We start from the raw sequence: 461,373 nt of genomic DNA, 5'->3' as shown, positions 1-461,373 counted from the left end.
CCCAGCAATATCATCACTGGCAGAACCTCAGCCGGACGATGGGCGAGCGCGCGCAATACAGCCTGGTTGCCAGCGCTGAGATGGTGACTGACTGCGATACCCTGATCTACTACTGGTCAAAAAACAAGCCGGAAGCACTGTTCCAGCTGCAAAACCTGCTGTCACTGCTGCCAGCAGGCTGCGATATTTTTGTGATTGGCGAAAACCGCAGCGGCGTGCGTAGCGCTGAGCAGATGCTTGAGCCGTGGGCCACCATGAGCAAAATTGACAGCGCCCGCCGCTGTGGTCTGTATCACGGTCGCCTCGACCGCCAGCCAGACTTTGATGCAGAAAGCTTCTGGGGAGAATACGCCCTCGACGATTTCACCATCAAAACCCTGCCGGGCGTGTTTAGCCGTGACGGACTGGATATTGGCAGCGATCTGCTGCTGTCGACCTTTAGCCCTCATACCCGCGGTAAAGTGCTGGATATTGGTTGCGGTACCGGCGTGTTATCCACCGTGCTGGCCAGTCACTCGCCACGCGTACGCCTGTGGCTGACGGATGTCAGTGCATCCGCGATTGCCGCCAGTAAAGCAACGCTGGCGGCAAACCAGCTGGAAGGTGAAGTGTTTGCCAGTAACGTCTACTCCGATGTTACCGGGCGTTTTGATATGATTATCTCCAACCCGCCATTCCATGAAGGCATGCAAACCAGCCTTGATGCCGCGCAGACGCTGATTCGTGGTGCGGTCAAGCACCTGAACAGCGGCGGCGAGCTGCGAATTGTGGCTAACGCCTTCCTGCCTTATCCAAAACTGCTGGATGAAATCTTCGGCAGCCATGAAGTGCTGGCGCAAACCGGCCGCTTTAAGGTTTACCGTGCAGTGATGGGCGCAGGCGCCCGGGCAAAACGTTAATTTGCCGGCTGCGGGTATCCCGCAGCTTTGCAACTTACTGATTCAGCTAATCGTCATGGAGATGTTGCTTTTTACGGCAATCATTCCATGACGGTGAAATATCTGTTGACGTACCCGGTAAAATCTCTAGAATGCGCCTCCGTGGTTGCAATACAATAAACGGTATTGTGGGAATGCGAAGGTGGCGGAATTGGTAGACGCGCTAGCTTCAGGTGTTAGTGTCTTAACGGACGTGAGGGTTCAAGTCCCTCTCTTCGCACCAACAACCATGTATTGCTTTGCATTTGCGCGAAGGTGGCGGAATTGGTAGACGCGCTAGCTTCAGGTGTTAGTGTCTTAACGGACGTGAGGGTTCAAGTCCCTCTCTTCGCACCAAATGCAGCGATAAGAGATTTACGACGAAGATGCGAAGGTGGCGGAATTGGTAGACGCGCTAGCTTCAGGTGTTAGTGTCTTAACGGACGTGAGGGTTCAAGTCCCTCTCTTCGCACCAGTTGTAAACACTCACCGCCTGTAAACAGGCTTCCTGCTTTAATCCCTTCCCGGTTACTGTTTTATCTTTCGGTTTTAATTCACTCTTACCAGACAGCAAACTTCAGCGAAATCGCCATTACGCAGCCTGCTAACGCAATACAGGATGGCAGCAGCAGATAATGACGCAGACGTTTATGATAGAGCATGCTTACCGTTGCCAGCAGTGCAATCACCATCAGCACGCGCCACTGTGAGAATGAGAGTTCCATCAATGCCATCACCGGGATCATCGCGCAAGGTAACAGCACGCCCCAGGCGCTATCCAGTCGTTTTCCCAACATCCAGCTCACTCCCCATAATCCACACGCGGTTGCTATCGCCACTAACATCGTCACAACCCTCAGATGATAATGATAACCAACAGCATATGATAATTTTTATCATTCTGCAGCAAGATTGTTGAAACTTTGTGCCTGAGGATGACAGCACCGGTCTAAAGTGCTAAATTGCGCTGTTCATCATGCAAAAAAATAACATAATAACTGTCACAAACTATTCCTGACCGAATAATAAACTCGAATGTCAGATTTAGCGCTTTGATATTTCAGGGCTGCAGCGAGTATATAATATGAAATTACAAACTTATGACGAATTGCTACACAGCAAATATCGCCTGACGATGATGTTTTTTCTTTTTTTAAACATAGTCACATCGCTCTTCATTTTGTTTAACGCCAGTTATGTCTTTACATCACAGATACTTCTGCCGACGGTGCTTATCCCGTGCCTGAGCGTGGGGTTATTTGTCTGGATTTTCTTCAGGCCAAAAGTCAAATTATCCCAACTTAATAGTGCGGCATTAATAACAGGAATACTCTGGGCATGGCATATTGCGGTTAAACATCAGCTGGTATTCTATTTTAATGCCAGTTACTTACCGATCAGCCTGATCAGCGTGTTCTTTATTTGTTCAATTGCCCTCAGCGATCACCTGTCTGCATTCTGCCTGCATACCGCGCCGCCAGCACTGACGGTGCTGATTCTCGACAGCGGCCACAATCTGACGCTGATTTTGTCGACCATTGCGTTGCCGCTGGCGGGCTTTACCCTGCTGCACTTTTTGCGCCGTCGCAGCGATGAGTTTACCCGTCGCCTGATGTATCAGTTGTATGAAGAGAAACAGACCTACAGCGACCTGAGTATGCTCGATCCGCTCACCGGGCTGTATAACCGGCGTGGGCTGAAAAACCGCCTTGAAAGCGTGCTGGAGAACCATTCTGGTAGCCATTTTGTGCTGCTGCTGGATATCGACCATTTCAAGGCTTATAACGACAATTATGGTCATGCGATGGGCGACCAGGCGCTGGCGCGCGTGTCGGTGGCCATCCGTGATGCAGTGCGATCGCGCGATATCGTCACCCGCTATGGCGGCGAAGAGTTTCTGGTGCTGCTGACCAATGTGAATGCGTCGATTGCGTTAAAGCTGGCTGAGCGTATCCGCCAGTACGTGCTGAATTTAGAGATTCCGCATCGTTTTAATGAACGGGTTGCCACTCACGTTACCATCAGCGCCGGTATTGCGCCGCTATTTGCTGATGATTTTGAGCAGGCGCTGGCGCATGCCGATCGCGCGCTGTATGTGGCTAAAAATCGTGGCCGTAATACTATTCTCTGCTGGGACGACTTGCCAAAAACATCCAGCGCCCAGCCCGCAGATGCTATTTAACTCAAATTAGCCCCCCGCGCGGGGCTAATATTTCCACACGACTTAACCCGCGCGCTTATTTAATTCCCCACTAGCTTCCCCCAATTATTTCTCTGCTACTCACGGTCAAGTGTTTAATAATGGTAATCCTTTAACTCTGGACAGCATCAGTACATAGATCCTTTTGCCAAATTAGTCGATTGATTGTATTTAATTTGCCTGAATGGTTATGCAGGCCACCGCTTTTAGCCAGAGTATTTGTTAATTAAAATTAATTAATAACCAGCATTAATCACGCGCATTAACCTGATAAAAAGCAGGGATAAATAAGTGTAAACAGAACAATAATTCCCCTTAACCGCCTTGCCTGGTTCTGACAACCTGGATAGAATTACGAACGATTATCATTTGTTTTCGTAACTTTATTTCCTAACCCGGGATGCCCATGGCAATCACCACGCGTCAGGCCGATGATTACGCTGCACTGCCAGTGATCTTTTTGCAAAGTGACAACCCGCTGGGCAACAGGCTGCATGCGCTGTTTAGCGCCGAGCGGGATTACTTTCTCGACAGCCTGAAGCTGGACCAGACTGCGCCCGCTGCGGCGATGACGCTGGATCAGTGGTCGCAAAGTGAAACCTTTCACTCACTCTGTCAGCACTATGGCGATCATCTCTACTGCAATCACCCGCAGATGGCGCGTGAAGCTAAGCCATTGCAGTCATTGTGGGCGCAGTGGTATTTCGGTCTGATTGTTCCGCCGATGATGATGTCATTGCTGCTGGAACCACGTGCGCTGGACTGCTCTCCGCGCCATTTCCACATTGAATTTCATGAAACTGGCCGTCCCGCCTGCTACTGGTTAAACGTACGTGAAGACAAAGACGCGCGTTATCTCAACGCCCACCAGCGTATTGACCGTCTGATTCAGCGCCATCTGCAACCGGTGGTGGCCGCTATCGAACAGCATGGCGCGATCAATGCAAAGCTTATCTGGAATAATACCGGCTATCTGATGCACTGGTTTCTTGGCAACCTGCAACCATTAATCGATGAGCAGACCCGGCTCACACTGGAACATGCGCTGTTTTTCAGCCGCGAACTGCTTGATGGTTCTGATAACCCGCTCTACCGCACCATCATCCCGCGCGAGGGCGCAATGCAGCGGCGTAGCTGCTGCCAGCGCTATCGGGTGCCCGACGTACAGCGTTGTGGTGATTGCACCCTGAAGTGCGCCTGATTTTCTGACTGTTATTTGCTGACAATTTTTCCTTTCTCCAGCCGTTTACAGATCCCGGGCATTGTGGCAGCTTTATCAGCTGCTAAATTGTGGAGATAAGCATGAGCCTTGAGTCTGTGCGGCAGTTCTTTGCCGATCGCGCCCCCGAAATTGATATCATTGAACTGGCAGAAAGCACGGCAACCGTCGCCCTGGCGGCAAGAGCCCACCACGTCACGCCTGGCCAGATTGCCAAGACGCTGTCGCTGAAAGTGAAAGATCGGGTGATTTTGATTGTCACGCGTGGTGATGCACGTCTCGATAACCGCAAGTTAAAACAGGCGCTGGGCGCTAAAGCCCGCATGCTAAGTACCGACGAAGTGGTGAACTGGACCGGTCATCCGGTCGGTGGCGTCTGCCCGTTTGGGCTGGAAAATCCGCTGCAGGTCTATTGTGATGTATCACTAAAGAGTTTTACGGAAGTGTTGCCTGCCGCCGGCGCGATTTTCAGCGCTGTGCGCATCTCGCCACAACAGATGGCGGAGCTGACCGAAGCTAAATGGATCGATGTCTGCCAGCCACCACAGTAACGACGCTGAGATCGGTTAACCGGGCGAACCGCCATTCGCCCGGCCAGAAGCTGAGAAAAACGTAATAAAGGCAATCTTTTGTAACATCCCGCGCTGATTCAGCTACAATCCCCGCGTTGAAATTAGCTACAGGTTCCCGGTGTCACTGATTCGGATTTATGCCTCGCGCAGCCGCCTGCCCGCATGGCTTGGCCTGTTCGCGATCCTGCTACTGTTTATTGCACCGGTGATCTCGAAATCACTGGCGCAGACGCGTGGCAGCGACATGCCGATGATGATGATGTCGCACCATGGCGACATGCCGATGGCCGATATGCCGCATATGATGGCCTCTGCAGATCCTGCAATGCCAGCATCAACCCATCCAGTGTCGATGATGGACGATAACGCCTGCGGCTATTGCGTACTGCTGATCCATCTGCCGCTTAATCTGAGTCATCTGCCCGAACTCTGGACTCTGCTACAAGCCGCCGCATTGCCGGCGACCGGGCCTGACCCGCTGTTTATCGCTATTTTTGTTCCCATTCATTTTCGCTCGCGCGCCCCCCCTTTTCCGACACTGAACAGCTGAAATCACTGGAATTGTTCACCTGTCGCCAATGGCGTCAGGCATCTGCACCTGCCTGCTATGGGCAAAGGAACCTTTATGTCGGAAAAAATTATCACGGCCGCGCCAGCGGCGCGCGCCGAAACAGTACAAAATCGCCAGGCGTTGCTACACCTGTTGCGTCGCCTGCATTTTTATATTGGCTTATTTATTGGCCCTTTTATCCTGGTTGCCGCCCTGACCGGCACTCTGTATGTGCTGACGCCGCAGCTGGAAAACCATCTCTATGCGCAGCAGCTGTTTACCTCATCAACGGGGGAAGATCGTCCGCTGTCGCAGCAGGTCACTCGTGCGATTGACTACCTGGGCAGCGATGCGCAAATCGTCGCGGTCAGACCTGCGCCGACATCAGGCGAGACCACTCGCGTGATGTTCCGTGATGAGCAGGCCGCTGCATCGGAAACCCATGCGGTATTTGTCGATCCGAAAACGCTGGCGATCCGTGGCGAACTGCGGGTATACGGCACCAGCGGCGTGCTGCCGTTTCGCACCTGGCTCGATTATCTGCATCGTAATCTGTTGCTGGGCGAGTTTGGTCGCAACTACAGCGAGCTGGCCGCCAGCTGGTTATGGATCGCCGCGCTGGGCGGCGCTGCGCTATGGGCGTTCAGCCGCACGCCACGCCGGGCGGCGCGTATGCGCCAGTCAAAAAGCGCACGCTTTCTGCGCCAGCGCCACTGGCACACCACGCTGGGACTGCTGTTGCTGCTCGGGCTACTGTTTTTCTCCGCCACCGGTTTAACCTGGTCGAACTGGGCGGGTAATAATATTGCGCAGATGCGCGCCCACTTTGGCTGGCTGACGCCAGCGGTCAATACCAGTCTCGGCGACGACCAGCCGATGATGCCGATGGACGAACATGCGGAACATCATGCCGGTCATATGGCGATGATGGTCCATCAACCGGCCGCTGCTACGGTGACTGCGGCGCAATTTGATGCGGTTCTGGCCAGTGCACGTCTGGCGGATATTGATGCTGCTAAAATCGAGATTCGTCCGGCGTACAAAGCCGACAAAGCCTGGGTAGTGTCCGAAATCGACCGCAGCTGGCCAACGCAGGTCGACGCGGTGGCCATCAACCCACACAACTTTCAGCTGGTGGATAAAGTCGAGTTCGCCCGCTTTGGCTTACTGGCGAAACTGACGCGCTGGGGCGTAGATGCTCATATGGGCGTATTGTTTGGTGTGGCGAATCAGCTGGTGCTGGCGCTGGCTGGCATCGGACTGTGTGTAATGACGGTGCTGGGTTATCGCATGTGGTGGCTGCGCCGTCCGGCGATAAAACAGCAGGCTAATCCGGCGGATACGCTGATTTACGGCTGGCGTCAGTTAAGCCTGAGCCTGCGTTTTTTGCTGGCGGTCACTGGCGTAGTACTGGCTGTCAGTCTGCCGCTGATGGGCGTCAGCCTGCTGCTGTTTATGCTGATTGACGGGGTGCGCTGGTATAAAAGCGCGAGAAGTTAACTTATACGGGCGGCGTTCTCGCCGCCCGTATCAAGGGTTTGCACCTGCCGGACTAGCGGTTTCACGCTGCCCCTGTCCGTTTATTTTAAAACGCCGATCCCGCCAGCGCCTGTTCCAGCATGGTCAACAGCAGCTGGTTATCAACCGTTTGCAGCACATGCACCAGGCCGCCTGCCGATTGCTCGATACCGACCGTCACCCGCAGAGGATGACGATAACGCCAGGATTTGCCGCGCGTCGGTCCGGCGTGCAGCTCAACATCCACCAGATAATCACTGGCAGTGGCGACCCGCTGATTCAGCAACCAGGCGACCACCAGCGCATCGTGGATCCAGCAACCAGGCAGATTGCGCGTTTTAATCGAGTAATCAATCCATGGGCGGAAAGTTTCGCTCACAAAGCGCGCCAGCGGTTTATCAATCTGCGCAATGCGGTCAAGATCCTGATGGGTCATCAATGTCTGGGTGGTGGCATCCATCGGCACCAGCGTAATCGCCGCGCCGCTGTTCAGCACCTGATGCGCCGCCTCCGGATCGAGACCAAAGTTGGTATCTTTCAGATAGTCATCAAGGGCAAATACACCGCCCATAATCGCGATTTCGGCCACCGACTCCGCCAGTTGCGGATAGCGCTGCATCGCCCGCGCCACGTTAGTCAGCGGACCAATCGCCACCAGGGTGATTTCGCCCGGATTGTCGCAAATCAGCTGACCGATGGCATCGACCGCGTCCTGCTCAGGCGTAACCATTGGCATTGGCTCACGTACGCCATGCCACAAATGGGTCAGTTGCAGCTGATGCACCCGCTGATCCAGCGCCTGTCGCCAGGGTTCAGCCGGTTCGCGCAGCGCCTGGCTTTCACCTTTATGCACCGGAATCGTCAGCCCTAAACGCGCCACCAGATCCTGCGCCACGCGATAGCCCACCTCCACTGGCGTGTTACCGGCGACGATAGTTATCAGCTCCAGCGAAATATCCGGCGAAGCCATCGCCAGCGCGAGAGCCAGACCATCATCAACATTTGCACCTGCGATGCCATTCCCCGGATCGCAATCAATAATTAAACGTTTCATCAGTTATTATCTTTATTTTCTGGCGCTTAGTGCTGGAGCCAGCGTGCAGCCACAGGATTCGCCTATTTCCAGCTGATGAGAAACCTCATGCAGCATTGCCTCGCCATTCCATGCTTTCAGCATTTCAATGGCCGTTTTCGCCATCACCCCCAATCGGCTGACGCACGGTAGTCAGCGCCGGCACCATAAACGCTGACTGATCGGTGCCGTTAAAGCACACCAGCGCTATCTGCTCAGGGACACGAATATTGTGTTCCTGCAACGCGCGAATACAGCCAATCGCCTGCCCTTCATTACTGACAAACAGTGCGCGCGGCAGCGTGTCGCCCTGCAACATCTGCAAGGTGGCTTCATAACCACCTTCACGGGTATAGCGCGTCGGGAATATCCACTTCTGCTGCATCTCCAGCCCGTGGCTTTCCATCGCATCGCGCCAGCCGTTAATCCGGTCCTGTGCATTAAGCATCTCAAGCGGACCGCGGATCACCCCGACATCACGATAGCCATGGCTCAGTAAATGCTCCGTCACCACGCGCGCGGCGGCGCGTTCATCAACCCGTAACATGCTGACCTGCAATGCCGGATCAACCCGGTCCAGCATCACCAACGGCGTGCCACTGGCTTTAATCAGGTCGATATAAGGATGACGATCAACACTGTAATAAAACAGGCCATCAACCTGACGATTTAACAGGTTTTGAATCAGTTCCAGCTCACGACGGCGATCGTCACCGGCATCCGCCAGCAGAATCACCATATCCTCATTCAGCGCTTCCTGAATCAGCGCGTGCGCCATCGCCGCGACAAAAGGATTGGAGATATTGGGCACCACTAAGCCATAGCTTTTAGTGCTGCCCGAAGCCAGCGCGCGGGCAATGCTATTTGGCCGATAACCGATCTGTTTAATCGCTTCCAGCACCCGCAGACGCGTGGCCTCAGCCACCGGACGTGGGCCGTTATTAATGACATAACTCACCACCGCAACCGAAGTTCCGGCAATTCTGGCGACATCTGCACGCGTCACGCGATTTGGGTGCTGTTTAGCCAATACTTTACCTTGCTGATTAAGAGATAAAAGACAACATGCCAGCCGGGCAATGCCCGGCCAGCCTGATTACCACTGACACCTGCAGTCACGACCAGGAGCAGGTTTTTAGATTGCATCCTCAGGCAGATTGAGGTCGCGCCCCCGGGTTTCCGGCGCCACAAAAGTGGTCAGAAAACCGATAGTCGCCATCGCCGAGAAGTAGACCGCAATCGGCCACCAGTGTCCGGTAAAGGAGAGCATCGCCGCGGCAATCAGCGGTGCGGTGCCACCGGATAAAATTGAACCCAGCTCTTTGGCCACCGCCATTTTGGTATAGCGATGATGGACGCCAAACATCTCCACACCCCATGCCGCCTGCACGCCAAATATCCCCAATGAGGCTAATGCCATACCGGTAACAATAGTCGGGATCACAATCATTGGCTCACGGCTGTCGAGCAGCGTAAAGGCAGGCCAGGCGTAGATAATCAGCAACAGGCAGAAGCAACGATAAGTAATACGGCGACCAAAACGATCCGATAACCAGCCCGCAAGGGGAATAATCAGGAAACCAAGCAGCGAGGCGATAAACACTGCGGTGGTCGGCACCGATTTATCGACCATCAGCACTTTCGCCACATAGCCGACGATAAAGCCCTGCGCCAGATACGAGGGGCCGTTCTCGCCGATACGCAGACCAACCATAATCCAGAACGCTTTGCTGCGCTGCCAGAAGCTACGGCTATCGGCGACCGGCGGATGGGCGTCGAGCGCCTGAGCACGTTGCGCTTCAAGTTGTGCTTTTTTGCGTTCAAACACCGGTGTTTCACGCAGGTTGCGGCGGATCCACAAGGCAGTCAGCGCGATCAGCGAACTACAGAGGAACGGAATACGCCATCCCCAGTCCTGCAGCTGTTGCTGATCCATCTGCACCACCAGCAACCACACCAGCGAGGCCAGTAAGGTGCCGCTATTGGAACCGAGGGCAATCACCGAGGAGACCAGCCCGCGTCGTTCCACGGGCGCATACTCGCCCAGCATCACCGTACCGCCAGAAAGTTCGGCGCCGGCGCCAAAGCCCTGCGAAAAGCGCAGAATCACCAGGCAGGTGGGCGCCCATACGCCGATAGAAGCGTAGCTGGGGATCAGGCCAATCAGGGTAGTTGAAGCGCCCATCAGAATGATGGTGCTGATCATCACGACTTTGCGACCTTTGCGATCGCCCAGCCAGCCAAAAAACAGTGCGCCAATCGGACGGGCAATAAAGCCAACCGACCAGGTAGCAAAGCTGGAGAGTAATGCCATCGCAGGGGTGGCTTCGGGGAAGAAGATGTCGCCAAAGATAATACCGGCGGCAAGTCCGTAGAGGGCAAAATCGGCATATTCCATTGCGGTACCCAGCCAGCAGGAGAAGGTTGCACGCCAGAAATCCTTGCGCCCTTCTTCGGTGGTGAGTCTTTCATCCGCAGCAGATGGCGTTGCTGCAATCGATTGCTCCACAGCTTGTTGTGAGGTCATTCAAAAAATTCCCTGATGTTAGGAGATCTTAAGAGCGCCCTTCCGTGGGTCATCGTTCCTCTTAACGAAGAGATAACTCCCCGGTAAAGACGCTCAGTTTCTGAGCCATGATGAAAGGTCAGTAAAGGGTTCCCTGGTGTCAGGATCTTGTTATTTGCTGCGCGTCTGTCGGTTTTTAATTAACCGATCGCTTAAGTAACGCGAAACAAACCGGACCATCACTTAGCAGACTGGACATCAAGCACCGTGAGTTATCACTACCCTTTCATTGTATCTACGCGCGTAGATAAAGCAAGTAAATATCCCGCAAATAATTAGATTTACTTCACAATCAGGGAGCCATTAAAACATGAGATCGCGTAAAATCAGAGAGTTAAACAATATTTAACTCAAATGCAGGTAGTGAATTTTTTTTCCATGGTGCTGATGCTAATCTTTGGCGCTAACGATGACGCTTTACCGGCGCTTCAACTGGCGGACTATTTCTCGCACCATCAGATGTCATTCAGATGACAGTTGCGGTAAAAAAGGGGCGCAATCTGAAACTGCGTGGCGGATATATTCGCGTCAGGCGCAATCGGCTACCCTGAAAGGACTTCAAAACGGGCTGATAATTATGGCAATTATTTTAATGCGGCATGGTAAACCCGATCATCAGTCGCCTGCGCGCGTCTCGGCGCTGGCGATGGAGCAGTGGTGCGAACAGTACAACCTGTCGCTGGTAAGCGATTTGCCGCCGGATCGCAGCCGGATGATCGCACGCCAGGCCAACGTGATTGTCACCAGCACGCTGCCACGTGCGCTCTCCTCGCTGGAGAAGCTCGGTATGCAGGCTGACACCAGTGATGCGCTGTATAGCGAAGTCGAGTTGCCTATTCTGCCGTTTTCCGCTTTTCATCTGCCACCCGCGTTCTGGTTATCATTCTGGCGACTGCTGTGGTTTTGCGGCTATTCCGGTTCGGTGGAGTCGTTTAAAACGGCCAGCGCACGGGCGAAACAGGCGGCGCAGCAGCTGATCGCCTTGTCTGAGCAGGGCACGGTGCTGCTGGTCGGGCATGGCATTATGAATAAGATGATTGCCCGTGAGCTGCGCAAACGCGGCTGGCAGGCGGAGAAACACGCCAGTAGCCGTCACTGGAGCACGGCAATCTACAACCGGCCCTTTATTTAAACTGGCGCAGCGTATCGATAAAGGCGCGCAGGGCCGCGGGGATATGGCGATGACCAGGGTAGTAGAGACACATCCCCGGAATTTCCGGACACCACTCTTCCAGCACCAGATTCAGTTCGCCGCGTGCCAGATAAGGCTGCGCAACCGCATAAGGGACGTACGCCACGCCCAGTTCCTGCGCTGCCGCCTGCGCCATTAACTCAAGATGATCCAGCATTAACGCCCCCTGCGGCAAGATGGTCAGCTCCTGACCATGCCGTGCAAACTCCCAGCGGTACAACTTGCCACTCGGCAGGCGAAAACGTACGCACTGATGATGGCGTAAATCGTCCGGCACGTTTATCGGCGTTTTATTCTGCAGATAGTGCGGAGCGGCAACCGCCACAAAGCGCGCATTACCGCCGAACGGCACCGCAATCATATCCTGCGGCACATCTTCCGCCAGCCGCACCCCGGCATCAAAATGCTCGCTGACAATATCGATCAGCCGCCCTTCCGTAACCAGATCGAGCGAAATATCCGGATAGAACGCTAAAAAGCGCGGAATAATATGATTAAGCAGATAACGTGCGGCGATCTCACTGGAGTTAATGCGTAAATTACCGCGCGGCCGTTGACGAAAATCCTCCACCACCGCCAGGGCGCTATTCAGTTCGCGTAACGCCGGTTGCAGGCTGGCAAACAGCGCGTCACCGGCTTCGGTTGGCGATACGCTGCGCGTGGTGCGATGCAGTAATCTCACCCCCATCTTCTCCTCCAGCGTGCGCATCATATGGCTGAGGGTCGATGGTGACATCCCCAGTTCATCTGCCGCCTTACGAAAACTGGCATGGCTGACAATGGTGGCGAATGCCGTTAGCGAGGTCAGATCAGGCTTCTGATTCATGGTTAATTTTCACTTCCGCATGCGAAATAAGACGGATAGTAGCATCAATGTGACCGGGTTAAAGTGATTAAACCTTCAACATCTTCTGAGGAAATGATTATGTCCAGAACATGGTTTATCACCGGCACCTCTTCCGGCTTTGGCCGCGAAATGACAGAAACCCTGCTGGCGCGCGGCGATCGCGTGGCCGCTACTTTACGTAATCCGGCACAGCTCGACGATCTGCAACAGCGCTACGGTACAGCGTTGTGGGTAGCGCCGCTGGATGTGACGGATACCCCGGCGGTACATGCAGTGATTAATCGCGCTTTTGACCAACTGGGGCGAATTGATGTGATCGTCAGCAACGCCGGTTACGGACTTGGCGGCGCTGCCGAAGAGCTGAGCGACGAGCAGATCGTGCAACAAATTAACACCAATGTGATTGGCTCCATTCAGGTGACGCGGGCGGTGCTGCCGCATCTGCGTCGGCAGGGCGGTGGCCGCATTCTGCAAATCTCTTCGATGGGCGGACAAATTGTGTTTCCCGGCCTGAGCCTGTATCACACCACCAAATGGGCGATTGAAGGCTTTATTGAAGCGGTGCGCGAGGAAGTGCGCGGCTTTAATATCGAGTTCACCCTGATTGAACCGGGCACCGCCAACACCGGTTTCCGTGACCGGGGGCTGGTGATGGCAGCAGCGATGGCGGAATATGACGGCACCCCGGGTCATCTGCTGAGTCAGCCTTTCCCATGGATTGGCGATGCGAAAAAGATGGTGCGTGAAATGATTGCCAGTGTCGATCGCTCCCCTGCCCCGCATCGTCTGGCGCTGGGCAGCGACGCTTACAATCTGATTAAAGCGGCGCTGGAACAGCGCCTGGCCGATCTGGAAGCCGATAAAGCGATTACCCTGTCAACGGATCTGGATGAGGTGTAGACCACGGGCGGCGAAAACGCCGCCCCTACGCAGCTCCCCTGTAGGGGCGGCGTTTTTGCCGCCCTGTCCCCCCGGCAACCAGCGCTGCACTGCGGTTATTTATTCAGCAACAACCCAAATAGCAAGGAATCAGAGGTAACCCCCTCCACGCACCAGCGCTCCCTCATCACCCCTTCCTGCTGAAAGCCCATGCGTTGCAGCATGCGGATCGAAGCCAGATTGTGCGGATTCACATCCGCCTCCAGCCGCCGCAGCGACATTTGCTGCCGTAAGAAGGCGAAAAAGTACTGCAGCGCTTCCGTCATGTACCCCCGACCCTGCGCCTCGCTGGCCAGGCAGTAGCCGATAGCGCCGCGCTGCGATCCCTGATGATGGTGAAAGAAAATGCACATTCCAATGCACTGATTATCGGGTTTGGCGGTGAGCGCCAGCTTCAGATACTCGCCGCTGGCCATGGCCTCCATATCAGCGGCAATCCCCTCTTCGGCCTGTGAGATCTGCTGCCAGGGCCGGTGCCCCCAATATTTCATCACTTGCGGATCGCGCATAATGGCGAACCAGCTGGCGGCATCGCCACGAGTAATCGGGCGCAAAATCAGGCGTGGGGTTTCAATCACTACGGTGGTGTAATTCATCATATGCTCCTTGCGATGGTTAGCCGTAATTTAACCATAGTTGCCGCCAGCGTGCGATTAAGATTAAGAGGATCAGGCAATCATCAGAGAGCCTGAGATATTCGCGCAGACCATGGCTGCCAGTATCATTTTCTCCTGCTGGGACAGTTAGCCAGCTTGCCGATTTTATCGCCAAAGGAGAGTCCTGTGTCTGATATTAAAAACAAAATTATCGCCATTACCGGCGCCAGTAGTGGCATCGGTGAAGCCGCCGCCCGCCTGCTCGCGCTGAAAGGCGCGCGAGTGATCGTTGGCGCGCGCCGCACCGATCGGCTGGAGAAGCTGGTCAACGAGCTACGCGCACAAGGGGCGGAAATTATCGCTCAGCCGCTGGATGTCACCAGCCTCGCCAGTATGGAAGCCTTTATTGAATGCGCCAGAGAGCGTTTTGGCAGGCTGGATGCGCTGGTGAATAACGCCGGTGTGATGCCGCTTTCACCACTGGCGGCGCGCAAGATCGATGAGTGGAACCAGATGATTGACGTCAATATTCGCGGCGTACTGCATGGCATCGCCGCGGCGCAACCGCTGATGGAGCAACAGCGGCACGGTCATATCATCAATATCTCGTCGATTGGCGGCCTGAGCGTCTCGCCAACCGCAGCAGTGTACTGCGCGACAAAATATGCGGTGCGCGCCATTTCTGATGGACTGCGCCAGGAAACCGATATCCTGCGCGTTACGGTGATTTGCCCTGGCGTGGTGGAGTCTGAACTGGCCGACACGATCTCGGATGAAAGCGCCCGTGCCGCAATGAAGTCATGGCGCAGCATCGCTATTACACCTGATGCGATTGCCCGCGCCATTGTCTACGCGCTGGAGCAGCCGCAGGATGTGGATGTCAGTGAACTGGTGATCCGCCCGACCGCCAGTCCGCACTAACCGTTAACCGGCCATTTCGATGGCCGGTTCCAGCCGTAAAATACGCTTCATATACTGCGCTTCCTGCTGCGGAGTGCGGCCAAAAAAGCGTTTAAACTCTCGACTAAACTGCGACGGACTTTCATAGCCCACCTGCGCGGAAGCCGCCGCCGCCGAAGCGCCGCCACGAATCATCAGCAGGCGCGCCTGATGCAGCCGTGTCGATTTCAGATACTGCATCGGCGAGCTTTGTGTCACCGCTTTAAAATGGGCATGGAAGGCGGGCACACTCATCCCCACCTGACGCGCCAGATCCGCCACCGCAAAATGTTGCGCAAAACCGGTTTGCAGCAGGTTTAACGCCTGAGCGATCTGCGCAAAATGCCCCTGATGTGACAGCGCCGCACGCATCGCCGCCCCCTGCTCGCCCATCAGTACCCGGTAGTAGATCTCCCGCAGTAAGCCCGGCCCCAGCGCTTTAGCCTCTGAGGATACTGTCAGGGATTCCAGTAGTCGCAATACTGCGCCGCCCAGGCGATCGTCCAGCGGCGTTGACGCCATCGACAAGGGTGACACCGCCCGGTTATCGCCCGGCTTATCCAGGGTCAGCAGTAAGTCAGCCAGCACCGCCAGATCAAGGCGCAATGAAATCGCCAGCATCGGCTCTTCGGCACTGGCTTCAGTGGCGCTGGCAAACGGCAACGGCACCGACAGCACCAGGTACTGCTGAGCATCGTAAATATATTCGCCGTCGCCGAGAAAGCCGCGTTTACGTCCCTGGCAAACCACCACAATGCAGGGCTCATACAACACCGGGGTTCGCGCCAGCGGCACATCCGATCGCAACAGCCGCACATCCGGCAGTAGCGTCCGGGTATAGCCGGTGGCGGGCGCCAGCTGAGCGATCAGCGCGGCCATCTGTTTTCTGCGTTGCTCAGCCACCCACTGTCCATCCGCCATGATTAAATTAAGCGCAATACCGCATCGGTAATCGCTGCGGTACTCTGGGTCTGGTTTAACGGAATTTCTGCCGTCACCCGCTCCAGCGCCTGCATAATGCCCTGCGCCGCCGCTTGTTCGCCGAGATGCTCCAGCATCAACGCGCCAGACCAGATAGCGGCAAGCGGATTAGCGATATTTTGTCCGGCAATATCCGGCGCCGAGCCGTGTACCGGTTCAAACATCGATGGCATAGCCGGATCGGGATTAAGGTTGGCTGAGGCAGCATAGCCCAGCCCGCCCTGAATCGCGGCGCCGAGATCGGTCAGAATATCGCCAAACAGGTTAGAAGCCACCACCACATCCAGCGATTCAGGCTGCATCACAAAACGCGCGGCAATCGCGTCGATATGGTAGCGCGTCACTTTGACATCGGGATACTCTTTGGCAATTTCGTCGGTGATTTCATCCCACATCACCATGGTGTATTTCTGCGCATTAGATTTAGTCACCGATGCCAGGCGTCCGCTGCGCTGCCGCGCGGCTTCAAAGCCATAACGCAGAATCCGCTCCACGCCCTGACGGGTGAAAATCGAAGTTTCTACCGCCACTTCCTGCGGCGTGCCCTGATGGATACGACCACCGGCACCGCTGTATTCACCTTCGGTGTTTTCACGAATGCAGAGGATATCGAAATTCTCCTCGCGCAGCGGACCGCGCACGCCCGGCAACAGACGATGCGGGCGCACATTGGCAAACAGGTCGAACTGCTTACGAATCGGCAGCAGCAGACCATGCAGCGACACATTATCCGGTACTCGCTGCGGCCAGCCCACCGCGCCAAGCAGAATGGCATTAAACTGGCGCAACGTGGCGATGCCATCTTCCGGCATCATCTCGCCATGTTCGAGATAGTAATCACAGGACCAGGGAAACCATTCGCCCTGCAGGCTGAAGTGATGCTTTGCCGCACTCAGCTCCAGCACCTGCCAGGCCGCTTTAATCACATCGACGCCAATGCCGTCGCCCGGGATTACCGCCACTTTATAGTTGTTCATTGACTCCCTCTCAAACAGTTATCAGCTCAGGGTAAAATAACTTAACACTTCGCAACCGCGTCCGACCGATGGCGTGGCAATCACTTTGCCTGCGGCAATATCAATCACGCTTAGCGTGCCATCATCTTCATTGGCAATCAGCAGGGTGCGATTATCCGGGCTAAAGCAGCCGTCCATCGGCTTATTGCCGACATGAATCTGTTTCAGCGGCGTCAGCATGCCATCAAACAGGGTGATCATCGGTTCACCGTCGCCAATCACCACCAGCAGTCCACCATCTTCGCTAAAGCGCGCAATTTGCGCTGCTTTTTTATGTCCTGGCAGCGGCAGATGATGCCGAATACGGTGACTTTCCGCATCGAGAATATAGAGCAGTGGTCTTTCGGCATCAGTCGCCACCAGATACGGATAGCGCGACGACGCGGCAATACCGTTAATCGCCCGCGGCATCAAAATATTTTCCACCACTTCGCCATGGGCGGTACAGAGATCGATCACCGTGATAGTGGCATCTTCTTCGTTCTCGGTGAATAACTTACGTCCCGACGGCAAAATAGTCAGGCGATGACTGTTATGCGAAGGCAGCGCAATCTGATCAACCGGCAGATCAGTATTCGGATCAATCACCAGGATGGTGGCGCTGTTTTCGCAACAGATATAGACGCGCCCGTCCCTGCCAAGACGCGCGGTATGCGGCGAAACCAGCGGACGAATATCAATAAAGTGGCTGAGCTGGCGTTTAACCAGGTCGATCACCGCGATTTTATGGCCGGGATGGGGATTATCGCCATGGATGCCATCGCCGAAGATCGGCACATAAGCTTTGTTGTGCTGCGGCAGGATCAACAATTCATGGGGACGGAGCGGAAAGGCGTTAAGTTGCTGCTCGACGGCAAAGGTTTGTGGGTTAAGAAACAGGACGTTACTGCCCTGTTTGTCAACAGCGATCAGGCCGGATTGCGCTTTTGTCATGTTGTTCTCCTTGCTGACAAGTGAGAAGTCACTGCTTTAAGCGTAGTTCATCCGTCATCACGGAAAGCGGCGCGCAGCCAGTGGGTAAACCCGGTGACCGCACGCGGCGCCTGCGCAGTGTAAGGCCGCACAATCCACAGCTTATCGGCAAAAGCGCCCACCGCGCGCCATTGCGGCAGAATCACCTGCAGGCTGCCATTATCCAGCGCGGCCTGCGCACTAAAATCCGGCAGCATCGCGATACCCAGCCCATCAAGCGCCGCATCACGGATCGATTCGCTATTGTTGGTGGCAAAAGGGCCGCTGACGCTGACCGTTACCTGCTCGCTGGCCGACTCGCGATGGGCAAAGGTCCAGCGTGGCGGCTCAACGCCGCGCGGATAGTAGAGACACTGATGCTGATGCAGCTGTGGTGGCGACTGGGGTTTGCCGTGCGCAGCTATATAGCCGGGTGAGGCCACCAGCAGTGCGCGCGTATCACACAGCGGCAGCGCCACATGGGTTTCCGGCAGCGCATTACTGTGGCGGATCGCCAGATCAAAGCCTTCGCTGGCCAGCGAAACCAGGCGGTCGGAGACTTCCAGCTGCACCCTCACCTGCGGATGCTGGCGCAGAAAAGAGCTGATATGCGGCACCAGCTGCTGACGGGCAAACGCCACCGGCGCAGTTACCCGCACCAGACCGCGCAGCGGGCCGCTGGAGTCGCGCACGCTATAAAAACTTTGCGCAATCTGGGAAAAGGGCGCGCGCAGATCTTCTACCAGCTTCTCGCCGGCGCTGGTCAGCCGTACGCTGCGTGTGGTGCGTTGCACCAGCGCCACCCCGGCCATCTGTTCCAGCTGCTTTATTTTCTGGCTCATCGCCGCTTTACTGACTTCCAGCCGCTCTGCCGCACGCGTGAAACTGCCCTGCTCAGCCAGCACTGTCAGCCAGTGAAGATGCATCCATAACGCTTCAGTTTTCAGTTCTTTCATCAGGATTGTTCACAATAGTAAATAATCAATTTAAGTATAGCGCTTTTTCTTTGTCGTCAGCAGGTTCAGGATAACCCTGTCAGCTTATCCTTTTCGCAATGTCATCAGGAGTGTCTATGCCATTATTACAGTTCGATGTTATCCAGGGCCGCTCAGAATCTGAAATGCAAACGTTGCTCGATGCCGCGCACCGTGCCGTACTGACCGCCTTCGAAGTACCGCAACGTGATCGTTATCAGATTGTTCACGAAAATAAAAGATATCAGATGGTATTTGAAGATACCGGCCTTGGTCTGCAACGCAGCGACAATCTGGTGATGGTGCGGGTATTTACCAGCCCACGCAGCGACGAACAGAAACAATTTTTTATGGCGGAGCTGGCGCGCGAGTTTAAACAGAGCTGCGGTATTGAAGGCAGCGATCTGATGATCTCTTTTATTACCAATGGCAAAGGTGACTGGAGCTTTGGCAACGGCGTTGCCCAGTATATGACTGGCGAGTTATAACCTCTTCCCCCCACGGACCAGTCTCCCTCTCGCTGCTGGTCCGCTGCTTTTTTAGCCCAATTCTGATTCAGCCCGCATTTCTGTCAGTGTCAGTTGCCTGCCCGCAGCTGCCGCGCTAAATTGGACTGTGGTATCGCTGCCATCTCAGGAGGCTGAGCGCCAGGGAAAGTGCTTAATGATAAAGAGAGGAATTGATGTCGTCTGAACTACTTTCAGTTGTTTTATTTTTGGTTGCGATTTTCGTTTATGCAATAAAAGCCGGGCGAAATAAATTTTGGTTCAGTGTTATTTTAATTATCTCAGGCGCATTTGTGATACTGAATGCCACTTTATTTGCCAGTAACTATTTTACCGGCGACGGCATTAACGATGCCGTTATCTATACCTTAACCAACAGCATGGAAGGCGCAGGGATCAGTAAATATGTGCTGCCCGCCATTGGACTGATTCTGGCGCTGTTTCTGATTTTTTGTCTGCTGTCGTGGATATTGCTGCGCCGCAAAGAGCATCCGCACCATATTGGCTACAGCCTGCTGGCAGTCTTGCTGGCGCTGGCCTCAATCAAAACCACGCCCGCTTTTCAGCAGGTGTTTGAACTGGTGCGTTCCCAGACGCGACAGGGTGATTCTGATTTCGCCGCTCACTATAAAGTGCCACATAAAACCATGACCGGCAGTAAGCGCAATCTGGTCTATATCTATGCGGAAAGTCTTGAACGTACCTGGTTTGATGAGCAGGCTTTTCCCGGGCTGACAGCGGCGTTAAGTGCAGTCAAAGATAATGCGATTGATTTTAGTCAGACGGAACAACTGCCCGGCACCGAATATACCATTGCCGGAATGGTCGCTTCCCAGTGCGGTATTCCGTTATTTGCTCCGTTTAGTGGTAATGCCTCCGCAGCGCTGTCGAGCTTCTATCCGGAAAATATCTGTCTCGGCGATATTCTGAAGGCCTCCGGTTACGACAACTATTTTATGCAGGGCGCCGATCTGCGCTTTGCCGGTAAAGATCTGTTCCTGAAATCCCACGGTTTCGACAGCAAAAATATGTATGGTTTGCAGGAGCTGGAACCGCTGGTGGAGGATACTAAATATCGCAATAACTGGGGTTATTACGACGATACAGTGCTGGATGAGGTATGGCAGAAATTTACCCAACTGTCGCAACAGAAAAAACCCTTTGCGCTATTTACCCTGACGGTGGATACCCATCACCCTGACGGCTTTATCTCGCGCAGCTGCCAGCGTAAAAGTTACAGCATGGACGGCAAAGCCAACCAGTCATTTAGCGCGGTAACCTGTAGTCAGGAGCATATCGCCCGACTGATTGAGCGCATTAAAGCCTCGCCTTACTTTAAAAATACCGTGATTGTGGTCTCCAGCGACCATCTGGCAATGAACAATACCGCTTATAAATATCTCATCAAACAGGATCGCAAAAACCTGTTCTTTATTGTACGCGGCGATCAGCCGGACAGCGCACTGATCCCGGTGAAACGCAGCTCACTGGATAATGGCGCCACAGTGCTGGATATTTTAGGCGGCGATAACTATATCGGTCTGGGACGTAGCAGTCTGTCCGGCATATCGCTCTCCTCCTCGTTTCTCAATATGAAAGATAAAATTAACGAGTGGAAGCCGGATATCGTGCGGTTATGGAATTTCCCGAAAACCATTACCAGTTATGTTATCGATCAAAAAAACGGCGACTTTAGTTTTTCCGGCGCGAGTTTTAAATTGCCACTGCTGCTGCGCGTCACCAACGGCAAAGTTGAACCGTTGCCGGAAGGGGAATACTCCGCGCCGCTGCGCTATCAGCTGGCCGATTTTACCGCTGATGATAAATTTATCTGGGTGGATAAATGCTACAAAATGGCGCGTATGTGGGCACCTGATTTAGCGCTCTCTAATCAGCTGTGTGTCTCCAGCGGACAGCTCAATAGCCAGCCCGAAGTGATGCTGATTAAAGAGGATATCTATAAAGGCAAGGTTAACTTTAAAGCGCTCAAAGGTGACGAAAAGCAGTTCACACAGAATATCGCCAGGCTGAAAATTCTCGATAACGATATTCGCTACCAGGCTGACAGCTTTATTTTTAATCTGCCTGGCGCACCACAAACGGTGAAACAGTTTAGCGGTATTTCACGCCCGGAAGAGTGGGGACGCTGGTCGAATGCTAATCTGGCCGCGGAAGTGAAAATAGAGTACAGCGAACCGTTGCCGGAAAGTTTTGATCTGGTGATCACCGCGCGGGCGATCGGCCCGAATATTCACCGGCCAATACCAATTAGCGTCGGCGAGGATAAGCAGCAACTTAATCTGGGCGAGCAGGACACCACCACCACCCTGCACTTCCGCAATCCGGCTAAAGTGGACACGCTGGTGATTGTGCCGCCGGAGCCGCTGTTATCCAATGAAGGCAATATCACCGGTCACGAGCCGCGCCGGCTGGGGATTGGGATGGTGGATATTAAGATTGTGCCAACGGTGCAGTAGTGGGTTAAGGGCTGGCGGCGCAGGGGCTGCGCCGCTGACAAATTCAACCCTGGCGCAAGCTCTGCAATGACTGAATCTGCTGCCCTTCGCTGTCAAAATTACGACTATCCAGCCATAACGTCAGCGCCTGCTTCACCACCGGCCATTCGGCATCGATAATTGAAAACCAGGTTGTGTCGCGCGTGCGTCCCTTATACACCACAGCCTGGCGAAACAGTCCTTCAAACTGAAACCCTAAGCGCAGAGCCGCTTTGCGCGATGGCAGATTGCAGCTATCACATTTCCACTCATAGCGGCGATAGCCCAGTTGCTCAAACGCCAGCGTCATCAGCAGATAGTGGGCTTCGGTGGCCATTGCCGTCTGCTTTAACAGCGGTGAAAACGCCACATGTCCAACCTCCATCGCGCCATGCTGCGGATCGATACGCATCAGTGATAGCGAGCCAACCGCGCGATCGGTGGTTTTATCGATAACCGCAAAATGCAACGGATCCTCACTGGCTGCCATTGACTGCGCATGGCGCAGGTAACTGGCGAAATCGCTAAACGGCTCGGCAAACATATAGGTCCAGTCGCGACCATCGGGCGCCAGCGCAAAGGCGGCATAGAGATCGGCGGCGTGTTTCTCCACATCAATCGGTTCAAGACGGCAATATTGCCCGTCGAGGGTGATACGCGATGGCAATGCGCGCGGCGTCCAGTCTGGCAGGTCCGCACCCACAGGCTGGCCATATTGGTTGGTAACTGATGTCATTGATGATCTCCTGGCTGACAATGATGATCACTAATCTGGCCCATAAGTGGACCATTAGAAAGATCCACTTATGCAGGATTTTAGCGATCCACATTGATTCTCAGTCTGGTATGGGCCTCAATCGATTTAGCTGATATCTCTCTCGCAAATTCTGCCCCTGATAGTTGAATAGAAAGCCACAATTATGCTGTAATTTTCCTCATAGCTGAAAATAAAAGGAATTATTTGATGGCTATTTATTTACGGCTTATTGGCAGGCAAATAAATAACTCTTAGCCATAATGGCCAGGTGATAAGGATATCCGATGCCGAATAAACACTATCACGATCCCATGGTATTAAATCCACATCGGCTTTTTACCGCAGTCGGAACCTGTGGGACTAATCAGCCGGAAGAGGTCAAAAAACTACAGCGTATGATAATGAATGCCGGTTATCAGCAAGCAACCGTGAGCGTGGAGAAGTATTTGCTACTCTGCGACGTGCTGGCATTGAAGAATATAAGGCGGTAATCTGCTCGAAAGCGGCGGGATTAAAAGGCAATCAGGCAGGGGTATTTGTAAAGGTGTATGGTCAGATGGTTGGAGAGATTAGCCATCAGCATCAGATTAGGTTGTTTGAGGTTGTGTATCCCCAAAAAGCACAAGAGACTGAAATATCATATCACAAAAATAATAAAGGCCGGGATGGAGCAATACCCTGGGATTCACTGGATAGTAAAATACGTGATGTGATGGTGGACATTTATTACCAGGAATTTAACGATGCTACTAACCTTTGCAAAGCGGCGATGCAAAACAGTCGAATTGAGTTAATTGAATATATTAAAAATAATGCCAGATTGATGAAATTTGAATCAACAAGAAAAAGGATACCTTACTTAAATGGTTAAGAAAGAAATATTTTTTCACTCCTGTTGGTTTTGCCTTCTGCTATGGCAGAAAAAAACATTCTGGCGGAAGGTAAAGAATCATCGATATGCTATACAGGTATAGATAACCGCCATCAAGGTGAAAACTGCCTTGAAGAAAAATGGAGAGAAAGCAACAAAGAGGTCAATCAGGTTCTGAAAAAAACGTTAGCCTCAATAGAGCACAATCCTGACTATACGGATCCATTTAATAGCAAAAGTGATGAGAGCCGCGGCAACGTTTACCAGCAGAGATTATTAAAATCGCAGGAGATATGGGAAAAGTATAAAGCAGAATTTTGTCTTGCAATCGCCTCTACCACTGGCGAAGAGGGTTTTGATTATCAACCTATTATTAAGCAGTGCGAAATCAATATGAATAAACGTCGTGTTGAGGAAATCAAACTGATGGGTGAACCACAACCAGCATTGCCAGGTAGCTGATGCTTTATAAAACAGCTCAGAATCCGGCACTACTGATAACGAATAGCGGCGATTACCTTAACGTCGCTTAACCCCATACCTCTTCTGCGATCTCTTTAATCAGCGCGATCCTGGCCCATTGCTGCTCTTCAGTAAGCGCATTGCCCTCCTCCGTGGAGGTAAGCAACACTGAGTACTCAGACACAGACGCTCCAGCGGGATCTAAGTCATCCAGTTGAAGATTGCGGCAACCGTCAACATAGAGTTCAGCGATAACGGTCTGATAGCTGCGGGTAATATCTTCGATTAATTCCTGCTTACACTAATAAGTGAAGCCGTAGTCAGAAATAAATTCACCGGTCCTGAGAAAACCTTACGTTATTATTAACGGTGGTTTAACGTTAGTAATCTTATCACTATAACGGTAATCCTCCCATTTTTAACGGAGGTGATAAGTAGAATCAGGTCATGCGTTGAATATGCTGCATCGGCGTGTAGCCATTCAATGCCATATTCGGACGCTCGTGATTATAAAACCATTGCCAGCGTGTGGCATAGTCCTGCAATTCATCCAGCGAGGAAAACAGGTACTGCCCTAGCCAGTCATAGCGTACTGTACGATTATATCGCTCAATATAAGCGTTCTGCTGAGGTTTACCGGGCTGAATAAAACGCAGGGTTATATTCTGTCGGGCCGCCCATGACATCAGTATCCTGCCTGTATATTCTGGCCCGTTATCGCACCGGATAGCTGCTGGTTTTCCCTTCCATTCAATGAGCTGCTCCAGCGTTCTGACCACCCGACTCGCTGGCAGGGAAAAATCCACCTCAATCGCCAGCGCTTCCCGATTAAAGTCATCGATAACATTCAGTAAACGAACAGAACGTCCATCCGATAGCTGATCATGCATGAAATCCATCGACCAGCATTCGTTGCCACTTTCAGGCACCATCAGTGGCTCAGGTTTATCCCGTTTCAGTCGTTTTTTCGGCTTGATCCGCATGTTAAGCGACAACCCGCAATAAATCCGGTACACCCTTTTATGGTTAAACTGGAAACCTTTTACGTTACGCAGATACAGAAAACACAGGCCAAATCCCCAGTTACGCTGACTGTCAGTGATACGGAGCAGCCAGTCGGCGATGACGTCATTTTCTTCATTTCGTTGCGGCTGGTAGCGATAGCAACTTTCGCTGACAACAAACAGCCGGCAGGCAAAACGCACGCTGACGTTTCGGCTCCTGACGGCTTCTTGCGCCATCTGCTTTCGACGCGATGGCTTCACCACTTTTTTGCCATGGCTTCCTGAATAATTTCGGCCTTGAGACGCTCTTCAGCATACATTTTTTTGAGGCGACGGTTTTCCTCTTCCAGTTCTTTGAGGCGGGTCATCATGGAAGCATCCATCCCGCCAAAGCGTGAACGCCACTTATAGAAACTGGCGTTGCTCATGCCATGCTCGCGGCACAGTTCGGCCACCGGCGTTCCTGCCTCGGCTTGCTTCAGGATGGACATGATCTGGCTGTCAGTGAAACGTGATTTTTTCATAGAGATCTCCCCGGTTCAGGTTACGAGAAAATTCTACTTATGAACACACCGGTTTTTCGGGGGGATTACCTAACCATTTACTTATAGTTATTATTTTATTAGTAAAATTTATTAAACGCGCGACTTAGACCTTATACTACGAGCAAGGCTGGAAATTCGCTGTGAGCGGCACCAGAGTACAAACAGAATAAATGACTGACTGTTTATTAGCCGACGACAAAACAGAGTCGCCGCCAGCGCAACCAGCATCATAACAGCATGACGACTATTGTCGGCCAACAACGCCAGCATTAACTGCACAATCGTCGCAGTAAACAACAGGCTATGCAGCGCGAAAAACAGCTTCAGACCGTGAAGGTAGCCACGGGAAGTCAGGTAGCTTGCCGACAGGATGCTGATAAGAAACAGTATTGATGGCAGGAAAAAACAGAGCGCTCTGACCTGTGGTTGTTGATCGGGCAAGATATGCAGCAGCATCAGCAGATTCAGCACAAATACCACCAAAAAACATAACAAGGCGAGTGCCAGTGAAAAGGCGTTCTGTCGCGGCAACTGTGCAGGAGGGTTAGCAAAATAGCGCTCCAGCTCAATTGTCGAGTGCTGCAACAAACTGCCGTCTTTACGCGCAATAATTTGCTCGGTCTCTCTGCCATGCTGTAGCAGTTTAAAGAAACGTGAACCGGCTATCAAAGTTAAGAGTTGCATTAAATTACCGCAAGAGATTGGATGGTGCCAAAAATATAGCGTCCTGATTTTGAGATATTGCCAGGGGCGGCAATAACGCCACTGACCGCACTACCCGCCAGCGCTGCAGCGCTGGTGACCACCGCTGCAAGTTGTTTTCTCAGTTCATTCTGAATTGGCTCAATGGGAAAACGTTTCGGGTAGAGGCCAGCGCGCAGCGCTATCTTAATTTCTTTAGCCGTAATGCCCGGGTTTTGTACCCGAATAATTAATTCAGTAAGTCGTGCGCGGTCCTGGCGTGAATAATTTTTCAGCCACTCAGTCACTTTTAACGACGATACGGATTTCATCGCGCGATAGGTAGCAACAGCTTCTTTCAAAGCACCACCGGCGCTGGCAAGAGAAATCAGGTCAAGTGCGGTCGAGGTGGTCATATACCAGTTTTGCGAGTCCAGCCATGCAACATTCTCACCACTGGTTTCCCCAATATCATAAAGGCGGTACATCCCATTGATACATTGCAGACCGGTGGCGGCAGCGCCCGCATATCCCAGCGCGACCAGTGCGCCACTGGCACCGGCGGTTATCGGTGTCGCCGCACCGCCCGCAATCGCCACACCAGCAGTAATGATCATGGCGCCACAAGAGAGTACCGTTGAGGCAATCTCGGTGCCTAACGAGGTAGCAGAAACGGCTTCGGAGAGTGTTTTTCCTACGCTGTTTTGTGAACCTTGCGGCGGGGTTTTGGTGACAATCACATGCGTGACAACGCCGCTCTGTCCGTTCGGATGCCTGTTGCCGGGTCTCACCAGATATTTATGGGGGCCATCTGCATAGATAATTCCTGCCTGACAAAACTCGCGAGTGCAATCCATTGATGAACCAAGCGCTTTAAAATCAAGATCAGGCGCTCCCTGACCAAAGAGATGCGCGAAATCGTAATCCATCATGCTTTTTTCGGGATTTAAGCCAGGCAGAGCCATTGTTTTTCCTTTTCCTTGTGATCAGGTTATCAGAGTACATAGACCAGCAGTTTACTGGCTAAGCATCACCTGTAATTTATCCGCAACCCGCTATTCATCGGGTAAAATGCACTCCGGGAAAACTAACTCATTTCAATTTGTGTCACAAGGATAAAAGTTAAGAACTGCTAATAGACGTGATGAAGTTACAGCTATATGTCTGGCCCTGCGCTGGTCACTGACACAGCTATATCAGAGGTCCTTGCCCCGTACAATCTCGCCATCTGGCCGTTCAATAAAGACTTTTCTGCCAAAGTAGATAAGCACTACCCCATCGCGAGTGATGCTGATGTGCATCTGGCGATCTTTTACAATACACCTTTCTGCCACCTTTATATCATCGAAGCAGAGCAGATAAGATGTATCTTTACTGGGAAAGGAAGTATCTCCGGGTTTTTCAATCTGATAACCCTCACCAAAATTCCAGAAAGATATCCATCGTAGTCCATTCGTCTCCAGCGCTGGCAGACCATACTTTTCCTTCAGCATGGTTCTGTTTTCCTGCCACCACGCTATCTTTCGATTAATAGTCAGTGGGAAGTTTTTCACCAGAATATCACTGGAAGCTTTCTCATAATGTATCGCAACAATCTCTACCGGACGAGATATCTTCCACAACAAAAGCGAAATTACGATCAACCACAACCCAATTAATATTTTAAATATTAAATATTTCATCTATTTCGCTCTCCGGTGATATCCAGAGTGGCTGACATATTGGTCATAAACGGTTTAAAACCGAACTTTTCCCAACGTTGCAAAACAAACCAGATACGAAAAATAGGGATGTGATGGAAACGAAGGTTCATTATATCTTGAACATCCAGACCAAAATGGTCCTGTCCTTTATAATGTATTTTTGCCCGAAAGCGAGTTTCATCAATATATAATGATTCAATAGTTATCTGAGTAGCGTAAACATCATGAATCGAAACACTTAATCCATTGTACTTATCCAGCCAGGAGTGGCGTCTGAAGTGGTCAAATAATAGCTTTGCGATTTCACGATGATTGGTTGATTGATTAATAATTACCGGGCGGGAAAAAGCGTAATTGCCTGACGGGTATGTCTCAACCTCACTGTTCCAGGGATCAATACCTTCAACGATGGCTTTTAAATTATAATGGCCTTTCAGACAGTGCTCGCTTAAATCACCATACCGCATATCATTAGCATCATAATCATCGAACGTGTTTTTAGTCTGATAAAGTGTAAAGGGAAACTGTAATGCAACCGAGGGGAGTGACATTGAAGATTCCTTCTTATGATTATTGAGCTTCATGCTCTATATCTGCTTTATAACGTAAATGCACGTTTATATAAAATGTGCCTGATCACATATTTCTGATCATTAGTCGTTGGGACGATAATATTTTAATCTTTCGACTGGCACATCGAAAAACCATGACTGTATGTAACGTCTTTAATTTTTCAGACTGCATACAAGTGTCTTATTATGGACGTCAGTAATAAGCAATCGGTTAAAGGGTTTTAGCGCTGACTGATGATAGCGCCGAATGATCACTCCGGCGCCAGCTGGCGGCAGACGCTCAGCACCAGCTGTCGCAGCCAGCGGTGGGCCGGGTCGAGTTCTAAACGCGGATGCCACATCTGCGAAATGGTGATGCCACTGGTTTTTACTGGTAGTTCAAACGCGCTGAGTGTGACGACCGCGCCCTCTACAAGCCGTTGATGGCTAAGGAATGATGCCGGCACCAGCGCCACCAGATCGGATGCCTGCGCCACCGCCAGCGCCGCCGGAAAGCTCGGCACCGTAGCGGCGATATTGCGTTCTAAGCCTATTTCAGCCAGTGCTTTGTCGACAGGCCCGCTCAGCGCGCCACGGCGAGAGGCGACAACATGACCGTAAGCGATATACTGGCTGGCGGACACCTGCGCTTCCAGCGCCAGCGGATGGCCTTTTCTTACCACGCCGACAAAACGATCGCGGAACAGCGCCTGTAAACGTATTTCCGGTCCCATATCGCTTAATACACCCACTTCAAGATCAGCCAGCCCTTCGCGTAAAGGCCTGGCGCTTTTTTCTGCCTTAGGCGCAAAGCGCAGACGCACCAAAGGGGCCACCGTTACTGCAGCGGCAATCAGCGCCGCGCCAAACGCCTCAACAAAACCATCGTTAGCGCGAATGGTAAATGTGCGCTGTAGCGTGGATAAATGCAGTTCTGACGCTGCAGGACGCAGGATGGCGCGCGCGGCAAAAACGGTATTTTGCGTGCGCTCACGTATCTCCTCAGCATAGGGCGTCAGCACCATATTACGCCCTGCCCGCACCAGCAATGGATCGCCAGTCACCGCGCGCAGACGGCTCAGCGTGCGGCTCATCGCCGAAGCACTTAAGTTCAGACGCCGCGCAGCACCCGCCACACTTCCTTCGGCAAGCAGCACATCAAGCGCGATCAGTAAATTGAGGTCAGGTTCAGTCATAACGCATAGTATCCGCTGGTGAAGAGTATGGGAAGGCGTCTGGCTCTCGGCAGCAAAGAGCTAATAATTGTTATTCATAATTATTAATAATCAGGATAAGTCATCGCTGAACGTTCATATATAAAATTATTATTGTGATAGTAACTTTAAAAAATATAAATAACCAAGCATAAAAATTCTCATTATAAAATATCGTCTTATATAAAAAAACGCATCTTATAAAAAAACATCATTACAAAACCCTGAAAAGTGCTGTATGTTTTTTAAGCAGGCGCAAATCCGTGCGTCAGCACTTACAAACTCATTTAAAAGGATCTAAGATGAGCAAATTACAGCATGAAATCGCGTCAAACAAAGCCCGCCTGAATAATGCTGACGATAAAAAAGCACAGCGTAAAATCCTTGTTGATAGCCTGCTGGATACTGTCTCTGGCGGCTGGATAAATGCCTTTGCTAACTGGACTAAGCGTATCTAATTGAGACTGCACGGGGGAGATTTCCACCCCCGTGTTTTCCCATGGAGGAGGATACACATGACACAGTTAAAAGGCGAAAAAATAAAGCATCTTGAAATAATTTTAAAAATTAGTGAACGCTGCAATATTAATTGTACTTACTGCTATGTATTCAATATGGGTAATACACTGGCAACCGATAGCACGCCGGTAATTTCTCTGGATAACGTATACGCGCTGAGGGGATTTTTTGAACGATCGGCTGCCGAAAATGACATTGAGGTTATTCAGGTAGACTTTCACGGTGGCGAACCGCTGATGATGAAAAAAGACCGTTTCGATCGCATGTGCCAGATTCTCTTGCAGGGTAACTACCGCAGTTCAAAATTTGAACTGGCATTACAAACCAATGGCATTTTGATTGATGACGAGTGGATTGCGCTTTTTGAAAAACATCAGGTGCATGCCAGTATATCGGTCGACGGACCAAAACATATCAATGACCGTCATCGGTTAGACCGTAAGGGGAAGAGCACTTACGAGGGCACAATTACCGGTTTACGCCTGCTGCAAAATGCGTGGCAGCAAGGGCGTCTGCCAGGTGAACCAGGCATACTTTCAGTGGCCAACGCCAATGCAAATGGTGCGGAGATTTATCGCCACTTTGCCGATACTCTCCAGTGCCAGCGTTTCGATTTTCTTATACCAGACGATCATCACGACGATAGCCCTGATGGCGAAGGTGTAGGCCGATTTCTGAACGAGGCACTGGATGCATGGTTTGCTGATGGGCGGCCAGAAATCTTTATTCGAATCTTTAATACTTATCTCGGCACCATGCTAAACAGCCAGTTTAATCGGGTGCTTGGTATGAGTGCTAATGTTGAGTCCGCCTATGCCTTTACAGTAACAGCCGACGGCATGCTGCGTATTGATGACACATTGCGTTCGACATCTGATGAGATATTCAATGCCGTTGGGCATGTCAGTGAATTATCGCTGGCGAGGGTACTTGAAACATCTTGTGTTAAAGAATATCTCGCGTTAAGCAGCAATCTGCCGACAGTGTGCGCAGAATGCGTATGGAATAATATCTGCCACGGCGGCCGTCTGGTAAATCGTTTTTCACGCACTAATCGTTTCAACAATAAAACCGTTTTCTGCAAATCGATGAGATTATTTCTTAGTCGCGCTGCATCGCATCTTATGGCATCGGGCGTGGATGAAAAAGAAATCATGAAAAACATTCAAAAATAGCTGGAAAGCATGATGAAGATGATAATAACCTGGTTATTAAACCGCTTATATTTTGTATTCGCCTTTAGCACGACACTATCCTTTGCTGATATGGAAAAATCCGTAACCTTAACGCTGAGCTTTGATCAGCTTGCCACCCCGCATGCAAATTTCGTCATCAATGGCACCCCGGTCTATGCCATGGTTGATACGGGTTCTTCATTTGGTTTCCATCTTTATCAAAATCAACTTAATAAAATCAAAGGATTAAAAAAAGAACGTACATATCGTAGTACTGATGGAAAAGGTAAAGTTCAGGAAAATATAGCGTATCTGGCTAAATCTCTCGATATGAATGGGTTGAAATTAAGAGATGTCCCCGTCACTCCATTTAAGCAGTGGGGGCTGATGATCTCTGGCGAAGGTGAATTGCCGCAGAGCCAGGTCGTGGGGTTAGGTGCATTTAAAGATAAACAAATATTACTGGATTATAAGGGGAAATCACTCACCATTGGCGACAACATCGCTTCTGAATCGCAAATCAAAGAAAATTTTCAGGAATATTCTTTTCAAATGTCTTCCGATGGCATGATCTTTCAAGCCGAGCAATCCGGGCATAAGTATCATCTGATTATGGATACAGGTTCCACCGTTTCCATAATCTGGCGTGAGAGACTTAAATCCAGACAACCTGAGAGCTGTCTTATTGTCGATCCTGAGATGGATAATGAAGGATGCGAGGCACTGATGCTGGAAACGAAATCGAAGAATGGCAAAATCGAGCATTTTGGCGCGGTCATTGTAGCCGGTGACTTTGAACATATGGGCAATATTGATGGACTTATAGGTAACAACTTCCTCAAAAGCAGAAAGCTATTGATAGATTTTAAAAATAATAAGGTTTTTATTTCCGATGACAACAGAAAAGGATGATGAGTCAGTCTTTCGTGCCGAGGCATTGCAACATAAGCGTGAGGGATGGTTTGGCCCTTCCCGTCTGCATGTCCCGTCAGGTCTCACTATTTTTCTGATAACCGGCCTGATAACCGGCATTTTCACTGTATCCATTATTACGTTTGGTTCGTACAGCGAACGGATAAACGTCACCGGAATGGTGGCTTATGATCCTCCAGCGGTGGCGTTAATGGCACTACGTGATGGGATAATAACCCGTTCCTCTGCATTTGAGGGAACAATCATAAAACGCGGCCAGCTGGTTTTCACGGTAAGCAGTGATATTCATACCAACCTTGGCCCTGCCAACGTTGAAATGATGGCGCTGTTAAAAAAGCAACGTGATGCACTGTCTAAAAAGCTTGAGATCACCATTAGCAATGCTCAAAAAAATAGTCTCTATCTGGCCAGTAAAACTAAAATAAAACAGCAGGAAATTAACAGCCTGGAAGCGTTGATACAAGAAAGCGAAATTCAGAAGGAATGGTTCGCAGAAAAATCCAGGCTGTATACCCACTTAAGAAAAAAAGGCATCGCGCTTGATTCGGATCTGATAGACAGGCGAAAAGATTATTATTTATCAGCAGAAAGTTTATCTTCATCGAAGGTAAGGCGGATCACTCTGCAAGGTGAGTTGCTGGAGTTACAGAAACAAGCGTCATCTGTAGACAGGGATTTAAATGAAAAAAAAGAATCCTTTATTATAGAACTGGCAACCATTGATCAAAGGATTCTTGATGCTGAGAAAAACAAAGAATATTTAATTGTCGCCCCCTTTGATGGCGTCATAACCAGCGTAAGCGCACATATTGGTGAAAGGGTAACAGCTGGACAGAGAATAGCTGTGCTTGTGCCGCAAGGCGCAACGGCAAAAGTTGAGCTACTTTCGCCTTCTGATTCAATTGGTGAAGTCGTCAGAGGGTTGCAAGTAAAAATGAGAGTGGCCGCATACCCTTATCAGTGGTATGGGAAAATCCGTGGCGCGATAGAAGCGATATCGGTAGCACCAGTCAATATGACATCCCCGGCACAGGCAAAGAGTGATTATAGCGGCAAAGGACTTTTTCGCATCATTGTCACACCAGAGCTGACAGAGCAGCAATTGAATATTTCGCTTTTACCTGGCATGGAGGTCGAAGCGGAAATATATGTTAAAACCAGAAAAGTTTACCAATGGTTATTTATACCTGTCAGGCGGGCATATGAACGTGCAACGGACAGCATGGAATAGAGATGCAATATAATATCAGCGCATTTTTTCAGTCTTTTAGCAAAAGGCTACCGGTAATAATGCAAACAGAGGTTACTGAGTGCGGATTAGCTTGCCTGGCAATGATAGCCGCATGGTATGGTCGCAAGACAGATATTTACGGGATGCGAAAACTTTTTGACGTCTCAAGTAACGGCATGACATTAAGGCAAATAATGACAGCCGCAGGACGAATAAACCTGAATGCCCGTGCAGTGCGGCTTGAGCTGGAGGAGCTGAGCAGCACTAAACTTCCGTGTATTTTGCACTGGTCATTCAACCATTTCGTGGTGTTGAAAAAGATAAGCAAAAAAGGCGCTATCATCCATGACCCCGCATCCGGAAAGAGAATTATCAGCATCAATGAACTGTCCAATAAATTTACCGGCATCGCTCTGGAAGTGTGGCCTCAGGCCGAATTTAAAAAAGAAAAAATCAGCGAGAGTATTACTGTCAGCGATATGTTTCGCGGCGTAGACGGACTTGGGCGTGTGCTGTGTAAAATTCTTCTGTTATCACTGTTTATCGAGATTCTGGCCCTTTCTGTTCCTCTTGCCTCTCAATTTATTATTGATATTGCGTTAAAGGCAAGCGACCTCAACATGTTGAATTTTATTATAACTGGCGTCGTTTTTCTGCTTATCCTGCGTGCGATTCTTAGTATGGTTCGCGCCTGGACGCTTATGGCGATACGTTATTCACTTGGCATCCAGTGGAGCGCCGGATTTTTTAACCGCCTGCTAAAGCTGCCGGTGGCCTTTTTTGAAAAGCGCCATGTCGGAGATATTGCCTCGAGGCTGACTTCGCTAAATGAGGTGCAGGAAGCATTTACGGCAGAAATGCTTACTTCTCTGCTCGACGTACTTATTCTGCTGGCGCTGATCGCGCTGATGTTCGCTTACAGCCCATTTTTGGCCATCATATCCCTGCTGATGGCCGCTGTTTATCTGGGGGTGAAATTAATGTTCTATGACACCTGCATGGGGGCGAAAGTTGAGGCGATAGCGCATGAAGCCCAGCAATCATCCCACTTTCTGGAGACTGTGCGCGGCGTGGCAGCGGTAAAAGTGTTTGATTTAGCTGAATACCGGCGTAACGCATGGCTTAACCGGGTTATTGATACCGCGAATGCACGCGCTCATCTGTTAAAGATAGATCTTATTAACCAGACGCTTTCGGCTCTGCTGACGGGTCTCTCATCGGCAGCGATCCTGTTTATCGGCGGCAGCCTGATGGAAGCGGGCATAATGACCGCGGGTATTCTGTTGGCTTTTCTGCTCTATGCAGATATGTTCCTTACCCGTTCAGTGAAGGTGATAAATTCGCTGTTTGATTTTCGTCTGATCTCGATCCACACGCAGCGCCTGACAGATATTGCTGCAACCGAAACAGAAAGTGCATGGAATCCGCTAAATCCTGTACGGCTTGAGAACGTATCCGGCCAGCTAACCCTGAGTGCGCTTTCATTTCGCTACAGTGAGGCGGAACCCTTTATTTTCGAAGGGATAGATATGGAGATCAAACCGGGCGAGAGCGTAGCGATTATCGGCCCATCAGGCTGTGGTAAATCGACGCTTCTCAATGTTATGGCGGGTCTGACTCTTCCGCATTCAGGAGAGATATTTATTGATGGCGTTAGTGTCCGCCAGACTGGTATTGACGAATACCGTCGGCACACGGCGTTTGTCATGCAGGATGATAAATTATTTGCAGCCTCACTCATGGATAACATCACTTCTTTTACCCCACAGCCTGATATTGACTGGATGCATGAATGCGCCACGGCAGCGGCAATCCATGATGAGATTATGGCGATGCCGATGCAATACGAAACGATGGTGGGTGACATGGGAAGTATTCTTTCTAGCGGACAAAAACAGCGCGTGTCGCTCGCCAGGGCGCTGTACAAGCGTCCCCGCATTCTGTTTCTTGATGAGGCCACCAGTGACCTGGACGTTATTAACGAGCGGAAGATCAATGAAGCGGTAAAACAGATGCCTGTTACACGGGTATTCGTGGCTCACCGGCCAGAGATGATTGCTGTCGCCGATCGGGTTTATAACCTGAGAGATAAAACTTTTGTGCCATCAGGCTATGAGGTTACAGATTAAGCGGTAACGTCACACATTAAGCTATACATCCGCAGTTGAAGAAAGTGGGAAGGCGTCTGATGCAGGTTATAATTGCAAATGCTGCGCCTTCCGCCTTATCTGCTGCATGGTTATATTTTCTGCATCAATCTTCCACAGAAGAAAGGGTGCTTCCATGATGCAGAAGACAGAATTATTCTCCGACCAGCCGGGCGATGAAGGGCTGCCAGGCCGCGAACGTGGTTTAGCCATGGCAGCGGTAATGACCACCACCACGATGGCGGTATTTGACGGTTCAATGGTCAATATCGCGTTACCGCAGATCGCCCGTTCGCTGGAAGTTTCCGCCGCATCAGCAGTCTGGGTCGCCAACGGCTATCTTTTATCGGCGGCAATGACGCTGGCGATATTTGCCGCGCTGGCAGCCCGGATAGGGTTTCGCACACTGTTTACCACCGGGCTTCTGCTGTTTACGCTGGCATCCCTCGGCTGCGCATTATCGTCGTCGCTTGATATGCTGGTTGTGATGCGCTTATTGCAGGGCATTGGCGGCGCCGCAACCCTGAGTATTGCACCCGCGATACTGCGCTCGATTTTCCCTAACCGTCTGCTCGGCCGCATTCTTGGGCTCAATGCGCTGCTGATCGCCGCCAGCACCGCTATCGCGCCGGTGCTGGGCGGAACCCTGCTGTCGACGACAGGCTGGCAATGGTTGTTCGCCATCAATATTCCGCTGGGCCTTATCGCGATGATACTCAGCTTACGGGTTATCCCTGGCAAACAGACGTCAACGCGAGAACCATTTGATATCGCGGGCGCTATTCTCTCGGCGGTGATGCTGGGCGCACTGATTATGGCGGCGAACAGCTTTTCCCGGCCTGGTGAAGGAGCACTTGCACCAGAGACGCTGAACACAGCCATCACTTACGGACTGACTGCGATTATTGCTGGCCTGGCATTTATCTGGCGTCAGCGCCGCGCGGCAAAACCGCTGCTGCCGCTGGATATGTTCGCTTCTGCGCGCTTTTCACTGGCGGCGTTAACCTCGCTGGCATCCTTTATCAGCCAGGGGATCACCTTTGTGGCTTTACCGTTTCTGTTCCAGAGTGTTTATGGTTACAGCGCCTTTGTTTCCGCCCTGCTGTTTATCCCGTGGCCGCTAGGTATTGTGCTGGCCGCGCCGCATGCGGGACGACTCGCCGACCGCTACCCGGCGGCGATTATCTCGACTGTCGGATTATGTGTTTTTGCTGCCGGGCTGGTGCTGCTGGCGCAACTGCCTGAACATGCGCAGGCGTGGGATATTGGCGCACGCAGCCTGTTATGCGGCATCGGCTTTGGCTGCTTTCAGAGCCCGAATAACCGCGAGATACTGTCAAATGCGTCGCGCGTCAATAGCGGCTATGCCTCTGGTGTACTGGCGATAATGCGCACTTTTGGCCAGTGTCTGGGCGCGGCGTTGGTTGGCGTTATTTTGTCGCTGTATGTCCTGCCGCTGAACAATCCGCTGCAGGAAGCGCTGGCGGTAAGATTAAGCCTCTGGGTGGCGGTGGCTGCGACGGTTCTGGCGATGGTGATGAGTTTTAGTCGGGTGTGGAGGGGACGGGGGTGATTTTTATGTTATCAATTTCTACAAACTTATTGTATATATAATATAAATACACGCAAAATTCATATCATATATACTATGAAATAGATGTAAAATCATTGCATATACGATATAGAAGATAATGAAATGTGGAATAAAGATCTTAAAATCAATCAAGTAGACAGATTGCTCAGCAATATGACGAGCAGTCGGGAAGCTAAGCGTCCAAAAAAAGGGTGGGTAAACCTGATCAGGACGGCACTTGGTATGAGTGCTCGCGCGCTCGGCGACCGCACAGGACTGAGCCAGTCACGAATCGCCCTTATCGAAAAAGGTGAAAGCGAAAATTTGCCACAGTATTTTCCGATACGTGAAGGCTGTTGATAGTATCTCCACTCGTTTATTCCATAAACTAATAACAGCCAGTAATCAGCGATGATTGACGCCTGTTGTTCTAAAGAATATTTACCGTCACCTAAAGCATATTTGAGAAATTCGGAATACATTTCGCCCATAATATCAAGGTGGCCGGCCATCGCATCAATGGACAGAAAAATATTGTGGTAGATAAAGGTGAATATCTGCTTGTTGCTACTGGCTTGGCCCTTGATTTGTTTTGCAACTTCTTTATCTAAAGGGGAAAGTTCATCCCGCTGTACACCCTTGGATATTTCTGAAAAACTTGAGCGCATTAAAGCCTGCTTTTCTGCGGGAATGTTCTTAGCAAACAAGAACTCATTAATTTGATTGACGATTTGAATTGCATAAAAAACACATTAATCATTCCGTTTTTAAATTTATAATCAATGAGTTACGCTGAGTCAATTAATAAATTGCCCTTATCGATGCGATAAAGGCACTCGCCTTAATTGGCATCAATTATTACTATAGCAAACGATTTATAGCCATCGTCACATGAACTAGCCTCCATGTTATCGCACCTCCCCATCCCTCCCCTCAACATAAACCCCACCTTTCAAAACATACTCCGTCCCCCCATCGCGCGTCGTACGCACAGTAAGCAACCGCTCTTTATCAATGCAGTTCTTTGGCGGCGGAATATCATCAAAGCAAAGCCTGTCCTCTTTTCCCAATTCTTTATAGCCATCGCCAAAGGCCATAACATAATACGATAAATCCCCATAAGTGTTCTCTAAAGGAATTTTATACTTACTTAAAATCTCTGCCTTGTTCTCTTTCCACCACTCAATCCTCTGTATATCCGTTACAGGTAAATGGTCAACAAGTATAGTCGCGCTATAATTTGTCATATGTACATCAACGACCTTAACCGGGCGTGATAAGTAATTATCAAATATAACAAATACCGCGACTGCGATAACAACACCAAAAGCTACAATTTTTTTCATCTCGATCCGCCTTCTATCACTAATGTAGTCTCCATATCTGTCATAAAAGGTCTGAATCCAAACTTCTCGTAACGTTGAAGTACAAACCAGATCCTGAAGAATCTAAACTGATTAAACTTGGTTTTCATTATATCATTGTTATCAAGGCCAAAGTGATCTTGTGCCTGATACTGCACATTTGCCTTCCAGCGGTTATGGTTCACTTCTAAATTTATCAGCTTGATACGCATCGCATGGATATCATGCACAGTTATGCCAAGGCCGTTGATGTTATCAGAAAATCTGGTGAATTTAGGCAACACAGTGACTTTTAATGCATCCGAGAACGCTCCCAACTTTGATTCTGGGTAACCTTTTCTTTCATAGTCTACATTTTTATTTATTATTGATTTAATAGTCTCAAGAGAACTCTCTTTAGATTTATTCAGAGTAATCTGGTTTGCCAGCGCCAAATTAAAAATAGAATCCCGAAATGATATGCCATTTTTATTCTGCATATGCGTTAACATTCGGTTAATCAGCTGCTTATATGGGCTGTAAAAGGAGAAAGGCCAGGACAATACGCGCATTTCATCAAAAAGAAGATTAGCGCACTCTCTGATGGTTAATTTCTCACCTCTTCCGCTTCCATAAACGTTGGCGAATCTTGATCTCGGCGAATCAAAAGGAGTGAGTCTGGTAAGCGTATAAGGATCTGCTACTTCAGAAATAGCGTTAAGTTTAAATTTTTCTTTTAATTGAGATGATGATAAATCGCCATATCGCATATCTTCCGCAGTATAGTCTTCAAATTTCCTTTGTGTGGTAAATATTGTGGCAGGTAACTTTAGCATTTCCATGATAATTACTCCCTGTAATAATCTGTTCGCTATTAACCCGGCTAAAAACTTATCCCGGCAGCGTCCAGCATACCGAATTATTAAGTAAGATTAAATAGTTGCCCAGAACGGGCGCAGCACATTCTACGGCCTGACTGATGGCCACTTATCAGGTTCAGAGGAACTTTTCATATAATGAATAAATTACTATTAAACAATCAGTTAAATGGAAATCTTGCAAACAGCAGGCAAAAAAAAAGCCACCTCACGGTGACTTAATTTTTCATACTCATATGGTGCCGAAGGCCGGACTCGAACCGGCACATCTCTCGATGGTTGATTTTGAATCAACTGCGTCTACCGATTTCGCCACTTCGGCACGAAGAGTACGCGGAAAACGTTGGGGATTATACCGTTACACAAGGTCTGCGCAACCTTAATCCTCGGGGTTGCGATCTGAGTGCTGAAAAAAACAGCGCAGTCGCCAGCAAAGCCGCACTTTCCCTGCGTTCAGCCACTGGTCTCACCCATACAGATAAATCCCAATTCCCCCTTATTTCCCCTACCCCCCATCCCGCCACAGGAACTTCTACACTTAGCCAAAGTCGGAAAGTCTCTAATAGCAGGCGCAATGCCTTTTTCTGTCGGCATTGTGCGTAATACAGTAAACAGGGGTTACCAATGAACAAGTCCATTCAGCGGGTGTTACTGGCTCTGAGCATCTCATCAGCGCTGCTGGCGGGCAATGCCGCTGCGGCCAGCTGGCAGGATCAGCTGAACAGCGCGGCATCGCAGCTCGGTCAGCAGAATAACAGCAATACCGCTAGCAACACTGCACAAAGCGGCACTTCGCTCTCTTCCCTCTCCGGCCTGTTAACCGGCGGCGATAAAGCGGTAAGCGCTAACAGCATGACTAACGCCGCTGGCGTGCTGGAATACTGTGTGAAAAACAATGTGGTGGATAATAATGTCTCGTCGGTGAAAAACCAGGTGCTGGGCAAACTGGGTCTGAACACTCAGCAGGAGAAAACGCAGCAGACCGATTATCAGCAGGGCCTGATGGGGCTGCTGAATACCGGCAACGGTCAGCAGCTGAATCTGAAGAGCCTTGGCGACACCGAAATGGGCAAAAAGGTGAAAACCAAAGCCTGTGATGTGGTGCTGAAGCAGGGTAAGAACTTTATTTCTTAAGTTGCGGTACGGGCGGCGAGAACGCTGCCCCTACGGTTTTTGATTCCCTGGATTCAGGCAAAAAAAAGTCCCTGAGCAGTAGCAGGGACAAAGGGAAATACAAGGCGTTGCAGCGCCACTCAGGAGAACGGCGGCGGGTCTTTCTTATCTTTATTGGCATTTTCCATCGCAATTTGCACGGTATCAGTGGCGGCAGTTATCCCCCAGCCGACCGGGCCGCGCGCCGCGCTTAATGCCCCCTCTCCCAGCCCTTTCAGGCCACCAGTAAACACTTCGCCCAGATCGCGCGCTTCGCCAATATTGTTAAAGGTTGGCGCCAGCACCGATTTCAGGATAGGGATATTGGATAGCACCTTACCAATCTCGCCCATTCCCCACTGGAAGTTATCTTTATTGGTGCCATCTTTGCGCACATGAGTATCACTGGTTTCCGGCAGATTTTTGTTGTCCGGCAGCATCTTCAGACCCTGCTCAGCCACATCCTTCAGCACACCGGCTTCAGTGCCGTGACGCGCATCGCCGTCTTTAGTGATCCCTTCGATCTTGTCATTAGCTGAGATTTCCGTCCGCTCGCTGCCGTCGCTGCCGTTCAGCCCTTTAATGCTGTTCAGCACACAGGACATATTGTAAGCAGCATCGGCGCGACTTTTCGGATCCTTATTGTCTTCAGTCCAGTCACCAAAGCGCTGTTTCAGCTCATCGCGCTTGATGTCTTTCTGATCGCCAAGGTTCTTCAGCACCGGGTTGTCATCGATAATCTGATCGGCAGTACGGTTATCACCGACCGGACGCCCCTGCAGATTCTCTTCGCTCGGTTTGACGGTAAGATCCTTCTCGCTGGAGCGAATATTAGGATCGGCAGTACCGCTGCCCGCTGCCGACTCTTCCGGCAATGCGGTGGCCTCCGCTTGCGCGCCCTCAGTATTACCTGCGCCCATCGACTGCATCAGCGCCTGCATACCCAGCAGCATCAGCATGCCCTGCAACATTCCGGCGCCGTTCTGCTGAGACAGCTGCCCGGCGCTGCTCTGCTTACCAGACAGCAAGCTACTGTCAGCGATGCCGCCGCCACTGCCACCGTAGCTGATGGTGCTGGCATCTTTCTTCAGCGATAACTGGCCCGATGCTGCCGGGCTTTGCGCGCCGGGCGGCATCTTTATATCGCTCAGTATGCCGGGAGAGAGACCTCCCCCGTTACCTAATTGAATTGCCATCGAATAGTTCCTCCGGGCTTAGACCTGAGACTGATTCTGTGACTGGCTCTCGGCCTGATTCTGGTTACCGCCACCGATCATCTGCATCAGCGAATTCATACCCAGCATCATCAGGGCATTTTTCAGCATATCGCCCAGCCCGCCAGACTGCTGACCGCCGCCTGCGGCTTCACCACTGTTTTCAGAAGCCGCAGCATTCGCCGGAGCAGCAGCATTGCCAGCGCCCTCGCCGCCCGCAGCGCCTTCAGGTGAAGCAGCATTACCCGCGCCACCCGCACCCGCAGCGCCAGAAGTTCCCGCCTCACCGCCCTGCTTCGCATCGCCGCCCATCTGCTGCATCATCGCCTGCAACAGCTGCTGCAACATCTGCATCATCTGCTGCATCATGCCCATCATGCCGCCCTGCGAGTCACTCTCACCGCTGGCGCTGCTCTTCTGCGCCAGCGATTGTGGCTGCACCGCGCTGGCGGCATTGGTGCCAAAGGTCACCGGCGAGGTGCCGCTGCTCTGGCTCTGATTAGAGACATTCTGCTGGCTCTGCGATGATTGAGTCAGCTGACTCAGCAGCGCCAGCGCATTACCGCCCGCACCCAGTCCGTTAATTGCCATTGTTGCCACCTCCGCTCTGGTTGCTGTTGCTGCTGCTGTTGCCGCTGCTCTGCATGCCCATCAGCTGCATCATCATCTGCATCATCTGCTGCATCATCTGCATCATTTGCTGAGCCATACCGCCGCCTTCGCTTTTAGCTGGCTGCGCGGCAGACTGCTGCTTAGGCTGTTGCTGAACCTGGTTCTGCTGGGATTGTTCACCACCACCCAGTAACTGTTGCAGACCCAGCATCATCAACAACTTAGATGCCATTGACGCCAGACCGCCACCACTGCTGGCAGACTGCGACTGGCCAGAACCCGTTGCAGTAGCAGAGTTGCTGGCGCTGGCAGAATTGCCACCGCCGCCAATACCGGTCATCGAAGCCAGCGTACTGGCGCCTCCCGCTACGTTCATCGCCTTACCGGCGTAAGAGAGTGGACCGCCACCGGCCTTGCCGGACGCAGCGCTATCGGCTTTCGCCGCCGTGTTTGGGGTATCAATTTTGCCCGCAGCTGTTGCGGGCGGAGTATCAATTTTACCGGCGCTGGATGCACCGCCACCTATTCCGGGAAATTTCATTGGATAACTCCTCGAGTAAACGTAATCGTTTTGAATGTTTTTGAGCCGCAACCGGTTACCACCTTTACAGTTTATGGTCGCCTGCATGCCAATTTACTTACATTTAACTGACATTTCGGGCGGTTTTTCAGGTTTCGACTCGATTAATAGGTGGGCGATGCTATCGATGAGTTCCAAATTAATCTCAGCAGCGTTCCGTTGTCTGATGGTCATAAAAGTTTCACCGCATCAACCGCACTATCGGCCACTTAGCATAATTGATTGTATTTACGCTTATTCTGTCGGTCGCTGTAAGGATATCCCTACAGGGTCATGGATAATCCCTACACAACTATCATCCAGGACTGATAGCGCAATCAGGCAACCATGGGCGAGAGTAAAGCTGACTTAAGATTTGTAATTTTTTACAACAAGACTTACATCAGCTCAGCTTCACTATTGCTTCAAACAGGATTGCTTTAACGCCAGCATGTTGGGATCCGGCGTTTACGTTAAGCCACTGGAGAATTTATGGTTGGTCTTACTAAGACTCAGATGCGCAGCAGCGCAGATGAGGTGAGCATTGATAACAGTTCCGTCATCAGCACAGCGGCGAACAGCTGCTCGCCGCAGGCCGATATTCACAATCATCTGCATAAAATTGTGCAGACCATCGCGCCGCTGAAAATCGATGTGCTGCTGCAGGGTGAAACCGGTACCGGCAAAGACACACTGGCAATGCGCATCTACCGCCTGTCCGGCTGCCGCGGGCCGATGGTGCCGGTTAACTGCGCGGCGATTCCGGAGACGCTGGCGGAGAGTGAACTGTTCGGTGTAATGTCCGGTGCATATACCGGGGCGAATAACTCGCGTGCCGGCTACATCGAAAGCGCCAATAAAGGCCTGCTGTTTCTCGATGAGATCGACAGCATGCCGCTGACGGTGCAGGCCAAGCTGCTGCGCGTGCTGGAAACGCGCGCCATCGAGCGACTCGGCAGCACCAAAAGCGTCGGTCTTGATCTGCGCATTGTCGCCGCCTCGCAGACGCCGCTGGAGCAGCTGGTGGAGCAGGGACGTTTTCGCCGCGACCTGTTCTTCCGCCTCGATACCATCAAAATCGACACGCCAACGGTGCGCTCACGTCCAGAGCTGATTATTCCGATGTTCCGCCGCTTTACCCATGAAGCGGCGCTGCGGCTGGATCAGCCGCTGCCCGGACGCTCGCCAGCGCTGGATGAAGCCCTGCTGTTGCACAGCTGGCCGGGCAATATCCGCGAGATGAAAGCCGCCGCCGAGCGTTTTGTGCTGGGGCTGCCGCCGCTCTGCAGTAGCGAACTTAAAAAAGAGGAGGGGCGCTCGCTGCTGAAAGACCGTATGCGCCGCATTGAGCGCAGCCTGATCCATGACTGCCTGCGCCGTCACGATAATCGCATTGATGATGTGGTGCATGAGCTGGGTATTCCGCGCCGTACGCTGTATCACCGTCTTAAGCTGTTAAATCTTGATAGCTGAATAGCTGCCCACCTGAATCAGACCGGTGGGCGATGCCCTTTTCTTCCTGCCCGAAAAAAAAATCCTCTTTTGCTGGAACTGCCGCCCGCGCTTCGCCACTTAATCAATGCAACATTCATGATGAAAACTGATCCTAATTAGCGAGGAACACACTATGTCTGCCATTACTTCATTGTCGAGTTTGATTACCAACGCAGGTTCTGCCTCAAGCAAACTTTCTGGTGCATCCAATGGCGCGGACTTTATGTCTGGCGCGCAGGAGATTCAGGGCACCATGCAGAAGAACCAGCTGGACAAAATGGCGCTGGATGCAGAAAACCAGCGCATTAACGGCATCGCCGACAGCGCCGCGCAGGCCGGTTCCGCCGCTGCGCAGGTTAAAATTCAGTACTAATTATCGCGTTCCGGGAGGGGACCTCTCCGCTCCTCCCACTTTTCCCTGCATGGAGTCGTGCCAATGAAAGTCACTGAAGCAAAACCTGCACTTACTTCTGAACCGGTCGCCTCAGTCGAGATGTATCCGGAACCGGCCAGCCAGGACGATATTCACTGGTTTTCCTCGCAGCTGAATAAAAACGCCGCCGCCCCGGATAACAGCGTGGCCGCCACCTCTCCCGGTATGATGAACGGGATTACCGAATCGATTAGCGGCAGCCAGCGCGCGCAGAAAGAGGCATTTCACGATCTGTCGATCGCCTCGAAATCCTCCAACCCCGAGGACTTCGCCAAAGCGAATGCCCAGCTGTCCAACTACTATATCGAGAGCCTGATGAACGCCAAAGTGATCTCCAAAGGCGTGCAGTCACTCGATAAACTCACCAACCTGCAGTAGCCCTCTTATGCCTGCTTATCTGCTGAAAGCGCTGTTTGCCGTGACCTTAGCCATGCTGCTGTCAGCCTGTGGCGATCAAACCCTGCTGAACAGCGGCCTGTCGGAAAATGATGCTAACGATATTGTCGCCGAACTGGATCGCTACCATATCGAGGCGCAAAAAGAGGTGGCGAAAGAAGGGGTCAGCGTACTGGTTAACCGGCCCGATATTGAACGCGCGGTAAATATCCTGAGCGCTGCCGGTTTACCGCGTAAAGCGCGCACCAATTTAGGCGAGGTGTTCCAGAAAAGCGGCGTGATCTCCAGCCCGCTGGAGGAGCGCGCACGCTATATCTATGCGCTGTCGCAGGAGGTAGAAGCAACCCTGGCGCAAATCGATGGTGTGGTAGTAGCGCGCGTGCATGTGGTGCTGCCGGAGCGCATCGCGCCCGGTGAGCCGGTGCAACCGGCCTCAGCCTCGGTATTTATTAAATACCACGACACCCTTGATCCCGACGGTATCGAGCCGCGTATCCGCCGGCTGGTCGCCACCAGTATCCCGGGGCTTGTCGGGCGTGATGACCGCGATCTGGCGATTGTGTTTGTACCGGCCAAAGCCTATCAGGATCATGTCGAGGTGGTGCATCTTGGCCCGTTCCAGCTGACGCCAGGCACCTATTCACTGATTAAAATCATCACCCTGGTGATCGGCATACTGCTGCTGCTGGGCGTGGCGATTATGGTGCTGAAACCGGGCAGTCGTCTGAAGAAACCGGCGCTGAATAATGCCGGACAGGGCAAGTAATTTGCCATGAACGATGACGAACTCAATCTGAGCTGGCTTAGCTGGTGGCAGCGCGGCTTCTGGTTGCAGGCGGATCGCAGCTGGCATAACAGCCGCTTCGCCACCCTCTCTGATGAGCAGCAGCAGCGCTTTCTGCAACAGCATGCGGTGGTATTGCAGCAGTCACTGGCGATCCCGCCGACGCCCGTTACGCCGCCGCAGCCGCTGGTGCTGGCGATTAGCGCGCTAACGCCGCAGGGCCGTCAGCTGCTGCTCGATCTGGTTGCCGAGATCTGCGGCTGCGCCACGCCGCTGCCTTCAGAGATGAAAATCTGGTGCCGGCGGCTGGCGAAAGGTTTGCGCCCTGCCAGCTGGCTGCCGCCAGCGCTGTTTGCCAGCGGGCAGGCTGCCGACAGTCTGCAGCTGCTCCATGCCCTGTGGCCCGCTGGCTGGCCACGTCTGCAACTGCTGTTTCCACAGCCAGCGGTGAGCCGTTCCACCCCTCCTCCTGCGATTGCCGCCGGACGCCTGCAACCGTTATGGCAGGCCGCGCTGTGGCAGTGCCAGCGTCATGATCTTATCGACCATCAGCCGGGCGACTCTTATGTGGAAAGTTAGAAAAATCAGCCTGCTGAACGGCGAGCCAGCGACGGGGAATCTGCTGCGGGCGCAGGAGATCGCCACGCATCAACAGGCGGAAGCGATCCTCGCACAGGCGCAGCAACAGGCGCAGGAGATAGTGGCGGCGGCGCAACAGCAGGCGGCGCAGCACATTGCCGAACAGCGCGAACAGTGTGAAGCCCGCTTCTGGCAGCAGGCCGACCAAATGTTTAGCGACTGGCAGCAACAGCGCCAGCAGGATCAGCAGCAGCTGGTTCCGCTTGCTGAACAGCTGTTAAGCCAGGCGATAAGCCAGGTGCTGGATGATTTTACCCCGCAGCAACGTTTTCGCGCGCTGTTACAACAGCTGTTGCGTCAGCACTCACGCCAGCAGCAGGCGACGCTGTGGTGCGCCAGTGCGCAGCAGGATGAAATCTCCAGCTGGCTGGCGCAGCAACCACAGCTGGCGTGGCAGCTGAGTTTTGACGAGCAGCTACCGGTCGATCAGCTGCGGCTGGTTACCGAACAGGGTGAACTGCAAATCGGCTGGGCGGCGTTGTGCCAGCAGCTGGCGGCCCAGCCCGGTTAAAAAATTTGCCATTAGCGGGAACTGCCTTGCTTCAGGTGCCACTTAAATCTGGACCTTAAAGTGAGGAGTTTTTGCCATGAGTTCAAACGATCTGCTCCAACGTCAGTTAAGCACGCAACAATCCCGTACCCATCACGACGCGTATCAGTTCGCCAAAGAGATGTCCGGTGAATCGTCGTTTAACGTCGCCGATATGTACGCCTTCCAGAACCAGCTGCAGGATATGTCCAACGCCGGTTGGGCAAGCTCGCAGTACACCCAGTTTAAGTTCGGTATCCGTAAGTCAATTATCGATGCGATTAACTGAGTTACCCACGGCAGCACAGCGCTGCCGTTTTCGATCGTCCGGCAACAAGGAGTTCGGCGTGTTTAAGTTTCAACTGGTTCCTGCGGTATGCCGCATCGTCGCGGCCATCACCTTGCTGGCATTCAGCATCAGCTCCGCCAGCGCCCGCGCGCCGGAAGAGTGGAAAAACGGTGCTTATGCCTATTCAGCCGATAACACTCCGCTGAGTATTATCCTTGAAGATTTTGCCAACAGTTTTGGCGTCGAGATCAATCTCGGCACCCTCGGCGACAGCAATATTACCGGCAAGCTGCGCGCCGACAGCCCGGAGGCGTTTCTCAATCGCCTGTCGCTTGAGTACCGCTTCCAGTGGTTTGTCTATAACAACACGCTGTATATCAGCCCGCAGTCGGCGCAAAGCTCGCAGCGACTGGAAATCTCCCCGGACGCCGCACCGGATATCAAAGAGGCGCTGCGCGGCGTCGGCCTGCTGGAGCCACGTTTTGGCTGGGGCGAGCTGCCGGATGAAGGCGTCGTGCTGGTTACCGGGCCACCGGAATATGTGCGTCTGATTGCTGATTTCGCGCGTAAATCCGAAGAGAAACCGGACGCCAGCAACAAAGATATGATGTCGTTCCCGCTGAAATACGCCTCGGTGGCCGATCGTAATATCAAATACCGCGACCAGCAGCTGCTGGTGCCGGGTGTCGCCACCATGCTGAATGAGCTGCTGGGACAGAGTAACAGTGCTACCGCCAGTGGCCAGTCCGGCAGTCAGGACGGCGGCGACAGCGGAATGGATCAGATGCAGCAGCAGTCGCAGAATATCCTTAATCAGATGGTGCAGCGCGGCACCTCGCGCCTTGGCCGCGAAAAAACCAAATCACTGAGCAGCTTACAGGGCACCGTCTCGGCCGACGTGCGTAATAACGCCCTGCTGGTGCGCGACGATCCGAAAAACCGCGCCGCCTATCAGGCGCTGATCGATATTATCGACGTGCCGCAAAAGCTGATTGAAATTGATGCGGTGATTATTGATGTCGATCGCAGCGAACTGCAACGCATCTCCAGCAGCCTGGGCGGTCAGTTCGGTAACGTCAGCGGCGCAACCAATCTGCTGGCCGGTTCCAGTACGCTGTTTATCTCCGATTTCTCGCGCTTTTTCGCCAGTATTGAAGCGATGGAAGGCGAAGGCACCGCGTCGATTATTGCTAATCCTTCGATCCTGACGCTGGAGAACCAGCCCGCGGTGATCGATTTCAGCGATACCGCCTATATCCGCGCAATTGGCGAGCGCGTCGCCGATATTCAGGCGGTGACCGCGGGCACCAGTCTGCGCGTCACACCGCGCGCCATCAGCGGCCACCAGAAGTCGTCGATTCAGCTGATTGTCGATGTCGAAGATGGCAAGCTGGATAAAAACGATGATGGTGAGGCCGAAGGCACCAATAACGGCGTGATCAGCACCCAGGCGCTGGTCGAAGCGAAACGCTCGCTGGTGATGGGCGGTTTCCACACCAAACAGAGCGGCGATCGTGAACGCCGTATTCCGATCCTCGGCAGCATCCCGATTATCGGTAAGCTCTTTTCCTCAACGCGTCATGAAACCTCGCAGCGCGAGCGGCTGTTTATTATCACACCGCACCTGATTGGCGATCAGGTTGATCCGTCACGCTATATCGCCGCCGAATCACGCGAGCAGCTGAATAATGCGATGGACGAAGTCAGCCGTCGGCATAAATACACCGATATGAAAGAGATGGTGGAAAATGCGATGCGCGACCTGGCGCAGAACCGTATTCCCACCGGGATGACCAGCGGCGGCAGCGGTCTGACGCTCAGCTCGCTGTGCAATATCCCGTCGGCGTTCCACAGCGATTTCAGACGCCATCAGTGGTACGGCAATAAATCGGTGCAGATCTCGGTTGGCGTGATCACCAATACCAGCAACCAGACGCAGCGTTTTGATGAAGCCGCCTGTCGCAGCGACCGCACGCTGGCGGTGGCCAGCTGGCCGCGATCGGCGCTGAAACCCGGTGATTCCGCCGAAGTGTATGTGGCGTTTGAACCCAACGGCACGGTGCGTCCATCACGGATGTCATTGCTGTCCGCTGCTGGCGGCGCGCCCGCAGCGGTAAGCACGCCAGCTACCCGCGACAGCAGCCGCATGCTGACACGCTAAGGAGAGAGAGAATGTTGCCTAAATTGATCATGCTGGGCCTGCTGGCGACGCTGCTGAGCGCCTGCGCCAAACCACCTGCAGGCTGTAATTCGGTCTCCTGCCGTCCGCAGTCGGATCTGCACCAGCTCACTATCTGGTGGCAGCCGGAGCTGCGTAACGGGCCTTATGATTTCACCCAGGTGCCGGTGGAAAACTAACCGCTGTTAAGCCCCCTATACCGGGGGCTTATGGAGAAGAGTATGCCATTCAAACTTCCCCTGTTAGCCGGCAACCGCGCGATGCGCGGGGTGCAGGCGCGTAATACGCAAACGCCATCAATCCCGTTACGCCAGATAAACACGCGTCCACGGCAGAACGCCGGGGGATCGCTGCTGCAGGATGGCGCCTCCAGCCAGCCCGCGCCGCCACTCAGACAACAGGGGACGCAGCCGCGCCAGAGCAGCGGCTGTGGATTGCGCAGCAGCCTGACGCGGCTGCGTGAACGGTTGCAGTCCAATGGCAATAAACTGCAGAAGCGACCGGGGCCACAGAGCCGCAATAATGCGCCACTGCCGCCGCGGCCTGAAGAGAATCTGAATACCGCGCAATTTACCCGTAGCAGCGCCCGCCCCCAGCCCGGGGCGGCAACGCGCGAGCCAGAAAGCTACACCCGCGCCAGCGCGCTGCAACGTACTCCCGGCGCGCAGACCCGACCACCAGCCACTACGCCGCCTGCCGTGCAGCCCCGTCCCTCCGCCAGCACCACGCCAGCGCCAGCCACCACCTCAAGACCTTCGCGCCGGGAAACACTCGCCAGTACGGTAATGGACACCATTGCGGAACTGCCGGAACTGGAGGCATTAATCAATAATCCGCCCGCTCCGGTCAGTAAGCCGCCCTCGCCGCTGCTGGAACAGGCGCAAGGCCAGCGCCCCGAGCACCCCACGCCGTCGCTCAGCGAAAAGGCACGCGGCAAACAGCCGGAAAACGCCCGCATTGCGCCGCAGCAAACGCGTCAGGCCGCTACGCCGCCGAAACTGGCCACCATTGCAGAAGAGAAATTCAACGAGCTGGAGAGAAGCAAGCTTAACCCCATGCAGCAGGTGGCGCTGGACGCCGCCGAAAGTGATCGCGCTGAACAAAAAAACCGGCTGCGCCCGCAGATCGCCGGGCTGGCGCTGGATGGCAACGGCAAGCTGACGGTAACCGATGCGGTATCAGATAACCTGCGCAATATCCTGAATGAGACGGTGGCGCGGCCACGTCACACGTATAAGGCGCACCAGGCCAGTGACGATAACAGCCAGCATCTGCTGCTGGATGATCGCAATCGCCTGTTAAGTTTACAGGGATCGAAAACGGCGTTTATCGGCCTGACGCAAAGCCTGCCCGCGCCCGCCGGGCAGCAGAACCATGCCGCGCTGCTGCGCAATACCGCAACACCAGGGGAAGCGCTGCATAGCCAGCTGACCGGGATATTCAGCCATGAGCGCGAAGAGGGTGATGGCCGGGTAAAAGATCTGGTCAGCGAACAGCTGCGTGAGCACGGCGGTCGTCTTTATCGTCTTGATGAACAGAAGATGCACTGGGATCAGCTGGATAAAGATGAAGAGAAAAGCTTCAGCAAATTAACCAAACAGCCGAACGGCATGCTGTATGCCATTCACGACAGTAAAACCCTGTATAACCTCTCTACCGGCGGCGAATCGGAAAAATTTAAACAGAAGATCACCAGCTACTGCACCAACGAACAGGGTAATGCGCTGTTGCTGCTGAAAGACGAGAAAACCGCCAAACAGTCAGTGCAATTTCTCAGCGCACTGGATGCGGAAAGCGAGCCGGACAGCGACAGAACCAAACCACAGAGCATTGCGCTGAAAACGCAGCAGGGAGAAACCACCAGCGATTTTCATGCCACCGGCATCACCCTGCACAATAACCAGCTGTTTGCCATTGGCAGTAACGGCAAGCTGTACAGCAGCGCAGCGCCAAAGAAAGGCGATAAAGAGCTGCTGCTGCAACAGGACAGCGAAAAATCCGCCCAGCTGGCGGCCCATCTCGGTGAAAAATACAGTGTGGAAAGCTTTGTTAACCATGGCGACGGCAAGCTGCTTGCGCTGGTGAAAGATGCCACTAATGAGCGCCACGCCTGCTCGCTGGACGCCAGCGGCGCATTCCGCCCCGACTGGAATCTCAGCGCCAGTCTGGTCATGGATCATCATGAAGGTCTGCTACGCCCGCGTCCGTTGCCGCAGGATAATGTCGATCTGGGCCGTCTCGGCCAGGTGATGATCCATGATGGCAAAATCCACGCCTTTAATAAAAACTCCCAGCGCTGGGAAGCCAGCTTTGAGAGTGCTGATAATATCAAGCGCGGCCAGGACGGCCAGGCATATGTGCTGAAAGACGGCATCGCCTCACGGGTAAAAGTCAGCCTGAAAAGCGACAGCATTGGCGGCAGCAACCATCAGTTCACCATGCGCCAGATGAAAAGCAACCTGTCGCTGGATGAGCCACTGGTGGGCATTAACAGTCAGAATAAAGCCAGCGCCATCGCTCCGCTGGATGCCGAGCGGTTTGTCGCCCTGAGCGAAGACGGCGAATTGCAGTTTCACCGTAATCTCTCCGGCAGCCGCCAGCCGGAAAAGCTGATGCACACCCTGACCAAAGATGGCATCGATAACTGGCTGCCCGCCAGCAAAGCGGGTACCGCTGAAAGTATGCCAGCCAGCGGTGTCGGCAATACCCTGACCGATGTCGCCATGGATCAAAAACAGTCGCTGTATACCCTCGATGAGCAGGGCAAGCTGTATACCATGCCGAAAGATCACTGGCAGACCCGGCATACAGAACAACCCGCGCCGGGCTGGCAGCCGGTAGCGCTGCCCGACGGGCTGGTGGAACTGGCAAGCCTGCATAATGTTGCCGACGGTTCGCTGATGGTGGCGGATAAAGACGGGCGCAGCGCGATTCTGCAACTGGCCGGGCGTCGGCTGAACGCCACGGTTAAACAGGGAGAAAACGCCGCAGGCGCGGCGTCCAATCCCGCTGCTGAAGGCCAGGTCACCAGCCAGAATGCAAAACAGGTAGCCGATGCCGACCGCTGGCTGGTACAGCCGGACTACGATCCGGATAAAAAGCTGGAAGCTAAATCCCATCGCCGCCGCAAAGAGAAGGCCTGGGAGCGTCTGGATGACGCCACCAAAAGTACCCGCGTGATGGGCATGACCATGAAGCGCGAAGCTAATCTGTTTGGTATGACCGGCCGCGACGGTAACCATATCAACAGCCGCCTGCGCGACCGTCTGCGCGCCCACGTTTTTAACCCCACCCTCGCCACGCCGCGCCCGATTAAAAATGCCGGTTACCATATGCAGCATGACTGGCAGGGTCGTGAAGGGCTGCGCCCGCTATATCAGCATCAGGGCGCGCTGCACAGCGAGATGAAGGCGCTGATTGCCGCGCCAGCGCCTGCGGCACCACGTGCTAATTTGCAGGATCGCCTGACCGCGCTGGAAAACAGTTCGTTTAATCAGGCGCTGATTGAAAATCTGAAAACCTTCAGCGATGGCGTCACCGACAGCGCGCGCCATCAGACCAGCCTGCTGGGCCAGCATAGCGGCGCGCTGCAACCCGATCGCACCGCCACCAAAGATTTCTCGCCATCCCGGCTCAACGCCTTTACTCAGGCGCTGAATATCAATAGCGACGACAGCAATCTGGTTAACGATCTCGCCACCCTGTATCAGCGCTATCCGATGCGTGCGGAAAATGACAGCCATACGCTAATGGATACTCTGCAGAATCAGGGAGTGGTGGTGCGGCATCAGAAGCAGAATCCGCCGATGAATCGTCAGCGTGATCCTTTTGATGATACGGGATTGTCGAAATCCCGCCTGATCCTCGACGGCATCACCATGAGCAAACTGCACGAGATGGTGGATGAGATGGAAGGACTGGCGGGAGATAACCAGGCTATCGCGGCGCATTCGAAGGATCTGCAGGAGCGCTTCCGCGTGCTGCGCGATGAAACCTACGGCGAGGATCCGATACGGAAAGCCACCAGCCAGGGTTTTGTCAGCAATAAGCATCTGGAAGCCTGCTACGACTCAGTGAAATCGATGACCAATGCCTTCAGTAAGCCGCATCACGGTATCAATATGACGACCCGTACGGTGCTGAAAGCAAAGGATCAGGATCAGATGACCGAGCGTCTGCATCGCACTATTACCTCGCTGGAGCCGGGGGAAAATATGGGCTTTGACCGATCCTATGGCGGGCTGTTAACCCTGTCGGTGATCCCCGGCGGTGAAGTGATCGGCATCCCCGGCCTGCGCGGCAATCTTGATCGCACGTATAACGCCAGTTTCTCGCGCGGCGACAGCGGCATTACCGTCTCCTTTAGCCGTAATGGCGGCGGCACCGGCACCGCTTTTGGCGCCGTGGGCTGGAACCCGATTAGCGAAGCGGACGATTACCAGAATATTAAGGCCGATCTTGGTGATGGCAACGCGATCATTCCGTCGGCACGCCTTGGCGGCATGATCTCGATGGCGCTACAGCGGCAGATGCAAAACAGCATTAGCTTTACCATCAGCGAAGCGGAGCTGGAGCCATTTATCAGGCAGATGACCAGCGGCGAGCTGAACCCGCAGCAGCTGATCGATCGCGGCGTCGGCCACCGTATGAAACATGGCACCACCCTGACCTTCAATGTCGATGCGGCATTGATTGCCGCCGCCGGTGGCGGCGCATCCCTGCCGGTGGGCGGCGGCGACTCCGCCACGGTTCGCGGTACGGTGGTCGCGCAGACCGGGGTGAATCTGGCCTCCGCCCAGCGCGACCGGAATGTTACCCGCACGGATGGCGGCCAGACTGATGGCCGCAGTGATAACCGTATGCGCTTTCTTAACAATGCCAGCGCCAGCGCCGGTATTGCCGGCGGCGCCGGGATGACCACTAACGCCGCATCTAATCTGCGCGTGCCGCTGTTTGGCGTTAGCAGCACCAATATCCAGGTCAGTATCGATAATCGTACCAAACAGAGTATGAGCATCGATATGGCCAAAGTCGAAGCGCCTGAACAGCGGCAGCTGGATAAGCTGCTTGAGCAGATCGGGTTAAATTTCGATGATGCCGAACTGAACAAGCTGGTGCAGGAGATTAAAGACGCCGATAAGCCGCCGAAGAAGCCAGAGGTGGAGCTATCAGCGCAGATGAAAACGCTGAATGAGCAGCGCTTCCTCGATTATCTGAATAACCCTGACGGCAAACCCGCGCTGAGTAAGGATGAGCGGAAAAAGCTCGATGCGCTGGAGAAAAAAGCACTGGATGCTTTTGAGACCGCAGCCGAGACCACAGCTGAAGCCGCAGCCAAACCAGCCGCCGCCAAAAAGGAAGAATTTAACACCTCAATGCTGCCTGAAAAACAGGCGGTAAAGCAGAAGCTGGAGAAACTCACCACCCATTTGCTCACCATGACGCCGGACAACAACGGCCAGTACGGCGTGATCAATAGCGCTAAACAGCTGCGGTTGCAGCAGCAGGCGGCGGATCTGCGTTGTCAGGCGATGAACAGCGCCGAGTATCAAACCACCTATAACAACTTGCATAAGATCGACAGCAACAATCTGATGCATGTCCTGCACAGCCTGATCGCCAGCGAGCTGCCAGCGAGTAATGCGGAGCGCATCAGCCAGTTTATGGCTGAGAAGCCGATGCTGAAAGAGGTGATCCGCGATTTGCAAAAGCATAGCGATACGCAGGCGGTGGTGACGCTGGAGATGAAAGACAACAAGAAATTTGAAACACAGGAACTGTGGCTGGATCACCGCACCCAGCCGCAGCAGATAGAGAAGCTGTTAAAGGATCGCAATAATCTGCGGATCAAATCCATCGGCTTTACGGAGACCAACAATAAGCCGGAAGGGATCAATATTCCGTTGCTGGTCACCGGCGGATCGAGCAAAGGCAATGTCAGTATGAGCCGTAATCTTGGCAAGATTAACTTTAGTTATGGTGAAGATCAGGCAACCCCGCACTCGTTTTCGCTGGAGGGTGAAATTGCCTACGCCAGCCAGGATGTGGTGAATGCTCTGACCAATGCGGAAGTGCAGGATAAACGCGGTGTGGTTTAGAATAGTTAACAGGAGAGCGCGATGAAACCCCAACAACAGTTGCAGATGCTGCTGGACGAGTTCGCCAGCAGCCAGGGCGTGGTACTGAAGCTGGAGAATGGCGTCTGCGCCTTGCAGGACGAAAGTGGTCAGGAGGCGCTGGTGCTGGAACTGCCGGATGGCAGTGATGCGTTGCTGTTGCACTGTCAGCTGTTCGCCATGCAGGATTATGGCGAGAAGCTGGCGGCCTGGCGTCTGCTGATGACGCTGAATTTTGAGATGAACGCGATGCGTGGTTGCTGGCTGGCGCTGGATGAGGAGGATTCAATTCGTTTGTGCAGTCAGCAACCGCTGGCCGCGCTGAATGCCAGCGGTTTTAGTCAGCTGCTGCTGGCGTTTATGCAGCAGGCGCGGGAAGCGCGCGAGTTAATCACCGAAGTGTTTGCCGGCCTGTAATCTGCAGACGGCGGGAACGCCGCCGCTTACATCAGCAAACGTTGTGGCAGGGCTAATCTGCCCGGCTACAACGAACTCAGCACATCATTTTTCAGATTAGTAATATGCTTGCGAATCGACTCAAGGCTTTTATCTTTATCTCCGGCCAGCATTGCATTCAGCAAATCCAGATGCTCGATATGATTCTCCTGCTGGCGATGCAACGGACTGTGCAGGCGGAACAGACGCACGTTGACCCGCAATCTTCGCAGCACCTGGGCCAGCACTATATTGCCGGACGCTTCTGCGAGGGTGTCATGCAGTTTTTCATCAAAGCGCCAGTACAGATGCTCTTCCTGATCGCTTTCAATCAGCAGCTGCAATTCCGCGATCAGCGCCGTCAGCGTTTCGTTGCTGATACGACCAAAGGCCTTGCTGACAGCTTCCGCTTCCAGGATCTCGCGCAACCCCATGGTATCAAGGTACTCCTTGATATCGACTGAGCGCACGGCATAAGAGCGTGCGCCGCGACGCTCCAGCAGGTTTTCGCCCGCCAGCCGCACCAGCGCTTCACGCATCGGCGTACGCGACACCTGTAACTCTTCGGACAGGCGGGACTCGGACATTTCACTACTTCCCGGAATTTTTCGCTCCAGAATCAACTCTTTAAGCAGCGCATAGACCTGTTCAGAAAGACTGGCTGATTTCATATACAGTGGTTTGGCTGCCATAATGGCAGACAGGGCGTGATCCTGGTAGTCAGTCATCTTAACGGGTTATCCAGTAGCAAAAGGTCAGGGATAGTTTACCGAATTATCCTTTTGAGGGGAAAGGGAGCGCGCAGTGAAGAAACTGCCCGTTACCCCGCTGACCGGTGAACTGGTTGTCGCGCCATACGATGTCACCGCGCGATAAGGTGATTGCTGGCCAGGCATGCACCTCTTTGCCCTCATAAGGGGTGTAATCAGCGGCGCTATGCAGTTGATCATTATGGATGGTTTTATGGCAATCCGTATCCCAGATAACCAGATCCGCATCGCTGCCGGGCATCAGGGTGCCTTTTTGCGGATAGAGTCCATACAGTTTTGCCGGTGCGGTGGCGGTTAAATCGACAAACCGTTGTGCTGAGATGCGGTTTTTCAGCACCCCTTCGCTCATTAGCAGCGGCAGCCGCGTTTCCAGGCCAGCAATGCCATTCGGCACCAGATCAAAAGACGCGTCTTCGCCGTGCAGTTTTTTCCCCTGTGGATCGTCATAATTAAACGGGCAGTGATCGGACGAGAAAATAGAAAAGGTGCCGTTGGCCAGTGCGTTCCATACGGCTTGCTGGCTGTCGGTGTCGCGCGGCGGTGGGCTACAGATGCACTTTGCGCCGTGGAAACTGTCGTCAATGCCGAGATCTTCCGCCGTCAGGAACAGGTACTGCGGACAGGTTTCGGAGAAGATATTTATCCCCTGCCCGCGCGACCAGTAAATCTGTTCGACTGCCGCACGGCTGGAGACATGCACCAGTAAAATTGGCACATCAACCAGTTCTGCCAGTGAGATGGCGCGATGGGTCGCTTCGCGCTCGCCAATCTGCGAGTGCGCGACCGCATGATAACGCGGCGAGATTTTGCCTTCGCTTTTCAGCCGTTCGGTCAGCCAGCTGATGCAGTCATCATTTTCCGCATGAATCATTGAGATGGCGCCCAGCTGGCGCGCGGCATCCAGTACATTGAGGATATGATGATCGGAAAGCTTCAGCGCCTCATAAGTCATATAGATTTTAAACGAGGTATAGCCCTGCTTCACCATCTGCGGCAGCTCAGCAATCACCGCCGCACTGGCATCGGTAATAATCAGATGAAAGGCGTAATCGATACACGCCTTACCCTCAGCGCGCTGGTGATAATCGGCCACCGCATCATGCAGGCTCTGGCCTTTAAACTGCATGGCAAAAGGGATTACCGTGGTGGTGCCGCCGCAGGCCGCCGACCGGGTTCCGCTAATAAAATCATCGGCGCCAGCCGAGCCATCGGTTGAGGGTTGATCGAGATGACAGTGGGCATCGACGCCGCCGGGCGTCACCATCCGTCCGTGCGCATCAATAACCTGCTTTGCCTGTGACGCATCAAGCGTCGCGGCAATCACCGCCACCTTACCGTTACTGATGCCGATATCACCCAGATAGCGCTCTGAGGCGGTGACGATATCGGCGTTCTTCACAATCACATCATAACTCTTCATCGCGGCGTTCCCCTCGCAAAGGTGGTGGTGATTCTCTGCAACACGCTTTTACGCACTGTCGGCGCGCTGGTGGTGCTCTGATAGGCTCTGGCGTAATGACGCTCGATTTTGCGCTGAATAAAGTCCCACAGGGTGGTCAGAATCAGATAATAGGTGGCCGCCACCATAAACAGTTCCAGCACCATAAACTGCTCCTGCATCAGGATTTGCGTGCGGCGCAGTAACTCTTCCATCGAAATAACTGAGGCGATGGAGGTGGTTTTTAACAGCCCGTTAAAGCTGTTGCCCAGCGAAGGCAGAATCAAACGCATGGTCTGCGGGAATATCACATAACGCACCACGCCCAGATGGTGAAAACCCAGCGCTTTGGCGGCATTAATCTGCCCCCGGGATAACGCCTGCACGCCACCGCGAATAATTTCCGCCAGATACGCTGCTTCGTTAAGCACCAGGCCAATGACTACCGCTTCAATCACCGTAAAACGGATGCCGATTTGCGGTAAACCGGTATAGATAATAATCAGCTGAACCAGCAGCGGCGTACCGCGAAACAGCCAGATATAAATGCGCGCTAACTGATTAACCCAGCCCCATGGCGACAGTCTGGCAAAGGCCAGTAATACGCCAAATAACAGACCACCAGCCATACCAGCCAGCGTTAACAGGACGGTGTTAACCGCCCCCATAAAAATAAAGTGGTTGGTGAGGTAATGAAAATACCCTTCCCAGCTCCAGCCCTGAACCATAATGATCATTCCTTACGTCTAAGATGAAGGCCCCTGCACACTAAAGGTTCCGGGGATCATTGCCGCGCCATATTTTTTAAATAGCGCTGGCAGGCTGCCATCCGCATTCATGTTGTTCAGCACCTGCGCCGTGGCAGCCGCCAGTTTTGCATCTTTAAAGGCGATGGCGACCGGGGTCGGCTCAAGGCCGGATATCACCTGTTTAAACATCCCTTTTTGCTGATATTCCGCCGCGACGGCATCAATACTGATCACCGCGCTGACCTGCTGCGCGCGCAGTGCCTGGAAGGCGACGGTAAAGTTATCAAAGGTCTGGATTTCAATCGGTTTCAGGTTTTTTGCCACCAGGTCTTTACTGATCTTTCTGATGGTATTTTCTTCAAAACCACCAATTTCCACACCGACGCTTTTGCCGGAGAGATCTTCGATTTTGCTGATATTGCTGGCGAGGGCTGGCTGCGTGGAAATACTGATCGCCTGGCTTTCATACGGGATTAAATACATCATTTTGGCGCGCGCCGGGGTGAAGAAAATACCGGTATTAATCATATCCCAGCGGCCACCCTGTAAGCCGGGCACCATGGCGGAAAACTCAATGCGGGTATAGTCGGGTTTCAGGCACAGGCGTCTGGCAATTTCTTCGCCTAACTCAATACGCATCCCTTTTAACTGGCCCTGATTATCGACATATTGCAGCGGCGGCAGCGTCGGGTTGGTCGACATTTTTAATGCGCCAGGGGTGACTAAATTCGCCCCCTGCAACGGGATGCAGTCGGCATAACTGGCGGCGGCAAACAGCAGGGAAAGAGTGGCGAATAATGAAACTTTTGCGTTCATAGACTTTCTCCGAAATTAAATGGGGTGGCGGATGACATTAATGAGCGACAGAGTTCAGAACGCCGAGTTTTTCTAATTCATGTCGCAGGATATGGTGCAAATCATTCGCCATCGGCAGACGCGGCGCGCGCGGGATACCGACATTCAGCCCCATCATTTCCAGCCCGGCCTTGCTGGCGGCGACGTAGTGCGGTCCACCGACTGCGCGCACTACGGGCAGGATCTGGTGATAGATGGCTAAGGCTTCATCGCGATTGCCACGATCAACCGCCGCTTCAAACATCTGCGCGCAGGCGTTGGGCAGTAAATTGGAGGCCACCGCGACCCAGCCGCAGGCGCCGAGCCAGAAAGATTCGTAGCCGAGGATGCCGGCAAACACATTCATCTTGTCGCCGCAAAGCTCGATAATGTCGCGAACGCGCGTGACCTCAAGGGTCGATTCTTTGATATAGCTGACGGTATCGATCTCCGCTAAACGCGCGACCGTTTTCGGCACCAGATCGACATTGGCGGTGGCCGGGTTGTTGTAAATCATAATCGGGATCGACAGCGCCTCGCCGACCGCGCGGTAGTGGGCAAAAAGCTCGTCTTCATTCGGGCAGCTGTAAAACGGCGGGATGATCATCACGCCATCTGCGCCCATCGACTCCGCTTCTTTGCTCAGTTCGACACACTCAGGCGTGTATTCCGCGCCAGTGCCCATCAGTACCGGTACGCGCCCTCTGGCGGTGCGAATCACCGTCTCAGTGACCAGTTGTCGCTCCTCGCGGCTCATCGATAAAAACTCACCGGTACTGCCGAGCGGGATAAGCCCATGAATTCCCTGCTCAATTTGCCAGTTAACCAGTTTTTCTAAAGCTGGCACGTCAATTGCTGAACCCTCTGTAGTAAAGGGAGTAATCAAAACCGTATAAGTACCGCGAAAGGTCGACATATTGAGTTCCTTGCGAAAATGCTTGCTGAATACCGTTTGTATACCGTATACGTAATGTATACACAAAAGAATACGGATCACAAGCACTATGGAAATCAAATCCGCTAACATTTCCGCTGCGGCTGAAACTTTCACCATCTGGTTTGATGGTCAGCCCGTGCAGGCACTGCCTTCTGAAACCATTGCCGCCGCCTTATCCCGCCAGAATATTGTCGCGCTACGCCACAATGAGCAGGGAGAAGCGCGTGGCTTATGGTGTGGGATGGGCGCCTGTTACGAATGTGTGGTGGAGGTGGACGGCAAACATTCGCAGCGCAGTTGCATGACGCTGGTCAGTGAAGGGATGCAGATCGCCAGCCGCCGTCGCGCGGACAGCCAGCCGCAACCGCTGGCGACCGCGCCATCGCTGCCCGCCCCGCCGCAACGCACCTGCGATCTGTTAATTGTCGGCGCCGGGCCAGCCGGATTATCCGCCGCCCGCATTGCCGCCCGCGCGGGGGCAACAGTGATTGTGCTGGACGAGCGGCCACAGAGTGGCGGCCAGTTTTTTAAACCGCTGGCGGCTTCGCATCTTATCGCCGGTAAACTGCCAAAGCAGTGGCGCGACGGGCAGCAGCTGCTGGCGGATGCGCAGGCCGCCGGAGCGGAAATTATCCAGCAGGCCACGGTGTGGGCGGCCTTCTCGCCGCAGGAAATTGCGGTGATTATCGATCAGCAAACCACACTGATTCACGCCCGGCAGCTGATTATTGCCACCGGCGCTTATGAGCGGCCAGTGCCTTTTCCCGGCTGGACGTTGCCCGGCGTGATGACCACCGGCGCCGGACAGACGCTGGCGAAAGCCTATCGGGTGGTGGCGGGCGAACGGGTGGTGGTCAGCGGCAATGGCCCGCTGAATTTACAGTACTCAGCCGAGCTGCTGGAAAGCGGAGGCGGTATTGTTGAGCTGCTGGAAAGAGCAGCGAAGCCGGGAATTAAGCATCTGCGTCAGATGCTGACGCTACTGAAAGTTTCCCCGCAACTGCTGCTAACAGGCCGCCACTACCTCAGCGTATTGAAAAAACACCGGGTGCCGGTTCACTGGGGGCAGGAGGTCGTCGCGGCCCATGGCAGTGAGCGGCTGGAAAGCGTTACCGTGATGCGCGTTGATGCCGACGGACAGCGTATCGCCGGATCATCACGAACCATCGCCTGTGATGTCCTGTGCCTTGGGCACGGTTTTATCCCCTCCACCGATCTGGCGCGCATGCTGGGCTGCGAACAACAACTCTCCACCACGCCTTTCAGCACACCGCTGATTAAAACCGATGAAAACGGCGCCACCTCTGTTCCCGGCGTCTATGTGGTGGGCGATGGCGCCAGGCTGGGCGGCGCGCAGGTGGCGCTGGCGCGCGGCACTCTCGCCGCCGTCAGTGCGCTGTCGGCACTGGGATTTACCACTGATGACAACGACAGCAGCAGCGCCAGAGGCGCTGTGCGCGGAGCTGAAGATTTTCAGCGTGCGCTATGGCAACTCTACCAGGCGCCGCCAGTCAGGCTGAGTTCGCTGGCCGATGACACGGTGATTTGTCGCTGTGAGAATATTTCGCTGGGCAGCCTGCGAACGGCCATCAGACAGGGAATTGATACCCCTGCCGCGCTAAAGCGTAATTTGCGCGTGGGGATGGGGCTGTGCCAGGGGCGCACCTGCTCCGGCATGGTGGTGCAGTTAGTCGAAGAAATGACGCAGCGCCAGAGCGATACCGAAGGCTTTTTTGCTCCGCGCCTGCCTGCCCGTCCGGTACCGATCTCGTTGCTGGCATTTGAAAAAAAGGAGTGGGGTGGCCATAAACCGGCCATCACGCCCAACCTCGCCCGTCCGGTGGAAACCTCGCCGCTGGCACTGCAAAAAACCGACGTGCTGGTGATCGGCGGTGGCGTGATGGGCAACTGCCTCGGCTACTACCTGGCGGATGCCGGTGCTGAAGTGCTGGTGGTTGAGCGCGACGATATCAACTTGCAGGCGTCCGGCGCCAACGCGGGCAGCTTACATGTGCAGTTGCTGTCATTTGATTTTGGCGCCAAAGCGGAGCAAGGCGGCGGCCCGGCGGCGCAGACCTTACCACTTGGCCCGCTCTCGGTGCAGTTGTGGCAGCAACTGGAAGCGGCAAGTGGTGAATCGCTGGAAATCAAAATCACCGGTGGTCTGATGGTGGCGGAAACCCCTCAGGAGATGCGCTTCCTTGAACAGAAAATCAAACTGGAACAGAGCTACGGTATCGATGCCTGCCTGCTGGATGCAACCCAGCTTGCCCGCTTATCGCCGCATTTATCCCCCAATCTGACTGGCGCTGAATTTTGCCCGATGGAAGGCAAAATCAATCCGCTGCGCGCCACCTATGTGGTCAATCAAATGGCACGCAATAAAGGCGCGCGTTTTCAGCGCGGCACCGATGTCATGGCGATTGAACCGCTGAAAAGCGGTGGTTACCGCGTACAGACCAGCCGTGGCGTAATTGAAGCACGGCGGGTGGTGAATGCGGCGGGCGCCTGGGCGGCCAGGATCGGCGAAATGGTCGGCGCTGCCATTCCGGTCAAAGGCGCACCGCTGCAAATGGTGGTAACAGAACGCGCCGAACCCCTGATCGATCATCTGATCGCGCACGCCGGGCGTCATTTGAGTCTGAAGCAAACCGCCCACGGCAGCCTGTTAATCGGCGGCGGCTGGAGTGCGGGCTTTAATCCGGCGATGCGCATGAATCAGTCACAGCGCGAAAGTATCGAAGGCAATTTATGGGTAGCGACCAGGGTGCTGCCGGCACTGGAACGCCTGCACATGGTACGCAGCTGGGCAGGTATGAATATCAATATCGATGGTGCGCCGATTATTGGTGAACTGCCAACTCAGCGCGGTTTTTACAATGCGGTGACCTCCAACGGTTACACCCTTGCGCCCGTCGTGGCGCACAGTCTCACTCAACTTATTCTTAGCGGCAGCAGCGATATCAATCTTGCGCCCTACCATATTTCACGCTTTAACTAATACAAGGAATGCCCGCCATGAGCAATGCGAAGCAAAATATTGCCCGCTGGATTGACAGCCATTTTCCCGCCCAGGTCGGAATGCTGAAAAAACTGGTGCAGATGCCCTCGGATAACCCGCCCGGCGACTGCACTCCCCATGCGCTGATGACCGCGCAGCTGTTGCAGGATCTTGATCTGCAGGTAGAAATTTTGCCGGTGCCGGATGAAATCGTGCAGGCGGCCGGTATGCGTAGCGCGACCAACTTAATCGTGCGCCACTGCTTTGGTCCCGGCCCGGTAGTAGCGCTGAATGCCCACGGCGACGTGGTGCCGCCCGGTGGCGGCTGGAGTAAAGATCCCTATGGCGCAGAGATTGAGGATGGCTGGTTGTATGGCCGAGGGGCGGCGGTGTCGAAATCAGATATCACCACTTACACGTCGGCATTACTGGCTTTAAAACACAGCGGTGCGACGTTAAACGGCACGATTGAGCTGCATATTACTTATGACGAGGAGACCGGCGGTCATACCGGGCCTGGCTGGCTGCTGGATAACGGCATAACCAAACCGGATTATGTGGTTTGCGCCGCATTAAGCTATTTCGTCGTCACCGCGCATAACGGTTGCCTGCATCTGGAAATTGCCATTGAGGGCAAATCGGCGCACGCCGCGTTTCCCGGCAGCGGCTGTGATGCGATTGAGGCGGGCAACCGTTTAATGACCGCGCTGTATCAGTATCGCGACTCTCTGGCGGCGCAGCACTCCGCCGTCGACGGCATTGATTCACCGACGCTGGTGATTGGCCTGGTGCAGGGCGGCATTAATACCAATGTGGTCTCCGATAATATGGTGATCCGCCTCGACCGCCGTATTATCCCGGAAGAGAACCCGGAAGCGGTGGAGCGGGAATTAATGGCGATTATTGCTGGCGTGCAACAGCAACTGACCGGTATCAGCTTTAATCTGCGCCAGATTCTGCTGGCCCGTCCCTTTACCCCTTCCGCACAAAGTCTGGCGCTGGCGAAAATCTTTAGCGATGAAGCGGAGCAGGTGCTGCAACAGCCGATTCCGCTGGTGGGACTGCCGCTGTATACCGATGCGCGACTGTACAGCGCTGCCGGTATTCCGACCATTATGTATGGCGCGGGGCCGCGCAGTTTTCTTGAGGCCAATGGCCACCGCGCGGATGAACGGGTGCATCTTGACGATCTGCGCCACGCGACACAGATTGTCGCCAACAGTCTGCTCACCCTGTTACAGGAGAAAAGCGCATGATTACCGTAACCCATTTATCGAAATATTATGGCCAGCATGCGGTACTGAAAAGCTGCTCATTAACCATCAACAAAGGTGAAGTGGTGGTGATCTGTGGCCCGTCAGGTTCCGGCAAATCGACGCTGATTAAATGTATTAATGCGCTGGAGCCTTTTCAGGGCGGCGAAATTGATGTCGATGGTGTGTTGCTGAGTGATAAAAACACCGATCTGCCCGCGTTGCGCCAGCAGGTGGGGATGGTGTTTCAGTCGTTTGAACTGTTCCCACATCTGACGGTGCTGGATAATCTGATGGTTCCGCAGATGCGTATCCTGAAGCGCAATCGCGCTGCGGCGCAGGCCAAAGCCGGAGAATTACTGCAGCGCGTCGGTCTGGCGCTGCATGGTGAAAAGTATCCGGCGCAGTTATCGGGCGGTCAGCAACAACGGGTGGCGATTGCCCGCGCGCTGGCGATGAATCCCAAAGTGATGTTATTTGACGAACCAACCTCGGCCCTCGATCCGGAGATGGTGGCTGAAGTGCTGGCGGTAATGGCTGAGTTAGCGGCAGAGGGCATGACCATGTGCTGCGTGACCCATGAGCTGGGGTTCGCGCGCAAAATTGCCGATCGCATCGTGTTTATGGATAGCGGCGAAATTATCGAAGATGCGCCGGCCGGGCGCTTCTTTACCGCCCCTGGTTCGCAGCGCGCGAAAGATTTTTTACAGCAGATTATCCATCACTGACAGCCTTATGGCGTTTTGATTGCGGGCGGCGAGAACGCCGCCTCTGCGCCCCCCTCTAAATCCAACCCCTTATCTGCGTTATTGCGACTCAACCAGAAAGGGGGGAAATGAAGGCGAAAAAAAACCCAGCCTGGTGAGCTGAGTTATTTTTCTGTTCCGGTGGCGGTTGGTGACCGCTGCAGGGAACGGCGCTGCTTGTACCTGCTAACTGTGAATAACTTTAACGCTGATTTGCGAGCCAGTCAACATTGCATCCATTGCAGCGGGATTGCAGCGGGTGTGGCGCGGTTTTATACTCTGCGCAGTTGGCAACCATACGCAGTTGCAGCCTCTGAGCAGTGGATTATAGCGCTGGCGCGCAAGTTTCAAATCCCGACCAGATACAGGTGGTGCTGTCCGGTTTGCTTCCACCTAAAAGAGTGCTGCTTGTACCTGCTAACTACTGGTACACGCGATAAGGGGTAACCCAAAAGCACTTGTGGCGTGTGGCGCTCTCCTGAATAAGGAGACAGCCGAGTGATAAATCTGACAATTATCCTTGTGGCGCTGGAGATAATCCACGTTACGTTGCAGATTATCGTTGTCATCAAGCAACTGACCAGACGCCCATAAGGGAAGATGGAACTTGAATAAGGCAGGGAGTTCACCACCCCTGCCTTTTTTCGTTTCTGGTCGGCTCTGGACAGCCCCCCAAATCACCTACTCATCCCGAATTTCAATCACCTCATCCAGATACTGATCCTCCAGCTCACGCAGCAGACGATAGACCTGCGCCACCGCAGTTAAGGTTTCGCGCGGAATATAGTCGCCCTCGCGGGTGGTACGGTACAGGGTGCGCGTCAGCCAGATAAAGCGAATCACCGGTATTTTATTGCGCTGCGCCTGGTCGATAAGCGCATGCGCTTCTTCGTCGCTGGCTTTAAACAGCAGCCGCGGCAACGGTGTCTCACCCGGACGATAATAGAGGCCGACAGCAAAGTGGGTCGGATTTACCAGCAGCATATCCGCCTCTTCCACCGCCACCTGACGCGGCGCTTTCGGCTCCTCATTCATCATTTCATTAGCCACCTGACGGCGGTGGCCTTTCATATGCGGATCGCCTTCGCTCTGCTTGTACTCGTTTTTAATATCGTCGTGGCTCATCCGCTGCTGCTTAAGGAAGAAGTATTTCTGGATACCAAAGTCGAGCACGCTTAATGCCAGCATCACCAGCAGCACCCGGCGCGCCACTTTAACAAACAGCGCCATCACCCCCTGCCAGAAGCCGTCGAGATTACCCAGCGCCAGCTGCGACAGGCCGCCCAGCTCCGGCTCAATCGCCTGCCAGACAATCAGGCCGATAATCACCGCCTTCACAATGCTGGTCAGTAACTGGGTAAACTGGCGCGCGGAAAACATATTCTTAAAATGGTTTACCGGATTCAGCGACTCAAATTTTGGCGCCAGCGCTTCCACCGAAAACAGCGGGCCAAACTGCACCCAGCCGCCAAGAACACGCAGCAGCACCGCAATACCGCACACCGCGCCGACAAAACCCAGCAGTACGGTCAGCGAATCGGTCAGCACCTCCTCCATCGCATGGTCAAACGGATCGCGCAGGCGCGCCAGCGGCAACAGCATCATCGCTTCCATGCGCTGCATACCGGTATCCACCAGCGCAAAAATTGCCTCCAGCACACCAATGCAGATCATCAGTTTCGGGATATCCTGGCTCTGGCTGACCTGCCCCTTTTTCCGCGACTCCTGCAGTTTTTGCGGGGTTGCGTCTTCGGTTTTTTCACTCATGGCGGGCTCCCTTTGCTGTCCAGCAGGGTCGGCAGAATATGGATCAGATCGCGCAGATCGTAGAGTCGCTGATCGGCCAGGTGATTAAGCAGCGGCAGATAGAGCACAAAGAACAGCATGCCGAGCAGGCACTTAACCGGCACCGCCAGCGCAGTCGCCTGCAATTGCGGACTGTAGATGCTCATAATGCCGATGGCGAAATCCATCAGCAGCATCAGCGCCACCAGCGGACCGGCGTACAGCACCATATCGGTAAAGGTGTCGCCGAGGATCTTCAGATAAACCTGGAAACCGGCCTCGCTGGGGAATGGCATCCAGGCGGTCGCCGACCAGAGATGATAGCTGTCCCAGATAATCTGGGTGATGGTGGAGAGGCCAAGACCGACAATCAGCAACAGGATAATCGACTGCTGCATCAGTTTGCCCAGCGGCGTGACGTCCGGCCCGAGCTGCGGGTTAATCTGCCCGCCCATCAGCGCGCCGCGCTGGTTATCAAACAGACCGCCGATGGATTCATACATCCAGAATGGCATCGCCATCAGCACGCCAATCAGCACGCCGATAATCAGCTCTTTCAGAATTAAACCAGTCAGCGTCAGCATATCGGGCTGCAACAGATCGATTTGCGGCTTGATCACCGGCGCCATAAACAGTGACAGCGCCACCACAATTGCGGTACGCGTCACGCCTTTTACCACGCTAAACGAGAAGATCGGCGTCAGCAGCATACAGGGGAAGATACGCGCCATAGCCAGCGCCAGCGCCAGAATAAAGTGGAAGGTATCGGTAAGCGGTGCGCCGAGCAGCATCAGGCAGTCGACATCATAGCGAAAGCAGCCTGCGCCAGCTGCATCAGTTCAACGCCGACCCAGCGGCCGGTCAGCGCCAGCGTCACCCCCACCGCCACCAGCTTGATGCTAAATGGCAGGGTCTGATCCTGTAGCTGCATCGCCGCCTGGATTAATGAAACCACCACGCCAACCAGCACCGCCACAATCAGCGGCGGCGCGGAGAGCATCACCACTAACAGCATTGCCTGGCGGAAAAGCGTCAGAATTTCCATATCGCCTCTATAAGTAGCTGTAGAACAGGCCGTCCAGCAGGCGCGTCCAGCCACTGATCAACACAAACAGCAGGATCTTCAGCGGCAGCGACACCGTCATTGGCGACACCATCTGCATGCCAAGCGCCAGCAGTACGTTGGAGACGATCAGATCGACCACAATAAACGGTATAAAGATCAGAAAGCCGATCTTAAAGCCGTTTTGCAGCTCCGACAGCACAAACGCCGGGATCGCCAGCAGCATATTATCCGGCTTCACCGTACTGGCCATTTCCGGCGGCCACATGCGCTGACTGTTCTCCTGCAGGTGGACCACAATGTCGGGATCGGTGTTATGAGTCATAAATTTTTTCAACGGCTCAATGCCGTTGCCCAGCGTATATTCCAGCCGTTCCATCGAACTGAGATCGAGAGGAAGCGCTTTGACCCGCTGCGACATATCGCTAAATACCGGCGCCATAATAAACAGCGTCGCCGCCAGCGCGATGCCATTCAGCGCCATGGTCGGCGGCACCTGCTGCACCCCCATCGCATTGCGCGTCAGCTGCAATACCATCGATATTTTCAGAAAGCTGGTGCAGATAATCATCATCATCGGCAGCAGCGACAGGGCGCCAAGAAACAGCGCCAGCATGATCGGGTTAAGCGGTCCCATCTCCATGCGCGTTACCTGCCCCCGCCCAGCGGATTGACTGCGCCGGGCAGCATATGGGTGATTTGCAGACCGAGCCGCCCTTCGACATCCACCAGCTCCCCTTTCGCCAGCGGAAAGTCGCCGTGACAGAGGATCGCTTCGCCAGGCTGAACATGCTCGACCATCACGGTGGATCCGGCGCTCAGCCGGTTCAGTTCGCCAAGCGTGAGTTTCAGATTGCCGCAGCGCAGGGTTAACGCCAGCGGCAGCGGATCAAACACCGACGCCTCGCTCTGTGGCTCAGACGACCACTCCTCTTCCGGCTGCGGCATTCCATCCATCGCATAATCATCGGGGGTCAAATTCACGTCAGTTGTCTCCAAATCGGTAATATAAAAGTGGGCGGAACGCCCCGCTTCGCTGATCAACTCCCCCTGCAAACTGAGGTGAGCAAAACGCAGCACACCGTTTCCGGCGGGGGAAAAATCGGTGGTGGTGGGCAGAACCACATCGTTGCATTGCAGCGTACGCAGCTGCTGTAGCGAGAACGACAGTGCGCCGAGGGTGAGTGGCAACGTCAGCGCCAGCTTATGCGCTGACGGGGTGTTCAGCGCTTGCCAGCCGGTTTTATTGAGTAGTAATGACAGGGTATTAAGAGAAATTTTCAGCTGACTACTGGCGCGCTGCTCGCCAAGCAGCACATTCAGCGTCAGCCATAAGCAGTCACCGTCATCGGCGACCGTATCCGTTACCGCAACGTGCCCCAGCAGGCAGCGCAGCTCATCGCTAAGGTATTGATTAAACAGCGGCCAGTACCACTGCTCGGCGATATCTGACTGCGGCAGCAGCGGACAGGCGGAAAACAGGCTGCATACCGCTTCGGCATCGGCAAGATGCAGCGTTCCCAGCCCACACTGTAAGGGTTGCGTCGGCACCGCAGGCGCGGAGGTCAGCGTCAGCTGGAGCCAGCCATGTTCACCGTTTAAGGCGTAGTGAAAGCGATAGCCCGCGCCGATCTGCTGGCGCAGACGCGCTTCAAGCTGGCTCTGCTGACGCAGCTGCAATGGCTTCATTATCCCTCCCCCCGCTGTTCAAAACGCAGGCGCACGCGGCAGGCCATACGACGCCGCAGCGATTCGCGGCAGCGCTCGTGGTGCGGCGCCAGCATCGCCAGCGCCTGCGGGGCAAAACGCAGACTGATATCCCAGCCCGCGCCGGTCGGCAGGCTGGACATCCGCGCATCCACTTCACCCAGCTTTGGCAGCAGCAAGGTCATCGATACCGGCCCGCCCGGCTGTCTGGACAACGCTTCGCTGAGTGGCGGCTCCAGCTGATGCCACAGCGCCATTGACGGCGCCGCGCTGGCGGCCTGCGCGGGTGCGGCGGGCATCCCTGCCGCCCAGTCAAAATGCGCGCCGCCCGTTGCCAGCGGAGTCTGGCTGTCACTGCCCAGCAGTTCGCTAAACAGCGACGCCTCCTGCGGCGCAGGCTCACTCTGCAGCGCACGTTTCAGCAGTGGCGTGTCAGCAGTGGATGCACTGCGTTCACGCGCGGCTGAACGCCGCGGTTTATCACTATGCTCGCTGGCGTGGCGTCCGCTTTTATCCAGCGGTTTTGCCATGGATTGATGAGCGGTATCCGCCTTTGGCTGACGCGCAGGGGTCTGCGGACGCGCTTGCTCCGCCTGGCGGCTGTCACGCTGTTTACTGGCCTGGGTTTTATCGGCCACGCGCTGGGCCTGCTGCTGTAATGGTGTCATTGCAGCCCCTCGCTTTCCTGCATCAGATACTCCAGCTTTTCCAGTTCGCGCTGGCGGCTGCGTGTTTCCTGCTGCGCCTCGCTCAGTCGCTGCTGCTGGTCGCTCTGCTGCTGCTGGCAATTGATCAGTTCGCGCTGCTGGCCGAGCACCGCATCGCCCGCCTGTTGCTGCACGTTCAGCGCCTGACGCAGATTTTCCTGTTGCTGTAATCCAATGGCAAAACTGTCGCGCAGCTGCTGGTAGTGCTGCTGATGGCTGACAAGCTGCTGTTGCGCCGCTTCGCTCTGGCTGTCCGCCAGCTGTAACGCCCGCTCCTGCTCGCGCTGCACCCGCTCACTGCGACTCAGACGCTGGCGGCGGATCGGCAGCAGCAGCGCAAAGGTTTTCTGCAACGCCTCAGTTTCGGAAACTTCAGGGATATCAGATTCAACGTTAATGTGACGGCGCATATTGGCTTACCTCCGAGAGTTGCAATAGCGTGTCTTCAAAGTGGGAAGGATCGTGCATTTCCTGACGCAAATAACCGTTGATCGCCTGCTGCGCATCCACCGCCGCATCGGTCATGGCGTCGTGACCGGGCTGATACTCGCCGAGGCGGATCAGCATCTCCACCTGTTGCCAGGCCGCCATCATGCGGCGCATCGAGGTGGCTTCGCCGATATGTTCGCGCGAAGTGACGCTGCTCATGGTGCGGCTCAGGCTGGCCAGTACGTCGATGGCCGGATAGTGGCCGCGCTCCGCCAGTTTGCGCGTCAGCACAATATGGCCATCAATCAGCGAGCGCACTTCGTCAGCCACCGGATCGTTCATCGAGTCCGCCTCAATCAGCACCGAATAGAGCGCGGTAATCGAGCCACGGTTAGTTTGTCCGGCGCGTTCCAGCAGGGTCGGCAGCAGGGTATAGACTGAAGGCGGCAGGCCGCCGCGTCCCGGCGGTTCGCCCAGCGCCAGACCGATTTCACGCTGGGCGCGGGCAAATCGGGTCAGCGAATCGAGGATCAGCAGCACACTTTTGCCCTGATCGCGCCAGGCTTCGGCGATGGCGGTGGCGGTAAACGCCGCACGGGCACGCTCCATACTGCTGCGATCCGAGGTGGCGCAGATCAGCACCGTGCGGCTGCGCAGCTCTTCATCCAGTTCATGATCGAGAAACTCACGCAGTTCGCGGCCACGTTCGCCAATCAGGCCAAACACGATTACGTCGCAGGGGGTGTTACGCGCCAGCTCCGCCAGCAAGGTGGTTTTGCCGCAGCCCGCACCGGCAAAGACGCCGACGCGCTGGCCGACGCCAAGGGTTAACAGGCCGTCAATCGCGCGAATGCCGGTTGGCAGCGGCGTATCAATACGTGGACGTTCGGTAGGTGGCGGCGCATCGCCCAGCACGCTGAAGCTGGCGTCACCGCTGCCAGGCATCACAAAAGCGCCGATACTCCCTTCGCTAATCGGACGACCAAAACCATCCAGCACGCTGCCCAGCAGGCGGTCGGAAACGGTGATGCTGTGCGGCAGAAACAGCGGCGTGACGCGCGCGCCCTGCGCGATGCCATCCAGCTGGCCCAGCGCCGACAACAGGGTGTGCTGCGGATTAAAGCCCACCACTTCCGCCAGCACGCTGCTGCTGTCGTTACGCTCCACGCGACACAGATCGCCGATGCGCGCACGCGGCAGGCTGCTCTCCAGCAGAATGCCGTTAATACCGGTGATACGACCAAACGCGCTGACCGGGGCAAAGGCGCTGAGCCGTTGCTGCTGCTGGCTGAACCAGTGATCGAGAGCCGCGGTCATTACCAGCTCACCTTAATATTGTCGCGTCCGTTAAATTCGATGCGGTTGCTGGTGATCGACACCAGACGCAGGTTGTCGACTTCATCGCCAATAAACAGCCGCTGCCCCTCATCGGTAACAATATTGGCGCGGGCGCCGGTGGTGATCTGCACGATGCGGAACGGCAGTTCGATCTTCAGCGGCGTCACCTGGTTAATCAGCGGCTCGGCGGTCATATAGTCGGCATTAAAGCGCGCCAGCATGCGGTTAAATACCAGCATCTGCTCTTTATTCAGTTTGCCCTTTAGCGTCAGCGTCTTTTTGCTGTTTACCACGCTGACCGCCGCAGCCAGATCGCGTTCGCGCAACATATTCAGCAGCGGCGCGCGCATCTCAGCGGGCGTATCCAGATGCTGGCGTCCGGACTGATTAATCTGGCTTTGCGCCACCGTCGGTTGCAGGATCCAGCTGACCACGGTAAAGGTCAGCAGCAGCGTCAGGCTTAACATCAGCGCGCTGATCCAGCGCGGAAAACCGCCTTTCGCTGGCGCAGCGGCCACCGGCGCCTCGTTCGCCGCGACCGCTTCAGCCACTGGCGGTGGCGTAAAGGCGCTCCACGGGGTGTCTGCCGCCGCCACGCACAGCCAGACGCCGCCAAGGGAAAATGATTCGCTGACCACCAGATCCTGCAGACTGCTGTCGTTTGCGGCCTGCTGTAGCTGCCAGTTCTCTTCATCCGGATGTAGCAGACGGTAAGTGCTGTCGATCGCCGCATCGGTTAGTTGCAGATCCGCCTCTTCCGTCGGGCCAATCAACCAGCTGTCGCCAAACAGGGGCAACGCCGCGCCTAAATGCAGGCCGGACAGTACGCGCAGTTCGAACATCATTAACTCTCCCAGCTGGTAAGTGAGTAGACGGCGGGATCGAGGTCAATGCGCCCGAGCACATTCACCGCCAGATTGGGTTGCAGCTCGGCAAACGACAGCACCGGCACCTGGTGATACTCTTCGTGGATCAGGGTGCGCATCGGGCTGCGCAGATCCTGCGCCACCAGCAGTACCGCGCTCTGATTGCTGTCGGACGGGAATGCCTGTCCGACTTCAGCAAGGATCGCCGTAACCTGCTCCTGCATCAGGGCAAAGAAAATCTCATTCTGCGTCTGGCGCAGCGCATCACGCAGCTGCTCTTCCAGCTCCGGCGTCAGCAGCCAGACATGCAGGCCATCCGCCTGCGCATACTGATAACAGAGATGATTTTTCAGCGTGATGCGCACCTGGTCGGTCAGCAGGTTGATATCGCGCTCATGCTGGCCGTGCTCGATTAGCGCTTCGGCAATCGCGCGTACCGAACGCAGCGGAATACGTTCGGCCACCAGCTTCTGCAACACGCTGGAGAAACGGGCAATCGGCATCACACGCTGCAACTCCTGCGACAGCTCCGGCTGCTCGGTCTCCAGCCAACCCATCAGCGCCCGCGTCTCCTGCAGACCAATAAAGTGCGGGCTGCTGGCATGAATGGCGTTTTCCATCCGCTTCACCAGCAGTTCACGCGGACTCCAGCGATCCACCTCATCGTTTTGCAGTAACGGATGTTCTGCCGGTAGCCAGATCAGATCGCCTTCACGCCTTAGCTCGTCACCAGCGATAACCTGCTCGCGATCGGCCTCTGCAATCGCCTCCAGCCAGCGCTGATGCACCGCCAGCATCGGCAGATTAAAGGTGCCGATCACCTGCGGAATCTCATATACCGAGAAGCGAAACTCATGCTCATCCTGATGCTCAAGAAACTCGATATCGAAGGCCGGTAAGGTAAAACCAAAGTGATAAACGATGCGGTTACGCAGACGACGAATATCCTGCACCAGCTCCAGCATCTCCGGCTGGCCACGGCTGGCGGCCGGGAAGTTAATCAGGTAAGGACGGGTCGGATTAAACTGGCGCAGATCCTCTTTGCCATTCAGCTCCGGCGGGATCACTTCATTTTCCATCTGCGGCTGCGCCATCCGTCCTTCCTGACGCACGCGCCACAGCTGAAAGGTGCCGCTAATCATCGTCAGCGCCGCCAGCACCAGGAACACCGCAGTCGGCATCCCCGGTAGCAGCGCAAACCCCACCATACCGATCGACGATAGGATCCAGGCTTTTGGCTGGCTGGTCAGCTGCTCGGCGATTTCGCGGCCAATATTGTTATCGACGGATTTTTCGTTATCGGAGGAGACGCGGGTAATGATCATCCCGGCGGTCAGTGAGATCAGCAGCGCCGGGATCTGTGCGATCAGGCCGTCGCCAATCGTCAGAATGGAGTAGACGTGCATCGCCTCACCGGCAGGCATCCCGAGCTGTAATACGCCGATGCTGAAGCCACCAATCAGGTTAATAAACAGGATCACCAGACAGGCGATGGCGTCGCCCTTAACAAATTTCATCGCGCCATCCATTGCGCCGAACAGCTGGCTCTCTTTCGCCAGATCGCTGCGTCGCGCCTTCGCCTGCCAGACATCGATCATCCCGGCGCGCAGATCGCTGTCGATTGACATCTGCTTGCCCGGCATCGCATCGAGGGTAAAGCGCGCCGCTACTTCCGCTACCCTTTCCGATCCTTTGGTGATCACTAAAAAGTTCACCACCGTCAGGATCAGAAACATCACCATGCCGACCGCCAGGTTACCGCCGACCACAAAGTTACCGAAGGCCGCCACCACATGACCGGCATCCTGCTGAATCAGAATCTGGCGCGTGGTGGAGATCGACAGCGCCAGACGGAACATGGTGGTGAGCAGCAGCACCGCCGGGAAGGTGGAGAACGCCAGCGGCTTCGGCAGGTACATCGCCAGTACCACCAGCAGCGAGGAGAGGCAGATATTCAGCGCAATCAGCATATCGATTAAGCCGAGCGGCAGCGGAATGATCAGCATAAACACCAGCGCCATGGCAAAGGCCGCGCCGACCACTTCCGAGCGCTGCATGGCGCTGATGGCGATTTTGTTGAGGATCAGAAAGAGAGTATTCATTACGAAGCTCTGCGCGCCAGCTGCTGCTGCTCAGCCTTCGCCAGTTCGGTAATAATGCCGCGCAGCAGTTGCAGCGCGGTTTTACGCTGATCGGGTTCTTTCCACAGCGAGTGCGGCAGCTGATGCACCAGCGGAAACAGGCAGCTAAAGAACAGTGACAGATGCTGGGGTTGTGCGCCGACCACCTCCTGACCGAGATGCTGAAAATCGCTGTTATAAGCGCCGTTATGGCTGAGTTGCAGCAGACGGCGGGTTAAGTCGACCGCGCTTAACGCCACTTCCGGCAGTTTATGGCTCATGCGTTTCAGCAACGTGCTGCTGGCCGCCAGCGTGTGATTAAGCTGACCGGCCTCATGCAGGCCGTGACGAATATGGCGTAACGCGCCAGCGGTAATCGACGGCGCCAGCGCGGCGATATCATCGGCCAGCGCGCGTTGCAGAGTGCGCAGCGTCGGCACAAAGTGGCGTGGCTCCACCTGATCGAGCAGCAGATCGAGCATCGCCATCGCCGACTGCTGATGCACGATACTGTTGTAGTAGAGATTGCGCAGCGACTGCTTTTCCGCCGGATCGCTGGTAAATTCGGCAATCGCCGACGCGGTATTGCTGCCGGCGCGAATGCTGTCGCCATGCTGTTGCAGCAAGTTGCTCAGATGCTGGCTGGCGGCATCGGCCAGTTTAGTGTCGCCGTCGCTGCTGGCCTGCTGCTGTACCATACGCAACATCACATCACAACGCGCCGGGTCGCCGCCCATCTCCTGCAACAGCTCTTCGCTGCTGGGCGCTGGCGAGCGCGCCAGCGCTTCACGCATTAATCCGAGCTGCTGCTCCAGCACCTGCTGTTCATTGCTGTCCATTAACTGGAACAGCTGATTAAGATGTTCCACTTTGGCCACCGAATGCTTATTACGCATCAGGTTGCTCTGCATCTGACGGCGGTTCTGCGCCTTGTTTTTACTCTCCATCTTCTCACTGAACATGGAACCGATCTCTTCCAGCGAATCAGCCTGCGTCTCCGCCCGCGTGCGCACATTATCCGGACCCCGGTTGGCATTTTTTGCCGCCGCGGCTTCAGTCCCTTTCAGTAGCGCTTTTAAGGTGTGCTGCATTGCGGGTATAGCGGGTTGCATTTTAATCATCGCCAGCGTTCCTCAGTTTTAATTACCTCCTTTCTGTGTCACTTAGCGGCCTGCGGTTCCCGGTTTTTGCAGAAAAATATTCCGCCGTCCGCAGCGAAATAATCGCCGTCAGTCACTAATGCAAGAAGTTGCATTGCACAGGTCAAACCGCTGACAAAATTCGTCTCAGATAACTCCTGGCGTAAAAAGTGAAAGCAGTAAAAACAACCGGTTAACAGCACAAATCGCGCTGGCATATCCCTTGCTATATCCAGCGGGAACGCATGTGTTCATTAATCGGAGAGAATCATGATCACGACAATCACTGGCGCCACCGCAGAACAGCGTAATCCCACTGAATATTCACTGAGTGTTGACTGGGATGAGGTTTTTACTCTGCATAATAAAAAGCTGATGAATTTTATTCGTAAGCGCATCGCGAATCCGGAGGATGTGGAGGATGTGCTGCAAATGACCTGTCTGGAAGTGTTGCGTAATCGCCATAAATTTATGGGCGCTTCACGCCCGGAAACCTGGGTTTTCGGTATTGCGGTGAATCTGATCCGTAATTACTACAAAAGTCAGCAGAGCCGCTATCTGCTTGACACTCTCGATGATGAGATTACCGCCGATCTGCTGTTTGATAATGATCCCAGCGATATCACCGAACAGCGCCAGCTGCTTGGCGCGACGTTAAATTCAATTGAAAAACTGCCGGGCGATATTCGCACCATGCTCTCGATTCTGGTGGAGAACGAAGGCAGTTATCAGGATGTGGCGCAACATCTGAATATTCCGATCGGTACGGTGCGATCCCGTCTGTCACGCGCCCGTGAAGCTTTACGCGTCGGGGTTTATGCCTGAAAAGCAGTCTGAAAAATATCCAACCCTGCTCAGGATGATATAAATGCTACTATGATCATGCTTATATTAAGCGACCTTTTAAAAATAATCCCGGGGAGCGGCGCAACTCCCCGCGGGCAGACAGATTAATTGACTGCTTACAGCAATGAGCATCATCAATATAGAGGGAATTATGCTGCTGCAGGGCTTTTCTAACCGGCAACAACGTGCAGATTTAAACTCACCCAATTTATCTGACATTGCTTTAAATCGTATTCACGATGCTATTTACCTGATCGACCGTGAATTAGGCATTCAATATGTCAACGATAAAGCCTGTAAGTTAATGGGGTATTCGCGCAAGGAATTTTCTCAACTGACCTTTTCGACCATCGATCGCGAATTGCTGGACAGTGACGTCTTTGCTTTATGGTGGAAGCTGAGCATACGTCCTGAGGGGATAACCTTTACTTCGCAGCATGCCTGCCGCAATGGTGAGCTGGTCCCGGTAGAGGTCAGCTCCAGCAGCTATGACAATCAGGGTCTGCAACAGATCCTCTGCGTAGTGCACGATGTGCGTGAGCTGCGCCGCAAGGAAGAGCAGCAGCGTTTGCGTGAAAAGCAGATGAATACGGTGGTGGAGAACTCGCCGGACCTGATCGCGCGCTTTGACCTCAATATGTGCTGCGTGTACGCCAATCCGGCGGTACGTCGCTGGTTTAATCGCAGTGAACGCGAAATCCATAACTGGCAGTTAACCGAAAGCGTGCCGCTGGGCGATGTCGGCCTGAGCTTTTTTAAACTGATCTCGCAAACCCTGGTCGATGAACAGGGGGCGGAAAATGAGCTGACCTTCGAGCGCGACGGCCATAAGCAGGTGCTGCATGTGCGCTGCGTGCCGGAATATAACCTGCACAGCAAGATGGTCAGCGTACTGGCGGTCGGCAGAGATATTACGCTGGTGCGTCAGACCGAAGATGAGTTGCGCGCCGCCCATCAGCAGCTGCGTATGCTGACGCGCAATCAGGAGCTGACCCGTGAAGTGGAGCGCAAACAGCTGGCGCGCGATATTCATGATGAGCTGGGCCAGCATCTGACGTCGCTGCGCACCGGCCTGTCACTGCTGTCGATGCGTGAGCACGAGGGCAGCGCGGTGATTCAGGCCCAGCTGGAGAATCTGATGGGGCTGGTGGACAGCACCATCCAGGTGGTCCGCGATGTCTCCACCCGGCTGCGGCCCAATGTGCTGAATCTCGGCCTGATCCCGGCGCTGGAGTGGCTGCGCGATCAGTTTATGAAAAACGGCGGCTGCCGCTGCATTCTGATTGCGCCTGACGAACAGAGCGTGCAGCTGGATGAGGCGGCGATGACCGCCACGTTCCGCGTGGTGCAGGAGTCGCTGACCAATGCCGCGCGCCACGCCAGCGCCAGCAATATCTATATTATCGTCAAACCGCAGCCCGACACGCTGGTGGTCGAAGTGGTGGATAATGGCAAAGGTTTTCATGTTAATCGTGTGCAGAAGAATGCTTTTGGCCTGCTGGGTATCCAGGAGCGCGGCCGCATGCTGAATGGCGATGCTACCGTCACCAGTTCACCCGGAAAAGGCACCCGCATCAAACTGACGGTCCCGCTATCCGCAGCCAGTAAAAACCATAAAAAGGATGATTAAGCGATGGAACAACCTATCCGGCTGATGATCGCCGACGATCACGCGATTATGCGTGAGGGACTGAAGCAAATTTTTGCCCTGGATAACAATATTGAAGTGGTGTGCGAAGCGCCGGATGGCAGCCAGGTGCTGGAGCGTCTGCGTCACTGTGATATCACTCTGCTGCTGCTGGATATCTCAATGCCCGGCATCAGCGGCGAGGACCTGATTAACCGCATTATTCCGCAATATCCGGCGCTGCGCATTCTGGTGCTGAGCATGTATAACGAGCCGCAAATCGCCCGCAGGGTGCTGAATAGCGGCGCGCTGGGCTATATCACCAAAGATAAACCGCCGGAAGTGCTGCTGCATGCGATTCGCACCGTGGCGCGTGGCGCGCGCTATATCGATCACGATCTGGCGCAGGAGATTGTGTTCTCCGAATATCAGGGCGGCAACCGCGCGCCCCATGAGAGCCTGACGATGCGTGAGCGGCAGATTATGATTATGCTGGCTCATGGCGAAAGCATTAATGCGATTGCCGATACCCTGTCGATTAGCAATAAAACCGTCAGCACCTATAAATCGCGCATGATGAAGCGGATGAACTTTAGCAACAATGCCGATATCGTGAAGTATTCGCTGAACTATAATCTGGTGCAGTGACGCAACCCGCCAGCAATCGAATCACGCAAATGGAGCTACCATGACCGCACCCCTGTTGATTGCCCAGACCAGCGAGACCCAACTGCATCTGTTGCCAGCGATGGCCAACCGCCACGGCTTGATTACCGGCGCGACCGGCACCGGCAAAACCGTTACTCTGCAAAAACTGGCCGAATCGTTTTCTGATATTGGCGTGCCGGTTTTTATGGCCGATGTAAAAGGAGATCTGACCGGTATCGCCCGCGAGGGAGTCAGCTCGGAGAAGCTGCTGGCGCGGCTGGCGAAGATTGGCGTCAGCGACTGGCAGCCGCAAAGCAGTCCGGCGGTGCTGTGGGATATCTTTGCGGCAAAAGGGCATCCGCTGCGCGCCACGGTGACTGACCTCGGCCCGCTGTTGCTGGCGCGCCTGCTGAATCTGAATGAGGTGCAGTCGGGGGTGTTGCAGATTATCTTCCGCATCGCCGACGATCAGGGCTTACTGCTGCTCGATTTTAAAGATCTGCGCGCCATGACGCAGTATATCGGCGATAACGCTAAATCCTTCCAGACGCAGTACGGCAATATTAGCAGTGCCTCGGTCGGCGCGATTCAGCGCGGGTTACTGACGCTGGAGGAGCAAGGAGCCGAGTACTTCTTTGGTGAGCCGATGCTGGATATCAAAGACTGGATGCGCACCGATGCGAATGGCAAAGGGGTGATCAATATTCTGTCGGCGGAGAAGCTGTACCAGATGCCGAAGTTGTACGCCACCAGCCTGCTGTGGATGCTGTCGGAGCTGTATGAGCAACTGCCGGAAGCTGGCGACCTCGATAAGCCAAAACTGGTGTTCTTCTTTGATGAGGCGCACCTGCTGTTTAACGATGCGCCGCAGGTGTTGCTGGATAAGATCGAGCAGGTGATCCGCCTGATCCGCTCCAAGGCGGTGGGGGTTTATTTTGTCAGTCAGAATCCGGCGGATATTCCGGATACCGTGCTCGGTCAGCTGGGTAACCGCGTTCAGCATGCGCTGCGCGCCTTTACGCCGAAAGATCAGAAAGCGGTAAAAACCGCCGCGCAAACCATGCGCGCCAATCCGGCATTTGATACCGTGACTGCGATTCAGGCGCTGGGCACCGGCGAAGCGCTGATCTCTTTCCTTGATGAGAAAGGCAGTCCGACAATGGTCGAACGCGCGATGGTCATTGCCCCTGGCTCGCGGATGGGGCCGGTGACCGACGACGAACGTAACGGTCTGATTAACCACTCGCCACTGTCGGGCAAATATGATGAAGCGGTCGATCGCGAGTCGGCATATGAGATGCTGCAAAAAGGAGTGCAGGCCGCCAGCGAGCAGGCGCCAGCCAGCAAAGGCAACGAGCTGGCGGTGGATAACGGCATTCTCGGCGGGCTAAAAGATATTCTGTTCGGCAGCACCGGGCCACGCGGCGGTAAGCGTGATGGCGTGGTGCAGACCATGGCGAAAAGCGCGACCCGACAGATCACCAACCAGATTATCCGTGGGGTACTGGGCAGTATTATGGGAGGCCGCAAACGTTAAGCGGCAAGTATGGATAAAGAGACTGAATTAAAGAAAGTTAAACGTATTGCCCTGCTGTTGCTGTGTATCGCGGCGGGCGTATTTGTCACCACCCTGTTCTTCCCGCCCGGCTTTTGGGTCAGTGGGGTTAAAGCGATTGCCGAGGCGGCGATGGTCGGCGCACTGGCTGACTGGTTTGCGGTTGTGGCGCTGTTTCGCCGCGTGCCGGTGCCGTTTATCTCACGCCATACGGCGATTATTCCGCGCAATAAAGATCGTATCGGTGAGAATCTTGGTCGCTTTGTGCAGGAGAAATTCCTCAATACTGAATCGCTGCTGGCGCTGATCCGCCGTCACGATCCGGCGCAGATTATCGCCAGCTGGTTGCGCGCGCCGGGCAATGCCGAACGGCTCGGACGCCATCTGATGCAGGTGATGCGCGGCTTTCTCGATCTGACCGATGATGCGCGCATCCAGCGCTTTATCCGCCGCGCGGTGCATAAGGCGATTGATAAGGTCGATCTGACTCAGTCCGGCGCCATGCTGCTGGAGAGCCTGACCAAAAACAACCGTCATCAGGAGCTGCTGGATGCGGCAATTGAGCAGTTACTGAAGCTGCTGCATAAACCCGGTACTCGCGAGTTTATCGCCCTGCAGCTGGTGCGCTGGCTGAAGCGTGAACATCCCATCAAAGCCAAAATGCTGCCGACCGAGTGGCTGGGCGAACACAGCGCCGATCTGGTGTCGAATGCAGTCAATTCGATTCTTGATGATATTGGTCAGGATCATGGTCATGAACTGCGCCTTGGTTTTAACCGCGCGGTTGAGCGCTTTATCGAGAAGCTTAAGCAGGATCCGGAGATGGCGCGCCGTGCCGACAGTATTAAGTCATATCTGAAAGAGGATGAGGCGCTGAACAGCTATATCGGCGAGCTGTGGGGCGATCTGCGCGGCTGGCTGAAAGAGGATTTAAACCGCGATAACTCAGCGGTACAGGCAAAAATCACTGCCGCAGGCCACTGGTTTAGCGAAACACTGATCAATGACGCCAGTCTGCGTGCCTCACTGAATCAGCATATGGAGGAAGCGGCCAGCACCGTCGCGCCGGACTTCGCCGCCTTCCTGACCCGCCATATCAGCGATACGGTAAAAAGCTGGGATGCGCGCGATATGTCCCATCAGATCGAAGTGAATATCGGCAAGGATCTGCAGTTTATCCGCATCAACGGTACGCTGGTTGGCGGCACCATTGGGCTGATTCTGTATCTGCTGTCGCAGCTGCCGCCAGTGATTGAGCGCCTGATGATGTAATCAGAGCTGAGGTATTTTTTGCCTCGGCCCTTGCGCGATTACGTTGATAAGCCATCAATATTTATCTTTTCTAATATTAGAATAATTCAATATTAAACACATCAATATCCAATCAACCTTGCCGTGAAAGAAAAATAAAAACAGCCAGCAACCAGACAAACACGGCTAATAACGCTGTGAATAAAAATAGCCCCCAATGAGATATTTTATGATGAGATGCCATTAAAACATTACAGCCATAAATAACTCACCATCAGGATAACATCACAATATTTTCTATAAAAGACGCTTTTATACAACCAGACAGAAGAATGCATAAATTTTGTTTTACACCGGCGTTTTTTTACGTAAAGTTTGCACGAAGAAATCTTAAAAACCGCACTATTCAAATGGCCAGGACTGGCTTTAGCAGAGTGGCTTCCCGGCCACGCTGATTGATTTTAATTGAAATGGAAGCATACCGCACATGGACGTTAAATCTGAACACAAGGATGTTTGCCGGGGGCGCATCGCCCTGCCGTTAATGAGTTATTTGTTAATCTCATTAATTATCATCGCATTTCTCTTTAATAAAAGCATTGCGAATAATAGCCTGAATAATATTATTCAAGATAAGAATTATGTTTTGCTACCGAAACCACAGGAGGAAAGCTGGCGACAGTTGCAGCAGCAAATGAAGCCGGAGGTCGGTGACCTTGAACAGCTACAGCGAAATATCAGCCAGCAATATAACCTGCAACTAAAAGAGTGGTTGTTATTGCCGGATATCAATGCCAGTACGCATTTATATCCGGCCGTGGAGTTAGTGCAAATTAAAGCAGATGAAGATGTACAGACATTTGCCTGGCGTTATTCCATGTCACTTTCTCAGCTAAAAAATTTAAACCAGCCGCTTAAAACCCCTGAACAGCTTCAGGATTTACGCGGACAGTGGGTGGTCGCGCCGCGGGTAACCGCGGAGGGAAAATTAACGCAAGCCTCATCGCCGCAGGCGGAAAAAATCCAGCAGTGGATGGATGGCTTCTGGCGCGGGGCCAGCCAGCAGGGAGCCAGCCATTCTGCTGCTAATCAGGCCAGCAGCATGATGAGTCAGGCCGCCACGGCGGAGGTGGAATCCTGGCTTAATCACACCGGTGGACATGCGCGCGTTAAAATTGATACGCGTTTTAACGGTGAGGACGATTTCGGCCTCGACTATCTGCTGCCACTGCATAGCGATCAGAGTGATACGCTGTTTAGCCAGTTCAGCGCCCATCGCTGGAATGATCGCAATATCGCCAATCTCGGCTTCGGCTGGCGCCATATGATCAATCCTGATCTGATGTTGGGCGGCAATCTGTTCTACGACCAGGATCTCACCCGCCACCATAATCGCCTTGGCACCGGGTTAGAGCTGTGGGGCCAGCGCCTGCGCGCCTCAGCTAACTACTATTACCCGCTCAGCGACTGGCGGCACTCTGCTGATAACCGTTTCTTGTCCGATGACGCTTACTTTACCCTCTATGAACGGGCGGCGCGCGGCTGGGATGTGAAGCTGGACGCCGCACTGGGTGACCATTTTGCCGCCAATGCTGGCTGGTTCCAGTGGTATGGCGATAAAGTTGATGTCAGAGGCAGCCGCAGCGAGGCAAGCGAAGATCCGCATGGTCTGACTCTTGGCCTGAAATGGCAACCGCTTCCGCTGCTGTCGCTCCATGCCCAGCATGATTTTATCAGCAACCAGAGCAACGACTTTAAAGCGGGACTGAACCTGAGCTGGCAGTTTGGTCGTACGCTGGATGAAATGCTCGATCCGCAGCGGGCGCAGGCGCTGCCATCCCTGATGCAAGCCAGTACGGCTTTCGTTGAACGCAATAACAATATTGTACTGGCATATAAAGAGCAGGAAAAAAGCTGGCAGATCTACTTTGATCCGAAGGAACTGACCATTAAGGCCGGAAGCGCGCCTTTTATTCATGCGATTAAAGGCATCACTGCCGCGCATACCCGTTATCACAGCAGTGATGCCTCGGTTGCGCAAGTGGACAATCTCAGCGGGCAAGTGACGCCACTGCGTGAGGGACAAACCACGGTGACCGCTGAAACCTATGTAAAATTATCCGATCCGCCGGTCAGTCGCGCCAGTTATCAGCTGACGGTATTACCGAATGACGCCATGAGTTCGCTAACGCTGCAAGTGCCGGAGAATGGCGTCATCAACGCTAATGGCGATATCAAATTTCAACCCGGGAAAACAGGGCGCATCTTATTTACCGCCACAGCAGTGGATGCACAGGGGAACCCGATTTCAGGTCGCAAGGTGTGGTGGAGCCATAGCAATCCCCGGCTGGGCACACTGCAAACTAATCAGGGACAAACCGACTCTGCTGGCAAGGCGATGGTTTACTTAGAAAACATCAGCACTACTGGCAGTGATAAGGTGATTGCTTCGCTGCTGGATCCGGCCGCAGGCAAACGGGCTACAGGAACCACCGGCAAGGAGAAATCGATTGATTTCAACGTGGTGCCACCTCGTTTGTCTCTGGCCCTGCATACCGCCGTCCCCACACCGCAGGTGGTGGTGGGGAGTGGAAAAGTGGCGTTTATCGCAACACTGAGCGAGCAGGATAAGGTCGGTATCAGTGAACAAACCCTGAACTGGACCAGTGACAATCAGCCAGCGGGCGCCACAGTGACTGACCAGGATGGCTTTAGCCAGACAGAACTGACTGCGCCAGCCAGCTATGGCAATGGCCACTGGCAGGTCACGGTGGGGCAGCCGGGTGAGTCAGCGCAGCAGCTGACCCTTCCGCTGGCAAGACAGGAGAGCGAAGAACTGCGCGCTGATGCGGTGACCGTGGAGTACGGCGCGACCGCCACCACGCTACAGGTGAGCGGCGGCAATGGCGGTACGAAACACTTCAGCTCTGCGGACGACGATATAGTCAGTATCGACGCCAGCAATGGGCTGATGAGATTCCACAATGTGGGCCAGACCCGGATTACCGTTCGTCAGGAGACCACCGAGACTCAGCAGGAACCCGCACCGATTAGCGTGGCGGTTACGGTAAAGCGCGCGCAGGGAACGCCACTGACGGCGCAGGACGTGTCAATAAAGGTCGGCGAAACCGGCGCGATTACCGTCAGCGGCGGCAACAGCAACGGAACGGCCCTCACTTACGGCTCTTCAGCGCCCGGTACCGTGCGTGTGGACGCCAGCGGTAAGTTAACCGCCGTGGCAGCAGGTACGGCGACAGTGACCATCAGTGAAGCTGAGAGCACCAATTACCTGGCGCAGCAGACCACAATCACCGTCACAGTGGCGCTGAATGTTGCCACTCCGCTGACGGGACCGTCAGCAATTGCCGCCGACTTTGGCGACGCTCCGCTGGCACTAACCATCGCCGGGGGCAACGGCAGCGCGCTGAGCACTGTTTCGGATGATGAAACAGTGGCGCGGATAGACAATGCGACGGTAACCTTCCTGAAAGCGGGTACGGCAAAGATTACCGTCAGCCAGGCGGCAACCAGCAGTCATACGGCTCCCGCCAGTCTGACCATTCCGGTGACGGTTAAGCGGATTAGCGGAAGACCGCTGGCAGCACAGGATGTGTCGATTAAGGTTGGCGAAACCGGCGCGATCACCGTCAGTGGCGGCAACAGCAACGGAACGGCCCTCACTTACAGCTCTGCAGCGCCCGGTACCGTGCGTGTGGACGCCAGCGGTAAGTTAACCGCCGTGGCAGCAGGTACGGCGACAGTGACCATCAGTGAAGCTGAGAGCACCAATTACCTGGCGCAGCAGACCACAATCACCGTCACAGTGGCGCTGAATGTTGCCACTCCGCTGACGGGACCGTCAGCAATTGCCGCCGACTTTGGCGACGCTCCGCTGGCGCTAACCATCGCCGGCGGTAACGGCAGCGCGCTGAGCACTGTTTCGGATGATGAAACAGTGGCGCGGATAGACAATGCGACGGTAACCTTCCTGAAAGCGGGTACGGCAAAGATTACCGTCAGCCAGGCGGCAACCAGCAGTCATACGGCTCCCGCCAGTCTGACCATTCCGGTGACGGTTAAGCGGATTAGCGGAAGACCGCTGGCAGCACAGGATGTATCGATTAAGGTCGGCGAAACCGGCGCGATCACCGTCAGTGGCGGCAACAGCAACGGAACGGCTCTCACTTACGGCTCTTCAGCGCCCGCGACGGTACGTGTGGACGCCAGCGGTAAGTTAACCGCCGTGGCAGCAGGTATGGCGACAGTGACCATCAGTGAAGCTGAGAGCACCAATTACCTGGCGCAGCAGACCACCCTCACCGTCACGGTGACGCTGAATGCTGCCCCGCCGCTAAGTGCTGGCGAGGTTACCGCGACGCAGGGGGACGTGCCGCAACTGCTGAACGTCAGTGGTGGTAATAACGGCGGGACTAAGCACTTCAGCTCTTCAGACCAAAATGTTGTGACGGCAGACGCCAGCAGCGGGCTGATGACATTTATCAGTGCGGGCACAGCCACCATTACCGTCAGGCAGGATGCGACACAGACGGAAGAAGCGCCGGATCCGATTCAGGTGCCAGTAACGGTTAATGCCGCGGCTCCGCAACCGTTGGTGTTAAGCGCCAGCTTTGTCAGTAGCACCACCGTCCCTGTCACGGCGACATGGAGGTTTATCGTCACTCGGGACGGGCAAGCTGTATCAGGTGTCTGTGTGAAGGCGGTGCAGAAGTTTGGTGGTTCCGAGATGGCCAATACAACAAGTTCAAACACCTGGAAAAACTTTACGTTTAATTCCACTGGTGTGGACCCCCAGTTTGGCGTACAGATTCAACTTTGTTAGAACGACTAAACCGCTAAAAAAACCGGGAGCTGATCGCTCCCGGTTTTTTTCAGTCATTTATTAACTTAGCGCCGCTTCAGCAGCATATAGACACTGACCGCAAAGAACGCCGCGCTGGGCAGAACCGCGCCGAGGAACGGGGGCATATTGTAGACCTGACTCAGCGGGCCAAAGATGCGGTCGAGCACATAGAACAGAAAGCCAAAGCTGATGCCGGTAACCACACGCGTCCCCATTGAGACACTGCGCAACGGACCAAAAATAAACGACAGCGCCATCAGCATCATCACCGCCACCGACAGCGGCTGGAAGATTTTGCTCCACATATTCAGCTGGTAGCGCGCAGCTTCCTGACCACTCTGCTTAAGATATTTCGAGTAGTCATACAGCCCGCTGATCGACAGTGAATCCGGGTCCAGCGCCACCACCCCCAGCTTGTCCGGGGTCAGGTTGGTTTTCCACTCGCCGCTCACTGTCTGGCTGCCGGTAACCTGTTTCGGGTCAGTCAGGTTAGATTGATCCACCTGCGACAGCTTCCACACTTTGCGATCCTTGTCGTAAGTGGCGGAAGCCGCATAGCGTACGTTCTGCAAGCGGCGCTGATCGTTAAAGCTGTAGATGCTAATGCCGCCCAGCTCACTGTTATTGGTGATACGCTGGATATAGATAAAGTCGCTGCCATCTTTCGCCCACAGACCATTTTGCGTCGACATCAGTGAGCCGCCAACCAGCTGCTGCGCACGATAGTTACGCGCCATCTGTTCACCTTTCGGCGCGGCATACTCGCCGATAGCCATGGTAAGCAGCACCAGCGGGATCGCAGTTTTCATTACCGACAGCGCAATCTGCAGGCGGGTAAAGCCCGACGCCTGCATCACCACCAGTTCACTACGTTGCGCCAGCGTACCGAGGCCGAGCAGCGCACCAAGCAGCGCCGCCATCGGGAAGAACGTCTCGATATCCTTAGGCACGCTAAGCATGGTGTAGATGCCAGCGCCCAGCGCGGTATAAGCGCCTTCACCGGTTTTACGCAGCTGATCGACAAATTTAATAATGCCGGAGAGCGACACCAGCATAAACAGCGTCATCATGATGGTGTTGAAGATAGTTTTACCGATGTATCTGTCGAGTACGCCAAACATTACACGCTACCTCCCTTGTTGAAGCGTGCACGGATGCGTCGCACCGGCACCGTATCCCACAGGTTAAGCACAATCGCTAACGCCAGATACAGCAGGTTAACCCCCCACATCCAGATGGCCGGATCGAGACGGCCTTTGGCGCCATTGGACTTCAGCGAGCTTTGCAACAGGAAGAAGATCAGATACAGCAGCATCGCCGGCAGCATTGACAGCACACGTCCCTGACGTGGATTCACCACGCTAAGCGGCACCACCATCAGCGCCATGATCAGCACCGAGAAGATCAGCGTCAGACGCCAGTTCAGTTCGCTACGGAACTCGGCGCTGTCCGACTTCATCAAGTTCGAGAAGCTGGACTGTTCCGCATCATTCGGGTCAATAACCGCCGCTTTGTAGCCAACAATCGCCTGATAGTTCTCAAAATCGGTAATGCGGAAATCACGCAGTAAGGCGGTGCCTTCAAAGCGCGTGCCTTTATCCAGCGTAACCACCTGAGAACCGTCGCGACGCTGCTCCATATGGCCGCTGTCCGCCAGCACCACCGAAGGGCGCGCATTGCCGCTGGGGCGCAGCTGTGCGAGGAACACATGACCAAACTGGTCGCCCTTGACGTTCTCAATAAACAGCACTGAGTTGCCGTCGCTGGACTGCTGGAATTGCCCCGCCGCCAGCGCCGCCGCGCCGGGGTTAGCTTTCGCATTTTGTGTCACTTCGCTTTGATAGCGTGATGACCAGGGGCCAAGCCAGATGACGTTCACCGCCGCAACAACGGCGGTAAACAGCATCAAAATCATCGCGGCTTTCACCAGCACGGCTTTGCTCAGCCCGCAGGCGTGCATTACCGTAATTTCGCTTTCGGTGTATAACCGGCCAAGCGTCATTAAGATGGCAAGAAACAGGCTCAACGGCAGGATAAGTTGTGCCATTTCCGGCACGCCGAGGCCTAACAATGTCAGAACTAAATTTGTCGGGATCTCACCATCCACTGCGGCACCCAGAATCCTGACTAACTTCTGACAAAAGAAGATTAACAGCAGGATAAAGAGAATTGCCAGCTGGCTTTTGAGCGTTTCCCGAACCAGATATCTAATGATGATCACGCTTAGTACGCCTGTGAAAACTTGTCTTTTTGCAGGAAAATCGATAGTTTCAACGCTTGTTCGCCATTTTTTCTCATCAATGGCCGTCGTCATAGCTAATATTGTATGACACAAGCGTTTAGATGACACAAAAAACAACGATGGTCATCGAAACTCAATCTGACGTCCGTTTACTAAACGTCGTTACGCAACGGTCTTAAAAGTTACGAAAGCGCTACATTCTAGCGGTAGCCGACGCCGTTGTCTTTAAGATTCAGGAGAGTACATGGAGTTCAGTGTAAAAAGCGGTAGCCCGGAAAAACAGCGCAGTGCCTGTATTGTCGTTGGCGTCTTTGAACCGCGTCGGCTGTCACCGATTGCTGAACAGCTCGACAAAATCAGTGATGGCTATATCAGCGCCCTGCTCCGCCGTGGTGAACTGGAAGGCAAAGTTGGCCAGACACTACTTCTGCATCATGTGCCGAATATCCTGTCTGAGCGTATTTTATTGATTGGCTGCGGTAAAGAGCGCGAACTTGATGAGCGCCAGTACAAGCAGGTAATCCAGAAGACTATCAACACCCTGAACGATACCGGGTCGATGGAAGCGGTCTGTTTTCTGACCGAACTGCACGTTAAAGGACGCAATACCTACTGGAAAGTGCGTCAGGCAGTTGAGACCTCGAAAGAGTCGCTGTACAGCTTCGACCAGCTGAAAAGCAATAAAGTCGAGCCGCGTCGTCCGCTGCGTAAAATGGTATTTAACGTGCCAACCCGTCGTGAACTGACCAGCGGTGAACGCGCAATTCAGCACGGTCTGGCGGTGGCTTCCGGCGTAAAAGCGGCAAAAGATCTCAGCAATATGCCGCCAAATATTTGTAACGCCGCGTATCTGGCGTCGCAGGCGCGTCAGTTAGCCGACAATTACAGCAAAAATATTACCACTCGCGTGATCGGCGAGCAGCAGATGAAAGAGCTGGGCATGAATGCCTATCTGGCGGTAGGCCAGGGCTCACAGAATGAGTCGCTGATGTCGGTGATTGAGTACAAAGGCAATCCGGATCCGGACAGCAAACCGATTGTGCTGGTGGGTAAAGGCCTGACCTTTGACTCCGGCGGTATCTCGATCAAACCCGCTGAGGCGATGGACGAGATGAAGTACGATATGTGTGGCGCTGCTTCGGTGTATGGCGTGATGCGTATGGTTGCCGAACTGAATCTGCCGCTGAATGTGGTCGGTGTACTGGCGGGCTGTGAAAATATGCCAGGCGGTCGTGCGTTCCGTCCGGGTGACGTGCTGACCACCATGTCCGGTCAGACGGTGGAAGTCCTGAACACCGATGCGGAAGGTCGTCTGGTACTTTGTGATACCCTGACCTACGTTGAACGTTTCGATCCGGAAGTGGTTATTGATATCGCCACCCTGACCGGCGCCTGTGTGATTGCCCTCGGCCACCATATCAGCGGCCTGATGTCGAACCACAACCCGCTGGCCCATGAACTGATTGGCGCGTCCGAACAGGCTGGTGACCGCGCATGGCGTCTGCCAATGGCCGATGAGTATCAGGAACAGCTGGAGTCCAACTTCGCCGATATGGCGAATATTGGCGGCCGTCCGGGTGGCGCAATTACCGCCGCCAGCTTCCTTGCCCGCTTTGCGCGCAAGTATAACTGGGCGCACCTGGATATTGCCGGCACCGCATGGCGCTCCGGTAAAGCCAAAGGGGCAACCGGTCGTCCGGTGGCGCTGCTGTCACAGTTCCTGTTAAATCGCGCGGGCTTAAACGGCGACGATTAATTTGGGGCGCATCCGCAATGCGGGCGGCGAGAACGCCGCCCCTACGGTTACGGGTAGATAAATTGTTTGTAGGGGTGGCGTTCTCGCCGCCCGTTCTATTACAGATATCACAGGCATCACCCATGAAAAACGCGACTTTCTATCTGCTGGAAACCGATACGCCGGTTGACGGCCTCAACGCCGTTGAAGCGTTGGTATGTGAACTGGCGGAAGCACGCTGGCGCGCAGGGAAGCGTGTGCTGATCGCCTGCGAAACGGAACAACAAGCGATTAAGCTGGATGAAGCCCTATGGCAGCGTCCCGCCAGCGCCTTTGTACCGCACAATCTGGCTGGAGAAGGCCCGAAATATGGCGCGCCGGTAGAGCTGGCCTGGCCACAGCGACGGGGAAACTCACCGCGTGACCTGCTGATCAGCCTGCTGCCGCAGTTTGCAGACTTTGCCACTGCTTTCCATGAAGTGATAGACTTCGTGCCACACGAAGATTCTCTTAAACAGCTGGCGCGCGACCGCTATAAAGCTTATCGCAGCGTCGGATTCCACTTGAATACGGCAGCTCCGCCTTTGCCCGGAACGACAACGACATAGCAGAAATGGAAAAAACATATAACCCGCAAGATATCGAACAGCCGCTTTACGAGCACTGGGAAAAGCAGGGCTACTTTAAACCGAATGGCGATACCAGCCAGGAAAGCTTCTGCATCATGATCCCGCCGCCGAATGTCACCGGTAGCTTGCATATGGGTCACGCCTTCCAGCAAACCATCATGGATACCATGATCCGCTACCAGCGCATGCAGGGTAAAAACACCCTGTGGCAGGCGGGTACCGATCACGCCGGTATCGCGACGCAGATGGTCGTCGAGCGCAAGATCGCCGCTGAAGAGGGCAAAACGCGTCAGGATTACGGTCGCGACGCGTTTATCGAAAAGATCTGGCAGTGGAAAGCCGAATCCGGCGGCACCATCACGCGTCAGATGCGTCGTCTGGGCAACTCCGTGGACTGGGAGCGTGAACGCTTCACCATGGATGAAGGCCTGTCAAATGCGGTGAAAGAGGTGTTCGTTCGCCTGCATAAAGAGAACCTGATTTATCGCGGCAAACGCCTGGTGAACTGGGATCCGAAACTGCGCACCGCGATTTCCGATCTGGAAGTGGAAAACCGCGAGTCCAAAGGGTCGATGTGGCATCTGCGTTATCCGCTGGCTGACGGCGTCAAAACCGCCGATGGCAAAGATTACCTGGTGGTCGCCACCACCCGTCCGGAAACCGTGCTCGGTGATACCGGCGTGGCGGTTAACCCGGAAGATCCGCGTTATAAAGATCTGATTGGCAAATTTGTGCTGCTGCCGCTGGTGAATCGCCGTATTCCGATTGTTGGCGATGAACACGCCGATATGGAGAAAGGCACCGGCTGCGTGAAAATCACCCCGGCGCACGACTTTAACGACTATGAAGTCGGACGTCGTCACAAGCTGCCAATGATCAATATCCTGACCTTTGACGGCGATATCCGTGACAGCGCACAGGTTTACGATACCAACGGTGAAGAATCGACGGTATATGACGGCGCAATCCCGGCAGAATTCCAGAATCTGGAACGTTTCGCTGCGCGTAAAGCGATTGTCGCTGCGGTTGACGCCCTTGGCCTGCTGGAAGAGGTCAAGCCACACGATTTGACCGTGCCTTACGGCGACCGTGGCGGCGTGGTTATCGAACCGATGCTGACCGATCAGTGGTACGTCCGTACCGCGCCGCTGGCAAAAGTAGCAGTAGAAGCGGTAGAGCAAGGCGATATCCAGTTTGTGCCTAAGCAGTACGAAAATATGTACTTCTCGTGGATGCGCGATATTCAGGACTGGTGTATTTCACGTCAGCTGTGGTGGGGACACCGTATCCCGGCCTGGTACGACGAAGCGGGTAATGTTTACGTTGGTCGCAACGAAGCAGAAGTGCGCGCGGAAAATAATCTCGGTGCAGAGATTGCCCTGCGTCAGGACGAAGACGTACTGGATACCTGGTTCTCATCCGGTCTGTGGACCTTCTCCACCCTCGGCTGGCCAGAAAACACCGAAGCGTTGCGTACCTTCCACCCGTCCAGCGTGCTGGTCAGCGGCTTCGATATTATCTTCTTCTGGATTGCGCGCATGATCATGCTGACCATGCACTTTATCAAAGATGAAAATGGCAAGCCGCAGGTACCGTTTAACACCGTCTATATGACCGGTCTGATCCGCGATGACGAAGGACAGAAGATGTCCAAGTCCAAAGGTAACGTTATCGATCCACTGGATATGGTTGACGGTATTTCGCTGGAAGATCTGCTGGAAAAACGTACCGGTAATATGATGCAGCCGCAGCTGGCGGAGAAAATCCGTAAGCGTACCGAGAAGCAGTTCCCGAACGGTATCGAACCACACGGTACCGATGCGCTGCGCTTTACGCTGGCGGCGCTGGCGTCGACCGGTCGCGATATCAACTGGGATATGAAGCGCCTCGAAGGTTATCGCAACTTCTGTAATAAGCTGTGGAACGCCAGCCGCTTTGTACTGATGAACACCGAAGATCAGGATTGTGGTCAGAACGGCGGCGAAATGGTGCTGTCACTGGCCGATCGCTGGATTCTGGCGGAATTCAATCAGACGGTGAAAGCATATCGTGAAGCGCTGGATAGCTATCGCTTTGATATCGCTGCTAACATTCTGTATGAATTCACCTGGAACCAGTTCTGTGACTGGTATCTGGAGCTGACTAAACCCGTGATGAACGGCGGCAGCGAAGCGGAACTGCGCGGTACGCGCCATACGCTGATTGAAGTGCTGGAATCGCTGCTGCGTCTGGCGCATCCGATTATTCCATTTATCACCGAAACCATCTGGCAGCGGGTGAAAGTGCTGAAGAACATCAGCGACGACACCATTATGCTGCAACCGATGCCGGCATTTGATACGGCGAAGGTGGATAGCGCAGCGCTGGCGGATACCGAATGGCTGAAGCAGGCGATCATCGCGGTCCGTAATATTCGTGCCGAAATGAACATTGCACCAGGTAAACCGCTGGAAGTGCTGTTGCGTGGCGCCAGTGCGGAAGTCCAGCGCCGTGTTAATGATAACCGCAGCTTCCTGCAAACGCTGGCGCGTCTGCAGAGCATCACCCTGCTGCCAGCCGAAGATAAAGGGCCAGTCTCCGTTACCAAACTGATTGATGGCGCAGAGCTGCTGATCCCGATGGCGGGCCTGGTGGATAAAGCCGCCGAGCTGGATCGTCTGGCGAAAGAAGTGACCAAACTGGAAGTCGAGATTGACCGTATTGCCGGTAAACTGTCGAACGAAGGTTTTGTGTCACGCGCGCCGGAAGCGGTGGTGGCGAAAGAGCGTGAGCGCATGGAAGAGTGCGAACAGGCTAAAGTGAAACTGATTGAACAGCAGGCAGTTATCGCCGCGCTGTAATCTGTAAGCAGCGTGGCCGGATTCGTCTGGCCGCGCTGTGATTACACGCCTTCCGCTGCTTTTTTGATTGCCTCAATTCGTAACGGCATATCCGGATGCGTACTCAGCCATTCAGGTAGTTTGCCGCCGTGACTTTCCCGCTCTCCCTCCTGCTGGATTACCGCATACATTTTCGCCATTTCAGTCAGCGAGCGCCCCTGTGCGGCCATCTGCGCAATCGCCCAGTTATCAGCTTCACGCTCCATACCGCGCGAAAAGTGCATCTGATTGAGAAACGCCGCCGACTGTAACAGCGTATCGCCAATGCCACTGACATCACCGGTCATCCACATATAGCTGAGTGACACCAGCGATGAGCGCACCAGCATCCGCATCGGATGGCGCCAGCGGTGGTGTCCCATCTCATGCAGCATCACTGACGCCAGCGCATCATCACCCGGCGCCAGCCTGACCAGTTGATCGCTGATAATCAGAGTGCCATCCGCCAGCATAAAGGCGCCAGGCCCGCCGGGGGTTTGCATCAGCTTAAGCTGCGGCAGCAGGGTGTCGTCCAGCTCTGGTGATGCCGCCAGCACGCGGTAAAACAGCTGAGTCACCTGTTGCTGTTGCGCGTCAGAAAGCTGGCTGTCGTGAAAACCTGCCTGCTTTAGCAGCTGTAACGTCTGGTAGCCAACCTGCTGTTCCACATAGCCAGGAATATGCAGCGCCAGATGACGACTGGCAAACGGCAGCAGAACCCAGATATACACCACTATCAGCAGCAGCGTGGCCAGCAGTGTGGCAAACACCCCGCGCTTATTGCGCTCCAGACGATGGATCCAGCTTTCGCGGCGGTGTTGCGTCACCCACTGCTGCAGCTGGGCATCATCATCAGGCACAAAACGTCCGCCGTCAGCAAAAGTGATGGTCAGCGGAATCGCGCCTAAGGCTTCCGACAGCGTGATATCTTTGAGCAGAAACTGTGTTTCTGTTTGCGCCAGATGCAGCGAGAAATGGCGAGGGTGTAAGCTAAGACGGGCAGCCTCGCGAGCTGCCCGTCCTGGGTGCTGATAATAACCGCTAAGATGCACGGATTTAGATCCCGACGTTAAGGTCAAATGCCTGGGCGACTTCTTCCGCTACGGCAGTGTGCGCCGACTGCTGGTGAGCATGGACATTTAGCAACGCCATATCGCCCTCCAGCGCGGTGCATTTTGCCAGGTAACGCGCCATACGGATTTCCGCAACCGGCGTACCGAAGCCAAGGGTGAAAATAACGATCAGCGTATTAGTTAACATCAACAGCAAAAACGGCATCGTCTGCAAATCTGACTTAAGTTGAATATTATCGCCAAGCGTAGTCTGTTTAAACAGGTAATTACGCTGGGCGACCATTAACCAGCCAGCAGATATCAGGCCACCGAAGATTAAAACCACAAAGGTCAATAACAGGCTGGCGATATTGCCCAGCAGCAGGTTATTCATCATCTCGGGATCGCCACCGTAAGCTACCGCAAAAAACAGTGACGTGAATAGCGAACTAATCAGCAAACCAGCGACAATCAGGAATGGCGCCATAATTAAGAAACTGACCAGCACCATCTTAATATAGGTTTTCTTGCTTAAATTTGCCTTAAAAGGCAGATCGCCAAACGCCATATTGTTGACATACAGATCGTGATTCAGCGCCGCAACAATTCCCTGGATAACTGACAGACCAACAATCAGCATCACGAAGGTCAGTAAGCCGATCACCAGCATGGTGGTTATATTACCCGCACCGGCGGCGGTAAGGCCAACCAGCGTCAGCAGCAGATAGAGCGCCAGCACCAGCAATACCGGGCAGAGATACATCGTCCAGTACGCGCGACCAATCCGGCAGTGATAGTTAAAACGCACGCCGCGATAGCTGCTCATCAGCGCGTTATAGCGCCAGCTGCGGATCACAATCCACGGGATCAGCGCCAGAAATGCCAGCATAAACAGTAATGAAATAGTGGGCATCACAGCGGCGAGAATAAAGAAAGCCATCATGCCGACAATAACGATAATCCGCCCCTTTAAAATATCGACTGGGCGGGCATGATAATCAAAACGGTCGCCGGCAATTTCGGTATTACCATAAAAATAACGGCGACGGCGCACGGTAGCCCAGGCGGAATAAATTCCCAGCGTGACAATAGTCAGTAATGCATTGACCAGCCAGATTGAAAAGTATTCGCCAGACTTGCCGTGAAATAGCACGGCATGGCGTTGTGCAGGTGAGGTATTAATTGCCATAAATTTTCTTCCTGAAAAAATAAAAAACCGCGCCAGGAAACTGGACGGCGTGTTAGCGATTATTATTTGCGCGCATATTTAAACATGGACGTCAGCAACCGACAATAAGTAATTCTCATTTCGATCGCCATGCAGGCGTTAAGCGTTTACCGCAGATATCCCCGGCAACAGCATTGCATCCACTGTCTGGCGATGTTATTACACTCCATCATCAACATTTCTATTGAGTGAGCAGCATGATAACCGCAACTCAGGCTGGCGTGCGGGTACGCCCGATTACGCCGACAGACAATCCGCTTATCGCCCGGGTGATCCGCGAGGTTTCCGCCGAGTTTGGCCTGACGGCGGATAAAGGCTATACGGTATCCGATCCTAACCTGGACCGTTTGTTCGAGCTGTACAGTGAAGCCGATAGCGCTTACTGGGTGGTGGAGCTGGATGGCGTGGTGGTCGGTGGCGGTGGCGTCGCGCCACTGCTGTGCAGTGAACCCGATATCTGTGAACTGCAGAAGATGTACTTTTTACCTGCGGTGCGCGGTTTAGGTCTGGCGCGTACGCTGGCATTGCAGGCGATGGACTTTGCCCGCGAGCGCGGTTTTAAACGCTGCTATCTGGAAACCACCGCCTCGCTGACGCGGGCGATTAAGCTGTATGAGCAGCTGGGTTTCCGCCATATTGACGGCCCAATGGGCTGTACCGGGCATGTGGATTGTGAAGTGACGATGATTCGCGATTTGTAAGGGCTGTCTGGGCGCAGGCATGCGCCCTTTTAAGGTCAACTACTGAAGGTCAAAATCAAGGGCATTTCGTTCGTCCTGAAGGCCGACCGACCAAGGGCCGGCAATTGCCCCGGCCCTTGGAACCCGCGCTTATGTCGGCATCATCGCCGCTGCGCGGTTCCCTCCAAAATTTGAGCCAACCTCAGGACCAGTCGCGACGCGTTCCCTACGCGGCGCTCCTTCTCGCGGCGTCCATGCCGCTCGTTCCTGGCTGGCTTAAATTTTCTCGGCGATTCTGACGACATCTCCTCCCACACCTCACCATTCTGCAAATCATCACACGTTAAAAACCTCCAATGTCACATTGATGGTTTTGACCTGGAGGCGGCATAAAAGAACGCTGAGTAAAAACCTCACTCCAGGATGAGCCGCATGGACGCGGCGAAAGAGTTGGCCGCGTATGGAACGCGTCCAACTCGGTCCGTCAGGAGGGAGGTTTTTACGAAGGGACCCGCACAGCGGGCGTTCGCCCTGCCGCAAGCGCGGATTGTTAAGGCCCGCGCTTACGGGCCTTAACTCGCTCGCCACGTGGGCGAGCGAAACGCCTTTGACTTCGACTTTGCTCTGGTCTTCAAGCGCAGCGCTATTTACTTCTGCAAACGATCCAGCAACTTCTGATGAATGCCGCCAAAACCACCGTTACTCATCACCAGCACCGTATCGCCCGGCTGCGCGACTTTCGCCACCATCTCCACCAGCGTATCCACGTCCGAGCTCCAGTGGGCAGGCTGCATGCAGGCGTCGGCCACTTCCGATACCTGCCACGGGATATGATGCGGCTGCAACAGGAACACTTCATCGGCACGGGCTAAGGCAGGCGCCAGGTCATCCTTGCTGATGCCCATCTTCATGGTATTGGAACGCGGTTCCAGCACCGCCAGAATGCGCGCCGTGCCGCCCACTTTGCCACGCATGGCCGAAAGCGTCGCCAGAATGGCGGTCGGATGATGGGCAAAATCGTCGTAGACTTTAATGCCGTTGCTTTCACCACGCAGCTCCAGACGGCGGCGCGCATTGATAAAATCATTCAGCGCGCGCCCGGCATCTTCCGGTTTCACACCGACATGACGCGCGGCAGCAATCGCCATCAGGCCGTTATGCATATTATGTTCGCCGACCAGCGCCCAGTTGACCTCCGCCACCGCCTCACCATCAAGCCACACCTGCCAGTGCGAGGCGTCCGCTGACAGCTTCTTCGCCTGCCACTTACCGCCGTCGCCGATATGCTCCTGCTCGCTCCAGCAGCCCATCGCCATCACCTGCTTAAGCTGCGGATCGTGCTCCGGCAGCAGAATTTTGCCCTGCCCCGGGACAATGCGGATCAGATGGTGGAACTGCTTCTGAATCGCACGCAGATCGTCAAAAATATCCGCATGATCAAATTCCAGATTATTCAGGATCAGCGTACGCGGACAGTAATGCACAAACTTCGAGCGTTTGTCGAAAAATGCGCAGTCATACTCATCCGCCTCAATCACGAAGAATGGGCTTTTTCCTAAAGTTGCCGAAACGGCAAAATTTCCCGGTACTCCGCCGATCACAAAGCCCGGTTCCAGCCCGCAGGCCTGTAAAATCCACGCTGTCATGCCTGCGGTAGTGGTTTTACCGTGGGTTCCGGCCACTGCAATCACCCAACGGTCACGCAGCACAAAATCATGCAGCCATTGTGGGCCGGAGAGGTAAGGAATGTTACGTTCCAGCACCGCTTCAACACAGGCATTGCCGCGTGTCATCGCATTGCCGATAATCACCAGGTCCGGTGCCGGATCAAGCTGACTGGCATCATAACCCTGAATTAAATCAATACCTTGCTCTTCCAGCAAAGTACTCATCGGCGGATAGACGTTCGCATCAGATCCGGTCACTTCATGCCCGAGCGAGCGCGCCAGCATCGCCAGACCGCCCATGAAAGTACCGCAGATACCGAGAATATGAATACGCATAAAAGGTCCATTACTTTAGAGTTCGGCGCACAGTTTAGCGCCGAGTTACTCGGGAAGAAACGGATTTGGACTATGGTCTTTGCCGTTCCATCGGCTAAACTGCGTACGAATACGTTAGCGGCTCGTCAAACATGCTGCTACTCAACCGCAGATTCAGGGATTGTGTTATGAAAACGTTAGGCGAATTTATCGTCGAGAAGCAACATGACTTTCCTCACGCCACAGGTGAACTGACGGCACTTCTTTCCGCTATCAAACTGGGTGCGAAAATCATCCACCGTGATATCAACAAGGCCGGACTGGTTGATATTCTCGGCGCCAGCGGCGTGGAAAACATTCAGGGCGAGCAACAGATGAAACTCGACCTGTTTGCCAATGAAAAGCTGAAAGCAGCACTGAAAGCGCGTGGCATTGTTGCCGGTATCGCATCCGAAGAAGAAGACGAGATCGTTATCTTCGAGGGCGTGGAAAACGGTAAGTACGTGGTATTAATGGATCCACTGGACGGCTCATCCAATATCGATGTTAACGTCTCGGTTGGCACCATCTTCTCTATCTATCGTCGCATTACACCGCCAGGCACGCCGGTCACTGAAGAAGATTTCCTTCAGCCAGGCAGCCAGCAGGTTGCGGCAGGCTACGTGGTGTACGGCTCCTCCACCATGCTGGTGTATACCACCGGTTGTGGCGTCCATGCCTTCACTTACGATCCTTCGCTCGGCGTATTCTGCCTGAGCCAGGAACGTATGATGTTCCCGGAGAAAGGTTATACCTACTCGATTAACGAAGGGAACTATATCCGCTTCCCGCAGGGCGTGAAAAAATATCTGAAGTTCTGCCAGGAAGAGGATAAACCGACTAACCGTCCGTATACCTCACGTTATATCGGTTCACTGGTGGCGGACTTCCACCGTAACCTGCTGAAGGGCGGCATCTACCTCTATCCAAGCACCGCCAGCCACCCACAGGGTAAGCTGCGCCTGCTGTATGAGTGCAACCCGATGGCGTTCCTTGCCGAACAGGCGGGTGGTAAAGCCAGTGACGGTAAAAATCGTATTCTCGACCTGCAACCGGAAACGCTGCATCAGCGTAGTCCGTTCTTTGTCGGTAACGAAGCGATGGTTGACGATACTGAACGCTTTATGCGCGAGTTCCCGGACCAGTAAATTGTAATATGCAGGGGAGCCGTTCCCGGCTCCCGTCTGCCTCGCCGCCGGGCGGCGAAAACGCCGCCCCTACAGTTTATGCGCTATGTAGCTTAAACACCGCCATACTCTCCACCAGCTGCTGCGACTGCTCTTCCAGCGACTGCGTTGCCGCTGACGCCTGTTCGACCAGCGCCGCATTCTGCTGCGCTACTTCATCCATCTGCGTGACCGCCTGATTTACCTGCTCAATGCCATGACTCTGCTCCTGCGAAGCGCTGGAGATCTCTTTCATCAGGGTAGTGACGCGCATCACTTCGCTGGAGATCTCATCCATGGTTTCCCCGGCCTGGGTCGCCATCTGATTACCTTCACCGACGCGGGTTTGTGATTCAGCAATCAGCACGCGAATCTCTTTCGCCGCAGTCGCGCTGCGCTGCGCCAGTTCACGCACTTCGGTCGCCACCACCGCAAAGCCACGCCCCTGTTCACCGGCACGCGCCGCTTCCACCGAGGCATTCAGCGCCAGAATATTGGTCTGGAAGGCAATGCCGTCGATCACGCTGAGAATATCGGCGATCCGTGCGGAACTGTGGGAGATTTGCTGCATTTTCTCGATAACATAACAGACCACTTCGGCGCCCCGGTCGGCGGTATCGGATACGCTGCGCGCCAGCTGATGAGCATTCTGCGCGTTTTCCGCATTGAGCTTCACCGTCGCGGTAAGCTGTTCCATACTGGCGGCGGTCTGCTCCAGCGAGGCCGCCGACTCTTCGGTGCGCGCGGAGAGGTTAAGGTTACCGGCGCTCAGCTCGCGGCTGCCAACATCAATTTGCAGGCTGGCGTCACGCACCCGGCTGACCGACTCCTGCAAGGCAACCTGCATACTGCCTAAGGCGGAATTAAGCCGTCCCAGCTCGGAACAACCCCCTTGCGGCACCTGCTGAGTAAGATCGCCTGCCGCCACATACTCCAGATGCACCACGGCGTTATCCAGCGGCTTCAGCAGCAGGTTGCGTAAAATAAACCATGCCAGCACCACCAGCAGCAGCGTTAGCAGGCCGCAGAAGGCGATCAGTATCTTCATCTGCAGTTCATTTTTCGCCGCCTGCGCCAGCTGATCGGCGCTGACCTGATTGGCATACTCACCAAAGGCCGTCACCGCATCGCTAAACTGCATCGTCAGCGCGGTAATATTACCTTCCAGCTGCTCATAGTAAGCATCGACATCCTGCTTATTTAACGCAGCCACCAGCGGCGTCATGCCGTTATCCATATAGTTCTGATAACTGCTGACCACCGCATCCGCCAGCTGTTTACCATGGGCGGTAACGGTACCGGCATCGACAAAACGTTTCAGATCGATCTTTGACTGCTCAAGATAACCCAGTGCTCGCTTAACCTGGGCCGCGCCTTCATCGGTTAATCCCACTTCCATTTTACGAATCGCCAGCGCCGCCACGACACGCACACGCAGCAGATTGCTGTTACTCAGATACAAGCTATTCTGTTCGATACCCTGAATGCGGTTAATCGCATCCAGTGATTGGGTTCCTTTGTTAATTGCGGTAATGCCCATAATGCTGACTACCAGCAGCAGCAGCGTCATTAATGCCAGTAAAGCCAACAGCCCGGTACGGATTGAGATTTTGTTTAGCATGAGGTATTCCCTATTGCGGAAAAAGGCAAAAAATCCTGAAGCCTAAAAGCGCAGAAGTTATCGGCAATTCCCCGACTAAACTTTAACCCTGCTGACGATGTTTTTATTGAACACCGGCAACAGATAATTCACGCTTAATTAATCGCGCTATATGAAATTATGGAATCAACCGATGAAAAAAATCCTGCTCATCCTCTGTCTGGCGCTGCCCACAGCGGCTTTTTCCGCCGATAATCCGCTTGATAGCGCGCTGGAGAGCTGTCTGAACAGCCACTCATCGACCGTCGGCATATCGCAATGCTATGACGCCGCTAATAAGTCATGGGATAAGGAGATGAACCGGCAGTACCAGACAGTAATGAAAAAACTTAACAGTGAGCAAAAAGCCAAATTACGCGATGCGCAGCGCAACTGGCTGAAGTATCGCGACAGCTGGCTGGCCGCGGCTAAAAGCTGGTATCTGGCTGAACAAGGCACCATGGCCGGAGTGTCGCTGGGGGCGCAGGGCGTACAGCTGATTAAAAATCAGGCGCTGCTGCTGAAATCCCTTAATCAGGGCAGCTGTGCGAATCCTGATGATTGTCAGTGAGATAGAGTGATAAGGTAAAGAGCACGCTTTTTTCTCTTTCCGGAGCCACAGATGGCCGCCTACTCGTCGTTAATTATCCTGATCCTGCTCGGTGGACTGAGTTTTTTTGTCCATAACACCGCTGTCACCGTATCGATTCTGGTTCTGCTGGTGATCAAAATCACCCCGCTGTCGCAGTTCTTCCCTTATGTGGAAAAACAGGGCATTACGCTGGGGATTATTATTCTGACCATTGCGGTGATGGCGCCGCTGGCCAGCGGTTCGCTGCCTTCCAGCACCTTGCTGAAATCGTTTCTGGACTGGAAATCGCTGCTGGCGATTGCGGTGGGAATTTTTGTTTCCTGGCTCGGGGGGCGTGGCGTCTCGCTGATGAGCAGCCAGCCAACCATTGTTGGCGGCTTACTGATTGGCACCATTATCGGCGTCTCGCTGTTTCGTGGCGTACCCGTTGGCCCACTGATTGCCGCCGGTATTGTGTCGCTGTTTGTGATTAATAAATAGTCAGCCACCCGGCGCAGTTAACAGGGTTTTCGCCAGCGTCAGATAGCCCTGCCGATTTGCCAGCAGATCGATACTGAAGTGCTCGACGGTTTTTTGCTGCTGCATCGCCATGCGCCGCAGCAGGCCGTAAGCGCTGTCTTCATCCAGTTCAAGCTGTTGCATCAGCCATAACTGGGCGGAGAACAGAAAACGCCGCGCCTTCAGCCGTTCATCCTGGCGTTGCAGCTGCGCAGTCAGCGCCTGCTGCCGGGCATCAGCCGCCAGCGCCAGCGTTAATGCCGTCATCACGCCATCAAAACGCACCGGTTTACGCATATAACCGGAAATCTGCTGCTCAATAATCCATTGCAGGCGCGAGGGCGTCTCCATGGTGGTCAGCACAATTTTCGGTAACTCAGGCCACGGCAGACGGTGTGTCGGATGGAACAGCTGCGGGTTGTCGCCATCAAACATCACCAGTTGCTGACCGTCAAAGGCTTCCGGCGGCGGAAACTGTTCGTGGAAGCAGGCTTCGACGCCAAGCCGCGCGAACTGCTGTTGCAGATGCTGTGCATCACGCCCGTTGCAGCCAATGGCGCACACTTTCAGGCCACGCATGCGCACTCTGGCGCCCGCCATCAGGCGCTGCCCTCTTGCGCCAGGAGCGCCAGATCGACCCAGGTTAACCAGGGATCGGGTTTTACCGCTTCAGGCGCCTGCCAGAAGGTTTGCAGCACCCCCTGCTCACAGCGCGCCATATGTGGCGTCAGCCAGGCATGATTATTATCGGCATCAATGCGTACTTTGCCTGCCGGAGCGTCAATCTCATCCTGCCAGACCGCTTCACGCACCCCAACCACTTCGTCGCTGCCGCTGCGATTGATCGCCCGCGCCAGAAACTGCCCGGCCAGCCATGCAGCCTGCGAATCCACCGAGGGCGAACTGTGGTCGCCAAAACGCTGACGATAGCGGCGCAGAAAGCGCTGGTTCTGTGGCGTATCAATTGACTGAAACCATACCGAAGAGACCAGATAGCCCTCCAGCGCTTCCGCGCCAATCAGTCTGACCTCGGGTTCACACAGCGTCAGGCTCAGTTTAATCAGGGTGTCGGAGGCAAGAAAAGGATGCTGCTGAGCAGCGGCGTGCCAGGCGTGGTAGAAACGATAGGCGGAAACCCCCACCAGCGTCGCCAGTACCACCTTTGGTTTTTTGGCAATAATGTCGTCAATAATCGCCTGAACTTCGGTTTCGCCCAGCGGCAGCAGCTGGCTGGCCACCAGTTCACCGCCGACCGGCTCAATCACTTCGCGGGTAATGCGATCAATTTCCCATGACCAGACATAGTTGGAACCGACATGGTAGATCTGCGGCTGATGATGCTCCAGCAACCAGCTGAGCATCGGAATCACATGCTGATTCGGTGCTGCGCCGAGGTAAATCACATTATTGCTGCTTTCAAACCCCTCATAGCGCGCCGAGTGCCACAGCAGGGCATTGGCCCCTTCGATTAATGGCAGCATCACCTTACGCGAAGCCGAAGTGTAGCAACCAACAATATGGCGCACGCCATGGCGATACAGCAGGTCGTAGCAATATTCGTAGTACTTATCCAGCGAACCGCCGGGGTCGTAGACAATCGGCGCCAGCGTAAAGTTAAACGCCGGGTCGGCATTAATCTCTTCAATCGCCAGCATAATGCCATTGACCATTTCACGGCCAATCACGCCATAATCGCCGGAGACGGAGTAGAGAATGCCCACCGGGATAACCGTTTTTTTATCACCGGCATCGCCGTTTAACTGCATAGATCTCTCCTGGAGTGCGGCCCGCAGGCCGCCGCTAAATGGATTCATGTCGCACGTCTGGTCACCAGTGCGCGGTAATAGTGTGGCTGACGCATCAGTACCAGATCTTTACGCCGCACCACATGGGTCGGATATGGCGTACTGCTGTCGCCGGTATCAATCGTCAGGGTCACCATGCCTTCCGTCTGCATCACTTTGGCTTCACTGCGCGGGAAAGCAAAGGTATCCGGGCCATAAATACCGCTAATGCCGAAACTGCCCGTTTGCTCATCGCAGCTGTTGGCAAAAGCCAGCCACAGGTTGTTCTCGCCCGCGCGCACCCGTGGCAGCAGGCAGTGCAGCGGATCGACGCCGGTGGGAATCGGATAGTTATGGCGAATTACCGTGCCGCTATGCGCCAGCGGCAGCGGTTCAGCCAGCGCCGCCGGACAGGCCAGCAGATCGCAGCCTTCAAGAGCAAGAATACGACCCGCCTCCGGGATCAGCAAATCTTCCCCCAGCAGCAAGCCCACGCGACCACAAGGCAGATCGGCGGTGACCCAGCTGTCTCCTGCCGTCGCCCAGCGCTGATCGGCGGCATTAAGATGGATCTGGCGATAGTTAGCAATCACCCCTTGCGCACCAACCAGCAGCGCGCTGTTATAGAATGTATCCCCTTCCTGCTCAATCCAGCCGGTCAGCAACGCCATATCCAGTTCCACTGCCAGTTGCAGGAACTGTGCTACTACCGGATGGCTGGCAGTCATCGCCTGTTCACGTCCGCTGCCACCAGTTAGCGCCTTTTCCGGGAAAACCATCAATTCAACGCCCGCGCGTTTCGCCGCCTGCGCCATCTCACGCATCTTACGCAGATTCAGATCCGGCCCTATCTGCGGCGTAAACTGCGCCACCGCCACTGGCGACTGCTTGCCCCGCGGCAGTGGCTCCATGCCGTATAAGCCAAAGAAATCGCCGGGATTCCAGATAAAGGTATTGGTCATCAGACGCTGGTACAACTCCGGGCGGCGTTTCGCCAGCGCCGGATTGTGCTGTGGCAGCTGAATCTGCGCCGCCACAATGCCGTCGCCGCTGTCACGGGCGGCCAGCAGCTGACCGTCGCCGTCCACCACGCAGCTGCCGCCGCTAAACTGCACGCCGCGCTCCCAGCCCCAGCGGTTACTCTCAATCAGCGCGCAGCCATTTTCCCATGCCCGGGTCAGCCAGTAAGGCGCCGGGGTGCGTTCCGCCAGCCAGTTGCTGATATGGCAGATAATCTGCGCGCCACCGACCGCCGCCAGACGTGCGGTTTCGATAAAGTGAATATCCATGCAGATCAGCAAGGCGATATTGCCAATCGGCGTAGCGAATACCTGATGGCCGAGATCGCCATTGGCCGCCCATTTCGGTTCGGAAATATAGGGGTGAGTCTTGCGATGCACGCCAATCACCCCTTGCGGACCAATCAGCACCGCGCTGTTGTAGTAAAGTCCGCTCTCAGCATCCACTTCCGGCATCCCCAGTACCAGATAGCAGTTATGCTCGCGCGCCAGGGCGCTGAAGCGCTGACAGGTTGCGCCGTCGACGGTTTCCACAAAGGGGGCGACCTCATTGCGATTACGCCAGCAGTAACCAGTGGTGCCCATTTCCGGCATCACAATCAGCCGGGCGCCATCCTGCGCTGCAGCATCCGCCAGCGCCAGCAGCTGGCTGATGTTCTCTTCTTTACGAAACTGCGTCGGTTCAAACTGAATCGCCGCGACCTGCAAATGTGTATCGGTCATTATTCAGCTTCCTTGTTCAGTTGCGGAGCAAGCTGTGGTTTCGGGCCACTGTAAGCATCAGATGGCCGCCAGCGGGTCGGCATATCCGTCGGGAAGGTTTTGAAGTAGTACTGACCACGGGTTGCGACGCTGATAATCACATGGATCACCGGCCCCACCAGCATGGCGATAAACGACGCATAAACCATCGGGTAGAGCCCCAACACGCCCGCCGCGCCGACGGCCACCGCCACTAACAACGCAATGGTGCCTGACGGGTTCCACATCCGCAGATACTCTTTGCGGTACTCAACAAAGTCGGTCGGCGCCAGCCTGAACACTTTGCGGCAGATAAAGTAGTCGGCCAGAATGATAAATACCCAGGTGTTGGTCAGAATGCCGGTAATCGACAGGAAGGTGCCGGTATATTGCAGGATATTAAAGACATAGAAGATTACTCCCAGCGCCCACACCAGCACCATCCACCACTGACGGCCTGGACGGTAATTAAAGGCCATATCCATGGTGTTCGACAGCGCAATCGAGCCGGAGTAGAGGTTCAGCACGTTGATGCGGATCTGGGTAATAATCGCGAACAGTACACCGGTCAGCGCAATAATCAGCGGAAAGACAAAGCCCGGATCCAGCGCCAGTGCCCAGGCATCGCCCTGCGCAATATGTGGCATCAGGGTATAAGCCATAAAAGCGCCGAACAGCATCACCACCACGATTGGGATCAGCATCCCCAGCATAATGGTGGCGGTGCCTTTGTGTGTCACACCTGGTTTAGCAAAGCGCCCATAGTCGGTGGCCATCAGCCCCTGGAACACAATCTGCCCGTTGGCCATATTCATCACCAGCCACAGCGCATTGCTGTCCACTGCGCCCTGCGCATGCCAGCCCGAGAATCCCACCGGCTGATAGTGATGGGTCAGCTGCCAGATGCAGAAACCAAACAGCAGGATAAAGATCGGTACACCCCAGGTTTGCAGGAACTGCATTGAGGACATACCTTTCCAGACAAACCAGATCGCCACCAGCCCGGTAACGGCAAATATCGCCACGCCCGCCAGGGAATTCACCTCCACGCCGGCATAGTTGGCAATCGCATGTGAGACGATGGTGCCTTCAAACAGGAAGTAGAAGATAAAGTTAATCGCGTAAATCAGCGAGGTAAACGCCGAGCCCATATAACCGAAGCCAAGGCCGCGCGTCATCAGGTTCAGCGACAGTCCCTCCTTGCTCGCCAGCTTCATAATGCAGGAGCCTATAATCGTCGCGAACACCACCATATAAGCAATCGGCAGCAGCAGCGTAGGCCAGCCAACCTTGTAACTCATATCCGCGCCGAGACTAAACCAGAACATCGCCGTGGAGTTGCCCAGCAACACCAGAATAATCGCCGGGATTGGCCAGCGATAATGGGTTGGCACCCGCCCTACCGCATAATCCTCGACCGCTTCAGCCTCAGTAATATCCTGTGGTCCCTGGAACCACTGTTTAAGTTTTCCCATGATGACTCTCCAAAAATGAAAAAAGCCCCGCCGACTCTGAGAGTCGACGGGGCTTCTTTGCCTGATGATAAATTGTATGCGCCCTGCATAGCACAGCGCTGATTATGTGACCGCAGCAGGCGACGTTGCCTGTATCAGCCTGGGCTGACCATGGCGGTAATTAATCACAGCAAACTCTATGCCAGGTTTTGGCTGACTGATATTGCGCGCTTTTCTGCGCGCCACGGCGCTATCCGGAGTGGTGTTGCACAGTGGCGGTGCAGCACTGCACCAGAATATCCGCTGACCATGGAGCATTCTGAAAGCGGAAAAAGAGGCAATACTTTCATAACCAGTTGGCTATAATAGCCGTCACTCGACTGAAGACTATTGAAGGAATACGAGATGAGTTTGAACCATGTTCCAGCGGGTAAAGACCTGCCAGAAGATATCTATGTGGTCATTGAGATCCCGGCCAACGCCGATCCAATCAAATATGAAGTAGATAAAGAGTCTGGCGCGCTGTTCGTTGACCGTTTTATGTCTACCGCCATGTTTTACCCGTGCAACTATGGTTACATCAACCACACTCTGTCTCTGGATGGTGATCCGGTTGACGTGCTGGTGCCGACCCCCTATCCACTGCAGCCTGGCTCAGTAATTCGTTGCCGTCCGGTTGGCGTGCTGAAAATGACCGACGAATCTGGCGAAGATGCGAAACTGGTTGCTGTTCCGCACACCAAGCTGTCTAAAGAGTACGATCACATCAAAGATGTGAACGACCTGCCAGAACTGCTGCGTGCGCAGATCACTCACTTCTTCGAGCAATATAAAGCGCTGGAAAAAGGCAAATGGGTGAAAGTTGAAGGCTGGGACAATGCTGCAGCGGCTAAAGCTGAGATTGTGACCTCTTTCGAACGCGCAAAAAACAAATAAGCCTTTATCCTGGCTTATAAAAAACCGGGAACTTTGCGTTTCCGGTTTTTTTACCTGATTTTCAGCAAATAACAACCTGCCGTATATTGCACTTTTTTTATAACTCATATTTCCTCTCTGATTAAGATCTCTCCTTGTCGTCCTGGTTACTATTTTCGCGGCGAGAAGACGTCTTATTAATTATTTTCCAAAAAAGAGAGCATTAAATGGCTATTCCATCAATTTCTGGCTGCGGTTTTCCCCCTCCAGTTTCTCAACAGCAGGATTACAGTAATGCCTGTGTTACTGAACTTAACGCCAATCACAAACCCTCTGAAGCTGAGAGCATGCAAGGTAAGACATTGATAAACAACCTTTGTAAACCGGGCGGCGAGGACCACACGCATGCGATTCAGCAGCTAAAAGATATGAAAATCGCGCTTTGTGCATTGCGGGAGCAAACATTTGAAGTCGTCAACCCATCAACCAGAGATGTTTATGGCAAACTTAAAGAGGGCTGCAACGGGAATGATCGGGATCAGTACATTCGCGCATTATGTCTTTTTAATGATATAAAAAAGGGGGTTGAAACAGAGCTGAAACAAAAAGGCATTACGATTAATGCTGTCAGTGACGAGCTTAACCCACATCATTGTGGCGCACTGTGGGGTGATATATTGGAATTAAATTATTTAGAGCAGGGGCTTGATATTCGTATTCCGAACCTGACATATAATCATGGCATCGACGAAGTTGGTTAAATAACACAAAGCAATCACATTCTGCCGATAATAAATGCTGAGACCATAAAACGATATTATGGTCTCAGCATCATCTGCCCATACAGGGTTCTAATCAACCAGCGTTGCCGGATTACGGTTCGCTGGCAATATCGGCATCCCGCTGCAGCCAGTCGCCACTTTCGATCCGTTGCCGGCCGGCAACGGATCGCTGATAGACATACAGCCAGGCACTGCCGTACGGCGTCTGCACTAACTGACGCTTATACTCTCCGCCTTTGCTACGCAGAGCATCCAGCTCTCCCAGCGTGCTGGCATCAATCCGGTAAACTTCGCAATAAACATGGCCTGCTCCTGCCACCACACCCGGGTAATGTCCCAGACTATAAAGTTCATAGCCTTCGATCAGATGATCGCCGAGCCACTGGCCGTTGGTCATCCAGTGGCTGTTACCCTGCTTGCGTCGTAAACTGCCATAGACAATTATTCGCATTGCTAAAACTCAAACTGATAGAGCACATCTAATGCCTGATCAATACCAGACACCGCTTCCAAATAGAGTTTGGGCATAAGGCGATAACGCAAGGTTAAGGTCGCCAGTGAATCAAATATGCCAACACCATATTTTACTTGTAGACCTGGCAGCACATAGCCGCTGACCTGCACCTGCTGGCTGTCGCCAACACCTGCGGTATCAAGCGCCAGATTGCTCACGCCGAATGTCTCGCCGATTTTACCCACAACCTGACCACTTTGTGCAACCCCTAAACCAACCAATGCTGAAGTTAATGCATTGCCGTCACCGTCGTTGCCCAATCCCTGACCGCGTAACAGATAGGATAATGCCTCCTGCTGCGACATGGCTGGATCGGAGAATACCTCTGCTTTCGGCTCATCGGCAAGGCCGGTGACGCGCAGACCCGCGGTCACATCATCTTCGGTGGCTTCCGGGTTACGGATCGCTTCAAGGTTGAGGTATGGCTGGTCCGGCGGGCCGGCAAATTGCAGCTCACCCTTGCGCACAATCAGATCCTGGCCATAAGCCTTAAAACTGCCATCCGGAATATTAATCTGCCCGTTCAGTCCCAGTCCGCGCTTATCCTGCACCAGTTTCAGATCGCCATTCAGCCGTGCTTTCAGGCCAAAGGCGCTGAGGCGCACATTGTTGCCGATATGGATCACCAGATTGCTGTTAATCGGAATCGCGGTCGATTTTGGCGCAATCGGCTGCAATTTTTCATCCAGCATCACTTCATCGGATGAGACACCCACCGCACTCTCCGGCACTTCCTGCACCGTGATGCGCGCCCATGGGATATCAACGCGACCATCCAGATTAAACATCGACGGCGTCGCCTGGAACACCAGGTCCGGTGAGACATCCATCCGCACCATCGGCGGCACGGTGACGCGCACTTTGTCACCTTTGGCCGCCACTCTGGCGCGCCAGTTATCCAGCTGGCTCCAGTCGGCGTCACCGTTGAGGTTAATCTGTCCCTGGGATGTCTGGATCAGTCCTTCCAGCGTCGAACTCATGCCGTTAAACAGCATCGTCAGATTGGCGCTGGTCAGATCCACCGGCATAAAGTTACCGTCGACATCGACATTGCGCAGCGCCAGCTGACCAAACACCTGTGGTCGTTGCAGATTGCCGCCAAGACGCAGGCTGGAATTCAGCACGCCAGCAATCTTCTCACCCTGCATCAGCGCCGGATTAAGCATCGCCAGCGACAGATCGGTAATATTGACGTTACCGGACAGCGTGCGCCGCCCCTGCGGATCAGCGATCTGTACATTGCCATCCAGCTGACCGTTATTGGCGATACGGATCAGCCAGTCAAGCTGCGCCCGGCCATTCTGCAGCCCGGCATTAAGATTCAGCGTATTAAAGGCAATCGGCAGCGTATTACCCTCGATATCCTGCTCAACCTTGACGCCATTGCCTTTCAGCGCCACTTTGCCCTGCGGCAGTTTACCGTCGGCGGTCCAGCTGACGCTGGCGTCACCGTTAAATACGCCGCTCAGTTTCGTTTCATCGGTCAGGAAAGGTTTGATCATCGCCAGGTCAAAGCGGTTTAACACCACGCGCGCATGGCCACTGGGACCGGCTTCTATCGCTTGCGGCACACACAGCTCCGCATTGGGGTTCTGCCAGCAGTGCGGGCCAATGGTGGCGGTCTGACGGCGGTTAAGATAGTCGATGGTCATCGCGCGCGACAGGCGCCACTCACCGACCGGGGTGGCAAAACGGGTGTTATTCAGCGATCCCTTCCAGCGTTGCTCTTTACGGTCAAAACTGCCGTCCACCGCCAGCTGGCCGGAAACCGGATCGCCCTGCACATTCAGCTTCAGCTGATGCTGTTTTTCATTCCCTTGCGCATTCAGCGTCAGCAGATTAATCGCCAGCGCATCCTGTTTCAGCTGTTCAACCCGCACCGCCAGCTTGCCGGCAATCTGATCGCTGGAGCGCACATCGCCATCCACCTTCACCCGGCCAATGCGCATCGCCTGCCAGCGCAGACCGGTGGCGGTAAGATCCGCCAGCAACTGCGGCGCCTGCAAATTACCGCGCGCCTTGATGCTGCCTTTCGCCACGCCACCCAGGCCTGGCAACGCATTATCCAGATGCTGCGCGTCGATATCAGCATCAAGATTCAGCGTTTCACCCAGCGAACCTTTAACATTGACGTTATTGCGTCCCAGCGCCAGCCTGATGCCGGGGATATTCCACTGGTTATAGCTGTTGCCATACAGCGAGCCATCGGCGCTGACCGCGTTCTGTTTGACGTTGCCACGCAATGCCAGTTCCGGCACGCGCATCTGCCAGCTGCCGCCATACAGGCTGCCGCGGGTAGTGATTTTGCCATCCAGCTTCGCTGGCCACTCCGGATACTCTCTGGCGGTATTGATGCCGGATAACAGCAGCTCACTGCGCCAGCTAATCGCTTTACTCCAGTCAACCACCGCACTGAGATCGGCGTGGCCCTGCAACGCCGCCAGCCGCAGTTTATCGAGGGTAAACTGCTCGATATTGCCCTTACCGTCGAGGCTGACCACAGCAGGAGGCACCGCCTCACCCTTCACGGCGGTACGCAGCGACATCACGTAATCAGTGGCTTTACCGCTAAATTTAAAGTTGAAATCATCCGCCTGATACTGCACCGGGCCGGTCAGTGGCCAGCGGAGTTGCGGACTGCTCAGCGTCATCTCCAGCGGCAAGCCGGCAGTGGCCAGCTCCGTTTGCGCATCAAACTGCGCCTGCACCGGACCGGAGAGATTCAGCGCCAGCTTCAGCTGGTCACGCATGCCGCCGCCAAGGTTGAGCTTAATTTTCTCGCCCTTAAGCGGATCGATATTCAGCGTGCTGTTAACATTAAAATCCACCGGCCAGTTATCGGCCAGACGCGCCTGACCGCTGGCATTCAGCAGTCCCTGCGGCGAGTCGACATCCAGCGTTTCAAGGCGCAGCAGGCGATCTTCGGTTTTCGCTTTTACCAGCAGGCGGTTGACCACAATCTCCGTATCACCGGTGATACGCAGCTGCTCACCGACAACTTCCTGCACATCCACATCCAGTGGCATGCGGAAATCAGGCAGATCCGGCAACAGCGGTTTAGCAAACATCTCATGCAGGGTTTCACCCAGCGGCTTCTCCTCTGCTGGCGCTTGCGGCGTGGCGACCTGCTCAGCCGCCACCTGTTGCGCCTTCGGCAGCGCCACCAGCAGGCTCTGAATGCGCGTCGGGGTTAAGGTCATCGCCCGCCCCTGCCAGTGCATTCCGGTAGAGAAGTCCAGCAGCGAGATCGTCGTGTCGTCGACCTTGATATTGATATTTTGCAGCGCCAGACGACGCAAAGTAATGGGGTATGGGGTGGAGAGATCGCCGGTTGCGCTCTGCTCTTCCGGCGCCGGTTCGGCCGCTGGCGGCATTTTCTTGCTGTCGACCACCAGATTTACATCTTTCAGCGACAGATCGTTGACACAAAACGCCGAGTCCTTCAGGCAACCCAGCTGAACCGCCAGATGCAGTTCACCGGCGTTCAGCGTCACGCCCGGCATCTCATACTGAATGCCTTTCAGCGTCAGATTACGCCAGCCGCCGTCGACCTGCTTGATCGCCAGTCCCGGCACCCAGCGCGCCGCGCCGTTAAGCACCAGATGCAGACCCGTGGTGGTGCCAATCAGAAACGCCACGCCACCCAACAACAGCAACATAAAAATCAGGATGCCAATAAGGACCTTTTTCCAGCGACTCATAATTCAGGCCCCAATCCAACGTAAAACTGCACACCATGCTCCTCTTGATCGCCTATCGGCCGGGCAATATCGAATTTAATCGGCCCCACCGGCGACTGCCAGCGCACGCCAAAACCTGCGCCGGTTTTAAAGTTACTCTGCTTGATATCATTTACCGCTTCGCCGGAGTCAACAAACACCGCGCCCCACCATTTACCGGTCACGTTGTACTGATACTCCAGCGAGCCGGTCGCCAGCTTCGAGGCGCCGGTCAGCTTACCGTCATCATCGCGCGGCGAAATACCTTTGTATTTATAACCACGAATACTGCGGTCGCCACCGGCGAAGAAGCGCAGATCCGGCGGTACGCGCTCAAAGTCGTTGGTTTCGATCCAGCCAAGATTGCCGCGCGCGACAAAACGGTGCTTATCGGCAAGGGTGCGGATCCAGACGTTCTGCGCCTGCACCACGGCGAAATCGACATCGGAAGCCCAGGTAGTATCAGAAACATCCAGCGAGTAGCGCTGCGAATCGCCCCATACCGGCATCAGCCCGCCGCGCGAACGGGTACGGTTAACGCTGACGCCAGGATAGATCAGCATGGTGGTATTGGTGACACTGGCCTGCGTAAAGTGGTCGAGACTCCAGCGCAGGTTGATGGCTTTCTGCCAGCCACTGCTGCTATCCCAGTAACGCGAGACCGCGAGGGTCGAGGAGTCGGCTTTGGTGTCATTCAGGTCGGTGCGCTTCAGTCCGCCCTGCAACAGGTAATACTGCTCCAGCGGACTTTTCAGCAGCGGCATTTTATAGCTGAAATCCAGCTGCTGTTCTGGCGCGGAGATATTGGCGCTGGTAGTCAGGCTGTGACCGCGTGAGTTTACCCACGGTTTTTTCCACGTGGCTTTGACGCGCGGGCCGACATCGGTCGAGTAACCCACGCCGGTTTCGATAGTGTTTTCAGTACGCGGAGAGACCACGCCGTTTAGCGGCAACACTTTGGTTTTGCGTGACTTATCAAACTCAGGCGCAACCACCACCGAATTAAACCAGCCGGTGGCCGACAGGCGGCGATTCAGCTCGGCAAGGTCGCGCGAACTGTAGTAGTCACCCTTTTTAAACGGCACCAGGTTTTGCAAATACTCTTCGCGGATCTGCGAGCCTTCAAAACTAACGTCGCCAAAGCGGTAACGCTGACCGCTGTCGTAGTCGATATCCCAGAACGCTTCACGGCGTTCTACAGAGACACCCAGCTGGCTCTTACGGAAGTCACCGTCAAAGTAGCCGTTGCGCAAGGCAAGATTGGTGAAGTTACTTTTGAAGCTATCGTATTTACCGTGATTCAGGACAGTGCCGATCGCCGGTTTCCCGTCGCGCACCATTTTCTGGTAATCCTCGTCATTGCGCGCATCGCCACGCACAATCACCGTGGTTCCGGCGATCTTTACCGGTTCACCGGCTTTTACCCGGGCAATCAGCACCGGACGGCCACCTTCTGGCGGCGCGGGGCGCGACTCAAAATCGATATCGGGTTCATAATAACCCAGTGCGCTCAGCCCCTCTTTGATCGCATTTGATACCCTGGCGCGGAAGCGACCATCGGCGGAAACCTCATCGCTACTGATGGTCGACAAGCGCGCCCTGACGTTTTTCTGTAAATCCCCGGATAAACCCTCAACCTGCAAGCGGACAGTCGCGGCCTGTATTGCAGGCGCGGCAACCAGCAGACAGTAAATGCAGTACACATGAATTCGTGGCACGCTTTCTCCTGATTCTCTTGCCAGCCCTGATTCCAGATGGGCAAATCGTTTTCTCAACCCAAACAGGAGCAATTATTCGCTCCCCTAAATTAAACTTTACGGTGTATTGTCGGCAAAGCCAGTAGCGTACACAACAGTAAATCACCATCTACACTTAACAGGAGTGTAACCAGGTGCAGTCATTAGACAAGGCGACTCCCCCGCTTTAGGTTATGTCACGGGCAAAAAATAATATTATCGTCTAATTTTCCCGCAAACCGGGAAGCACTAGCCGCCTGACAGGGGCTGCTGCTATAATGCGCAGCAAAGGCCAGAGTATTGGACCTTTTATATGGATTCTGCTCCGACGCTTTATGTTATGTTGTCGTCGTATTGCGCAGACATTTTTGGCATGGACGGCCCCCGACCTGATGTCATGTACATGATGTACACCAACGCCCGCGCTGCACCCAAGCCAAAAATGACAAGAGAAACAAACCTACGGATACCCTATGTTAGATAGCATGCTTGTCATACTAGCGCTTATTGCGATCAGTTCCTTTTTCTCCCTTTCGGAGATTTCACTGGCCGCCGCCCGAAAAATCAAACTCAAACTGTTAGCCGATGATGGCAATATCAACGCGCAACATGTGCTGAAAATGCAGGAAACACCCGGAATGTTCTTTACCGTGGTGCAAATCGGCCTCAACGCCGTGGCTATTCTCGGCGGTATTGTGGGTGATTCTGCATTTTCCCCGGCATTTCGCAGCCTGTTAGTCCGCTTTGTCTCCCCGGAAATGGCCGATCAGCTGAGCTTTATCTGCTCGTTTACCCTTGTCACCAGCTTCTTTATTCTGTTTGCGGACCTGACGCCAAAACGTATCGGCATGATTGCGCCTGAAGCCATTGCGCTGCGCATTATCAACCCGATGCGCTTCTGCCTGTTTATCTTCCGTCCGTTAGTCTGGTTCTTTAACGGCATGGCGAATATGATTTTCCGTCTGTTTAAAATCCCGATGGTGCGTAAAGACGACATCACCTCCGACGATATTTATGCGGTGGTGGAAGCCGGTGCGCTGGCCGGGGTGCTGCGCAAGCAGGAGCACGAACTGATTGAGAATGTGTTTGAACTTGAATCGCGCACCGTGCCGTCATCGATGACTTCACGCGAAAATATCGTCTGGTTTGATCTGCACGAAGATGAAACCAGCCTGAAAGAGAAAATCGCCCGCCATCCGCATTCGAAGTTCCTGGTGTGTAACAGCGATATTGACCATATTGTCGGTTACGTCGATTCCAAAGAGCTGCTGCTGCGCGTGCTGGGCAATCAGAGTATGGCGTTACACAGTGGCGTGCAGATCCGCTCAGCGCTGATTGTGCCGGATACCCTGACGCTGTCTGAAGCGCTGGAAAGTTTTAAAACTGCCGGTGAAGATTTCGCGGTAATTATGAATGAGTACGCGCTGGTGGTGGGTATTATCACCCTCAATGACGTGATGACCACGCTAATGGGCGATCTGGTTGGTCAGGGAATGGAAGAGCAGATTGTCGCGCGCGACGAGAACTCATGGCTGGTCGAGGGCGGCACGCCGATTGATGACGTGATGCGCGTACTGGATATCGATGACTTCCCGCAATCCGGCAACTATGAAACCATTGGCGGTTTTATGATGTATATGCTGCGCAAAATCCCGAAACGCACCGACTTTGTGAAGTTTGCTGGCTATAAATTTGAAGTGGTGGATATTGACAGTTACCGCATCGATCAGCTGCTGGTGACGCGGATTGTTGAACGTCCGGTCTCGGCGATCAATCTGCCGAAAGCTGCAGAGGTTGAAGAAGGCAGTTGAGATGTAGGGGCGGCGTTCTCGCCGCCCCTCACAAATTAGTTGAATTCTGTCTGTAAACGCAGCACCTGGCGGTTTACTTCGGACATCACGCTAAAATGCTGCCTGTCGCGGATGCGTGGCAATAAAATTTTGCCTTTATCAAATTCAAATGCACCCACATCCTTAATATACAACCTGCCGCGAAACAGCGTTTTTACGTACTTCGCCACTTGTAGTGGGTTGTAACGCTGGAATATTTTCATTCTTTGTTAACTCCTGAGGTTAAATCCTTCACTACGCCCCGCCGTTGCCAAATTCGGTACGAACTACTGAGACGCAAATTGCTGATAAACTATAGAACACCTTTTCCTTCCATGGTTCCGAAAAGCGATGTTTTTTACTGAACTGACATAACATTACAGAATAGTCTGTTATTCAGTGCATAAAACTCAGTATAAACCTTCAATTCGCAGGGATTTGTGCTGTCTGCCGCAAAGCTGACAGTTCGAGGCGACAGACGCATCATCCACGCTTATTATTGCAGAAACATGACCAGCTGGTCCGATCACCTGCTTAAATGGAGCCGTTATGACAACTGCCCGCTTGCTTGCTATCGCGCTGTCACTGCTTATGCCGCTGACGGCGGCGGCGCATAATTTTGTTGAAGGAGCGCGCGTCCCTGCCGTCGGCATCGCCGACCGCGGAGAACTGGTCTATCAGCAAGACGAGTTCAGTTATAAAAACTGGAACAGCGCGCAACTGCCTGGCAAGGTGCGGGTCATCCAGCATATTGCCGGGCGCTCTTCCGCAAAGGAGAAAAATGCCGCCCTGATTGAGGCGATTAAAGCGGCGAAGTTCCCGCATGATCGCTATCAAACCACCACACTGGTCAACACTGATGATGCTATTCCGGGCACCGGGATGTTTGTGCGCAGCAGCATTGAAAGCAATAAGCAGCAATACCCGTGGTCGCAGTTTATTGTCGACAGCCATGGCGCGGCCAAAAAAGCCTGGGGATTAGCCGATGGCGGGTCAGCAATCGCGGTGCTGGATAAGCAGGGGGAAGTACGCTTTGCTAAAGATGGCGCGCTAACTCAGGATGAGGTGCAGCAGGTGATGGTGCTGGTGCGTAAGTTATTACAGTAAAGGCGGCGATAACGCCGCCCCAGAATGCGCTATCAGAAAATCGACACCCGAAAACCCGGATTTAAAAACGATTCGCGCGGTGCGTAGTCCAGCGTCTGGCCTTTCCAGTCATGTACATGGGCGCCAGCAGCAATTGCCACCGCATGACCCGCACCGGTATCCCAGATATTGGTCGGTCCGAAACGCGGATAGAGCTGCGCTTTACCTTCCGCCACCAGGCAGAACTTCAGCGAAGAGCCGATGGCGGTGGTCTGATGCTCGCCCATCTGTTTCAGATACTCTTTCAGCTCCTCATCAGAACTGGCGTGCGAGCGGCTGATCACCACCAGCGGCGGGCGCGCATCACGCACCTGGATCTGCACCCGGTTACCGCCCTCTTCTTTCCACGCTTTGCCTTCCGCTGCCGAATACATCACACCAATCGCTGGCGCATACACGACGCCCAGTACCGGCTTACCCTTTTCAATTAGCGCGATATTGACGGTAAATTCGCCGTTACGCTTAATAAACTCTTTGGTGCCGTCCAGCGGATCCACCAGCCAGTAACTCTGCCACTTCTGGCGCACATCCCAGGCCGGAGGATCTTCTTCAGACAGGATCGGCAAATCTGGCGTCATGGCGCTGAGCCCCTGCACAATCACTTTATGCGCTGCGATATCCGCCGCAGTAACCGGCGAGTCATCAGATTTATGAGAAACGTCAAGCGGTGCCTGGTCATTATAAACCGTCATAATCGCCGCGCCTGCTTCACGTGCCAGCTGGCAAATTTGCTCTAACATTCTTCACCTCATGGTTTGATTCGTCATGGCGATACCACCTGCATGGGCCTGCGCCAGATAAGTCCGTGTTGATTAAATCATAGCAGTTTGTGATTACTCCCCGACAAAAGTCAGGCAAATCTGGCCTTCCTGCCATAACAGAGTAATTTAGGATCTGTAGCATAACTGATTGAGTTATCGAGTATATCACTTACAGGAGAATGTGATGTTCAAGCCTTGTCTGACGCTGCTGGCCATAATGGTCACCACCAGCCTGCATGCCGCCACGGTCGATATGCGGATTATGGAAACCACTGACCTGCACAGCAATATGATGGATTTCGACTACTACAAAGATACGCCCAGCGAAAAGTTTGGTCTGGTGCGTACCGCCACCCTGATAGAGGCCGCACGTAAAGAGAGTAAAAACAGCGTGCTGGTCGATAACGGCGATATTATTCAGGGCAGCCCGCTCGGCGACTATATGGCGGCGAAGGGGCTGAAAGCAGGTGAGATCCACCCGGTCTATAAAGCGATGAACACCCTCGACTACAGCGTCGGCAACCTTGGCAATCATGAGTTCAATTACGGTCTCGACTACCTGCATAAAGCGATCAGCGGCGCCCGCTTCCCCTATATTAATGCCAACGTGATTGATACGAAAACCGCTAAACCACTGTTTACGCCTTTTCTGATAGCACCGGTTACGGTTACCGACCGCGACGGCCAGCAGCATCAGCTAAAGATTGGCTATATCGGCTTTGTGCCGCCGCAGATTATGGTGTGGGATAAAACCAATCTGCAGGGTAAAGTGACGGTTGACGATATTACCGCCACCGCACGGAAATGGGTGCCGGAGATGCGTAAGCAGGGGGCGGATATTGTGGTAGCCATCCCTCACTCCGGTCTCTCCAGCGAACCGTATCATGCGTTAGCGGAAAACTCGGTTTACTATCTCAGCCAGGTGCCGGGGATTGACGCGATAATGTTTGGTCACGCCCATGCGGTATTCCCCAGTGCTGAATTCGCCGCCATTAAAGGTGCGGATATCAGGCAAGGCACGCTGAATGGTATTCCGGCGGTAATGCCCGGAATGTGGGGCGACCATCTCGGCGTGGTCGATCTGGTGCTGGATAATCAGGCCGGCAAATGGCAGGTCAGCAGCGCCCGGGCGGAAGCGCGGCCAATCTATGATAAGAGCGCGAAAAAATCGCTGGCGGCTGAGGATCCGGCGCTGGTGAAAGTGCTGGCCGACGATCATCGCGCCACCCGTGAGTTCGTCAGTAAGCCCATCGGTAAATCCGCCGCGGTGATGTACAGCTATCTGTCACTGGTGCAGGACGATCCGACGGTGCAGATCGTCAATAACGCCCAGCGCGATTACGTAAAGCACGCTATTCAGGGCGACCCGGATCTGGCGAATCTGCCGGTGCTGTCAGCGGCCGCACCTTTTAAAGCCGGTGGCCGCAAGAACGATCCCGCCAGTTATGTCGAAGTGGAAAAAGGCCCGCTCACCTTCCGAAATGCCGCCGATCTCTATCTCTACCCGAATACGCTGGTGGTGATGAAAGTCAGTGGTGAGCAGCTGAAACAGTGGCTGGAGTGTTCTGCCGGTCAGTTTAATCAGATCGATGTGAACAGCCGTCAGCCGCAAGCGCTGCTTAACTGGGATTTCCGCACCTACAATTTCGATGTGATTGATGGCGTTAATTATCAGATTGATGTCACCCAACCGGCACGCTACGACGCCGAGTGTCAGCTGATAAACGGCCAGGCATCACGCATTAAGCAGCTGACTTATCAGGGCAAGCCAGTTGATCCTGACGCGACTTTCCTCGTGGCGACCAATAACTATCGTGCGTACGGCGGTAAGTTTGCCGGCACCGGCGACAAGTATGTGGCGTTTGCCTCACCGGATGAGAACCGTTCAGTGGTGGCGGCTTATATCAGCGCACAGAGCAAGGCGCAGGGAGAGGTGAAACCGCAGGCGGATAATAACTGGCGGCTGGCGCCGATTGCCAGCAAGACACCGCTGGACATCCGTTTTGAAACCTCACCGGCGGAGAAAGCGACGGCGTTTATTCAGCAGCACGCGCAGTATCCAATGACGCCGAAAGGCAGTGATGAGACAGGTTTTGCGATTTGGGGGGTCGACCTCAGCAGCCATTAACGAAAAGGGCGGCGAGAACGCCGCCCCTACCACTTGCTTTTGTAGGAATGGCGTTATCGCCACCCGCACAAGAGAAATTACAGAATCTCTAACAGCTCAACTTCAAACACCAGGGTGCTCAGTGGCGGGATAGAGGCGCCCGCGCCACGCTCGCCGTACGCCAGGTTGTGAGGGATCACCAGTTCCCATTTGGAACCAACTGGCATCAGGGTCAGTGCTTCGATCCAGCCAGCGATCACGCCGCTTACCGGGAATTCAGCTGGCTCGCCACGCTGTACGGAGCTGTCAAACACGGTGCCATCGATCAGCTTACCGGTGTAATGCACGCGTACGCGATCCTGACGCGATGGAATCGCACCTTCACCCTGCTGAATCACGCTGAACTGTAAGCCTGACTCGGTGCTGCTGACGCCTTCACGCTTCAGGTTCTCTTCAAGGAACTTCTGACCTTCTACCGCCTGTTCCTGCTGACGTTCGCGACGCACAGCATCTGCACGCTCGTGAACTTCGCGCAGCGCACGATGCACTACATCAACCGGTACAGCGGGAGCATTCCCTTCCAGCGCATCGCGCAGACCCGCCAGCAATGCTTCTGGCTGCAGACCCTGCAGTCCAGATTCCAGCAACTGCTGGCCAACCTGTAAACCGATACCGTAACTTGCTTGCGCTTCGACGCTGTCAAAAGAAGGGGTTGTCATGGATTTTCCTTTCATCATTGATAAAAACTAAACGCAGAGCATAACAGCGCAAGCCCTGAGGGTAAAATCCCGTGTTTCGGTGGATGACTTTTGCGCCAGAAACAGAAACAATAGCTCTTCATATCATTAATAACGCCCACAGCGTCACGTATCTGGCTTGTTCTTTTCACATCAAACAGTTAGCGGACTATAATTAAATGTCTGCAGTTTATGATGTCTGAATCGGGATATCGTCTGGGGTTAACGAGGTTATTTACATGGGGAGAATTGCCCCCCGGCAAAGGAAGCGCCTGCCGTTTTACCATCCGGTACTCAAGATGTGGATGGCAACGCGCAAACCATCAGCACCTGATGCGTCACAGGAGGATGCCATGATGCCTGAAGGATCTTCATCACGCAGCAAGCTGAACATTGGCAATATCTGGCGTTTTGTCGATAACGCCCGCTGGATGGATCCGCTGCCGGTAAAACACCGTCGCGGCATTATTGTCGCGTTGCTGGTGATGCTGCTGGCGTTCCTGTGGCCCAATCCGCAACCTGACTTACCTAAAGCGCCTCCGGCTCAGCAGAGTGGCGCTGGCGAAGCCCCACTGCAGGCTGACATTTATAATAATGAAAGCAGCCCGCCGGCCGCTGAAACGACAACGCCGCCAAAAGCCGATTCACAGGGTGAGTGGCGCAACTATCAGGTCGCTGCTGGCCAGACGATGGCGCAGCTGTTTCGTGATAATAATTTGCAGGTGAATGATGTGTTCGCGATGGCGCGGGTGGAAGGTGACGATAAGCCGCTGAGCAATCTGCATACCGGCCAGAATGTGAAAATCCGCCAGGATGCTAATGGCGTGGTAACCGGATTAACGGTGGAAACCGATAATGGCGCGATTCTGTTTACCCGCCAGCCGGATGGTACTTTTATTCGCGCGCAGTAAAACTGCACAAACAAAAACGCCGGCACAAGGCCGGCGTTCACGCATTACTGAATCAATTAAGCTTCAGCAACGATTTTCACGATCAGTTTCGCGAATACTTCGCTGTGAACCTGGAAGTCCACTTCGTGCTCACCGGTAGTACGCAGAACGCCGTTCGGCAGACGAACTTCGCTCTTCGCCACTTCAACGCCAGCTGCAGTGACTGCATCAGCGATGTCGCGGGTACCGATGGAACCGAACAGTTTACCTTCGTCGCCTGCTTTAGACGCGATGGTAACGGTGCCCAGTGCGTTGATTTTCTCAGCGCGTGCATTAGCTGCAGACAGAACGTCAGCCAGTTTGGCTTCCAGTTCTGCACGGCGCGCTTCAAAGAACTCAACGTTTTTCTTGGTAGCAGGAACAGCTTTACCCTGTGGAACCAGGAAGTTACGAGCGTAGCCCGCTTTAACGTTAACCTGATCACCCAGGCTGCCCAGGTTTGCTACTTTATCAAGCAGAATAACTTGCATTACCATATCCTCTTAAAGTCGTTAATGGACAGTTGCCGATTACTGATGACGATCAGTGTACGGCAGCAGAGACAGGTAACGCGCGCGCTTGATAGCACGAGCCAGCTGACGCTGGTATTTAGCGCGAGTACCGGTAATACGGCTCGGTACAATCTTACCGCTTTCAGTGATGTAGTTTTTCAGCGTTGCGATATCTTTATAATCGATCTCTTGAACGCCTTCCGCGGTGAAACGGCAGAACTTGCGACGACGGAAATAACGTGCCATTTGGCTAGTCTCCAGAATCTATCAATTCAATCTGCTCAGCATGTAACACAATCTTACTCAGGCCATTGCGCCCTTGATGGCAACTAATGAAACCTTCGACGATGAGTTGCGTGCCGACCGTTATACTTTGAGTAATGACCTGATGTGTCTTGCCGCTTAATATGATGGGCATACGACACCAGGCTTGCCGGCTAAATCCGGCTTCTTCCTGCTGCGAGCGGTGCTCAAGCACAAACTGGCAGTGAGGAATACCTGACGGGCTAATTTTCCGAACCGGTGTCTTGCACACAGTGCCAGACAGACGCAGCCGATTAACCGTCACGGTTGATTACTCTTCAGAATCCCCAGCATCTGCATCATCAGAGGTTTCGTTAGCAAAATCTTCACGACGCTCACGGCGCTCGTCTTTCGCTTTAACCATCGGAGATGCTTCAGTAACCGCGTTTTTAACGCGCATAACCATGCTGCGGATAACGGCGTCGTTGAAGCGGAAGTTAGTTTCCAGCTCATCGATCACTTCCTGCGGAGCTTCAACGTTCAGCAGAACGTAGTGTGCTTTGTGCAGTTTGTTGATCGGGTAAGCCAGCTGACGACGGCCCCAGTCTTCCAGACGGTGAATCGTGCCTTCTGCACCAGTGATAGCACCAGTGTAACGCTCGATCATGCCCGGAACCTGTTCGCTTTGGTCAGGGTGAACCATAAATACGATTTCGTAATGACGCATCGAATTTGCTCCTTACGGATTATTCAGCCTCCTGTCAGGGCAGCCGCGGCCCATGGAAGCAAGGAACGTTGTTTTAAGTTGCGGCTGAAAAATTGACGCGTAATCATACTGGCGCACCCGGCTAAACTCAAGGCAGATCGTAAATTAAATATCGCCGTCCATGCCAGCTGGCTGAACACTCTGTGCTTAAGCAGTAAATTCATCGGGTTAGTGGTGGGAAGGTGCAAAAATTTTGACTGTCATCATCAGAGACGTTCGCTGTTTAATTTTTCTACAGCGACTAAACTATAAACAGTGAAATTAAACGGCCCTGACCGGCTGGTCAGGATGTGTCACTCAGCACTAAAAGTGGAGTCGATAATGAGAAATATCGCACTCGCCACTTTACTCGGCCTCTTCCTGTCTACATCCGCCCTTGCCAGCACCACTGACTGTGCGCAGCAGATTAGAAGTAACAGTAGCAAAGCGGCATCAGGTTATGTCTATATCAACCGCATCGCCACGCCAACCGGTAACCCTGCCAGCGGTCATCTCTCCGCAGCTCAGCAGTTATCGCAACAGCTGTGATTTGATGTGCAGGGCCGGAGCCGTTCCGGCCCTTTTTATTTTTTACAGATGATGTTTAAAGAAAGCGACAATCGCGCTCAACGCGGGCGGCGTAATACGATGGCCGACGCCGCTTTCGGTTAAAAACGTCAGATGCGTGTCGAGCGACGCCTCACGCAGCGCCCGCGCCAGCCGCACGGTTTCCGCCGCTGGCACCACCTCATCCGCTTCGCCATGCCACAGCAGCAGCGGTCGATTCGCCAGCTGCTCCAGCTGATGAGTCACATCATAAGCCTGTAATGGTGCCAGTCGCTGCGCTAAGCGCTGCTGTTGCTCAGGGGTGTCAGCCACCAGCGGCGGAAACAGCGTCTGACTCAGCGACATAAAATAGCCAGAACCCATCATACAGGCCACGCTGTGAATCTCCGGATAACGCGCCATCGCGCCGAGTGCCGTCATACCGCCCATTGAGGCGCCGGCAACGGCAAAACGCCCGTCGGCCACCAGCCCGCGCTCACGCAGCGCGCTTGCCAGCGGCGGCAGCTCATCAATATTGCTGCGCAGGATCTCCCAAAAGTGGTTAAGGCGCTGTTCGCTGTCGCCGTTATAACGCGCACCATGTTGATCCGCATCGGGCAACACCACGCGAAAACCGGCCTGCGCCAGCGCCACGGCAAAGTAAGAGTAAACCTCTTTCGATGAAGTGAAGCCGTGATAAAACACAATAGTCGGCAACGGCTGCTGCCGCTGGCCTGTCGGCGCCGCATGCAGGCATTCAATGCCCGCAAACGTTTCCGTCACAATCTCAATCATCCTGCCTCCCTCCGGCACCAATCTTTATTCAATAAAATCGCATAACTGTCTGCAAAGGCAAAATATTGTTAATTAATAAGTTATTTCTCTACGTGACTATTACAAACATCACCAAAGTGATTAACCCTATATATTGCAGGGTAAAATTTAACCTGCTGCTGCCGTTGATCGTATCTCTACAACACCCTCTAATAAGGTATAACTTATGCAACGTCTTTCACTCAGCAGATGGAGCCTGGGAGTAAAGCTGTCTGTTTTGACGTCTTTAAGCGTGGCAGTGCTGTTTTTTATTCTCACGCTTTCATTAACTCACAACGCCGCGAAACAATTACAGAGCTTAACCCTGGATAATATGCAAAACCAGGTGGCAGGTATTGGCGATATGGCCGGTATGTTTAACGCCACCTTAAGCGAAGAAGTCGGTAATTACACCAAACTGTTCCAGAGCTTTCTGCCAAAAAACTTCAGTCGTGATAACAGCCAGAGAGTTGTGGTGGGCAGCGAGTCGACCCCCACTTTTCGCGCCGGACTGAAAACGCTGAACCTCGATGAGGGAACCGTGGATGATTTTCTTGATCGCACCGGCGCTATCTCAACGATTTTTGTGCGAAGTGGTGATGACTTTATCCGTATCGCCACCTCGCTGCGTAAAGAGGATGGCAGTCGCGCGATGGGCACCAAACTGGACCGCGCAAGCCCGGCCTGGGCACTGGCAAACCAGTCGCAAACCTACAGCGGTCTGGCGACGCTGTTCGGCAAACGCTATATCACCCAATACCAGCCAGTGAAAGATGCTGCAGGTGAAGTGATAGGCATCCTGTTTGTCGGCGTCGATATCACGCCACAATTCAATCTGATGCGCGAGAAGGTGCTGAATAAAACCCTTGGCGACAGCGGCTTTTTCAGTGTAATTAACGGTGCAGCCGGGAAAACTCAGGGCCAGTATCTGTTCCACAGCACGCTTGAAGGCAAGACCCCGGCGTGGTCGGCAGCCGATCAGCAGCGCCTGTTACAGGAAAAACAGGGCACCATGGAGATCCGCAATCAGCATGGCGAAACGGAAATTGTCGCCTGGCAACAGCTACCCGGCTGGAACTGGATTATCACCGGCGATATCAGTAAAGCCAGCCTGCTGGCGCCGATTAACGCCACGCGTAACACTTTCCTGCTGGTTGGTCTGGCGCTGGTGTTGCTGTTTGCGCTGAGTTTCGTCTGGGTTACTCGCCGCTGGTTAAGTAAACCGCTGCAGCAGGTGATTACCCTCGCCGAACACTATGCCGCGGGCAACCTGCAGGCCACTCTGCAGACCCGCCGTCAGGACGAAGTCGGTCAGCTGATAACCGCAATCAATGGTATCGGCGATGGTCTGGAACGTATTGTTTCGCAGGTGCGCCACGCTGCCGAAGAGATCAGCCACGGCACCGATGCGATTGCCGCCAGCAGCAGCAATATCAGCGAGCAGATTTCACGTCAGGCCAGCAGCATGGAAGAGACCTCCGCCAGTATGGAACAGCTGGGCGCAACGGTAGAACAGAATGCCGATAACGTCTCGCAGGCGCTGACGCTGGTCGCTGAAGCCGCCAGTGCGGTGCATCATGGCGGCAGTACCGTTACCCGCTCGGTTAATACCATGTCGGCGATTAAGGTCTCCTCACAAAGTATTGCTGATATTACCCATGTGATTGAATCAATTGCCTTCCAGACCAATATCCTCGCGCTTAATGCGGCGGTGGAGGCCGCGCGTGCGGGTGAACACGGGAAAGGATTTGCCGTGGTTGCCGCCGAAGTGCGTGGTCTGGCGCAGCGCAGCGCGCAGGCGGCGAAGGAGATCGACAGCCTGATCGAAGACTCAATCAGTAAAGTGACCGAAGGCCATAAACTGTCAGAACAGACGCGTGAAGCGATGGAAAACATTGTCACGCGTATTGATCAGGTCAAAGCGTTGATGGGCGAAATCGATGTGGCGTCACACGAACAGTCCGCCGGGATTGGTCAGGTAAATATCGCGATGTCGCAGATTGGTCAGGCAACGCACCATAATACTGAAATGGTAGCGCGTTCCGAGCAGACGGCGGCTGAGCTGAGCCAGAAAGGGCACCATCTCACCCATTTAGTCAGCGTATTTAGCTTAAAAGGCTAACCACGGCGCGGGGATGACGTAAACTAAGGGTTGTCCCCGCCTGGAGCTGTCTGGTATGCGAATTGCGATAACTTTTCTGCTGGCGCTGTTGCTGAGTAGTTGCAGCGCATTAAACACCACCCCACAAGCGCCGCCGCCGCCCGCCTCACAGGCGCAGGAAATTACCCGCGCGCAAAGTATTGGCCTGACGAAGGTCGGCAGCATCAGCGCCACATCGCGTGGTTCGCCAGATGATGTGCAGCGCGCCATTGCCGCCAAAGCCAACGCCAGCGGCGCCGCTTACTATCAAATTCTGATGGTCAGTGAAACCGTGATGCCTGGCCTGTGGTACGCCACAGCGGTGCTGTTTAATCCGTCAGCTGCCGGTAGCTCGCAACAGTAAACGCGTACAAACATCTTCACTTAGCGTGGCGCTGCCACGCGTATCCAGCACCTGACGACACCAGGCGTCCGCCAGTGGCGGTTCGAGCCACGTCAGCACCTGCACGCCCACCGCCAGATGAAACAACAGCGTGGTGATTTCACGCGCCTGCGATTCATGCAGCTTCGCCAGCCGTAATTTTAGCTGACGCCAGCGGCAATCAAAGTGGCGGTTGATGCCTTTTACCGCCTCAAATTGCCGGTTCAGCATCTCCAGCACGCCTGGCTGTTTCGCCAGCACCCGCAGCACGTCGAGGCACATCACATTGCCCGAACCTTCCCAGATACTGTTAACCGGCATTTCCCGGTACAGGCGCGGCAGCTCGCTCTCTTCGCAATAGCCGATGCCGCCAAGGGTTTCCATCGCTTCCGCCACAAACGGCATACCGCTTTTGCAGATCACATACTTCGCCGCCGGAGTGAACAGCCGACAAAAAGCGCGTTCGCTCTCATCCGCAGGCGTTGACCAGGCGCGCGCCAGCCGCATTAACAGCGCCGTCTGTCCTTCCAGTTGCAGGGCCTGTGCGCTCAGCACCTGCCGCATCAGCGGTTGATCGACCAGACTTTTGCCCATCACCTGGCGCTGATGCGCATGGTACAACGCCACCGCCAGGGCGCGGCGCATCAGGCCGTGGCTGCCCAGCGCGCAGTCGAATCGGGTGTAGCCGCCCATTTTCAGAATCTGGCGAATGCCCTCTCCCTCATCGCCCAGCAGCCAGCCGCTGGCATTGGCGAACTCCACCTCGCTACTGGCGTTAGAACGGTTGCCCATTTTATCTTTCAGACGCTCGATACGGATCGCATTGCGACTGCCGTCCGGCAGCAGGCGCGGCATAAAGAAGCAGCTGAGACCCCCTTTGCTCTGCGCCAGCACCAGATGCGCATCGCTTTGCGGCACTGAGAAAAACCATTTATGGCCGGTCAGCAGATAAGCCTCGCCGTTGCCGCGTGCAGCGACCGGTTCAGCGCGGGTGGTATTGCTCAGCACATCAGTGCCGCCCTGTTTCTCGGTCATTCCCATGCCAATCAGCAGACCGCGTTTCTGCTCGCCCGCTTGCTGATGAGGATCGTAGCGATCCGACAACAGCCCCGGCAGCCACGCCTGAAACAGCGGCGGCAGGCTCTGCTGTAATAACGGAATAGCGCCAAAGGTCATGGTAACGGGACACAGGGTGCCCGCTTCAACCTGCGCATGCTGAATAAAGCGCGCCGCGCGGGCGACAAACGCGCCGGAACGGGCATCGCTCTGCCAGCTAAGATTATGTACCCGATTGGCGCAGAGTCCCTGCATCAGCAGATGCCAGGCCGGATGAAAACGTAGCTCATCAATACGTTCGCCACAGGCATCGTAGCGCAGCAGTTCGGGTGGCGAAGCATTGGCCAGCCGTCCCAGTTCCAGCGATTCGGCACTGCCGAGCTGTTGTCCCACCGATGCCTGTAACTCCAGATCCCACTCGGCGCCTTCGCGGATCAGTGCTTCGCGCAGCGGCGTATCGGAGAGAAACAGATTGCTGTTATTGAGCGGACGTGGCTGATTAAAAACGGTATGGGTGTGCCACAACATATTGTTCTCCCTACGGCCTGTTGTAGGGGCGGCGTTCTCGCCGCCCGCCAATAAAGTATGCAGCCGGAAAGAAAATATGCCTGAAACGGCAGAGAGTTTCGGGGCGCAGGTCACGCCCCGGAGGGATTACTTCACGCTGCGTTGACGCACCGCTTCAAACAGACAGATGCCGGTGGCAACCGAAACGTTCAGCGATGAGACGCTGCCCGCCATGGGAATACTAATCAGCTCATCACAATGCTCACGCGTCAGACGACGCATACCTTCACCTTCCGCGCCCATCACCAGCGCCATCGGGCCAGTCATTTTGCTCTGGAATACGGTATGGTCAGCTTCGCCAGCGGTGCCAACAATCCAGACATTGGACTCCTGCAGCAGACGCATGGTGCGCGCGAGGTTAGTCACGCGGATTAATGGCACATTTTCCGCCGCGCCGCTGGCCACTTTTTTCGCGGTGGCATTCAGCTGGGCAGAACGATCTTTCGGTACGATAACGGCATGGACACCGGCCGCATCTGCACTACGCAGGCAGGCGCCGAGATTATGCGGATCGGTAACCCCATCGAGGATCAGTAAAAACGGCTGCTCCAGGCTGGCAATCAGATCCGGCAGATCGTTTTCCTGATACTGACGGCCTGGTTTAATCAGCGCAACAATCCCCTGATGCACCGCGCCTTCGACTTTGCTATCCAGCCACTGGCGGTTTGCCACCTGAATGACAATCCCCTGCGCTTCCAGACCTTTGATCAGCGGTTGCAGACGACGGTCATCGCGACCTTTCAGAATAAAGACTTCCTGAAAACGTTGCGGGTCAGTGTCCAGCAAAGCCTGCACGGCATGGATACCAAAAACAATTTCACTCATGTAGTTAACTCAATAATTAAAATGCTGCATTGCGGGCGGCGAGAACGCCGCCCCTACGTAGAATCGAGGTTTCTGTAAGGGCGGCGTTTCCTCCGCCCCTGCGTGGAATCACGGTTTCTGTAAGGGCGGCGTTTCCCGGCCCCTGCGTGAAATCACGGTTTCTGTAAGGGCGGCGTTTCCCGGCCCCTGCGTGAAATCACGGTTTCTGTAGGGGCGGCGTTTTCGCCGCCCGTGCCACGGATTTATTCGCCAGCCGGAGCTTTCTTTCTGGCACGCTTCGATCGGGTGGCAGCGGCGATTTTACGGGTTTTATCCGAAGCCGGTTTGGCTTTTTTCTCTTTTTTCACTTCAGTATCCGCTTTCGCTCTGGCTGCATCAGGTGCGGAACTCGCCCCTTTACGTCCGTCGCGACGACGGTTGCCACCATTTTTCGGACCGTTTTGCTTGCTGCGGTCGCGTTCAGTTTTACCGGCGCCACGCACTTTACGCTGGCTGGAGATCAGGGCGAAATCAATCTTACGCTCATCCATATGCACCGCTTCAACCCGCACTTCCACGGTGTCACCCAGACGATAAGTCTGGCCGCCGGATTCGCCAATCAGACGCTGACCGACCGCATCATAGCGATAGTAGTCATTGTCGAGGGTGGACACATGCACCAGGCCGTCGATAAACAGATCAAGCAGACGCACAAAGAAGCCAAAACCCGTTACGCTGGCGATCACGCCGGTAAAGGTCTCGCCCACCTGATCCTGCATAAAGTCGCACTTCAGCCAGTCAGCAACATCACGCGTTGCTTCATCCGCACGACGTTCCGCCATCGAACAGTGCTGACCGAGTTGCAGCATCTCTGGCAGTTCATAGTGATAACCACCGGTTGGCGTGGTGTTGCCTTGCAAAGTGCCCTGCTCCCGCGCCAGCAGATACTTAATCGCACGGTGCAGCAGCAGATCGGGATAGCGGCGAATCGGTGAAGTAAAGTGGGCGTAAGAAGAGAGCGCCAGACCAAAGTGGCCACGGTTTTCCGGGTCATACACCGCCTGCTTCATCGAACGCAGCAGCATGGTTTGCAGCATTTCATGATCGGGTCGATCGGCGATCTGATCCAGCAAGGCGGCATAATCAACCGGCTCTGGCTTAGTGCCACCCGGTAATGACAGGCCCAGCTCATTCAGTACCGTACGGAAACTGGTGATGCTGTCGTCACTTGGACGGTCGTGATCGCGGAACAACGCCGGTTCGTTATGCTTCTCCACAAAACGCGCCGAGGCGATATTCGCCAGAATCATGCACTCTTCGATAATCTTATGCGCATCGTTGCGCACCGTATGCTCAACACGTTCAATGCGGCGTTCAGCGTTAAAGATAAACTTCGCTTCATCGCTTTCGAAAGAGATGCCGCCGCGTTGCGCGCGCGCCTGCTCCAGCGCATGATACATGCTGTACAGCTCTTCCAGATGCGGCACCTGCTGCTGATACTGCTCGCGCAGCGACTGCTCGCCATCGAGAATATGCCACACCTTGGTGTAGGTGAGACGCGCATGCGAACGCATTACCGCTTCGTAGTGCTTATAGCTGGTCAGCTTGCCCTGGGTGGAAACGGTCATTTCACACACCATACACAGGCGATCGACCTGCGGATTCAGCGAGCAAAGACCATTCGACAGCACTTCCGGCAGCATCGGCACTACCTGAGACGGGAAATACACCGAGGTGCCACGGTTAACCGCTTCGGTATCCAGCGCCGTGCCTGGACGGACATAGTAGCTGACATCAGCAATCGCCACCCACAAGCGCCAGCCACCGCCGCGCTTTTTCTCACAGTAGACGGCGTCATCAAAGTCACGCGCATCTTCACCGTCGATAGTCACCAGCGGCAGTTCGCGCAGATCAACACGGCCGATTTTCGCCTCTTCCGGCACTTCTTCGCTCAGTCTGGCGATTTCAGCTTCAACCTGTTCTGGCCAGCTGTTCGGAATTTCATGGGTGCGCAGCGCCATATCGACGGCAAGGCTGGTGCCCATATTCTCGCCGAGCACTTCAACCACTTTACCAATCGCTTTGCTGCGGCGCGTCGGACGCTGTTCCAGCTCCACTACCACTACCGATCCCATACGGGCGCCGAGAATCGACTCCTGCGGGATCAAAATATCAAAGCTCAGACGGCTGTCGTCCGGCACCACAAATCCGGCGCCAGCGTCGGTAAAGTAGCGACCCACAATCTGGCTGTTACGCGGTTCCAGCACGCGCACGACGCGCGCTTCACGACGGCCTTTACGATCCGCACCCATCGCCTGCGCGAGGATCACATCACCGTGCATGCACATCTTCATCTGCTCAGCAGAGAGATAGAGATCGTCTTTCTGACCTTCAATGCGCAGGAAGCCATAACCTTCACGATGGCCAATCACTTTGCCGCGCAGTAAGTCGAGACGTTCCGGCAGGGCGTAACACTGGCGACGGGTAAAGACCAGCTGACCGTCGCGTTCCATGGCGCGCAGACGGCGGCGCAGGGCTTCAAGTTGTTCTTCTCCTTCCATCCCCAGTTCATCCGCCAGCTCTTCACGGCTGGCCGGTTTTTCGCGCTTGTCTAAATGCGACAGAATAAATTCGCGGCTGGGAATGGGATTTTCGTATTTTTCAGCTTCTCGTTCCTGAAAAGGATCTTGTGACATATCGGTTCCTCCGGTTGTCATCGACTGTGGATTGACGGTTGGTCAACCAGCAGTAATTTGTAGAGCGGATGGTTATCTTCCACGAGGTCGGCGAGGGTATATTTATCCAGTTCTTGCAGGAAGCACTGTACCGCATCATACAGCGCCTTCTTCAGCCGACAGGCTGAAGTGATATGGCAAAATTCACTGGAGCAGTTCACCAGTTGCAGCGGCTCCATCTCGCGCACCACCTGACCAATCACAATCTCGTCGGCAGGCCGGCCAAGACGGATGCCACCGTTTTTACCGCGCACGGCAGCAACATAGCCGGTACGGCTTAGCTGATTGATGATTTTGACCATATGATTACGTGAAACGTCGTAAGTCTCGCTCACCTCAGTAATGCTGGTCATCTGGTCAGCGGGTAGTGACGCCAGATAGATCAGCGCCCGCAGGCCGTAATCTGTAAAACTGGTTAGCTGCACATATACCTCAGTGAATCACCGACGTGGCATCGTCCGCTCAAATGCATTTTCTTTAAATGATGATAAACCAGCCCATCAGTTTCAGGGCAATTTTTTAAGCAACTATTGATATTATATAGAAAAAGGCGGGAACCGGGATCAGCAGGAAGCAAGAGGCCAGACAGACAAAGGCCGGACATTGTCCGGCCAGCGCTAAGATTATGCGTCAAACGGGTCGCGCAGAATCATGGTTTCGCTACGGTCCGGGCCGGTAGAAATAATATCAATCGGCACACCGGTCACCTCTTCAACACGCTTAATGTAGTCGCGTGCGGCCTGCGGCAGACCTTCTACCGTCTTAACGCCAAAGGTGCTTTCGCTCCAGCCAGGCATGCTTTCATAGATTGGCTCGATACCTTCCCAGCCTTCAGCAGCCAGCGGCGTGGTGGTGACTTCACGACCATCAGGCATACGGTAACCGATACAGATTTTCACTTCTTTCAGGCCATCCAGCACGTCCAGTTTGGTCATGCAGAAACCTGACAGTGAGTTAATCTGTACTGCGCGGCGCACCGCGACTGCGTCCAGCCAGCCGGTACGACGGCGACGGCCAGTAGTGGCGCCAAACTCGTTGCCCTGCTTACACAGGAACTCACCGATATCGTCAAACAGCTCGGTTGGGAACGGACCCGCGCCGACACGGGTAGAGTAGGCTTTTACGATGCCCAGTACGTAATCCACATAACGCGGGCCAATACCAGAACCGGTCGCCACGCCACCTGCGGTGGTGTTAGAGGAAGTCACGTACGGATAGGTACCGTGGTCGATATCCAGCAGGGTGCCCTGCGCGCCTTCAAACATCACCAGGTCGCCACGCTTACGCGCGCCATCCAGCAGTTCAGAAACGTCAACCACCATACCGGTTAAGATGTCAGCAATTTCCATCACATCTTTCAGCACGGTATCGTAATCAACCGCTTCTTCTTTGTAGTAGTTCACCAGCGTAAAGTTGTGATATTCCATCACTTCTTTCAACTTAGCGGCGAAGGTTTCTTTATTAAACAGGTCGCTGACGCGCAGTGCGCGACGAGCCACTTTATCTTCATAAGCCGGGCCAATGCCGCGACCGGTGGTGCCGATAGCTTTGGCGCCACGCGCTTTTTCACGCGCCATATCAAGGGCAACATGATATTGCAGAATCAGTGGACAAGCTTCGGAGAGCAGCAGGCGTTCACGTACCGGGATACCACGATCTTCCAGACCTTTCATCTCTTTCATCAGCGCAGCCGGAGACAGCACGACACCGTTGCCGATGATGCTGGTTACGTTTTCACGCAGGATGCCAGAGGGAATTAAGTGGAGGACGGTTTTTTCACCGTTGATGACTAGCGTATGGCCAGCATTATGACCACCTTGATAACGTACAACGTATTTTGCACGTTCAGTTAGAAGGTCAACAATCTTACCTTTACCTTCGTCACCCCATTGGGTGCCCAGTACGACGACGTTCTTACCCATTTCTCAAAATCACCGATTGCTTAAAAAAGGATTCTACCATCGTAATTTTCGTCTTTCAGCACTTTTAGCATACGATTGCGGAGTTTTTTTGCTCAGAGCGCATGTAGTAGGTGCAGAAACGATTTCACCCCTGGATATGGGTGCTGACCATATAGTAAATCACCATTCCGGCCACTACCAGGCCGCCGCCAAAGCGACGTAATAAGTGATCGGGCAGCTGGGTCATCGCGTGGATCATACTGCGCCATGCGCGTGGCAACAGCATCGGCCCGAGTCCTTCAATCACCAGCACTAAGGCCAGCGCCAGTAAGATGGTTGCGTTCATTTTTAATTATTTCCATAAAAAAGGGCGACATCAATATGCCGCCCTGGGTATGAACTGTGTGAATTAACGCGTCGCGTTAGATGGCGATTTCATAAAGCGGAAGAAATCACTATCCGGGCTAAGCACCATCACATCCTGATTGCTATTGAAGCTGCTGTCATAGGCACGCAGGCTACGAATAAAGGCGTAGAAATCAGGATCCTGGCTAAAGGCATCCGCAAACAGCTTCGCTGCTTCGGCATCGCCTTCACCGCGGGTAATCAGCGCGGTACGCTGGGCTTCTGCCAGGGTACGCGTCACTTCATAATCTGAGGTGGCGCGCAATTTTTCCGCTTCTTCCTGACCTTGTGAACGCTGACTACGCGCTACCGCTTCACGTTCCGCACGCATACGGTTGTAGATTGCGTCAGAAACTTCAGCTGGCAGGTTAATCTGCTTAATACGCACATCAACGACCTGGATACCTAACGCCGCCATACTGTTCGGGTTAATCGCCGGTTCTTTGCTGTTGGTTTCGCTCTCGACGCGCTTGGCGACAGAAGCAATCGCATCATCCGCCGCTGGCGTTGCAATCTCAGCATCGCCGGTGCTGCCGGTGTTCAGAGCATCACGCACGTCGGTGGTCAGACGGCCACGCGAATCGGTGACGATATCTTTCACATCCAGACGGCCCATCTCAGAACGCAGACGGTCACTGAATTTACGTTTTAACAGTACTTCCGCCTGAGAAACGTCGCCACCACCGGTCGCCAGGTAGTAACGGCTGAAGTCACTGATGCGCCATTTGATATAGGAATCAACGATCAGGTCTTTCTTCTCTTTGGTAACAAAGCGGTCAGCCTGGTTATCCATGGTCTGGGTACGCGCATCCAGCGTCTTCACCGAAGACAGGAATGGGATCTTAAAGTGCAGACCCGGCGCAAACACCAGCGGTTTGTTCTCATCGTCACGCAGAACTTTACCAAAACGCAGCACAATGCCACGCTGGCCTTCCTGCACAACAAACAGTGACGCGTATAGCACCACCAGCACAACAATCAATACTACGATTAATGGCTTACGCATCGCTTACTCTCTCCCTTCGCGCTGGGTATCGTTGCGCTGAGCATTCGCCCGGCGCTGATCCATGATGTTGTCTGGATTGTACGACGAACTGCTGCTGGCGCGGTCATTACTGCCGGACGCTGGCGGCAGGCGCAACAAGCTATTACTGCTGCTGTCCTGAGAATTGTTTGGCGAAGTACCAGACTGGCCGCCACGCATTAACTGATCCAGTGGCAGAACCATCAGATTGCCGCCCTTGTCATTGACCAGCACTTTGCGGGTATGGCTCAGAACGCGTTCCATAGTTTCGATATACAGACGTTCACGCGTAATCTCAGGCGCTGCTTTATACTCTGGCAGCAACTTGGCAAAACGCGCGACTTCACCCTGCGCTTCCAGAACGGTACGCGCTTTATAAGCACGCGCTTCTTCCAGAATACGCTGCGCCTGGCCGTTGGCGCGAGGCTGGACTTCGTTCGAATAGGCTTCCGCTTCACGCACATACTGCTCACGGTTTTCACGTGCGGCAATGGCGTCATCAAATGCCGCTTTCACCTCTTCCGGTGGACGCGCCGCCTGGAAGTTGACGTCAAGCAGCGTGATGCCCATATCGTATGGACGAATCGTCTCTTCCAGCTCACGCTGGGTTTCGCTACGCACCACGGTACGGCCTTCCGTCAGAATACGGTCCATGGTCGAACGACCGATCACCCCACGCAGGGCGCTATCCGTTGCCTGACGCAGGCTGTCGTCTGCGCTGGTGACCGCGAACAGATAACGTTCCGGATTGGTCACGCGATACTGCACGTTCATCTCAACGCGCACGACGTTTTCATCCGAGGTCAGCATTACACCCGATGCCGCCAGCTCACGCACCGATTCAACGTTAACCGCACGTACCTGATCGATAAAGGTCGGTTTCCAGTTCAGGCCCGGTTCAACCAGATGGTCGAATTTCCCGAAGCGGGTAACCACACCGCGCTCGGCTTCTTTAATCGTGTAGAAACCGCTCGCGGCCCAAACCACGACGGCAGCCACGCCGACGATAATCACCAGACGGCTTGCACCGCGCCCAGGCCGGTGTTGACCGCCACTGTTATCGTTGCCGCTCTTACCACCGCCCAGTCCACCGAGCTTCTTGCTCAGTTTACGGAAGATATCATCAAGATCAGGAGGCCCTTTATCACGCCCTCCTTTATTTCCCCCAGAGTTGCCGCCTTGATTATTGCTGCTTCCCCACGGGTCGCGGTCCTGTCCGTTATTCCCGGGCTGATTCCACGCCATGTTTATACTCCATTAATTGTGTGTGCGGTGGTATCCCAGGCCGGGATACGCGTTTCAGGCAAAATCAGTCAAACATCCGTTAAACAATGTAATCCACCAGCGCCGGTTCCTGTTTGCATAACCGCCGCCAGTCAATAATCGGCATGCGTATCTGTAAACCTACGCTACCATCATCTTCATTCCACTCTTTTTCGATCGCCTGTAGCTGATAAAAACGGCTGCGCAGGCGTCCGGCCTCAGGCGGCAGACGGAGATCATACTGTGCGATCTCGCCCGCAAGGCGTTCGCTCAGCGCCTGGAACAGCAGCGGCACGCCGACGCCCGTTTGCGCCGACAACCAGACTCGAATCGGCAGATTTTCATCATTACGATCGATACGCGGCTCAAAATCTTCCAGCATGTCGATTTTATTCATCACCAACAGCTGCGGGATTTCGTCCGCTTCGATTTCGTCGAGGACAATATCAACCGCTTCGATATTTTCATCAACGCGCTGATCGGCGGCATCGATGATATGCAGCAGCAGCGTCGCCTGACGCGTCTCCTGCAATGTCGCTTTAAACGCCGCCACCAAATCATGGGGCAGATGACGAATAAAACCTACGGTATCCGCCAGCACGACTTCGCCAACATCCGCCACGTCGAGACGGCGCAGGGTCGGGTCCAGCGTGGCAAATAACTGGTCGGCCGCATACACATCGGCCGCCGTAATACAGTTAAACAGTGTGGATTTACCGGCGTTGGTATAGCCCACCAGCGACACCGTCGGCACATCGGCCTTGGCGCGCGCTTGTCTGCCCTGGTCGCGCTGCTTTTCCACGCGTTGCAGACGAGAAAGAATCAATGTGATGCGGTTGCGCAGTAAGCGACGGTCGGTTTCCAGCTGGGTTTCACCCGGGCCGCGCAGACCGATACCGCCTTTCTGGCGCTCAAGGTGCGTCCAGCCGCGTACCAGACGCGTGGCAAGATGGCGTAGCTGCGCCAGCTCGACCTGCAATTTACCCTCATGGGTGCGGGCGCGCTGGGCAAAAATATCAAGGATTAAGCCGGTGCGATCGATGACGCGACACTCACACAGACGCTCAAGATTACGCTCCTGAGCCGGGGTTAAGGCGTGATCAAATAACACCACCGATGCGCCACTGGATTTTACCGCATCGGCAATTTCGACTGCCTTTCCTTCACCGACAAAATATTTGGGATGTGGCGCTTTGCGGCTGCCTGTCACTACACGCAGCGCTTCGACACCAGCGGAAGAGACGAGAGTTTCAAACTCCATCAAATCTTCCATATCTTTGTCTTGCGAGAAATAGATGTGAACCAGGACGGCCTGCTCACCGGCATCGTAACGGTCAAACAAGCGTTGAACCTCTCATTATAAATAGGACCGAGACGGGGAACTCAGCCAATGTTGAACTCCCCGTCAAGGCAGAACGGCAAACGCGCTTACTCAGCGTTCTCACCGTCTTGTTGTGGCTGCGAAGGCGCTGCCGTTGTACTGCCACTGTGATGATAGTTGCTGCTGGTACCGCCACCCGCACTATTACTGTGATGGGAAACCGGACGGGACGGAACCACGGTAGAGATTGCGTGCTTATACACCATCTGGCTAACCGTGTTTTTCAATAAAATAACAAACTGATCAAAAGACTCAATCTGACCCTGCAGTTTGATACCATTCACCAAATAAATCGAAACCGGAACACGTTCACGACGCAGCGCGTTCAAGAACGGATCTTGCAATGATTGCCCCTTAGCCATTCTATCTTTTCCTTATATGCTTGTTGTTTGTTACTTAAGAGCCCTGCGACTCTGAAATACTACGTAAAAAATTCGCGCACGATTACGCACCAATTGTACACAATCACCCATGCTTCGCACTAAGAACCTGTAATACCGCATCACGGGCTAATTCAGGCTGTTCGCTGTCAAGCCAGTGAACATTCTGCCAGCCACGTAACCAGGTGATCTGACGCTTAGCCAGCTGCCGGGTCGCGCAAATTCCCCGATAAACCATTTCGTCATAATCGATCTCGCCAGCAAGGTATGACCACATCTGGCGATATCCCACACAACGAATGGAAGGCAAGTCCGTATGCAAATCTTCTCGTGCAAACAGTGCCCGAGCCTCCGCTTCAAAACCTGACGCTAACATCTGTTGAAAACGCAGTTCAATACGCTGGTGTATCAGTTCGCGATTTTGTGGCGCGATCGCGAACTGACTGACATTGTAAGGCAACGCTTCGCCCGAAGTTTTTGTCAGCTCCGTTAAAGTTTTACCCGAAATGAAAAAAACTTCCAGTGCTCGCGAGAGTCTCTGGGGATCATTCGGATGAATACGACTACCAGCAACGGGATCTATCTCACATAATTGACGGTGTAAGGCTTCCCAACCTTTTTCACTCGCCATCTGCTCAATACGCTGACGCACTTCCGGGTCGGCCGAGGGCAACGGCGACAACCCATCTAATAACGCCTTGTAGTAGAGCATGGTACCACCAACAAGCAACGGAATTCGGCCTTCACGACTAATCTCCGCCATTTCTGCTAATGCATCACGTCGAAACTCCGCCGCCGAGTAAGCTTGCGCAGGATCGCGAATATCCAGCAGTCGATGCGGCGCCTGCGCTAACTCAGCAGCGGAAGGCTTGGCGGTGCCAATATCCATCCCGCGGTAAATCAATGCGGAGTCAACGCTGATCAGCTCAACCGGCAGATGTTTGCGCAGCTCAATGGCTAACGCGGTCTTACCGGAGGCCGTGGGCCCCATCAAAAAAATTGCCTCAGGCAGGCTCGCCATTGTTCTGTCACTCATGCTTCAGGGCGTTCTGCGCCGTATCAATATCGATCGGTTGCACTAATCCAGAAGGTGGCGATTTAATCAGCGCCGGACAGAGTCGTTCGACTTCCGCCAGCAGCGTAATCGCCTGCGAGTGATTCCAGTGCGGATGTTCTGCCATCGTGTGGCGCGCCAACCATTGTGCAACCGAGGCTGGCGCAACATCCTGCTGCCGGGCGAGATAGCCTAACAGTTCTGGAATCAAGTTTTGTAAATTTTGTTGGCGTAATGGTAAAGGCACCGCGCGTAATGTCACATGCTGCGCGTCAACCTGCAAATCCATGCCCATCATGGTTAATAATCCGGCAAAGCGGCCAATCGCCTCACGTTCGGGCCTGGCCATTTTCAGTCTCACCGGGATTAACAACGGTTGCGGCTTCAGCCCCTCTTCACCGGGATCGAGCTGCGCCTGTTTCAGCCAGCGGTCTGCAACCACCAGCGCCAGCAATGCCAGGCCGTTGCCACGTTCAATTACCGCGTACTGCTCACGCACCACCGTCAGCACCCGGCCAAAGCTGTTGCTGTGGCTCTGTAATGGCTCTTCCGGCTTAACAGGCGTGGTCGCTTCACGGACGCGCGGCGGCTCCGGTGTTTTCAGCAATTGCTGATACACCGCGCCTTCGCGCTGCTGATAAACCGGCTCCTGACGCGACCAGTTAGCGCCGCCGCCGGTTCCGCCGCTGCTTTTTGCGGGCGGAACGGAAGCCGGTGATGGCGTGGCAAAGTGATTGCCACCGGCCGCCTGACGATTTTCCGGCTGCCGACGTTCGACCGGCGCCCGATCGTCAGCCAGCGCCTCTAATTGTGGCGCACCCGTCTCCTGTAACACACTCAGCACGCCCTGATAGATAAAATCATGCACCAGTCGCGACTGATGGAAGCGCACCTCATGCTTGGCCGGGTGGACGTTAACGTCCACCTGATGCGGATCGATCTGCAGATAGAGTACATAGGCTGGTTGATGGTCATCACCCAGCTTGTCCTGATACGCCTGGCGAATGGCGTGGTTGATTAAGCGGTCGCGCATCATGCGGCCGTTAACATAGCAATACTGCAACTCCGTCACCTGGCGTGAACCGGCAGGATCCGCCACCCAACCGCGCAGGTTGAGATCGCCATGCTGCCACTCAATCGCCAGCGCATGCGTCATAAAAGCACTGCCGCAAATGGCGCCCAGACGCCGCTCCTGCTGGCTGACTTCGCTGACACCACGATACTGGCGTACCAGCTTGCCGTTATGGGTCAGCGCAATGGCAACGTCAAAACGCGCCAGCGCAATGCGGCGCACGACTTCATCAATGTGGGTAAATTCGGTTTTTTCGGTGCGCATAAATTTGCGCCGCGCCGGCGTGTTATAAAACAGATCCAGCACTTCCAGCGTGGTGCCCACCGGATGCGCCGCAGGCCTGATTGTCACCGCCATGTCGCGCCCTTCGGCATAAGCCTGCCAGGCTTCGCTCTGTTGTTCGGTACGGGAAGTTAACGTCAGGCGGGAAACCGAACTGATACTGGCCAGCGCTTCGCCGCGAAAACCGAGGCTGACAATCGCTTCCAGATCGTCGAGGCTGGTGATTTTACTGGTGGCATGACGCGCCAGCGCCATTGCCAGTTCATCTTTATTGATGCCGCAGCCGTTATCGCGGATGCGAATCAGTCTGGCGCCACCTTTCTCGATATCAATCTCAATCCGCGTAGCGCCGGCATCCAGGCTGTTTTCTACCAACTCCTTGACCACCGACGCCGGACGCTCAACCACCTCACCAGCCGCAATTTGGTTAGCCAGCTGAGGAGGTAACACCTGAATGGGCATGGTTAATCCTTTTGATCTGTAAAACCGTAGGGGAGGCGTTATCGCCTCCCGTCCGATATCGAGGCATTGCCACGGGCGGCGAGAACGCTACAGTGAATTAGTGGTTTATGAAGCCGGTATCGTCAGCGTCTGCCCCAGCATCACATTAGCGCTCTTCATATTATTCGCCTGCATAATGGCTTTCGAGCTGACGCCATAATGGGCGGCAATCGCCGTCAGTGAGTCACCGCGCACCACTTTATGCTTTTTCGGTTTGCTGCTGACAGCAGCGGTGCGGGTGGCGTCAGCCGGGACTTTTAAACGCTGGCCGACCCAGACGCCATCTTTTTTCAGATTATTCAGCGAACGCATGGTCGACATACTGACGCCATAGCGCGCAGCAATCCCGGACAGCGTTTCGCCACGCTGCACTACATGGCGCGTTGTCGCGCCAGTATAAGTGGTGCCCGCAGGCGCACTGTTTGCCTCGACATTAACCGCCGCTGCTGACTGCAACGGTCGGTTTTCCTCCTTTGGGAAGGACTGTAGCGGGTGTGACAGGAAGTAGTTACGCAGTCCTTTATAAATCGACTGGGCAATCTTCTCCTGATACGCGCTACTGCCAAGCAGTCGCTCCTCCGAAGGGTTACTGATAAAGCCGGTTTCCACCAGCAGAGACGGAATATCTGGCGAACGCAGCACGCCAAGGCTGGCATGCTCAGGACGGCGTTTATGCAGTGAACCCACACTTTGTAACTGAGCAATCACTTTTACCGCAACGTCATAACCGACGCGCTGCGAATGACCAAACTGCAGATCCAGCACCGCCTGACTCAGGTAGGGGTCAGCCTGGCTGTTGGCCAGTAGATCACCGGCGCCACCCAGCAGTTCTGACTGCTTCTCATGCTGCTCCAGCCAGTTGGCCATCTCACTGTTAGCGCGGCGGTTAGACAGCACCCAGACCGATGCGCCGGAGGCGCTGCGGTTTGGCGCGGCGTCAGCGTGAATCGATACCAGCACATTGGCGTTCTGCTTACGCGCCACGTCCGAGCGGCCCATTACTGAAATAAAGTAGTCGCCATCGCGGGTTAATACCCCTTTAAACATCGGGTCATCATTCAGCAGCGCTTTCAGCTTACGCGCAATGGCGATAGTGACATTCTTCTCTTTCAGGCCGTTAGCGCCAATCGCCCCCGGATCCTGGCCACCGTGTCCGGCATCGATCGCCACCACCACGGTATCGTTAGCACTGGCGCGACGGCCTGGCTCCACGCGCGTATTGCCGCTGGTCACCGCCGTAACTTTGTTGCCATTAAACGGATTACTGACGGGTTCCGCCGGTGCGCTCGACGTCACCGGATTGCGCGTTGCGCTGCTCACCTCAGCCGGGCGCGAACTGCTGCGTTGCGCGGTTTGCGTGCCATTGATGGTGAACACCACATTGTAATTATTGCCATTACGCTGCGTTACCGCGCGGGTGCGCGCTGGCTGGGTCAGTTCAAATACCAGACGAATGCTGTTGCTGTCTTTTGGCGTACTGGAACGAATGCGCTTGACGATATTGTCGCCGCTAAAGTTCAGCGGGATCCCCTTAATTACGCCGCTTTGACGAATATCCAGCACCACCCGGTCGGGCTTGCTGAGCGGGAAGAAACCATAAACGGGTTGCCCGTTAAAACTCAATGTCACCGTCGCCTGACTGCCGCCATTGGAGACCTGAATATCAGACAGATTTGCTGCAACTGAAGAGAATGAAACCAGACAACATGCCAGAATAAACGCTAATTTAACGCGAAACATCATGAGCTTTCCTTGTTCGCGGTGAACTGCTGCAACATACGCATGCCGGCAGGAGAAACGGCGGTGATTTCCGCCAGGCGCGCCTGCGCCTGATAGTGCAGATGCAGGGCTAAATCAGGCGGCGGCAATACGCCTTCCCCCTGCTGCGGCCACTCCACCAGGCAGATGGTATCCTCAGCGAAATAGTCACGAATTCCCATAAACTCCAGCTCTTCAGGATCGGCCAGCCGATAGAGATCAAAATGGTAAACCGTACGCGCGGGAAGCGTATAGGGTTCAACCAGGGTGTAGGTCGGGCTTTTCACATTGCCCTGATGACCCAGCGCCTGTAAAAATCCGCGACTAAAGGTGGTTTTACCGGCACCTAAATCGCCATAAAGATGGATCACCGCCGCGCTGTCGCAGACGCGGGCCAGTTGGGCCCCCAGTTCAAGGGTGGCTGCCTCATCGGGCAATGCGATAACACTGGTATTCATGCTTTAGTATTCGAGATCTCAGGATTGACAAACAGGTACAGCTCGGAAAGCAGATCGGTCGCTAACATCCCGCGCGTGCCATAGCGTGCGGCTCTGGCGTCAGCGGCGGCGCCATGCACCACACAACCGGCGCAGGCAGCATCATACAATGAGAGTTTCTGTCCCAACAGTGCGCCGATGATACCGGAAAGCACATCGCCCATACCACCACTGCCCATGCCGGCATTGCCGACATCAGCAAAGGCGATTTCGCCCTGCTGGCTGGCGATAAGGGTGCCGGAACCTTTCAGCACCACCACCCCGCCATAGCGTTTTACCAGGCGTTGCGCCGCATGTAAGCGGTCACTCTCAATTTCAGCTGTTTTGACATTAAGCAACCGTGCAGCTTCGCCCGGGTGCGGCGTAATCACCCGATTCTGACGCTTCTCCGGGCTGATTGCCAGCAGGTTAAGCGCATCTGCGTCCCAAAGCATCGGTTTACGGCTATTTTCGACCTTTTTCAGTGCCTTCTTAGCCCATTCTCCCTGACCGAGACCAGGGCCGATAACGATCACATCGGCCCATTCCAGCCCGTCATCAAGACTTTGCGCCGTTAAATCCTGCACCATCAATTCCGGCACTGCGGTCAGCAGCGGAGCGATATTCTCTTTGTGAGTGAGTACTCGCACTAATCCTGCACCGCTACGCAGCGCCGCTTCCCCGGTCATGCGGATGGCGCCAGCAGTGCCGTGGTCGCCACCAATAATCAATAAACGGCCATTATCGCCTTTGTGCGACGTGGCGCGCCGCGGTTTCAGCCAGTCAGATAACCGTTGTGCATCATAACGCGCCATCGGTGCCTGCTGCGCGCTCAGCCAGGCTTCCAGCCCCAGTGCGTGATGGTGTAATTCCCCGACATAGTCGCGCGCTTTACCAGTCAGCAGGCCAGGTTTCAGCGCAATAAACGTCAGCGTCTCTGCCGCCACCATCGCCTCGCCAGCCGCAACGCCATTGCTGGCCTGCAAGCCGGAAGGAATATCAACGGCAAACACCGGCGCCGGATGCTGATTGGCTCTGGCAATCAGCGCGTCGTAAGGCGCTTGCGGCGGACGGTTTAAGCCGGTGCCCAACAGGGCATCAACAATCACCTCAACCCGTTCTGGCCACAGGGCATCGGCGGCATGAATCACTCCGCCCGCCGCCAGCCAGCCGTCACGCGCAGCCTGCGCCTCTTCCGGCAGCGCTTTGCTGCCTTCACAGGCCAGCAGCGTCACGTGCAACCCGGCCGCCTGCGCCAGTCGCGCAATAATATAGCCATCGCCGCCGTTATTGCCGTGGCCACATAAAATCAGCCAGTGCTGCGCCGCGGGCCAGCGACGGCGAAGATGTTCAAAGGCTGCGCCACCGGCGCGTTGCATCAGTTCGAACAGCGTAATGCCAAGGGTATCGGCGGCGCTGATTTCCAGCTGGCCCAGCGCCTGCGCAGGCCAGACAGAGTGTGGTAAACTGCGCTGGTTTTCTTTTTGGTTATGGTCAGTCATGTCGCACCCTCTCGATCTTCATCAGCTTGCCCTGGATATAAAACAGTGGGGCCTCTCTCTCGGTTTTCAGCAAGTCGGTATTTGTGATACCGATTTAACCGCGGAAGAACCGCGCCTGCAGGCATGGCTGGACAAACAGTACCATGGCGAAATGGACTGGATGGCGCGTCATGGCATGATGCGCGCCCGTCCGCATGAACTGTTGCCCGGGACACTGCGCGTGATTAGCGTGCGGATGAACTATCTGCCCGCCAAAGCAGCGTTTGCCAGCACGTTAAAAAATCCGCGTCTGGGATATGTTAGTCGTTATGCGCTGGGTCGTGATTATCACAAAGTATTGCGCAATCGCCTGAAAAAGCTTGGCGATATGATCCGCGAACGCTGTGGCGACGCGCAATATCGCCCGTTTGTCGACTCCGCGCCGCTGCTGGAGCGCCCGCTGGCCGCCAAAGCCGGTTTAGGCTGGACCGGTAAACACTCTTTGATACTTAATCGTGAGGCAGGTTCCTGGTTTTTTCTGGGCGAGCTGTTAATTGATATCCCGCTACCGGTCGATCAGCCGCAGGAAGAGAACTGTGGCCGCTGCGTTGCCTGTATCACCACCTGCCCGACCGGCGCGATTGTCGAACCCTATGTGGTCGATGCGCGACGCTGTATCTCGTATCTGACGATTGAGCTGGAAGGCGCGATCCCGGAAGAATTTCGCCCGCTGATTGGCAACCGCATCTATGGCTGTGATGATTGCCAGCTGATTTGTCCATGGAATCGCTATGGCCAGCTCACTGATGAGGATGACTTCAGCCCACGCGCAGTATTGCATGCCCCGCCTTTAACCGAGCTTTTCGCCTGGGATGAAACAAAATTTTTGCGTATTACCGAAGGATCGGCGATACGCCGCATTGGTCATCTGCGCTGGCTGCGCAATGTGGCGGTGGCGATGGGCAACGCGCCCTGGGATGAGGAAATCATCGCTTCGCTGAGCTCAAGGCTGGGCGAAAACGCCATGCTGGATGAACATATCCACTGGTCGATTAGCCAGCAGCAGAACAAACGCGCTGAACACACGATTGAAGTACAACGCCCACAGCAAAAACGACTGGTTCGCGCCATTGAGAAGGGATTACCGCGCGATGCATAAATGTACAATTAGTTGCGCTGCGGGCAGAAAAACGTTTTCCACATGCTGTGAATAAAAATAAAAAAGCGTTGTCATTCAACTGTCACAGGCACAACAAGTGATCCAGCTAACAAATTGAAATAATAATTTTTCGTTTAAATTCAGTAAAGTAATAAGTATATGTAAGAAAATGCTGATAAGTTTGATCGCGATTAAAAACAGTACGCCTGTGGATAACTCTGTTTAAAACATTTTGACAAACTGGAAACATACGGATGCGCAGGTGGGTTATCGCTGTGGATAATTCATCTGGAAAAGGTAAGAAGAAAACCTGGAGCGGGAAACGAGACTCGAACTCGCGACCCCGACCTTGGCAAGGTCGTGCTCTACCAACTGAGCTATTCCCGCTTAGGAACTACTGGTGTGCTGTAAGACAGCAAAATCATATTTTGGAGCGGGAAACGAGACTCGAACTCGCGACCCCGACCTTGGCAAGGTCGTGCTCTACCAACTGAGCTATTCCCGCTTTGGAACTGGTTGCTGTAAACAGCGAAAATCATTTTTTTACATTCCGAGACCCAATTTCGATCTCTAACCTTTTGATTAGAAAAGGTTTTTAACCATTCCCCTATCAGGAATGGACGCTATTATGGCCTTGTTCGAAAATGATGGCAAGTCCTTTGTTCACAAAGGAAGTGCGAACGCCTAAAAGTTCGACACAGCATGCTAACGCCCCTCTTCAGCCGAAGTGGCTGAAGAGGGGCAGAATCATAGAGTTAGACCTTTTCTGGCGCTGGCAAGCCAAGATTTTGCCGCAGCGTGCTGTACTGGTATTCCTCACGGAACAGGCCACGACGTCTTAACTCCGGGATCACCAGCTCGACAAACAGCGACAGCTGCTCCGGCATAATCGCTGGCATGATATTAAAGCCATCGGCGCCCCCCTGCTCCAGCCAGCGCTGGAAATCATCGGCGATCTCTTCAGCGGTGCCGACCAGCACCCGATGCCCACGGGACCCGGCGGCGATCGCCGCCAGCTCACGCAGCGTCAGATTTTCGCGCTCGGCTAAATCGGTCAGCAATTTTACCCGGCTCTGTCCACCTTCAATATTCGGTGCTTCCGGCACCGGGCCATCCAGCGGAAACTGGCTTAAGTCCATGCCAAAACGGGTGGAGAGCTGTTTAATCCCGTTATCGATATCCACCAGCTGATTGAGTTCGCGCCAGGTCGCCCAGGCTTCTTCACGGGTGTGGCCGACAATCGGCATCACGCCCGGCAGGATCAGCAGATGATCGGGATGACGTCCGGCATCCACCACCAGCTGTTTCTGCGAACGGTAGAAGGCCTGCGCATCTTCCAGCGTGGCCGCAGCGGTAAACACCACTTCGGCGGTAGCCGCCGCCAGTTTCTGTCCATCGGCTGACGAACCCGCCTCAATAATCACCGGACGCCCCTGCGGCGAGCGGGTAATATTCAGCGGTCCCTGCACCTGGAAATGTTTGCCCTGATGATTGATCGGCTGGATCTTCTCATCGACAAAATATTGCCCGCTCTGTTTATCCGGCTGCACCGCGCCTTCCTGCCAGCCCTGCCATAGCTTGAATGCCACCTCAAGAAACTCATGGGCAGTGGCATAACGCTCTGCATGGCCCGGCATATCGTCACGGCTGAAATTGCGCGCCACATCAGTAGAGAACGAAGTCACCACATTCCATGCCGCACGCCCGTGGCTGATATGATCCAGCGAGGAGAAAATACGCGCCAGATTAAACGGATCGCTAAAGGTGGTGGAGGCGGTAGCCGCCAGTCCGATATGTTTAGTCTGCACCGCCAGCGCCGATAACAGCGTCAGCGGCTCAAGGCGCGCCATGGTTGACGGCAAACGATAGACGCTGGTCGCCAGCGCATCGCCGACGAAAAACATATCAAAGGTACCCTCTTCGGCTTTGCGCGCAATCCACGTCAGCCATTCAATATCAGTCGGCGAGCCGAGCTGCTGCGTCATACGCCAGCCACTGACATGATGCCCCAGCGGCTGCACAAAAAGTCCAAGACGCAGCTGACGGCGGCTGGTTGAGGTATCAGACATATTCGATCCTTAGGAAATCAAAAAGCGCGATCGGTTGCCAGCAGCGCCTGTTCAATGGCGCTGGCGGCAAGTGAGAAAGGTAAGCGCGCAGCATTGGCCGCAGAGAATTTTACTTCCTGCGCAATGGTCGCCAGAACGGCGGCGCGATCGCCATGCAGCGGTGACAGCGTCAGCGGCGCATCATACTGGCGCAGCAGTGACAGCAGTTTTTCATCGGGCTGACCGTTCTGGCTCTCCAGCAGCGACTGTACCAGCAGACAGAAACCGACTTTTTCGCCATGCAACCAGTGATGCAATTCCGGCTGGTGCGTAAGACGGTTATGAATCGCATGGGCCACGCCAGGCGTCGGGGTTTCATCGCGCATACTGTTGGCCAGCCCGGCCAGCGCAATATTCGCGTCAATCACTTTAATCAGCGCCGGTGTCACTTTATGCTGCTGATTGTCACGTACCGCTTCAGCGCCATATTGCTCAAACACCTCTACCGCCATCCGCGCCGCCTGAACTTTCAGCTTCAGCGACAGGCTGTCGGGATCTTGCTGCTGATAAGGGACAAATTCATACCACTTGGCCAGCGCATCAATAATGCCAGCCTTCAGAAAACGCACATCACTCTGCGCAATCACTTCCGGATCGACCAGCACTCGCGCCGGCATCCGCGCCATCGGTACGCTGCGCTCCTGTCCACCCTGTGCGTTATAGATAATACTGACCGGCGACCAGGCGGCGCAGGTCGCGGCCACCGTTGGCAGGGTAACCAGTTCCATCTGCGCAAAACGGTTCGCCACCGCTTTGGCGCAATCCACCACCCGGCCGCCGCCAACCCCCAGCACTAAGCTCGCGCCATACTGTCCGGTGCGAGCCTGATGGTGGTCAACCGCCACATCGCTGCATGCGCCAGCAAGGAAATCGACCTGATAATCAATGTTGTGTTGCCGCAGGCTGGTTTCCAGCTGCGGATTAACCGCCTGCCAGGCTTGCGGGCTGGTAATAATAGCGATGCGGGTCGCCAGCGGCGCGATATATTCACCCGCCCGGGCAATCAGACCGGACTGATGGTAATAGCTGTGCGGTGATTTTATGGCAAGCACGATAATAACCTGTTTATTTATGCATTAAATAACGGGCATAAAAATCCCGTTCCCGGCAGAGAGAAAAAATATGACCCAATTAAAGAGGAATAATCAGGGTAAATATGATCTGAGAAAGAGTTCTTTTTCATTATGCTACGAGAAAATTAAAAATAAGCAATCACATACTGGCCATTTGCTTTTCATAAATTCGCAAAAGTATAGATGAAATTCAGCTATAGCCAGTAAAACACTTGCGCGCTGTGCTGGATCAAAGAAATGATAGAGGAAACTAAGGCTAATTTCAGGTAGCGGAAGCGTAATTAATTTATCGATTCCGACACCGTAAAATTAACCCTTAAAATAATGAGATATTAATGGCCTCACATCCAATCGATTATCTTTTAATTGGCAATAATTTTGGCACCGCAGAAATGCGCAATATCTGGTCAGAGCATAACCGACTGACGCAACAGGTCAGCGTCGAAGTGGCGCTGGCGGTAGCCGAAGGTAAGCTGGGCATTATTCCACAACAGGCGGCTGACGCGATTGCCAGCCGGGCGGACGCCAGCCTGCTGGATATTGACGCCATCGCCAGCGCCGCGGCGCAGATGAAACATTCGCTGATGCCGACGCTGAAGGCGCTACAACAGCAGTGCGGCGAGGCTGGTGAATATATTCATTACGGCGTCACCACCCAGGATATTGTCGATACCGCCACGGTTTTACAGCTTAAGCAGGCGCTGGCAATCATTGTGCGTGACTGTGTGGCGCTCAGTGAAACACTGATAAAGCTGGCGAAACAGCATCAGTATACCCTGATGGCGGGTCGCACCCACGGCATGCAGGCGCAACCCACCACCTTTGGCTTTAAGGTCGCGGTCTGGCTGGATGAATTTATCCGTCATCTTGATCGCCTGCAGCAGATTGCCCCACGCCTGTTGACCGGCAATCTCAGTGGTGCAATATGCACCCACGCCGCGCTTGGTGAGGCAGGTCCACGGGTTGAGCGTCTGGCGCTGCAACAGCTGGGATTAAACACCCCCAATATAGGCTGGCAGGCGGCACGCGATCGCTTCTCCGAGTTTGCTTCAGTGGCGGTGCTGATCAGCGGCACGCTGGGCAAGATCGGTAACGAACTTTATAACCTGATGCGCACGGAGATCAGCGAGATCGAAGAGCCGTTCAGCATCGGTAAAATTGGCTCCACCACCATGCCGCATAAACGCAATCCGGCGGCGCTGGAAGGATTAGCCAGCTTAACCGCGCCGCTGCTGAGCAGCGCCAGTCTGATTTATCACTCGATGCATGTTGAACACGAACGCGATGCGATGAGCTGGCGCGCAGAGTGGCTGGCGCTGCCGGAGATCTGCATCTATTTATCGGCCCAGTTACAGAGCGCGCGCGCCATTCTGCCGGATATCACCGTCAATAAGCCGCGCATGCTGGCCAACCTGCAAATGCAGGATGGTCTGATGCTGTCGGAAAAAGTGATGTTTGAAACCGGCAAAAAGCTCGGCAAGCAGAGCGCCCATCATCTGATTTATCAGTGCGCCATGCAGGCCTGGGAGCAACAGCGATCTTTCCAGGCGCTACTGCTGGAACAGCCGGTGATTGCCGCCAGCATGACCCCGGCCGAGCTGGAGCGCTGGCTCGATCCGGCCAGTTACATCGGTAGCGCGCCGCAAAAAGTGGATGAGGTGATTAACTTTGCCCGTCAGTCCGGTCATTTATCACCGCAAGAGGAACTTACCCCATGACAGCCCACTACCGTGCGCTTACCACTGCTGACCGTGATGACTATCTGGCGCTGATGCTCGCGGCTTACGCCCCGGTCAAAGCACTGGGGATTCATTTTGATGCGGCGACGGCGGACCTGGCGAAAGTCACAGGCCATTTGCAACAGCATGGGGTGTATGCCCTGTTTATTGATCAGCAGATGGTCGCCTCGGTAACCATTCGTTATCCCTGGGGGCCGCTGCCGGGGCCTTTTGGCCTGCCGCATATCGGCTGGTTTGGCGCCCATCCGGCGTTTAACGGCCAGGGTTACGGCAACCAGCTGCTGAGCTGGCTGGAACAGGAGGTGCTGCGTGACGAGCTGAAAGCGCCTGCGGTGTCGCTGGGCACCGCCACCAGCCATCCGTGGCTGCGCGCGATGTACCTGAAGCGCGGTTTTCAGCCAATGCATGAAACCGATCTCGGCAAAGGCCATATCACACTGTATATGAAGAAAGTGCTGGATGACGCCAGCCATGCCGGGTGGCTGGCGCGTCAGCCAGTGCGTGAAACGCGCACCTTAACAGGAGTTTAAAATGTTAGCTATCCCCTCACAACATCAGGATCTGGCGCGCTTTATTCAGGATTTCCGCCATGAAATGCATCGTTATCCTGAGCTCTCCAACGAGGAGTTTGCTACCACTGCACGGATTAAAGCGGCGCTGGAAAGTCATCATATCCGCGTGCTCGATCTGCCGCTCGCCACCGGTCTGGTAGCGGAAATCGGCGGTCAGCAGACAGGGCCGCTGGTGGTGCTGCGCGCTGATATCGATGCGTTGCCGATCGAGGAAAAATCGGGCGTGGCGTACGTTTCACAACACTCTGGCGTGATGCATGCCTGCGGACATGATTTTCATACCTCAGCAGCGCTCGGCGCGGCGATAATGCTGAAAGCGCAGGAAGAGAACCTGCCCGGCACCGTGCGTATTCTGTTCCAGGCGGCGGAAGAGACCGGACATGGCGCGCCCACGCTGCTGGCGACCGGCGCGCTGGATAATGCGCGGGTGATCTTTGGCATCCATAACGATCCGACCCTGCCGGTCGGCGTCCTCGGCAGCAAAGCCGGGGCACTGACCGCCGGTGTCGATCGCTTCGATATCACCATTGCAGGCACCGGCAGCCACGCCGCGCGTCCCCATGAGGGCAACGATCCGATTGTCATTGCCGGACAACTGATTGCCGCGCTGCAAACCCTGATCGCGCGGAATGTGCAGTCCAGCGAAAATGCGGTGGTATCAATTACCCAGATCCACAGCGGCAGCACCTGGAACGTGATCCCGGATCGCGCCTGGCTGGAAGGCACGGTGCGCAGTTTTGATCAACAGACCCGTGAGCTGATCGAACGCCGTTTCCGCGAAGTGACGCAAGGTATCGGCGCGGCTTTCGCCAGCGATATCACGCTTAACTGGCAGCCGGGTCCGCCATCGGTGGTCAATGATGCAGACTGGGTGGATTTCGCCTTACAGCAGGCGTCAGAGGTCGGTTTTGAGACGCGGCGCGTCGAGGCCAGTCCGATTGGCGAAGACTTTGCGTTCTATCAGCAGCAGATCCCCGGCGCTTTTGTGATGGTTGGCTCCGGTGGCCCTTTTGCCCTGCACCATCCGGAATTCCGCGTCGACGATCGCGCCCTGTTTCCCACTGCCCGCTATCTGCTGCAACTGGCGGTTAAGGCGCTGGTGAAAGCATGAGCTTAGCGCAACAGCTCGCCACGCTGATTGTCAGCACCCGCCCATCAGAGGAGGCGCGCGCTAAAGCCCGTGCCGGTCTGCTGGATTTTATTGCCGTCACCCTGCCGGTTGTGAACGGTGAGATTGCCGATTCCGGGCTGCGCAGTTTGCGCCAGGTTTATCGCGGTGAAGAGAGTCTGAGCCAGGCGCTATTGCTGGGCTACGCCGGGCACGCGCTGGACTTTGATGATTTTCATGCCGATTTTCGCGGTCATCCGGGCACGGTGATTCTGCCGGCCCTGCTGGCGTTAGCGGCGCAGCGGCCGGAAATCAGTGGCGACGATTTTCTCGATGCATATGTCATCGGCGTCGAAGTGGCCGGTCGTCTGGGGCTGGCGGCCGGGCCACAGCACTACACGCTTGGCTTCCATAATACCGCCACCCTTGGTGTTATCGCGGCAGCGGCGGCAACCGCGTGTCTGCTGGACGCCAGCGCGGAGCAAACCGCGGTGATCCTCGGTCTGGCGGCGACGCAGGCCAGCGGTCTGCGCGCGCAATTTGGCAGCGCGGTGAAACCGCTGCACGCCGGGCTTGCCGCGCAGGCAGCGGTCAGCGCGATCCTGCTGACGCTGGCCGGCTTTGATGGGCAGCCGCAACAGGTACTGGAGAGTTTCCTGCACGCGTATTGCGCCGGGCAACAACAACCGGAAAAACTGACCGCCAGCTGGGGCGCGCCATGGCGCATCGTCGCGCCGGGGCTGGAGTTTAAACCTTATCCCACCTGCTCCGGCACCCACAGCGCCGCCGATGCGGCGCGTCAGCTGCGCAGTGCCTGGCTGCAACAAGGCCACAGTGTCGCGGCGCTGGCGGCGGCGATTCAGCGCATTGACATCGCCTTTCCACCGGGCGGGGATATTGCCGCGTTTATCCGCCATCCGCAGAATGGTATCGAAGCGCGTTTCAGTCTGGAGTATGTGGTGGCTATCGCCCTGCTGCGCGACAACCTGCGGGTTGAGGATTTTGCCGAAGGACCGCTAAACCCGGAGATTGCGGCGCTGGCAGAGAAAGCGGTGCGTTGCCCGGATGAGAGTGCGCCGCCGGATGCGCTTAATCCCGGCCAGCGCTTCCATCAGGTGACGCTATGGTTAAGCAGTGGCGAACGTCTGCAGCAGCGCGTCACCCGTCAGCAGAGCCTCGCTATTCCGCTGGATCTGACCAGCAAGCTGCGCAGCTGCCTGCCGAACCACAGCGAAAGCCAGCGACAGCAGATAGTGACGCGCAGCCAGCTGCGCGCGGCAGACGACCTGCCTGCGCTCTGTGCACTGCTGAGCGTAAAGTAATCAGCGTTTTCCTGCCAGCGGTGGCAGGAAAGCCTGTACCGCCGGTGGTTCGCCGTTAAACGGCAGCACATCAACCACCGTAATCTGCCCACTACAGCCCTGGCTTAACGCCGAAGTACCAATATCCAGCGTCAGCACATTCGGATTACCATGACGGCACATCGGCCGCGCCGCCAGCGGGTCAACCGGATCATACCAGGCGCCAGTCGGCAGCTGCACCACACCGGGCATGATCGCCTCGCTGATATCGACACATGCCAGCGCAATGCCGCGCGTATTCACGATCTGCACCACATCGTTATCACTGATGCCGCGACTGCGCGCATCATGCGGATGCATACGACACACTTCGCGACCACGCCGCTTCATATCAACACTGTGCTGACCATAATCGAGCTGACTGTGCAGACGCGACGCGGGCTGATTAGCAATCAGATACAGCGGATGCTGTGCATCTGGCTGTTCCAGCGGCGTCAGCCACTGGCCGTGACCGGGACAATCCGCATCGGCAAAAGCGGCGATGGTGGCCGAGAAAATCTCAATTTTCCCGCTTGGGGTCGGCAACGGATATTGCTGCGGATCGGCGCGAAACGCTTTCAGCATGCGGCCGCCATCCTTGATTTGCGGCAACGCCAGCACGCCCTGCTGCCAGAACTGCGCAAAGTCCGGAATCACCACCGCCTGCGCCGCCAGCCGTTGCTGCAACTGCTGATAGTGATAAATCAGCCACTGGCGCGCGGTGCGTCCTTCGGTAAACTCCGCTTCACGCCCTAAACGCCGCGCCAGTTCGGCAAAAATGGTGTAGTCATCTTTCGCCTGCGCGTGCGGCTGCGCTACCTGTTGCATCGCCACCAGATGGCGATCGGTCGGAGCGCCGCCAATATCCTCGCGCTCCAGCGTCATGGTGCAGGGCAGTACCAGATCGGCATGGCGGGCGGTGGCGGTCCAGGCAACTTCGTGGACAATTAAGGTATCCAGCTTACTGAACGCCTGGCGTAAACGCGCCAGATCCTGATGGTGATGGAAAGGGTTGCCACCAGCCCACCAGGCCAGCTTTATCGTCGGATAAGTCAGATCGCGGCCGTTATAGCGGAACGACTTACCGGGATGCAGCAGCATATCGGCGATACGTGCCACCGGGATTAAACGGTCAATACCATTCTTGCCCTGCGGCAGCGCGGGAAACGACGCCAGATTATGGTGCTTACCATAATGACCGAGCGCGCCCAGCGCATAGGCAAAACCCCCGCCCGGCAAACCAGGCTGGCCTAACGCCGCCGCCAGCACCAGTGCCAGCCACACCGGCTGTTCGCCATGCTGCGCACGCTGTAAGGCGTGAGCGACGCTGACCAGTACCCGGCGGCCCTGCAACTGCGCCGCCAGTGCGACAATACGCTGCGCATCAATACCACAGATCGCCGCCGCCCATCCGGCATCACGCACCTGCCCATCGGCTTCACCACCGATATAGGCCGCCAGCGTGTCCCAGCCGACGCAGTAACGATCCAGAAACGCCTGATCATGCCAGTCGTTTGCCACCAGCGTATGCAGCAACGCCAGCATCAGCGCCGCATCGGTGCCGGGACGAATCGGGATCCACTCGCCCTGCGCCTCCTGTGGCAGATCGCTGCGCAGCGGGCTGACCGAAAGAAACTGCGTGCCGCGCGTCGCTGCGGCATGGATAAAGCCACGCTCGGTATGCTCACTCAGGCCACCGCTGGCAACCTGGGCGTTTTTCAGCGCCAGACCACCAAACGACAACAGCACCTCAGTATGTTGTGAAATCTCTTCCCAGCTCACGCCACGGCGCGCCACTTCATTCATGTCGCCGACAATATGCGGCAGGATCACCGAGGCGGCGCCGGAACTGTAGCTGTTGACCGAACGGACATAGCCGCCAATCACCGTATTCAGAAAGCGATGCACCTGGCTCTGGGCATGATGAAAACGTCCGGCGCTCGACCAGCCGTAAGAGCCGCCAAACACCGCCTGCGGGCCAGATTCCGCACTGACGCGCTGCAGCTCGTCGGCTGCCAGCTGGTAAGCCTGCTCCCAGCTAATGGCGATATAGTCATCGGATCCACGTCGCTCATCAGCACCCGGGCCATCTTCCAGCCAGCCGCGCCGCACCATGGGCTGCGTAACGCGCACCGGATGATTCAGTACATTTTCAAAGTTTTTTAACAGCGGACTGGGATCGGGATCGCCGGCGAAAGGAGTAATCGTCAGACGATTATCATGCAAGCGGGCGCTAAACGCGCCCCAGTGTGAACTGTGGGATCTGTCAGTCATCAAGGCGGTCCGGCAGAGGGGTACAGACGGCGTTATAACACCGTCGACAGAAAGTGGCGGAAACGGACATTTTGCGTGTCATCCAGCACCGTTTTACCCGGCCCGGACGCCACAATTTTGCCCTCTTCCATAAAAATAATGTTGTCGGCCACTTCGCGGGCAAAGCCCACTTCATGGGTCACCACCACCATGGTAATGCCGGAGTGCGCCAGTCTTTTGATTACCTGTAACACTTCACCCACCAGTTCGGGATCGAGGGCGGAGGTCGGTTCATCAAACAGCATCACTTCAGGATCCATCGCCAGCGCGCGCGCAATCGCCACGCGCTGCTGCTGGCCACCGGAGAGTTGTTGCGGCCAGTCATCTTCACGCGTCGCCAGACCAACCTGTTGCAGCAGCGAACGGGCTTTGGCGGTCGCCTGCTGACGGCTCTGCTTTTTCACCCGCTGCGGCGCATCAGTAATGTTTTGCAGCACGGTGCGATGCGGAAACAGATTAAACTGCTGAAACACCATGCCGGTTCGGCTGCGCTGCTCAGCAATCTGGCGGCTGCTCAGTTCATACAGCGACTGACCAACCTGTTTATACCCCACCAGCTCGCCACCAATACGGATGGTGCCGCCATCCAGCTTTTCCAGATGATTAATACAACGCAGCAGCGTCGATTTACCGGAACCGGAAGGCCCGAGGATCACCGTTACCGAACCGGCGGGAATATCGAGATCGATGCCATCCAGCACCGTATTACCGGAAAAACGCTTGGTGACGTTACGTAATTGAATCGTCTCACCCATTGCTGGCTCTCCCTGATTCGATGCTATACGCCGGCGTCGTGACGTTTACGCTTTCACGCTTTACTTTGCGTTGCGTACTGCTGCGGCTGAAATGACGCTCAACATAATATTGTCCAATCGACAGTAGCGAAGTCATCAGCAAATACCACAACGTGGCGACCAGTAATAACGGGATAACTTCATAGGTGCGCTGATAAATAATCTGTGCTGAGAACAATACATCCTGCAGTGAAATCACCGATACCACCGCAGTGGTTTTCAGCTGACCGATAACTTCATTACCGGCGGGCGGTAATATCGCGCGCATCGCCTGGGGCAATACGGTATGGCGGAAAATCTGCGCCGGGCGATAACCTAAGGCGCGCGCGGCTTCAAGTTGTCCGGCGCCAACACTCTGAATACCGGCGCGTACAATCTCAGCGGCATAAGCGGACTGGTGCATCACCAGCGCAATCACCGCCGCGCTAAACGGACTGATTAAGGCGTTAGCCGATGCACTCCAGACCTCGCCGACAAACGGCAGGGTGAGGGAAATAGTGGGATAGAGCGCCGCAATATTGTACCAGAGGAACAGCTGTACCAGCATTGGCACGCCACGAAAGAACCAGGTATAAGCCCAGCTGACGGCCACCAGCACCGGGTTGGCGGAGAGACGCATCAGCGCCAGCACCGTACCGCCGGCAAAACCGAGCACCACTGAAATCGCTGTCAGCTTCAGGGTCATCAGCACCCCCTGCAGAATCGACTCTTCGGTAAAGCTGGCGGCAATCACCGACCATTCGAAACGGGGGTTGTTTATCATTGAGTGGGCGATGGCTAACAGCACCAGCGCGACTAACAGGGCGCTGATCCAGCGCCCGATATACTTCTTACCGACTATCCGTAGCTCTTCAGTTTGCTGCTCTGGTTGCCCGGCATTCATCATAGAATCTCTTCGTTACGCTTCGCTTCTTTCACCGCGCCAAAGCCAATTGACCACTTATCGAGGATCTTCTGATAAGTGCCATCTTTGATCAGCGAGTTCAGTGAAGCCTGCACCGCCTCTTCCAGCGGAGACGCTTTCGGGAAAGCAATGGAGACCGGCGCGTCATTGACATGGATCTCGCCGCTCATGGTCAGCGGTTTAACCTGCTGCACCTGCCAGGTCAGGCCCTCATACGGACCAAAGAACAGCGGCACACGTCCGCTGACTACCGCCTGCACACCTGATGGACGATCCGGGAATACCGCAACTTTAATCGCTTCTTTACCCGCCGCCTGACACGCCTTGCTGGCGTCATCCAGCCGTGTCAGCTGAGTGGTGCCAGCCCCCGCGCCAATCTCTTTGCCACAGACGTCAAGGAAGGAGGTAAAAGGCGCGATATTCGCGTCTTTACGCGAAATCACCCCAAGCCGTGAGGCGTCGTAATAGCTGACGAAATCTACCTGGTCCATGCGTTTTTTGGTGGCATTAATATTAGATAACGCCACATCGTAGCGGCCAGATTTCAGACCTGGAATAATATTGTCGAAACCACCGGTATCCTGCCAGTGTACCTCAACCCCTAAGCGGGCGGCGACAGCGTTCATAATATCGATTTCGCGCCCGGCAAGCGTTTTATTATCTGCCTGATAAAAGGTAGTGGGTGGTGTATTTGGATTGGTTCCGGCCAGGATATATCCACGCTTCAGAATATCTTCGGGCAGTTTACTCTTTAGCTGATTATCTGCGGAAACGTTAAAGGTGGTGTGCGCCGGAACATTCTGTTCTGCCGCCCATGCCGAAGATAAACTTCCCGCCATCAATAGCGGCAGCATTAATGTGGATAACTTCATAAGAAGAACCTTTTCCTGATATAGCCAAAAAGAAATCACGTTCGCCGTGATAAACACAACGAAAAAAACACCGAATTGCGTGAGCTGTTTTAATCGAATTAATCGCGGTAGATCAGTCAGGAACTACCTGGAAATTCATTCTGAAGGCATATCCCATTTTCTGGCAAATGATTAAATCAGATAACTAAACCTGAATAATGGATATAAGAAAGGGAGAAATAAGCTGATAAGCGGAGATAATTTAATTTATCGGCGGCATGAAGCTAAACGCAGAACGCAAAAAAGGACCCGAAGGTCCTTTTTCACTTTGCTTGCAGCGGCAGACACCACTGTAAGACTTAATCTGGAGCGGGAAACGAGACTCGAACTCGCGACCCCCGACCTTGGCAAGGTCGTGCTCTACCAACTGAGCTATTCCCGCTAAGCGTAGCCGATAAAATTCTTCATCGGTACGGGGTGCGCATTATACGAGTATTCTGTAAGTGCGCAATAGCTAAATAGAAAAAATTTAGTATACGTGGATTTTTTGTACGGGCGGCGAGAACGCCGCCCGTACATAACATCATGATCCGAAGGGGCAGCGTTCTCGCCGCCCGCATACTCAGAGCTGAATAAAATGCTCGCGGTAGTAAGCCAGTTCGGCCACCGACTCACGAATATCATCCATCGCCTGGTGCGTACCCTGCTTTTTAAAGCCCGGCAGGATCTCCGGCTTCCAGCGGCGCGCCAGCTCTTTCAGGGTGCTGACATCCAGGTAACGGTAGTGAAAGTAAGCTTCCAGCTGCGGCATATATTTAAACAGGAAACGACGATCCTGGCCGACACTGTTGCCGCAAATTGGTGAAGTATTCGCCGGGCACCACTGCTGCAGAAAAGCAATCGTCGCCAGCTCCGCGGCATGATCGTCAAACTGGCTCTCTTTTACCCGCGTCACCAGACCGCTGCCAGTATGGGTGCGCACATTCCAGTCATCCATCAATGCCAGCTGCTCATCACTCTGATGCACGGCAATGATCGGGCCTTCCGCCAGGATATTCAGATTGGCGTCGGTGACCAGGGTGGCGATTTCAATAATGCGATCGCGCTCCGGATCGAGGCCGGTCATTTCAAGGTCGATCCAAATCAGGTTATTTTCGTTTCCGCTCATGGTTGATCCCGCAGTTGCCAAAGTCGTCATAATAACGAATAAGGGTGTATCATAGACGTTTTGCCCGCTATGGGCGAACAAGCCGTCAGTCCTGAGAGGAAGAGTGAGCAAAAATAAACTGTCCAAAGGTCAGCAACGTCGCGTCAGCGCCAACCACGATCGCCGCCTGAAACAACGTGAAGGCAAGCCAGAACCAGACGACAGTATGTTTGGTGAAGCGCGTGACGGGGTGGTGATCAGCCGTTTTGGCATGCACGCCGATGTCGAGGATGCTGACGGGTCGGTGCATCGCTGCAACATTCGTCGCACCCTCCGTTCACTGGTCACCGGCGACCGTGTCGTCTGGCGTCCCGGCCAGGGCACCATGGTCAAAGGTATTGTCGAAGCGGTGCATGAACGCACCTCGGTACTGACACGCCCGGACTTTTATGACGGCGTGAAGCCGATTGCCGCCAATATCGATCAGATTGTGATTGTTTCCGCTATTCTGCCTGAGCTGTCGCTGAATATTATCGACCGCTATCTGGTGGCCAGCGAAACGCTGGAGGTGCAACCGCTGCTGGTGCTGAATAAAACCGATCTGCTGGACGCGAAAGGCCGCGCCTTTGTCGATGAGCAGATGGAGATTTATCGCCATATTGGCTACAAGGTGCTGATGGTCTCCAGCCATGAAAAACAGGGGCTGGAAGAGCTGGAAGCGGCGCTGACGGATCGCATCAGTATCTTTGCCGGTCAGTCCGGCGTCGGCAAATCGAGCCTGCTGAACGCCCTGCTTGGCCTCGACCTCGGTCGCGATGAGATCCTGACAAATGAAATTTCTGATGCCTCCGGCCTTGGTCAGCACACCACTACCGCAGCGCGTCTCTATCACTTCCCGACCGGCGGCGATGTTATCGACTCCCCCGGCGTGCGTGAATTTGGCCTCTGGCACCTGGAACCGGAACAAATCACCCGTGGATTTGTCGAATTCCGTGAGTTTCTGGGCGATTGCAAATTCCGCGACTGCAAGCATGATACCGATCCAGGCTGCGCCATTCGTGAGGCAGTGGAGAACGGCACAATCAATGCGTCCCGCTTCTATAATTATCATCGTATTCTGGAAAGCATGGCGGAAATGAAGACGCGGAAGAACTTCGCCAGTGATGACTGAGCATTAATTTCTGCTACATAGCCACAAGGATGGGGCACTGCTACAATTCGCCCCCTTTTTCTCTCAACGTCGTGAATTAAGCCAGGAGGCTAACGTGTTGGATCGTATTAAACTCGGCCTGAACTATATGCTGCCAAAAAAATGGCTGACTGAACTCGCCGGATGGGGCGCCAGCAAGCGCGCCGGCTGGCTGACCAAAGCGGTGATTGATAGCTTTGTCTGGTATTACAAAGTCGATATGTCTGAAGCGCAGAAGCCAGATACCGCCGCCTACCGTACTTTTAATGACTTCTTCGTGCGCCCGCTGCGTGATAACGCCCGCCCGCTCGATACCGATCCGAATCTGCTGTTGCAGCCAGCCGATGGCGCTATCAGCCAGCTTGGTCATATCGACGGCGACAATATTTTCCAGGCGAAAGGACATCTGTATTCACTGGAAGCCCTGCTGGCCGGTAACTACCAGATGGCCGATCAGTTCCGTGACGGCGAGTTTGTCACCACTTACCTTGCGCCGCGTGACTATCATCGCGTACATATGCCATGTAACGGCATCCTGCGTGAAATGATCTATGTGCCGGGCGATCTGTTCTCGGTTAACCCGCTGACCGCGCAAAACGTGCCGAACCTGTTTGCGCGTAATGAACGCGTCATCTGCTACTTCGATACTGAATTTGGCCCAATGGTACAGATTCTGGTTGGCGCCACCATCGTCGGCAGCATCGAAACCGTCTGGTCCGGCACCGTCACGCCGCCGCGAACTGGCGTGATTAAACGCTGGACCTGGCCAGGCGCCGAGGAAGAAGGCGCGGTAGTACTGTTAAAAGGACAGGAGATGGGCCGCTTTAAGTTAGGCTCAACGGTTATCAACCTGTTTGCTCCGGGTCGGGTAAAACTGGCGGAAAGCCTGACGCCAGAAGCGAAAACCCGTCTGGGTCAACCGCTGGCGATCTCATTGCAGAAGACCGATGCGGAAACCGTGTTACATCACTCATAGCAGATCAATATTGTGCGCCTGATTTTCTCATTTTTGCTGGGCTGCTGTTTAAGTTTGCCCGTTTATGCCGCCAGCCTGCCGGATGACGCCCAGGTTAAGCAAGAGCTTGACCAGGCCAAATCCGGCAAGAATACGCCGAATCAGGCGGAGCTGGTGCAAACGCTGGAAACCGCCCTTAACTGGCTCAACGAACGTAAAGCTTCGCTTGAGCTGACTGAACAGTATCAGCAGGTAATCGACGACTTCCCAAAGTTGTCGCGTGAACTGCGCCAGCAAATCACTACGCTGACCGACAGCACCAGACAGGTACGCGCCAGCATGACCGGCGCGGAACTGGATCAGGAGATCCTGCAGGTCAGCAGCCAGCTGCTGGAAGAGGGACGTCAGGCGCAACAAGAGCAGGATCGCGCACGCGAAATCAGTGACTCACTGTCACAACTTCCGCAGCAGCAGACCGAAGCACGCCGCGCGCTCAGTGAAATAGAGCGTCGCCTGCAGGGACAACCCAGCCCGGCAACGCCGATGGCGCAGGCGCAGATTTACGCCCGTCAGGCGGAATCCGCCGCGCAAAAAGCGCGCGTGGATGAGCTGGAGCTGGCGCAACTGTCGGCCAATAATCGGCAGGAACTGGCGCGGATGCGCGCTGAAGTCCATCAGAAACGCGCCGCCCAGCTGGATAACTATCTGCAGGCGTTGCGTAATCAGCTTAACAGTCAGCGCCAGCGCGAAGCTGAGCTGGCGCTGGAACGCACCGAGCAGCTGGCCGAAAACAGCGGCGACCTGCCGCCAGGCATCACCGAACAGTTCCGCGTTAACCGCGAGCTTTCCGGCGCGCTGAATCAGCAGGCGCAACGGATGGATTTGATGGCCTCGCAACAGCGCCAGGCCACCAATCAGACCATTCAGGTTCGTCAGGCGCTGAGCACGATCCGCGAACAGTCACAGTGGCTCGGCGCGTCCAATCTGCTGGGTGAAGCGCTGCGCGCGCAGGTTGCACGACTGCCGGAGATGCCAAAATCTCAGCAGCTGGACAGCGATATGGGTCAGCTGCGGGTACAGCGTCTGCACTACGAAGATCTGCTCAACCGTCAGTCGCAGCTCAGACAGCAGAAGCAGGAAAATGGCGCCGATCTGACCAGCGAGCAAAAACGTATTCTGGAAGCCCAGCTGCGCACCCAGCGTGAGCTGTTAGGCTCGCTGATCTCGGGTTCCGACACTCTGATTCTGGAAGTGACCAAACTGAAAGTGGCCAACAGCCAGCTGGAAGACGCGCTGACGGAAATTAAAGAGGCCACCCACCGCTATCTGTTCTGGACCGCCGATGTCAGCCCGATCAATCTGAGTTTCCCGATCGATCTGGCGCATGATCTTAATCGCCTGCTGTCACTGGATACCCTTGGCCAGCTTGGCGGAGCGTTTGTGATGATGTTTACCAGTCGCGAAACGGTGGTGCCGGTGTTTGCCGCCCTGCTGCTGGTCGGTATCAGTATCAGTTCACGTCGTCACTACCATGCGTTTCTTGAGCGGGCCACCAGCCGCGTCGGTAAAGTGACGCAGGATCAGTTCAGCCTGACCGTGCGCACCGTCTTCTGGTCGATTATCGCCGCCCTGCCGCTGCCGGTACTGTGGGCGGCGCTGGGTTACGGTCTGCAGCACGCCTGGCCCTATCCGATTGCGGTGGCGATTGGTGATGGCGTTACCGCCACCCTGCCCGTGCTGTGGGCATTTATGATCAGCGCCGCCTTTGCCCGGCCGCAGGGTCTGTTTGTGGTGCATTTCCGCTGGCCGCAACAGCGGGTGGCGCGCGCAATGCGCTACTACTCACTGTCGATTGGCTTTATTGTGCCGCTGATTATGCTGCTGATTGCCTTTGATAACCTGGACGATCGCCAGTTCTCCGCCACTCTTGGCCGTCTGTGCTTTGTGCTGATTTGCGGCGCCTTAAGCCTGGTGACCATCAGCCTGAAGCGCGCCGGACTGCCGCTGTATCTCGATAAAGAGGGCAACAGCGAAAATATCATCAACAAGATTCTGTGGAATCTGATGATCTGCATTCCGCTGTTCGCCGCCCTCGCCTCCTGTGTCGGCTATCTGGCCACCGCGCAGGCGCTGCTGGCAAGGCTGGAAACCTCAGTGGCGATCTGGTTCCTGCTGCTGATTATCTATCATATTATCCGCCGCTGGATGCTGATCCAGCGCCGTCGCATCGCCTTTGACCGCGCCCGTCAGCGTCGCGCCGATATGCTGGCCCATCGCGCCCGTGGCGAAGAAGAGGCGCCGCCGCATAATGCCGATGGTGTCGAGATTGATGAGCCGGTGATTGATCTCGATGCGATTAGCGCCCAGTCGCTGCGTCTGGTGCGTTCGATTCTGACGCTTATCGCGCTGATTTCGGTGATTGTGTTGTGGTCGGAGATCCACTCCGCGTTTGGCTTCCTTGAGAATATTAAACTGTGGGATGCCAGCACCACGGTGCAGGGAGTGGAAAGCATTGAGCCAATCACCCTTGGCGCAGTGTTAATCGCCATTCTGGTGATTATTATCACCGCCCAGCTGGTACGTAATATGCCCGCCCTGCTGGAGCTGGCGCTGTTGCAGCATCTGAATTTAACGCCCGGCACCGGCTATGCGATTACCACTCTGACCAAGTATCTGTTGCTGTTAATTGGCGGCATGTCGGTGTTCTCAATGATCGGCCTGGAGTGGTCGAAATTGCAGTGGCTGGTGGCCGCACTCGGTTTTGGATTAGGTTTTGGTTTGCAGGAGATCTTCGCCAACTTTATCTCTGGCCTGATTATTCTGTTTGAGAAACCGATACGTATCGGCGATACCGTCACCATTCGCGACTTAACCGGCAGCATTACCCGCATCAATACGCGCGCCACTACCATTACCGACTGGGACCGCAAAGAGATTATCGTGCCGAATAAGGCCTTTATCACCGAACAGTTTGTTAACTGGTCGCTGTCTGACTCGGTAACGCGCGTGGTGCTGACCATTCCGGCGCCAGCTTCAGCAAACAGTGAAGAGGTAAGCAATATCCTGCTACAGGCCTCGGAGCGCTGTACTTACGTGCTGGATATGCCGCAGCCGGAAGTGTTCCTGGTCGATCTGCAACAGGGGATCCAGCTGTTTGAACTGCGTATTCACGCGGCGGAGATGGGTCACCGGATGCCATTGCGTCATGAGCTGCATCAGCTGATTCTGCACGGTTTCCGTGAGCATGGTATTGAGATGCCGTTCCCGCCTTTCCAGGTGCGTATGGAAACGCTGGGACGCAAAACACCGGCCAGTAATGGTTCACCAGCGGCAAGAAACTTTAAGTCGGGTGGGTTGTAGGACGAGGAGCGTGTTCCCGCGCCGCTGTTGCGGCGCGGGAACATAACTTACAGCGCCATATCGTGCTGTGGGCTGCTGGCTGCTTTTTCCTGAGTCGGCGCTGCGGCTGCTTTCTCAGTCATCTGGATAACCGGTGGTTTGGTCAGTTCCAGTGTGGCGGCGGTATCATCCCAGACCTGCTGCGTCAGGCCAACATTGTCATTCAGCTTCTGACCGTAGCTCGGGATAATTTTACGGATTTTGCTCTGCCACTCTGGCGATTTGAACTCTTCCGGGAACAGCTTCTGCATTACGTTAAGCGCAATCGGTGCGGCAGTTGAAGCACCCGGAGATGCGCCCAGCAATGCCGCCACGGTTTTCTGCTGGTCGGTAACAATTTCGGTACCCAGCTTCAGTACGCCGCCTTTATCTGCATCTTTCTTGATAATCTGCACACGCTGACCAGCCTGAATCAGTTTCCAGTCTTCTTTCTTCGCGTCCGGATAGTACTCTTTCAGCGCAGCAAAGCGGTCATCATCACTTAACATGACCTGACCAACCAGATACTTAACCAGATCAAAGTTATCCAGACCAACATGGGTCATTGGCATAAAGTTGCTGGTGGTGGTGGTGCTCAGCAGATCAAACAGCGAACCGTTTTTCAGGAATTTGGTGGAGAAAGTAGCGAATGGTCCAAACAGCACCACGCGTTTGCCATCCAGATTGCGGGCATCGATATGCGGTACTGACATCGGCGGTGCGCCGACTGAAGCCTGACCATATACTTTCTGCAAATGACGGCTGGTGATGGCCGGATTTTCGGTCATCAGGAAGGAACCGCCCACCGGGAAGCCAGCGTAATTATCCGCTTCAGGAATACCGGTTTTCTGCAGCAGCTTCAGCGCGCCGCCGCCTGCGCCAATAAAGACATATTTCGCATCTACAGCACGTTCTTCGCCGCTTTTGCCATCTTTAATGGTGACATGCCAGGAGTTGTCGCTGTTGCGTTTAAAGTCGGTGACTTCTGACGAGGTTTGCAGGGTAAAGTTGCTGTTCTTCTTCAGGCTGCCAATCAGCTGACGGGTAATTTCACCGTAGTTGACGTCAGTGCCGACCGGCGTCCAGGTCGCTGCAACTTTCTGCTGCGGATCACGACCTTCCATTACCAGTGGCGCCCACTGCTGGATCTGGTTGTGATCGGTAGAGAATTTCATTCCCTGGAACAGTGCGGTTTTCTGCAGCGCTTCATAACGCTTAGTCAGAAACTCAACGTTTTTATCACCCCAGACAAAACTCATATGCGGCGTTGAGTTAATAAAGGAGTGCGGGTTGTTCATCACGCCGTTTTTAACCTGCGCCGTCCAGAACTGACGGGAAATCATAAAGGCTTCGTTGATCTCCAGCGCTTTGCTGACATCAATGCTGCCGTCCGGACGCTCAGGAGTGTAGTTGAGTTCCATATTGGCGGAGTGACCGGTACCGGCATTGTTCCAGCCATTGGAGGACTCAAGCGCGACGCCGTCAAGCTTCTCGACCATCACTTGTTTCCAGCCTGGCTGCAGTTCTTCTAACCAGGTTCCCAGTGAGGCGCTCATGATGCCGCCGCCAACTAACAGTACGTCGGTTTTCTGCGGTGTGGTTTCAGCGTGTAGCGCTGAACACACCAGCAGTGCTGATAAGGTAAGCCCAGGGAGGATTTTTGTTGCTTTATTCATTTTAAATCTGCACTTTGTTGCTTGATGATAATTAAAAAGTGCGCAAAGTTTAAAATATTGTTACCAGCAGGTTGGAAGATTTTTAGTTTTTTAATTAATGATAATGTTTTTTGTTTTTGTTAATTACAAAAGGCGGTATCAATACCGCCGATTTAATCAACAACGATCGACCGAAAACGCCAGCACATCACTTAAGCGCTCGGCTTTTAACGCCAGCATCACCAGACGATCGACACCTAATGCCACCCCGGAACAGTCCGGCATGCCATGCGCCAGCGCATCCAGCAGATTGGTATCGATGGGTTGCTGTGGTAAACCACGCGCCGCGCGACGGCGATTATCCTGCTCAAAACGCTGACGCTGTTCGCGGCTGTCGGTCAGTTCACGGAAACCATTCGCCAGTTCGATGCCTTTATAGTAGACCTCGAAGCGCTCAGCGACGCGATGATCTTCGGTGCTGATCTCTGCCAGCGCCGCCTGACTGGCCGGAAAATGATAAACAAACGCTGGTTTATCCTGACCAATCTTCGGTTCCACACCCAGCATAAACAGCAGCTGTAGCAGGGTATCGCGATCCTCTTCGGCATTCGCCAGATCGCCGACGCCCAGTTTAGCCGCCACTTCGCGCAGCTGAGTTTTATCCGCCGATAACGGATCCACTTCCAGATGACGAATAAACGCCTGCTGATAAGAGAGGGTTTCCGCGCTGTCGCACTCCAGTACCTGCTGCATCAGATCGTCCACTTCATTCATCAGACGATACATATCGTAATGCGGACGATACCACTCCAGCATGGTGAATTCCGGATTATGGTGACGTCCGGCCTCTTCATTGCGGAAGCTGCGGCACAGCTGATAAATCGGGCCACTGCCCGCCGCCAGCAGGCGTTTCATATGGTATTCCGGGCTGGTCATCAGATAGAGATCCAGTCCGGCAGCAGCGCCCGGTCCGACAAAACGCGTCTGAAACGGGAACAGGTGAATATCAGTCACCGTTGCCTGACTCATCGCCGGGGTTTCCACCTCCAGCACGCCACGATCGGCAAAGAAACGTCGTATTTCAGCCATAATTGCTGCACGTTTCAACAAATTGGCAATAGATGCGCTCGGCTGCCAGCTTGCCGTATCGCTCATGGGGTTTACTCCTCAGTCAAACAGGGGGATGAAGTCTACCCGTATCGGGGTAAACAGACAAACTTCTGTGCATTTTCCCACCTAAATAGCCGAACACATCAAATCTCGCGCTTTTTTACCGGCTTATACTGCCCGCGTCGCAAGAAGAGTTTCCACGCTTTAACCAGCTAATTCACCGGGAAAAGAGCCTTTCACGGTGAATATTTACGATGACATCGACCTTAACAGGGAGGGAACCGTGCAAACCTTTAATGCTGATTTGGTAATCGTCGGCGCCGGTGGCGCCGGGCTACGAGCAGCGATTGCCGCCGCCGAAGCCAGTCCACAATTGACCATTGCACTGGTATCAAAAGTGTATCCCATGCGCAGCCATACCGTGGCTGCTGAAGGTGGCTCCGCCGCCGTCACGCAACAACAAGACAGCTTCGACTCCCATTTCCACGACACCGTTGCCGGTGGCGACTGGCTGTGTGAGCAGGATGTGGTTGACTACTTCGTCAGCCACTGCCCGCGCGAAATGATCCAGATGGAGCTGTGGGGTTGTCCGTGGAGCCGTAAAGCCGATGGCTCCGTTAATGTGCGCCGCTTTGGGGGTATGAAGATCGAGCGCACATGGTTCGCCGCCGATAAAACCGGCTTCCATATGCTGCATACACTGTTTCAGACCTCGCTGAAATATCCGCAAATTAAGCGCTTCGATGAGCATTTTGTTCTCGATCTGCTGGTCGATGATGGCCAGGCGCGCGGAGTGGTAGCGATGAATATGATGGAGGGCAGCCTGGTGCAGATTCGCGCCAATGCCGTGGTGCTGGCCACCGGCGGCGCGGGGCGCGTCTACCGCTATAACACCAATGGCAGCATTGTTACCGGCGATGGCATGGGCATGGCATTTCGTCATGGCGTGCCGCTGCGCGATATGGAGTTTGTGCAGTATCACCCTACCGGCCTGCCGGGCTCCGGCATCCTGATGACCGAAGGTTGTCGTGGCGAAGGTGGCATTCTGGTCAATAAAGATGGCTACCGCTATCTGCAGGATTACGGCATGGGACCGGAAACGCCGCTGGGTGAACCGCGCAATAAATATATGGAGCTGGGACCGCGCGATAAAGTGTCGCAGGCGTTCTGGCATGAATGGCGCGCCGGACGCACCGTCGCCACGCCGCGGGGCGATGTGGTGTACCTCGACTTACGCCATCTCGGCGCGAAAAAGCTGCATGAGCGCTTACCGTTTATCTGCGAGCTAAGCAAAGCCTATGTCGGCGTCGATCCGGTGAGCGCGCCCATCCCGGTACGCCCGACCGCGCACTACACCATGGGCGGCATCGAAACCAATCAGCAGTGTGAAACCCGCATTCAGGGGCTGTTTGCCGTTGGCGAGTGTTCATCGGTGGGTCTGCATGGCGCCAATCGTCTGGGTTCCAATTCGCTGGCGGAACTGGTGGTGTTTGGCCGCCTTGCCGGTGAGCAGGCGGCACAGCGTGCGCAAAGCAGCGCTGCGGCTAATGGCGCGCTGCTGGATGCGCAGGCCAGCGATATTCAGCAACGCTTACAGGGGCTGGTCAATCAGCAAGGCACCGAGCACTGGTCAACGCTGCGTGATGAGATGGGCATGGCGATGGAAGAGGGTTGCGGCATCTATCGCACACCGGAACTGATGCAAAAAACCGTCGATAAACTGGCCGAACTCAAACAACGCTTTCAGCGGGTGCGCATCAGCGACAGTTCCAGCGTGTTTAATACCGAGCTGTTGTACAGCATCGAACTGGCGCACGGGCTGGAAGTGGCGGAGTGTATGGCGCATTCGGCCATCAACCGCACCGAGTCGCGCGGCGCGCATCAGCGTCTTGATGAAGGCTGCACCGAACGCGATGACCATAACTTCCTCAAGCATAGCCTGACTTTTTACACCCCTGACGGCGCGCCGCGCATGGCGTATGACGCGGTAAATATCACCCGTTTACCGCCAGCGAAGCGGATGTACGGCGGGGAAGCCGACGCGGCAGATAAAAAGGAGCAGAATCATGTCTGAGATGAAAACCCTGCCAGTGACCATCCAGCGTTATAACCCGGAACAGGATCGGGCGCCGCATAACGAGATCTATCAGGTGCCTTACGATGAGCAGACCTCGCTGCTGGACGCGCTGGGCTATATCAAAGATAACCTCGCGCAAGATCTCTCCTGGCGCTGGTCGTGCCGGATGGCGATTTGCGGCTCCTGCGGCATGATGGTCGATCGCGTGCCGAAGCTGGCCTGCAAAACCTTTTTGCGTGATTACCCGCATGGCATCAGGGTGGAGCCGCTGGCTAACTTCCCGGTCGAGCGCGATCTGGTGGTCGATATGACCCACTTTATCGAGAGCCTCGAAGCGATTAAGCCGTGGATTATTGGCAATGACCGCACGCCCGAGCAGGGAGCGCATCAGCAGACACCGGCGCAGATGGCGAAATACCATCAGTTCTCCGGCTGTATCAACTGCGGTCTCTGCTATGCCGCCTGCCCGCAGTTCGGCCTGAATCCGGAATTTATCGGCCCGGCGGCGATTACGCTGGCGCACCGCTACAACCTCGACAGCCGCGATAAAGGTAAGGCGCAGCGCATGCCGCAACTGAATGGTGAAAATGGCGTCTGGCGCTGCACCTTTGTCGGCTTCTGCTCGGAAGTCTGTCCGAAGCATGTCGATCCCGCCGCCGCCATTCAGCAGGGCAAAGTCGAGAGCAGTAAAGACTTTATGATCGCCATGCTGAGGCCACAATAAGGAGCACCCGATGCTGACTAAACGTAAACCCTGGATCCACAGCATGCCGCGTAACTGGTGGCAGCAGCTGGGATTCTATCGTTTCTATATGCTGCGTGAAGGCACCGCCATTCCGGCGCTGTGGTTCAGTATTGAACTGATTTTTGGTCTGTACGCGCTGAAAAACGGCGCCGAAAGCTGGACCGCTTTTGTTGGTTTCCTGCAACATCCGGTGGTGCTGGTGCTGAATATTGTCGCGCTGCTGGCCGCGTTGCTGCACAGCAAAACCTGGTTCGATCTGGCGCCGAAAGCGGCAATTATCGTGATTAAAGGTGAAAAAATGGGACCTGCGCCGGTGGTGATCGCGCTCTGGCTGGTGATGTTGCTGTTTACGCTGGCGATTGTGGCTATCGCGCTGTTTGCTTAAGGAGACAACCATGAAACCGCAACCTCATCGTTCTGATGAACCGATTTTCTGGGGGCTGTTTGGCGCTGGCGGTATGTGGGCGGCCATTGCCACGCCGGCGTTGCTGCTGATCGTTGGCGTGCTGCTGCCGCTCGGCGCTTATCCCGATGGCGCGCTCGACTACCCGCGTCTGCTGGCGTTTGCTCAGACGTGGTCTGGCCGCCTGTTTATTCTGCTGATGATTGTCCTGCCAGTATGGTGCGCCCTGCACCGTCTGCATCATTGCATGCATGATTTGCAGATCCACCTGCCCGCCGGGAAATGGCTGTTTTATGGTCTGGCGACCATTCTCAGTGTGGTGACAGTGATTGGCGTGCTGACGTTGTAACCGACGATAAGCGGCCCTGCGGGCCGCTTATCTTCATCTATACTCAAGCTATTCATCTGTAAAGGAATAGCATATGCAACTGTGGAAAACGCTGGTCGCCGTTGCCAGTACCCTGCTCTCTGTCGCCTGTAGCACCACCCCGCCGAAAAATGTCACCGTGATTGAAGGCTTTGATGCCGACCGTTATCTTGGCCGCTGGTACGAGATCGCCCGTCTTGACCATCCCTTTGAACGCGGACTGGAACAGGTCACCGCAACCTACAGCAAGCGCGAGGATGGTGGCCTGAAAGTGGTGAATCGTGGCTTTAATCTGCAGAAACAGCAGTGGAAAGAGAGCGTTGGCAAAGCGTATTTCACCGGTGAACCACAGCGGGCGGCGCTGAAAGTGTCATTCTTTGGCCCGTTCTATGGTGGCTACAATGTGATTGCGCTGGATGATAACTATCAGCATGCGCTGGTCTGTGGCCCGAATCGTGATTATCTGTGGATTTTGTCGCGCACACCGCAGCTGGATAGCACGGTTAAACAGCAGCTGACAGAGAAAGCGCGCCAGGCTAACTTTCCGGTCGATAAGTTAATCTGGGTTGAGCAACGCTAAGGCGGGAAGTGACCGGTACGGAAAGACACCGTACCGGTAAAACAGATTAATCTGCGCTTTTTTGAATCGCCTGACCACCGGCTTCAACATCCTCGCCAACGCCACGCGTGGTGTTACAGGCAGAAAGCAGGCTGGAAAGGATTAGCACGGAAAAAATTGCAGCAATACTCTTCTTTAACATAACAATTTCCTTTTAAGTAGAAGTCTAAGTACAGCATGCTAAGCATAGGCGCTGAATGGCGACTTTGCCTGCTACTCGCTGTTAAAAGGAAATTTTTCAGAACTGAGGAAATTATTTTCCTGCGCGGGAGATGGCGCCGCCAAGGTGTTCCACATCGCGGCCAAAGCCATGGAAAGTATTGCAGGCGCTAAGCGCGGTAGTCATCAACAACGCGATGGCGATCAATTTAGCGAACTTAATCATCGTCCGGTTCTCACATTGAAAAAGAGAGGCGTACCCTGAGTACGCCCTTCAGCAATCTTATTTTACGCGTGACACGTATTCGCCAGAGCGGGTGTCAACTTTGATCACTTCGCCAATCTGCACGAACAGTGGCACTTTTACCGTTGCGCCGGTAGACAGCTTAGCTGGCTTGCCGCCGGTACCTGCGGTATCACCCTTCAGGCCTGGATCGGTATCAACGATTTCCAGTTCAACGAAGTTTGGTGGCAGAACCTGAATCGGCTTACCATTCCACAGCGTGACGATACATTCTGCATTATCCAGCAGCCACTTCGCCGCATCACCTACAGCTTTCTCTTCAACCTGATGCTGTTCGAAGGTTTCAGGGTGCATGAAGTGGTAGAATTCGCCGTCGTTGTACAGGTAGTTCAGGTTGGTATCTACTACGTCAGCGCCTTCAGCGGAGTCGGTAGATTTAAAGGTCTTCTCAACGCGGCTACCGGTCAGCAGACGACGCATTTTTACACGAGCGAATGCCTGACCTTTACCAGGTTTAACAAATTCGCTGGATTCGATAGCGTAAGGCTCGCCTTCGAACATGATTTTAAGACCGGGACGGAAATCGTTGCTAGAATAAGTCGCCATAAAGGCCCTCTAATATTAATACTGGTACTTAGCCAAAAAAATGGCACACATTGTAACCCTAAATACCCCTGACAGAGAAGGTTGGTTACAGCAACTTGCTGATGTAATCACTGAACCGAATGAATTATTGCAACTTTTAGCGCTGGATTCGCATCCGGAGCTGGTTGCAGGACGTGACGCGCGCCGGCTTTTCGCCCTGCGCGTACCACGAGCCTTCGTCTGGCGGATGAAAAAAGGCGATCCGCAGGATCCGCTACTACTGCAAGTTCTCACTGCACAGCAGGAGTTTATCGACGCACCGGGTTACAGTACTGATCCGCTCGATGAGCAGAGCAGCGTCGTGCCGGGACTGTTGCATAAGTATAACAACCGCGCCTTGCTGCTGGTAAAAGGTGGCTGTGCGGTTAACTGTCGCTACTGCTTCCGCCGCCATTTCCCTTATCAGGATAACCAGGGCAATAAGCGTAACTGGCAAAACGCCATCGACTATATACGCCAGCATGCGGAACTTGACGAGATAATTTTTTCCGGCGGCGATCCGCTGATGGCGAAAGATTACGAACTGGACTGGCTGATTAGTCAGCTGGAGGCGATTCCGCACCTGAAGCGCCTGCGTATTCACAGCCGTCTGCCGGTGGTGATCCCGGCGCGTATTACTGAAGGTCTGTGCCAGCGTCTGGCGCAGTCACGCTTGCAGGTGCTGCTGGTGACCCATATCAACCATGCGCAGGAAATTGACGATGAACTGCGCCAGGGCATGCAGATGCTGAAACGCGCGGGCGTCACGCTGCTTAATCAAAGTGTATTGCTGCGCGGGATCAATGACCGTGCCAGCACGCTGGCGGATCTGAGCAATGCGCTGTTTGATGCCGGCGTGCTGCCCTACTATCTGCATGTGCTGGATAAAGTTCAGGGCGCGGCGCACTTTTACGTGCCGGATAGCGAGGCGCGGGCAATTGTGCGTGAGTTACTGGCGATGGTGTCGGGTTATATGGTGCCGAAGCTGGCGCGCGAAATTGGTGGTGAACCAAGTAAAACGCCGCTGGATTTGCAGTTACGTCAGGAATAGCAATTGCACAGGGCGGCGAAAAGCCGCCCCTACAGAGTTCTTACGGGCACTTATAAACCTGGCCGCTCATTTTACTATCCAGCGGTGCAAAGCTGGACCACATATTCTGTGTTGGGCTGGTTGCGCCATAAATCACATTGCCGCCCATTTCCGCCGCACGGTTACGCAGATCGTTAGCCGCGCCGCGCAGTGAACTGCCTTCGCCACCGGAACCACTCAGCCAGTTACTTTGTGAGCCGGTTACATTACCCAGCAGCTGACAGCTGCTGGCTGGTTGCTGATCGGTAAAAGTCACGCGTTGGCCAGCTGAGTCCAGCTCTTTAGTGCTACTACAACCTGCCAGCAGCATCGCCGCGACAGAGAGTCCCAGCAAGACGTTAATCCGCATTTTATTCCCCATTTATTATCATCAGAGTCAGGCAGAAGCGTACCAGAAAACCGAGGGTTTTCTTAAACATCCCTTGCCAATTCATCCGTCCAGTTTCATCACTGCGCCACTACTTATACTATTTTCCCCCGAAAAAGAAAAACCCCCTGCCATTACTGACAGAGGGTTTCGCTTCACAGCAAGGGGGGATTACATCATGCCGCCCATACCGCCCATGCCGCCCATGCCGCCAGCAGCACCTAAATCAGGTGCGTCGCCTTTAGGCAGGTCGGTCACCATCGCTTCGGTCGTGATCATCAGACCAGCAACAGAAGCCGCGTACTGCAGAGCAGAACGGGTCACTTTAGTTGGGTCGAGGATACCGAAGGCGATCATATCGCCGTACTCTTCAGTCTGCGCGTTGTAACCGTAGTTACCGTCACCCGCTTTCACGTTGTTGGTGACAACAGATGGCTCTTCACCGGCGTTAGATACGATCTGACGCAGTGGAGATTCCATTGCGCGCAGCGCAACTTTGATACCAACAGTCTGGTCTTCGTTCGCGCCAACCAGGCCAGTCAGTTTAGAGGCAACACGCACCAGCGCCACGCCACCACCAGCAACTACGCCTTCTTCAACCGCAGCACGGGTAGCGTGCAGGGCATCTTCAACGCGCGCTTTCTTCTCTTTCATCTCAACTTCAGTTGCTGCGCCAACTTTCAGAACGGCTACGCCGCCTGCCAGTTTCGCTACGCGCTCCTGCAGTTTTTCTTTATCGTAGTCAGAAGTGGCTTCTTCAATCTGTGCACGAATCTGTGCTACACGACCAGAGATAGTAGCTTCTTCGCCCACGCCATCGATGATGATGGTGGTGTCTTTGTTGATAACTACGCGTTTCGCCTGGCCCATATCTTCCAGCGACGCTTTTTCCAGCTCCATACCGATCTCTTCAGAGATAACGGTACCGCCAGTCAGGATAGCAATATCCTGCAGCATGGCTTTACGACGGTCGCCGAAGCCAGGTGCTTTAACCGCAGCCACTTTCACGATGCCGCGCATGGTGTTAACCACCAGGGTAGCCAGCGCTTCGCCTTCAACATCTTCCGCGATAATCAGCAGTGGTTTGCCGGCTTTCGCCACGGCTTCCAGCACTGGCAGCATTTCACGAATGTTAGAGATTTTTTTGTCAGCCAGCAGGATATACGGGCTTTCCAGTTCGATTGAACCGGTTTCTGGCTTGTTGATGAAGTAAGGGGACAGGTAGCCACGGTCAAACTGCATACCTTCAACCACGTCCAGCTCATCCTGCAGGCCGGTGCCTTCTTCAACGGTGATCACGCCTTCTTTACCCACTTTCTCCATCGCCTGAGCGATCAGAGTACCGACGGTTTCATCGGAGTTAGCGGAGATAGTACCAACCTGCGCGATAGCTTTAGAGTCGGAGCAAGGAACTGACAGCTTTTTCAGCTCTTCAACAGCAGCGATAACCGCTTTGTCGATGCCGCGCTTCAGATCCATTGGATTCATGCCAGCAGCGACGGCTTTCAGGCCTTCGTTGATGATGGACTGCGCCAGAACGGTTGCGGTAGTGGTGCCGTCGCCCGCAGCGTCATTCGCTTTAGAGGCAACTTCTTTCACCATCTGCGCGCCCATGTTTTCGAACTTGTCTTCCAGCTCGATTTCACGTGCGACAGAAACGCCATCTTTAGTGATGCTTGGTGAACCAAAAGATTTGTCCAGAACCACGTTGCGGCCTTTCGGGCCGAGGGTCACTTTGACTGCATCTGCCAGAATGTTCACGCCGCGCAGCATTTTTACGCGCGCGTCATTACCGAATTTTACGTCTTTAGCTGCCATTTTTAAAATTCCCTTAAAATTGGTTTCGTTAAGTGAGTTACGCGTAGATTACGCTTCAACAACCGCCAGGATGTCGCTTTCAGAGATGATCAACACTTCTTCATTGTCGATCTTTTCAGTTTTTGCGCCGTAGCCTTCGTTGAAAATGACCACATCGCCCACTTTCACGTCCAGTGGCTTCACGTCACCGCTTTCCAGGATGCGGCCATTGCCCACCGCCAGAACTTCACCACGGGTCGATTTCGCGGCCGCAGAGCCGGTCAGAACGATGCCGCCAGCAGATTTGGATTCAACTTCTTTACGCTTAACAATTACACGATCGTGCAATGGACGAATTTTCATGTGATAGCTCTCCTTTGAGAAGTCCAATCTATTTTGGGATGAAAGCCGCGCACATTTGCTCTCGGCCTCGTGACGGAAGAGATAGGGCCAGCGGCGTCCGCTTTCAAGGGCAAAAAAATATTTTTTTTCTTTTCACGCGAATAATCGGCTATTTACGCGACAAGCAGCCAAAAAAAATGGGTGAAGCATGCTCCACCCATCATTGATATCGTTGATGTTAACGATCCTTATGATCGTCATGTTCGATGCGGTTAACATCTTTACGCTCAAACTCACCATCAAACGTCTGTCCGCTATCGGGACCGGCGCCCGGACCGCGCCAGACGCGCAAATGCGGCATCAGTTTAATCGTCAGGTGCTTCTGCACCGGCGGCAGCAACAGCAACAGACCGATAAAATCGGTAAAGAAGCCGGGCAGCAGCAGCAGGAAACCGGCGATAATCAGCGAAACGCTTTTGATCATCTCGGCAGCCGGACTCTCACCCGCCGCCATCTTCTGCTGCATCAGCATAAAGTTCTTCACGCCCTGATTTTTCACCAGCGAGACGCCGATGCAGGAGGTGAAGACCACCAGAAGCATGGTGAGCAGTACGCCCATCACGTGTGCCACCTGGATAAACAGCGAAATCTCAATCCAGGCCAGCAGAAAAAACACTAATAATGGTAACCAGCGCACAGTAATCTCCTGGTGGTAAGGCCATCCCGCATCATGCGCGACGGCAGAAAATGGCGATCATTGCGATCGTATCCAAATAGATGGTAGCGCGAAGCGCCTTTTTCAACCTGATATGTTGAATTTCCTGTACCGGCTTATTTTTGAGGCTAAGATCACATATTGTTAACACCGTCTCGTTAATAAATTGCCGGAAAGTGATCTGGATTGCGGCATTTCTGACGTAACAGCATATGATCGTGCTCGCCTGACCGATAATGGATAAAATATCGGCACAGACCATCCACGACAAAATAATCACATCGTTTGTGATGTTTTAACCGGTAGCTATAACAAGAAGGTTCTCATGACTCAAAACATTCGTATCGAAGAAGACCTGCTAGGCATGCGGGAAGTTCCGGCTGATGCCTATTATGGTGTTCATACTCTGCGTGCGATTGAAAATTTTTATATCAGTAACAGCAAAATCAGCGATATCCCTGAATTTGTGCGCGGCATGGTAATGGTGAAAAAAGCAGCGGCAATGGCGAATAAGGAACTTCAGACTATTCCGCGCAATATCGCCAACACCATTATTCAGGCCTGTGATGAAGTGCTGAATAACGGCAAATGTATGGATCAGTTCCCGGTGGATGTTTACCAGGGCGGCGCCGGAACCTCGGTAAATATGAACACCAATGAGGTGCTGGCCAACATTGGCCTTGAGCTGATGGGCCATCAGAAAGGCGACTATCAGTTCCTCAACCCGAACGACCATGTTAACAAATGCCAGTCAACCAATGATGCCTACCCTACCGGTTTTCGTATTGCGGTCTACAGCTCGATCCTGAAATTACTGGATGCCATCGGCCAGTTAGGCGAAGGCTTCCAGCGTAAAGCCGTGGAGTTTGAATCGGTGCTGAAAATGGGCCGCACCCAGTTGCAGGATGCGGTGCCAATGACGCTTGGTCAGGAGTTCCATGCTTTTAACGTGCTGCTGAATGAAGAGATCCGCAGCATCCTGCGCACTGCGGAACTGCTGCTGGAAGTGAACCTTGGCGCTACCGCCATCGGCACCCGTCTGAACACCCCGGAAGGCTATCAGCAGCTGGCGGTGCAGAAACTGGCGGAAGTGAGCAACCTGCCCTGCATTCCGGCGGAAGATCTGATTGAAGCCACCTCCGACTGCGGTGCTTACGTGATGGTGCACTCCTCGCTGAAGCGCCTGGCGGTAAAACTGTCGAAAATCTGTAACGACCTGCGCCTGCTCTCTTCCGGCCCGCGTTCCGGTCTGAATGAGATCAACCTGCCGGAATTGCAGGCCGGTTCGTCGATTATGCCCGCCAAGGTCAACCCGGTGGTGCCGGAAGTGGTAAACCAGGTGTGCTTTAAGGTAATTGGCAACGATATCACCGTCACCATGGCGTCAGAAGCCGGTCAGCTGCAGCTGAACGTGATGGAACCGGTGATTGGCCAGGCGCTGTTTGAGTCAATCCATATTCTGACCAACGCCTGTTACAACCTGCTGGAAAAATGCATCAACGGCATTACCGCGAATAAAGCGGTGTGTGAAGCCTATGTGTTTAACTCCATCGGCATCGTGACGTATCTGAATCCGTATATTGGCCACCATAACGGCGATATCGTCGGTAAGATCTGTGCGGAGACCGGTAAGAGCGTACGCGAAGTGGTGCTGGAACGCGGCCTGCTGACCGAAGCGGAACTCGACGATATTTTCTCGATCCAGAACCTGATGCACCCGGCCTATAAAGCCAAACGCTATACCGATGAAAACGAACAATAAAACATCGACTACTTAGCCATTTTTACAGGCACGTCAGTTCTCAGAACGACGTGCCTTTTTTATTGTGGTCGCTGCTATTTACATCCTGAAAAAGCCTGCGCAAACCGCCCATGATATAGTCTGCTGATATCCCTGAAGGAGTGCATTATGAACCCGTCCACTGCTGTGGTGGTGCTCTGCACCGCACCGGATGAAGATAGCGCCCAGGAGTTAGCCGAGCAGGCGCTGGCGGCTAAGCTTGCCGCCTGTATCACCCTGCTGCCTGGCGCCACTTCACTCTATTACTGGGAAGGGAAACTTGAACAGACTGCCGAAGTTCAGATGCTGCTGAAAAGTGATGTCACTCATCAGCAGGCGCTGATTGATTTACTGAAAGCCGCACATCCTTACCAGACGCCGGAACTGCTGGTTTTGCCCGTACAACATGGAGAGAGTGATTACCTGTCATGGCTCAGCGCATCGTTAAGTTAGCTTTTATTCTGATCATTGGCCTGTTCAGCCTTCAGGCCAGCGCCTCGCTGTTCGGACAACCAGGCAACAGCCAGTTTGTACCGGTCAATCAGGCATTTGTTTTTGATTTCAGTCAGAAAGCCAGTCAGCTAACCCTTAGCTGGCAGGTGAAACCTGGTTACTACCTGTATCGCCAGCAGATTAGCATTGAGCCACATGCCGCGCGGCTGGCGGCCTACACGCTGCCGACCGGCAAAGCCCATGAGGATGAGTTCTACGGCAAAACCGAGATCTACCCTGATGATATAACCCTGCCGCTGACCCTGTTACAGGCTGATGGCGACGCAACGTTGCGCGTGACTTATCAGGGCTGCGCCGCCGCCGGTTTCTGCTATCCACCGGAAAGCCGCGATATTCCGCTAAGCAAGGTCGCGGCAAATACCGCACCGCCTGCCGCTGATAACCGCCAGCCTGCACCGGCCAGCATTGCGCCGGTAAGCAAACTGCCCTTCTCGCCGCTGTGGGCGCTGCTGATTGGGATTGGCGTGGCGTTTACCCCTTGCGTGCTGCCGATGTATCCGCTGATCTCCGGTATTATTCTCGGCGGTAGCCAGCGCCTCTCCTTCGCGCGTCTGCTGGCTCTGGCGCTGGTGTATGTGCAGGGGATGGCGCTGACCTACACCCTGATGGGCGTGGTGGTGGCGGCTGCCGGGCTGCGCTTCCAGGCGGCGCTGCAACACCCTTATGTGCTGATCGGCCTGTCGACGCTGTTTGTGTTGCTGGCACTGTCGATGTTTGGCCTGTTCAGCCTGCAACTGCCTTCTGCGCTGCAAACCCGCCTGACGTTGTGGAGTAATCGCCAGCAAGGCGGCTCGCTGCCGGGCGTATTGCTGATGGGGGCGCTGGCGGGCTTAATCTGCTCGCCATGCACCACCGCGCCGCTGAGCGCTATCCTGCTGTATATCGCCCAGAGCGGCAATATGCTGGCGGGGGCGGGAACCCTCTATCTGTATGCCCTCGGGATGGGACTGCCGCTGATTGTGGTCACGCTGTTTGGCAATAAACTGCTGCCTAAAAGCGGCCCGTGGATGCAGACGGTGAAAGAGGGTTTTGGCTTTGTCATTCTGGCGCTGCCGGTATTTTTACTGGAGCGGGTGATCGGTGAACAGTGGGGGTTGCGCCTGTGGAGCCTGCTGGGCGTCGCGTTCTTTGGCTGGGCGTTTATTATCAGCCTGCGTTCAGCTAAAGGCTGGCTGCGTGGATTACAACTGCTGCTGCTGCTGGCGGCGCTAATCAGCGTGCGTCCATTACAGGACTGGGCTTTTGGCGCGCCGCAGAGTGTCAGTAACGCAGCTCATCTCAATTTTACCCGCATCACCACCAACGAAGATTTGCGTCATGCGCTGCAAAATAATCAGGCTAAAATCAGTATGCTCGATCTGTATGCTGACTGGTGCGTCGCCTGTAAAGAGTTTGAGAAGTACACCTTTAGCGATCCACAGGTGCAGCGCTCACTGGCTTCGTTACAACTGCTGCAAGCGGATGTAACGCGCAACAACAGCAGTGACAGCGCATTACTGGCGCATTTACAGGTACTGGGATTACCGACTATCCTTTTTTTTGACGCCAACGGAAATGAGATCCCTGATTCACGTATAACGGGTTATATGAATGCCGCAACTTTTGCTGCGCATTTGCAGAAAGTCGCGCGCTAAATGAGAAACACGCATTCAAGAGGAGCTTCACTTGCAACGTGAACAAGTACTCGAGCATGCGCTAAACGTGCTTGAGCAAAACGGACTGGCAGCCACCACATCGTTAACGATGCTGGCTGGCGACGTGAACCTGAGTGAAGAACAGCTTCAGCGCTTCTGGCCCGATCGCCATGCCCTGCTGTACGACGCCCTGCGTTTTCATGGTCAGCAGATTGATGGCTGGCGCCGCCAGCTGCTGCTGGATGAGACGCTAAACGCCGAAGACAAGCTGCTGGCACGTTATAAGGTACTGGAAGAGTCAGTAAATAATGGCCGCTTTCCGGGTTGCCTGTTTATCGCCGCCTGCAGTTTCTATCCGCAAACCGACCATCCGATTCACCAGCTGGCCGAACAGCAAAAACGCGCGTCCTGGGAGTACACCCATCAGCTGTTGAGTGAACTGGAGACGGATAATCCCGCGCTGGTGGCGGAGCAGATGGAGTTAATTCTGGAAGGTTGCCTGAGCCGGCTGCTGGTAAAACGTAAAGTGCAGGATGTCGCGACCGCACGCCAGCTGGCGGAAGATGTACTGCGTTTTGCCCTTTGCCGCAAAAATGGCGCCCTGACCTGATGAAGATTTACTCTGGCTGAATGAAAATCAGGCAGTTGGCGTATTTTTCACAGAAAGCCGTTGACGCCAGACGGCCTTTACGGTTTAATGCGCCCCGTTGCCCGAATAGCTCAGTCGGTAGAGCAGGGGATTGAAAATCCCCGTGTCCCTGGTTCGATTCCGGGTTCGGGCACCATCTTTAAAGAAACCAGCCTGTGGCTGGTTTTTTGCTTTCCGGGGTCTGACAATGTTACCCCCTCTGATCGCCTTCCCCTTTATCGCCGGCAAACTGCCTGACTAACAACCAAAAACAATTTCTGCTCCAGCACGCAAAACCACACCCCGACACTCCCCACAACCAGATGCAGCTGATATTCACAGGCTGTTATACTGCTGCTTCCTTATTTTCAGGGGAACGTATTGTGGGATTAATATTGCAGGGACAGCATGTTATCGTTGATCACTCTTGCCGGGATTGGCTACTGACCAGCCCCGAAGGAAATCCCACGATTGAGAAATCAGGCGACTTAAAAGTCTACTCTGTTTTCAGGCGACAACTTTTATCAGGTAAGCACAGACGTGACCGCCAACAGCGTAAACCTGGTGATAACTGCCCACTGATATATGCCCTGAAACGCAAAGAGGGATTGTTCACCGATATTGCAAGTATCAGAAGGCTTTACGATAGCTTTGGGTTTATTTTACACAATATCGCGACACAAGAGCCTGCCGGATATCAGCACATCATTTCTATGCCATCTGCGCACAATATCAGCCATATAACAGGCAGACGGTTTGCGCGTAAATTTCAGGCCAGACATATAACGGATTTTTTGCGAAAGGTTACGGTGGAAGAAGCCTTCATGCTTCTTGATAAGGCAGATATTGATATCGAAAATAATCGGAGAATAGAATTCCGTATAAAGTTACAAGCCAAAGAGGTTGGTTTAAATGGCAAATTTTCACTGAAAAGTATCCCGACGAAATTCCGTGGAATTCTTCCTCCTTTAAGGCTAAATATTGTTCCAACGCTAACATTTCTACCAACAAGAATTCTTATTGTTGATGATTTGATGGCTACTGGAACCACCTTAAGCACTGCCGCACATATCATATCGCAGCAATATCCTGGCGCCACAGTTGATGCCGCTTGTTTGTTTAGTTCCTCAGGCAGGTAATCTGCTCCACTTGAGCATAAATGAGGACAGGTGTATAAAGAACAGCACAGAGTGTGCTTGAGTCTCCCCGCTCTATAAATCCAGATGAGACCCGCGTAGGCACCCTGGCTGGGGTCGGTCTGTAAAAGACGAATATCCAGTTGGTTAGGCAGCGGCTAACCCTTCAGCATAATATGTTGTCGTAGAGAAATGATGTTGAAAGGAGAGCGTAAGCTCTCCTTTTTGCTTTTCAGCTTTTTGTTAAATGGCAACCTGTCAGATTAATAAACCTCCCGTTTATATTTTGCCGTAACAGGCGGCCAGCACACTGATCAGATGATTCTACAACGCCTCCCCGGGCCGCCCGCCCTGCTTTGCTCAAATGGCCAAAAATATCCCCACCGCTATGCCGCCAAATAAAATCCACTTGATAAGATAATAGATAGGTTTATTCCATGCTTTCAGTCGCTTACCAACCAGGCGCACTGCATAAATATATTTAAATAGCCGGTTCACGCCGCCAGTGCGGTCACTGTCTGCATTCGGCGCCGTCGCCGCACTCATCAGGTGGCGTCCCAGCCAGTGGTTCACCGCCTGCGCCCAGCGGTAGCGCATCGGTCTTTCGATATCACAAAACAGAATCAGCCGGTTCTGCCCGCTCATATTTTCGGCAAAGTGCAGATAGGTTTCGTCAAACAGTACCCCTTCGCCATCACGCCAGCTGTAGCGCTCACCATCCACTTCAATAAAGCAGCGATCATCGTTAGGGGTGATCAGACCGAGGTGGTAGCGCAGCGAACCGGCATAGGGATCGCGGTGACGCGGCAAACGGCTGCCATGCGGTAATTCGGCAAACATCGCGGCTTTTACTGACGGCAATCCGCGCAGTAACGTGGTGGTTTGCGGGCATAACGCCAGCGCCGAAGGATGGCTTTCCTCATACCATTTCAGATAGAAGCGCTTCCAGCCGGTTTTAAAGAAAGAGTTAAAACCTGCATCATTGTATTTATCTGAGGCTTTAATCTGCTGAATTTCCATCAGCTTTTGCCCTTCATCGCGAATGATTCGCCAGTTCTGTTGCAGCAAGGCCAGTTCAGGAAACTGCGCCGGTTGCAGGTAAGGCGTGACAGGTGCGCGCGAGAACAGATACATAAAGACGTTCATCGGCGCAGTAAAAGTTGAGTGATCGGCAAGCTGACGCCAGAAGTTATAACGTACGCGGCCCCGGTAGTGGACATACACAACGCAGCAAATAAAAAGGACTAAAATAATGTATTTCATAATTGCCTTAGCACCTATGAACAACATATTAAGCACGCCGTGCGCGTGCTCCCCTTGATATCCCGCTGATTGTAATACCCGCTGTTTTAACCGCGCAGCGCTATTGATCAAAATTCCAACCCAGCGCGCATTTAGCCGGGTTTTAAAGTTTCACGGTTAGCGCTTAACGCCGCGTTGCATCAGAAAAATCGCCGTCAGCATCAGCGTCAGCCCCACCACCAGCGTCAGGGTTGCCATCGCCATGCCCTGCCCGACCGACCCCTGTTCAAACTGGCGCCAGATAAATACCGCAACGGTCTGCGTTCCGGCCGGCGCCAGCAGCAATGAGGTCACCAGCTCGCGCGAAGCGATGGCAAACACCATTAACATTGCCGCCAGCAGTGCAGGAAACACCAGCGGCAGAACAATAAAACGCAGCGCCTGCATCGCCGTGGCGCCATGCACCCGCGCCGCTGGTTCCAGATTCCCTCCCAGCTGCTGCAGGGCGCTACTCACATAGCGAACCGGCCAGGGTAACAGCAGGCAGCAATAGGAGAGCAACAGAATAAACCAGCTGTTATAGGGCGAAACCGGCCAGAAGGATCGATTCCACAGCAAAATTAATCCTACTCCCACCACTACGCCAGGCAGCGCGGCGGGCATCAGTGACAGCGCATCCAGCAGCTGCCTGCCGCGGATTTTCTGCATCACCACCAGCCATGAAACCAGCAGGCCAATCGCCCCGGTGATCAGCGCGGAGGCCAGTGCCAGACTGAGGCTGGTAAGCAGCGCCTGCGACGCATCCCCCTGCTGGCTGACAATCGCGCGATAGTGATCAAAGGTCAGATTGGCGATGCTGACACCACCGGACAGGGTCGCGGATAAACCGGTTAATAACATTGAGGCAATCGGCAATACCACCGCCAGCAGGACGACCGCGCTCATTACCAGCAGCAATGGCACGCGCCAGACGCCGGGATCAATCGCGCTCTCCTGCACCGGTTTGCCGGTAATGCTGGTGACATCCTTCTCACCGACCAGCCTGCGCTGCGCCCACCAGGCCGTCAGGGCAATCGCCACCAGCAGCAGCGACAACATCGCAGCGCCCGGCAGATCGATTGGCCAGTCGGCCAGTTTCCTCTCAATGCTGACAGTCAGCATCACCACCCCGGCGCGTGAACCAAGCGCCGCAGGCACGCCGTACTCCTCAATCGCCAGGGTAAACGCCAGTAATCCCCCGGCCGCCAGCGCCGGAGTCAGCATCGGGAAGGTGATATGGCGAAACGCCTGCCAGCCGCTGGCGCCGTGCACCCGCGCCACCGTCGCCAGACGCTGACCACTGGCCAGCAGGCTGCGTGAGACGGCGAAATAGACCACCGGAAAGATATTTAGCGTCATCACCAGCACAATCCCGCTGCTGCTAAACAGCAGGTTATTAAGATCAAAACCGAGCAGCTGGCTGAGATAGCCACGGGTTTGTAACACCAGCGTCCAGGAGAGTGCGGCGATATAGGGCGGCGTCAGAAAGGGGATCAGAAACAGCAGATCCCATACGCGCGCGCAGGGCAGCCTGAACAGGCCGCGCGCGACGCCAAGCGGCAAGCCAATCATTACACTACAGAGCGCCACACCGGTGGCAATATGCAGCGTACCGCCCAGCAGCGCCGGAAACTGCGCATCGTCGAACAGCGCCCACAGCGCTGCCAGCGGATGATGCAGGGATCCTTCACTTAAACCGGGAAACACTGCCTGCAACACGATAAACAGCAGCGGCAATGCTACCAGCACCACCAGCAGCATCACGGTAAAAGCGGGCATCAGATATTGCTTCACGCCTGTCGTCCTGTAATCAGTTCGCAAACAACGTATTGAATCGTTTAAGGATTTCGCTACGTTCACTGGTGCCATCGCTGACGGTCGGCAACAGTTTCAGATCGTTAAGCAACGGACGTCTGGCAGAAACATCAGTACGCGCGGGCATCAGCCAGGCATCGGCCACTTTTGCCTGCCCTGCAGGCGAAAGCACATAGTCGATAAACGCTTTTGCTTCCTGCGGATGCTGGGTGGTTTTTAAAATCATCATCGGACGCGGCGCCACCACCGTGCCGCTGGCCGGGAAGATCACCTTCAGTGATTCGCCCTGCTCAATATTGCCGTAAGAGACGTAATCCACGGCGCCGAACACCGCCGCTTTAGCCCCCTGCATCACCGGCGTCACCGCCTGGGCATTCGGACCGCTGACCACCATGCCGTTGGCTTTCAGTTGCGAAAACAGCTGCCAGGCCTTGTCACCCATACCGTTCTGTAAGCCAATCAGCAGATCCAACGACGCGCCGGAAAGCGCCGGATCCGGCGTGGTCACCTGATCTTTAAACGCCGCTGAGGTCAGGTCCTGCCACTCTTGCGGTTCCGGCGTACCGCTTTTACTGTTCCAGACAATCCCCAGCGCCGATACCCCCTGCGCAATATAGTCGGCGGATTTGAGCATCGCCGGCACCTGCTGCGCATTGGCGCTCTGATAAGGCAGCAGCCAGCCGCGATTATGCAGATCTTCGGCGGTATCCCATGAGGCGGAAATCAGAATATCAGCCTGCGGATTGGCCTGCTCGGCCTCCAGACGCGCCATTACCTTACCGGTGGTCGCCTGGAAAATATTCACCTTTACGCCGGACTGCTGCTCAAAACCACTGGCAAGGCTTTTCGCCAGTGAGCCTGGACCGGCGGTATAGACGGTCAGCGCCTGCGCATCCATCGCCGCCACCGCGGAGGTTAATATCATGGTTAGCATTACCCCTGTTTTAAACGACATCACTGTTTTCATACGGATTCCCCTGGAGATATTGAAGTGGTTTGAACGGTATCGATGGTGGCGACGGATCCCAGCGACAGATGCACAATCCGGTCGGCCAGCAATTCTGCTTCGCGCCGATCGTGAGTGACATATATCGCGGTGGTACCCAGCTGGCGCAGCAGTTGCGCCATCTCGCGGCATAATGCTTCGCGCAGCGTGCTGTCGAGATTGGAGAGTGGCTCATCAAACAGCAGAATACGGGGTTCGGCGATAATCGCTCTGGCCAGCGCCACGCGTTGCTGTTGACCGCCAGACAGGTCAGCGGGTTTGCGATGGGCAAAATCAGCAAGGCCGACGCGGGATAAGGTTTCAGCGACCCGCTCGCGTCGTTCGACGGCGGACACTTTGCGCATAATGAGGGGGAACGCGACATTCTGCCCCACCGTCATATGCGGCCACAGGGCATAATCCTGGAACACCATACCGAGATCGCGCTGCTCAGGAGGCAGACTAAAGCGGCTACTGGCCACCAGCTGCTCGCCAAACAGGATGGCGCCGTGCTGCGGTTGCAGCAAACCGGCAATCAGTTTCAGCAGCGTACTTTTGCCACAGCCGGACGGGCCGAGTAAGGCGACGATACCGCCCGCCTCAATATCAAGGGTGATATGGTTGAGGATCATCTGCTCGCCAAAGGCGTAGCCGATATCCTGCATATGGATAGAGGTAAGCGCGCGCATCACACCACTCCTTTAACATATAAAGGAGCAGGCAAAACCCCCGTGGCCGACATCCGACGGGTTGCGCTCACCGCTGAAAAACTCAGGGGAGCCATCAAATTGTTATCCTCTTTGGGATTTGATGGCCCGACTGTATAGCGGCTTTATTGCAAACAGATGAAGCAGGTTATGAACAAATAATGTTGGGGTATGGTGTGCAGGGATGGCGTTCTCGCCGCTCGTGCCGATGGCTGGCACTGTGTCTGCGGCAATACGGGAGCCGAACACGGCTCCCCTGCAATGCAGCAATCTCAATGCTGACGCAAATCGCTGAGAAAACGCTTCGCGCGCTCATGCTGTGGATTGCTAAAAAAGCGCTCAGGCGCCGCTTTCTCCAGAATCTGGCCCTGATCCATAAACCAGATGGTGTCCGCCACTTCGCGGGCAAAATTCATCTCGTGGGTCACGCACATCATGGTCATCCCTTCCTGCGCCAGACCGCGCATCACATTCAGCACTTCACCGACCATTTCCGGATCGAGCGCCGAGGTGGGTTCATCAAACAGCATCACCGGCGGCTTCATCGCTAATGCCCGCGCAATCGCCACGCGCTGCTGCTGACCACCGGATAACTGCGCCGGATAAGCATCGGCCTTATGCGATAAGCCCACGCGTTCCAGCAATTCACCGGCATGGCTGCGCGCGGCGGCACGCTTCTCGCCCAGCACTTTAATCGGTGACATCATAATATTTTCAATCACCGAGACATGCGGGAACAGGTTAAAACTCTGGAACACAAAACCTATGCGGGTGCGCAACTGATTCAGGCGCGTGCTGGTGCCGTGAATATCAATGCCATCAAACAGGATCTGCCCTTGCTCAATCGGCTCAAGGCGATTAACGGTGCGAATCAGGGTCGATTTGCCGGAACCGGAAGGGCCGCAAACCACCACCACTTCACCACTTTTAATTTCAGCACTCAGATCGGTCAGTGCCTGGTATTCGCCATACCACTTGTTGACCTGATTGAACAATATCATGGGTCTCATTATCGATCCTTATTGCGATTGAGTTTTGGTCAGTAGCATGGCTTTCGCCGCCGTGTTGCCTTCCGGGCGATCATTGCGGCGCTTACGCGCAATACGTTCTTCAAGTTTATTCGCCAGCCAGGTAAGGCTGAAACAGATGATGTAATAACCAATCGCCACAATGGCAAACACCTGGAAAGGTTTGGTCAGCAACTGGTTATTCACCTGGTTAGCGGCGTAGGTCAGCTCCGGCACGTTAATCACGTAACCGAGGGTGCTGTCTTTAATAATCGACACCAGCTGGCTGACCAGGCTTGGCAGCGTGTTGTACAGCGCCTGCGGTAAAATCACCAGCCGCAGCGTTTTCATATAACTCATGCCCAGCGCGCGCGAGGCTTCATATTGCCCGCCTGGCAGCGCCTGAATGCCTCCGCGGACAATCTCCGCAATATAAGCGCTCTCGTAAATCACCAGCGTACAGAGCATGGTGGTAAAGCCGCTGATATTGTGGCCAATCAGTAATGGCACACAGAAATAGGTCCAGAACACCACCATTAACAACGGGATGCCGCGCAGCAGATACACCCAGCATGCTGCCGGCCAGCTCAGCCAGCGATACGGCGACAGACGCGCCAGCCCCAGCAATACGCCAACCGGAAAAGCAAACAGCACCGCCAGCAGCGAGATCAACAGGGTACAGAGAATGCCGCCCAGCGCGCCGTTCGGATACTGTCCCATCAGAAACAGCATGCCGTTATCATGCAGAATCGTGAAGATATCAGACATCGGATTACCTCGCGTAAGCGCGCTGGAAGTGACGCGCCAGCAGCGCACCGACAGCCATCAACAGCAGTGAAAAGAACAGATAGCCGACGGATGCCACCAGGTAAGACTCAAAAGTGCGGAAGGTTTTGTTTTCGATATCGCGGGTAACATAGGTTAACTCGGCGACACCAATCACCATCGCCAGGCTGGTATTTTTAAACAGTAGCACCGTATGGTTCAGCAGTGATGGCAGCGCATTACGGATGCCCTGCGGTAAAATCACCGAACGCATCGCGCGCACATAACCCATGCCCAGCGCCCGCGCCGCTTCGTTTTGCCCCTCAGGAATGGCGCGTAAACCGCTGCGAATATCTTCAGAGAAATAGGCCGCCTGGCACAGACCCAGCGCAAACATGGCGAACAGGAATTCGGCATCGAAGTCATTGATCCACATCTGCATATCTTCCGGCAACAAGGTCGGGATGGCGAAATACCACACCATTAACTGCACCAGAGTTGGCACATTACGATGCCAGGAGACATACGCCTTTACCAGCCATACCGCGCTGCGTTTCTCAGTTAAGCGGATCACCACCAGCAGCAGGGCGATAAACATCGCCAGCAGCCAGGAGCCGAATGCAAGCTTCAGGGTGACTACCGTACCATCGACGATCATCTGCCCAAACTGGCCGGTCATGACGGCACTAAAATCGAGTGTCATCGTTTCACCCCTCTGTGGTTAACCATGGTTATTCAGCGCGATCGCCGGGACGCATGGTGGAAAGCCCACCAGGTACCTGCAGGGTTGGCGTAATCTCGATATTGCCAATATTGACCGCCACCGGCGCCGACAGGGCAAAGGCGACGCAGTCAGCGATATCTTTCGCCTGCGGCAGTTCAAAACCATCGATAAAGCGGCGGCGCGCCTCTTCCTGGTCGCCCAGCACGTTACCGAAAATCTCAGTGGCGACGCGGCCCGGACAGATTTCGGTGATACGCACGCGTTTGCCATAGCAATCCACGCGCAGCTGGCGTGAAAGCGCATGAACGCCTGCTTTGGTGGCGTGATAAATGGAATTGCCATTAAAGTTATAGATGGCGGCAATTGAGGTAATATTGATGACATGACCGCAATCGCGTTCCATCATGCCGGGCACCAGCAGGCGGCAAAGATGCAGCACTGCGCGCAGATTGACATCCACCTGGGTATCAATCGCCTCTTCATCGGCATCTAAAATCGACCCCGGACGCGAAACACCGGCGTTATTCACCAGAATATCGACCTTGATTTCTTTGCACAGACGCGTCAGGGCATCGAGATCGCTGACATCAATGGCGTGCGGAATACAACCGGTACGGGCCGCCAGCGCGGTTAACTGCTCTTCACGGCGCGCCACGGCGTGCACCGTAATGCCTTCCTGACAAAGGCGCTCAACAATGGCTTCGCCCATGCCTGCTGATGCTCCGGTAACCAATGCGGTTTTATAATCTGCGAATGGCATTTAGCCTCTCCTGTAGATGGATCATCGGCTCAGTTATTGTTGCCGATTTGGATATGTCATCTGACTTTATCCAGTTATCCCCAACCGGTATAAGACATAAACGGTGTGAGGCAATAAGGGGGACTTATAACACTGAGCAGGCGACATTGGCGGAGGTGATACACGGCATCAGGGCGGCGTTATTGGCGATCGGGTCATCGCCAGCGCCTGCGCCAATATCAGCATTCAGACCGATAACCTCTATGCCGCCATCTCCACGGTGCGTAACAACATAATCTCACTGCCATACTCCACGCAGTCGCCCTGCGCCACCTGCAATGATTCCACCACACCGCTCACCGGACTGCGCAGCGGCAAATAGATTAACCCCACTTTCAGCAGCGCCAGCATCGCGTCTTTCTGCACTTCAGCACCCGGAGAAGTAAACGGCAGGCCATTGGCGGGATGTTGCAGCAGCACGGTGCCCGGCATCGGCGCGCACAGCGCCGCGTGGTTAACCTGCACCGGACTTTCTGGCGCGCTGGCCCCGGCAGTAAGCGGCATCACTGGCACGGCGGACGGTGCATATTCGAGGCGTACACGATAGTTGTCGCCGCCGAATTCAATGCTGCCGAGACCCGAAGCACGCATTTTTTGGGCGATCTTCCGCAAATCGCGTAACGCTAATGATTTGTTTTGCATATTTATCCCGCCGAAGAGACTGACAAACGTCAGGTTTGTCGAAGTGGTAATGACACTCTATCGTGTCATTCTCCGCGCCAGGTAAGAGGGTTTCGCTTTGCAGTAATAAGGGAGACTTATTACCCCACTAAAGTCAGTGGCCGGTTATCCACCGTACGCTTTGACATCAGCGCCAGCAGAATCGCTTTTACCGCTTCCGCCGGTTGCGACAATGGCAGATGGTCTGACATACAGAATGAAAGTGACGCCTGCACTTCCGGCTCAACGATTTTTGCCATCCACGCGTTGGAAGCTTTCAGCATCGCCAGCGCGGCGGACTCCGGCATAATGGTGCAGCCTAATCCGGCAGCCAGCGCCGCATTCAGCGTGGTCTGCGATTCAATTTCACATTTCACCCGATAGGCCAGGCCTTCATGGATAAAGGCGTCGTCCACCACTTTACGCATAATGTTATAGATACGCGGCAGGAACAGGTCATAGCGCGCCACTTCCGCCAGCGTAATCGTCTTCGCCGGGCTGGCAAGCTTATTGGGGCAGACGAAGCAGAGGTTCTCTTTCATTAGCGGCATAAAGCGCAGGCCGTGGATCTCGCGATTACCATAGATCACCGCCATATCCATGCGACCATTCATAATCAGTTCGCTCAGGGTGGTGCCAAAGTTCTCATTAAAGTAGAGCACGATGCCCGGGTGCTGGCGATGGACCTCTTCCATCAGCGGCAGCGCCAGCTGCTGAGCGGCGGTGCCCGGCGCCAGACCGACGGAAACGCTGCCGGACAGCGCCAGCATCGAGCCGTCAATCGCGCTCTGCGCCTGATCGCACTGGCGTAAAATCGCCTGCGCATGGGTATAGAGTATTTTCCCGGCTTCGGTCGGTGTCACACCACGCTTGGTGCGGATCAACAGCTGTTGATTCACCTCCCCTTCCAGCGTCGCCAGTTGCTGGCTCAGGGCGGGTTGGGCGATATGTAAGATATCAGCGGCTTGTGTCAGGCTACCGACATCAACAATTTTAATAAAATACTTCAGCCGACGTAGATTCATAACCACTTCCTGAGAACCAGAGATAATCAGGTTATTGCAATATCAGTGCCAGGGGAGACAACTCAGCCATAACGCTTTCATATCAGGGCGTACCGCGAATCAGCGCCGCCTGAACCTGCGGCTGCCGCACCACTGCGGTGCAACAACCCCGCTTTACGGCCTGTCAGGCCGCAATCACATGGTTACTGGCCATCTCCCACTGCAACAGTACCGGCTCGCCAACACTAAAGGTTGGCAGTGTGCCGTTGCCGTTGGTCTGCTGCCAGACCATCATCTCCTCGCCGCCTGCCAGCTTCAGGCTGTAATGCAGCATAAATCCGCGATACAACACCTGCGAGATACGCGCCGTCACCGCGTTATAACCGGGTAATGCCGCGCCATGTTGATAAGGTGAAAGGCGAATCGCCTCCGGACGCAGGGTCACCGTCACGGCTTCAGCATCAGACGGGCAGTGCGCCACCGATAAATTCACCCCGGAAGCTGAGATTAACTGCACGCTGTCCGCCTGGCGCTGCACCACCCGCGCCGGTAAAAAGTTGGAAGCGCCAATAAAACCCGCGACAAACGCGGTGGCTGGCTTCTGGTAAATCTCAGCTGCCGAAGCGACCTGCTCAAGGCGTCCGCCCTGCATTACCGCGATCTGATCGGCCATGGTCAGCGCTTCATCCTGATCGTGGGTCACCATAATGGTGGTCAGTTCCAGCCGCTGCTGTAACTGGCGGATCTCCAGCTGCATACTTTCGCGCAGGCTTTTATCCAGCGCGCCAAGAGGCTCATCCAGCAGCAACATATCGGGTTCGATCACCAGCGCGCGCGCCAGTGAAACGCGCTGCTGCTGTCCGCCGGAGAGCTGGGCGGGCAGACGATCGTGATATTGTCCGAGCTGTACCATATCCAGCGTTTTCTTCACTTTCTGCGCGATATCACTGCGCGACAGGCCGCGCATCTTCAGGCCGAAGGCGATGTTCTCTGCAACATTCATATGCGGAAAGAGTGCATAGTTCTGAAACAGCATCCCGACGTTACGGCGATGCACCGCCGTTTCCATAATCGAACGTCCGCCCACCATAATATCGCCGGCGGTCGGCGCCACCAGCCCGGCCACCATACGCAGACAAGTGGTTTTACCGCAGCCGCTGGGTCCCAGCAGCGCCAGAATTTCGCCGGCATTCACTTTCAGGGACACATTATCCACCGCGACACTCCTGCCGTAGTGCTTGCTCAGATTGTCGAGACGAACTTCAAAAGAACGCTGCATAATCGCTTACCCGGTAAATGTCTGATTATATTTTTCCAGCAGCTCGGCGCGGCGTGGAATGATGTAAGTCCAGTCTGGCGTGAACAGGTTAAGGGCTTTCATTTTGTCTTCCGGATACGCCAGATACTTCAGGGTCTGCTCATCAAACTCAATACCACGTACCGTTGGCGCACTGAGCGTCACTTCAGCCAGCATTTTCTGCACTGAAGGCTCCAGCAGACGGTTAATCCATGCCAGTCCCAGCTCACGCTGCGGCGCATCTTTCACCAGCGCCAGACCATTAATGCCGGTAAACGCGCCCTCTTTCGGATAGGTCATATCCAGCGGAATGCCTTTTTTGGTATGCGGATAAATCGCTTTGGAATACTCAATACCACCGACCATTGCCTGGCTCTGTGCCACCATCATCACCTGCGCTTCGCCGTCATATACCGTCATCACATTGGCTTTTAGCTGCGCGAGTTTTTCCCAGCCTTTATCAATTTCATACTGCGCTTCCTGCAACGGCTTGCCGGTGGCCAGCGCAGCGGCAACAATCAGCATCAGAATACTTTGGGTATTTTTCGGGGTATTCAGGATCATCTGGTGTGCGTATTTCGACGCAAAAATCTCGCTGTAGCTGTTAATGGGTTGCGTTACCTGCGGGTTAATAAACAGACCTGCCATCGAAACCGAGAAGCCAACGCCGTAGCGATCGCTCAGCAGATAACGATCAAAGACGTTTTTCAGGTTCGGGATCTCATCCACTGGCAACTGCTCGATTAACCCCTCTTCTTTCGCCTGCGGCACGCCGATATCGTCCATCGACATCACGCTAAATACCGGTTTCTTTTTGGTGGCGCGCAGCGCGGCGATATTCGCCAGCGTGGCGCCTTCGGTAGTTAATACGCGGCAGTTGTACTCTTTCTCAAACGCGGGCAGCACCTCTTTCTTAATTAATGCGCCCTGCGCCGAGTTATAAACCCCTACCTGTAATACACGGTCGGCGGCGGCATTGGCTTTGATATTGAGATAAGGCAGCATCGCGGTGCCCGCCACCGCTTTTAAAAAGGTACGTCGCTTCATGGATGTCATACTGCTTCCTCTGGTATTTGGGGTGAAAAGTTATGCAGCCATAGCGCGACGCAGACCAACCAGCTTTTCCAGAGCCAGCACGACTACCGTTGCCAGGACAATGATTAAAGTGGACATGGTTGCCACCGATGGGTCGAAAACGGTGCCAATCTGACGGTAGAGCACCACCGGCACCGGCGTGTTCTGTGAGTCAGCCAGCCACATTGAGACCGGATAATTATCGAAAGAAACCATAAAGCAGAAGATCGCGCCCGAGGTCACACCTGGCACTATCTGCGGGAAGATCACCTGGCGGAAGGTTGCCCAGCGGCTGGCGCCAAGCGTGCGCGCCGCCTCTTCCAGACTCGGGTTAACCAGTTCCAGACTGGTTAACACCGTGCGCACCACATACGGGGTGGTCACCACGGTATGCGCCAGCAGCAGATTAAGTTTTACATTGCTCCAGCCATAACCGGAAAACAGCTGTAGCAGCGCCAGCCCGGTAATCAGCACCGGAAAAATCAGCGGTGACAGCAGCAATCCTTTGCATACTGAAGCAAACGGCAGATTGCCGCGCACCAGCGCAAAGGCGGCGGGCACGCCGAGCAGCAGGGATAACAGCGTGGTGCCGATGGAGAGAACAGTACTGAACAGCAGCGCCTCAATAAACTCGTCGTTCGCCAGCACTTTGCTGTACCACTCAAGAGTGAAGCCGGTTGGCGGGAAGCTGACGAAATAACCATCCGAAAACGAGATCACCACAATCAGCACAATCGGCGTGATAATAAAAATCATCATCGCCGCGGCAATGCCATACAACACCCAGCCGCCAAAGCCGCTTAAGCTGTTATTCATTTGCGATCTCCCGGCACACGACGTCCGCCCAGTAATTTCATCGACAAGGAATTCACCACGATAACGATAAATACCAGGATGGTGGCGATGGTGGCGCCAAACGGCCAGTCATACACCGCGACAATCTGCTGCTCGGCGAGGTTGCCAAGCATCTGCGATCGCGGCCCGCCAATCAGCGCCGGAATCACATACGATCCCGCCGCCAGCGAGAACACCAGCGTCATCCCGGCTACCAGTCCTGGCAGGCTAAGCGGCAGCGTTACGCGCAGAAAAACATGCCAGGGTGGTGCGCCAAGAGTGCGCGCCGCCGATTGCAGATTTGGATCAATCTTGCCGAGCGCCGACGCCAGCGGCAGCACCATCATCGGAAAGAAAATATGCAGCGAGCCGATAATCACCGCCCATTGGGTAAACATCAGCGAATTAGGGCGATCGATAATCCCCAGATGCAGCAGCACGTAATTGACTAAACCGCCAGGGCCATTATTTAAAATTAACTGCCAGCCATAAGCGCGCACCACCACGCTGACCGCCAGCGGGGCGATAATCATCAGCGTCATAATGCGTGACACTGTGGTGTTGCCCCGCACCAGTACCGAGGCCACCGGGTAAGCCAGCAGCGCGGCAATCAGTGCGGTAATCACGCTGATACGCAGCGTATTGATCAGCACATCGCTGTATAACGCGACCTGAAAGAAATGCAGATAATGTTCGAAGGTATAAGGCGTACCGATATTTCCGTCTGGCGTTTGCGTCATCACGCTAAAAAACATCAGTCGTACCGCCGGAGCAAAAAAGAAAAACAGCTGAAAGGCAAGCAAAGGTAAAATTAACAAGGCTGGAGAGTGCCAGAGGGTTAATCTTTTTATTCGATACAGTGGCGCAGAAATATCAGTCATCGGATTTCCTGTGGGCAAGCTAATATCTTTATGCGATTGGGCATCAATCGCCAGCGTAAGCATGGGTGTAGGAACAGAAAAGCCGCGACTGTTTTATAACTCATTGAATAAGATGAATTACTCTATAATTTTCGTCGTCACGAAACGGTAATATGATTCACTGCGTAATGACCAATACATTTTCACTATGTGGCAACCTTATCCCGTTATGGCGATAAGGCGCGCTGCATCAGCAGAAAAATGGCGGTCGGCTGGCAGATATTGTTTTGTGTTATGTCATCAAAACAAAGCGCTATTGGATTGTTTACCCCTTTCATCACTATTCTTCTCCCTGACCGCGTCTGCACGCTAATTCTCACTGACTGATGACCTCTGGAATCCAGCACCATGCCTGATATCGCCGATCGCTTAAAGAATGTTACCGTTTCCGCCTCCGTTGCCATGACCCAGAAAGCGCGTGACCTTGCCGCGCAGGGTATTCATGTTGTCGGTCTTTCCACCGGCGAGCCTGACTTCCCGACGCCGGAACATGCAACAGAAGCCGCCTATGCTGCGGCACGTGGTGGCGATACGCGTTACCCTCCGACCGATGGCACTCCGGCGCTGCGCGCAGCGATTCAGCGTAAATTCAGACGTGACAACAATCTGGACTATGACATCAGCCAGATTCTGACGGCGGGCGGCGCTAAACAGATTATTTTTAACGCGATTCTGGCCACCATTAACCCGGGTGATGAAGTGGTGATCCCGACTCCGTCGTGGATTAGCTATGCTGATATCGTTAAATTTGCCGGTGGCATCCCGGTGCCGGTGGCTTGCCCGCAGGAGAATGGCTTTAAGCCTTACCCGGCGGATTTAGAGGCGGCGATTACGCCAAAAACCAAATGGCTGCTGCTTAATTATCCCAGCAACCCGACCGGTTCAGTCGCCACCCGCGCTGAGATGCAGGCAATTGCCGGGGTGATGCTGCGCTATCCGCAGGTGTGGATTATGACCGACGATATCTACGAACATCTGATTTACGATGACGTCACTTTCTATACGCTGGCGGAAGTGGAACCGCGCCTGTTCGATCGCGTACTGACGGTTAACGGCGTGTCAAAAGCTTATTCGATGACCGGCTGGCGTCTGGGTTTCTGTGGCGGCCCGAAAGATCTGATTAAAGCGATGAGCAACGTCAACACGCAGAACAGCGGTGGCGTCACCACGCTGACTCAGGCGGCAGCGGTGGCGGTGCTGGATGGCCCACAGGATCTGCTGAAAGAGCGGGCGGCAATTTACCGCCAGCGTCGTGATTATGTGCTGGAGCGTCTGACATCGGTCGATGGTCTGAGTTGCCATAAACCGCAGGGCGCGTTCTATCTGTTTGTGAATATCGCCGCTTTTATTGGCAAAACCACTGCCGGTGGCCGCCCGATCAGCAATGATGCCGACTTTGTGCTGGCGCTGATTGAAGAGCAGCATGTGGTGACCGTACAGGGCGCGGCGTACGGCATGAGCCCCTACTTCCGCCTCTCTTACGCCACCAGCATGGAGATGTTGCAGGAAGGATGTGACCGCATCGCCGCTTTCTGCGCTGGCATTCACTGAGGAGAAAACCATGCTCGACACGGCTCAACGTGTGGTAATGGTGTCCGGGGCCGCAAGGGGCCTCGGTTTATATATTACCGAGCGTCTGCTTAAGTCAGGATTTACCGTGTGCGCCGGGGTGCGTAAGCCGGATGCTCTGACGTCACGCGAGCGCTTAACCGTATGTCAGTATGACGCCGCCGTCGCGGGATCCGGTGAAGGCTGGGTAGCGGCGACCCTGCAACAGTATGGTCGTATCGATGCGCTGGTGAACTGCGCCGGGATTAACCCACGGGTGCGGGTGATGGACGAGGATGAAGACGCGCTGGACGATATGTGGCAGATTAATGTCAAAGGGCCGCTGCGCTTAAGCCGTGCGGCCCTGCCGTCGCTGTTCACCTGTGGCAACGGGCGCATTATCAATGTTGCTTCACTGGCCGGACGCCGGGTCGGCAGCAATGTGGGCTATGCGATGACCAAGTTTGCCGTGGTGGCGCTGACTCACGGTATTCGTCAGGAGTGCTGGGACCAGGGGGTGCGCGCCACCGCGCTGTGTCCGGGTTATATCGCCACGGATATGACCGCCGGTGAAACCGAGGTTACCCGTGAAGAGATGACCCAGCCGGAAGATTTAGCGGAAATGGTGGATCTGCTGTTACGTCTGCCGAACAATCTGTCGGTGGCGGAACTGCTGATTAACTGCCGTAAAGAAGCGATGCTGTAATTGACACGGGCGGCGGCGCCCGTATGCTACAACCCCGAAGTCAGCTCCAGCAGTAACTCTCTTACCGCCGCGGCAGGTTCCGACATCGGCGTGCGATCGGAGACGCATAGCGACAGCGTCTCAGCGATCTGCGGCCCGGCGATAGAGCGAATAATCACATCACGCGATTCCGACTGAATACGTTCGGCAATCGCTTTCGGCATAATCGTCACGCCAAGACCGGCATCGACGGCGCGCGCAATACTCTTCACCGCTTCCAGCTCACCGACAATATTTATCGACGCGCCATTCTGGTTAAAGGCATTATCAATTGCGCGACGCACAAAGTTATAAGCCGGTGGCAGCAGCATCGGCAAACTACTGAGCTGGCTGACATTAACCGGCCCGCCTTCGTCGTCAAAATCAAAATCCGCATGGGCGACAAAGAAAAACTCCTCCACCAGCAGCGTCTCATAATGCAATCCCTTGATACCGCCGCTGCCATGCAGCAGGGCGATCTCCAGATGGCCGTTTGATATCAGCTGGCTGTAAGCCTGGCCGACGCTCTCCACCAGATGCAACAGAATACCGGGATGGCGCTTACGCATTTCGGTTAATAACGACATCGATAAGGTGGCGGCGACGCTGAACGGCGCCAGACCAACAGAAACGCGACCAGAGAGCGCCTGTCCGGCATCCAGCACATCGGTTTCCGCCTGGCCCAGCTGGCGCAGAATCGCGTTGGCATGGCTGTACAGCACCTTGCCCGCTTCGGTCGGCACCACGCCCTGCTGACTGCGGATCAGCAGTTTGCGTTTAAAATGCTCTTCCAGCGCAACCAGCTGCTGGCTGAGTGCCGGCTGCGCAATATGCAGCGCATCCGCCGCCCGGGTAATACTGCCCATATCCACAATGGTGATAAATGATTTCAGTCGCCGGGTGTTCATCTGCCTCTCCGCTGGGCTATTGCGCGATAACCTCTGCCGCCGGGGCGACGACGCCGCCATTGGCTTCAATTTCACTGCGTACGATGCTGGCCAGTTCAACCGATCCCGGCGTATCGCTGTGGATCAAAATCGATCGCGCGCGCACCGGATAGCGCTGGCCATCAAACGTGGTCACTGTGCCTTCCAGTAAAAACTGACGTACACGGGCGCGTACTGTTGACTCGTCTTTAATTACCGATCCGGCAATGCCTCTGGGCACCAGCTGTCCCTGCGCATCATAGGCGCGATCGGCGAGAAAAATCGTCAGGGTGTTTAATCCGCAGGCTTTGGCAGCCTGTTCAACAAAGGTGTCGGGCTGGGAAAAGATAATCAGTTCTGGATCGATACGCGCAATCGCCTGCATCACCTGCTGCGCCAGCGCCTGATCGCGGTTGATCATATTGCCCATCGCCGCATGAAAACTGACATGCGCCACCCGCACCCCTTCGGCACGCGCAATGGCGCTTAACGCGCCGAGCTGATAGACCACTTGCTGGCAGAGCTGATCGGCGCTAAACGGCAGCTCTTTGCGCCCGAAACCCTGGCGATCCGGCAAGCCCGGATGCGCGCCAATACCGACGCCCTGCTGCTTCGCCAGCCGCACCATACGCGTCATAATATCCGGGTCGCCGGCATGGAAACCGCAGGCGATATTGGCGGAAGAGACCACTTTCATCAGGGAGGCGTCATCGCACAGCTGATACACGCCAAAACCTTCTCCCATATCGGAGTTCACATCGATCTTCATCTGGCTTCACTCTCAGTTGGCAACGGTCAGAGACCGACGACTTTTTTCATTGGCAGGCAGCTGTCACGCAAGCGCGTCAGCCAGCGATTAATCTCGGCGGCCACGCTAATCGCCTCGCGCGCATCGCATTTAATCAGCTGAATGTACTGGCCAGGCTGAACCTGACCCAGACGCCATAAATCCTCTTCAATAATGCCCGCCACCTTCGGATATCCCCCGGCGGTATTGGCATCGCTAAGCTGAATAATCGGCTCACCGGCTGGCGGAACCTGCACAATGCCAGGCACCAGGCCATAGGAGCGCATTTCAACCGCTTTGGAGGGCAAAATCGGCTTACCGGACAGGCGATAGCCGGTGCGGTTACTTTGATTAGAAACCTGCCACCGCTGCTGCCAGAAGCGCTGATGATCGGCGGCGAACAGCTCATACTCACCGGACGGGATCGCCCGCAGCTGGATGACGCCATCAGCATTGCAGGGAAAAGCGGCGGCCATTGCTACCGTCGGTGGCTCGATGCCCATCCCGCTGAACGGTAACGGCAGCGCCTGCGTCTCACCCAGCGGCAAACGATCGCCCTTCTGCAACCAGCGCCCTTCGTGGCCGCCAAAGCTGCCGCGCAACGCGGTGCTGCGCGATCCCATCACCAGCGGCACATCAATGCCGCCCGCTACACACAGATAGCTGCGCGCGCCGTGACGCGGAAAATTCAGCTCCAGCTCCTGCCCCTGTTTTACCGCACATCCCCACCACGGCGGCAGCGCTTCGCCATCCAGCGTCGCCCGACAGTCAGCGCCGGTCAGCGCAATACTGGTATCCGCCAGAAAACGCAGGCGAAACGGGAACAGCTGAACCTCCACACAGGCGGCATTCTCATCATTACCGAGCAAAATATTGCCCGCACGCAGCGCCAGCGGATCCATCACGCCACTGACCGATACCCCGATATGGCGATAGCCGCTGCGCCCCAAATCCTGCACCGTGTTTAGCGCACCGGTTTTGATAATCTCAATCACAGCTCAATCCTTTCGGCTAAAAACCGCACACTATCTCCCGGAGCCATCAGTGCCGGGTTCTCCGCCCATGGGTCAAACACATTTAACTCAGCAAAACCAATCGCGTTCCAGCCATTCGGCCCGGTTAACGCCGACACCCCCGCCTGCGCGCCACCAATGGTGACGGTGCCTTTCAGCATATTCAGCGAAGGTACTTTCTTGCGCGGCGTGGCGATGGTCGGATCGAGACCGTGCAGATAGCCAAAGCCCGGCGCACTACCCAGCGCAAACACCGTGTAGCTGCCCTGCGCATGGCGACGAATCACCTCTGCGGCGGAGAGTCCGGTGTGCTGACAGACAACATCCAGATCGGTGGCATGTTCACCACCATAGATCACCGGAATTTCAATCAGCTTGCCGCGCGGACTGACCGCCTGCGCCTGCTGCCACAACTCATTCAGCAGCGTCAGTGTGGCGTCATAATCAACCGGGGTCTGGTGGAATAATATAAGGAGGTTGGTCACGCCGGGGATCAGGGACTCGACCTCGGCACGCGACTCAAGCAAGGTGGCCAGCGACCAGATGCGGCGCTGAGCCGGCAGATCGAAATCTCCCGGCGCTTCAACCAGCCATGCCCGACTGCCGATGGTAGAAATTTTTACCTTATCGCCGTGGCCAGCCAGAATAAAAGCGGCGCGGGAAGGCGCCTCACCAGACAGCATCGTCATCGATTATTCCAGAGGTTCGAATTTAAGGCTGGATAATGGCTGAACCTTCTCTTCACGAATCATTTTGTATTCGGTTTTTGGCCCAATCCACTTATCCCAGATCTTGTCGATGGTGCCGTCATCATCCATCGCTTTCAGGCTGCTATTGACCTTCGCCAGCAACGCAGGTTCGTCCTTCGACATGCCAACACCAATCGGCTCCAGCGCCATTGGCTCTTTAATCATGCCCAGTTCAATACCGTCTTTGTGCGCCTGCGAAATCATTTTAATGCCGGTCATAGTGTTAGTGACAAAGCCCACCACTTTATTCTGCTCTAACGCGAGGAACGCCGAGGCCGAATCCTGGAACGTCACCGCTTTGGCGCCCGCCAGATAGATCGACTGCTCTGAAGTGGTGCCTTTGGTGGCGCTGATACGTTTGCCTTTAAAGTCAGCGCGCGTTTTATCCACGTTTGGCTTTTTCACCACCAGCATCTCTTTCGCCACATAGTACGGGTCGCTGAACTGAATCTGGTTACCGCGCGTTTTGGTATACGCCAGGTTGGCGACCAGCACATCAGCGCGTTTGGTGGCAATCACCGCAATACGCGCTTCAACCGAGGTTGGCATCAGATTAAGCTTCAGGCCCATTTTGCTGGCCAGCGCGGTACAGAGATCCACGTCCATGCCAACTAACTGGCGGGTTTGCGGATCAGGAGATGAAAATGGGGGAACATCGGAATAGACCGCGCAATTTAACTGACCACGTGCCTGAATATCAGACAGCGCATCTGCCTGCGCTGCCGTGAAGGTCATCAGCAACGGCATCGCCAGCATGGCGCAAGAGAGTGACTTCAGTTTCATTTATTTTTCCCCGAATGGTATTTAGCCCTGGCGGAAACATCCCCTGGCACGATGGTCCGACTATATAAGCTGCAATCTGGCTTGTATAAGAGGTAAACCCTGTATGGTGATATGCATTTTGTATGACTGAAAAATTGCCACAGCCACACGCAAACTGGCTATAAGCAAAAACTATCCGGGCAGAACAAAATTATCTTAACCGCCGATCCGGGCTGCACTTTAAGGTAGGGAGGATTTCCACCACGGTAATAAAGCGAGAGACAGGTTGAAGATAAATTCCAGAATGGGTGTGCTGCTGAAGATTATGGCCGCCCTGTGCGCAACATTGATGCTGGCATGTGTAAAAGGTCTGGACGGCGCGATCCCGACCGGGGAAGTGATCTTTTTCCGCTCATTTGTCGCCTTATTGCCGTTACTGATTTGGTTAAAATTTCAGGGTAATATTCTGCAACTGATTAAAACCAAAAATATCTTCGGCCATTTAATTCGTGGATTTTCCGGTACCGGCGGCATGTATTTTAATTATCTGGCGCTGGTGTATATCTCTCTGGCCGATGCCACCGCTATCAGTTATGCCGCGCCGTTATTTACCGTAATCATGGCGGCAATTTTATTGAAAGAAAGTGTGCGCTTTTCCCGCTGGCTGGCAGTTATCGTTGGTTTCTCCGGGATCATTGTTATGCTCTCGACGCATTTGAATGCCAGCGGGTCTTTTTTTTCCGGCGCAACCACTGATAGCGGCGCCACTATCGGGGTTATTTTCGCCCTGCTGGCGGCGTTTTGCTCGGCCACTTCTTCGGTACAAATTCGCTTTCTTAATGGTGTCGAGAAACCTGGCGCCATTGTGTTTTATTTCTCATTAATGACCATGCTGATCGGCATGGCGACGATATTCTTTGGCTGGGAAGTGCCCGACGCCACCCAGCTGATGCTGCTGACTGGCTGCGGCTTTTTTGGCGGTATGGCGCAAATTCTGATCACCCTCAGCCTGCGCTATGCTGACGCTTCGCTGCTGGCGCCCTTTGATTACACCACGCTGGTATGGTCGATGCTGATTGGTTATTTCTTCCTCGGCAGTCTTCCCACCTCAACCACCGTGATTGGCGCGGCAATTGTGGCGACAGCCGGTATTTTCACCGTCTGGAGTGAACACCGCACACGTAAGCCGCGGGTTATTCGCAGCGTTAATTAAAGCTGCGGTTCCCCTGCCATTTTCAATGGCAGGGGAACATAGAAGACTGCGCTTTGCCTTAAACAATAATTTATTATTCTGGATAAAAAACTTCAGAAAGTATCATTTCAGCAGACCAGACACAGCTTTCAGGAAAACTATCCAGGCCGGTTTCTTCAGCGGCACTTGCAACCGCATCGGACCATACGCCTTCCAGCCATTCGGGGTCGGTAAGGCAACCTTTAAGACTGGGTGTTTTACGTAAGCGCGATTGCACTGATTTACGCTGCTCTTTGATGGTCCTTTGCCAGCTTGAACCCCGACGCTCCGGCTGAAATTGCCATTTGAGAAGATGAGCCAGTAAAACCGCCATCCGGCTTTCGAGTTCGCGTTTTTCACTCTTGCCCACGTCCTCTATCTCCTCAGCGATGTTTTCAATATCAATCTGACTGAGTTTACCGGCACGTAACAATGCAGCCTGTTCATTGGCCCAGGCCACCACGTCTGTTTCATAACGAGTTCCCATGAGAGCCTCCGGAAATTTGATAAAAGACACCAGAACAATAAAGGTAGTTTGTCAAAGTATATCATAGCCGTCAAAGCCCCCAGCTTAATGCGCAGATAGCTGGTTTAGGTACACTACTGCGTCACTGACGGGCATGTGTTGCAACTTCGGGAACGATGCAGGAAACCCCGGTGAAATACCTTTATCGAAATTAGATGAAAACATAAACATTCTCCTGTTCCTTTTAGAGAACCCGCGAACCTGGGGTTATGTATCAAAGCCAAAAAATACTAACAGACGCTTCCTGCGGTTTCTATTTAGTTTATTTTGTTGATTTGTCAGCAAATTATTCTTACTAATCAATTAATCCCCTGCAAACCATGATAAGCCATATACAGGCCGACAATGGCGATTAGCAGGCTGGAGAAATAAGGCGCGCGTCGCGCCAGAGTAGCAAAACCGGACCAGCGCTGAGTGACATGACGCACGCTAAGCGCCGCAGCGCTACCGACAATCAGCAGCGTCAGCGCCAGACCGATACTGAAGCAGACCACCAGCGCCGCGCCGAGCGAAAACTTTTTCACCTGAATACAGAGCAGCAGTACCGTAATGGCCGCCGGACAAGGGATCAGGCCGCCGGTAAGACCAAACAGCACTATCTGACCATTGGTTACGCGACGATCGGCAAATCGCTGGCGGATATCAGCAGCATGGGCACGCTGATGCGCATCCTGATACTCCTGTGACCCCTCTTCCAGACCGATAAGTTCCGCATGGTGATGTTGATGACCAGCCTTATGGCCTGCTTCAAGTTGATGTTCAATCTTATAAAACACCAGCGGCTGCCGTGGCGCAGGATGGCCCTGCACGCTATTGCTGACCCTTGCCGCAATCTGACGCTGTCCGCTTTGCCACTGATGCTCCTCAGACCAGGTGCGCCAGAACATCCATCCGGCGGTCAGCATAATAACCACGCCGGAAAGCAGCTGAAACCAGGGTTCCGCCGTGTCGGCGCTGACTTTATGACTGATAAACAGTCCGCCCATGGCGATCAACCAGACTACCGCCGTATGTGAAAGCGTGGCGGCGAGGCCAAGTATCACCGCCTGCCTGACCGTGCCGCGAATGGCGATAATAAACGCCGCCATCATGGTTTTTGAATGGCCAGGCTCCAGTCCGTGCAGCGCCCCGAGCAGGATCGCGCTGGGAATAAACAGCCACGCGCTGGCGGTGCCCTGATTGAGTAAGGTTGCGAAATCGGTCATTTTCACTTTCCGGGATGTTAGAATGCGGGTGAGTTTATTTTCAGAATCTTAATTTATACTATACCCCAGTATAGTTAATTACAATATGGAGAGCAGCATGTCGCACACGATAGCCAATCAGAAAAAGTTACTGACACGTGTTCGCCGCATCAAAGGTCAGGCCGAAGCCTTAGAAAAATCACTGGAAACGGGCGGTGAATGCATCCAGGTTTTACAGCAGATTGCCGCCGTCAGAGGCGCAATCAATGGCCTGATGAGTGAAGTGCTGGAGGGGCATATCCGAGAACATCTGATGAGTGAAACCGAATCCCACAGTCAGCGTGAAGCGGATATGGAAGAGATTGTGGCGGTGATTCGATCTTATCTGAAGTGAACACTTCACACCTGTTAGCAATATCTGCCCGTATTGAAAATTTTACTTCCGGTGCTATATTTACTGCAAATTGCAGCAAAAAACGCACCGGAGGAGATATGCCACGTTTCACTGTTGATCTGTCAGAAGAGCTGGACAAGCGCCTTAGGGAGATCGCGCAAGCGAACGGCATCACTAAAGCTGAAGCGATAAGAAGAGCATTCACACTACTCTCTGTTGCTGATACGGAAAAAAAACGTAATCGCCATATGGGATTTTTCACTGTCAATGACAATGGTGATAAGGAAATCACATCTGAAATAGTGGGATTATAATTTTATGGATAAAATGGACATTGCCATGTCAGGAACAGCTGGCGTGACAAAGATCGATATCAAGGAAGAAGAAAAGCAATACTCCCTTACTCTTAAAGAAACAGACAGACTACTTTTTGCAAAACAAGTTCTGCTTTTCATTTTCATATTCAGCTTATGCATTGTGCTGCTGGCGGCCTTTTTCCCGGATAATGAATTGATTAAGCAAATGGTTGACTTGATTAAAATAGGTGTACTGCCTCTGATTACGCTGATTGTTTCTTTTTATTTTCCACAGAGCATAAAAGACAGCCAGAGGGCTGAAAACTAATTACTCAGATATCAGATAAAAAGACTGAAAGAGCGGGTCAGCTCAGTTGCAGGTCGTTGCTGACCCCGGCCATCACCAGGCTGTTCATCCTCTGCGCCACAAAATCCCAACCCAGATCTCATTTCTGACACTTAGTTTGACAATCAACCTTCAGAACAATTGTAATCGATTACTTTAGATGGCAAGTTAAAAGTAATCGATTACTTTAACCATAAATAAGTCAAAATAAAGTTGGAGATCAATATGCTATCAAGATTTGTGTCTGGCAAACGGCTGTTAAGTTCACTGCTGCTGTTATCCGCATCTACTCTATGCGCCATGGCGGCGCCAGCGCCGCAGGATCAGATCGCCTTACAGGGCTATACGCTACGCAATGTTGGCTCTCTGGAGCAGCAATATGCCATGGCGCATGATGCCGGATTTAAGGCGATTGAGATTGTCAGCGATCAGGGCGTCAGCCCGCAGCAGTTAAACGATCTGCTAAATAAATACCAGTTAAAGGTCACTTCTGATCATGTTCATCTTGCCGACCTCGAAGCCGAAACCCAGAAGATTATCGATTTTAATCAGGCGATTAATAACCACACCATTATCGTTTCCTGGCTGACGCTGGATGAGAGACCGGATAGCGCCGAAGGCTGGAAACAGATGGGGCAGCGGCTGGATAAACTCGGCGCCACGCTGAAAAAACAGGGTATGCAGCTGGGTTACCATAACCATAACTTTGAAATGAAGAAGTATGCGGGCAAAACCGCGCTGGAAATCATGCTGGATAACGCCAGCGCGCAGAACCTGCAAGTTGAACTGGATGTCGCCTGGGTGTCACGCGGTGGTCAGGATCCGGTACGTTTCCTGCAGAAATATCCGGGCCGTATCTTTGCCATTCATGCCAAAGATAACGCCTCCATCGGGGTACGTGACGATGAGATGAACTTTGCGCCACCAGGCAGCGGTATTCTGGCATGGAATGAGATTTTACCGGCCGCAGAGAAAGCCGGTACGCGCTGGTATATTGTCGAACACGATCTGCCAAAAGATCCGCGTGCAATTATTACGGCTGGCAAAAGTTACTTAGAGCAGACGCTAAAGTAAGGTTTTACGGCGCTGGCTGGCGATAACACGCCAGCCAGCGGCTTCAGGCAGAAGCGCGCTGAATAAAGCGCCAGCTGAGAATCGATTGCTCCGGCTTACTCTGTGGATCATTGATTTTACGCAGCAGCAGCGTCACCGCCTGTTTACCGATCTCGGTGGTTGGCTGTTCAATGGTGGTTAATTGCGGCGTGGTAATAAAGCCCAGCTCGGTACCATCAAAACCCACCACCGCAATATCCTGCGGCACATTTAATCCGGCATCGGCAATCGCGGATAATGCCCCTGCCGCCAGCGTATCGGATACGGCAAAAATAGCGTCAGGACGTTCTGCGCCACTTAACAGATATTCCGTTTCGCCCTTTCCGCTTTCATAATTCAGCTTAGCGGCATAACGGATCTGGCAATAATCAATGCCACGCTCGGCCAGCAGATCGCGATAACCCTTTTCGCGCAGATTGGCGTATTTATAGCTTAAATCGTGGTTTATCATCGCAATACGCTGACGGCCCTGTTGCAGCAGATAATCAGTAACAAAGCGTGAGGCTTCAATATCATTTATACCCACCGTCGATACTGCCGAGGCGTCATCATATTCGGCGCACTGCACCCAAGGCGCATCACCAATCAGATTTTGCAGCTCAGGTAAGGTCGACAACGCATCCATCGAAATCACCCCGTCGACCATCTTGCCGGACAGCAGCTGCAGGCTGGATTGCGAACGCACAATATCGGAACCGGAATTGCACAGCAGAATGCGGTAACCGTTTTTCTCGGCTTCCGCTTCAATACCCTGCACCACATCGGCGCAAAACGGGTTGGAGATATTCGACACCATCACCAGCAACATACCACTACGCGCGGTACGCAACTGACGGGCCAGCAGATTAGGCTGGTAGTTACTGGCTTTGATAGCATCAAGCACGCGCTGCCGATTACCGGGTTTGACGGTATCAATATTATTCAGTACCCGGGATACCGTCGCCACCGAAACACCGGCGAGGCGGGCAATTTTTTGAATCGACATACTCAAGACTATCTCACGCTAATCCACTGATTGCGACAGAGTAACACAGTTCATCCGGCGCTAAACCCGCCGCTTATTCCATTAAACGGCAGGTGATATTCAGCGTGCTTAAATTACTGGCCGACGTCAATCCAGCGCTGCTGGCGATGGCTTTGCACAATGGCATCGATAATAAACATAATCTGCGCGCCATCTTCGAAAGTGGCAAATTCGGCCGCATCGACGCCCGGCTGTTTTTCTGCCGCAATAAACTGATAAAACTTCAGCAGCATGTTTTTAAATGCATCGGGCCAGCCTTCGATATGACCGCCGGGAAAATGCACCGATCCCTGCACATCGGCATTCAGCTGCGCAGGATCGTCAGTTAATAACTGATTAGCCTGGCTACGCGCGCCAACCCACAGATTTTGCGGCAGTTCCTGATCCCAGCACAGTGACTTTTCACTGCCGTTAATTTCAAACAGCAGACGATTTTTACGCCCGGCGCTGACCTGCGAGACATTAAAGGCGCCGCGGCTGCCATCATCAAACTTCAGCAACACCGAGGCAAAGTCTTCGGTCACTACCGGCTTCTCCTCATACGCCTGCTGCGCATTGTCAGCGCTAAAGGCAGACGCGCCATTTTTTGCCGCTTTGCGCAGCGGATGCACAATCGAAAAATCAGCCATCACTGCGACGATCTTACGCCCGGTCACAAACTGCAGGGTATCGCACCAGTGCGAGCCAATATCGGCCACCGCGCGCGATTCACCACCCACTTCAGGTTCAATTCGCCAGTTGTAGTCGGTATCCAGCAGCATCCAGTCCTGAAAGTAACCACCATGCACGGCAAATATGCGGCCAATGTCATGCTGTCGTACCATGCTGGCCGCCTGTTGCACCATGGCAAACTGACGATAGACAAAGCTGACGCCATGCACCACGCCATGTTGTCGCGCCAGCGCCAGCAAATGGCGCGCCTCATCGCTGGTCATACATAACGGCTTCTCCGAGAACACATGTTTCCCGGCGCGAATAATTTTCTCGTTAATGACGGCATGCAGTGCATTTGGCGTGCAGTTATGCACCACCTGCAACTCCGGATGCGCCAGCAGCTGTTCAATACTGCCGTAAGCATAGGGAATATGCAGCTGCTGCGCTTTTAGCTGCGCGGCCTCAACGGAGTGATCCGCCAGCGCCACCACATTGACAAACCCCAGCCGACGAATAGCTTCAATATGCGCCGGGCCAATAAATCCCGAACCGATAATGCCCACATTAATCACGGCGTTGATCCTCTGGCGTTAAGCCCAGCATAGCGCGCATCTGCGCACGGTCATCTGAGGTAACGGCAAAATCGTCAAACGCGCGATCGGCAACCGGGATAATCTGTTGCCGGATAAATTCCGCGCCTTCACGCGCGCCGCATTCGCCATCTTTCAGGCAGCACTCCCACTCCAGCACCGCCCAGCCGGCGAAATCATACTGCGCCAGCTTGCTGAAAATGGCTTTAAAATCGATTTGTCCGTCACCTGGCGAGCGGAAACGGCCCGCGCGTTCAATCCACGGCTGATAGCCGCCATATACGCCGCTTCTGGCGGTTGGATTAAACTCCGCGTCTTTGACGTGGAAGGCTTTGATACGCTGATGGTAGATATCGATAAAACCGAGGTAGTCCATCTGTTGCAGATGCATATGGCTGGGATCGTAGAGAATATTGCAGCGCGGGTGGTTATCGACCAGTGCCAGAAAGCGCTCAAAAGTGACGCCATCATGCAGATCTTCGCCGGGATGCAGCTCGTAACAGAGATCAACGCCATGCTGCTCAAAACTGTCGAGAACCGGACGCCATAAGCGCGCCAGCTCAGCAAAAGCTTGGTTAAGCAGATTCTCTTTGCGCGGCGGCCACGGATAGAAATAAGGCCATGCCAGTGCGCCGGAAAAAGTCGCATGCGCGCTTAATCCCAGGCGCGCAGAAGCAGCGGCCGCCAGCCTGAGCGCATTAATCGCCCACTGCTGGCGCGCCAGAGGATCGGCGCGATATTGCGGCGGCGCAAAATCGTTAAATGCCGCATCATAGGCGGGATGTACCGCCACTAACTGGCCTTCCAGATGCGTCGACAGCTCGCTAATCGCCAGGCCATAGGTGGCCAGCACACCGCTGACTTCATCACAGTAGGTCTGACTGCTCGCTGCGCGTTGCAGATCAAAAATATGGGGATGATTACACGGCATCTGCACAGCTTTAAAGCCCAATCCGGCCGCCCATGCGGCCAGACTCTCCAGCGTATTAAACGGCGCCCGATCGCTGATAAATTGCGACAGGAAAATGCCCGGACCTTTTAAGGTTTTCATTACTATCTCCAGCAATTACGTTCTGTTCCCGGTCGGATCGCGGTATTTAAATGACAGCATAAAGATCACCGCGATAATGGCGGCGGCGATCGCCGGGATCCACCAGAACGTGGCCCAGCTGTGCAGCGAAGATGCAGCGCCAGGAGCGAACAGTGAGTTGTACAGCGCGCCCGAAATTTGCGAGCCAAGAAACATACCGATACCGTAGGTAAACATCAGGATCAGGCTCTGCGCCTGGCCCTTGATTTTTTCGCCCGCCACGCGGTCGGTATAGATAAAACCAATCACAAAGAAGAAGTCATAACAGATGCCGTGAATAATAATTCCGGCATACAACAGCCAGCGGTACTCTTCATTAATGCCGATGGCGAACATGGCATAACGTACAAACCACGCCACCATCCCGGCCAGCAGCATATATTTCACCCCCAGCCTTCTGAACAGCAGCGGGATAATCAGCATAAACAGGATCTCCGACATCTGGCCGAAGGACATCACGGTACTGACATTCTGCACGCCGGCATCAGCCAGGAAGGAGGCGGTGTAAGCGTAATAAGTGCCGAGCGGTATTGAGATCAGCATCGCGCAGATCATAAAGATCAGGAAATGGCGCTGCTTCAGCAGGGCAAAGGCATCGGCGCAGAACAGATCGCGCAGCGCCAGTTTTTGCCCTTGCGCTGGCGCTGGCGTATGCGGCAACGTCAGGCTGTAAATCGCCAGCAATACCGAGCAGCCCGCCGCGACATGGAAAATTGAGACACTGGCGGAAAGTCCCAGCATGCCGATACACACCCCGGCGACAATCCAGCCGATGGTGCCAAAGACGCGTACTACCGGGAAACTGCGCTCGCTGTTGGCCAGGCTGTGGAAGGCGATATTATTGGTCAGCGCCAGCGTGGGCATAAAGCACAGGGTATAAGCAAACAGCAACGCGATAAGCTGAGTGCCGTTTTCATCGATTAACGCCTGCGGCACAAACCACAGAATAATGCCGCCGAGCAGATGCAGCGCCGCCACCACTTTTTGCGAAGCGAAGAAGCGGTCGACCACCATACCGAGGACAAAAGGCGACAAAATGGTGGCTATCGGTCCGGCAGAAAACGCGTCGCCGATCAGATGGGAAAGATTATGCTGCGTCATCACCAGACCCAGCGTGACCGACCAGGAACCCCAGATAAAGAACTCTAAAAACATCATCAGCGCCAGTCTTGGCACTACCATCACACCGCGTTGGGTGTTCACCGCACTGCTACTATCCACTGAAGAAACCATGATGGCCTCGCTAAAAGTAATCGATTACAATTATGTCTGAGACAGAATGTAATCGATTACTTTTAATCTTGTCCGTGACTTATTAATAAAATGAGAGAGTAGTCACATTAATCGTTGCGCCCGACTTTCGCCCTGTTCAGCCTGCAGAAGCCGCTGAAGGGGATTTCATTAATCATTAGCCTAATCACAAATTGCAATTTACTATCGTCGGTTAACCGGTTAGCGGCGAATTAGGGAGCGAGTAAACTGCATGACATCGTTAAACGATCTGGATTTGCGCCAGCTGGAGGCCTTCTCTACGGTCATCTCAGCCGGGAGCGTCACTGCCGCAGCCAGAGTGCTCAACCGTTCGCAGCCTGCGGTAACGCGTCTGATTCAGGATCTCGAAGCATCGCTGGGTTATCCCCTGTTTGTGCGTAACGGTCCGCGTATTCACCCCACTGAGCAGGCGCTTAAACTGCATCAGTATGTGGAGAAAGCCCTGCTGTCGTTGCAGCAGATTCGTCTGCGCGCCCAGGAGATTGGTCAGGCAGGGGAAAAACCGCTGATTATCGCCGCTACCCCGGCGATGTCATCTGGACTGCTGCCTGCGGCGCTGGCGAAGCTGTCACTCAGTTCGATGGTGCAGATTATCAGTGACTCCGCCGAGCAGACGGCGCATGCGGTGATTACCGGCGAAGCCGATATTGCCATCAGCAGCCTGCCGCTGGAGCATCATGCGGTCAATCTGCACTGGATCGGCCAGTCGCGCTGCGTACTGGCGCTGCATGAATCCGATACCCTCGCCGCAAAAACCACCATCAGTTTTAACGATCTGGCCAGCTGCTCGCTGGTGGCGCCGCATAATCCGTGGCGTCTGCGCCGTCGCTTCGATCAAGCGCTGGCGAAGCAGAAAGTAACGCCCAAAACCGTGGTGGAAACCAACTCTTCAGCCAATATTCTCGCCTGCGTGCGCGCCGGTCTGGGCGTGGCGATCCTTGAACCGGTCACGGCTTATGGTTTGCCGGTCAAAGACGTGGTGATCCGCGAGCTGGATGTGGATATTCCCTATTACTTTGGCGTGGTGACGCCGCTGGGCAGCGCGCCAAATCCGCGGGTACTGGCGTTAATCGAGGCGTTAAGCGAAGTGGCGTCATCAATGCTGCCCGCCTTTCAGCGCCTCGCGCCAGGTGAGCATCAGCGGGTGATGCAACAGTTAGCCAAAGAGAAGTAAACCGGGGCGGCATGCCCCATTGCTGAGGCATGCCGGACAGCAGGTCAGAAGCTGTAGTGCAGCTTTCTTTCGCCGCACATTACGTGAAGTCATACACCACCTGGACAATAACCGTTTTTTCGCCCTTAAGCCTGCCAACGTAAACCGTTTCTTGTGGATCAGCGCCTCTCCAGCACACCGATTCCTCATCGCATTCACTCTGCTTTTGGTACCCAGCTAAAGTTAACCAGGCATCAATTTTGCCAGTGTCTTCGCTGTCATAAAATTTGACGGCATAGACATGCGTAGCGGGGCCTGTCACATTGGCGAAATCAAAGTCATACCGCTCAGAGATGCGAGGCATTTTCTTCAATATATCGGGAGTGTAGAAGTTATACTCTCGACTATCTTGCTCGGTATAGTGTGCGCTGCCGGCAAACTCCATCTCAATGTATGGCCAGGCATATGCAAATGCAGCTACCACCACAACGACTGCGGCAATAACCACTTTAATTGATTTACGCATAGGGGAGCGATCCTCCTTTTGCTTTGTCCATATATGAACCATCAGCTGAGACAACGCCAACTTTATCTGAATGAAAATCAGTCCATGGTCTGACTGTTTGCATAAAATTCGGGAGTACTCCCCTACGTGGCATCGAACGAGGAAATTTTTCAGGGTCCGGGAATAGCAACGGCGAGAAAGTCTCATTCTTCCAGGAGCCAATCTTGCCATAATAATCCCATCGTTTTAGTGCTTCTCCCTTGCCGACCGGCCGCAGTATTTCGAATGGGTTTTGTATTGACACTACGCGGTAAAAGCCGAGGAGATCGGAAACCAGATCCTCTCCACTAAATCCACTATCGGTGGTGAAATTAATTGGGAATGATGCCTGCAAGCCTTCAAATTTTCGTGCCAATGGCATCATCATACCCAGCGCAATGCTCTGGCGTTCGCAGTGAGTCCGCCCGCGCTTAATTCGCCAGGTAATGAATTTGCCCATTTTGACGAATCGTGATGGGTCGACCATGGATTGAGAGTAGGTAATGTCGTAGCGGTCCTGACCTGAAGACTCGCCCATTTCGATCATGCGCAGCAATTTTCGAATGTCAGTACCTTGCGCGTGCCCAAGGTCAATCCAGCCCAGAACTTCTGTATAGATCAGGCCGTACTTCAGGTGACTTTGCCGACCATCTAACATCTAAAATGTCGCTTCGCTTGCTCATCCTAAGCTTCCTTTCCTGTTCACCTTAGTATGAAATAATCATCTATCGATGCTTACATTTTACACAGCCGGACCTGAAACATTCATTTTTTATGTGGTATTAGTTAAAATTTATGACCCGGCAGATGAAATCGCTTTGCCCAATGATCACTATCACAAGATTCAGGGAATGGGGACTGGCCATGCAGACCAGCATCAGCGGGTGATGCAGCAGTTAACCAAAGAGAAGTAAACAGAGAGGGCATGCCCCATTGCTGAGGCATGCCGGACAGCAGGTCAGAAGCTGTAGTTGGCGGAGACCGAGACGTTACGCGGTGCGCCGTAAACCGTGGTGCCACTGACATCCATATTGTAAGTTTTGTCGAACAGGTTATTCAGATTAGCCTGTACTGACAGCTGTTTAGTCACCTGATAGCGGCTAAACAGGTCAACCAGTGCATAGCTACCCTGCTCAGCATAGAAAGTCCCTTCGCCATTCGGGCCGGCAACATTGTCCCAGACATGGGTCTGCCAGTTAACGCCACCACCGACAGTCAGATCCTGTAGCATCGGCAGACGATAGCTGGTAAACAGCTTCAGAGAGGTACGCGGCAGATTTGAATTCACCGCTTCACCCTCTGCATCTTTCGCAACATAGCGGGTTGCGCCGAAGGTCATTTGCAGGTTGTCAGTTACCGCACCATTGATTTCAAACTCAACACCCTTGCTGACAGTCCCCTTCGCGCCATAATAAGCGGTTTCAGTGGAGCCAGGGATAATGCTGCCAGCGCTTTGCGCCACATTATCCTGCTCAATGCGGAACACCGCGAAGGAAGTGGTGATACGGCTGTTCAGCCAGTCTGCTTTTACACCAGTTTCATAGTTGTTGCCGGTGACCGGCGAAAGATAGCTGCCGCTGGTGTCACGATATGACTGTGGCTTAAAGATCGATGTGTAACTGGCATAAGTGGACCAGGTATCATTGATGTCATACACCAGCCCGGCGTATGGCGTAATATGATTCTGCGCCATCTCCTGCGTCATGGTGCTGGTGCTCCACCTGGTGTAGCGGGCGCCGATTAACAGGTGCAGCGGATCGGCCAGAGAAATACGCGTAGCGGTATAGGCTGACTTCTGATGTACCGTGTCATCCTGCGCTAAGGTCTGCTCATTCCAGTCGCTCTCAGGGAAATTACCGTTGTAGTTATTGAAATTACCCAACTCTTCCGGCGAGATATTCGCCCACGAACTCATGTAACGGTTATGCTGGCGGCTATAGGTGATACCCGCCATTAACTCATGCTGGCGTCCTAACAGTTCATAGGGACCGCTGGCAAAGGCATCAACCGCATCAACCTTGCGGGTGCCGCTGTTCCAGCCGGTTCCGCCGACCACAGGATAGTTGGCATAAGGGCTGACGCCAATTCCGGTAGTTTTATCGAAGTAACCATCGATATATAACATTCTGCCGTCGAAATCGACCTCGGTATGCGCGCCGTTAACGGTCAGATTCCAGCCGTTAGCAAAGTCCTGCTTCAGACTGGCAAATACTTTTTTCGAGGTTTTATCGTTATAAGCCCAGTCAGGCGCCGTGCTGGTGCTGCGATCATAATGGGTTTTGCTGCCATCGCTGTAGAAGCCTGGCAGGCCGTTCCAGGTCGCGCCTTTGGTATTGGTTTGCTGATAATCATAGCCAACCGATACGGTAGTCGAATCGGTCAGATCGGCATCCACTACGCCATAAAGGAATTTCTTGGTGGTGCTGTTACGGTCCAGCCAGCTGTCCTGATCCTGATAGCCCGCAACCACGCGGCCACGCACATTACCGGATTCGCTTAGCGGCGCAGAGAGATCGGCAACATAACGCTGCTTATCCCAGCTGCCATAGCTGGCGGAAACATTGCCGACAAACTCTTTACTGTCCGCATGCTTGCGCACCATATTCACTGACGCTGCCGGGTTACCTGCACCGGTCATTAAACCGGTCGCACCACGCACCACTTCAATGCGCTCATAGATAGCGGTATCAGAGAGAGCATCACCCAGGTTCCAGCGATCTTCGAAGGTGGTTGAAATCCCATCAACCATATAGTTATCAATGGTAAAACCGCGGGAGTAGAAGTTGCTGCGGCTGGTGCCCGAGTTAAACTCTGAGATACCTGTGGTATTTCTCAGCACTTCATCCAGTGACTGTAGCTGTTGATCCTGCATACGCTGCTTGCTGATCACACTGACTGACTGCGGCGTATCACGCGCGGTCAGCGCCATTTTGGTGGCGGCACGGGTCACCGGCACATTGTAATCGGTGGCTTGCGGGGTACTGGCGCTTTCAGTGGTCGCATCAACCACCAGCGTTTCTTCTTTTTTCGTGGTTTCAGCAGCTGATGCAGAAGGAACCTGCAGGGCGGTGGCGATCACCACGGCAAGCAGGGAGAGAGAAGGCACATCGCTAAGGCGATTTTCCCGGTTCTGGCGTGAAGCAAAAAACATTATTCACCCTCAAGAAATTTTATTATTTTTCAGACAGCACAAATGGTGATCATTCGGGCATATTTTCCCTGTGCCAGCGCTTGCTGTCGTGGCAGCCTTTCTGGCGTTGAACTCTTTCCCTGTGAGCATACGCCTGCACGGAACGGGGCCACTGCAACCCACATCGCAATAATAAGGCGAATGAGAAGTATAATCATTTTGATTGCTAGTGTAAAAGAATGTTAATGAACTTTGCAGGATTTTTGTTGTCAGTTATCTGAAATACCCTCTCCAGCCATTTGGCTTTGCGCAGAGCAAATTGCAGCCATTGCCGCTTAATACCACCGATTAAATTAAAATAGTTAATTAATAGAAAAATATAATCATCACCTGATGGTATTAATATATTTTAGAAAACACACGGCCAGCTCCTGGCAATAATCAATATTCACCGCACAGTGCGCAAGGCTATGTCAGCACAATCACCCGAGCAGCAGATTCAGACTCTGAAAAAACACAACGCCCGCTTAAAGCGCATCGCCCATGACGCGCGCAATAAGCTTAGTGCTGCGCTGGACGGCACCGGCCTGTGCCTGTGGCAGCTTGATGTACCCAGCGGCAAACTGGTGATCTTTAACCGTCGCTGGGGCTCAATGCTTGGCTATCAGCCAAAAGAGCTCAGTGCGCATTTTGATGTCTGGCGCGAGCATCTGCATCCGGATGATAAAGCGTTTGTGCTGGCGGCGTTTTATGGTCATCTGCAAGGGAAAACCCCCTTCTATGAAGCCCTGCACCGCATGCAGGCAAAGAATGGCACTGTCAGCTGGGTGCTGGATCGTGGACGCGTCAGCGAATGGGATGACACCGGCAACCCATTGAAAGTCACCGGCACCCATATCGATATGACCAAAGAAAAAAACTACGAGCAGCAGCTGGCGAACCTGGCGCACCACGATCCGCTTACCGGACTGGCCAATCGCCATGCATTACAGCATCAGTTTCAGTTACTGAAAGCCAGCGGCGACCTCTGTGTGGCCTTTATCGATCTGGATAACTTTAAGCACGTTAACGATACCCTTGGTCACCGCAGCGGCGACGAAGTGCTTATTCAGCTCAGCCAGCGCCTGCAACAGCACTGCCCGGCCGAGGTGGTGATTGGCCGACTGGGTGGCGATGAGTTTATTCTGCTGTTGCCGTTTGCCCTTCACCACCCGCAGATCCGCGCGATTGCGCAAAACTGCCTGCATGCGGCGATTACCCCCTTTGAACTGGCTAACGGGCTGGGGCAAATTGGCGCATCAATTGGTATCGATCAGGTGCTGGTCAGCGATAATTTTGACAGTGCCGCCCTGCGCGCCGATCAGGCAATGTATTCGATTAAGCACAGCGGTAAAAATGGTATGGCGCTGGGAACCTGATGCGCAGCACCCCTCATCCGGCTAAGTCTTCCCCTGCCAGAGTGCTACACTCAGAGACGAAAATTGACCCTCCGCTATCTCTTATTCTTAGCAAAGGCAGGCCATAACTATGTCGGAAGAACACTATCAGCCCCCCAAAGTCTGGACATGGAACCAGCAGGACGGCGGCAACTGGTCCAAAATTAACCGCCCGATTGCCGGCCCGACCCATGAAGCCACGCTGCCGGAAGGTGAGCACCCGCTGCAGCTCTATTCGCTCGGCACGCCCAATGGTCAGAAAGTGACAATTCTGCTGGAAGAGCTGCTGGCGCTGAATGTCAGCGGCGCCGAGTATGATGCGCACCTGATCCGCATCGGTGAAGGTGACCAGTTCTCCAGTGGTTTTGTTGCGGTAAACCCTAATTCAAAAATTCCGGCGCTGCTCGATAAATCCGCTGCCACGCCAGTACGCGTATTTGAATCCGGCGCAATCCTGCTTTATCTGGCAGAGAAGTTCGGCCATTTTCTGCCAAAAGATGCAGCGGCGCGCACTGAAGCGCTGAACTGGCTCTTCTGGCTGCAGGGTTCCGCGCCTTATCTTGGCGGCGGTTTTGGCCACTTCTATAGCTATGCGCCAGAGAAGATCGAATATGCGATTAACCGCTTTACCATGGAAGCCAAACGCCAGCTCGACGTGCTGGATCGTCAGCTGGCGGAACATCGCTATATCGCCGGTAATGACTACTCAATAGCCGATATGGCGATCTGGCCGTGGTACGGCAATCTGATGCTGGGCGGACTGTATGGCGACGCGGCCACTTTCCTTGATGCCGGCTCTTACACTCATCTGCAGCGCTGGGCGCAGGAAATCGCCAAACGTCCGGCGGTACAGCGCGGGCGGATCGTGAATCGCACCTGGGGAGAACCCGCCGAACAGCTGCATGAGCGTCATAATGCCTCTGATTTCGAGCTGCGTACTGAAGACAAACGCCAGCAGTGAGTACAACACGGGAGTCAGCAGCGCGTCTGACTCCCGTAGCCGGAAATTCGCTTGCAATTATGTAGCGCCCTACCTATATTTTGACGAATGACAACCTCGCAAAATAACTCAAAAGTGGCTGATTCGCCGCTGTTGCTTGATGAACAGCTCTGTTTCGCCCTCTACTCCGCCAATCTGGCGCTGCATAAACTCTACAGGCAACTGCTGGCCGAGCTGGATCTGACTTATCCGCAATATCTGGTGATGATGGTGTTATGGGAAAAGGATGACGTTACCGTTTCCGAAATTGGCGAGCGCCTGTTTCTCGATTCCGCCACCCTGACCCCATTGCTGAAACGGCTGGAAGCCGCCGGTCTGCTGCATCGCCAGCGATCGCGTCAGGATGAACGTCAGGTCATCGTGACACTCAGTGAACAGGGCCGTCAGTTGCGTCAGAAAGCGGTCTCGATTCCTGAATCCGTCAGTTGCGCCGCAGCCTGTGATGCCGGAGCGTTGCAGGGACTGAAGCAGCAGCTGGAAATATTACGCGATAACCTCAACGGTTAAACCCCGCCATCAGCATGACAAAGGGCCGGTCAACCTTGACCGGCCCTTTGCGTTTTCCTGGTGTTGGTACTGCCGAAATTAAGACTCAGGCATGGCGGAAGAGTGATGGGTTGAAATCAACCACTTCTCGCCATTCCATGCATAAGTAAAGGTATAACGTGCTGATACCGTTGTATTATCTTTAAACGTAAAGGTATATGTCCCGGCATCGATCGCTTTGTTGCAACCAATACGGATAGTACGACTGTCAATCTTGCCTGTGGGTTTCTTTTCTAAAAAGTGTTCAAAGTACTCTTTACGTTCCGCATCGGTCAGACGCACGGTATTCGAGACGGTTGGCAATAACACCGCGTCAGACAGATAGTTTTCCGACACTTTCTGCGGGTCACCGGATTTCAGCGACTCATTCCAGCGGTCAAACAGCGCTACAATTTGCTGCTTATCGGCTTTCTCACATTTAACCTCATTCGCTAACGCAGATGCGGACAGTGATGCGGTCAGAACAAAAAGGGCAATACGTTTTTTCATCAAACAGTTCCTTGTTAATTAAAGCAAAGACATTTAATGTTCACCCTTTCCTTTTCGCAATGAAATTTACGCATACTTATAATTTCAAAATAAAAGAATACAAAAAAAATCGGCTAATCAGATTTAATAAATCATATCCTTTTGATTATTAAAGCCTGATCTATTTTTTACCCTATTAATTATCTGGCTAACTAAATATACTTATTACATTAACCATTACCTTGATCATCTTCATTCAGCGCTGATTTACTTTCGGTTGAGAAATTTCGTTGACGGTTGAGAAATAGCACACTTTTTTTCTTTACCACTCTCTATAATTCAGATTATCGCCATCAGAAAAATAACTCATAGCCATACCCGTTATTCAGCACAATACAAGGCTGTCACCCCGGGTCAGGATTAACTTTTATGCAATGGATAACAGCAAACCCAATTGAATGTGCGTCATTTTATGGCTGTGACGATATAAACAGTATTCATTTAAGGCATTAATCCATCTGCCAGAAGGGAATATCTGCAATGACTGCAAAAGGGAGCCTGTTGCGCAAATAGTTATTACGTCGTAACACCGCGCGTGAACGGCAAAGCATATATATCAATATATTCATCTGGTTTGATGGAGGTTATATGGAATGCGATTACACTATCCTGCTGGTCGATAAGTGCTTCCTGTCACGATTGGGGATCAGCGGTTTATTAGAGGAGATGAGCTATCATCACTGTCGTTTCACTTATGCCGCCTCATTGCATCAGGCCAGAGTATTTATTAACCAGCAAAAATTTTCTGCGGTTATTTTGGACAGTGAAAATAATATTACGCTTGCCAGCACTAAAAGCTTCCTGCGGGAGGCTCGCCTGAAAAGCCCTGAAACCCGTCTGATTGTGCTTACCAGCAATTTTTCACTATCGCTGCTGAGAATGTCTCAGACGCTTATTATCAATGGTTTTCTCTATCGCCGAGAGTCACTATTGTGCTTAGCAGAAAATCTGCAACTTATCCTGTTTGCCAATGAAAATCGGGTAAGCCCCTGGTTTATCCAGCAGGCGGAACACGCCGTTCCTGTCGCCGCCGGATTAACGCCGGCGGAGAGCCGCACTTTGCGTTTGCTGTTAGAAGGCAAAACCCTGTCGCAGATTGGCCGCCTTACCCAACGTAGCGTCAAAACCATTAGCAGCCAGAAGCGCAGCATGATGCGTAAGCTGGGCATTACCCGCAACAGTCAGTTAATTTTGCTGAGTAAAAATTTGTACCAAAGCTTTTATTAACACTGGCGAATAAGAGCCGATACAGATCACATTTCACAACATTATGGTGATTATGCTCACGTTACCCTGTGCATTTGCCTGAAAAATGACCCGTATTTATTCCGCTTTCACCAGGGCGATAACAGAAGGTTAACGATACAGTGTATAAATGAAACGGCGTTTTATAATTCGCAGCGCCGGTTTGTTTAGCCAATTCCGCGGGCAACTCACCTGCAACTTTGCCATTGCCCCGGCAGCACTATCTCTAACCCACCCTCTGACGGCAGGAATAATTGTGAAAATACGCTCCGTTGATGTCACCGTTTTTAACTACCCTACACGCCGCGCCGCCGACAGCGCCGGCCATTCCCATCCCGGCGAAGAGAGCCTTGCGGCGATGGCGATGCTGACCATCACCACTGATGAAGGTGATTGTGGTTACTCTTTTGCCCCCCCGGAAGTGGTGCGCCCGCATGTGGTTAACGCCTTCTTCAGAAAAGTGCTGATTGGTCAGAACCCCTTTGACCGTGAACGTTTATGGCAGGATCTGGTGCACTGGCAACGCGGCAGCGCCCATCAACTGACTGAACGCGCGCTCTCTTTTGTCGAACAGGCGCTGTGGGATCTGACTGGCCGCATGCTGAAGATGCCGGTACATAAGCTGCTCGGCGGTTTTCGTGAGAAGGTTCCGGCCTATGGCAGCACCATGTGTGGTGACGAGCTGCCTGGCGGGCTGTCGACGCCGGACGAATTCGGCCAGTTTGCGGAAAAACTGATGGCGCGCGGTTATCAGGCGATCAAATTGCACACCTGGATGCCGCCGGTAGCTTTCGCGCCGGACCCTAAAATGGATATCAAAGCCTGCGCCGCAGTGCGCGAAGCAGTAGGGCCGGATATTGAACTGATGCTGGATGGCTATCACTGGTACAGCCGCAGCCAGGCGCTGACCATTGGTAAAGCGCTGGAAAAACTTAACTTCGCCTGGTTTGAGGAGCCGATGGAAGAGGAGAGCATGGCCTCCTATGCCTGGCTGGCGGAAAACCTGGCGATTGACGTAATTGGCCCGGAAAGTCTCGGCGGCAAACATCACAGCCGCGCCGACTGGGTAAAAGCTGGCGCCTGCGACATTCTGCGTGCTGGCGCGAATGGCGTCGGCGGCATCTCGCCCTGTATGAAAGTCGCCAGCCTCGCGGAAGCGTTTGGCATGGACTGTGAAGTTCATGGCAATGGCGCGGCCAGCCTGGCGGTGGTCGGCGCTATCCGTAACTGTCGCTGGTACGAACGCGGTCTGCTACACCCGTTCCTCGATTACGACCAGCCACCGGCTTATCTGCACAGCCTTGTTGATCCAATGGATGAACAGGGATTCGTCCATCTGTCGAACCGCCCCGGACTGGGGGAGGACATTAATTTTGACTATATAGAGACCCATACCGTCAGCCGCGACTGACCTGCGGGCAGAAAAATAATAATTCCCCAAATTGCCTGAGGTAGCAGGGCTTGCAGGGGTGGCGTTATCGCCGCCCGCCCACAGCTGCAACTTCAAGTACGAAGGGGAAATAAACCTCTGACTCTACCCGGAAGGTAATATATGAACACTGGCACCCTACGAGGGGCTTGCCTGTGCCTGCTGATGCTTATCGGCGGCACGGCGCAGGCTAAAACCCCACCTGACCAGCTGATCGTCGGCATGAATATGAATAACCTGCTGACGCTCGACCCGGCAGCGATGACCGGTAATGAAGTTGTCGGCATTGTCGTCAATCTGTATGACTCACTGGTCGAACTGGATCCTGACCAGCTGACCCATGTACGTCCGGCGCTGGCCACCCACTGGCAGGTCAATCGCGACGATAATCTGCTGACCTTTCAGTTACGTAAAGGGGTGACTTTTCACTCCGGCAATCCACTGACTGCGGATGATGTGGTCTGGTCGATGCGCCGCATTCTGCATCTCAATCTGGCGCAGGCTTCGGTGTGGAAATCCTACGGTTTTACTAAACAGAATGTCGACCAGATGGTGCGCGCTCCCGATCGCTGGACGGTAGAAATTGCGTTGCCGAAAGCCAACGACCCAAAGCTGGTGATCTATTCACTGGCGGCGCTTGGCAGCGGTTCGGTGCTCGACAGTAAAACCGTGCAGGCCCATGCGCGCAATGGCGACTGGGGCAATCACTGGCTGACCACCAATGAAGCAGGCTCTGGCGCATTTAGGCTGGATACCTGGCAGGCGAAAGATGTACTGCGTATCAGTCGTAACCCCGACTACTGGCGCGGTCCGGCAAAACTCAGTCGCGTGGTATTCCGCCATTTTCAGGAGTCGCAAACCCTGCGCCTGATGATTGAAAAAGGCGATCTGGATATCGCCAGCAGCATGGCGGTTTCCGATATTAATGCGCTACGCCATGACCCCAATCTGACTATCGATGCGGTAAAAAAAGGCACCATCTACTATGTGGCGATGAGCATGAAGGAGCCGCATTTCGCCAGTGAAAAAGTACGCGAAGCGGTACGTTACCTGATTGATTATCAGGGAATTAATAAGGCGTTAATGCCAGGATATGGCATTCTGCATCAGCGGCCGATTCAGTCCGGTATGCCCGCCACCCTGCCGGATCCAGGCTATACCCTGGATATTCCGCGCGCGAAGGCGCTGCTGGCGGAAGCCGGTTATCCCGATGGCTTTGATACCACCCTGCGCGTGCTGGCCGATCAGCCGTTCCTTAATATCGCGATTGCCGTGCAGTCAACACTGCTACAGGGTGGGATCCGCGCCAAAATCATTACCGGCACCGGCAACCAGATCTACGGCGCGATGCGCGAGCGGCGCTTCGATATGCTGGTAGGGCGCGGCGGCAGTGGCGTCGAGCCGCATCCGCACTCCAGCCTGCGTTCGCTGGTTTACAACCCGAATAACAGCGACGCCGCGCGTCTGACCAACTTCCAGGGCTGGCGCACCAGCTTCTTTGACCCGCAGCTCAACAGCGAGATCGATCAGGCGCTGCTGGAGCGCGACCCGGGCAAACAGCAGCAGGACTACTACGCCATCCAGCAGCGCTACGACCAGCTAATCCCGGCGCTGATCCCGCTGTCACAAATGGTGGATTCGGTGGTGGTGCGTAATAACGTTCAGCACTATCAGCCGCATCCTTCCGCCACCACCTTCTTGCGAGATGTGTCCAAATCCGCATCCACTACCGGAGGGAATACACCATGACCACAGCATGGTTGTTAGCGGACAGTCCTGTCCGTCGGGCAGGCCGCCGTGCGATGCAGGTCGCCATCACCCTGTCTGGTCTGCTGCTGTTAACTTTTTTTATTGGCCGCGTCATGCCAATCGACCCGGTGCTGGCGATCGTTGGCCCGGATGCCGACCACAGCACTTATCAGCAGGTTTACCAGCAGCTGGGCTTTGATAAGCCGCTGTGGGCGCAGTTTGGCATCTATCTCAACACCCTGCTGCACGGTGATTTAGGTAATGCGCTGCTGACCGGCAAACCGGTGGTGGACGATATTCTGCGCGTCTTTCCGGCCACCCTCGAACTGGCGACACTGGCGATTATTATCGGCACCGGGCTGGGGATTCCGTTAGGCGTACTGGCCGCCGCACGCCGCAACAGCGTGGCTGACTACGTGGTGCGTATTATCAGTCTCGCCGGTTACTCCACCCCGATTTTCTGGGTGGGGATGATGGGCCTGCTGCTGTTTTACGCTCTGCTTGGCTGGGTAGGCGGCGCGGGTCGCGTCGAGCTTAGTCTCGACGGTCAGGTGGCGCGTCATACCGGTCTGCTGCTGGTGGATTCGCTGCTGGCGGGCAACGGAGCGGTATTCCGCAGTGCATTAAACCATCTGATTCTGCCCGCTTCGCTGCTGGGTTTTCACTCAATGGCTTATATCAGCCGTATGACACGCAGTTTTATGCTGGCGCAGCTGTCGCAGGAATTTATTATTACCGCGCGGGTGAAAGGACTGACCGAGTGGCAGGTGATCTGGCAGCACGCGTTCCGCAATATCCTTGTGCAACTGCTGACGGTAGTGGCGCTGGCCTATGGCTCGCTGCTGGAAGGGGCGGTGTTAATCGAAACCGTCTTCTCGTGGCCGGGCTTCGGCTCCTATCTGACCGGCAGCCTGCTGCTGGGCGATATGAATGCGGTAATGGGCTGCGTACTGGTCGTGGGCGTCATCTTTGTGATGCTGAATCTGCTTTCTGACCTGCTGTATCAGGTCTTCGACCCGAGGACTAAAGCATGACGATTTCCCTTGATTCTCCCGCCAGCAGCAGCGGCCGTGAGCGGCTGGCCAGCCTGCGCCGCAGTGCTGGCCGCGTCGGTCATTTTCTGCTGCGCATGGCGCGCAATCCGCTGACCGCGATTGGCGGCGGCATTGTATTGATACTGATGATTGTTGCGCTGTTTGCGCCATGGATCGCCCCTTTCCACCCGCTGGTACAAGACCTGAATAACGCCCTGACGCCACCCAATGCGGTGTACTGGTTTGGCACCGATGAGTTTGGCCGCGATATCTTCAGTCGGCTGGTGTATGGCGCGCGTATCACGCTGTATATCGTGCTGCTGGTTTCGCTTACCGTTGGTCCGCTCGGGCTGCTGCTGGGCGTTACGGCCGGTTACTTTGGCGGCAAGGTGGATATGCTGCTGATGCGAATTACCGACATCTTTATCTCCTTCCCCAGCCTGGTGCTGGCGCTGGCGTTTGTCGCCGCTCTCGGCCCCGGTCTGGAGCATGTGGTGATTGCCATCACCCTTACCGCCTGGCCGCCGATTGCCCGTCTGGCGCGGGCGGAAACTCTGTCGCTGCGTCAGGCGGACTTTATCTCAGCAGTGCGGTTGCAGGGCGCGTCGTCGCTACGGGTGTTATGGCGTCATATTGTGCCGCTGTGCATGCCGTCGGTAATTATCCGCATCACCATGAATATGGCGGGCATTATTCTGACCGCCGCCGGCCTGGGTTTTCTCGGACTCGGCGCGCAGCCACCGGATCCGGAATGGGGGGCGATGATCTCCAGCGGTCGCACCTACATGATGGAGTGCTGGTGGGTAGTGACTATTCCGGGGCTGGCGATACTGATCAACAGTCTGGCGTTTAACTTCTTAGGAGATGGCCTGCGTGACATCCTCGATCCCCGTAGCGAATAACGCCCCGGCGTTACTGGACGTGCGCGACCTGCACGTCAGTTTTATCAACGGAAAAGTGGCAACCCCGGCGGTGCGCGGCGTCTCCTTCCAGCTCGGTAAAGAGAAACTGGCGATTGTCGGCGAATCTGGTTCCGGCAAATCCACCGTCGGACGTGCGCTGTTGCAGCTGCATCCGGCAAAAGCCAGCATCCGCGCCGAACGGATGCAGTTCGGTGATATCGATCTGCTGCATGCTTCCGCCGCACAGATGCGCCAGATCCGCGGCAAGCGTATTTCGATGATCATGCAGGATCCAAAATATTCGCTGAATCCGGTGATCTGCGTCGGCGATCAGATTGCCGAAGCCTGGCGATCGCATCATCCCTGCTCGCACGCCGCCGCCAAAAGCAAAGTGATTGAGATGCTGGATGTGGTGCGTATTCGTCAGCCGGAACGGGTCTACCACCTCTATCCCCATGAGATCTCCGGCGGTCAGGGGCAGCGCATTATGATCGCCATGATGCTGATCACCGATCCTGAACTGGTGATCGCCGACGAACCCACTTCCGCACTGGATGTTTCGGTGCGCCTGCAGGTGCTGGCGCTGCTGGATGATCTGGTGCAGTCACGCGGTCTGGGGCTGATTTTTATCAGCCACGACATCAATCTGGTGCGCAGTTTTTGCGACCGGGTGCTGGTGATGTATGCCGGGCGGGTGGTGGAGTCGATTGCCGCCGCCGATCTCGATAATGCCCGGCATCCCTACACCCAGGGGCTACTGAGCGCGCTGCCGGATATGCAGCATCGCCGCCCGCGCCTTCCCGTCCTCCAGCGTCAGTCCAGCTGGCTAACCGATTAAGGATCTCCTGTGCAAACCTCAACGATGATCGACGTCCGGCAGCTAAATCTGACGTTTAATAGCGGCAAAAATGCCAACCAGGTACTGTTCGACGTTAACTTTGCCGTGCAGCGGGGCGAAATTTTTGGTCTGGTCGGCGAATCCGGATCGGGTAAAACCACGGTGCTGAAGTGCCTCGCCGGACTGTTTACCCACTGGCAGGGAGAGCTGGCAATTAATGGCCTGCCGCTGGAACACAGTATCGGCCATGACCGCTGTCGTCTGGTGCAGATGGTGTTTCAGGATCCTTACGGCTCGCTGCATCCACGGCATACCATCGCCGATATTCTGGAAGAGCCGCTGCAAATCCATGGCATCGGCCAGCGCGACCAGCGGGTTAACAGCATGCTGGAAAAGGTCGGACTTAATCGCGCGTTTCGCAGCCGTTATCCGCATCAGCTCTCCGGCGGCCAGCGCCAGCGCGTGGCGATTGCGCGCGCATTGATTCTGCAACCGCAGGTGCTGCTGCTGGATGAGCCGACCTCGGCGCTGGATGTTTCAGTACAGGCGGAAATCCTCAACCTGCTGAGCGATCTGCAAAAAGAGGAGGGATTAACTTATCTGATGGTGACCCATGACCTCGGGGTGATCGCCCATCTTTGTCATCGCGTGGCGGTCATGCAGTTCGGGCAGGTTCTGGAAACACTGGACACCGACACATTGCTTAGCGGCGGCGCTAAGGTTGAATATACCCGGATGCTGCTGGAAGCCAGCCGCCACTATAGCCGCGAAATGGCGGCACGGGCGACGGGTTAGTTATTACTGCGCCAGCGGTGAATATCGCTGGTGCTAATAAATAAAAACCATGATTAATTAACACCACTCCAAAACACTCACATATAAATAACAAAAAACTTTCTAAAAAAACAAATACAGTTCAGATAAACATTGAAGATCCAAGGCTAAGCTTCAAATATAAATGATTAGCAATTTATATTTTAGCCAACAATAATCACATAAAAAATCAATATTACATTATAACGCCATTTATTGACGACTATTGTTATCGGTGATATTCATTTTAACGTGCAAACGGGTTGCACGTTTAACCAACAGGGATATTATATGTTGCAAAACACCTTTTTAAACGCAGGGAATGAAACCCGCGATCCTTTACTTCAGGTTCTACAACAAAGCCAGCAATACAATGTTCGTATTTCTTCTATTGATGGTCGGGTATTAAAAGATGTTCGCGGCAATACGCTCTATGACTTTGCATCCTGCAATTATCTGGGGCTTGATCTGGACCAGGATAAGTTAATTCCTGCCGGCGTACAGGCAGCAAAATCCTTCGGTATGCACACCAGCCGGGCACGGCTAATGGGCTATCATGAGTTATTTACTCAGCTGGAGAACCGCCTGGCAAAATTTATTGGCTGTGAGGATACGCTACTTTTCCCAAATACCACCCTCGCCAGCATCGGCATAATTCCGGCGCTGATTCGCAAAGACGATTTAATTATTCTCGATAAATCTGCACACGCAACAATGTACCAGGCTGCCCAGATGGCACGCGATAAAGGCGCGATTTTGCGTAGTTTCCCGCAGGGCGATATGGTTACCCTGCAGAAAATTTTGCAAGAGCAGGAAAATTGCCCAAGAAAAATAATCTGCGTCGATGGCGTTTATAGTATGACCGGCGATTATGCCGATCTTACGCAGCTGATCCCAATCGCAGAAAAGCATCGGGCATTACTCTACATTGACGATGGTCACGGCTTTGCGTTGATCGGCGAAAAAGAAAATAGCCAGTGCAGTTATGGCAGCAAAGGCAATGGCGTGATCAATCACTACGGAGTAAAAAGCGACTGCACCATGTATGTTGCCGGAACCGCCAAGGGCCTCGCTGCCGGTGCGGCATTTGTCGAAGTGACCCCGGAAATGAAAGAGTTTTTAATGGCGTATGCCAAACCGCTGGATTATACCCACCCGTCAACGCCGTTTTGTCTTGGCGTGCTTGACGCAGCGCTGGATCTGCTGACGATAGTCGGCGATAGCCGCCGTATTACTGTGCATGATCTTAGTACTAAATTAATTTCCGGGCTGCGGGATATGGGGTTTTATGTAATGAATAGCAGCAATTTTCCGATTATTTCCGTCTGGGCTGGCGATACCGGCACCCTGATTGAGGCTTCCCGATATCTTTATCAGCATGGCATTTTCCTGACGTCCTGCCCTTATCCAACCATGCCAAAAGGTAAAGAAGCACTGCGTATTACGGTAACTGCCTTAAATACTGATGAACAGATTGACCATCTGCTGACGTTATTTAGCGAAATAAAGCGTCAATGGCAGAACAAAGGTATAGCGATCTCTCCCGATATGCAGCGCTGAGGTATGAAATGGTCAACAATAAAAACGCCGTGACTGTGGAAACATTTTATTGTTATGAAAGCGGCTGGCGTATGTTTGATGTGAGCAGACTTACCAGCGCGGTTAATGCCTATCTCTGCGCTGAGAAAGCAATAATAGCTAATTTACTGCAACAACCGGAGGCTCAGATTGATGAATTTATTGAAGTGGGCTGCGGCTATGGTCGTTATCTGCCATTAATTTCTGCACAAAATATCAATTATTGCGGTATTGATCTGGTTAGCTGGCTGGTCGCATTAGGTAAAATCCGCTTGCCCCTGTACCAGGCACACTCGGCAGGACAAGCACGGATCGAAGTATGCTCCGTGGACAAAGTCCGGGATCTGCTGATTGCCAGCGATCAGGATAAAACGAAAAAATTCTGCATATTTTTCCCTTTCAACTGTTTTGGCAACCTACCCTATCCACGCCAGGTTCTGGCGCACCTCAGTGGTTTAAATGTCACAATGATTATTTCGGGATTCTTACCCGATGCCCGGACCAGCGATCTGCGGCAAGATTATTACGCTAAATGCGGCTGTCAGCATCTGCAAGTTAGCCCTGGTGAACAGGGAACCCTTATCACTTCTGCTGATGGACTTAATTCTCTGGCTTATCACCCCGAGTCACTGCAACAGTTGCTGGCTGAATTCGGTTTCAGTTTAAGTGAGCGTTACAGCAGCACTGAAAACAGCGAAATTGCGGTTTTTTCTTCCGTTTCTGCAAATAATTTCCCCCTCAGGGAGAAATGGTTACTGCGTGGTTTTAGCGATGCAGACCGGGAAAGCGGTTTAATGAAATACCACCAATCCGAAGCAACAATTTTGCACCATGACGAAAGCGCCATGGCAATGGTTGTTCGCACTAAAAATAGTCAATGGCAGGAGCAGTCACTGGTCTGGCTGGTTTCGCCGACCACTCAGGTTATTACCGATAATTATATCTGCGGCAGGGTGCAGAAAACAGAGCCATTGCTGGATCAGGCGGGCTGGCAAAAGCTGACTATCAGCACATCCCGAAATACCCATTCATGATAAAGGATTTAATATGAATCTTGTGACAAGCAGCACTTTGCCAAGTCTGCTGGCAGGGAGTTTTCAGCTTCACAGCGGGCGCATCGCAGTTGAATATGGTGAAGAGAAATACAGTTATGCCGAACTGGAACAATTAAGCTGGCGCTATTATCATTTCTACCGCGATTGCGGACTGCAACGTGGCGATCATATTGGTATTTTGTCCGATGTTACCCCCTCTGCTATTGGCGCTATGCTGGGTGCCTTGTATGCAGGCATTATCTATATTCCGGTCAATATTTATGCGCCCGCAGCGTGGGTTTCCAATTTATTCCATACCGCAGAATTAAAAAGTATTGTGGTACAACGTCGTTATCAGGCGTCAGTTACGGATATTATTCACTCCGGGACGCAACCTGTCTGTTTTTTTGATGAGATTGAAAAAACGACCATGCCTGCTCCCCCCGCCGGTCAGTATCATAAAATCCTCAGTGATGATATTGCCTGGATCCTTTATACCTCTGGTTCCACCGGCACACCGAAAGGCATAATGCTGACACATCGTAATGCCTGTAGCTTTGTTGTCTGGATGAGCAAGGAATTTAATATCGGCCAGCATGATCGCATCTTCAGCCGCGCGCCACTGCAGTTTGATCTGTCGGTATTTGATATTTTCACGACTTTGCTCAGTGGCGCCAGCCTGGTTATTGTCCCGGAAAATTTTGCCAGCACGCCGGATAATATTGTCAGTTATATGCGAGATAAAGGCATCACCGTGGTCTATACCGTGCCTTCTGCTTATATTCGCTGGCTGAACAAAGGCAGACTGGAGAGAAATATCCCCAGCCTCCGAGTTTTGCTGTATGCCGGTGAGCCGTTTGCCGCTTCGTGGCTGCGTAAAGTGATGCACTGCCTGCCACAGACCAGGGTCGCCAATATTTACGGTCCCACCGAAACCAATATCGTCACCTGCCATCATCTCAGCGCAGCACCCGCCGATGGCGCTACCATTCCGATCGGTTACCCGGTGGATGAAACTGAGATTTATATTGTTGATGAAAATTTAAATAGCTTACCACCGGGTCAGATGGGAGAAATTGTGGTGCGCGGCAGCACGGTTTTTGCCGGTTATTTCAACGCCCCTCAGCTTACTGCCGAGAGACTGATTCAGAGTCCATTTCATCACTATCCCACGCTGGTTTGCCGCACCGGTGATTATGGCAGCTGGGGGGATAACGGCGAGCTGCTCTATTACGGCCGCATGGACAATATGGTGAAAACACGCGGCTATCGCGTTGAACCAGGCGAAGTGGAAAATGCGCTGGCAACAATTGAGGGCATAGAAGAAGCGGCGATTATTCCGATAGCCGATGACAAATATGGCGCAAGCCTGCATGCCTGTCTGACACTCTCGATCCCTGAGTCAGAATTATTGCAGGTGCAGCAGAGGCTAAAGCAAATCCTGCCAGATTATATGTATCCATGGAGTTTTACACTGATGGCCGGACTGCCCAGAACGGCAACCGGTAAAATCGATCGGGTAAAATTAAAAAACCAGCTGATAAATCAGCTTTCTAAGCAAAAGGACCTGAGCTTATGACAAATAATATACCGGTTATCGAAACGGAAAGGATGCACCTGACCGCCCATAGCGTAGAAGATTTCCCGTCGATGTTGCGCATGTGGCAGGATCCGATCGCCACAAAACATATACCGCCAGGCCCACTTAGCCGTGAAGCATGCTGGGCAATCTGGCTGCAATATCGCGGGCTTTGGGCAGGTCTGGGTTTTGGTTATTGGGCAATCAAAGAGAAAGCCACTGGCGCTTTTATGGGTGAGATCGGTTTTGCCGATTTTAAACGTGACACTACGCCGCCGATGGCACCAATGATGGAACTGGGTACTATTCTGCATTCCGATTACCACGGCCAGGGCTACGGCCATGAAGCCAAGTGTGCGGTTTTGAACTGGCAGGCGCAAAACTTTACTCTGCCGGTATGCTGCCTGATTTTACCGGATAACCAGGTGGCAATAAAACAAGCAAAAAAATGCGGTTTTAGCTTTAATAACCTGATCACTTATGGTGGCGCGCAGATTTGTCTTGGGCTGCAAAACACGCCGGAGTGACAGGTTGCTACTGCATTAATACGCTCTGTAGTGCGGATGAGGATTTTATTGTTATCGCTGATGACGCCAGTTCTTATACAGTGGAATAATTATCCGCCCTTTACGGAGCCTTCATGAGCAGTCTGGCCACCACCCTGAATCTGTTATCCCACCCGATTAGCGACAAGCAGTACATTGCCGGCTGTAAGCGACAGCTCGACCAGAGCGGCGCACTGGTGCTGCGGGATTTTCTTACTGCCGAAGCCCTGCAGTCGATTAAGCAGGAAGGTGACGCCAACAGCCATCGGGCGTTTTATGCCAGCAACAGTCACAATGTTTATCTGAGTCAGCCCGATAGCAGTCTGCCCGCTGACCATGCGCGTAACCGTCAGGTGGTGTCGTCAAAAGGCTGTATTACTGATGAAGAGATCCCCGCCGATTCGCCACTGCGCGCGCTGTATAACGCCGGGCTGTTTAAACAGTTTCTGTGCGGCGTGCTGGGCGAACAACAACTCTATCCCTATGCCGATTCACTCTCATCGATCAATCTGCACTATGCGCATAACGGCCAGGAGCTGGGCTGGCACTTTGATAACTCCTCATTTGCCATCACTCTGCTGATCCAGAAGCCACAGGACGGAGGAGTGTTTGAGTATGTCAGCAACCTGCGCGATGCCGACCGCGGCGAGATGAATTTCGCCGGGGTACAGCAGGTGCTGGAGGGGGAACGGACGCCAGAAAAGCTGGTGATTGCACCGGGCGATCTGGTGCTGTTTCGTGGGCGTAACGCCCTGCATCGCGTCACGCCGACCGAGGGCGATACCACCCGGATGCTGGTGGTGCTGGCTTACAATGCCCGGCCGGATATCGCCCTGTCAGAGACCGCCAGAATGACCTTTTACGGCCGTCTGTAAAGCATGCAGTGGCTGCTTGTGCCGTTCATGCGGATTACTCTGGCTTACGGTATATATCAAAGGTGAAATACTTCTTCGCCAGTTTGTCGTAGGTGCCGTTTTTGTGCAGTTCCGCCAGCGCGCTGTTGATCATCTGGCGGTGCTGCTCATCGTCTTTACGCAAGCCGATGCCAACGCCCTCGCCAAACCATTTATCATCATAAAGCGCCTTGCCACTGATGGCGAAATCCTGACCCTGTGGCGATTTCAGGAAACCGGTGGCCGCTGACGCCGCGTTGGTAAAAGTGGCGTCGACGCGCCCCGAGGCCAGGTCGGGATAAATCTCTTCCTGATTTGGATAAGAAACCACCTGAATGCCTTTTGGCGCCCACAAACTCTGGGCGTAAGACTCCTGGGTGGTGCCTTGCGCCACCCCGATCACCTTGCCTTTCAGCGTGGCGATATCCGGGCTTAATCCACTATTTTTACGGGTAATCAGCGCGCTTGGGGTGATATACAGTCGGTCGCTAAACGCGACCTGTTCACGACGTTTATCGGTCATCGACATCGCCGACAGAATGGCGTCAAATTTACGCGCTTTTAACGCCGGGATAATGCCGTCATAACCGGTCTGCACCCAGACGCATTTCACCTGCAGCTGCTGACAGATGGCGTTGCCCATATCGATATCAAAACCCTGCAATGATCCGTCGGCGGCTTTCGATTCAAACGGTGGGAAAGTGGGATCGACACCAAAACGTAGCTGCGTTTCAGCAAAGGCAGCGTGACTGACGGTGGTCAGCGCCAGCAAAACAGAGAGCGCGATTTTTTTCATAAACTATTTCCCGGAAAATAAGCCAGATAGCGATCGATTATTTATTCAAATTAATAACATAGTTGCCTGTTTTTTGGCAGCGCTCAATACGTGATAATCCCTCCGCCGCTACTGCTGTTTTTTTAATCAGCCAATCGATTGCGCTTAAATACGACATTTTTGTGACAAAGATCACAAAACCTCTGAATCATAATGAAACAAACTTTGACAAATGTGAGCAATATCTATTTTCTATTCCTCTGTTGCAGGCACGATGCGCGGGCACTTTTTCAGGCGTTGGATCTGTTTTGTGACGACGGAAATCACCCTCCTGCCATGCAGGGGCAACATAACAAGACCATCAATGTTGCAAAACCGAATGGTCATTAAGCATGTGGTAATAAAATGAAAATAAAAATGTTGATGGCGGCAGGCACACTGATGGCGATGTCATACAGTGTCTCAGCAATGGCAGAGAGCAATAGCCCGGAGTATGTTTCCGACTGGTGGCATCAGAGCGTTAACGTGGTGGGCAGCTATCACACGCGCTTTGGACCGCAGCTGAATAACGATGTCTATCTTGAATACGAAGCCTTTGCGCATAAAGACTGGTTCGATTTTTATGGTTATATCGACGTACCAAAAGTGTTTGGCGTGGGTAATGGCAATGATACCGGCGCGTGGGACGATGGTTCACCGTTCTTTATGGAAATCGAGCCGCGCTTCTCGATTGATAAACTGACCAATACCGATCTCAGCTTCGGCCCGTTCAAAGAGTGGTACTTTGCTAACAACTATATCTACGATATGGGTGACAACAAAGCCAGCCGCCAGAACACCTGGTATATGGGTCTGGGCACCGATATCGACACCCATACCAAAATGGCGCTGTCAGCGAATATCTATGCAAAATATCAGTGGGAAAACTACGGCGCCGCCAACGAAGACAGCTGGGACGGCTATCGCTTTAAAATTAAATACTTCCTGCCGCTGACTCAGCTGTGGGGCGGTAATCTGAGCTATGTTGGCTTTACCAACTTTGACTTCGGTTCCGAGCTGCGGGATAAAGCCGGGGATGCGCGCACCAATAACTCCATCGCCTCCAGCCATATCCTCTCGCTGGGCTACGATCACTGGCACTACTCGGTAGTGGCGCGTTACTTCCATAACGGCGGCCAGTGGGCTGACGGCACCGAACTGGACTTTGGCAAAGGGCCATTTGAAGTGAAATCTACTGGCTGGGGTTACTACCTGGTGGTCGGTTATAACTTCTGATTCTGCCACAATACGGGAGCCGATAGCGGCTCCCGTGCACAAGGTCATCATCTTATTTCATCGGCTTCTCAACATTCACCATCCACGGAATGCCGAATTTATCAGTCAGCATACCAAAGCCTTTGGCCCAGAAGGTCTCCTGCCACGGCATGGTGACATTGCCGTCGGCCGCCAGATTATCAAACCAGCTTTTTCCCTCGTTGACATCCTTGCCCGCCAGGCTGATAGCAAAGCCAGCATGCTGCTGCTGAGTGCTGGACATGTCGCCATCACTTAGCATGATTTCACTGTTACCCACTTTTAGCTGGGCATGCATAATTTTGTCCGGCGGAAACTGATAAGCGGAGGCACAACCCTCTTGCTGTTGCTGCTCTGCCGGCATTTCGCCAAAGGTCATTTTAAACAGTAATTCAGCGCCAACGGCCTGCTGATAAAAGGCGATCGCCTCTTCACAGCGACCATTAAAAAACAGATAGGGATTCACTTGCATAGCTGACTCCTTAACAATGGGCGATCACTCAGCGCAAAGTGTAGTCAGCCCCGGCGGATTAAAATGGGCGTCACTCCGCACAATGGGCCGATAACCGGCCCGCACGCTGACTCAGGCCGACTGCGCAATCTGCGGATCCAGAATCCATTCAGCGCTGTCATTCCACACATCCATATGCGTAATTTTGCCTGCCCGCACTTCGTAGCGATCAAGATAGCGATTACCGGCAAAACGGCGTCCGTCTGGCCACTCGCCATACAATGTGCCGTTGGCGTACACCACTACGCAGTCGCCGCGATCCATCCAGTCAAACTGGCCTAACGCCTTTTTCACCCACTTATAGCGCCCGCCGTTAAAGGCGGTAATCGCCTGCGGATCGGCCATTACTCGCTTGCCGGTAAAAGTGATATTTACCGCTGGCGTCATAAAAGTGGCGGCCAGTACCGGGTCCGGTGCCATGGATGCGGCGAGAAACTCGCGCACGATTTGTACTGCAGGATGCTCAGCGTTCATCACGCACCTCATTGAATTATTGCTGTTTAAGTTGCCCCTTTTCGGCGCAGTAAGCACCAAAATGGCGCATAACGCCCCGCTTCCCTCAGTGCAAAAAGTGAGTAAAAAAGCGGCTCGCGGTAGAAATAACAAACTGGCACCGTAATTGCTAGAAATAAAATCAAAATAGCTAGCAATCCACGAGGTGTGAAAATGAACAAGATAATAACTTCAGGTAAGTGGCTTAGTGCCATCGCAGTGACCTTCTGCGCCGCACTCTCTTTTAACGCTTTCGCCGCAGAGCCGATTAAAGTCGGACTGGTGGCGGCGCTGTCCGGGCAATCCGCGAAGTCAGGAGAAGCACTGACACGCGGGCTGACGATTGCGATTAACGAAATCAACGCCGCCGGTGGCGTTAAAGGCCGTCCGCTGGCGCTGGTGCGGCGTGATGATGAAAGTAACCCCGGCAAAGGAATGCTGGCGGCGCGTGAGCTGATTCAGCGTGAGAAAGTGGCGCTGCTGTTTGGCGGACTCGATACGCCGGTGTCGCTGGCGATTGTACCGCTGACCAATCAGCTGAAAACGCCGTTTATGGGTATCTGGGCCGCAGGCACCGGCATCACCCATAACGGCGCTAAAGAGAACTACGCCTTCCGCGTCTCGGCGGTGGATGAGCTGGTGGATGAAGCACTGGTCAACTACGGCATCAGCAAAATCGGCATGAAAAAACCGGGCATGATTCTGGTGAACAATCCCTGGGGCGAATCCAATGAAAAAGGTTTTCGCGCCGCGCTGGCCAGACGCCAGATGGCGATTGCCGGTGCCGAGCGTATCGAAGACAGCGATGTCGATCTGGTGCCGCAGTTAACCCGTCTGAAAAACGCCGGTGCCGATGCGCTGCTGATGGTTGGCAATGTTGGCCCGTCGGCGCAGGTAGTGAAATCGCTGCATAAAATGGGCTGGCAGGTGCCGGTGGTTTCCCATTGGGGTCCGGCGGGCGGTCGCTTTAGCGAACTGGCCGGTCCGGGCGCCGATCGGGTGACTTTTATTCAGACCTTCCTGTTTACCGATCACAACTCCGCAAACGGCGAGCGGGTGCTCGCTGAGCTGAAAAAGCAGTACCCGCAGATCAAAACGCTGGCCGATGTCACTCCGGCGGTCGGTATCGCTAACGCCTATGACGCGATGCACCTTGCCGCGCTGGCCATGGAGAAAGCGGACAGCCTGGACGGTAATGCCATCCGCGACGGTTTTTATCAGATCGGCAGCTATGACGGCCTGATCAAACAGTACCAGCACCCCTTTACGCCACAGCAGCATGATGCGCTGGGGCCGGATGATTACGTCTTCGCCCATTTTGTGGGTGAGCAGATCATGCCGGTTAAGCCGTAATCCGCCACCTACAGGAGTGATGCCATGTGGAGTACCGCCCTTTCAACCGGCCTGAGCCTCGGCAGCATGTATGCGCTGCTGGCGCTGGGGTTTCATATCACCTGGATCGTCTCGCGCACGGTTAACTTTGCGCAGGGCAGCGCAATGATGGTCGGCGCGACGGTCGGTTACTCGCTGATCGTCACCTTTGGCTGGCCGCTGCTGCTGGCAATCCCGATGACACTGGTGATCTGTGCGCTGTTTGGTCTGCTGATTGAACGGCTGCTGATCCGGCCATTTCACAGCAAAGGCTCTGATGCCTGGCTGATGGCGACGGTGGCGGGCGGCATTCTGGTGGATAACATCGCTATGTTTACCTTCGGCAAAGAGCCGCGTCAGTTTCCGGTAACCGATATCAGTTTCACCCTGTTCGGCCAGACGCTGGGGCTGTTCAGCCTGCTGATCCCGCTTAGCGGTCTGGTGATGGTACTGCTGCTGACGCTGGTGCGCCGTTACAGCACGCTGGGCAAGGTGCTGGAAGCCTGCGTGCAAAATCCGCGCGCCGCGCGCCTGATGGGCATCCGCGTCAGCTATGCCATCGCCGCCGCCTTTGCGGTGTCGACGGTATTTGCCGGTATCGCCGGAATGCTGATTGCGCCGTTATTTAATATCAACAGCGATATGGGCACCCTGTTTGGCCTGAAAGCCTTTGCGGTGGCGATCCTCGGCGGTCTCTCCAGCGCCAGCGGCATCTATGTCGCGGGGCTGCTGTTTGGCCTCGCGGAAGCACTGATTACCCTGTGGTTTGGCTCGGCATTTACGCAAATCTTCACCTTCTCGCTGGTGATTCTGGCATTAGCACTGCGGCCTGACGGCCTGTTCGGCAAAAAAGTAAGGGTAAAAGTGTGATGAGAAATCTGCCATACAATCAGGCGGCGCTGCTGTTGCTCGGGCTGGTCAGCATTATGCTGCCGTTCTGGCTTGGCAGTTATGCACTGCTGGTGATGTCGCTGTGTGCGCTGGCGGTCGTGGTGGCGGTTGGCCTGAATATTTTGCTGGGACTGAGCGGGCAGATCTCTTTTGGTCATATCGCCTTTTATGCCATTGGCGCCTACCTCTCCGCCGGTCTGACAATGGCCGGACTGCCACTGGGGGTGGCGATGGTGGTCGCCGCGCTGGCCGCAGGCGCGCTGGGTGCGCTGCTGGCGATCCCGGCGTTACGCGTCAGCGGCCCGTGGCTGGCGATGATCACGATTGCCTTTGCGCTGGTGGTGCGCCATGTGCTGATTGAGTGGCGCGATGTCACCGGCGGCTCCAACGGCCTGATGGGCATTCCGATGCCTGAATTTGGCGGTCTCGATCCGGCAATTGGTCTGGCGGTGTGCAGTGCGCTGCTGATGCTGGCGGCACTGCTGTTTTACGCCCGGCTGCATGGCAGTCAGTGGGGACTGGCGATGCGCGCGGTAAAATCCAGTGAAATTGCCGCCCGCTCGCTCGGTTTTAATCCCACGCAAAGCAAAACCCTCGCCTTTGCACTGTCAGCGCTGCTGACCAGCGCCGCCGGTGCGCTGGTAGCGCCGTTGATGATGTTTATTAATCCGGACTCCTTTCCCTTTTCGCAGTCGATTCTGTTTGTGCTGGCGGTGGTAATTGGCGGCAGCGGCACGCTGTTAGGCCCGGTGCTGGGCGCACTACTGATTGTGGTGTTGCCGGAGCTGCTGGCCACCTTCGCCGAATATCGCCTGCTGATCTTCTCCCTGCTGCTGCTGTGTGTGTTATGGCTGGCGCCAAAAGGGGTGTTAGGCACGCTGGCGCGCTGGTTTGCCCGTCCGCAGCCGCTGTATGCACCAGCAGAAGCGGATGACGCCTGCCTGCGGGCGCACTTTCAGCCACGCAGCAGTCAGCGCCTTACCGTCAGCGATATTGGCATCCGCTTTGGCGGTGTGCAGGCAGCGCAAGGCGTCAGCTTTAATGTAGAGCCAGGTGCGATTTTAGGGCTGATTGGCCCGAATGGCGCGGGCAAAACCACGGTGCTGAATATGATTAGCGGCTTCTATCAGGCTGACAGCGGTGAAATCCGCATGCAGGAAAATCTGCGCGGCCAGCCGGCATGGAAAATCGCCCGCGCCGGGATTGCGCGCACCTACCAGACCACTCAGCTGTTTGGTGAACTGAGCGTGCTGGAGAATCTGCTGGTGGCGCTGCAACAGGGACGAATGGGACGGCCCTGGCGGCGCGCCAGCGAACAGCAGCAACAGCTGGCATTGTCGCTGCTGGCGCTGGTCGGTTTTCGCGGTTCGGTGACTACCCCGGCTGACGATCTGCCGCATGTCGATCGCCGTCTGGTGGAGATCGCCCGCGCGCTGGCAATTAACCCGGCGATTTTATTGCTGGATGAACCCGCCGCCGGACTGAGCCGCGAAGAAACCGATAATCTCACCGGGCTGTTTAAACAGCTGGCCAGTTTTGGTCTGGCGATTGTGCTGGTGGAACATGATATGACGCTGGTGATGTCGGTATGTCAGCATTTGCAGGTGCTGGACGCCGGTAAACCGCTGGCATGGGGCAAACCGGCGGCGATTCAGCGTAACCCGCAGGTGATTGCCGCCTACCTGGGCGGTACCGATTATCGCGCCCAGCCACGTCGCCAGCCGCTGGCACGCAGCCATGAACCGATTCTGGTGCTGCACGAACTGACGCTGGATTACGGCGCAGCGCCAGTGGTACAGCAGGTCAGCCTGACGGTAAATCCGGGCGAAACGGTGGCGATCCTCGGCGCGAATGGTGCCGGTAAATCGAGCATTATGAACTGCCTGGCGGGTCTGCATCCGGCGCGATCCGGCAATATCTATCTGAATGACGTCGCTATTCATCAGGCTGACGCCAGCCAGATCGCCAGCATGGGGCTGGCGCTGGTGCCAGAGGGGCGCCAGGTATTTGGTCAGCTGTCGGTGCTGGATAATCTGCTGCTGGGCAGCTACTCCTGTCAGGATCGCCGCGCAACCAGCGGCAATATCGACGCGGTATTGCGCCGTTTTCCGCGCCTGCGTGAACGTCTGCATAATCCTGCCGGACTGCTCTCCGGTGGTGAACAGCAGATGGTGGCGATTGGGCGCGGTCTAATGTCGCAGCCAAAAATTCTGCTGCTGGATGAACCGAGCCTTGGACTGTCGCCGGTGATGATTGGCGAGCTGTACGATGCGCTCGCCAGCCTGCGCGATGATGGCGTCACCCTGTTGCTGGTCGATCAGATGGCGAATCTGGCACTGGAAATTGCCGACCGCGCCTTTGTGATGGAATCAGGGCGCATCGTCAATCAGGGCGATGCCCGTCAGTTGCAGAACGAGGGTGGATTAGTCGCCGCTTATTTAGGAGGAACGCACTGATGACAAGGCTGACCCTGTTGAATGCACGCCTGCCGGACTCGGCGGCGCTGCACACCCTCTGTATCGAAGCGGGCCGCTTTGTTACGCAATTCAGTGACCCTGCGGCGACCAGCGCCTTCCGCGACTTAGGCGGTAAACTGGTGTTGCCGGGCCTGATTGAGACCCATATCCACCTCGATAAAGCCTGCATTATGCCGCGCTGCCAGCTGCAGGAAGGGACACTGGCGGAAGCGATCAGCCAGACTCGCAACGCCAAAGCGCACTTTGATGAACAGGATATTTATCAGCGCGGCGCACAGATTATTGAAAAAGCGATTATGCAGGGCACCTGCTGGATGCGCACCCATGTCGAGATCGACCCACAAATCGGTCTGACCGGTTTTGAAGCGATTAAACGGTTGAAAGCCGACTATGCCTGGGCGCTTGATCTCAGTATCTGCGTGTTTCCGCAGGAGGGTATGCTGAATAACCCCGGCACCGAAGAATTACTGTGCCGCGCACTGGCACAAGGCGCCGATCTGCTGGGCGGCTGCCCCTATACCGACAGCGATGCGCGCGGCCAGATTGAGCGGCTGTTTACGCTGGCCAGTCAGTGGGATGTTGATCTCGATTTTCATCTTGATTTCGATCTGCAACCCGAAGCACGGATGATTGACTGTGTTATTGAGCAGACCCGGCGCTGGCAGATGGCCGGACGGGTTACCGTCGGCCACGTCACTAAGCTGTCGATTCTGGATAAAACCGAGCTGACCAAACTGGCGCACGCGCTGGCGACGGCAGGCGTGCAGGTCACCGCGCTGCCCGCCACCGATCTGTTTCTTAGCGCGCGCGATTGTTTTGCGCTTAAGCCGCGCGGCGTGGCGCCGCTGGCGACCCTCGACAGCTGCGGCGTCACCTGCTCGCTTTCCAGCAATAATATTGGCAATCCGTTTACCCCCTTTGGTGATGCTTCGCTGGTGCGCCAGGCCAATCTGCTCGCCAATATCAGCCAGCTGGGCACGCCTGCCGATATGCTGCGTTGTCTGGCGTGGATCTCCACCGCCTCCGCACGCCTGATGCGGCTGAAGGATTACGGTTTAGCGCCCGGCTGTCACGCTGATTTTGTGGTGTTTGATGTGGCGAGCGCCAGTGATGTGGTGGCGGAAATTGCGCCGCCGCTGATGGGGTTTAAAGCCGGACGTCAGACCTTTGAACGTCCGGCAGCGCGCCTGCTGACTTAACCGGTTAACAGCGCCTGACGCAGATTCAGCTGGTCGGGCGCGGCATCAGCCAGATCCAGCTGCTGTTCCAGCTCATTCAGGTGTTCCGTCATAATCGACTGCGCCAGCGCCGTATCGCCGGCTTTCAGCGCGGTGATAATGGCGGCATGCTCAGCGCACTGGCAGGAGGGAATATCATTGCGCTGGTAGAGCGCCACAATCAGCGAACTACGCACCATCAGATTGGCCAGAATTTCACTCAGCACCTTATTGCCGCTGGCGGTGGCCAGCAGCAGATGAAACTGACTCAGTTCGCGGACAATATCGCGTCGGTCTTCGCGCTCACTGGCCACCTTCTCCGCATGCTGCTGGGCGTTAAATTCGCTCTGATATTGCGTCATCGCTTCCGGGGTAATACAGGCGACAATCGCGCTTTCAATCGCCCGGCGTGCGATAAATACTTCGCGTGCCTCCAGCGCTTCCGGCTGCGCCACCATCGCGCCGCGGTTCGGTTCGATAGTGACAATATGCTGCAACGCCATACGTTGTAGCGCGGCCTGCACGTGGTTGCGGTTGGCCTGCAGCACCTCAACTATCTGTGCTTCCACCAGACGCATGCCCGGCTTCAGGCGATGCTGAGCAATCGCAATGGATAACGCATCAACAATGCGCTGAACTTCCCGCTGCTTCGCTGTCGCGACTTTACTCATCCCTTACCTCAACTGGCGGCTGACTACACTCGCCTTATCATAACATCCGTTAATCGCCGGACGAATAACTTCCCGGTGAGCTTTATCTGGCTTTTACGCTCAGCGGCTGCGCCAGATAAGCCCCCATCGGCGTCAGTGCGGTGTCGCGGCGCTGAATCAGAAAAAAGGTCGCCTTCGGCAGTGGCTGATCGAGATCCAGCGCGACTAACGGGTTGCCGGGAATCGGGGCGGAAATCACATCAACTGACAAAATCGCTCTGCGCCCTGTGTGCTGATATTCCCTTATCCGCTGGTTTGCTTCGCCGTCTGGATCCTGTTGTTGCTGACGTGGAATGCACGGACTCTGCCGAGAGGATCGGGGGGATATCCGCAAATGCCGGGGGGATTTTTTTATGGGCGATGGTGACACCAACCGTAAATGTAAACAATGATCAAAATTGAAAAATATAACTGGCGAATCAAATAATTTTATTTATTCTTTTTATTTAACCGCTTTTTAATCCAAAATCAATAGTCCACAATCAAGGCCAAAATAAACAAACCAATTGACTGAATAGCATACTCTTCCCAATAGCTAACCGCGAAGATAGCAAATATCATAATCAGAACTGCCGGGATGTATCCGGTAAGTTCCCAGATGATACCCTCTCTTAAAATCTCAAAAACCTGACAATCATCATATTAACCTCATCAATCCTTCGCCAAATTCTTTATCTGTTCTTATAAATGGACTAAAATAATTGTTTCTTGCAATAACAGGTTCAACAATACCCAACACAAATCGCTTATCTTCATTTTTGAGATTCTGGCAGACATCCTGATAATTATCAGTCAGGCAGGATATATACCAGGTTAGCCGCGTAAAGGCATCAGCGAACATGTTCCCCTGTATCACCATTTGCTCTCCAACCCCACCAAGAGCACGTTCCAGCCGCAAAGCAATATATCTGTCTGCTTCCAGTGATGTGATGATTTGACGGTTACTGTACGCCATCCTGGCGACTCCTTAACTCCATTTTTCAACAGATAATGCCATAGTTTCAAGCTTAGGAAAAAGTCGCCGGCATCAATCGGCAAAATCTTTGACAACTACAGCGGCATCCTGCGATGCCGCTATTTTTTTGGTTATGCCACCAGCTGACGGACAAAATCTGCGATCTGTTTATCCTGACAGTTTTCAAAGAAGCACTGCTGGAAACGCTGGCCGCTGACTGCGGTTTTCACCAGCTCAGGATCTATCGCCCGCAGAGTATCGAGATAGTTCTCTTTCACCACCGCCGCTTTAACCTGATTCAGAATACCGGCGTTACGCACCTGTGGCACTTTGCGCTCCTGCGGATAGCCCTGGCCAGTTTCACCGGTAAAGGCTTTCTCAAAGATAAAACGCAGGTTCAGTTCAGCGCCCCAGCCAAAGCCTTTGGCAAACGGCAGCGCCAGCGCATTACCATTGTTAATTTGCGCAAACAGGAAGGCGTCCGCCGGATCGATACAGTAACCACAGATCACCCCCGGATGGATATTCAGTGACATCAGCGCGCCCTGCCCGGTGCCGCAACCGGTAATAACAAAATCCACCGCTTTCGCGTTCAGCAGAATACTGGCCATAATGCCGAGATGAATATAAGTCAGATGGTGATCCTGTTCATCACTCATGCCGACGTTGTAAACCGGGTAGTCTTTGCTGGCGGCCACCTGCTGCAGCTCTTTCAATACCACGGCGTTTTTACCCGCCTGACTGTTCTCCATCATCAGTGCAATTTTCATGGTTCTCCCCTTTACTTCATTGGCTAAGGAACAGAGGGTGGTTGTCACCACCAGATTTATGAAACATTGTTTCATTTTTATCTGCGAATGTCTCTGACCCTGGTAAAATTCTGCGCCATTTATTGTGACCCTGCTCGCAAATCCTTCGGTTGCCGCTCGGCAGCTGACGTGAAAAGGATATGCTTGCCTTAATTATGAAACAACGTTTCAATAAAAAATCATAGCCTGTCTGATAAGGAGAAGAGCATGGCGAAGGGCTTACGTATTACACTTCCTTTCCACCACTTTCGGGATGCGGAAACCGGGGCGGCCATCACCCGCCTGACGCCGCCGGAAGTCCTTTGTCACCGTAATTACTTCTATCAAAAGTGTTTTACCCGTGACGGTAACCATCTGCTGTTCGCCGCCGAATTCGATGGCAATCGCAACTATTACCTGCTCGATCTGCAGCAGCAGCAGGCGATCCAGCTGACGGAAGGCAAAGGCGATAATACTTTTGGCGGTTTTCTGTCAGATGACGATCGCTATCTGTGGTACGTCAAAAATGAACGTAGCCTGCAACGCGTCGATCTTGCCACGCTGGAAGAAACCAGCATTTACCAGGTACCGGCTGACTGGGTCGGTTACGGCACCTGGGTGGCAAACAGCGACTGCACGCAGCTGGTCGGGATTGAAATTGCCCGTGAAGACTGGGAACCGCTGACCGACTGGCAAATTTTCCAGCGTTTCTTTGAGAAAAACCCGCACTGTCGCCTGCAGCGTATCGACCTGAAAAGCGGCGCGGCACAAACTATTCATCAGCAGCATCTGTGGCTGGGCCATCCGATTTACCGTCCGCATGACAACAGCACCGTCGCCTTCTGCCATGAAGGACCACACGATCTGATCGACGCACGTATGTGGCTGATCAACGAAGATGGCAGCAATATACGCAAAGTGAAAGATCACGCGCCGGGCGAAAGCTGCACCCATGAATTCTGGGTGCCAGATGGATCAGCGCTGATTTACGTCTCCTATCATAAGGATCGCCCGGATCGTCAGATCTGCCGCTTTAATCCGGATACGCAGCACAACGAAGTGCTGATGACCATGCCTGCCTGCTCGCATCTGATGAGTAATGAGAATGGCACGTTGCTGGTCGGCGACGGTTCCGGTACGCCGGTCGATGTGCAGGATACCGATGGCTACACTATCGATAATGATCCCTGGCTGTATGTGTTTGATGTCGCGCAACGCAGCTATTTCCGTCTGGCGGCGCATAACAGTTCATGGCGCGTGCTGAATGGCGATCGTCAGGTCACCCATCCGCATCCATCATTTACGCCGGATGGTCGTCAGGTGCTGTTTACCTCTGATTATCAGGGACAACCCGCGCTCTATCTCGCTGCGCTGCCCGATCCAATAACCGCTTAACCGTTACAGGACCCCCTTATGTTTACCTTTAAAAAAGAGACCAGGCTGGAAGATTTAGGCAACGGCGTGACGCGGCGAATTCTGGCGCATAGCGGCGGTATGATGGCGGTGGAAGTGAATTTCGCCAAAGATGCGATCGGGCCACTACATCACCATCCTCATGAGCAGCTGACCTATGTATTGTCAGGACGTTTTGCGTTTACTATTGATGGTGTGACCCATGAAGTGGGCGCAGGCGATACGCTGTATAAGCAGCCGCATGTGGTTCATGGCTGTGTCTGTCTGGAAGCGGGCACCCTGCTGGATACCTTTACGCCGCAGCGCGAAGATTTTCTTTCCTGAGAGCTGATTAAAGAAGGGCGGCGAAAACGCCGCCCCTGTGATTACTGCAGTTTTTCAATATCTGCATTGCCCTGATGACTGACCACCGTTTCATCTTTCCGCACTTTCGCCACATCCTGCGCGCTGACGCTGCTGCTGGCGCTATTGCCCCAGCTGGTGCGGATAAAGTTGACCACATCCGCCACCTGCTGATCGTTCATGCGCCAGCCGAAAGCTGGCATGGTGATCGACGACGGCGCGCCCTTCACGCCAGGCAGAGTATTACCGGTCAGAACGATATGGATCAGTGAAGTCGCATCGTCCGCCTGTACTACCGCATTGCCGCGCAGTTCCGGGAAGAAGCGCTTATAGCCGCTGCCATCGGTTTTATGGCAGGCCGCGCAGCTGTCGACATACAGCGCTGCACCGGTTTTGCTGTCATCGCCACGCCACAATGCCTGCGCTACGCTATCGTCCGGCTTAAAGCCCACCTGGTTTGGATCACGCGCACCGAGTGATTTCAGATAGCGGGCAATCGCTGTCGCATCTTCTGCCGTCAGATGTTGCAGACTGTGCTCAACCACATCGCTCATCCCGCCAAACACTGCAGTATGATCGTTGCGACCGGTACGCAGGAACTGCACCAGATCGTCTTCGCTCCAGCGGCCTAAACCATCCCGGTTATCGCCCCGCAGATTATTGGCGTTCCAGCCATCGATCGGCGCGTTGCTGCCGGCAAGATAGTCGCTGCCTTTATCATCATTCAGCGCTTTTTCCTGCATGGTGATACTACGTGGCGTATGGCAGGCGCCGCAGTGCCCCAGCCCTTCCACCAGATAGCGACCACGCGCCAGCAGCGGATCTTCACCCGATTTTGGCTGGAAGGCTTTAACATCCGGTGCAAAGACGCCGCGCCATATCGCCAGCGGCCAGCGCATCGACAGCGGCCATGGGATATCGCTATCCTGGTTCACCTGCGCAACCGGCGCGACACCATGCATAAAGTAAGCGTACAGCGCCTGCATATCCTCATCGCTGACGACCGCATAAGAGGGATAAGGCATAGCCGGATAGAGCGTATCGCCGTTCTTCGCCACCCCATGACGTACCGCTTTCTGGAAGTCGTCGTAGCTGTAGTCGCCAATCCCGCTCTGTTTATCCGGCGTGATATTGGTGGAGTATATCGTGCCAATTGGCGTCGCCATCGGCAGACCACCAGCAAAGGGTTTGCCCCCTTTGCTGGTATGACAGGCCACGCAGTCGCCCGCGCGCGCCAGATAGTCGCCGCGTTTAATCAGATCGCTGCCATCCTGCGCCTGCGCGCCAGACATCATTGCGCCCAGTGACAGGGCTAATATCCAGGTTTTCATCGCCATCATCCTTATGCCTGCACCAGCGGACCGGGGTTTTTCAGATACTGTTCACGGATAGCTTTAGCCGACCAGTACGTCAGCGCCGCCACCATGCCCGTCGGGTTATAGCCCAGCCCCTGCGGGAAGGCCGATGCGCCCGGAACAAATACGTTCGGCACATCCCAGCTCTGCAAGTAACGGTTAATGGCGCTGGTTTTCGGATCCTCACCCATAATCGCGCCGCCGTTCATATGGGTGGTCTGATAAACGGTGGTATCGAAGTGAGCGCCCGCTTTTTTCGGCGCGCCGGTGATCAGCTTTGGATTCATCGCTTCGGCAATGGTATGCATGCGGTTATGCATAAACTGCGACATTTTGATGTCGTTATCCTGCCAGTCAAAGGTCATACGCAGCAGCGGCTGGCCATAAGCATCTTTGTAGTTAGGATCGAGGTCGAGATAGTTAGCGCGATACGACTGATGCGCACCATGGGCATCCATCGATACATGGTGGGTATAGTGATCGGCCACCGCGGCTTTCCACTGGCTGCCCCAGGCTGGCGTGCCCGGCGGCACCGGCAGGCCGGAAATCGGTTTCACCCCCGCCTGATTCACCCAGAATGGCGACCCCCCGACAAAACCATATTTGCTGTGATCGAAGTTATCGGCGTTAAAGTCATCAATGCCCACGCCGGCGCCACCCGCACCAATAAAGTTATTGGTATGCACATCTTTATCGAAGAAGGCTTTGATGGTGGAGATATTCTGGTAGGCAAAATTGCGCCCTACCGTGCCTTCATTGGTCAGCGGATTATAGGGCTGGCCAATTCCGGACAGCAGCATCAGATGCACATTGTGGAACTGGAAAGCGGAGAGGATCACCAGATCGGCCGGTTGTACCTGTTCACGTCCCTGCGCATCGATATAGGTTACGCCGGTTGCGCGTTTTTTATCGGCGGTCAGATTAACGCGCAGCACATGGGAGTTGACGCGCAGCTCAAACTTCGGTTCCTGACGCAGTGCTGGCAGGATATTTACGTTAGGTGAGGCCTTGGAATACATATAGCAGGCGTAACCGCTGCAATAGCCACAGAAGTTGCACGGCCCCATCTGCGCGCCATAGGTATTGGTGTAAGGGCCGGAGGTATTTGCTGACGGCAGATCATAGGGATGGTAGCCCACGGATTCTGCCGCTTTGGCAAACAGCTGCGCCGAGAAAGTGCGTTTCTGCGCGGGCAATGGGAAGTCGCTGGAGCGATCTGGCGCAAACGGGTTGCCGCCCTTCTCTTTACCGACCACTTTGCCTTTGATACTCCACGCCGAACCGGAGGTACCGAATACTTTTTCCGCCTGATCGAAGAACGGTTCCAGCTCGTCGTAGTTAACGCCAAAGTCCTGAATGGTCATGCCATCCGGGATAAAGTTTTTACCGTAGCGCTCTTCATAGTGGCTACGCATCCGCAACTCAATCGGGTCAACGCGGAAATGGACGCCCGACCAGTGCAGACCCGCGCCGCCGGTGCCGGTGCCCGGCAAAAATGCCGCCAGCTGACGATAAGGCTGGGCAGTCTGCGCCGCATTATGGCGGATGGTAACGGTACTTTTCGACAGATCCTGGAACAGTTTTTTGCGTACGTTATAGGTCAGTTCGTCGATCACCTGCGGATAGGCGCCATCAGGATAGGTATCGCGATGCGGACCACGTTCCAGCGCCACCACATTCAGTCCTGCTTCGGTCAGCTCTTTCGCCATAATCGATCCGGCCCAGCCGAAACCGACAATCACCGCATCCACTTTTTTCATTTCATTTGCCATGCTTACGCTCTTTCCCCACGAATCGACACTGGCGGGAACGGATATTGTTCGCCGCGCTCTACCCAGTCCATAAAATCAGCGCGGGCGCCCGGGAAGCCGATTAGCGTCCAGCCGACCATACCCTGATTGCCGCCGTGGACCGGATCGCTGAAGAAGCCTTCACGGGTGTTCTGTAACAGATAAGAGAAAAAGACTTTGGCTGGCAGCTGCTTAAATTCGGCGCTACCGCTCTCAAACGCCTGCAACAGGGCGTCCTGCTGTGACGCGGAAAGTTCCGCAAAGACTTTGCCATGCTGCGCGGTGGCGTAGTCGTCGGCATCAGCCAGACCCAGACGGTAGATCTGCTGCGGCACCAGCGGCAGCTGATAGCCCAGCGCCGGATCGGCATCGGCATCAAACGGCCCCTGCATATACCAGTTGTTGCCCGTGGCATAAGGGGTGTTCATCTGGCGATCGATATACTCCGGCACGCCCGCTTCCAGCGCCCCCGGGCCACGCTCATCAGCGGGGATCAGACGGGCAGCCGCAGCCTGCAGAAACGCGTACTCTTCGCGAGTAAACCATGTCGGTTGATAATCTTTCGCCTGTTGTGGCGCAGCAGGGACATTGCTCTGTTTTGCCTGAGCCTCTGCTGCCAGCGCCAGCGAACCGATACCGCTGCCGCCAATCGCCACCGCCGGAGCCAGCGAAATGGTTCTCAGAAGGAAATCTCTCCTGGTGCTGCCTGTTTTTTCTTGTGACATTACATTGCCTTAACACGCTGCCGCACTGCGGCGCGCATAAACAGTTAAATAGCGGTTTTATCGTTTTTATTTTGGTTATTGCGGGGTATCTGGCTGCCACCTTAATTGTTACCGGTAACAAGCCTGACTATTCTAACAGAGTTTGTAGGGAATATTCATGCCATGGAAACAAAACCACACAAAATGCTTAACATTTTCGTATCACTTCGCGCGAATTAATGAGAATAATCCTAAGTCGCAGCGCATTTGTTACGCCCGGACACAACCCACCACAGACTGTAAACAGTGAATGACGCTATAACACCCTGACAACAATAGCGGAGCACCTATGTTCAAGTCCTTTTTCCCCCGGCCAGCGCTGTTCTTTATGAGTGCAGCGGTCTGGAGCTTGCTGGCGATACTTTTCTGGTTTGAAGGCGGCAGCGATCTTATTTTCCATTATGGCAGCATGGCGCAATACGCCAGTAAAACCTTACCTGACAATGCGTTGCGCTTTATTCAGCCTTCAGAGCTGTGGTTCTATAGCTACTATCTGCTGGTAACAGGATTATTCGCACTGGCGTGGTGCTTCCTGAGCCCACACCGCTGGCAATACTGGTCAATCTTTGGCAGCGCGTTAATTATCTTTGTCACCTGGTTTGATGTGCAGGTAGGGGTGGCGATCAACGCCTGGTATGGGCCATTTTACGACCTGATTCAGAATGCCCTCGGCCATCCGAATTCGATTAAAATCGCGGTGTTTTACCAGCAGTTAGAGGCGTTTCTCGGTATTGCGCTGATTGCGGTAGTGATTGGCGTGCTGAGCGCCTTTTTTGTCAGCCACTGGATTTTCCGCTGGCGCACGGCGATGAATAATTACTATATGGCGCACTGGCAGCAGCTACGCGGCATTGAGGGCGCGGCTCAGCGTGTGCAGGAAGACACCATGCGTTTCTCCAGCACTCTTGAGGACTGGGGCATCAATCTGATTAAGGCGATTATGACGCTGATTGCCTTTCTGCCGGTGCTGGTGGCGCTGTCAAAGCATGTGGAAAGCGTACCGATTCTCGGCAAAGTGCCTTATGCGCTGGTGATTGCCGCGCTGCTGTGGTCACTGTTTGGTACCGGCTTACTGGCGGCGGTGGGGATAAAATTACCGGGGCTGGAGTTCCGTAATCAGCGCGTTGAAGCCGCTTATCGTAAGGAGCTGGTATATGGGGAAGATAACCCTGATCGCGCTACCCCGGCCACCACCCATGAGCTGTTTCACCGTGTGCGCTTTAACTATTTTCGTCTCTATTTTCACTATCTCTACTTCAATATCACCCGCATTCTGTATCTGCAGGTGGATACGGTATTTGGCATTTTTGTGCTGTTTCCGTCAATTATTGCCGGCACCATCACCCTCGGCCTGATGCAGCAGATCATCAACGTATTTGATCAGGTGCGCGCGTCATTCCAGTATCTGATCACGTCCTGGTCGACGCTGGTAGAACTGATGTCGATCTATAAACGTCTGCGCAGCTTTGAACAGGTGCTGGAGGGGGAGATAACGAGCAGACATTCTCTCTCTGACTCACCCGCCGATTAATGCTTTCGCTTTTGCTCTGACTTCTGCCAGAACAGCAGCTGAAACCTGGCCTTTCTTTATGGCGTTGCGTTGGCGCCAGTCCAGGCTCTTCAGCTGGACTGAACGTAGGGGGAGGTTCTCCCCCTCGTATATGTCAGGGCTGACTCAAACGCGCAAACACCTGCTCAACCGCATAAGCGCCGGGATCTTTTACCCCGTTAAGGCTATCCTGATTCAGATAGGATGAGCGCCCGGCTTTGGCGGCGGTCATCTCTGCAGTGGAATCCGCGCCTTTCCGCGCCGCCTCTGCCACGGCGGCCAGATCTTTGCCGGCGGCCAGCGCGCTAAATGCCGGTTCCAGCGCATCCACCATGGTGCGATCGCCCACCTGCGCGCCGCCGTAGTGCTTCATACGCTGCAGGCCATATTGCAGCGCCTGCGCCAGCGATTCGCCCTGCTCCAGCTTCTGCCCGGCGGAGGTAAACATAATCGACATCAGCACGCCGCTGGAGCCGCCCATCACCACCGCCAGCTGTTCCCCCACCAGCGTCAGCAGCTGATCCGGTTTATCCAGCGGCAATTCATTTTGTTGATGTTGTTTAAGAATTTTGCGCGCACCAGCGGCAAAGGTGGAGCCGGTATCGCCATCACCGACCCGCGCATCCAGCTTGTTCAGTTCACTCTCCAGCGCGATCAGCGTCTCGCAGACAGTGGCGACAACCCCGCCGTTCGGCGCATTTGCCGACGGTGGGAAGCTGAGTTGCTGCGCGGCTTTCTCACCCTGCTGCAATTTTAACGGTTGCAGGGTGACCAGCGGCTGCCAGCCAGAGGCCTCTACCGGCGCCTGTAACGCCTGTTCAGTGTCCGCATCCAGCACCAGCGTCGACAGGGAGAAACCTTTCATATCCAGCGCGCTGACCAGCGTAGCAGGACCAATCAGATGGGTGATCTGCTCACCCAGCGGCGAGGCCAGCACTTCGCGCGTCAGCACCGCCATCTCCAGCGCGGAAAAACCACCAAGGTTATTACTGAGCAGGGCGACTTTTTGATCGGAAGTCAGCAGTTGTTGCAGCTTTTCGCTAACGATGGCGACAATTTCTCGGCTGTTCTGGGTTTTTAGCGTCGTCACGCCCGGCTCACCGTGGATCCCCATGCCTAACTCGCTATGCCCGGCATCAACACGCTCATCGCGCGCTTCGCCCGGAATATGGCAGGTGCCAAACGCCAGCCCGATACTGTTGGTCTGCTCAATCGCCTGATTCGCCCGCTTCACCACGTCCGCCAGCGCCAGCCCCTGCTCAGCGGCATAACCGGCAATTTTATGCACTAAAGCCGTTCCGGCGATACCGCGTGGCTGTGGATTGTCCGGCAGCGAGATATCGTCTTTGACCATCACCAGTTCGACCTGATAGCCGAGCTTTTTCGCTTTTTCCGCCGCCAGACCAAAGTTGAGCCGGTCACCGGTATAATTTTTTACAATCAGCAGACAACCGGCATCGCCGGTCACATTGATAATCGCCGTCAGTACCGCATCCACACTTGGCGAAGCAAAGATATCGCCACACACCGCCGCGGTCAGCATCCCTTTGCCGACAAAGCCGACATGCGCCGGTTCGTGACCGGAACCGCCGCCAGAGATCAGCGCTACTTTGCTTTTATCCCAGTCGTTGCGCACCACTACACGAATATCCGCGTCTACCTCCAGCTTGCTCAGGTTATGAAATGGCGTGCTGATCAGCGCCCCTTCAATCGCTTCATTCACCAGATCGCTTTTTTCGTTCATAAAAAACTGATTCATCGAAATCCTCTCAAGGTGTTGGACTATGACTAAAGGTAGACAACAGTTGTCCTGAATAAGTTAGTGATTGTCAGTTATGCGCGAGATTGCCGCCGCGCTTTTGATTAAAAATGGGGGATACGCCATAAATCAGGAAAACCTTATGCTGACGCAACCCGCAGGAAAATACCGCCCTTTCCCCCCACTGAAACTGGATGCCCGTCAGTGGCCTGACAATACCCTGACCCGCGCGCCGCGCTGGCTCTCTACCGATCTGCGTGACGGTAATCAGGCGCTGGCGGAGCCGATGGACAGCGCGCGTAAGCTGCTGTTCTGGGAACTGCTGCTGCAATGTGGCTTTAAAGAGATCGAAGTGGCGTTCCCCTCCGCTTCACAAACCGATTTCAATTTTGTGCGTCAGCTGATTGAAGAGCAGCGCATCCCGGATGATGTGTCAGTTCAGGTGCTGACCCAGGCGCGTGCCGACCTGATTGAACGCACGTTTGCGGCCTTGCAGGGGGCAAAAAACGCCACGCTGCACCTGTATAACGCCACTGCGCCGGTGTTCCGCCGTCTGGTGTTCCGCCAGAGCAGAGAGGACATTATCCAGCTGGCGGTCAGCGCAACGAAGCAGATTCGTCAGCAGTGCGCCGCGCAGCCGGAGACAAACTGGACCTTTGAATATTCACCGGAAACCTTCTGTTTTACCGAAGCCGATTTCGCGCTTGAAATTTGTGAAGCGGTGGCGGAAATCTGGCAGCCGTGCGCCGAACGGCCGATGATTATCAACTTACCCGCCACCGTCGAAGTCAGCACGCCGAACGTTTACGCCGACCAGATTGAGTATTTCTGCCGCCACTTTTCGCAGCGTGCGCAGGTCTGTATCAGCGTCCATCCGCATAATGACCGCGGCACCGGTATTGCCTGCGCCGAACTGGCGCTGCTGGCTGGCGCCGACCGCGTTGAAGGTTGCCTGTTTGGCAACGGCGAGCGCACCGGCAATGTTGACCTGGTGACGCTGGCGCTGAATCTCTATACCCAGGGCGTGCCGCCGAATCTCGATTTCAGCCAGATCAAACAGGTTGTCGATGTCGTCGAGCAGTGCAATCAGTTGCCGGTACATCCGCGTCATCCCTATGCCGGTGAACTGGTGTTTACCGCCTTCTCCGGCTCGCACCAGGATGCGATTAAAAAGGGCTTTGCCGCCCGTCAGCAGCAGCAGGATGCGCGGTGGGAAGTGCCCTATCTGCCTCTCGACCCGGCCGATATCGGATGCAGCTATGAAGCGGTGATCCGCGTTAACAGCCAGTCAGGCAAAAGCGGCGCCGCGTGGATGATTGAGCAGAATCACGGCCTGTCGCTGCCGCGTACCCTGCAACAGGACTTTAGCCGCCGGGTACAGGAGCAAACTGACGGCCACGGCAAAGAGATGACGCAGGCCAGTATCTGGCAGCTGTTCCGTGAAGCGTATGGTCTGCGCGATCCGATGCCGCTGGCGCTGGGCGAATACCGCAGCCAGAGCCAGGCTAACGGCCAGCTGAAATTCAGCGCTGAACTGCTGCTGGGTGAGCAACGTAAAGCCATTCAGGGCCAGGGCAACGGCCTGCTGTCAGGAGCAGCAGAGGCGCTGAGCCAGGCGTTCGATCTGCCACTATCGATTCAGGACTACCATGAACATACCCTTGGACAGCGCAGCGACAGCCGGTCGGTGGCTTATATTCGCTGTACTTTTGCCGATAATCAGGCGGCCTGGGGGGTCGGCATTGATAACGATGTGGCGCGCGCATCATTACAGGCGTTGTTAAATGCGCTGAGCAGCCATCTGCAACAGCAGAACTACTTCAACGGGAAATAGTCGCTGGGCGAAACGCCAAGGATACGGCGAAACATGGCGCTAAAGGCGCTATGGCTTTCGTAGCCGAGATCGAGCGAAACCCGCAGCACCGATTCCCCCTGCGCCAGACGCGTCAGCGCTGACAGCAGCCTGGCGCGTCTTACCCAGTCGCTAAACTGCAAGCCGGTTTCGCGCTTAAAATGGCGCGACAGGGTGCGGCTGCTGATGTTTAAGCGATCGGCAGCCTGCTCCAGCGACCAGCTTTCGCCCGGCACGGCGCGTACCTGCTGACACAACTGCATTAATCTGGCGCTTTGCGGTTGCGGCAGATAAAACGGCAGCTCCGACATCACCCGAATCTCATCCAGGATCAGCTCATAGATGCGTTCCGCGCGGCTATTGGGCCGATAGCTTTCCGGCAGATCCAGCGCATTAATAATCAGTTCACGCAGCAGCGGCGAGACCTGCACTACCCGGCAGCTGGCCGGTAAATCCGCCCGCGCCAGTGAGTCGATAAACAGCGTCCGCGCCGCCACCTGACCGGTAATCTGCAATGCATGTTCGGTGCCCGCCGGCAGCCAGACACCACGGCCAGGCGGCACTATCCAGTTTCCCTGTGCGGTTTCTACCCGCACCACACCGCTTAGCGTATGAATCAACTGGGCGCAGTTATGCTGATGCATTGGCTCAAAAGCACCGTGCAGATAGTCCTGGGCATAAGGGATTAAAGGTCGCGAGGCGAAAGAAAAATTTACTGTGGTCGTCATGAATGCTCTGCCAAAAACCGTCAGTTTTAACAATAGCATAAAAGTTTCAGGCTGCTGGAAAGAGGGTTTCGTGTGCATGAAAGTATGGTGCAAACTATTGGCATGGGCGGCGAAAACGCCGCCCCTACGACGGGAATAGCTGAAAACCGTAGGGGAGCCGTTATCAGCTCCCGTCTGGATAGCAGCCCCTACCCCATCACCATAATCCCAAGACGTTCCATTAATTCCGCCGCCTGCAGGCTGTCTAATTTCACCCCTTGCAGATCCACATAACGGATATCCAGCTCGCCAAGAACGGAGTTGGTCAGATCGCAGTGCGTCACATCCAGCGTGCGCCAGTCAAATGAGGCAAACTCGCCGCCTGAGAGGTCGGAACCGCTAAATTTAGCGCCCGCCACCTGGGTGCCGGTCCAGCGGTTTTCCCATAGTTCACATTTTTCCAGCACCACATTGGCGAAATTGGCGTAGCTCAGGTTGCTCTTCGTGATAAAGGCGCTGCAAAACCACACTTTTGGCGCAATCAGATTCATAAAGCTGGCGTTGCGAAAATCCGCGCCCTGCAACATCGATTCGCGGATCTCAACACCCAGCAGACTGGCATAGCTGAAGTTGCTCATCGACAGATCGCAGCGGGTAAAACTGGCGTCCTTTAAGTTTGCCCGACTGAAGTTGCAGCCCAGCTCGCTGTCACGATGATAAAACTGCGTATCCGTAAACTGCGTATCCGTCAGGTCGGCAGAGGAGAAATCGCAGTTAATAAATACCGCATCGGCAATCTTTTCACCGCTAAAGCGATTACGTTCAATCTTTTCATCACGCAACAGCAACTTCGCCATCATTATACCTGTAATTTTAACCAGTTATTTTGATGGTAGCGAGGCGCTGGCGGAGATGCAATTAAATTCATCTGGCAGCGCACGTACTGCCAGGCGAATGACATTTAGTCGATTAAACGCTGGCCACTGGCGGCATCAAACAGATGCATTTTTTCCGCTTTGATGGCCAGCTGCAGTGATTCACCTGGCTGCGTCGCCACCCGTCCGGCGCACTGCACATGCAGCGCAAAGCCGCGCCAGTCAAGATGCAGCAGGCTTGCTTCACCGGTCACCTCGGAGACGATTAAGGTGGCGGCGGGCAGATCGCCAATACGGCTGTCCAGCATAAAATCGTGCGGGCGGATGCCGATAATCACCGGCTTATCCCCCTGCGCCGCAGCGGCGGCATGCCACTTTGCGGGCAGAGCGAACCACAGCTCGCCACAGCTCACTCCGGGCTGTCCGCCGTGGCTCAGCAGTGTGCCTTCCAGCAGGTTCATGGGCGGCGATCCAATAAAGCGTGCGACAAAAGTATTGACCGGACGATCATAGATCGCCAGCGGCGCGCCCTGCTGGACGATCAGCCCATCGCGCATCACCACAATCTGATCCGCCAGCGTCATCGCTTCCACCTGATCGTGCGTGACATACACCATGGTGGTTTTAAAGCGCTGATGCAGTGATTTGATCTCGGCGCGTAACTCCATCCGCAGCTGGGCATCCAGGTTAGATAGCGGCTCATCGAACAGAAACACCTGCGGATTGCGCACCATGGCTCGCCCCATCGCCACGCGCTGGCGCTGGCCGCCGGAGAGCGCACGCGGATAGCGAGCAAGCAGCTTATCAATGCCAAGGATCGCGGCAATACGCGCGACCCGGGTTTGCTGCTCTTCGCGTTTGATCTTCTTCACCTGCATATGAAACGCCAGATTCTCCGCCACGGTTAAATGCGGGTAGAGCGCATAGCTCTGGAATACCATCGCCATATCGCGATCCGCCGGATCAAGATCGTTGATCGGCCGGTTATCCATCAGGATCGTGCCAGCCGACAGCGTCTCCAGCCCGGCCAGCAGACGTAACAGGGTCGATTTGCCACAGCCGGAAGGTCCGACTAAAACGGTGAAACTGCCGTCAGGGATGGTGAGATCCAGCGGATTCAGCACCGTCTGTTTGCCATAGCGCTTGGCTACTTTAACAAGTTCTACGCTGGCCATGGCTCAGCACTCCTTAATTCGTTGTTGCAGGGTCTGCCAGTCAGGGTACTGACGCGGAGAACTGCTGATCGCATGGGCCGCCACTTCGATGCCCCACTGGAGCGCCAGCTGATGCGGTTCGCCGCACAGCAGAGCGCTGAGAAATCCGGCGTTAAAACTGTCACCGGCGCCAATGGTGTCAATCACCTCGATCGCCCGCGCCGCCACCTGCAAATGACCATCCGGCTGCCACAGCTGCGCGCCATCACTGCCGCACTTCACCACGCAGGCGCCCTTGCCGCTCAGCTGCGCCGCCAGCGCCTGTGCGCAGGCTTCCAGCGTCGGCAGACCGGCAAAACCCAGGGTTTCCACTTCATTCAGCAGCAGATAATCGCAATCTGCCAGCCAGCTGCGAAGCTGCTGGCGCAAGTCATCACTCCACGCCTGCGGCGGCCAGCCGGTATCCACCGCCACCACAAACCCGCGCTGTTGCAGCGTGGCTAACAGCTGCGGATAAGCGGCAAACAGCGTGGTGCAGAGAAAGGCGCCGCACAGCAGCACGATATCGCCGGGCTGCGCGCGCAATGGCAGTTGCTGCAACACATCTTCCGCCGTCAGACGTACGATATGGCCCTGATTGCTGATAAACGAACGCTCTTTATCGGGATGGGTCACCGCCACTGTCAGCGACGTTTCACACTGATAGCGCGGCCAGTGCGTGGCGCTGTCGGCAAAATATCCCGCCAGCCAGCTGGCGAAACCATCGCAACCCTGATTAGCGACGGCGCGATGCGGCACATGCATCGCCGCCAGCGCCAGCGCGCAGTTACCGGCTGAGCCACCAGGGCGCAGCTCGCTGTGCTCCAGCATGGTTTCCGTACCCGGCGCAGGCCAGTGGTGCAGCGTGCTCATAATTAAATCGACGTTAATGTTGCCCACCACATACAGCGTGGCGTTAATTGTTCTGTCCATGCTTAACCCTTACTGCCGCCGCTGGCCAGACCGCTAACCAGCGTTTTCTGTAACCAGATGGCGATCAACAGTGGCGGAACCGACGCCATAATCCCGACGGCGGCAATCAGTCCATCATCAGTAGCGCGTCCGGCGGTGAAACCGGCAATCGTCACCGGCAAGGTCTGCGCCTGAATATTGCTGGTAAACAGCAGCGCGTAGAAAAACTCATCCCACGCCAGCAGCCAGCCAAACAGCGCCGAAGCGCCCAGCACCGGCTTCGCCAGTGGCAGTGTAATACGCAGCAGCACCTGCCAGACGCGCAAACCGTCGAGCCGCGCCGCCTGTTCAATATCCAGCGGTAAGGCGTCGAACTGATTTTTCAGCATCCAGGTAAGAAATGGCAGGATCAGCGAGCAGTAAACCAGCACCAGGCCGAGATGGGTGTTGAGCAGACTTAGCTGTTGCAGCACAAAGTAGAGCGGCAACACAAAGGCTACCGGCGGCACCATATAGATCGCCAGGCTGCCAAACAGCCAGCCATCACGGCCCGGATAGCGCGAGAAGCTGAATGCCGCCGGGATCGCCAGCAGCAGTGAAACCGCCGTTGCGCCGGTCGCCACCAGCAGGCTGTTCCACAGCGCATGCAGGAACAGCGCGCCAGGCTGATCGGCATCCAGCGATACCAGCTGCGCGTAACGGCTGAAGTCCCACTGACGCGGCAGCCATTCCAGCGGAATGCGGGTGAGATCGCTGGTTGAACTGACGCTCATCAGAAACAGCCACAGCATTGGCCCGAGGATTGAGGCGGCTACCAGCAGCGCCGCGGCATAGCGCAACAGCGTACGGATTTTACGTTTCATCGGCGGTACTCCGGCGGCGCTGACGCAGCAGCATGGTCATATAGATAGCGATCAGCACCGCACACATCAGGGTCATCAGGATGGCGTAAGCCGCGCCGCTACCCGCACGCAGATAGCTGAACGACTCCTGATAGACAAAGAAACTGAGGGTTTTGGTGCTGTCGACCGGACCGCCGCGCGTCATCACATAGATGATGTCGAAAATCTTAAAAGCATCAATGGTACGCAATACCAGCGCCACACTTAGCGGGGCGACGATCGCCGGAAAAGTAATCGCGCGAAAACGACGCCACGCCGAAGCGCCATCCAGCCGCGCGGCTTCATACAGATCCTCAGGAATCGACTGCAACGCCGCCAGTACCAGCAGCGTCACCAGCGGATAGTTTTTCCAGATATCGGCCAGCATCACCGCATTCAGCGCCGAATCCGGCGAACCCAGCCAGCTGCGATAGTTGTCGATAATCCCCAGCTGCGTCAGCATGGCGTTAATGCTGCCGTAATCAGGGTTGAAGTTAAGGCGCCACATCATCGCGTTAACAATGGTTGGCAGCGCCCATGGCAGAATCACCAGCACCCGCAGCAGGTTGCGGCCATGGAATTTCTGATTGAGTAACAGCGCCACCAGCACGCCGATCACCCCCTCAACTGCCACCGAAACCAGCGTAAACCAGAGGGTGCGCAGAATCGACGCCTGAAAATCGGCATCGGTTAAGGCATAGACATAGTTTTCAAACCCGATATACAGCGGCGATGTGCCACTGCCAATCAGCGCAGCATCAGTAAAACTTAACCAGATGGTGCGGCCCAGCGGCCAGGCGGTAAGCAGAAACATCACAACCAGCATGGGTACTAGCAGTACCCATGCCTGACGATGCTCGCGTTGCGACAAACTCAGCATCGTGTTTCCTTAGCGCAAACGCTCTGCACTTTTGGTCGCGGCCTGCATCCCGGCTTCTGGCGTCACCTGGCCTTGCAGGATCTGCTGAAGCTGTTGTTGCAGTGAGTTCGACAGGCGCGAATAATCCGCGGTTTCCGGACGCGACAGCATCACATTCAGTGATTTTTTCGCCGCGGCAATCAGCTCTTCCTGGCCTTTCTGCACCGCCGGATCGTCATACGAGCTTTTCCAGATCGGCAGGCTCAGACGGGAATATTTATCCTGCACCGGCTGCGAGGTGATATAGCTGATAAATTGCCATGACTGATCCGCATGTTCGCTGGCTTTGGCGATACCTAATCCCATCGAACCATTGACCGCCGACGCTTTACCCGGCGCATCGCCAGGCGCCGGTACGATACCGACATCACCCGCGACTTTGCTCTGTTTTGCATCGTTGGCCATGTTGTACATATAGGTCCAGTTCAGCGCGAACGCCGCATCGCCATTGGAGAAAGCTTTACGCACATCCTCTTCCAGATACTCGCGTGAGTTCGGGTTAGTGACGCCTTTATCCAGCGAGTTCTTCATATAGTTGACCGCTTGCAGCGAGGCCGGGCTGCTAAAGTTCAGCTTACCGTTCTGGTAAAACTGACCACCAAACGCCGATACCAGCGTGGTGTAGTCGCAAATCAGCGCTTCCGCCTGCGACCAGCTCCACACCAGTGGATACTTCACAATGCCCTTCTGCTTCAGCAGTTCCGACTGCTCCATCACCTGCTGCCAGCTTTGCGGCGGCGTGGTAATCCCGGCTTTAGCCAGCATCGCTTTGTTGTAATAGAGATATTTAGTATCGAGGATCCACGGCATGCCGAGGGTTTTACCTTTGTACACCACGGTATTCATCGCCCCGGCGAACACCTTCTCTTTCTCTTCCGGCTTGATGCGTGCCGAGACATCCTGCAGCAGATCGAATTTGGTAAATTCAGCTGGCCAGATAGCATCGAACAGCACCACGTCATAGCCTTTGCTGCCAGCGCCGCGCGCCGCGACGATTTTGTCATGCAGCGCTTCGTAAGGAACGAATTCAAGGTTAACGCTGATATCAGGATGCTGCTTTTCAAAGTCGCTGGTCATGGCGCGAATATCGTTTTCGCTGTAGGCCGCCTGCGTCATAAACAGCGCGTTGATCGCGGTTTTGGCGAACACCTGTGACGAAGTGGTCGCGGCGATCAGCGCCAGCATGCAAGCCGTCAGGCGGGGGGTAAATCGACTTTTCATTCTCTCTCTCCGGTAACGCTGCGAATATGGGCGATTTATTAAATCAATTTGATTGATTTAATGGAGGTTAAAATAAGAGCAACGAACTGACAGCATCGCGGCCCATGCAGGTGATTTGCAAGCCACGTGCCAGTTTATTTGATAAGCCTCGTAAGCTGCATAATTTAACTTTGCATGCTGATGCTCATTTGCCCAATGAATCCGCGTGGAATTGCGGCGGCGATCAAGAATTCGTTTGCCCGACCGTAAGCGCGATCACATACTGCAGGCAAAGTATCGCGCCCAGCAGGGAAATCATTAATGGGAACTTCGGGAACCAATCTGGAACATGCACGCGCTCATAACCGACGCGTTATCATTGAGGCTATCAGGCTTAACGGTGAACTGACGCGGGCGGAGCTGGCGCGTTTAACCGCCCTGACGCCGCAAACGGTGTCCAATATTGTCGCGGAGTTGCAGCAGGCGGATATTCTGTCGTCGCACTCGCCACGTAAAGTCAGCGGGCGCGGACAGCCGGCGATCCCGATCACCCTCAATCCGGCCAGCGCCTGGTCGATCGGCATCCATCTTGATCATCAAACCTTGCTGATAGTGCTGGTTGATCTTACCGGCGCGATCCATTTTCGCCGCCTTGTGATGGTGCAAAAGCCCCAGCCAGGTGCAACACTGGCGCTGATCGTTACGCTGCTGGAGGAGATCAAACAGCAGCTGGCGGCCAGCTGGCGCAAAGTGCTGGGGATTGGCGTGGTGATGCCGGGACCGTTTGGCGTCGAAGGTCTCTCATCACTCGGCCCGACCACCCTGCACGGCTGGGAAAATGTCGATGTTGTCGCCCATCTGAATCACGCCAGCGGGCTGCCGGTGACGCTGGAAAATGACGCCACAGTCGCGGCGATTGGTGAACGTTTTCATGGTGTTGCGCGCCAGCTAAACTCTTTTATTTATCTCTATATTGGCACCGGTCTTGGCGCCGGGATTTTTACTGACGGCCATATCTACACCGGTCATGCCCATAACGCCGGGGAAGTGGGACATATTGTGATTGAACACGATGGCCGTGAGTGCTACTGCGGCAATCATGGCTGTCTTGAGCGCTATGTGTCGCTACAGGCGGCCTATGAGCACTGTGGCCTCGATCCCATGATCGCGCTACCTGATGATCTGCTGGCTGTGGATGAGGATCTGTTTGATAGCTGGATCCTGAGTGTGCTGCCGCCGCTGCGTCGCGCGATCAATATGATCGAATGTATTTTCGATGCTGAAACGGTGATTATTGGCGGCATGATGCCGCAACCGTTATTACAGAAGATCGTTAAGCGTCTGTTCCCGCTGCACAAATCGGTGCGCAGCCGTTATCTCGATGATATGCGGGTGAAGATGGGGATGACCGGCAGCGACACCGCCGCGCTGGGCGCCGCCGCCCTGCCGATCTTTGATGAATTTAATCCGCAATATAACGTCCTTCTCAAGTAGGGGCGGCGTTCTCGCCGCCCGTGCTGCTTTATGGGAGCCGAAAACGGCTCCCCAACAAGGCTTATCCCCTATGAGGCTTAACGAAAGACGCTAATCGCCTCAACCAGCCGGGTGGCCTGACGCGACATACGATCTGAAGCTTCAGCCCCTTCCTGCACGCGTGCGGCGTTCTGATGGGTAATATTATCCAGATCTTCCACCGCCAGACTTACTTCAGAGAGCGCGGTCGCCTGCTCGGCAGTAGCGGAACTGATCTGCGAGATCAATCCGGTGACATTCTGCACCTGCGAAACAATGCTCTCCATGGTTTTACCCGCGTCGTTAACATGTTCGGTGCCGATTCTTACCCGCGTTGCACTGGTCTCCACCAGGGTTTTGATTTCGCTGGCGGCACTGGCGCTACGCTGCGCCAGACTACGCACTTCCCCGGCGACCACAGCAAAGCCTTTCCCCTGCTCACCGGCGCGCGCCGCTTCTACCGCCGCATTAAGCGCCAGAATATTGGTCTGGAAAGCAATACCGTCGATTACGCTGGTAATATTGGCAATCTTCTTCGAACTGTCGGTAATTTCCGCCATCATGGTGATCATGTCGCTCATCGCTTTACCACCAGCGACTGCTGCGGTGCTGGTCGACATCGACAGGTTATTGACCTGCGCGGCGGTTTCCGTGTTGCTCTTAACGGTGGCGGTCATTTCATTCATCGTCGCCGCAGTCTGCTGGACATTGGCCGCAGCCTGCTCAGTGCGGCGGCTAAGATCGTTATTGCCCTGTGCAATCGCATCACTGGCGCTCAGCACATTGATCGCCTGCCCGCTGACATCATCCACCAGCCAGCGAAACATCAGACCCAGCTGGCCAATCGCACGCAACGTCATCCCTACTTCATCGACACGATCCATCTGGTCAACTTTATGGCTGGTGCCGGTGGCGACACTAAGCGCCTGCTTACAGACCTGCTCGATAGGGCGTGAAATCTGATACTCCAGCCAGCTGCCGGCCAGCAGCAGCAGCAGCGCCATTCCGGCGGTGAAGGCCGCCACCTGACCACCAGCGACACCCAGCAGCCAGACACCCGTCACACTTACCGGCAACAGCGTCATCAGGGTGCTGCGAATACGCCAGCGTAGCGGCAGAGTCTGTAATATGGAACGCCAGCTCATGATACCGGTACGGACAATCAGGCCTTTATGGAAACGGCGGTTTTTACCCTCTCCCTCACGGAATTCACGGTACAGCTGCTCGGTTTGCCGTATCTCTTCCGCCGTCGGCTTGGTGCGCACCGACATATAGCCATGCACCTTACCGTTGCGCACCACCGGGATGGCATTGGCGCGCACCCAGTAGTGATCGCCATTTTTACGGCGGTTTTTCACCAGCGCAGTCCAGGGTTCACCATGCTTCAGTGTTGACCACATATCGGCAAAGGCTTCCGGCGGCATATCCGGATGACGCACCATATTGTGTGGCTGGCCGTTAATCTCTTCCGGTGTAAAACCACTGACCTCAATAAACGCATCATTGGCGTAGGTAATGTAGCTATTGAGGTCGGTGGTGGACATCAATGTCGCATCGTTATCAAACACATACTCTTGCTGGGTGACGGGCTGGTTGTTACGCATGGGTTAAGTCCTTTAGGGGGTGAGCATGCCTTGTGTAAAAGAACGATTACTTTTTTTTATATTTTCGGCGGCAGTGGCGAGGAACTTTAGTCACCCAGGGGAAAAATTTCGTGATGGCGATAACAGTGATGAATTCAGGTATGGCGCAGGTATTGGTCACGCAGCGTAATCATTAACCGACAAATGGCTTAGCCATTTCTGTTAAGATCCTCTTTAGAATAAATAAAATGAATGTTTTGCCGGGCAGCCGTCCTGCCGCCCGGCATTAAGTTAACCGTCAGAACTGCCCGCGCAGCCCGACACTATAGCGCCAGCCTTTGGTGCCGCTGTCACCAAGCTCTTTACGGTAATCCGCCTCCGTATACAGCGCCAGACCCCCTTTAAAGCTTACTGAGCCTCCGACACCGGTTTCCCACATCTGACCAAAGCGACCACCATCAAAGGTGTAGTCAACACTGTTGCCGCCCGCTTCCGCGCCTATCGTAGTCTTTGCCGCGCCGCCCCAGCCTTTGTAGTAGTTAACGCGTAACCATGGGGTGTACTCACGTCCGCCATTGTCGCTCCAGCTGCGATCCAGGCGCGCGCCCAGGCGGCCAATGGTCTGACTGTAGCTGTCGTATTTCACCGTCGTGCCATCGTGATCGGTAAAATCATCCATATTCAGACGCAAATAAGTGATCTGCGCCTGCGGTTCAAGCTGGAAATCATTCTGCAGCATAAACGGGTAACCGGTTTCGACTGAAGTGCTCCAGCCGCGCGCTTTGATTTTGCCGACTTTGCGTTCGCGGCTGATATCCGTGTCGCCACGATGCCAGTCCATAGACAGCGATCCATCAACATAGAAACCATTGTCACGCAGCCAGGTGCCGTACAGCGACACGCTATTGCTGTCGAATGCGGTACGACTGAAGCCATCGGCGGCATGCGGCGATAAACGGGTGTGCCCCAGGGTATAAGCGAGGCCGCCACGCAGACTGTCAGATGCGCCATCCAGCCTGATAACATTACCGCCCACCTGCACTGCGTTGTAGTCAATATCCAGATCATAACCAAAGTTGGTAAAATCGAGATTGGTTTTATGCTCGAGGTTGGAACCGATATAGCGCAGGAACATTTCACCGCCGAGATTATCAGGGTTATCGGCGGAAGTTTGCTGGCGGCGCAATTCACCGAGCCGTTTATGCAGATCGTCGACTATTGCGGTGGTGTAGTAGGCCAGGCCGACCGGTGCGGAAATATAAGAGGGCACCTGCGGGATAACTTGCGGACGTCCGCCAGTCCCCCCCGTACTGCCATCTTCATTAATAAAGCTATTCGCCAGACGGTAATCCCAGAACTGGTCACCAATGCCCACGATACGCGACTGACTGGCGTCGCTGTTGCCGGGAGCAAAGCTGTATAAGTTATAACGCCAGGGTCCCACTGCCGCATAACCGCCTTGCAGGGCAAAACTATTCGCATTGGCTGAGCCGATGACCTGCGCCACCGAGATCCCTTCATTATTGTCGACGCTACCGGAAGCATTGGTATCGGTGCTGGCGCCAGTACTTTGACTTGCAGGCGTGATATCCAGCAGCGTGGTTCCCGTTGCATCGCCGAATATTTGCAGGTTATCGGTAAACTGATTGCTTAGTGCGCCGCCCTGATTGAAACGCGTCTGCAGTTTCACGACTCCGCCTGTTGAATTAAGGTTGCCGTCAACGGAGAGAACATTTCCCGGCGAGCCGCTGCCGTTGGTTAAGTCGATGGTGCCGGAATTATTAACATCAGCGTGAATAAACGGATTAACACTGTTACCGGCAAACAGGGTGGAACCCGAGTCAATATTGACTTCGCTACCTGCGGTTGTCAGGTCATCAGTCAGTGTCCACTGGCTGTTGGCAAAATAAATCGTATTCCAGCCATTGCCAAGATTGACGCCTTTGGTGGGATCATCTTCATCAAACGAGCCGCCACGCCCCTCCAGCGACTCCAGTATCAGAGTATTATCACTGCCTTCCCCACCGGCCTCACTGGTAATATGGCGCGTATTATCGAGATTAACCCCTTGTATCTGGGCCAGGTTACGCTCGCCAGCCCCCAGCGTCAGGCTGCCGTTTAAACTGCCCCCGGTCCACTGCAGCGTATCGTCGCCATCACCAGTATTGATATCGCCGACCACATCGCCATCAAGCAGGCTGATAGTATCATTGCCCTCACCGGTGACGATTGCAGGCAAGCCAGGGTCCGCAGCCGCAATGGTGCCATAGTTATCCACCTGTGCGGCGACGGACTCGGACATCAGGACGACCGCCGGTGTAGCACTGTCAGTGGATAAAGATACAATCCTGCCGTGGTTTTCCAGGCTGGCGGGCGCTTCAGCCAGTAAATTCACCACCGGCGCTTCTGTGCTTTGCGATTGCAGCAGCCCGTCATTGAACACCTCGCCACTGTTGGCGCTAAACAGCGCCGGGCCACCAGCAGCATTGTTAATATTAACATTGGCATGGTTTTCAATGCGGCCAGTGGTGTTGGCGCTAATCCCCATCGCAGCATCGCCTTGCACATTAATCTGAAAACCCGCTGGCACGTTCAGATCAGCATCGGTTAAAGATCCATCCTCAGTGCTGAAGAAAAAACCTGCGCCACTGCCGCTGGTATTGATAATGGTATTCGTGGCGGTTATCCCCGCCGCATCCGGCAACTGCCAGACGCCGTTTGCCGTACCCGCGCTGTTAATGGTGGCATTGTTTAACGCCAGTTGCCCGCCATCACTGACACGCACCCCGGCATCACCGGTAGTGACATTAATCGTTCCCCCCTGCATCTGCGCAGCGCCACTGCCGTTAACATCCAGTCCGATGCCGTTATCTATCGTCATTGCCGCGTTATTGGTGACGCTGCCACCATTAGTCATGGAGATACCAATATTGTCATCGCCGTGCATAATCAGCTGACTTTGCGGTGTTAAGATTAAACTGGCGCCATTTTGCACGCTGTAGCCAGCAGCATTTGCCGCACCAGCTGAACTGATAATCGATGCGCTACTGGTCAGCTGGGTAGCCGCAGACGAACCATCAATCGGGATATTGTTCAGATCGGATCTGACATTATTCACTAATACACCGGTACTCAGCTCACCATCAATATTAATACTGGTTCTTTCAGTCAGCGTTCCCGTGCCGCCGCCTTCAATACGGATCGCATTGCTTGTCTCACCCACAAGGTTATAAGCAGCAGAGTCAGAATTCAGTACACTGCCAGGGCCAGAAATAATCACGCCAATACTGGCAGGAGCATTCAGCGTGAAACTTGAAGGAATAAGATTAGGCGAGCCGGACGCTGAGCCGGTGATAGTCAGCTGAGCGCCATCATCCATACGATAAGGAATAATGTTTGCATCATTAACCTCGACAACTTCACCCTCCGCAGTAAAGACATCAGCAGGACTGACGCCGTGGTTGGTATACTCAACAGCAACCGCAGCGACAATATAAGAGGACGCACAAAATGAGATTATCCCACTTACAACCGGATTTAACTTAAACATTGTTATTCCTCCAGCCAGATTGACTTTCCCTTTAATAAATAAAATGGTGAGCGATGTTCCGGTCGGGAATGATTATTTTCATATCAAGATAATCCCCACCACCCCGCCCCAAACAGAACGACAGCGCCAGGTTATTTTTCTGTATTAGCCTGGTGCTCAATCCATCTATTTCTTGAAGAGAAGATAGTTTTAACAACCTTTAAAATAAGAATTGAGTTAAACAGAATGACATCGATTACCAGCAAGAAAAAAACTTTTACAAACAACCAAATTAATAGCGCATAAAAACACACAAATGAACAACAATTAACGATATCGCGATATAGTTCACATTTATTTATCAGAAAAAACAATTATGGAATATTAATATCAAGACAACTATTAAATATTCACTGGACTTAAATTAAAATTGCCAGCGTACGCCAATATTATATCGCCAGCCTCTGGCGCCATTACTGTTGATCTCTTTGCGGTAATCCGCTTCCGCATACAGTGAAAGATCATTTTTAAAAGTGGTGGTGCCGCCGACACCCACTTCCGCCATCTGCCCGAAACGGCCACCAGTGAACGTATGATCGAAGGCGTCAGTGCCGGTGGCGCCGATGGTGGTCTTCGTCGCGCCTCCCCAGCCCCGGTAGTAGTTAGCGCGCAGGTACGGAGTGTACTGACGGTTGCCGTTATCACTCCAGCTGCGATCCAGACGCGCGCCGAGACGACCAATGGTCTGCGCGTCAGGGTCATATTTCACCGTTGTACCCTGCTTATCGGTAAAGTCGTTCATATTTAACCGCATATACATCAGCTGCGCCTGCGGCTCGAGTCTGATGTCATACGCCAGCGTAAACGGATAGCCGCTCTCCAGCGAGGCGCTCCAGCCGCGTCCTTTTGGTCTGCCGACGTTTTTATTACTGCCGGTATCGGTTTCACCACGATGCCAGTCAAAAGAGAGCACGCCATCAACGTACAGGCCACTCTGGCGCTGCCAGGTGCCATAGAGCGCAACGCTGTTGCTGTCGAAACGGGTGCTGCTGTAGCCATCTGCCGCTTTGGGACGCAAACGCGTATTACCGCGGATATAAGCAATACCGCCGCGCAAAGTATCCTCTTCGCCCTCCAGCCGCAGCAGATTGCCGCCAATCTGCAACGCGCTGTAATCGATATCCAGGTCATAACCGAAGTTTCTGAAGCCGACGTTGGACTGATAATCGAGATCTGCGCCGATATAGCGGGCAAACATCTCTGCGCCGTTGCCATCTGCACGCCTCTGCTGCTGACGCAGCTCGCCCAGCCGTTTATGCAGATCGTCAATCATGGCGGCGGTGTAGTACGTCAGACCGACTGGCGCCGAAGTATAAGCAGGCACCTGCGCGATAACCGCCTGGCGCCCAGGCGCACAGCGATCAATGCCGTCAACCACGCAACCATCCGGCGGCGGATTATCAAGTCGCGGGTTGCCGGGAGCCGAAGGGTGCTGCGCCACTGGCGGCGCCGGTGGATAGACCGGTGTCGGCTGACCGGGCTGTGCTGGCGGCGGGCAGCTATTATCGTTTTCACAGAGATAGACGTTGGCAAGGCGATAATCCCAGAACTGATTATCGCTGCCGCCGGCAACACGCCGCTGATCGGCATCACTGCTGCCAGGCGCAAAGCTGTAGAGCTGATAACGCCATGGCCCTGCCGCCAGCGAGCCTCCCGCCAGCGCAAAGCTGGCGGCACTGGCGTTTCCCGCCACCTGCGCCAGCGAAATCCCCTCATAAGCTTCAATGTTGCTGTTATGGTTAAGATCGGTCAGCGCATCGCTACTGAGCGCATCCAGCGCCACATGGATCAGCGTCGAGCCGCTGCTGGCATTACCAGTGACTCGCAGGTTGTCGGTCAGCTGGTTGTTCAGCGCCCCGCCTGCATTTAAGCGCGTGACCAGATTAAGCTGCCCTCCATCAGAGACCAGATCGCCATTGATCGACAAGCTATTGCCGGGCGATCCGCTGCCGTTAGTCAGATCGATCACGCCATTATTGATCACTGTCAGCGCGTTATCCGCACCACTGGTAATCAGCGGATGTACATCGTTACCGGCATACAGGGTTGATGCGCTATCGATATTGACCTCACCGCCTGCCAGCTGCAGGTTATCGGTTAATGTCCACTGGCTCTGCTGCAACGCAATAGCGTTCCAGCCGCTCCCCAGATTGACGCCTTTCGCCGCATCGTCCGCCGAAAAGGATCCGCCTCGCGCGGTAATATCGGTAAAGCTGAGGCTGTTACCGCTCCCCTCACCGCTGGTGATATGCCGTGTAGTGCTGAGATCAACCCCCTGCACCTGCGCCTGATTAGCGTCGCCCGCCCCCAACGTCAGGCTGCCGTCTAAGCTGCCGCCAGACCATTGCACAACATCGTTGCCGCCACCGGTAGCGATATCGCCACGGATATTGCCCGCCAGCAGCTGCATGTTATCGTCTTTGTCGCTGCCCGTTACCGCCAGCCCAGTGGCATCACGCGCTGTGATGACGCCGTGGTTCACGAGGATTGCGGCGTTGCCGCCGCGTAAATCCACCACCGGTGCGACAGTACTTAGCGAGCTCAGAACCCCGCTATTTATTACGCTTGCCGCGCTGCTGCTCATCAGCGCCGAACCGCCCAACATATTGAGAACGCTGACATCAGCCGAGTTATATACGGTGCCGACAGTGTTAGCGCGGATACCGGTTGCCCCCGCGCCCTGAACAGAAAACTGATAGCCGTCGCCCAGGACTAAATCCGCCGTAGCCGGATCACCATTCAGTTGCGTAAAGTTCAGGCCGGTGCCGCTACCGTTAACCGTAGTCGTCACGGTTGAGCTGGGATCTAAGCTGACGGCGGTACGGATACCGCTACCTGCGGCGACATTGATCGCGACATTGTTCAGCGTCACCGTACCGGTTTCAGCGGTGTTTTCCAGACCATTACTGTCGCCCTGCACGTTAATGATGGTGTTGCTTGCCGCCAGCCCGCCAGCGCCGGTATCAAGCAGAATGCCATGAGCGCTGCCAGCACTGGTGATCGTGGTGTTGCTTAACGCAGGCATCGCCTCACTGCCGACCACCACACCGGCAATACCATCGTCAACCGACAGCGTTCCCCCCTGCACCTGCGTTGTGCCGCTGCCGCCGATAGCAATGCCGCTGCCATTGGCAATATTCACTACGCCACTATTAACAATGCTGCTCGCCGAACGAGCACGAATTCCCGTGCTGTTGTCGCCATCCAGGCTCAGGTTCCCCTGCTGAATTAAGCTGGCGCCGTTGGCCACATCAAAACCAATCGCATTCGCGCCATTACCAGCAAGCGTAGCGCTGCTGGTCACCATCGACGCAGCACTCTCGCCGTTTAACGCATTGGTTAAATCAGTGCGTAAGTTATTGACTAATATACCAACCCCATTCGTACCATTGATGGTCACGCCGCTATCGGCTGATAAGGTTGCCGTCCCGCCACCCTCAATGCGAATACCGGTACTGCCCGCACCGCTGACCAGAAAATCACTGTCACCGCTGGTCAGATTGCTGCCGCTGCCGGAGACAATCACGCCGGTGCTGTCAGCTCCGCTGCTGGTGATGCGGTTAGCGCCACTAAAGTTGACAACTGCACCGTTATCAATCCGGTAACCGCCAGATCTGTCGGTGCTGACATCAAGATCAGCACTGCCGCTGTTAATTGTCGATCCGGCGCCTGAAGCGTGAAAAGCGATCTGATCCGTATTGTTAAACACCGGCACAGCCTCCGCAGCGAGGTTAATTTTCGCCCCGCTTAGCGCCTGCGCCCCCAGCGCCCCGACGCCATTCAGATTTAAGGCGCCTGCGCTAAGATTCACCACCGCCAGTGGCCCGCTGGCGCTAACCGCCCGGGTACGCGCCGCGGCGCTGCCGCCATTGGCGTTAATCACTCCGCGGTTACTGGCGATGGTGGTCTGGCTGGCGTTATTCACCAGGATACCGGTGCCGCCGTTACTGACCGTAATATCGCCGGTATTGGTGGCGGTCGCGCCACTTTGCACCAGAATGCCGGTGGTGTTAGCGCCGCTAAAAGTGATTTCACCGGAATTAGTCAACTGGCCAAGATTACGGGCGATATAGCCGGTCAGGCCATTTTGCGCCGCGACCAGCGCCGCAGCCGACGTCAGGGAAGTCGTGCCGAGTGGCGTGCCGCTGTTGCCGCCGCTCAAGGTGTGTTTTTGGCCATCAACTATCGCGCCAATCGCATTGATGCCGCTCAGCGTCAGCGTGGTGGCCGTATCAATGCCCCCGGTTGCGCCGCCTTCGATAATCGCCCCGATCGCCCCATTGCCAGAGATCGTCATATCAGCATTGTGGGTATCAACGTTGCTGCCGGTTCCGCTGCCGCGCACCGCGACAGAACTGGCGCCAGAGGTGGTCAGCAGCAGATCGCTGCCATCGAAATCGGCGCCGTCTTCCACGCGAAACAGCGTCGAATCGCTGGTCGCCACATTTAATAAGGTATTACTCGCCACATTGATATCGGCATCAGCGCCCCAGGCGAAGAAGCCGATCTGGTTGCTGCCCTGGCTAAAGTTGGGCGCTGCGGCGCTTTCAACGGTGACCACCCCACGTCCACGCGCATGGACGCCAATCGCGCCGTTACCGGTGAGGTTAACCGGCCCGTTGATGGTCGCCGCCGCGTTGCCATTGCCCTGCCCTTCAACCCAGACGCCAAAATTACGCGTTCCACTGGCCGGGTCCGCCGCGCCAGCGACATTAATCACGCCGGTTGAGCTGGCCGCAGCACTGTTGCCGCTGGTAGCGAGGACTTTTATACCAATTCCGTTGATACCATTAAGATTAATAGTGCCATCACTGGCAATATTGCCGCCAGAACCAGAATTCATCACCAGCATGCCGTAGTTTTCGCGTGGCGTACTGCTCGCCCGGCCATTGACGTCAATCAGTTGATGATTGTGCACCACGGCGTCCCGTGCGCCACTGACAACTATCCCGGCGCTGTTCTGCACCCGTGAACCAATCACAATATTGCCGTTGTTAATCGCACTGCCATTCTGAATCACGGCAATACCGCTGCTCAGCCCGCTCTGATTTAGCGCGGTATCGGCGACGCTCTCCGTAAGGCTGTTTTGCGGGCCACGGCCAATATAGAGCGTGCCGCCGGAGAGATTAGTAAACGCGGAGGTCGCTGTATTCAGCAGTACACCGGAGGTGATCCCGGTAGCGCTGGAGCCATTAATGCCAACGTTAATATTGCCACTGTTGCTGGCGCTGGAGTTCGCGCCAATATTAATCGCTGCAACGCCGGCAGATGCGTTGCTGCCGGTGGTGGCAAAATTCAGCACCCCGTTATTGGTAAAAGTGCTGCCATCCAGCAACCTGACGCCATTCGCGTTATAGCTGGTGAGGCCAATACCACTGTTGCTGGCATCAGCACGGTTCAGAAAGCCACCATTAATTACGCCGCTTGCAGAGTTCAGCGCGCTGCTGCCGCTCAGCCAGATAGCGGAACTATCGGTAATCCCTTCAGTGTCGTCGCCATGACTGGACAATTTTCCGTCAATGCGCACCTGCGCGCCGCCGGTGGCGCGGATGGCGCCTGCGGTCGCGCCGGAGACTTCCAGCGTCCTGCCTGCCGCAATATTGACGCGGGCATTGCCGCCGCTGGCATTGATCAGCACCCGATTGCCAATCGGCAACGTTGCTTCATCCGGTGCAGTGGCGGTTACATCGTAGAAAATATTACCGTTAGCCTTGCTGAAGGCTTTATTGAACTCGGTCAGGTAACGCGCTTTATCCAGCCTGCCAGCCTGCAGTTGCTCGATCAGCCAGTCATTATAGATTTTCAACCCGGCGGCATTAGTCACATTAAAACTGGTGCTGCTGCCATCCAGCGTCTGCACGCTAAATGCCCCTTTAAAGGTCGCCACATCTTCAACGGTATAACTTCGTTGCGCACGCGTCCCACTCACCGGCGTCGCAGCGCTGCCAAAAAAGGTAATGCGGTTATTATTGTTCCAGTTGAGGGTGCTGATCGCGCCGCTGCTACCGTCGACATTAAACAGTGAACTTTGCTTGGCGGCCATCGACCAGGCATGGGTGTTAGCCGTACTGCTGGCGGTGCCGCTGCCAATATTAACCAGCAGAGTACCGCCGTTGCTGACGCTGGCAATCTGCGTATTAATATATTGGTTATCAGTCACATTGATAATATCCGGCACCACGGTGCTGCCTGTCGCCGGTGGCAGCGCGACCAGATTCGCCGGGTTATAGACCTGAAAAACAGTATTTCCGCCAGTGGTCGGATCGGGGACCGTAATCGCAAAGTTTTGCGGACCCGGCTCCAGGCGCGGCTGATTAAGAAATTGCGCGCCCGCAGTAATATTCACATTGCTCAGTGTCGTATCCTGGCTGGCGCTGGCGCCAGCAGTAAATAGCTGATTGCCGGTTAATGATTGCGAGGTGCCAGAGACAATCACGGAACCTGTGAAATTATCATTTACCACCGGGTTAAAACTTTGCAGCACCACAGCTTGCGCATTGCAGGCGACAAATAAACTTATCTTAGAAATAATTAGCGAGCGAAAAATATAATTTAGTTTAAGCAGCATTATTCCCCCGACGACAAGGAGTGTTTTATTTCAATTAACCCGAAAGATGCTTCGACAGGAAATAATAATCTTTATAGCAAGACAAGATTTATTACGCTAAAGCCTTTAAATAAAGATAAATTATAATGCCGAATTTAAAGCGATAAACTCTCTACCGCCTGACAAGCACAGCAAACTGGCAGCTTATGCGCTGCTGCCTGACCGTGATGACTGGGGTAAATAACTGCTAAAGGTGATTTAATACAGGCCACACACTGGCTTAATAGTTTTAATTAAATTTAAGGGGTTTATGGCAAAATATAATCATTCGCTGCCGTTTAAATCCGTGTGGAACTTCACAATTCAACCAGATAGTTACCCCTTATTTACAAGGGGTAACTATTCCGCTTAGCTGAGATCGACATCCTTACAGCCAAATAGCCAGGTGGCGATAAATCCCGCCACCCAGGCCACCATCATTCCGGCGAGATAGACCGCCATACCAGCCAGAATACCTTGATCTGAGGTCATTAGCGGTAATGAAACCAGGCCTGAAGGACCGAATACGGTATTTAATCCCACCGGTAATCCCAGCCAGGCCACCAGTCCTAAAAAGAAGCCACCCGCCGCGCCGCCAATACAGGCAGTAATAAAGGGTTTTACTCTGGGTAATGTTACGCCATAAATTAACGGCTCGCCGACACCGAGAAAGCCGGGAATAATCGCCCCTTTAATCTGGCTGCGCAGCATTGAGGTTTTTTCCGCCCGCAGATAGAGCGCCAGCGCCGCCCCCACCTGTCCGGCCCCCGCCATCGCCAGAATCGGAAACAGCGAATTAAAGCCCTGCGCATCCATCAGCGCAAAATAGACCGGAATAAAGCCCTGATGAATACCAAACATCACCGCCAGCAGAAACAGCCCCGCCAGCAATGCGCAGCCAAACGGATTGCCATTCAGATGGAGAAACAGCCACGACATACCTTTAAACAGCTCGCCACCGAGCGGCATGATCGCCACAAAGGCAATCGCGCCGGTGATCAGCAGCGTCAGCATTGAGGTGAGGATCATATCGAGGCTATCCGGCATCCAGCGGCGGATTTGTCGTTCAATCCATGCGCCAAGAATCGACGCCATCAGCACGCCGATAATGCTGCCACGCGGATCAATAGCCATACCGAAAAAGTTATCGATGCCGGCGTAGTAACCCACAGTGGCATCGGGCAGATAACCGAGTAAAAACAGCGAGGCGATAATCGCGCCATTCACCCCGGAGCCGCCAAACGCTTTCTGCGCGTTATAGCCAATCAAAATACTCAGAAAGGTAAACAGCCCCTTGCTGAAAATTTTCATATAGCCAATGCCCTGCACCAGCAACACATTGTGTTCGCCTGCGGTATTAAGCTGGAAAAGCTGTTCCAGCAAGGTAGCGATGCCTGACAGCAAGCCAGCGGCAATAAAGCCGGGGATTAGCGGAGTAAAAATGGTGGCGAATTTCGCCAGAAACTGATGAATGGCGCTGTTATTGCGCGCTTTCTGCTGCTGCTTATTATTTGCCGCCAGCGTCTTCAGATCCGGCGCGACTTGCAGCCGCTGATTTATTATCTCCGCCGCAGTTTGCGCTTTACCGGGGCCAAGGATCACCTGTAGCTGGTCGTCACTGTTGACTACCCCCAGCACACCCGGCAGCCTCTTCAGTTCCGCCTGCTGAACCTGGCTTTGATCGTGCAGGGTAAAACGCAACCGCGTCATACAGTTGCCACATAGCACCACATTTGGCGCGCCACCTACCGCCTGCAAAATCGCCTGAATCAGCTCATCGGTGATTTTTGCCATTATCAGACCCCTTCTGGCGGCAGCGCCTGCCGGATAAAGCCGTTATGCTGTTGCAGCAGGGCACGCGCCTCGCTGGCTGACAGCTGCGCCAGCAGCATCAGAATGGCGGTCTTACAGTGGCCGTCACAAGCGCTGAGCGCCTGTTGCGCTTGCTGTTCACTGCAAGCGGTGGCCTGTATTACGATATTCACCTGACGCTGAATCAGCTTCTTATTGGTCGCTTCCACGTCAACCATCAGGTTGCTGTAGACTTTACCGCTACGGATCATCGCGCCGGTGGTCAGCATATTCAGCACCAGCTTTTGCGCGGTGCCTGCTTTCATCCGTGACGAACCGGTGATCACTTCCGGCCCTACCACCGGCGTCAGCGCAATATCCGCAATGCGCGCCATCGCGCTATCCGGATTGCAGGTCAGTGCGGCGGTAGTAGCGCCAAGCTGGCGGGCATACTCCAGTGCCGCCAGCACATAAGGAGTACGGCCACTGGCGGCGATGCCCACCAGCACATCTTTGGCGCTGAAGTTAATCGCCTGCAGATCGGCTACCCCCGTTTCACGGTTGTCTTCGGCATTTTCCACCGCCTGCAAAATCGCCTGATGGCCACCAGCAATCAGCGCCACCACCTGCTCACGCGGCGTGCCAAAAGTTGGCGGGCACTCACTTGCATCCAGAATCCCTAAACGCCCCGAGGTCCCGGCGCCGGAGTAGATCAGACGCCCACCCTGCTGAAAAGCGGCGGCAATCGCATCCACCGCACGGGCGATCTGCGGCACAATGGCCTCCACCGCCAGCGCCACTTTCTGATCTTCATGGTTAATGACGCGCAGCATCGCCTCAGTTGGCAACTCATCAATATTTTCACTGGCAGGATTGCGGCCTTCGGTGATCAGATTGTTCAGGTCAATTTTCATTACAGCTCCGGGCAGGATCGACAGGCAGGAATAATTTATTCCTTACACTATATGATGAAAAGAATTACTCATTCCAGAAGAAGCGTATTGGGCAGGCTGTTAAAGAAAAAACCCGTCCGGGGAGGACGGGTCAGAGATTACTGCGCGCTCTGGGTACGCAGACTCAGTTCATAGCTGGCAGCTTGCTGGCTATCAAACTGGTCTTCCCATTTGGCAATCACCAGCACCGCCAGCGCATTACCCACCACATTCAGCGCGGTACGCGCCATATCCATAATGCGGTCAACACCGGCAATAAACGCCAGTCCTTCCAGCGGAATACCGACACTGCCCAGCGTGGCCAGCAGCACCACAAAGGAGACGCCCGGCACACCGGCGATACCTTTCGAGGTCACCATCAGCGTCAGCACCAGCACGATTTCCTGACCAATCGACAGGTCAATACCATACAGCTGGGCGATAAAGATCGCTGCGATGCTCTGGTACAGCGTTGAGCCATCAAGGTTAAAGGAGTAACCGGTCGGCACCACAAAGCTGGTAATCGACTTCGGAGCGCCATAGGCTTCCATCTTCTGCATAATCCGCGGCAGCACCGTTTCCGAGCTGGAGGTGGAGTAAGAGAGGATCAGCTCATCCTTCAGAATGCGCATCAGGGTAGTGATACGCAACTTACAGATACGCGCTACGCTGCCCAGCACCACAAAGGCAAAGAACAGAATCGCGGCGTACACCAGGATCACCAGCTTCGCCAGCGGCCACAGTGAGGCAAAACCAAAGTTGGCGATGGTTACCGAAATCAGCGCAAAGACGCCAATCGGGGCGTAACGCATAATCATATGCGTCACTTTAAACATCGCTTCTGAGGTTGAACGGAACACTTTCAGCAGCGGATCGCGATGTTCTGCCGGCAGTGACGACAGACCAAGGCCAAACAGCACCGAGAAGAAGATGATTGGCAGCATGTCGCCTTTGGCGATTGCGGCGAAAATATTCGTCGGAATCAGGGACATAATGGTAATCACCAGACTGTGCGCACCGCTCTGCACCTGCTCTGTCGTGGCTTCGTATTTAGAGATGTCCACCGTTGCCAGCGTCGACATATCAATGCCGCTACCAGGCTGGAACACATTGGCCAGGGTAATACCTACCACGATGGCAATGGTGGTAATCACTTCAAAATAAATTATGGTTTTGACACCAATACGACCCAGTTTTTTCGCATCGCCCACGCCGGCAATACCGACGATTAGCGTGGAAATCACTATTGGCACGACGATCATTTTTATCAGGTGGATAAAGATATCGCCAGCCGGACTAAGAAAGTTACTGACTAACCATTCACGCTGCTCCGGCTGGTTATGCAGAATCGCACCGACAGCGATCCCCAGCATCAGAGCAATCAGAATTTGCCAGGCAAGGCTGATTTTAAAACCTTTCATAACGCTTAATTCCTTAACAAAACCCCACTTCCACGTACTGCGTGCGGAAGCTTTACACTCATGGGAGGCGGACAGTAATCCGATAAAATCGAGGGTTATTGATGGTTGACGCCTGCATAACAGGCGCGTAATCAGTACCATTTTCACTGGCATAAAAGCAACCCTTGGCGCGTTTGCGCGCCAGCCGGGCGGTGCGGCAGGATAAAATGCTAATAAGTTATGGAAAGCATAACTTGCTGTTATAAAAAGTAATATTTATACGCTATTTGGCATAGCTATGCAGTTTTGTGCAAATAACAGCCAGTGCCGTTTGCTTATTTTTTGGGCAGTGCAATTGGACCTTTCCTACACTTCAGGTGAGAACATTCCCAACCTGTATGCATGGCAAGCGCGTAATAATCCTGGAAATTTCAGGCCGATAATTCCCGTGATCTGTCGCGCAAAAAAGAAACAAAGCGTGATTCCTGTCTTTAATTAACTTTTGGTTGACATAATATTAACAACTTCAAGGAGACCAGCCATGAGCCAAATACATAAGCATCCCGTGCCCGCCAACATAGCGGAAAATACCCTGATCAATGCAGAACAGTACCAGTCGATGTATCAGCAGTCGGTACAAGATCCCGACGCTTTTTGGGGAGAACAGGGCAAGATACTTGACTGGATTAAACCTTATACCCGCGTGAAGAACACCTCCTTCGCGCCTGGCAATATTGCGATTAACTGGTTTGAGGATGGCACGCTGAATCTCGCGGCTAACTGTCTGGACCGCCATCTGCACGAACGCGGCGACCATCCGGCGATTATCTGGGAGGGCGATGATGCCAGCGAAAGTAAGACCCTGACCTTTCGCGAACTGCATCGGGAAGTGTGCCGCTTTGCCAATTCACTGAAAGAGCTGGGCATTAACAAAGGCGATGTGGTTGCGATTTATATGCCAATGGTGCCGGAAGCGGCCGTCGCCATGCTGGCCTGCGCGCGCGTCGGCGCGGTGCATTCGGTGATTTTCGGCGGCTTTTCGCCAGAGGCGGTCGCCGGACGCATCGTCGACTGTAATGCCAGACTGGTGGTCACTGCCGATGAAGGCATTCGCGCGGGGCGCACCATTCCGCTGAAAAAGAATGTCGATGACGCGCTGAAAAACCCGAACGTGAAATCGATCACTAACGTGGTGGTGTTCCGCCGCACCGGCAAAGAGATTGACTGGACCACGGGTCGTGATCTCTGGTGGCACGAGCTGGTTAACAGCGCCAGCGCTCACCACCAGCCGGAAGAAGTGAATGCGGAAGATCCGCTGTTTATCCTCTATACCTCCGGCTCAACCGGCAAGCCGAAGGGGGTGCTGCACACCACCGGCGGCTATCTGGTGTATGCCGCCAGCACCTTTAAATATGTGTTTGATTACCATCCGGATGACGTCTACTGGTGTACCGCCGACGTTGGCTGGATCACCGGCCACAGCTATCTGCTGTACGGTCCGCTGGCCTGCGGTGCCACCACGCTGATGTTTGAAGGGGTGCCAAACTGGCCGAAACCGAGCCGGATGGCGGAAGTAGTGGATAAACATAAGGTAACCCTGCTGTATACCGCGCCGACCGCGATCCGCGCGCTGATGGCCGAAGGCGACCGGGCGATTGAGGGCACTGACCGCTCTTCGCTGCGCATTATGGGTTCGGTCGGTGAGCCGATTAACCCGGAAGCCTGGGAGTGGTACTACAACAAAATCGGCGATGGCCGTTGCCCGATCGTCGATACATGGTGGCAGACGGAAACCGGCGGTTTTATGATCACCCCGCTGCCCGGCGCCACCGAGCTGAAGGCCGGCTCCGCCACTAAGCCGTTCTTTGGCGTGCAGCCTGCGCTGGTAGATAACGAAGGTAATCCGCAGGAAGGCGCATGCGAAGGCAACCTGGTAATTGTCGATTCATGGCCAGGCCAGGCGCGCACCCTGTTTGGCGACCACGACCGCTTCGAACAGACCTACTTCTCCACCTTTAAAAATATGTATTTCAGTGGTGACGGCGCGCGGCGTGATGAAGATGGCTACTACTGGATCACCGGCCGCGTCGATGACGTGCTGAATGTTTCCGGTCACCGTCTTGGCACCGCCGAAATTGAATCCGCGCTGGTCTCCCATCCGAAAATTGCCGAAGCGGCGGTGGTGGGCATTCCGCACAGTATTAAAGGCCAGGCGATCTATGCCTATATCACCCTCAATCACGGTGAGGATCCGACGCCAGAACTCTACAGCGAAGTGCGTAACTGGGTACGTAAAGAGATTGGCCCGATTGCCACCCCGGATGTGCTGCACTGGACCGATTCATTACCGAAAACCCGCTCGGGCAAAATTATGCGGCGTATTCTGCGCAAAATCGCCGCCGGTGACACCAGTAACTTCGGTGATACCTCAACCCTCGCCGATCCTGGCGTCGTTGAGAAACTCGTTGAGGAAAAACAGACCATTAAGATGCCATAAGTTTTACCCCCTCCCGTGACGGGAGGGTGTTGGATCCCGATTTTAAAATAATAACAAATGCCCTGTTCAGGAGGGGCTATCGGCGCAGTCATTGTCTGACCAGCAAGATAGCCTCTCACCTACTCTGGAGATGCTGTGATGAATGACGTTATTTATCAGCGGATCGAAAACAGTGCGCGTTTTAAAGAACTGGTGCGCAAGCGCCAGGCTTTCGCCCTGCTACTCTCCGTCATTATGCTCGTGCTTTACGTCGGTTTTATTCTGCTTATCGCCTTTGCCCCCAACTGGCTAGGCACCCCGCTGTATGAAGGCACCAATGTCACCCGCGGCATTCCGATTGGTGTCGGGTTAATCGTGATCTCATTTGTACTCACGGCAATTTACGTCTGGCGCGCCAATGGCGAATTTGAACGTATGACCAAACAGATTCTCAGCGAGGTAAAAGGATGAAAGCGCGTTATGCACTGCTGGCAGCATTAGCGCTGCTCCCTCTCTCATCGCTGGCCGCCGATGCCCTCACCGGCGCGGTAAAGCAGCAGCCCACTAACTACGAAGCGATCATTATGTTCCTGGTGTTTGTTGCCGCCACCCTCGGCATCACATACTGGGCAGCCAAACGCACGCGCACGCGCAGTGATTACTATACCGCGGGTGGCAATATCACCGGCTTTCAGAACGGCCTGGCGATAGCCGGTGACTATATGTCGGCCGCCTCTTTCCTTGGTATTTCGGCGCTGGTCTACACCTCAGGTTACGATGGCTTAATCTACTCGCTTGGCTTCCTCGTCGGCTGGCCGATTATCCTGTTTGTGATTGCGGAAAGACTGCGTAATCTTGGTCGCTACACCTTTGCCGATGTCGCGTCTTATCGCCTGAAACAGAAACCGATTCGCTCTCTTTCCGCCTGTGGTTCACTGGTGGTGGTAGCGCTGTATCTGATTGCGCAGATGGTTGGCGCCGGTAAGCTGATTCAGCTGCTGTTTGGGCTGGATTACCATATCGCCGTGGTGCTGGTCGGCATTCTGATGGTGATGTATGTCCTGTTTGGCGGCATGCTGGCCACCACCTGGGTACAGATTATCAAAGCAGTGCTGCTGCTGTTTGGCGCCAGTTTTATGGCAATTATGGTGATGAAAACCGTCGGTTTCAGCTTTAATACGCTGTTTACTGAAGCGATGGCGGTACACCCGAAAGGCCAGGAAATTATGCGACCGGGCGGACTGGTGCACGATCCGATTTCCGCGTTATCGCTGGGTCTGGGGCTGATGTTTGGCACCGCCGGTTTGCCGCATATTCTGATGCGTTTCTTTACCGTTAATGATGCGAAGGAAGCGCGTAAAAGCGTGCTGTACGCCACCGGCTTTATGGGCTACTTCTACTTCCTGACGTTTATTATCGGTTTTGGCGCCATTCTGCTGGTCGGCGCGAATCCGGCATTTAAAGATGCATCCGGCATGCTGATTGGCGGCAATAATATGGCGGCCGTGCATCTGGCTAATGCGGTGGGCGGTAGTCTGTTCCTTGGTTTTATCTCTGCCGTCGCCTTCGCCACCATTCTGGCGGTGGTCGCCGGTCTGACGCTGGCGGGCGCCTCGGCGGTCTCCCACGATCTGTATGCCAGCGTATTCCGCAAAGGTCATGCTACCGAGCGTGAAGAGCTAAGAGCATCGAAAATCACGGTAGTGATCCTCGGTATCGTGGCCATTCTGCTGGGGATAATGTTTGAGAAGCAAAATATCGCCTTTATGGTGGGACTGGCCTTCTCAATCGCCGCCAGCTGTAACTTCCCGATTATTTTACTGTCGATGTACTGGTCAAAACTGACCACACGCGGCGCCATGGTTGGCGGCTGGCTTGGCCTGCTGACGGCGGTGATTCTGATGATCCTCGGCCCGACGGTATGGGTGCAGGTGTTAGGCAATCAGCAAGCCATCTTCCCTTACGAGTATCCGGCGCTGTTCTCAATGCTGGTAGCCTTTATCGGCATCTGGGCGTTCTCCATTACCGATAAGTCGGCTGAAGGTGCCGCAGAACGCAAACTGTTCCCGGCGCAGTTTGTCCGTTCGCAAACCGGTTTGGGTATTGAGCAGAGCAGCAAAGCGCATTGATAAGGCGATAAAAAAAGCCGGGCAATCTGATTGCCCGGCTTTCTCAGAATGAATCGCTGCGCAAATCAGAAACGCACTGAACCACCGATATACGGGCCATCGGCCAGTACATTGTCTTTACGACCATCTTTGCCGTCGAGCGCCAGATATTTGTAACCCACACGCAGATTAAGCAGCGAAATCGGGGTGAAGCTCAGGCCAGCCGACGCCTCCTGATAGCTGTCGATACGGCTGGAGAATGAATCTGGTGAGTAATAGTATTCACCATACACACCCAGCATTTTAGTGACCGGCAGCTGCACACCGCCGCCAACGGCTACGGCATAACCGTCTTTCGCATCTTGCGGGCTGATAAACATCGCTTTTACGCCGGGGGATAAAAACACCGAACCGACTTCAATGTTATAACCAAGGCCAACACCGGACACGCTGCCGTCGTGATCGCTGCGCATCCAGTTACCTGACAGGCTCAGACCTGGCGTGGTGGTTCCCAGGCCGACATTCAGGTTGGTGTAGTGCTCACCCACATCAACACCACCTTCGATTGCCTGGGCTGAACCCGCTAACAACAACATCGCTACGCCACTGCTTAAAATAATTTTATTCATTGCCAAACTCCATGGTGAACTGGCTTATCGTTTACTGACTAATTTTCGAGGGGGAATGGTAAACGAAAAAAAAACCAATTAACAACCGGATATACGATACTTTGCGCTGCGTCAGGTAAGTGATCACTTACTCAGGCTAAATCGTCGCCCACATAATATGGCCGATTGCCGGTGCAATAACCACCGTCACGACGCCCGACAGCATCATTACCAGGCTGGACACCACTCCCTCCTGCTGGCCCATTTCGTAGGCTTTGGCAGTACCTGCGCCATGGGAGGCCGCCCCCAGTCCGGCGCCTTTTGCCAGTCCCTGTTTCACCGCCAGGCGGATAAACAACAGGTCGCCAATCGCCATGCCAAACACCCCGGTAATCACCACAAACAGCGCCACCAGATCCGGCTGACCGCCAAGCTGCTTCGCCGCCGCCAGCGCAAAAGGCGTGGTGATCGAACGCACCGCCAGACTGCGCTGAATCTCCTCCGGCAGCGTCAGCAGACGCGCCAGCCACACCGAACTGCACACCGCCACTGTGGTGGCGGTAATCACGCCAGCGCTCAGCGACATCCAGTGACGACGGATAATCGTCATATTTTCATATACCGGCACGGCGAAGGCCAAGGTCGCCGGACCCAGCAGCCATAACAGCCAGTGGCTCTCGCCAATATAGTCCTGCCAGGAGATATGCGTCACGATCAGCAGCGCCACCAGTACCATCGGCGTCATCACCAGCGGCATCAGCAGCAGCTTATGCCAGCGGCGATACAGGCGCTTATTCAGGAAGTAGATCAGCAGGGTGGCGATCAGGCACAGCATGCTGACGATAAAATCACTCATCGCGGCGCGCCTGCTTACGTTGCGCCAGCCAGATTTCAAAGCGATACACCCTGTCCACCACCAGCGCGGTAGAAGCCAGCACCAGAATGGTACTGATGGCGATCACCAGGCAGATACGCCAGCCTTCGACGCGCAGCAGCTGCGAGTAATTAATTACCGCCACCACCGCCGGGACAAAGAACAGCAGCATTTCGGCCAGCAGCCATTTGGATCCCGCGCGCACCCAGTCCAGCGGCAGCACGCGCAGCATAATCAGCGCCAGTAACAACAGCATACCAACGATATTGGCTGGCAGCGGCAGATGCAGCCACTCCACCAGTTGCTCCGATGCAATAAACATCCCGGCATAAAGCGCCACCTGTAGCGGTACCTGTAAACGTTGCAGTCTTCCCGCGCCCTGCGGCTGCAGTGCCAACGCCATGATCGTTTCCTCGTAAGAATTCAGCGCTGTTAGTATAAATCAGTGACAAACAGTGAAAGAAATGAATTAAAATCATTAAAACTATGCCTTAAAGGAATGTTTTATGGACGTCAGAGCGCTGCGCTATTTTGTTGAAGTGGTACGCCAGCAAAGCTTTACCCGTGCGGCGGAGAAGCTGTTTGTCACCCAACCGACCATCAGCAAAATGCTGCGCCAGCTGGAGCAGGAGCTGGATTGCACCCTGCTGATCCGTGAAGGACGCAAGCTGCATCTCACCGACAGCGGCCAGGCAGTATATCAACGCGGACAGACGATTTTGCAGGAGTTTAAGCAGCTGGAGACGGAAATCAGTGATATCAATGAACTGAAAACCGGTGAACTGCGGCTGGGGATCCCGCCGATGGTCGGCATGCAGATCGCCGGTTCAATTTCCGCTTTTCGCCAGCGCTATCCCGGCATCGAATTGAAAATCTCGGAGTCTGGCGGCCTGACGGTGCAGCAGGCGGTGCAGTCCGGCAGCCTGGATTTAGCCCTGACCGCCCTGCCGCTGGCGGAAGAGGTGTCGCTGAATATTCTGCCGCTGATGAGCCATCCGCTGTGTGTGCTGGTGCCGCGCAGCGCACAGTGGCTGAGCCGCAGCAGCGTCGCGCTGGCGGAACTGGCCGAACATCCGATCCTGATCTACAACGAAGAGTTCTCACTCAATCGTCAGTTAATGCGCGCTTTCCAGCGCAGCGGATTTACCCCACAGATTGCGGTACGCAGCGGTCAGTGGGATTTTCTGGCGGCAATGGTGCAGGCGGGAATGGGCGTAGCGATTCTTCCGGAGCCAATCTGTCAGCGACTGGATAAACAGTTACTGCTGTGGCTGCCGCTGGAGTCGGATCTGGAGTGGAAACTGGGATTGATCTGGCGTGAAGGCAGCTATTTATCGCGCAGTGCGCAGGCATGGATCAGCTGCTGTCGTGAGTTCTGGCCGGGGGAAGCGCCGACATTATCGGTGTAAATTTTTCTGCAGGAGAGCTTGCTAACGCTCGCTTTATTGATTGATCTGAAAACCGCTGAAATCTATTCGAGAGGGATAGGGCACTGAAAATGATAAAGTCGCTTATCGGTCAGTTTCATCTGGTAAAAACCGCTTCGACGCCACATTCGAAACCTTTTGGTGCATTTACCAAAAAATACGAAACAGCCCTTATACAAAGGCCGTTAACAGATGAAATTAATGAAATTTTTATCAAAACAAGATATCTAAAAACGCCTAATACAGCTATTCCCATAATTTCCCTGCATCTGTTTATTTTTCTGGTCAGTGCCATTTTCATATAAAAAACAGGAAAAACTTATCTCATAGATCAACAGTAAATATTTACTTGACACGAAACAAATAACAATTTAAAAGATATTATATTATATTATTTATTATCACCCAACTTATTTTTTAAAGAGAGAAAAAGGTGAACTCTAATTTTTTCAGAAATGACGAAATTAATAATAAGATTAAAGCAAGCCTGGAAAAAACACTATTACAAGAAAGAAAATATAAATTTGGTTATTTTATAATTAACAAGAGAGACTTAACTGACATTTGCATTATAAATAACCACTCTGAATGGTTTGATCTATATGCTGAATTCAGCCATCAGATGATAGATCCGGTAGTGGTTAGATCTCTGTCCAGAATAGAAGATTTTCGTTGGAATAAGGGAATTACAGCCCTATCAAATAAAGTTATGCTCCAGGCTAAAGAATATAATATCAATAGCGGTCATACATTTATACTTCACGACTATAAAAATAATTTGGTACTACTATCAATCTTCAATGATATGCATATTAAAAAAGAACCCCTGTTAAACAAAGAAAAAATATTCTCTTTGTTAGTCAAAACACACCAAGAAATATTATCTCTATATGAAAATCTTGAAGGAAATTTTAAAGACAGCATTAATATCACAAAGAGAGAAAGTGAGGTTCTTTGTTTGGTAAGCACAGGGAAAACCTATAAAGAAGTTTCAATGACTACAGGAATACATGTAGCAACTGTTAAATTCCATATGGGAAATATAGTTAAAAAATTAGGCGCCGTTAATGCCAGGCATGCTATAAAACTGGCTTCCGATTTAAAATTAGTAATCTTCCCTGTTGAGCAGAAACAATAAAATATATGGGAAAGAGAAAAATCGTCAGACTAACATCCCAATCTTTACCCGCTGCCCGATTTACCTTTTAATCACGGGCATTAGCCCCTGCGCGAGAATATCTGCAACATCGCAGGGGCAGCCCGTGTCACTGTTACTCTTCTTTTTCCACCAGCAGTGCTTCCAGCAGATCCAGATCGTGCAGCAACTTCATCATGGTTTCATTACTGATCTTCTGCGTGGCGCGCAGATGGTAGACCTCAGCACGCTCGGCACGCAGCGCAGTTAAACGGAAGCGGCGCTCAAGGTTTTCCGCAAACAGCGCACGCTCCATATCCTCTTTGCCATCAATACGCCGACGCATATTGCCGATCACACGCGCACTCACCTCTTTCAGCAGCTCGGTATCGATATTCTCTTCGGTATCGACCGCCAGCCGCTCTTCCATCTTATGCAGGCTCTCAATCGCCACACCGGCCATTGCCGCGCGGGCGTTCTGTATCTCATGGCGATGTACCGACTTATCAATGCCCTCCACGCCACGCAGCAGAACCGGCAGCAGAATCACCCCGACAAACAGCGAGAACAGAATCACCCCGGTGGCGAGGAAAATCAGCTCATAACGCGCCGGGAACTCTTCGCCATTGGTCAGCAGTAACGGAATCGACAACACACCGGCGAGCGTAATCGCGCCACGCACCCCGGCAAAAGAGGCGATTAACAGTTCACGGGTGGAGTAGTTACCAAACTCCATCGGGCGTTTCTTCAGGAAGCGACGGCTAAGACGCTGCATAATCCACAGCCAGCCAAAGCGCACAATCATCAGCGCAGCGTAAATCAGCACAATGTCGGTAAACAACATCCACAGCTGCACATTCGGATCGGCATTCGCCTGCGCCACCGAGGTTTCCAGAATACCCGGCAACTGCAGGCCCAGCATCAGGAACACCATGCCGTTAAACACAAACTCCAGCATCTGCCAGACGCTGTTGGCGCGCAAGCGCATCGCCAGCGGCGCCTGTCGCATAATCCCGGAACGGGTAATGGTCATCCCGGCCGCCACCGCCGCCAGAATGCCGGAAACGCCAAGGTGTTCAGCAATCAGATACGAGGCAAACGGCAGCAGCAGCAGCAGCACGGTTTGCGTGGCCGGATCGTCACCGGTCAGGCGGCTGAACAGACGCAGTGACTTACCAAACAGCCAGCAGACCGCCACACCAGCCAGCAGGCCACCGATCGCCACTTTGACGAACTCAATACTGGCGCCGCCAACGGTAAACACCATGGTGCCCATCGCCACGGCGACGGCAAATTTTAGCGACACCAGACCGGAGGCGTCATTCATCAACGCCTCGCCCTGCAGAATCGACATAATTTTCTTCGGTATCCGCCCTTCGCCGACAATGCCGGAGAGCGCGACCGCATCGGTTGGCGACAGCACCGCCGCCAGCGCAAACGCCGGAATCAACGGAATGCCCGGCACCAGCCAGTAAATCAGATACCCGATACCGACCACGGTGATCAGCACCAGCACTAATGCCAGCCCGAGAATTTCGCGTCCATGGTGGATAAACTCACTGGTGGGCGTTTTCCAGCCGTCGGCAAACAGCAGCGGCGGAATAAACAACACCAGGAACAGTTCAGGATCGAAGTCGACGTGCAGACCAAAGGTGGGCCAGGCAAGCATTGCGCCAGCGGCGATTTGCACCAGCGGCAGTGGGATCTGGAACGGAATAATACGTGCAGCAACACCGGACAGCGATACCACCAGCGTCATAATCAGAATTGTAAAAAAGATTTCCATGCTTTCTTTGTAGCCCCTTCTTCCAACAGGCGGTGTAAAACGGCATGGGGAACGACATGCCTCAGGGCATTGTAAAACAAAAGCGCAGAGGGTTTAAAAACAGGACGTGCGATTGGGAAAATTGAGACGAATCTGGCGTAAAAGCGCAGATATACGGCGGGATGTACCAGAGGGGAATCCATTCCCCTCAGCGTGACGGGCTTAAATCGCCCAGCCACCTGCATAGAAGGCGACCAGCGCCACCGCAATCACCACGGTGCCGACGTTCAGCTTGCGCCATTCACCGGCAAAAATACGGCCAATCACCAGCGAACCGAAGCCCAGCATAATACCGGTAACGATATTACAGGTCAGTACGATAAACACTGCCGCCAGTAAACCGGACATCGCATCGACAAAGTCGCTGAAATCGATTTTTGACACGTTGCTCAGCATCAGCAGGCCAACATACATCAGCGCTGGCGCCGTGGCATAAGCCGGAACCAGGTAAGCCAGTGGCGACATAAACAGAATCACCATAAACAGCAGACCAACCACAATCGCCGTCAGACCGGTTTTGCCGCCCGCCGCCGTACCCGCCGCCGATTCAATATAGACCGCCGCCGGGGAGGAGCCGACCAGACCGGCAAAAATGCTGCTGACCGAGTCAGTGGTCAGCGCTTTGCCGCCGTTGATAATCTGATTGTCTTTATCCAGCAGATCAGCCTGACCCGCCACCGCACGGATGGTGCCGGTCGCATCAAACACCGCAGTCATCACCAGCGCCAGCACGCTGGGCAATACCGCCGGTTTTAACGCGCCGAGAATATCGAGGCTAAATACCAGCGAATTGCCATTGGCATCGCTCAGGCTTGGCATGGCAAACAGCCCCTGGTATTTTACCGCCGGATCAAAAATCAGACCGATAATTGAAATCGCGATAATGGTCAGCAAAATGCCGCCCGGCACGCGCAGTTTTTCCAGGCCAAAAATCACTGCCAGACCAATCAGCGATAACAGCACCGGGAAAGAGGCGAAGTTACCCAACGCCACCGGCAGACCCGGAGCCGGGTTTTTCACTACCAGGCCAACACCGTCAGCGGCGATTAACAGCAGGAACAGACCAATACCCACACCGGTGCCGTGCGCCACGCCCATCGGCAGGTTGCGCAGGATCCACGCGCGGATGCCGGTTGCCGAGATAACCGTAAACAGCACCCCCATCAGGAACACCGCACCGAGCGCCACCGGTACACTGATCTGCTGACCCAGCACCAGGCTAAAGGCGGTAAACGCCGTCAGTGAAATGGCGCAACCGATCGCCAGCGGCAGATTGGCCCAGAAACCCATGATAATTGAACCAAAGCCCGCGACCAGACAGGTTGAAACAAACACCGCAGTTGGTGGGAAGCCAGCTTTGCCCAGCATGCCCGGCACCACAATCACCGAGTAGACCATCGCCAGGAAGGTGGTGAGGCCAGCAATAACCTCCTGACGCACGGTACTGCCGCGCGCAGAGATTTTGAACCAGGCATCCATAGAGCCGCCAGCCTGGCGTGAAGGAGTCGACATAGAGAATATCCCCTGAGATTTCTTATGATGGAGTGAAGCGCTGTATGTATCCTGGCCCTGTCTGGCACTTAATGGCGCAGGCAAACGTTTACTTACAGGGCCAGCTAAAAAGGCAAACGATTATCCTGCCTTTAATAGCGCTTTTTCAACTGCTGTTTGCCGCTGATATGCCCTTTTTAACCCTGACTTGACGCGATCATGGTTATCCCATGCGCAGATCTGACTGTACGCATCAGAAACAGCGCGTGGTAATAGGTTTTTCTTACAGAGAAGCCGTTGCGCAGAGGGGGATGAAACCTTTGTTGCGCAACGGCGTAAAAACATTCAGCTCAGCGTCAGCTCGCCGCCCTGCGCAATGGCGCGATGCCATGCCGCACGGGCCTGAATCTTCTCTAACCAGCCGCGGGTATGGGGCTGTAGCTCAGTGGCGCCACGCGTGGCCAGCGCCTGGACGGGGAAGCTCATCTGGATATCGGCAATACTGAAATGTTGTCCGGCAAACCACGGATGCGTCGCCAGATGTTGCTCAATAAACTGTTGATGTGTCGCGATTTGTTTATCGAGATACCCCTTCTGCACCCCTTTGCCAAAGGCGGCGCCCACCGGACGTAGCAGCCAGGGCACCGGCGGCTTCCCCATGCGGCTGAAGATCAGTTTCATCACCAGCAGCGGCATTAAGGAGCCTTCGGCATAGTGCAGCCAGTAGCGAGACTGAAGCTCCTCATCGACATCAGAAAGTTTCAGACGATATTCTTTGTCATATTTGCCGGCAAGATACTCAATAATCGCCCCGGATTCAGCAATCACGCGATTTTCATCGGTAATCACCGGTGATTTACCTAACGGATGCACTTTTTTTAACGCTTCCGGCGCCAGCATGCTCTCTTCACGCTGATAGCGTTTGATCTGATAGGGGACTTCCAGCTCTTCCAGCAGCCAGAGGACACGCTGTGAGCGGGAGTTATTCAGATGGTGAACCGTAATCATAAGGTAACCTTTTGTTCAGGGACGGTTTGTCAGTATAGACCCTGCTGCTAACGCTCAATTTCCGGATCCAGCAGAATCGCCCCGGTTCCCTGCAATGACAGCCGATCGTCCGGGTTACGCAGCGGGCAATCCCTCATCGACAGACAGCCGCAACCAATGCAACCATCCAGCTGGTCACGCAGGCGCGTCAGCGTTTCAATGCGCTTATCCAGTTCCGAGCGCCACTGTTGAGTCATCTCAGCCCAGGCTTTGACCGAAATGCGTTTATCCGCCGGCGCATTCCCCAGACTGTCGCCGACCGTTGCCAGCGGAATGCCGATACGTTGGGCGATTTTAATAATCGCCACCCGGCGCAGCACATCACGGTTGTAGCGCCGCTGATTACCGGCATTACGCGTACTGGAGATTAAACCCTTCGACTCATAAAAGTGCAGCGCCGAAACCGCCACACCGCAACGTTTCGCCACATCTCCGGGGGTCAGAACTGTTTTCTGACTATTGCGATCTTTTTTCATTTAGCGCTTTACCTCAAGTTAACTTGAGGAATTATACTCCTCCACCAACAGAACGGCGAACGCAAAATTTCACAAATAAAGGATGAGGTCATGATGCATAACGACATTATTCATACACTGACTGACTGGATTGAGCAGAATTTAGATAAAACTCTGTCGATTGATGAAGTGGCGGCAAAATCGGGTTATTCGAAGTGGCACCTGCAACGTATGTTCCGTTCAGTGACGAAACAGACGTTGGGCGGATACATTCGTGAGCGTCGCCTGACGCTGGCAGCAGAAGCGCTATCCCACACCCAGCGTCCGGTATTTGATATTGCGATGCAGTATGGCTATGACTCGCAGCAGACTTTTTCGCGGGTATTTCGTCGGCAGTTTGCGCAAACGCCAACCGCTTACCGCCATCATATGCGTCGGCAAACGATGCAGCAGCGCCCGGCGAACTGGAGTTTTGACTGTGGTGAACATTACGCCAGCTACAGCCAGCGTATGCATGGTGAATACTGTCCGGTCAGTTAAACCGCTCTCCCCTGTCGCAGGGGATCAGTGGTTTTGTCCGCGAGCTGACTTTTCCGCACCCGCTTCCCAGCATGATGGCGAAAAATACCAGCCGCCGCCCAGTTGCTTAATGTGATACATCGCCGCATCGGCCTGCGCCAGCAGCGCCTGTGGGGTGCTATGACGCGGCGCGAGGGCAATACCAATGCTCAGCGACTGCTGCACACTCTCACCCTGCGGCAAAGTTATCGGCTGTAGCATCGCCGCCATAATATGACGCGCCACCTGCGCCGCCTGATCCGCAGACTCGACATTGGTCAGCATAATAGCGAACTCATCGCCGCCAAAGCGCGATACCAGATCGTCTTTACGCAGATGCGCACGTAAACGCTCAGCCGTCGCGCCGAGCACCGCATCGCCGGCGGCGTGCCCCCAGGTATCATTAACCTGCTTAAAGCGATCGCCATCAATAAACAGCACGGCCAGACTGTTGCGTGCGTCATCCAGACTGAACTGCTGCGCTAAAGCACGTTCAAATTGCGCGCGGTTAGGCAGGCCGGTAAGTGAATCATGCGCCGCCTGATGCGCCAGATCCGCGTTTTCACGTGTCATGTGACGCTGCCACTCGGCCAGCTCGTCTAACAAACCATTAAAATCCAGACTTAATTTATTCAACTCGGCGATCTCCGATGAAGGAACCCGTTGGGAGAAAGCACGACGTTTACGTACGTCATGTGCCACGGAAGCAATACTATGCAGGCCCTGGATAATTCCCGCGTGCATCCGCTGGGAGAGATAAGCCGCTACCAGCGCGGTAATCAGCAAACTGCCGCCCAGCCAGGCAAATGCGCGATAGATGTACGCCGTCACTACGCTGGCGTCGCCGGTAATCGACACACGCCCGACTTCGCGCTGGTTATAAATCACTGGCAGGCTCACCGGCTGGGGAAACAACCAGCGGGCAATCATGCCATCAATGCTGTTCTGCACCTGATGATTTGGTGACTGCCAGCGGGCCAGCAGCTGATTGCTGCTATTAAAAATCGCGGCCTGTGAAAACTGCCCGCGTTTACCCAGCACCTTCAGCACATCGCTGGCCTTATTGCGGTCATTAAACAGCACGGCAGGCTGGGCGCTAAAGCTGATGGTCGAAGCCACCAGTTGCAGATTATTTTCGGCATAGTTGCGCAGCGCGAACAGCGAAAGCGTCGATAGCGAAGCCCCCGAGATCAGCAACGAAACCAGGATAATCACTATATGAATACGCTGTAGCGACTGACGCAGCGTTGGCAGCCTGCGTCGGTTCGGCTCAACCACATAGCTGACTTGCGGATTACGTTTAACCATCATCGTGTCCTGCCTGGCTGGCGCGCAATAACCCGCGCGCTTAACTGCTCCAGCGATGACCCTCTGACAATATCATCTGTACGGCTGTCGCCTGTTTCCCCGCAATCAGGGCAGAGTGATATTGACTGACAAGGTCTTCAGGGGCTGAGGCGCAAACCAGGATGGCGCGGCTCAACCTTGTGACCATCAATTATATTTGTGGTCTGCTGCGAGATAAATCAGGTGAGCCATGGTTGCCGCCCTCCTGGTGGTGTAAAAGGTATTGCCAATAAAGAACATAAGTAAACATAAATACTCCACGGTATTCGATACTGTTCTAATGTTCGGCCAGGCCGATTTATTGTTAATTCACGATTACTTTTTTAATAATAGAAAGCTCATTCTGATAATAAAATCAGAATAAGACTTGATGACATCTACCAGGCAGAAAACTCTACAACCAATTGGTAAATAGTACAACTTTTTCGTAGGTAAGATTCATCTTAAATAGATTGATTTGCCAGCAATAACCCCGCCGAAAAGTTTCCCGGCTTATCTCAAATGCGAAAAAGTTAACCTAATTACTTTAAATCAACTGTATGATTTATAAGATATAATATAAAATATTTAGCTTAAGTTTTCTTTTTTCCTTAAAAAGGAATCAGTGTAACTTATCAGTGTTTACTTCAGTAAACTTACTCATATCTGACAGTCGCCATGCAGACAAAACGGCTAATTTCATATAAAAACCGGTGCTAAATTAGTAGCCGGATTAACCCGTTATTCATCTGCAATTAATTACCGCGTAGCGGAGAGGATAAATAGCCTGTGCTGATGGCAAAACAGTTTGCGCAAGGAAAATTAAGAGTTTTCCTTCCCCCGTGGTGATGACGGCAGCATCCGGCAACAGAACTACCATACCAAGTGTAAATTTTGTTCAATTTTTAAAACCCAATGATATAATGTGATCCACATCACACAATTGACCTGCGGGTCAGTGGGTTGAGAAGCTTCCCTGACCATTCCTCAACACCGGATAGTGATGCCATTATTCGTCAGGGCATATCAGATATCGAGTGAAGAGGTTTGTTTGATGGGTACCATTGCCGCAAGTGTTGTACTGATGCGTTGGGAACTGCTGAGCGCAGTGATGATGTTTTTCGCCAGCACCTTTAAGATTAAATGCCGTCAGAGCAGCCGTAACGCCATGGCATTTGTATTTAGCGGCGTGGGTATTGGTATGTCCTGCTGGTTTGTTACCGGCCTGCTGGGTATCACGTTAAGCGTGGATAACCTGAACTATGCATGGCAGGTGACCAAAGATGTGTTTATTGATGTGATGAGTCATCAGCCTGATAATATTCTGCTGCCATAACTCTGCAGCAAAAATGCGGGCCACACACCGCCCGCATTTCCCATCCCGCACTTACTTCACCGTTATATTTTTTTCAGCATGGCCGGAATAGCAACATCCTGCACCACCGCATCCGGACGCAGCGGCTGAAGGCTGTCCTGAATCCACATCGCGCCCATCATCTTATCCAGCCCGCGGTCAAGGCCAGTCACCAGCCCTGCCCCTGGCGTAAAGGTAAGCTCGCCAAAGTAAACATGCCCTTCGTTGATATACCAGTCGACACGTACGTAATCGAAATCTGACGCCAGCTTTTTACTGAGCTCCAGCGCCTGCGCCAGTGACTGCATATCCGCGGCAATATCCAGCCCGGTGTCGCGAATCTTATGAAACGCATCGCTCAGATTATTCACGTAAAAATTCATCGACAGCGCCGGCATACTGCGGTTGTAGATCACCTGCAACACATATTCGAAAGATCCATCTTTCTTGTTAAACATATGAAACTTGTAATCAACGGGCGCCGACTTGCCATCACCGATGTACTTCTCGACCAGAATACGTGGCCGGATATAGCGATAGTGAATCTCACGCGCTTCGCTGGAGAAATCTTTGCGCAGCCATTCAACACAACGATTAACAATCAGCTGCTTCTGCAGGCAATCTGGCTCTTCCAGCAAAATATCCACCATGTTTGAACCATGGTTCGGTTTAATCACGGTGCCCTTCAAAGATGTTAAGCTGAGCAGTGTAGTCGGATCGTCAGTTTCATAAACTAACGGCACCAAATATTCATCACCAATAGTGCTGGCGATATAATCGCGCACCAAAAATTTATCAGACAGTCTTCCGTAACGAATATAATCTCCATTTATAAACTTGCGATACAGCACTTTTTCATTAAATAACTTAGGTTCACGTATATTCGGCAATTTTTTAAATTTATGAAAATAATGAATCCTGTCCTGGTATGCCCACGGCATTTTCTTGATGAAGTACTTGACGCTTCTTCGTAATTCATCTTTAAACTTCAACATTTTTCACCTCATCTGTAGGTTTTGTAGTTGAGTGAGGAAACTTGTATTTTTTTGATGACGCCATTTTTAAAGAAGTAATTCATTACGGTCAGGGATAATAACTCAGTGATAAAAACACTCCACGCCGCACCCATTAAGCCAAAAGATTGAATTAACAGATATGAAGTGGGAAGGCTGATAACCATCAGGCTGATAATTTTCTTCAGCAGATAGTTAAATCCCCCCTCTTTCACCATGTAACGGTAGGCCACCGTCCCCATAGCCGAAAAGCAGGTTGCTATCGACAATAACGTAACGAGACTTCCTGATTGTGTGTAGTCTTGCCCATAAAGTGTGATGATGAGCTTTTCGCCATAAACCGTAACGAGCAGAAGCATCAGCAATGATACAGCCATAACATAACCATGCAGCCTTGCGGCCAGCTTAAACGCGACGTCAGAACGTTCTCTGAAAATCTCCGTAAAGCATGATGTAATAATCGCTACAGGAATAAATATCCATGAAGCAGAAACCGTGTTTGCCGCTGCAAACAGGCCGAGATCCTGTGAGGAACCGACGCCAACTAAAAAGAATTGCGCCATTTTTACCTGAATCGAAATAAATATGCTGGAAATGGCCAACGGCAGACCGGCATACAGCAAATAACGTAAATATTTTTTTCTTTTATGTCTCGGTGGTGCAATATCCAGATGGCTCTGATAAAACACATTACGTTTAATCAGATAAGGCACCAGCGTTACCGAAACAATTGACAGCGTCAGAAATAGCGGATTCATTTTGAACCAGGCGATTAAAAAACTCAGCGCGAAACTTAAGGTCATTCCCGTCGCATTCGCCATCGTATTCAGCCGCGAAGCCAGCCGCGCATTGTTATAGACACTAAACGTATCCTGGGTGACAAACAGCGCCGCCAGAAAAGAGGCGATCGCAAAAGCCACAAAATTTTCCTGCATGGCGTACCAGACGTAAGCCAGCACCGGAACCGACAGCAGCATAAAAATGGTGATGCGCATTTTTTTTGCCACCGCCATCAGCTTTACGCCTTTCTGCGCGCTTTTGCTGATGCGCTTGAACAGGATAGTCTCAGTACCAAAAATAGCCACCGTTTGCACCACCGAAAACAACGAGGCGGAAAATGCTATCTGGCCGAAAACCGCGGGTCCAAAAGACTTGGCGACGTAAGACGTCACAAATATTACGCCAAAAACAGAAACAATTTTTTCTGACATCATCCAGACGGCATTTGACATTACGCTGAATTTCATCGACTCATCCTTTGTGTTTCCAAAAAAACCACTTAATACAACACATCCTTGTCCACAATTGACAATTTCACAAAACGCATGCTGGCGAAAAAAGGCACCTGATTATTATTAAAAACAACCACTGTATAAACTCCGCCAAAACATTGGGAATGAAATTTATCTAAGAATTACCCTGGGTTGACTCTGATTAATTTTGGGCCAGTAGCGGCTCCGTTATGTAAACGATTTCACAAAATGGTTGTATTTATTTTTCAGTGTGTAATCGATTATTCGACTGAAAATGCTGCTGCTAAAACCACTCACGCTTTGAATGCGCTTTCCCGATTGGCATGGAACGAATCTATATCAAAAAACCCTTTCTCGAAAGTCATCCAAACTCAATTAATAAAAAATAAGACTATTCCCATGATGCTATTTCTAAAAGATAATTTAACTTAACCCTTGCAATTCAAATCTCGTACTTAAAAACACTGCAGATATATTCTGGATGAACAGTGCCAGAGTTAATTGCGGTTAATCTCAATCATTAATACTTTAGAAAGGAAAATGCATTTATGAGAAAGTCACGATATAGCGAAGAGCAAATCACCAGTGCTATTAAAGCTTCAGAATGTGGCGTTAAGGTTAAGGAGATCTGTGATGAGCTGGGGATCTCCGAGGCAACATTCTATAGCTGGAAAAAGAAATACGCGGGTCTCTCTTCAGAAGATGGCAGGAAAATCAAAGAGTTAGAGGAAAAATTACAAGCTGTGGAGCGCGAAGTGCAGATGTTGAGCGCCGATAAAGAGATGCTGCAGAGCGTTCTCAAGCACTTCTTTACCACCAATGACAAGCGCCAGGCTGTTAATTTCCTTCAGGATACCTATGAAATCGGTACGCGGCGCAGCTGTCGTCTGCTGGATATCAGCCGCAGCGTTTACCACTACCCATTACATTGTGATAGCCAGTAATATCTGTATTTTTTAATTGTTAGTCAGAATAATGCCAAAAATTAAATATGGATGCTTTTGATTAAAGTGGTCAATTTTTAACAAGCATGACTTCTCTTTTCTGATGCTTTAAGTATTGGGAACAGGGTGACTTTGGCCGTTTTCTTAACCGATTATTTTAAACCCCCCTAATATCAGGCTATTCAGGCGCGTCTGCCGGTTTCACATTCCGGCTGACGCGCCACTCATTACTTCATCTATGTTTACCGATCAGCCAGTAATTCCATAAACCAGGTTAGCAGTGGTAAACATTCCCGTCATTCTCTCTCGATTGCCAGAAAATTTCCGCTGGTCCTGAAACGCTCACTACCCGATCCTGGCCTGTCGCTGCGCCTGTTGCTGCCTGCATGCATCCGACCAGGAAGATTGCCATTAATAATGGTTTAGTACTGCTTACGACTTGGTGTTTTTTTACCCAGCACCAATCGGCCAGATCGCCCCTTTCCTCTTCAGCTGCTTAACTATTGCCTGAGTAAACCCCGCTTGCGGCAAGCCAGCTGGCGCTTTTTTTCCATCATCTGGTGGATCGCGCCAGAGCGAATTCTGGCAAAAATGGGGTTTCAGGCGGCGCAAAGCATTCAGTAGATTGCTTTTAGCTTCGGTAAATCCATCAAAATTTTATTAGCGACAATTCTTATAGCCATTTTTGCACCGCTTATGGCAAGGGCGTAGTCAAATTGCAGGAAAAAACAACAATCAATACCCACAAAATTATGCCGCTCAGATCACAAAACCCGCGCTTTCTGCCGTTGAAAACCTGAAAAATAATTGAACAGAGCCGCTTTTGCCAGATTTGACCGTCAGGAAAGGGGTGGCATCCAGCCGCTTAATGCGCCGCTGGATGTGCCAGAGTGTAAATTTATAGAGATAAAAGGAATAAAAAGGGACTGTTTAGCGCAGGAAAAAGCTTAACAAACAGGATTTAGCTATTTTCAGGCAGCCATAAAAGGTGCGCATATTCTTAAATAATTACGCCCCTTGCGTAATAAAAGGTGCCAGTTGCGACCAGAATTTTGCTCAGTTTGCCGATTTGATTTCGACAATTTTTACTGTGGGTTTGATGCGCATCGCATAAATAACGCCAGCAATCAGGCAGATAATGCCCAATAGCGTCAGTAACGGCGGCCATTGCTGACGCAGCATAAAGGTATATGCCAGCCCGGCGAGGATCTCAAATACGATTAATGGCCCTACCAGCACCGTAGGCAGACGCTGGCTGCCCTCATTCCAGCACAGCGCGCCCAGCCAGGAACAGAACAGGCCGAGCACCAGCATTAGCGGAATAAAGACTTCTGGCCGCGGGCCGAATGGCTGGGCAAATGCGGGTTGCGTCAACGCCAGCTGGATGCTCACCAGCATCCCGGCGATTAACGCTACCGGCAGGGTCACCAGCCCTTGCGCCGTCGCCCAGGTGCCCGGTTTTTTATCGGGATGCTCCCTGAGCCAGCGCGCATTGCGTAACGGATACCAGGTCCAGCAGGCCACCGCCACCAGCGCCAGTGCAATACCACTCAGATAGCGCCAGAGAGAAAATTCCCCGCTGTCCGCTGCTAACTCAGCAGCGTTAACCAGCACTAAACCCAGTGCAATCAACAACAGAGCCGGGGTCAGCTTGCGCCAGGAGAGCTTACCGTCATGATGGCTGTACAGCAGGTTAGCCGTAACCGAAATCACCACCGGCAATGTGCCGATAATCATGGTTGAGATCGGCGCACCGGTGCGCTGGATGGCATTGGCAAGGCAGGTGTAGTAAAGAATGTTGCCGATGACGGTAAGTTTTAACGCTTCAATCCAGTCACTGGCCACCAGCTGACGCAGGCGATGGCGCTCACGCCAGGCCAGCGGCAAAGCAATCAGACCAAAGGCCACATAGCGGCCGACGGATTGCAAAGCCCCCGGATATTCCGGCACAAACAGCGGTCCAACAAAAATTAATCCCCACATTAAGCCTGCAGAGAGGGCAAACAGTACGCCAGCGAGCATCTTCAGCACCTGAAACAAGAAAAGTCGCCGCTACTGTGGCGCATTCCGTCGGCAAAATATTGTATAAGATTGCGCTATTGCCGACCGCCTGTGACCTGCTTCTGATAGCGGATCGGCGTAATGCCATAGCGCTGGGCGAAAGTGCGCGTCAGGTGCGCCTGATCGCTAAGCCCTACCGTCGCCGCCACTTCCGCAGCGGCGATACCGCGCGTCAGCAGCTGCTTGGCTTCATATAAACGAAAAGCCATCAGCATCTGATGCGGCGTGACATGGTACTGCCGTTTAAACTGACGCAGGAAATGGTAAGGACTGAGCGACACCAGCGTCGACAGTTCAGCGAGGGTGATATTGCGTGTAAAATGCTCACGCAGATATTCTCTTATAATATCAAAGCGTTGTGCTGGCTCAGCGATCAGCTTTGTCGCCACCCGCGCATGGGGGCGCAGCAGTTGCATAATGCTGAGCATATGCCCCTCAATCGCCAGTGAGTCGCCAGCCTGCCAGAGTTCAGCCAGCGTGTGGGAAAGCTGCTGCGAAGTCGCCAGATCTTCGCGCACCGCATCGGTAAACCACCATCCCTGTTCGCCGGACAGCGCTTCCATGACCTGGGGTTCGATATAGATCATGCGGTAACGCCAGCCATCCAGGGTCGCAGATTCACCGGTATGCAGTTCATCCGGATTCATCAGTACCAGTGAATGGGTTGGTGCGACATGGTTACTGCCACGATAGCGAAAACGCTCAGCGCCGTAGTCGATAGTGCCCATGCCAAAAGCTTCGTGGGTATGCGGCTCAAAGGCGTAGCTGGAGATATGCGCGTGATACAACTCGACACCTGGCATCTCAGGCAGATGCCGGAAGCGGGCGCGATCTTTTTCACACGGAAACTGCTGCGGAACCCCTTGCATGCCAAACCTCACGACTATTATAGATAACAAAACAACGGGAGCCGATAACGGCTCCCCTACGTATGTTACAGGGGCGGCGTTATCAGCTCCCCCTACGTTTGTTACAGGGGCGGCGTTATCGCCGCCCATGCCAGCCGCCGCAGCCTGCCGCTTAGATCAGACCTTCGGCTTTCATCGCTTTAATCACCGCCGGGCGCTGGGCAATATTGGCCCGGTACGCCTGCAGTGCTGGCCATTTGTCCAGGCTAAAGCCGACATGACCGCTCCAGCCCAGCACGGTAAACAGGTAAGCATCGGCAATGGTAAAACCTTCGCCATTTAGCCAGTTTTTATCACCCAGCGCTTCACTTAACCAGTTGATACGCTTCGTCAGGGTGGCGGTCACCGCCGCTTTCCAGTCATCAGAGATTGCCGGATTAAACAGAGCACCCATATTTTTATGCAGTTCGGTGGAGATAAACGTCATCCACTCCAGCAGCTGATAACGCGCTTCACCTGATGCCGGGATCAGTTGCGCCTGTGGCTTCAGGTCGGCCAGATATTGCGAAATCACCGCACCTTCGGTTAGCAGCGTGCCGCTATCCAGTTGTAACGCCGGGATATACCCCTTGCTGTTAATCGCCATAAAGTCTTCACCGGACTCAGTACGGTGAGTTTTTAAGTCCACGCGCTCCAGAGTAAACGACAAACCAGCTTCTTCTAATACAATATGTGGCGCCAGCGAACAGGCTCCCGGGCAGTAGTAGAGTTTCATTAACCGTCATTCCTTTCCGTTTAGTGATTCACAAGATAACGTTATGCGGGATCCAGTGTAGCGGTTGCATCGATAGTAACAAGTAGCGGACTTGTGCTAAGTTGTTAAGGAATGTACAAATTACGCCGTCTCACCCCTACAAGGATTGCAACATCACAATGAATAATCCATTACCCTGCTTACAGCAAAAATACCCGCAGGCATCCGCCTGGTCGTTTGGTGACTCGGCGGAAATGGCGGATGAACTGGCGGCGCTGGTGATCGCGGGGATCAAAACCGCCACTTGTGGATCGCTCCAGGCTCATCAACAGGAAAACGATCTGCCGGCCGTCGGTGATGTCAGCATTATTTTAGACGGCAGGAATCAGCCGGTAGCGGTGATCAAAACCACTGCACTGCATATTATTCGCTTTTGCGACGTGACCAGCGAGCTGGCGAGTAAAGAGGGGGAAGGCGATCGCAGCCTGGCTTACTGGCGGCATGAGCATCAGGCATTTTTTAGCCGTTGGGGCTGCTACACGGAACAGATGGAGTTACTGTTTACCGAGTTTCAGCTGGTGGAAACGGTATAAGCAGCACTGGCGAACACCGGCTCAGCGGCGTCGCCAGAAAAATCTCTACAGCAGATAGCGCTTAAACCAGTCGATAGTGCGCTGCCAGGCTAAATCCGCAGCCGCTTTATCGTAGCGTGGCGTCGAATCGTTATGAAAACCATGATGTACGCCCGGATAGATATAAGCTTCATAGGTTTTATGGTTCGCCTTCAGCGCCGCCTCATAAGCTGGCCAGCCCTCATTAATCCGCGTATCCAGCTCCGCATAGTGAATTAACAGCGGCGCTTTAATCCGTGGCACATCTTCCGCTTTCGGCTGGCGACCATAAAACGGCACCGCTGCGGCCAGTTCCGGGTAAGCCACCGCCGCTGCATTCGCCACGCCGCCGCCGTAGCAGAAACCGGTGATACCGACTTTGCCGTTCACCTGTTTATGTTGCAGCAAAAACTCAATCGCCGCGAAGAAGTCATTCATCAGCCTGGTGGGGTCGATAGTCTGTTGCAACTCACGGCCTTTATCGTCGTTGCCAGGATAACCGCCTACCGCACTTAACCCATCAGGCGCCAGCGCGATAAACCCCGCCTTGGCGACCCGCCGCGCGACATCTTCTATATAAGGGTTCAGCCCGCGATTCTCATGCACCACCACGACTGCCGGCACCGGCCCGCTGGCTGCCGCCGGGCGCACCCAGTAACCCCGCACCTTCTGATGTCCATTGGGCGAAGGGTACTCAATATACTCCGCGACAATATCAGGATCGGTGAATTCGACCTGTTCTGCTAACGCATAATTGGGCATCAGGGCGCCGAGAAGCGTGGCGGCGGTGCCGCCAACGGCGAATTTTGAGGCGAGGGAGAGAAATTCACGCTTGGTGATTTTGCCATGCACGTAGTGGTCGTATAGCTCAAGCAGTTCCGGGGAGAAATCTTTGGCGGTCAGACGGGCCATAACAGTGCTCCTTTCACATCAGTTAAGTGGGAAAAGCGGTTTTTACACTATGGCCGAAGGCAGACAAAGTTGCTAACGGAAAAAACCTTATTTTAATTCCAGCTTAAGCGTGCTGCAAAAAGCAGAGGCATTGAAATACCGGGGAAAATAGAGCTCTGGTTTGCAGCATATTTTTTCGCTGCGGGGCATAACCGTTAACGTTAAGCCCAATATAGCGTGCTCCGTCAGTCGTCAGATATATCAGGCGGCCCCTTTCTACTGTATCCACGGATATTTATCGGCTTATCTTTTTGCTGAATCCATTAAGCTAATGCTATTTACAGCAAATAATATAAATAGTGTGATCAATATCGTTATCCGCCAGCATGATACTTGTATGGTAGTAAGTATGGAGTAGTTTATTTTTATTACTACCCTGCAAAACAGGCGATTGCATAATGCATACTTCAGTCGAAGCCACAGAGATTAAAGCGAATACCCCTGTTATCCGGCGCGTTGCCACCGCGTCGGCAATTGGCACGGCGGCGGAATATTACGACTTTTTTGCCTACGGTACCGCAGCCGTCCTGTTCTTTGGGCATCTGTTCTTTCCCAGTGACGATCCACTGGTCAGTACACTTGCCGCTTTTGCCACCTACGCCGTGGGCTTTCTTGCCAGACCCTTAGGTGGCATGGTCTTCGGCCATATTGGTGATAAAGTTGGCCGCAAAAAAGCGCTGGTGATCACTATCCTGATTGTCGGCTCAGGCACCTTCTGTATTGGTTTGCTACCGACTTACGAGAAAATAGGTATCTGGGCGCCGGTTATATTGATCTTTATCCGGGTGTTGCAGGGATTTGGCGTCGGGGGCGAGCAGGCGGGGGCGGTACTGATGACGGCGGAATATTCGCAACCCGCCCGTCGTGGTTTTTTTGCCAGCTGGGTGCAAGTGGGTGCGCCGGTTGGTTTTTTACTGCCACTGGCGCTGTTTGCGCTGTTAAATGCCACCCTGTCGCCGCAGGCAATGATGGATTATGGCTGGCGCATTCCGTTCCTGCTGAGTTTACTGCTGGTGATTGTCGGCTTATTTATCCGCCTTCGTATTGATGAATCACCGGTATTTGCCCAAATCCGTGAAACTAAAGCCGAAGAATCACGCCCGTTAGTCGAAGTGGTGCGAGACTTCCCGGGAATTGTGGTTAAAGGGGTCTGCGCCAAACTGGTTGAAGCCTGCACCTTTGCCATGTTTACCGTCATTGTGCTGGCCTATGGCAAAGCCAATCAGCTTGACGCTAATATTTTAATGGAAGCGATGATCGTGGCGATAATCCTGGAAATCATTGCCATCCCGCTGATGGGCGCGCTGTCAGATAAAATAGGGCGTAAGCCGGTATATATCATGGGCGCGCTGTTACAGGTAATTATGATCGTGCCGTTCTTTCTGGCGATTAATCAGGACAATTTCTGGTTAACCCAGCTGGTGATGATTATGGTGCTGACTTTCGGCCACAGCATGTGTTACGCGCCGCAGGCCTCTTACTTTCCTGAACTGTTCCCGACGCATATTCGTTGCAGCGGCATTGCCCTGATCTGGCAGGTGGGTTCACTGATTGGCAGCGGGGTGCTGGGATTAGTGGCGGTTAAAATATTGCAGATGACTGGCGGGCACTATTATGGTCTCGCCACTTACGTGGTGGTGCTGGGAGTTGTCTCGGTAATCGGTTTAATGCTGATGCCAGAAACCGCCCCGGCGCGCCTGAAGCGCGAATATCAGCAGTGGCAGAAGCACTGACTCTGGCGCTAACCGTCAGGCCCGGGCAACATCCCGGGCCTGACGCACTCTGTCAGCGCCAGTTAAAACGCAAAGCAGGAACAGCCCAGCGCGCCCCAGAACGCGTTGTCATCCGACACCGGCACTGAAGAACGACGCGCGACATCGTGCTGATGCTGATGCACGCCACAGGCGCCGCCGCAGTGATGCACCTGCGGCATCATGCCAACACGACCATCGGCCAGCGGCGGCGCGCTGCGATAGTGACCCGGCACGCTGACCACCGGCGACCAGTCAGGTAGCACCGGAATGGCGGGCGGCGCCAGCGGGCCAAAACGTCCTGCGGCATAGACAATATCGCCATCCACCACGGTTAACACTGACTCGATGCTTTTAATCGCCTCTTCCGCCACGCTGAAGTAGTCCTGCGACAAAATCACCAGATCCGCCAGCTGTCCGACCTTAATCTGCCCCTTTTTACCCTGTTCGCTGGAGAACCATGAGCTGCCCTGGGTCCACAGCATCAGCGCGGTTTCACGATCAAGTCGCGCGTTATCATCGTACATCGCCATTCCGCCGACGGTGCGGCCGGACACCAGCCAGTAAAGCGCGGTCCACGGGTTATAGCTGGCCACTCGCGTGGCATCGGTGCCCAGCCCGACCGGCACCCCGGCATCCAGCATCCGCGCCACCGGCGGGGTATGTTTTACCGCCTCTTTGCCATAACGCTCGGCAAAGTACTCCCCCTGGAAAGCCATTCGGTGCTGTACCGCAATGCCGCCGCCCAGCGCTTTTACGCGATCAATATTGGCGGCGGTAATGGTTTCGGCGTGATCAAAGAACCAGTGCAGGCCATTAAACGGAATATCACGATTCACCTTTTCAAACACATCCAGCATCCGGCTAATCGATTCGTTATAGGTGGCATGCAGGCGGAACGGCCAGCGATGCTCCACCAGATGACGCACCACGCGCTCCAGCTCATCTTCCATTCCCGGCGCCAGATCGGGGCGCGGCTCAAGGAAATCTTCAAAATCCGCCGCCGAGAACACCAGCATTTCACCGGCGCCGTTATGGCGATAAAAATCGGTGCCCTGCCCCGGCTTCAGCATATCGGTCCACTTCTCAAAATCTTCCAGTTCGTGACCGGGACGCTGGGTAAAAAGATTGTAGGCAATGCGGATACTAAGCTGTTTTTTACTGTGCAGCTCAGCAATCACTTCATAATCATCGGGATAGTTCTGGAAACCGCCGCCCGCATCAATCGCGCTGGTGACGCCAAGGCGATTCAGTTCGCGCATAAACTGACGCGTCGAATTCACCTGCTGCTCCAGCGGTAGTTTCGGCCCTTTCGCCAGCGTGGCATACAGGATCATCGCGTTCGGACGCGCAATCAGCATGCCAGTGGGATTGCCTTTGCTGTCACGCTGGATCTCACCGCCCGGTGGATTTGGCGTGTCGCGGGTATAGCCCACGACTTTCAGCGCCGCGCGATTCAGCAAAGCGCGGTCGTAGAGGTGCAGGATAAACACCGGCGTATCCGGTGCGGCGGCATTAATTTCATCCAGCGTTGGCATCCGGCGTTCCGCAAACTGAAACTCATTCCAGCCGCCGACCACGCGCACCCACTGCGGCGACGGCGTGCGCAGCGCCTGCTCCTTCAGCATTCGCAGCGCATCGGCCAGCGACGGTACGCCTTCCCAGCGCAGCTCAAGGTTGTAATTGAGTCCACCGCGAATCAGATGAAGATGCGAGTCATTCAGCCCCGGGATGCCGGTACTGCCTTGCAGATCGACAACTTTAGTCGCCGCATCGGCAAACTGCATCACCTCTGCCTCGCTTCCCACCGCCAGAAATTTACCATCTTTAATCGCCACCGCGGTTGCCTGCGGATTTTCACGATCCACCGTATGAAACTTACCGTTGGTCAGAACTAATGAAGCTGTTGTCATCACTTTTCTCCAGGTAAGACTAACCGCGCGGGGTCAGCCAGTTTTTAAATAAGCGGGTAATCGCCGGCATCCACAGGTAAACCACCAGCGCCACCACACAGGCGTCATTCAGTAAATGTCCCCACAGGGTGCCTTTACTGACGGGTAATACCTGATTCCAGAACCACGGCACCAGATTGGTAGAGGGGAAGATCACCGCCAGCGTCAGCAGAAACTGCTTCCAGCGCGCGGGCGGTGGTGAAGCGGGCGTGGCGGGCGTAAACCAGAACGCCGCACCGGGACGCATTTCAATATGCTCCTGTCCCAGCAGCATTTCCGGCAGTTCAGCCACCAGCGCCTGACGTTCGTCGGAATGAATCCAGTGATACAGATTATCCATGCTGGCGAAGCGCACCAGTACGGTATAGGTCAGTTCGCCATGCAACGGACGCAGAACATTTACCCCAAGATGACCAGGAAACAGCGCCGCCTGTGGCATAATTTTTTCCAGCCAGCGTTCGTAGTCAGACTGCCTGCCCGGTTGCAGGCGATGGGTAATCACTAAGGTGATATGGTCCGGTTGATGCGGATAATCCATGAGATTCTCCTGAAGCCAATGAAGATGGCTTTACAATACGAGGCAGGCATGATTATTGATAACGGAAAGATTTTGGTTTGTTGTTAAACAATTTTGGGGTTGGATAAATAATGCGATTAAACCTTGAAGCTTTGCTGATCCTTGATGCCCTGGATCGCCATGGTACCTTTGCCGCCGCCGCGGCCAGAATGTTTAAAACCGCTTCCGCACTGAGTTATACCATCCAGAAGATGGAGAGCGACCTGGGGATTACGCTGCTGGATCGTTCCGGCCATCGCGCGACATTTACCTCCACCGGCCGCCTGATGCTGGAAAAAGGCCGTGTATTGCTGCGCGCAGTCAGCGAACTGGAGCAACAGGCGAAATATGTTGAGAGCGGCTGGGAGAGCAAACTGACCATCAGTCTTGATGCCTCGGTGCCTTTCGCCCTGCTGTCACCGCTGATTGATGAGTTCTATCAGCAACATCAGCATACCCAGCTGTTGTTTCGCCACGATGTGCTGGCAGGTTGCTGGGAAGCATTAAGTTACGGCGAAGCCGATATGGTGTTTGGTGCGGTACAGGAACCGGTAAGACACAACGGTATCCAGTGTACGCCGATTGGCTGGCTGGAATATGTGTTTGCGATTGCGCCACATCATCCGCTGGCGGCGCTGGCGCAACCGCTGCTGCGCGAGCAGATCCGTCAGTATCGGGCGGTGGTGGTTAATGACTCTTCGCGTCATGGTGAGGGAACCGACCTGCGGGTGCTGGATGAGCAGCCGATTCTCAGCGTACACAGCTTTAGCGATAAAGTTCAGGCGCAGCTCGACGGGCTGGGTTGCGGTTATCTGCCACGCTATCTGGCGGCGCCGTATCTGGCCGATGGCCGACTGGTCGAGCGTCAGCTGGACAGCGAACCGCGACGCGATCAGGCTTTTCTGGCGTGGAAAGAGAGTGCGACGGGCAATGCCGCACAGTGGTGGCGCGAACGGCTGCAAAACTTCACCGGCATCAGTGCCGTTTACGCCGCCGAATAGACAACGCCGCACGCGCAATTCAGCGCTGCGGCGTACTGACTTAGTGCAGTGACAATAAATGATTTACGACTGGCTTGCTGTCGCCGCGATGAAAACTGACTACCTCACGTTGCAGATCGGCATCGGCGTTAGAGACGCGTTGATGCTGGCGTAAATGCTCGTGCCACGACTCCACCAGAAACCACTCCACCAGCGTATCGCTTTCAGCGCTATGTTCTGCGATGCCCCATGCCGAAGCGCCATCACGGCGTCGCACCCGCGACAGTTTGCGGATGGCGCTGAGAAATGCCGGGCGATCTTCCTGCGCCACCAGATAGTGAATCTGAATCATCACCGGCCCGCGATCGCCGCCTTCCAGCTCCGGCGTCTGCCAGTGGCCCGACGGCTGCAAATCCGCATCACCGGCGGGTAATTTCAGCCGCCAGACCAGCAGTGCCGTCAGTAACAATGCCGCACCGGCGACCAGCAGCGTGGCGACGAGCCCGCTCTGACGCGCAACCAGCCCCCAAAACAGGCTGCCGCTGGCCATCGCGCCGTTAAATACCATTAAATAAACCGCCAGTCCGCGACCACGCACCCAGTCCGGCAGTACCGCCTGCGCCACACCGTTCAGGGTGGTCAGGGCGATAATCCAGCCAACACCCAGCACCACCATCAGCGGCAGCGCCAGCCACTGCGGCGGGGTCAACGCGAGCAGCACCATCACCAGCGCCGAGAGCACCGCCGACAACAGCATTAAACCATCACTGCTTAGCCACTGGCGTAAACGCGCCAGCAGTAAAGCGCCGACAATTGCGCCAATACCGACGGCGCCTAGCATCATGCCGTAGAAACCGGCGTCGCCCTGCAACAGATTACGCGCCACCAGCGGCAACAGTGCCCAGATAGCACTGGCAAAGGCAAAGTAGATGGCTGCACGCAGTAGCACCCGGTGTAATTCGCGGCTGGCTCTGACATAGCGCAGCCCGGCGCGGAAAGCGCCAAAGAAGTGCTCCTGCAATGCATCCTGCGCTTTGTGTGGACGTTTCCACCACAGCAACGCAGCGATAACAAATACATAGCTGAGTACATCGGCGCCATAAGCCGCCCAGGCCCCGAGTCCGGCCAGCAGTAAACCGCCGGTTGCCGGGCCGATAGCGCGCGCAATATTAATGCCCAGAGAATTCAGCGCCACCGCGTCTCGTAGCTGCGTGCGTGGCACCAGTTCCGGCACAATCGCCTGCCAGGCTGGCCCCATTAACGCCGCGCCAATACCGCCAATAAAGGTCAGCGCAATCAGATAATCCACCGTCAGCAAATCATAATGAGACAGCAGCAATAATGTAGCGCTGACGCTGGCCAGCAGCAGCTGTACAGCGATCAGCAGCCGACGGCGATCGAGAATATCGGATAATACGCCAGCCGGTATCGCCAGCAAAAAAATCGGTAGTGTGGCGGCGGTCTGCATCAGCGCCACTGCCGCCGGATTGGAGGATAAGCCGGTCACCAGCCATGAACTGGCGACATCGCGCATAAAACTGCCGGTATTGCCCATTACGGTGGCTGCCCAGATAACGGCAAACAGCCCCTGGGTGAGTGGCGCAAAAGCGCCGGATGCAGCCGTAGTCTGAGTCGGGTTACGCATTATTCTCTCCTGCCGGAACCCTGTGACCAGGGCTCCGGCGTTAGTCAGCCGTCAGCCAGTTTATGCTTTACGCGCCGGGGCTTTATGCACCAGGGTGTAGGCGTAATCGACACCCATACCGTAAGCGCCGCTGTGCTCACGCACCAGATCCATCACCGCGTCATAGGTCTCTTTGCGCGCCCAGTCACGCTGGTACTCCAGCAGCACCTGCTGCCAGGTTACCGGCACTGCGCCAGCCTGCACCATACGGTCAATTGAACGTTCATGCGCATCAACGCTGGTGCCGCCGGAGGTATCGGTCACCACATACACTTCATAGCCCTCTTTCAGCGCCATCAGTGCCGGGAAGGTCAGACAGACTTCCGTCCACAGTGCAGAGATAATCAGTTTTTTACGTCCGGTGGCTTCCACTGCTTTAACAAATGCGGCGTCTTCCCATGAGTTCATTGAGGTGCGCTCAATCGGCTGCACATCCGGATGCACCGCCAGCAGTTCCGGCCAGATATAGCCGCTGAAGCTCTCGGTTTCCACTGAGGTGTAAATCACCGGCACGTTAAAAACCTTGCCCGCTTTCGCCAGGGCGACGGTGTTATTTTTAAGCTGCTGGCGATCGATATTGGCTACGCCGAAAGACATTTGCGGCTGATGGTCGATAAAAATCAGCGTGGAGTTCTGTGGGTCAAGCAGGTCGAATTTAGACATGATTATTTCCTCTCAGGATGTTGTTTTCGGTTAGTGTTGTGCTGCTGGAAATCACAATACGAGAGGAACGCTTTCACAGATAGCGGAAAGAATTTGTTAACTTGTTAAGATTTTTTTGACAGGCTGCGCGCGCGTAATATCCATTAAAGTCATACAGATAGCTTGTCAAAAAACCTTTAACGACTCGTCAAAAATTATGCCTTATCTTTCCCTGAACTCAGCGGGTAACGTGATGTTTAGCCACACAACACACACTCTCTGAGGGAAACATTATGAGCACATTCAATACGCAAGACGGCACGCAGATTTACTATAAAGACTGGGGCAAAGGTAAGCCGGTACTGTTCAGCCATGGCTGGCCGCTGGATGCGGATATGTGGGACAGCCAGATGAATTTCCTCGCTGAACGTGGCTATCGGGCCATCGCCTTTGATCGCCGCGGTTTTGGCCGTTCGGATCAGCCGTGGGAAGGTTACAACTATGATACCTTTGCTTCTGATATCCATGATCTGATTAATCATCTTGATCTGCAGGATGTCACGCTGGTCGGTTTCTCGATGGGTGGCGGTGATGTCACGCGCTATATTGCCCGCTATGGCAGTGAACGTATTAACGCCCTGGTGCTGCTGGGCGCAGTGACCCCGCTATTTATTCAGACCGACGACCATTCTGCTGGTGTGCCAAAAGAGGTATTTGAGGGTATCCGGCAGGGATTGCGTGCCGACCGCGCCCAGTTTATCAGCGACTTCGCCACCCCATTCTATGGCGTTAATCAGGGAATGCAGGTATCGCCGGGTGTAATGAGCCAGACGCTGAATATTGCGCTGATGGCGTCATTAAAAGGCACCATTGACTGTGTTACCGCGTTTTCAGAAACCGATTTCCGCGCCGATATGGCTACAATTGATGTGCCAACGCTGGTAATCCATGGCAGTAACGATCAAATCGTGCCGTTTGAAGCCACCGGTAAACTGGCTGCTGAGATGATCGCTGATGCGCAGCTGAAAGTATATCAGGGCGCGCCGCATGGCTTTGCCGTGACGCACCAGCAACAGTTAAATGACGATCTGCTGGCTTTTTTGCAGCGCGATTAATTTGCTTAATTCGCTTATCCCAGGTTTCCGGCAATGACAGCCGGAAACCTGTTCCACAATACCTGCTGCCGCATAATGGTGCGCAAAAGGTCAGGATTGAAAAGCAATCATGCATATGCACCTGCAATGTGCATTTCAGCAAGAAAAGAGAATATTTTACGCCAGCAGAAGAACCAAATCTTATAACAGAATCTCATTCCCCGCTTAATAACATTAATAGCTAAAGTGAATATAAGTTTAGCCTGATAGCTGAGCGCATTAATCCAGTGCAGATTATCAAACCATACCACTGTTTTATTCTGCATTTCAGAAAAACCCATCAGATTAACCCTGTATAACAGCGCGTTAATTCCGTTGATTGTTTCCCGAACGGGAAACTTTACTTTCCATATTAAATATTGCCATCAGACATTTACAACGCAACACTCCTGATTGCCACACCGATCCTTTCTGTGAAGAAAATGAGTTTAAATAATTAAAACTCATGATAAGCATTACCTGCAGACGTATACAAAAGCCGGTAGCGAAACCTCTTTTAACTGTCATTAAGGAGCATGCTTTATGTTATTCAATGAACAATCACTGGCGCAGATTCCAATGCGCCCCGCTAATCTGGCTGCCCCCTCTCCGGTCACCGGCTGGCCAGCACATTATAATGCCGCAATGTTTTTATCATTTGATGTCGATGCGGAAACCGCATGGACCAGTAAAGACCCGGCCCATGCTGACAGGCTGGTTACCATGTCTTATGGCGGTTACGAGAACCGGGTCGGCGTCAATAAGCTGCTGGAGATGCTGGACAGTTTAAAATTAACCGCCACTTTTTTTATTCCTGGATGGGTGGCAGATGTCTATCCGGCAATGGTAGAAAAAATTGCTACCGCTGGCCATGAGATAGGACATCATGGCTATCACCATCTGCTACCGGATCCCGGTGCAGACTATTTCTCTGCGGAAATAAGCAAAGGATTTGAGAGCCTGGCAAAATTGGGCATAACCCCCACGGGCTATCGCGCTCCCTTTGGCGAGAACTGCTATGAGTTATTGCAGGTGCTGCAACAAGCCGGGATCAAATATTCCAGCTCATGGCGTGATGATGTTATGCCCTATCGACATATTTTCCCGGACCAGCGCCAGGGCATTGTCGAACTCCCCGTTACCGCCAGTTATGACGACTGGATGCATGGACTTTGCGCACGCTTCAGTCCAAGAACCATTCTGCCGCGCGAGCAGGTTTTATCAATGTGGCAGGACGAGCTGGATGAGATACGTGACTGGGGAGCGATGGTGACTACCGTTATTCATCCACAGGTTAGCGGTCGCCCGATGCGCCTGCGGTTATTACGTGAGTTCCTCGAATACGCGATTGAAAAAAATGACGTCTGGATAACCACCGGCGAGAATATCTACCAGCACTTCTTAACCAGCGAAGCAGCACAATAACGGTAACCAGACAAAATCCTTCAGCGCCTGGCTTACTCTACGGGGCGTTTTTAATAATCTGATATCATTATAAGGAGTGCGTTTATGCGTTATTTTTTAAAGCATCTGGCGATATTATGCGGATGTATGATGGCAATATTTCCAGGGTTATCCAGCGCTAAAGATCTTATTGTCGGAGGTTATCCCAGCTATCCGCCGGTGGAAATGCGCGATCCGGCCACCGGTAAGTCAGTCGGATTCGATATCGATTTTGCCGCAGAACTGGCGCAGGAAATGGGCGTAAAAATCACCTTCTCCGAAACGGCATTCGCGCAGTTGATTCCCTCATTGCAAACTGGTCGTCTTGATTTTTTTCTCAGCGCCATGAGTGATACCGCTGAAAGACAAAAACATCTTACCTTTGTGGATTATCTGCGCTCAGGCACCCAGTTAATGGTATTGAGTTCTGCGGCCGATCAGGGGAAAACATTAAAAGATTATTGCGGCAAAAAAATTGCGGCAAGCCGCGCGACCAATATTATTGCACAACTTAATGAGTGGAGTGATAAGCACTGCACTTCCGCGGGCTTAAGCAAGATGAACGTTGTTGGCGCAGAGAATAATATCGACGCCAGAATGCAGCTTAAGCAGAACCGTGTCGATGCCATGGCCCAGGATAGCTTAACTATCCCTTATATCCAGCAAATCGAAAAAGGCGTGTTCACCACCGTGGATCAGCCGATCAATTTCAGTTATATGGGGATGGGCGTATCCAGTGATAATGTGCCATTGCAAAAAAGCTTACAGCAGGCGCTGCAAAAAATGATCGATAATGGTCGCTATGCTGCGCTGCTTAAGAAATGGAATTTACCGGCTGTAAGCGCCGTACCTGCCGCATTAATCAACAGTAAACCAGCGTCGGCGCTCTGATTTAAACAGGGTTTGCCAGCTGTCCTGGCGCGCCAGTTATTGCGTGGCCGCCAGGCATAAACGTCCTTAAGCAGCCTCTTCCAGCGGATGTCAAATAAGATAATGTTATTGCTAATCCGCCGTGAAAAATCAGATTGAAATTCCACTTAAATCCATTAATTTTTGCTTAAAATTCTCTGTAATGATAACCATAAATTGCATTAAACATTGATGCAGTGATATTTATGCTCAGAGCATGATATGGAGAATAATACTCTGTTTTGCCCTCATGGGGTGACATCCGTAAATTGTCGTGTTATATCTTAAAGCACAACAATATTACAGGGATAGAAATAAAAAATCGGGCATCTCCTTGGTTACTCTACACGCTGTTATTTTAATTAACGCAAGGAAAATTATGTCTGAATCAAATAATAAAGAAACACATACGCAGCAGGCTGACAATGAAAAGTTATCCGTCACGGCGTCTGGTGAAAACACCAGCTTTTTAAGCGCTGATGCCTTTTTATTGACAGCAACACTGGTCTCCGCTATTGCCGGATTTCTGTATGGCTATGACACCGGAATTATCTCGGGTGCGCTGTTGCAAATATCGCACGATTTCGCCCTTACGTCCCACGCCCAGGAATTAGTAGCCAGCGCCATTCTGGTTGGTGCGGTCATCGGCTCACTCTCCTGCGGCAAATTATCCAGTACGCTGGGTCGCCGCTATACGGTAATGATTGTCGCGGCGATTTTTGCCATTGGCGTGATTGCTTCCGGCCTCTCAACCAGCGCAATCTGGTTAGGACTGTCACGCGTGGTGCTCGGCTTTGCGGTCGGTGGCGCATCGCAGATCGTGCCGGTTTATATTGCCGAACTGGCTCCGCCGGAAAAACGCGGACGTCTGGTGACCTTCTTTAATATTTCGATTGGCGTGGGTATTTTAACCGCGGCGCTGGTTGGCACCTTTTTGCAGGATGTCTGGTCATGGCACACCATGTTTGCCGTCGCCGCCATCCCGGCGATTATCCTGCTGCTGGGGATGATCCCGCTGCCGGAGAGTCCACGCTGGCTGGTAAGCCAGAAACGTCTGGATGAGGCGCATGATGCGCTGGACAGTGTGCGTGATGACCAGCATGAGGTTCGTTATGAAATCCGCGCCATTCAGCGCGTACATAATAAAATTGAGCGCAAGTCCAGTGCAGGCTGGAAAGATCTGCAACAGCCGTGGTTGCGCCCGGCACTGCTGATTGGGTTAGGTATCGCTGCCTTTACCCAGCTTTCCGGGATTGAAATGATGATTTATTACACGCCAACATTTCTGACCAATGCCGGTTTTAGTCGTGACGCCGCACTTTACTCCTCACTGGGCATTGCCGGCATCTATCTGGTGATGACGGTGATCGGTAAATTTGTCGTGGACCATATAGGTCGCCGCACTCTGACCCTGATGATGATGCCAGGGGCAATTATCAGTCTGGTATTGCTGGGCGCGGTATTTAAGCTTAACGCCAATGGTGGAGAACATGGCTGGCTGATTATCACCTGCTTATTTGCCTTTATGATATTTAACTCCGGCGGGATTCAGGTGATTGGCTGGCTGATTGGCTCGGAGGTTTATCCGCTGGGCATTCGTGAAAAAGCCAGTAGTCTGCATGCTGCGGTGTTGTGGGGTTCGAATCTGCTGCTGACCGCCACTGCGCTGTCGATGGTTAACCTGCTGGGGATTGGTGGTGCGATGTGGTTCTATGCGCTGCTCAATCTGCTGGGCTTCCTGTTTGTTTTCTTCCTGATGCCGGAAACTAAAGGCCGCTCACTGGAAGAGATTGAAGTGTCGCTGAAAGAGGGTAATTTCTATCCGCGTCAGCAGTCACGGCAGCAGGGGTTATCGCAAGAGTAGGTTGTGTGGCGTGAACCAGCGCTAAGTGCGAGTATCAATACCCCCAGATGCGGTGCATCTGGGGGGTTCATCGTTTAGTCACTCTTCGCATACTTCACTCCATGGGTATAGAGTAATATTATTCATACTATTAATTTACTAAAAATGGTAGTTTATTAAGGTAGTAAATCGGTACTCAATACTCATTAAAACAAATTGATCATTTGTCCTGACTGCTTTGATGTACTTCTCAACATACTTTTCAAACTTATCAGTCACATGCAACTGTTTTCCCTTGAGTTTCCTCCCTGCACTTTTACTTTTTTGTAAGAAATCACTCTCCGAACCCTCTAATTTTGGCATCATCCCATCTACCAGACTTGATATCAAAGTCCAGTGCCTGTTCTATTTTTGTATTCTCAATATAAAATAAGCCATCCAGCTTTTTAAGTTTCATGATGCATCCGATGCAAAAAAACCCCAACAAAATGTTGGGGTTTTCAGATTTTATTAATACAAGGAATTTGTTTTTTTTAACGTGGGGATGTTCATACTGTAAGTATCCCGATAAAACGGTCCATTCACTTTTAGAGATCTTCCGACATACTGATTATGTCCTCTGAGGAGATCGCCATGCGTAAAGCCCGATTCACCGAACACCAGATCATTGCCGTTCTGAAGTCTGTCGAAGCCGGACGTACCGTTAAGGACGTCTGCCGCGAAGCGGCAATATCCGAAGCCAGCTATTACAACTGGAAAGCAAAGTACGGCGGAATGGAGGCTTCAGATATCAAAAAGATGAAAGATCTTGAAGACGAGAATCGTCGCCTGAAGCAGATGTTCGCCGACCTGAGTCTGGAATGCCGGGCGCTGAAGGACGTTATCGAAAAAAAGCTCTAAAACCAGCGATAAAGCGGGAGCTTGTCAGCTATCTGACTGCACAATTTTCCATGAGCATCCGCCAGGCATGCAGGACAGTATCGCTGAGCAGGACGGTGTATTTTTATCAGCCCGATACCCGGCGTGATGAACCGGTGATCCTGGCGCTGACTGAACTGGCAGAACGCTATCCGCGATACGGATTTAAGAAGCTTTTTCAGGTACTTCGCAGGCAGGGTAACGCCTGGAATCATAAGCGTGTTCACCGGATTTACTGCCTGCTGAAACTCAATTTTCGCCGCAAGGGGAAACAACGTCTTCCGGTGCGCAATCCGGCTCCTCTGGCAACGCCGGAAGCACTCAACCAGAGCTGGTCGATTGATTTTATGCACGACGCGCTGACATGTGGGCGACGTTTTCGGACTTTCAACGTCGTGGATGATTTTAACCGTGAGGCTCTGGCCATAGAAATTGACCTGAATATCCCGGCGCAGCGGGTTGTGCGGGTGCTGGACAGGATAGTGGCAAACCGTGGATATCCGCTGAAGATGCGGATGGATAACGGCCCGGAGCTGATATCACTGGCTCTGGCACAATGGGCTGAGGACCATGGCGTGATGCTGGAATTTATCAGGCCAGGCAAACCGACACAGAATGCCTTTATCGAACGCTTTAACCGGACGTACCGGACAGAAATCCTGGATTTTTATCTGTTCAGAACGCTGAATGAAGCACGGGAAATCACAGAGCGCTGGCTGACGGAATACAACAGCGAGCGGCCTCATGAATCCCTGAATAACCTGACGCCGGAAGAATACCGGCTGATGGCTGAAAAACCGGAACTCTCAAAAAGTGTGTGGAACTAAAACAGGTATGCTTACAAATGGACCGTTTTATCGGGATACTTACATTACAACTGGAAAGCAAAGTACGGCGGAATGGAGGCTTCAGATATCAAAAAGATGAAAGATCTTGAAGACGAGAATCGTCGCCTGAAGCAGATGTTCGCCGACCTGAGTCTGGAATGCCGGGCGCTGAAGGACGTTATCGAAAAAAAGCTCTAAAACCAGCGATAAAGCGGGAGCTTGTCAGCTATCTGACTGCACAATTTTCCATGAGCATCCGCCAGGCATGCAGGACAGTATCGCTGAGCAGGACGGTGTATTTTTATCAGCCCGATACCCGGCGTGATGAACCGGTGATCCTGGCGCTGACTGAACTGGCAGAACGCTATCCGCGATACGGATTTAAGAAGCTTTTTCAGGTACTTCGCAGGCAGGGTAACGCCTGGAATCATAAGCGTGTTCACCGGATTTACTGCCTGCTGAAACTCAATTTTCGCCGCAAGGGGAAACAACGTCTTCCGGTGCGCAATCCGGCTCCTCTGGCAACGCCGGAAGCACTCAACCAGAGCTGGTCGATTGATTTTATGCACGACGCGCTGACATGTGGGCGACGTTTTCGGACTTTCAACGTCGTGGATGATTTTAACCGTGAGGCTCTGGCCATAGAAATTGACCTGAATATCCCGGCGCAGCGGGTTGTGCGGGTGCTGGACAGGATAGTGGCAAACCGTGGATATCCGCTGAAGATGCGGATGGATAACGGCCCGGAGCTGATATCACTGGCTCTGGCACAATGGGCTGAGGACCATGGCGTGATGCTGGAATTTATCAGGCCAGGCAAACCGACACAGAATGCCTTTATCGAACGCTTTAACCGGACGTACCGGACAGAAATCCTGGATTTTTATCTGTTCAGAACGCTGAATGAAGCACGGGAAATCACAGAGCGCTGGCTGACGGAATACAACAGCGAGCGGCCTCATGAATCCCTGAATAACCTGACGCCGGAAGAATACCGGCTGATGGCTGAAAAACCGGAACTCTCAAAAAGTGTGTGGAACTAAAACAGGTATGCTTACAATACCACCACAAACTACTTATTAAGGATAAGACTTTACGAATGAAGAGTCAACTGAATCGCCAAAAGATATAAAACAAAACCCCTTATTAATCATAATATTAACTTTAACGATTAACACTAAAGTCTGAGCGAAAAATACCTTCACTCTTGCTTACCACCAATCACTTCACCAATCCGTTGTGCGATATATCCGCTATGGGTTTCAAGGGCAAAATGGCCGGTATCCAGTAGCTCCACCACCGCGCTGGCATTATCACGTCGGTAAGCTTCCGCACCTGGCGGAATAAAGAACGGATCGTTTTTCCCCCAGATCACCAACGTCGGCAACTGCTGCTGACGGAAAAACGCCTGAAACTGCGGATAGAGTTCAAGATTGCTGGCATAGTCGAGGAACAGCGCCAGCTGAATATCTTTATTGCCGGGACGTTCCATCAGCAGGGTATCCAGCATCCAGGTTTCCGGCGCTACGCTGTGCGGATCGCTTACGCCATGCAGATACTGCCACTTTACCCCTTCAACATTCAGAATCGCATCGCGAATAACCTGGCCATTCTCTTCGGAAGCATCAGCCCAGTAAGCACGCACCGGCGCCCAGGCATCGCCCAGCCCTTCAAGATAGGCGTTGCCGTTCTGGGAAATCAGTCCGGTGACACGCTCAGGATAAGCCAGCGCCAGGCGCAATCCGGCAGGCGCCCCATAGTCAAATACATACATGGCATAGCTCTGCAGGCCAAGTGCATCAACAAAGGCTGTCAGCGTGTTGCCCAGCGAATTGAAACTCCAGCTGTATTGGCGCTCCGCCGGGACTTCGCTAAAGCCAAAGCCTGGCAAATCCGGCGCAATGATATGGAACTGGTCAGCCAGCAGTGGAATCAACTCACGGAACTGATGTGAGGAGGTGGGAAAGCCGTGCAACAGCAATAGTGTCGGATTTGACGGGTCGCCGGCCTCACGATAAAAAACGCGCACGCCATCTGCTTGCTGATATTTGTAGCGTAGCGGAAATGCGGATTGTGGGTTCATCATATCGCTCCATCTGTAACTTTTAAATTTAATTTTAGTGGTTACTCGGGGAAAGATTACGCGCAATCACTGTAACCTGTCAATTCCTTATTTAAAGGTTACAACAACCATCACCATTCAGTAACTGTTCATTACTCTTTTTATAGGTTACATTTGGTGCTACAGATTTGATAAAAGAGGTGGCTATGGCCCCTGATACTTATACGCATTCTGCTAACGCACCTCAGTTTCTGGCAGACCACCCTGCTCTGGATTTTATCAATACCGTGATGCAGGTTGATGGCCATCCTCAGGATGTCTGGCAGGCTGATAACGACGTAGAGAACTGGCTACAGCAGGCAGGGCTGGCAATTGCCAGTGATAAGGTGGCAGCTGATCCCGGCGCTTTGCTACAGGAAGCCCGTCGGTTGCGTGACATCATCAGGGAAATGGTCGCTGACAAAAAGGCGGGCAATGCTGTTAAGCCAGCCGGCATTAATCGCTACCTGGCGGCCGCGACTAGCTATCAACAACTGGTTAGCTCTGATGAGGGGGGATTGCAGTTAAAGCGTATTTACAGCAGCCAGACGCCAGTGCAGAAGCTGGCGCCAGTAGCTGAACAGGCAGCCTTGTTAATGGCCGATAAGAACTTTGTGCTGGTGCGGGAGTGTGAACACCCGGATTGCAGCCTGTGGTTTTATGATCGCACTAAAGCGCATCGCCGCCGTTGGTGTAGCATGGCGGTTTGCGGCAACCGGGCAAAAGTGGCGCGTTTCCGCCAGCAACAAAAATAACCGATTTTTGCCGCTGTATTCGCTCCTGCCATTAGCGGGAGCGTTAATTTCCTTCCATTAAAAAACTTTCTTTTTGGCAAAATATTTTTATATGCGATCAGGATTAGAGATTGAATAATTAATATAACCCTGTTCGCAAGACACTACGTCAGAATATAATTATCCGCTTTTAAAGAAAGCCGCTATTACTGAGGGGGAAATATTCCTCTTTAAGCAGAATGGGAAGGGCTGCATCCTTATCGATGCGATGAAAACCATAAATAAAGGCAGGGTGAGTTGAATACATTTTATTTTATTCTTCAGGCCTGACCTTTTTTAACCGCCTCATCACTGATAATGTCGGGGATCAAAAGTTCCCTCTTTAGTACGAATATGTGCATCCTGCAAAAGTTGAAAATGCTGTTACGGAGTATAATGTTGTACGGCAGCTATCACTTTAGCAACCCTTTCATCATTCGACATAACCACCTCCAATTAACAGCTCCTTTAATTACTGAAGCGCCAGAGGATAAGCATTGGCGCTTCAGTAATAATGGCTACGACAAAACCCATGTAGCCATTTGTGTTGCATGTAAAGCGTCAGGATCAGAACGGAATATCGTCGTCAAAATCCATTGGTGGTTCATTGTTCGCCGGAGCGCTGCTCTGCTGCGGACGAGACTGCGCGCCGCCGCTAAACTGGTTGTTATTGCCGCCCTGCGCTGCCTGTGGCTGCTGTGGCTGGCCCCAGCCATTGTTGTTGCCCTGACCGCCGCCCTGACCACCTGCTGGTGCGCCGCCGCCCTGACCACGGCCACCCAGCATCTGCATGGTGCCGCCAACGTTTACCACCACTTCAGTAGTATATTTCTCAACGCCAGCCTGATCCGTCCATTTACGGGTCTGCAGTGCGCCTTCGATATAAACCTGCGAGCCTTTACGCAGGTATTCGCCTGCAACTTCAGCCAGCTTGCCAAACAGCACGACACGGTGCCATTCAGTCTTCTCTTTGGTTTCGCCGGTCGCCTTGTCACGCCAGCTTTCGGACGTGGCCAGCGTAATGTTGGCAACCGCCCCACCATTCGGCATATAACGGACTTCCGGATCCTGACCCAGATTTCCGACAAGAATCACTTTGTTAACGCCTCTGCTGGCCATGTTGGTGTCTCCGATGAATATTCATTAAGTCTAAACCCTAAATTCTAACATGGCATCCGGCCAGTTCCTACTTTCAGATCGCCCTCGTAAAAAGCTGAGCCTTGTTGCAGCGTTGCAGACAAACACTGGATATCCATTCAGGTTTTTTTGTGCCATAATGACACGTTTAGTTCTGGCTGTGCCGGGCCTGGCTACAACGGGTATGGGCACAGTGAGGTCTGTGTTAATCCGGGAAACGTGCATGGATAAGATTGAAGTCCGGGGTGCCCGCACCCACAATTTGAAAAACATCAACCTGACCATCCCTCGCGACAAACTGATTGTTGTCACCGGCCTGTCAGGTTCCGGTAAGTCCTCGCTGGCGTTTGATACGCTGTACGCTGAGGGGCAACGACGCTACGTGGAATCGCTTTCTGCTTATGCGCGTCAGTTTCTCTCCCTGATGGAGAAGCCGGATGTCGATCATATCGAAGGCCTGTCGCCAGCGATTTCGATCGAGCAGAAGTCAACCTCGCATAACCCGCGCTCTACCGTCGGCACCATTACTGAAATTCACGACTACCTGCGCCTGCTGTTTGCCCGCGTTGGCGAGCCGCGCTGTCCGGATCATGACGTGCCGCTGGCGGCGCAAACCGTCAGCCAGATGGTAGATAATGTACTGGCGCAGCCGGAAGGCACGCGTCTGATGCTGCTGGCGCCGGTGGTGCAGGATCGTAAAGGCGAGCACACCAAAACGCTGGAGAACCTGGCGTCACAAGGTTATATCCGCGCCCGCATCGACGGGGAAGTGTGTGATCTCTCCGATCCGCCGAAGCTGGAACTGCAAAAGAAACACACCATTGAAGTGGTTGTCGACCGCTTTAAGGTGCGCGAAGACCTCTCCCAGCGTCTGGCCGAATCCTTTGAAACCGCGCTGGAGCTCTCCGGCGGCACGGCGATTGTCGCCGATATGGATGACACCAGCGCCGAAGAACTGCTGTTCTCAGCCAACTTTGCCTGCCCGATTTGCGGCTACAGCATGAGCGAGCTGGAACCACGCCTGTTTTCGTTCAACAACCCGGCGGGCGCCTGCCCAACCTGTGATGGTCTGGGCGTGCAGCAATACTTTGATCCGGATCGCGTAGTGCAAAATCCCGATCTCTCGCTGGCGGGCGGTGCGATTCGCGGCTGGGATCGACGCAATTTCTACTACTTCCAGATGCTGCGCTCACTGGCAGAGCATCTTAAGTTTGATATCGAAGCGCCATTTAGCGAGCTGGATGAGCAATCCCGCCAGGTGATCCTGTACGGCTCCGGCAAAGAGAATATCGAGTTTAAATACATCAACGATCGTGGCGATACCTCAGTGCGCCGCCATCCGTTTGAAGGCGTGCTGCATAATATGGAGCGCCGCTATAAAGAGACTGAATCTGCCGCAGTTCGCGAGGATTTGGCAAAATTTATCAACAATCGCGCCTGCGCCAGCTGTGAAGGCACGCGTCTGCGTCGCGAAGCGCGTCATGTGTTTGTCGAAAACACCACCCTGCCGACGATCTCGGAAATGAGCATCGGCCATGCCATGGACTTTTTCCAGAATATGCAGCTCAGCGGCCAGCGGGCGAAAATCGCGGAAAAAGTGCTGAAAGAGATTGGCGATCGCCTGAAGTTCCTGGTGAATGTCGGTCTGAACTATCTGTCGATGTCACGCTCTGCCGAAACATTGTCCGGTGGTGAAGCGCAGCGTATCCGTCTGGCGAGCCAGATTGGCGCCGGGCTGGTTGGCGTAATGTATGTGCTGGATGAGCCATCAATTGGTCTGCATCAGCGCGATAATGAACGCCTGCTGGAAACCCTCGTTCATCTGCGCAATCTTGGCAATACCGTGATTGTGGTGGAACACGATGAAGATGCGATCCGCGCGGCGGACCATGTGATTGATATCGGCCCGGGCGCCGGGGTGCATGGCGGCGAGATCGTGGCGGAAGGCACGGTCGACGATATTATGGCCAACGAGAATTCCCTGACCGGCCAGTATCTTAGCGGTAAACGTGAAATCGCCATTCCGCAGCAGCGCGTGGCGGCCGATCCGGCCAAAGTGCTGAAGCTGACCGGCGCACGCGGAAACAACCTGAAGGATGTCACCCTGACGCTGCCGGTCGGGCTGTTTACCTGTATTACCGGTGTTTCCGGCTCCGGTAAGTCGACGCTGATAAACGATACGCTGTTCCCGATTGCCCAGCGTCAGCTGAATGGCGCAACGATCGCCGAAGCCGCGCCCTATCGGGATATCACCGGGATGGAACATTTCGATAAGGTGATCGATATCGATCAAAGCCCGATTGGCCGCACGCCGCGTTCTAACCCGGCCACCTATACCGGTATCTTTACTCCGGTGCGTGAGCTGTTTGCCGGGGTGCCGGAATCGCGTGCGCGTGGTTACAACCCGGGTCGCTTTAGCTTTAACGTGCGTGGCGGACGTTGTGAAGCCTGCCAGGGCGATGGCGTGATCAAAGTGGAGATGCACTTCCTGCCGGATATCTATGTCCCTTGCGACCAGTGTAAAGGTAAGCGCTATAACCGCGAAACGCTGGAGATAAAGTACAAGGGCAAGAGCATTCACGAAACGCTGGAGATGACCATCGAAGAGGCGCGTGACTTCTTTGATGCCGTACCTGCGCTGGCGCGTAAGCTGCAAACCCTGATCGATGTCGGCCTCTCCTATATCCGTCTCGGCCAGTCGGCGACCACGCTGTCCGGCGGTGAAGCGCAACGCGTGAAGCTGGCGCGTGAGCTGTCGAAACGTGGCACAGGCCAGACGCTGTATATTCTCGATGAGCCGACCACCGGTCTGCACTTTGCCGATATCCAGCAGCTGCTGGAAGTGCTGCATCAGCTGCGCGACCAGGGCAATACCATCGTGGTGATTGAGCACAATCTTGATGTGATCAAAACCGCCGACTGGATTGTCGATCTCGGCCCGGAAGGCGGTAGCGGCGGCGGCGAAATCCTCGTTTCCGGCACGCCGGAGACAGTGGCCGTCTGCGAGAAATCGCATACTGCACGCTTCCTTAAGCCATTGTTAAAAATCTAATCTTTAACGGGGCCGGTAATCACTGGCCCCGCTTTTCGCTGTACGCCCGCTTTTTACCGCTTCTGCTTAATTGCCCATATTCTTGCAGAATCAGGCAAGATTTAGACATTTTCAGGCATACCCTTCTTCGCCACCACTGACTACTCTTAATGTTCGCTTCTTTTCTGTTTTATATCTTTAGCAGTAGCCCACGATACGACACTAACCCGATATGGAGACACCATGAATATTACGCACGCCTATGCTGCGCAGGATGCTAAATCCCGTCTGGCGCCATTCGAATATAAGCCGCGTGAACTACGTGAACATGATGTACAAATTGAAGTGCTGTTTTGCGGCGTCTGCCACTCCGACCTTCATCAGGCCCGTGATGAATGGCATAACACCGTTTTTCCGGTGGTGCCAGGACATGAAATTGTTGGTCGCGTGACCGCAGTTGGCGGTCACACTGACAAATATAAAGTCGGCGATCTGGTGGGCGTTGGCTGTCTGGTCGACTCCTGTCGCACCTGTTCCAGCTGTGAAGAGGGTCTGGAACAGTATTGCGAAAATGGCTTTGTCGGTACTTATAACGGCCAGGATCGTCACGACGGCAAGATCACCTACGGCGGCTACTCCACCCAGGTCGTCGTGCATGAAGACTTTGTGCTGCGCATTCCGGACAATCTCGACCCGGCTGGCGCCGCGCCGCTGCTGTGCGCCGGTATCACCACCTTCTCACCACTGCATCACTGGGGCGCAGGCCCCGGCAAGAAAGTCGGTATTGTGGGTCTCGGTGGCCTCGGTCATATGGGCGTAAAAATCGCGCATGCGATGGGCGCACATGTAGTGCTGTTTACCACCTCTGAATCCAAAGTTGCCGACGGTAAACGCCTCGGTGCCGATGAAGTGGTGATCTCGAAAGATCCTGAGCAGATGGCAAAACATACCAATAGTTTTGACCTGATCCTTAACACGGTTGCCGCCCAGCACGATCTGAATCCGTTTCTCAGTCTGCTGCGTCGCGACGGCACCCTGACGCTGGTCGGTGTGCCGGAACACGATCACCCATCACCGCAGGTGGTTAATCTGATCTTTAAACGCCGCAGCATCGCCGGTTCCCTGATTGGCGGCATCGCCGAAACGCAGGAAATGCTGGATTTCTGTGGTAAGCACAATCTGGTTTCCGATATCGAACTGATTAAAATCAGTGAGATTAATGAAGCCTACGAACGTATGCTGAAAAGCGATGTGAAGTACCGCTTTGTGATCGATCTCGACAGCTTACGTAGCGAAGCTGGCGTGTAATACCTTCGGGAGTCGAAATCGGCTCCCCTGCAATGTTTCATATACCTGATCCGGGGGCGGCGTTATCGCCGCCAGTGTCGATGATTTGCCCAATATGGAAATCAATTTTCCACTTCAGCACCTTGCACCGGATCGGGTATTGAGCGCCTGTTGCAGTGAGGCGTCCACCAGATAGTAAATCTGCGAATCTTTCAGCGAGCCATCGAGAAATACCGTGCTCCAGTGGCTTTTATTCAGATGCTCACTGGGCAGGACATCCTGATGCTTGTCACGCAACAGTTCGGTCAGCGCCGGTGATGCTTTTAGTGATACCGCCGGACGCCCCTGCATATCGTGCACCATCGCAAACAGCACATCATCGACTTTAATCTGGGTCGCTTTCCAGTCGCTATGGACGCTCTGCTCCGCGCCCGGCTTATTCATGCAGTAAGAAAGCAGATCCGAAGTGTTCATGGTTATTCCCCTTGTAGCGTGGCGACAATCTTACGCGAGCCGCCGTGAATACGATGCTCGCCAAGCCAGATACCTTGCCAGGTACCCAATACCAGACGCCCACGACTGATCGGCAGCACCAGCGAGACGCCTAGCAGCGACGACTTGATATGAGCAGGCATATCATCGGCCCCTTCATAGTCGTGCTTCCAGGGCGCATTTTCCGGAACCTGACGCAAAAAATGCTGTTCCATATCGCTACGCACCGTGGGATCGCAATTTTCATTCAACGTCAGTGAGGCCGAAGTATGCTGCAGAAGCAGATGCAGCAGGCCAACCTGCACATCCTTCAGACGGCGCAACTCATCAACAATCTCATCAGTAACCAGATGAAAACCTCGCGATTTCTCGCCAAGCGTAAGGGTCTGCTGATACCACATCTCATTATTCCTTTGCTGAATGCCTGTGGTTAAGTGTGCAGCAAGTGGGCGAAAGGTAAACCCAGCGCGGGAAAATAGTTAAAAAAAGCAGCGGGGCGGTGTGGATGCTGGTCAGAATGAATGATATGTCTGACGCGAGAGCAATTCAGGCATAAAAAAAACCCCGCGTACGCGGGTTTTTGAGGAAGCAGATACTTAGCCAGCGGTTGCTTCGCGGGATAGCTTTGCGGCGTTATTGGGGAGATTTTTAAAAACATCAGATCAGCCGCTTTGAACTATTTTAGATGTCAGCGGCATCATCTGTAATCAACCCGCAAATTCACTGTTCGCAGCCTTCAGCTCAATACGTTTAATCGGGCCGACAATCACCAGGTAGCTGAAAATCGCCAGCAGCGCATGAACGGCAACAAATACCAGCGCCCATTCAAAATGTCCGGTCGCTTTGACGATATAACCGATAACCACCGGCGCAATAATACCAGAGATATTGCCGCACATATTGAACAGGCCGCCCGCCATCCCTGCCATCTCCTTCGGCGCAGCATCTGACATCACTGCCCAGCCCAGCGCCCCGATGCCTTTGCCAAGGAACGCCAGCGCCATAAAGAATACAATCAGGTAGATGGAATCAACGTAATTGCAGAGGATCATCGTCATCGACAGTAGCATGCCGAAGACGATTGGCGTTTTTCTGGCGACAGACAGCGATTTAGTCGCTTTCAGAATACGGTCCGATATTACCCCGCCCAGCAATCCGCCGAGGAAGCCGCAGATCGCCGGAATGGCGGCAATAAATCCGACAGTTTTAATATCCAGACCTTTATCCATCGCCAGATATAACGGAAACCAGGTAATAAAGAAGAAGGTAATAACGGTAATACAATACTGACCGAGATAAATCCCGAGCAGCATACGATTAGATAACAGCTGTCTGAACTGAGAAAATTTAAATTTCCGCTGTTGTTTAGCATTGTGCTGATCCATATCCACCAGCGCCCCGCCCTGACGGATATAATCAATTTCCGCCGCGTTAACCAGCGGATGCGATAACGGATTATGGATCACTTTGGCCGCCGCAAAGGTAATCAGCAGTCCGAGGATACCCATAAAAATAAAAATCGATTCCCAGCCCATCGATAACGTCAGCCAGCCCATTATCGGCGCAAAGATCACGGTAGCGAAATATTGCGCCGAATTAAACACCGCAGCGGCGGTTGCACGCTCCTTTGACGGGAACCAGGCGGCGATAAACCGACTGTTGCCCGGCATCGCTGGCGCTTCCGCCAGGCCGACCAGAAACAGCAGCACGGCCAGCGCGATCAGCGCGCCATAGCCGTCGAACACCTGTACAAAGCCCTGTAACAGGGTAAACACCGACCACAGACACAAACTGCACAGGTAGATTTTTTTCGATCCGAAGCGATCTAACAGCCAGCCGCCCGGAATTTGCGCCAGACAGTAAGCCCAGGCGAAAGCAGAGAAGATCCAGCCCATCTGGCTGGGGTTAATTCCCAGCGCCGCCGACATATCCTTACCGGCAATGGCGAGAGTGGTGCGATCGCCAACGTTTACCGCCGTCACAAAAAACAGCATGATCACGATATGCCATCGGATATTGGTTTTTTTGGCGTAAGCGACTCCCTCAAGATTATTTACCTGACTCATAACGAACCACCTTAATTTTTCTGAATAATATTTTTTGCGAAAATGATGACCAGGGCAATAGAGAGAAGATAGGCAGTTAAATAGCATCAGACAATGTGCATTTGCATAACAAAGCACCCGGTTTTTATTGCGCTATTTAATAGAGGGAATTAGTTGAAGTTGGTCACAAATATTAATTTAGCAGAGGAAGCATTAATGACAATAGTGAGTAGATTGTTATTATTTTGCTGCTATTTCCCGAAAAAATGTTGCCAGAAATAAATAAAAAAGCAGCGAGCCAGGCCCACTGCTTTTCCGTTGCTGCATTCGCAATTGATTACATCACCGCAGCAAAGGCTTCCGCTACCTGATGCACATTGTTGGCATTCAGACCCGCCACGCACATACGGCCACTGGCAATCAGGTAAACACCAAACTCGTCACGCAGACGATCAACCTGCTGGGCGCTGAGGCCGGTATAGCTGAACATGCCGCGCTGCTTTAGCAGGTAATCGAAGTTAGCGCCCGGCACCGCAGCCGCGAGTACCGACACCAGTGACTGACGCATTTCGAGAATACGCAGACGCATCGCTTCCACTTCCGCCAGCCAGCTGGCTTTCAGCGCCTCGTCATTCAGCACACAGGAAACCACCTGCGCACCGAAGTTCGGCGGGCTGGAGTAGTTGCGACGGACGGTGGCTTTTAACTGGCCCAGCACGCGAGAAGCTTCATCGGCGTTATCACAGACGACCGACAGGCCGCCAACGCGTTCGCCATACAGCGAGAAGATCTTCGAGAATGAGTTGCTGACCAGCGCAGGCAGACCGGCGGCAGCGATGGCGCGGATAGCATAGGCATCCTGTTCCATGCCGGCGCCAAAGCCCTGATAAGCGATATCAAGGAATGGCACCAGTTCATGGGCTTTCAGCACTTCAGTGGTGATATCCCACTGCGCGTCGGTCAGATCGGCGCCGGTCGGGTTGTGGCAGCATGGATGCAGCAGCACGATGCTCTGCTTCGGCAGCGTTTTTAATTTGGCGATAAAGGCGTCAAATTTCACGCCATTAGTTTCAGCATCAAACCACGGATAAGTGTCGACTTCGATACCCGCGCCGCCAAAAATCGCCACGTGATTTTCCCACGTCGGATCGCTGACCCAGACGCCAGAATTCGGGAAGTAATGTTTCAGGAAATCAGCACCCACTTTCAGCGCGCCGGAACCGCCGAGCGTCTGAATGGTGGCGATACGTCCCGCTTTTAGCGCCGGATGGTCAGCGCCAAACAGCAGTGGCGCAATCGCATTGCGATAGGCAGGCAGACCTTCCATTGGCAGATAGAGCGATGCGCTATGTGGCTGTGCGTTCAGACGCTCTTCTGCTGCGGCCACCGCCTGCAACTGAGGAATAACACCCTGTTCGTTATAATACAAACCGATGCTTAAATTCACCTTATGCGGTCGCGTGTCCTGTTTGAAGGTCTCCATTAACGAGAGAATTGGATCGCCGGCGTAGGCATCAACGTTTTGAAACACGGTGCAGATCTCCATAGCTTGGTTTTAAGTCAGCCGCGCTGCGCGCATGGCTGGAATATTCTTCAGACGCCGCTGTAGCGTCCCGGACGATGATTCATGGCAATCAGCAGATTGAGGATCACTGCGCCACCAATCGACACTGCCAGCATCGGCAGTGATACCACAAACAGGGATGCCAGCACCACGCAGGTATCAACTGCCATCTGCAATTTCCCGGCGCGAATACCAGAACGATCCTGCAACCACAGCGCAAGGATATTAATCCCGCCGAGGCTGGCTTTGTGGCGAAATAACACTATAAACCCAATTCCCATTATCAGGTTACCGAACAGTGTCGCATAAAACGGGTTCAGCGCATCAAAATGGACAAAAAGTGGATGCAACTGGGTAAAAATTGATACCAGCCCCACTGCCGCAAAGGTTTTCAGCGTAAATGCCCAGCCCATCCGGCGTACCGCCAGCCAGTAGAATGGCAGGTTGATGAGAAAGAATGCCAGACCGAACGAGCAGTGCGTCAGGTAGCTGATTAAAAAGGCAATGCCAGCGGTGCTGCCGGTAAGTGCACCAGCCTGTTTAAGCATCACTACGCCAAAAGAGACCATCAGCGTGCCAGTCACTATCGCGATAAGATCTTCAATATGGGTATGGGGGATTTTTTCTGGTGCTACGAGGGGTTGCGCAAGGTTAGCCATCAGTCTGATTCTCAAGTTATTGACGCAATCAGACTGCAAAAAGCGCACCAATCCGGCAACTTTTGCGGTTGCCGGATGGTGCCAGCGAATTAACCCATTGATAACTAAGGCGCTTTATTGCTCTATTTCGTGCATAATTTCACTCTAAAACAGTCAAATCACGCACATAAACATAAAATTTTGCACAGATTACGCAAATCTGATTACTTTAATGCACCAAAATTGCACATCACGCACTATTCTGGCGCAAAGCACTCTCTGGCAGCATCATCAGGCCATTCTCTTTCAGGCGATTCAGCACCACCGAAGTTTTTACGTGGGCCACACTCTGGTGTCCGGCAACTAACTGGCTGATTAAAGCGCTCAATCCGGCCAGGTCAGCGACCGCCACTTTTAACAGATAATCGGCGTCGCCGGTGGTTTTGTAAGCATCAACTATCGACGCCTGCTCCGCGACCATACGATGAAAACTCTCAACGTATTCTGAGGTGTGGTTAATCAGGCGTACTTCGATTAAACCGATCATGCCGAGACCGACCGCATCCGGCGACAGTCGCGCGTGATAGCCGAGGATTAAATTGGCCTGTTCAAGATTGATACGGCGACGCGAACATTGCGATGCCGAAAGGCCCACTAAATCACTCAACTCCTGATTGGTCAGACGACCATTGGTTTGTAATAAAGTCAGTATTTTAAGGTCGTAATCGTCGATGCTGGTCATTACCGATCCATGTTATCTGTAGGGGCGTCGTGCCCTTACAGATAACCGCAATCGTCGCGTTGTTGTCCAACACTATTTTCTGATGGCTGCGGGGAGGTTTACCCAGGGACGGCGTTCTCGCCGCTCAGTTACTCATCGTCGTACTGCGGTCCGGCATAATTATCGAAACGCGACCACTGGCCGTTAAAGGTCAGACGCACAGTACCGATTGGTCCGTTACGCTGCTTACCAAGAATGATTTCAGCAATGCCTTTCATATCGCTGTTTTCGTGATACACCTCATCGCGATAGATAAACATAATCAAGTCGGCATCCTGCTCGATGGAACCGGATTCACGCAGATCGGAGTTCACCGGACGCTTATCGGCGCGCTGCTCAAGCGAGCGGTTAAGCTGCGACAGCGCCACCACCGGCACCTGCAACTCTTTGGCCAGTGCCTTCAGCGAGCGGGAGATCTCGGCAATTTCCAGCGTACGGTTATCGGACAGTGACGGTACGCGCATCAATTGCAGGTAGTCGATCATAATCAGGCTTAAGCCGTCATGTTCACGGAAAATACGCCGTGCGCGTGAACGGACTTCGGTCGGCGTCAGGCCAGAAGAATCATCGATATACATATTCTTCTTCTCCAGCAGAATCCCCATCGTGGCGGAGATGCGCGCCCAGTCTTCATCGTCCAGCTGTCCGGTACGAATACGTGTCTGGTCGACGCGCGACAGTGACGCCAGCATACGCATCATAATCTGTTCGCCAGGCATCTCCAGACTGAAAATCAGCACCGGTTTATCCTGCAACATCGCGGCGTTTTCACACAGGTTCATCGCAAAGGTGGTTTTACCCATTGATGGACGTGCCGCAACGATAATCAGATCCGAACGCTGCAAACCGGCGGTCTTTTTATTAAGATCCTGGTAGCCGGTATCGACGCCCGTCACGCCGTCATGCGGCGTCTGATACAGCGATTCAATCCGCGAGACGGTGGCTTCCAGAATCTGGTCGATGCTTTTCGGCCCTTCATCTTTACTGGCGCGGTTTTCTGCGATCTGGAAGACGCGTGATTCCGCCAGATCCAGCAGATCGACACTGGTGCGCCCCTGCGGATCGTAACCGGCGTCGGCGATCTCATTCGCTACCGAGATCATTTCGCGCACTACCGCACGTTCGCGCACAATATCCGCATAAGCGCCGATATTCGCCGCACTTGGTGTATTTTTTGACAGTTCGGCCAGATAAGCAAAGCCGCCAACCATATCCAGCTCGCCCTTCTGTTCCAGCGATTCAGAGAGGGTGATCAGGTCAATCGGTTTGCCCATCTCCAGCAGGCGCTGCATTTCACCGAAGATCAGGCGATGCGGACGGCTGAAGAAGTCCTGCGCCACTACACGCTCGGCAACGTTATCCCAGCGTTCGTTATCCAGCATTAAACCGCCCAACACCGACTGTTCCGCTTCCAGCGAATGCGGCGGCAACTTCAGCCCTTCCATCTGGCGGTCACGGGTTTCGCTTGCGCGAGGTTCGCTTGATTTGTTGGTGGGTTTATTTCCTGCCATAGTGGATGCAATACCGAAAATCAGTTGAGAAGACGCGCAAGTATATACCCAAAGTCATTGAAGTTGCAGCAAGGCAGCAAATGAACGAGTCCAGCGGAACTGACTCAGGTCAGTGATGCGAGTAAGTGAGTGCGGCTAACGCCGCTGCGGCTTAAAGGGCGATGGGGATAACGGTTTGTACAGGTTAGATCTTGATATCAGTCACGCTAAATCAACAGGAGTGAACATGGCAAAGCGTATTCAGTTCAGCCAGCATGGCGGCCCGGAAGTGTTGCAACTGGTGGATTTTGCTATCGCCGATCCGGCAGCCAATGAAGTACAGGTGGAAAATAAAGCGATAGGTATCAACTATATCGATACTTATATCCGTAGCGGACTCTATCCGACGCCAGCGATGCCTTCAGGTTTAGGCACCGAAGCGGCTGGTGTAGTGACCAAAGTGGGTTCAGCCGTCAGCGTGCTGAAGCCGGGTGACCGCGTGGTATATGCGCAATCTGCGCTCGGGGCTTACAGCGAGTTGCATAATGTCAATGAGGATCGCGTAGCGTTGCTGCCGGACGCTATCTCTTTTGAGCAGGGCGCGGCTTCTTTCCTGAAAGGTCTGACGGTGCACTATCTGTTGCGCCAGACTTACGAAGTGCAGCCGGATGAAACTTTTCTGTTTCATGCCGCTGCGGGCGGCGTCGGTCTGATCGCCTGCCAGTGGGCAAAAGCGCTGGGCGCTCATCTGATTGGCACCGTCGGTTCGGCGGAAAAAGCCACGCTGGCGAAAAATGCCGGCGCCTGGGCCACAATTAATTATCGCGAAGAGAATATTGCCCAGCGTCTGAGCGAGCTGACCGACGGTAAAAAAGTGCGGGTAGTGTATGACTCGGTAGGTAAAGACACCTGGGAAGCCTCGCTTGACTGCCTGCAACGCCGCGGTCTGATGGTCAGCTTTGGCAATGCGTCCGGTCCGGTTACCGGCGTCAATCTCGGCATTCTGTCACAGAAAGGCTCGCTGTATGTCACCCGTCCGACACTGTTTGGTTATGTCACCAATCGTGAAGAACTGGAACTGGCCAGCAGCGAACTGTTCTCACTGATTGCCAGCGGCGCGATTAAGGTCGATGTCGCGGAACAGCAGAAATTTGCGCTGGCGGATGCACAGAAGGCGCATACCACGCTGGAGAGTCGCGCCACTCATGGTTCAAGCCTGCTGATTCCCTGATCGACAAATGCAAACGGGGCTTCCCGAAGGAAGCCCCTTTTTTCTTTCTTTTTTTTAGTTCGCGCTGTTTGTAGGGTCAGCGGCGATGAATTCGTGTTCGACTCAACGGAATCCATCCTGGCAGAAAACATAAGTAAAAAATATGTTTAATTGCAAAAAACTGCTAAGCAAAACCGCGTGGTGTGATCCAGCCCGCATTCTGCCCGTCTGTTTATTACGCAAGCCTTTGATTGTTCAGCGCGAGGTCCAGTCACGTCGTCTTATTTTCGGCTTCTGACAGGCGCGGTAAATCCATACTGCCACCACCGCCAGAATCAGCCACGGCAACATTTTTATAACAATCGCAAACAGTCCGCCCACCATCATCACCAGGGTGGCGACCACTAATGCTGCCAGTACGCCCAGAACAGAAACACCGGTCAGCAGCAACATTAAAAAGAATCCAAGCACAAACAGGATTTCCATACGGCATACTCCACATGATTAGCTACTGCATAGCTATTACAAGAAATATGCCAGGTTGCAGGAAAGTACAGGCCATTGAAAATAGGGGTATTTATGGAATGCAACCTTGAGGGAGTTGGTGAAAATAATCAACAAGTGGTTTAATTTTAACTGATTATGGTTGTCCACGGGCGGCGAGAACGCCGCCCGGAATCAAACCGCTGCCGGAATTTTATCCGCTACCAGAGACAGCGCCTTTTCCAGCACTTCCACATCGGCCCCGGCTTTATGGGCGTTTTCGCTCAGATAGCGACGCCACTGACGCGCGCCCGGAATCCCCTGGAACAGCCCCAGCATATGGCGGGTGACATGGCCAAGGTAAGTCCCCTGCGCCAGCTCACGTTCGATATAGGGATACATCGCGCGCACTACTGCGACCGGATCGCTGTCAGCCACTTCGAGGCCGAACAGCTGGCGATCCACCTGCGCCAGAATGCCCGGGTTCTGATAGGCTTCACGTCCCATCATCACGCCATCAAGATGCTGCAGATGTTGCTGCGCTTCGGCCAGCGTCTTCACGCCGCCATTCAGCGCCATCGTCAGCTGCGGAAAATCACGCTTCAGCTGATAAACGCGATCGTAATCCAGCGGCGGGATCTCACGGTTCTCTTTCGGGCTTAAACCGGAGAGCCAGGCTTTGCGCGCATGGATAATAAACATCTCACAGCCGCCCTGCGTCGCCACGGTGCCAATAAAATCACACAGGAAGGCATAGCTATCCTGCTCATCGATACCGATACGGGTTTTAACCGTCACCGGTATCGACACCACATCACGCATCGCTTTAATGCAGTCGGCAACCAGCTGCGCTTCACCCATCAGGCAGGCGCCAAAACGTCCGTTCTGCACCCGATCGGACGGACAACCGACGTTAAGATTGATTTCGTTATAACCGCGCGCTTCAGCCAGTCTGGCGCACTGCGCCAGCGCAGCCGGATCGCTGCCGCCCAGCTGTAACGCTACCGGCTGCTCCTCTTCACTCCAGGCGAGGTAATCCCCCTTGCCATGGATAATCGCGCCGGTGGTCACCATTTCGGTGTACAGCAGCGTCTGGCGCGTCAGCTGACGATGAAAATAGCGGCAGTGGCGATCGGTCCAGTCAAGCATGGGGGCGACGGAAAAACGGTGAGCAGGCAGATTCTGGGTCATGAAAAACGATAACTCTGTGGGGGTGAATCGATGTCGATAATATGCGCAATGATATCACAGAATCATGCAGGGGCGAGGAATGCTGGGGTTGATATTTGCAGGTGAACGGCGTGTGTGGTGATAAAAGTTGTATCGCGGTTTACGTCGCGTGGGAGCTGGCAGACATTTTGAATGAGGGTTTACTATATAAAGTGAAGGGGAAAAATGTCGCTAGTGTCACCTAATGATAAATAACCAGGTGTTGCCATGATGGTCTCAGGCGTATGATCCCCGTACTTATAATTCTGTTCAAGGGAATGATATGCAGATTATGCGCATGAGCTATGCCGACCTTACGAAGGGTGGAGGGGAAGCAAAATTGCACGTTTATGGTGTAGGTACTTTTCCCGTTTTCAGTGGTCAGGCTCCTTACACTAATGATCCCAATTGCACTTTTCAGGTAAATAGCGCCATACCAATCGGAAGATATTGGATCGTTGACAGGCCAGAAGGTAGCACTATGAATCAGCTAAGGGGATCGGTTATAGATTGGTGGAATAATTCGAATCGGAAGGAATGGTTTGGACTCTTCAACTCACAGACAATGACTGACAGCATTTTTATAAATGGAGTTTCGCGTGGTGGATTTCGGTTACATCCTCTTCGCCCCGATGGTTCAGGAGTAAGTGAGGGATGCATTACATTTTCGCGAAACACAGATTTTTATACTGTCAGAAATTCGCTTATCAAGCGCAATAAAGTAAAAGTCCCCGGTTCGCGGAGTGGTTTAATCGCATACGGCTATGTTGACGTACAGGGGGAAAGTGACTTTGCTAACTGCAAGATACGGTAAGAACGTCATATTGTTCATTGGGTGTTTTATTGTGGCTCTTTTTCTTTCTCGCTACGGGATGCCTTTGCATTCTGTTACCAGCTATTTAGTTGATGAGGCGCATAGCTTTTTTGACAAATATCAGCCAGATATTTATGAGCCTGATTCTGACCCTGCGTCCTTTGCAGCATTAGTTGTTGCTGTAACTGTTTATGCCATGATTCTTTATTATATTATCAAAAAGATCGCGTTTTATTTTCGCAAACGATAAAACAGATATCCTCTCTGCTGTCACTTTAAGATGAAAAACTTAATTTTATCATGACTGAACTGACAGATAATCAATTCTACACCACTCCATGGGCGAGGGATCCCTCGCCCCCAGCCGTAATCAGAAGTTAAAACCGAGCTGCGCCATTGCGCCCCAGGTGTTGTCGTCACCGACAGAACCGGCCAGATCGAGATGTACCGAATTATTAAACGGCGATATGCCAAAACCGGCAGTGGCGACATTGGTATCGTTCGATTTCATATCCGCACGATAACCACCACGCAATTGCAGCCAGCTAAACAGGCGGTACTCGGCACCGACACCAGCGTACTGGCTATCCTGCTGAGTTTTAAAACGCTTGGTTGGGGTCAGATCGACATCGAGACTGGTGGTCAGCCGTTCGGTATGCCAGGAGACACCGGAAGTCACCAGTGGGCGGATCTGGTAAGTATCGGTGTAGCCACTCACCTCTTTGGTATCGATATCACGCGAAATCAGGTTCTGCGCACTTAAACCCAGCGTCCAGTTGTCGCCAATATCGGTCGCCAGACCGGCATCAAGGTTAAAACCGGTGTTACTGTTTTTATAGCGGCCTTCGGTAAAGTCCGACTTGTCGTAGTTATAAACCGACACGCTGTAGTTATACAGGTACGTTTTCTGCAGTTTTGGCGTTACGCCCACCGATACCGGATGACCGGCGACATTAAACTCATGCGCCACGGCAATACCATAATCGGTAACAATCGCCCCGCGTCCCAGACCGGCGGAGGTGAGACGATCTTCGTCACCCGGCAGCGGCAGCACGGTGCCATCTGCTACACCCTGCAAATAATCGATATCGCTCTGCGATACATCGGTCGCCAGATGGGCGGTGCCGTAGGCTTTCGTGACAAAAGCAAACGGCAGCACTTCATTTGGTACCGCCACCACAATGGCCGCACCAGCGGAACCCTGGGCAGTATTGCCGCGCAGACCACGCAGCTGTCCAGCCAGATCGCCTGCGGCAGCCTGTAACTTAGGATAGTTGGCAAGACTTAAATCATCGGTCAGGCCGCGGTAACCATCCACGGAATCCGAAATATCATCAACTTTATCAACCAGCTTATCTTTATCCGTCAGCTGCACGCCCACAGACGGGATAATCACGCTGACATCGTCGTCTGGCTGCGCTTTGGTCAATAACGCCGGGTTAGCTAATGGCGCAGTGCCATAGGTTGAGGAGGCCACACCAGTGCCGCCCATTGCGTCGTTACGTGCATCAAAATAGTTGCCTGCCGCAATCCCGCTAAACGGCACCATTAGCAGTGCATTTAATACGATGGGATGAGAAGTCCTGAAAATACGCTTTGATAAATTTGCCATTTGCCTGAAACCACCCGAATTGAAATTTACACGCTAAATGCACGCAGAATGCCCCTACCCTGATAATGCGCATCCGGGTGGAGTGTTATTGCCGTGAACTCACTCGCTTTAAGTGGGCTTATCTGGTGATTGGAGTTTGTGGAATCTGTTAATGAACTAACGATTAACTCTAAAAAAACCAGAGGAAAATCAGTTAGCCAGATAAGCATTATTTAACAGTAGACCGGTTTTTTTCTGACTGCAAATCGGAAAAATGGCTGACAAGTCGTTAGTGGCGGGATTTGACACAAAAAACACCGATAAGCCGAACTGTTGATTTACCACTATTTCAGATAAATGTTGTTTAACTTACCTGCTTTCAGAATGTTAATGATTATTCAACTTGCCACTGGCGAAAACTGAGCATTCGGCGTTTTTTGCTGCACGTGATAAAATAACATCTCATTTCGGTCCGGAGATTCATCATGAGCGCCATCCTTCCTGAACAACTTTTGTCGCAGGCAGAACAACTCTGTCAGCAGCGCAATGTGCGACTGACCCCGCAGCGTCTGGAAGTTTTACGTCTGATGACTGAACAGAAAGGCGCGATCAGCGCTTATGATCTGCTCGATTTGCTGCGGGTATCGGAGCCACAGGCGAAGCCGCCGACGGTTTATCGTGCGCTCGATTTTCTGCTGGAGCAGGGCTTTATTCACCGCGTGGAATCGAATAACAGCTATGTGGTGTGTCATCATTTCGAAGAGGCGGAACACAGTTCGGCGATGCTGATTTGTGATCGCTGTGGTTCGGTTAATGAGAAGCATGCGGCAGGGGTGGAAGATATTTTGCAGGTACTGGCGCGTCAGTCAGGCTTTGTATTACGCCATAGCGTGATTGAAGCACATGGATTGTGTGTGGGGTGTCGTGAAGTGGAAGCCTGTACGCATCAGGAAAATTGCGAACACGATCATACGGTAGTGAGTAATAAAAAACGCGGGCGCTAGTAGCAGAAAGGCATTAAGCGGCACACTCCGTGTGCCTTCAGCCAGGAACATGGTCCTTAAGTGGACTTTAAACCCTGGTTACCAGCGATAATCGCTGTTTTTGGTTTCCCAATCCTTGACTTCTTTTTCCGCCTCTTCCTTAGCGTAACCATAACGTTCCTGGATTTTACCTACCAGTTGATCGCGTTTACCTTCGATCACCGTCATGTCGTCATCGGTAAGTTTGCCCCATTTTTCCTTCACTGTACCTTTAAACTGTTTCCAGTTACCGCCGGCTTGGTCGCTATTCATAATATAATTCCTCTACCTTAGGTTATAACAGTTTTGGTGTTTCGTATTAGCTACGCCTCTACTGTTAGAAGAAAACGCTGTCCATTTGCTAATCACACAGATAATTATAGTCAATGAAAGTGGAAAGCACGCAATAAGCCAGCCATTTACGCTGAAGCAGGAGCCTGAATTAAGATTAACACGCTGAAATATATCGATTTTAAAGTGATTATCTCTGCGAGACCGAGCCGTAAGTAAATATTTCAGCGAGGAAACCAGCTGTCATTTTGCCAGTGGCGTCGCCAGATAAACCATAGCGAAACGCCGCGCAATAACAGAAACACCATCACTGCCAGCCATAAGCCGTGATTGCCCAGCCAGGGTAACGTCAGCAAGGTAAGGCCATAACCGAGTGCGGCAATCGCCATACCATTGCGCATCTCACTGCCACGCGTGGCGCCAATAAACATGCCATCCAGCAGATAACACCAGACGCCAGCAACCGGCAAAATCACCTGCCAGATAAGGTAGCGATCGGCCATCGCGCGCAATTCGGGTAATGATGTCAGCATTGAGACAATCCACTCGCCGCTAACGAGGTAAATCAGCGAAAAGCTCAGCGCAACCAGACCCGCCTGGCGGCAGGATGCGTGCCAGACGCGCAGCAGCTTGCTGCTGTCACGCGCGCCGTATGCTTCACCGGAATAAGCTTCTACTGCATAAGCGAAACCATCCAGTGCATAGGCGGTAAAGGTGAGGAACATCAACAGCACCGCATTAACCGCTACGACTTCGCTGCCAAGACGCGCGCCGAGGACAGTTAATGAAGCGAAGCAGATTTGCAGCATCAATGAACGCAACATAATGTCGCGATTCAGACGCAGCAGGCGTTTGAAATTGCCGCGCCAGCCATTTTTCAGCAAGTTAAATGAAACACCGCGCAATTTAAGCACTCGCCATACCATCAGCAAGCCGATCAGCAGTGTGACATATTCGGCAATCGCGGTCGCTGCAGCCGCGCCCTGCACGCCCCAGCCAAGGCCGGTGACAAACCATAGCGCCAGCAGGATATTCACCAGATTGCCAGCCACCAGCAGAATCACCGGCGCACGCGCATACTGCACGCCAAGCAGCCAGCCGAGGATCACCAGATTGGCCAGCGTAGCCGGCGCGCTAAGCCAGCGCACCGACATAAACAGATGCGCCTGATACAGCACTTGCGGATTACCACCCACCACCGAGGTCGCCAGACGACTGAGCGGCTCTTTAAACGCCACAAACAGTACACCGGCCACCAGCGCCATCAGCAGTGGTTGCATCAGCGCGCGCGCCAGCGCCGGTTTATCGCCAGCGCCAAACGCCTGCGCGGTTAAGCCGGTGGTGCTCATCCGCAGAAACAGCAGCAGCATAAACAGGAAACTGGTCGCCGTAGTGCCGACCGCAACGCCGCCCAGATAGGCTGGGCTGTCAAGATGGCCAATAACGGCAGTATCCACCAGTCCCAGCAATGGCACGGTGATATTGGAGAGGATCATCGGCAGCGCCAGCCGCCAGAGGTTTTTATCAGTAGCAGTAAACAATCGCACAGGCTGCTTCCACAACGCGATTAAGCGGCACAGCAGAGCTGGCGCAACAATGGGGGTGAGATAAAGACGTTTACCTGACGCGCGCCCTCAGAAAGAGATCAGCGCGCGCAGGAAGCAACGGAATCGCTTACAGCCAGTTACCGTTACGGATCACACCAACCGCCAGGCCTTCGATGGTCAGGGTTTGCTGACGCAGGTCGATAACAATCGGCTGAAATTCACTGTTTTCCGGCAGCAGCTGCACCATGTTACCCTGCTTTTTCAGGCGCTTAACCGTCACTTCATCATCAATGCGCGCCACAACCACCTGGCCATTACGCACATCCTGGGTTTTATGCACGGCCAGCAGATCGCCATCCATAATACCGATATCTTTCATCGACATACCGCTGACACGCAGTAAAAAGTCGGCATTAGGTTTAAACAGACTGGCGTCAACCTGGAAGTGACCTTCAATATGCTGTTCCGCCAGCAGCGGTTCGCCTGCGGCGACGCGGCCAATCAGCGGTAAGCCGGTCTCCTCTTCCATCATCAGCCGGATGCCGCGCGAAGCGCCAGATACAATCTCGATCACGCCTTTACGCGCCAGCGCTTTCAGATGCTCTTCCGCTGCATTAGGAGAGCGAAAACCTAATTGCGAGGCGATTTCGGCGCGTGTAGGCGGCATACCGGTCTGACTAATGTGGTCACGAATCAGATCATATACCTGCTGCTGCCTTGCCGTTAATGCTTTCATACCGCCCCCTGGTTGTTTATACAGTCGCTGTGAGTATATACAGGTATTTGCCAGCTGAAAAGCGAAAGCTGTGTAAAAAACAGCAGTTTGGCGATTTCTGCCGGCTTACGTCCAATACGACCACAGCAGCATGATCCACACCATCAGGGCCAGCAAAATAGAGAGTAATACCGCCGCCGATCCCATATCTTTGGCGCGTCCGGAGAGCGGATGATGCTCGCTGCCGATGCGGTCCACAACCGCCTCAATCGCGCTATTCAGGATCTCGACAATAATCACCAGCAGCACCGAGCCAATCAGCAGCACGCGTGTGATGGCATCCACATCCAGCCAGCAGGCGACGATAATCGCAATCACTGCGGCGACGGACTCCTGGCGAAATGCAGCTTCATGCTGCCAGGCCGCACGTATTCCTTTCCATGAATAACCTGCCGCTTTTATGATGCGAGTCAGACCGGTGACATTATTTGCCATAATGATGGAACCCTTTGAGATGTTTAACGTCAACTTGTGGGTGGCGCACGTATTGCAACACAACAGATCTTAATAGCGCTTTCTGGTATGCTTGCCGCGCTTTGCTAACAAGAGGCTTCATGTTGTCTATGTCAGGTTGGCGTAATTTCTACTACAAGTTACTAAACTTACCACTCTCATTTTTGGTGAAGAGTAAAGCTATTCCGGCCGATCCGGTAGCAGAACTTGGGCTCGATACGTCGCGTCCTATTATGTATGTATTGCCTTATGATTCAAAGGCGGATCTGCTGGCGCTGCGAGCGCAATGTCGCAAACGCGACTTGCCCGATCCGCTGGAGCCGCTGGAAATCGATGGCACGGTTTTGCCACGTCATGTGTTTATCCATGACGGCCCGCGCGTCTTTCCCTATTTCGTGCCTGACCCTGATTCGGTAAAACTGTTCCACGACTATCTGGACCTGCATCGCAGCAATCCCGATCTGGACGTGCAGATGGTGCCGATTTCGGTGATGTTTGGCCGGGCGCCGGGTCGCGAAGTACAGGGCGAACAGACGCCGCATCTGCGCGTACTGAATGGCGTGCAGAAGTTCTTTGCCGTTATCTGGCTGGGACGCGACAGCTTTGTGCGCTTCTCACCGACCGTCTCGCTGCGCCGGATGGCCACCGAACACGGCACCGATAAAACCATCGCGCAGAAACTGGCGCGCGTCGCGCGGATGCACTTTGCCCGTCAGCGTCTGGCGGCGATAGGCCCACGCCTGCCGGTGCGTCAGGAGCTGTTTGGCCGCCTGTTGCAATCAAAAGCGATCGCCAAAGCGGTGGAAGATGAAGCGCGCACGCGTAAAATCTCCCATGAGAAGGCGCAGCAAAACGCCATTGAACTGATGGAAGAGATTGCCGCTGACTTCTCGTATGAAGCGATTCGCCTCACCGACCGCATTATGGGCTGGACGTGGAGCAAGCTGTATCAGGGCATCAACGTCAATGGCGGCGAACGCGTGCGTCAGCTGGCGCAGGATGGTCACGAGATCGTCTACGTGCCCTGCCACCGCAGCCACATGGACTATCTGCTGCTCTCCTACGTGCTCTATCATCAGGGGCTGGTGCCGCCGCATATCGCCGCCGGGATTAACCTGAACTTCTGGCCAGCGGGCCCGATTTTCCGTCGTCTTGGCGCGTTCTTTATTCGCCGCACCTTTAAAGGCAATAAACTTTACGCCACGGTGTTCCGTGAATACCTCGGTGAACTGTTTACCCGCGGATATTCGGTGGAATACTTCGTCGAAGGCGGACGTTCGCGCACCGGGCGACTGCTCGATCCAAAAACCGGCACCCTGTCAATGACCATTCAGGCGATGCTGCGCGGCGGCAACCGCCCGATCACGCTGGTGCCGATCTATATTGGCTATGAGCATGTGATGGAAGTGGGCACTTACGCCAAAGAACTGCGCGGCGCCACCAAAGAGAAAGAAGGCTTTATGCAGATGGTGCGTGGCTTACGCAAGCTGCGTAACCTCGGCCAGGGCTACGTTAACTTTGGTGAACCGCTGCCGCTGATTAACTATCTGAATAACCATGTGCCGGAATGGCGTGATTCGATCGACCCGATTGAAGCACAGCGCCCGGCCTGGCTGACGCCAGCGGTCAATGATATCGCTCAGCGCGTTATGGTGCGGATTAACAACGCCGGTGCCGCTAACGCCATGAACCTGTGCGTCACCGCGCTGCTGGCTTCACGCCAGCGCTCGCTGACCCGTGAGCAGCTCACCGAGCAGCTTGAGTGCTATATTCAGCTGCTGCGCAACGTGCCTTACTCGCCAGACGCCACGGTGCCGGATCTCAGCGCCACCGAGCTGCTGGAGAGCGCGCTGGGCATGAATAAGTTTGAAACCGAGCAGGACAATATCGGCGACATCATTATTCTGCCGCGTGAGCAGGCGGTGCTGATGACCTACTACCGTAACAATATCCATCATATGCTGGTGTTACCGGCGCTGATTGCCGCCATTGTGCAGCAGCATCGCGAGCTGTCGCGGGCGGAACTGTTACGTCAGGTCAGCGTAATCTATCCGATGCTGAAAAGTGAGCTGTTCCTGAGCTGGAATAAAGAGCAGCTGCCACAGGTGCTGGATGCGCTGATTACCGAGCTGGCGCGCCAGGGTCTGATTACCGCTGATGACAGCCACTTGCGTCTGAGTCCGGCGCGCTTCCGTACGTTGCAGCTGCTGGCTGCTGGCGTGCGTGAAACGCTGCAGCGTTATGCCATCACCTTCTCGATTCTCAGCGCTAACCCGGCGATTAACCGTGGTTCACTGGAAAAAGAGAGCCGCACGATGGCGCAACGCCTGTCGGTGCTGCATGGTATTAACGCGCCGGAGTTCTTCGATAAAGCAGTATTCTCAACGCTGGTGCTGACCTTACGCGATGAAGGCTATATCAGTGATACCGGTGATGCGCTGATTGAGCAGACGCAGAAGGTTTACCATCTGCTGGCGGATTTGATCACCCAGGATGTACGACAGACAATTGAAAGTGCGGTGGCGCCGGAAAGCGCGCTCGCATCAGAGTAGCCCCCAGGGGCGGCGTTCTCGCCGCCCCCTGTTATTACACCGCTAACACCACGCCAATAAACAGCACCAGGCCAACATAATTATTGTTTAAAAAGGCTTTAAAGCAGGCATCGCGTTCACGCGCGGCAATCAGTTTTTGTTGATAAATAAACAGCCCTGCCGCCAGCACCATCGCCGCCCAGAATGCCCAGTTCAGCGCCATCAGCAGGCCAATCGCCGCCAGCAACAGCAGGCTGACCAGCTGTAACAAGCCAATAATCAACTTATCAAAACGCCCAAACAGAATGGCGGTCGATTTCACGCCGATTTTCAGATCGTCATCGCGATCCACCATCGCATACTGGGTGTCGTAGGCCACCGTCCAGCAGATATTGGCGAAGAACAGCAGCCAGCAGGTTAACGGCACGCTTTCGCTAACCGCCGCCCACGCCATCGGGATCGCCCAGCCAAAGGCGGCGCCCAGCACCACCTGTGGCAGATGGGTATAGCGCTTCATAAACGGATAGATCCACGCCAGCGCCAGCCCGGCAAACGACAGCCAGATGGTCATCGCATTCATCGTCAGCACCAGAGCAAAAGAGACCAGCACCAGCGCGATAAACAGCAGCTTTGCCTCTTTTTCGCTGATTGCGCCGCTGGGTAACGGACGGGATTCGGTGCGTTTAACGTGACCGTCGATGTTGCGATCGGCGTAGTCGTTGATCACACATCCCGCCGCACGCATAAACAACACGCCAAGCACAAACACCAGCAGCACATTAAGCGGCGGTAACGCCCTTCCCGCCAGCCACAGCGCCCACAGCGTTGGCCACAGCAGCAGCAGCGAGCCGATCGGTTTATCAATGCGCATCAGGCGGCAATAAGCCTGAAAACGCGTCATTTGCACAGTTCTGTCCACTTATTGCGATCCTTCTGCTGGCTGATGGTGATAGATCGGCGCCGCAGGTAAAAAGAGTTCGGTAAGGAGTAATGGTTTATTAGCCAGGCGCAGACGCGAACGGCGTCCCCACAGCGACTGAATAACGCCGGGTTCAATAAAATCACGGGTGAGTGTCGATGAGGAGAACAGATAGCGGCCAAGCGGACGGGTGCCTAACTGCTGCAGCATCGCCTCCGGGCCATTCAGCGTCGATTCCGGCACAATTGTGCGCCCGGCCAGCCAGGGAACACCGTCGCCAGATAACAGGATTTCACGCAGCCAGTAGCGCGGCTCCTGCGGCAGTAATGCCACTTCGTCACCCACCTGATCCGCGCTGATAAAGCCTTCGCGCAGTGGCGCAACGGTAACCTTCTTGCAGTGGCGTTCAAAACGCTTCGTCATCGAGTCTTCCTCCATCAGCCAGTCCAGTAGGGAGGCATTGAGCAAAGGTGACGAAACAGGAAGCCATTCGATCGCGCGCAGTAACGCAAGCGCGTTATCCGACATACGGCATCTCCGGGTAGAAAATCAGATGCCGTAGTGTAACGCAGAGCCTTGTGGAGAACACGCCACCGTCAGGGAATTGATGAAAATTATCTGGCGCGCCACGCTGAAAAAGGGTGCGCCAAAGACGCACCAATCGTCCAGCAACATCAGCAGCGTGGGGATCTCATCATCCCTTGCCTTTCACACTGCTGATAAAGGTCGCGCGTGCCGATGACGAGCCAAGACGTTCCGCCTCATTCATCAGTTTTAGCGCTTTGTCGATATCACCGGCTTTCACCGCCTGACGAATACCATTATTAAAATAGCTTTCCGTATCGTTCAGCATCAGCTCGGCTTTGGCCGCCGGTGCTGGCGCTGGTGTCGGTGCGCCGGACGGCGCGGCAACCGGCGCCGCGGCGCTGCTGCCAATCACCACCGGTTTTGGATCGGCGGAACCAAAGATTTTACCAATCATAATATTGCCGCTGTTCTGCTCGGTTTTCACCTTCAGCGACAGGGTGCCGGTAGAGGTATGCTGCACCACCGGATCCGGCACATCAGGAATGGCGTTATTCGCCCCTTCCGCATACAGCTTGGCCGGATTGATCATCGTCGAGGTGCGCGCCAGATCGTCAGTGGTGGTGTAGATCAGCAGATGAATCTGCTTCTGACCCAGCACCGGCGTCAGCTTCATGGTGCCTTCCAGCCGGTTGCCGGAGGCAATGCCCGGTTTGGCATACGGAAAATAGCTGCCGGGGAAATACGCCGCGGGCTGTAACTGCTCATCCAGCACCAGTACATTCGGCACATAGACGCGCCGGTCTTTGATAATACTGGAGAGGGTAATTTCCAGCGAACCCTGATCGGCAGGCAGTGCAATGGCGGCGACGGCGCCGCTAATATTGCCCTGATTAAGGGTCACTGATGAAGGGGTCAGCGCAATATCCTGTGACGCTGGCGGCGCGATCGGCAGCCACGAGAGACTTTGCAGTTTGTCATGGGCAATCACCGGGGCGGTTGAGACGTTTTGCGGATTCAGATTAGTGGCGGCAAAACTCGCCGATACGGCGGCAACACTCAGCGCCTGAACCAGGCAGAGTGCGATTACATGCTTTTTCATTGTTGTTTTCCTCAACATGGTCACCCGTCTTCCTCAGGCAATAGGAAGACGGGATTAACACCAGATAACCGATATTTACCCGATAATCTGTAGGGGCGGCGTTATCGCCGCCCGCTCAGACGGGTAAATTTACCACCAGGCTTCCGCCTGAATACCGAAGGAAATCTCATCGTCATCGCCACGGCTGAACTGACGGGCGCTGGTATCGCTTAACGCCGTGCCATTCGCTACGCCGGCAACATAGTTGCTGTCGCCGACGGTAGACGAGGAGTAACCCCATTTCTCATCCCATTTGGCATAGGTAGCGAACAGGCGGATCGCCGGACGCGACCAGATACTGCTGCCCGCCTGCCACTGCTGCGCTAAGGTCACTTTGTACTGGCTGTTGCGGTCGCCGGTATTCTGCGATTTCACGTTGTCGTAGCCGACTTCCAGCAGGGTGCTCATAATTGGCGTCCATTTGTACATCGGACGCGCACCGACAGTGTACCAGGTGGTGCCGTTGTCGTTATCGCGATCGACATCCTGGTACATACCGACATACATCAGGCTCCAGGTGTCATTGAAATCGATCGCACCGTGGTCGATCACGCGGATCATCGAGCCATCGTTGTTCTGCGCGGTGCCCGGACGACCATTGCGGTTCTGCGTCATGGCATCAGTGGCGTACTGGATAACAAATTTGTTCAGGCTGTCGGCAGCGCCGAAGGTCTGGGTATGCTGAATGGTGCCCATCCAGCCATCTTTTGAGTTATCGCTGGAAACACGATCATAGCCATCGGTTTCATTGGCGCTGCCGTAGTCAAAGCCGACCTCCAGTGAACCGCCCGGATTGACCTGCATCTGTCCGAGACGAACATCGAAGATATCGTTTGAGAGATTTTTGGTGCGAGTGACGCCATTGACAAAGGTCTGTGAACCACCGGCTTCACTGTTACGCGTTGCCGCCACCGAGAGCTTACCAATACCAACATCGACATTTTCGAGACCACCGCCAGGACCCGAAATATCCCAGTAGTAGAAGTCGATCATATGTACGTCGTGACGTTGATAGTAACGTTTACCGGCCCAGATATTGGCGCCTGGCAATGAATCAAACAGGTTTTTACCCACCACATTCATCTGACGTACGGCAGGTGAATCCTCTTCATAGTCGTTCTGCTGATCAACCGCATAGCCAATCATCGAATCGACGTAGAAGCTCTTCTCACCCTCTTTCCACACTTCCTGGCCGAGCTGGATTTCGGCGTAAGTTTCACACTCGTTACCGAGGCGATACTTACTGTCGGCGCCAGTGGCCTTAAAGCATTGCTGCTCGCCGCCACTACCGGTCCAGCCAATACCTGAACGTGCATAACCCTTGAAATCAACCGCAGCTGCCTGGGTTGAGATCACCGCTGCAGCCACTGCCACGGCCAGAGGATATTTACGCAGCATTATCATCTTGGTTGTTCTCCTGTTCTCATTATTACTGCTGGCGTGCTTCTACACCTGGCTCACGATGTAACCGGCGACAGGCGCGACCATCCTCACGGAATAAATGGCAACGTTGCGGCGGCAAGCCGATGGCGTATTGGGCACCTTCTTCTACCAGCACCACGTCGTTCTGGCGGTAAACCAGATTCTGACGCAGCGCAGGAATCTCGATATGGATTTGCGTTTCATTGCCAAGTTGCTCGACCACCTGCACCACGCCAGAGAGCGTGACATCAGCAACCTCACTGGGCAGCAGATGTTCCGGCCGGATGCCGAGCGACATATTGGCGCCGATCTGTACGTCGGTGCTGTCGAGCGGCAGCCAGATTTGCTGGCGGTTAGGCAGTTCGACCTGTACCTGGTCGATGGCCTTGTTAGTGACCTTCACCGGCAGGAAATTCATTCTTGGCGAGCCGATAAAACCGGCGACAAAGCGGTTGGCGGGATAGTGATACAGCTCCAGCGGTTTGCCGATTTGGGCAATACGCCCCCCCTCCAGCACCACGATTTTGTCGGCCAGCGTCATCGCTTCAACCTGATCGTGGGTGACATAAACCATGGTGCGCTGTAGCCGTTTATGCAGACGGGATATCTCAATGCGCATCTGCACACGCAGCGCCGCATCCAGATTCGACAGCGGCTCATCCAGCAGGAAGACCTGTGGTTCCGCGACCAGCGTGCGACCAATGGCCACGCGCTGACGCTGACCGCCGGAGAGCGCTTTCGGTGGGCGCTCCAGCAGATGTCCCAGCTGCAGCACATCCGCCACCTGGGTGACGCGCTGCTGAATTTCCGCTTTCGGACGGCCCGCCAGTTTCAGGCCGAAGGACATATTTTCCGCCACTGACAGATGCGGATAGAGAGCGTAAGACTGGAACACCATGCCGACGCCGCGCCCGGCTGGCGGCACCTCATTCATACGTTTATCACCAATCAGTAATTCGCCGGAGGTGATCTCTTCCAGACCGGCAATCATGCGCAGCAGCGTGGATTTACCGCAGCCCGAAGGCCCGACAAACACCACAAATTCCCCTTCAGCGATGCTCAGATTGATATCTTTCGATACCACCGTATCGCCCCAGGCTTTGGTGACATCCTTTAGCACCACGCTCGCCATTAACCTCTCCCGTCCCGTTGGTACCACTTATCGAATGGTTGCGAGTGTGTGGGATGTCATCAGGGGTGAAATCCTCCACCTGTGGCTTTTTTATGGGGGAGGAGGCAGGAGGATGAGCCAGACGTCCGGCTACGCAAATACAGGAGATAAAACAGATTTTCGTGATCGAACTGGCAAAAAATGGGGATGTTTTTTGTGGTCTGGCACGCAGAACAGCGTCAAAAAGCCATGGCGATCACAGTTCCGCCATGTGGGGCGTAGAGTCGGGGAGGATGAGGCGCAGTGCAGTTATCCGCAGACTGCTGGCGGTAAGACACTGCTAATGATTAGAGGAAAGGGAAATGTCAAAGTTCAAACTGAATACAAAAATGCTGTGGTTGTGTGCCTTAACCAGCGCCATGTTGCCCGCTGCGGCGCTGGCGAAAATTGAAGAAGGTAAGCTGGTCATCTGGATCAATGGTGATAAAGGCTACAACGGTCTGGCTGAAGTCGGTAAGAAGTTTGAACAGGATACCGGCATCAAAGTGACGGTCGAGCATCCCGATAAGCTGGAAGAGAAGTATCCACAGGTTGCCGCCACCGGTGACGGACCGGATATTATTTTCTGGGCTCACGATCGTTTCGGTGGCTATGCGCAGTCAGGCCTGCTGGCGGAGGTAAACCCGGACAAAGCGCTGCAGGATAAAATTTACCCCTTCACCTGGGATGCGGTGCGCTTTAACAACAAGCTGATTGGCTATCCGGTGGCGGTGGAATCGCTGTCGCTGATTTACAACAAAGACCTGCTGCCGCACCCGCCAAAAACCTGGGAAGAGATCCCGGCGCTGGATAAGCAGCTGCGCGCGAAAGGCAAAAGCGCAATTATGTTTAACCTGCAGGAACCCTACTTTACCTGGCCTGTTACCGCTGCCGACGGTGGCTACGCGTTTAAAAAACAGGCGGATGGCAGCTATAGCCTGAAAGATGTCGGCGTCGCCAATGCCGGTTCACAGGCTGGCCTGCAATTCCTTGTCGATCTGGTGAAAAACAAACATCTGAATGCCGATACCGACTACGCCATTGCCGAAGCGGCTTTTAATAAAGGCGAAACCGCGATGACCATTAATGGCCCGTGGGCGTGGGGCAATATTGACAGCGCGAAAGTGAACTACGGCGTAACACTGCTGCCCGGCTTTAAAGGCAAACCATCGAAGCCGTTCGTCGGGGTATTAAGCGCCGGCATCAATGCCGCCAGTCCAAATAAAGAGCTGGCGAAAGAGTTCCTTGAAAACTATCTGCTGACTGACGACGGCCTGGCGAAGGTGAACGCTGACAAACCGCTGGGCGCCGTGGCGCTGAAATCCTATCAGGAGAAACTGGCTAAAGATCCGAAGATTGCCGCCACGATGGAAAACTCGCAGAAAGGCGAAGTGATGCCAAATATTCCGCAAATGAGCGCCTTCTGGTACGCCGAACGCACCGCGGTGCTGAATGCGATCAATGGCCGCCAGCCGGTCAAAGCGGCGCTGGAAGATGCGGAAAAACGTATTACCAAATAATCGGCATGAGCGGCGAGAACGCCGCCCCTACATATTATCGTGGTCTTTGTAGGGGCGGCGTTCTCGCCGCCCGCTTTCCCCGAATAAAAGGAAGATTTAATGGCAAAATCTGCATGGTGGCGGCATAGCGCCCTGAAGTGGCTGGTTCTTGCCCTCTGCACGCTGCTTTCCGGTTATCTGGTGGTACTGATGTATGTGCAGGGCGAATATCTGTTCGCCATTCTGACACTGATACTGCTGAGCACCGGGCTGGCGATTTTCGCCCAGCGCCGCGCCTCCGCCTGGCGCTATGTCTGGCCTGGTTTAGCCGGGATGGGACTGTTTGTCCTGTTCCCGCTGGCCTGTACCATCGCCATCGCATTTACCAACTACAGCAGCACCAACCAGCTCACTTTTGAGCGCGCGCAGCAGGTGCTGATGGATCGCCAGTTTCAGTCTGGCAGCGGCTATAACTTCGCGCTCTGGCCACAGGGCGACCAATGGATTCTGGCACTGACTGGCGCTGATAATGCGCAATTTGTCTCCGCGCCATTCCGCTTTGATACGACAAAAGAGCAGACGCTGACTCTCAGTAAAACTGACGCCGCCCCCGCTGGCGAGCGCGCAATGCTGCGGGTAGTAACACAGAATCGTCAGGCTCTCGCAAGACTAACGGCACTGATGCCCGATGGCAGCCAGTTACGTATGAGTTCATTGCGCCAGTTCTCCGGCACCCAGCCGCTGTATACCCTCGGCGACAATGGCGCCCTGACCGATAAGCAGAGTGGCGTGGTGTGGTGGCCAAATGACAGTACCGGTTATTACCAGAGTAAAGATGCGACTCAGCAGTGGAGCGGCGACAAGCTCAGCCCGGGTTACACGGTGACGGTTGGCTGGAAAAACTTCCTGCGCGTGATGACCGATGAGGGGATTAAAAAACCCTTTATGGCGATCTTTGTCTGGACGGTGGTGTTCTCGGCGGTCACCGTACTGCTGACAGTGGCGGTGGGCATGGTGCTGGCCTGTCTGATGCAGTGGGAGTCGCTACGTGGCCGCGCGGTCTATCGCCTGTTGCTGATCCTGCCGTATGCGGTGCCGGCATTTATCTCCATCCTGATTTTTAAGGGGTTATTTAACCAGAGCTTTGGTGAAATTAACCTGATGCTTAACAGCCTGCTGGGAATTAAACCGGCGTGGTTTAGCGACCCGACCACCGCGCGCGCCATGCTAATTATCGTCAACACCTGGCTGGGCTACCCCTATATGATGATTCTGTGCATGGGGCTGCTGAAAGCGATTCCCGATGATCTGTATGAAGCGTCGGCAATGGATGGCGCCACGCCGATGCAGAACTTTTTCCGTATCACCTTACCGCTGCTGATTAAGCCGCTAACGCCGCTGATGATCGCCAGCTTCGCGTTTAACTTTAATAACTTTGTGCTGATTCAGCTGTTAACCAACGGTGGCCCGGATCGTCTCGGCACCACCACCCCGGCCGGTTATACCGATCTGCTGGTCAGCTACACCTGGCGCATCGCCTTTGAAGGCGGCGGCGGTCAGGACTTTGGTCTGGCGGCGGCGATTGCCACGCTGATATTCCTGCTGGTTGGCGCGCTGGCCATCCTTAACCTGAAAGCCACCCGTATGAAGATTCAGTAAGGAGCGATCTATGGCTATCGTACAAAACAAATCGCAGAAGCTGCGGCTGGCCGCCACCCATCTGCTGCTGCTGGGCTTTATTGCGCTGATTATGTATCCGCTGCTGATGGTGCTGGCGATTTCGCTGCGTCCCGGTAACTACTCGATTGGCAGCCTGCTGCCGGAGCAGGTCTCCTGGGATCACTGGAAACTGGCGCTGGGATTCGCCATCACCCATGAAAATGGCAGCGTGACGCCGCCGCCCTTCCCGGTGCTGTTATGGCTGTGGAACTCGGTAAAAGTGGCGGCGATAACCGCGATCGGCATTGTGGCGCTCTCCACCACCTGCGCCTATGCCTTTGCCCGTATGCGCTTTCGCGGCAAAGCCAGTTTACTGAAGGGGATGCTGATTTTTCAGATGTTCCCGGCGGTGCTGTCGCTGGTTGCCCTCTACGCGCTGTTTGATCGTCTGGGGCAATATATTCCGTTTATCGGGCTGAACACCCATGCCGGCCTGGTATTCGCCTATCTCGGCGGCATCGCGCTGCATGTCTGGACGATTAAAGGTTATTTTGAAACCATCGATGGTTCGCTGGAAGAAGCGGCGGCGCTGGATGGCGCTACGCCCTGGCAGGCGTTTCGCCTGATCCTGCTGCCGCTTTCGGTGCCGATTCTGGCGGTGGTCTTTATTCTGTCATTTATCGCGGCGGTCACCGAAGTGCCGGTGGCGTCGCTGCTGCTGCGTGACGTTAACAGCTATACGCTGGCGGTCGGCATGCAGCAATACCTCAATCCGCAAAACTATCTGTGGGGTGATTTTGCCGCTGCGGCGGTGCTGTCGGCGATGCCGATTACCGTGGTCTTCCTGCTGGCGCAGCGCTGGCTGGTGAGCGGCTTAACCGCCGGTGGCGTGAAAGGTTAGTTTTTTTTGGTATTTGCCACTGCTAATGTAGTACCTGTGTCTTTGGCGGCCCTGCGGGCCGCCATTTTTTATTCGCGTTTCAGACGGTTGCTGTTCGCCAGCCACAGGGTGGCAACCAGGATCAGGATCGCCGCCGAATAGGCCAGGGTATCAAACGGGTTTTTATGATCGACAATAATCAGGCGGATAATCGCGGTGATGCCGATATAGATAAAATAGCGCAGCGGAAAGTGATAGCCCGACTGAAAGTACTTCACAATCAGCGCAATAAACTCGAAGTAGAGGAAATAAATCACAATACCTTCAATCAGCAGATAGGACGATGCCTGTTCGCCGGTATTCAGCAGCACATTGGCTAAGTGAATGGTCTCCTTACCCAAAAAGATAATTAAGATCACGCCCAACACCAGCAGGCCGACGTTCAATACCATCTGTAGCGCGGTCGCAATACGCGTTCCGGTAATCATGCTCACACCCTCAACAATTATTGTTATGTACCGGCACAGGCCGATGGCATCAATATGCTTTAGTGTGATGAAGATCACAAGATATGCTGGTCACCCGTAAGTAATAAAAAGGGCGGCGAGAACGCCGCCCGGCCAATATTAACGGAAGTTAATATCGCGATCGCTGGTCATATCATACAGCTGATATTTACGACCCAGCATCTGACCGCCATCACGGGTCAGCGGCGTCCAGTTGATCTGCGCACGACCACGTACCGGCCTGACGCTAAACAGATCCATTGGAATCGAGACGTAGAAGCCTTTGGTAAAGCTGCCCTCACCATACTCATCCGCAGAAACGTTAGTCATCGTCGCGTAAGCGCCGACGGTCACGCCGCTGTCGAACTGTTTGGAGATATCCACGGTGCCGCCTTTATCCTGCGCCAGATACTGACCGACACTCAGTTTTACCAGCACGCCATCCATAAAGCCTGGCTTCCAGTAACCGGTCAGATGTCCGGTTTTGGCGGTGTAGTCAGTGAAGTTCATCATGTTGTCCCAGTCACGCTGCTTCACGTAGTTGGCATCAACACCCACTGCCCAGCTGGAATCAACCGGACGGTAGATCACTTCAGCGCCGCCGCCGCCATACATGGTTTCCAGATAGCCGCCATATACCTGGCCATAGAAGCCATTGCCGAGGTACTGGAAGTAGTTAGCCTGCAGGTTATTCACATAGGCGTCATTCTGCACATACTCACGAATACGGGTACGTACGCGCGGTAGCGTAGAGTCCGGCGGCGGGTTGGTGTAGTTAAACTTGTCGTAGTTATTGATCGCGTTAACAAACACACCGCCATCAAGCACCAGATGGCTGGTCAGCCAGTAATCGACATTACCGGTAACCCCCAGCTGATACATATAGAAGCTTTCTGCACCACCCAGCGACTGGTTAAGCACCGGCGCCATGCTGAAGTTCAGGCTGCCTTTCTCGATGTAGTAACCCTGCTCGGTTTTACCCGGATCGACCGGGTTAATACGCTGCTGCTCCAGCGGTTTTTCATGGCCCAGCGGGTAACCTTCCAGCTGCTGACGCAGGCTGTCGACTTTGGTTTCGGTGGTGACCTGCGGCATGCCATAGCGGGTCTGCGTCACGTCCAGCGTATCGATATTGGCTGGCAGGTTATTCATCAGAATAACGTTGGCGCGATCCACCCCTTCCTGGGTATCACGATACTTATACTGCTCGCCGGTCACATACAGCGTCTTGCCTTTGACCTGCATATTTGGCGCATCAAGACCGGCGTTATATTTCAGGTCGCCCAGCTGGCTTCCCGCCACGGTGCCCTGCAGGAATTCTGACTGCGGCTGCGGACGATAAGCTGGCTTAGGACTGTCGATATGTGGCTGACGCATATCATTAAAATTGTTGCGCAGCGTAAAGCCGAACATATACGTATTGCCGCGCTCGTAGCTGAGGTTGATGTCAGCCCAGTCGGTAATACGGTAAATTGCGCCGACGTTGACTTTACTGTCCTGTTTCAGTCGGCCAGCAAAATCGCCGACATAATCGTTACCTTCATATTCCATTTTCAGACGCAGCGGCTGCCATGGCGTCTGATATTCAACACCACCAAACAGTGCTGACGGCCCATGGAACATCTGGCCGCCATTGATCGAACCGGAGGTGTTGCTGTTGCTGCGGGTACAGTATTTATCGCTGGCTTCACAGAACGGGTTTTTCAGCGTGCCGCTGTTGCCGAGATAACCCCAGCCCACTCCGAGGGTGAAGTCGAGCGGTCCCCAGGCTTTGCTGGCGACAAGGAATTCACTGTCAAACAGACCGGAACCGCCGAGGTCGCGCGCGCCCAGCGACACTTCAGGCAGCCAGAAATTTTCTTCCCACAGGCGCAGTTTCACATCGAAGGCTTTATCTTTATAGCTCTGGTTACCACTGAAGGTTTCCACGGTACTGTAAAGACGGGTGCGCACATCGGTGTATCGGATGGTGGTTTCCAGCCAAGGGAACAGCTGCACTGATGCGGAGTAGAAACGGTACTGATCGTTGTCGCGATAGTTCAGGCTAAACTCACCGTCCTTCGCCATACGCGCCGTCGGCACCTGCAGCAGTCCCACACCACCCATATCTGACTGTGATGGCCCAACCGGTTCAGGATAGCTTGCCGCCTGTGCCTGGCAGGCGCAGGCGACTGACAGGGATAAGAAGCTGAGAAGATAACGTTTTTTCATCAGTCAGGGATCCGGTGCGTCAAAACAGAAATAATTTGCTGGTTCAAATCTTCGTAATCGCCAGGCAATGACCAGGAAGAGAAGCCGAGATAAATGGTCGAACCCGGTTCGACTTCAATATGACGGTGATTCCAGTAGGCAATCGGCACTTCACGCACTTCACCCGATGGCGCAATCACCACCGCAAAATTGCGCTCGCCGCCCGCCAGACGGTCATGGCCGTCGAGGTAGTCGCGGGTTGCCGCACCTGGCTGCCAGCTGACATTACCGCTGCCGCTGACGGTGCCGAACAGCGTGACAGAGTTGGGTTTTGCCAGGGTATAGACATCGTATTCCCCTGACAGACGGCGATTTTCCATCGGCCTTAGTCGTACCCAGTCCGGATCGAGGTTAGCGAACTGCCGTCCGGTGACTTTCACCGCCGCCAGTTGCTGGATAACGTTAGCGATCGCCGCCGCTTTATCGCCATCACTTTCGGCGCGATAAGCGTTAAGGCGTTCGATCAGCTGCTGATACTGCTGTTGCGCTGCGGCGGTGGCCAGTTTTTCGGCAATCACCGTACCCGGCCACCAGGTTTTACCGGCCAGCGCCGGGCTGGCGACCAGCTGGGATAAATTGGCGGCGTGGCTGACAATCGCCATCTCGGCCTGCCCCGGATAATGCACTGTCACCTGGCTATCAGCAGCAGCACAGAGCGGCAGGCAGGAGATAATCCCTGCGAGGAGTAATGTTATTTTTTTCATGATTTCGCGGGCTTCAAGATAGTGGTTTCAACAGGAATGTAGTCAGCACCTAACGCCTGTTGCGTCTGGCGTACCTGACCAGTAGTGGCGTCAATCCAGAAGATGTTTTCCCACGACTTACCGCTATTGGTCATTTCGACCTCTTCACGGTAAACCCGGCAGGCAACCTGACGGCCGGCCAGATCCAGCACCTGATCTTTTTCACGGCTGAAATGGGAAACCGCGGTACCCGAACGCAGTTGCTGGTTCTCGGTCCAGCTTAGGGTACGCGTCCAGCTGTCACCATCGGCAAGCGCTAAGCCCTTCGCCAGCGGATCCTGCTGCAGATTATTGATGTCGACCAGGTTATCGGATAATCCGAGGGTTTTCACCAGTCGCCCTTTACGGGTAACCAGCATCGCCTGATCCTGGGTAATCCATTTCTGCTCGCCATCTTCGTCATAGCCCAGCACGACAAAAATACGCTGACCGTTATCAATGCGCAGATACATGCTGGCATAGGGGACTGAACGTATTCTGTCATTGGTTACGGCAACGTCATCAAGTCCGGTTACAGCAATTTTGACGGTCTCCCCAATCCCCTTTTGGGTTTGGGTACAAGCCTGAAGCAGCAGGCAGAGAAGCAGCAATGGAATATGGCGCACCTGTGTGTCCCTGAACGAATTCCGACAAAGTCAAAAAATAACCACACGGCTGTGTGGTTATGATTAATTGAACCAGCTTAACGAGTTGTGCTCGTCGTGGTTGTGGTTGTTGTACCGGTATTTGAACCGTCACCGCCGCCAGAGGCGGCTAAAGCGACACCCACCAACGCGCCAAGCGCACCAATACCGACAGCCGTAGATGCACCGGCGGACATAGCGCCCGCTTCAGCACCGGCTGCTTCACCTGCATCACCTGGCGCAGCAAAAGCGGCGGAGGCAGCAGCGAAGTACATTATGGCTGCAGTAGCACATAAGACTTTTTTCATAACTAACATTCCCTTCATTAGATGAATGGACAACTTGCCCGGATGGATTCTGGGCCACTCCAGTATAGGGCAACCAATTACCAGAAATCAGGGGGGAGAGTGGGGACAAAACAGCAGGTTAGCGCGGGCTGATATGGTATCAAAACAGCAATTATTAACAACTTGACACCTGTCATTAGGATTTAACGACAGTTAATTACAAAAACAAACAATATATCAGCATAATCATCTGATTTGTCGTTTTTAACTGAGATTATTACCAGAAAGGTGCAGAAATGCAGGGTGATTGATAATTATTGCTAACAATCAATCATTTACGGGATAAAGCATCGCAAAACCGTACCAGCAAAGCATAGAGCGATTCAGAATAATCTTGAGATAAATATGGGCGCCAGTGGAACTTTTCAGAATAAACTCAGACCATATCTGGCGTTTTTGCCAATGTAATAGCTAAAAAATGTGGCGAGGATCGCAGATGTGCAGCAGCAAATGCGCAGCGGAAAGCTGAGAAGGGCCAGCCAAAACTGGCCCTCTGACCGGCTTAACGCCAGGATTTATAGCGGTTAATCAAACCGTTAGTTGAGCTGTCATGACTGCTGACTGACTCAGTGCCACCCAGTTCAGGCAGAATACGGTTTGCCAGCTGTTTACCCAGCTCCACACCCCACTGATCGAAGGTGAAGATGTTGAGAATTGCCCCCTGGGTAAAGATTTTGTGCTCATACAGCGCAATTAACGCCCCAAGGCTGAATGGGGTGATATCACGCAGCAGGATAGAGTTAGTCGGACGGTTGCCTTCAAACACTTTAAATGGCGCGACATGTTCGACCGACTGCGCATCTTTACCCGCATCCGCAAACTCTTTCTCTACCACTTCACGCGACTTACCAAACGCCAGCGCTTCGGTCTGAGCAAAGAAGTTCGACAGCAGCTTGGCATGATGATCGCTAAGGGGATTGTGGCTAATCGCCGGGGCGATAAAGTCACATGGAATCAGCTTGGTGCCCTGATGAATCAGCTGATAGAACGCGTGCTGACCATTGGTGCCTGGCTCACCCCAGATAATCGGACCGGTCTGATAGCTGACGGGCGCACCGGTGCGATCGACATACTTACCGTTGGACTCCATATTTCCCTGCTGGAAATAGGCGGCAAAACGGTGCATATACTGGTCGTACGGCAGAATCGCTTCAGTTTCAGCGCCGAAGAAGTTGTTGTACCAGATACCGATCAACGCCAGCAGCACCGGCAGATTTTTCTCCGCTGGCGTCTCGGCGAAGTGTTTATCCATCGCATGTGCGCCGCTCAGCAGCTGCTCAAAGTTGTCATAGCCGACGGAGAGGATAATCGACAGGCCAATCGCCGACCACAGTGAGTAACGGCCACCGACCCAGTCCCAGAATTCGAACATATTGGCGGTATCAATGCCGAACTCGCCGACGGCTTTACCGTTGGTGGAGAGCGCCGCAAAGTGTTTCGCCACATGCGCGCTGTCGCCCGCAGTCGCCAGGAACCAGTCACGCGCGCTGTGGGCGTTGGTCATAGTTTCCTGCGTGGTAAAGGTTTTTGACGCCACCAGGAACAGAGTGGTTTCCGGATCGACATTCTTCAGCGTTTCAGCAATATGGGTGCCGTCAACGTTGGAGACAAAATGCATATTCAGGTGGTTTTTATACGGACGCAGCGCTTCGGTAACCATAAACGGCCCGAGGTCGGAGCCGCCAATACCGATATTAACGACATCAGTAATCGGTTTACCGGTATAACCTTTCCAGTCGCCGCTGATAATGCGCGCAGAGAAAGCTTTCATCTTCGCCAGCACCGCATTGACTTCCGGCATCACATCTTTGCCATCCACCAGGATTGGGGTATTGCTGCGGTTACGCAGCGCAACATGCAGCACCGCGCGCTCTTCAGTGCGGTTGATCTTTTCACCGGCAAACATCGATTTAATCGCGCCCTGCAGATCGGTCTCCGTGGCCAATGCCTGCAGCTTGTCGAGGGTTTCACTGGTAATGCGGTTTTTTGAGAAATCCACCAGCATCTGATCGTTAAAGGTGGCAGAGAATTTCGCAAAACGATCGCCATCGTTGGCAAACAGATCGGCGATTTGAACATCTTTCATCTGTTCAAAATGCTGCTGCAGTGCCTGCCAGGCAGCGGTTTGTGTCGGATTGATATTTTTCATAGCAACACTCTTTTTTATTTAAGAACCGTAATTCAGACCGGACGCCATCTTACCTGCGCAGAGAGATCGACTCTCCTTTTACTGCAACAGGTTACGGCTATGGTTTAATGCCGCGATGATGCTGGCTTTTGCCCGGGGCTAATTATAATTCAGGCTGCGGTACTGATTGCCGCACAGCGTTTCAGTATGAACACTCTTGTCGCCGAAAGGAAAAAAATTATGACGTTAACTCCCCCACTGCTGCTGGTGATCATTGGCCTCAGCTCGCTCGCCGCGCAGTGGATCGCATGGCTGTTGCGCCTGCCAGCGATTTTGCCGCTGCTGATTTTCGGCATAATGCTGGGGCCGGTCACCGGTGTTTTGCAACCCGATCTGCTGTTTGGCGATCTGCTGTTTCCGCTGGTTTCGCTGTCGGTGGCGATTATCCTGTTCGAAGGGGCGTTAACCCTGCGAGTGGATGAAATCCGTGGCCTTGGCGGCGTAGTGCGTAATCTGCTCACTGTCGGCATGCTGGTCACTTTCCTGGTGATTAGCCTCTCCTGCTGGGCCTTGCTGCACTTTCCTCCTGAACTGGCGGCGCTGGTCGGCGCGGTTACCGTGGTGACCGGGCCGACAGTGATTGCGCCGCTGATGCGAGTGGTGCGTCCCAACGCGGCGATAAATCAGGTTTTGCGCTGGGAAGGCATCGTTATCGATCCCGTGGGCGCTATCTTCACACTACTGGTATTTGAATTCATTGTGCTGCGTCAGCATGCTGAATCGTTAACGCACCTGTTCTGGACTTTAGGCCTTACCGTGGCGGTCGGTTTGATTGTCGGTGCGCTGTTTGGCTGGCTGGTCGGTAATATTCTTAAACGGGTGCTGCTGCCAGGTTATCTGCAAAACTTTGCCGTACTGGCGATTATGCTGACCGGTTTTGGCCTGTCGAATGCGCTGGCCGATGAATCAGGCCTGCTGACGGTGACGGTAATGGGCATCTGGCTGGCAAATATGCGCGATGTGGATCTCAGCGATATTATTGCTTTCAAGGAAGAGCTTTCGGCGCTGCTGATTTCCGCGCTGTTTATTATTCTGGCGGCGCGTCTGGATATTCATGCCCTGCTGGCGCTGGGCTGGCCGTTGCTGGCGCTGCTGGTGATTGTGCAACTGGTGGCGCGTCCACTCTGTATCGCCGTATCCACATATGGCTCCAGCCTGCCCTGGCGTGACCGGCTGTTACTAAGCTGGATTGCGCCGCGCGGTATTGTGGCGGCAGCCGTCAGCTCGCTGTTTGCCCTCACCTTACAGCGCAGCGGTTATCAGGGCGCCGACCGTCTGGTGACGGTGGTGTTCGCGGTGATTATCGGTACGGTGGTGCTGCAGAGCCTGACCAGCACCGCACTGGCGCGCTGGCTGCGCGTGCGCCAGCAGCAGCCGCGTGGCGTGCTGATTATTGGCGCCAACAGCGTGGCGCGGGCGCTGGCCGTGGCGCTAAAACGCCTGGATATTCCGGTGCTGCTGACTGACAGCAGCTGGGAGTATTACCGCCAGGCGCGAATGGAGGGATTAGCCGCCTGGTACGGTAACGCCTGGTCGGAATATGCCGAGAACTTCCTCAACCTGAACGATACCGCGCAGGTGCTGGCGCTGTCACCCAATCGCCATCAGAACGCGCTGGCGGTATATCACTTCAGCCATATTTTCGGCAAAGAGAAAGTGGCGGCGATTCGTTCCGGCGCAGCGCTGCGCAGTCGTGGCGATCGCGAAAGCGCGCGCTTCCACCGGCAGGAGAATCTGTTTGGTCATCAGCAGACTTACAGCCATCTCAGCAGCCTGCTGGCAAACGGCGCCACCATTAAAGCGACGCGGCTGAATGAGAATTTCGGCTGGCTGGAGTACCTGGAAAAAAACAGAGGGGTGATTCCGCTGTTTGCCCTGCCGGAAAAAGGCGCGTTAATGAGGATTGTGGCGGAAAAGCCGCCGGAACTGCCGTGCACCTTGATTGCGCTGGTGCAAAATGAAAATTGATCACCCGCCAACCGTTGACAGCGAAGCCAGAAACCGGGATATTTCACGCACTACTTGCGCACCCGTGCGCAAGCCAGAAGAGGCGCGTCGCCCAGGTAGTGTGTCGGAGGAACCGTATCCGATGAAGACACATAAGGGGGTGCGACGCCGAGGTATGACGCATGCGGAGTGCGGCATATCGACCGCAGGGGCTGAATCCTCTGGGTTGTCACCAGGATCGTCCGGCATGCGGACGGTCGGCAAGGTGGGGCGCTTCTGGGTGTATCGTAGTCAATCTTTTCTACGTCTGCCCCGTTTCCCGCTCTTCCCTTGTGCCAAGGCTGAAAATGTATCCTGACACGAGGCAGTGAATGTAATGTCCCAATCTGATCTTATCGTGGCCAAATTTGGCGGCACCAGCGTTGCCGACTTTACCGCCATGAACCGCAGCGCCGATGTGGTGCTGTCCGACGCCAATGTGCGTCTGGTGGTCCTGTCCGCCTCTGCTGGCGTCACCAACCTGCTGGTTTCCCTGTCTGAAGGTCTGCCGCCGCAACAGCGTGCGCTTCAGCTGGATGAACTGCGCCGTATTCAGTACGCGATTATCGAACGCCTGCAACAACCGGCGGTGATTCGTGACGAAATCGATCGCATGATCGAGAATATCGCGATGCTGTCGGAAGCCGCCGCGCTGGCGACCTCAACCGCTCTGACCGACGAACTGGTCAGCCATGGCGAACTGATGTCGAGCCTGCTGTTTGTGGAAGTGCTGCGCGAGCGTAACGTCGCTTCAGAGTGGTTTGACGTACGCAAAGTAATGCGCACCAATGACCGTTTTGGCCGTGCCGAGCCGAATGTCACCCTGCTGTCAGAACTGACCCTCAGCCAGCTGCAGCCGCGTATTGAAAAAGCGCTGATTGTCACTCAGGGCTTTATTGGCAGTGAAAGCCAGGGCCGTACCACCACGCTGGGCCGGGGCGGCAGCGACTACACCGCCGCGCTGCTTGGCGAAGCGCTGCATGCGCAGCGGATTGATATCTGGACTGATGTGCCAGGGATCTACACCACCGATCCACGCGTAGTGCCAGCAGCCAAACGTATTGATGAGATCACCTTTGAAGAAGCGGCGGAAATGGCCACCTTCGGTGCGAAAGTGCTGCATCCGGCGACCCTGCTGCCCGCAGTACGCAGCGATATTCCGGTGTTTGTCGGCTCCAGCAAAGATCCTTCCGCCGGCGGCACCATGGTATGCAACCAGAGCAGTAACCCACCGCTGTTCCGCGCGCTGGCGCTGCGCCGTAAGCAGACCCTGCTGACGCTGCACAGCCTGAATATGCTGCACGCACGCGGTTTTCTCGCTGAAGTGTTTAATATCCTTGCGCGCCACAATATGTCGGTGGATCTGATTACTACCTCCGAAGTGAGCGTGGCGCTGACGCTGGATACCACCGGTTCCACCTCTTCCGGTGACGGCCTGCTCACCCAGGCGCTGCTGACCGAACTCTCCTCGTTGTGCCGGGTTGAAGTGGAAGAAAATCTGGCGCTGGTAGCGATTATCGGCAATAAGCTGTCGCAGGCGTGTGGCGTCGGCAAAGAGGTATTTGGCGTACTGGAGCCGTTTAACCTGCGTCTGATCTGTTATGGCGCCAGCAGCTACAACCTCTGTTTCCTGGTGCCGGGCAACGATGCGGAACAGGTGGTGCGCACGCTGCATCAGAATCTGTTCGAATAAGTATCAGTAAACGGTCTGATGACCCATCATCGACGTAAAAAACACAATAACAATAGTTATACCCTAAATAATTCAAGTCGCAGGAAGGCGGCAAGGCGGTGAATCCCGGCAGCATAGTTCAATGTGACCGGGGTTCGCAGGCGCAGCTAACGCATCTGCGGCTTGAAGTATGACGGGTATATTAAGGAAGGCTATGCTCGCCAAAATTACCCGACTGTTCCCGCTGTGGGCAGTACTGCTCTCTGTTGCCGCTTACTATTCCCCTGGTACTTTTCTCGCCATTGGCCCGTGGGTCAGCTGGCTGCTGATGCTGATTATGTTCGGTATGGGCGTAACGCTAAATATCGGTGACTTTAAGCGCGTACTGACCCGTCCGGCGCCGGTAATTGCCGGTACGTTCCTGCACTATCTGGTGATGCCGCTGGCAGCATGGGCGCTGGCAAAACTGTTCCATATGCCACCGGATCTCTCCGCCGGTATGATTCTGGTGGGTAGCGTGGCCAGTGGCACCGCTTCTAACGTGATGATCTACCTGGCGAAAGGTGATGTGGCGTTATCGGTAACCATCTCCTCGGTATCGGCGCTGGTCGGTGTGGTTGCCACGCCACTGCTGACGCGTTTCTATGTTGATACGCATATTCAGGTGGATGTGGTTGGCATGCTGCTGAGTATCGTAAAAATCGTGCTAATCCCGATTACTCTCGGCCTGATTATTCATCACACCATGAATGGCGTGGTGAAGCGTGTTGAGCCGTATCTGCCCGCGTTTTCGATGGTCTGCATTCTGCTGATTATCAGTGCGGTGGTGGCCGGTAGCCAGGGCTTTATCGGCTCGGTGGGTCTGGTGGTGATTGCCGCGGTGATGCTGCATAACGCCATTGGTCTGCTTGGCGGTTACTGGGGTGGCAAGCTGTTTGGCTTTGATGAATCCACCTGCCGTACGCTGGCGCTGGAAGTGGGTATGCAGAACTCCGGCCTCGCCGCCACGCTCGGCAAGCTCTACTTCTCGCCGCTGGCGGCACTGCCTGGCGCGCTGTTCTCGGTATGGCATAACCTTTCCGGCTCACTGCTGGCGGGTTACTGGTCCGGTAAACCGATCAAGAAGAAGTAATATCAGCGATACAGGGGAGCCGAAAACGGCTCCCCTACAGGTAATGTAGGGGCGGCGTTCCCGCCGCCCGTGTCGTAAAGGCTACGATTACTCATCATCCCGGTCATCATCCGGCTGTTCCAGCACACCGTAAGCCACCGCGCAGAACAGCGAATTCAGACGCTTCATATCGCCCAGCAACCCTAAATGCAGGGAACTGGTTTCGATACTCTGCACATTCTGCTGATGCAGACGATCAACATGGGCGTGAGAATAACGCCGGTTGGTAATGCGGAAACGATGTTTCGAACGGCGTAACCGCTTCGCGCTGGTGATATCACGCGATAAAAATACCGACAGCGCCAGCCGCAGATTATTCAGCAACTGCTCCTGCAGCGTTTCCAGCTCCTGCAAGCCATCCGCTGAGAATGGCCGCTTAGTGGCCAGCGATTTATCCGCCACATCGCCGCTCATACGCTCAATAATGTCACCCGCCTGCTCAAGGTTTAGCGCCATCTCAATAATTTCCGCCCAGCGCCGCGAATCCTCTTCCGCCAGATCCTCTTTTGGCATCTGCGCCAGATAGAGTTTGATCGCGGTATACAACACATCAACATCATCATCCAGCCGACGCACCTCGCGCTCTTCGCGTGGCGCGCCGTGGATCACCTTATTAAAACTGCTCATCATCTGTTCCAGCACATCGCCCATGCGAAGGGTTTCGCGCGCAGCATTGGCCAGCGCTAACGCCGGGGTGTCCAGCGCGCTGGTATCCAGGTGTTTAGGCTTCAGACGCAGATCGGTTTCCGGCTCATCGCGGATTAAGCGCTGGCATAGCCGCGCCATCGGTTCAGCAAACGGCACCATCACCACGCAGCGGATCAGGTTGTAGAATACGTGGAAAAAGATCACCAGCTCTTCATCATTGACCGGCAGCTTATCCAGCAACGGCGCCAGCACATGGATAAACGGCAGCACCGCCAGACAGCCAATAAATTTAAACAGCAGGCTGCCGAGCGCCACACGTTTGCCGTCAGCATTAGAAGTACTGTTATTCAGCATCGCCAGCATGCCGCTGCCGAGATTAGCGCCAACCACCAGGCAGAGCGCCACCTGGAACGAGATCACCCCGGTCGCCGTCAGGGTGGCGGTAATCAGTACCGCCGCCAGACTGGAGTAACTGATAATCGCGAATACCGCGCCAATCAGCGCATCCAGCATAATATCGCCGGTCAGTGAGGAGAAAATCACCTGCACGCCGGACGCCTCGGTGATGGGACGCGCCGCGGCGACAATCAGCTGCAACGCCAGCAGAATCAGACCCAGCCCGATGCTGACGCGACCCAGCTGCCCGGCGCGCGACTGCTTACGGCCAAGGAAAAATACTACGCCAAAAAAGATAAACAGCGGCGACAGCCACGAGAGATCAAAGGTCAGGATACGCGCCATCAGCGCCGTACCGACGTCCGCGCCCAGCACTACCACCAGCGCAGGCGTCAGCCCCACCAGCTGTTGCGCGACAAACGACGTGACCAGCAAGGTAGTGGCGTTACTGCTCTGCACCAGCGCCGTGACGCCAATACCGGCGAGAAACGCCATCGGTTTTTTTTCAATACTGCGGCTTAATACGCGGCGTAAATCAGCGCCATAGACGCGCATAATGCCGGTGCGCACGATATGCGTGCCCCACACCAGCAGGGCAATCGCGGAAAGTAGATTAAGCAGGGTCAGCAATACCAGGTTCTCCTTTTACGTCAGGCTTAATACTCCATACGCTGGCTGCCTGACGCGAAAGAACAGCATATGAAACCATCGCCGACCTTTCGCATTACGTGAATCACGCTATTTATGCTTGTTGTTACCCTAAATAATTCGAGTCGCAGGAAGGCGGCAAGCCTGCGAATCTCCGGGAGCATAGACCACTATGTGACTGGAGTGAGCAGGCGCAGCCAACGCACCTGCGGCTTGAAGTATGACGGGTCATTTATGCAACTTCGCGAAAGGTCGATATATCTAACTGTAGACCAACCCTCTGCCCTTCGGCATGAAGATCGGCAACCGATCGATTTAAAACATCGACAGATAATTCAATATCTTTAACCCGGACGCGATAGCGAATCACATTGCCCAGCAGGCTGTGACTGACAATTTCCGCAGCAACGCCCTGCTCCGGCGCGCACAATGAAATCGACTCCGGACGAATCGCCACCTGCTGGCGGAAAGCGCCGCCGGTCAGCTGCCCCGCCTGTTCAGCGCTGATCAGGTTGTAGTTGCCGATAAAACCAGCGGCAAACAGATCGACCGGCTGGGTATACAGCTCCTCGGCACCACCGTTCTGCACAATTTTACCACGATTCATCAATACGATACGATCGGACAGCGTCAGCGCTTCTTCCTGATCGTGGGTAACAAAAATGGTGGTGAGATTCAGCTCGCGCTGGATGCGGCGAATCTGGTCGCGCAGATGGCGACGAATACGCGCATCCAGCGCCGACAGCGGTTCATCAAGTAACAGCAGGCGTGGACGTGTCACCAGCGAACGCGCCAGCGCCACACGCTGGCACTGACCACCAGAGAGCTGGTGCGGATAGCGGCGGGCATAATCATTCAGCTCCACCAGCGCCAGCGCTTCAGCGACACGCTGACGAATTTCGCTGGCTGGCAGTTTCTGCATCTTCAGGCCGAAAGCGACATTGCCCTCAACGGTCATATTGGGAAACAGCGCGTAACTCTGGAACACCATGCCGATTGCGCGCTGCTGCGGCGCCAGCGGCACAATATTCTCGCCTTCAAGCAGAATCTCGCCGCTATCCACCGACGTCAGACCCGCCAGACAGCGCAGCAGCGTTGATTTACCGCAACCGCTTGGCCCCAGCAGGGTGACAAACTCGCCTTTATCGGCGCTGAAATCGATCTGTTCAAAGATTTGCGTCGGGCCGTAACTTTTATTCAGTTGTTTAACGTTCAGGTAAGACATGGTTAGCCCCTTTCACGATTGAGGGCGTTCGCCAGCCAGGTGACCAGCAAGACGACGAAGAAATAGGAGATCACCAGCGCGCTGGTAAAGTGGCCGCTGCCGTTGCGCATGTTATACAGATAGACCTGCAAGGTTTCATAGCTGGTGCCGACTAACAGGTTAGCGAATACAAACTCACCTATCAAAAACGAGAACGATAACAGCACGGCGATAGTGGCGCCTTTACGCAGATTCGGCAGCACCACCCATAGCGCCGCCTGCCAGGTGCTGGCGCCCAGCAGATGGGCGGCATCAATCAGCTCACGCAGGTTAATCGCCTGCATATTGTTGGCGATGGCGCGATAGATAAACGGCAGTGCGATAGTGAAGTAACAGCCAATCAGAATCCATGGCGTGCCGGTCAGCACCAGCGGCCCGGAGGAGTAGAGTTGCAACAAGCCGACTGACGACACCACCGGCGGCACGGCGAACGGCATCAGGATCAGAATATTCATGACCGTATCGAGCCGAGGAAAATAGTAAGCGATTACAAACATCGCAGGCAGCACCAGCACTAGCGAGAACAGCAGCGCGCCAAAGCAGATCAGCAATGAGTGCCACAACGCGGTGAGAAAGCGCGGGTCGCTCCACAACGCACGCAGCCATTTGAGGGTAAAACCATCCGGCGTGATGGTAGCGCCCCACTGGGTCGCCAGCGCATACAGCAAGGTGACCGCCAGCGGTAGCGCCAGAATCAGAAACACCAGCCAGACAATGATTCGATGATAAATTTTCTCAGCGGGTTGCATCGTCACACCTTTTATTTCGCATTAAGATAGCTGCGCCGCACCATCAGCTGATGGATTACCGTAATCATCGCCATCAGCAGCACCAGTAGCATCGCCAGCGCGCTGCCGGTATTTGGGTCGAGCGAAATATCCCCCGAGACCAGCGCGGCAATCCGCACCGGAATAACGTTAAAGTTACCGGTAGTCAGGGCATAAATGGTGGCATAAGCCCCCAGCGCATTGGCCAGCAGAATGACAAAAGTACCGATCAGCGCCGGAGAGAGAATCGGTAAACCGATATGCAGCCAGTAGCGCCAGCGGCTGGCGCCGAGCAGCGCGGCAGACTCCTGCCACTCCTTTTTCAGGCCATCAAAAGCCGGATAAAGCAGCAGAATACCCAGCGGGATCTGGAACCAGGTATACACCACCACCATACCGTCGCGTGAGAACAGCCTGAAGCCGTCCATCAGGCCATATTTGCGCATCAGCAGCGTCAGACTGCCATTCAGTCCCAGCAGAATCACAAAGGCAAACGCCAGCGGTACGCCGGCAAAATTACTGGTCATATTGGTAAACGACATAAAGAACCGATGTAAGCGCCCACTACCAATCTGATTCAGGGAATAACCGCCAATCAGCGAAATCAGCAGGCCATACAGGCTTGACCAGAACGAGATATCCAGCGAGTTACGAATCGCCTGCTGATAAAACGGCGAAGTGAGGATATCGCTGTAGTTGCTCCATCCCCAGGCTTCATTGATGTCGCTCCAGAAGCTGTTAATCGCAATCCATATCAACGGCGCAATCTGGAAAGCGAGATAGAACAACGCAAACGGCAACAGACAGAGCAGCGCTATCCCTTTTCCCTTCATGCCGCTGGCTCCTTGTTCAGCCGCAGTAGCCCACGACAGAGCGGTTTATCATGCTCTACGCCAAGCAGGGTGCAGAGGGTGCCACACAGCTCGGTTTGCAGCGGCATCAGCTCCGCCTGTAGCGAGAAACTGGCGCCAAACACAAACAGCGGCACCTGAGTCTCTTCCGGCAGGATACCGCCATGACTGCGATCGTCATTCATCCCGTGATCGGCGGTCACCACTACCTGATAACCGGCTGCCAGCCAGCCCGGCATCCAGTGCGACAGCAGGCCGTCGGCCACCCGTGCGCTATTGCGATATTGTGGCGACGACAGACCATAACGGTGTCCGGCATCATCGATATTCATCGGGTGAATCAGCAGAAAATCGGGATCGTGCAGTAAGCGCAGACTTTCAGCATCTTCAAACAGATGTGAATCGGGATAACGGTCATCCGAGTAGAAATGACCATACTGAATCGGCAACTCTGGCGCCGAGGTATGGCGATCGCGCGCGGCGCTGAATGGCGTGCGGTTATACAGCTCACTGACCCAGTGATAGGCCGCCGCGGCGGTGGTGAGTCCGCCAGCGCGCGCATAGTGGAACAGGCTCTGCTGGTTGCTCAGGCGATTGACGCCATTGTGAATAATGCCGCTTTTCACCGGCGGCACGCCGGTGAGGATGCATTCATACAGCGGACGTGACAGCGATGGCAGCTCACAGGTCATCACATAATACTGACCTTTTCCCTGTGCGCACTCGGCATATAAGTAACCCATCGCGTGTTGGGCGACCTGATTGCTCAGGCCGTCAAGAACTACCAGAATCGTTTTCATCGGCCTGCCTTACTGCTGCATATTAATGGTCACATTTTCCTGCCACAGACGCGGCAGCAGTTTTGAGGTTTTCTCCCACGCGGCCTGATCGGCAATCGGACGGGCATTTTTATACTGTTCCTGCGGCAGCAGTTTTGCCTGCACATCCGCCGGTAAGGTCAGATGCTCAGCGCGAATCGGACGCGCATAGCCTTTCGCCAGGTTAATCTGTCCGGCATCAGAGAAGATATACTCGCGCGCCAGTCTGGCGGCGTTCGGATGTTTAGCGTATTTATTGATGATGGTGGTATAGCCGGAGGTGACAGAGCCATCGGAAGGGATCAGCACTTCAAAGCGGCTTTTATCAATCTGGTCACGATAGTTCAGCGCGTTAAAGTCCCACACCACCGCTACCGCCACTTCGCCCTTCTCGATATTGGCAATCACTGGATCGGTCACGCCCAGACGCCCCTGCTTCGCCAGATCGCCAAAGAACGCCAGCGCCGGTTTCAGATCTTTCTCGTTACCACCCAGCGCATAGTTAGCCGCCAGCACGCCATTGGCGGCCTGGGCGGCAACGCCGACATCACCGATGGTCACTACATATTTGCCTTTTTTCAGGTCAGCCCAGCTGTGCGGAACATCTTTCACCAGCTGCTTATTCACCAGGAAGGCGATGGTGCCGGTATAGGCCAGCGCCCAGTGACCATCTTTATCTTTAGCCCAGGCTGGAACCTGATCCCAGGTGGAAGGTTTATAGGGCTGGGTCACGCCTTTTTGCAAAGCTACCGGACCAAAGGCGGCGCCGACATCACCGATATCGGCGCTGGCGTTATTTTTTTCCGCAGCAAATTTAGCGATCTCCTGCGCGGAGGACATATCGGTATCGCTGTGCTTAATGCCGTATTTGCTGCTGATATCGTTCCAGGTATCTTTCCAGTTGGCCCAGCTGTCTGGCATGCCGACGCTGTTAACCTGCCCTTCACTTTTCGCCGCTTTCTCCAGCGCGGCCAGATCGGTATCGGCGGCCTGCGCGGCGGGCAGCGCAAGGATAATGGCACTGGCTAACACTGATGCGAACAAAGTTTTCATAACTGCTGCTCCAGATGATAAGTTAAATGATACGCTGGACTAGACCAGCAAGATCTGAGCCAATCTAGCCTGGGTGTATGAAGGTTTTATTTCAGTTCAGTGACGGCGCGGTTTACCGCTACTTGCACCACAGGGAGTGCCATCGTTAGCGCTGAGGTAAAATGTACCGGGATAGTGCAGAGTCGCCCCAAAATAAGGCCAATGTTGTGGAACAGTTCACTAATAAAACCGCTGACAGTATTTGCCAGGCATTGAGCCAGCGGATCCAGCGTGGCGAGTTTGCCGAACAGGGTCGGCTACCCGGTGAGCGGCAGCTAAGTGAGCAGTTCGCCACCACGCGCATTACGCTACGCGAAGCGCTGGGACAGCTGGAAGCGCAGGGGTTAATCTACCGCGAACTGCGCCGTGGCTGGTTTATCGCCCCGCCGCGTCTGGTATATAACCCGCTGCATCGCAGCCACTTTCACGCGATGGCGCAACGCCAGGGGCGCGCGGCCAATACGGAAGTGATCGATGCGCACTCTGTTGTAATCAGCGGTGAGCTGGCGGAAAAGCTGGCAATGTGTGAGGGTGACGAGGTCTATCGCATTCGCCGCCTGCGCCGTATTGATGGCCGCGCGGTGCTGTATGTTGAGCACTATCTGAATCCGCGTTTCTTCCCCGGTCTGCTCGAACTGGATCTCACCCAGTCGCTGACCGACCTCTATCTGACCCGCTATGACATCCGTTATGGCCGGGTGCGCTTTACCATGCTGCCCGGCCCGGTTCCGCCACTGGCGGCACCGCTGCTGAAAGTGGCGGCGGGCAGTCCGGCGCTGTTTATTACCCGTATCAACCGCGACCAGCATGACCGGATTATCGACTGCGACTGTGAATACTGGCGCTACGATGCGTTATGTGTCGATGTCGAAGCGCAGGGCGTGACTGAGGGGTAGAGGAAAGCGGGGAGGCAGTGATGCCTCCCCGGTTGACAGGGTCTCTGATTAAGGGCTTAGTTTTTTCTGCGAATACTCTTTGCTTTGGAGGCCTGCTCTCAGCAGCGTTGCCCTTACTTGTCTACCCAGCATATTGCCGCCTTTGACTATTTGATCGGCTGCAATCCGGACCAGGAGTGCGTCTTCGTACGCGGCTGCAGATGAGGCAACTTTATTTATCTGCCGTGCATCTGCCTTCGTTTTATATTTCTGAGAAGTATTAGAATAGGTTGTGGCTATTTGTGCGGCTTTGGCTGCGTCAGCGGCGGCGTCTTCGATTGGGATTAAAGCTGCGGTTGCATCTGCGGCGGCGGCCTCTTCAGGATTCTGTTGGCGGCGCAGAAAAACAGCGCCAAGACCCATGTTGCGGAACGCCAATGCAGCGAAAGCGGCATGAGTCGGTAATTCAAATGTTGACATATGGATCCCTTTACCAAAAAAAGTCTCGCCTGTCTGTGATTGTGCTATTGATATATTTTGGCCCTCCGACCATAAAGCATGATATTGGTTTGTATAAACCACCCCTCCGTCGCTAGACACCTGCTGAACCCTCTCCCTCTTAACCACGGCAATCTTACTCCCATCAAGTACCTCACCAACTGACACACGCTGACCAAAGGTAGTGTAAATACCAGTCACTTTATTATCCCCATCAACTACCATCAGACAGGCGCCGTTTCGCCTGAATGGCCGTGTTTGCGGGATTAACTGCATTAAGCGATCCACACATCTGGGGTCATCTATTTTGTCAATACCAGTGGCTAACAGTAAATCATTTCCCTTAACAAGCATTTCAGCCAGTGCATTACGACCCGGGCCTGTAAGTGCAGGCTTCCCAGTTTCGCGGTTTAAAAAAGAAATCCCCTCCAGGAAGGTTATTTGAGAATCTGTCATTACAGGTTTGCCATTTGGATCGTCGATATCTACCATTATTTTTAATAGTTCAAGCTGTTCTGCCTGCGGCTTTGTCGATAATTGCTTGATTGCGGTTTTTTCGGTTGAGCCACTGGAATAACGAGGCATTTCCTGTTTTGTTAATGCTTCTAATACTCTGTTTTTAGTGGCTTCTGCTGCTCTGTTTTTATCGTCCTTGGCAGCTCTGTTTAATGAATCCATTGCTGCTTGATCTAAATCTTGCGTTATTAAGTTCAGCTGTTTAGTTGAGGAATCTGCGGCCTGCGAGGACGATGGCTTCTGTTTCTGCTTCCGTTTCTGCTTCAGATTCTGCTCAATATCTGTAGCGAAGGGCGCGCCGGTCGTCCTCCTCAACTGCTGCTGTGCAGCTGAGGAGGCTGAGCTCGATTGCTTCTGATTTAACTGCCGCTGTACATCTTCAGTTAATCGGGTGATGGTCGCCGGGCTCGATTGCCACTGTGTCGTTGAGAGATTCAGCTGTGCAGTTGTGCGATTTAGCTGTGCGGTTGAAGAGACTGTGCTCCCCGCCCACGATTGCTGAGGCTTATTCAGCTGCCACTGCACATCTTCAGCTTCGGAAACGATGGTCGCCTGGTTCGATTGCCACAGCTGTGAGTTATCCGACCGTTTCGAGATGCTAATAACTTGGTTGGCTTCCTCATGTAACGTATTTGCGGGTATATCAGTGTAGGCCGCTAGCTTTTTTATGATGGCAGGGTCACCAATATTTATCCCCTCTACTCCGGCAAAACGTATAAGTGCACATGCTTTTACAGTGTCGAACAATTGAGGATTTCGCAGGCCAGGCGGGTTTTCAGGCAAAGAAGCGAAAATATTGTGGCGCAAAATAAATGAATTTGTGGCCTGAACGACCTTTTCAAATTTTTCTTCTAATGTTTTGGTGTAGGTTTCAGTTTCGGTCGGGGCCGGGGTTGCGGTTAGATCCAGGGATTCGGTCGGGGCCGGGGTTGCGGTCAGATCCAGGGATTCGGTTAGAGCTGGGGTGGCGGTTAGATCCAGGGGTTCGGTTAGAGCTGGAGTTTCAGTTTGAGTCGTGAGTACCGTTTCGGCTTGCAAAAGGTGCAAAAGTTTATTATTCGCGCACTTTAACAATCCCGATGGACTGGTTCCTGACGAAATTTTCGACCCTGTTATAGTGCAATCCTGCGACCCTTGAACACGATAACGGGCATCTGACGTAAATTCCGCATACTGATGAAAACCCGGGATTGCGTCGGATGTCTGCCTGTATAGCGAATGACCCTGGATTGCCCCGGATGTTTGCAGATATTGCGAAGGGCCGGGGATTGTATCGAATGCCCGTATATTTCCCGGAGGATATTGCGAAGGGTCGGGGATGACTTTGAACGACGGCACAGGTAGCACACGAATTTCGGTATGGATAGTCGACCATGCAGACGGCACTTGTGGCAATCTGCCCCCGGTATAGAACTGTGTCCCCCTATTCTGCGAATCATCTGTCTGCCGGACCGCAGACGACGAGGATGGCAAAGCATTAGTCGGGTGCCGCATAAAATCTCTATTTCGGTCCATCCAGCCCGTGACGTCAGTATTACTTACACCAGAAAATCGAGGTAAATAAGGGGTATTTTGGGTTATTCTTTCGTTTTCGGTAGTCTGAACCATCCACAAGTTTCTGGAGTTATCTCTGCTAATCGAACCATCAGACATAATGTATCCCTCCTTGATATTTAGTTACTCAACCCTTAATAAACTTCCGCTAATAAATATAAAAATCACAACAGCCATTCGGTCTATAAATTTTATTCCCCTGTTAATACCATCAATAACACCGTAGCAGAACATCTCCTTCTGCATATTAACTTCAATAAAATCATATCAGGATGATTTACGTAATAGTTATTAAAAAACGCCAAAACATGCGGCCATTATTGATGATTTTAATCAGTCTGAGGTAACCTTTTTTAACCCGATGATTGCTATACCAGAATGGCGGGAAACAACGGCAGGCTAAACGCCAGAGGTTGAACAGGCGACCCGCAACGACTAAAACTGAAAATTTAAGGAAAGATAATTATGCCAACAGATTTAATCCAAACCTCTGCCAACGTACAAACATCCAGCAGCTGGAGTATTTCAAAGGCGAGCGGAAATGACTTAACGAAGACAATAGCATCCAACCCCTGCGCAACCATCACCATGGGCGCGCTTCGTGACAGTGACACAGGATTACCATCCGATGCCCAACATTTTACAGCCAGTGGCAAAAATGTCTTCCAGGACACGCTTGAGGTCCGAAATATTTGTTGCAAAAAAAAAATGCCCACCACCACCCACTACACCCCTGTTGACACACACCTGTTTTCGCCACAAAACATGACGAACTTATCATCACATGAAAATAGAAAGTTAATCCATAAAACGCTGTTATCCATTGATGAACAGCATTTCGCACAGAATAAAAACTATTTTAGTGGCATACAAACTTCAGTAGCAACTACTGCTGCCAACATATGCAAAGAGATTATCAATGAGCAAGAAAAGCTTCGAAGCACATTACGCGAATTAGCAGCCAACACCTATGAAACCAATATTAAAATATATGAACAAAGAGTTGACCAGGTTACACCAGAAGGGGTAAGGGAACTGATTGGCACTACTTGCGCCATTTGTATACCCTCTCAGCCCGACTTAACTGAGTTTAATACAAAAATGGCAGGTTTTCTTATAAACAGAGATTATATAGAATTATTCAACCATATATTAGACGACAAAAATCTACGTGCACATCTTAGCAAGACCAGGCTGGGAGAATCTATATTAGTTGACATGAAAAAGGTATTCCCTCGCGACGTGACAATCACTGAATTAGATCAGCAGCAGCAAGTCTTGCTGGATAAAATTCAGGCAATGTCCAGTCCGATTAATGGTTCACACCCTCATCAGATCTGTGCAATTAATTTAGATGGGAAAAATTTAATGGAATGTGTCGCCTGTCTGTGTGAAAACGAAGGAGTAAAGGAAAGACTGATGAACACCCACTTTGGCAGGGGGGTTTTGGATAAATTACATAACCACCTTGCTTATTTTAACACACTGAAAGCCAGAGAAAATATAGAATTCATTGTCAATGAAATAAAAATAAAATCAGACAAACTCAACAACTCAGGTAATCTAAGCGGTCTTCAGCGGGTGTTTAATATTATACCAAAAGCGCGCACGATGGGGGAGATCAAAGAAATGCTTAACACCATAATGTTAAAGCGTTCAGGAATATATAACCACCTGGAGCGCGATGAGTTTTTTAAAACCTTATTGGGTATTCAAAGTCGTGGTGTCAACATTACATTAAAAAATCTTTTATCTAAGGATGTGACATTGCAAAAAAATATCATCGATGCCCTTCAGCTGGAAAAAATCGCCAATAAGCACTGCCCCCTGCTGCTGTCTGATCCGCGACGGTGTGAAGAATTTGTCAATACAATTAACTCCCTGACTATATTAGATTTTTTAGTTAATCACCTTGGTGGGGAGACGGCTGAATTTTATGCAAAGATTAAAGAGCTTTACCCTTCAACGCTGAAAATAGATGAATTCTTTAAGCAGTTGAAAGTTTCCGATAACTTTTTTTTTGCTGGAATTGGTAACGCTAATACTGATGCTAATAAGGAAGCCAATACAGAAGTTTGCGCATCAATTATTGCGGCGGGTGCTTTATTGCCACGAAAATTCAGTTGGAACGATATTACGCGCCTGGTGCAGGTAATGCAACATATGCGTAACAATGAGAATTTCCATAATTCCGATAATTGTGAGAACCCCGATAATTGCAAAGATTGCGAGAATAATAAGCTGGTGTTGAAATACACCTCTAGTTCTCAATATTGGGCTGGCCCCTATGTGAAAAATCTCAACGTCGATGAGACAGTCGAAAATACAATTAATGGTATCGTCCATACCTATATTAATAGTAATACAAGGAATAAAGTCACTAAAATTGCCGACGTCATTAACAGACAACTAAACGTTTATCTGTCACCAGCGCAAATCACAAAAAACTACAGTCTCAGTCTGGAAAACATGATCGATAAATACCTAAGCCTTAAACTCAATATCAACAATAAACAATCTAAGCAGATCAAGAGTGAAATGCTGGATTTCTTACTTAGTCGTGATAAATACCAAAAAAATGGGGTAAAAAATGTTATCTTCAGCGTTGTAGTAGCAGAGATATTGTCATTATCAAATAAGATGTTTGAAGATGACTTAGATAAAGCAAATATCACCTCTGCTGACCTCACTGAAAACCACAACAATGGCAATGATCGGTTACTAACCATGGCACATATCGAGGACATCAGTCACCTGGGTGTTATGTATATTAATATCTTCACCATTCTCAATGAAATTACAAATATTAACGAAAGCTTTGATTTGATGAAGAAGATTTTTATAAAAAAACCTGAAATTATCGCTAACCTTGGAGTATTGCAGGCCTCATTCGAGAATACTCTCTACGACCGTAATAATACTCTTGATGAATTTAAGCAACAGGTTGTTAGTTTTTTTAATCATAATGCATTTCTTGCTTTTCTTGAGCAAAACAACAGATATATAGAAGCCATGGCAGAGCTAAAAAATAGCTTCTTAAAACTCTCTCTGACTTCACTTTTTTTCCAAAACATAAACAGAGTTAATATTAATCTGGTCGCAGAGGATAAGAAAAAAATCGTAGATAGCATCTATGCCATGATGAAGATCCCCGAAGCTTCCCGACCAGATAAAAGCCTTCGTATTTTAGATTTCGTGCTGTATCAGGCTTTAAAGTCAGGCAATATTAAGTCTCCCGAAAATAAAATCAAAGGCCAGCCGCATGAATTTTTGAAGGTTTTTATCAAAGAAACACTCAAAAAAATGCAGGATCTGATCAAGAAAGAAGCTGAACGTCCGATTTCTGAATTGTATACCACCTCATCTGCTATAGGGGAAAATATTGAAAAGGCCTGCAATATTATAGGCAACCCAGAAAAGAGACAGCGAATAAACAAACAGGGATACGGACAGGAATTAGATAAACTATCGCCAGAAGAGAGCGTTAATTTAAAAGCCAGGATCCATGAACTTCTCGATAAAGGTGGTGATTTAAAAGCAGGAATTATGGATATTTCCAACGAAATTCGTTTTTCCCGTGATTTAACTTTTTTGAATGGATTGGCCACTTTCAATTTTTTCCATACCATCCTGCAAAATATGCGTAATGAATTCCGGCCCAAAGAGAGTGATAAGCAGCAGAAATTGATTAATGGACAACAAGAAGAAATTAAAGAACCGCAGGAATTAATTGATGCCCGGCGTCAGCCGATGATTGAAAATCTGTACCAGTTAACAGGCGATATATATAATTATGACGCATTTAAAGCATTTATTCAGAAAAATAACGAGGGTAAAAACCAATGCAGTCCGCAAAATTTTATTAAATTTATTGACGATGAAGGGAATATTTCAGAAAGTCTTATATTTAAAATAGCAATGGCAGAAGAAAAAATCACGGAGGCCACCCCTAAAGTTAAACAATATGCTTTAGAAAAGTATAGAAAAGAGGTTAAGAGTTATCAGGAAGAATATATTCACAGTCTGAATCGATATTATCATGAGTGTGCCTTGCATAAATATCATTATGAAAGAGAACTGCGCGACTTTTTTCAGGCATGCGCCTGGCAAGTTGAACGTGATAAGAAAGATAACTGGCGAAACTGGCAGGGAGAGGTCTCTGCTGATATCCAGCAACGTGCTCTGGATCAAATGAGGATAATGAATGAGTGGTCTGAAAAGGAGGTGTTGGTTGTTTGTACGCTCACCGACTGGGTTGACAGTAAGCTAGTGAGGAAAAGTGGAGTTGCCATTAACCGGCATGGGATAGAAAATTTGAGCATGCTTCATAACAGCGCTAAGTACGAAGGAAAATTCGTAGTAAAAGTCCGCCGTAAAGATATTATAAATAAGCTGGATGATAAATTCTGTGATCCTTATCAGTTGGTCAGACAGGGCATCAACCAGAAGATAGGCGTTATGCCCAATTATAAAGGTCCTGTCATAGAGGAAGTCACCGAAACATTACAGTTCCCCATCGGCGTAAATCTTGTCACTTATGTAACAGTAGAGGAGTTTATGCGCCTTGTTATCACTGGCAGCAGGCGCTACGAGGTAACGGAGATTCTGGAGGATAACACTAAAGAATTTCAAACAGGCTATCCGCCGCTGTGCAACACGGAAAAAATGGCTGAAAATATTATGGCCAGTTTCTCCGGCATTGCTCAAAACGCATCCTATGCGCAGCGGTTCCCTGGCGGACTGATGGGGCAGCAAAGAGCTGAAGTGCCGACGATAGCCGCTCCACCGGGAAACCGCAGCACAGCGCCAGAAGCCACGCAATACGTCAGCACGCCATTAATACCCACGATCAGGCATTTCTCAGACAATATAGCAACATCTCTGCCCCCGACATTTGTCAGTAAGGCGGCAGAACAGGTTATGCCCGTGCAGCCCGACAGTCAGCAACAGACATCACTCCGCAGGATGACGGCGCAGTTCTCCAGCAATGTGACAGCGCCACCCTCTCCGCCAGCAACCAGCAGGATGACAGCGCAGTTCTCCAGCAATATAACAACGCCGCCCTCCCCGCCAGCAGCCAGCAGGATGACGGCGCAGTTCTCCAGCATTATAACAACGCCGCCCTCCCCGCCAGTAACCCGCAGGATGGCGGCGCAGTTCTCTGGCAACATAGCAATGCCACTCATCCCGCCATTCCCCGGTGAGGCGCGACTGGTTACGCCCGCCAGCCAACAGCAACCACTTACGACACTCATCGATAGCGGGCGAACACCGTCAGAAAACCATAAGGCGGACAGTAGCAGAGGCGCCATCATTTTTGCCAATGCAATGCGGCAGGCTGAACAACAAAGGAAAGCAGACAGTGTGCTAACCCGTTGGCTGAGTACAGCGCCCTCAGATAACGGCGGCATCGACAAAAAAAAGCGACTCAATGTGACCGGCCAGAGTTCAGTTCCTGATTTTGTGCCGGTACGGATCAATTCATCGGCAGATGGCACCGGTTACAATGAGCACCTGATAGCGTCTCTGGTGCATCATATGAATCAGTATTACCAGCCCGATGCAAATGCCACTCGCCTGGTGAAACATTACAGCAGGGAGCTGGTCAGAAGGGGCTTGATTCAGAAACCGCATACCACTAAGGAGCAGACGTTAACGCTGGACAGTCCGGTGTTACTGCACCTAATCAACATCATCAATGCAGATCTGCAACGTAGCGATAAAGAACCGATGCAAGTGCTGATTCACGTGATGGAAGAGGGAGAAGATCCCACGAGGAGTCCTTTCATTAGCGGAGTCCATATCTATGGCCCGCAAGGCGGGCGCGAGGTGCATATTTTGTATGCATCAGGTGAAATTAAGCCACTGGTCCGCAAAGAGGTCGCCCGACGGCTGCAGAAGTAACCGGCACGGGGCGCCAGCCGATGCGCCCCATGCCTTTTTAGCGCCGCTTAATCCGCATCATAGCCAAGGTTGGGCGCCAGCCAGCGCTCGACGTCGGTTACCGGCATCCCTTTACGCGCGGCGTAATCTTCAATCTGATCGCGCTGCAACTGGGCGACAGCAAAATATTTGCTTTCGGCATGGCTGAAATACCAGCCGGACACCGCCGCGCCCGGCCACATGGCGAAAGATTCGGTCAGTTTCATGCCGGTATGGCGTTCCACATCCAGTAATTTCCAGATGGTGGCCTTCTCGGTATGCTCCGGACACGCCGGATAGCCTGGCGCCGGACGAATGCCCTGATAGTTTTCACGGATCAGTTCTTCATTACTGAGATTTTCATTGGCGGCAAAGCCCCAAATTACCTTACGCACCCGCTCATGCAGATACTCGGCAAAGGCTTCCGCCAGACGATCCGCCAGCGCTTTCACCATGATTTTATTGTAATCATCGTGCTGCGCATCAAAGGCTGCCGCCAGCTCATCCTCCTCCAGCCCACCGGTGACCGCAAAGGCGCCAAGATAGTCGGCTTTACCGCTGGATTTTGGCGCGACAAAATCGGCCAGGCAGTAGTTGGCAAAGCCGGTTTTTTCCGTCTGCTGACGCAAGTGATGACTGATTTGAATCACATGGGAGCGTGATTCATCCTGATAAATTTCAATATCATCGCCGACACGGTTGGCCGGGAAAATTCCCACCACGCCACGCGGATTAAGCGTGCCCTGATTGTGCAGCTGATCCAGCATCGCATTGGCATCAGCAAGCAGGCGCTTCGCCTCTTCTCCCACCACTTCATCTTCAAGGATGCGCGGATATTTGCCCGCCAGCGACCAGGTCATAAAGAATGGCGTCCAGTCGATGTAGTTACGCAGCGTATCGATAGAGGCCTCCACCGCGCTAACCCCGAGGCGATGCGCCACCGGCGGCGTATAGTGTTGCCAGTCAAAAGCGAAATCGTTATCACGCGCAGTCTGCAAGCTGACCGGCGGCGTACGCGGTTTTTTACGCGCATGCTGAATACGCACGGTGTCGTACTCTTTACGCGTGCGCGCGACAAAATCATCATGCTGGGTAGCGGAGAGCAGTGCCGATACCACGCCCACGGTGCGCGAAGCGTTCTGCACATATACCGTCGGGCCACTGTAGTTCTGCTCAATTTTCACCGCAGTATGCGCTTTCGAAGTGGTAGCGCCGCCAATCAGCAGTGGCAGGGTAAAGCCCTGGCGCTCCATCTCTTTCGCCACGTTGACCATCTCATCCAGCGACGGGGTGATCAGCCCGGAAAGGCCGATAATATCGGCATTCACTTCACGCGCGGTTTTCAGGATTTTCTCCCCCGGCACCATCACACCGAGATCGATAATTTCGTAGTTATTACACTGCAACACCACGCCGACAATGTTTTTACCGATATCGTGGACATCGCCTTTTACCGTCGCCAGCACGATTTTGCCGTTGGTCTGGCCCTTCTCTTTACTGGCTTCGATATACGGTTCCAGGTAAGCCACCGCCTGCTTCATTACGCGCGCGGATTTCACCACCTGCGGCAGGAACATTTTGCCTTCGCCAAACAGATCGCCAACCACATTCATCCCGGCCATCAGCGAGCCTTCAATCACTTCGATTGGACGCGCCACTTTCTGCCGCGCCTCTTCGGTGTCGGCTTCAATAAATTCGGTGATGCCTTTTACCAGCGAGTATTCGAGCCGTTTTTCCACTTCCCAGCTGCGCCATTCCGCCAGCTGTTTATTGCTTTCATCGCCAGATTTGCTGCCGCGATATTTTTCCGCCAGCTCGAGCAGGCGTTCAGTGCCGTCGTCGCGACGATTCAGCACCACATCTTCGACCGCATCACGCAGCTCCGCCGACAGATCGTCGTAAATCGCCAGCTGACCGGCATTGACGATACCCATATCCATGCCGTTGCGGATGGCGTAATAGAGGAATACCGCGTGAATCGCTTCACGTACCGGATCGTTACCCCGGAATGAGAACGAGACGTTGGAGACACCGCCGGAGATCATTGCATGCGGCAGTTCACGTTTAATATCTTCACAAGCGCCGATAAAGTCCTGCGCGTAGTTATTGTGCTCTTCAATCCCGGTGGCCACGGCAAAGATATTCGGGTCAAAAATAATATCTTCCGGCGGGAAACCGACCTCTTCGGTCAGAATTTTATAGGCGCGACGGCAGATTTCGATTTTGCGCGCGCGGGTATCCGCCTGCCCCACTTCATCGAAGGCCATAACCACCATTGCCGCACCGTAGCGACGCACCAGCTTCGCATGGTGGATAAAAGCGTCCACTCCCTCTTTCATCGAGATAGAGTTAACTATGCCTTTGCCCTGAATGCATTTCAGCCCTTTCTCGATCACCTCCCATTTAGAGGAGTCGATCATAATTGGCACGCGCGCGATATCAGGTTCACCGGCAATCAGATTGAGGAAACGCACCATCGCCGCTTCGGCGTCGAGCATCCCCTCATCCATATTGATATCGATAATCTGCGCGCCGCTTTCTACCTGTTGCAGTGCCACTTCCAGCGCTTCGTTATATTTTTCTTCTTTAATCAGCCGTTTAAATTTCGCCGAGCCGGTGACATTGGTACGTTCGCCGACGTTAACAAACAGCGATTCGGCGCTGATATTCAGCGGCTCAAGACCAGAGAGGCGGCAGGCCACCGGAATATCCGGCAGCTGGCGCGGCGCGACGCCATCGACAATCTGCGCAATCGCGGCGATATGTTCCGGCGTGGTGCCGCAGCAGCCGCCGACAATATTCAGGAATCCCGCCCGCGCCCATTCGCCAATCTGCTCAGCCATAATAGTGGCATCAAGATCGTATTCACCAAAGGCGTTCGGCAGACCGGCATTCGGATGCGCGGTAACATAGCATTCCGCCAGCCGTGACAGCTCCGCCACATACTGACGCAACTCATCCGGGCCCAGCGCGCAGTTAAGACCAAATGACAGCGGTTGCGCATGGCGCAATGAGTTATAGAAAGCCTCGGTGGTCTGACCGGAGAGCGTACGCCCGGATGCATCGGTGATGGTGCCGGAGATCATCAGCGGCAGATCGACGCCCAGCGCGTCAAATTCAGTCTGCACCGCGAAGATCGCCGCTTTGGCGTTAAGGGTATCAAATACCGTTTCGATCATAATCAGATCGGAGCCGCCTTCCACCAGCGCGCGCGTCGATTCGCGGTAGGCTTCCACCAGCTGATCAAAGGTGACGTTACGGAAAGCCGGGTCATTCACATCCGGTGAGATGGAGCAGGTACGGTTGGTCGGCCCCAGTACGCCAGCCACATAGCGCGGACGGTGCGGGGTTTTCGCTGTCCACTCATCGGCGCTGGCGCGCGCCAGTTTCGCCGCCACGAAGTTAATCTCCGCCGACAGCGATTCCATATGGTAATCCGCCATCGCGATAGTGGTGGAGTTAAAGGTGTTGGTTTCGAGAATATCAGCACCGGCGGCCAGATAGCCGTCATGGATAGCGCTGATAATGTCAGGCCGTGTCAGTACCAGCAGGTCATTATTACCCTTCAGATCGCTCTGCCAGTCAGCAAACCGCTCGCCGCGAAAGTCGCTCTCTTCCAGCTTATAACTTTGGATCATTGTGCCCATGCCGCCATCCAGCACCATGATGCGTTTCGCGAGCTGCTGTTGCAGCGCTTCTGTTCTGTTACTCACACTCGCCTCTTCACCGTCTTCTCGCTGGCTGAAATACCAGCAGGACATACTGGCACAACTTTTGTACCGGTAAAAGCGACGGCGGATGAGACATTTTCAGTTGAACGCCCTGACTGATCCGACCAGAACGCTGTGTGTTGCAATATTAGTCAATAAAACGAAAATGATTTCCACATTCTGAAAAATAAGCGAGTCTGATATGGCCACGCCCGTTCCCACTAAACGTGGTAAAAAACCGCGCAGCGCCGCCGTCCCGACAGCCCAGCCCACCGGACAGGTTCAGTCCCTGACGCGCGGCCTGAAACTGCTGGAAGCGATTGCGGAATCCCACGGCAGTGTGGCGTTAACCGAACTGGCTCAGCAATCAGGCCTGCCCAACTCCACCACTCACCGTCTGCTGACCACCATGCAGCAGCTGGGGTTTGTCCGCCAGGTCGGCGACTTAGGTTACTGGACCATCGGTGCGCATGCCTTTGTGGTCGGCAGCAGTTTTCTGCAGAGCCGTAATCTGCTGGCGATGGTGCATCCGATGCTGCGCAGTCTGATGGAGTCATCCGGCGAAACCGTCAATCTGGCGGTGCTGGATCTAAGCGACCATCAGGCGGTGATTATCGACCAGGTGCAGTGTACTCAGCTGATGCGCATGTCGGCGCCAATTGGCGGTAAGTTGCCGATGCATGCCTCCGGCGCGGGCAAAGCGTTTCTCGCTAATCTGAGCGAACCGCAGGTGACTGAACTGCTGCACCGTAAAGGGTTGTATCACTACACGCCGCATACGCTGATGTCGCCGCACAGCCTGAAGGAGAATCTGGCGCTGGTGCGTAAAACCGGTTATGCCTTTGATGATGAGGAACATGCGCTGGGTCTGCGCTGCGTCGCCGCCTGCATCTATGATGAGCATGGCGAACCCTTTGCCGCCATCTCCATCTCCGGCCCGATATCACGCATTACCGACGACCGCGTAACCGAAATCGGCGCGCTGGTAATTAAAGCGGCGAAAGAGATTACCCGTGAATATGGCGGACATCATTAATGACAGCCGCCATATCTCGCTGACTAAATCGCTGCCGCCGTCGATAGGCATATACATCTTCAATATAACCATCGCGAATGCGTTGTTGCAGCCCGCGCCAGTAATCGGCGCGGAACAGCTCGCTATGCATCTGCTCAAATAGCGCGGCGATAGCCGGATCGCAACACAAATAGTGACGAAACTCTTCCGGGAAAACATCCTCGGGCGCCACGCTATACCAGGGTTCAGAGCTGAGTTCATCTTCCGCATAACGCGGCGGCGGAATATCGCGGAAATTGACCTCGGTCATATAGCTGATTTCATCGTAGTCATAAAACACCACGCGGCCATGGCGCGTGACGCCAAAATTTTTATACAGCATATCGCCCGGGAAAATATTCGCCGCCGCCAGCTGCTTTACTGCATTGCCATACTCTTCAATCGCATCGTGGCGCTGCTGGTCTGTCGCCTGCTCCAGCCAGATATTCAGTGGCGTCATGCGCCGCTCCAGATAGAGGTGCCGGATAATCAGCATCTCGCCACGAATTTCCAGCTTTTCTGCCACTTCACGCTGCAGTTCCGCCAGTAATTCGGCGCTAATGCGCGACCTTTCAATGGCAAAATTTTCAAACTCCTGGGTATCCGCCATCCGTCCCACACGATCATGCTCTTTCACCAGCTGGTAGCACTGCCGCACGCGCTCTGGCGTCACCTCTTTCTGCGGCGCAAAGCGGTCTTTAATTACCTTAAATACCCGGTCAAAACCTGGCAGAGTAAAGACCAGCATCACCAGCCCGCGTATACCGGGCGCCACGACAAATTGATCGTTAGTGCTGGCTGTATAGTGCAGATATTCACGGTAGCTTTCGGTTTTACCATGCTTCTGGCAACCAATCGCCATATAGAGTTCAGCGGTGGTTTTGCCGGGCAGGATCTCGCGTAACCATTCAACCAGCGCGGCAGGCTGTGGCGCATACACCATAAAGTAGGAGCGGGCGAAGCCGAAGACGATGCTGGCTTCACGTTTACGGGTTAAACAGGTATCGATCCATAACTCACCGGCATCGCTGCGGTGAACCGGCAGTAAAAAAGCGTATACCCCGGATGGCAGACAGAGTTTTGCCACTAACCACGCCGCCTTATTGCGATAAAACAGCTCATTCGCCACTTTTAATGTCGCCTGTTGCAGCTCCGTGGCGGCAAAATTCTGTTGCAGATGGGCAATGATATAACCGATATCGCGGCGCAAATCCTGCCACGGCAGACGCAAAGGCAAATCGCCCAGCATTTGCTGCAACAGCGGTTGCCACCCTTGCTGTGCGCTAAAAGCTTTTGCCAGCGGGCGAGGTATGGTGCGAAAACGGCGCTCAGGCTGTGAGCTGAAGATAAACAACCGCTCTGGCGTCAGCGCCTGATGATCAAACAGGCGGCAGTAGACCGAATTAAAAAAGCTTTCGGCAATTTCAAAGCGCGGATAGTCAGGTAATAAATCGGTGTAGATAACCTTGATGCGCGTCAGAAAATCCGCGTCATATGGCAGACCGATACAGCGCAGTTGCTCTACGACCAGCCCGACATGGTGGTCGTAGAGATGGATACGCGCTTTCATCGCCTGCTGCACCGCCAGCCAGTCGGCCTGTTCGAAACGCTGCTGAGCGCCAGCGGTGATCTCGAGGAAGCGCCCATATTGCGCGTCAAACCCCTGCAGAATGGTTTGCGCAATCAGTTTTTCGCTTGCTGACATAGCGCGTCCTCCCGCCAGGCGACAAATGATTAATGATCGAATTGCTGCTCTTCAGTCGAACCGGTTAACGCGGTAACCGATGACGCGCCACCCTGAATAATGGTGGTGACGTTATCGAAATAGCCGGTTCCCACTTCCTGCTGATGTGACGAAAAGCTGTAACCCTGCCTGATGGCGGCAAACTCCGGCTGCTGCACTTTCTCGACGTAGTGCCGCATCCCTTCTCCCTGCGCGTAAGCCTGCGCCAGATCGAACATGTTGAACCACATGCTGTGGATGCCCGCGAGGGTAATAAACTGATATTTGTAGCCCATCTCCGCCAGCGCCTGCTGGAAGCGCGCGATGGTGCGGTCATCGAGGTTTTTCTTCCAGTTAAACGACGGCGAGCAGTTATAGGCCAGCAGCTTGCCCGGAAAACGCGCATGAATGGCATCGGCAAAGCGCTGCGCCTGCGCCAGATCCGGCGTCGAGGTTTCGCACCACAGCATATCGGCATAAGGCGCATAGGCCAGTCCGCGGCTGATCGCCTGATCAATCCCGGCGCGGGTACGGAAGAAACCTTCCGGCGTGCGCTCACCGGTAATAAACTCCCGGTCATATTCATCGCAATCGGAAGTGATCAGATCGGCGGCATCGGCATCGGTACGGGCGATCAGCACCGTCGGTACATCCATAACGTCCGCCGCTAAACGCGCGGCAACCAGCTTCTGAATCGCCTCCTGCGTCGGCACCAGCACCTTGCCGCCCATATGGCCGCATTTTTTCACCGAGGCCAGCTGGTCTTCAAAATGCACACCCGCCGCACCGGCGCTAATCATCGACTTCATCAGTTCAAAGGCATTCAGCACGCCGCCGAAGCCCGCCTCCGCATCGGCGACAATCGGCAAAAAGTAGTCGGTATAGCGCGCATCGCCCGGTTCAATATTGCCGGACCACTGAATCTGATCAGCACGCTGAAAACTGTTATTAATCCGCTCCACCACCGCTGGCACCGAGTTCGCCGGATAGAGCGACTGATCGGGATACATGCTGGCCGCCAGATTGGCATCGGCCGCCACCTGCCAGCCAGAGAGATAAATCGCTTCAATACCCGCTTTCGCCTGCTGCAACGCCTGACCGCCGGTCAGCGCACCCAGACTGTTGATATAACCCTTCTTCGCGCCGCCGTTCAGCAGCGCCCACAGTTTTTCCGCTCCCTGCTGCGCCAGCGTACAGGCCGGATTGACGGAACCACGCAGTTTCACCACTTCCGCCGCGCTGTAAGGGCGGGTAATGCCTTCCCAGCGTGCATTGCGCCAGCTTTGTTCTGTTTTCTCAATCTGTTGGGTACGTGAGGTCATAGCGGATACTCCGTGGTTGTCGGGAATAAGGCTTAAGGGATCAGGCGGTAACCTGGCAGCGTAAGAAACTCCACCAGTTCAGCTTCAGTCGTGATGCGCTCCATCAGACGCGCGGCGTCATCAAATCGTCCCTGACAAAAACGCTGGTCCCCCAGCTCTTCCTGAATCACCCGCATCTCTTCCGCCAGCATCTGGCTGAACAGCGCGCGGGTCACTGTCTCACCGTTGGTCAGGGTTTTCTGATGGCGAATCCACTGCCAGATTGAAGTTCGCGAGATCTCAGCGGTCGCCGCATCCTCCATCAGTCCATAGATCGGCACGCAGCCATTACCGGAAATCCAGGCTTCGATATACTGCACTGCGACCCGAATATTGGCGCGCATCCCCGCTTCAGTGCGTTCACCTTCGCAGGGTTCCAGTAACTGTTGCGCGCTGATCGGCGCATCGTTTTCACGCAGTACATCCAGCTGGTTCGCTTTGTCACCCAGCGCCTGGTCAAATACCGCCATTACCGCGTCGGCCAGCCCCGGATGCGCAATCCAGGTGCCATCATGGCCATTGACTGCTTCACGCTGTTTATCGGCGCGCACTTTATTCAGCACCCATTCGTTGCGTTCAGGCTCTTTACTGGGAATAAATGCCGCCATACCGCCCATGGCAAAAGCGCCGCGACGGTGGCAGGTTTTAATCAACAGCCGCGAATACGCATCGAGAAAACCCTGCTCCATGGTGACTGACTGGCGATCGGGTAAGACACGATCGGCATGATTCTTCAGCGTTTTGATATAGCTGAAGATGTAATCCCAGCGGCCGCAGTTAAGTCCGACAATATGTTCACGCAGGTGATACAGGATCTCGTCCATCTGAAATACTGCCGGCAGGGTTTCAATCAGCAGCGTCGCTTTAATCGTGCCGCGCGGCAGATCGAAACGATCTTCGGCATAGCTGAATACCTCACTCCACCAGGCCGCTTCCTGAAAAGACTGGGTTTTTGGCAAATAGAAATAGGGACCACTGCCTTTGGCCAGCAGCGCCTGATAGTTGTGGAAAAAGTAGAGCGCGAAATCAAACAGGCTGCCGGGAATCGCTTCACCACGCCATAACACATGCTTTTCCGGCAGATGCAGTCCGCGCACCCGGCAAATCAGCACCGCAGGATCGGGTTTGAGCTGGTAGATTTTGCCCGCTTCATTGCTGTAGCTGATAGTGCCTCTGATCGCATCACGCAGGTTGATCTGCCCGTCGATCACTTTCTGCCATGAAGGCGTCAGTGAGTCTTCAAAGTCCGCCATAAACACATTCACATTGGCATTCAGGGCGTTGATCACCATTTTGCGTTCTACCGGGCCGGTGATCTCTACCCGACGATCCTGTAAATCCGTCGGAATACCACGGATCTTCCAGCCCGCACTTTTAATGGAAGTGGTTTCCGAAATAAAATCAGGCAGCTCGCCATTATCAATTTTGCGCTGTACCAGCGTACGTTCAGCCAGTAGCCCGTTGCGACGTGGCGTAAAGCGCGTCACCAGCTCACCAAGAAAATCAACCGCGCCATCGGTTAAAACCTGCTGTTCCGCACTGCCAAAGGGCTGACTGAATGCCAGCTCAGTAGTGATTACATGTTGTGTCATGTTCGCCCTCTCCCGTTTGATCCTGCACGATCGATCGTCTGATCTGCCTGCTGCTGTTTTTATAAGCTACAAGATCAAAGCATAATCAGAAAAAATTCAAAATCAAAAACTATTTCCATTTTAATAATGAAAGCGAATTAAGAGATTGAAAATTAATGCAATAAAATTGATAAGCGAAAGGAAGAGGTTTTCAGCAGAGAGATGGGACAGGCAGAAGTGATCGGCGGGTCAAAAAGCATTCAACCCGCCACAGCAGATTATTCCAGCGTTGGATTCATATGGCGCAGATCAAACGGTGTGATCTGGTAGACGTAATAGTTCAGCCAGTTGGTAAACAGCAGATTGCCGTGGCTACGCCAGGTGGCACGCGGTGGCAGCTCGGGATTGTCCTGCGGGAAATAATTAAATGGCACGTCAGGCTGTAATCCGGCTTCGTAATCACGATGATATTCACCCGACAGTGTCAGGGCATCATACTCAGGGTGACCGGTGACAAACGCCAGCCGCTTATCTTTACTGGCAAACAGGTATGCGCCGGTCTGCTCTGATTCGGCGAAGATCTCCAGATCGGTGTAGTCGCGCAATAACTGGCTGGGGAAATCGGCATAGCGTGAATGCGGAGCGAGGAAGTTATCATCAAAGCCGCGCGTAAGCAGCGCGTGTGGATGCAGGGTTTGGTGCTCATACACGCCAGAAAGTTTGCTTTGTCGCGTCTGTTTCGGAATGCCATACAGGATATTTAACGCCGCCTGCACCGCCCAACAGACAAATAGTGTCGAGGTGACATGCTCTTTCGCCCAGTGCAGCACGCGCTGGATCTGCGGCCAGTAGGCAACATCGTTAAAATCCACCAGACCTAAAGGCGCGCCAGTGACGATCAATCCATCAAAATTATCGTGCTGGATATCTTCAAAATTGCAGTAGAAATTGTTGAGGTGCTCGCTCGGTGTATTACGTGATTCACGCGCGTCGATACGCAGTAACTGAATATCGATTTGCAGCGGCGAATTGGAGAGCAGGCGCAAAAACTGGTTCTCAGTCTCAATCTTTTTTGGCATCAGATTTAATACCAGCACCTTTAACGGACGGATTTCCTGAACACTTGCGCGTGACGAGGCCATCACAAAGACGTTCTCGTTGCGCAGGAAATTCACTGCTGGTAGTTCATCGGGTACCCTGATTGGCATAACCTGTTTTCCTCATTCATACGTTTATACGTTTAGACATCCAGATGCCTGAAGATAGCCTTTTGCCGTACAAAAGTCGAGAGATCATCCAATAGTTGAAAATGTTTCACCTTAACGGCAAAGCATTGCTGAAAAAGTCCCAAACGCAAAAAACCCTTATGCTTTCGCATAAGGGTTATCGCTTTATTTGATGCCTGGCAGTTCCCTACTCTCGCATGGGGAGACCCCACACTACCATCGGCGCTACGGCGTTTCACTTCTGAGTTCGGCATGGGGTCAGGTGGGACCACCGCGCTAAAGCCGCCAGGCAAATTCTTTGTGCTCTGTCCTGTGTCTTTTACGCTCTGACCGCGTTGGCTGCCTTCGCGTCACTCAGTCACATACTTCTGTATGCTCCTTCATGCCGTCTCAGTTGCCGCCTTGTCACAGCGCAAAATCCTTCGGACTTAATTCCGGTGAACAAGCTGAATACTGTCGCGTCTCTCTCAACGCTCACCAAAACACTTCTGGTGTTGTAAGGTTAAGCCTCACGGGTCATTAGTACCGGTTAGCTCAACGCATCGCTGCGCTTACACACCCGGCCTATCAACGTCGTAGTCTTCAACGTCCCTTCAGGACTCTCAAGGAGTCAGGGAGAATTCATCTCGAGGCAAGTTTCGCGCTTAGATGCTTTCAGCGCTTATCTTTTCCGCATTTAGCTACCGGGCAATGCCATTGGCATGACAACCCGAACACCAGTGATGCGTCCACTCCGGTCCTCTCGTACTAGGAGCAGCCCCTCTCAATTCTCCAGCGCCCACGGCAGATAGGGACCGAACTGTCTCACGACGTTCTAAACCCAGCTCGCGTACCACTTTAAACGGCGAACAGCCGTACCCTTGGGACCTACTTCAGCCCCAGGATGTGATGAGCCGACATCGAGGTGCCAAACACCGCCGTCGATATGAACTCTTGGGCGGTATCAGCCTGTTATCCCCGGAGTACCTTTTATCCGTTGAGCGATGGCCCTTCCATTCAGAACCACCGGATCACTATGACCTGCTTTCGCACCTGCTCGAGCCGTCACTCTCGCAGTCAAGCCAGCTTATGCCATTGCACTAACCTCACGATGTCCGACCGTGATTAGCTGACCTTCGTGCTCCTCCGTTACTCTTTAGGAGGAGACCGCCCCAGTCAAACTACCCACCAGACACTGTCCCCACCCCGGATTACGGGGCCAGGTTAGAACATCAAACATTAAAGGGTGGTATTTCAAGGTTGGCTCCACGCAGACTGGCGTCCACGCTTCAAAGCCTCCCACCTATCCTACACATCAAGGCTCAATGTTCAGTGTCAAGCTGTAGTAAAGGTTCACGGGGTCTTTCCGTCTTGCCGCGGGTACACTGCATCTTCACAGCGAGTTCAATTTCACTGAGTCTCGGGTGGAGACAGCCTGGCCATCATTACGCCATTCGTGCAGGTCGGAACTTACCCGACAAGGAATTTCGCTACCTTAGGACCGTTATAGTTACGGCCGCCGTTTACCGGGGCTTCGATCAAGAGCTTCTCCTTGCGGATAACCCCATCAATTAACCTTCCGGCACCGGGCAGGCGTCACACCGTATACGTCCACTTTCGTGTTTGCACAGTGCTGTGTTTTTAATAAACAGTTGCAGCCAGCTGGTATCTTCGACTGCCTTCGGCTCCGCCCGCGAGGGGGTTCACCTACCAGCAGCGTGCCTTCTCCCGAAGTTACGGCACCATTTTGCCTAGTTCCTTCACCCGAGTTCTCTCAAGCGCCTTGGTATTCTCTACCTGACCACCTGTGTCGGTTTGGGGTACGATTCGATGTTACCTGATGCTTAGAGGCTTTTCCTGGAAGCAGGGCATTTGTTACTTCACCACCGTGGTGGCTCGTCATCACGCCTCAGCCTTAAAGCGTTCCGGATTTGCCTGGAACGCAAGCCTACACGCTTAAACCGGGACAACCGTCGCCCGGCTAACATAGCCTTCTCCGTCCCCCCTTCGCAGTAACACCGGGTACAGGAATATTAACCTGTTTCCCATCGACTACGCTTTTCAGCCTCGCCTTAGGGGTCGACTCACCCTGCCCCGATTAACGTTGGACAGGAACCCTTGGTCTTCCGGCGAGCGGGCTTTTCACCCGCTTTATCGTTACTTATGTCAGCATTCGCACTTCTGATACCTCCAGCAGACCTCACAGTCCACCTTCGACGGCTTACAGAACGCTCCCCTACCCAACAACGCATACGCGTCGCTGCCGCAGCTTCGGTGCATGGTTTAGCCCCGTTACATCTTCCGCGCAGGCCGACTCGACCAGTGAGCTATTACGCTTTCTTTAAATGATGGCTGCTTCTAAGCCAACATCCTGGCTGTCTGTGCCTTCCCACATCGTTTCCCACTTAACCATGACTTTGGGACCTTAGCTGGCGGTCTGGGTTGTTTCCCTCTTCACGACGGACGTTAGCACCCGCCGTGTGTCTCCCGTGATAACATTCTCCGGTATTCGCAGTTTGCATCGGGTTGGTAAGCCGGGATGGCCCCCTAGCCGAAACAGTGCTCTACCCCCGGAGATGAGTTCACGAGGCGCTACCTAAATAGCTTTCGGGGAGAACCAGCTATCTCCCGGTTTGATTGGCCTTTCACCCCCAGCCACAAGTCATCCGCTAATTTTTCAACATTAGTCGGTTCGGTCCTCCAGTTAGTGTTACCCAACCTTCAACCTGCCCATGGCTAGATCACCGGGTTTCGGGTCTATACCCTGCAACTTAACGCCCAGTTAAGACTCGGTTTCCCTGCGGCTCCCCTATACGGTTAACCTTGCTACAGAATATAAGTCGCTGACCCATTATACAAAAGGTACGCAGTCACCCCCCTGAAGAGGGCTTCCACTGCTTGTACGTACACGGTTTCAGGTTCTGTTTCACTCCCCTCGCCGGGGTTCTTTTCGCCTTTCCCTCACGGTACTGGTTCACTATCGGTCAGTCAGGAGTATTTAGCCTTGGAGGATGGTCCCCCCATATTCAGACAGGATGTCACGTGTCCCGCCCTACTCATCGAACTCACAGCAAGTGTGCCTTTGTGTACGGGAGTATCACCCTGTACCCTGCGACTTTCCAGACGCTTCCACTGACGCACAAACTGATTCAGGTTCTGGGCTGTTCCCCGTTCGCTCGCCGCTACTGGGGGAATCTCGGTTGATTTCTTTTCCTCTGGGTACTTAGATGTTTCAGTTCCCCAGGTTCGCCTCGTTAAGCTATGTATTCACTTAACGATGATGCACCGCAGTGCACCGGGTTTCCCCATTCGGGTATCGACGGGTATAGCGCCTCATATCGGCTTACCGTCGCTTATCGCAGATTAGCACGCCCTTCATCGCCTCTGACTGCCAGGGCATCCACCGTGTACGCTTAGTCGCTTAACCTCACAACCCGGAAGTGTCTTTCGACCCTCGGGGCTGCAAGCATTTGAGAGACTCGAATATATCGTGCTTCATTTCTTATTACGGAGAAATGAGACGACATATCGTTTCAATTTTCAGCTTGTTCCGGATTTTTAAAGAGCAAATATCTCAAACGTGACTCGCCTTGCGGCCTAATCAGTTTTGAGATACTGGGTTGATAACGTCTTTCACATCGTTATCAGAGTATGGCGTCCCCAAGGGGATTCGAACCCCTGTTACAGCCGTGAAAGGGCAGTGTCCTGGGCCTCTAGACGATGGGGACTCTGTTACTGTTGCTCGTTACTTTCATCAGACAATCTGTGTGGGCACTGCGCGGAGTATCTTCACATAGGTAAGGAGGTGATCCAACCGCAGGTTCCCCTACGGTTACCTTGTTACGACTTCACCCCAGTCATGAATCACAAAGTGGTAAGCGCCCTCCCGGAGGTTAAGCTACCTACTTCTTTTGCAACCCACTCCCATGGTGTGACGGGCGGTGTGTACAAGGCCCGGGAACGTATTCACCGTAGCATTCTGATCTACGATTACTAGCGATTCCGACTTCACGGAGTCGAGTTGCAGACTCCGATCCGGACTACGACGCACTTTATGAGGTCCGCTTGCTCTCGCGAGTTCGCTTCTCTTTGTATGCGCCATTGTAGCACGTGTGTAGCCCTGGCCGTAAGGGCCATGATGACTTGACGTCATCCCCACCTTCCTCCGGTTTATCACCGGCAGTCTCCTTTGAGTTCCCGCCATCACGCGCTGGCAACAAAGGATAAGGGTTGCGCTCGTTGCGGGACTTAACCCAACATTTCACAACACGAGCTGACGACAGCCATGCAGCACCTGTCTCACGGTTCCCGAAGGCACTAAGGCATCTCTGCCGAATTCCGTGGATGTCAAGGCCAGGTAAGGTTCTTCGCGTTGCATCGAATTAAACCACATGCTCCACCGCTTGTGCGGGCCCCCGTCAATTCATTTGAGTTTTAACCTTGCGGCCGTACTCCCCAGGCGGTCGACTTAACGCGTTAGCTCCGGAAGCCACGCCTCAAGGGCACAACCTCCAAGTCGACATCGTTTACGGCGTGGACTACCAGGGTATCTAATCCTGTTTGCTCCCCACGCTTTCGCACCTGAGCGTCAGTCTTCGTCCAGGGGGCCGCCTTCGCCACCGGTATTCCTCCAGATCTCTACGCATTTCACCGCTACACCTGGAATTCTACCCCCCTCTACGAGACTCTAGCCTGCCAGTTTCAAATGCAGTTCCCAGGTTGAGCCCGGGGATTTCACATCTGACTTAACAGACCGCCTGCGTGCGCTTTACGCCCAGTAATTCCGATTAACGCTTGCACCCTCCGTATTACCGCGGCTGCTGGCACGGAGTTAGCCGGTGCTTCTTCTGCGGGTAACGTCAATCGATGCGGTTATTAACCGCATCGCCTTCCTCCCCGCTGAAAGTACTTTACAACCCGAAGGCCTTCTTCATACACGCGGCATGGCTGCATCAGGCTTGCGCCCATTGTGCAATATTCCCCACTGCTGCCTCCCGTAGGAGTCTGGACCGTGTCTCAGTTCCAGTGTGGCTGGTCATCCTCTCAGACCAGCTAGGGATCGTCGCCTAGGTGAGCCATTACCCCACCTACTAGCTAATCCCATCTGGGTTCATCCGATGGTGTGAGGCCCGAAGGTCCCCCACTTTGCTCTTGCGAGATTATGCGGTATTAGCTACCGTTTCCAGTAGTTATCCCCCTCCATCGGGCAGATCCCCAGACATTACTCACCCGTCCGCCGCTCGTCACCCAAGGAGCAAGCTCCTCTGTGCTACCGCCCGACTTGCATGTGTTAGGCCTGCCGCCAGCGTTCAATCTGAGCCATGATCAAACTCTTCAATTAAAAAGCTTGATGCTCAAAGAATTAAAACTGTTATTCGTAATGAATATAGTAGTCACTCTTGAGACTTGATATTTCAAATTTTTTCCATCCGGGGATGGTTTGCGATATCAACCCTGCGAGTGCCCACACAGATTGTCTGATAAATTGTTAAAGAGCAGTGCAATCAGCGACTTCGTCTGCTGCTGCGAGGTGGCGTATATTACGCTTTCCTCCCTCAGAGTCAACCCCGTTTTCAGAAGTTTTTCTCCGGCGGTTCAGAACCGATTAACTCGCTTCCCGAACCTCCTGAGCCGCCGCTGTGTAAGCCGTTGTTCCGTCTCAGTGGTTGCGCATTATAGGGAGTTCCGCGCAGGCCGCAACACCTAATTTGCGATAAATTGACTGTTCGCTGCAATCCACAGCAAAAGGCCGCCTTATACGCAGTTATGCACAAAGTTATCCACATTGTTCCGCAACGGACAATTTTGACGAGCATCACGCAAACGTTTTCGCTACAATGCGACGCGACGTTCGGCCCCCCTTTTGGGGCGTTACCTGAAACTTATCTTCTTTCTATATAGAGAAGAGAAACAGCTAAGCTTGATGTAACGCTCTTTCATTACCCAAAGTAACTGCGAACCAAAGCCAAGGGATATAACCACCATGCAACAACCTCGTCCTCTACGCCGCGCGCTGCTCAGCGTGTCTGATAAAGCCGGTATCCTCGAATTCGCCCAGGCGCTCTCCAGCCGCGGTGTCGAACTGCTCTCTACTGGCGGTACTGCACGTCTGCTGGCTGACGCTGGTCTGCCAGTAACCGAAGTATCGGATTACACTGGTTTCCCTGAAATGATGGATGGACGCGTCAAAACGCTGCACCCGAAAGTGCATGGTGGCATTTTAGGTCGCCGTGGTCAGGATGATGCGATTATGGCGGAACATAACATCGCGCCAATCGACATGGTGGTCGTTAACCTTTATCCGTTTGCCGAGACGGTGGCGCGCGAAGGTTGTTCACTGGCAGATGCAGTAGAGAATATCGATATCGGTGGCCCGAGCATGGTGCGCTCCGCAGCGAAGAACCATAAAGATGTGGCCATCGTAGTGAAGAGCAGCGACTACAGCGCCATTATTGCTGAGCTGGATGCCAACGAAAACTCGCTGACGCTGGCGACCCGTTTCGATCTCGCTATCAAAGCGTTCGAACACACCGCCGCTTATGACAGCATGATCGCCAACTACTTCGGCAGCATGGTGCCGGCTTACCACGGTGACGCCAGCGAACCGGCTGGTCGCTTCCCGCGCACGCTGAACCTGAACTTTATTAAGAAGCAGGATATGCGTTATGGCGAGAACAGCCATCAGGATGCTGCCTTCTATATAGAAGAGAAGATTACTGAAGCCTCGGTCGCTACCGCACAGCAGGTGCAGGGCAAAGCGCTCTCCTATAACAATATCGCCGATACCGATGCAGCGCTGGAGTGCGTCAAAGAGTTTAGCGAAGCAGCCTGCGTGATCGTCAAGCATGCAAACCCTTGTGGTGTGGCGGTTGGCGATTCGATTTTCGATGCTTACGAGCGTGCATACAAAACTGACCCGACTTCAGCGTTTGGCGGCATCATTGCCTTTAACCGCGAGCTGGACGAAGCAACCGCACAGGCGATTATCAGCCGCCAGTTTGTCGAAGTGATTATTGCCCCTTCCGCTACTGCTGCAGCCCTGAAAGTCACCGCTGCCAAACAGAACGTGCGCGTACTGACCTGCGGCCAGTGGCAGCAGCGTCAGAAAGGCCTCGATTTCAAACGGGTTAATGGTGGTCTGCTGGTGCAGGATCGCGATCTGGGCATGGTTGACGCCAGCCAGCTGCGTGTCGTCAGCGAGCGCCAGCCAACTGAGCAGGAGCTGCGTGATGCGCTGTTCTGCTGGAAAGTGGCGAAGTTTGTTAAATCTAACGCCATCGTGTATGCGCAGAATAATATGACTATCGGCATTGGCGCCGGTCAGATGAGCCGCGTCTACTCAGCGAAAATCGCCGGTATCAAAGCGGCGGACGAAGGTCTGGAAGTGAAAGGCTGTGCAATGGCCTCTGATGCTTTCTTCCCGTTCCGTGACGGTATTGATGCCGCCGCTGCGGTTGGCGTCAGCTGTGTGATCCAACCGGGTGGCTCTATTCGTGATGATGAAGTGATCGCGGCGGCCAATGAGCACGGCATCGCGATGATCTTCACCGACATGCGCCATTTCCGCCATTAATCGCCCCTGGAGAATTCGTAATGAAAATTTTAGTTATCGGTAATGGTGGTCGTGAACACGCACTGGCATGGAAAGCATCGCAGTCACCGCTGGCGGAAACCGTATTTGTCGCGCCAGGTAATGCCGGTACCGCGCTGGAACCTGCTTTGCAGAACGTGGCGATTAGCGCCACCGATATCCCTGCGCTGCTGAGCTTTGCGCAGAATGAGAAGATCGACCTGACGATTGTTGGTCCGGAAGCGCCGCTGGTGATTGGCGTGGTGGATGCCTTCCGCGCCGCCGGTCTGAAAATCTTTGGCCCAACGCAGGCCGCAGCCCAGCTGGAAGGTTCGAAAGCCTTTACCAAGGATTTCCTTGCCCGCCATCATATCCCGACGGCGGAGTACCAGAACTTTACCGAAGTGGAGCCAGCCCTGGCTTATGTGCGCAGTAAAGGCGCACCGATTGTGATCAAAGCTGATGGCCTGGCGGCGGGTAAAGGCGTGATTGTCGCCATGACCCTGCAGGAAGCGGAAGATGCGATTCAGGATATGCTGGCAGGCAATGCCTTCGGCGATGCCGGTCACCGCATTGTGGTGGAAGAGTTCCTCGACGGCGAAGAAGCCAGCTTTATTGTGATGGTCGATGGCGAGCACGTGCTGCCAATGGCCACCAGCCAGGATCACAAACGTGTTGGCGACGGTGATACCGGCCCGAACACCGGTGGTATGGGCGCTTATTCTCCGGCGCCAGTGGTGACCGATGAGATCCACCAGCGCGTGATGGACGAAGTTATCTGGCCAACCGTGCGCGGTATGGCGGCCGAAGGGAATACCTACACCGGTTTCCTGTATGCCGGTCTGATGATTGGCAGCAACAACCAGCCAAAAGTGATCGAATTTAACTGTCGCTTTGGCGATCCGGAAACTCAGCCGATCATGTTGCGTCTGCAGTCGGATCTGGTCGATCTTTGCCTCGCCGCCTGCGACGGTAAACTGGATCAGCGCGATTCCAGATGGGATCCGCGTCCTTCACTGGGTGTGGTGCTGGCCGCTGGCGGTTATCCGGGCGATTACCGCACCGGCGATCAGATCCACGGTTTACCGCTGGAAGAAGTGGCTGATGGCAAGGTGTTCCATGCTGGCACCACCATGCAGGATGATCTGGTGGTGACCAATGGCGGACGCGTACTGTGCGTAACCGCGCTGGGTGAAGATGTGGCGGCGGCGCAACAGCGTGCTTATCAGCTGCTGCAACCTATCTCCTGGGATGGCAGCTTCTGCCGTAAAGATATCGGTTACCGCGCGATTAATCGTAAGTAATCTGTTGACGGGCGGCGAGAACGCCGCCCCTGCACCCCTGTTTTAAAACCCTTCTTCCTGCGGTTCCCACTGACAATAATCTTCATTTGCCACCAGCAACAGCTGGGTGCCTTCTGGCGCTTCCAGCCAGGCGATACTCACTGGCTGACTGGATTTCGCCTGACGTTGCATGATATAGCGCAGTGAGCGGTCATCCAGCGCGGGCTTCACCCGCTGGCCCTGACAGGTTTTCACTGCGCCCTCGCCTGACCACTGGCCCTGTTTCAGCATCACACGCCCGCTGAGCAGCGCATCACTGATCTTAAGCATCCGTTGGGCATCAAAGGTATAAAGCGCTACAGCGTCCGCTGAGACCGCCTCACGGCGTCCCTGCAACTGTCGCTGCATAAAATTAAGTTGCCCCTGCTGATCAAAGCGCAGGGTGATGTCATCGGGATGGCCGCCAGCGATGTGGCGTTCAATTGAGACCAGCTTGCCATCCTGCCAGTTATAGTCGGTCATTTCGGTGGCGTCGCCATTAAACGGACTGAACACCGTCTTCATATGTGCCACTTGTTGCTGGCTGTCTTTGCGCCAGATACGGACTGCGCCGCGGTCAGCAAGATAACCACTGGCGGTAAAGTCCGGCAGTGTGGATTGAGAGCTGCAACCCGCAAGGAGAATGGTGAAAGCGAGGAGAACGTATTTCATAAATTCTCACACGGACTAGAGAGATAAAAAACAAAAGGAGCGATCAGATCGCCCCCCTGTTCAAACTTTTAGCGCAAACGCTATTACTTAACAGCGTCTTTCAGTGCTTTACCAGATACAAATGCCGGTACGTTTGCAGCAGCAATTTTGATTTCATTGCCAGTCTGCGGGTTGCGGCCAGTACGCTCAGCACGGTGGTTAACTTTAAAGGTACCAAAACCAACCAGTTGTACAGCATCACCTTCTTTCAGAGACTCAGTAATCGCAGCCAGGGTGGATTCCAGAGCAGCTTTAGCCTGGGTCTTAGACAGGTCCGCTTTGTCCGCAATTACATCAATCAGTTGAGTCTTGTTCATAAGTTATCCTTACAGTGTATTTATCGCTTGCTAAGCATCAAGTGCGAGGGAAAAGCCAGATTCTGGCACTCTTCAGCCTGCACGCACCGATAGCCACATTTTTCAGCCCCCCAAATGTAGACCAGACAGGGGGCGGATGTGAAGCCTTTAGGCATGACAAATCAGGCGTGAAGTCACGTTTTATCGCCTTATTGCTGAAATTTTATACCGATGTTGCTAATCGGGTCCTCGCGCAGGTCAGATCGCAGCCCTTTGATCAGCTCCAGGTCGCGCTCTTCACAGGCAGCCAGCAGGCGGAAAATCTCCCACTGGCAGTCCCATTCCTCTTCCACCGCCGGGTTCTCTTTTAGCTCATCATCGCTCATTTCACGACCAGCCTGGGTCATTTCGAGGATGGCGACGGTGGTGATCGAGGTCTCGCTGACTTCGATGGCATGAGCCAGCGTTTCACCACTTAAACGCGAGTGCAGTAATTCGCTCAGCGCCACACAGGCATCAATCGCCGGATGGACGCCATAGACATCGTAATCATCCGCCGACGGGATAGCTTCTTCCAGCTTCTCCAGTTGGCTGTCGAAATTCACTTTAGCATCTTTGATCACCAGCGTTTCCCACACCAGATCGAGGATGCGGCGATAGAGCTGAGGATCGGCAAAACCGGTTTGCTGGCAGAATGCCCAATAATTGGGATACATGCGCTCACACAGGCAAGCCATAAAAGTAACGTGCTGCCAGCTTTCCAGCTTTTCCAGCCGCAGATGAATCGGATTACGTAACATATTGGGATCTCATAGACATTGACGCGCGGCCTGCAGTGTACCTGAAAAGCCGCAGACTCACACCGTTAACCCTGCTGCTGCCAGCGCAGGAAAGCCGGACGTCCGGAGGCGACGGCATCGGCCCAGCGCGTCGGTTCCGGCAGGCGGTAGCCCGCCATACAGTTCTCCACCCACTGTAGCGCAGTATCGCTGCTGATGCGGTGGCCGGTGGCGATAAACAGCGGGTTGCAGCGCTTTTTACTGCGCCATACCCAGCCCAGCTGCTCACCCTTATCCATCAGCGGCTGACGTGCGCCCGGTTGATCATCCAGTGGTTCGAATTTGCCGCACAGGCGACTTTTCGCCACGCCAATGGTCGGCACATCCACCAGCAGGCCAAAATGGCTGGCGACGCCGAGACGGCGCGGATGCGAGATACCATGCCCGTCGACAAACAGCAGATCGGGCTGATGCTCCAGCATCTGCCAGGCAGCCAGTAACGCAGGATATTCGCGAAAAGAGAGAAAGCCGGGGATATAGGGCATGGTGGTGGCGATACGCGCCACCTTATGCTCAACCAGTTTTAACGAGGGATACTCCAGAACCACCAGCGCAGCACGCGTTACATCACCCTGCTGCTCGAAGCCCACATCCGCACCGGCAATCAGGCGCGGCGGCAGGCAATCAAAGTCATCATGACGTATCACTTCTTTGGCCCGGGCCAGCTGCTCTGCGCGCAGCGCCTGCATATCCATGCTTACTCCTGGTGATAGGGTCGTGACAGGCGGTGTACCGCCTCGACAAAGACACCGGCATGCTCGGGTGGCACATCGGGGTGAATACCGTGTCCCAGATTGAAGACATGACCATTGCCTTTGCCAAAGCCCTGCAGAATACCCGCCACTTCCTGCTCAATACGCGCCGGAGGCGCATACAGCATCGAAGGATCCATATTGCCCTGCAACGCCACACGATCGCCAACCCGACGGCGCGCATCAACAATATCGATGGTCCAGTCGAGTCCCAGCGCATCGCAGCCGGTGGCCGCCATCTCTTCCAGCCACTGACCGCCGCCTTTGGTAAACAGCGTCACCGGTACGCGACGGCCTTCATTTTCGTGCAGCAGACCGTCAACGATTTTATGCATGTAATAGAGCGAGAAATCGCGATAGTCGCGACCGGTCAGCACGCCGCCCCAGGTATCGAAGATCTGCACCGACTGCGCGCCGGCGTGGATCTGGGCATTCAGATACAGGGTGACGCTGTCCGCCAGCTTATCCAGCATCAGATGCAGGGTTTCCGGCTCGGCGTACATCATTTTCTTAATTTTGGTAAAGGCTTTACTGCTGCCACCTTCCACCATATAGGTCGCCAGCGTCCACGGACTGCCAGAGAAACCGATCAGCGGCACTTCGCCCTTCAGATTTTTACGGATGGTGCGTACCGCATTCATTACATAGCCCAGCTCCAGCTCCGGATCGGGCACCGGTAATTTTTCGACATCGGCGCGGCAGGTGATCGGCGAGGAGAAGCGCGGACCTTCGCCGGTTTCAAAGTAGAGCCCGAGACCCATCGCATCAGGAATGGTCAGGATATCGGAGAACAGGATCGCCGCATCAAGCGGAAAACGCCGCAACGGTTGTAGCGTCACTTCGCACGCCAGCTCAGCATTTTTGCACAGCGACATAAAATCACCGGCTTCAGCGCGGGTCGCTTTGTACTCCGGCAAATAACGTCCTGCCTGGCGCATCATCCATACCGGGGTGATATCTACCGGCTGACGCAGCAGCGCGCGTAAATAACGATCGTTCTTCAGTTCACTCATCATCAGACTCTCTCAAAAACAGGCGCGTAGTATATACCCAAAGTAGTTGGGGAACGAGTCGGGCTGGGCGGGAGCCGATAACGGCGGCCCTACGAAATTTGTAGGGGCGCCGTTATCGCCGCCCGCTTTATCAGTCGGCTTCGGCACGACAAAGCGCAACGGTATCCTCAATCAGGCGGCGCGCCACGGTGCCCGGCGGCGGCAACAGCGGCAGGTTGTCATAGCGATACCATCCGGCATCGATCAACTCTTTACCATCATGCTGCAAGACACCTTCATCGTAGTCAGCCATAAACGCCATCATCAGCGAGTGGGGAAACGGCCAGGGCTGCGAAGTGACATAGCGTACGTTTTTTATTTTAACGTTGCTCTCCTCCATCACCTCACGCGCGACGGCCTGCTCAAGGGTTTCACCCACTTCGACAAACCCGGCCAGCACGGTGTAGATACTGTTGCGATGGCGCGCATGCTGTGCCAGCAGAATCTCTTCACCACGACGGATGGCGACAATAATGCAGGGGGCAATCTGCGGATAATAGCGCTGGCGGCAGTGGCCACACAGACAGGCGTTTTCACTTTTACTGTGATGCATTTCATGGCCACAATAGCCGCACCAGCGATGGGAACGGAAAAACTCCGCCAGCTGCACGCCTCGTCCGGCAAGCTGGAACAGGCCCACATCCAGATCGATAATCTGCCGGACTGAGGCCATATTTTCACTACGATCCTCGCGGATCAGCCACACCTTTTCGCCCTGCCACTCACCAATCACCGATCCCTGCGATCCAGTGAGACCTAATTCTTCGGCGCTACCATGAGGCAGATCACCTTGTGGCAACCAAAGTTTCTGTTCATGGCTGACAACCCACCAGCCAACGTCTACGATAGAAATCTTATGTTCCATAAAAATTATTATCCTTTGCTTTAACAGGCTCGCTGTAGTACTGCTGTTAAGTATTCGGAAAGTTGCGCTAAGACTATAGTACCCAAATATGGAGTCGATCATGCTAAACCAGTTAGATGTTCTGGCTGCACGCGTCGGTGGCAGCAATGAACTGGTGGATCTCTGGTTAAACGCGCGCAGGCAACTGCTGGCGGCGTATTATCAGCTGGTAGGCATTAAGCCTAACAAAGATTCACTGACCGCACTTGATGATGAAGCACTGGATAACTTTTGTCAGAGACTGGTTGATTACCTTTCTACCGGCCACTTCAGCATTTACGAACGTATCATTAATGAATTACAGGGCGACAGCCCGTTACTGGCGGCATCGCAGATCTATCCGGCGCTGCAGGCAAATACCGAACAGATTATGAATTATTACGATACCCATCTGGAAACCGCGATTGACGATGATAATTGCCTTGAGTTCCAGCAGGCGTTATCAGGTGTCGGTGAAGCGCTGGAAGCGCGTTTTACGCTGGAAGATCGGCTGATTCAGCTGGCTCACGACCATCAGCTGCAACCTTTCACTGTCGCTAACGATGCGAATCTGGTGCGACCGGCGTAAAAGTTATCCGTTGGTAAACCCCTTGTAGTTTGTGATTCGCCCTTCTATGCTGAAGGGGTAATTTTGGGCTGGTGTTTCTGACCAGCCAGCATCTTGTCGGAGTGCCCTTTGGGGCTGAGACCGTTAATTCGGGATCCGCGGAACCTGATCAGGTTAGTACCTGCGAAGGGAACAAGAGTAAAGCCTCTTTTTCGGTGTTTGCCGCTCTGCCGCCACACCGTAAGTTACTCCCGCCGAACTCCGGGCAAGCCATTTTCCCTATGTCATCAGGATATGAGCTATGTCTGATATTGAAAAAAAAACCAACCGTCGTGAGCAGCGCGCTCAGGCTCAGCAGTTTATCGATTCACTGCAGGGCAGCGCCTTCCCCAACTCTGCACGTATTTATCTTAGCGGTAGCCGCGCCGATATCCGCGTGCCAATGCGCGAGATCCAGCTGAGTCCGACGATGGTCGGCGGCAGTAAAGACGATGCCAGATTCGAAGATAATGAGCCGGTGCCGGTGTATGACACCGCCGGGCCTTATGGCGATCCCGATGCGCTGATTGATGTGCATCGCGGTCTGCCAAAGCTGCGCGCTGAGTGGATTGCCGAACGCGGTGATAGCGAAGCGATTAGCCAGCTTAGCTCCAGCTGGACCCGGCAGCGACTGGCGGATGAAGGTCTGGATCATCTGCGCTTTGACCATCTGCCGCAGCCACAGCGAGCGCGGGCTGGTCACTGCGTGACCCAGATGCATTATGCGCGTCTGGGCGTTATCACCGCAGAGATGGAATTTATCGCGCTGCGGGAAAATATGGGCCGCGAACGCATTCGTGGTGAAGTGCTGTTACAGCAGCATCCGGGCAACAGCTTTGGCGCGCAGCTGCCGGAAAATATTACCGCTGAATTTGTCCGTCAGGAGGTCGCCGCCGGACGCGCGATTATTCCGGCCAATATCAACCATCCGGAAGCGGAACCGATGATTATTGGCCGCAATTTCCTGGTGAAGGTAAATGCCAATATTGGCAACTCGGCGGTCACCTCCTCGATTGAAGAAGAAGTGGAAAAACTGGTGTGGTCGACGCGCTGGGGCGCCGACACCGTAATGGATCTCTCTACCGGGCGTTATATCCATGAAACGCGCGAATGGATTCTGCGTAACAGCCCGGTGCCGATCGGCACCGTACCGATTTATCAGGCGCTGGAGAAGGTAAATGGCGTCGCTGAAGCGCTCAACTGGGAAATTTTCCGCGATACCCTGCTGGAACAGGCTGAACAGGGGGTGGATTATTTTACTATCCATGCCGGCGTGCTGTTACGTTATGTGCCGATGACCGCCAGACGCCTGACCGGCATCGTCTCGCGTGGCGGTTCGATTATGGCCAAGTGGTGCTTGTCCCATCATCAGGAGAGTTTTCTTTACCAGCATTTCCGCGAAATTTGCCAGATTTGCGCGGCTTACGATGTCTCCCTGTCGCTGGGTGATGGCCTGCGTCCCGGCTCGATTCAGGATGCCAACGATGAAGCGCAGTTTGCCGAGCTGCATACGCTGGGTGAACTGACCAGAATCGCCTGGGAATATGATGTGCAGGTGATGATCGAAGGTCCCGGCCATGTGCCAATGCAGATGATTCGCCGCAATATGACCGAACAGCTGGAACACTGCCATGAAGCGCCGTTCTACACCCTTGGCCCGCTGACCACCGATATCGCGCCCGGCTATGACCATTTCACCTCCGGCATCGGTGCGGCGATGATTGGCTGGTTCGGTTGTGCGATGCTCTGCTATGTTACGCCGAAAGAGCACCTTGGCCTGCCGAATAAAGAGGACGTTAAACAGGGACTGATCACCTATAAAATCGCGGCTCATGCGGCCGATCTGGCCAAAGGCCATCCGGGCGCGCAGATCCGTGATAACGCCATGTCAAAAGCACGTTTTGAATTCCGCTGGGAAGATCAGTTTAACCTGGCGCTGGATCCGCATACCGCGCGCGCTTATCACGATGAAACCCTGCCCCAGGAGTCGGGTAAAGTTGCCCATTTCTGCTCGATGTGCGGCCCCAAATTCTGTTCGATGAAGATTAGCCAGGAAGTGCGCGAATACGCGGCAAAACAGCAAGCGCCTGAAGCGCAGGCACAACCGATTGAAGTCGGCATGGCGCAGATGTCACAGGCCTTCCGCAGTCGCGGCGGCGAGCTGTATCACCCTGCCGATACCCTGAACCAGGAGGAATCACAATGATTTACCCTTTTCCTGCCACCGCGAAAAAACTCGGACTCTATCCGGTGGTTGATAGTGTGGAATGGATTGCCCGTCTGCTGGATGCGGGTGTGCGGACGATTCAGTTACGGATCAAAGATCAAACGGAAGCGGCGGTCGAAAATAGCATTGCCGAAGCTGTCGCGCTGGGTAAACGCTACCAGGCGCGTCTGTTTATCAATGACTACTGGCGACTGGCGATTAAGTACAACGCCTATGGTGTACATCTTGGTCAGGAAGACCTTGATGTGGCCGATTTAGACGCCATTCGTCACGCCGGATTACGCCTCGGACTGTCGACCCATGATGATGCCGAGCTGGATCGCGCGCTGGCGCTGCGCCCTTCCTATATCGCTCTCGGCCATATCTTCCCGACGCAGACCAAACAGATGCCTTCAGATCCACAGGGGCTGATTGAGCTGAAGCGCCATATTACGCGCCTTGGCGATATCTCCACGGTAGCGATTGGCGGCATCAGTATCGCGCGCGCGCCGGAGGTGCTGGCCTGCGGCGTGGGCAGTATTGCGGTGGTCAGCGCCATTACTCAGGCAGCAGACTGGCGTCAGGCAACGCAAACGTTGCTGGCACTGGCTGAACCCGAGCCGCAGTTTGGGACGGAACCCGCATAGAAAAGTAAGTTAAGGCAACGGTGAGGAAAAGTTGTCGGCGTGACGCGCAGCACGCGCGATGGCCGCTGGTGACTGAATTCGGCAGCGCTATAGTAGCGCTGTCGATGGCACTGTCGTCATCGTCCGGGGTCAGCATCTATCCCTTTATGCTGGCCCCGCCTTCCAGTTCCTCAGCGCTATCGATTAACAGCGGCCCCACCTCCACTTTTTTCAGGCAACGCCGCCACTGCCGGTATAACTGGCAAACAACACTCCATAGCGCGCTCAACCGCCGCCCCTAAGATGGCCAGCGCGCGTTCGGTTTGAGGATTAAACGGCAAAGCGTAATTTAGCCGCAGACAGTTGCGATATTTGCCCGCCGCGGAAAACAGCGAACCCACACTGATCTGAATATTGCACTCACGCAGCTCGCGATTCAGACGCACCGAGTCAAAAGCTTCAGGCAGCTCAATCCACATCAGAAAACCACCCTGCGGGCGGGTGACGCAAATGCCACAGGGGAAATAGTGCCGCACCCAATGGGTGAAAATATCGAGGTTACGCTGATAGTGCGCGCGCATGCGGCGCAGATGCGGCTGGTAATGGCCCTGGCGGATAAATTCGGCCACGGTCATCTGCATTTGCGTCGCCGTCGAGCCGGTGCCGATATATTTCATATGGATAACGCGATCAAGATAACGCCCCGGCGCCACCCAACCAACACGTAGCCCCGGAGCCAGCACTTTCGAAAATGAGCTGCACAGCATTACGCGCCCATCCTGATCCAGCGATTTGATGGTGATGGGACGTGGATAGTCGTACACCAGTTCACCGTAGACATCATCTTCAATAATTGCGATATCAAAGCGTTGCGCCAGCGCCAGCAGGCCGCGCTTGCGGTTGTCCGGCATGACAAAACCCAGTGGGTTATTGCAATTGGGCACCACCACCACCGCTTTGACTGGCCACTGATCCAGTGCCAGTTCCAGTGCTTCCAGACTGATGCCGGTTTCGCAATCCGTCGGGATCTCAATAACCTTGATGCCAAACCCATGCAGGGTCTGCATGGTGCCGTGGAAGGTGGGAGATTCAACAGCTATAATATCGCCCGGCTGGCATACACTGCGAATCGACACTGACAGCGCTTCATGACAGCCCGTGGTGATTACAATCTCATCAGCCGACAGCTGACAGCCACTGTCAATCGCCAGCCGCGCAACCTGCTCCCGTAACGCCGGGACGCCATAGATATTGTCATAGTTCAGCATTCGCAGATCCTGCTTCTGCGCGAGGCGACTCATGACTTTCCATAACGGTTTAATGGTCGGCTGACTGATATCAGGCATCCCGCTGCCAAGCTGCAGCATATCCTCTTCCAGCCGCGCGTTAATCAGTTCCAGCACCGATCCCCACTGGGTAATTTCAACCGGCCTTTGCGCAGGTCGGCTAATGGCGGGTACCGGCGGCGCGGCTTTACGCGGCGTGACAAAATAACCGGAGCGTGGCTGTGGGGTGATCAGTTGCCTCTCTTCCAGCAGATGATAAGCCTGCTGAACTGTGCTGATACTGACTCCGTGTTCGGTGCTTAATGTGCGCACTGAGGGCAGACGTTCTCCCCCCTGATACAGCCCCTGTTCGATACGCTGCGCCAGCAGCGTTGCCAGATGTTGATAGCGCGTCATCGTATTGCACTCTCCCCCGTCAGGTTAAGAAAAACCAGTACAGATGGCGCCAAAACTGACCATTCAGAAGCGGTAGCCATCATTCTGTATGACAATTAAAGTCAATTTTTGCATCTGTATTGTCAATAGCTTTCCTCACAAAATAGTCCTCAGTCATCCAGTGTGGGGAGCAAATGATGGAATATCAGGAAAACAGAACGGGACAGCTTTTTGCCGGAACCCGTGTTCGTATGAAGTTGGCTTTGCTTTATCGGCGGTGGCGGGGATGGCGTCTGCGTAAGCAGACGCGCAAGATTTTATCCGGGTTAAGTGATACCCAGCTGCGGGATATAGGTTTAACCAGTGAAGATGTGGATCGCTACAAATGATTTAGCCCTGTACCGGCCCTCTCCAGCGGCGGCGCAAATACCGCCCTGGAGAAAAAGCGGAACTGTTGCTGATTTGGCGCCACCCAATAAGCACAACTCCTTTTAAGCGGATTAACCTGTATGCGTCTTCCTGGCTTTTCTCCACAGAATCTCACTACCGCAAACAAGGCAACCCCTGCCAGTGGTGAACTAGCGACACCACTGAAGGGAACCCGATCACAAGCTACCAGCCCTGACGCCCTGCAGCAGGGAGCGGGAAAAAACCTGCAAACTTCCGGCTCCATCGCGCAGCTGATCCCGATGCTAATGGAAGAGCTGTTATCGGCACTGTCCGGCGGTTCGGATACGCAGCAGGCATTGCCTGAAACCGCACCGGATCAGATGCCCTTTGAGGAAGTGGTCGCTACACTTGGCCGGCACGAAGATCTGCTGAAAAAGGCCACCGACCGCGAAGGCATGGAGAAACTGCTTGATGACCCTAAAACCCCGTCCGATGCCAAAAAAGCACTGAGCGCCGTACTCAAAGATCCGGAGATGTTTGCCGCTTTAGATGGGGCGAAAAAAAATGGTAAAACAGACGGGAAAATCAGCGCCAAAGACATTCAGACAATGCAGCAGAACCCGTTAATCAGACAGTATACCGATGCGAAATCTGAAGACTATACGCACGCCTATATGCCGTCTGACTCTGCGCCAGGCTCCGCGCCGCGGGAAATGACCTCAAATGATGCCATGCGCGAACTCTATCTTTACTCTGAAAGTCTGCCGAAAAAGGTGAGTCTGGAAAGCTTGCAGAAAATCGCTGATGGTTCGCAGGATATGGGCAAGTGTCCACCGCAGGTGGCCGCCGCGGCAAAATTCTTCACTGACAATCCGGAGCAATGGCAACAACTGACAGGTAAAGACGATCCTTCCGCATCGGTTTCAAAAGATCGCCTGTGTGATCTCGCATCGTATAACGTAAAGCTTGCGCCTCAGGAGGATAAGGCGCTGAAAACGATACAGGATAACGAAGACATTTTCTTTAAAGGCGGCGGCATTAAGCCAGATAAGCTGAAGGATATTGCTAACAATGAAGAAAACAGCCAGGAAGTGCGCGACGCAGCCAATTTGCTGAGCCAGCCTAATTCGATGCTGTTCTCCATGCTGGATAATGGCAAACACGGCGCGGGCGGTGACTTCTTTAATAAGGCCAATGATAAAAATATTGGCAAAGGTGATATCGATGCCTTTATCAAAAAAGGATCCAATCAGATTGCCGCCCCTGCTCAGCTGGCAAAACCTTCACTGGATCCTGACGCTATCTCAGCACAGCAGGATATGACCACCGGTAAAGAGACGCAGCCAGATCAGAAAAAAGAGAAGGGCGGCGGTTTTTATAAAATGCTCGAAGTCTTTAGCTATATCGCTTCTGCCGCGTTCTCATTTATTCCGGGCGTCGGAGCGGCTGGTTTAGCCGCGACGGCGGGACGCGTAGCAGCGACGACGGCAATTAAAGAAGGGGCTAAACAGGCGGCGAAAGAGGGGCTGAAAGAAGGTGCTCAACAAGGTGCCGAAGCCGCAATAACGGGCGGAAAAAACGGTTCAGAAGAACAGTTGACATCACCACGGGTGTGGGCGCAGAGCTGAGAGTTTCAGGCATAAAAAAAACCCGCCGGAGCGGGTTTTTTATTAGCGATAGCGGACTAACGATTACTCGTCGTCGCGACCACCGAGACCGGCGTTCAGCAGTTCCGCCAGGCTGGCAGATGCTTCATCTGCAGTCACCTGTGGCGCTACCGGCACTTCGCCTGCATGACGACGGCGCATACGATCCTGATGATAAGCGTAACCGGTACCGGCTGGGATCAGACGACCCACGATTACGTTCTCTTTCAGGCCGCGCAGTTCGTCACGTTTACCTGCAACAGCGGCTTCGGTCAGGACACGTGTGGTCTCCTGGAACGATGCTGCGGAGATAAACGATTCGGTTGCCAGAGATGCCTTGGTGATACCCAGCAGATCGCGAGCGAAGGTCGCTGCAATCTTGCCGTTGTTTTCCAGGTCGCGGTTCGCGATTTTCACGCGAGAGAACTCGACCTGCTCACCATCCAGGAACTCTGAGCTACCGTTGCTGGCGATGGTTGCTTTACGCAGCATCTGACGCACGATAACTTCGATGTGTTTATCGTTAATCTTAACGCCTTGCAGACGGTAAACTTCCTGCACTTCGTTAGTGATATAACGGGTCACAGCATGCACGCCGCGCAGACGCAGAATGTCATGCGGAGACTCTGGACCATCGGATACCACGTCACCACGTTCTACGCGCTCACCTTCGAACACGTTAAGCTGACGCCATTTCGGAATCATCTCTTCGTAGTGATCGCTGCCATCAATCGGCGTGATCACCAGACGACGTTTACCTTTGGTCTCTTTACCGAAGGAGATAATACCGCTGACTTCAGCCAGGATTGCCGGCTCTTTCGGACGACGTGCTTCGAACAGGTCAGCAACGCGTGGCAGACCACCGGTAATATCCTTGGTACCGCCTGATTCCTGAGGAACACGCGCCAGGGTATCACCAGAGCTGATCTTGATGCCGTCTTCCAGCTGGACAATCGCTTTACCTGGCAGGAAGTACTGAGCTGGCATATCGGAGCCAGGGATCAGTACATCGTTACCGTTAGCATCAACGATTTTCAGTGCCGGACGCAGATCTTTACCACCAGTGGTACGTTCTGCGCTGTCCAGGATCACCAGCGAGGAGAGACCGGTTAAGTCATCAGTCTGACGCGTAATGCTCTGGCCATCGATCATGTCGGTGAAGCGGATAAAACCGCTCACTTCGGTGATAACTGGCATGGTATGCGGATCCCAGTTAGCGACAACTTCGCCCGCTGCAACCTGCTCACCGTCACCTTTCGCCATGGCTGCACCGTAAGGAACTTTATAGCTCTCTTTGGTACGGCCAAATTCGTCGATCATTTTCAGTTCAACGTTACGCGAGGTGATGACCAGCTTACCAGCGGAGTTCGTTACCGATTTCGCGTTGGTCAGCTTGATAGTACCTTTGTTCTTCACCTGAATGCTGGATTCGGCTGCCGCACGCGATGCCGCACCACCGATGTGGAACGTACGCATGGTCAGCTGAGTACCCGGCTCACCGATGGACTGTGCTGCAATAACGCCGATGGCCTCACCTTTGTTGATGATGTGACCACGCGCCAGATCGCGTCCATAACAGTGCGCACACACACCGAAGTCAGTTTCACAACTTACTACGGAGCGGACTTTCAGGCTGTCGACCGAGTTCTCTTCCAACAGGTCACACTGCTGCTCGTGCAGCAGGGTGTTGCGTGGCAGCAGAATGTCCGCAGTGCCTGGCTTAAGAACGTCTTCCGCCGTTACACGACCAAGTACGCGCTCACGCAGTGGCTCTTTAACATCACCACCCTCGATAACCGGCGTCATCATGATACCTTCATGGGTACCACAGTCGTCTTCGGTAACGACCAGATCCTGTGCAACGTCAACCAGACGACGCGTCAGATAACCGGAGTTCGCGGTTTTCAGTGCGGTATCCGCCAGACCTTTACGAGCACCGTGCGTGGAGATGAAGTACTGGAGTACGTTCAGACCTTCACGGAAGTTCGCGGTGATTGGCGTCTCGATGATGGAACCATCTGGTTTCGCCATCAGACCACGCATACCCGCCAGCTGACGAATCTGTGCCGCAGAACCACGCGCACCGGAGTCGGCCATCATAAAGATACTGTTGAAGGAGACCTGACGCTCTTCTTCGCCGTCACGGTTAATGACCAGCTCAGTTGACAGGTTTTCCATCATTGCTTTAGCAACACGTTCGTTGGCCGCAGCCCAGATATCGATCACTTTGTTGTAGCGTTCGCCAGCGGTTACCAGACCAGACTGGAACTGCTGCTGGATTTCAGCCACTTCAGCTTCCGCTTCGGTGATGATTTCCACTTTCTTCGCCGGGATCACCATGTCGTCGATACCAACAGAAGCACCTGAACGGGCAGCGTAGGCAAAACCGGTGTACATGGTCTGGTCAGCAAAGATAACGGTCGGCTTCAGACCCAAAATGCGGTAACAGGTGTTCAGCATTTTGGAGATAGCTTTCTTGCCCAGCGCCTGGTTAACGATGGAGAAAGGCAGACCTTTTGGCACGATCATCCACAGGATGGCGCGACCAATGGTGGTATCAATGATGCTGGTTTTAGCAACCCATTCATCCTGCTCGTTTTTCTCGTGCTCAGTAATACGCACTTTTACACGAGCATGCAGAGAGGCGAGGCCAGCGCGATAGATACGCTCGGCTTCTTTCGGGCCAGTCAGCACCATGCCTTCGCCTTTGGCGTTAACACAGTCACGGGTCATGTAGTACAGACCCAGTACAACGTCCTGAGAAGGAACGATGATTGGCTCACCGTTCGCTGGCGACAGGATGTTGTTGGTAGACATCATCAGCGCACGCGCTTCCAGCTGAGCTTCCAGCGTCAGCGGTACGTGTACTGCCATCTGGTCACCATCGAAGTCGGCGTTGTATGCCGCACAGACCAGCGGGTGAAGCTGAATCGCTTTACCTTCGATCAATACTGGCTCAAACGCCTGGATGCCCAGACGGTGCAGTGTTGGCGCACGGTTCAGCAGTACCGGGTGTTCGCGGATCACTTCATCCAGGATATCCCAGACGACAGCTTCTTCACGCTCAACCATTTTCTTCGCCGCTTTAATGGTGGTCGCGAGGCCACGCAGTTCCAGCTTGCCGTAGATAAACGGTTTGAACAGTTCCAGTGCCATTTTCTTTGGCAGACCGCACTGATGCAGGCGCAGGTATGGACCAACGGTGATAACCGAACGACCAGAGTAGTCGACGCGTTTACCCAGCAGGTTCTGACGGAAACGACCCTGCTTACCTTTGATCATGTCAGCCAGCGATTTCAGCGGACGCTTGTTAGAGCCGGTAATCGCACGACCGCGACGGCCGTTGTCCAGCAGCGCATCAACCGCTTCCTGCAACATACGTTTTTCGTTACGTACGATGATATCTGGCGCAGCCAGATCCAGCAGGCGTTTCAGACGGTTGTTACGGTTGATCACACGACGGTAAAGATCGTTCAGATCGGACGTAGCGAAACGACCACCATCCAGTGGCACCAGCGGACGCAGATCCGGCGGCAGTACTGGCAGCACGGTCAGGATCATCCACTCTGGTTTGTTACCAGACTGAACGAACGCTTCCAGCAGCTTGATACGCTTGGTCAGCTTCTTGCGCTTGGTCTCGGAGTTGGTTTCGTTCAGCTCTTCACGCAGCTGCTCGCACTCTTGCTCCAGATCCATGTTTTTCAACAGCGCCTGGATAGCTTCCGCACCCATTTTCGCATCGAATTCGTCACCAAACTCTTCCAGCGCATCCAGATACTGCTCTTCAGTCAGGATCTGGCGCTTTTCGAGGTTGGTCATACCGCCTTCGACAACCACATAAGATTCGAAGTACAGCACGCGTTCGATATCACGCAGTGGCATGTCCAGCAGCAAACCGATGCGCGAAGGCAGCGATTTCAGGAACCAGATGTGTGCAGTTGGCGAAGCCAGTTCAATGTGGCCCATGCGCTCACGGCGAACTTTGGTCTGTGTAACTTCAACGCCACACTTCTCGCAGATCACACCGCGGTGTTTCAGGCGCTTGTACTTACCGCACAAGCACTCATAGTCTTTGACCGGCCCGAAAATACGCGCACAGAACAGACCGTCACGTTCAGGTTTGAACGTACGGTAGTTAATGGTTTCCGGCTTTTTAACTTCACCGAAAGACCAGGAACGGATCATGTCTGGCGAGGCCAGAGCAATTTTGATCGCATCAAACTCTTCAGTCTTAGTTTGCGCTTTCAGAAACTTTAGTAAGTCTTTCACGGATTAGCTCCCGTCGGAGTGAGACTTCTCAAGGCAGCCCGGAGTGACCCGGACGCCTCGTAACTAGTACGAATACAACTGCTTACTCATCATCTTTCAGGCTGCAGGCGCTTTCACGACCTGCAACCCGAAAGCTGGCGTGTAGTTAATCGCCTTCCAGCTCGATGTTGATACCCAGCGAGCGGATCTCTTTCAACAGTACGTTGAAGGATTCCGGCATGCCAGGTTCCATCTGATGATTACCGTCCACGATGTTTTTATACATCTTGGTACGGCCGTTAACGTCATCAGACTTAACGGTGAGCATTTCCTGCAGCGTATAGGCAGCGCCATATGCTTCAAGCGCCCACACTTCCATCTCACCGAAGCGCTGACCACCGAACTGCGCTTTACCACCCAGCGGCTGCTGAGTAACAAGGCTGTAAGAGCCGGTAGAACGTGCATGCATCTTGTCATCAACCAGGTGGTTAAGTTTCAGCATGTACATATAGCCAACGGTAACCGGACGCTCGAACTGCTCGCCAGTACGGCCATCAAACAGCGTAATCTGACCAGAGGTCGGTAAACCACCCAACTGCAGCAGTTCTTTGATTTCGCTCTCTTTCGCACCGTCAAACACTGGCGTCGCGATTGGCATACCTTTTTTCAGGTTCTCTGCCAGACGCAGCACTTCGTCATCAGTGAAGGTGTTCAGGTCAACTTTCTGACGCACATCGGTGCCCAGATCGTAGGCGCGCTGAATAAACTCACGCAGTTTGGACACTTCTTCCTGCTTCTTAAGCATCGCGTTGATTTTCTCACCGATGCCCTTCGCAGCCATACCCAGATGGGTTTCAAGAACCTGACCAATGTTCATACGTGATGGTACGCCCAGCGGGTTCAGTACGATGTCAACCGGCGTGCCGTATTCATCGTAAGGCATATCTTCGATCGGGTTGATCTTGGAGATAACACCTTTGTTCCCGTGACGACCTGCCATTTTGTCACCAGGCTGGATCTGACGTTTAACCGCCAGATACACTTTCACGATTTTCAGCACGCCTGGTGCCAGATCATCGCCCTGAGTGATTTTGCGGCGTTTAGCTTCAAGTTTTTTCTCAAACTCGTGCTTCAGCTCGTCGTACTGCTCCGCCAGCTGCTCCAGCTGGTTTTGCTTGTCTTCGTCGGTCAGACCGAGTTCCAGCCAGCGCTCACGTGGCAGCTTGTCCAGTTTTTCCGCTTCAACGCCACCGGCAACCAGCAGGTAGTTGATACGGCCAAACAGGCCAGCTTCGAGGATCTGCAATTCTTCAGACAGGTCTTTCTTCGCCTGCTTCAGCTGCATCTCTTCGATTTCCAGCGCGCGCTTGTCTTTTTCCACGCCATCGCGGGTAAAGACCTGAACGTCGATCACGGTACCGGAAACGCCATTTGGTACGCGCAGAGAAGAGTCTTTAACATCAGACGCTTTCTCACCGAAGATCGCACGCAGCAGCTTCTCTTCTGGCGTCAGCTGGGTTTCACCTTTCGGCGTCACCTTACCAACCAGAATGTCGCCACCGGTCACTTCAGCACCGATATACACGATACCGGACTCATCCAGTTTGGAGAGCGCAGCTTCACCCACGTTCGGGATATCAGCAGTGATCTCTTCTGGCCCCAGCTTGGTGTCACGCGACACACATGCCAGTTCCTGGATGTGAATAGTGGTGAAGCGATCTTCCTGCACAACACGCTCGGAGACTAAGATGGAGTCTTCGAAGTTGTAACCGTTCCACGGCATGAACGCCACGCGCATGTTCTGACCCAGCGCCAGTTCACCGAGATCGGTAGACGGGCCGTCAGCCAGTACATCGCCACGTTCAATAGGTTCGCCCAGGTTCACACACGGCTTCTGGCTGATGCAAGTGTTCTGGTTGGAACGGGTGTACTTAGTCAGGTTGTAAATGTCGATACCGGCTTCGCCCGGATACATTTCGCCTTCGTTAACTTTAATAACGATACGCGATGCATCAACGTACTGAACGGTACCACCACGTTTCGCTACGGCAGTTACACCGGAGTCAACCGCAACCGCGCGTTCCATACCGGTACCTACCAGCGGCTTATCAGCACGCAGAGTAGGAACCGCCTGACGTTGCATGTTTGCACCCATCAATGCGCGGTTGGCGTCATCGTGCTCCAGGAACGGAATCAGGGACGCACCAACAGAAACGATCTGCTGTGTGGAAACGTCCATGTAGTCAACCTGATCGCGGCTGAACAGACTCGATTCGCCTTTGCTACGGCAAGTCACCAGGTCGTCTACGAAGTGACCTTCGTCGTCGAGGTTGGTGTTCGCCTGAGCGATAACGTAGTTACCCTCTTCAATTGCAGAGAGGTAATGAATTTCGTCGGTGACCACACCGTCGACTACGCGACGATAAGGGGTTTCGAGGAAACCGTACTCATTGGTCTGTGCATACACAGACAAGGAGTTGATCAGACCGATGTTTGGACCTTCCGGCGTTTCGATTGGACACACACGACCGTAGTGAGTCGGGTGAACGTCTCGAACTTCAAAGCCTGCACGCTCACGCGTCAGACCGCCCGGGCCGAGTGCAGAGATACGACGTTTGTGCGTAATCTCAGACAACGGGTTGTTCTGGTCCATAAACTGAGACAGCTGGCTGGAACCAAAGAACTCTTTCACCGCCGCAGAGATCGGCTTGGCGTTGATCATATCCTGAGGCATCAGGGTATCGAGATCGCCAAGGGACAGACGCTCTTTCACCGCACGCTCAACACGCACCAGGCCAACACGGAATTGGTTTTCCGCCATTTCGCCTACGGAACGGATACGACGGTTGCCGAGGTGGTCGATATCATCGACCTCGCCTTTACCGTTACGGATACCGATGAGCTTCTTCATCACTTCAATGATGTCGTCTTTGCTCAGGATACCGGAACCTTCGATCTCATCACGCAGCAGAGAACGGTTGAACTTCATGCGGCCAACCGCAGAAAGGTCATAGCGGTCTTCAGAGAAGAACAGGTTCTCGAACAGATTTTCAGCAGCTTCACGCGTCGGTGGCTCACCAGGACGCATCATACGGTAGATCTCAACCAGCGCGCTCAGGCGATCGCTGGTTGGGTCGACACGTACGGTTTCTGACATGTAGGCGCCGTGGTCCAGATCGTTGGTGAACAGCGTTTCGATACGCTTGTGTCCTGACTGGCTCAGTTTCGCCAGCAGATCCAACGACAGCTCCATGTTGGCTGCCACAATCAGTTCGCCGGTGTTTTCGTCGATGTAATCTTTACCAACGACTTTACCTGCGATGTACTCAACCGGAACTTCGATATGCGCAATGCTATCTTTTTCCAGCTGACGAATGTGACGCGCAGTAATACGACGGCCTTTCTCAACGTATACCGTGCCGTTCGCTTCAATATCAAAAGAAGCGGTTTCGCCACGCAGACGCTCAGGAACCAGTTCCATCTGCAGCTTGTTGTCACGAATCTCATACACCACTTTCTCGAAGAACAGGTCAAGGATCTGTTCAGTGGTGAAGTTCAGTGCGCGCAGAATGATGGTCGCAGGCAGTTTACGGCGACGGTCAATACGAACGAACAGGTTGTCTTTCGGATCGAATTCGAAATCCAGCCATGAACCACGGTAAGGAATAATACGTGCGTTATACAGCACTTTACCCGATGAGTGGGTTTTACCCTTATCGCTGTCAAAGAAGACGCCAGGACTACGATGCAGCTGAGAAACGATAACCCTTTCTGTACCGTTGATAACAAAGGTACCGTTATCGGTCATGAGCGGAATTTCGCCCATGTAAACTTCTTGTTCTTTGATGTCTTTAACAGTGCCTTCCGGCGCTTCGCGCTCGTAGATCACCAGACGCAGTTTTACACGCAGCGGAGCCGAATACGTCACGCCACGGATCTGACATTCTTTAACATCAAATACAGGTTCGCCTAAGCGGTAGCTGACGTACTGCAGCTCGGAATTACCGCTATAGCTCTGAATTGGGAATACAGAACGGAATGCTGCTTCCAGCCCGTACTGACCTTCCGGATCTTGCTCGATAAACTTCTGGAACGAGTCAAGCTGGATAGAAAGGAGATATGGAATGTCCAGAACTTGTGGACGTTTACCAAAATCCTTACGAATGCGTTTTTTCTCGGTATAGGAGTAAACCATAGGGTTCCTCAGCTCGCTGATCAGTGACCCACTCTGTCCGTCCTGAAGGACAGTTCATGCAACACTATTATGTTTTCGGAAAGTGAGGAGATCACTGTCCGCAATACATCTTTCTATCACTCTTAAATCATTTCGTTGCTCTGGTGGGAACAGGGAGTTCTCACGGAGAAGCAGTATATTAAGGCGCCGATAGAAAAAGATATTGAAGAACTTCAATGGCTAAATAGTGTGAAACCCCATTGTAGTCCTTGAGCGCAAAAAGGCTGGTGACTAAAAAGCCACCAGCCATCAGCCTGACTAATCAGACTGCAACCTGAAAGGTTGTTTTATTTGATTTCAACTTCAGCGCCAGCTTCTTTCAGAGCAGCTTCAAGTGCAGCTGCGTCATCTTTGCTGATGCCTTCTTTCAGAGTTGCTGGTGCAGACTCAACCAGGTCTTTGGCTTCTTTCAGGCCCAGACCAGTTGCGCTACGTACTGCTTTGATTACAGCAACTTTGTTTGCGCCGATAGCTTTCAGCACAACGTCGAATTCAGTTTTTTCTTCTACAGCTTCAGCAGCAGCAGCTGGACCTGCAACAGCAGCAGCAGCTGAAACGCCGAATTTTTCTTCCATAGCGGAGATCAGTTCAACGATTTCCATTACAGACAGTGCTGCAACAGCGTCAATGATTTGGTCTTTAGTGATAGTTGACATAACAAGTGTTCCTAAGAATCAGAAATAGTTTATACGTAAGCAAGTGCGTCAAAAAAGAGAGTGCGATTAAGCAGCTTCTTTCTGATCGCGAACAGCAGCCAGAGTGCGAACCAGTTTGCCGGCAGCGGCTTCTTTCATGGTTGCCATCAGGCGTGCGATTGCTTCATCGTAAGTAGGCAGAGTTGCCAGGCGGTCAATATTAGACGCCGTGATCAGCTCACCTTCAAAGGCCGCAGCTTTAACTTCGAACTTTGCATTCGCTTTCGCGAACTCTTTGAACAGACGAGCAGCAGCGCCCGGGTGTTCCATAGAGTATGCAATCAAAGTTGGACCAACAAACGTGTCTTTCAGGCACTCAAACTGAGTACCTTCAACGACGCGGCGCAGCAGGGTGTTACGAACAACACGCATGTAAACGCCAGCTTCACGACCTGCTTTACGCAGTTCGGTCATTTTGTCAACGGTAACGCCACGAGAATCCGCAACTACCGCAGACAGCGCGCCTTTGGCTACTTCGCTGACTTCAGCAACAATCGCTTGTTTGTCTTGAAGATTTAAGGCCATTAGCTTGTGCTCCTGGATTTTTGGACGGGGAAGGATTTCCCCGAAACTCACTTCACTTATCCGCGTTGCCGAAGATAAGCGCTAAAACACGGTGAGCAGAATCCAGATAAGAAAAAAAATTCTTTAGGCTCTGTCACCGTCTACGCAGGACGATTAAGTCTTCCTACCCCGAAGAGTGTTCTGACACCTGCGGTCTTGGACGGAGGCCTGGATAAGGCCAGGCTCCAACCGAAAATTCTTAGTATTCTTATGCAGTTAAACTGTGACGGCGTAATCGCCAGGCCACATCACAACCACATTAAATACAGGTTCCGTCATTAACGGAACAACGGGCGTAAGATTCTAGACGAAAGTTACGCCCGCGTAAAGCAGCGAATTAGTTCGCTACTGCGTTCAGACCAGACTGATCAACTGCTACGCCAGCGCCCATGGTGGTGGACAGGCTAACTTTCTTGATGAAAACGCCTTTCGCCTGAGAAGGTTTCGCTTTTTTCAGCGCAACCAGCAGGGCTTCCAGGTTTTCTTTCAGTTTGTCTGATTCGAAATCAACCTTACCGATAGTGGTATGGATGATGCCGTTTTTGTCGTTACGATAACGAACCTGACCAGCTTTAGCGTTCTTCACTGCTTCAGCAACGTTAGGTGTTACAGTACCAACTTTCGGGTTTGGCATCAGACCACGTGGGCCCAGAACCTGACCCAGCTGGCCAACAACGCGCATTGCATCTGGAGATGCGATAACAACGTCGAAGTTCATTTCGCCTTTTTTGATCTGATCAGCCAGATCTTCCATACCTACCAGCTCAGCGCCTGCAGCTTTAGCAGCTTCAGCGTTTGCGCCCTGGGCAAATACGGCAACGCGAACGGAACGGCCAGTACCGTGTGGCAGTACAGTTGCACCACGCACGTTCTGGTCAGATTTACGAGCATCGATGCCCAGGTTTACAGCTACGTCAACGCTTTCAACGAACTTGGCAGTAGCCAGTTCTTTCAGCAGAGCAACAGCTTCGTTGATGTCATATTGTTTAGTTACATCAACTTTGTCACGGATCACGCGCATGCGCTTGGTCAGCTTAGCCATTTCTTAATCCTCCACTACCAGGCCCATGGAACGAGCAGTACCTTCAATTGAGCGAGACATCGCTTCAATATCAGCACCAGTCATGTCCGCAGCTTTGGTTTCTGCGATTTCACGTACCTGAGCACGAGTTACTTTACCTACTTTGTCTTTGTTCGGCTTACCGGAACCAGACTTAATACCAGCCGCTTTTTTCAGCAGAACTGCTGCTGGCGGGGTTTTGGTAATGAAGGTGAAAGAACGGTCAGAGTAAACAGTGATAACAACTGGGATCGGCAGACCCTTTTCCAGGCTCTCTGTTTTGGCGTTGAACGCTTTACAGAATTCCATGATGTTAACACCCTGCTGACCCAGTGCCGGGCCAACTGGTGGACTTGGGTTAGCCATACCCGCAGAAACCTGCAGTTTGACGTAGGCTTGTACTTTCTTAGCCATGATAATTCCTCTATTGGGTGGTAGCGCTTCGCAAGAAGCTCCCCGTGGTTTTGTCCACTGCCTGGCTTACTCGTTATTTTGCCTTTGCGCAGTGCTCGAAATCCTTACGTACCCAAAGTACGCTGCGGTTTCTCCGCGCTGTGCGCATGCAAAATACCTTTGCCGCCGACGGCAGTTAACACTCAATATTCACACGCTGAGACAGCGCATAAAAACAAAAGGCGCGAAATTGTATTTCAATTTCGCGCCTTCCGCAACCAATAATCGGTCAATGCATGCACTATTTCCCGCACTGCAGTGATGCTATGCGGGCGGCCGCTACGATTATCAGCCTTTTTCGACCTGACCGAAATCAAGTTCCACTGGCGTTGCACGGCCAAAGATGGAAACCGATACTTTCAGGCGGCTTTTTTCGTAATCCACTTCTTCGACCACACCGTTGAAGTCGGCAAACGGGCCATCGCTGACGCGGACCATTTCGCCAGGCTCGAACATGGTCTTTGGCCGTGGCTTATCGCCAACCTGCTGCAGACGGTTCATGATCGCGTCGACTTCTTTATCGCTAATTGGCGCCGGACGATCTGACGTTCCGCCGATAAAGCCCATGACGCGCGGCACGCTGCGCACTAAGTGCCAGCTTGCATCGTTCATGACCATCTGTACCAGAACGTAGCCAGGGAAGAATTTGCGCTCGCTTTTACGACGCTGACCACCACGGATCTCAACCACTTCTTCGGTTGGAACCATGACGTCACCAAACAGCTCTTCCATGTTATGTAACTTGATATGCTCACGCAGCGATTGTGCTACGCGGCCTTCAAAACCGGAAAACGCCTGAACGACGTACCAGCGCTTTTTTGGAGCTTCAGACATCTCAGAACCTCAGGCCAGTGATAAATGATACCAGACGGACCAGAATACCATCCAGCCCCCACAAAATCAGTGACATCACGGCGGTAACCGCGGCAACGATTAAGGTGGTATGCAATGTTTCCTGACGAGTCGGCCAGATGACTTTACGGACTTCGGTTCTTGCTTCACGAGCAAAAGCCACCGTAGCTTTACCTTTCGTCGTCAGCAGCGCGATGCCACCCGCGGCGGCAATCAGCACAACGACGGCCAGCGCACGTAACGGCAATGTAATTTCGCGATAGTAGTAGTTACCTACGATAGCCACGATAAGCAAAATGGCTACGACTAACCACTTTATCGCTTCCAGGCCGCGCCCGCTCCCTTGAGCTTCGGTATTAGCACTCATAAACCAACCTGCCACAATAAATCAGAAACTATTTTGCCCCGCGGCGCGGGGCAACCAAACCGAATAATGCTGTGAGGCGTAACTCGGTATCTAACGCCGTGCTACAGAGCCTGCCTCAGCAATGATTATGACGGAAAATCACTGATGAGTCAGGTTCTATGTTACAGCGTGCAAAAAGGGCATCAAATGATGCCCTTTTCTTGTGCGTTGCGTCAAATATTATCAGCGATTACGCGATAACTTTAGCAACAACACCCGCACCAACAGTACGGCCGCCTTCACGGATTGCGAAACGCAGACCGTCATCCATCGCGATTGGGTGGATCAGGGTCACTTTCATGTTTACGTTGTCGCCTGGCATTACCATCTCAACGCCTTCTGGCAGTTCGATGGTACCGGTCACGTCAGTTGTACGGAAGTAGAACTGTGGACGGTAGCCTTTGAAGAACGGAGTATGACGGCCGCCTTCATCTTTCGACAGGATGTAAACTTCTGAGTCGAACTGGGTGTGAGGTTTGATTGAACCTGGTTTAGCCAGAACCTGACCACGTTCGATATCTTCACGTTTGATACCACGCAGCAGAACACCAACGTTCTCACCAGCACGGCCTTCGTCCAGCAGTTTGCGGAACATTTCAACGCCGGTACAAGTTGATTTCACGGTATCTTTGATACCAACGATTTCAACTTCTTCACCTACTTTAACGATACCGCGCTCTACACGACCGGTAACAACAGTACCACGGCCGGAGATGGAGAATACGTCTTCGATAGGCAGCAGGAACGGCTTATCAATCGCACGCTCTGGTTCCGGGATGTAGTTATCCAGGTGGCCAGCCAGTTCGATGATTTTCGCTTCCCACTCAGCTTCGCCTTGCAGCGCTTTCAGAGCAGAACCACGAACGATTGGCAGATCGTCGCCTGGGAAATCGTAAGCGGACAGCAGCTCACGCACTTCCATCTCAACCAGCTCCAGCAGCTCTTCGTCATCAACCATGTCACATTTGTTCATGAACACGATGATGAAAGGAACGCCAACCTGACGACCCAGCAGGATGTGCTCACGGGTCTGAGGCATAGGGCCGTCAGTCGCAGCAACAACCAGGATAGCGCCGTCCATCTGTGCAGCACCGGTGATCATGTTTTTGACGTAGTCGGCGTGGCCTGGGCAGTCAACGTGCGCGTAGTGGCGAGTCGGGGTGTCATACTCAACGTGAGAAGTGTTGATGGTGATACCACGAGCTTTTTCTTCTGGCGCGTTATCGATCTGGTCGAATGCACGAGCAGAACCGCCGTAGGTTTTAGCCAGTACGGTGGTGATAGCTGCAGTCAGGGTAGTTTTACCATGGTCAACGTGGCCGATAGTACCGACGTTGACGTGCGGTTTTGAACGTTCAAATTTTTCTTTAGACATCGATTGTCCCTCTAAGACACGGATAAATCGGTGATATCACCACATCAACCAGGCATAGCCTGAACTGTTGAATTTATTTTGTCACAGAGAAGAATCAGGGAGGGAGATTATGAAGTGGTGCTGATACCCAGAGTCGAACTGGGGACCTCACCCTTACCAAGGGTGCGCTCTACCAACTGAGCCATATCAGCACATCTTGGAGCGGGCAGCGGGAATCGAACCCGCATCATCAGCTTGGAAGGCTGAGGTAATAGCCATTATACGATGCCCGCAACCTGGAACTCGGCTACCTGTTCTTTCTGTAGCTTGTGAATAACAAGATAAGATGTCTTATTATTCGAGCCAACCCGCAAAGCTTGCTGACCCTGACTGTGCTTGAGCTCAGCCTGAATATGGTGGTGGGGGAAGGATTCGAACCTTCGAAGTCGATGACGGCAGATTTACAGTCTGCTCCCTTTGGCCGCTCGGGAACCCCACCTGGTTACTTCTGTTACTCAGTACTTGATGGTGCCGGCTACCGGAATCGAACTGGTGACCTACTGATTACAAGTCAGTTGCTCTACCAACTGAGCTAAGCCGGCATCAAGTGGAGCGCATTCTAGGAAGTGCGGGCGCTGGATGCAACAAAAAAATTGCGATAAATGCGCTATCGCTTACTATTTGTGCAAAAGTTCGCAAATTCACGCTTTAATGGAGAAAAATCGTCCAGTAAAAGCTGATTGCAGGCGGTTTTGCTGCCAGCCACGATGACGTTTGCTGAGTGAACTTTCTTTTCCCGCCGCAGCGACCGCTTATTATTCATACAAAAGATATTAATTGCACCACTAATCGTCATGCTGTGCATTGATAGTGCATCTTTCAGCAATGAATCTGGCGCTATTCCCAATCATCATGCGTACTTATGGCCTGGATCGCTTATTGCATCGGATTAAGCAAGTCACTAAAGGAGGAGATCGCATGAAAACAGTATTACTCAATGCAACCACCTTACCCCACTATCGTAGCGAACTGGCCGCTCTGTTAATTGATGCTGTCGCCAGCAACGCGCCACCAGGCTATCAGCAACTTAAAACGCGCGAAGAAGCAGAGAGCTATTTTCATAGCCTGCGCTCAGATATGGCTAAAGGTGAAAGACTGCTGTGGATTGCGCGTGACGCGCAGGGTGTGACTGGCAGCGTGCAGCTGGAAATTTGCCAGAAACCTGATGGCCAGAACCGCGCTGAAATTCAAAATCTATTGGTGCATACGCGCGCCCGGCGGCAGGGGATGGCGAAGATGCTGATCAATACGCTGGAAAACAGCGCGGCAGAGCTGCAGCGGGGCCTGCTATTTCTGAATACACGCGCGGATTCGCCAGCCGAGGCTTTTTATCGGGCGCAGGGCTATCGCTGCATTGGTGAAATTCCGGACTATGCCAGCGCCAGTGATGGCTATTACTACCCGGCAGTGATCTATTACAAGAAGCTGTTTGCGGTTAACCAGCTGATACGCTCTGTTGCCAGCTAACTAAATTTAAAAAATGCGGGCGCCGTTGCGATTGCGTCCGCGCATTTATCTTTTTCCTTCTTTTTCCCGCCATACTGGTGTTAACCTCCTGCGCATTGTTTTCTGAAATTTACCTGACTACGTAAGCTAATAAGAGTAATGGTGGCCTCCGCCAACGCTACGGCAACGTCCTGACTGGTAAATATTTGCTGGCAGAAGCATGCATATGAGCAAAAAAGATTTCCCGGTAACTACACCCTATTTAGAGTTCAACCGAACCCAGTGGGCTGCGTTACGTGACTCCGTGCCAATGACACTTTCAGAAGAAGAAATTACCCGTCTGAAAGGTATTAACGAAGATCTCTCACTGGAAGAAGTGGCAGAGATCTATCTGCCGTTGTCACGTCTGCTGAATTTCTATATTAATTCCAACGTGCGCCGCCAGGCGGTTCTCGAGCAGTTTCTCGGAACTGATGGTCAAAAGGTGCCATATATCATCAGTATTGCCGGCAGCGTAGCGGTTGGCAAAAGCACTACCGCGCGCGTTCTGCAGGCGCTGCTGAGCCGCTGGCCGGAGCATCGTCGCGTTGAGCTGATTACCACCGATGGCTTCCTGCACCCGAATGATGTGCTGAAGCAACGTGGCCTGATGAAGAAGAAAGGGTTCCCGCAATCCTATGATATGCATCGACTGGTCAATTTTGTCTCTGACCTGAAATCCGGCGCATCACAGGTTACCGCCCCGGTCTATTCGCATCTGATTTATGATGTAATTCCTGATGGCGATAAGGTGGTGCAGCAGCCTGATATTCTGATTCTGGAAGGGTTGAATGTGCTGCAAACCGGCATGGATTATCCACACGATCCTCATCACGTTTTCGTTTCCGATTTCGTCGATTTTTCAATCTATGTTGATGCGCCGGAACAGTTACTGGAAACCTGGTATATCAATCGCTTCCTCAAGTTCCGTGAGGGCGCCTTTACCGATCCGGACTCCTATTTCCATCACTATGCGCAGCTTTCTGAAGAGGAAGCAGTGGGCATCGCCATGCAGTTATGGAAAGAGATTAACTGGCTGAATCTGAAAGAGAATATCTTGCCAACTCGTGAACGTGCCAGTCTGATTATGACCAAAAGCGCTGATCACGCCGTGGAGTGCGTGCGGTTACGTAAATAGTTTCCCGCCACTAACAGGCATTGCAGCAACGCACGGCAATGCCTGTTACTCCCGCCAGTCAAAGATAAGCGATATACACAATAGCGCTGCCAGCGTAACTGCCGGCATCAGGTGGCGTTGCCGCAAACAGTGTCGCTTTAAGGGAGAAGTTCTGCCTGATATTGTTACCGGGCAAGGTGAATCTTACGCCGCCCGAGGCATCCTGATTATCAATACTCAGGTTAGCGTAGAAGTTCCTCAGCGCGCCATCAAAGTAGATATTACGCTCCCCCAGCAGAGACTCTCCAAACAGGGTAATCTGGCCAGTTAACGCGCAATAGAGCTGGCCGGTGATCTCCCTGCTCTGATTGTTAATCATGTCGCTGGTCAGCACACCAAAATCAATTTCCGGCTGTAACTCTACATGGCATGCCTGGTTAACTGGCGGCAGTTCGCTGCACACCGAACCGGGAAACCTTACCGCAGTATAATTTTCAGGTGCGGGCTGCTTCGGTTGATCAATATAGAACAGGCCAACACATCGGGCGGTAGCGTTCTGGACCGTAAAACTACCGGAGAAAGGAATTCCCAGCGCGCTACGCCAGGCTTCCATTACCTCTTTGCGCGTACGGTAGTTCTCAATACGAATGCAGTGTTTATTGAGCGCACAGCTGGAGTACATACTGGGTGCATGGCTGCTGTACATGACATCCAGTCCGATATAACAACTGGGCCAGCCATAACAGGGATTAAGGTCGATGTCGTTCTCATCCCAGCTCACCAGCTTATGGGCAACCTGATTGTTAGTAAAAGAGAGGGGAAAAACATAGGCCCCGGCATTTACCGATCTGGCAGGTAGCAGCATCAGGATGATTAATATCGCGGCGCCAGCCACCCTTTCACAACTTATACGCATTCCGTTTGCCCTGCTTTGAATAATAATAATCCGTTTAAAATTTGGTCGCTTCTACAAATACCCGGCATATAGCGTCGCCACGGCGGCAAATCGCCCCGGAGATAACGTGGTGCCGTTACGCTTAACCGGAACCGCCTGCAACAGCGGCGGACGTGTGATATCCAGCATAATCGGCGTATTTATTTCCAGCGGTATCCCATCATGCAATACTCTTATCCCCAACTCCCTGAGATTAGTATTGACCGCCGTTGGATCAAACTCAGCCAGACCGCCCTGTATACTTAAAGTTAGTATCAATGGCGCGGGAGCATCAGGGCAATTGAGTTGATAATTGATGGCCTGGATATAATTCTGCCCATCGATCAGCTCATCTCTTACATTGCCAAATTCGATATCAATACGCTGACCGCCGTTGATGGTGCAAGCGGGCGGCTCAATAAGTGTCCCGCGGAAATTCACCGCAACAGATTCGGCATGAGTCGCACTTTGTATCAGCGTGATGCAGAGTAGCAACGTCCAGCAACCCAGGCGGTATTGCGTCAGCTTCATATATGCTCCACGACCAGTGTGGCGACGCCACTAAACTCACCGGCAGCCAGCGTTGACCCCGAACGTTGAACCAGTACCGCCTGTAACGTTGGTATTCCAGTTGTGCGGTCAAAATTGAGCCAGCTACCAGGCCTTAATGGCGTTCCGCCGCCACTTCCCTGCAGCAGTTTGATGCCCAAATCGTGCATCGTAGTGGCCAGCACCCCGGAATCAAATTGTGCAGTTGTTCCCTCAAACCGCAGGCGCATCGTAACCGGAGTCCAGGCGTTACAGCTCAGGCTAAAACTAATCGGCTGTTTATAATTTTCCGCTTTCACCTGGGTAACAAAAAGGTCATTACCAAAATCAACATTGATAGCTTGCCCCTGGTTGATATTACAGGCCGGGGCATTAAGCGTTACACGCAGGGTAAGTTGCTGTTGTGGTGCCGGCCTGGCAGGACTCAAACCGCTAAACAGAATGGCCGCCAGCACGCCACAACATTGCAGCAATACCACTCTGGCCGGGTGAAAGGATTGTTTGCATTGATCCATTATGCTTTTCTCCATGCCGCGAAATTAAGGGCATTTAACTCTTAACCTGCACGCGGCAGGACTTTTCAGCGCAACGAAACAGCAGCTCCGGTCTGCCACCGTAGTCATTGACATAGGTCAGCACCGGTTCATGCCCCAGCAGGGCGACACTACCACCCAGTAACGCCTTGCTGTGCGGTGCAATCATCACCGGCTCAAACCCGGCGACACTATGTCTGGATGCACGAGGTTTTGCATCCACCAGGGTGATGTAATAAGGCGTGGGATTATGTACCTCGTACCGATCGCCAAGCTGAGTCAGCGTCAGTTGATGCTGCCAGGGATCACCACGCGCCGTGTCTTTCACCACAATCGCCTGCGGCCGATAAAACAGCTTAATGCTGGTTTGCAGCGCAATTTGCAGGGTATTGGGCTTATCACTGCGCGGAGGCACTTCGCGCAGGTTGAAATAAAAAAGCGTTTCACGGTCGTGAGGCAACAGTTCCGCCGCAGGCAGAGCCTGTATTTTTATCTGTCCTTTTTCCCCAGGTTCAACACGCTGCAACGGGGGCAATACCAGTAGTGGCGAACTGATTTTCTCACCATGCTCATTCTCCAACCAGCCCTGCGCTAAATAGGGTAATTTTTTGTTTTCATTACTGATAGCCAGACTTACCGCCTTATCATCGGCGTTGTAGATCACCCTGGTACGATCCAGAGCAATGGCAGCCAATGCTGAAGACGTACTGATGACCAGCAGCGATACCATCGCCGCTGCTTTACCTGACCACTTCTGATTCATATAACGCTATTCATCCTTATAACGGTGATTAAACGGGGCATTACACCCACTTCCTTTTCGATTACGCTTTATGCGCGGCAGGGTAGCAGCAGCTCAGATAATAGCGGCTGCGGCAGCTCAGCAGGCATTTCCACGTAACACCTTGCACCCTCTCCCCACTCAACCGACATTTTCTCTCCAGCACGAATACCACTCAGCCAGACACTGCCGTCATCACCGATCATACCCGTCTGCTGCTTTTTCTCATTGCGCACCAGCGCGCCAAACGGTGGCGGATGACCGCCCTCAAGGCGAATATTGGCCATCGCTTTCTGACCGGCAATCACATTGAATTTACGATAACCAATAGCCCCCTCTGTCAAAGTGGCTTGCACAACAGAGCGTGACGCCTCAACATTGTCAGACAGCGCTTCAACATCAATGCGCGCGCTATTGCGGTAATAACTGTTAACGTCGCTAATTACCGCTTTACCAAAGGCATTGGTCTTTGTTGGGCTGCCATAGCCGCGCACCGGCACGTCCGCGACACCATCACTATCAACCAGCAAGCGAGTGCCGCCAGCAATAGAGGTGCGATGCAACGCCCCACCCTGCAGCGTCAGTGTTGCTCCTCCCTGTGCCGACAGTCCAGCAGAGGCATAACGTCCATTCTGATAGCTGGCATTGGCATTAAGTTGCGCGCTGTCCGCTTCATGGAAATAGAATCCGCTGGCCATTCCCCCCTCCCGGGTCGCACCGGCAGTTAACTGATATTTGTTATGCTCATCAAGGTGTCTGAAATAGCCGATCATCTGTTCATAGCGCTGATTACGTGCAGAGAGGTTGTAGCTCAAAGTTGATTGCGGGCCGAACGGCAAAGAGACAGAGATCCAGCCGCCATCATCATTACTGTTACGAAACTTATTACGATACGCCGCCAGCGAAGCGTTAATGTTTTTCCAGTTTCCAAGGTCAAAATAGCGCGATAGCGTAACGTCATAGCGATCACTGGCAGAGCGGTCCCACCATGTTTGATGGCTGTAGTTCAGATATGCGCCAACTCCCCACTCTGGCAACTGCTGATTAAAAGTAACGGTATAGAGCTGCTTACTTTTATTTGCCGGCACGCCGGTAGCAACGGCGTCAAGATAGTCTGTCATCGTCATAAAATCGTGATCGGAAAAACGATAGCCAGCAAAGGTGATCTGACTCGCTGTTTCGTCAAAACGTTTGGAACAACTCAGACGCCAGGAGTTGCCGGTTAATGTCTCATCGCCATGCAAAGCCGCACGTGACAGCGTTGTATCAAGCGAAACCGCCCCAAAGGCAAACAGATCCCGCCCAATCCCGGCGGAGAACGCATTATAATCGCCGCCCAGAATAGTGCCGCCATAGGCTGACCACCCATTCGCAACCCCCCAAGAGAACTCACCGGAGGCAAATGTTGGATCCGCAAGCTGATGAGTGCCAACAGCCGGTTTGCCTGCGGCCAGTTTGTAGCGCACCATGCCTGGTCGGGTAAGATAAGGAATAGTGGCAGTATCAACCTGAAAATGCTGGGCAGCGCCATCCTGCTCTTCAATACGCACATCTAACTTGCCGGCGACTGCATCAGCAAGATCCTGAATACGAAAGGGTCCGGCAGGAACCTGGGTCTCATACAGTACGCGCTCCTGTTGGCTCACGACCACTTTTGCATTGGTTCTGGCGACACCGGTGATTTCTGGCGCATAGCCACGCAGCCCCGGGGGCAACATACTGTCGTCCGAGTTAAGGCTCAGGCCAGCAAAACGGAAGCTATCGAAAATGGCGGAGTTAAGGTAATCCTCGCCAAGGGTGAGACGCGCCCGCAGGGCTGGCAGCGCACGCCAGGCATAGTAGCGACTCCAGTCGAATGACTGCTGCATGCTTTCTTCGCTTCCGCTGGTATGCGCTGCGCTGCCCTGCCAGTCTGCGCGCAGACGCCAGGCATCAAGATTCACGCCGGTTACGCCATTGCCGCTGAGATTATAATCTTTGCTGCCATACTGATATTGTTCAATCGCTTGCAGATTAAGGTTGTAATCCAGCAGCACTCCCGGAATACCCTCATCCCAGCGCGAAGGAGGATCCCAGTCCGGCGATCGGTACTCCAGCCAGGCTTCAGGGATTTTCACCGTAAGCAACGCATAGCCCAGGTCGCCATGTACCTCCATACCCGCAATGCTGGAGATATTCAGGCATTGCCCCTGATGCCACCAGGTCAGTTTGCTCAGCAACTCAGCTTTGATAGCGAATGCAGCCACATCCTTACGAGTCAGGCAGGCTTCGCTGCCAGCAGGATTATCATCCGGCGGATAGAAAGCGACCTCCTGCTCCGCCAGTTCCTGCCGGTTAAGCAAAATGGCCATCTGATAGGTACCCGGCATGATAAAACCCCGGCGCGAGAACTGCCCAATATCAATATTCTCCCGATCCTTTACATCCATCATATCGGTATTAAATTGAATATCTTCTGCGCTTCCTGATCGGCTGATTGTTAGCAAAGAAAATAAAAATAACTTCAAAAAATTTCTAAAAAGATTAAAACATCCATTGTTCTTAGCAATCATTTTTAATAACTACTTGTTTTTAGTCGTTATCAAGCCTGAACGGTTCTGCTGTTATCATCTCATTCTCAGATCCTGTTCAGCCTGCGCTGAAATAAGAATACACAGCGCCTCTGAATACGCGTGCTCTCCCTGGCGTGCTACATGCCCATCGTTTTCTGGCGCAATTCGCGCCTGATAATCCTGACAGAGTAAAATTCATTAGCGTCAGAGAAATTCTCATTACAGATGAATTACGTCTGTAATTCATCCGCCTGACAACATGAAAAGACATATGGAGATCTCCCCATATGTCTTTTCTGGCTTACTGATAAGCGAGGGTGAAATTCGTGATACTGTTGAATTCGCCAGGCACAATAGTTGCGGAACTACCGCCGCCTTGCAAATAGGCATTAAAGTTCAACGTATTGTGTCCATCCTGCAGAGTCTGAGGCGTGGTGGCGACATTCAGTTTCACTTTCTCATTGCTGCCATCGAGCATGACAATACTCGCCCCGCTTGCGCTGCCGCTAAGCGCCAGGCTGTCTTTATCATAGGCTGATGCAGCACCAGTGAATTTAGTCTGTACTGTACTTAATGTTGCCGTAGTGCAGTTTTCCAGCTTGATCTGGAAAGGACGGGGTATTGAGGATCCAGTCTTACCGCTGGCTGACAGTGCTGCCGCCGAAATTTGTCCAAGGTTGATAGTTTGATCGATGCTATCCGGATTGATTGAGCAGGGCGCATCAATAATGGCGCCCTGAAAAGTCACAGTGCCATGACCCGAATCTGCGGCATTAGCGGCAAAGACATAACCCATTATCATGATTGCGGCCACCGTTTTTTCTCTGAATTTCATTACTTCTCTTTCCTTTGTAAAGTAATTCCATTATTCATAAAAAGTATGTTTTGCTTTTGAAAATAATGACAAAACAGATTTATTTTATTGCGTAGTTGTGTGACATAAATCCGCAGAAAAATCCTCTGCAATTTTTAGATTCCACTAATAAAAACACTGCTTAATACTAAGCAGTAAAACAATTAACAAACTATTATTTACTCCTCATATCATTCACCTAAATCTGTCAGGCAAACCTTACAAAGAAGGATAAGATTTTAAAAGAATTTTCTTTACGCCTGGAAAATACAAAACTTTTCACTTATTAAATTTAAGTTTTTAATTAATTACGATACAAGAAGTCGCAAATATAATTATATTAGCATGAAATCCTGATCAATTTACTTTAATAAAAATATTAGTTCATCAAAACCGTTTACAGTCTACAATATCGCCCACACCCGCTCTTTGCAAAGGCTGGTGTCATCATAAGTAATTGTTGAAAGGGATTTATAAGAACTGTCTTGATTCGTATCTCTACTAGTTCATTGGATAAGGAGTTCGCTATTTATGAGAAATGGAAATTTACCTTTACAGCCTCAGGCTTCTGACCTGCTATTACAGACAGAAGATGCCATTAGCTGGTCAGAGAAAAAAAAGCGCGTGGCTAGCGCGACAACAAGCAGAGAGAGAAAACGTATTATCCTGCTGGAAGAGCTATATTATGCCCTGCACAGACGTTGCCAGCAGCAACCACCGCCAGAGTTTAATGAATGGGTTAGCACCAGAGTTCTCGCTGAAGATTGTGACATGGGAATCTATCAAACCCGCAGTCTGTTGCTAAAGCTTGTTGATCAAAATAGAGTTATTGTCGCTCCAACCCCGATATCGAACTCGCTGCGATGGTATATTGCGCAAAATGAGACGGCTTCATCACCGGCGGGGGAATAAGAGATGTCGTCGGCTTTAATTTAGCCGGAGGCATTAAAGCCTCCAGCGGAATCGATATTATTGCTGTGGTCGGAGAGAGATCTCTCCGCCAACCCAGGCTTTGATGACGCCATCCTGTTCCAGTAACAGGGCTCCCTGCTGATCAATACCGCGGGCGATCCCCAGAACCTCACGATCGCCAATCAGCAATTTCACCGGGCGATTGAGATAATTATCCAGCACTGACCAGCGCTCAATAAATGGCGTCAGGCCATCGCGTTCAAATTCCAGCAGCGTATGGCGCATTTTATTAACTAATAACGCAGTGAGTACATTACGATCAATATTGATCCCGGCCTCCTGCAACGTGATCCAGCCTTGATTGACTACCGCGGCATCTGCTGAGCGCATTGCCAGATTAAGGCCCGCCCCAATCACGAGTTGTGCGGCATCACCGGTTTTACCAGTCAGTTCAACCAGGATACCGGCCAGTTTGCGATCCTGCAGATAGATATCATTAGGCCATTTTACTTTGACCCCGGCAGCGCCCAGCTCTTTCAGGACTTCCGCCATCACAATACCGATAACCAGGCTCAGCCCCATTGCCGCTGCAGGCCCCTGCTCCAGACGCCAGTACATCGATAAGTAGAGGTTGGAACCGAACGGCGAGAACCACTGACGTCCACGACGTCCGCGTCCGGCCTGCTGGTATTCGGCAACGCAGGCATCACCCGACTGCAGGGAGTCCATGCGATCCATCAGGTACTGATTAGTAGAATCAATTACCGGAATAACCGCGACACGGTTCTGATCTAACTGCCGGGCTATGCTCTCTTCATTCAATAACTGGAGTGGCGCAGAAAGGCTGTAACCTTTTCCTGTCACCGTAAAAACATCCAGCCCCCAGTCTTTTAAGGTCTGAATATGCTTATTGATGGCCGCGCGGCTCATGCCCAGAGTTTCGCCAAGATGTTCACCTGAGTGAAACTCGCCATCAGCTAAGATGCTGACCAGAGCCAGGGGGACAGTATTATCTTTCATGCAATCACCTCGACAGCATCTTTTTCGCCTGTGGCGCCCATAAAGCGCACTTCAGGCTCGAGCCAGACATTAAATTTCTCACCGACACGCTGGCGAATTTCATGCGCCAGCGAGACAATATCCTGGCCGGTGGCATTCTGTTGATTAATTATCACCAACGCCTGCTGACGGTGAACCGCAGCGCCGCCGTTACTGTAACCTTTAAGCGCACACTGGTCGATTAACCAACCCGCCGCCAGTTTTACCTGGCCAGTGGTCTGTAAATACTGCGGAATATTGGGAAACTCGCTGGCTATCGTTGCAGCCTGCTCAGCGCTCACCACCGGATTTTTGAAAAAACTGCCGGCATTGCCGGTTACCTGCGGATCGGGGAGTTTGCTACGGCGCATCTGACATACACCATCAAAAATTTCCTGCGGCGTTACCGTAGCCGGATCCAGTTTGGTTAATTCACCGTAGGTCATCACTGGCTGCCAGACCTTATTCAGGCGCAAACCCACCGCAACAATGGCATAGCCATCACGATAATGGTGTTTAAATACGCTGTCGCGATAGCCAAACTGGCATTCTGCCGCGTAAATATGTTCAATCTCTCCACTTCGCAGATTGAGAACATCAACGTAATCGCAGACCTGATTCAGTTCTACACCATAAGCTCCGATATTCTGGATCGGCGCCGACCCCACGCAACCAGGGATCAGGGCAAGGTTTTCTAAACCTGAGAAGCCATTTTTCAGGCTGTACTCGACCAGCCCATGCCAGTTTTCACCAGCGCCGACATGCAGATACCATGCATCATCATCCTCGGTAACTTTGATGCCTTTAAGCCGGTTGACCACCACAACGCCGGTATAGTTTTCAAGGAAGAGAACATTACTACCTTCGCCCAGCAGCAGAAAAGGAAGTTGCGCCTTCTGGCTCGCTTCCCATGCTTCAGACAACTCTGCCACCGTCTCGGCGATGGTGATTTGTTGCGCGCTGGCGTCAATTCCGAACGTATTAAAGGACTTTAATGAATGGGTATCGCGGGACATGACTGTGCCTTTACTGATTTATCTGCGCACAGTTTACCCGATTGTTGATGCCTTCGTTGCATAAAAGGCGAGGATTGTGGCAGGTTTAGTGACATACAAACGCAAAAAACCCTTATGCTTTCGCATAAGGGTTATCGCTTTATTTGATGCCTGGCAGTTCCCTACTCTCGCATGGGGAGACCCCACACTACCATCGGCGCTACGGCGTTTCACTTCTGAGTTCGGCATGGGGTCAGGTGGGACCACCGCGCTAAAGCCGCCAGGCAAATTCTTGGGCACTAAACGAATCTTTTGCGCTGCTGCTGCGTTGGCCGCTCTCGCGTCACTCAGTCACATACTTCTGTATGCTCCTTCATGCCGTCTCGTTTGCCGCCTTGCTTCAGCACAAAATCTTTCGTTTATGCAGATTCTTGTATCCGGGGAACAAAGCTGAAAATTTTCGCGTCTCTCATAACGCTCACCAAAACACTTCTGGTGTTGTAAGGTTAAGCCTCACGGGTCATTAGTACCGGTTAGCTCAACGCATCGCTGCGCTTACACACCCGGCCTATCAACGTCGTAGTCTTCAACGTCCCTTCAGGACTCTCAAGGAGTCAGGGAGAATTCATCTCGAGGCAAGTTTCGCGCTTAGATGCTTTCAGCGCTTATCTTTTCCGCATTTAGCTACCGGGCAATGCCATTGGCATGACAACCCGAACACCAGTGATGCGTCCACTCCGGTCCTCTCGTACTAGGAGCAGCCCCTCTCAATTCTCCAGCGCCCACGGCAGATAGGGACCGAACTGTCTCACGACGTTCTAAACCCAGCTCGCGTACCACTTTAAACGGCGAACAGCCGTACCCTTGGGACCTACTTCAGCCCCAGGATGTGATGAGCCGACATCGAGGTGCCAAACACCGCCGTCGATATGAACTCTTGGGCGGTATCAGCCTGTTATCCCCGGAGTACCTTTTATCCGTTGAGCGATGGCCCTTCCATTCAGAACCACCGGATCACTATGACCTGCTTTCGCACCTGCTCGAGCCGTCACTCTCGCAGTCAAGCCAGCTTATGCCATTGCACTAACCTCACGATGTCCGACCGTGATTAGCTGACCTTCGTGCTCCTCCGTTACTCTTTAGGAGGAGACCGCCCCAGTCAAACTACCCACCAGACACTGTCCCCACCCCGGATTACGGGGCCAGGTTAGAACATCAAACATTAAAGGGTGGTATTTCAAGGTTGGCTCCACGCAGACTGGCGTCCACGCTTCAAAGCCTCCCACCTATCCTACACATCAAGGCTCAATGTTCAGTGTCAAGCTGTAGTAAAGGTTCACGGGGTCTTTCCGTCTTGCCGCGGGTACACTGCATCTTCACAGCGAGTTCAATTTCACTGAGTCTCGGGTGGAGACAGCCTGGCCATCATTACGCCATTCGTGCAGGTCGGAACTTACCCGACAAGGAATTTCGCTACCTTAGGACCGTTATAGTTACGGCCGCCGTTTACCGGGGCTTCGATCAAGAGCTTCTCCTTGCGGATAACCCCATCAATTAACCTTCCGGCACCGGGCAGGCGTCACACCGTATACGTCCACTTTCGTGTTTGCACAGTGCTGTGTTTTTAATAAACAGTTGCAGCCAGCTGGTATCTTCGACTGCCTTCGGCTCCGCCCGCGAGGGGGTTCACCTACCAGCAGCGTGCCTTCTCCCGAAGTTACGGCACCATTTTGCCTAGTTCCTTCACCCGAGTTCTCTCAAGCGCCTTGGTATTCTCTACCTGACCACCTGTGTCGGTTTGGGGTACGATTCGATGTTACCTGATGCTTAGAGGCTTTTCCTGGAAGCAGGGCATTTGTTACTTCACCACCGTGGTGGCTCGTCATCACGCCTCAGCCTTAAAGCGTTCCGGATTTGCCTGGAACGCAAGCCTACACGCTTAAACCGGGACAACCGTCGCCCGGCTAACATAGCCTTCTCCGTCCCCCCTTCGCAGTAACACCGGGTACAGGAATATTAACCTGTTTCCCATCGACTACGCTTTTCAGCCTCGCCTTAGGGGTCGACTCACCCTGCCCCGATTAACGTTGGACAGGAACCCTTGGTCTTCCGGCGAGCGGGCTTTTCACCCGCTTTATCGTTACTTATGTCAGCATTCGCACTTCTGATACCTCCAGCAGACCTCACAGTCCACCTTCGACGGCTTACAGAACGCTCCCCTACCCAACAACGCATACGCGTCGCTGCCGCAGCTTCGGTGCATGGTTTAGCCCCGTTACATCTTCCGCGCAGGCCGACTCGACCAGTGAGCTATTACGCTTTCTTTAAATGATGGCTGCTTCTAAGCCAACATCCTGGCTGTCTGTGCCTTCCCACATCGTTTCCCACTTAACCATGACTTTGGGACCTTAGCTGGCGGTCTGGGTTGTTTCCCTCTTCACGACGGACGTTAGCACCCGCCGTGTGTCTCCCGTGATAACATTCTCCGGTATTCGCAGTTTGCATCGGGTTGGTAAGCCGGGATGGCCCCCTAGCCGAAACAGTGCTCTACCCCCGGAGATGAGTTCACGAGGCGCTACCTAAATAGCTTTCGGGGAGAACCAGCTATCTCCCGGTTTGATTGGCCTTTCACCCCCAGCCACAAGTCATCCGCTAATTTTTCAACATTAGTCGGTTCGGTCCTCCAGTTAGTGTTACCCAACCTTCAACCTGCCCATGGCTAGATCACCGGGTTTCGGGTCTATACCCTGCAACTTAACGCCCAGTTAAGACTCGGTTTCCCTGCGGCTCCCCTATACGGTTAACCTTGCTACAGAATATAAGTCGCTGACCCATTATACAAAAGGTACGCAGTCACCCCCCTGAAGAGGGCTTCCACTGCTTGTACGTACACGGTTTCAGGTTCTGTTTCACTCCCCTCGCCGGGGTTCTTTTCGCCTTTCCCTCACGGTACTGGTTCACTATCGGTCAGTCAGGAGTATTTAGCCTTGGAGGATGGTCCCCCCATATTCAGACAGGATGTCACGTGTCCCGCCCTACTCATCGAACTCACAGCAAGTGTGCCTTTGTGTACGGGAGTATCACCCTGTACCCTGCGACTTTCCAGACGCTTCCACTGACGCACAAACTGATTCAGGTTCTGGGCTGTTCCCCGTTCGCTCGCCGCTACTGGGGGAATCTCGGTTGATTTCTTTTCCTCTGGGTACTTAGATGTTTCAGTTCCCCAGGTTCGCCTCGTTAAGCTATGTATTCACTTAACGATGATGCACCGTAGTGCACCGGGTTTCCCCATTCGGGTATCGACGGGTATAGCGCCTCATATCGGCTTACCGTCGCTTATCGCAGATTAGCACGCCCTTCATCGCCTCTGACTGCCAGGGCATCCACCGTGTACGCTTAGTCGCTTAACCTCACAACCCGGAAGTGTCTTTCGACTCTTCAGAGCTGCAAGCATTTGAGAGACTCGAATATATCGTGCTTCATTTCTTATTACGGAGAAATGAGACGACATATCGTTTCAATTTTCAGCTTGTTCCGGATTTTTAAAGAGCATAATACTTCGCAGCATACCGTTGCCGGTGTGCTCTGAAGTATTTTTTAGTAACGGTATGGTGGAGCTAAGCGGGATCGAACCGCTGACCTCCTGCGTGCAAGGCAGGCGCTCTCCCAGCTGAGCTATAGCCCCATACAGTTACTGCAGAGACCTTTACTACCACTCACCAGGAGTCACATCCGTTTAAGAACACGAATGTTAATTTGGATTCAGGCAAGGCATGCAGGAGGGAAGTTTACTCTGGTAAACGACCGAGTGCATAACGCAGCATGAATACAAATTTGGTAGGCCTGAGTGGACTTGAACCACCGACCTCACCCTTATCAGGGGTGCGCTCTAACCACCTGAGCTACAAGCCTGTAGAGGTTTTTTCTGCTCGTTACTTTCATCAGACAATCTGTGTGGGCACTGCGCGGGGCATCTTCACATAGGTAAGGAGGTGATCCAACCGCAGGTTCCCCTACGGTTACCTTGTTACGACTTCACCCCAGTCATGAATCACAAAGTGGTAAGCGCCCTCCCGGAGGTTAAGCTACCTACTTCTTTTGCAACCCACTCCCATGGTGTGACGGGCGGTGTGTACAAGGCCCGGGAACGTATTCACCGTAGCATTCTGATCTACGATTACTAGCGATTCCGACTTCACGGAGTCGAGTTGCAGACTCCGATCCGGACTACGACGCACTTTATGAGGTCCGCTTGCTCTCGCGAGTTCGCTTCTCTTTGTATGCGCCATTGTAGCACGTGTGTAGCCCTGGCCGTAAGGGCCATGATGACTTGACGTCATCCCCACCTTCCTCCGGTTTATCACCGGCAGTCTCCTTTGAGTTCCCGCCATCACGCGCTGGCAACAAAGGATAAGGGTTGCGCTCGTTGCGGGACTTAACCCAACATTTCACAACACGAGCTGACGACAGCCATGCAGCACCTGTCTCACGGTTCCCGAAGGCACTAAGGCATCTCTGCCGAATTCCGTGGATGTCAAGGCCAGGTAAGGTTCTTCGCGTTGCATCGAATTAAACCACATGCTCCACCGCTTGTGCGGGCCCCCGTCAATTCATTTGAGTTTTAACCTTGCGGCCGTACTCCCCAGGCGGTCGACTTAACGCGTTAGCTCCGGAAGCCACGCCTCAAGGGCACAACCTCCAAGTCGACATCGTTTACGGCGTGGACTACCAGGGTATCTAATCCTGTTTGCTCCCCACGCTTTCGCACCTGAGCGTCAGTCTTCGTCCAGGGGGCCGCCTTCGCCACCGGTATTCCTCCAGATCTCTACGCATTTCACCGCTACACCTGGAATTCTACCCCCCTCTACGAGACTCTAGCCTGCCAGTTTCAAATGCAGTTCCCAGGTTGAGCCCGGGGATTTCACATCTGACTTAACAGACCGCCTGCGTGCGCTTTACGCCCAGTAATTCCGATTAACGCTTGCACCCTCCGTATTACCGCGGCTGCTGGCACGGAGTTAGCCGGTGCTTCTTCTGCGGGTAACGTCAATCGACGCGGTTATTAACCACATCGCCTTCCTCCCCGCTGAAAGTACTTTACAACCCGAAGGCCTTCTTCATACACGCGGCATGGCTGCATCAGGCTTGCGCCCATTGTGCAATATTCCCCACTGCTGCCTCCCGTAGGAGTCTGGACCGTGTCTCAGTTCCAGTGTGGCTGGTCATCCTCTCAGACCAGCTAGGGATCGTCGCCTAGGTGAGCCGTTACCCCACCTACTAGCTAATCCCATCTGGGTTCATCCGATGGTGTGAGGCCCGAAGGTCCCCCACTTTGCTCTTGCGAGATTATGCGGTATTAGCTACCGTTTCCAGTAGTTATCCCCCTCCATCGGGCAGATCCCCAGACATTACTCACCCGTCCGCCGCTCGTCACCCAAGGAGCAAGCTCCTCTGTGCTACCGCCCGACTTGCATGTGTTAGGCCTGCCGCCAGCGTTCAATCTGAGCCATGATCAAACTCTTCAATTAAAAAGCTTGATGCTCAAAGAATTAAAACTGTTATTCGTAATGAATATAGTAGTCACTCTTGAGACTTGATATTTCAAATTTTTTCCATCCGGGGATGGTTTGCGATATCAACCCTGCGAGTGCCCACACAGATTGTCTGATAAATTGTTAAAGAGCAGTGCAATTAGCGACTTCGTCTGCTGCTGCGAGGTGGCGTATATTACGCTTTCCTCCCTCAGAGTCAACCCCGTTTTCAGAAGTTTTTCTCCGGCGGTTCAGAACCGATTAACTCGCTTCCCGAACCTCCCGACACCGCGCTGTGTAAGCCGTTGTTCCGTGTCAGTGGAGGCGCAGTATAGGGAATTTCTGGCGGGTGACAAGTGTTTATTATAAAAAAATGACTGAGCGACGTAATTTTCGACAAAGCGCGGGCTTTTACTGCGTTTTGCCTGGTAAATGAGCGAATTCCTGAGCAAAACGAGCCACTTGCGTCCAGTCGGTATATTCCACTTCTTTCGAGGTATCGGTTTCGCCACCAGTCATCCGCATAATCAGCTGAATCATCACTCGATCAAACCAGCGATAACGCGTATAGCGCAGCGCGCCGGCAAATACCGCGCAACAATCAGGCTGCCATGGCGACTGTAATAAGAACTTACGCATATAGGCGTTGGTTTGCGGCGTCCGCTTATCTGCTTTGCGTGCGGTCAGGTTAACGCAGAAAAAGCCGCTGGAGCGTTGCTGCAATTCATGCAGATGGCGTTTAACGAATTTCGCCACCGCCGGATGGAAATGACCATAGTGGATGGAGCCACCAATCAACACGCGATCGTACTGCGACCAGTCGATCTGTTCGACCCGCAGAATATTAAACACATCACACTCCATCTCCTCTTTAATACTGTTAGCGATATAAGAGGCGATTTCACGCGTCTGGCCTTCACGGCTGGAAAAAAGAATAAGCGCTTTCATAGTTTTTACTCGTGGTTTTATTCACGCCAGAATGTTGGGGTAAACAGCACCAACAGCGTGAATACTTCAAGACGCCCAAACAGCATCGTGACAATCAAAATCCATTTCGCCACGTCATTCATCGACGTGAAGTTGTCGGCAACGACTCCAAGGCCCGGGCCGAGGTTATTAAGCGTAGCCGCAACCGCTGCAAACGCAGAGAAATCATCGACGCCGGTGGCAATAATCGCCAGCATGCTGAGAATAAACACCAGCGCATAGGCGGAGAAGAATCCCCATACCGCTTCGAGGATCCGTTCCGGTAGTGCGCGATTGCCCAGCTTAATGGTGTACACCGCATTCGGGTGCACCAGTCTTTTCAGTTCACGCGATCCCTGCTTAAACAGCAGCAGAATACGGATCACTTTCAGACCACCACCGGTGGAACCGGCGCAGCCACCGATAAAGGCGGAACACAATAACAGCACCGGCAGAAACAGCGGCCAGCGCGCGATACTGTCAGTGGTAAATCCGGCGGTGGTGGCCATCGACACCACCTGGAAAAATGCCTGATTCAGGGTTTGCATGCCGGTCTGGTAAACATCATGGAACCACAGCACCAGGGTACAGACCACTACCAGCGTCAGCTGCACGCCGATAAACATGCGGAACTCAGGATCACGCCAGTAAACACGCAGGTTACGCCCACTCAATAACGAGAAGTGCAAACCGTAGTTACAACCGGAAATCAGCAGGAAAATGGCGATAATGGTGTTAATGGTGGGACTGTTAAAATAACCGATGCTGGCATCATGCGTAGAAAAGCCGCCAATGGCGATGGTGGAGAAGCTATGGCCAATGGCGTCGAACAGTGACATTCCGGCAAGCCACAGCGCCAGCGCACAGGCCACGGTCAGCAACACATAGATCAGCCACAGGGTTTTGGCGGTTTCCGCAATACGCGGGCGCATCTTGTTATCTTTTAATGGGCCGGGCATTTCCGCGCGATACAGCTGCATGCCGCCGACGCCAAGGATTGGCAGAATCGCCACCGCCAGCACAATGATCCCCATACCACCGAGCCACTGCAACATCTGGCGGTAGAACAGAATTGCTTTCGGCAATGAGTCCAGCCCCACCAGCGTAGTCGCCCCGGTAGTGGTTAAACCGGAAAAGGATTCAAAAAACGCGTCGGTGATACTCAGATTAGGTTGTTCGGAGAAGATAAACGGCATCGCCCCCACGCTGCCCAGCACGGTCCAGAACAGCACGACAATCAGAAAGCCTTCACGCGGTTTTAACTCGCTCTTCTGCTTACGATTCGGCCACCACAGCAGTGCGCCGATAATCAGTGCCATAAAGAACGTCTGACTGAAGGCGCGCCCTGCTCCATCGCGATAAATCAACGCCACCAAACCGGGGACAATCATCGTTCCGGAAAACAGAATGACCAGCAAACCGACGATGCGGGTAATGGCACGAATATGCATCCAGCCGTTTCCTTAACCTGACAAATAGAATGAGAGTTATAGTTTTACCGGAATAAGCTGCAGCGAGCCCCGGCTAAAATCTGACAAATTTTGCGTGAATCCCTCAATCTGCGCATAAGGCAGCGCCAGACTGAGGGTCACCACATCTGAAAATTCACTGTCCAGCAACTTGCCATCAAAGCGCTGAATCATGTGTTCAATATCGCCCAGCTGCGCATAGTCACAGCACAGGCCAAAAGTGCGCATCGGCACTTTCTGCACCCGCGCCAGCTGTTTTAATCCCTGCTGAACACCGCCGCCATAGGCTTTGACCAGCCCACCGGTGCCAAGCTGAATACCACCGTAGTAACGCACCACCACCGCGGTGATTTCGCCGATATTGTTTCCCATCAGTTGCGCCAGCATCGGTTTTCCTGCGGTGCCGGAGGGTTCACCATCGTCAGAGAAACCCAGCTGCTGCGAATCATTGGGCGCGCCAGCCACCCATGCCCAGCAGTGATGCCGGGCGGAGGGATGGTCACTTTTAACCTGCTGAACAAACGCACGCGCCGCTTCAATACCGTCGGTGTGCGCCAGCAACGTAATAAAACGGCTTTTTTTGATCGTTTCCTCGCTGACGCTTAGCGGCTCAGCGGGAATGTCATAAGCATCCATCAGGCAAGATTCAGATCACGCGTCATATTTTCTATACGATTGTCGTAAATCACCACATTGTCTTCAATACGAATGCCGCCATACGGCTTCAGCGCCTCGATACGATCCCAGTCGAAGTGTTGACTAAATTTGCCTGCACGCCATGGGGCCAGCAAAGATTCGATAAAGTAGAGGCCCGGTTCGATAGTCAGCACCATACGCGGTTCCAGCACACGCGTGCAGCGCAGATAAGGATACTGCGCTGGCGCCGCCAGATGAGTACCGTGGTCATCCTGCATAAAGCCCGCAACATCATGTACCTGCAGACCCAGCGGATGTCCCAGACCGTGCGGCAGGAAAGGTCCGGTCAGATTCTCTTTGACCATCGCCTCGGCGCTAAGCCCGCTGACCAGTTGATGCTTCAGCAAAAGTGTGGCGATGCGATGGTGCATCTGCTCATGGTAGTCGGTATAGCGTACCCCTGCCTTCAGCGTATCAATCAGCGCCAGCTCTTCGTCATTAAGATCTTTTACCAGCTCCGCAAACTGACTATCGCCCTGCGCGGCATAAGTACGGGTTAAATCCGCGGCATAACCGTTATATTCCGCACCGGCATCGATCAGGAAGCTAAGTTGCCGTTCCGGCGCCTGATGCTGGAGCTGAGTGTAATGCAGCACCGCCGCGTGTTCGTTCAGCGCGATAATATTGCCATAGGGCACATCGGTATCGCGGTGGCCGGTCGCCGTCAGGTAAGCGATATTGATATCAAATTCACTCATACCGGAGAGGAATGCTTCCTTCGCCGCACGATGCCCCAGCACTGCCACCTTCTGCGCCTGGCGCATACAGGCCAGCTCGTAATCGGTTTTATAAGAACGATGATAGTGCAGATAATCCAGTACGCCCTGCGGATTGACGCGGTCAGACTGAATCTCCAGCTGCGCTGCACGTTGTGGTGCCGGGCCAATATAGGCCACATTCTGCCGCTGCGCGGGCAGCAGCTGTGCAATCTCGTCAGCGTTTTTCAGCTGGATAATCTCGATTTCGTCGGTCCAGAAACTGTCCGGCAACGGTTCAACGTTATGCCAGTAATCAACCGGCGAATAGAACCACAGCTTTGGCTTGTTGACGCCATCCACCCACAGCCAGCAGTTAGGCACTTGCGTTACCGGCACCCAGGCTTTGAACTGCGGATTTACTTTAAAGGGATAGCTGTGATCATCAAGGAAGACCGTCAGTAATTCCCCGGAATGGATCAGCATGGCGTCAAGCTTAAAGCGAGCCAGCAGTTGCTGCGCACGCTGCTGCAGCACAGAAATATGATCTTTATAGAGCGTAACCAGTGAGTCCATTAACTTCTCTCCGATGCACGAAAAAGTGCCCGCATCTTATCACAGCCAATTGCCCGATGCCGTTTTGCCGCAGCTGTGATCTTGTTAGCAAATAAGCAAACTTCCATTTGCAAATAATTAACATCAAACCCACACTCCAGATCATCTGGTATGACCAGATCCCTTTATCGCTGTTTCAGGAGACTGACATGCTCTACCAAGGCGAAACCCTTTCACTTGACTGGCTGGACGATGGCATCGCCGAGCTGGTATTTGACGCGCCCGGCTCGGTGAATAAGCTGGATACCCAAACCGTTGCCAGTCTCGGCGCAGCCATTGCGGTACTGGAGCAACAACCGGCACTGAAAGGCCTGCTGCTGAGCTCAGCGAAACCGGCCTTTATCGTTGGCGCGGATATTACCGAATTCTTATCGCTGTTTGCCGCACCGGCAGACAAGCTTGAACAGTGGCTGATTTTTGCCAACAGCATATTTAATCGTCTGGAAGACCTGCCGGTGCCGACCATCGCGGCCATCAGTGGCTATGCACTGGGCGGTGGCTGCGAATGCGTGCTGGCGACTGATTTACGCATTGCCAGTCACGATGCGCGCATTGGTCTGCCGGAAACCAAACTGGGCATTATGCCAGGCTTTGGTGGTTCGGTACGTCTGCCGCGCCTGCTGGGCGCCGATAGCGCCTTAGAAATTATCGCCGCGGGTAAAGATGTTGATGCTAACCAGGCGCTGGCGATTGGCCTGGTGGATGCGGTGGTGGCGCCGGAAAAACTGCGTGACGGCGCTATTGCGATGCTGAAAGAGGCGATTGCCGAACCACAAAGCTGGCGCGCGCGGCGTCAGCCAAAACTGGAACCGTTAAAACTCAGCGCAGTGGAAGCCGCCATGAGCTTTACCATCGCCAAAAGTATGGTGATGCAGAGCGCCGGTAAACACTATCCGGCGCCGCTCACGGCGGTGAAAACCATTGAAGCCGCAGCCGGACTGGGACGCGATGAAGCGTTACAGCTGGAAACCCGCGCGTTTGTGCCGCTGGCGCGCTCAGATGTGGCGCGGGCGCTGGTCGGTATCTTCCTTAACGATCAGTATGTAAAAAGCAAAGCGAAAAAACTGACGCGCGATAGCGAGCTCCCCCAACAGGCGGCAGTGCTGGGCGCCGGCATTATGGGCGGCGGCATCGCTTATCAGTCGGCCTGGAAAGGCGTGCCGGTCATTATGAAAGATATCAGTGAGCAATCGCTGACGCTGGGCATGAATGAAGCGGCGAAGCTGCTTAACAGGCAGCTTGAGCGCGGCAAAATCGACGGCCTGAAACTCGCCAGCGTGATTGCTACTATCCAGCCAGCGCTGGATTACAGCGGTTTTCAACGCGCCGATGTGGTGGTGGAAGCGGTAGTGGAGAATCCGAAGGTCAAAGCCGCGGTGCTGGCGGAAACCGAGAGCAAGGTACGCAGCGACACCGTTCTCGCTTCCAACACCTCGACCATTCCAATCAGCCTGCTGGCGCAGTCACTGCAGCGGCCGGAAAATTTCTGCGGTATGCACTTCTTTAATCCGGTACCGCGTATGCCGCTGGTCGAAGTGGTGCGCGGAGAGAAGACTTCCGACGCCACGCTGGCGAAGGTGGTCGCCTGGGCCAGCAAGATGGGCAAAACGCCGATTGTGGTCAACGACTGCCCGGGCTTCTTTGTGAACCGCGTGCTGTTCCCTTACTTTGCCGGTTTTAGCCTGCTGTTGCGTGATGGCGCCGATTTCCGTCAGATCGACAAAGTGATGGAGAAAAAATTTGGCTGGCCGATGGGTCCCGCCTGGCTGCTGGATGTGGTCGGCATTGATACCGCTCACCATGCGCAGAGTGTGATGGCCGATGGCTTCCCGACGCGGATGAAAAAAGATTACCGCGACGCTATTGATGTGATGTTTGATGCCGGACGCTTCGGACAGAAAAATCAGCACGGTTTCTGGAGCTGGGAAACGGATAAGAAAGGCAAAGCGAAAAAAGTGGCGGATGCCAGCGTTGACACTCTGTTGCAGGAGGTCTGCCAGCCACCGCGGGCATTTAGCGACGACGAAATTATCGCGCGCATGATGATCCCGATGATCAATGAGGTGGTGCGCTGCCTTGAGGAAGGCATTATCGCCAGCCCGGCGGAAGCGGATATGGCGCTGGTCTACGGACTTGGCTTCCCGCCGTTCCACGGCGGCGTGTTCCGCTATCTCGATACGCTTGGCAATGCGCAGTTTATCGCCCAGGCGCAGGCGTTCGCCGCGCTGGGCGCGCTGTATCAGCCCGCCGAAGCGATTAAACACAAAGCTCAGAGCAACGAGAGCTGGTATCCGCCAGCCCGACCGCTGACTGATGCAGCCCTGAAAACGGCGTGAGGAGAACAGAATGGAAAAGGTAGTCATTGTTGATGCAATCCGCACGCCGATGGGCCGCTCAAAAGGCGGCGCATTCCGTCATCTGCGTGCGGAAGATCTCTCCGCGCATCTGATGCGCGCATTGCTGAGCCGTAACCCGGCGCTGCCCGCCGCCTCCCTCGACGATATCTGGTGGGGCTGCGTACAGCAGACGCTGGAACAGGGATTTAATATTGCGCGTAATGCGGCGCTGCTGGCGGAGATCCCCCATCGTGTTCCGGCCACCACCGTCAACCGGCTTTGTGGTTCTTCGATGCAGGCGCTGCATGACGCGGCGCGCGCGATTATGGTCGGTGACGCGCGTGCCTGCCTGATTGGCGGCGTCGAGCATATGGGCCATGTGCCGATGAGCCACGGCGTTGATTTCCATCCGGGGCTGAGCCGCACGGTGGCGAAAGCGGCCGGAATGATGGGGCTGACCGCGGAAATGCTGGCGCGCATCCATCATATCAGCCGTGAAATGCAGGATGAATTTGCCGCCCGCTCGCATCAGCGCGCCTGGACAGCAACCCAGGCGGGTCATTTTAAGTCGGAGATTGTGGCGACCTCTGGCCATGATGCTGACGGCGTACTGAAACGCTATGATTTTGATGAAGTTATTCGTCCGGAAACCACCGTTACCGGTCTGGCGGCGCTGAAACCGGCCTTTGATCCGGCGAATGGCACAGTGACCGCCGGTAGCTCATCGGCACTATCCGATGGTGCGGCGGCAATGCTGATTATGAGTGAATCCCGCGCTGCCGAACTGGGTCTAACCGCCCGTGCGCGCATCCGCTCAATGGCGGTGGTCGGCTGTGATCCGTCGATTATGGGTTATGGCCCGGTGCCTGCCTCGCAGCTGGCGCTAAAACGTGCCGGACTGGAGATCACGGATATCGATCTGTTTGAGCTTAATGAAGCCTTTGCCGCGCAGACGCTGCCGTGTATTAAGGATTTAAATTTACTGGATAAGATCGATGAGAAGGTGAATCTCAACGGCGGCGCGATTGCTCTGGGTCACCCGCTGGGTTGCTCAGGCGCGCGTATCAGCACCACCCTGCTTAACCTGATGGAACGTCGTGATGCGCAGTTTGGTCTGGCGACCATGTGTATTGGCCTCGGCCAGGGCATTGCGACGGTGTTCGAACGCGTCTGATTTACTCTGCAAACGGGCGGCGATAACGCCGCCCCTACACCCGCTTTACTGTAGGGGCGGCGTTATCGCCGCCCTCCAGATCAGATAAAGGCAAAAGCATCGCCATACATATGCGCTTCCAGCGCGCCACGCTCGGCACAAAAACGCTCACGGGCGATTTTCGCCATCTCAAAGCGACCGGCAATATAGATATCGTGCTCACTAAGGGTGCCGTAATCCTGCATCACCGCAGTTAATACCGTACCGCTGCGACCTGGCCAGCCCGCTTCAGGCTGCTCAACCACCGGAATCACCTTCAGATTCGGATGCTTCACCGCCAGCGCGTTAAGCTCCTCCAGATCATACAGATGTTTCAGCTCACGGCCGCCCCAGTAAATGGCGATATCGCGCTGCGGCTGCTGCGCCAGCGCGGTCAGCAGAATGGAGCGCGCATAGGAGAAGCCTGTACCACCGGCGATCAGAATCAACGGGCGGCTGCCCTCTTCGCGCAGGAAGGCGTCACCATGAGGAATATCAACGGTAATTTCGCGCTGCTGCTGAATGCGCTCCATTACCGCCATCGCGTAGAGGTTCAGTTCAGAAGCGCCGATATGCAGTTCGATAATATCTTTTTCCATTGGCGTCGACGCCAGCGAGAACGGGCGCTTATCACGCTCATCCATCACTACCATCAGATACTGGCCAGCGTGGAAGCTGAAATCAGCTTCCGGCACCAGTCGCACCCGGTAAACGGTATCGGTAATCGCTTCAACCGAGGTCACTTTACAGCTCAATCTTGTCATGCGTTCCCTCTGTCGGGTCGTCATTATCATAGGTTCACCGCGGCGGATTAGCGCTGCGGCGACTGATTAAAAATGGCTAACTCATCCCAAATAGCATCAATGCGCGCGGTGACCGCGGCATCTTTAACGATTGGCCGCCCCCACTCGCGATCGGTTTCACCTGGCCATTTATTGGTGGCATCTAAACCCATTTTTGAACCCAATCCGGAAACCGGCGAGGCAAAATCAAGGTAGTCGATGGGCGTGTTCTCAACCAGCACGGTATCGCGCGCCGGATCCATCCGCGTAGTAATGGCCCAGATGACATCATTCCAGTCGCGCGCGTTGACGTCATCATCACAGACAATAACAAATTTGGTGTACATAAACTGGCGCAGAAATGACCATACGCCCATCATTACGCGCTTGGCATGTCCGGCGTACTGCTTTTTCATCGTTACCACTGCCAGCCGGTATGAGCAGCCTTCTGGCGGCAGATAGAAATCGACAATTTCGGGAAACTGCTTTTGCAGGATCGGCACAAAAACTTCGTTCAGCGCCACACCCAGTACCGCCGGTTCATCGGGTGGACGACCGGTATAGGTTGAATGATAGATGGCATTCCGGCGTTGCGTTATGTGCGTTACGGTGAATACCGGGAAATTATCCACTTCATTATAGTAACCGGTATGGTCGCCATATGGACCTTCCGGCGCCATTTCGCCCGGTTCGATATAGCCTTCCAGCACAATTTCAGCGCTGGCGGGAATTTCCAGATCGCTGGCAATACATTTAACCACTTCGGTCTTATTACCACGCAGCAGACCGGCGAAAGCATATTCAGAGAGTGAATCAGGAACTGGCGTCACCGCGCCCAGGATTGTGGCCGGGTCAGCGCCCAGCGCCACCGCCACCGGGAAACGCTCGCCCGGATGCGCCTGGCTCCACTCCTGAAAATCGAGTGCGCCGCCGCGATGGGAAAGCCAGCGCATAATTAATTTGTTTTTGCCGATCACCTGCTGGCGATAGATGCCAAGGTTTTGCCGCTCTTTGTGCGGGCCGCGGGTAACGGTTAATCCCCAGGTGATCAACGGTGCGGCATCTTCCGGCCAGCACTTCATTACCGGAATGCGCGATAAATCGACATCATCGCCCTGCCAGATCTCTTCCTGACAAGGGGCGTTGCGTAGCCGTTTGGTCGGCATATTCAGCACTTGTTTGAACTGCGGCATCTTATCGAACAGATCGCGAAAACCTTTCGGTGGCTCTGGCTCTTTTAAAAATGCCAGCAACTTACCCACTTCGCGCAGTGCGGTGACATCTTCCTGGCCCATGCCCATCGCGACGCGCTTTGGCGTACCGAACAGGTTGCACAGCACAGGCATATCATAGCCTTTCGGATTTTCGAACAGCAGAGCCGGACCGCCTGCGCGCAAGGTACGATCGGCAA

General features: G+C 53.7%; 387 protein-coding genes, 15 tRNA genes, 6 rRNA genes, 2 pseudogenes and 2 riboswitches (2 of these 412 running past the window's edge). Of the genes and pseudogenes, 160 read left to right on the top strand and 250 right to left on the bottom strand.

The features are described from left to right. From rsmC to J2125_RS14380, 4 genes are all read left to right on the top strand, one after another. Positions 1 to 899, top strand: partial view of a 16S rRNA (guanine(1207)-N(2))-methyltransferase RsmC gene (gene rsmC / locus J2125_RS14395; protein WP_017800606.1) — the 3' portion only. The gene continues 136 nt to the left of window position 1, outside the view; only the last 899 of its 1,035 coding nucleotides appear in the window; its start codon lies off the left edge, out of view; the stop codon is at positions 897 to 899. A gap of 175 nt (positions 900 to 1,074) precedes the next feature. Beyond that, positions 1,075 to 1,161, top strand: a tRNA-Leu gene (locus tag J2125_RS14390). Positions 1,162 to 1,187: 26 nt separating this feature from the next. Then, positions 1,188 to 1,274 (top strand) — tRNA-Leu (locus J2125_RS14385). A 31-nt stretch (positions 1,275 to 1,305) separates the two neighbouring features. After that, positions 1,306 to 1,392: transfer RNA gene (locus J2125_RS14380), tRNA-Leu, on the top strand. A gap of 85 nt (positions 1,393 to 1,477) precedes the next feature. Here J2125_RS14380 and J2125_RS14375 read toward each other — a convergent pair. Next, positions 1,478 to 1,762, bottom strand: coding sequence for a DUF1435 domain-containing protein (locus tag J2125_RS14375; RefSeq protein ID WP_026111676.1), 285 nt, complete (start codon positions 1,760 to 1,762; stop codon positions 1,478 to 1,480). Positions 1,763 to 2,001: 239 nt separating this feature from the next. Here J2125_RS14375 and J2125_RS14370 point away from each other — a divergent pair, with 239 nt between their 5' ends. The 5 genes from J2125_RS14370 (at position 2,002) to J2125_RS14350 (ending at position 6,958) form a co-directional block, all read left to right on the top strand. After that, positions 2,002 to 3,099 (top strand): diguanylate cyclase, encoded by a 1,098-nt coding sequence (locus J2125_RS14370; protein ID WP_017800973.1) that lies wholly within the window; start codon positions 2,002 to 2,004, stop codon positions 3,097 to 3,099. Between the two features lie 424 nt (positions 3,100 to 3,523). After that, a complete protein-coding gene (gene fhuF, locus J2125_RS14365) occupies positions 3,524 to 4,318 on the top strand; it encodes a siderophore-iron reductase FhuF (RefSeq protein ID WP_017800974.1) in 795 nt (264 codons plus the stop codon). 101 nt (positions 4,319 to 4,419) lie between these two features. After that, entirely contained in the window at positions 4,420 to 4,887 is a 468-nt protein-coding gene (locus J2125_RS14360) for a YbaK/EbsC family protein (protein WP_017800975.1), read from the top strand. Between the two features lie 139 nt (positions 4,888 to 5,026). Further along, the gene (locus tag J2125_RS14355) at positions 5,027 to 5,458 is read left to right on the top strand and encodes a DUF2946 domain-containing protein (protein WP_017800976.1); all 432 of its coding nucleotides are present in this window, start codon (positions 5,027 to 5,029) and stop codon (positions 5,456 to 5,458) included. Positions 5,459 to 5,533: 75 nt separating this feature from the next. Next, the gene (locus tag J2125_RS14350) at positions 5,534 to 6,958 is read left to right on the top strand and encodes a PepSY-associated TM helix domain-containing protein (RefSeq protein ID WP_017800977.1); all 1,425 of its coding nucleotides are present in this window, start codon (positions 5,534 to 5,536) and stop codon (positions 6,956 to 6,958) included. Between the two features lie 85 nt (positions 6,959 to 7,043). Here J2125_RS14350 and J2125_RS14345 read toward each other — a convergent pair whose 3' ends face one another. The 3 genes and pseudogenes from J2125_RS14345 to J2125_RS14335 all read right to left on the bottom strand — a co-directional run bounded on the left by J2125_RS14345 (position 7,044) and on the right by J2125_RS14335 (position 10,575). Continuing rightward, complete coding sequence (locus tag J2125_RS14345; protein WP_017800978.1) at positions 7,044 to 8,030, bottom strand: nucleoside hydrolase; 987 nt, start codon at positions 8,028 to 8,030, stop codon at positions 7,044 to 7,046. 12 nt (positions 8,031 to 8,042) lie between these two features. Continuing rightward, positions 8,043 to 9,078: pseudogene (locus tag J2125_RS14340) on the bottom strand (LacI family DNA-binding transcriptional regulator). A 105-nt stretch (positions 9,079 to 9,183) separates the two neighbouring features. Continuing rightward, a complete protein-coding gene (locus J2125_RS14335; protein ID WP_017800981.1) occupies positions 9,184 to 10,575 on the bottom strand; it encodes an MFS transporter in 1,392 nt (463 codons plus the stop codon). A gap of 616 nt (positions 10,576 to 11,191) precedes the next feature. Between J2125_RS14335 and J2125_RS14330 the strand changes: the two genes are divergently transcribed. Next, positions 11,192 to 11,746 (top strand): histidine phosphatase family protein, encoded by a 555-nt coding sequence (locus J2125_RS14330; protein ID WP_017800983.1) that lies wholly within the window; start codon positions 11,192 to 11,194, stop codon positions 11,744 to 11,746. Here J2125_RS14330 and J2125_RS14325 read toward each other — a convergent pair. Beyond that, positions 11,739 to 12,632 carry a LysR family transcriptional regulator gene (locus tag J2125_RS14325; RefSeq protein WP_017800984.1) on the bottom strand — a complete coding sequence of 298 codons (894 nt, stop codon included), beginning with the start codon at positions 12,630 to 12,632 and terminating at the stop codon, positions 11,739 to 11,741. The genes J2125_RS14330 and J2125_RS14325 overlap by 8 nt on opposite strands. Positions 12,633 to 12,731: 99 nt before the next feature. Here J2125_RS14325 and J2125_RS14320 point away from each other — a divergent pair, with 99 nt between their 5' ends. Then, positions 12,732 to 13,553, top strand: coding sequence for an SDR family oxidoreductase (locus J2125_RS14320; protein WP_017800985.1), 822 nt, complete (start codon positions 12,732 to 12,734; stop codon positions 13,551 to 13,553). Positions 13,554 to 13,648: 95 nt separating this feature from the next. Here J2125_RS14320 and J2125_RS14315 read toward each other — a convergent pair whose 3' ends face one another. Further along, positions 13,649 to 14,191 (bottom strand): GNAT family N-acetyltransferase, encoded by a 543-nt coding sequence (locus tag J2125_RS14315; protein ID WP_244987155.1) that lies wholly within the window; start codon positions 14,189 to 14,191, stop codon positions 13,649 to 13,651. Between the two features lie 183 nt (positions 14,192 to 14,374). Here J2125_RS14315 and J2125_RS14310 point away from each other — a divergent pair, with 183 nt between their 5' ends. Further along, positions 14,375 to 15,109, top strand: coding sequence for an SDR family oxidoreductase (locus J2125_RS14310; RefSeq protein ID WP_017800987.1), 735 nt, complete (start codon positions 14,375 to 14,377; stop codon positions 15,107 to 15,109). Between the two features lie 3 nt (positions 15,110 to 15,112). Here the strand turns inward: J2125_RS14310 and J2125_RS14305 are convergent, their stop codons facing one another. The 4 genes from J2125_RS14305 to J2125_RS14290 are packed head-to-tail and all read right to left on the bottom strand — an operon-like array spanning position 15,113 to position 19,031. Further along, the gene (locus J2125_RS14305) at positions 15,113 to 16,048 is read right to left on the bottom strand and encodes an AraC family transcriptional regulator (RefSeq protein ID WP_017800988.1); all 936 of its coding nucleotides are present in this window, start codon (positions 16,046 to 16,048) and stop codon (positions 15,113 to 15,115) included. A 2-nt stretch (positions 16,049 to 16,050) separates the two neighbouring features. Next, positions 16,051 to 17,085 carry a tartrate dehydrogenase gene (locus J2125_RS14300; protein WP_017800989.1) on the bottom strand — a complete coding sequence of 345 codons (1,035 nt, stop codon included), beginning with the start codon at positions 17,083 to 17,085 and terminating at the stop codon, positions 16,051 to 16,053. Positions 17,086 to 17,106: 21 nt separating this feature from the next. Further along, complete coding sequence (locus J2125_RS14295; protein WP_017800990.1) at positions 17,107 to 18,057, bottom strand: YncE family protein; 951 nt, start codon at positions 18,055 to 18,057, stop codon at positions 17,107 to 17,109. Positions 18,058 to 18,104: 47 nt separating this feature from the next. After that, positions 18,105 to 19,031 (bottom strand): LysR family transcriptional regulator, encoded by a 927-nt coding sequence (locus J2125_RS14290; protein ID WP_017800991.1) that lies wholly within the window; start codon positions 19,029 to 19,031, stop codon positions 18,105 to 18,107. A 116-nt stretch (positions 19,032 to 19,147) separates the two neighbouring features. On the opposite strand from J2125_RS14290, the gene J2125_RS14285 reads away from it, so the two are divergent. After that, positions 19,148 to 19,537 (top strand): tautomerase family protein, encoded by a 390-nt coding sequence (locus J2125_RS14285; RefSeq protein ID WP_017800992.1) that lies wholly within the window; start codon positions 19,148 to 19,150, stop codon positions 19,535 to 19,537. Positions 19,538 to 19,731: 194 nt separating this feature from the next. Continuing rightward, positions 19,732 to 22,032: a phosphatidylglycerol--membrane-oligosaccharide glycerophosphotransferase gene (opgB, locus tag J2125_RS14280; RefSeq protein ID WP_017800993.1), complete on the top strand. Its 2,301-nt coding sequence runs from the start codon at positions 19,732 to 19,734 to the stop codon at positions 22,030 to 22,032. Between the two features lie 43 nt (positions 22,033 to 22,075). Here opgB and J2125_RS14275 read toward each other — a convergent pair whose 3' ends face one another. Then, positions 22,076 to 22,786, bottom strand: coding sequence for a GNAT family N-acetyltransferase (locus J2125_RS14275; protein WP_017800994.1), 711 nt, complete (start codon positions 22,784 to 22,786; stop codon positions 22,076 to 22,078). A gap of 305 nt (positions 22,787 to 23,091) precedes the next feature. On the opposite strand from J2125_RS14275, the gene J2125_RS14270 reads away from it, so the two are divergent. The 3 genes from J2125_RS14270 to J2125_RS14260 all read left to right on the top strand — a co-directional run bounded on the left by J2125_RS14270 (position 23,092) and on the right by J2125_RS14260 (position 24,140). After that, entirely contained in the window at positions 23,092 to 23,298 is a 207-nt protein-coding gene (locus tag J2125_RS14270; RefSeq protein ID WP_017800995.1) for a hypothetical protein, read from the top strand. A 65-nt stretch (positions 23,299 to 23,363) separates the two neighbouring features. Beyond that, the gene (locus tag J2125_RS14265) at positions 23,364 to 23,678 is read left to right on the top strand and encodes a lysozyme family protein (protein WP_017800996.1); all 315 of its coding nucleotides are present in this window, start codon (positions 23,364 to 23,366) and stop codon (positions 23,676 to 23,678) included. A gap of 42 nt (positions 23,679 to 23,720) precedes the next feature. Beyond that, entirely contained in the window at positions 23,721 to 24,140 is a 420-nt protein-coding gene (locus tag J2125_RS14260; protein WP_017800997.1) for a lysozyme inhibitor LprI family protein, read from the top strand. Positions 24,141 to 24,580: 440 nt separating this feature from the next. Here J2125_RS14260 and J2125_RS14250 read toward each other — a convergent pair. The 6 genes from J2125_RS14250 to J2125_RS14225 all read right to left on the bottom strand — a co-directional run bounded on the left by J2125_RS14250 (position 24,581) and on the right by J2125_RS14225 (position 29,820). Further along, a protein-coding gene (locus tag J2125_RS14250; RefSeq protein ID WP_085939535.1) for an IS3 family transposase occupies positions 24,581 to 25,668 on the bottom strand; the annotation gives its coding sequence in 2 pieces (ribosomal slippage) (positions 24,581 to 25,416 and positions 25,416 to 25,668; 1,089 coding nt in all). Positions 25,669 to 25,779: 111 nt separating this feature from the next. Next, positions 25,780 to 26,373, bottom strand: coding sequence for a hypothetical protein (locus J2125_RS14245; RefSeq protein ID WP_017800998.1), 594 nt, complete (start codon positions 26,371 to 26,373; stop codon positions 25,780 to 25,782). After that, positions 26,373 to 27,335 carry an Ssp4 family T6SS effector gene (locus tag J2125_RS14240; RefSeq protein ID WP_017800999.1) on the bottom strand — a complete coding sequence of 321 codons (963 nt, stop codon included), beginning with the start codon at positions 27,333 to 27,335 and terminating at the stop codon, positions 26,373 to 26,375. Before J2125_RS14240 ends, J2125_RS14245 begins: the two co-directional genes overlap by 1 nt. Before the next feature lie 231 nt (positions 27,336 to 27,566). After that, on the bottom strand, positions 27,567 to 28,052 hold the full coding sequence (locus J2125_RS14235) for a DUF943 family protein (RefSeq protein ID WP_017801000.1): 486 nt from the start codon (positions 28,050 to 28,052) through the stop codon (positions 27,567 to 27,569). Next, the gene (locus tag J2125_RS14230) at positions 28,049 to 28,657 is read right to left on the bottom strand and encodes a DUF3289 family protein (protein WP_083865630.1); all 609 of its coding nucleotides are present in this window, start codon (positions 28,655 to 28,657) and stop codon (positions 28,049 to 28,051) included. The genes J2125_RS14235 and J2125_RS14230 overlap by 4 nt, the downstream gene beginning before the upstream one ends. A gap of 239 nt (positions 28,658 to 28,896) precedes the next feature. Further along, entirely contained in the window at positions 28,897 to 29,820 is a 924-nt protein-coding gene (locus J2125_RS14225) for a LysR family transcriptional regulator (RefSeq protein ID WP_017801002.1), read from the bottom strand. A 320-nt stretch (positions 29,821 to 30,140) separates the two neighbouring features. Here J2125_RS14225 and xyeA point away from each other — a divergent pair, with 320 nt between their 5' ends. From xyeA to J2125_RS25285, 7 genes are all read left to right on the top strand, one after another. Continuing rightward, positions 30,141 to 30,296 (top strand): XyeA family cyclophane-containing RiPP triceptide, encoded by a 156-nt coding sequence (xyeA, locus tag J2125_RS14220; RefSeq protein WP_017801003.1) that lies wholly within the window; start codon positions 30,141 to 30,143, stop codon positions 30,294 to 30,296. Positions 30,297 to 30,353: 57 nt separating this feature from the next. After that, entirely contained in the window at positions 30,354 to 31,532 is a 1,179-nt protein-coding gene (xyeB, locus tag J2125_RS14215) for a cyclophane-forming radical SAM/SPASM peptide maturase XyeB (protein ID WP_017801004.1), read from the top strand. A 9-nt stretch (positions 31,533 to 31,541) separates the two neighbouring features. After that, positions 31,542 to 32,444 carry a hypothetical protein gene (locus tag J2125_RS14210; RefSeq protein ID WP_241763948.1) on the top strand — a complete coding sequence of 301 codons (903 nt, stop codon included), beginning with the start codon at positions 31,542 to 31,544 and terminating at the stop codon, positions 32,442 to 32,444. Continuing rightward, complete coding sequence (locus tag J2125_RS14205; protein WP_017801006.1) at positions 32,425 to 33,696, top strand: HlyD family secretion protein; 1,272 nt, start codon at positions 32,425 to 32,427, stop codon at positions 33,694 to 33,696. The genes J2125_RS14210 and J2125_RS14205 overlap by 20 nt, the downstream gene beginning before the upstream one ends. A 2-nt stretch (positions 33,697 to 33,698) precedes the next feature. Then, entirely contained in the window at positions 33,699 to 35,825 is a 2,127-nt protein-coding gene (locus tag J2125_RS14200; protein ID WP_026111678.1) for a peptidase domain-containing ABC transporter, read from the top strand. A gap of 154 nt (positions 35,826 to 35,979) precedes the next feature. Next, positions 35,980 to 37,416, top strand: coding sequence for an MFS transporter (locus tag J2125_RS14195; protein ID WP_017801008.1), 1,437 nt, complete (start codon positions 35,980 to 35,982; stop codon positions 37,414 to 37,416). A 123-nt stretch (positions 37,417 to 37,539) separates the two neighbouring features. Next, positions 37,540 to 37,776 (top strand): helix-turn-helix domain-containing protein, encoded by a 237-nt coding sequence (locus tag J2125_RS25285; RefSeq protein WP_157819461.1) that lies wholly within the window; start codon positions 37,540 to 37,542, stop codon positions 37,774 to 37,776. Between the two features lie 548 nt (positions 37,777 to 38,324). On the opposite strand, the gene J2125_RS14180 is transcribed toward J2125_RS25285, so the two are convergent. The 3 genes from J2125_RS14180 to J2125_RS14170 form a co-directional block, all read right to left on the bottom strand. Beyond that, positions 38,325 to 38,762, bottom strand: a complete 438-nt coding sequence (locus tag J2125_RS14180; RefSeq protein ID WP_017801010.1) for a DUF943 family protein — start codon at positions 38,760 to 38,762, stop codon at positions 38,325 to 38,327. Beyond that, the gene (locus J2125_RS14175) at positions 38,759 to 39,601 is read right to left on the bottom strand and encodes a DUF3289 family protein (RefSeq protein ID WP_017801011.1); all 843 of its coding nucleotides are present in this window, start codon (positions 39,599 to 39,601) and stop codon (positions 38,759 to 38,761) included. The genes J2125_RS14180 and J2125_RS14175 overlap by 4 nt, the downstream gene beginning before the upstream one ends. A gap of 273 nt (positions 39,602 to 39,874) precedes the next feature. Next, positions 39,875 to 39,959 (bottom strand) — tRNA-Leu (locus tag J2125_RS14170). A 302-nt stretch (positions 39,960 to 40,261) separates the two neighbouring features. Here J2125_RS14170 and J2125_RS14165 point away from each other — a divergent pair. Continuing rightward, positions 40,262 to 40,771, top strand: a complete 510-nt coding sequence (locus J2125_RS14165; RefSeq protein ID WP_017801012.1) for a YjjA family protein — start codon at positions 40,262 to 40,264, stop codon at positions 40,769 to 40,771. Positions 40,772 to 40,890: 119 nt separating this feature from the next. Here the strand turns inward: J2125_RS14165 and J2125_RS14160 are convergent, their stop codons facing one another. The 3 genes from J2125_RS14160 to J2125_RS14150 are packed head-to-tail and all read right to left on the bottom strand — an operon-like array spanning position 40,891 to position 43,156. After that, positions 40,891 to 41,985, bottom strand: coding sequence for a hypothetical protein (locus tag J2125_RS14160; RefSeq protein WP_100229617.1), 1,095 nt, complete (start codon positions 41,983 to 41,985; stop codon positions 40,891 to 40,893). Positions 41,986 to 42,003: 18 nt separating this feature from the next. Then, a complete protein-coding gene (locus tag J2125_RS14155; RefSeq protein WP_017801014.1) occupies positions 42,004 to 42,594 on the bottom strand; it encodes a hypothetical protein in 591 nt (196 codons plus the stop codon). Next, positions 42,584 to 43,156 carry a hypothetical protein gene (locus tag J2125_RS14150; RefSeq protein WP_017801015.1) on the bottom strand — a complete coding sequence of 191 codons (573 nt, stop codon included), beginning with the start codon at positions 43,154 to 43,156 and terminating at the stop codon, positions 42,584 to 42,586. Before J2125_RS14150 ends, J2125_RS14155 begins: the two co-directional genes overlap by 11 nt. Positions 43,157 to 43,666: 510 nt before the next feature. Here J2125_RS14150 and J2125_RS14145 point away from each other — a divergent pair. The 11 genes from J2125_RS14145 (at position 43,667) to J2125_RS14095 (ending at position 56,450) form a co-directional block, all read left to right on the top strand. Continuing rightward, a complete protein-coding gene (locus J2125_RS14145; protein WP_017801016.1) occupies positions 43,667 to 44,647 on the top strand; it encodes a sigma 54-interacting transcriptional regulator in 981 nt (326 codons plus the stop codon). A gap of 154 nt (positions 44,648 to 44,801) precedes the next feature. Beyond that, positions 44,802 to 45,041 (top strand): hypothetical protein, encoded by a 240-nt coding sequence (locus tag J2125_RS14140; protein ID WP_017801017.1) that lies wholly within the window; start codon positions 44,802 to 44,804, stop codon positions 45,039 to 45,041. A 63-nt stretch (positions 45,042 to 45,104) separates the two neighbouring features. Beyond that, the gene (locus J2125_RS14135; protein WP_017801018.1) at positions 45,105 to 45,479 is read left to right on the top strand and encodes an EscI/YscI/HrpB family type III secretion system inner rod protein; all 375 of its coding nucleotides are present in this window, start codon (positions 45,105 to 45,107) and stop codon (positions 45,477 to 45,479) included. A 7-nt stretch (positions 45,480 to 45,486) separates the two neighbouring features. Continuing rightward, positions 45,487 to 46,263 (top strand): type III secretion system inner membrane ring lipoprotein SctJ, encoded by a 777-nt coding sequence (sctJ, locus tag J2125_RS14130; protein ID WP_017801019.1) that lies wholly within the window; start codon positions 45,487 to 45,489, stop codon positions 46,261 to 46,263. A gap of 6 nt (positions 46,264 to 46,269) precedes the next feature. Further along, positions 46,270 to 46,860: a hypothetical protein gene (locus tag J2125_RS14125; RefSeq protein ID WP_017801020.1), complete on the top strand. Its 591-nt coding sequence runs from the start codon at positions 46,270 to 46,272 to the stop codon at positions 46,858 to 46,860. Beyond that, positions 46,847 to 47,431 carry a type III secretion system stator protein SctL gene (gene sctL / locus J2125_RS14120; RefSeq protein WP_017801021.1) on the top strand — a complete coding sequence of 195 codons (585 nt, stop codon included), beginning with the start codon at positions 46,847 to 46,849 and terminating at the stop codon, positions 47,429 to 47,431. Before J2125_RS14125 ends, sctL begins: the two co-directional genes overlap by 14 nt. Before the next feature lie 76 nt (positions 47,432 to 47,507). Further along, positions 47,508 to 47,738, top strand: a complete 231-nt coding sequence (locus J2125_RS14115) for a hypothetical protein (protein WP_017801022.1) — start codon at positions 47,508 to 47,510, stop codon at positions 47,736 to 47,738. A 58-nt stretch (positions 47,739 to 47,796) separates the two neighbouring features. After that, positions 47,797 to 49,899: a type III secretion system outer membrane ring subunit SctC gene (gene sctC, locus J2125_RS14110; RefSeq protein ID WP_017801023.1), complete on the top strand. Its 2,103-nt coding sequence runs from the start codon at positions 47,797 to 47,799 to the stop codon at positions 49,897 to 49,899. An 11-nt stretch (positions 49,900 to 49,910) separates the two neighbouring features. Continuing rightward, on the top strand, positions 49,911 to 50,096 hold the full coding sequence (gene hrpT, locus J2125_RS14105; RefSeq protein WP_017801024.1) for an HrpT family type III secretion system protein: 186 nt from the start codon (positions 49,911 to 49,913) through the stop codon (positions 50,094 to 50,096). Between the two features lie 42 nt (positions 50,097 to 50,138). Beyond that, entirely contained in the window at positions 50,139 to 56,015 is a 5,877-nt protein-coding gene (locus J2125_RS14100; protein ID WP_017801025.1) for an AvrE-family type 3 secretion system effector, read from the top strand. A gap of 21 nt (positions 56,016 to 56,036) precedes the next feature. Further along, on the top strand, positions 56,037 to 56,450 hold the full coding sequence (locus J2125_RS14095) for a type III secretion system chaperone (protein WP_017801026.1): 414 nt from the start codon (positions 56,037 to 56,039) through the stop codon (positions 56,448 to 56,450). 65 nt (positions 56,451 to 56,515) lie between these two features. Here the strand turns inward: J2125_RS14095 and J2125_RS14090 are convergent, their stop codons facing one another. From J2125_RS14090 to dapA, 5 genes are read right to left on the bottom strand one after another with little or no spacing between them, the layout of a single operon-like run. Then, a complete protein-coding gene (locus J2125_RS14090; RefSeq protein ID WP_017801027.1) occupies positions 56,516 to 57,196 on the bottom strand; it encodes a GntR family transcriptional regulator in 681 nt (226 codons plus the stop codon). 46 nt (positions 57,197 to 57,242) lie between these two features. Then, the gene (gene hydA, locus J2125_RS14085; protein ID WP_017801028.1) at positions 57,243 to 58,658 is read right to left on the bottom strand and encodes a dihydropyrimidinase; all 1,416 of its coding nucleotides are present in this window, start codon (positions 58,656 to 58,658) and stop codon (positions 57,243 to 57,245) included. Further along, positions 58,655 to 59,404 (bottom strand): amino acid ABC transporter permease, encoded by a 750-nt coding sequence (locus J2125_RS14080; protein ID WP_017801029.1) that lies wholly within the window; start codon positions 59,402 to 59,404, stop codon positions 58,655 to 58,657. The genes hydA and J2125_RS14080 overlap by 4 nt, the downstream gene beginning before the upstream one ends. An 18-nt stretch (positions 59,405 to 59,422) precedes the next feature. Next, entirely contained in the window at positions 59,423 to 60,241 is an 819-nt protein-coding gene (locus J2125_RS14075) for an ABC transporter substrate-binding protein (RefSeq protein ID WP_017801030.1), read from the bottom strand. Positions 60,242 to 60,278: 37 nt separating this feature from the next. After that, positions 60,279 to 61,175 carry a 4-hydroxy-tetrahydrodipicolinate synthase gene (gene dapA, locus J2125_RS14070; protein ID WP_017801031.1) on the bottom strand — a complete coding sequence of 299 codons (897 nt, stop codon included), beginning with the start codon at positions 61,173 to 61,175 and terminating at the stop codon, positions 60,279 to 60,281. A gap of 88 nt (positions 61,176 to 61,263) precedes the next feature. Here dapA and J2125_RS14065 point away from each other — a divergent pair, with 88 nt between their 5' ends. The 3 genes from J2125_RS14065 to J2125_RS14055 are packed head-to-tail and all read left to right on the top strand — an operon-like array spanning position 61,264 to position 66,178. Then, positions 61,264 to 64,197 carry an FAD-dependent oxidoreductase gene (locus tag J2125_RS14065; RefSeq protein WP_017801032.1) on the top strand — a complete coding sequence of 978 codons (2,934 nt, stop codon included), beginning with the start codon at positions 61,264 to 61,266 and terminating at the stop codon, positions 64,195 to 64,197. A 17-nt stretch (positions 64,198 to 64,214) separates the two neighbouring features. Next, positions 64,215 to 65,453 (top strand): M20/M25/M40 family metallo-hydrolase, encoded by a 1,239-nt coding sequence (locus tag J2125_RS14060; RefSeq protein ID WP_017801033.1) that lies wholly within the window; start codon positions 64,215 to 64,217, stop codon positions 65,451 to 65,453. Continuing rightward, a complete protein-coding gene (locus J2125_RS14055; protein ID WP_017801034.1) occupies positions 65,450 to 66,178 on the top strand; it encodes an amino acid ABC transporter ATP-binding protein in 729 nt (242 codons plus the stop codon). Before J2125_RS14060 ends, J2125_RS14055 begins: the two co-directional genes overlap by 4 nt. A 699-nt stretch (positions 66,179 to 66,877) precedes the next feature. Here the strand turns inward: J2125_RS14055 and sctU are convergent. The 11 genes from sctU to sctW are packed head-to-tail and all read right to left on the bottom strand — an operon-like array spanning position 66,878 to position 77,332. Further along, the gene (sctU, locus tag J2125_RS14050) at positions 66,878 to 67,963 is read right to left on the bottom strand and encodes a type III secretion system export apparatus subunit SctU (protein ID WP_017801036.1); all 1,086 of its coding nucleotides are present in this window, start codon (positions 67,961 to 67,963) and stop codon (positions 66,878 to 66,880) included. Then, positions 67,960 to 68,772 carry a type III secretion system export apparatus subunit SctT gene (sctT, locus tag J2125_RS14045; RefSeq protein WP_017801037.1) on the bottom strand — a complete coding sequence of 271 codons (813 nt, stop codon included), beginning with the start codon at positions 68,770 to 68,772 and terminating at the stop codon, positions 67,960 to 67,962. Before sctT ends, sctU begins: the two co-directional genes overlap by 4 nt. Further along, entirely contained in the window at positions 68,772 to 69,026 is a 255-nt protein-coding gene (gene sctS, locus J2125_RS14040; RefSeq protein ID WP_017801038.1) for a type III secretion system export apparatus subunit SctS, read from the bottom strand. Before sctS ends, sctT begins: the two co-directional genes overlap by 1 nt. Before the next feature lie 7 nt (positions 69,027 to 69,033). Next, the gene (gene sctR, locus J2125_RS14035; RefSeq protein WP_017801039.1) at positions 69,034 to 69,687 is read right to left on the bottom strand and encodes a type III secretion system export apparatus subunit SctR; all 654 of its coding nucleotides are present in this window, start codon (positions 69,685 to 69,687) and stop codon (positions 69,034 to 69,036) included. 5 nt (positions 69,688 to 69,692) lie between these two features. Next, on the bottom strand, positions 69,693 to 70,733 hold the full coding sequence (locus J2125_RS14030; RefSeq protein ID WP_017801040.1) for a FliM/FliN family flagellar motor switch protein: 1,041 nt from the start codon (positions 70,731 to 70,733) through the stop codon (positions 69,693 to 69,695). Next, positions 70,733 to 71,419, bottom strand: coding sequence for a type III secretion system HrpP C-terminal domain-containing protein (locus tag J2125_RS14025; RefSeq protein ID WP_017801041.1), 687 nt, complete (start codon positions 71,417 to 71,419; stop codon positions 70,733 to 70,735). Before J2125_RS14025 ends, J2125_RS14030 begins: the two co-directional genes overlap by 1 nt. Further along, positions 71,416 to 71,868 carry a hypothetical protein gene (locus J2125_RS14020; protein ID WP_017801042.1) on the bottom strand — a complete coding sequence of 151 codons (453 nt, stop codon included), beginning with the start codon at positions 71,866 to 71,868 and terminating at the stop codon, positions 71,416 to 71,418. Before J2125_RS14020 ends, J2125_RS14025 begins: the two co-directional genes overlap by 4 nt. Continuing rightward, positions 71,852 to 73,210, bottom strand: a complete 1,359-nt coding sequence (sctN, locus tag J2125_RS14015) for a type III secretion system ATPase SctN (protein WP_026111683.1) — start codon at positions 73,208 to 73,210, stop codon at positions 71,852 to 71,854. Before sctN ends, J2125_RS14020 begins: the two co-directional genes overlap by 17 nt. Next, positions 73,204 to 74,070 carry an FHA domain-containing protein gene (locus J2125_RS14010; RefSeq protein ID WP_017801044.1) on the bottom strand — a complete coding sequence of 289 codons (867 nt, stop codon included), beginning with the start codon at positions 74,068 to 74,070 and terminating at the stop codon, positions 73,204 to 73,206. Before J2125_RS14010 ends, sctN begins: the two co-directional genes overlap by 7 nt. Beyond that, complete coding sequence (gene sctV / locus J2125_RS14005) at positions 74,070 to 76,193, bottom strand: type III secretion system export apparatus subunit SctV (protein ID WP_017801045.1); 2,124 nt, start codon at positions 76,191 to 76,193, stop codon at positions 74,070 to 74,072. Before sctV ends, J2125_RS14010 begins: the two co-directional genes overlap by 1 nt. Continuing rightward, positions 76,193 to 77,332, bottom strand: coding sequence for a type III secretion system gatekeeper subunit SctW (sctW, locus tag J2125_RS14000; protein ID WP_017801046.1), 1,140 nt, complete (start codon positions 77,330 to 77,332; stop codon positions 76,193 to 76,195). Before sctW ends, sctV begins: the two co-directional genes overlap by 1 nt. 288 nt (positions 77,333 to 77,620) lie before the next feature. Here sctW and J2125_RS13995 point away from each other — a divergent pair, with 288 nt between their 5' ends. The 6 genes from J2125_RS13995 to J2125_RS13970 all read left to right on the top strand — a co-directional run bounded on the left by J2125_RS13995 (position 77,621) and on the right by J2125_RS13970 (position 88,117). After that, a complete protein-coding gene (locus J2125_RS13995; protein ID WP_017801048.1) occupies positions 77,621 to 78,175 on the top strand; it encodes an RNA polymerase sigma factor in 555 nt (184 codons plus the stop codon). Positions 78,176 to 78,320: 145 nt separating this feature from the next. Continuing rightward, positions 78,321 to 79,826, top strand: a complete 1,506-nt coding sequence (locus tag J2125_RS13990; protein ID WP_241763950.1) for a PAS domain-containing sensor histidine kinase — start codon at positions 78,321 to 78,323, stop codon at positions 79,824 to 79,826. A gap of 3 nt (positions 79,827 to 79,829) precedes the next feature. Further along, positions 79,830 to 80,471 (top strand): response regulator, encoded by a 642-nt coding sequence (locus J2125_RS13985; protein WP_017801050.1) that lies wholly within the window; start codon positions 79,830 to 79,832, stop codon positions 80,469 to 80,471. 40 nt (positions 80,472 to 80,511) lie between these two features. After that, a complete protein-coding gene (locus J2125_RS13980) occupies positions 80,512 to 82,008 on the top strand; it encodes a helicase HerA-like C-terminal domain-containing protein (protein ID WP_017801051.1) in 1,497 nt (498 codons plus the stop codon). A gap of 9 nt (positions 82,009 to 82,017) precedes the next feature. Further along, positions 82,018 to 83,298 carry a DUF445 domain-containing protein gene (locus J2125_RS13975; RefSeq protein ID WP_017801052.1) on the top strand — a complete coding sequence of 427 codons (1,281 nt, stop codon included), beginning with the start codon at positions 82,018 to 82,020 and terminating at the stop codon, positions 83,296 to 83,298. 625 nt (positions 83,299 to 83,923) lie between these two features. Continuing rightward, entirely contained in the window at positions 83,924 to 88,117 is a 4,194-nt protein-coding gene (locus tag J2125_RS13970; protein ID WP_209499503.1) for an inverse autotransporter beta domain-containing protein, read from the top strand. A 65-nt stretch (positions 88,118 to 88,182) separates the two neighbouring features. Here the strand turns inward: J2125_RS13970 and lptG are convergent, their stop codons facing one another. Further along, positions 88,183 to 89,259, bottom strand: coding sequence for an LPS export ABC transporter permease LptG (gene lptG / locus J2125_RS13965; protein WP_017801054.1), 1,077 nt, complete (start codon positions 89,257 to 89,259; stop codon positions 88,183 to 88,185). Next, positions 89,259 to 90,359 carry an LPS export ABC transporter permease LptF gene (lptF, locus tag J2125_RS13960; protein ID WP_017801055.1) on the bottom strand — a complete coding sequence of 367 codons (1,101 nt, stop codon included), beginning with the start codon at positions 90,357 to 90,359 and terminating at the stop codon, positions 89,259 to 89,261. The genes lptG and lptF overlap by 1 nt, the downstream gene beginning before the upstream one ends. Before the next feature lie 265 nt (positions 90,360 to 90,624). On the opposite strand from lptF, the gene pepA reads away from it, so the two are divergent. The 3 genes from pepA (at position 90,625) to J2125_RS13945 (ending at position 95,584) form a co-directional block, all read left to right on the top strand. Next, positions 90,625 to 92,136, top strand: coding sequence for a leucyl aminopeptidase (pepA, locus tag J2125_RS13955; protein WP_017801056.1), 1,512 nt, complete (start codon positions 90,625 to 90,627; stop codon positions 92,134 to 92,136). Positions 92,137 to 92,258: 122 nt separating this feature from the next. Next, the gene (locus J2125_RS13950; RefSeq protein WP_017801057.1) at positions 92,259 to 92,723 is read left to right on the top strand and encodes a DNA polymerase III subunit chi; all 465 of its coding nucleotides are present in this window, start codon (positions 92,259 to 92,261) and stop codon (positions 92,721 to 92,723) included. 5 nt (positions 92,724 to 92,728) lie between these two features. Continuing rightward, positions 92,729 to 95,584, top strand: coding sequence for a valine--tRNA ligase (locus J2125_RS13945; protein ID WP_017801058.1), 2,856 nt, complete (start codon positions 92,729 to 92,731; stop codon positions 95,582 to 95,584). Between the two features lie 41 nt (positions 95,585 to 95,625). On the opposite strand, the gene J2125_RS13940 is transcribed toward J2125_RS13945, so the two are convergent. Then, the gene (locus J2125_RS13940) at positions 95,626 to 96,654 is read right to left on the bottom strand and encodes a M48 family metallopeptidase (RefSeq protein ID WP_017801059.1); all 1,029 of its coding nucleotides are present in this window, start codon (positions 96,652 to 96,654) and stop codon (positions 95,626 to 95,628) included. Between the two features lie 4 nt (positions 96,655 to 96,658). Then, complete coding sequence (locus J2125_RS13935) at positions 96,659 to 97,843, bottom strand: YjgN family protein (protein WP_017801060.1); 1,185 nt, start codon at positions 97,841 to 97,843, stop codon at positions 96,659 to 96,661. 236 nt (positions 97,844 to 98,079) lie between these two features. Here J2125_RS13935 and J2125_RS13930 point away from each other — a divergent pair, with 236 nt between their 5' ends. Further along, positions 98,080 to 98,583, top strand: coding sequence for a GNAT family N-acetyltransferase (locus J2125_RS13930; RefSeq protein WP_017801061.1), 504 nt, complete (start codon positions 98,080 to 98,082; stop codon positions 98,581 to 98,583). 626 nt (positions 98,584 to 99,209) lie between these two features. Here the strand turns inward: J2125_RS13930 and mpl are convergent. Continuing rightward, positions 99,210 to 100,565, bottom strand: a complete 1,356-nt coding sequence (mpl, locus tag J2125_RS13925; protein WP_017801063.1) for a UDP-N-acetylmuramate:L-alanyl-gamma-D-glutamyl-meso-diaminopimelate ligase — start codon at positions 100,563 to 100,565, stop codon at positions 99,210 to 99,212. A 167-nt stretch (positions 100,566 to 100,732) separates the two neighbouring features. Here mpl and fbp point away from each other — a divergent pair, with 167 nt between their 5' ends. After that, positions 100,733 to 101,731, top strand: a complete 999-nt coding sequence (gene fbp / locus J2125_RS13920; RefSeq protein ID WP_017801064.1) for a class 1 fructose-bisphosphatase — start codon at positions 100,733 to 100,735, stop codon at positions 101,729 to 101,731. A gap of 76 nt (positions 101,732 to 101,807) precedes the next feature. On the opposite strand, the gene J2125_RS13915 is transcribed toward fbp, so the two are convergent. Beyond that, entirely contained in the window at positions 101,808 to 103,370 is a 1,563-nt protein-coding gene (locus J2125_RS13915) for a methyl-accepting chemotaxis protein (protein ID WP_017801065.1), read from the bottom strand. Between the two features lie 172 nt (positions 103,371 to 103,542). Between J2125_RS13915 and J2125_RS13910 the strand changes: the two genes are divergently transcribed. Together J2125_RS13910 and J2125_RS13905 are read left to right on the top strand one after the other, a co-directional pair. Continuing rightward, the gene (locus J2125_RS13910; protein WP_017801066.1) at positions 103,543 to 103,959 is read left to right on the top strand and encodes a lysozyme inhibitor LprI family protein; all 417 of its coding nucleotides are present in this window, start codon (positions 103,543 to 103,545) and stop codon (positions 103,957 to 103,959) included. A gap of 51 nt (positions 103,960 to 104,010) precedes the next feature. Next, positions 104,011 to 104,460: a DUF441 domain-containing protein gene (locus J2125_RS13905; RefSeq protein WP_017801067.1), complete on the top strand. Its 450-nt coding sequence runs from the start codon at positions 104,011 to 104,013 to the stop codon at positions 104,458 to 104,460. On the opposite strand, the gene J2125_RS13900 is transcribed toward J2125_RS13905, so the two are convergent. Genes J2125_RS13900 through J2125_RS13885 form a run of 4 tightly spaced genes read right to left on the bottom strand, consistent with a single transcriptional unit; the run spans position 104,461 to position 109,497 of the window. After that, positions 104,461 to 105,078 carry an ANTAR domain-containing response regulator gene (locus tag J2125_RS13900; RefSeq protein ID WP_017801068.1) on the bottom strand — a complete coding sequence of 206 codons (618 nt, stop codon included), beginning with the start codon at positions 105,076 to 105,078 and terminating at the stop codon, positions 104,461 to 104,463. Next, positions 105,078 to 106,244, bottom strand: coding sequence for a transporter substrate-binding domain-containing protein (locus J2125_RS13895; protein ID WP_017801069.1), 1,167 nt, complete (start codon positions 106,242 to 106,244; stop codon positions 105,078 to 105,080). The genes J2125_RS13900 and J2125_RS13895 overlap by 1 nt, the downstream gene beginning before the upstream one ends. A 44-nt stretch (positions 106,245 to 106,288) precedes the next feature. Further along, a complete protein-coding gene (locus tag J2125_RS13890; RefSeq protein ID WP_017801070.1) occupies positions 106,289 to 108,004 on the bottom strand; it encodes a nitrilase-related carbon-nitrogen hydrolase in 1,716 nt (571 codons plus the stop codon). After that, positions 108,004 to 109,497 (bottom strand): purine-cytosine permease family protein, encoded by a 1,494-nt coding sequence (locus J2125_RS13885; RefSeq protein WP_017801071.1) that lies wholly within the window; start codon positions 109,495 to 109,497, stop codon positions 108,004 to 108,006. The genes J2125_RS13890 and J2125_RS13885 overlap by 1 nt, the downstream gene beginning before the upstream one ends. Positions 109,498 to 109,881: 384 nt before the next feature. On the opposite strand from J2125_RS13885, the gene ppa reads away from it, so the two are divergent. Next, a complete protein-coding gene (ppa, locus tag J2125_RS13880; protein ID WP_017801072.1) occupies positions 109,882 to 110,412 on the top strand; it encodes an inorganic diphosphatase in 531 nt (176 codons plus the stop codon). 206 nt (positions 110,413 to 110,618) lie between these two features. Further along, entirely contained in the window at positions 110,619 to 111,152 is a 534-nt protein-coding gene (locus J2125_RS13875; protein WP_083865634.1) for an NleF caspase inhibitor, read from the top strand. Between the two features lie 112 nt (positions 111,153 to 111,264). Here J2125_RS13875 and J2125_RS13870 read toward each other — a convergent pair whose 3' ends face one another. The 3 genes from J2125_RS13870 to tamA are packed head-to-tail and all read right to left on the bottom strand — an operon-like array spanning position 111,265 to position 117,124. Next, positions 111,265 to 111,624, bottom strand: a complete 360-nt coding sequence (locus tag J2125_RS13870) for a gamma-glutamylcyclotransferase family protein (RefSeq protein WP_017801074.1) — start codon at positions 111,622 to 111,624, stop codon at positions 111,265 to 111,267. A gap of 2 nt (positions 111,625 to 111,626) precedes the next feature. Further along, the gene (gene tamB, locus J2125_RS13865) at positions 111,627 to 115,388 is read right to left on the bottom strand and encodes an autotransporter assembly complex protein TamB (RefSeq protein ID WP_017801075.1); all 3,762 of its coding nucleotides are present in this window, start codon (positions 115,386 to 115,388) and stop codon (positions 111,627 to 111,629) included. Next, positions 115,385 to 117,124 (bottom strand): autotransporter assembly complex protein TamA, encoded by a 1,740-nt coding sequence (gene tamA / locus J2125_RS13860; protein ID WP_026111686.1) that lies wholly within the window; start codon positions 117,122 to 117,124, stop codon positions 115,385 to 115,387. The genes tamB and tamA overlap by 4 nt, the downstream gene beginning before the upstream one ends. Positions 117,125 to 117,615: 491 nt before the next feature. On the opposite strand from tamA, the gene paeA reads away from it, so the two are divergent. Next, entirely contained in the window at positions 117,616 to 118,953 is a 1,338-nt protein-coding gene (gene paeA, locus J2125_RS13855) for a polyamine export protein PaeA (protein ID WP_017801077.1), read from the top strand. Positions 118,954 to 118,988: 35 nt separating this feature from the next. On the opposite strand, the gene J2125_RS13850 is transcribed toward paeA, so the two are convergent. Further along, positions 118,989 to 119,195 carry a DUF1107 domain-containing protein gene (locus J2125_RS13850; protein ID WP_017801078.1) on the bottom strand — a complete coding sequence of 69 codons (207 nt, stop codon included), beginning with the start codon at positions 119,193 to 119,195 and terminating at the stop codon, positions 118,989 to 118,991. Positions 119,196 to 119,520: 325 nt separating this feature from the next. On the opposite strand from J2125_RS13850, the gene J2125_RS13845 reads away from it, so the two are divergent. Beyond that, positions 119,521 to 120,078 (top strand): YtfJ family protein, encoded by a 558-nt coding sequence (locus tag J2125_RS13845; RefSeq protein WP_017801079.1) that lies wholly within the window; start codon positions 119,521 to 119,523, stop codon positions 120,076 to 120,078. 32 nt (positions 120,079 to 120,110) lie between these two features. Here the strand turns inward: J2125_RS13845 and cysQ are convergent, their stop codons facing one another. After that, positions 120,111 to 120,857, bottom strand: coding sequence for a 3'(2'),5'-bisphosphate nucleotidase CysQ (gene cysQ, locus J2125_RS13840; protein WP_017801080.1), 747 nt, complete (start codon positions 120,855 to 120,857; stop codon positions 120,111 to 120,113). Positions 120,858 to 121,062: 205 nt separating this feature from the next. On the opposite strand from cysQ, the gene J2125_RS13835 reads away from it, so the two are divergent. Further along, the gene (locus J2125_RS13835; protein ID WP_017801081.1) at positions 121,063 to 123,006 is read left to right on the top strand and encodes a bifunctional 2',3'-cyclic-nucleotide 2'-phosphodiesterase/3'-nucleotidase; all 1,944 of its coding nucleotides are present in this window, start codon (positions 121,063 to 121,065) and stop codon (positions 123,004 to 123,006) included. 77 nt (positions 123,007 to 123,083) lie between these two features. On the opposite strand, the gene fklB is transcribed toward J2125_RS13835, so the two are convergent. Next, positions 123,084 to 123,704, bottom strand: coding sequence for a BamJ family beta-barrel-assembly machinery protein (gene fklB / locus J2125_RS13830; protein ID WP_017801082.1), 621 nt, complete (start codon positions 123,702 to 123,704; stop codon positions 123,084 to 123,086). Between the two features lie 371 nt (positions 123,705 to 124,075). Here fklB and J2125_RS13825 point away from each other — a divergent pair, with 371 nt between their 5' ends. Beyond that, positions 124,076 to 124,633 (top strand): OapA family protein, encoded by a 558-nt coding sequence (locus J2125_RS13825; protein WP_017801083.1) that lies wholly within the window; start codon positions 124,076 to 124,078, stop codon positions 124,631 to 124,633. A 56-nt stretch (positions 124,634 to 124,689) separates the two neighbouring features. On the opposite strand, the gene rplI is transcribed toward J2125_RS13825, so the two are convergent. From rplI to rpsF, 4 genes are read right to left on the bottom strand one after another with little or no spacing between them, the layout of a single operon-like run. Next, positions 124,690 to 125,142 carry a 50S ribosomal protein L9 gene (rplI, locus tag J2125_RS13820; protein WP_017801084.1) on the bottom strand — a complete coding sequence of 151 codons (453 nt, stop codon included), beginning with the start codon at positions 125,140 to 125,142 and terminating at the stop codon, positions 124,690 to 124,692. Between the two features lie 39 nt (positions 125,143 to 125,181). Further along, positions 125,182 to 125,409 (bottom strand): 30S ribosomal protein S18, encoded by a 228-nt coding sequence (gene rpsR, locus J2125_RS13815; protein WP_000135199.1) that lies wholly within the window; start codon positions 125,407 to 125,409, stop codon positions 125,182 to 125,184. Between the two features lie 4 nt (positions 125,410 to 125,413). Further along, positions 125,414 to 125,731: a primosomal replication protein N gene (gene priB, locus J2125_RS13810; RefSeq protein WP_040462398.1), complete on the bottom strand. Its 318-nt coding sequence runs from the start codon at positions 125,729 to 125,731 to the stop codon at positions 125,414 to 125,416. A gap of 6 nt (positions 125,732 to 125,737) precedes the next feature. Next, the gene (rpsF, locus tag J2125_RS13805; protein ID WP_017801086.1) at positions 125,738 to 126,133 is read right to left on the bottom strand and encodes a 30S ribosomal protein S6; all 396 of its coding nucleotides are present in this window, start codon (positions 126,131 to 126,133) and stop codon (positions 125,738 to 125,740) included. 360 nt (positions 126,134 to 126,493) lie between these two features. On the opposite strand from rpsF, the gene J2125_RS13800 reads away from it, so the two are divergent. Beyond that, the gene (locus J2125_RS13800) at positions 126,494 to 126,700 is read left to right on the top strand and encodes a hypothetical protein (protein ID WP_017801087.1); all 207 of its coding nucleotides are present in this window, start codon (positions 126,494 to 126,496) and stop codon (positions 126,698 to 126,700) included. Positions 126,701 to 126,742: 42 nt separating this feature from the next. Here the strand turns inward: J2125_RS13800 and yjfP are convergent, their stop codons facing one another. Continuing rightward, complete coding sequence (gene yjfP / locus J2125_RS13795; RefSeq protein ID WP_017801088.1) at positions 126,743 to 127,492, bottom strand: esterase; 750 nt, start codon at positions 127,490 to 127,492, stop codon at positions 126,743 to 126,745. 205 nt (positions 127,493 to 127,697) lie between these two features. Between yjfP and J2125_RS13790 the strand changes: the two genes are divergently transcribed. Together J2125_RS13790 and bsmA are read left to right on the top strand one after the other, a co-directional pair. Beyond that, positions 127,698 to 129,632 carry a methyl-accepting chemotaxis protein gene (locus J2125_RS13790; protein WP_026111688.1) on the top strand — a complete coding sequence of 645 codons (1,935 nt, stop codon included), beginning with the start codon at positions 127,698 to 127,700 and terminating at the stop codon, positions 129,630 to 129,632. Positions 129,633 to 129,687: 55 nt separating this feature from the next. Beyond that, positions 129,688 to 130,014 (top strand): biofilm peroxide resistance protein BsmA, encoded by a 327-nt coding sequence (bsmA, locus tag J2125_RS13785; protein ID WP_017801090.1) that lies wholly within the window; start codon positions 129,688 to 129,690, stop codon positions 130,012 to 130,014. On the opposite strand, the gene J2125_RS13780 is transcribed toward bsmA, so the two are convergent. From J2125_RS13780 to nnr, 15 genes are all read right to left on the bottom strand, one after another. Beyond that, positions 129,988 to 131,616, bottom strand: a complete 1,629-nt coding sequence (locus J2125_RS13780) for an isovaleryl-CoA dehydrogenase (RefSeq protein ID WP_017801091.1) — start codon at positions 131,614 to 131,616, stop codon at positions 129,988 to 129,990. The two genes, bsmA and J2125_RS13780, sit on opposite strands and share 27 nt — an antisense overlap. Before the next feature lie 126 nt (positions 131,617 to 131,742). Next, positions 131,743 to 132,480 carry a 23S rRNA (guanosine(2251)-2'-O)-methyltransferase RlmB gene (gene rlmB, locus J2125_RS13775; RefSeq protein WP_017801092.1) on the bottom strand — a complete coding sequence of 246 codons (738 nt, stop codon included), beginning with the start codon at positions 132,478 to 132,480 and terminating at the stop codon, positions 131,743 to 131,745. Positions 132,481 to 132,722: 242 nt separating this feature from the next. Beyond that, positions 132,723 to 135,155: a ribonuclease R gene (gene rnr / locus J2125_RS13770; RefSeq protein WP_017801093.1), complete on the bottom strand. Its 2,433-nt coding sequence runs from the start codon at positions 135,153 to 135,155 to the stop codon at positions 132,723 to 132,725. 17 nt (positions 135,156 to 135,172) lie between these two features. Further along, complete coding sequence (gene nsrR, locus J2125_RS13765; RefSeq protein WP_017801094.1) at positions 135,173 to 135,619, bottom strand: nitric oxide-sensing transcriptional repressor NsrR; 447 nt, start codon at positions 135,617 to 135,619, stop codon at positions 135,173 to 135,175. A gap of 198 nt (positions 135,620 to 135,817) precedes the next feature. Then, a complete protein-coding gene (locus J2125_RS13760; protein ID WP_017801095.1) occupies positions 135,818 to 137,116 on the bottom strand; it encodes an adenylosuccinate synthase in 1,299 nt (432 codons plus the stop codon). Between the two features lie 124 nt (positions 137,117 to 137,240). Then, positions 137,241 to 137,441, bottom strand: a complete 201-nt coding sequence (locus tag J2125_RS13755; RefSeq protein ID WP_017801096.1) for a DUF2065 domain-containing protein — start codon at positions 137,439 to 137,441, stop codon at positions 137,241 to 137,243. A 63-nt stretch (positions 137,442 to 137,504) separates the two neighbouring features. Further along, positions 137,505 to 138,506: a protease modulator HflC gene (gene hflC / locus J2125_RS13750; protein WP_017801097.1), complete on the bottom strand. Its 1,002-nt coding sequence runs from the start codon at positions 138,504 to 138,506 to the stop codon at positions 137,505 to 137,507. A gap of 3 nt (positions 138,507 to 138,509) precedes the next feature. Then, on the bottom strand, positions 138,510 to 139,769 hold the full coding sequence (gene hflK / locus J2125_RS13745; RefSeq protein ID WP_017801098.1) for an FtsH protease activity modulator HflK: 1,260 nt from the start codon (positions 139,767 to 139,769) through the stop codon (positions 138,510 to 138,512). Positions 139,770 to 139,848: 79 nt separating this feature from the next. Further along, positions 139,849 to 141,129: a ribosome rescue GTPase HflX gene (hflX, locus tag J2125_RS13740; protein ID WP_017801099.1), complete on the bottom strand. Its 1,281-nt coding sequence runs from the start codon at positions 141,127 to 141,129 to the stop codon at positions 139,849 to 139,851. Positions 141,130 to 141,215: 86 nt separating this feature from the next. Then, positions 141,216 to 141,530 carry an RNA chaperone Hfq gene (gene hfq, locus J2125_RS13735; RefSeq protein WP_017801100.1) on the bottom strand — a complete coding sequence of 105 codons (315 nt, stop codon included), beginning with the start codon at positions 141,528 to 141,530 and terminating at the stop codon, positions 141,216 to 141,218. A 103-nt stretch (positions 141,531 to 141,633) separates the two neighbouring features. Continuing rightward, the gene (gene miaA, locus J2125_RS13730; RefSeq protein ID WP_026111689.1) at positions 141,634 to 142,584 is read right to left on the bottom strand and encodes a tRNA (adenosine(37)-N6)-dimethylallyltransferase MiaA; all 951 of its coding nucleotides are present in this window, start codon (positions 142,582 to 142,584) and stop codon (positions 141,634 to 141,636) included. After that, on the bottom strand, positions 142,577 to 144,418 hold the full coding sequence (gene mutL / locus J2125_RS13725) for a DNA mismatch repair endonuclease MutL (protein WP_017801102.1): 1,842 nt from the start codon (positions 144,416 to 144,418) through the stop codon (positions 142,577 to 142,579). Before mutL ends, miaA begins: the two co-directional genes overlap by 8 nt. A 105-nt stretch (positions 144,419 to 144,523) precedes the next feature. Continuing rightward, positions 144,524 to 146,200, bottom strand: a complete 1,677-nt coding sequence (amiB, locus tag J2125_RS13720) for an N-acetylmuramoyl-L-alanine amidase AmiB (protein WP_017801103.1) — start codon at positions 146,198 to 146,200, stop codon at positions 144,524 to 144,526. Beyond that, positions 146,197 to 146,673 carry a tRNA (adenosine(37)-N6)-threonylcarbamoyltransferase complex ATPase subunit type 1 TsaE gene (tsaE, locus tag J2125_RS13715; RefSeq protein ID WP_017801104.1) on the bottom strand — a complete coding sequence of 159 codons (477 nt, stop codon included), beginning with the start codon at positions 146,671 to 146,673 and terminating at the stop codon, positions 146,197 to 146,199. The genes amiB and tsaE overlap by 4 nt, the downstream gene beginning before the upstream one ends. Beyond that, positions 146,670 to 148,193, bottom strand: a complete 1,524-nt coding sequence (nnr, locus tag J2125_RS13710; protein WP_017801105.1) for a bifunctional ADP-dependent NAD(P)H-hydrate dehydratase/NAD(P)H-hydrate epimerase — start codon at positions 148,191 to 148,193, stop codon at positions 146,670 to 146,672. The genes tsaE and nnr overlap by 4 nt, the downstream gene beginning before the upstream one ends. Between nnr and queG the strand changes: the two genes are divergently transcribed. After that, a complete protein-coding gene (queG, locus tag J2125_RS13705; protein ID WP_017801106.1) occupies positions 148,192 to 149,331 on the top strand; it encodes a tRNA epoxyqueuosine(34) reductase QueG in 1,140 nt (379 codons plus the stop codon). The two genes, nnr and queG, sit on opposite strands and share 2 nt — an antisense overlap. A gap of 311 nt (positions 149,332 to 149,642) precedes the next feature. Here queG and J2125_RS13700 read toward each other — a convergent pair. The 4 genes from J2125_RS13700 to J2125_RS13685 all read right to left on the bottom strand — a co-directional run bounded on the left by J2125_RS13700 (position 149,643) and on the right by J2125_RS13685 (position 152,491). Further along, positions 149,643 to 149,718, bottom strand: a tRNA-Gly gene (locus tag J2125_RS13700). Between the two features lie 42 nt (positions 149,719 to 149,760). Continuing rightward, positions 149,761 to 149,836: transfer RNA gene (locus J2125_RS13695), tRNA-Gly, on the bottom strand. Between the two features lie 250 nt (positions 149,837 to 150,086). Beyond that, positions 150,087 to 151,400 carry an LLM class flavin-dependent oxidoreductase gene (locus J2125_RS13690; protein ID WP_017801107.1) on the bottom strand — a complete coding sequence of 438 codons (1,314 nt, stop codon included), beginning with the start codon at positions 151,398 to 151,400 and terminating at the stop codon, positions 150,087 to 150,089. Between the two features lie 17 nt (positions 151,401 to 151,417). Then, the gene (locus tag J2125_RS13685) at positions 151,418 to 152,491 is read right to left on the bottom strand and encodes an iron-containing alcohol dehydrogenase family protein (RefSeq protein ID WP_017801108.1); all 1,074 of its coding nucleotides are present in this window, start codon (positions 152,489 to 152,491) and stop codon (positions 151,418 to 151,420) included. A gap of 356 nt (positions 152,492 to 152,847) precedes the next feature. Between J2125_RS13685 and purB the strand changes: the two genes are divergently transcribed. The 4 genes from purB to J2125_RS13665 are packed head-to-tail and all read left to right on the top strand — an operon-like array spanning position 152,848 to position 157,253. After that, positions 152,848 to 154,230 (top strand): adenylosuccinate lyase, encoded by a 1,383-nt coding sequence (purB, locus tag J2125_RS13680; RefSeq protein WP_017801109.1) that lies wholly within the window; start codon positions 152,848 to 152,850, stop codon positions 154,228 to 154,230. Further along, entirely contained in the window at positions 154,227 to 154,781 is a 555-nt protein-coding gene (locus J2125_RS13675; RefSeq protein ID WP_017801110.1) for a GNAT family N-acetyltransferase, read from the top strand. The genes purB and J2125_RS13675 overlap by 4 nt, the downstream gene beginning before the upstream one ends. Before the next feature lies 1 nt (position 154,782). Beyond that, on the top strand, positions 154,783 to 155,934 hold the full coding sequence (locus tag J2125_RS13670; RefSeq protein ID WP_017801111.1) for an amidohydrolase: 1,152 nt from the start codon (positions 154,783 to 154,785) through the stop codon (positions 155,932 to 155,934). Beyond that, complete coding sequence (locus J2125_RS13665; protein ID WP_017801112.1) at positions 155,931 to 157,253, top strand: MmgE/PrpD family protein; 1,323 nt, start codon at positions 155,931 to 155,933, stop codon at positions 157,251 to 157,253. The genes J2125_RS13670 and J2125_RS13665 overlap by 4 nt, the downstream gene beginning before the upstream one ends. Here J2125_RS13665 and J2125_RS13660 read toward each other — a convergent pair whose 3' ends face one another. The 6 genes from J2125_RS13660 to orn form a co-directional block, all read right to left on the bottom strand. Continuing rightward, positions 157,254 to 159,545, bottom strand: a complete 2,292-nt coding sequence (locus J2125_RS13660; RefSeq protein ID WP_017801113.1) for a molybdopterin-dependent oxidoreductase — start codon at positions 159,543 to 159,545, stop codon at positions 157,254 to 157,256. Positions 159,546 to 159,577: 32 nt separating this feature from the next. Further along, positions 159,578 to 160,339, bottom strand: a complete 762-nt coding sequence (locus tag J2125_RS13655; RefSeq protein WP_017801114.1) for an amino acid ABC transporter ATP-binding protein — start codon at positions 160,337 to 160,339, stop codon at positions 159,578 to 159,580. Then, complete coding sequence (locus J2125_RS13650; RefSeq protein WP_026111690.1) at positions 160,332 to 161,261, bottom strand: amino acid ABC transporter permease; 930 nt, start codon at positions 161,259 to 161,261, stop codon at positions 160,332 to 160,334. Before J2125_RS13650 ends, J2125_RS13655 begins: the two co-directional genes overlap by 8 nt. Then, positions 161,261 to 162,154, bottom strand: a complete 894-nt coding sequence (locus J2125_RS13645; protein WP_026111691.1) for an ABC transporter substrate-binding protein — start codon at positions 162,152 to 162,154, stop codon at positions 161,261 to 161,263. Before J2125_RS13645 ends, J2125_RS13650 begins: the two co-directional genes overlap by 1 nt. Positions 162,155 to 162,498: 344 nt before the next feature. After that, a tRNA-Gly gene (locus tag J2125_RS13640) sits at positions 162,499 to 162,575 on the bottom strand. A gap of 180 nt (positions 162,576 to 162,755) precedes the next feature. Further along, entirely contained in the window at positions 162,756 to 163,301 is a 546-nt protein-coding gene (gene orn, locus J2125_RS13635) for an oligoribonuclease (protein ID WP_017801117.1), read from the bottom strand. A 103-nt stretch (positions 163,302 to 163,404) separates the two neighbouring features. Between orn and rsgA the strand changes: the two genes are divergently transcribed. From rsgA to mscM, 3 genes are all read left to right on the top strand, one after another. After that, entirely contained in the window at positions 163,405 to 164,451 is a 1,047-nt protein-coding gene (gene rsgA / locus J2125_RS13630; protein WP_017801118.1) for a small ribosomal subunit biogenesis GTPase RsgA, read from the top strand. A gap of 94 nt (positions 164,452 to 164,545) precedes the next feature. Next, a complete protein-coding gene (gene asd, locus J2125_RS13625) occupies positions 164,546 to 165,445 on the top strand; it encodes an archaetidylserine decarboxylase (RefSeq protein WP_017801119.1) in 900 nt (299 codons plus the stop codon). Positions 165,446 to 165,454: 9 nt separating this feature from the next. Next, entirely contained in the window at positions 165,455 to 168,784 is a 3,330-nt protein-coding gene (gene mscM, locus J2125_RS13620) for a miniconductance mechanosensitive channel MscM (protein WP_026111692.1), read from the top strand. Between the two features lie 47 nt (positions 168,785 to 168,831). Here the strand turns inward: mscM and mqo are convergent, their stop codons facing one another. Beyond that, positions 168,832 to 170,478: a malate dehydrogenase (quinone) gene (mqo, locus tag J2125_RS13615; RefSeq protein ID WP_017801121.1), complete on the bottom strand. Its 1,647-nt coding sequence runs from the start codon at positions 170,476 to 170,478 to the stop codon at positions 168,832 to 168,834. Between the two features lie 156 nt (positions 170,479 to 170,634). Then, on the bottom strand, positions 170,635 to 171,612 hold the full coding sequence (epmA, locus tag J2125_RS13610) for an elongation factor P--(R)-beta-lysine ligase (protein WP_017801122.1): 978 nt from the start codon (positions 171,610 to 171,612) through the stop codon (positions 170,635 to 170,637). Between the two features lie 238 nt (positions 171,613 to 171,850). Between epmA and frdA the strand changes: the two genes are divergently transcribed. The 5 genes from frdA to J2125_RS13585 all read left to right on the top strand — a co-directional run bounded on the left by frdA (position 171,851) and on the right by J2125_RS13585 (position 175,739). Beyond that, entirely contained in the window at positions 171,851 to 173,641 is a 1,791-nt protein-coding gene (frdA, locus tag J2125_RS13605) for a fumarate reductase (quinol) flavoprotein subunit (protein ID WP_017801123.1), read from the top strand. Continuing rightward, on the top strand, positions 173,634 to 174,368 hold the full coding sequence (locus J2125_RS13600; protein WP_017801124.1) for a succinate dehydrogenase/fumarate reductase iron-sulfur subunit: 735 nt from the start codon (positions 173,634 to 173,636) through the stop codon (positions 174,366 to 174,368). Before frdA ends, J2125_RS13600 begins: the two co-directional genes overlap by 8 nt. 10 nt (positions 174,369 to 174,378) lie before the next feature. Then, positions 174,379 to 174,774 carry a fumarate reductase subunit FrdC gene (frdC, locus tag J2125_RS13595; protein ID WP_017801125.1) on the top strand — a complete coding sequence of 132 codons (396 nt, stop codon included), beginning with the start codon at positions 174,379 to 174,381 and terminating at the stop codon, positions 174,772 to 174,774. Between the two features lie 10 nt (positions 174,775 to 174,784). Further along, complete coding sequence (frdD, locus tag J2125_RS13590) at positions 174,785 to 175,141, top strand: fumarate reductase subunit FrdD (protein ID WP_017801126.1); 357 nt, start codon at positions 174,785 to 174,787, stop codon at positions 175,139 to 175,141. A 73-nt stretch (positions 175,142 to 175,214) separates the two neighbouring features. Beyond that, the gene (locus tag J2125_RS13585; RefSeq protein ID WP_017801127.1) at positions 175,215 to 175,739 is read left to right on the top strand and encodes a lipocalin family protein; all 525 of its coding nucleotides are present in this window, start codon (positions 175,215 to 175,217) and stop codon (positions 175,737 to 175,739) included. A gap of 46 nt (positions 175,740 to 175,785) precedes the next feature. On the opposite strand, the gene J2125_RS13580 is transcribed toward J2125_RS13585, so the two are convergent. The 3 genes from J2125_RS13580 to efp all read right to left on the bottom strand — a co-directional run bounded on the left by J2125_RS13580 (position 175,786) and on the right by efp (position 176,787). Then, positions 175,786 to 175,920 carry an entericidin A/B family lipoprotein gene (locus tag J2125_RS13580; protein WP_017801128.1) on the bottom strand — a complete coding sequence of 45 codons (135 nt, stop codon included), beginning with the start codon at positions 175,918 to 175,920 and terminating at the stop codon, positions 175,786 to 175,788. Between the two features lie 111 nt (positions 175,921 to 176,031). Beyond that, positions 176,032 to 176,163: an entericidin A/B family lipoprotein gene (locus J2125_RS13575; RefSeq protein WP_017801129.1), complete on the bottom strand. Its 132-nt coding sequence runs from the start codon at positions 176,161 to 176,163 to the stop codon at positions 176,032 to 176,034. Positions 176,164 to 176,220: 57 nt separating this feature from the next. Continuing rightward, entirely contained in the window at positions 176,221 to 176,787 is a 567-nt protein-coding gene (efp, locus tag J2125_RS13570; RefSeq protein WP_017801130.1) for an elongation factor P, read from the bottom strand. A gap of 40 nt (positions 176,788 to 176,827) precedes the next feature. On the opposite strand from efp, the gene epmB reads away from it, so the two are divergent. Then, positions 176,828 to 177,856, top strand: coding sequence for an EF-P beta-lysylation protein EpmB (epmB, locus tag J2125_RS13565; RefSeq protein ID WP_026111693.1), 1,029 nt, complete (start codon positions 176,828 to 176,830; stop codon positions 177,854 to 177,856). Positions 177,857 to 177,896: 40 nt separating this feature from the next. On the opposite strand, the gene J2125_RS13560 is transcribed toward epmB, so the two are convergent. The 4 genes from J2125_RS13560 to J2125_RS13545 all read right to left on the bottom strand — a co-directional run bounded on the left by J2125_RS13560 (position 177,897) and on the right by J2125_RS13545 (position 181,098). Further along, positions 177,897 to 178,244: a DUF4156 domain-containing protein gene (locus J2125_RS13560; RefSeq protein ID WP_017801132.1), complete on the bottom strand. Its 348-nt coding sequence runs from the start codon at positions 178,242 to 178,244 to the stop codon at positions 177,897 to 177,899. 189 nt (positions 178,245 to 178,433) lie between these two features. Further along, positions 178,434 to 180,080: a chaperonin GroEL gene (gene groL / locus J2125_RS13555; RefSeq protein WP_017801133.1), complete on the bottom strand. Its 1,647-nt coding sequence runs from the start codon at positions 180,078 to 180,080 to the stop codon at positions 178,434 to 178,436. A gap of 48 nt (positions 180,081 to 180,128) precedes the next feature. Then, on the bottom strand, positions 180,129 to 180,422 hold the full coding sequence (locus tag J2125_RS13550; protein WP_017801134.1) for a co-chaperone GroES: 294 nt from the start codon (positions 180,420 to 180,422) through the stop codon (positions 180,129 to 180,131). Positions 180,423 to 180,639: 217 nt separating this feature from the next. Further along, positions 180,640 to 181,098: an FxsA family protein gene (locus J2125_RS13545; RefSeq protein ID WP_017801135.1), complete on the bottom strand. Its 459-nt coding sequence runs from the start codon at positions 181,096 to 181,098 to the stop codon at positions 180,640 to 180,642. 343 nt (positions 181,099 to 181,441) lie between these two features. On the opposite strand from J2125_RS13545, the gene aspA reads away from it, so the two are divergent. The 6 genes from aspA (at position 181,442) to J2125_RS13515 (ending at position 186,810) form a co-directional block, all read left to right on the top strand. Next, on the top strand, positions 181,442 to 182,878 hold the full coding sequence (gene aspA, locus J2125_RS13540; protein WP_017801137.1) for an aspartate ammonia-lyase: 1,437 nt from the start codon (positions 181,442 to 181,444) through the stop codon (positions 182,876 to 182,878). A 147-nt stretch (positions 182,879 to 183,025) separates the two neighbouring features. Next, positions 183,026 to 183,349 carry a divalent cation tolerance protein CutA gene (cutA, locus tag J2125_RS13535; RefSeq protein ID WP_017801138.1) on the top strand — a complete coding sequence of 108 codons (324 nt, stop codon included), beginning with the start codon at positions 183,026 to 183,028 and terminating at the stop codon, positions 183,347 to 183,349. Further along, the gene (locus J2125_RS13530) at positions 183,325 to 185,043 is read left to right on the top strand and encodes a protein-disulfide reductase DsbD (protein WP_017801139.1); all 1,719 of its coding nucleotides are present in this window, start codon (positions 183,325 to 183,327) and stop codon (positions 185,041 to 185,043) included. Before cutA ends, J2125_RS13530 begins: the two co-directional genes overlap by 25 nt. Before the next feature lie 31 nt (positions 185,044 to 185,074). Then, entirely contained in the window at positions 185,075 to 185,653 is a 579-nt protein-coding gene (gene dicD, locus J2125_RS13525) for a division control transcriptional repressor DicD (RefSeq protein WP_017801140.1), read from the top strand. A 99-nt stretch (positions 185,654 to 185,752) separates the two neighbouring features. Then, positions 185,753 to 185,828: transfer RNA gene (locus tag J2125_RS13520), tRNA-Phe, on the top strand. Positions 185,829 to 186,054: 226 nt separating this feature from the next. Then, the gene (locus J2125_RS13515) at positions 186,055 to 186,810 is read left to right on the top strand and encodes a phosphoribosyltransferase (protein ID WP_017798935.1); all 756 of its coding nucleotides are present in this window, start codon (positions 186,055 to 186,057) and stop codon (positions 186,808 to 186,810) included. Between the two features lie 357 nt (positions 186,811 to 187,167). Here the strand turns inward: J2125_RS13515 and lpxO are convergent, their stop codons facing one another. From lpxO to J2125_RS13440, 15 genes are all read right to left on the bottom strand, one after another. Then, entirely contained in the window at positions 187,168 to 188,070 is a 903-nt protein-coding gene (gene lpxO / locus J2125_RS13510) for a lipid A hydroxylase LpxO (RefSeq protein WP_017798936.1), read from the bottom strand. A 156-nt stretch (positions 188,071 to 188,226) separates the two neighbouring features. Continuing rightward, entirely contained in the window at positions 188,227 to 189,867 is a 1,641-nt protein-coding gene (locus J2125_RS13505) for an ABC transporter permease (protein ID WP_017798937.1), read from the bottom strand. Between the two features lie 31 nt (positions 189,868 to 189,898). Beyond that, on the bottom strand, positions 189,899 to 190,870 hold the full coding sequence (locus J2125_RS13500) for an ABC transporter substrate-binding protein (protein ID WP_017798938.1): 972 nt from the start codon (positions 190,868 to 190,870) through the stop codon (positions 189,899 to 189,901). Next, positions 190,867 to 191,577 (bottom strand): ABC transporter ATP-binding protein, encoded by a 711-nt coding sequence (locus J2125_RS13495; protein WP_017798939.1) that lies wholly within the window; start codon positions 191,575 to 191,577, stop codon positions 190,867 to 190,869. The genes J2125_RS13500 and J2125_RS13495 overlap by 4 nt, the downstream gene beginning before the upstream one ends. A gap of 290 nt (positions 191,578 to 191,867) precedes the next feature. After that, positions 191,868 to 192,605, bottom strand: a complete 738-nt coding sequence (locus tag J2125_RS13490) for an amino acid ABC transporter ATP-binding protein (protein ID WP_026111411.1) — start codon at positions 192,603 to 192,605, stop codon at positions 191,868 to 191,870. Between the two features lie 9 nt (positions 192,606 to 192,614). After that, positions 192,615 to 193,370 carry an amino acid ABC transporter permease gene (locus tag J2125_RS13485; RefSeq protein WP_017798941.1) on the bottom strand — a complete coding sequence of 252 codons (756 nt, stop codon included), beginning with the start codon at positions 193,368 to 193,370 and terminating at the stop codon, positions 192,615 to 192,617. 4 nt (positions 193,371 to 193,374) lie between these two features. Beyond that, positions 193,375 to 194,070, bottom strand: a complete 696-nt coding sequence (locus J2125_RS13480) for an amino acid ABC transporter permease (RefSeq protein WP_017798942.1) — start codon at positions 194,068 to 194,070, stop codon at positions 193,375 to 193,377. Positions 194,071 to 194,098: 28 nt separating this feature from the next. Next, positions 194,099 to 194,851, bottom strand: a complete 753-nt coding sequence (locus J2125_RS13475) for an SDR family oxidoreductase (protein ID WP_017798943.1) — start codon at positions 194,849 to 194,851, stop codon at positions 194,099 to 194,101. 124 nt (positions 194,852 to 194,975) lie between these two features. Next, entirely contained in the window at positions 194,976 to 195,080 is a 105-nt protein-coding gene (locus tag J2125_RS13470) for a LamB/YcsF family protein (protein WP_244987270.1), read from the bottom strand. Positions 195,081 to 195,091: 11 nt separating this feature from the next. Further along, the gene (locus J2125_RS13465) at positions 195,092 to 195,532 is read right to left on the bottom strand and encodes an acetyl-CoA carboxylase biotin carboxyl carrier protein (protein ID WP_017798944.1); all 441 of its coding nucleotides are present in this window, start codon (positions 195,530 to 195,532) and stop codon (positions 195,092 to 195,094) included. A 119-nt stretch (positions 195,533 to 195,651) separates the two neighbouring features. Continuing rightward, entirely contained in the window at positions 195,652 to 196,575 is a 924-nt protein-coding gene (nac, locus tag J2125_RS13460; RefSeq protein ID WP_017798945.1) for a nitrogen assimilation transcriptional regulator NAC, read from the bottom strand. A 163-nt stretch (positions 196,576 to 196,738) separates the two neighbouring features. Continuing rightward, positions 196,739 to 197,833: an ABC transporter ATP-binding protein gene (locus tag J2125_RS13455; protein WP_017798946.1), complete on the bottom strand. Its 1,095-nt coding sequence runs from the start codon at positions 197,831 to 197,833 to the stop codon at positions 196,739 to 196,741. 6 nt (positions 197,834 to 197,839) lie between these two features. After that, positions 197,840 to 198,907, bottom strand: a complete 1,068-nt coding sequence (locus J2125_RS13450) for an extracellular solute-binding protein (protein ID WP_026111412.1) — start codon at positions 198,905 to 198,907, stop codon at positions 197,840 to 197,842. Positions 198,908 to 198,937: 30 nt separating this feature from the next. After that, positions 198,938 to 199,741, bottom strand: a complete 804-nt coding sequence (locus J2125_RS13445) for an ABC transporter permease (protein ID WP_017798948.1) — start codon at positions 199,739 to 199,741, stop codon at positions 198,938 to 198,940. Then, entirely contained in the window at positions 199,738 to 200,640 is a 903-nt protein-coding gene (locus tag J2125_RS13440; protein ID WP_017798949.1) for an ABC transporter permease, read from the bottom strand. Before J2125_RS13440 ends, J2125_RS13445 begins: the two co-directional genes overlap by 4 nt. Positions 200,641 to 201,027: 387 nt before the next feature. Between J2125_RS13440 and J2125_RS13435 the strand changes: the two genes are divergently transcribed. After that, positions 201,028 to 202,230, top strand: a complete 1,203-nt coding sequence (locus J2125_RS13435) for a pyridoxal phosphate-dependent aminotransferase (protein ID WP_017798950.1) — start codon at positions 201,028 to 201,030, stop codon at positions 202,228 to 202,230. Continuing rightward, positions 202,193 to 202,933 carry an SDR family NAD(P)-dependent oxidoreductase gene (locus J2125_RS13430; RefSeq protein ID WP_017798951.1) on the top strand — a complete coding sequence of 247 codons (741 nt, stop codon included), beginning with the start codon at positions 202,193 to 202,195 and terminating at the stop codon, positions 202,931 to 202,933. The genes J2125_RS13435 and J2125_RS13430 overlap by 38 nt, the downstream gene beginning before the upstream one ends. A 26-nt stretch (positions 202,934 to 202,959) precedes the next feature. Here J2125_RS13430 and nac (J2125_RS13425) read toward each other — a convergent pair whose 3' ends face one another. From nac (J2125_RS13425) to J2125_RS13405, 5 genes are read right to left on the bottom strand one after another with little or no spacing between them, the layout of a single operon-like run. Then, positions 202,960 to 203,859, bottom strand: coding sequence for a nitrogen assimilation transcriptional regulator NAC (nac, locus tag J2125_RS13425; protein WP_017798952.1), 900 nt, complete (start codon positions 203,857 to 203,859; stop codon positions 202,960 to 202,962). A gap of 16 nt (positions 203,860 to 203,875) precedes the next feature. Next, positions 203,876 to 204,646 carry a 5-oxoprolinase subunit PxpA gene (locus J2125_RS13420; RefSeq protein ID WP_017798953.1) on the bottom strand — a complete coding sequence of 257 codons (771 nt, stop codon included), beginning with the start codon at positions 204,644 to 204,646 and terminating at the stop codon, positions 203,876 to 203,878. 26 nt (positions 204,647 to 204,672) lie between these two features. Then, positions 204,673 to 205,659: a 5-oxoprolinase subunit C family protein gene (locus tag J2125_RS13415; protein WP_017798954.1), complete on the bottom strand. Its 987-nt coding sequence runs from the start codon at positions 205,657 to 205,659 to the stop codon at positions 204,673 to 204,675. After that, positions 205,656 to 206,360, bottom strand: coding sequence for a 5-oxoprolinase subunit PxpB (gene pxpB, locus J2125_RS13410; RefSeq protein ID WP_241763865.1), 705 nt, complete (start codon positions 206,358 to 206,360; stop codon positions 205,656 to 205,658). Before pxpB ends, J2125_RS13415 begins: the two co-directional genes overlap by 4 nt. A gap of 9 nt (positions 206,361 to 206,369) precedes the next feature. Continuing rightward, positions 206,370 to 207,209, bottom strand: a complete 840-nt coding sequence (locus tag J2125_RS13405; RefSeq protein ID WP_026111414.1) for a transporter substrate-binding domain-containing protein — start codon at positions 207,207 to 207,209, stop codon at positions 206,370 to 206,372. 271 nt (positions 207,210 to 207,480) lie between these two features. On the opposite strand from J2125_RS13405, the gene J2125_RS13400 reads away from it, so the two are divergent. Continuing rightward, complete coding sequence (locus J2125_RS13400; RefSeq protein ID WP_026111415.1) at positions 207,481 to 208,401, top strand: DMT family transporter; 921 nt, start codon at positions 207,481 to 207,483, stop codon at positions 208,399 to 208,401. 73 nt (positions 208,402 to 208,474) lie between these two features. Here the strand turns inward: J2125_RS13400 and J2125_RS13395 are convergent, their stop codons facing one another. Further along, the gene (locus J2125_RS13395) at positions 208,475 to 208,906 is read right to left on the bottom strand and encodes a DUF29 domain-containing protein (protein ID WP_017798958.1); all 432 of its coding nucleotides are present in this window, start codon (positions 208,904 to 208,906) and stop codon (positions 208,475 to 208,477) included. A gap of 338 nt (positions 208,907 to 209,244) precedes the next feature. Beyond that, positions 209,245 to 210,150 (bottom strand): nickel/cobalt efflux protein RcnA, encoded by a 906-nt coding sequence (locus J2125_RS13390; protein ID WP_017798959.1) that lies wholly within the window; start codon positions 210,148 to 210,150, stop codon positions 209,245 to 209,247. Between the two features lie 97 nt (positions 210,151 to 210,247). Here J2125_RS13390 and J2125_RS13385 point away from each other — a divergent pair, with 97 nt between their 5' ends. From J2125_RS13385 to J2125_RS13370, 4 genes are all read left to right on the top strand, one after another. After that, entirely contained in the window at positions 210,248 to 210,523 is a 276-nt protein-coding gene (locus J2125_RS13385; protein WP_017798960.1) for a metal/formaldehyde-sensitive transcriptional repressor, read from the top strand. Positions 210,524 to 210,621: 98 nt separating this feature from the next. Beyond that, entirely contained in the window at positions 210,622 to 210,837 is a 216-nt protein-coding gene (locus J2125_RS13380) for a ribbon-helix-helix domain-containing protein (protein WP_017798961.1), read from the top strand. Positions 210,838 to 210,841: 4 nt separating this feature from the next. After that, positions 210,842 to 211,147: a hypothetical protein gene (locus J2125_RS13375; protein WP_017798962.1), complete on the top strand. Its 306-nt coding sequence runs from the start codon at positions 210,842 to 210,844 to the stop codon at positions 211,145 to 211,147. Between the two features lie 243 nt (positions 211,148 to 211,390). Further along, on the top strand, positions 211,391 to 212,239 hold the full coding sequence (locus J2125_RS13370; RefSeq protein WP_051050815.1) for a sugar phosphate isomerase/epimerase family protein: 849 nt from the start codon (positions 211,391 to 211,393) through the stop codon (positions 212,237 to 212,239). Between the two features lie 43 nt (positions 212,240 to 212,282). On the opposite strand, the gene J2125_RS13365 is transcribed toward J2125_RS13370, so the two are convergent. The 4 genes from J2125_RS13365 to J2125_RS13350 all read right to left on the bottom strand — a co-directional run bounded on the left by J2125_RS13365 (position 212,283) and on the right by J2125_RS13350 (position 216,869). Next, positions 212,283 to 213,263, bottom strand: coding sequence for a LacI family DNA-binding transcriptional regulator (locus J2125_RS13365; protein ID WP_017798964.1), 981 nt, complete (start codon positions 213,261 to 213,263; stop codon positions 212,283 to 212,285). A 113-nt stretch (positions 213,264 to 213,376) separates the two neighbouring features. Beyond that, entirely contained in the window at positions 213,377 to 214,528 is a 1,152-nt protein-coding gene (locus J2125_RS13360; RefSeq protein WP_017798965.1) for a Gfo/Idh/MocA family protein, read from the bottom strand. After that, positions 214,521 to 215,597: a sugar phosphate isomerase/epimerase family protein gene (locus J2125_RS13355; protein WP_017798966.1), complete on the bottom strand. Its 1,077-nt coding sequence runs from the start codon at positions 215,595 to 215,597 to the stop codon at positions 214,521 to 214,523. Before J2125_RS13355 ends, J2125_RS13360 begins: the two co-directional genes overlap by 8 nt. A 15-nt stretch (positions 215,598 to 215,612) precedes the next feature. Then, positions 215,613 to 216,869, bottom strand: a complete 1,257-nt coding sequence (locus tag J2125_RS13350) for an MFS transporter (protein ID WP_017798967.1) — start codon at positions 216,867 to 216,869, stop codon at positions 215,613 to 215,615. A 250-nt stretch (positions 216,870 to 217,119) separates the two neighbouring features. Between J2125_RS13350 and J2125_RS13345 the strand changes: the two genes are divergently transcribed. Next, positions 217,120 to 218,082 (top strand): LysR family transcriptional regulator, encoded by a 963-nt coding sequence (locus tag J2125_RS13345; RefSeq protein ID WP_017798968.1) that lies wholly within the window; start codon positions 217,120 to 217,122, stop codon positions 218,080 to 218,082. Between the two features lie 79 nt (positions 218,083 to 218,161). Here J2125_RS13345 and J2125_RS13340 read toward each other — a convergent pair whose 3' ends face one another. The 3 genes from J2125_RS13340 to fhuE form a co-directional block, all read right to left on the bottom strand. After that, positions 218,162 to 218,587, bottom strand: coding sequence for a hypothetical protein (locus J2125_RS13340; protein WP_017798969.1), 426 nt, complete (start codon positions 218,585 to 218,587; stop codon positions 218,162 to 218,164). Beyond that, on the bottom strand, positions 218,580 to 219,263 hold the full coding sequence (locus J2125_RS13335) for a hypothetical protein (RefSeq protein ID WP_017798970.1): 684 nt from the start codon (positions 219,261 to 219,263) through the stop codon (positions 218,580 to 218,582). Before J2125_RS13335 ends, J2125_RS13340 begins: the two co-directional genes overlap by 8 nt. Before the next feature lie 300 nt (positions 219,264 to 219,563). Beyond that, complete coding sequence (gene fhuE, locus J2125_RS13330; protein ID WP_017798972.1) at positions 219,564 to 221,756, bottom strand: ferric-rhodotorulic acid/ferric-coprogen receptor FhuE; 2,193 nt, start codon at positions 221,754 to 221,756, stop codon at positions 219,564 to 219,566. 449 nt (positions 221,757 to 222,205) lie between these two features. Here fhuE and J2125_RS13325 point away from each other — a divergent pair, with 449 nt between their 5' ends. The 3 genes from J2125_RS13325 (at position 222,206) to J2125_RS13315 (ending at position 224,678) form a co-directional block, all read left to right on the top strand. Then, positions 222,206 to 223,153 carry a sensor domain-containing diguanylate cyclase gene (locus J2125_RS13325; RefSeq protein WP_017798973.1) on the top strand — a complete coding sequence of 316 codons (948 nt, stop codon included), beginning with the start codon at positions 222,206 to 222,208 and terminating at the stop codon, positions 223,151 to 223,153. 109 nt (positions 223,154 to 223,262) lie between these two features. Further along, positions 223,263 to 224,132 (top strand): glutathione-dependent disulfide-bond oxidoreductase, encoded by an 870-nt coding sequence (gene yghU, locus J2125_RS13320; RefSeq protein ID WP_017798974.1) that lies wholly within the window; start codon positions 223,263 to 223,265, stop codon positions 224,130 to 224,132. Between the two features lie 87 nt (positions 224,133 to 224,219). Beyond that, positions 224,220 to 224,678 carry a MarR family winged helix-turn-helix transcriptional regulator gene (locus tag J2125_RS13315; RefSeq protein ID WP_017798975.1) on the top strand — a complete coding sequence of 153 codons (459 nt, stop codon included), beginning with the start codon at positions 224,220 to 224,222 and terminating at the stop codon, positions 224,676 to 224,678. Between the two features lie 78 nt (positions 224,679 to 224,756). Here J2125_RS13315 and J2125_RS13310 read toward each other — a convergent pair whose 3' ends face one another. Next, entirely contained in the window at positions 224,757 to 225,206 is a 450-nt protein-coding gene (locus J2125_RS13310; protein WP_017798976.1) for an SgcJ/EcaC family oxidoreductase, read from the bottom strand. 627 nt (positions 225,207 to 225,833) lie between these two features. Between J2125_RS13310 and J2125_RS13305 the strand changes: the two genes are divergently transcribed. From J2125_RS13305 to J2125_RS13250, 12 genes are all read left to right on the top strand, one after another. Then, positions 225,834 to 226,472 carry a response regulator transcription factor gene (locus tag J2125_RS13305; protein WP_017798977.1) on the top strand — a complete coding sequence of 213 codons (639 nt, stop codon included), beginning with the start codon at positions 225,834 to 225,836 and terminating at the stop codon, positions 226,470 to 226,472. A 274-nt stretch (positions 226,473 to 226,746) separates the two neighbouring features. Then, the gene (locus J2125_RS13300) at positions 226,747 to 227,901 is read left to right on the top strand and encodes a mandelate racemase family protein (RefSeq protein ID WP_017798978.1); all 1,155 of its coding nucleotides are present in this window, start codon (positions 226,747 to 226,749) and stop codon (positions 227,899 to 227,901) included. Between the two features lie 141 nt (positions 227,902 to 228,042). After that, positions 228,043 to 229,668: an ABC transporter substrate-binding protein gene (locus J2125_RS13295; RefSeq protein WP_026111418.1), complete on the top strand. Its 1,626-nt coding sequence runs from the start codon at positions 228,043 to 228,045 to the stop codon at positions 229,666 to 229,668. Further along, entirely contained in the window at positions 229,665 to 230,702 is a 1,038-nt protein-coding gene (locus J2125_RS13290; protein ID WP_017798980.1) for an ABC transporter permease, read from the top strand. Before J2125_RS13295 ends, J2125_RS13290 begins: the two co-directional genes overlap by 4 nt. Further along, the gene (locus tag J2125_RS13285; RefSeq protein ID WP_017798981.1) at positions 230,699 to 231,604 is read left to right on the top strand and encodes an ABC transporter permease; all 906 of its coding nucleotides are present in this window, start codon (positions 230,699 to 230,701) and stop codon (positions 231,602 to 231,604) included. The genes J2125_RS13290 and J2125_RS13285 overlap by 4 nt, the downstream gene beginning before the upstream one ends. Beyond that, positions 231,576 to 232,442 (top strand): ABC transporter ATP-binding protein, encoded by an 867-nt coding sequence (locus J2125_RS13280; protein WP_026111419.1) that lies wholly within the window; start codon positions 231,576 to 231,578, stop codon positions 232,440 to 232,442. Before J2125_RS13285 ends, J2125_RS13280 begins: the two co-directional genes overlap by 29 nt. A 24-nt stretch (positions 232,443 to 232,466) precedes the next feature. Then, on the top strand, positions 232,467 to 233,237 hold the full coding sequence (locus tag J2125_RS13275) for an ABC transporter ATP-binding protein (RefSeq protein WP_017798983.1): 771 nt from the start codon (positions 232,467 to 232,469) through the stop codon (positions 233,235 to 233,237). Positions 233,238 to 233,546: 309 nt separating this feature from the next. Further along, positions 233,547 to 234,815 (top strand): aminotransferase class I/II-fold pyridoxal phosphate-dependent enzyme, encoded by a 1,269-nt coding sequence (locus J2125_RS13270; protein WP_017798984.1) that lies wholly within the window; start codon positions 233,547 to 233,549, stop codon positions 234,813 to 234,815. An 8-nt stretch (positions 234,816 to 234,823) separates the two neighbouring features. Continuing rightward, a complete protein-coding gene (locus tag J2125_RS13265) occupies positions 234,824 to 235,867 on the top strand; it encodes a class I SAM-dependent methyltransferase (RefSeq protein WP_017798985.1) in 1,044 nt (347 codons plus the stop codon). A gap of 13 nt (positions 235,868 to 235,880) precedes the next feature. Further along, a complete protein-coding gene (locus J2125_RS13260; protein ID WP_017798986.1) occupies positions 235,881 to 237,446 on the top strand; it encodes an amino acid adenylation domain-containing protein in 1,566 nt (521 codons plus the stop codon). Beyond that, on the top strand, positions 237,443 to 237,973 hold the full coding sequence (locus tag J2125_RS13255; protein ID WP_017798987.1) for a GNAT family N-acetyltransferase: 531 nt from the start codon (positions 237,443 to 237,445) through the stop codon (positions 237,971 to 237,973). Before J2125_RS13260 ends, J2125_RS13255 begins: the two co-directional genes overlap by 4 nt. A 113-nt stretch (positions 237,974 to 238,086) precedes the next feature. Beyond that, positions 238,087 to 238,866, top strand: a complete 780-nt coding sequence (locus tag J2125_RS13250) for a HalD/BesD family halogenase (RefSeq protein WP_017798988.1) — start codon at positions 238,087 to 238,089, stop codon at positions 238,864 to 238,866. A gap of 34 nt (positions 238,867 to 238,900) precedes the next feature. Here J2125_RS13250 and J2125_RS13245 read toward each other — a convergent pair whose 3' ends face one another. Continuing rightward, complete coding sequence (locus tag J2125_RS13245) at positions 238,901 to 239,680, bottom strand: ABC transporter substrate-binding protein (RefSeq protein ID WP_017798989.1); 780 nt, start codon at positions 239,678 to 239,680, stop codon at positions 238,901 to 238,903. A 384-nt stretch (positions 239,681 to 240,064) separates the two neighbouring features. Between J2125_RS13245 and J2125_RS13240 the strand changes: the two genes are divergently transcribed. After that, positions 240,065 to 240,934: a nucleoside-specific channel-forming protein Tsx gene (locus J2125_RS13240; protein WP_026111420.1), complete on the top strand. Its 870-nt coding sequence runs from the start codon at positions 240,065 to 240,067 to the stop codon at positions 240,932 to 240,934. Between the two features lie 52 nt (positions 240,935 to 240,986). Here J2125_RS13240 and yjdN read toward each other — a convergent pair whose 3' ends face one another. Continuing rightward, entirely contained in the window at positions 240,987 to 241,424 is a 438-nt protein-coding gene (gene yjdN, locus J2125_RS13235; protein WP_017798991.1) for a VOC family metalloprotein YjdN, read from the bottom strand. A 111-nt stretch (positions 241,425 to 241,535) separates the two neighbouring features. Then, positions 241,536 to 241,937, bottom strand: coding sequence for a nuclear transport factor 2-like protein (locus tag J2125_RS13230; protein WP_017798992.1), 402 nt, complete (start codon positions 241,935 to 241,937; stop codon positions 241,536 to 241,538). A gap of 192 nt (positions 241,938 to 242,129) precedes the next feature. On the opposite strand from J2125_RS13230, the gene J2125_RS13225 reads away from it, so the two are divergent. Genes J2125_RS13225 through J2125_RS13210 form a run of 4 tightly spaced genes read left to right on the top strand, consistent with a single transcriptional unit; the run spans position 242,130 to position 247,893 of the window. Then, the gene (locus tag J2125_RS13225) at positions 242,130 to 243,308 is read left to right on the top strand and encodes an ABC transporter substrate-binding protein (protein WP_040462163.1); all 1,179 of its coding nucleotides are present in this window, start codon (positions 242,130 to 242,132) and stop codon (positions 243,306 to 243,308) included. Positions 243,309 to 243,332: 24 nt separating this feature from the next. Continuing rightward, entirely contained in the window at positions 243,333 to 244,196 is an 864-nt protein-coding gene (locus J2125_RS13220; RefSeq protein WP_017798994.1) for a branched-chain amino acid ABC transporter permease, read from the top strand. Continuing rightward, complete coding sequence (locus J2125_RS13215) at positions 244,196 to 246,673, top strand: branched-chain amino acid ABC transporter ATP-binding protein/permease (RefSeq protein ID WP_017798995.1); 2,478 nt, start codon at positions 244,196 to 244,198, stop codon at positions 246,671 to 246,673. The genes J2125_RS13220 and J2125_RS13215 overlap by 1 nt, the downstream gene beginning before the upstream one ends. Further along, positions 246,673 to 247,893 (top strand): amidohydrolase family protein, encoded by a 1,221-nt coding sequence (locus J2125_RS13210; protein ID WP_017798996.1) that lies wholly within the window; start codon positions 246,673 to 246,675, stop codon positions 247,891 to 247,893. Before J2125_RS13215 ends, J2125_RS13210 begins: the two co-directional genes overlap by 1 nt. Here the strand turns inward: J2125_RS13210 and J2125_RS13205 are convergent. The 4 genes from J2125_RS13205 to J2125_RS13190 all read right to left on the bottom strand — a co-directional run bounded on the left by J2125_RS13205 (position 247,890) and on the right by J2125_RS13190 (position 250,346). Next, on the bottom strand, positions 247,890 to 248,582 hold the full coding sequence (locus J2125_RS13205; protein ID WP_017798997.1) for a GntR family transcriptional regulator: 693 nt from the start codon (positions 248,580 to 248,582) through the stop codon (positions 247,890 to 247,892). The genes J2125_RS13210 and J2125_RS13205 overlap by 4 nt on opposite strands. 82 nt (positions 248,583 to 248,664) lie before the next feature. After that, positions 248,665 to 248,832 carry a hypothetical protein gene (locus J2125_RS13200; protein ID WP_017798998.1) on the bottom strand — a complete coding sequence of 56 codons (168 nt, stop codon included), beginning with the start codon at positions 248,830 to 248,832 and terminating at the stop codon, positions 248,665 to 248,667. 426 nt (positions 248,833 to 249,258) lie between these two features. After that, positions 249,259 to 249,576, bottom strand: coding sequence for a hypothetical protein (locus tag J2125_RS13195; protein WP_017798999.1), 318 nt, complete (start codon positions 249,574 to 249,576; stop codon positions 249,259 to 249,261). 131 nt (positions 249,577 to 249,707) lie between these two features. Then, positions 249,708 to 250,346 (bottom strand): RpiB/LacA/LacB family sugar-phosphate isomerase, encoded by a 639-nt coding sequence (locus J2125_RS13190; RefSeq protein WP_017799000.1) that lies wholly within the window; start codon positions 250,344 to 250,346, stop codon positions 249,708 to 249,710. Positions 250,347 to 250,592: 246 nt separating this feature from the next. On the opposite strand from J2125_RS13190, the gene J2125_RS13185 reads away from it, so the two are divergent. Beyond that, positions 250,593 to 251,759 (top strand): oligogalacturonate lyase family protein, encoded by a 1,167-nt coding sequence (locus J2125_RS13185; protein ID WP_017799001.1) that lies wholly within the window; start codon positions 250,593 to 250,595, stop codon positions 251,757 to 251,759. A gap of 18 nt (positions 251,760 to 251,777) precedes the next feature. Next, positions 251,778 to 252,101 (top strand): cupin domain-containing protein, encoded by a 324-nt coding sequence (locus tag J2125_RS13180; protein WP_017799002.1) that lies wholly within the window; start codon positions 251,778 to 251,780, stop codon positions 252,099 to 252,101. 41 nt (positions 252,102 to 252,142) lie between these two features. Here the strand turns inward: J2125_RS13180 and J2125_RS13175 are convergent, their stop codons facing one another. Genes J2125_RS13175 through J2125_RS13165 form a run of 3 tightly spaced genes read right to left on the bottom strand, consistent with a single transcriptional unit; the run spans position 252,143 to position 255,989 of the window. Continuing rightward, positions 252,143 to 253,450, bottom strand: coding sequence for a cytochrome c (locus tag J2125_RS13175; protein ID WP_026111422.1), 1,308 nt, complete (start codon positions 253,448 to 253,450; stop codon positions 252,143 to 252,145). A gap of 11 nt (positions 253,451 to 253,461) precedes the next feature. Beyond that, positions 253,462 to 255,246: a GMC family oxidoreductase gene (locus J2125_RS13170; RefSeq protein WP_026111423.1), complete on the bottom strand. Its 1,785-nt coding sequence runs from the start codon at positions 255,244 to 255,246 to the stop codon at positions 253,462 to 253,464. A 2-nt stretch (positions 255,247 to 255,248) separates the two neighbouring features. Next, positions 255,249 to 255,989 (bottom strand): gluconate 2-dehydrogenase subunit 3 family protein, encoded by a 741-nt coding sequence (locus J2125_RS13165; protein WP_017799005.1) that lies wholly within the window; start codon positions 255,987 to 255,989, stop codon positions 255,249 to 255,251. 328 nt (positions 255,990 to 256,317) lie between these two features. Here J2125_RS13165 and sbmA point away from each other — a divergent pair, with 328 nt between their 5' ends. After that, complete coding sequence (sbmA, locus tag J2125_RS13160; RefSeq protein ID WP_017799006.1) at positions 256,318 to 257,559, top strand: peptide antibiotic transporter SbmA; 1,242 nt, start codon at positions 256,318 to 256,320, stop codon at positions 257,557 to 257,559. 133 nt (positions 257,560 to 257,692) lie between these two features. On the opposite strand, the gene J2125_RS13155 is transcribed toward sbmA, so the two are convergent. Further along, positions 257,693 to 259,336 carry a dihydroxyacetone kinase subunit DhaK gene (locus J2125_RS13155; RefSeq protein ID WP_017799007.1) on the bottom strand — a complete coding sequence of 548 codons (1,644 nt, stop codon included), beginning with the start codon at positions 259,334 to 259,336 and terminating at the stop codon, positions 257,693 to 257,695. 142 nt (positions 259,337 to 259,478) lie between these two features. Here J2125_RS13155 and leuA point away from each other — a divergent pair, with 142 nt between their 5' ends. Further along, positions 259,479 to 261,170 (top strand): 2-isopropylmalate synthase, encoded by a 1,692-nt coding sequence (leuA, locus tag J2125_RS13150; protein WP_017799008.1) that lies wholly within the window; start codon positions 259,479 to 259,481, stop codon positions 261,168 to 261,170. Here the strand turns inward: leuA and J2125_RS13145 are convergent. The 7 genes from J2125_RS13145 to J2125_RS13115 all read right to left on the bottom strand — a co-directional run bounded on the left by J2125_RS13145 (position 261,152) and on the right by J2125_RS13115 (position 267,896). Further along, complete coding sequence (locus J2125_RS13145; RefSeq protein WP_026111424.1) at positions 261,152 to 261,916, bottom strand: AraC family transcriptional regulator; 765 nt, start codon at positions 261,914 to 261,916, stop codon at positions 261,152 to 261,154. The genes leuA and J2125_RS13145 overlap by 19 nt on opposite strands. A 188-nt stretch (positions 261,917 to 262,104) precedes the next feature. Then, positions 262,105 to 262,752 carry a Qnr family pentapeptide repeat protein gene (locus J2125_RS13140; protein WP_017799010.1) on the bottom strand — a complete coding sequence of 216 codons (648 nt, stop codon included), beginning with the start codon at positions 262,750 to 262,752 and terminating at the stop codon, positions 262,105 to 262,107. A gap of 104 nt (positions 262,753 to 262,856) precedes the next feature. After that, positions 262,857 to 263,945 (bottom strand): ABC transporter ATP-binding protein, encoded by a 1,089-nt coding sequence (locus J2125_RS13135; RefSeq protein ID WP_017799011.1) that lies wholly within the window; start codon positions 263,943 to 263,945, stop codon positions 262,857 to 262,859. A 3-nt stretch (positions 263,946 to 263,948) separates the two neighbouring features. Beyond that, entirely contained in the window at positions 263,949 to 264,896 is a 948-nt protein-coding gene (locus tag J2125_RS13130) for a carbohydrate kinase family protein (RefSeq protein WP_017799012.1), read from the bottom strand. A gap of 2 nt (positions 264,897 to 264,898) precedes the next feature. Further along, positions 264,899 to 265,738, bottom strand: coding sequence for a carbohydrate ABC transporter permease (locus J2125_RS13125; protein WP_017799013.1), 840 nt, complete (start codon positions 265,736 to 265,738; stop codon positions 264,899 to 264,901). After that, complete coding sequence (locus J2125_RS13120) at positions 265,728 to 266,636, bottom strand: carbohydrate ABC transporter permease (RefSeq protein WP_017799014.1); 909 nt, start codon at positions 266,634 to 266,636, stop codon at positions 265,728 to 265,730. The genes J2125_RS13125 and J2125_RS13120 overlap by 11 nt, the downstream gene beginning before the upstream one ends. A gap of 9 nt (positions 266,637 to 266,645) precedes the next feature. Next, positions 266,646 to 267,896, bottom strand: a complete 1,251-nt coding sequence (locus J2125_RS13115) for an extracellular solute-binding protein (RefSeq protein ID WP_026111425.1) — start codon at positions 267,894 to 267,896, stop codon at positions 266,646 to 266,648. Positions 267,897 to 268,196: 300 nt separating this feature from the next. On the opposite strand from J2125_RS13115, the gene J2125_RS13110 reads away from it, so the two are divergent. After that, positions 268,197 to 269,369, top strand: coding sequence for an ROK family transcriptional regulator (locus J2125_RS13110; protein WP_017799016.1), 1,173 nt, complete (start codon positions 268,197 to 268,199; stop codon positions 269,367 to 269,369). A gap of 77 nt (positions 269,370 to 269,446) precedes the next feature. On the opposite strand, the gene J2125_RS13105 is transcribed toward J2125_RS13110, so the two are convergent. The 6 genes from J2125_RS13105 to gltP all read right to left on the bottom strand — a co-directional run bounded on the left by J2125_RS13105 (position 269,447) and on the right by gltP (position 285,289). Continuing rightward, positions 269,447 to 270,991 carry a methyl-accepting chemotaxis protein gene (locus J2125_RS13105; RefSeq protein ID WP_017799017.1) on the bottom strand — a complete coding sequence of 515 codons (1,545 nt, stop codon included), beginning with the start codon at positions 270,989 to 270,991 and terminating at the stop codon, positions 269,447 to 269,449. A 277-nt stretch (positions 270,992 to 271,268) separates the two neighbouring features. Beyond that, positions 271,269 to 274,520: an autotransporter family protein gene (locus J2125_RS13100; protein WP_017799018.1), complete on the bottom strand. Its 3,252-nt coding sequence runs from the start codon at positions 274,518 to 274,520 to the stop codon at positions 271,269 to 271,271. A gap of 403 nt (positions 274,521 to 274,923) precedes the next feature. Then, positions 274,924 to 281,046 (bottom strand): autotransporter outer membrane beta-barrel domain-containing protein, encoded by a 6,123-nt coding sequence (locus J2125_RS13095; RefSeq protein WP_241763861.1) that lies wholly within the window; start codon positions 281,044 to 281,046, stop codon positions 274,924 to 274,926. A gap of 468 nt (positions 281,047 to 281,514) precedes the next feature. Next, a complete protein-coding gene (gene murP / locus J2125_RS13090) occupies positions 281,515 to 282,939 on the bottom strand; it encodes a PTS N-acetylmuramic acid transporter subunit IIBC (RefSeq protein WP_017799020.1) in 1,425 nt (474 codons plus the stop codon). Between the two features lie 2 nt (positions 282,940 to 282,941). Next, complete coding sequence (gene murQ / locus J2125_RS13085) at positions 282,942 to 283,850, bottom strand: N-acetylmuramic acid 6-phosphate etherase (RefSeq protein ID WP_017799021.1); 909 nt, start codon at positions 283,848 to 283,850, stop codon at positions 282,942 to 282,944. Between the two features lie 137 nt (positions 283,851 to 283,987). Next, entirely contained in the window at positions 283,988 to 285,289 is a 1,302-nt protein-coding gene (gene gltP / locus J2125_RS13080; RefSeq protein WP_017799022.1) for a glutamate/aspartate:proton symporter GltP, read from the bottom strand. Between the two features lie 520 nt (positions 285,290 to 285,809). On the opposite strand from gltP, the gene acs reads away from it, so the two are divergent. The 3 genes from acs to J2125_RS13065 all read left to right on the top strand — a co-directional run bounded on the left by acs (position 285,810) and on the right by J2125_RS13065 (position 289,873). Further along, the gene (gene acs / locus J2125_RS13075; RefSeq protein ID WP_017799023.1) at positions 285,810 to 287,765 is read left to right on the top strand and encodes an acetate--CoA ligase; all 1,956 of its coding nucleotides are present in this window, start codon (positions 285,810 to 285,812) and stop codon (positions 287,763 to 287,765) included. Positions 287,766 to 287,903: 138 nt separating this feature from the next. Next, positions 287,904 to 288,215, top strand: a complete 312-nt coding sequence (locus J2125_RS13070) for a DUF485 domain-containing protein (RefSeq protein ID WP_017799024.1) — start codon at positions 287,904 to 287,906, stop codon at positions 288,213 to 288,215. Beyond that, complete coding sequence (locus J2125_RS13065; protein ID WP_017799025.1) at positions 288,212 to 289,873, top strand: cation acetate symporter; 1,662 nt, start codon at positions 288,212 to 288,214, stop codon at positions 289,871 to 289,873. Before J2125_RS13070 ends, J2125_RS13065 begins: the two co-directional genes overlap by 4 nt. Before the next feature lie 65 nt (positions 289,874 to 289,938). On the opposite strand, the gene J2125_RS13060 is transcribed toward J2125_RS13065, so the two are convergent. The 3 genes from J2125_RS13060 to J2125_RS13050 all read right to left on the bottom strand — a co-directional run bounded on the left by J2125_RS13060 (position 289,939) and on the right by J2125_RS13050 (position 291,737). Beyond that, positions 289,939 to 290,481 carry a YfaZ family outer membrane protein gene (locus tag J2125_RS13060; protein ID WP_017799026.1) on the bottom strand — a complete coding sequence of 181 codons (543 nt, stop codon included), beginning with the start codon at positions 290,479 to 290,481 and terminating at the stop codon, positions 289,939 to 289,941. 136 nt (positions 290,482 to 290,617) lie between these two features. Continuing rightward, a complete protein-coding gene (locus tag J2125_RS13055; protein WP_017799027.1) occupies positions 290,618 to 291,316 on the bottom strand; it encodes an LrgB family protein in 699 nt (232 codons plus the stop codon). Then, a complete protein-coding gene (locus J2125_RS13050) occupies positions 291,309 to 291,737 on the bottom strand; it encodes a CidA/LrgA family protein (protein ID WP_017799028.1) in 429 nt (142 codons plus the stop codon). The genes J2125_RS13055 and J2125_RS13050 overlap by 8 nt, the downstream gene beginning before the upstream one ends. Before the next feature lie 103 nt (positions 291,738 to 291,840). Here J2125_RS13050 and J2125_RS13045 point away from each other — a divergent pair, with 103 nt between their 5' ends. Together J2125_RS13045 and J2125_RS13040 are read left to right on the top strand one after the other, a co-directional pair. Beyond that, the gene (locus J2125_RS13045; RefSeq protein ID WP_017799029.1) at positions 291,841 to 292,743 is read left to right on the top strand and encodes a LysR family transcriptional regulator; all 903 of its coding nucleotides are present in this window, start codon (positions 291,841 to 291,843) and stop codon (positions 292,741 to 292,743) included. Positions 292,744 to 293,194: 451 nt separating this feature from the next. Further along, on the top strand, positions 293,195 to 293,899 hold the full coding sequence (locus J2125_RS13040; RefSeq protein ID WP_017801627.1) for a helix-turn-helix transcriptional regulator: 705 nt from the start codon (positions 293,195 to 293,197) through the stop codon (positions 293,897 to 293,899). A 133-nt stretch (positions 293,900 to 294,032) separates the two neighbouring features. Here J2125_RS13040 and J2125_RS13035 read toward each other — a convergent pair whose 3' ends face one another. The 4 genes from J2125_RS13035 to soxR form a co-directional block, all read right to left on the bottom strand. Next, entirely contained in the window at positions 294,033 to 295,682 is a 1,650-nt protein-coding gene (locus J2125_RS13035; protein WP_017801628.1) for a Na+/H+ antiporter, read from the bottom strand. Positions 295,683 to 295,883: 201 nt separating this feature from the next. Continuing rightward, positions 295,884 to 297,233: an NCS2 family permease gene (locus tag J2125_RS13030; RefSeq protein WP_026111765.1), complete on the bottom strand. Its 1,350-nt coding sequence runs from the start codon at positions 297,231 to 297,233 to the stop codon at positions 295,884 to 295,886. A 324-nt stretch (positions 297,234 to 297,557) separates the two neighbouring features. Continuing rightward, the gene (locus J2125_RS13025) at positions 297,558 to 298,220 is read right to left on the bottom strand and encodes a glutathione S-transferase family protein (RefSeq protein WP_017801631.1); all 663 of its coding nucleotides are present in this window, start codon (positions 298,218 to 298,220) and stop codon (positions 297,558 to 297,560) included. Between the two features lie 47 nt (positions 298,221 to 298,267). After that, positions 298,268 to 298,735: a redox-sensitive transcriptional activator SoxR gene (gene soxR, locus J2125_RS13020; RefSeq protein WP_017801632.1), complete on the bottom strand. Its 468-nt coding sequence runs from the start codon at positions 298,733 to 298,735 to the stop codon at positions 298,268 to 298,270. A gap of 90 nt (positions 298,736 to 298,825) precedes the next feature. On the opposite strand from soxR, the gene soxS reads away from it, so the two are divergent. Beyond that, positions 298,826 to 299,254, top strand: a complete 429-nt coding sequence (gene soxS / locus J2125_RS13015; RefSeq protein WP_017801633.1) for a superoxide response transcriptional regulator SoxS — start codon at positions 298,826 to 298,828, stop codon at positions 299,252 to 299,254. A 24-nt stretch (positions 299,255 to 299,278) separates the two neighbouring features. Here the strand turns inward: soxS and dgcN are convergent, their stop codons facing one another. Next, positions 299,279 to 300,583, bottom strand: a complete 1,305-nt coding sequence (dgcN, locus tag J2125_RS13010; RefSeq protein ID WP_017801634.1) for a diguanylate cyclase DgcN/YfiN — start codon at positions 300,581 to 300,583, stop codon at positions 299,279 to 299,281. 1,069 nt (positions 300,584 to 301,652) lie between these two features. Between dgcN and J2125_RS13005 the strand changes: the two genes are divergently transcribed. Beyond that, a complete protein-coding gene (locus J2125_RS13005) occupies positions 301,653 to 301,934 on the top strand; it encodes a YjcB family protein (RefSeq protein ID WP_017801635.1) in 282 nt (93 codons plus the stop codon). A 62-nt stretch (positions 301,935 to 301,996) separates the two neighbouring features. On the opposite strand, the gene J2125_RS13000 is transcribed toward J2125_RS13005, so the two are convergent. Then, a complete protein-coding gene (locus J2125_RS13000; RefSeq protein WP_026111766.1) occupies positions 301,997 to 302,947 on the bottom strand; it encodes an ATP-grasp fold amidoligase family protein in 951 nt (316 codons plus the stop codon). 8 nt (positions 302,948 to 302,955) lie between these two features. Then, on the bottom strand, positions 302,956 to 304,212 hold the full coding sequence (locus J2125_RS12995; protein WP_017801637.1) for an MATE family efflux transporter: 1,257 nt from the start codon (positions 304,210 to 304,212) through the stop codon (positions 302,956 to 302,958). A gap of 554 nt (positions 304,213 to 304,766) precedes the next feature. On the opposite strand from J2125_RS12995, the gene J2125_RS12990 reads away from it, so the two are divergent. Beyond that, the gene (locus J2125_RS12990) at positions 304,767 to 305,162 is read left to right on the top strand and encodes a transposase (RefSeq protein ID WP_017801639.1); all 396 of its coding nucleotides are present in this window, start codon (positions 304,767 to 304,769) and stop codon (positions 305,160 to 305,162) included. Positions 305,163 to 306,218: 1,056 nt separating this feature from the next. On the opposite strand, the gene J2125_RS12985 is transcribed toward J2125_RS12990, so the two are convergent. The 3 genes from J2125_RS12985 to gstA all read right to left on the bottom strand — a co-directional run bounded on the left by J2125_RS12985 (position 306,219) and on the right by gstA (position 308,846). Then, on the bottom strand, positions 306,219 to 307,184 hold the full coding sequence (locus J2125_RS12985) for a DMT family transporter (protein ID WP_017801640.1): 966 nt from the start codon (positions 307,182 to 307,184) through the stop codon (positions 306,219 to 306,221). A gap of 74 nt (positions 307,185 to 307,258) precedes the next feature. Continuing rightward, complete coding sequence (locus J2125_RS12980; protein WP_017801641.1) at positions 307,259 to 308,092, bottom strand: AraC family transcriptional regulator; 834 nt, start codon at positions 308,090 to 308,092, stop codon at positions 307,259 to 307,261. Positions 308,093 to 308,243: 151 nt separating this feature from the next. Then, positions 308,244 to 308,846 carry a glutathione transferase GstA gene (gstA, locus tag J2125_RS12975; RefSeq protein WP_017801642.1) on the bottom strand — a complete coding sequence of 201 codons (603 nt, stop codon included), beginning with the start codon at positions 308,844 to 308,846 and terminating at the stop codon, positions 308,244 to 308,246. 158 nt (positions 308,847 to 309,004) lie between these two features. Here gstA and J2125_RS12970 point away from each other — a divergent pair, with 158 nt between their 5' ends. After that, complete coding sequence (locus J2125_RS12970; RefSeq protein WP_017801643.1) at positions 309,005 to 309,418, top strand: ASCH domain-containing protein; 414 nt, start codon at positions 309,005 to 309,007, stop codon at positions 309,416 to 309,418. 45 nt (positions 309,419 to 309,463) lie between these two features. Here the strand turns inward: J2125_RS12970 and yghX are convergent, their stop codons facing one another. Next, on the bottom strand, positions 309,464 to 310,348 hold the full coding sequence (gene yghX / locus J2125_RS12965) for a YghX family hydrolase (RefSeq protein WP_017801644.1): 885 nt from the start codon (positions 310,346 to 310,348) through the stop codon (positions 309,464 to 309,466). A gap of 437 nt (positions 310,349 to 310,785) precedes the next feature. Between yghX and J2125_RS12960 the strand changes: the two genes are divergently transcribed. Beyond that, entirely contained in the window at positions 310,786 to 312,120 is a 1,335-nt protein-coding gene (locus J2125_RS12960; RefSeq protein WP_017801645.1) for an MFS transporter, read from the top strand. Positions 312,121 to 312,182: 62 nt separating this feature from the next. On the opposite strand, the gene J2125_RS12955 is transcribed toward J2125_RS12960, so the two are convergent. After that, positions 312,183 to 314,051: an amidohydrolase gene (locus tag J2125_RS12955; RefSeq protein ID WP_017801646.1), complete on the bottom strand. Its 1,869-nt coding sequence runs from the start codon at positions 314,049 to 314,051 to the stop codon at positions 312,183 to 312,185. 19 nt (positions 314,052 to 314,070) lie between these two features. Continuing rightward, positions 314,071 to 314,628, bottom strand: a complete 558-nt coding sequence (locus tag J2125_RS12950; RefSeq protein WP_017801647.1) for an antibiotic biosynthesis monooxygenase — start codon at positions 314,626 to 314,628, stop codon at positions 314,071 to 314,073. Between the two features lie 110 nt (positions 314,629 to 314,738). Between J2125_RS12950 and J2125_RS12945 the strand changes: the two genes are divergently transcribed. Continuing rightward, the gene (locus J2125_RS12945; protein ID WP_017801648.1) at positions 314,739 to 315,647 is read left to right on the top strand and encodes a LysR family transcriptional regulator; all 909 of its coding nucleotides are present in this window, start codon (positions 314,739 to 314,741) and stop codon (positions 315,645 to 315,647) included. 40 nt (positions 315,648 to 315,687) lie between these two features. Here the strand turns inward: J2125_RS12945 and J2125_RS12940 are convergent, their stop codons facing one another. Both J2125_RS12940 and J2125_RS12935 read right to left on the bottom strand, forming a co-directional pair. Then, positions 315,688 to 317,271 (bottom strand): MFS transporter, encoded by a 1,584-nt coding sequence (locus tag J2125_RS12940; RefSeq protein WP_017801649.1) that lies wholly within the window; start codon positions 317,269 to 317,271, stop codon positions 315,688 to 315,690. A gap of 60 nt (positions 317,272 to 317,331) precedes the next feature. Beyond that, on the bottom strand, positions 317,332 to 317,973 hold the full coding sequence (locus tag J2125_RS12935; protein WP_017801650.1) for a hydrolase: 642 nt from the start codon (positions 317,971 to 317,973) through the stop codon (positions 317,332 to 317,334). 272 nt (positions 317,974 to 318,245) lie between these two features. Between J2125_RS12935 and J2125_RS12930 the strand changes: the two genes are divergently transcribed. After that, the gene (locus J2125_RS12930) at positions 318,246 to 319,067 is read left to right on the top strand and encodes an alpha/beta fold hydrolase (protein ID WP_017801651.1); all 822 of its coding nucleotides are present in this window, start codon (positions 318,246 to 318,248) and stop codon (positions 319,065 to 319,067) included. Positions 319,068 to 319,174: 107 nt separating this feature from the next. On the opposite strand, the gene J2125_RS12925 is transcribed toward J2125_RS12930, so the two are convergent. After that, positions 319,175 to 319,387 (bottom strand): hypothetical protein, encoded by a 213-nt coding sequence (locus tag J2125_RS12925; protein WP_017801652.1) that lies wholly within the window; start codon positions 319,385 to 319,387, stop codon positions 319,175 to 319,177. 241 nt (positions 319,388 to 319,628) lie between these two features. On the opposite strand from J2125_RS12925, the gene J2125_RS12920 reads away from it, so the two are divergent. The 3 genes from J2125_RS12920 (at position 319,629) to J2125_RS12910 (ending at position 323,301) form a co-directional block, all read left to right on the top strand. Continuing rightward, complete coding sequence (locus J2125_RS12920; RefSeq protein WP_017801653.1) at positions 319,629 to 320,510, top strand: polysaccharide deacetylase family protein; 882 nt, start codon at positions 319,629 to 319,631, stop codon at positions 320,508 to 320,510. 84 nt (positions 320,511 to 320,594) lie between these two features. After that, positions 320,595 to 321,419, top strand: coding sequence for an ABC transporter substrate-binding protein (locus tag J2125_RS12915; RefSeq protein WP_017801654.1), 825 nt, complete (start codon positions 320,595 to 320,597; stop codon positions 321,417 to 321,419). Between the two features lie 397 nt (positions 321,420 to 321,816). Then, complete coding sequence (locus J2125_RS12910) at positions 321,817 to 323,301, top strand: sugar porter family MFS transporter (protein WP_017801655.1); 1,485 nt, start codon at positions 321,817 to 321,819, stop codon at positions 323,299 to 323,301. A gap of 313 nt (positions 323,302 to 323,614) precedes the next feature. Here J2125_RS12910 and J2125_RS25145 read toward each other — a convergent pair whose 3' ends face one another. Further along, the gene (locus J2125_RS25145; RefSeq protein ID WP_276325205.1) at positions 323,615 to 323,737 is read right to left on the bottom strand and encodes a hypothetical protein; all 123 of its coding nucleotides are present in this window, start codon (positions 323,735 to 323,737) and stop codon (positions 323,615 to 323,617) included. 176 nt (positions 323,738 to 323,913) lie between these two features. On the opposite strand from J2125_RS25145, the gene J2125_RS12900 reads away from it, so the two are divergent. Both J2125_RS12900 and J2125_RS12895 read left to right on the top strand, forming a co-directional pair. Next, a protein-coding gene (locus J2125_RS12900) for an IS3 family transposase (protein ID WP_209499454.1) occupies positions 323,914 to 325,025 on the top strand; the annotation gives its coding sequence in 2 pieces (ribosomal slippage) (positions 323,914 to 324,175 and positions 324,175 to 325,025; 1,113 coding nt in all). Positions 325,026 to 325,064: 39 nt separating this feature from the next. Beyond that, positions 325,065 to 326,068 (top strand): annotated as a pseudogene (locus tag J2125_RS12895) (IS3 family transposase); the annotation flags it as partial. A gap of 158 nt (positions 326,069 to 326,226) precedes the next feature. On the opposite strand, the gene J2125_RS12890 reads toward J2125_RS12895, so the two are convergent. After that, complete coding sequence (locus J2125_RS12890) at positions 326,227 to 327,108, bottom strand: alpha/beta fold hydrolase (RefSeq protein ID WP_017801657.1); 882 nt, start codon at positions 327,106 to 327,108, stop codon at positions 326,227 to 326,229. A 185-nt stretch (positions 327,109 to 327,293) separates the two neighbouring features. Between J2125_RS12890 and J2125_RS12885 the strand changes: the two genes are divergently transcribed. Continuing rightward, positions 327,294 to 327,881 carry a CGNR zinc finger domain-containing protein gene (locus tag J2125_RS12885; RefSeq protein WP_017801658.1) on the top strand — a complete coding sequence of 196 codons (588 nt, stop codon included), beginning with the start codon at positions 327,294 to 327,296 and terminating at the stop codon, positions 327,879 to 327,881. A gap of 585 nt (positions 327,882 to 328,466) precedes the next feature. Here J2125_RS12885 and ssb1 read toward each other — a convergent pair. Beyond that, positions 328,467 to 329,018: a single-stranded DNA-binding protein SSB1 gene (ssb1, locus tag J2125_RS12880; protein ID WP_017801659.1), complete on the bottom strand. Its 552-nt coding sequence runs from the start codon at positions 329,016 to 329,018 to the stop codon at positions 328,467 to 328,469. 241 nt (positions 329,019 to 329,259) lie between these two features. Here ssb1 and uvrA point away from each other — a divergent pair, with 241 nt between their 5' ends. Continuing rightward, positions 329,260 to 332,088: an excinuclease ABC subunit UvrA gene (gene uvrA, locus J2125_RS12875; protein ID WP_017801660.1), complete on the top strand. Its 2,829-nt coding sequence runs from the start codon at positions 329,260 to 329,262 to the stop codon at positions 332,086 to 332,088. Between the two features lie 222 nt (positions 332,089 to 332,310). Continuing rightward, positions 332,311 to 333,375, top strand: coding sequence for an NAD(P)-dependent alcohol dehydrogenase (locus tag J2125_RS12870; RefSeq protein ID WP_017801661.1), 1,065 nt, complete (start codon positions 332,311 to 332,313; stop codon positions 333,373 to 333,375). A 114-nt stretch (positions 333,376 to 333,489) separates the two neighbouring features. Here the strand turns inward: J2125_RS12870 and J2125_RS12865 are convergent, their stop codons facing one another. The 7 genes from J2125_RS12865 to dnaB form a co-directional block, all read right to left on the bottom strand. After that, positions 333,490 to 333,828, bottom strand: a complete 339-nt coding sequence (locus tag J2125_RS12865) for an MmcQ/YjbR family DNA-binding protein (protein ID WP_017801662.1) — start codon at positions 333,826 to 333,828, stop codon at positions 333,490 to 333,492. Between the two features lie 2 nt (positions 333,829 to 333,830). Then, positions 333,831 to 334,247 (bottom strand): secondary thiamine-phosphate synthase enzyme YjbQ, encoded by a 417-nt coding sequence (locus J2125_RS12860; RefSeq protein ID WP_017801663.1) that lies wholly within the window; start codon positions 334,245 to 334,247, stop codon positions 333,831 to 333,833. Between the two features lie 306 nt (positions 334,248 to 334,553). Beyond that, entirely contained in the window at positions 334,554 to 335,912 is a 1,359-nt protein-coding gene (locus J2125_RS12855; protein ID WP_017801664.1) for an MFS transporter, read from the bottom strand. Positions 335,913 to 336,228: 316 nt separating this feature from the next. Beyond that, on the bottom strand, positions 336,229 to 337,422 hold the full coding sequence (locus J2125_RS12850; protein ID WP_026111767.1) for an amino acid aminotransferase: 1,194 nt from the start codon (positions 337,420 to 337,422) through the stop codon (positions 336,229 to 336,231). A 62-nt stretch (positions 337,423 to 337,484) separates the two neighbouring features. Continuing rightward, the gene (locus J2125_RS12845) at positions 337,485 to 338,114 is read right to left on the bottom strand and encodes a YitT family protein (protein WP_017801666.1); all 630 of its coding nucleotides are present in this window, start codon (positions 338,112 to 338,114) and stop codon (positions 337,485 to 337,487) included. 229 nt (positions 338,115 to 338,343) lie between these two features. Next, the gene (locus tag J2125_RS12840; protein WP_017801667.1) at positions 338,344 to 338,835 is read right to left on the bottom strand and encodes an Lrp/AsnC family transcriptional regulator; all 492 of its coding nucleotides are present in this window, start codon (positions 338,833 to 338,835) and stop codon (positions 338,344 to 338,346) included. Positions 338,836 to 338,963: 128 nt separating this feature from the next. Then, a complete protein-coding gene (gene dnaB, locus J2125_RS12835) occupies positions 338,964 to 340,385 on the bottom strand; it encodes a replicative DNA helicase (RefSeq protein ID WP_026111768.1) in 1,422 nt (473 codons plus the stop codon). Positions 340,386 to 340,611: 226 nt separating this feature from the next. On the opposite strand from dnaB, the gene J2125_RS12830 reads away from it, so the two are divergent. Then, a complete protein-coding gene (locus J2125_RS12830; RefSeq protein WP_209499502.1) occupies positions 340,612 to 341,595 on the top strand; it encodes a quinone oxidoreductase in 984 nt (327 codons plus the stop codon). Between the two features lie 234 nt (positions 341,596 to 341,829). Here J2125_RS12830 and pspG read toward each other — a convergent pair whose 3' ends face one another. Together pspG and dusA are read right to left on the bottom strand one after the other, a co-directional pair. Then, positions 341,830 to 342,060 carry an envelope stress response protein PspG gene (pspG, locus tag J2125_RS12825; RefSeq protein ID WP_017801670.1) on the bottom strand — a complete coding sequence of 77 codons (231 nt, stop codon included), beginning with the start codon at positions 342,058 to 342,060 and terminating at the stop codon, positions 341,830 to 341,832. A gap of 192 nt (positions 342,061 to 342,252) precedes the next feature. Then, positions 342,253 to 343,248, bottom strand: a complete 996-nt coding sequence (gene dusA / locus J2125_RS12820; protein ID WP_026111769.1) for a tRNA dihydrouridine(20/20a) synthase DusA — start codon at positions 343,246 to 343,248, stop codon at positions 342,253 to 342,255. Positions 343,249 to 343,549: 301 nt separating this feature from the next. On the opposite strand from dusA, the gene J2125_RS12815 reads away from it, so the two are divergent. Beyond that, on the top strand, positions 343,550 to 344,080 hold the full coding sequence (locus tag J2125_RS12815) for a tlde1 domain-containing protein (protein WP_071590512.1): 531 nt from the start codon (positions 343,550 to 343,552) through the stop codon (positions 344,078 to 344,080). Beyond that, positions 344,052 to 344,330, top strand: a complete 279-nt coding sequence (locus J2125_RS12810; protein ID WP_198510904.1) for a hypothetical protein — start codon at positions 344,052 to 344,054, stop codon at positions 344,328 to 344,330. The genes J2125_RS12815 and J2125_RS12810 overlap by 29 nt, the downstream gene beginning before the upstream one ends. Before the next feature lie 120 nt (positions 344,331 to 344,450). On the opposite strand, the gene J2125_RS12805 is transcribed toward J2125_RS12810, so the two are convergent. Continuing rightward, positions 344,451 to 345,692, bottom strand: a complete 1,242-nt coding sequence (locus tag J2125_RS12805; RefSeq protein WP_026111770.1) for a conjugal transfer protein TraF — start codon at positions 345,690 to 345,692, stop codon at positions 344,451 to 344,453. Between the two features lie 464 nt (positions 345,693 to 346,156). Between J2125_RS12805 and zur the strand changes: the two genes are divergently transcribed. Continuing rightward, entirely contained in the window at positions 346,157 to 346,675 is a 519-nt protein-coding gene (zur, locus tag J2125_RS12800) for a zinc uptake transcriptional repressor Zur (RefSeq protein ID WP_017801675.1), read from the top strand. Between the two features lie 78 nt (positions 346,676 to 346,753). Here zur and J2125_RS12795 read toward each other — a convergent pair whose 3' ends face one another. The 4 genes from J2125_RS12795 to J2125_RS12780 all read right to left on the bottom strand — a co-directional run bounded on the left by J2125_RS12795 (position 346,754) and on the right by J2125_RS12780 (position 349,741). Next, positions 346,754 to 346,966, bottom strand: a complete 213-nt coding sequence (locus J2125_RS12795) for a CsbD family protein (RefSeq protein WP_017801676.1) — start codon at positions 346,964 to 346,966, stop codon at positions 346,754 to 346,756. 242 nt (positions 346,967 to 347,208) lie between these two features. Further along, positions 347,209 to 348,531 (bottom strand): MATE family efflux transporter DinF, encoded by a 1,323-nt coding sequence (gene dinF, locus J2125_RS12790; protein WP_026111771.1) that lies wholly within the window; start codon positions 348,529 to 348,531, stop codon positions 347,209 to 347,211. A gap of 127 nt (positions 348,532 to 348,658) precedes the next feature. After that, entirely contained in the window at positions 348,659 to 349,267 is a 609-nt protein-coding gene (gene lexA, locus J2125_RS12785) for a transcriptional repressor LexA (protein WP_026111772.1), read from the bottom strand. Between the two features lie 105 nt (positions 349,268 to 349,372). Further along, positions 349,373 to 349,741: a diacylglycerol kinase gene (locus J2125_RS12780; RefSeq protein WP_017801678.1), complete on the bottom strand. Its 369-nt coding sequence runs from the start codon at positions 349,739 to 349,741 to the stop codon at positions 349,373 to 349,375. Between the two features lie 128 nt (positions 349,742 to 349,869). On the opposite strand from J2125_RS12780, the gene plsB reads away from it, so the two are divergent. Beyond that, positions 349,870 to 352,311 carry a glycerol-3-phosphate 1-O-acyltransferase PlsB gene (gene plsB / locus J2125_RS12775; protein ID WP_026111773.1) on the top strand — a complete coding sequence of 814 codons (2,442 nt, stop codon included), beginning with the start codon at positions 349,870 to 349,872 and terminating at the stop codon, positions 352,309 to 352,311. A 34-nt stretch (positions 352,312 to 352,345) separates the two neighbouring features. Here the strand turns inward: plsB and ubiA are convergent, their stop codons facing one another. The 5 genes from ubiA to malK all read right to left on the bottom strand — a co-directional run bounded on the left by ubiA (position 352,346) and on the right by malK (position 357,429). After that, positions 352,346 to 353,209 (bottom strand): 4-hydroxybenzoate octaprenyltransferase, encoded by an 864-nt coding sequence (gene ubiA / locus J2125_RS12770; protein WP_026111774.1) that lies wholly within the window; start codon positions 353,207 to 353,209, stop codon positions 352,346 to 352,348. Further along, positions 353,210 to 353,737: a chorismate lyase gene (ubiC, locus tag J2125_RS12765; RefSeq protein ID WP_017801681.1), complete on the bottom strand. Its 528-nt coding sequence runs from the start codon at positions 353,735 to 353,737 to the stop codon at positions 353,210 to 353,212. A 166-nt stretch (positions 353,738 to 353,903) separates the two neighbouring features. Beyond that, positions 353,904 to 354,836: a maltose operon protein MalM gene (gene malM, locus J2125_RS12760; protein WP_017801682.1), complete on the bottom strand. Its 933-nt coding sequence runs from the start codon at positions 354,834 to 354,836 to the stop codon at positions 353,904 to 353,906. Between the two features lie 129 nt (positions 354,837 to 354,965). Further along, a complete protein-coding gene (locus J2125_RS12755; protein ID WP_017801683.1) occupies positions 354,966 to 356,279 on the bottom strand; it encodes a maltoporin in 1,314 nt (437 codons plus the stop codon). Between the two features lie 25 nt (positions 356,280 to 356,304). Beyond that, positions 356,305 to 357,429, bottom strand: a complete 1,125-nt coding sequence (gene malK, locus J2125_RS12750; protein WP_017801684.1) for a maltose/maltodextrin ABC transporter ATP-binding protein MalK — start codon at positions 357,427 to 357,429, stop codon at positions 356,305 to 356,307. A gap of 341 nt (positions 357,430 to 357,770) precedes the next feature. Here malK and malE point away from each other — a divergent pair, with 341 nt between their 5' ends. The 3 genes from malE to malG all read left to right on the top strand — a co-directional run bounded on the left by malE (position 357,771) and on the right by malG (position 361,506). Then, complete coding sequence (malE, locus tag J2125_RS12745; RefSeq protein ID WP_017801685.1) at positions 357,771 to 358,967, top strand: maltose/maltodextrin ABC transporter substrate-binding protein MalE; 1,197 nt, start codon at positions 357,771 to 357,773, stop codon at positions 358,965 to 358,967. Between the two features lie 99 nt (positions 358,968 to 359,066). Further along, a complete protein-coding gene (malF, locus tag J2125_RS12740) occupies positions 359,067 to 360,605 on the top strand; it encodes a maltose ABC transporter permease MalF (RefSeq protein ID WP_017801686.1) in 1,539 nt (512 codons plus the stop codon). Between the two features lie 10 nt (positions 360,606 to 360,615). Then, entirely contained in the window at positions 360,616 to 361,506 is an 891-nt protein-coding gene (malG, locus tag J2125_RS12735; protein ID WP_017801687.1) for a maltose ABC transporter permease MalG, read from the top strand. A 68-nt stretch (positions 361,507 to 361,574) separates the two neighbouring features. Here malG and psiE read toward each other — a convergent pair whose 3' ends face one another. The 6 genes from psiE to pgi form a co-directional block, all read right to left on the bottom strand. After that, positions 361,575 to 361,973 carry a phosphate-starvation-inducible protein PsiE gene (psiE, locus tag J2125_RS12730; protein ID WP_017801688.1) on the bottom strand — a complete coding sequence of 133 codons (399 nt, stop codon included), beginning with the start codon at positions 361,971 to 361,973 and terminating at the stop codon, positions 361,575 to 361,577. 138 nt (positions 361,974 to 362,111) lie between these two features. Further along, entirely contained in the window at positions 362,112 to 364,202 is a 2,091-nt protein-coding gene (locus tag J2125_RS12725; RefSeq protein ID WP_017801689.1) for a YjbH domain-containing protein, read from the bottom strand. Then, entirely contained in the window at positions 364,202 to 364,945 is a 744-nt protein-coding gene (locus J2125_RS12720; protein WP_017801690.1) for a capsule biosynthesis GfcC D2 domain-containing protein, read from the bottom strand. The genes J2125_RS12725 and J2125_RS12720 overlap by 1 nt, the downstream gene beginning before the upstream one ends. Beyond that, a complete protein-coding gene (locus tag J2125_RS12715; protein ID WP_026111775.1) occupies positions 364,942 to 365,589 on the bottom strand; it encodes a YjbF family lipoprotein in 648 nt (215 codons plus the stop codon). Before J2125_RS12715 ends, J2125_RS12720 begins: the two co-directional genes overlap by 4 nt. Positions 365,590 to 365,666: 77 nt before the next feature. After that, entirely contained in the window at positions 365,667 to 365,915 is a 249-nt protein-coding gene (gene yjbE, locus J2125_RS12710; protein ID WP_026111776.1) for an exopolysaccharide production protein YjbE, read from the bottom strand. 541 nt (positions 365,916 to 366,456) lie between these two features. Further along, on the bottom strand, positions 366,457 to 368,103 hold the full coding sequence (gene pgi / locus J2125_RS12705; RefSeq protein WP_017801693.1) for a glucose-6-phosphate isomerase: 1,647 nt from the start codon (positions 368,101 to 368,103) through the stop codon (positions 366,457 to 366,459). Between the two features lie 219 nt (positions 368,104 to 368,322). Here pgi and J2125_RS12700 point away from each other — a divergent pair, with 219 nt between their 5' ends. From J2125_RS12700 to panS, 3 genes are all read left to right on the top strand, one after another. Further along, the gene (locus J2125_RS12700) at positions 368,323 to 370,110 is read left to right on the top strand and encodes a cation:proton antiporter (RefSeq protein WP_017801694.1); all 1,788 of its coding nucleotides are present in this window, start codon (positions 368,323 to 368,325) and stop codon (positions 370,108 to 370,110) included. 69 nt (positions 370,111 to 370,179) lie between these two features. Continuing rightward, a riboswitch (Lysine riboswitch) is annotated at positions 370,180 to 370,373 on the top strand. A 92-nt stretch (positions 370,374 to 370,465) separates the two neighbouring features. Continuing rightward, positions 370,466 to 371,821 carry a lysine-sensitive aspartokinase 3 gene (gene lysC / locus J2125_RS12695; protein ID WP_017801695.1) on the top strand — a complete coding sequence of 452 codons (1,356 nt, stop codon included), beginning with the start codon at positions 370,466 to 370,468 and terminating at the stop codon, positions 371,819 to 371,821. 193 nt (positions 371,822 to 372,014) lie between these two features. After that, positions 372,015 to 372,932 carry a ketopantoate/pantoate/pantothenate transporter PanS gene (gene panS, locus J2125_RS12690; protein WP_017801696.1) on the top strand — a complete coding sequence of 306 codons (918 nt, stop codon included), beginning with the start codon at positions 372,015 to 372,017 and terminating at the stop codon, positions 372,930 to 372,932. A gap of 87 nt (positions 372,933 to 373,019) precedes the next feature. On the opposite strand, the gene J2125_RS12685 is transcribed toward panS, so the two are convergent. From J2125_RS12685 to J2125_RS12660, 6 genes are all read right to left on the bottom strand, one after another. Next, a complete protein-coding gene (locus J2125_RS12685; RefSeq protein WP_017801697.1) occupies positions 373,020 to 374,645 on the bottom strand; it encodes a Na/Pi cotransporter family protein in 1,626 nt (541 codons plus the stop codon). A 250-nt stretch (positions 374,646 to 374,895) separates the two neighbouring features. Continuing rightward, the gene (locus J2125_RS12680; protein ID WP_017801698.1) at positions 374,896 to 375,888 is read right to left on the bottom strand and encodes an ABC transporter ATP-binding protein; all 993 of its coding nucleotides are present in this window, start codon (positions 375,886 to 375,888) and stop codon (positions 374,896 to 374,898) included. Between the two features lie 2 nt (positions 375,889 to 375,890). Beyond that, entirely contained in the window at positions 375,891 to 376,676 is a 786-nt protein-coding gene (locus tag J2125_RS12675; RefSeq protein WP_017801699.1) for an ABC transporter permease, read from the bottom strand. Between the two features lie 11 nt (positions 376,677 to 376,687). Then, positions 376,688 to 377,527 (bottom strand): ABC transporter permease, encoded by an 840-nt coding sequence (locus tag J2125_RS12670; RefSeq protein ID WP_017801700.1) that lies wholly within the window; start codon positions 377,525 to 377,527, stop codon positions 376,688 to 376,690. Further along, complete coding sequence (locus J2125_RS12665) at positions 377,524 to 378,345, bottom strand: alkaline phosphatase family protein (protein ID WP_017801701.1); 822 nt, start codon at positions 378,343 to 378,345, stop codon at positions 377,524 to 377,526. The genes J2125_RS12670 and J2125_RS12665 overlap by 4 nt, the downstream gene beginning before the upstream one ends. Before the next feature lie 9 nt (positions 378,346 to 378,354). After that, entirely contained in the window at positions 378,355 to 379,416 is a 1,062-nt protein-coding gene (locus J2125_RS12660; RefSeq protein WP_017801702.1) for an ABC transporter substrate-binding protein, read from the bottom strand. 206 nt (positions 379,417 to 379,622) lie between these two features. On the opposite strand from J2125_RS12660, the gene J2125_RS12655 reads away from it, so the two are divergent. Continuing rightward, positions 379,623 to 380,351, top strand: a complete 729-nt coding sequence (locus J2125_RS12655; RefSeq protein WP_017801703.1) for a UTRA domain-containing protein — start codon at positions 379,623 to 379,625, stop codon at positions 380,349 to 380,351. Between the two features lie 48 nt (positions 380,352 to 380,399). Here J2125_RS12655 and J2125_RS12650 read toward each other — a convergent pair whose 3' ends face one another. Further along, entirely contained in the window at positions 380,400 to 382,997 is a 2,598-nt protein-coding gene (locus J2125_RS12650; protein ID WP_157819448.1) for a hypothetical protein, read from the bottom strand. 366 nt (positions 382,998 to 383,363) lie between these two features. Between J2125_RS12650 and J2125_RS12645 the strand changes: the two genes are divergently transcribed. After that, on the top strand, positions 383,364 to 388,802 hold the full coding sequence (locus J2125_RS12645) for a rhoptry family protein (protein WP_157819449.1): 5,439 nt from the start codon (positions 383,364 to 383,366) through the stop codon (positions 388,800 to 388,802). A gap of 47 nt (positions 388,803 to 388,849) precedes the next feature. On the opposite strand, the gene metH is transcribed toward J2125_RS12645, so the two are convergent. Then, a complete protein-coding gene (gene metH, locus J2125_RS12640) occupies positions 388,850 to 392,533 on the bottom strand; it encodes a methionine synthase (RefSeq protein ID WP_026111778.1) in 3,684 nt (1,227 codons plus the stop codon). A gap of 199 nt (positions 392,534 to 392,732) precedes the next feature. On the opposite strand from metH, the gene iclR reads away from it, so the two are divergent. After that, the gene (gene iclR, locus J2125_RS12635; protein ID WP_017801708.1) at positions 392,733 to 393,566 is read left to right on the top strand and encodes a glyoxylate bypass operon transcriptional repressor IclR; all 834 of its coding nucleotides are present in this window, start codon (positions 392,733 to 392,735) and stop codon (positions 393,564 to 393,566) included. Here iclR and aceK read toward each other — a convergent pair. From aceK to J2125_RS12595, 8 genes are all read right to left on the bottom strand, one after another. After that, on the bottom strand, positions 393,538 to 395,289 hold the full coding sequence (gene aceK, locus J2125_RS12630) for a bifunctional isocitrate dehydrogenase kinase/phosphatase (protein ID WP_017801709.1): 1,752 nt from the start codon (positions 395,287 to 395,289) through the stop codon (positions 393,538 to 393,540). The two genes, iclR and aceK, sit on opposite strands and share 29 nt — an antisense overlap. A gap of 29 nt (positions 395,290 to 395,318) precedes the next feature. Next, a complete protein-coding gene (gene aceA, locus J2125_RS12625) occupies positions 395,319 to 396,629 on the bottom strand; it encodes an isocitrate lyase (RefSeq protein WP_017801710.1) in 1,311 nt (436 codons plus the stop codon). Between the two features lie 32 nt (positions 396,630 to 396,661). Beyond that, the gene (gene aceB / locus J2125_RS12620; protein ID WP_017801711.1) at positions 396,662 to 398,260 is read right to left on the bottom strand and encodes a malate synthase A; all 1,599 of its coding nucleotides are present in this window, start codon (positions 398,258 to 398,260) and stop codon (positions 396,662 to 396,664) included. 257 nt (positions 398,261 to 398,517) lie between these two features. Continuing rightward, positions 398,518 to 399,447, bottom strand: a complete 930-nt coding sequence (gene metA, locus J2125_RS12615) for a homoserine O-acetyltransferase MetA (protein WP_017801712.1) — start codon at positions 399,445 to 399,447, stop codon at positions 398,518 to 398,520. Between the two features lie 192 nt (positions 399,448 to 399,639). After that, positions 399,640 to 399,755, bottom strand: a 5S ribosomal RNA gene (rrf, locus tag J2125_RS12610). Between the two features lie 208 nt (positions 399,756 to 399,963). Next, positions 399,964 to 402,871, bottom strand: a 23S ribosomal RNA gene (locus tag J2125_RS12605). Between the two features lie 225 nt (positions 402,872 to 403,096). Beyond that, positions 403,097 to 403,172 (bottom strand) — tRNA-Glu (locus J2125_RS12600). A 70-nt stretch (positions 403,173 to 403,242) separates the two neighbouring features. Further along, a 16S ribosomal RNA gene (locus J2125_RS12595) occupies positions 403,243 to 404,785 on the bottom strand. Together the 16S, 23S and 5S rRNA genes with 1 tRNA gene alongside form the textbook arrangement of a ribosomal RNA operon. Positions 404,786 to 405,427: 642 nt before the next feature. Between J2125_RS12595 and purH the strand changes: the two genes are divergently transcribed. Together purH and purD are read left to right on the top strand one after the other, a co-directional pair. After that, on the top strand, positions 405,428 to 407,017 hold the full coding sequence (gene purH, locus J2125_RS12590; RefSeq protein WP_017803063.1) for a bifunctional phosphoribosylaminoimidazolecarboxamide formyltransferase/IMP cyclohydrolase: 1,590 nt from the start codon (positions 405,428 to 405,430) through the stop codon (positions 407,015 to 407,017). 20 nt (positions 407,018 to 407,037) lie between these two features. Beyond that, complete coding sequence (gene purD / locus J2125_RS12585) at positions 407,038 to 408,318, top strand: phosphoribosylamine--glycine ligase (RefSeq protein ID WP_017803062.1); 1,281 nt, start codon at positions 407,038 to 407,040, stop codon at positions 408,316 to 408,318. Positions 408,319 to 408,360: 42 nt separating this feature from the next. Here purD and J2125_RS12580 read toward each other — a convergent pair whose 3' ends face one another. The 6 genes from J2125_RS12580 to nudC all read right to left on the bottom strand — a co-directional run bounded on the left by J2125_RS12580 (position 408,361) and on the right by nudC (position 412,851). Continuing rightward, the gene (locus tag J2125_RS12580; RefSeq protein ID WP_017803061.1) at positions 408,361 to 409,008 is read right to left on the bottom strand and encodes a DUF1481 domain-containing protein; all 648 of its coding nucleotides are present in this window, start codon (positions 409,006 to 409,008) and stop codon (positions 408,361 to 408,363) included. An 83-nt stretch (positions 409,009 to 409,091) separates the two neighbouring features. Beyond that, a complete protein-coding gene (gene hupA / locus J2125_RS12575; RefSeq protein ID WP_017803060.1) occupies positions 409,092 to 409,364 on the bottom strand; it encodes a nucleoid-associated protein HU-alpha in 273 nt (90 codons plus the stop codon). A gap of 188 nt (positions 409,365 to 409,552) precedes the next feature. Then, positions 409,553 to 410,143, bottom strand: coding sequence for a YjaG family protein (locus tag J2125_RS12570; RefSeq protein ID WP_017803059.1), 591 nt, complete (start codon positions 410,141 to 410,143; stop codon positions 409,553 to 409,555). Between the two features lie 65 nt (positions 410,144 to 410,208). Further along, positions 410,209 to 410,877, bottom strand: coding sequence for a deoxyribonuclease V (nfi, locus tag J2125_RS12565; RefSeq protein WP_017803058.1), 669 nt, complete (start codon positions 410,875 to 410,877; stop codon positions 410,209 to 410,211). A 2-nt stretch (positions 410,878 to 410,879) separates the two neighbouring features. Beyond that, positions 410,880 to 411,947, bottom strand: a complete 1,068-nt coding sequence (gene hemE / locus J2125_RS12560; RefSeq protein WP_026111974.1) for a uroporphyrinogen decarboxylase — start codon at positions 411,945 to 411,947, stop codon at positions 410,880 to 410,882. Between the two features lie 130 nt (positions 411,948 to 412,077). Continuing rightward, positions 412,078 to 412,851: an NAD(+) diphosphatase gene (gene nudC, locus J2125_RS12555; RefSeq protein ID WP_017803056.1), complete on the bottom strand. Its 774-nt coding sequence runs from the start codon at positions 412,849 to 412,851 to the stop codon at positions 412,078 to 412,080. 100 nt (positions 412,852 to 412,951) lie between these two features. On the opposite strand from nudC, the gene J2125_RS12550 reads away from it, so the two are divergent. The 3 genes from J2125_RS12550 to thiE all read left to right on the top strand — a co-directional run bounded on the left by J2125_RS12550 (position 412,952) and on the right by thiE (position 416,329). Continuing rightward, positions 412,952 to 413,458: an Rsd/AlgQ family anti-sigma factor gene (locus tag J2125_RS12550; RefSeq protein ID WP_017803055.1), complete on the top strand. Its 507-nt coding sequence runs from the start codon at positions 412,952 to 412,954 to the stop codon at positions 413,456 to 413,458. Between the two features lie 87 nt (positions 413,459 to 413,545). Next, positions 413,546 to 413,646, top strand: a riboswitch (TPP riboswitch). A 92-nt stretch (positions 413,647 to 413,738) separates the two neighbouring features. Beyond that, complete coding sequence (thiC, locus tag J2125_RS12545; RefSeq protein ID WP_017803054.1) at positions 413,739 to 415,682, top strand: phosphomethylpyrimidine synthase ThiC; 1,944 nt, start codon at positions 413,739 to 413,741, stop codon at positions 415,680 to 415,682. Continuing rightward, the gene (gene thiE / locus J2125_RS12540; protein WP_017803053.1) at positions 415,679 to 416,329 is read left to right on the top strand and encodes a thiamine phosphate synthase; all 651 of its coding nucleotides are present in this window, start codon (positions 415,679 to 415,681) and stop codon (positions 416,327 to 416,329) included. Before thiC ends, thiE begins: the two co-directional genes overlap by 4 nt. Before the next feature lie 176 nt (positions 416,330 to 416,505). On the opposite strand, the gene J2125_RS12535 is transcribed toward thiE, so the two are convergent. Next, the gene (locus J2125_RS12535) at positions 416,506 to 417,990 is read right to left on the bottom strand and encodes an aminotransferase-like domain-containing protein (RefSeq protein ID WP_017803052.1); all 1,485 of its coding nucleotides are present in this window, start codon (positions 417,988 to 417,990) and stop codon (positions 416,506 to 416,508) included. A gap of 173 nt (positions 417,991 to 418,163) precedes the next feature. On the opposite strand from J2125_RS12535, the gene J2125_RS12530 reads away from it, so the two are divergent. After that, complete coding sequence (locus tag J2125_RS12530; protein ID WP_017803051.1) at positions 418,164 to 418,358, top strand: DUF1127 domain-containing protein; 195 nt, start codon at positions 418,164 to 418,166, stop codon at positions 418,356 to 418,358. A 120-nt stretch (positions 418,359 to 418,478) separates the two neighbouring features. Beyond that, the gene (locus tag J2125_RS12525; protein ID WP_198510913.1) at positions 418,479 to 419,987 is read left to right on the top strand and encodes an HrpF/NolX family T3SS translocon protein; all 1,509 of its coding nucleotides are present in this window, start codon (positions 418,479 to 418,481) and stop codon (positions 419,985 to 419,987) included. A 63-nt stretch (positions 419,988 to 420,050) separates the two neighbouring features. Here the strand turns inward: J2125_RS12525 and rpoC are convergent, their stop codons facing one another. From rpoC to J2125_RS12460, 13 genes are all read right to left on the bottom strand, one after another. Continuing rightward, complete coding sequence (gene rpoC, locus J2125_RS12520) at positions 420,051 to 424,274, bottom strand: DNA-directed RNA polymerase subunit beta' (protein WP_017803049.1); 4,224 nt, start codon at positions 424,272 to 424,274, stop codon at positions 420,051 to 420,053. A gap of 145 nt (positions 424,275 to 424,419) precedes the next feature. Continuing rightward, positions 424,420 to 428,448: a DNA-directed RNA polymerase subunit beta gene (gene rpoB, locus J2125_RS12515; protein WP_017803048.1), complete on the bottom strand. Its 4,029-nt coding sequence runs from the start codon at positions 428,446 to 428,448 to the stop codon at positions 424,420 to 424,422. A 326-nt stretch (positions 428,449 to 428,774) separates the two neighbouring features. Next, positions 428,775 to 429,143, bottom strand: coding sequence for a 50S ribosomal protein L7/L12 (rplL, locus tag J2125_RS12510; protein ID WP_026111972.1), 369 nt, complete (start codon positions 429,141 to 429,143; stop codon positions 428,775 to 428,777). Between the two features lie 66 nt (positions 429,144 to 429,209). Then, positions 429,210 to 429,707, bottom strand: coding sequence for a 50S ribosomal protein L10 (rplJ, locus tag J2125_RS12505; RefSeq protein WP_017803046.1), 498 nt, complete (start codon positions 429,705 to 429,707; stop codon positions 429,210 to 429,212). Between the two features lie 376 nt (positions 429,708 to 430,083). After that, positions 430,084 to 430,788 carry a 50S ribosomal protein L1 gene (gene rplA / locus J2125_RS12500; protein ID WP_017803045.1) on the bottom strand — a complete coding sequence of 235 codons (705 nt, stop codon included), beginning with the start codon at positions 430,786 to 430,788 and terminating at the stop codon, positions 430,084 to 430,086. 3 nt (positions 430,789 to 430,791) lie between these two features. Next, positions 430,792 to 431,220 (bottom strand): 50S ribosomal protein L11, encoded by a 429-nt coding sequence (gene rplK / locus J2125_RS12495; protein ID WP_017803044.1) that lies wholly within the window; start codon positions 431,218 to 431,220, stop codon positions 430,792 to 430,794. Positions 431,221 to 431,547: 327 nt separating this feature from the next. Then, complete coding sequence (gene nusG / locus J2125_RS12490; RefSeq protein ID WP_017803043.1) at positions 431,548 to 432,093, bottom strand: transcription termination/antitermination protein NusG; 546 nt, start codon at positions 432,091 to 432,093, stop codon at positions 431,548 to 431,550. A 1-nt stretch (position 432,094) separates the two neighbouring features. Then, complete coding sequence (secE, locus tag J2125_RS12485; protein WP_017803042.1) at positions 432,095 to 432,478, bottom strand: preprotein translocase subunit SecE; 384 nt, start codon at positions 432,476 to 432,478, stop codon at positions 432,095 to 432,097. Between the two features lie 229 nt (positions 432,479 to 432,707). Then, complete coding sequence (tuf, locus tag J2125_RS12480) at positions 432,708 to 433,892, bottom strand: elongation factor Tu (protein WP_209499501.1); 1,185 nt, start codon at positions 433,890 to 433,892, stop codon at positions 432,708 to 432,710. A 115-nt stretch (positions 433,893 to 434,007) separates the two neighbouring features. Continuing rightward, positions 434,008 to 434,083: transfer RNA gene (locus J2125_RS12475), tRNA-Thr, on the bottom strand. Positions 434,084 to 434,089: 6 nt separating this feature from the next. Then, a tRNA-Gly gene (locus J2125_RS12470) sits at positions 434,090 to 434,164 on the bottom strand. Between the two features lie 121 nt (positions 434,165 to 434,285). Beyond that, positions 434,286 to 434,370, bottom strand: a tRNA-Tyr gene (locus tag J2125_RS12465). 27 nt (positions 434,371 to 434,397) lie between these two features. Continuing rightward, positions 434,398 to 434,473 (bottom strand) — tRNA-Thr (locus J2125_RS12460). Positions 434,474 to 434,849: 376 nt separating this feature from the next. Here J2125_RS12460 and J2125_RS12455 point away from each other — a divergent pair. Together J2125_RS12455 and coaA are read left to right on the top strand one after the other, a co-directional pair. Next, positions 434,850 to 435,398, top strand: a complete 549-nt coding sequence (locus tag J2125_RS12455; RefSeq protein ID WP_017803074.1) for a GNAT family N-acetyltransferase — start codon at positions 434,850 to 434,852, stop codon at positions 435,396 to 435,398. 205 nt (positions 435,399 to 435,603) lie between these two features. After that, the gene (gene coaA, locus J2125_RS12450) at positions 435,604 to 436,554 is read left to right on the top strand and encodes a type I pantothenate kinase (protein ID WP_017803073.1); all 951 of its coding nucleotides are present in this window, start codon (positions 435,604 to 435,606) and stop codon (positions 436,552 to 436,554) included. Positions 436,555 to 436,612: 58 nt separating this feature from the next. Here the strand turns inward: coaA and J2125_RS12445 are convergent, their stop codons facing one another. The 6 genes from J2125_RS12445 to J2125_RS12420 all read right to left on the bottom strand — a co-directional run bounded on the left by J2125_RS12445 (position 436,613) and on the right by J2125_RS12420 (position 442,717). Next, entirely contained in the window at positions 436,613 to 437,449 is an 837-nt protein-coding gene (locus J2125_RS12445) for an MrpH family fimbial adhesin (RefSeq protein ID WP_157819479.1), read from the bottom strand. A 51-nt stretch (positions 437,450 to 437,500) separates the two neighbouring features. Further along, positions 437,501 to 437,998 carry a fimbrial protein gene (locus tag J2125_RS12440; RefSeq protein ID WP_017803071.1) on the bottom strand — a complete coding sequence of 166 codons (498 nt, stop codon included), beginning with the start codon at positions 437,996 to 437,998 and terminating at the stop codon, positions 437,501 to 437,503. Then, complete coding sequence (locus J2125_RS12435) at positions 437,995 to 438,531, bottom strand: fimbrial protein (protein WP_157819478.1); 537 nt, start codon at positions 438,529 to 438,531, stop codon at positions 437,995 to 437,997. The genes J2125_RS12440 and J2125_RS12435 overlap by 4 nt, the downstream gene beginning before the upstream one ends. 34 nt (positions 438,532 to 438,565) lie before the next feature. Then, entirely contained in the window at positions 438,566 to 439,312 is a 747-nt protein-coding gene (locus J2125_RS12430; protein ID WP_017803069.1) for a fimbria/pilus periplasmic chaperone, read from the bottom strand. A 68-nt stretch (positions 439,313 to 439,380) separates the two neighbouring features. After that, positions 439,381 to 441,882 carry an outer membrane usher protein gene (locus J2125_RS12425; protein WP_083865667.1) on the bottom strand — a complete coding sequence of 834 codons (2,502 nt, stop codon included), beginning with the start codon at positions 441,880 to 441,882 and terminating at the stop codon, positions 439,381 to 439,383. 301 nt (positions 441,883 to 442,183) lie between these two features. After that, positions 442,184 to 442,717 carry a fimbrial protein gene (locus J2125_RS12420; protein ID WP_017803067.1) on the bottom strand — a complete coding sequence of 178 codons (534 nt, stop codon included), beginning with the start codon at positions 442,715 to 442,717 and terminating at the stop codon, positions 442,184 to 442,186. Between the two features lie 549 nt (positions 442,718 to 443,266). Between J2125_RS12420 and J2125_RS12415 the strand changes: the two genes are divergently transcribed. After that, the gene (locus tag J2125_RS12415; RefSeq protein WP_017803066.1) at positions 443,267 to 443,647 is read left to right on the top strand and encodes a hypothetical protein; all 381 of its coding nucleotides are present in this window, start codon (positions 443,267 to 443,269) and stop codon (positions 443,645 to 443,647) included. A 57-nt stretch (positions 443,648 to 443,704) separates the two neighbouring features. On the opposite strand, the gene birA is transcribed toward J2125_RS12415, so the two are convergent. From birA to pepQ, 11 genes are all read right to left on the bottom strand, one after another. Next, positions 443,705 to 444,667 carry a bifunctional biotin--[acetyl-CoA-carboxylase] ligase/biotin operon repressor BirA gene (gene birA, locus J2125_RS12410; protein WP_017803065.1) on the bottom strand — a complete coding sequence of 321 codons (963 nt, stop codon included), beginning with the start codon at positions 444,665 to 444,667 and terminating at the stop codon, positions 443,705 to 443,707. Continuing rightward, on the bottom strand, positions 444,664 to 445,701 hold the full coding sequence (murB, locus tag J2125_RS12405; protein WP_017803064.1) for a UDP-N-acetylmuramate dehydrogenase: 1,038 nt from the start codon (positions 445,699 to 445,701) through the stop codon (positions 444,664 to 444,666). The genes birA and murB overlap by 4 nt, the downstream gene beginning before the upstream one ends. Before the next feature lie 148 nt (positions 445,702 to 445,849). Next, a 5S ribosomal RNA gene (gene rrf / locus J2125_RS12400) occupies positions 445,850 to 445,965 on the bottom strand. 217 nt (positions 445,966 to 446,182) lie between these two features. Next, positions 446,183 to 449,090: ribosomal RNA gene (locus J2125_RS12395) — 23S ribosomal RNA — on the bottom strand. 199 nt (positions 449,091 to 449,289) lie between these two features. Further along, positions 449,290 to 449,365: transfer RNA gene (locus J2125_RS12390), tRNA-Ala, on the bottom strand. Between the two features lie 150 nt (positions 449,366 to 449,515). Continuing rightward, positions 449,516 to 449,592: transfer RNA gene (locus J2125_RS12385), tRNA-Ile, on the bottom strand. A gap of 73 nt (positions 449,593 to 449,665) precedes the next feature. Beyond that, positions 449,666 to 451,208 (bottom strand): 16S ribosomal RNA (locus tag J2125_RS12380). Between the two features lie 414 nt (positions 451,209 to 451,622). Continuing rightward, a complete protein-coding gene (gene hemG, locus J2125_RS12375) occupies positions 451,623 to 452,159 on the bottom strand; it encodes a menaquinone-dependent protoporphyrinogen IX dehydrogenase (protein WP_017800696.1) in 537 nt (178 codons plus the stop codon). Between the two features lie 17 nt (positions 452,160 to 452,176). Further along, a complete protein-coding gene (trkH, locus tag J2125_RS12370; RefSeq protein WP_017800695.1) occupies positions 452,177 to 453,628 on the bottom strand; it encodes a Trk system potassium transporter TrkH in 1,452 nt (483 codons plus the stop codon). A gap of 36 nt (positions 453,629 to 453,664) precedes the next feature. Continuing rightward, entirely contained in the window at positions 453,665 to 454,282 is a 618-nt protein-coding gene (locus tag J2125_RS12365) for an IMPACT family protein (protein WP_017800694.1), read from the bottom strand. Continuing rightward, complete coding sequence (pepQ, locus tag J2125_RS12360) at positions 454,282 to 455,613, bottom strand: Xaa-Pro dipeptidase (RefSeq protein WP_017800693.1); 1,332 nt, start codon at positions 455,611 to 455,613, stop codon at positions 454,282 to 454,284. Before pepQ ends, J2125_RS12365 begins: the two co-directional genes overlap by 1 nt. Before the next feature lie 188 nt (positions 455,614 to 455,801). Between pepQ and fadB the strand changes: the two genes are divergently transcribed. Next, positions 455,802 to 457,988: a fatty acid oxidation complex subunit alpha FadB gene (fadB, locus tag J2125_RS12355; protein ID WP_017800692.1), complete on the top strand. Its 2,187-nt coding sequence runs from the start codon at positions 455,802 to 455,804 to the stop codon at positions 457,986 to 457,988. A 10-nt stretch (positions 457,989 to 457,998) separates the two neighbouring features. Beyond that, entirely contained in the window at positions 457,999 to 459,162 is a 1,164-nt protein-coding gene (fadA, locus tag J2125_RS12350; RefSeq protein ID WP_017800691.1) for an acetyl-CoA C-acyltransferase FadA, read from the top strand. An 80-nt stretch (positions 459,163 to 459,242) separates the two neighbouring features. Here the strand turns inward: fadA and fre are convergent, their stop codons facing one another. Continuing rightward, on the bottom strand, positions 459,243 to 459,944 hold the full coding sequence (fre, locus tag J2125_RS12345; protein WP_017800690.1) for an NAD(P)H-flavin reductase: 702 nt from the start codon (positions 459,942 to 459,944) through the stop codon (positions 459,243 to 459,245). A gap of 47 nt (positions 459,945 to 459,991) precedes the next feature. Continuing rightward, positions 459,992 to 461,373 carry the 3' portion of a 4-hydroxy-3-polyprenylbenzoate decarboxylase gene (gene ubiD / locus J2125_RS12340; RefSeq protein WP_017800689.1) on the bottom strand. The gene runs 103 nt beyond the window's last position, so the window shows 1,382 of its 1,485 coding nt (coding positions 104-1,485); its start codon lies beyond the right edge, outside the window; the stop codon is at positions 459,992 to 459,994.

This window comes from Winslowiella toletana (assembly GCF_017875465.1).
Classification (GTDB): Bacteria; Pseudomonadota; Gammaproteobacteria; order Enterobacterales; family Enterobacteriaceae; genus Erwinia; species Erwinia toletana.
This window is presented reverse-complemented; position numbering and strand designations above follow the sequence as displayed.

What these genes read in the sequence shown, in the direction of transcription:
- pxpB (WP_241763865.1), bottom strand. Translation starts at nt 206,360, where the DNA reads ATGCTGTCTGGTGAGGCGCCTTCCCGCGCCGCTTTTATTCTGGCTGGC.
- J2125_RS14155 (WP_017801014.1), bottom strand. Translation starts at nt 42,594, where the DNA reads ATGGCAATTAACGGACTGGGTGCGGGCGGTAATGCGCTGGCGCTGCTG.
- J2125_RS13340 (WP_017798969.1), bottom strand. Translation starts at nt 218,587, where the DNA reads ATGCGTAAATCAATTAAAGTGGTTATTGCCGCAGTCGTTGTGGTGGTA.
- J2125_RS12445 (WP_157819479.1), bottom strand. Translation starts at nt 437,449, where the DNA reads ATGCGTATAAGTTGTGAAAGGGTGGCTGGCGCCGCGATATTAATCATC.
- dgcN (WP_017801634.1), bottom strand. Translation starts at nt 300,583, where the DNA reads ATGATGGTTAAACGTAATCCGCAAGTCAGCTATGTGGTTGAGCCGAAC.
- queG (WP_017801106.1), top strand. Translation starts at nt 148,192, where the DNA reads ATGTCGCACCCTCTCGATCTTCATCAGCTTGCCCTGGATATAAAACAG.
- J2125_RS13985 (WP_017801050.1), top strand. Translation starts at nt 79,830, where the DNA reads ATGGAACAACCTATCCGGCTGATGATCGCCGACGATCACGCGATTATG.
- J2125_RS13030 (WP_026111765.1), bottom strand. Translation starts at nt 297,233, where the DNA reads ATGTCGACTCCTTCACGCCAGGCTGGCGGCTCTATGGATGCCTGGTTC.
- hemE (WP_026111974.1), bottom strand. Translation starts at nt 411,947, where the DNA reads ATGAGTGAACTGAAGAACGATCGTTATTTACGCGCGCTGCTGCGTCAG.
- thiC (WP_017803054.1), top strand. Translation starts at nt 413,739, where the DNA reads ATGTCTGATATTGAAAAAAAAACCAACCGTCGTGAGCAGCGCGCTCAG.
- J2125_RS13910 (WP_017801066.1), top strand. Translation starts at nt 103,543, where the DNA reads ATGAAAAAAATCCTGCTCATCCTCTGTCTGGCGCTGCCCACAGCGGCT.
- J2125_RS13450 (WP_026111412.1), bottom strand. Translation starts at nt 198,907, where the DNA reads ATGACATCCATGAAGCGACGTACCTTTTTAAAAGCGGTGGCGGGCACC.
- fbp (WP_017801064.1), top strand. Translation starts at nt 100,733, where the DNA reads ATGAAAACGTTAGGCGAATTTATCGTCGAGAAGCAACATGACTTTCCT.
- sctR (WP_017801039.1), bottom strand. Translation starts at nt 69,687, where the DNA reads ATGGAGATGGGACCGCTTAACCCGATCATGCTGGCGCTGTTTCTTGGC.
- J2125_RS13890 (WP_017801070.1), bottom strand. Translation starts at nt 108,004, where the DNA reads ATGACCGATACACATTTGCAGGTCGCGGCGATTCAGTTTGAACCGACG.
- paeA (WP_017801077.1), top strand. Translation starts at nt 117,616, where the DNA reads ATGTTAGATAGCATGCTTGTCATACTAGCGCTTATTGCGATCAGTTCC.
- mqo (WP_017801121.1), bottom strand. Translation starts at nt 170,478, where the DNA reads ATGAATAAAGCAACAAAAATCCTCCCTGGGCTTACCTTATCAGCACTG.
- J2125_RS13185 (WP_017799001.1), top strand. Translation starts at nt 250,593, where the DNA reads ATGGCGAAGGGCTTACGTATTACACTTCCTTTCCACCACTTTCGGGAT.
- J2125_RS13365 (WP_017798964.1), bottom strand. Translation starts at nt 213,263, where the DNA reads ATGTCGATTCAAAAAATTGCCCGCCTCGCCGGTGTTTCGGTGGCGACG.
- sctS (WP_017801038.1), bottom strand. Translation starts at nt 69,026, where the DNA reads ATGGAAATTCTGACGCTTTTCCGCCAGGCAATGCTGTTAGTGGTGATG.
- J2125_RS13825 (WP_017801083.1), top strand. Translation starts at nt 124,076, where the DNA reads ATGATGCCTGAAGGATCTTCATCACGCAGCAAGCTGAACATTGGCAAT.
- J2125_RS14175 (WP_017801011.1), bottom strand. Translation starts at nt 39,601, where the DNA reads ATGGAAATGCTAAAGTTACCTGCCACAATATTTACCACACAAAGGAAA.
- J2125_RS14055 (WP_017801034.1), top strand. Translation starts at nt 65,450, where the DNA reads ATGATTACCGTAACCCATTTATCGAAATATTATGGCCAGCATGCGGTA.
- J2125_RS12570 (WP_017803059.1), bottom strand. Translation starts at nt 410,143, where the DNA reads ATGTTACGTAATCCGATTCATCTGCGGCTGGAAAAGCTGGAAAGCTGG.
- lpxO (WP_017798936.1), bottom strand. Translation starts at nt 188,070, where the DNA reads ATGAAATACATTATTTTAGTCCTTTTTATTTGCTGCGTTGTGTATGTC.
- malK (WP_017801684.1), bottom strand. Translation starts at nt 357,429, where the DNA reads ATGGCGAGCGTGGTGCTAAAGGATGTCACCAAAGCCTGGGGCGATACG.
- J2125_RS13995 (WP_017801048.1), top strand. Translation starts at nt 77,621, where the DNA reads ATGATCACGACAATCACTGGCGCCACCGCAGAACAGCGTAATCCCACT.
- tuf (WP_209499501.1), bottom strand. Translation starts at nt 433,892, where the DNA reads ATGTCTAAAGAAAAATTTGAACGTTCAAAACCGCACGTCAACGTCGGT.
- J2125_RS13190 (WP_017799000.1), bottom strand. Translation starts at nt 250,346, where the DNA reads ATGAAAATTGCACTGATGATGGAGAACAGTCAGGCGGGTAAAAACGCC.
- J2125_RS14295 (WP_017800990.1), bottom strand. Translation starts at nt 18,057, where the DNA reads ATGACAAAAGCGCAATCCGGCCTGATCGCTGTTGACAAACAGGGCAGT.
- J2125_RS13000 (WP_026111766.1), bottom strand. Translation starts at nt 302,947, where the DNA reads ATGTTGAAGTTTAAAGATGAATTACGAAGAAGCGTCAAGTACTTCATC.
- J2125_RS14020 (WP_017801042.1), bottom strand. Translation starts at nt 71,868, where the DNA reads ATGCGCCGTCACATTAACGTTGAATCTGATATCCCTGAAGTTTCCGAA.
- J2125_RS14165 (WP_017801012.1), top strand. Translation starts at nt 40,262, where the DNA reads ATGAACAAGTCCATTCAGCGGGTGTTACTGGCTCTGAGCATCTCATCA.
- hemG (WP_017800696.1), bottom strand. Translation starts at nt 452,159, where the DNA reads ATGAAAGCGCTTATTCTTTTTTCCAGCCGTGAAGGCCAGACGCGTGAA.
- J2125_RS14260 (WP_017800997.1), top strand. Translation starts at nt 23,721, where the DNA reads ATGGCAGAAAAAAACATTCTGGCGGAAGGTAAAGAATCATCGATATGC.
- fhuF (WP_017800974.1), top strand. Translation starts at nt 3,524, where the DNA reads ATGGCAATCACCACGCGTCAGGCCGATGATTACGCTGCACTGCCAGTG.
- pspG (WP_017801670.1), bottom strand. Translation starts at nt 342,060, where the DNA reads ATGGAAATCCTGTTTGTGCTTGGATTCTTTTTAATGTTGCTGCTGACC.
- J2125_RS13480 (WP_017798942.1), bottom strand. Translation starts at nt 194,070, where the DNA reads ATGACACTCGATTTTAGTGCCGTCATGACCGGCCAGTTTGGGCAGATG.
- metA (WP_017801712.1), bottom strand. Translation starts at nt 399,447, where the DNA reads ATGCCAATCAGGGTACCCGATGAACTACCAGCAGTGAATTTCCTGCGC.
- J2125_RS14095 (WP_017801026.1), top strand. Translation starts at nt 56,037, where the DNA reads ATGAAACCCCAACAACAGTTGCAGATGCTGCTGGACGAGTTCGCCAGC.
- J2125_RS13285 (WP_017798981.1), top strand. Translation starts at nt 230,699, where the DNA reads ATGACGATTTCCCTTGATTCTCCCGCCAGCAGCAGCGGCCGTGAGCGG.
- J2125_RS12890 (WP_017801657.1), bottom strand. Translation starts at nt 327,108, where the DNA reads ATGAACCCACAATCCGCATTTCCGCTACGCTACAAATATCAGCAAGCA.
- J2125_RS14010 (WP_017801044.1), bottom strand. Translation starts at nt 74,070, where the DNA reads ATGATGTTCGAACTGCGCGTACTGTCCGGCCTGCATTTAGGCGCGGCG.
- J2125_RS13265 (WP_017798985.1), top strand. Translation starts at nt 234,824, where the DNA reads ATGGTCAACAATAAAAACGCCGTGACTGTGGAAACATTTTATTGTTAT.
- J2125_RS13790 (WP_026111688.1), top strand. Translation starts at nt 127,698, where the DNA reads ATGCAACGTCTTTCACTCAGCAGATGGAGCCTGGGAGTAAAGCTGTCT.
- J2125_RS13260 (WP_017798986.1), top strand. Translation starts at nt 235,881, where the DNA reads ATGAATCTTGTGACAAGCAGCACTTTGCCAAGTCTGCTGGCAGGGAGT.
- J2125_RS12725 (WP_017801689.1), bottom strand. Translation starts at nt 364,202, where the DNA reads ATGAAAAAACGTTATCTTCTCAGCTTCTTATCCCTGTCAGTCGCCTGC.
- J2125_RS14025 (WP_017801041.1), bottom strand. Translation starts at nt 71,419, where the DNA reads ATGACACCATTACAGCAGCAGGCCCAGCGCGTGGCCGATAAAACCCAG.
- thiE (WP_017803053.1), top strand. Translation starts at nt 415,679, where the DNA reads ATGATTTACCCTTTTCCTGCCACCGCGAAAAAACTCGGACTCTATCCG.
- J2125_RS13380 (WP_017798961.1), top strand. Translation starts at nt 210,622, where the DNA reads ATGCCACGTTTCACTGTTGATCTGTCAGAAGAGCTGGACAAGCGCCTT.
- J2125_RS12415 (WP_017803066.1), top strand. Translation starts at nt 443,267, where the DNA reads ATGAGAAATGGAAATTTACCTTTACAGCCTCAGGCTTCTGACCTGCTA.
- J2125_RS13465 (WP_017798944.1), bottom strand. Translation starts at nt 195,532, where the DNA reads ATGCAAAACAAATCATTAGCGTTACGCGATTTGCGGAAGATCGCCCAA.
- J2125_RS14115 (WP_017801022.1), top strand. Translation starts at nt 47,508, where the DNA reads ATGAGTTCAAACGATCTGCTCCAACGTCAGTTAAGCACGCAACAATCC.
- J2125_RS13530 (WP_017801139.1), top strand. Translation starts at nt 183,325, where the DNA reads ATGGCTCAGCGCATCGTTAAGTTAGCTTTTATTCTGATCATTGGCCTG.
- efp (WP_017801130.1), bottom strand. Translation starts at nt 176,787, where the DNA reads ATGGCGACTTATTCTAGCAACGATTTCCGTCCCGGTCTTAAAATCATG.
- J2125_RS13205 (WP_017798997.1), bottom strand. Translation starts at nt 248,582, where the DNA reads ATGAGTAAAGTCGCGACAGCGAAGCAGCGGGAAGTTCAGCGCATTGTT.
- J2125_RS13170 (WP_026111423.1), bottom strand. Translation starts at nt 255,246, where the DNA reads ATGGCAAATGAAATGAAAAAAGTGGATGCGGTGATTGTCGGTTTCGGC.
- hydA (WP_017801028.1), bottom strand. Translation starts at nt 58,658, where the DNA reads ATGAAGAGTTATGATGTGATTGTGAAGAACGCCGATATCGTCACCGCC.
- J2125_RS12970 (WP_017801643.1), top strand. Translation starts at nt 309,005, where the DNA reads ATGAATAATCCATTACCCTGCTTACAGCAAAAATACCCGCAGGCATCC.
- J2125_RS13655 (WP_017801114.1), bottom strand. Translation starts at nt 160,339, where the DNA reads ATGGGTGAGACGATTCAATTACGTAACGTCACCAAGCGTTTTTCCGGT.
- J2125_RS13755 (WP_017801096.1), bottom strand. Translation starts at nt 137,441, where the DNA reads ATGAACGCAACCATCTTACTGGCGCTGGCCTTAGTGCTGGTGATTGAA.
- J2125_RS14205 (WP_017801006.1), top strand. Translation starts at nt 32,425, where the DNA reads ATGACAACAGAAAAGGATGATGAGTCAGTCTTTCGTGCCGAGGCATTG.
- pgi (WP_017801693.1), bottom strand. Translation starts at nt 368,103, where the DNA reads ATGAAAAATATCAATCCGACACAAACCGCTGCCTGGCAGGCACTGCAG.
- plsB (WP_026111773.1), top strand. Translation starts at nt 349,870, where the DNA reads ATGTCAGGTTGGCGTAATTTCTACTACAAGTTACTAAACTTACCACTC.
- hflK (WP_017801098.1), bottom strand. Translation starts at nt 139,769, where the DNA reads ATGGCGTGGAATCAGCCCGGGAATAACGGACAGGACCGCGACCCGTGG.
- malM (WP_017801682.1), bottom strand. Translation starts at nt 354,836, where the DNA reads ATGAAAAAGCATGTAATCGCACTCTGCCTGGTTCAGGCGCTGAGTGTT.
- J2125_RS14145 (WP_017801016.1), top strand. Translation starts at nt 43,667, where the DNA reads ATGGTTGGTCTTACTAAGACTCAGATGCGCAGCAGCGCAGATGAGGTG.
- J2125_RS12855 (WP_017801664.1), bottom strand. Translation starts at nt 335,912, where the DNA reads ATGAGTCAGGTAAATAATCTTGAGGGAGTCGCTTACGCCAAAAAAACC.
- J2125_RS13905 (WP_017801067.1), top strand. Translation starts at nt 104,011, where the DNA reads ATGGCCGCCTACTCGTCGTTAATTATCCTGATCCTGCTCGGTGGACTG.
- J2125_RS13585 (WP_017801127.1), top strand. Translation starts at nt 175,215, where the DNA reads ATGCAACTGTGGAAAACGCTGGTCGCCGTTGCCAGTACCCTGCTCTCT.
- J2125_RS13475 (WP_017798943.1), bottom strand. Translation starts at nt 194,851, where the DNA reads ATGCCATTCGCAGATTATAAAACCGCATTGGTTACCGGAGCATCAGCA.
- J2125_RS13345 (WP_017798968.1), top strand. Translation starts at nt 217,120, where the DNA reads ATGACATCGTTAAACGATCTGGATTTGCGCCAGCTGGAGGCCTTCTCT.
- dusA (WP_026111769.1), bottom strand. Translation starts at nt 343,248, where the DNA reads ATGACCCAGAATCTGCCTGCTCACCGTTTTTCCGTCGCCCCCATGCTT.
- lexA (WP_026111772.1), bottom strand. Translation starts at nt 349,267, where the DNA reads ATGAAAGCATTAACGGCAAGGCAGCAGCAGGTATATGATCTGATTCGT.
- mpl (WP_017801063.1), bottom strand. Translation starts at nt 100,565, where the DNA reads ATGCGTATTCATATTCTCGGTATCTGCGGTACTTTCATGGGCGGTCTG.
- J2125_RS13505 (WP_017798937.1), bottom strand. Translation starts at nt 189,867, where the DNA reads ATGCCCGCTTTTACCGTGATGCTGCTGGTGGTGCTGGTAGCATTGCCG.
- nusG (WP_017803043.1), bottom strand. Translation starts at nt 432,093, where the DNA reads ATGTCTGAAGCTCCAAAAAAGCGCTGGTACGTCGTTCAGGCGTTTTCC.
- J2125_RS13445 (WP_017798948.1), bottom strand. Translation starts at nt 199,741, where the DNA reads ATGAATAACAGCTTAAGCGGCTTTGGCGGCTGGGTGTTGTATGGCATT.
- J2125_RS14275 (WP_017800994.1), bottom strand. Translation starts at nt 22,786, where the DNA reads ATGACATCAGTTACCAACCAATATGGCCAGCCTGTGGGTGCGGACCTG.
- J2125_RS13575 (WP_017801129.1), bottom strand. Translation starts at nt 176,163, where the DNA reads ATGATTAAGTTCGCTAAATTGATCGCCATCGCGTTGTTGATGACTACC.
- xyeA (WP_017801003.1), top strand. Translation starts at nt 30,141, where the DNA reads ATGAGCAAATTACAGCATGAAATCGCGTCAAACAAAGCCCGCCTGAAT.
- nac (WP_017798945.1), bottom strand. Translation starts at nt 196,575, where the DNA reads ATGAATCTACGTCGGCTGAAGTATTTTATTAAAATTGTTGATGTCGGT.
- J2125_RS12945 (WP_017801648.1), top strand. Translation starts at nt 314,739, where the DNA reads ATGCGATTAAACCTTGAAGCTTTGCTGATCCTTGATGCCCTGGATCGC.
- uvrA (WP_017801660.1), top strand. Translation starts at nt 329,260, where the DNA reads ATGGATAAGATTGAAGTCCGGGGTGCCCGCACCCACAATTTGAAAAAC.
- J2125_RS14060 (WP_017801033.1), top strand. Translation starts at nt 64,215, where the DNA reads ATGAGCAATGCGAAGCAAAATATTGCCCGCTGGATTGACAGCCATTTT.
- J2125_RS12455 (WP_017803074.1), top strand. Translation starts at nt 434,850, where the DNA reads ATGAAAACAGTATTACTCAATGCAACCACCTTACCCCACTATCGTAGC.
- J2125_RS13675 (WP_017801110.1), top strand. Translation starts at nt 154,227, where the DNA reads ATGACAGCCCACTACCGTGCGCTTACCACTGCTGACCGTGATGACTAT.
- J2125_RS13895 (WP_017801069.1), bottom strand. Translation starts at nt 106,244, where the DNA reads ATGCAGTTAAACGGCGATGCCGGTGATAAAAAAACGGTTATCCCGGTG.
- J2125_RS12955 (WP_017801646.1), bottom strand. Translation starts at nt 314,051, where the DNA reads ATGACAACAGCTTCATTAGTTCTGACCAACGGTAAGTTTCATACGGTG.
- aceB (WP_017801711.1), bottom strand. Translation starts at nt 398,260, where the DNA reads ATGACACAACATGTAATCACTACTGAGCTGGCATTCAGTCAGCCCTTT.
- J2125_RS12845 (WP_017801666.1), bottom strand. Translation starts at nt 338,114, where the DNA reads ATGGCTAACCTTGCGCAACCCCTCGTAGCACCAGAAAAAATCCCCCAT.
- J2125_RS13440 (WP_017798949.1), bottom strand. Translation starts at nt 200,640, where the DNA reads ATGACTGATATTTCTGCGCCACTGTATCGAATAAAAAGATTAACCCTC.
- J2125_RS13210 (WP_017798996.1), top strand. Translation starts at nt 246,673, where the DNA reads ATGACAAGGCTGACCCTGTTGAATGCACGCCTGCCGGACTCGGCGGCG.
- J2125_RS13420 (WP_017798953.1), bottom strand. Translation starts at nt 204,646, where the DNA reads ATGAAGATCGATGTGAACTCCGATATGGGAGAAGGTTTTGGCGTGTAT.
- J2125_RS13845 (WP_017801079.1), top strand. Translation starts at nt 119,521, where the DNA reads ATGACAACTGCCCGCTTGCTTGCTATCGCGCTGTCACTGCTTATGCCG.
- J2125_RS12915 (WP_017801654.1), top strand. Translation starts at nt 320,595, where the DNA reads ATGCGTTATTTTTTAAAGCATCTGGCGATATTATGCGGATGTATGATG.
- yghU (WP_017798974.1), top strand. Translation starts at nt 223,263, where the DNA reads ATGTCGGAAGAACACTATCAGCCCCCCAAAGTCTGGACATGGAACCAG.
- mutL (WP_017801102.1), bottom strand. Translation starts at nt 144,418, where the DNA reads ATGCCCATTCAGGTGTTACCTCCTCAGCTGGCTAACCAAATTGCGGCT.
- J2125_RS14345 (WP_017800978.1), bottom strand. Translation starts at nt 8,030, where the DNA reads ATGAAACGTTTAATTATTGATTGCGATCCGGGGAATGGCATCGCAGGT.
- rpsF (WP_017801086.1), bottom strand. Translation starts at nt 126,133, where the DNA reads ATGCGTCATTACGAAATCGTATTTATGGTTCACCCTGACCAAAGCGAA.
- J2125_RS13650 (WP_026111690.1), bottom strand. Translation starts at nt 161,261, where the DNA reads ATGAATGCCGGGCAACCAGAGCAGCAAACTGAAGAGCTACGGATAGTC.
- J2125_RS14270 (WP_017800995.1), top strand. Translation starts at nt 23,092, where the DNA reads ATGCCGAATAAACACTATCACGATCCCATGGTATTAAATCCACATCGG.
- sctV (WP_017801045.1), bottom strand. Translation starts at nt 76,193, where the DNA reads ATGAATACTCTCTTTCTGATCCTCAACAAAATCGCCATCAGCGCCATG.
- fre (WP_017800690.1), bottom strand. Translation starts at nt 459,944, where the DNA reads ATGACAAGATTGAGCTGTAAAGTGACCTCGGTTGAAGCGATTACCGAT.
- J2125_RS13065 (WP_017799025.1), top strand. Translation starts at nt 288,212, where the DNA reads ATGAAAGCGCGTTATGCACTGCTGGCAGCATTAGCGCTGCTCCCTCTC.
- malF (WP_017801686.1), top strand. Translation starts at nt 359,067, where the DNA reads ATGGCAAAATCTGCATGGTGGCGGCATAGCGCCCTGAAGTGGCTGGTT.
- soxS (WP_017801633.1), top strand. Translation starts at nt 298,826, where the DNA reads ATGATGCATAACGACATTATTCATACACTGACTGACTGGATTGAGCAG.
- J2125_RS12435 (WP_157819478.1), bottom strand. Translation starts at nt 438,531, where the DNA reads ATGGATCAATGCAAACAATCCTTTCACCCGGCCAGAGTGGTATTGCTG.
- J2125_RS12805 (WP_026111770.1), bottom strand. Translation starts at nt 345,692, where the DNA reads ATGGCAAATTTATCAAAGCGTATTTTCAGGACTTCTCATCCCATCGTA.
- J2125_RS13875 (WP_083865634.1), top strand. Translation starts at nt 110,619, where the DNA reads ATGGCTATTCCATCAATTTCTGGCTGCGGTTTTCCCCCTCCAGTTTCT.
- J2125_RS13290 (WP_017798980.1), top strand. Translation starts at nt 229,665, where the DNA reads ATGACCACAGCATGGTTGTTAGCGGACAGTCCTGTCCGTCGGGCAGGC.
- J2125_RS12660 (WP_017801702.1), bottom strand. Translation starts at nt 379,416, where the DNA reads ATGAAAACTTTGTTCGCATCAGTGTTAGCCAGTGCCATTATCCTTGCG.
- J2125_RS12985 (WP_017801640.1), bottom strand. Translation starts at nt 307,184, where the DNA reads ATGCTCGCTGGCGTACTGTTTGCCCTCTCTGCAGGCTTAATGTGGGGA.
- J2125_RS14180 (WP_017801010.1), bottom strand. Translation starts at nt 38,762, where the DNA reads ATGAAAAAAATTGTAGCTTTTGGTGTTGTTATCGCAGTCGCGGTATTT.
- J2125_RS14320 (WP_017800985.1), top strand. Translation starts at nt 12,732, where the DNA reads ATGTCCAGAACATGGTTTATCACCGGCACCTCTTCCGGCTTTGGCCGC.
- J2125_RS12930 (WP_017801651.1), top strand. Translation starts at nt 318,246, where the DNA reads ATGAGCACATTCAATACGCAAGACGGCACGCAGATTTACTATAAAGAC.
- birA (WP_017803065.1), bottom strand. Translation starts at nt 444,667, where the DNA reads ATGAAAGATAATACTGTCCCCCTGGCTCTGGTCAGCATCTTAGCTGAT.
- J2125_RS13780 (WP_017801091.1), bottom strand. Translation starts at nt 131,616, where the DNA reads ATGTTGTGGCACACCCATACCGTTTTTAATCAGCCACGTCCGCTCAAT.
- J2125_RS13385 (WP_017798960.1), top strand. Translation starts at nt 210,248, where the DNA reads ATGTCGCACACGATAGCCAATCAGAAAAAGTTACTGACACGTGTTCGC.
- lysC (WP_017801695.1), top strand. Translation starts at nt 370,466, where the DNA reads ATGTCCCAATCTGATCTTATCGTGGCCAAATTTGGCGGCACCAGCGTT.
- murP (WP_017799020.1), bottom strand. Translation starts at nt 282,939, where the DNA reads ATGGCAAAAATCACCGATGAGCTGATTCAGGCGATTTTGCAGGCGGTA.
- frdC (WP_017801125.1), top strand. Translation starts at nt 174,379, where the DNA reads ATGCTGACTAAACGTAAACCCTGGATCCACAGCATGCCGCGTAACTGG.
- J2125_RS13295 (WP_026111418.1), top strand. Translation starts at nt 228,043, where the DNA reads ATGAACACTGGCACCCTACGAGGGGCTTGCCTGTGCCTGCTGATGCTT.
- J2125_RS13315 (WP_017798975.1), top strand. Translation starts at nt 224,220, where the DNA reads ATGACAACCTCGCAAAATAACTCAAAAGTGGCTGATTCGCCGCTGTTG.
- J2125_RS13495 (WP_017798939.1), bottom strand. Translation starts at nt 191,577, where the DNA reads ATGCGCGCGCTTACCTCTATCCATATGCAGGATATCGGCTACGCCTTT.
- J2125_RS13245 (WP_017798989.1), bottom strand. Translation starts at nt 239,680, where the DNA reads ATGAAAAAAATCGCGCTCTCTGTTTTGCTGGCGCTGACCACCGTCAGT.
- J2125_RS14150 (WP_017801015.1), bottom strand. Translation starts at nt 43,156, where the DNA reads ATGAAATTTCCCGGAATAGGTGGCGGTGCATCCAGCGCCGGTAAAATT.
- murB (WP_017803064.1), bottom strand. Translation starts at nt 445,701, where the DNA reads ATGTCCCGCGATACCCATTCATTAAAGTCCTTTAATACGTTCGGAATT.
- acs (WP_017799023.1), top strand. Translation starts at nt 285,810, where the DNA reads ATGAGCCAAATACATAAGCATCCCGTGCCCGCCAACATAGCGGAAAAT.
- J2125_RS12365 (WP_017800694.1), bottom strand. Translation starts at nt 454,282, where the DNA reads ATGGATGCTTATGACATTCCCGCTGAGCCGCTAAGCGTCAGCGAGGAA.
- J2125_RS13050 (WP_017799028.1), bottom strand. Translation starts at nt 291,737, where the DNA reads ATGGCGTTGGCACTGCAGCCGCAGGGCGCGGGAAGACTGCAACGTTTA.
- J2125_RS14135 (WP_017801018.1), top strand. Translation starts at nt 45,105, where the DNA reads ATGAAAGTCACTGAAGCAAAACCTGCACTTACTTCTGAACCGGTCGCC.
- amiB (WP_017801103.1), bottom strand. Translation starts at nt 146,200, where the DNA reads ATGATGTTTCGCGTTAAATTAGCGTTTATTCTGGCATGTTGTCTGGTT.
- J2125_RS12870 (WP_017801661.1), top strand. Translation starts at nt 332,311, where the DNA reads ATGAATATTACGCACGCCTATGCTGCGCAGGATGCTAAATCCCGTCTG.
- J2125_RS12670 (WP_017801700.1), bottom strand. Translation starts at nt 377,527, where the DNA reads ATGAAGGGAAAAGGGATAGCGCTGCTCTGTCTGTTGCCGTTTGCGTTG.
- miaA (WP_026111689.1), bottom strand. Translation starts at nt 142,584, where the DNA reads ATGAGTGACAGAACAATGGCGAGCCTGCCTGAGGCAATTTTTTTGATG.
- J2125_RS14300 (WP_017800989.1), bottom strand. Translation starts at nt 17,085, where the DNA reads ATGAACAACTATAAAGTGGCGGTAATCCCGGGCGACGGCATTGGCGTC.
- hfq (WP_017801100.1), bottom strand. Translation starts at nt 141,530, where the DNA reads ATGGCTAAGGGGCAATCATTGCAAGATCCGTTCTTGAACGCGCTGCGT.
- J2125_RS12860 (WP_017801663.1), bottom strand. Translation starts at nt 334,247, where the DNA reads ATGTGGTATCAGCAGACCCTTACGCTTGGCGAGAAATCGCGAGGTTTT.
- J2125_RS14160 (WP_100229617.1), bottom strand. Translation starts at nt 41,985, where the DNA reads ATGGCAATTCAATTAGGTAACGGGGGAGGTCTCTCTCCCGGCATACTG.
- cysQ (WP_017801080.1), bottom strand. Translation starts at nt 120,857, where the DNA reads ATGTTAGAGCAAATTTGCCAGCTGGCACGTGAAGCAGGCGCGGCGATT.
- J2125_RS14075 (WP_017801030.1), bottom strand. Translation starts at nt 60,241, where the DNA reads ATGAACGCAAAAGTTTCATTATTCGCCACTCTTTCCCTGCTGTTTGCC.
- J2125_RS12925 (WP_017801652.1), bottom strand. Translation starts at nt 319,387, where the DNA reads ATGGGTTTTTCTGAAATGCAGAATAAAACAGTGGTATGGTTTGATAAT.
- J2125_RS12550 (WP_017803055.1), top strand. Translation starts at nt 412,952, where the DNA reads ATGCTAAACCAGTTAGATGTTCTGGCTGCACGCGTCGGTGGCAGCAAT.
- J2125_RS14240 (WP_017800999.1), bottom strand. Translation starts at nt 27,335, where the DNA reads ATGGCTCTGCCTGGCTTAAATCCCGAAAAAAGCATGATGGATTACGAT.
- J2125_RS13305 (WP_017798977.1), top strand. Translation starts at nt 225,834, where the DNA reads ATGGAATGCGATTACACTATCCTGCTGGTCGATAAGTGCTTCCTGTCA.
- J2125_RS14230 (WP_083865630.1), bottom strand. Translation starts at nt 28,657, where the DNA reads ATGAAGCTCAATAATCATAAGAAGGAATCTTCAATGTCACTCCCCTCG.
- J2125_RS12940 (WP_017801649.1), bottom strand. Translation starts at nt 317,271, where the DNA reads ATGCGTAACCCGACTCAGACTACGGCTGCATCCGGCGCTTTTGCGCCA.
- malE (WP_017801685.1), top strand. Translation starts at nt 357,771, where the DNA reads ATGTCAAAGTTCAAACTGAATACAAAAATGCTGTGGTTGTGTGCCTTA.
- pepA (WP_017801056.1), top strand. Translation starts at nt 90,625, where the DNA reads ATGGAGTTCAGTGTAAAAAGCGGTAGCCCGGAAAAACAGCGCAGTGCC.
- J2125_RS13120 (WP_017799014.1), bottom strand. Translation starts at nt 266,636, where the DNA reads ATGCTGAGTTTGTCGCAACGCGAGCATCGTCAGGCATGGGTACTGCTA.
- J2125_RS14090 (WP_017801027.1), bottom strand. Translation starts at nt 57,196, where the DNA reads ATGACTGACTACCAGGATCACGCCCTGTCTGCCATTATGGCAGCCAAA.
- J2125_RS12960 (WP_017801645.1), top strand. Translation starts at nt 310,786, where the DNA reads ATGCATACTTCAGTCGAAGCCACAGAGATTAAAGCGAATACCCCTGTT.
- lptG (WP_017801054.1), bottom strand. Translation starts at nt 89,259, where the DNA reads ATGTTTGGCGTACTCGACAGATACATCGGTAAAACTATCTTCAACACC.
- J2125_RS13560 (WP_017801132.1), bottom strand. Translation starts at nt 178,244, where the DNA reads ATGCGGATTAACGTCTTGCTGGGACTCTCTGTCGCGGCGATGCTGCTG.
- J2125_RS12665 (WP_017801701.1), bottom strand. Translation starts at nt 378,345, where the DNA reads ATGAAAACGATTCTGGTAGTTCTTGACGGCCTGAGCAATCAGGTCGCC.
- opgB (WP_017800993.1), top strand. Translation starts at nt 19,732, where the DNA reads ATGTCGTCTGAACTACTTTCAGTTGTTTTATTTTTGGTTGCGATTTTC.
- J2125_RS13850 (WP_017801078.1), bottom strand. Translation starts at nt 119,195, where the DNA reads ATGAAAATATTCCAGCGTTACAACCCACTACAAGTGGCGAAGTACGTA.
- frdD (WP_017801126.1), top strand. Translation starts at nt 174,785, where the DNA reads ATGAAACCGCAACCTCATCGTTCTGATGAACCGATTTTCTGGGGGCTG.
- J2125_RS12535 (WP_017803052.1), bottom strand. Translation starts at nt 417,990, where the DNA reads ATGACGCGCTATCAACATCTGGCAACGCTGCTGGCGCAGCGTATCGAA.
- J2125_RS13500 (WP_017798938.1), bottom strand. Translation starts at nt 190,870, where the DNA reads ATGAAAACAGTGATGTCGTTTAAAACAGGGGTAATGCTAACCATGATA.
- J2125_RS25285 (WP_157819461.1), top strand. Translation starts at nt 37,540, where the DNA reads ATGTGGAATAAAGATCTTAAAATCAATCAAGTAGACAGATTGCTCAGC.
- yjbE (WP_026111776.1), bottom strand. Translation starts at nt 365,915, where the DNA reads ATGAAAAAAGTCTTATGTGCTACTGCAGCCATAATGTACTTCGCTGCT.
- J2125_RS13580 (WP_017801128.1), bottom strand. Translation starts at nt 175,920, where the DNA reads ATGTTAAAGAAGAGTATTGCTGCAATTTTTTCCGTGCTAATCCTTTCC.
- J2125_RS12920 (WP_017801653.1), top strand. Translation starts at nt 319,629, where the DNA reads ATGTTATTCAATGAACAATCACTGGCGCAGATTCCAATGCGCCCCGCT.
- J2125_RS13225 (WP_040462163.1), top strand. Translation starts at nt 242,130, where the DNA reads ATGAACAAGATAATAACTTCAGGTAAGTGGCTTAGTGCCATCGCAGTG.
- J2125_RS12995 (WP_017801637.1), bottom strand. Translation starts at nt 304,212, where the DNA reads ATGAAATTCAGCGTAATGTCAAATGCCGTCTGGATGATGTCAGAAAAA.
- J2125_RS13645 (WP_026111691.1), bottom strand. Translation starts at nt 162,154, where the DNA reads ATGAAGTTATCCACATTAATGCTGCCGCTATTGATGGCGGGAAGTTTA.
- J2125_RS13025 (WP_017801631.1), bottom strand. Translation starts at nt 298,220, where the DNA reads ATGATTACGGTTCACCATCTGAATAACTCCCGCTCACAGCGTGTCCTC.
- J2125_RS12815 (WP_071590512.1), top strand. Translation starts at nt 343,550, where the DNA reads ATGCAGATTATGCGCATGAGCTATGCCGACCTTACGAAGGGTGGAGGG.
- J2125_RS13155 (WP_017799007.1), bottom strand. Translation starts at nt 259,336, where the DNA reads ATGAATCAGTTTTTTATGAACGAAAAAAGCGATCTGGTGAATGAAGCG.
- J2125_RS13270 (WP_017798984.1), top strand. Translation starts at nt 233,547, where the DNA reads ATGTTGCAAAACACCTTTTTAAACGCAGGGAATGAAACCCGCGATCCT.
- J2125_RS13180 (WP_017799002.1), top strand. Translation starts at nt 251,778, where the DNA reads ATGTTTACCTTTAAAAAAGAGACCAGGCTGGAAGATTTAGGCAACGGC.
- sbmA (WP_017799006.1), top strand. Translation starts at nt 256,318, where the DNA reads ATGTTCAAGTCCTTTTTCCCCCGGCCAGCGCTGTTCTTTATGAGTGCA.
- J2125_RS13230 (WP_017798992.1), bottom strand. Translation starts at nt 241,937, where the DNA reads ATGAACGCTGAGCATCCTGCAGTACAAATCGTGCGCGAGTTTCTCGCC.
- rlmB (WP_017801092.1), bottom strand. Translation starts at nt 132,480, where the DNA reads ATGAGTGAAATTGTTTTTGGTATCCATGCCGTGCAGGCTTTGCTGGAC.
- J2125_RS14330 (WP_017800983.1), top strand. Translation starts at nt 11,192, where the DNA reads ATGGCAATTATTTTAATGCGGCATGGTAAACCCGATCATCAGTCGCCT.
- coaA (WP_017803073.1), top strand. Translation starts at nt 435,604, where the DNA reads ATGAGCAAAAAAGATTTCCCGGTAACTACACCCTATTTAGAGTTCAAC.
- rplI (WP_017801084.1), bottom strand. Translation starts at nt 125,142, where the DNA reads ATGCAAGTTATTCTGCTTGATAAAGTAGCAAACCTGGGCAGCCTGGGT.
- aceK (WP_017801709.1), bottom strand. Translation starts at nt 395,289, where the DNA reads ATGTCAGCAAGCGAAAAACTGATTGCGCAAACCATTCTGCAGGGGTTT.
- J2125_RS14225 (WP_017801002.1), bottom strand. Translation starts at nt 29,820, where the DNA reads ATGACTGAACCTGACCTCAATTTACTGATCGCGCTTGATGTGCTGCTT.
- J2125_RS12950 (WP_017801647.1), bottom strand. Translation starts at nt 314,628, where the DNA reads ATGGATTATCCGCATCAACCGGACCATATCACCTTAGTGATTACCCAT.
- J2125_RS13215 (WP_017798995.1), top strand. Translation starts at nt 244,196, where the DNA reads ATGAGAAATCTGCCATACAATCAGGCGGCGCTGCTGTTGCTCGGGCTG.
- J2125_RS14245 (WP_017800998.1), bottom strand. Translation starts at nt 26,373, where the DNA reads ATGCAACTCTTAACTTTGATAGCCGGTTCACGTTTCTTTAAACTGCTA.
- J2125_RS13130 (WP_017799012.1), bottom strand. Translation starts at nt 264,896, where the DNA reads ATGGACAGAACAATTAACGCCACGCTGTATGTGGTGGGCAACATTAAC.
- rpsR (WP_000135199.1), bottom strand. Translation starts at nt 125,409, where the DNA reads ATGGCACGTTATTTCCGTCGTCGCAAGTTCTGCCGTTTCACCGCGGAA.
- rplJ (WP_017803046.1), bottom strand. Translation starts at nt 429,707, where the DNA reads ATGGCCTTAAATCTTCAAGACAAACAAGCGATTGTTGCTGAAGTCAGC.
- aceA (WP_017801710.1), bottom strand. Translation starts at nt 396,629, where the DNA reads ATGACCTCACGTACCCAACAGATTGAGAAAACAGAACAAAGCTGGCGC.
- J2125_RS13370 (WP_051050815.1), top strand. Translation starts at nt 211,391, where the DNA reads ATGCTATCAAGATTTGTGTCTGGCAAACGGCTGTTAAGTTCACTGCTG.
- rplL (WP_026111972.1), bottom strand. Translation starts at nt 429,143, where the DNA reads ATGTCAACTATCACTAAAGACCAAATCATTGACGCTGTTGCAGCACTG.
- J2125_RS14100 (WP_017801025.1), top strand. Translation starts at nt 50,139, where the DNA reads ATGCCATTCAAACTTCCCCTGTTAGCCGGCAACCGCGCGATGCGCGGG.
- J2125_RS12440 (WP_017803071.1), bottom strand. Translation starts at nt 437,998, where the DNA reads ATGAAGCTGACGCAATACCGCCTGGGTTGCTGGACGTTGCTACTCTGC.
- cutA (WP_017801138.1), top strand. Translation starts at nt 183,026, where the DNA reads ATGAACCCGTCCACTGCTGTGGTGGTGCTCTGCACCGCACCGGATGAA.
- J2125_RS13165 (WP_017799005.1), bottom strand. Translation starts at nt 255,989, where the DNA reads ATGTCACAAGAAAAAACAGGCAGCACCAGGAGAGATTTCCTTCTGAGA.
- J2125_RS13275 (WP_017798983.1), top strand. Translation starts at nt 232,467, where the DNA reads ATGATCGACGTCCGGCAGCTAAATCTGACGTTTAATAGCGGCAAAAAT.
- J2125_RS13950 (WP_017801057.1), top strand. Translation starts at nt 92,259, where the DNA reads ATGAAAAACGCGACTTTCTATCTGCTGGAAACCGATACGCCGGTTGAC.
- J2125_RS13885 (WP_017801071.1), bottom strand. Translation starts at nt 109,497, where the DNA reads ATGGGAAAACTTAAACAGTGGTTCCAGGGACCACAGGATATTACTGAG.
- J2125_RS12795 (WP_017801676.1), bottom strand. Translation starts at nt 346,966, where the DNA reads ATGAATAGCGACCAAGCCGGCGGTAACTGGAAACAGTTTAAAGGTACA.
- nnr (WP_017801105.1), bottom strand. Translation starts at nt 148,193, where the DNA reads ATGACTGACCATAACCAAAAAGAAAACCAGCGCAGTTTACCACACTCT.
- J2125_RS13175 (WP_026111422.1), bottom strand. Translation starts at nt 253,450, where the DNA reads ATGAAAACCTGGATATTAGCCCTGTCACTGGGCGCAATGATGTCTGGC.
- J2125_RS12780 (WP_017801678.1), bottom strand. Translation starts at nt 349,741, where the DNA reads ATGGCAAATAATGTCACCGGTCTGACTCGCATCATAAAAGCGGCAGGT.
- aspA (WP_017801137.1), top strand. Translation starts at nt 181,442, where the DNA reads ATGACTCAAAACATTCGTATCGAAGAAGACCTGCTAGGCATGCGGGAA.
- J2125_RS13335 (WP_017798970.1), bottom strand. Translation starts at nt 219,263, where the DNA reads ATGTTAGATGGTCGGCAAAGTCACCTGAAGTACGGCCTGATCTATACA.
- fadB (WP_017800692.1), top strand. Translation starts at nt 455,802, where the DNA reads ATGCTCTACCAAGGCGAAACCCTTTCACTTGACTGGCTGGACGATGGC.
- J2125_RS12650 (WP_157819448.1), bottom strand. Translation starts at nt 382,997, where the DNA reads ATGTCTGATGGTTCGATTAGCAGAGATAACTCCAGAAACTTGTGGATG.
- J2125_RS13115 (WP_026111425.1), bottom strand. Translation starts at nt 267,896, where the DNA reads ATGAAAAGTCGATTTACCCCCCGCCTGACGGCTTGCATGCTGGCGCTG.
- J2125_RS12430 (WP_017803069.1), bottom strand. Translation starts at nt 439,312, where the DNA reads ATGAATCAGAAGTGGTCAGGTAAAGCAGCGGCGATGGTATCGCTGCTG.
- J2125_RS14350 (WP_017800977.1), top strand. Translation starts at nt 5,534, where the DNA reads ATGTCGGAAAAAATTATCACGGCCGCGCCAGCGGCGCGCGCCGAAACA.
- fhuE (WP_017798972.1), bottom strand. Translation starts at nt 221,756, where the DNA reads ATGTTTTTTGCTTCACGCCAGAACCGGGAAAATCGCCTTAGCGATGTG.
- rplA (WP_017803045.1), bottom strand. Translation starts at nt 430,788, where the DNA reads ATGGCTAAGCTGACCAAGCGCATGCGCGTGATCCGTGACAAAGTTGAT.
- J2125_RS12990 (WP_017801639.1), top strand. Translation starts at nt 304,767, where the DNA reads ATGAGAAAGTCACGATATAGCGAAGAGCAAATCACCAGTGCTATTAAA.
- J2125_RS12525 (WP_198510913.1), top strand. Translation starts at nt 418,479, where the DNA reads ATGCGTCTTCCTGGCTTTTCTCCACAGAATCTCACTACCGCAAACAAG.
- J2125_RS13035 (WP_017801628.1), bottom strand. Translation starts at nt 295,682, where the DNA reads ATGGAAATCTTTTTTACAATTCTGATTATGACGCTGGTGGTATCGCTG.
- sctT (WP_017801037.1), bottom strand. Translation starts at nt 68,772, where the DNA reads ATGCTGCTCGGCGCACCGCTTACCGATACCTTCCACTTTATTCTGGCG.
- J2125_RS13070 (WP_017799024.1), top strand. Translation starts at nt 287,904, where the DNA reads ATGAATGACGTTATTTATCAGCGGATCGAAAACAGTGCGCGTTTTAAA.
- J2125_RS14140 (WP_017801017.1), top strand. Translation starts at nt 44,802, where the DNA reads ATGTCTGCCATTACTTCATTGTCGAGTTTGATTACCAACGCAGGTTCT.
- J2125_RS13110 (WP_017799016.1), top strand. Translation starts at nt 268,197, where the DNA reads ATGGGAACTTCGGGAACCAATCTGGAACATGCACGCGCTCATAACCGA.
- J2125_RS13455 (WP_017798946.1), bottom strand. Translation starts at nt 197,833, where the DNA reads ATGCAGCGTTCTTTTGAAGTTCGTCTCGACAATCTGAGCAAGCACTAC.
- purH (WP_017803063.1), top strand. Translation starts at nt 405,428, where the DNA reads ATGCAACAACCTCGTCCTCTACGCCGCGCGCTGCTCAGCGTGTCTGAT.
- J2125_RS12720 (WP_017801690.1), bottom strand. Translation starts at nt 364,945, where the DNA reads ATGAAAAAAATAACATTACTCCTCGCAGGGATTATCTCCTGCCTGCCG.
- epmB (WP_026111693.1), top strand. Translation starts at nt 176,828, where the DNA reads ATGGCACACATTGTAACCCTAAATACCCCTGACAGAGAAGGTTGGTTA.
- J2125_RS13195 (WP_017798999.1), bottom strand. Translation starts at nt 249,576, where the DNA reads ATGGCGTACAGTAACCGTCAAATCATCACATCACTGGAAGCAGACAGA.
- J2125_RS13355 (WP_017798966.1), bottom strand. Translation starts at nt 215,597, where the DNA reads ATGAAAACCTTAAAAGGTCCGGGCATTTTCCTGTCGCAATTTATCAGC.
- J2125_RS14375 (WP_026111676.1), bottom strand. Translation starts at nt 1,762, where the DNA reads ATGTTAGTGGCGATAGCAACCGCGTGTGGATTATGGGGAGTGAGCTGG.
- J2125_RS13240 (WP_026111420.1), top strand. Translation starts at nt 240,065, where the DNA reads ATGAAAATAAAAATGTTGATGGCGGCAGGCACACTGATGGCGATGTCA.
- hupA (WP_017803060.1), bottom strand. Translation starts at nt 409,364, where the DNA reads ATGAACAAGACTCAACTGATTGATGTAATTGCGGACAAAGCGGACCTG.
- leuA (WP_017799008.1), top strand. Translation starts at nt 259,479, where the DNA reads ATGCTGACGCAACCCGCAGGAAAATACCGCCCTTTCCCCCCACTGAAA.
- J2125_RS13915 (WP_017801065.1), bottom strand. Translation starts at nt 103,370, where the DNA reads ATGCTAAACAAAATCTCAATCCGTACCGGGCTGTTGGCTTTACTGGCA.
- orn (WP_017801117.1), bottom strand. Translation starts at nt 163,301, where the DNA reads ATGAGCGGAAACGAAAATAACCTGATTTGGATCGACCTTGAAATGACC.
- soxR (WP_017801632.1), bottom strand. Translation starts at nt 298,735, where the DNA reads ATGAAAAAAGATCGCAATAGTCAGAAAACAGTTCTGACCCCCGGAGAT.
- J2125_RS12840 (WP_017801667.1), bottom strand. Translation starts at nt 338,835, where the DNA reads ATGACCAGCATCGACGATTACGACCTTAAAATACTGACTTTATTACAA.
- J2125_RS13945 (WP_017801058.1), top strand. Translation starts at nt 92,729, where the DNA reads ATGGAAAAAACATATAACCCGCAAGATATCGAACAGCCGCTTTACGAG.
- dapA (WP_017801031.1), bottom strand. Translation starts at nt 61,175, where the DNA reads ATGTCGACCTTTCGCGGTACTTATACGGTTTTGATTACTCCCTTTACT.
- epmA (WP_017801122.1), bottom strand. Translation starts at nt 171,612, where the DNA reads ATGAGCGATACGGCAAGCTGGCAGCCGAGCGCATCTATTGCCAATTTG.
- J2125_RS13670 (WP_017801111.1), top strand. Translation starts at nt 154,783, where the DNA reads ATGTTAGCTATCCCCTCACAACATCAGGATCTGGCGCGCTTTATTCAG.
- bsmA (WP_017801090.1), top strand. Translation starts at nt 129,688, where the DNA reads ATGCGAATTGCGATAACTTTTCTGCTGGCGCTGTTGCTGAGTAGTTGC.
- purB (WP_017801109.1), top strand. Translation starts at nt 152,848, where the DNA reads ATGGCCTCACATCCAATCGATTATCTTTTAATTGGCAATAATTTTGGC.
- J2125_RS12675 (WP_017801699.1), bottom strand. Translation starts at nt 376,676, where the DNA reads ATGCAACCCGCTGAGAAAATTTATCATCGAATCATTGTCTGGCTGGTG.
- J2125_RS13375 (WP_017798962.1), top strand. Translation starts at nt 210,842, where the DNA reads ATGGATAAAATGGACATTGCCATGTCAGGAACAGCTGGCGTGACAAAG.
- J2125_RS12700 (WP_017801694.1), top strand. Translation starts at nt 368,323, where the DNA reads ATGACGTTAACTCCCCCACTGCTGCTGGTGATCATTGGCCTCAGCTCG.
- J2125_RS13105 (WP_017799017.1), bottom strand. Translation starts at nt 270,991, where the DNA reads ATGCGTAACAACCAGCCCGTCACCCAGCAAGAGTATGTGTTTGATAAC.
- J2125_RS13140 (WP_017799010.1), bottom strand. Translation starts at nt 262,752, where the DNA reads ATGGCGAAGTTGCTGTTGCGTGATGAAAAGATTGAACGTAATCGCTTT.
- J2125_RS12755 (WP_017801683.1), bottom strand. Translation starts at nt 356,279, where the DNA reads ATGATAATGCTGCGTAAATATCCTCTGGCCGTGGCAGTGGCTGCAGCG.
- trkH (WP_017800695.1), bottom strand. Translation starts at nt 453,628, where the DNA reads ATGCATATTCGTGCCATTACCCGCATCGTCGGTTTGCTGGTCATTCTG.
- groL (WP_017801133.1), bottom strand. Translation starts at nt 180,080, where the DNA reads ATGGCAGCTAAAGACGTAAAATTCGGTAATGACGCGCGCGTAAAAATG.
- sctL (WP_017801021.1), top strand. Translation starts at nt 46,847, where the DNA reads ATGTGGAAAGTTAGAAAAATCAGCCTGCTGAACGGCGAGCCAGCGACG.
- J2125_RS14305 (WP_017800988.1), bottom strand. Translation starts at nt 16,048, where the DNA reads ATGGCGGATGGACAGTGGGTGGCTGAGCAACGCAGAAAACAGATGGCC.
- J2125_RS14315 (WP_244987155.1), bottom strand. Translation starts at nt 14,191, where the DNA reads ATGATGAATTACACCACCGTAGTGATTGAAACCCCACGCCTGATTTTG.
- secE (WP_017803042.1), bottom strand. Translation starts at nt 432,478, where the DNA reads ATGAGTGCTAATACCGAAGCTCAAGGGAGCGGGCGCGGCCTGGAAGCG.
- J2125_RS13660 (WP_017801113.1), bottom strand. Translation starts at nt 159,545, where the DNA reads ATGACTGACAGATCCCACAGTTCACACTGGGGCGCGTTTAGCGCCCGC.
- J2125_RS14325 (WP_017800984.1), bottom strand. Translation starts at nt 12,632, where the DNA reads ATGAATCAGAAGCCTGATCTGACCTCGCTAACGGCATTCGCCACCATT.
- J2125_RS13935 (WP_017801060.1), bottom strand. Translation starts at nt 97,843, where the DNA reads ATGGCAATTAATACCTCACCTGCACAACGCCATGCCGTGCTATTTCAC.
- J2125_RS13045 (WP_017799029.1), top strand. Translation starts at nt 291,841, where the DNA reads ATGGACGTCAGAGCGCTGCGCTATTTTGTTGAAGTGGTACGCCAGCAA.
- sctJ (WP_017801019.1), top strand. Translation starts at nt 45,487, where the DNA reads ATGCCTGCTTATCTGCTGAAAGCGCTGTTTGCCGTGACCTTAGCCATG.
- J2125_RS13250 (WP_017798988.1), top strand. Translation starts at nt 238,087, where the DNA reads ATGAGCAGTCTGGCCACCACCCTGAATCTGTTATCCCACCCGATTAGC.
- J2125_RS13550 (WP_017801134.1), bottom strand. Translation starts at nt 180,422, where the DNA reads ATGAAAATTCGTCCATTGCACGATCGTGTAATTGTTAAGCGTAAAGAA.
- J2125_RS12645 (WP_157819449.1), top strand. Translation starts at nt 383,364, where the DNA reads ATGCCAACAGATTTAATCCAAACCTCTGCCAACGTACAAACATCCAGC.
- J2125_RS13310 (WP_017798976.1), bottom strand. Translation starts at nt 225,206, where the DNA reads ATGAAAAAACGTATTGCCCTTTTTGTTCTGACCGCATCACTGTCCGCA.
- J2125_RS14360 (WP_017800975.1), top strand. Translation starts at nt 4,420, where the DNA reads ATGAGCCTTGAGTCTGTGCGGCAGTTCTTTGCCGATCGCGCCCCCGAA.
- murQ (WP_017799021.1), bottom strand. Translation starts at nt 283,850, where the DNA reads ATGAAAATTGACCTGAACAATCTGATCACCGAAGGCCGCAATCCTGCC.
- J2125_RS13145 (WP_026111424.1), bottom strand. Translation starts at nt 261,916, where the DNA reads ATGACGACCACAGTAAATTTTTCTTTCGCCTCGCGACCTTTAATCCCT.
- J2125_RS13600 (WP_017801124.1), top strand. Translation starts at nt 173,634, where the DNA reads ATGTCTGAGATGAAAACCCTGCCAGTGACCATCCAGCGTTATAACCCG.
- J2125_RS14065 (WP_017801032.1), top strand. Translation starts at nt 61,264, where the DNA reads ATGGAAATCAAATCCGCTAACATTTCCGCTGCGGCTGAAACTTTCACC.
- hrpT (WP_017801024.1), top strand. Translation starts at nt 49,911, where the DNA reads ATGTTGCCTAAATTGATCATGCTGGGCCTGCTGGCGACGCTGCTGAGC.
- J2125_RS25145 (WP_276325205.1), bottom strand. Translation starts at nt 323,737, where the DNA reads ATGAAACTTAAAAAGCTGGATGGCTTATTTTATATTGAGAATACAAAA.
- yjfP (WP_017801088.1), bottom strand. Translation starts at nt 127,492, where the DNA reads ATGATTGAGATTGTGACGGAAACGTTTGCGGGCATTGAATGCCTGCAT.
- ssb1 (WP_017801659.1), bottom strand. Translation starts at nt 329,018, where the DNA reads ATGGCCAGCAGAGGCGTTAACAAAGTGATTCTTGTCGGAAATCTGGGT.
- J2125_RS12580 (WP_017803061.1), bottom strand. Translation starts at nt 409,008, where the DNA reads ATGAAATACGTTCTCCTCGCTTTCACCATTCTCCTTGCGGGTTGCAGC.
- J2125_RS13325 (WP_017798973.1), top strand. Translation starts at nt 222,206, where the DNA reads ATGTCAGCACAATCACCCGAGCAGCAGATTCAGACTCTGAAAAAACAC.
- rplK (WP_017803044.1), bottom strand. Translation starts at nt 431,220, where the DNA reads ATGGCTAAGAAAGTACAAGCCTACGTCAAACTGCAGGTTTCTGCGGGT.
- J2125_RS13835 (WP_017801081.1), top strand. Translation starts at nt 121,063, where the DNA reads ATGTTCAAGCCTTGTCTGACGCTGCTGGCCATAATGGTCACCACCAGC.
- J2125_RS13350 (WP_017798967.1), bottom strand. Translation starts at nt 216,869, where the DNA reads ATGGTTTCTTCAGTGGATAGTAGCAGTGCGGTGAACACCCAACGCGGT.
- J2125_RS13665 (WP_017801112.1), top strand. Translation starts at nt 155,931, where the DNA reads ATGAGCTTAGCGCAACAGCTCGCCACGCTGATTGTCAGCACCCGCCCA.
- panS (WP_017801696.1), top strand. Translation starts at nt 372,015, where the DNA reads ATGCTCGCCAAAATTACCCGACTGTTCCCGCTGTGGGCAGTACTGCTC.
- rnr (WP_017801093.1), bottom strand. Translation starts at nt 135,155, where the DNA reads ATGTCACAAGATCCTTTTCAGGAACGAGAAGCTGAAAAATACGAAAAT.
- J2125_RS13930 (WP_017801061.1), top strand. Translation starts at nt 98,080, where the DNA reads ATGATAACCGCAACTCAGGCTGGCGTGCGGGTACGCCCGATTACGCCG.
- pepQ (WP_017800693.1), bottom strand. Translation starts at nt 455,613, where the DNA reads ATGGACTCACTGGTTACGCTCTATAAAGATCATATTTCTGTGCTGCAG.
- J2125_RS13900 (WP_017801068.1), bottom strand. Translation starts at nt 105,078, where the DNA reads ATGGCGGGCGCCAGAGTGCGCATGCGTGGCCTGAAAGTGTGCGCCATT.
- J2125_RS13255 (WP_017798987.1), top strand. Translation starts at nt 237,443, where the DNA reads ATGACAAATAATATACCGGTTATCGAAACGGAAAGGATGCACCTGACC.
- J2125_RS14195 (WP_017801008.1), top strand. Translation starts at nt 35,980, where the DNA reads ATGATGCAGAAGACAGAATTATTCTCCGACCAGCCGGGCGATGAAGGG.
- J2125_RS13435 (WP_017798950.1), top strand. Translation starts at nt 201,028, where the DNA reads ATGCCTGATATCGCCGATCGCTTAAAGAATGTTACCGTTTCCGCCTCC.
- J2125_RS14285 (WP_017800992.1), top strand. Translation starts at nt 19,148, where the DNA reads ATGCCATTATTACAGTTCGATGTTATCCAGGGCCGCTCAGAATCTGAA.
- J2125_RS13125 (WP_017799013.1), bottom strand. Translation starts at nt 265,738, where the DNA reads ATGAAACGTAAAATCCGTACGCTGTTGCGCTATGCCGCGGCGCTGCTG.
- J2125_RS13135 (WP_017799011.1), bottom strand. Translation starts at nt 263,945, where the DNA reads ATGGCCAGCGTAGAACTTGTTAAAGTAGCCAAGCGCTATGGCAAACAG.
- J2125_RS13690 (WP_017801107.1), bottom strand. Translation starts at nt 151,400, where the DNA reads ATGTCTGATACCTCAACCAGCCGCCGTCAGCTGCGTCTTGGACTTTTT.
- gstA (WP_017801642.1), bottom strand. Translation starts at nt 308,846, where the DNA reads ATGAAACTCTACTACTGCCCGGGAGCCTGTTCGCTGGCGCCACATATT.
- zur (WP_017801675.1), top strand. Translation starts at nt 346,157, where the DNA reads ATGAGCGCCATCCTTCCTGAACAACTTTTGTCGCAGGCAGAACAACTC.
- malG (WP_017801687.1), top strand. Translation starts at nt 360,616, where the DNA reads ATGGCTATCGTACAAAACAAATCGCAGAAGCTGCGGCTGGCCGCCACC.
- rpoB (WP_017803048.1), bottom strand. Translation starts at nt 428,448, where the DNA reads ATGGTTTACTCCTATACCGAGAAAAAACGCATTCGTAAGGATTTTGGT.
- tamB (WP_017801075.1), bottom strand. Translation starts at nt 115,388, where the DNA reads ATGAGTCGCTGGAAAAAGGTCCTTATTGGCATCCTGATTTTTATGTTG.
- J2125_RS14125 (WP_017801020.1), top strand. Translation starts at nt 46,270, where the DNA reads ATGAACGATGACGAACTCAATCTGAGCTGGCTTAGCTGGTGGCAGCGC.
- J2125_RS12885 (WP_017801658.1), top strand. Translation starts at nt 327,294, where the DNA reads ATGGCCCCTGATACTTATACGCATTCTGCTAACGCACCTCAGTTTCTG.
- J2125_RS12980 (WP_017801641.1), bottom strand. Translation starts at nt 308,092, where the DNA reads ATGCAAGGGGTTCCGCAGCAGTTTCCGTGTGAAAAAGATCGCGCCCGC.
- yjdN (WP_017798991.1), bottom strand. Translation starts at nt 241,424, where the DNA reads ATGCAAGTGAATCCCTATCTGTTTTTTAATGGTCGCTGTGAAGAGGCG.
- dnaB (WP_026111768.1), bottom strand. Translation starts at nt 340,385, where the DNA reads ATGGCAGGAAATAAACCCACCAACAAATCAAGCGAACCTCGCGCAAGC.
- J2125_RS13800 (WP_017801087.1), top strand. Translation starts at nt 126,494, where the DNA reads ATGAGAAATATCGCACTCGCCACTTTACTCGGCCTCTTCCTGTCTACA.
- psiE (WP_017801688.1), bottom strand. Translation starts at nt 361,973, where the DNA reads ATGATTACCGGAACGCGTATTGCGACCGCGCTACAGATGGTATTGAAC.
- nudC (WP_017803056.1), bottom strand. Translation starts at nt 412,851, where the DNA reads ATGGAACATAAGATTTCTATCGTAGACGTTGGCTGGTGGGTTGTCAGC.
- ubiC (WP_017801681.1), bottom strand. Translation starts at nt 353,737, where the DNA reads ATGTCGGATAACGCGCTTGCGTTACTGCGCGCGATCGAATGGCTTCCT.
- J2125_RS13405 (WP_026111414.1), bottom strand. Translation starts at nt 207,209, where the DNA reads ATGAAACTGAAGTCACTCTCTTGCGCCATGCTGGCGATGCCGTTGCTG.
- J2125_RS13060 (WP_017799026.1), bottom strand. Translation starts at nt 290,481, where the DNA reads ATGAATAAAATTATTTTAAGCAGTGGCGTAGCGATGTTGTTGTTAGCG.
- J2125_RS12425 (WP_083865667.1), bottom strand. Translation starts at nt 441,882, where the DNA reads ATGATTGCTAAGAACAATGGATGTTTTAATCTTTTTAGAAATTTTTTG.
- tsaE (WP_017801104.1), bottom strand. Translation starts at nt 146,673, where the DNA reads ATGAATACCAGTGTTATCGCATTGCCCGATGAGGCAGCCACCCTTGAA.
- fklB (WP_017801082.1), bottom strand. Translation starts at nt 123,704, where the DNA reads ATGACAACCCCTTCTTTTGACAGCGTCGAAGCGCAAGCAAGTTACGGT.
- J2125_RS13870 (WP_017801074.1), bottom strand. Translation starts at nt 111,624, where the DNA reads ATGCGAATAATTGTCTATGGCAGTTTACGACGCAAGCAGGGTAACAGC.
- J2125_RS13980 (WP_017801051.1), top strand. Translation starts at nt 80,512, where the DNA reads ATGACCGCACCCCTGTTGATTGCCCAGACCAGCGAGACCCAACTGCAT.
- J2125_RS13975 (WP_017801052.1), top strand. Translation starts at nt 82,018, where the DNA reads ATGGATAAAGAGACTGAATTAAAGAAAGTTAAACGTATTGCCCTGCTG.
- J2125_RS13005 (WP_017801635.1), top strand. Translation starts at nt 301,653, where the DNA reads ATGGGTACCATTGCCGCAAGTGTTGTACTGATGCGTTGGGAACTGCTG.
- sctW (WP_017801046.1), bottom strand. Translation starts at nt 77,332, where the DNA reads ATGATTAAAATGCAACCCGCTATACCCGCAATGCAGCACACCTTAAAA.
- nfi (WP_017803058.1), bottom strand. Translation starts at nt 410,877, where the DNA reads ATGGATATGCAGGCGCTGCGCGCAGAGCAGCTGGCCCGGGCCAAAGAA.
- gltP (WP_017799022.1), bottom strand. Translation starts at nt 285,289, where the DNA reads ATGAAAGGTTTTAAAATCAGCCTTGCCTGGCAAATTCTGATTGCTCTG.
- nac (WP_017798952.1), bottom strand. Translation starts at nt 203,859, where the DNA reads ATGAACACCCGGCGACTGAAATCATTTATCACCATTGTGGATATGGGC.
- xyeB (WP_017801004.1), top strand. Translation starts at nt 30,354, where the DNA reads ATGACACAGTTAAAAGGCGAAAAAATAAAGCATCTTGAAATAATTTTA.
- J2125_RS14290 (WP_017800991.1), bottom strand. Translation starts at nt 19,031, where the DNA reads ATGAAAGAACTGAAAACTGAAGCGTTATGGATGCATCTTCACTGGCTG.
- J2125_RS13390 (WP_017798959.1), bottom strand. Translation starts at nt 210,150, where the DNA reads ATGACCGATTTCGCAACCTTACTCAATCAGGGCACCGCCAGCGCGTGG.
- J2125_RS13490 (WP_026111411.1), bottom strand. Translation starts at nt 192,605, where the DNA reads ATGAGACCCATGATATTGTTCAATCAGGTCAACAAGTGGTATGGCGAA.
- J2125_RS14335 (WP_017800981.1), bottom strand. Translation starts at nt 10,575, where the DNA reads ATGACCTCACAACAAGCTGTGGAGCAATCGATTGCAGCAACGCCATCT.
- J2125_RS13485 (WP_017798941.1), bottom strand. Translation starts at nt 193,370, where the DNA reads ATGTCTGATATCTTCACGATTCTGCATGATAACGGCATGCTGTTTCTG.
- iclR (WP_017801708.1), top strand. Translation starts at nt 392,733, where the DNA reads ATGGCCACGCCCGTTCCCACTAAACGTGGTAAAAAACCGCGCAGCGCC.
- J2125_RS13990 (WP_241763950.1), top strand. Translation starts at nt 78,321, where the DNA reads ATGAGCATCATCAATATAGAGGGAATTATGCTGCTGCAGGGCTTTTCT.
- hflC (WP_017801097.1), bottom strand. Translation starts at nt 138,506, where the DNA reads ATGCGTAAGCCATTAATCGTAGTATTGATTGTTGTGCTGGTGGTGCTA.
- J2125_RS13760 (WP_017801095.1), bottom strand. Translation starts at nt 137,116, where the DNA reads ATGGGTAAGAACGTCGTCGTACTGGGCACCCAATGGGGTGACGAAGGT.
- J2125_RS13100 (WP_017799018.1), bottom strand. Translation starts at nt 274,520, where the DNA reads ATGTTTAAGTTAAATCCGGTTGTAAGTGGGATAATCTCATTTTGTGCG.
- J2125_RS13220 (WP_017798994.1), top strand. Translation starts at nt 243,333, where the DNA reads ATGTGGAGTACCGCCCTTTCAACCGGCCTGAGCCTCGGCAGCATGTAT.
- J2125_RS12680 (WP_017801698.1), bottom strand. Translation starts at nt 375,888, where the DNA reads ATGTCTTACCTGAACGTTAAACAACTGAATAAAAGTTACGGCCCGACG.
- J2125_RS14235 (WP_017801000.1), bottom strand. Translation starts at nt 28,052, where the DNA reads ATGAAATATTTAATATTTAAAATATTAATTGGGTTGTGGTTGATCGTA.
- J2125_RS12830 (WP_209499502.1), top strand. Translation starts at nt 340,612, where the DNA reads ATGGCAAAGCGTATTCAGTTCAGCCAGCATGGCGGCCCGGAAGTGTTG.
- J2125_RS14210 (WP_241763948.1), top strand. Translation starts at nt 31,542, where the DNA reads ATGATGAAGATGATAATAACCTGGTTATTAAACCGCTTATATTTTGTA.
- J2125_RS14200 (WP_026111678.1), top strand. Translation starts at nt 33,699, where the DNA reads ATGCAATATAATATCAGCGCATTTTTTCAGTCTTTTAGCAAAAGGCTA.
- J2125_RS14370 (WP_017800973.1), top strand. Translation starts at nt 2,002, where the DNA reads ATGAAATTACAAACTTATGACGAATTGCTACACAGCAAATATCGCCTG.
- J2125_RS13055 (WP_017799027.1), bottom strand. Translation starts at nt 291,316, where the DNA reads ATGAGTGATTTTATCGTCAGCATGCTGTGCCTGATCGCCACCCTGCTG.
- J2125_RS13395 (WP_017798958.1), bottom strand. Translation starts at nt 208,906, where the DNA reads ATGGGAACTCGTTATGAAACAGACGTGGTGGCCTGGGCCAATGAACAG.
- J2125_RS12420 (WP_017803067.1), bottom strand. Translation starts at nt 442,717, where the DNA reads ATGAAATTCAGAGAAAAAACGGTGGCCGCAATCATGATAATGGGTTAT.
- ppa (WP_017801072.1), top strand. Translation starts at nt 109,882, where the DNA reads ATGAGTTTGAACCATGTTCCAGCGGGTAAAGACCTGCCAGAAGATATC.
- J2125_RS14080 (WP_017801029.1), bottom strand. Translation starts at nt 59,404, where the DNA reads ATGGTTCAGGGCTGGAGCTGGGAAGGGTATTTTCATTACCTCACCAAC.
- yghX (WP_017801644.1), bottom strand. Translation starts at nt 310,348, where the DNA reads ATGGCCCGTCTGACCGCCAAAGATTTCTCCCCGGAACTGCTTGAGCTA.
- purD (WP_017803062.1), top strand. Translation starts at nt 407,038, where the DNA reads ATGAAAATTTTAGTTATCGGTAATGGTGGTCGTGAACACGCACTGGCA.
- J2125_RS12530 (WP_017803051.1), top strand. Translation starts at nt 418,164, where the DNA reads ATGATGGAATATCAGGAAAACAGAACGGGACAGCTTTTTGCCGGAACC.
- J2125_RS14030 (WP_017801040.1), bottom strand. Translation starts at nt 70,733, where the DNA reads ATGAAGCCATTGCAGCTGCGTCAGCAGAGCCAGCTTGAAGCGCGTCTG.
- J2125_RS12935 (WP_017801650.1), bottom strand. Translation starts at nt 317,973, where the DNA reads ATGTCTAAATTCGACCTGCTTGACCCACAGAACTCCACGCTGATTTTT.
- J2125_RS12865 (WP_017801662.1), bottom strand. Translation starts at nt 333,828, where the DNA reads ATGAACACTTCGGATCTGCTTTCTTACTGCATGAATAAGCCGGGCGCG.
- fadA (WP_017800691.1), top strand. Translation starts at nt 457,999, where the DNA reads ATGGAAAAGGTAGTCATTGTTGATGCAATCCGCACGCCGATGGGCCGC.
- sctU (WP_017801036.1), bottom strand. Translation starts at nt 67,963, where the DNA reads ATGAGTGAAAAAACCGAAGACGCAACCCCGCAAAAACTGCAGGAGTCG.
- J2125_RS14265 (WP_017800996.1), top strand. Translation starts at nt 23,364, where the DNA reads ATGGTTGGAGAGATTAGCCATCAGCATCAGATTAGGTTGTTTGAGGTT.
- J2125_RS12910 (WP_017801655.1), top strand. Translation starts at nt 321,817, where the DNA reads ATGTCTGAATCAAATAATAAAGAAACACATACGCAGCAGGCTGACAAT.